Raw genomic sequence first — 461,373 nt, 5'->3', positions numbered from 1 at the left:
GCCGGTCCAGGACGTGGCGGGGGACCCGGGTGGCTCGGCCCACCTCGGTGGGGGAGCGCCGGAGGACGCGTCGTGGAACCGTCCCGAGGTCGTGGGGCCGGAGGCGACCGAGGCGGCGGCGGTCGCCGACGCCTCTTCCCGACCGGCGGATGACGAGGGGCTGAACGCTCCGGAACCGGTGGCCACGGTCATCGAACCGGCGGCGGACGAGCGGGTACTGTCTGACTCCGTGCGTGAATCCCTGGGGCCCGAGGACGACGAGCCCGCTTTCCCGGACCGTTCCGACGACGACCGCGACGAGGGCTGGGGCGACGACAGCCCGGGCAACCGCGACGACGACATGCAGCGCGAGCGCCCGCCGCACTGGGAGTAGAAAGTTTTTCCGGCCGGGTTCCGAACTTTTCCGGGACCTGGCTGCATCCAACCTGATGACCCAAGCGTGTTCTTCACGTGAGCGCGCCACCCGTGAGGGTGGCCAGGCCAACATCAGGAGGATCCATGTTCTCGGCGCGAATCTCCCACCGAGCGAAGACCGTCACCGCGATCGCCGGAGTGCCCGCCGTGGCGGCCGGACTCTGGCTGACCACCGCCGGTACCGCCCAGGCCGCCGAGAAGCCCTCGTCAGCGGCAGTTTCCGCGGCCGCCGCGAAGCCGCTGGCCGGCGAGCCGGTGCTGATCAAGGGTTCGAAGTACAAGGGCAAGGACCGCATCGTGACGGTGCGCGGCACCGGCAAGGTGGACCTGTCCCGGTCGAAGCCGACGGCGTCGAACGGTCTTTCGGCCGACGGCACCAGCATGGTGCTGAAGAAGGTCGGCGGCCGGACCTCGACCAAGTACACGATCATGAGCATGAACGACAGCGAGGAGATCAACGCCTACTGTCTGCAGCAGAAGAAGAACGGCACGCTGAACATCGTCGTCTGCGACAGCGCGAAGACGAACCAGCAGTTCAACTTCAAGGCCAAGGGCACGAGCTTCTCGGTCACCGGCAAGTGGGGCGCGCTGCGGGCCGACAAGCGTCAGCTGCGCACCGTGAAGTCGGGCGAGTCGGCGAGCAACTTCAAGGTCGTCGCCCGATAGTCACTGCTCCAGAAGACCTTTCAGGCGTTCCAGGTCGGCCGCCACGGCCTCGGTGTCACGGGCGAACTCCTCGTCCGTGACCCCCTCGGCGCGGCGCACGCTGAACACCACCTCGCTGCTCGCCCGATCGAAAGCGAGCACCCGGAACGGGTTGTAGAACGTCTGCCCGTCTTCGAGCGTGACCCAGTGGTCGATGACGCCGAAGTCGTTCTTCGGGGCGAACTTCACCCAGGCCCGGCCCATCGGCGAGGAGACGACCCACTCGTCGCCCTTCGGCTCGATGCTGTCGCACAGCCCGGGCGCCCAGTCGGGCAGGTGGGCCGGGTCGGAGGCGTACGCGTAGACCTCGCCGAACGGCCGGTCGATGCGGGTGCTGACGTGCCGGGAGTCGATCGCCATGACGCCCATCGTGCCAGCTGCCGCAACGGAAGGCGCCGCTGTCACGGCCGTACCGTGACAGCGGCGCCTTCGTACGCACATGGTCCGGGCATCGGCATCGGCATCGGCATCGGCATCGGCGGTCGGCATCGGCGGTGAGCCCGGTGCGGTGAGTCTGGTGCGGTGACGGTGAGTCTGGTGCGGCGGGCTGATGCGGTGCTGTGCGGTGCCTGGGTGAGCGGCTGCCCGGGGTGCTGGGCTGTTCCTCGGGGGTGGTGGACCCGGAGCGGCAGGCTGCTGCCGACCCGGTCGCGCGGTGGGTCGCGTCAGCCCTGCTGTCCCTGCTGCATCGGACGGTCACGCAGCAGGTCGCGGATCTCCTGCAGCAGCAGGATGTCTTCGGCGGGAGCGGCCGGCTCCGGCTCCTCGCCGCGGCGACGGCGTTCCATCAGGGCGTTCATGGGCACGACCACGAGGAAGTAGACGACCGCGGCGACGATCAGGAAGTTCAGCAGCGACGAGATGACACCGTTCAGATCGACCAGGGTCGCATCGTTCTTCGGCCGGATCTTGAAGTTCAGGCCACCGACCTGCGCCGAGCCGACGGATGCGATCAGAGGCTGGACCACACCCTTGGTGACCGCCGTGACGACCGAGGTGAACGCGGCACCGATGACGACAGCGATGGCAAGTTCCATGACGTTGCCACGCATGATGAACTCTTTGAAGCCCTTGATCATGACCTGCTCTGCCTCCGGGGGAAGGGGTTGGACCATCGGCGAGGTTAGTGCGCCCACCTGACTGCTGCCCTCTGACGGCGCCGCCGGTGCAGGAGGTCATGGCAACACCACCACGGACACGGCGGCTTCGGTGGCCGCGCCCGCCAGTCCGTCGGCCTCCTCGGCCGGGACCGCCAGGACGATCAGCCCGGCCAGCGCGTCGGTGCTCGCCTCGTCGTCGAGGCGGTTGCCGAGACCGGCGCCGGTGAGGGGCGCGCTGCTCCGGCCGGTTGTGCCGATCGTATGGGCGGTGAGGTCAGAGGCCGCCACTACCAGGGCATTCCGGGCCGCGCGGCGGGTCGAGGCGGAGCTGAGAGTCGAGCTGCCTCCGGCTTCGTCGGCCGACCAGGAGGCGGGGGTGCTGACGAGCACGTCGACCCGGTCCCCGGCCCGTACCAGCGCTGCACTCGGCGGATCGCTCAGCCGCACCGGCACCGCGACGGTTCCGGCGGGCTGGCCGCGCAGGAGGCCGGGGCCGAGCAGACGCGCGTCGCTCAGTGGTTCGCCGGCCCGCACCGCCCCGGCCAGCACCCGCCCGATCACCGCATCCGGCTCCGCGCCGGCCTCGGCACCGCCCCCGGCACTGGCCCCGGCTCCCGGGAGGGTGGCTCCCGGGAGGGTGGCTCCCGGGAGGGTGGCTCCCGGGAGGGTGGCTCCCGGGAGGGTGGCTCCCGGGAGGGTGGCTCCCGGGAGGGTGGCTCCCGGGAGGGTGGCTCCCGGGAGGGTGGCTCCCGGGAGGGTGGCTCCCGGGACGGTGGCTCCCGGGACGGTGGCCCCCGAGACGGTGGCCCCCGAAACCGCCCCTGCGCCGTCTCCCGAATCGCCCCCTGAACTGGTGCCCCCTGAGTCGGTGGCCACCGAACCGGCGGCCCCTAGATCGGCAACCGAACCGGCAACCGAACCGGCAACCGAACCGGCAACCGAACCGGCGGCTGGATCGGCGGCTGGACCCGCCACTGAACCCTCTCCTGAACCCGCCCCTGTACCGGCCATCCACGCCACCTCCGAGGAGGAGGAGTGCGCGCGGGCGCTGGAGCACCTGGCGCAGGTGATCGCGCTCGAGCCGACAACCGGTGAGGCAAGAGCACTCGGCTGCGTGCCGCCCGGCACCAGATCGACCGGCCACTGCACCACTTTCACGTCGGTGGCCGTCAGCCGGGTGCCGCTGGGAAGGTCACGCGCGGCCACCACGACCGGCAGCGTGCGCGGTGGGTCAGGAGCCGCCACCCGCACCGTGACCCAGATCGCGAGCAGCACCAGCACCACCGACACGGTGCGCCGGTGGCGGGCCAGCAGAAGGCGGGCTGTGCGGACGCGTCCGCTGCCGAGCCTTGGCGGGTGCCTCACCGCTCGGTACCGGGCCAGCGCCCGGGACTCCTTGAGTCGCCGCAACCACTGAGCCCCATTGGGTTTCGGTTGGGGGTCCGACCAGGCCGACGGTGGCCAGTCGGCCGTCGGGCTGAGCGGCCGGGAGGAGCCGGGCCAGGTGGAGCCGGGCCGGGAGGAGCCGGGCCGGGAGGAGCCGGGCAGCCGGGAGGAGCCGGGCCAGGTGGAGCCAGGCCAGGAGGAGCTGGGCCAGGTGGAGCCAGGCCAGGAGGAGCTGGGCAGCCGGGACGAGCCGGGCCGGGAGGAGCCGGGCGGCCGGGAGAGGAGGTCGTCGTCCCACTCGTGCCCCGCATCAGTGAGACGAGAGGCGTCGGTGCGTGTTTCGTCGTCGAACAGGTGGTCTCCCGAGCGCCCCGGTACCCATCCGACCCCGTCCTTACCCGTCACTGCCATGCCCACCACGCTAGGGAAACCGTCCCGCCCCCGGCGCCCCCACGCGTCCCCCTGTGGAAAAACCCCGCCTCCGACCCACCTGTGGAAGCCCCCCAACGCGACCACCCCCGCGACCCGGAGGGCGCGGGGGTGGGAAGGCGGATCAGCTCAGGCGGCGCTGCTGCCGCTCGACGCCGACGTGGAGGCCGGCGTGCTGCTCGACGACTTGGAGTCCGACGACTTGCTGCCGGACGACTTGCTGTCGGACGAGGTCGAGGAGCTCGAGGAGTCGGACGACGTCGTGGTCGACTTGCTGTCGGACGAGGTGGTGGTGCTGGAGTTCGAGCCGCGCGAGTCGTTGCGGTAGAAGCCCGAGCCCTTGAACACGATGCCCACCGAGTTGAAGACCTTGCGCAGCTTGCCGCCGCACTCCGGGCACTCGGTCAGAGCGTCGTCGGTGAACGCCTGCTGTGCCTCGAAGCCGTGGTTGCACTCGGTGCACGCATAGACGTACGTGGGCACGTCGTCCTCCTGTAAGCCTGGGCTGGCACTCTCTGCCGTTGAGTGCCAACAGCATAATGCACCCGAGGGTGTCGCTCCGACGGATGACCAGGCGAGAATCACCCTGGCGGCAGTGGAACAGGACCGGGGGGATCTCCATTCCCGCCTGCCAGTATCGGGTCTGACCAGGTCATCCGTCAGGATCCCCGACCGGCTGCGGGCCGGGCCGACCGGGGGAAAGACCGCGGGGCCGGCACCTGCCCAGACCGAGAGACGGGACTGCGAATGGCGAGCGACGCCGAGATCCGAGCGATGCGCCGGGCGATCGAAGTGGCGGCCCGGGGGCTGCCGACGGCCCTGCCCAATCCGGTCGTGGGGTGCGTGCTCCTCGATGAGGCGGGCACCGTGGTCGCCGAGGGCTGGCACGAACGGGCCGGGGGACCGCACGCCGAGGTCGCCGCCCTGAACGCGGCCGGCGGGCGGGCCCGGGGCACCACCGCCGTGGTCACGCTCGAGCCCTGCGACCACACCGGGCGCACCGGGCCGTGCTCCGAGGCCCTGATCGCGGCGGGCGTCAGCCGGGTCGTGATCGCGGTGCCCGACCCGACGGACACGGCCGGGGGAGGGGCCCAGAGACTGCGGGAAGCCGGCATCGAGGTCGAGATCGGCGTGCTCGAGGACGAGGCCGTGCAGGGTCTGGAACCGGGCGAGGGCAACGAGGTCTGGCTGACCGCGGTGCGCAACCGGCGTCCGTTCGTCACCTGGAAGTTCGCGGCCACGCTGGACGGGCGGGTCGCCGCCCAGGACGGCACCAGCCAGTGGATCACCAGCGTCGAGGCCCGCGGCGACGTGCACCGGCTGCGCGCCCAGGTCGACACCATGCTGGTCGGCGTGGGCACGGTGCTCGCCGACGACCCGATGCTCACGGTGCGGGACGCCGACGGCAATCCGGCCGGCCGTCAGCCCCTGCGCGTGGTCGCCGACACTCACGGCCGCACCCCGAAAGACGCGCGGATCCGGGGGGACGACGCTCCCACCTGGATCGCGACCGGCGCCGAGGTGGGGCTCACGGCGGACGGCACACTCGACCTGCCCGCCCTGATGACGCAGCTGTACGCCCGCGACCGGCGGCACGTGCTGCTGGAGGGCGGGCCGCGGTTCGCCGGGGCGATGGTCGAGGCGGGCCTGGTCGACCGGGTGATCGCCTACCTGGCGCCCGCCCTGCTCGGCGCCGGGCCCAACGCCCTGCTCGACGCCGGCATCACCACCATCACCGACGTCTGGCGTCTGGATCTTCTCGACGTGCGCCGGGTCGGAGGCGACGTGCGAGTGCTCGCGCGGCCCCGGGCACGCCACTGACGCCGGGCGCGTCGGGCGGGAAGCCGGGGCGGGGGCCGGTCGTGACCGGGCTTCCCGCCACCAGGGTGCGCTTCTCCTTGTCGTGCCAGCCGGAGAGCTTGCCGCCCGCGCTGACGGCCTTGAGCCGGTCTTCGGTGGCGGCCCGCACCCCGGCGGGGGTGACGATGATCAGGTCGTCGCCGTGCCGCAGCGCGGTGCGGCTGTCGGGCACGATCGCCTCGCCGTCGCGCAGGATCAGCGTGACGTTGGCGCCGGTGGGCAGACGGAGCTCGAAGATCTCCACACCGTGCAGCCGGGAGCCTCGGCTGACCTTGCACTCCAGCACATCGGCATCCTGGGCCCCGAGCGGCACGCTCTCCACCTCGAGGCCGACGGTGGGGGAGTCTCCGCTCAGGCCGAGCCGTTTCGCCACCCAGGGCAGGGTCGGCGCCTGCACCAGCGTGAAGATCAGCACCAGGCAGAAGACGATGTCGAAGAGCTCGCGGGAGTTCGCCACCCCCTGCGCGAGCGGGACCGCGGCCAGCACGACCGGCACCGCGCCCCGCAGCCCGGCCCAGGACAGGAACACCTGGTCGCGGATCGACAGGCCGAACCAGGACACCGACGTCAGCACCGACAGCGGCCGGGCCACCAGGAGCAGCACCAGCCCGATCACCAGGGCCGGGCCCATCGCGGCGGGCAGCCGCTCGGGCGAGGCGAGCAGCCCGAGCATCACGAACAGGCCGATCTGCGCGATCCAGCCCAGGCCCTCGGCGAAGCCGCGCACGGCGACCCCGTGCGGCAGCCGGGAGTTCCCGATCACCAGCGAGCACAGGTAAACCGCGATGAAGCCGGAGGCGTGGATCGTGGCGGCGGCCCCGTAGGCGCCGATGGCGAAGGCGAACACCGCGATCGGGTAGAGGCCCGACGAGGGCAGGGCCACCTGGCGCAGCGCGTAGGCGCCCAGCGCCCCGATGCCCAGGCCCATGGCGGTGCCGACGACGAGCTCGAACCCGGCCTCGTAGAGCAGGTATCCGATGCTGTGGTGGGCCGTGCCGTGCGCGACCTCGGTGAGCGCGATGACCATGATGACGACCGGCGCGTCGTTGAAGCCCGACTCGGCCTCGAGCATGCCGACCAGGCGCGGCGGCAGCGGCACGCGGCGCAGCACCGAGAACACGGCGGCCGCGTCGGTGGACGAGATCGCGGCGCCCAGCAGCAGGGCGAGCGGCCAGTCGAGACTGAGGACGTAGTGGGCACCGGTGCCGGCGACGGCCACCGAGACGGTGGTGCCCACGGTGGCGAGAAGGGCGGCCGGGGCCACGGAGGGTTTGATCGTGGACCAGCGGGTGGTGAGCCCACCCTCGGCCAGGATGAGGACGAGTGCCGCGTAACCGAGGACCGAGGTGAGTTCGGCGTCCTCGAACTGCAACCCGAAGCCGCCCTCGCCGATGACGAGACCGAGCGCCAGGTAAAGAAGAAGTGACGGTAGGCCGGTGCCCGTGGAGAGTCGCACCGCGACCACGGCGACCAGCAGAACAGCCGGACCGGCGAGCAGCGCCAGGTTGAGCTGCTCAATCGTCAAATCTTCGGCCTCTCATCACCCACAGGTATTTATCAGGCCACCCTCAGCCTGAACCCGATCCTATCGGTAGCACACGGTGAGCCAGCCGACGGCCGGTACGGCGTGCCCCGGGACAGTGGCTATTGTTCCTGCCGTGACCCGTCGCCGTGCCCTCCGCGTATCGGCCATCGGCTCCGCTGTCGTCGCCGTGATCGCTGTCGTCGTTGTTGCCGTGCTGACCGTCTCCATCATTCGTCGGCCTCTGCCCGACCGTGGTGGAGAGGTGTCGATGCCCGGCCTCACCGGCTCGGCCAGCGTCATCCGCGACGACCTCGGTGTGCCGCAGATCTACGCCGACAACGCCGCGGACCTCTTCCGGGTCCAGGGCTACGTCAACGCGCAGGACCGCTTCTTCGAGATGGACCTCCGCCGCCACATCACGGCGGGCCGTCTCAGCGAGCTGGTCGGCGCGAACGACGACGCCCTGACCGCCGACAAGCTGGTGCGTACCCTCGGCTGGCGTCAGGTGGCCGAGAAGGAGTACGCGTCGGCCCCCGACACCACCAAGGCCTACCTCGACGCCTACGCGGCCGGGGTGAACGCCTACATCCACGAGCGTTCCAAGTCCGAGCTGTCGATCAGTTACACGGTGCTCGAGCGCAAGAACGACCTCGCCGACATCGAGCCGTGGACCCCCGCCGACTCGCTGGCCTGGCTCAAGGCGATGGCCTGGGACCTGCGCAGCAACTACGACGAGGAGCTCGACCGGGCGCGCGCCATCAACGTGGTGCGCAACGCCGACCGGGTCAAGCAGCTCTTCCCGGACTACCCGTTCGACGAGCACTCCACGATCATCGACGGCGAGGCCGCGGCGGGTAACCAGCCCGGTTCCGGCAGCAAGACCGAGACCGGCCGCGGCACCGAGACCCCGGGCGACACCGGCGGTGCCACGCCCGGCGCCACCGGCACGCCCGACGCGGGCGCCTCACCCTCCCCGTCGACCACGAACCCCTCGAGCCCCTCGGCCGGCGCCAGCCCCGACGACGCGTCGGCCTCGCTGGTCCCGAAGGGGACCGGAACGCGAACCCAGCGTTCCGCGGACGACGAGACCACCACGTCCTCAGGCAGTGCCGCCAACGTGAGCGACGTCTACACCAGTGACGCCGCGCAGGAGGCCCTCTCGGCCGCCAGCGACGCGCTCGCCTCGCTGCCGAGCGTGCTGGGCGACAGCAACGAGGGCAACGGCTCGAACTCCTGGGTCGTGGCCGGCGACCTGACCGAGAGCGGTCTGCCGCTGCTGGCCAACGACCCGCACCTGGGCGTCTCGATGCCGGGCATCTGGACCCAGGTCGGCCTGCACTGCAACACCGTCTCCGAGGAGTGCCCGTTCGACGTGGCCGGTTACGGCTTCGCCGGACTGCCCGGCGTGGTCATCGGCCACAACGCCCGGATCAGCTGGGGCCTGACCAACCTGGCGCCCGACGTCTCCGACTTCTACCTGGAGAAGGTCAGCGGCGAGACGTACGAGCAGGACGGCAAGGCCCTCAAGCTCACCACCCGCACCGAGACGATCAAGGTGGCCGGCGGCGACGACGTCACGATCACCGTGCGCTCCACCAAGCACGGCCCGCTGGTCTCGGACGTGCTGCCGGACGTCGCCGAGGCGGGCAAGACCTCACCCGTGCCGGGCGAGAAAGTGCTGCGCAGCACCGTTTACCAGGTGGCGCTGAACTGGACCGCTCTGCGGCCGGGCACCGCGATGGACGCGATCCTCGACCTGAACGTGGCCGGCGACTTCACCGAGTTCCGCAAGGCCGTGCTGAAACTCGACTCCCCGGCGCAGAACGTGATCTACGCCGACGTCGACGGCAACATCGGCTACCAGGCGCCGGGCCGGATCCCGGTGCGCGGCAGCGGTGACACCCAGAACCAGAAGGTGCCCGCCGACGGCACCTGGCCGATGATCGGCTGGGACTCGCGCTACGACTGGACCGGCTACGTCAAGAAGACCGACCTGCCCTGGGTGGAGAACCCGAAGGACGGGTACATCATCGCCGCCAACCAGGCCGTCACCGGCCCGGACGGCACCGCGCAGATCACCGGCGACTGGGACTACGGCTACCGGTCGGAGCGCATCAAGGACCTGATCGAGAAGGCGCACGCCGAGCACCCGCTCACGGTCGACGACATGCGCGCGGTGCAGACCGACACCTACAACTCGATCGCCGCGCTGCTGGTGCCGATGCTGCTCGAGCAGACCACCGACGAGTTCACCCAGTCCGGCGTGGACCTGCTCAAGGACTGGGACTTCGAGCAGCCGACCGACTCGGCCGCGGCGGCGTACTTCAACACCGTCTGGGCCAAGCTGCTCGACCTGACGTTCTCCGACGAGCTGCCCGAGGGCTTCAAGCCGGACGGCGGTGACCGCTGGTTCGAGGTGGTCAGCCAGCTGCTGGAAGACCCCAAGGACGAGTGGTGGGACGACGGCCGCACCGACGACGTGGTCGAGACCCGCGACGAGGTGCTGCGCCGCGCGCTCACCTCGGCCCGCCTGGAACTGACGCAGCGTCTGGGCAAGGACCCGTCGAAGTGGCGCTGGGGCAAGCTGCACCGGGTCACGCTGGAGCAGACCCCGCTGGGCGGCGACGACGTGCCGAAGCTGATCCGCAAGCTCGTCAACAAGGGCCCGTACGAGGCCCCGGGCGGCTCGTCGATCGTGGGTGCGTTCTCGTGGGACGCCTCGGCCGGTGACTTCTCGGTGACCGCCGCGCCGTCGATGCGGATGATCGTCGACCTGTCCAACCTCGACAACAGCCGCTGGGTGGGGCAGTCCGGCATCTCCGGTCACCCCTGGGACAAGCACTACGACGACCAGCTCGACGCCTGGATCGAGGGCCGCGACTACGCCTGGGCCTTCACCGCCGACGCGGTCAAGGCGGCCAAGGACGAGCAGCAGACGTTCAAGCCCGCGAGCTGAGGCTCCTTCGCGGGGTGATGACGGCGTCCACCCTCCGGTCGTGCGGTTCGGCCGGCACCGGGGTGGTGGACGCGTCGAGCAGTTCGTCGTCGTGCACCAGAGCGATGACCGTGGCGTTCGGCCTGAGGTCGCGGAACCGGGCCAGGGCCACGTCGTAGTAGCCGCGGCCGCGGCCCATCCGGACACCGCTGGTGTCCACCGCCAGGGCCGGGATCAGGAGCACGTCGGCCTGGGTGACCGCGTCCGGTCCCAGCCGTTCCCCGGTGGGTTCGGGGAGCTCGAGGACGCCCGTGGTCGCCAGTGGCCCGGTGTCCAGGGCCCAGTCCAGCGTGGGCGGTCCCTCGCCCTCCACCACCACCGGCAGTAACACCCTCACGCCCTCGCGGTGCAGCGCCGCGCGTAGTTCGCCGGTGCCCGGCTCGTCGGGCAGCGAGGCGTAGACGGCAATGGTGGACGCACGGCGCACGGCTTCGTGGGTCAGCACCCGTCGGGTGAGGCTCACCTCGTCGGCCCGTTTCTGCTCGCCGGTGCGCGCGGCCCGGCTCCGGCGCACCCGGCGCCGCAGGGCCTGCTTGGCCTCCCGCGCCCGCTCGACCCCGGGCACCTGCTCGACCGGCTGCTCGACCGGCTGCTGGGTCGGCCGCGGTGGTTCGCCGGGGTTGACCGGCTTGCCCGGCTGCGCCTGAACGACTTCGGTCCCGTCCGTCTCCACCGTGTCGTTTTACCGTCCCTGCCTGGCGAGGACCAGGCCGTCAGGACGCTACTCTCGGTGTGTACCTGTTTACGGGCGGTTGTCTTCGCCGTCCGTTGAGCACCAGCTTGCACCACCTGCACCACCCGAAACATTGACATCACTAGGTGTCAGAAGGCGCGTCAGTCACACAGGGCACAGGCGAGATGGGACAGATGAACACGGTGATCCAGCGATGACCGGGTCGACGAGCGGGCCGGCTCCCGCCGCCCGGGCGGGCCGGGAGGCACTGGCCCGGCTGCGGTCGCGCCTCGCCGTGGTGCTGGCCGTGGTGACCCTGGTGCCGCTGCTGGCCGGCGCCCTCCTGCTCGGCCTGATCGCCCCCGCCCACGCCCGCTCATCCGCCGTCACCGCCGCCACCCGCGACGCCGACGCCGCCGCGGTGGCGCTGGCCGCGAGCTGCGACACGGTGCGCTCGAGCACGCGGGTCGCGGCCGGCGAGATCGCCGCCTACGCCACGCGCAACGGCGGTGTCCTCGACCGCCCGGCCGCCGAGACCCTCGCCGCGCGGGCCGTGGCCCGCCGGCCGGGCAGCGCCGTGGCCGTGTACGGGCCCGACTCCGAGGTGCTGGCCACGTCCGGCCCGGCCGCCGGGCGTGCCGTCGCGGCCAGCATCGGCAGCGAGTTCAGTTCGGTCAGCCCGTCGTGCTCGGCCGGCCGGGCCGGGGCCACCGGCGACGCGGCCGGGCTCACCGAGATCTCCCCGGTGCTGATCAACCCCGCCGGCACCACCGCCAAGGTCGGCGTCGCCACCGTCGTCACCTGGCTCCCCCTCGACCAGGCCGCGCTCGGCGTCCTGCGCACCAAGCTCTCCACCACCGGCCAGCTCAGCGTGCTGCCCGCCCGCGGCCAGACCGTGGTGCTGGCCACCAGCGGCGACCGGGAGGCCCTCGCCGGTCTGCTGCGCACCCTGCCCTCCGCCGGTCAACAGTCCGGCACCCACGGGGGTCTCGGCTACCGGCTCACCGACACCGGTACCGGCCTGCCCTACCGGGTGCTGGCCACCGACCCGATCGGCGGCACCGGGCTGCGGGTGGCCGGCTGGGCGCTGCTGGCCGGTGCTCTGGCCCTGCTGATCCCGCTCTGGATCGTGCTGATGCGCCTGACCCGCCCGGTCACCCAGGAGCTCTCGGCCGCCGGTGACCAGCTGCGCGCCGGGCGCATGGCCCTGGCCGACAGTCTCGACCGGTTCGGCGAGGCGCTCGCGCACACCCACGACCTGAACGAGCTGCTCGCCACCGTCTCCGGCACGGCGCTGTCCGGCACCGACGCGGCCGCCGCCCTCGTGCTGCTGGTGACCGACGAGCGTGACCTGACCGCCGGCACCGGCGGCACTGCTCAGGCCGCCGGAACCGGTGGGGCGGGTGACCGCCGGGCCGCCGACCGGTCGGCCGGCGGCACCGGTGACCGCCTGAGCGTGCGGTCGGAGACCGGCCGTGCCGACGCCGCCGGCGACGAGGCGCGGGGCCTCTTACCAGCCTTCGCTGAGCAGCACTTCGCCGAACTCATCGAGAACTCACAGACATCACAGGTTTTCGCCGAGCCGGAGCTGTTCCACCTGCCCGGTGCGGGCCCGGTCGCGGTCATCGGTATCGGGGTCGACGTGCTCCCGGCCGACAGCACCGCCGAGCGGGGCCCGGCCCGGCGCCGGCTCATCGGGGTGCTCGTCGTGGCCCGCGGCGAGGGGGCGGCCGCGTTCGACGCGCTGCACCTGACCCGGCTGCGGGCACTGGCCGGCCAGACCGGCACCGCGATCACGAACATCCGCCGCTACCAAGAGGTTCGGCGGCTCTCGATGACCGACACGCTCACCGGCCTGGGCAACCGCGCCCAGCTCGTCGGGGCGCTGTCCCGGGAGATCGCGGCGGCCAGCCGGGGCGATGGTGTGCTCACCGTGCTGATGCTCGACATCGACCACTTCAAGTCCGTCAACGACACCTGGGGCCACGGCTTCGGCGACATCGTGCTGCGCGACTTCGCCGGCCGGCTGCTCGCCTGTGTGCGCGAGGCCGACACGGTGGCCCGCTACGGCGGCGAGGAATTCGTGGTGCTGCTGCGTGACACCGACGCCGAGGGCGGCTGCCGGGTCGCCGAACGGGTGCTCAACGCCGCCCGGTCAAGGCCTTTCGAAGATGCGGACGTCAGCCAGCCGGTTACGGTCTCGATCGGGGTCGCCGCCTACCCGCGTGACGGTCGCTCGGCCGACGACGTTCTGCAGGCGGCCGATTCCGCTCTGTACGCGGCTAAACGTGACGGTCGTAACCGTTGGCGTGTCGCCGAACCGCTCCACAACGCGCCGATTCCCTCTCTACCTGGGTAGGTTTTGATCATGACGGAACCGATCATTCCCGCTGACCTCGCGTCCCTCGGCGACGGCGCCCCCGGGCCTGCCGTGGTCAAGGCCGTGATCCCCGCGGCCGGCCTGGGCACACGCTTCCTGCCGGTGACCAAGGCGACGCCCAAGGAGATGCTGCCGGTCGTCGACCGGCCGGCCATCCAGTACGTCGTCGAGGAGGCCGTACGTGCGGGCCTGGGAGACGTCCTGATGATCACCGGGCGGGGCAAGCGGTCGCTCGAAGACCACTTCGACCGCGCCTGGGAGCTCGAGGCCGCGCTCGAGGCCAAGGGCGACAAGGAGCGCCTGGAGCAGGTCCGCGAGTCCGCCGACCTGGCCGACATCCACTACACCCGTCAGGGCGACCCGCGGGGCCTCGGCCACGCCGTGCTCTGCGCCGCCCACCACGTCGGCGACGACGACCCGTTCGCGGTGCTGCTCGGCGACGACCTGATCGACGAGCGCGACGAACTGCTCACCCGGATGATCGGCGTGCAGCGGCAGACCAGGGGCAGCGTCGTGGCGCTGATGGAGGTCGACCCCGACCAGGTGCACCTGTACGGCTGCGCCGCCGTGGAGACCACCGGCATCGACGACGTCGTGCGGGTCACCGGCATGGTCGAGAAGCCCGACCCGAAAGACGCCCCGAGCAACCTCGCGGTGATCGGCCGCTACGTGCTCCACCCGCGGGTCTTCGAGGTGCTGCGCGAGACGAAGCCCGGTCGCGGCAACGAGATCCAGCTGACCGACGCGCTGCAGACCCTCGCCGCCGACCCGGAGACCGAGGGTGGCGGCGTCTACGGCGTCATCTTCAAGGGCCGCCGCTACGACACCGGTGACCGCCTCGACTACCTCAAGGCCGTCGTGCGCCTCGCCAGTGAGCGCGAAGACCTCGGCCCTGACCTGCGCGCCTTCCTGCGTGAGTTCGTGGCGGGTCTGCCGGCCGAGTGATGCGCTCCGTCGACGAACACCTGGCGCACTGCCTGCGCGACCTGGTCCCGCTCCCGGCGGTGGAGATCCCGCTGCCGGAGGCGGCCGGCTGCGTGCTGGCCCTCGACGTGGTCAGCGGCATCGACATGCCGCGCTTCGACAACTCCTCGATGGACGGCTACGCCGTGCGCGCGGCCGAGGTCGAGGCGGCCACCGAGGGCCGGCCGGTCACCCTGCCGGTGCTGGGCGACATCCCGGCCGGGCGCGGCGACGCGCTCGAGCTGGCGCCCGGCACCACGCTGCGCATCATGACCGGCGCCCCGATGCCCGCCGGGGCCGACGCGGTGGTGCAGGTCGAGTGGACCGACGGCGGCACCGAGCAGGTCCGCATCCACTGTCCCTCGCCGTCCGGCAAGAACATCCGCCGCTCCGGCGAAGACGTGCGCGAGGGCGAGACCGTGCTCACCGCGGGCACGCTGCTCACGGCCCGGCACATCGCGCTGGCCGCCTCGGTCGGCGTCGACCGCCTCACCGTGCACCCGCGTCCCCGCGTGGTCGTGATGCCCTCCGGCAGCGAACTCGTGCCGCCCGGAAAGCCCCTGGCCCCCGGGCAGATCCACGACTCCAACGGCTACGCCCTGGTCGCCGCCGCGAACGCGGCCGGCGCCCGGGCCCGGCACGGCGGCATCATGACCGACACCCCCGAGGCCGTCGGCTCGATGCTCGAAGAGGCCACGCGCGACGCCGATCTGGTGATCACCACCGGAGGGGTCAGCGCCGGGGCCTACGACACGGTCAAGGCCGTGCTGCGTGAACTCGGCACCGTCGAGTTCACGCCGGTGGCCATGCAACCGGGCAAACCCCAGGGCTTCGGCACGATCAAGGGCGTTCCGCTGTTCACGCTGCCCGGCAACCCGGTCAGCGCGCTGCTGTCGTTCGAGGTCTTCGTGGCGCCCGCGCTGCGCCGCCTCGCCGGCCGCCCCGACGTCACCCGCGAATTGCCCTCCGCCACCGTGGTCGAGGGCTGGCGCTCGCCGCCCGGGCGGCGCCAGTTCGCGCGCTGTCTGCTCACGATCACGGCCGGGGGGCCCACCGTGAGGCCGGTGGGAGGGCAGGGATCTCACCTGGTGGCCGACCTGGCCGGGGCGAACTGCCTGGTCATCGTGCCGGAAGAGACCACCGCGGTGAGCGAGGGTGACGAACTGCCGTACATCGTGCTGGAATCTGGCTCATGATGTGCCGGTGACCCAGCAACACCTGACCCACGTCGACGCCTCCGGTGCCGCCCGCATGGTCGACGTCTCCGCGAAAGCGGTCACGGCCCGCGAGGCCACGGCCAAGGGCGTCGTGACCTGTTCGCCGGCGGTGATCGAGCTGCTGCGCGGTGAGGGCGTGCCCAAGGGCGACGCTCTCGCCGTCGCGCGCATCGCCGGGATCCAGGCGGCCAAGCGCACTCCCGACCTGATCCCGCTGGCGCACCCGATCGCGGTGCACGGTGTCGTCGTGGATCTGGCGGTGGAGGACCACGGGGTCGAGATCACCGCCACCGTGCGCACGGCCGACCGCACGGGCATCGAGATGGAGGCTCTCACCTGCGTCGCGGTGGCCGGTCTGGCCCTGGTCGATATGATCAAAGCCGTTGACAAGCTGGCCGAGATCGGCCGGGTGCGGGTGGTGGCCAAGAGCGGTGGACGATCCGGTGACTGGCGTCGTGACTGAGACCTCGACGACGCTCAGGCGCGCCCTGGTCGTCACCGCCTCGAACCGGGCGGCGGCCGGGGTCTACGAAGACACGGCGGGCCCGGTGCTCGTCGAAGGCCTGCGTGAGCTGGCGTTCGACGTCGACGGCCCGATCGTGGTGCCTGACGGTGAGCCCGTCGGCGTGGCTCTGCGCCAGGCGGTCGACGACGGTTACGACGTCGTCCTCACCACCGGGGGCACCGGCCTGTCGCCCACCGATCGCACTCCCGAGCAGACGCGTCCCCTGCTGGATCTCGAGGTGCCCGGGCTCGCCGAGGCGGTCCGCCGCTACGGCGCCGACCACGGCGTCCCCACCGCGGTTCTCTCCCGGGGCCTGGCCGGCGTGGCCGGGCGCACCCTGGTGGTGAACCTGCCCGGTTCGAGGGGCGGGGCCCGCGACGGCCTGGCCGTGCTGGGTGGGGTGCTGGCGCACGCCGTCGACCAGATCCACGGCGGCGATCACCGATGAGCGAACTCGGCGCGGGGCTGGGCTGGCCGATCGAGCTGTCCGACGGCCTGATCACGTTGCGGCCGTTGCGGCGGCGCGACGCGAAGTCGTGGAACGCGGTGCGCTCGGCGAACGCCGAGTGGCTGGCCCCCTGGGAGGCCACGCACCCGGAGGGCGGCGGGCGTCCGCTGACGTTCGGGGCGATGGTGCGCAGCTTCGACCGCGAGGCCCGGGCCGGCCGGATGATCCCGCTCGCGGTGCAGTTGCACGACCGCATCGTGGGGCAGGTCAGCGTGAGCGGCATCGTCTGGGGCTCGCTGCGTTCGGGCCAGATCGGCTACTGGGTCGACCGTTCCGTGGCCGGGCAGGGCATCACGCCCACCGCCGTCGCGATGATGGTCGACCACTGCCTGTTCGGCCTGGGCATGCACCGGCTCGAGGTGAACATCCGCCCGGAGAACACCGCCAGCCTGCGCGTGGTGGAGAAACTCGGCTTCCGGTCCGAGGGCATCCGCCGTCGTTACCTGCACATCGACGGTGCCTGGCGCGACCACGCCAGCTTCGCCGTCACCCCGGAAGACGTGCCGGGGGGCATGCTGACCCGGTGGAGACGCTCGCAGCGGGTTCTGGCGGCGCGCGAGCACGAGCAGCACACCCGATGGTCTGAGCAGACGTAGGGTGATTCCTTAGGATTGGCTGAACGCAGCCGACACACCGTACGCATTACGTGATCATTTGGGCGGGGCACCGTAGCGTTTTGGCGTGCAGCCCAGCAGCCTCATTCTCCTCGCCATAGTGCTGGTGTGGGCTGCCTACCTGGTACCACACTGGGTGAGACGTCGTGACGAAATGTCACAGTCCCGGGCCGGCGACCGTTTCTCCAGTGGCCTTCGCGTGCTGCGGCGGCGTGAGCGTGCGGCCGGTTCCGGCTCGGGTCGTTCCGGTGACCCGCTGCTGACCTCGCCGCGGGTGGTCGTCGACTCCGACGGCGAGCTGCTCTACATCCCCGCCGACCGGATGGTCAGTGAGCGGCTGTCCGGTTCGTCGGCCAGTCTGCCGCAGAGTGCGCAGGGTGGCGAGTCGGGGGAGAAGGCCGGCATCGAAGACGTTCCGGTCGACCCGGCTTCGTCGGTCGCCGGTGAAACTGCTGGTCCGGTCGCGGTTTCCGGGGGTGCTGAGGTTTCCTCGGCGGTCACCGGTGAGGTTTCGACGGTGGACGCGGCGGACGCGTCGGGTGCCGAGACTCCCGAGGGTGCGGGTCGGGGCCGGGTCGATGCGGCCCGGGACGATGTGACCCGGAGCCCGGGTGGACGCAGCGGCGAGACTCAGGGGGACGGGAGCCAAGGGGCCGGGACCCGGAGCATTGCGGCTCGTGACGGTGCGGCTCGTGATGGTGCGGCTCAGGGTGGCGTGGCTCAGGAGGACTGGGCGCAGGGTGGCGTGGCTCAGGAGGACTGGGCGCAGGGTGGCGTGGCGCAGGATGGCGCGGCTCAAGGGCGCGTGACTCAAGGGGGCGCGGCTCAGGGTGGCGCGGCTCAGAGTGGCGTGACTCAGGGGAGCGCCGCTCAGGATGGCAGCGGTGACCGGGACGGGCTGATCTGGCACGGGCCGGGGCGCCGGACGTCCGAGCGTCCGGAGCGCCGCAGTGACGAGCGCCTGGGGGACGAGCGCCGGGGCGTCGAGCGCCGGGGCACCGAACGACGAGGGGGGCCGGAGCGCAGGGGAACGGGGCGTCCGGGGTTCGAGCGCACGGGCGGGGACCGACGCAGCAGCGATCGCCGCACCCGGCGCGCGGCCGAGGGGGATCCGGGCAGCACGATCCTGCCGCGCAACGCTCCGCCCACCAGGTCGCGGCCCGCGGCTCCGGAGCGGCCTGTGCTGCCGGTGGCGGTCGACGCCTCGCTCGCCGGCGCCCCCGAAGACGGCATGGCCGAGCTCGAGGCCGGTCTGCTGGCCGGGTTCGGCATCGATCCGTCCGCGGCCCGGATGATTCCCCAGTTCGAGATCGCGCCGCCGGCCCCGGCCGACCCGGCGCCGCCCTCGGTGAGCCCGGGCGGCTCGGGCGACGACGGGGACGCGGGGCTCTCCGAGCTGGCCGCCGGACTGCTCGCCGGTTTCGGCCTCGACGCCCGGGACCTGTCCGCCTTCGGCGAGACCCGCCAGGCGGTCGAGACCCAGCAGAGCGCCGAGGCCCGCCCGGCCGCCGAGACCCAGCAGAGCGCCCAGACCCAGCAGAGCGCCGAGGCCCGCCCGGCCGCCGAGACCCAGCAGAGCGCCCAGACCCAGCAGAGCGCCCAGACCCGCCCGGCCGCCGAGGCCCGCCACGCCGGTGCGACGCGCCAGAGCGCCGAGACCCGCCAGAGCGCTGAGACCCGCCCGGCCGCTGAGACCCGCCCCACCGCCGAAGCCCGCGCGACCGGTGAGGTCCACCCGCCCGAGCCCGCGCCCCCCGCGCCCACGGACCCCGCCCACGCGACCGGCGCGTCCTCGAACCCCGCCGCCGGGCCCGCGGGCCCCGGCAACCCGGCCGACGCGTCCTCCCGCACCGGAACCCGCGCCCCCCGCGCCGAAATACCCACCCCCGCATCGGACCCCACCGCGGAACCGGCCTGGACGGTCGAGGCCCCGGCGGCGCGGGTCACCGTGCCCGTCACCACCTCGGCCCCGATCGCCGAGAGCACCGAGGCCGCGCAGGAGTCGTTCCAGGAGCTGGAGAAGCGGCGCCCGGACGGTGCCCCGGCTCGTCCCCGCTACACGCAGGCCGAACTCGACCGGGCCCTGCTGCAGCGGGCCAACATCGACCAGGCCGACCTCGAGCCCGACGACACCGGCAGCTACGACGCGACCCTCACCACCACCGACCTCGACTCCGCCCGGCTCGGCGCCCGGGTCGCCGCCCGCCGCCGCGCCCGCAGCATGGCGGTACTGCTGATCGCCACCGGCGCGTCCTGGGTCAGCGCGTTCGTGGGCCCGGTGGCGATCTTCGTGCCGATCGCGGCGACGCTGCTCCTGGCCGCTCACGGGGTCGCCTCCCGCACGGCCGCGGTGCGCAGCCGCGAGAGCCTCACCATGCTCGCCGCGCACCTCTACGCCGCCGAGATGGCCCGCGAGCACGCCGAGCGCCGCCGCCAGCAGGCCGCCCGCCTGCGCGCCCGCGCCGAGGCCGAGACCCGGGCCGCCAAGCCGGTTCCCGAGCGGGTCTCCCGCCGGAACGCGGCCGTCAGCGGCGACACCTGGGACCCGGTGCCCGTGCCGCCGCCGACCTACCAGCTCAAGCCCGCCGTGCACCGTCCCGCGCCGCCGCCCCTGCCCGAGCCGGAGGCGAGGCCCGCCGACGGTGACCGGTCGCGCAGCACGATGCCGCGCCGCGCGGCCGACATCGAGCGCATCCTCAAGCTGGACCAGGACCCGGACCGCCCCCGAGCGGTCAACGAGTAGAACGCTTTTCAGGCCTCGAGGCTGACCCAGAGCGCCTGGGCCGGCTCCGCCCCGCGGTTCACGATCCGGTGCGGCCGAGACGACAGGTACGCGATCGAGTCGCCCGGGTTGAGCACGTGCGCGTCGCCGTCGAGCTCGACGGTGAGCTGCCCGGAGATCAGCACGCCGACCTCCCGGCCGTCCGAGTGCTCCGGCAGGTTCGAGCTCGCACCGCCCGGAACGTACTGCTGCACGGTCATCTCCACGCCGGACCGGGGGTCGCGGTAGGCGATGCGGTGCACCCCGCCCGCCCCGGTGGTGGCCGTGACCTGCTCGTCGGCGCGGGTGACCGGCGAGCGGCCGGCCTCGTCGCCCGGCCCGAACAGGTCGGACATGTGCACGCCGAGCGCCGTCGACACCGAGACCAGGGTGCCCACCGACGCGCTGGCCAGGCCCCGCTCGACCATGCTCAGCATCGAGACGCTCACGCCGGTGCGGTCGGCGAGCGATTTGAGGGTGAGGTTCTGCTGTTTACGAAGAAGCCGGACGCGTGCGCCCATCATCCGGATGGTGCGTTCGGCCTCGAAACCGCCGGCCGGCCTGCTCGCCGGCACCGTACGTGCCGGGGTGGCCGATCTGACCGTTCCGGGAGCCCCCGTGTCCGCCATGGTTGTGTCGTCCCATTTCTCGCAACTTTGTGAAAACCGGAAGATGTGGCTGGAACGACACGGATCGTGCCACATCCGTCCCGATCGTTGCTCTTTTAGGGGGCGCGACAGGGCAATTTAGGCGCAACGTTGCCCAATTGTCACGCAATGCTGTTCGGGATTCCTGAGGTGATCGAGAATTCGTCGGACGTCTCGGTGAATCGCGGGCGTCACGGCAAAAGAAAAACACGTTCCCGAGGGCTGCCTGCGGCCCTCGGGAACGTGTGAATCGGTCGGAAGATCAGGCGTGCCGAATCTTCTCCCGCAGCGTCGCCGCGGTCACCTCGGGCGCGATGTCGGTGGAGTAGGCCCCACCCATCTGCTCGGTGCCCGCGATGTACTTCAGCTTGCTCTCGCTGCGGTTCGGCGGCGAGATCAGGAAGTGCAGGTGCGAGATGTCGCTCCAGTCGCCGTCCCAGCCGGCCACCGACGGGGAGCCGTTGGTGGGCGAGGAGAAGATGCCCAGCACGTACGGCAGCGGGAACCCGAACAGCGAGTCCAGGCCGGTGAAGACCTGGTGCATCACGCGCGAGAGGTCGGTGCGGGCCTCGTCGGCCACGGCCACCAGCGACGGCGTGTGCTGCTTGGGGGAGATGCGGACCTCGTACGGGTAGCGCGCCCAGAACGGGACGTGGGCGATGAAGTACTCGCCCTCCACGATGACGCGCCGCCCGTCCTTCAGCTCCTCGGCCACCACGTCGCACTCGACGCACTGCCCGGTGCGCGCCCGGTAGGCCGCGGCCGTCTTCAGCTTGCGCAGCGGACGGGCCGGGATGTCGTCGTAGGCGTAGATCTGGCCGTGCGGGTGGTGCAGCGTCACGCCGATGGCCTCGCCGCGGTTCTCGAACGGCAGCACGTAGGTGTGCCCCTCGGCGCCGAGCACCTGGTAGCGGTCGGCCCAGGCGTCGATCAGCAGGCGGATGCGCTCGGGGCCCAGCTTCGCCAGCGTGGCGTTGTGGTCGGAGGAGTACGCGATGACCTCGCAGCGGCCGCTCGCGGGCTCGACCCGGTAGAGCTCACCGTCTTCGACGTCGGGCACCGGCGGGGTGGTGCTCAGCGCCGGGAAGCGGTTGTCGAACACAGCGACCTGGTAGTCGGTGCGCCGGATCTCGCCGTCCCACTCGTTGTTCGGGTCCGGGCACAGCGGGCAGGCGTCGGCCGGGGGCAGGAAGGTGCGGTTCTGCCGGTGCGTGGCGAAGGTGATCCACTCGCCGCTGGTGGGGTCGAAACGCCGTTCGCTCACTGTTCCTCCCCGTCCTTCGGCAGAACCTCAGCGGTCTCGGGGGCGGAGTCGGAGGCGTAGTAGTACGTGATCCGCCTCCCGTCGTCCATGCTCGTCACGTCGCGGACAGTCGCCACGTCAAACCCTCGCTCTTCCAGGTCTCGAACCCAACGTCAAGACTTGAACATAATCTGTCATGACCGATCGGAAACTGACAACAGATCACTCTTCCGGCTCACCTGAACACTCCGCCACGTGCACGTCGGTGCCCAGGAGACGGAAACCCTCGAGCGCCTCCGCCGAGACCCGGTCACTCGTCACCAGATGCCCGATCTGATCGGCCGGCACGGTCTGCGCCATCGTCTCCAGGCCGATCTTGGTGTGGTCGGCCAGCACCACGACCTCCTCGGCCGAGGCCGCCATCGCCCGGTCCATCCCGGCCACCACCAGGTTCGGCGTGGACAGCCCGCGCTCGGCCGTGAGCCCGTTGCCGCTCATGAACACCCGGCGCACCCGCATCCCGGCCAGGGCCTGCTCGGCCACCGACCCGACCAGGGCGTAGATCGACCCGCGCAGCGTGCCGCCGGTCATCACCACCTCGATGCCGCGCGAGCGGGCCAGTTCCTGCGCCACCAGCACCGAGTTGGTCATCACGGTGAGCTCGCGGAACCCGGCCAGATGACGCGCGAACGCCTGGGTGGTGGTGCCCGCCCCGACGCAGATCGCGTCACCCTCCTCGACCAGGCCCGCGGCCAGTGCCCCGATCGCCACCTTCTCGCGCGAGGCCACGCCGGACTTCTCCGAGTAACTGGGCTCGTGGTTGAGCCCGCCGGTGGACACCGCGCCGCCGTGCCGCCGGTCGAGCAGGCCCTGCGACTCCAGCAGGCGCAGGTCGCGGCGCACGGTGACCTCGGAACTGCCGACCACCCGGGCCAGCTCCCGCAGGGACACCGCTCCATTGGCCCGGACCAGGTCGAGGATCTTCTGGCGGCGCTCGTCGGCGAACATTCTCCCGAGCTTAGACGGGCCGTCCGAGAGTGCGGTCGAAAACGATCATAAGAGGTGTCAACCCGATCACATGCGCGGGTCAAGAGCAGTCATAATCTGGCGTGACCCGAGCTGGTGGGACACCATGTGAGCCCCAGCAAGCACCGTGCCCGTAGATCGTGCACCTGACGCCGAAGGCGTGACGTGACCCAGAACAATGCCGTTGCCGAACCGGTCGAGGCCGTTGCCTCAGCCTTCACCGCCCTCTACGGGAATGCCCCGGCGGGCGTCTGGTCGTCACCCGGCCGGGTCAACCTGATCGGTGAGCACACCGACTACAACAACGGCTTCGTCATGCCGGTCGCGATTCCCGACCGGGTCACCGTCGCGGCGTCCACGAACGGCGCCCGGGTGCTGCGCATCGCCTCGGCCCAGGTCGACGAGAAGGCCGAGATCAACCTCGACGACCTCACGCCGGGCTCGGTCTCCGGCTGGGGCGCCTACGTCGCCGGTGTCGCCTGGGCGTTGCAGCAGAAGGGTTTCAGCGTTCCCGGCGCCGATCTCTACCTGGACGGCCGGGTTCCGCTGGGGGCGGGCCTGAGCTCCTCCGCCGCCCTCGAGTGCGCGGTGCTCACCGCGCTGGTCGAGCTGGCCGGCGAGCCGGACGCGCCCCGGGGCCTGGCCCTGGCGCAGCTCGCGCAGTTCGCCGAGAACGAGTACGTGGGGGCCAAGACCGGCCTGATGGACCAGGCCGCGAGCATCCTCTGCACCGAGGGCCACGCGCTGCTCTTCGACGTGCAGGAGCTCAGCACCGAGCAGGTCCCGTTCGACCTGGCCGCCGCCGGTCTCGCGCTCGTCGTCATCGACACCCGCGTCACCCACAGCCACGCCGGTGGTGAGTACGGCGAGCGTCGCGCGTCGTGCGAGGCCGCGGCCGCCGCCCTCGGCGTGCCGATGCTGCGCCAGGCCACCGTCGCCGACCTCGACCGCCTCGACGACCCGCTGCTGCTCAAGCGCGCCCGGCACATCGTCACCGAGAACGACCGCGTGGTCGCCGCCGGCCAGGCGATGAGCCGCGGCGACTGGGCCACCTTCGGCCGCCTGATGGTCGAGTCGCACGCCTCGATGCGCGACGACTTCGAGATCACCGTCGAGGAGATCGACGTGACCGTGGAGACGGCCCTGGCCAACGGCGCGGTCGGCTCCCGGATGACCGGTGGCGGCTTCGGCGGCTCGGCCATCGCGCTGGTCCCCCTCGCGCAGGTCGAGAGCCTGGGGGCCGCGGTGCTGGCCGTCTTCGCCGCCAAGGGCTGGACCGAGCCGACCATCCGGGTCATGGAGCCCTCGCGGGGCGCCTCGCGCGACCGCTGAGCCACCGCGTCCCGAAAGCCTCACGACCAGGGCGACCACACCGTCCTCAAGCACTGAGGGCCGGAAGGGCACCCCTCGCCGCACCGACGGGCAAAAGGCACCTCGACGAACGTACAGGTGCCTTTTGCCCGATTTGCTGATGAGCTGACGCCCCCAGCGAAGGGAGCTCGCATGCGTCAGCACTCGCCTGCCCTGAACCAGGCCGAGTCAGGTGTGTCGAAAGTCAGGTTCGGGACGGCATGGGCGGCCACCGCACTGCTCACCCTGGGTGGGCTGCTGGCCGGCGGAACCGCTCAGGCCGACACCTGGGCACCCAAGGAACCCCCGATGACCACCCCGTGGACCGATCAGGTCTCGGTGGACAAGCCGCACGCGGAGTACCCGCGCCCGCAGCTGACCCGGGCGCAGTGGCAGAACCTCAACGGGATCTGGGATTTCGAGGTCACCGACAGCTCGCAGACCACCCCGCCGAGCACGTTCAGCGAGCAGATCCGGGTGCCGTTCGTGGCCGAGTCGGCGCTGTCGGGCATCCAGCGGCGCATCACCGGTGACGACAAGCTCTGGTACCAGCGCACGTTCACGGTTCCGGCGGGCTGGAAGGACCGGGTCAAGCTGAACTTCGACGCGGTCGACTACAGCACCGACGTGTGGGTGAACGGGAAGAAGGCCGGGGCCACGCACGACGGCGGGTACGACGCGTTCAGCTACGACATCACCCCGCTGCTGAAATCCGGCGGGAACACGCTGACCGTGGGTGTTCACGATCCCGGCCAGGGCGGCACGCAGGCGGTTGGCAAACAGGAACCGCAGAGTGTCACCCCGGAGACCGGCGGCGGCATCTTCTACACCTCGGCCTCGGGCATCTGGCAGACGGTCTGGCTCGAGCCGGTGAACGCCACGCACGTCACCAAGGTCGACATCACACCCGACCTGAAGTCGTCGACCTTCAAGGTCAAGGCCGGGGTCTCGGGTCAGGGGACGACGGTGGTCACCGTCTCCTCGAACGGCCAGAAGGTCGTCAGCGCGAGTGGGGCCGCGGGACAGACGGTTTCGCTGAAGGTGGCCGAGCCGCACCTCTGGTCGCCCGACGACCCGTTCCTCTACGACATCAAGGTGGAACTGCGCAAGGGGCAGACCACCGTCGACACCGTGGGCTCGTACGCGGGCATGCGCTCGATCGCGGTCGAGGAGGTCGACGGCAAGCAGCGCCTGGTGCTGAACGGCGAGTTCCTCTTCCAGTCGGGCACTCTCGACCAGGGATACTGGCCGGACGGTATCTACACGGCGCCCACCGACGAGGCCCTGCGCTACGACCTGGAGCTGCTGAAGTCGACCGGCTTCAACATGGTGCGCAAGCACATCAAGGTCGAGCCGCAGCGCTGGTACTACTGGGCCGACAAGCTGGGTCTGCTGGTCTGGCAGGACATGCCGTCGATGCGTCCGGACTACCGGCCCGACGCGGCGGCCAAAGCGCAGTGGGAGAAGGAGTTCAAGGCACTCGTCGACCAGCACCGCAGTTCTCCCTCGGTGGTGCTGTGGGTGGCGCAGAACGAGGGCTGGGGCCAGTACGAGCAGGCCCGGGTCGCCGATCTGGTCAAGAGCTGGGACCCGACCCGGCTGGTCGACAACATGAGCGGCGTCAACTGCTGCGGTGCGGTCGACGGTGGAAACGGCGACGTGCTGGACAACCACAACTACACCGGGCCGGGTATCGCACGGCCGACGTCGACCCGGGCGGGTGTGGTCGGGGAATTCGGCGGACTCGGGCTGAAGGTCGCCGGGCACGAATGGTTCCCGGGCGGCGGGTTCAGCTACGAGGACCAGGGCACGGCTGATCGCCTGAACCGGCGGCTGGTCGGGCTGTGGACGCAGATGACCACGTCCGGGGTCCCGAACGGGCTCTCGGCGTCGGTCTACACCGAGACCACCGACGTGGAGAACGAGGTCAACGGCCTCGCGACCTACGACCGGCAGGTGGTCAAGGTGGACGTGGCCCGGCTGAGGGCGGCGAACGAGAAACTGCTCTCGACCTCACCGGCCTCCAACGCGGCTCCGGTCGCCAAGGGGCGTCACTCGCTGCGCGCCACCACGGCCGGCTTCGACAACCGTTACATCCGGCCCCGGGAGGCTCTGGGCTACACCGAGGTGGTGAACGACTCCAGCTCCCAGCTGCTCAAGAACGACGCGACCTGGAACATCGTGCCGGGACTGGCGGACAGTCAGTGCTACTCGTTCGAGAGCGTCAACTACCCGGGAACCTACCTGCGGCACCAGGCCTTCCGGGTCAAACAGAACGCCGGTGACGGATCGGCACTCTTCAACGCCGATGCCACCTGGTGTGCCGAAAAGGGTACAGGGGGAGTGAAGTTCAGCTCGTGGAACTATCCGGGCCAGTATCTGCGTCATTTCGACGCCGAGCTCTGGCTGGCGGTTCCGGGTGGAAATGCGGCCCGGGACGCGGACACCTCGTTCGACGCGGACACGACCTGGGCCGTGGAGGCGCCCTGGGTCCCGTAAGTCCGGGGTTCCCTGTCCGTGAAAGCCCGGTTCGAGGGCGGTTCCCCGCTCTCGGACCGGGCATCACGCGCGGTGACCGATCTTCGCCCGCCCGGGCGACACCCCAGGTGTCCTCTTCCGCGCGTGCAGGACTCCCACGCATCGACCGAAGGTGATTGAACACCAGGTCGGCGCGTGGGGGTGAAGCTTTGCGGACGTCTCGCTCCACGGGGACGCCTGCGGCATGCCCAGTTCCCCCGCCCGACCAGCGATTCCGGCTCACCTGGGTGGCCCGGATGATCGTCGTCGTACTGCTGGCCTGGGTGCTGGTGCCGGTGGTGGCGGAGAAGAGCGCGGCGTTCACGGGAATCGTGGCGGCCAGCGCCTACGGTGGCCGTGACGTCACGGGTAACACGACTTACGGGCAGTCGGCCTACCCGGCGACGCCGTCCGGCACCGGCGCCGGAAACACACTGGTCAGCACGTCGACCGCGGATCCGCTGGCGGACACGGCCAAGTCGACCGCCGACGTGCAGAACTTCAGCCTGCTCGGGCTCATCGGCCTGGCCGCCGGGCACGCCGAGTGCACCGCCACGTCGAGCGGGGTCTCGGGCACGGCCACCGCGGCCGGGCTGACCCTGCTGGGGCTCCCGCTGAGCAACGTCCCGGCGAATCCGGCGCCGAACACGACCGTTCAGCAGACCAACATCCTGAATCAGAACATCGGGTACATCGTCTACAACGAGCAGACCTTCTCGAACACCGCGACCCAGTACTACCTCAAGGTCACGGCCGCGCACATCGTCAACAAAGACATCTTCGGCACGGTGACCAGTGAATACGAACTGGCCCACGCCGAGTGCGGTTCCACGAAACCGGTCACCCCGACCATCTCCGCGATCACCCCGAACCAGGGACCGGAGTCCGGCGGCACCTCGGTGACGGTCACCGGCACGAACCTTTTCGCGATCACCAGCGTGACGTTCGGTGCGTTCAACGCCTCCAGCTACACGATGGTCTCCAATGTGGCCACGAGTCTCACGGTGGTCGCTCCGGCCGGTACCGGGGTGCAGGACATCCGCATCGCCAACGGTGCAGGGACGTCGTCGATCTCGGCCGCGGACAAGTTCACCTACGTGCCCGTACCGGCCATCACGGCGGTGAGCCCCATACTGGGGCCGACGTCGGGGGGAACCTCTGTCGTCATCACGGGGACGAACCTCTCGACCGCGACAACCGTGAAATTCGGCTCCGTGAGCGTCAATCCGGCCAACTTCACGGTCAACAGCAACACCCAGATCACGGCCCTGGCCCCGGCCCAGAGCGCCGGGCAGGTCGACATCACCGTCACGACCGTCGGCGGAACCTCCCCCGCGGTCACTGCCGACCAGTACACCTACGTCGCCCCACCCACGGTCACGGCCGTGAGCCCGTCGGCCGGGCCTCTGACCGCCGGGGCGAGTGTGGTGCTCACCGGAACCGACTTCACCAGCGGTTCGACCGTGAAGTTCGGGGCCACGAACGCCGTGGGCGTGACCGTGAACAGCGCCACCCAGATCACCGCCGTGGCCCCCGCCGGCACGGCCGGCACCGTGAATGTCACCGTGACGGCGATCGGCGGTACCTCCGCGACAGCCACGGCGAACCAGTACACCTACACCCCGGCCCCTACGGTGACCGCGGTCGCACCGGCATCGGGGCCGACGTCGTCCGGCACGGCGGTCGTGATCACCGGAACCGGCTTCACCGGGACAGGTTTCACCAGTAGTGCCGTTTCGGTCGGATTCGGGGCGAACGCCGCCGTGAGCTTCACCGTGAACAGCGCCACCCAGATCACCGCCTTCGCCCCGGCGGGCAGCGCCGGGACGGTCGACGTGCGGGTCACGACGCCGGGCGGCATCTCGGCCAACTCGGCCGCCGACGACTACACCTACACCGCTGCCCCCACCGTCACGGCCGTCAGCCCGGTGCGCGGGCCCCTGGCGGGCGGCACCAGCGTGGTGATCACCGGGACCGACTTCACCAGCGGGTCGACGGTGAAGTTCGGCTCGGCCAACGCCACGAGTTTCACCGTCAACAGCCCCACCCAGATCACGGCCGTGGCCCCGGCCAGCATCGCGGGCACCGTGGACATCACCGTCACGACCGCGGGCGGCACCTCGGCCACGAGCAGCGCCGACCAGTTCGCCTACACCGGCCCCCCGACGGTCACCGGCCTGAGTCCGGGCAACGGCCCGATCGCCGGCGGAACCAGCGTCACCGTCACCGGCACCAACTTCCTCGGTGCTACCGCCGTCACCGTCGGAGGCACTGCGGCCACCTCGTTCACGGTCAGCAACAACACCCAGCTGGTGGTCACCACCCCGGCCCACACCGCCGGGGGCGCCGACATCGTGGTGACGGCCCCCGGTGGCACGTCCGCGGTCACCAGCAACGACGTCTTCACGTACCACGACGCCCCCACGGTCACCGCCGTGTCGCCGAGCAGCGGCCCGACCACGGCGGGTACCACGGTCGTCATCACCGGTACCAACTTCGCTGCCGTCAGCGCGGTGAGATTCGGCGCCAACGTGGCGACCGGCGTCGTCACCAACTCGTCCACCCAGATCACCGTCACCGCCCCGTCCGGCAGCGCCGGCCCGGTCGACGTCACCGTCACCACCCCCGGCGGGACCTCGGCGATCACCGCCGCCGGCCGGTACACCTACGTCGCCGCCCCCACCGTCACCAGCGTGAGCCCGAGCCGGGGGCCGCTGGCCGGGGGCAACCCGGTGGTGATCACCGGAACCAACCTGAGCAACGCGTCCGCCGTGAAGTTCGGCGCCACCGTCGCCACCGGCGTCACCGTGAACAGCCCCACCCAGATCACCGCCACCGCCCCGGCCGGCTCGGCGGGCCCGGTCGACGTCACCGTCGTCACCTCCGGCGGCACCTCGGCCACCAGCAGCGCCGACCAGTACACCTACGTCGCGGCGCCCACCGTCAGCAACGTCTCCCCGGCCACCGGCCCGACCACCGGCGGTACCTCGGTCGTGATCACCGGAACCGGCTTCACCGGAGCGAGTTCCGTGACCTTCGGGGGCATCCCGGCCACCGGGGTGATCACGGTCAGCTCCGACACCCAGATCACCGCGGTCGCGCCGGTCGGCTCCGCGGGAACGGTGGACGTCGTGGTCACCGCCCCCGGCGGATCTTCGGCCACCGGGGCGGCCGCCACGTTCACCTACGTCGCCCCGCCCGCCGTCATCGCGGTCTCCCCGAACAGCGGACCGGTCGCCGGCAGCGTCCTCGGCACGATCACCATCACCGGCACCGGCCTGTCGGGTGCGACCGGTGTGACCATCGACGGGTTCCCGTTCCTGACCGTCCTCAGCAACACCGCCACGCAGATCGTGGTGCGCGGAATCCCTCCCCACGTCACCGGTCCCGCGCACATCCAGGTCACCAATGCCTACGGCACCAGCGTCCAGAACTCCGCCGACGTCTACACCTACCAGGGCCTGCCCTCGCTCACCGGCCTGAGCCCGGGCAGCGGCCCGGTCGCCGGGGGCAACACGGTCGTGCTCACCGGAACCGGTTTCACCACCACGACCGGCGTGACCTTCGGATCGAACGCCGCTGTTTTCACGGTCAATTCGGACACCCAGATCACCGCGACCGTGCCGGCTCACGCGGCAGGCTCGGTCGACGTGGTGGTGCAGACCCTCTACGGCCTCACCGGCGGCTCGAATCCGCTGCAGTACACCTACGTTCCGGTGCCGGTCGTCAACGTGGTCTCACCGGGCTCCGGCCCGATCGCCGGTGGAACGGTCGTCACGGTCACCGGAACGGGTTTCACCGGAGCGACATCCGTGAGTTTCGGGGGAACGGCGGCCACCGGCGTCTCGGTGAGCTCCGACACCCGGATCACCGTCTTCGCACCGGCTCACGCGGCGGGCACCGTGGACGTCACGGTCACGTCCGCCGGGGGGACGTCGGTCACGAGTGTGGCCGACCGGTTCACCTTCGTCGCGGCCCCCACCGTGACCGCGCTGTCGCCGGGCACCGGCCCGACCACCGGAACCACCAGTGTGGTGATCACCGGCACCGACCTGCTCAACGCGTCCACCGTCGTTTTCGGGGGCAACAACGCGACGAGCTTCACCGTCGACTCGAACACTCAGATCACGGCCGTCACACCGGCCCACGGGGCGGGCACGGTGGACGTCCGGGTCACCGCGGTCGGTGGCACCTCGGCGATCTCGGCCGCCGACCAGTACACCTACGTCGCCGCGCCCACGGTCACGGCCGTCTCGCCGAACGCCGGTCCGCTCGCCGGGGGGACCACGGTCGTCGTGGCCGGAACCAACTTCACGGGAACGACTTCCGTCAGCTTCGGGGGTTCGGCGGCGAGCTCCTACACGGTGAACTCGGCCACGCAGATCACGGCGGTGGCCCCCTCGGGCGGTGCGGGCACGGTGGACGTGCGGGTCACCACGGCCGGCGGCACCTCAGCGGTGGTCTCGGGAGACGCCTACACCTACCAGGCCGCGCCCGTCGTCACCGGGCTGTCGCCGAACCACGGTCCGGTCGCGGGCGGAACCCTGGTCACCATCACCGGGTCCGGCTTCAACGGTGCGACGGCGGTGACGTTCGGCGGGGTTCCGGCCACCGGGGTGATCTCGGTCAGCACCGACACGCAGATCATCGCCCAGGCGCCGGCTCACGCGATCTCGACGGTGGACGTGGTGGTCACCGCACCCGGCGGTGTCTCACCGGCCGGCGGCACGGCCAACGACTACCTCTACGTCGGCGCGCCCACGGTCACGGCGCTCTCCCCGCTGAACGGCCCGGCGGCGGGCGGTACCTCGGTGGTCGTCACCGGTACCGGCTTCGCCACCGCGACCGGGACCTCCGCCGTGCAGTTCGGTGGAACGAACGCGGCGAGTTACACGGTGAACAGCGACACCCAGATCACGGCCGTGACCCCGGCCCACGCGGCGGGAGCGGCCGGTGTCGTGGTCAGCACGGCCGACGGCGGCGCGTCCACGGTGACGGCCGCGAACACGTTCACCTTCGTCGCGGTGCCCACCCTCAGCGGCATCTCGCCCGGGCTCGGCCCGGAGGCGGGTGGAACCAGCGTGATGATCAGCGGTTCCGGGCTCGGCACGGCGAGTTCCGTGCAGTTCGGCGGGGTCCCGGCCTCGTTCACGGTGAACTCCGACACCCAGATCACCGCCACCACCCCGGCGGGCACCGGCCTGGTCGATGTCTCCGTCACCACGGTCGGGGGCGGTGCGGTCACCGCGGCGGCCGATCGGTTCCGCTACGTGGGGACGCCCACGGTCACCACGATCTCTCCGACCAGTGGCCCGGTGGCCGGGGGAACGTCGATCACGATCACCGGCACCGGCTTCTACGGGGTCACCGGTATCTCGTTCGGTGGAGGTGCGGCGACCTCGTACACCGTGGTCAGCCCGACCAGCATCACGGCCACCACCCCGGCCCACGCCGCGGGCCCGGCCGGCGTCGAGGTGACCACCAGCTACGGCGGAACCTCAGCGGCCGGTGGTCCTTTCGCCTACGTCGCGGATCCCGTGGTGACCGCGCTCAGCCCGACGAGCGGCCCCACCGTCGGCGGAACCACGGTGATCATCACCGGTTCCGGCTTCAGCGGCGCCTCGGCCGTGCGCTTCGGCTCGACCCCGGCCGCGTCGTTCACCGTCAACAGCGGGACCCAGATCTCGGCGGTCAGCCCGGCCGGGGTCCCCGGCACCCTCGACGTGACCGTGGTGGGCCTCTACGCGACCTCCGCCACCACGTCCGCCGATCGGTTCACCTACGTCGCCGCCCCCACGATCACCGCCGTGAACCCGGCCGCCGGGCCGCTGAGCGGGGCCAACCCGGTGACGGTCACCGGCACCGGATTCACCATCGGCACGACGGTCAGCTTCGGCGGCACCCCGGCCACGTCGACCACCTTCGGCTCGGCGACGCAGCTGACCGCCGTCGTGCCCCCGGGCGGCGCGGGACCCGTCGACGTGGTGGTCTCCACCCCGTACGGCCAGGACACGCTGACCAACGGATACCGTTACCGGGCGGCCCCTTCCGTGACCGGCCTGAGTCCCGGCGTGGGACCGGAGGCGGGTGGCACCGTGGTCACGATCACCGGCACCGGCTTCAGCGACGCGACGGCCGTGCGCTTCGGCTCCACCCCCTCCACGCTCTTCACCGTCAGCAGCGACACCTCCGTCACGGCCACCGCCCCGGCCGGCACCGGCATCGTGGACGTGACCGTCACCGGCCCGGGCGGGACCTCGGCCACCGGTGCGGCCGACCGTTTCCGTTACGCCCCGGTGCCCGCGGTCGCCTCGCTGTCCCCGGTCTTCGGGCCGACGGTCGGCGGAACCACCGTGAGTGTCGCGGGTTCGGGTTTCACCGGCGCCACCGCGGTCCGGATCGACGGCACCACGGTCTCGTTCAGCGTCGTCAACGATTCCACCATCACCTTCACCACCCCGGGCGGCTCCGGTGACGTACCGGTGACCGTGACCACTCCCGGCGGCAGCACCCTCGCCCGGACCTTCACCTACGCCAACAGCCCGACCGTCAGCGCCCTTTCGCCCGACCGGGGTCCGCTGGGCGGCAACAACACCGTCACGATCACCGGAACCGGCTTCACGAGCGGATCTTCGGTCAGCTTCGGCGGAACCCCGGCCTCGGTGCAGTTCGTCAACGACACCCGCCTCGACGTGACCGTGCCCCCGGGCGGCGCGGGCCCCGTCAGCGTCACCGTGACCACGCCCTACGGGACCTCCGGCGCCGCCGTTTACCGGTACGTGGCCGCGCCGGTCGTGAACGCGGTGCAGCCCGGCGCGGGGCCGCTGGCCGGGGGCACCACCGTGACGATCACCGGTACCGGCTTCGCCGACGTCGCGGCCGTCACGTTCGGCACCACCCCGGCCACCGGCTTCACCGTCGACAGCCCGACCCAGATCACGGCCGTGGCGCCCGGGCACGTCGCGGACACGGTCGACGTCACGGTCACCACCCCCGGCGGCACCTCGGCCACCTCGATCGCCGACCGGTTCACCTATCTCGCCGCGCCCTCGGTGGGCACGGTGTCACCCGCGTCGGGCCCGGTCGGCGGCGGCGCGACCGTGACGATCACCGGCACCGGCTTCAGCGCCACGACGTCGGTGACCTTCGACGGCCAGGCGGCCACGGTCGGCGCGATCACGCCGACCCAGCTCACCGTGACCACCCCGGCCGGATCCGGCCCGGGCCCGGTGCTGGTGCGCGTGATCACGGCGGGCGGTTCGGACAGCGGCCTCTACACCTACCGCTCGGCCCCGGCCGTCACCGGCCTCACCCCGGGGGCGGGTCCGGAGGCGGGCGGCACGGTGGTGACCATCGACGGTTCCGACTTCACCGGGGCCACGCAGGTGCGATTCGGTTCGGCCGTGGCGGTTTTCAGCGTCAGCAGCGATGCCCGGATCACGGCCACCGCCCCGGCCGGCACCGGCATCGTCGATGTGACCGTGACCGGCCCGGGCGGTACCTCGGCCACGAACGCCGCCGATCGCTTCCGTTACGCTGCCGTGCCGGTGGTGTCCGCGACCGTGCCGGCCTCCGGCCCGACCGCGGGCGGAACCGTGGTGACCCTGACCGGGAGCGGTTTCACCGGCGCCAGTCTGCTGACTCTTCAGGGAGTTTCGGTTCCCTTCGTCGTGACCGGCGACTCCACCATCACTTTCACCGCTCCCGCCGGAGTGGCCGGGCCCCAGAACCTGCTGGTCACCACACCGGGCGGTTCTTCGACCCCGGTCCCGTTCCTCTACGCCGACGCACCCTCCTTGTCGCAACTGACCCCGGACGCCGGGCCGCCGGGCGGCGGCACGGTGGTCACGCTCTCGGGTTCGGACTTCACCCCGGGCTCGAGCGTCACGTTCGGCGGAACCCCGGTGAGCGTCACCTACGTGAGCGCCTCGCAGCTGACGGTAGTCTCACCCGCGCGAGCGTCGACGGGCGCGGTGAACGTGGTGGTGACAACGGCTTACGGTACATCCAGTGCGGGCCCCAGTTTCACTTACACGAACGCGCCGACGATCTCGACGGTGAGCCCGGGGGCGGGCCCTCTGAGTGGTGGAACCACGGTGACGATCGCTGGTTCCGGCTTGACGGGCGCTTCGGCGGTGACGTTCGACGGGGTGGCGGCGGCATCGTTCACGGTCAACGGCGATGCGAGTATCACGGCGGTCAGCCCGGCGGGTTCGGCGGGGAATGCGGTGGTGCGGGTGACGACGGTGGGTGGTTCGGACACCGGCACGTTCCGCTACGCGGCCGCGCCCACGATTTCCGCGGTGACCCCGGCGGCGGGTTCGCAGGCCGGTGGAACACTGGTCACGATCACCGGTTCCGGCTTCACCGGGGCCACGTCGCTCACCTTCGGCCCGAACCCGGCCACCGGCCTGACCGTCAGCAGCGACACCGAGATGTCGGCGTTCGCCCCCGCGGGCACCGGCACCGTGAACGTCGTGGTGACGACCCCCGGCGGAACCTCGTCACCGGCGCCGTACCGGTACGCCCCCGTCCCCGCCGTGACCCAGCTCAGCCCCGCCTCCGGCCCGGTGACGGGTGCTACGCCGATCACCGTGACCGGCAGCGGCTTCACCGGCAGTTCGGCCGTGACCGTCGACGGCTCGTCCGTGGCCCACACGGTCGTCAACGATTCCACCATCACCCTGACCGCACCGGCCCACGCCGCCGGGGCGGTACCCCTGGTGGTGACCACCCCTGGCGGCAGTTCGGTCCCGGTGGCCTACACCTACGTCAGCGCCCCGGCCGTCACGAGCCTGACCCCGCCCGCCGGCCCGCTCGGCGGCGGCACGGCGGTGACGATCCGCGGCACCGACTTCACCCTGGCCTCCACCGTGACGTTCGGGGGAATGGCCGCGGGTCTGACCTTCGTCAGCTCTACCGAGCTCACCGCCGTCTCCCCGCCGCGGGCCTCCGCCGGGGCCGTGAACGTGGTGGTGACCACGGGTTACGGCACCTCTGGGGTGGGGAACAGCTTCACCTACACGAACGCGCCGACCATCTCGGCGGTGAGCCCGGGCTCGGGCCCTCTCAGTGGTGGAACCACGGTGACCATCGCGGGTTCCGGCTTCTCGGCGGCCTCGGGCGTCACCGTGGACGGAGCTCCGGCCGGCTTCACGGTGGTCGACGACTCGACCGTCACCGTCATCATGCCCGCCCACGCCGCGGGCAGCGCCCCGGTGGTGGTGACGACGGCGGGCGGCAGTTCGGCCCCGGTCCCGTTCGTCTACGTGAACCCGCCCGTGATCACGTCGATCACGCCGCGGGCCGGGCCCGAGGCCGGCGGAACCAGCGTGATCATCGCGGGAACCGGTCTCAGCGCCGCGACGGAGGTCCGGTTCGGCACCGTCGCAGCCGGTTTCACCGTTGATGGTCCCACCCAGATCACCGCTGTCAGCCCGGCCGGAACCGGGATCGCCGACGTGACCGTGACCACCGCGGGCGGTACCTCGACCACCGGTGCGGCCGATCGCTTCCGCTACGCCCCGGTGCCCGCCCTCGGGTCGGCGGGTCCGAATGTCGGCCCGATCGGCGGCGGTACGGTCGTGACGGTCTCGGGCACGGGCTTCACCGGGGCGATCCTGCTCACCGTCGACGGTGCGTCCGTACCCTTCACCGTCGCCGACGACTCGACGATCACCTTCACCACCCCGCCCGGCTCGGCGGGGGCGAAGAACATCGAGGTGACCACTCCCGGCGGCGTCTCGGGGACGACCTCGTTCACCTACTTCGACGCCTCGGTCGTCACCGGCCTGGCGCCCGACGAGGGACCGGTCGCCGGGGGAACCGTGGTCACTCTCACCGGTCTCGGGTTCACCGGCACCACCGGCGTGACCTTCGGGGGTGTCCCGGCCACGAGTTTCGCGGTGAACGGCCCCACCCAGATCACCGCCGTCAGCCCGCCGGGAACGGGATCCGCGGACGTCGTGGTGTCCGGCCCCGGCGGATCCTCCCCGCCCGGAGCCACGTTCACCTATCGCCCGGTCCCGGGCATCGGTTCGCTCTCGCCCACCTCCGGGCCGGTGACGGGCGGAACGGTGATCACGGTGTCGGGCAGCGGGTTCTCCGGCGCCGGGAGCGTCACCGTGGGCGGGGTCGCCGTTCCCTTCACCGTGGTGGACGACCAGACCGTCACCTTCACCACTCCGCCCGGATCGGCCGGGGCCGAGGCCGTCATCGTCTCCACCGCGGGTGGTTCGGCCACAGTGACCTTCACCTACGCCAACGCGCCCGCGGTCACGGCGCTCTCGCCCTCGGCGGGGCCGCGTGGGGGTGGCACCGGCGTCACGATAACGGGCACCGGGTTCACGCTGGCGTCCACGGTGGCGTTCGGGGCGCAGCCCGCAGCCTCGGTGCAGTTCGTCAGCAGCACCGAGCTGGTCGCGGTCTCGCCGTTCTCGGCGACGGTCACCACGGTGGACGTGGTGGTCACCACCGCGTACGGGTCGTCGGGGGCGGGGAACGGGTTCACGTACAGCGAATCGCCCGTCGTCACCGACGTCCAGCCCAGGAGCGGCCCGATCAACGGTGGAAACACGGTCACGATCACGGGTCTCGACTTCCAGGGCATCACCGGGGTGAGCTTCGGGGCCGTCTCCGCCGCGGCCTTCACCCGGGTGAGTGCCACCGAGATCACGGCGACGGTGCCGGGGCAGGCGGCGGGCCCGGTCGACGTGCGCGTCACCGGCAGTGGAGGAACATCGCCGATCTCGGCCGGCGACCGCTACTCCTATCTGACCGCGCCCTCCGTCACGAGCCTCGCCCCGAATGCCGGGCCGGTCGCGGGCGGCACGAGCGTCACGATCACCGGCTCCGGTTTCGTCACCGGCTCCACGGTCACGTTCGACGGGGCGAACGCGAGCTCGGTGCAGTGGGTCTCCGCGAGTCAGCTGATCGCGACGACCCCTTCGCACACAGCGGGAACGGTGGACGTGGTGGTCACCACGCCGGGTGGGCCGTCGGCGGTGGGGGTCACCTTCGAGTACCAGAACGCCCCGGCCGTGAGCGGTCTCGTCCCGGCGTCCGGGGCGGCGGGCGGCGGCACCCCGGTCCGGATCAGCGGGTCCGGCTTCACCTCGCTCTCCACGGTGCGTTTCGGTTCGGTGCCGGCGGCCTCGGTGCAGTTCGTCTCGGCCGGGCGCCTGGACGTGGTGAGCCCCGCGGGTGCGGTCGGGCCGGTGGACGTGGTGGTCAGGACCGGGGGCGGGGAATCGGCTCCGGAGGTGTTCACCTACGTGGCCCGGCCGGTGGTGACCGTGGTGCAGCCCGGGAGCGGGCCCGAGGCCGGGGGGAGTGCGGTGGTGGTGACCGGCACCGGCTTCACCGGGGCGAGCGACGTGTACTTCGGGTCGGTGCCGGCCACGTCCTTCAGCGTGGACAGTGACACCCGGATCACCGCCGTGAGCCCGGCCGGGAGCGGCACGGTGGACGTCACGGTGAGGACGGCCGGGGTTACGTCGGCCACCTCGGTCGCCGACGGATTCACCTACTACCCGCCCCCGCAGATCGTGACCGTGCTGCCCCCGAGCGGCCCGGCGGCGGGGGGCACCGAGGTCACCCTCTCCGGCAGCGGTTTCACCGGCGCGACCGGTGTGCTGGTGGGCCCCGACCCGGCGACCTTCCGGGTGGTGGACGACTCCACGATCGTGCTGACCGTGCCCGTCGGTCCGGTCGGCAACCGGGTGATCACGATCGTGACGCCGGGCGGCACGGCCACCGGCGGCTTCGGCTACCTGAACCTGCCCGGTGTCACGGGGGTCTCGCCCGTCCGGGGCCCGCTGGTGGGTGGCTCCACGGTCACGATCACCGGCTCCGGTTTCCTCGGGGCATCGGCGGTCGCGTTCGGGTCGCTGCCCGCGGTGAGCTACTCGGTGGTCGACGACACCACGATCACGGCTCAGGTGCCCGCCGCCACCCAGCCCGGCGGGGTGGACGTGAGAGTGACGGTGTCCGGCGCCACGTCACCGGTGGTCGCGGCCGGCCGCTACACCTACGTGGCCGCCCCCGTGCTGAACGGTGTGTCCCCGGCGAGCGGGCCGGTGGCGGGCGGCACCTCGGTCGTCCTGCGGGGCAACGGATTCACCGGCGTGACCCGCGTGCTCTTCGGTGGGGTGCCGGCCACCGCGGTCTCGGTGCAGGACAACGGGAGCACCGTCACCGCCGTGACCCCACTGCACGCGATGGGTTCCGTGGCCGTGGTGGTGACCACCGACGGAGGTGACTCCGCCCCGGGCGTTTTCACGTACGTCCCCACGCCCCTGGTCGCCGCGGTCGCCCCGGACTCCGGGCCGACCGACGGCGGAACCGCCGTGACCGTCACCGGTTCCGGTCTGGAGAACGGCACCGTGACGCTCGACGGCGTGGCTGTCACACCGGAATCGGTGACCGACGCGTCCATCGTTCTGCGCACTCCCGCTCACGCCGCCGGGCCGGTGACGATCGGGGTGAGCACGGCGGGCGGCCGCGCCGACAGCACGTTCACCTACGTGGAGCCGCCGTCGGGGCCGGTGCTGACGGGGGTCGACCCGGCGAGCGGACCGGTGGCGGGCGGTAACTCGGTCACGCTGACGGGCCTCGGGTTCGGCGGGGCGACCCAGGTGCGGTTCGGCCCCGAGGACGCCGGGTTCACGGTGGTGGACGACACCACGATCACGGCCACGGTTCCGCCCGGAAGCGTCGGCGCGGCCGCTCTTTCGGTGACCACGCCGCTCGGCGTCACGAGCGGCGACGTCACCTACGCCTACCTGGCCCCGCCCGAGGCACCCACGATCAGCGATGTCACCCCGGCGATCGGCCCGACCGCCGGAGGCACCCGGATCACCCTCACCGGAACCGGTTTCGACGCCGACACCGCGGTGTCGTTCGACGGGATCCCGGGGACCGAGGTGCAGGCCGGTGTCTCGGTGCAGTCGGTGGTGGCGCCGGTGCCGGCCGGGATCCGCGCGACGGCCTCGACCTCGCTGACGGTGGTGAGTCCCCCGCACACCGAGGGGCCGGCCGAGATCCTGGTGTCGAACTCCGCCGGAAGTGCCGCCGCGAACGTGGACTTCGTCTACGTCCCACCGCTCGTGGAGGCCACGATCAGCCTGGAGGTGCAGACCAACGAGGCGACGGCCGTGGCCCCGCAGGGCTCGCTCTACGCCGGGCTGGAGGTGCAGTCGTGCTCGACGCCGAACCGGGGCGCGGCCTCGGTCGGGCGCAATGCGGTGTTCTGCCGTTACACCGCGCCGGATTCCGTGGGGGTGGACGCGTTCACGATGGCGGTGACCGACGACCTCGGGCAGATGGCGCGGCAGGCCGTGCGGATCACGGTGACGGATCCCGACCCGGGAGGCGAGGGCACCGGCGGTGAGGGCGGCAACGACAACGGTGGCGACGACGGGGGGACCGGCACCGGCGGCGAGGGGGGCAACGACAACAACGGAGGTTCGGGGGGCGAGGGGGGAAACGGCAACGGGGTCGACGGCGGGCCCGGTGCCGGCGGTGGCGCGACCCCTCCGCCCGACGGGACGTCCACCAGCAGCCCGGTTCCCAGCGTGGCCGCGACCCCGGGCCCGGGCACCGTCGTGGCCGACCCGCCCGGGGTGGGCGGCCCGGTGGCGACGGCCACGCCGGCGCCGGAACCCTCGTCCTTCAGCATCAACCGGCTGCCCTGGTGGGTCTTCCCGCTGATCGCCCTGCTGCTCGTGCTGCTGGTCTCGGCGCTCGGCCGGTTCTGGTGGTTCCTGGCCGGCCGGCGCCGTCGCCGTCGTGACGGCGAGTCATAGCTCCAGGTACTGGGCCGTGAAGGCGTTGGTGAAGGTGCCCTGCGGGTCGGTGCGGTGCACGAGCTCCTCGAAGTCGGCCAGGCGCGGGTAGAGCGAGCGCACCCGGTCGCGGCCGATGCCGAAGAGCTTGCCCCAGTGCGGGCGGGCGTCGAACTCGGCGAGGGCACCCTCCAGCGCGGCGATCGCGGGCGTCACCCTGCTCAGGTCGTCGACCCAGGTGAAGTGCAGGGCCACCGAGGTGCGGCCGTAGCCCGGGCTGAGCCAGAGGTCGTCGGCGGCGATCGTGCGGATCTCGGAAACCTGCAGGGCATCGGCGATCTGGTCGGCCACCCGGTGCACGGCGGCCAGGGCCTGCGGACCCTGCTCGATCGGCAGCAGGTACTCCGACTGCACCTCGTCACCGTTCGACGGGGTGAACTCGAAGCGGAAGTGCGGCAGGCGCTCGTGCCAGGGGCCGGGCACCCCGAGCTGCTGGGTGGCGTTCTCGGTGGGCATGCCGGCGATCGGGTGCCGGGCGCCGTCGGCGAGGGTGGCGCCGAAATAGGTGGCGGGCCCGGCGGGGGCGTCGGCGAGCTGCTTGCGCCAGAGCGTCTCGAAAACCGGCCCGCGCCAGTGGGTGAAGGCGCTGACGCTGTAGGCGCTGTTCATGATCTCGTCGAAGTTCTCGATCAGCGCGTCCAGGGGCAGGCCGTCGTAGACGTACTGCCGGACGTCGAACGTCGGCTGGGCGCGCAGGGTCAGGGCCGTCACCACGCCGGCCAGGCCCATCGCCACGACCGAGCCGTGGAAGTCCGCCTCGCCCGCGGTCAGCGTGCGCAGTTCGCCGTCCGGTCCGATCAGCTCGATCGCGGTGACCCCGGCGGCGAGACAGGGGTTCTGGGTGCCCGAGCCGTGCGTGCCGGTGGCGCTGGCCCCGGCCACCGAGATGTGCGGCAGCGAACCGGTGTTGTGCAGGGCGAGACCGGCGGCGTGCAGGGCGGGCATCACGTGGGCGAAGCGGGCGCTGGCGGTGACCCGGGCGGTGGAGGTGGCGGTGTCGACGTCCACCTCCAGCGGCAGGTCCTCGAGGCTGAGCAGGAGCCCGTCGGTGGCGGCGACGGTGCTGAACGAGTGGCCGCTGCCCAGCACCCGCACCCGCGGTGCCTCCGCGACCAGCTCCTGCACCTGCTCGACGCTCTGCGCCCGCACGAAGCGCTCCGGGGTGAAGACCACGTTCCCGGCCCAGTTGGTCAGCTTCATCAGCGTGTTCCGTTCCTCTTCGCGTGCCACAGCCGCGTGGCAGATCACCAGGATCCTGCCATTCCTGGTCGCCGCCGAATAGCGTGGTTCCCATGAAGCTGTGGAACGGGGGAATCACCACAGTGCCCGCCGAGATTGTCCGGTGCGGTACGAAAGAGCAGGTTGCGGCGGTGGTGAGACGAACGGTGGACGCGGGTCTCCCGCTCTCGGTGCGCGGCGGCGGTCACGACTGGGCGGGGCGGGCGGTGCGCGAGGGCGGTGTCGTCATCGACCTGTCGCCGATGAACCGGGTCGCCGTCAGCGGGGACGTGGCGCACGTCGGTGGGGGAGCGACCTCGCTCGACGTGATGGAGGCCGCGGTCACCGCCGGGCAGACGGTGGTGACGGGGACGTCCGGGTCGGTGGGGATGGCCGGGCTGGCTCTGGGTGGGGGTTACGGGCCGCAGCTCGGTTCGGCCGGGCTGGCCTGCGACCAGATCGTGGGCGCGCAGGTGGTGCTGGCCGACGGGAGCACCGTGACGGCGCCGGACGACCTGCTCCGGGCCCTGCGCGGGGGTGGCGGCAACTTCGGGGTGGTGACGGAGCTGCACCTGCGGCTGCGGCCGTTCGCGACGGCGCTGACGGGGGCGATCCTGTTTCCCTGGGCCCAGGCGCACCAGGTGCTGCACGCCTGGGCGTCGGTGCTGGCGGACGTCCCGGACGAGCTGGCGGTTCAGGTCGGCTCGCTCACCGGGCCCGACGGCGCCCGGGTGATCGCGGCCAACCCGACCTGGGTGGGCCCGGCCCCGGAGGGAAGGCACTGGGTGCGCGTCGTCGAGGGCTGGGGCACGCCGCTGGTCTCGCAGGTGGCGAGCCTGCCGCTGACCGAGACGCTGCGCGCGACCGACGAGCTCTTCCCCGCCGACGGACGCTCCTGGCACCTGCGCACCCGCAACCTGCCCGCGCTGACCCCGGAGGTGATCGGGCTGCTGGTGGAGGCGGGGTCGTCCGCCCCGCCGGGTGCCGCGTTCGGGATGCACCACTTCCACGGCCGGGCCACGCGGCCGGTCCTGCCCTCGGCCTTCGGGCAGCGCGCGCCGCACCTGATGCTCGAGCTGATCACGAGCTGGCGGGAGCCCGCAGAGTCCCACCTCGGCTGGTCGCGCGACCTCGGGGAAGCCCTGGCCGGGCACGCCCTGCCCGGGGGCTATCCGAACGTGCTGGGTCCCGACGACACCGACCAGATCGAGCGGGCCTGGGGCCCGGACGCCGCCCGCCTCCTCGAGGCCAAGGCAAAGTACGACCCGCACAACGTCTTCCGGGGCATCCCCCTCCCGCGGGCGGGCACACCGTAGGGTGCCCCTGTGTCGAATCCGGAGTTGAACGATCACCGTGCGTCGCTGACCCGCCGAAGCCTGGTCGGTCTCCTGGGGCTGGCGGGCCTCGGGCTCAGTGCCTGCGGGGGGTCGTCGAGTGCCGGTACCGCCGCGGCGCCGACTCCGGTGACCTCACCGTCTCCGGCGACCACGACGTCCACCGTTCAGGCCGACGCGACCGAGAGCCCGGAACCCGGCGGTGACCCGACCGCCGGCCCTTCGGAAGCCGTGTCCGCGCCGGACGAGACCGCCGAGGACACCACCACGTCCTCCGTCACCGACACCTTCGCCGCCCTGGAGAAGACCTACGACACCCGCCTCGGCCTCTACGCCCTCGACACCGGCTCGGGCAGGAGCCTGACCCACCACGCCGACGACCGCTTCGCCATGGCCTCGACCTTCAAGGTGCTGGCCGTGGGGGCGCTGCTGAAGAAGAACGGCACCGACGGCCTGTCGAAGGTGATCCGGTACGGCCGCGCCGACCTGGTGCCCAACTCGCCGATCACCCAGTCGCGCACCTCGATGAGCCTCGGCGACCTCTGCGCGGCGGCCCTGCGGTACAGCGACAACACCGCGTCGAACCTCGTCCTGCAGCAGGTCGGTGGGCCCCTGGGCGTCACGAGGTTCGTGCGCACCCTGGGCGACGAGGTCACCCGGCTCGACCGCACCGAACCCGCCCTGAACAGCGTCACCCCGGGCGACAAGCGTGACACCAGCACGCCGCGCAATCTGGGCAACAGCTACCTCGCGCTGCTGGGTGGCGAGTACCTCGACGAGGTGTCGCGTAACCAGCTGCGGGAGTGGCTGCTCGGCAGCACCACCGGCGACAACCGGATCCGGGCGGGCGTGGCCAAGGGGTGGAAGGTCGCGGACAAGACCGGCACCGCGAACTACGGCACGATGAACGACGTCGGGCTCATCTACCCCACCCGAAACCGGGCTCCGATCGTGCTGAGCATCCTGACCGGCCGCGACAGCAAGAACGCGGAACGGCACGAGAAGCTGATCGAAGAGGCGACCCGGGCGGTTCTGAAGGCTCTGTGAACACGTCCTCACAACGTCCCCGCGCCCTTGTGAGGACAACGTAGCTGCCGGGTAATGACGGCGGTGTGGCCGGGTAACACGCGTTCCTTAGCGTCGACGACACGTCGACCGCGCGTTACCCGGACCCACGCCGAGGAGCATCCCGATGGCCGAGACCGTCCTGACGCCACCCGCCACCCAGACCGCGAAAGGGCGCTGGATCGACCACTGGGACCCGGAGGACCCGGACTTCTGGCGCGAGACCGGCCGGCCGATCGCCCGCCGCAACCTGATCTGGTCGATCTTCGCCGAGCACATCGGGTTCTCGGTGTGGCTGCTCTGGAGCATCGTCGTGGTGCGCCTCGACGACGTCGGCTGGAACCTCACCACCAGCCAGACCCTCTGGCTCACCGCGGTCCCCAGCGGCGTGGGCGCCGTGCTGCGCCTGCCCTACACGTTCGCGGTGCCGAAGTTCGGCGGCCGCAACTGGACCATCGCCTCGGCGCTGCTCCTGATCATTCCCTGCGCCGGTCTGGCCTGGGCGGTCGAGCGCCCCGAGATCGGTTACGGCACGCTGCTTCTGGTCGCGGCCACGGCCGGTCTGGGCGGCGGCAACTTCGCCTCCAGCATGGCCAACATCTCGTTCTTCTACCCGGAGAGGGAGAAGGGCTTCGCGCTCGGGCTGAACGCGGCCGGCGGCAACCTCGGCGTGGCCGTGGTGCAGAAGGTCGTGCCGCAGGTGATCGTGCTCGGCGGTGGCCTGGTGCTGGCCTACGCCGGTCTCATGTACATTCCGCTGGCCGTGATCGCCGCCGTCTGCGCCTTCCTGTTCATGGACAACCTGAGCGAGGCCAAGGCCGACCCCAAGCCGGTCTGGCGCTCGCTGCGCCACCCCGACACCTGGGTCATGTCGCTGCTCTACATCGGCACGTTCGGCTCGTTCATCGGTTACTCCTCGGCCTTCCCGACCCTGCTCACGGCCGTGTTCGACCGTCAGGACATCGCCCTGACCTGGGCCTTCCTCGGGGCGGGCATCGGCTCGCTGGCCCGGCCGCTGGGAGGCCGGCTCTCCGACTCGATCGGCGGGGCCAAGATCACCATGGTCAGTTTCGCCGGTCTGGCCGTGGGGGCGTTCGCCGCGCTGTGGTCGGTGCAGCACCAGAACCTGGGCGTCTTCTTCGTCAGCTTCATGTTCCTGTTCGTCGCCACCGGCATCGGCAACGGCTCGACCTACCGGATGATCTCGCGCATCTTCCAGCTGAAAGGCCAGGCGGACGGCGGGTCTCCGGAGACCATGCTGCAGATGCGCCGGGAGGCGGCCGGGGCGCTCGGGGTGATCAGCTCGGTCGGGGCGTTCGGCGGATTCCTCGTTCCGATCTGCTACGCCTGGTCGAAATCGGAGTCCGGCACCATCCAGCCCGCGCTCAGATTTTACCTCGTCTTCTTCGTGGTTCTTCTGGTCGTTACCTGGGTGCGCTATGTCCGGCGAGGCAGTTCGCTTGCAGCACAAGGAGTTTAGAATACGAGCACATCCACCTCGGGAGGTGCGGATCCATGGCCACCGAGGCCCTGCGCGGATTCTCCGTCCTGCTCACCTGTGACCGGCGGGCCGATGAACTGGCCGCGAACTTCACCCGGCGCGGCGCCAGTGTGCTCCAGGCTCCCACCCTGCGGTTCCTGCCGCTCGAGGAGGATGACGAATTGATCGACGCCACCACGAAAGTCGTGCGCACCCCGCCCGACGCGGTGATCGTGACCACGGCCATCGGCTTCCGCGGCTGGGTCGAGACCGCCGACGCGGTGGGTCTGGCGCCGCACCTGCTCGAGGTGCTGGCCGAGAGCCGGATCATGGCGCGGGGTCCCAAGGCGCGCGGCGCGATCCGGGCGGCCGGGCTGATCGAGAACTGGTCGGCGGCCTCGGAGACCACCTCCGAGGTGGTCGAGGCGCTCATCGCGCAGGGGGTCGCCGGGCGCCGGGTGGCGATCCAGCTGCACGGCAACACCGACGAGGTGGCCATCGCGCGGTTGCGTGAGGCGGGGGCCGAGGTGATTCCGGTGCCGGTGTACCGCTGGGGCCCGGCGCCCGATCCGGTGGCGGTGGAGCGGTCGATCGAGGCCACCTGCAACCGCACGGTGGACGCGGTGGTCTTCACGAGTGCGCCCGGCGCCCAGGCGTTTCTGGACGCGTCGGCGCGGCTCGGGCTGTACGACCCGCTGGTCTACGCGCTGCGCGACGACGTGGTGGCGGCGGCCGTCGGGGCGATGACGGCCCGTCCGCTGGTGGAAGCGGGGGTGGAGCCGCTGGTTCCCGACCGGAGCCGGCTCGGGGCGCTCATCCGCACCACGGTCGATCACCTGGCGACCTCCCGGGTGCGGGTGCTGCCCACGGTGGCGGGGACGCTGGAGCTGCGGGGGCAGGACGTTCTGCTGGGCGGTTCGCCGGTGGTGCTCTCACCGGCTCCCCGGGCGATCCTGCGCGAGCTGGCGCGCAGACCGGGGCACGTGACCGACCGGGCCACGTTGCTCGCGGCCCTGCCCGGCGCCTCCGATCTGCACGCGGTGGAGGTGGCGGTGGCCCGGTTGCGGGCGGCGCTGGGGGTGTCCGGGCTGGTGCAGACCGTGGTGAAACGGGGCTACCGTCTGGCGGTCCCGGCGTGAGAACCCAGACCCACTGCCCGTACTGCTCCCTGCAGTGCGGCATCGTGCTCGAGGCGGGTGCCCGGCCGGCCACCCTGCAGCCCGTGCCCGGCGGAGGCCTGTGCTCGAAGGGCTGGACCGCCGCCGAGCTGCTCGACCACCCCGACCGCCTGGTGCACCCGCTGGTGCGGGGTGACGACGGTGAGCTGCACCGCGCCGACTGGGACGAGGCGATGGAGCGCATCGTGCGTGGCATCCGCCGGGCCCAGTCACGCCACGGTGTGGAGGCGGTGGGCTGCTTCGGCGGGGGCGGCCTGACCAACGAGAAGGCCTACACCCTGGGCAAGTTCGCCCGGGTGGCGCTGCGTACCCCGGCCATCGACTACAACGGCCGCTGGTGCATGTCGTCGGCCGCGGCCGCGGCCAACAGCATGTTCGGCATCGACCGGGGCCTGCCCTTCCCGCTCGAGGACATCGCCCGAGCCGAGGCCGTGCTGCTGGTCGGCTCGAACGCGGCCGAGACCATGCCGCCGGCCATGCAGTACTTCGACGCGGGGCGGGCGGCGGGGGCCCGGCACATCGTCGTCGACACCCGGGCCACGCCCACGGCCCGCGGGTCGCACCTGCACCTGCAGCCGCGGCCGGGTACCGATCTGGCGCTGGCGAACGGGTTGCTGCATCTGGCGATCCGGCGAGGGCTGGTCTCGCAGGAGTACGTGGACTCGCGCACCCGGGACTTCGAGAAGGCCCGGGCCGGTGTGATGTCGTTCTGGCCCGACCGGGTCGAGCGCATCACCGGTGTGCCCGAGGCCCAGCTGCACGAGACGCTCGACATCCTCGGCTCGTCGAAGAGCGCCATGATCCTCACCGCGAGGGGCGCCGAGCAGCACAGCGCCGGCACCCGCACCGCGCAGGCGTTCATCAACCTGGCCCTGGCCCTGGGTCTGCCCGGCAAGCCGTACAGCGGCTGGGGCACGCTCACCGGGCAGGGCAACGGCCAGGGCGGGCGTGAGCACGGCCAGAAGGCCGACCAGCTGCCGGGTTACCGCAAGCTCGACGACCCGGCGGCCCGCGAGCACGTGGCCCGGGTCTGGGGCGTCGAGCCCGGTGAACTCCCGCAGCCGGGGCTGTCCGCGTACGAGATGCTCGACCGGCTCGGCACTCCCGGTGGGGTGCGCGCCCTGCTGGTGATGGCGTCCAACCTCGTCGTCAGCGCCCCCAACGCCGCCCACGTGAAGGAGCGGCTGAAGAGCCTCGACCTGCTCGTGGTCAGCGACATCTTCCTGACCGAGACCGCGGCCCTGGCCGACGTGGTGCTGCCGACCGCGCAGTGGGCCGAGGAAGAGGGCACGATGACGAACCTGGAGGGCCGGATCATCCGGCGCCGCGAGGCACTCAGGCCACCGCCGGAGGTGCGCACCGATCTGGCGTTCCTCAGCGATCTGGCCTCGCGGCTGGGTGCCCAGGGGTTCAGTGACGACCCGCGCACCGTGTTCGAGGAGCTGAAAGAGGCCAGCCGGGGCGGCATCGCCGACTACAGCGGAGCGGATTACGACGCGGCCGACCAGTTCTGGCCCATTCCCGTCGGCTCTTCGGGCAACAGCCGCCTGTTCGCGGCCGGCTTTCCCACCCCGGACGGCCGCGCCCGCTTCATGCGCACCGACTTCCGCGAACCGGCCGAGGCCCCCGACGCGTCCTACCCCTATCTGCTCACCACCGGCCGGGTCATGCAGCACTACCAGAGCGGCGCCCAGACCCGGCGGGTCAAGTCGCTGCGCCTGGCCCAGCCCGAGGCGTTCGCCGAGATCCATCCGGATCTGGCCCGGGCCCGGGGGCTGAGCCCGGGGGCCGAGGTGGAACTGCGAACCCGGCGCGGCAGCGGTACTTTCCGCGTCCGCATCACCGACACCGTGCGTCCGGACACGATCTTCGTGCCCTTCCACTGGGGCGGCCGCTCGAACGTGAACGCCCTGACCAACCCCGTGCTCGACCAGTTCTCGCGGATGCCGGCCTTCAAGGTCTGCGCCGTGGCCGTCAATCCCTTGAAGGAGCCCGAGTCCATGCACAGCAGCCCGCGTTTTCTGCAGGGGATCTACGGTTTCACCGGAGCGGGCGCGGCCAAGCCGGTTCCGGTCGATCCGTCACTGAGTTTCACCGTCCCGGCCGGCAAGACGGCCCAGGCGCTGTACTTCCGTGGTGGTAACTCCAGCGCCGAGCTCGTGACGGTGGTGCTGATGCGCGACGGCTCACCCATGCGCTACTTCCCGATCGGTGCCCGTTCCGACGTGCACGTGCCGCTGCGGGTGGTCGAGGACCTCACCGGCGGAACGGTTCTCGAACTCCAGCTGGCGGCGCCCGAAGACCTCGACGGCACGCTGGTCATCGACTTCGGTCTGGTGGAGGTGTGAAGCGCCGGCTGGTGGTGGTCGGCAACGGGATGGCGGCCGGCCGCACGGTGGAGGAGATCCTCGAGCGCGGCGGCGCCGACCAGTTCGACATCACGATGTTCGGGGACGAGCCCTACGGCAACTACAACCGGATCATGCTGTCGCACGTGCTCTCCGGTGAGGAGGACGAGTCGGGCATCTTCCTCAACGACCTGTCGTGGTACGAGGAGAACGGGATCACGCTGAGGGCGCCGGTGCGGATCACCCGCATCGACCGGTTCGCCAAGGTGGTCGACGGCGACGACGGAAGTTCCACCCCCTACGACGTTCTCGTCGTCGCGACCGGCAGCCGCTCGTTCATCCCACCGATGGAGGGCGTGTTCCGGCCCGACGGTTCGCTGCTCGACGGGGTGCTGGGCTTCCGCTCCATCGACGACACCCGCGAGATCGTGCGTCTGGCCCGGCTCCACGAGAAGGCCGTGGTGATCGGCGGCGGGCTGCTCGGGCTGGAGGCGGCCCGGGGGTTGCAGTCGCACGGGGTGCACGTGGAGGTGCTGCACGCGGCCGGGCATCTGATGAACCAGCAGCTGGACGCGGCGGGGGGCGCGTGCTTGCTCACGTCGGTGGAGGCGCTGGGCATCGACGTGCGGCTCAATGCCCGCAGCACGGCCGTCACCGGCGACGACCACGTCACCGGCGTGATCCTGAAAGACGGCACCGAGATCCCCTGTGACCTGGTGGTCGTGGCCGCGGGCATCCGGGCCAACACCGATCTGGCCGTCACCAGCGGGTTCTCGGTGGAGCGGGGGATCGTGGTGGACGACTCGATGGCCACCGTCGACGACCCGGACGTGTTCGCGGTGGGGGAGTGTGCCCAGCACCGCGGCGAGGTCTACGGTCTGGTGGCGCCGATCTGGGAGCAGGCGCGGGTGCTGGCCTCTCGCCTCACCGGTTCGGACGCGGAGTACCACGGCTCGCGGGTCACCACGAAGCTCAAGGTCGCGGGGGTCGACGTGGCCTCGATGGGCATCACCGCCCCGGAACGCGACGACGACGAGTTCGTGGTGTTCAGCGAGCCGCGCCGGGGCGTCTACAAGAGCGTGATCATCCGTGACGACCGGCTGATCGGCGCGACCTGCGTGGGCGACGTGAAGAAGGTGGCCTTCCTGCTGCAGGCCTTCGATCGCGGGCTTCCGCTGCCGGAGGAGAGAGTGGGGTTGCTGTTCGACCTGGGAACCGCGGCGGCCGAACCCTCGGTGGACGAGCTGCCCGACGACACCCAGGTCTGCAACTGCAACGGGGTGAGTAAGGGGGCTCTGGTCAAAGCGGTTGCGGACGGCTGCAAAACGGTGCCGGCCGTGATGGACTGCACCCGTGCGGGCAAGGGCTGCGGCTCGTGCAAGTCGCTGGTCACGAAGATCGTGGAGTGGGCCGCCGGCGACGACATGCGCGTGGATCCGGCCGAGCACTACTACGTCCCCGGCATCCCCCTGGCCAAACCCGAGCTGATGACCGCGATCACCGAGCAGAGGCTGTACTCGGTATCAGCGGTGTTCGCGGCCCTGGCCCCGGGCGGCACCGAAGACGCGAAGAGCAAGATGGGCCTGACCTCGCTGCTGCGCACGATGTGGCCGCAGGAGTTCGTGGACGAGCGCGACGGCCGGTTCATCAACGACCGGGTGCACGCGAACATCCAGCGCGACGGCACGTTCTCGGTGGTGCCGCAGATGAAGGGCGGCGTCACCTCGGTCGAGCAGCTGCGCACCATCGCCGACGTGGCCGAGAAGTACCGGGTGCCGATGATCAAACTCACCGGCGGCCAGCGCATCGACCTGCTCGGGGTGCCGAAGGAAGACCTGCCGAAGATGTGGGCCGACCTGGACATGCCCTCGGGCTACGCCTACGGCAAGAGCTTCCGTACCGTGAAGACCTGTGTGGGATCGGACTTCTGCCGCTTCGGCCTGGGTGACTCCACCGCGCTGGGCGTGGCGATCGAGACCCGGTTCCAGGGCATCGAGTCGCCCGGCAAGGTGAAGATGGCCGTCAGCGGCTGTCCCCGGAACTGCGCCGAGTCGCTGGTGAAGGACATCGGCGTGGTCGCGGTCGAGGGCGGGCGCTGGGAGATCTACATCGGCGGAGCGGCCGGGGCGCACATCCGCAAGGGTGACCTGCTCGTCACCGTCGACACCCCCGAGGAGGTGCTGACGATCAGCGGCCGCTTCCTGCAGTACTACCGCGAGAACGCGAAGTGGCTGGAGCGCACCTACGCCTTCGTGCCGCGCATCGGTCTGGAGAGGATCAGGGACGTGGTGGTCGCCGATTCCGACGGCATGGCGGCGGATCTCGACGCGAGGATGCAGCAGACCGTCGAGGGCTACCGCGATCCGTGGAAGGAGGGCCGGGAACCGGCCGTGCCCGGCCAGTTCCGCACCGCGCTGCCCCTGATCTCGCTGCCGCAGGTGCCGGTGCGCGACGGCAGCACCGCTCTGGGGGGCCGGGCCGGGCGATCCGTGGCGACCGATCCGAGGCGGTTGCCGTGATTCTCGGTCCGGTCGACGAGATCCCGCCCGGCGAAGGCCGGGCCTACACGGTGCAGGGGCGCACCCTGGCCGTCTTCCGGCTGCGGTCGGGGGCGCTGAAGGCCTTTCCGGCCGCCTGCCCGCACTCCGGCGGCCCGCTGGCCGACGCCCAGATCGACGAGAACGTGCTGATCTGCCCGCTGCACCTGAACACCTGGGACCTGACCACCGGTTGCTCGCGCTCCGGGCAGCCCGACCTGGAGGTGATCGGGGTGCGGGAGGTCGCCGGGCAGATCGTGTTCTCGCCCTGAGTCACGATCCGATTACACCTCTGCGGACGTTTTGAACCCTTTTCCCTCCGGTCTCGTGTGGTGGGGGAAGGTTTCGCCACGACGCGGAGGATGTTCGATGGAGGACACGCGGTGAGCCGGGCCCACACGGCTTCGGTTCCGGCGATCGCCCCGGTGGTTCCCCGGGTGAGCCAGGTACGCCTCGTCCTCGTCACCGCCGACCCGTTGAGCCAGGCCGGGGTGGAGGGCATGCTCGCCGATCACCCCCGGCTGCGCCTGGTCCCGGCCTCCCGGGCGGTCGACGCGCACCTGCTGGTGCTGGTGGCGCCCCGGCCCGACACCCGGGCGGCCGAGGCGGTGCGACTGGCGTCGCGCTACCGCCGGCTGCCGGTGCTCGCGGTGCTGGGTACGCCCGGTGACGGCGACGAGGCCGAGGCGCGCCTGTCGCAGCTGGGGGTGGTGGCCTGCCTGTGGCGGCCCGACGTCACGCCCCAGCGCCTGGCCGAGGAGATCGTCCAGGTCTCGCACCTGGGCCTGAACTCCCGGCTCGGTCACGACCTCGACGAGTACCGCCGGCGCCACGCCCCGGACACCGCCGACAGCACGCCCAGCGGCCGCGAGGCCGACGTCCTGCGCCTGCTGGCCGACGGGTTCGCCATTCCCGAGATCGCGAGGACCCTGAAATTCTCCGAACGCACCGTGCAGAAGACCCTCTTCGCCGTCACCTCCCGCCTGCACCTGCGCAACCGCACGCAGGCCATGGCCTACGCCTGGCGAAAGGGCGTGCTGTGATCCCGACCCCGGCCGACACCACCGAGTCCCCGGTCACCTCGCTGCTGCGGGTCAGCGTGCTGGCCGCCGACCAGCTCGACGAGGCCGGCGTGGTCAACCTGATCGGCCGCCGTCCGGAGCTCACCGTGCAGCCGATGAACCGGCTGGCCGAGGCCGATGTGCTGGTGGTGGTCTCGTCCACGCTGACCGCTCAGCTGCTGCGCCAGATCCGCGACCAGGTGGCCGGGCGCAACCTCCCGATCGCCACCATCCTCGAGCGGTTCGGCGAGGTCGACCTGCTCACCGCCGTGGAAGTCGGCCTGCGGGGCGTGCTCTGGCGACCGCAGGTCACGGCCGGCCGGTTCGCCGGTCTGATCCAGACGGTCGCGGCCGGTGACAGTGACCTGCCCCGCGAGGTGGCCAGCCGCCTGGTGCGCGACATGGCCGAGCTCCAGCGGTCGGTGCTGATCCCGCGCGGCCTCACCCCGTCCGGGCTGGAGCGCCGCGAGGTCGAGGTGCTGGCCCTGATCGCCGACGGCCTCGACACCGCCGAGATCGCCGAGCGCATGCAGTATTCCGAGCGCACGGTGAAGAACATCCTGTCCGGCGTGATGGCCCGGCTGGGGCTGCGCAACCGTTCTCACGCCGTGGCCTACGCGCTCAAGGCGGGTCTGCTCTAACAGCCGCGCTGCGCGGCGACTTTCACATAACCCAGGGTCTGCCGCACGTACTGGTAGGTCCAGTTGAACGGGGAGATGCGCAGCGGGGTCTCGACCATCAGCAGGTCGCCGTCGTAGCAGCGGTCGACGATCGAGCGGGTGCGGCTGATGTGATACTTCGCGGCCAGCACGGCGACCCGGTCCCAGCCGTTCTCCCCGGCCAGCCGCCCCAGCGCGCGGGCCTCGCCACGGGTGGTCATCGGGTCGGGGCGGAAGCAGATCAGCCGGTAGTCGGTGGGCTGCGACGCGCACAGGTCGTGCACGGGCTGGAACGCCGGGTCGTCGGTGGGGTAGGGGTTGCTGACGATCAGCACCTTCGTGCGCCCCTGCTCGGCGAGTTGCTGCCCGTAGAAGGCGGTCTCGGTGCGCCCGCCGAGCGCGAGGATCGCGTCGACCGTCTCGCCGTCGTCGAGCGTGTCGGTCTGCGGGAACGAGTACAGGCGCCCGCCGGTGGGCGCGATCACCAGCACGGCGACCACGACGAGGACCGCCAGCCGGGCGATCCACCGGCGCCGGGGCAGGGTGATCGGGGCTCCGCGCCCGCTCATGAGGCGTTCGCGCAGGAGTCGGCCACCCGGGCCGCCTGCTCCCCGTACGAGGCGCCGAAGAGCACGGCGTGCACCAGCAGCGGGTGCAGCTGGTGCAGGGGCATCCGCTCGCGCCAGCCCTCCGGCAGCGGGTTCTCGGCGGTGTAGGCCTCGAGAACCGTTTCCAGGTGAGGCAGTCCGAACAGGGCGAGCATGGCCAGATCGGTCTCGGGGTGGCCGCCGTGGGAGGCGGGGTCGATGAGAACCGGGCCCCGACGCGTCCACAAGACGTTGCCGCTCCACAGATCACCGTGCAGGCGCGCGGCGGGGACTTCCGGGTGCTCTCCCTCAGTCAGTCGATCGCAGAGCTTCTGCACGCTCCGGAAACCCTTTTCGCTCAGGGCCCCGGAGTCGTGGGCGGCCCGGGCGAACGGCTCGAGGCGGCACCGTGCGTAGAAATCGCCCCAGTGCGGCGGGGGCTCGTCGAGGTGAGGCAGGGCAAGGGTGGCGATGAAACCACGGCGGACGCCGGGGGGAGGGGATCCGTGGTGGGGCGCGCCCTTTCGGTGAGTGCGGGCGAGCCCGCGGCCGAGGATACGGGCCTGGTCCGCGTCCGGGCTCACGGTCTCGTAGCGTCTCAGGCTGATGGACGTGTCGGTCACCTCGAGCACCTCGGCCACCTCGAGTCCGTCCCCGGCTTCTCCCAGCCACCGCAGGCCAGCCGCCTCGGCCTGGTAGAACCCCTCGGCGGCGTGCGGGTCGCGCTTGGTGAACTCCATGTCAGGCGGGGTGTTCCGTGCGCTCGGCCAGGAACTCGACCAGCCCGTCGCTCGCCGCCTCGAGCTGCTCGACCATCTCGGTGAACGCGCTGTCCGGGCCGTAGTAGGGGTCGGCGACGTCGATGTGCGGGTCGTTCTCGTCGAGGTCCTCGGCGTCGATGTCGAACGAGCGCATCAGCCGGATCTTGGCCGCGGCCTCCTCGTCGGGAGCCATCGCGTGCAGCAGGCGGAAATGGCCGCGGTCGAGGGCCACGACCAGGTCGCGTTCGGCGAACCAGCCCTCGTCGAACTGGCGGGCCACGTGCGCGGTGCCGTCGTAACCGGCGGCCTTCATCGCGCGCAGCGCCCGGTAGTCGGCGCCGTCACCCACGTGGTAGCCGTCGGTGCCGGCCGAGTCGACCACCACGTCCAGCCCGGCGTCGTGCGCGCGGGCCCGCAGGATGACCTCGGCCGAGGGGGAACGGCAGATGTTCCCGGTGCAGACAAAGCAGATGCGGTACGCCGACATGCGGCTCATTCTCGCAGTTGCCGCCCGGTGTGGGTTCGCCGTCCCGGCCGGGCGCGGTGTCGCCGTTGCTGCCCTGTGCGCTTCCGCGGTCCCGGCCGGTGCGGGCGCGATCGGGTTCGGTGAGCCCGATCGCGCCCGCACCGGGTCAGGCCACGTTCTCCGACTCCGGGAACAGCCGTCCCAGCAGGTCGGACAGGGTGATGACGCCCACGAACAACCCGGCGTCGTCCGTCACCGTGGCCAGGTGGTTGCGGGTCTCGCGCATCTGGTTCATCGCCTGGAACACCCGGGTCTGCGACGGCATCGAGTACACCGGGCGGGCCAGGGTCTGCACCGGGGCGTCGTCGGGGGCCATCAGCGTGTCCCGGACGTGCACCACGGAGTCCATCGCGGCGCCCTCACCGATGAGGATGCGCAGGTGCCCCGAGGCCAGCGAGGCCTCGCGCACCGCCCGCACGTCCGAGCCCGGGGGCACGCTGGTGGTGCCCCGTTCCCGGTCGACCAGGTCGCCGACGGTCAGCGACTCCAGCTGCAGGGCGTTGTTCAGGCGGTTCGAGTCGCCCTCCTCCAGCGCCCCGACGCTGGCCGAGTGCTCGACCAGGCTGCGCAGCGCGGCCGGGTCGCGGCCCGAGGCCACCTGGTCGGCCGGGTCCACGCCGACCCGCCGCAGGCACCAGTTGGCGATCTCGTTGAGCGCGGTCAGCAGCGGCCGGGTGGCGGCCATGAACGCCCGCATCGGCAGTGCCAGCAGCACGGCCGAGGTCTCCGGGTGCGCGATGGCCCACGATTTCGGCGCCATCTCGCCCACCACCAGGTGCAGGAAGGTGACGATCATCAGGGCCAGCACGAAACCGGCGGCGTCGGCCGGCCACTCGCCCAGGCCCCAGTTCTCGAACATCGGCGTGAGCCAGTGGTGCACGGCCGGTTTGGTGACCGCGCCGAGGGCCAGGGTGCAGGCCGTGATGCCGAGCTGCGACCCGGCCAGCAGCACGGTCAGCTCGCTCGAGCTCTTCAGCGCCGCGCGTGCGGACCGGCTCGAGGTGGCCAGGTCTTCCAGCCGGTGCCGCCGGGCCGCCAGCAGGGCGAACTCGATGGCCACGAAGAACGCGGACAGGGCGATCAGCGCCACGGTCACCGCGATCACCACGATCGGGTTGCTCATGACTCCACCTCTTCCACGGTCTTCTCACTGATGCTCAGACGCAGTTCGGCGGGTACGTGCCGTTCCACCCGCGTCACCTCCGCCGTCATCACGAACAGGGGCGGCTCACCGTCCATCGCCAGCAGCGCCGGGTCGGTCGGCAGCTCGACCTCGACCACCGTGCCCACACCGGGCAGGGAGCCGTGCCGGGCGATGACCAGACCGGCCAGCGTCTCGAAGTCGCCGCGCGGGAGCTCACGGTCGACGGCCCGTTCCGCCTCGTCGAGCGGCGTGGAGCCGGACAGCACCCAGGTGCCGTCGTCGGCCTGCGGCGCCCGCGGGCGCAGGGCCGGGTCGTGCTCGTCGGTGATCTCGCCGACCAGCTCCTCGGCCAGGTCCTCGGCGGTGATCAGGCCGGCGAAACCGCCCCACTCGTCGAGGACGCAGGCCATCTGGGCCCGCCGGATCACCAGCAGCTGCAGCAGCGCCGTCAGCGGCATGGTGGTCGGCACGAGGGTGGCCGGGCGCATGATGTCGCGCGCCGTGCCCTCGTGGTCGCGGTCGAGACGCAGCACGTCCTGCAGGTGCACGACCCCGAGCACGGCGTCGTCCTCACCCAGCACCGGGTAGCGGCTGTGCCCCTTGCTCATCAGCTCCCGCACCCGGGTGACCGGGTCGTCGGTGTGCACCACACCCACGGCGGTGCGCGGGATCATCGCGTGCTGCACGTCCTGCTGCGGGAAGTCGAGGATCCGGTCGAGCAGCAGCGACAGCTCCTTGGGCAGGTCACCGCTCTCGGCCGACTCGGCCACGATGTGCTCCAGGTCGCGAGCCGTGGCGGAGTGCTCCACGTCGTGCGCCGGCTCGATGCCCAGCACCTTCAGCAGGGCGTTGGAGGCCTTGTCGAAAACCTGGATCAGCCAGCCGAAAACGGTCAGGTAGCCGGTGGTCGAAGTGGCCAGCCAGAGCGAGACCTGGTCGGGCCGGGCGATCGCCAGGTTCTTCGGGAAGAGCTCGCCGAAGATCATCTGCACCAGGGTGGAGAACAGCAGTGCCAGCACGGTGCCGATCGCCACGCCGACCCCGGTGGGGATTCCGACGCCGCCCAGGGCCTCGCCGAGCGACTCACCGATCAGCGGCTCGGCGACGTAGCCGACGAGCAGACCGGTGACGGTGATGCCCAGCTGGGCGCCGGAGAGCATGAACGAGGTGCGCCGGGTGACCTTGAGCGCCCTCTCGGCCGCCGTGTCACCGGCCGCGGCCCGGGCGCTCAAGGCGGACCGGTCCACCGCCATGAACGCGAATTCCTGCGCCACGAAGTACCCGGTGACGGCGGTGATCGCCAGCACGACCAGGACACCCAGGAGCAGGGACAGGATCCACATCAGTTCGTTCCCCCCTTCACCGCGTCTGCCAGTTGCTCACCGGCGCAGTTCAGGGGGCATGGATAGTCGTGGTCGTCCATCTCTCTCCGTCGTGGGGGTCAATCTCCCCGGCACAACGTGCCTGTCCAGGTGCCGGTTCCCGGGTTCAGCCGATCGGCTCCAGCACGAACACCGGGATCTGCCGTTCTGTCTTGGTCTGGTACTCGCCGTAGTTCGGGAACGTGGCCACCGCCAGGTCCCACCACGGTGTCTTCTCCTCGCCCACCACCTCACGGGCCCGGTAGGTCTTCGTCTCGGTGCCGTCCTGCAGCTGGACCTCGGGATGGGCCTTGATGTTGTGGAACCAGGCGGGGTTGCGGTCGGAACCGCCGAGCGAGGCGACGACGACGTAGACGCCGTCCTTCTCCACCCGGATCACCAGCTGATAGCGCAGTTTGCCGCTCTTCGCCCCACGCACGGTGAGCAGGACGACGGGGGCCGGGCCCGTCAGCGAGGCGGTGGTGCCGGTGGCGAGCACCTGCTCGGTCTGGTCGCGGACCCACGGCGTCGGGCTGAGTTCCACATCATCGGAGGTCATGGCCCACGGTAACTCCTCGGCCACTCGACCGGCGGGATGATTGAGAGCACAACTAGTGTTGAATGGCGGCATGGACAAGAAGATCGGGTTCCTGTCGTTCGGCCACTGGCGGGACGTCACCGGGTCGCAGACCAGATCGGGTGCGGACGCGCTGATCCAGACGATCGAGCTGGCCGAGGCGGCCGAGGAGGCCGGCATCGACGGCGCCTTCGTCCGGGTGCACCACTTCGAGCGCCAGCTCGCCTCGCCGTTCCCGCTGCTGTCGGCCATCGGTGCGCGCACGAAGCACATCGAGATGGGCACCGGCGTGATCGACATGCGCTACGAGAACCCGCTCTACATGGCCGAGGAGGCCGCGATCGCCGACCTGATCAGCGGCGGGCGCCTGCAGCTGGGCGTGAGCCGGGGATCGCCGGAGACCGCCCTGCGCGGCGCCGAGAACTTCGGCTACGTGCCGCCGGAGGGTGTGAGCGCCGCCGACCTGGCCCGCAGCAAGACCGAGATCTTCCTCAAGGCGATCCAGGGCGAGCCGATGGCCGTCACCGACCCCGAGCGCACCGGCGGGATCAGCGGGGGCCTGGCGATCCAGCCGCAGTCGCCCGGTCTGGCCGAGCGCATCTGGTGGGGCGCCGGCACCCGCGCCACCGCCACCTGGGCCGCCGGCCTGGGGATGAACCTGCAGAGCTCCACGCTGCTCACCGAGGACACCGGCGTGCCCTTCGACCAGCTCCAGGCCGAGCAGATCCGGATGTACAAGGACACCTGGAAGGAGCAGGGCTGGGAGCGCGAGCCCCTGGTCTCGGTCTCCCGCAGCGTCATCCCGATCACCACCGACATCGACCGGATGTACTTCGGCGACCGCAGTGAGGACGACCAGGTCGGCATTCTCGACGGCGCGCGCTCGCGGTTCGGCCGCAGCTACGTGGGGGAGCCGGACAAGCTGGCCCAGGAACTGGCCCGGGACGAGGCCGTCCTCGAGGCCGACTACGTGCTCTTCACCGTGCCCAACCAGCTCGGCGTCGAGTACAACGCCCGGCTGCTGAAGACGATCGCCGACCACGTGGCCCCGGCCATCGGCTGGAAGAAGAAGTTCTAGCCGGTGATCTGCGCGATCAGCGCGCGGGCCGCCGCACTCGGCGTCCGCCCCTCGGGAACCGCCAGTGACACCGGGAACTCGAGGTCGGCGTCCTCCACCGGCACCCGCACGATGCCCGGCGCCCCCTCCACCGCGAACCGGGGGAACAGGGCCACGCCCAGCCCGTTGCGCACGTAGTCGGGCCCGAACGCCAGCTCGGTGATCTCGATCGTCACCTGCCGCCGCAGACCGGCCGCCGCGAAGGCCCGGTCGGCGGCGGCCCGGTTGCCGTAACCGGCCGGGGAGTCGATGAAGTCGAGCCCGGCCAGGTCGGCCATGGTCACGGAGGTGCGGGAGGCCAGCGGGTGCCCGGCCGGCAGCGCCAGGTCGAGCACCGACCGGGCCAGCTCGATCAGCCGCACCCCGGGGGTGGCCAGGCCCGACGGGGTGACGAAGGCCAGGTCGAGGCGGCGTTCGGCGAGCATCTCGATCAGGCCGAGCGTGCCGGTGGTCGAGGCCCGGGTGTAGAGCTGCACGCCGGGATGACGACGATGGAACTCGCCGAGGATCGCCGGCACGTCGACGATGCGGATCGAGGTCAGGACCCCGATCCGCAGCGGCCCGCTCAGCCCGCCGCGCACCCGGGCGACGGCGTCCCGGGCGTCTCTCGCCGCGTCCAGAGTCGTGCGGGCGTGCGGAAGGAACTCGGCCCCGGCGTCGGTCAGCGTGACCTGCCGAGCCCCGCGTTCCAGCAATGGCGTGCCGAGCTCACGCTCCAGCGACTTCACCGCGGCCGAGACCGCCGACTGCACGATGTGCAGGCGCTGCGAGGCGCGGGTGAAGTTCTGCTCCTCGGCGACCGCGACGAAGTACTCCAGATGGCGAAGCTCCACGATCCCAAGCTATCGCGATCGGCGATAGCAAGTAGCGGAAACATTCGTTGGACGCGATGGCGACCGTCGAGCACTCTGAGGACGCCGAACCAATCGCAGCCAAGGAGCGCACGTCATGTCCCAGACGATCTTGTCGAGGCCGGCCCGCCCGGCGACGTCGAGCCGTCACGGCCGGGGTTTCTGGCTCGTCGCCTTCGCCTTCGGAGTCGCGATGGCCTTCTCCACCGTCCCGACCCCGCTCTACCCGCTCTACATGGCCCGCGACGGGTTCTCCACGTTCATGGTCACCGTGGTCTTCGCCGCCTACGCGGTCGGGGTGGTGATCAGCCTGCTGCTCGCCGGGCACGTCTCCGACTGGGTCGGCCGCCGCCGGGTGCTGGTGCCCGCCCTCGGGCTCGAGCTCGTCGCGGCCGTGCTCTTCCTGGTCAGCACCGACCTGACCGTGCTGCTCGTCGCCCGCCTGGTGACCGGCCTGGGCGTCGGCCTGATCACCGCCACGGCCACCGCCCACCTGGCCGAGCTGCACGCCGCCCATCGTCCCGGCGCCTCCGGCCAGCGGTTCGAGATGGTCTCCACGGCCGCCAACATCGGCGGCCTCGGTTTCGGCCCGCTGGTCGCGGGATTCCTGGCCCAGTGGGTGGATTCGCCGCTGCGCACCCCGTACCTGGTGTTCGCCGGGCTCCTGGTGCTCGCCGTGGCGGCGGTGCTCGCGGCCCCCGAGACCGTGACCCCGCCCGCCGAGAAGCCGGTCTACCGCCCGCAGCGCATCAGCGCCGACCACGGCGACCCGGCCGGTTACGTCGCCGCCACCGCCGCCGCGTTCTCCGGCTTCTCGATCTTCGGCCTGTTCACCAGCGTGGCCCCGGGATTCGTGGCCGGCACCCTGCACCACCCGTCGCGGGCCCTGGCCGGCGTGATCGTGTTCGCGGTCTTCGGGGCGGCCGCCGCGGCGCAGAGCCTGACCGCGAAACTGCCTGCGCGGGTGAAGATGACGACCGGTCTGCTGGCCGAGGCGCTCGGCCTGGTGGTGCTGGTCGTGGGGGTCCGCACCGAGGCCCTGGCCGCCTTCCTGGTCGGCGGGGTGCTCGCCGGCATCGGGGCGGGCGTCATCTTCAAGGCCGCCATCGGCCGGGTGGTGGCGATGGCGGCCCCGGCCCGGCGCGGTGAGGCCCTGGCCGGGCTGTTCCTCATCGGCTACCTCGGGCTGATCGTGCCCGCCCTGGGCATCGGGGTGGCGGTGCGCAGCTTCGACACCGCCACCGTGCTCACCGGTTTCGCCGGAGTGCTCCTGGCCCTCCTGGCCGGCGTCGGGGTGCTGAACCGCCGCTCCTGACGAACGGTCCCCCGGTTCCGGCCCGGGGGACCGGGAGCGCCCACCACGTTCCGGGAGCGCCAGACCCTAGGCTGTCTTCTTTCGACCCAGGAGGCAGGAAGACCATGTCCGTTGTCGTCGTCGGCAGTGTGAACCTCGACCACGTGGTTCGCGCGCCCCGCATCCCCGGGCCGGGCGAGACCATCCTGGGCACCGACGTCGCGGAGCATCCGGGCGGCAAGGGGGCCAACCAGGCCGTCGGGGCGGGACGCAGCGGGGCGGAGACGGTTTTCGTCGGGGCCCTGGGTGACGACCCGGCGGCCGCCCGCCTGCTGTCCGAGCTGCGGGGCGCGGGGGTCGAGACCCGTCACCGCACGGTCGACGTCCCCACCGGCACCGCCTGGATCACGGTCGGCGACGACGGCGAGAACGTCATCATCGTGGTGCCCGGCGCCAACATGAGCATCACCGAGCTCACCGAATCCGAGCGCGAGATCGTCGGCTCCGCCCGGGTGCTGCTCATGCAGCAGGAGATTCCCGAGAGCGCGATGGTGGACGCGGCGGTCGCCTCGGGCGGTCTGGTTCTCCTGAACGCCGCCCCCACCCGCGAGGTGCACCCGGCCCTGCTCGCCCTGGTCGACGTCCTGATCGTGAACGAACACGAGGCGGCCGACCTGAACGGCGCTCCCGCCCCCGCCGCCGAGCTGGTTTCCGGCCTGCTGGAACGGGTTCCGGCCGTGGTGCTGACCCTGGGGGCCGAGGGGTCGCTGATCGCGGTGCGTGGTGCCGAACCCGTCGCGGTGCCCGCCCACCGGGTGCAGGCCGTCGACACCACCGGCGCCGGTGACGCGTTCTGCGGAGCCCTGGCGGCCGAGCTCGACCGCACCGCTCCGCACGGCATCACCGGCCCCGGGCCGCTGGGCGACCTGCTCACCCGCCTGGTCGAGGCCGCGCGCTTCGCCACCTCGGTCAGCGCGCTCGCGGTGCAGCGCCCGGGGGCGGCCAGTGCGATCCCGGCCCGGGACGAGGTGCTGAAGGCCTACCCGGCCGGGTAGTGCTGCCGGGCAGCGCTGCCGGGGAGTCTCCGGGACGAAAAGCGCACTGCGGCGGGCGGAACGGGCGCTGGACAACCGGCCCCGGATTTGCCACCCTCGGAGCAGGGTCGCTGCGACGCGGCCCCCGGACGAGGGGTGCCGTACCCGGAACGCGACAAGACGGCGCCAGGAGGCTCGTCATGTCCTGGATCGTCCTCGTCGTCTCCGGTGTTCTCGAGGCCGTCTGGGCCACTGCCCTCGGTCGCTCCGAGGGATTCTCGAAACTCGTTCCCACCGTCGTGTTCGCGGTCGCCGTGATGGCCAGCATGGCGGGCCTGGCCTGGGCCATGCGCACCCTGCCGGTGGGCACGTCCTACGCGGTCTGGGTCGGCATCGGCGCGGTGCTCACGGTCGCCTACGCCATGATCACCGGTGACGAGCCGGTGTCGGCGCTGAAGATCGCCCTGCTGCTCATGATCGTGGGCGGCGTCGTGGGCCTGAAGCTCGCGCACTAGGCCCCGGGCAGCCGGTCACGGGTCTGCGGGCGGTGCGGGTCACGTCGCGGCCCATGGCCTCTCCTGGACGCCGGGGAGCTTCGGTGACCTGCCGTATCGCTCACGGTCCAGAGGCCGTCACCGGTAGCGACCGGAGGGGGCGTCGGCGGAGCTGGTACCGCTGATCCGGGCAAATCGCCCGTTCGTCGCGCCTGGACGACCGTTCGTCGTGCGGTGACCAAATCGTTGTCGGTTCACTCTCAACGGCCACCGTTTCAGGAGGGCCAAAACCCGTCACTGACGGGTGTCTCGTGAACCTTCACAAAGGCGCAGCTCAGAGTGCGGTGTCCGTTACGGCACAGACAGTTTTGGCCCCTCTGAACTGGGGTTCAGTGCTCGAAACACTCTCGGCGCAAGAACCGAACAAGGCTCTTGACAGCCTGGTCCCACAGGCTCGAAGCTCACTCGTCGGCGAACGTTGTGAACGTTCACATTTTTGCGTGGGACTGCGTCGAGGGAGACGGGCATGGCGGTGGAACGACTGCGGCACTCGCCGGCCGGCCTCACTCTCGGCAGCGTCACCCCGACGGGAACGACCGCCCAGCGGCACCGGGTGCCCGCCGGGCAGATTGCTGGGAAACAGTGACCATCACCGAAGACATCCGCTCCACGATCACCTCCGTCCGTGAGGAGGTGGCCCGGCTCCACGCCGAGCTGCCGGCCAACGGCCTGGTGGTCTGGACCGCCGGCAACGTCTCGGCCCGGGTGCCCGGCGCCGACCTGCTGGTGATCAAGCCGTCCGGTGTGCGCTACGACGAGCTCACCCCCGAGTCCATGGTGGTGTGCGACCTCGACGGGAACCTGGTGGAGGGCGAGCACTCGCCGTCGTCCGACACCGCGGCGCACGCCTACGTGTACAAGCACATGGCGCACGTCAACGGTGTGGTGCACACGCACTCCACCTACGCCACCGCCTGGGCGGCCCGGCGCGAGTCGATCCCGTGCGTGCTGACGATGATGGCCGACGAGTTCGGCGGTGACATCCCGGTCGGCCCGTTCGCCCTGATCGGCGACGACTCGATCGGCCAGGGCATCGTCGAGACGCTGACCGGCCACAACTCGCCGGCGGTGCTGATGGCCCAGCACGGCCCGTTCACCATCGGCCGCAGTGCCAAGGCCGCGGTCAAGGCCGCCGTGATGCTCGAGGAGGTCGCGCGCACCGTGCACATCGCGCGCACCCTCGGCCCGGTGGAGCGCATCGACCAGGCTCAGATCGACAGCCTTTTCGACCGCTACCAGAACGTCTACGGCCGCTGATCGTCCGGCCCCGCTAAGGATTTCGACATGACGCAGAGCACCACCCGCACCATCTGGTTCCTCACCGGCAGCCAGAACCTGTACGGCGACGACGTCCTCGCCCAGGTGGCCGACCAGTCCCAGGCGATCGCCCGGGCCCTGGACGCCTCCGACGAGATCCCGTTCGAGGTCGTCTGGAAGCCGGTGCTCAAGGACTCGGCCTCGATCCGCCGGCTCATGCTCGAGGCCAACGCCGACGACAGCGTGATCGGCCTGATCGCCTGGATGCACACGTTCTCCCCGGCGAAGATGTGGATCTCCGGCCTGGACGCGCTGGACAAGCCGCTGCTGCACCTGCACACGCAGGCGAACGAGGCCCTGCCCTGGGCGTCGATCGACATGGACTTCATGAACCTGAACCAGGCCGCCCACGGCGACCGCGAGTTCGGTTACATCCAGACCCGTCTCGGCGTCCCCCGCAAGACCGTCGCCGGTCACGTCAGCTCCCCGCGCACCACGCAGAAGGTCGGCGTCTGGGCCCGCGCCGCGGCCGGCCGTCACGCCGTGCGCACCCTGCGCCTGGCCCGGTTCGGCGACAACATGCGCAACGTCGCCGTGACCGAGGGCGACAAGGTCGAGGCCGAGCTGAAGTTCGGCGTCTCGGTGAACACCTACGGGGTCAACGAGCTGGTCGAGGTCGTCGACGCGATCGACGACGCGGCGATCACCGACCTGGTCACGGAGTACGCCGACCTCTACGACGTGGCCGAGGAGCTGCGGGCCGGTGGCGACCGCCACGACTCGCTGCGCTACGGCGCCCGCATCGAGCTCGGTCTGCGGACCTTCCTCACCGAGGGCGGTTTCGGGGCCTTCACCACCAACTTCGAGGACCTCGGCGGCCTGCGCCAGCTGCCCGGCCTGGGCGTGCAGCGCCTGATGGCCGACGGCTACGGCTTCGGCGGCGAGGGTGACTGGAAGACCTCTGTTCTCCTCCACACCCTGAAGGCGACGGCGGCCGGTCTGCCCGGCGGCACGTCGTTCATGGAGGACTACACCTACCACCTGGTGCCTGGCCAGGAAGTGATTCTCGGTGCGCACATGCTCGAGGTCTGCCCGAGCATCGCCGTCGGCAAGCCGAGGATCGAGATCCACCCGCTGGGCATCGGTGACCGCGAGGACCCGGTGCGGATGGTGTTCGACGCCGCACCGGGCGAGGCGGTCACGATCGGTATCGCCGACATGGGCGACCGGTTCCGGTTCGTCGCCAACCAGGTCGAGGTTGTCGCGCCCCAGGAAGCTCTGCCGAAACTCCCTGTCGCCCGGGCTGTCTGGAAACCCCAGCCGGACCTGGCGACGTCCGCCGAGGCCTGGCTCACCGCGGGTGGCCCGCACCACACGGTGCTGTCCACCGCCCTCACCGGTGAGCACCTCGGTGACCTGGCGGACATGCTCCAGACCGAGCTCGCGCTGATCGACGCTTCGACCGACCTTCGGTCGTTCACCCGCGAGCTGCGGTGGAACCAGGCGTACTACCGCCTGGCTCAAGGGTTCTGACGTACTGCCCCTCCCCAGTAAGACACACTGCCCGGCGGCCAAGGATGGCCGTCTCAGAAACCGGAGAGAACTAATGCAACGCAGCAGAGTTACCCGGATCGTCGCCGGCTTCACCATGGTGGCGGCCCTGGCCGCCTGTGGTTCGGCCGAGAAGACCGGTGACGACACCCCGAAGGTGGGCGAGGACGTCGCCGGTTCGCTGGTCGGCGTGACCATGCCGACCCGTTCGTCCGAGCGCTGGATCGCCGACGGCGACAACGTGAAGGCTGCTCTCGAGAAGCTGGGCTACAAGGTCAGCCTCGAGTACGCCGAGGACAAGATCCCGACCCAGGTCGAGCAGATCGAGAACCAGATCTCTCAGGGCGCCCGCGTTCTCATCGTCGCCGCGATCGACGGCACCGCGCTGACGACGCAGCTCGAAGCGGCGAAGGAGGCGGGGATCAAGGTCATCTCCTACGACCGCCTGATCCGCAACACCGACGCTGTCGACTACTACGCCAGCTTCGACAACTACAAGGTCGGCGTGCAGCAGGCCACCTCGCTGCTGGTCGGTCTCGGCCTGAAGAAGGAGGACGGTTCCGACGGCGACGCCAAGGGCCCGTTCAACATCGAGCTGTTCGCCGGTTCGCCCGACGACAACAACGCGACCTTCTTCTACAACGGCGCGATGGACACCCTGAAGCCGTACCTCGACAACAAGACCCTCGTGGTCCAGAGCGGCGAGACGGACTTCAAGACCGTTGCCACCCTCCAGTGGAAGCCCGAGACCGCTCAGGCCCGCATGGAGAACGTCATCACCAAGGCGTACAAGGGTGACACCAAGGTCGACGGTGTGCTTTCCCCGTACGACGGCATGAGCATCGGCATCCTGTCCGCCCTGGGCAGCGCCGGTTACAAGGGCGACGACATCCCGGTCGTGACCGGCCAGGACGCCGAAGAGGCGTCGGTCAAGTCGATCATCAAGGGTGAGCAGTACGCCACGATCTACAAGGACACGCGCCAGCTCGCCGACGTCGCCGTCTCGATGGCCGACAAGGTGCTCAAGGGCGAAGAGGTCACGGTGAACAACACCGAGGACTACGACAACGGCAAGAAGGTCGTTCCGTCCCAGCTCCTCGAGCCGGTCATCGTCTACAAGGACAACTACAAGGAAGTTCTCGTGGACTCCGGCTACTACAAGGAGTCGGACCTCAGCTGAGCTGAGTTCCCCTAGCTGCCGGGCCGCCCGCAAGCCATCCCCTCCGGTCGGTGGGCGGTCCGGCGCATCCTCTTTGCGGGATCATCTGAGGAGTACCGATGCCCGGCAACATCCTGGAAATGCGTAACATCAGCAAGACCTTCCCGGGCGTGAAGGCGCTGCAGAACGTCACTTTCACAGTGGCCGAGGGCGAGATCCACGCCATCTGCGGCGAGAACGGCGCCGGGAAGTCCACCCTGATGAAGGTTCTGTCAGGGGTCTACCCGTTCGGCGACTACGAGGGCGACATCGTCTTCGACGGCAAGACCTGCGAGTTCTCCGGCATCCGCGACAGCGAAGAGCGCGGGATCGTCATCATCCACCAGGAACTCGCTCTGGTGCCTGAGCTCTCGATCGCCGAGAACATCTTCCTGGGCAACGAGACGGTCAGCCGTGGCCTGATCAACTGGGACGAGACCAACCACCGCGCAGCGCAGTTGCTGAAGCGCGTGGGCCTGGACGAGAACCCCACCACCAAGATCATCGAACTCGGTGTGGGTAAGCAGCAGCTCGTCGAGATCGCCAAGGCGATGTCGAAGAAGGTGCGCATGCTGATTCTCGACGAGCCCACCGCGGCGCTCAACGACGACGACTCGGCACATCTGCTCGATCTGCTGCGCGGTCTGCGTGACGAGGGCATCACCTGTGTGATCATCTCGCACAAGCTGAACGAGATCCAGGCGATCTCCGACCAGGTCACGATCATCCGTGACGGTCAGACGATCGACACCCTGCACATGAAGCGCGACGAGGTCACCGAGGACCGCATCATCGCGCTCATGGTCGGCCGTTCTCTCGAGAACCGCTACCCGGACAAGGATCCCGGCGTCGTCATCGGTGACGAGGTGCTGCGGATCGAGAACTGGACCGTGCACAGCCCCACCCAGCACGGCCGGGTCCTGATCCGTGAGGCGAACCTGTCGCTGCGCGCCGGCGAGATCGTCGGTCTGGCGGGCCTGATGGGCGCCGGCCGCACCGAGCTCGCGATGAGCGTGTTCGGCCGCAGCTACGGCACCAACATCAGCGGCCAGCTGTACAAGTACGGCAAGCCGATCGAGGCGAAGAACGTTCGTCAGGCCATCAAGCACGGCCTCGCGTACGCCACCGAGGACCGGAAGCGCTACGGCCTCAACCTCATTGACAACATCACGCGGAACGTCTCCGCCGCGGCCCTGGGCAAACTGGCCAAGGGCGGCTGGGTGGACGACAACCAGGAGCTGTCTGTCGCCGAGGGGTACCGCAAGAGCCTGCGGATCAAGGCGCCCACCGTGGCCTCGATCACCGGGAAGCTCAGCGGCGGTAACCAGCAGAAGGTCGTGCTGGCGAAGTGGATCTACACCAACCCGGACGTGCTGATCCTCGACGAGCCGACGCGCGGTATCGACGTCGGCGCCAAGTACGAGATCTACCAGATCATCAACCAGCTCGCGGCGGAGGGAAAGGCGATCCTGGTGATCTCCTCCGAGCTGCCTGAGCTGCTGGGCATCTGCGACCGGATCTACACCCTCTCCTCGGGTCGGATCACCGGTGAGGTGCCTCGTGAAGAAGCCAACCAGGAGCTGCTCATGCAGTACATGACCAGAGGGCAGGAGTGAGCGACATGTCGACGACCGATTCCTCCTCGACGCCCGGCACGGATGCCAAGGACACGGAGCCCAAGGACACCGAGTCCACGGACACCACCCCCGAGGTGACGTCCGACAGCACCTCGCAGACCCCCAAGACCGAGGACGCCGCGGTCACCCCGGCCGACAAGGTCACCCCGGCCGACAAGGTCACTCCGGCCGACAAGGTCACCACGGTGGACGAGCCGGCCAAGGCCGACGAGCCCGCCGCGGTGGACGAGCCGGCCAAGGCCGACGAGCCGGCCAAGGCCGACGGGCCGGGGACGACGGAGACCGTGACGGAGACGGCGGCGGCGACCACCGCGTCCACCGTCACCGAGACCAAGGCCGCCACGGCGACCGCCACGAAGACCGCCCCGGCGAAGAAGAAGAGCTCCTTCTCCTTCAACGCCGGCAGCCTGCGCCAGAACGGCATCTACTTCGCCTTCGCGGCGATCGTGCTGCTGTTCGCGGTGCTGACCGGCGGCGACCTGCTGCAGCCGCAGAACCTGTCGAACATCATCGTCCAGAAGAGCTACATCCTCATTCTGGCGATCGGCATGATCCTGATCATCATCGCGGGTCACATCGACCTGTCGGTGGGTTCGGTTCTCGCTGCCACCGGCGCCTTCTCGGCCGTCCTCATGGTCAACCACGACGTGCACTGGGCCATCGCGATCCCGCTCACCCTGATCATGGGTGGTCTGATCGGCGCCTGGCAGGGCTACTGGGTGGCCTACTTCGGCATCCCGGCCTTCATCGTCACCCTGGCCGGCATGCTCGTGTTCCGCGCGGTCACGCTGGTCATCCTGGGCAACCAGGGCATCGGCCCGTTCCCCGACACCGTGCGCAACATGGCCAACGGGTTCACCCCGGGCTGGTTCGGCAACATCGCGCTCGGCCCGCTCGGCGGTGCCGACGTGATCACGCTGCTCGTCGGCGTGGCCCTGGTCGCCTCGATCGTCTGGACGCAGTGGCGGGCCCGCGCGGCGCGCCAGAAGCTCGGTCAGAGCCTGGAGCCGTTCGGTCTGTTCCTGGCGAAGATCATCGCCCCGTCGATCGTGCTGATGTTCGTCATCGTGCAGCTGGCCCGGTTCAAGAACCTGCCCTGGGTGCTCGTGCTGCTCGGTGTGCTGGTCGTGGTCTACACGCTGGTCACCAACCGGGCCGTGTTCGGCCGTCACATCTACGCGATCGGCGGAAACATCAACGCCGCCACGCTTTCCGGTGTGAAGGTCAAGCAGGTCACGTTCTGGCTGTTCGTCAACATGGGTGTGCTGGCCGCCGTGGCCGGCATCATCTTCTCCGGCCGCCTGAACCTGGCCGGCCCGACCGCCGGTAACAGCTTCGAGCTGGACGCCATCGCCGCCGCGTTCATCGGTGGTGCGGCCGTGCAGGGTGGCGTCGGCAAGGTCATCGGTGCCATCACCGGTGGTCTGATCATGGCCGTCATCGACAACGGCATGTCGCTCCTGGGCGCCGGTAGCGAGCAGGTCATGCTCGTCAAGGGTCTGGTCCTGCTGGCCGCCGTCGCGTTCGACGTCGTGACCAAGCGCCGGGCCGGAGCCAGTTCGCGCTAGACATTTCACCGGTATCGGTCCATCGCGGGACCAGAACCCCCGGCTCGGAACGCTGTTCGGCAGCGCCCGGGCCGGGGGGACACCCCGGACTGATCCCGTCCGTGAATTCCGCGACGTTAGGATCAGATTCATGACACCTCCGTCCCGGGCGTCGGCCCAGGCCGGCGGCGATCCAGGGAAATCCGGCAATCCGGGAAGTGTGGGACAGCGCAAACGTCCCGGGATGCATGACGTCGCCAGGCTCGCAGGGGTGTCTCACCAGACCGTCTCGCGCGTGCTCAACGGCAGTGACGGCGTCAGCTCCCGCACCCGTGCGGTGGTTCTCGCCGCCATCGAAGAACTGGGCTATCGCCCCAACTCAGCTGCTCGCACCCTGGTGACCGGAAGGTCCAAGGTGCTCGGGCTCGTCACCATCGGTGGCGCGCTCTACGGGCCGATGTCGATGCTGTACGGCGTCGAAGCGGCCGCTCGTGAAGAAGGTTACATCCTCACCGTCGCGAATGTGGGCGGTGGGGAGGGTGGTTCGGTTGAACGCGCGGTGACTCGCCTGGAACGTCAGGGGGTCGAGGGCATCGTGGTGGTGGCCCCGCTCACCTCGGTGGGGGAGTCGCTCGCGTCGATGGCGCGGCACCTGCCCCTGGTCGCGGTGGAGAGCTCGCTCAAGAGCTCGCTGCCGGTGATCTCGGTCGACCAGATCGCCGGGGCCCGGATGGCCACCGAGCACCTGCTCGGGCTCGGGCACCGCACGGTCTGGCACGTCGCCGGCCCGGGGCACTTCTACGAGGCCCAGGACCGGGTGGCCGGCTGGACCTCGGCGCTGGAAGACGTCGGGGCCGAGGTGCCGCCGCTGCTGCACGGCGACTGGAGCGCCGCGACCGGCTACGACGCGGGGCAGATCCTGAGTCGCATGAGTGACGTCACCGCGGTGTTCGTGGCCAACGACTCGATGGCTGTCGGCGTGCTGCGGGCGCTGCGCGAGAACGGTCGCGACCTGCCCGGCGACATCAGCGTGGTCGGGTTCGACGACATCCCCGAGGCCGGGTTCTTCAGCCCGCCCCTCACCACCGTGCGGCAGCCCTTCGAGGAGGTCGGCCGGCGCAGTCTCAAGACCCTGCTCGCGCAGATCGAGACCGGCGAGGGCGAGCCCGGCCGCACCGTGATCGCTCCCGAGCTGGTGATCCGGGAGAGCAGCGCCTCACCGCGCTGAACCGCCCGGACGACGATCGGGGCGCGGTCCCTCCCCCGTCAAGCAGGGACCGCGCACCGTCGTCGTGCGCCGCTGCCCACCTCGGCGCCCAACCCACCCGCGGGGCGTCCGGCATCCGTTCCGAGAGGACGGTGCCGGGGGCGAGTGGCTCGCTTCCAGTAAGCCCGACCGGACCGAACCGGACAATAAGCGTTATGTGGACATCAAGCCTGTCTTCATGGACGTATCAAAGCGTGACGGATCGGGCATCCTCCGGACGTCACACCCGGAAACGTCGCACGACTTCCTGCAGCCCCTGCGACGACGCGTCGAGGGCGGCGGCGGCCGCCCCGACCTCGGCCAGCTCGACCGACGTCTGCTCGGTCGCCCGGGCCACGAGCCCCACGTTGGCCGCGATCTCGCCGGATCCGTCGGCGGCGTAGGCCACGTTGCGGGCCATCTCGGCCGTCACCGCGGTCTGTTCCTCGACCGCCGCCGCGATGGTGTTCTGGTAGGTGCTGATCTGGTCGATGACCTCGGAGATCTCGCTGATCGCGGCGACCGCGGCGGAGGTGTCCGACTGGATTGCGTTCACCTTGGTGACGATGTCCTCGGTGGCCTTGGCCGTCTCCTGGGCGAGTTCCTTGACCTCGTTGGCCACCACCGCGAAGCCCTTGCCGGACTCCCCGGCGCGGGCGGCCTCGATCGTGGCGTTGAGCGCCAGCAGGTTGGTCTGCTCGGCGATCGAGGTGATCACCTGCACCACCGTCGCGATCTCGGCCGAGGCGTCGCCCAGCCGTCCGACCACCTTGCTCGTCGTCTCGGCGCTGCCCACCGCCTGGGCGGCGACGCGGGCGGCCTCGGTGGCGTTGGAGGCGATCTCCTGGATGGACTGGCCCATCTCGTGACTGCCGGCCGCGACCGTCTGCACGTTGGTGGAGATGTCGTCGGCCGCGTGCGCCACTCGCCCGGCCTGCTCCGCGCTCTCGTTGTTGCTCTCCGAGAGCTTCGATGCGGTGCGGCCCAGGTCGGCCGATAGCGAGGTCAGCGTGTGCGAGCCCTGGGTCAGGGCCTGCACAGCGGCGCGGGTGTTGCCCACGGTCTCGGCCATCGCCGCGTCGGCGGTGGTGACCTCGTCGCTGCCCTCCGGCACGACCCGCACGGTCAGGTCGCCCGAGGCCACCCGCCGCAGCGAGGCCACGTGGTGGGCGAGCGGCCCGGTGATGCTGCGCGTGACCACCCAGGCCAGCAGGCCGGCGAGCACCACGGCGATCAGGAGCACGGCCGTGACCAGGGTGCGCACCCGGGAGGCGCTGGCCGAGGCGGCGTCCTGCTCGGCGTCCATCCGCGCGTTCACCGAACTCACGAGAGCGTCTGTCTGCGTGAGCATCTCGCCGTAGATGGTGTAACCGACGTTGACGATCTCGTTGTCGCCCACGGTGATCCGGCCCGCCCGGTAGTAGGCGAAAGCCTTGTCGTCGGAGGCGAAGAAGTCGGTCCAGCCCTGGGAGATGGCCTGGAACGTGGTGTTCTCGTCCGCGGTCATCGACCCGATGGGGAACGAGGCCAGGAACGCCTGCAGCTTCGCCTTGTCGGCCAGGAAGCCCGCGCGGTTCGGTGAGTCGTCGGCGAGCGGGTTCGCCACCGACGGCTTGCGGATGTCCCAGGCGTAGGCGGTCTGCCAGCCCGTCACGTCCGCGTTGTAGAAGCTCACCATGTCCACCGCGTGGACGAGCTCGCTGAGGGTCTCGACCCGCTGCGCCGAGGCGCGTTGCTGGGACAGCCCCACCAGGGCAGCCGTCGAGGCCGCCGCGAGCATGAGTGTGACCACAGCGAACGCCACTGCGAGACGGGTTCCGATGCGGAACCTGCGAAGCTGTTTGAGCACCGATCCTCCAGACGAGCCGACACCATTGCTTCGGTTCACCCGGGCGGCCGATTGAGTAATTACCTACCGGTCAGAAACGTGAGCTGGGCCGCAACCTCACATGATGAACCGCCGCACGACGTCCCGGAGCTCCGGCGACGACGCGTCGAGGGCGAAGGATGCCCCGGCCTCGGCCGGCGTCTGCTCGGTCGCCCGCACGACAAGCCCCACGTCGGAGGCGATCTCGCTGATCGGGGCGGAGGTGACCGGGCCGGCAGGGCGGCCCGGACGACGGCGAGCGGCAGCACGCCGACCACCAGTATTCGCACGGCGTAAGCCGTGCCCGCCGCGGAGGTGCGCTCGTCGTCCATTCGCTGATCGACGGAGCCGGTGATGGCGGCAGTCCGCCCGAGCGGCGGCGAGTGACGAATGAACTATTGGACCCGGAAACGGTCGAGTTGACGGCGTTCGCGTTTGGTCGGCCGCCCGGCGCCCCGGTCGCGAACCGCCACGTGCACGATCTCCTCCTTCGGCGGGGGAGCGGGCGTCAGGTCCTCGTAGCAGGTGACGGCCACGGCCGCGCCCACCCGCTTGTGAATCAGCTTGCGCACGATGGTGATTCGTTCGCCGCCGGGGGTGAGGGACTCGACCTTGTCGCCCACGCGCACCATCGTGGAGGGCTTGGCCTTGTTGCCGTTGACGCTCACGTGGCCGCCGCGGCAGGCGCTGGAGGCCGCCGAGCGGGTCTTGAACAGCCGCACGGACGAAACCCAGACGTCCAGCCGCACCTCCACGTCGTCCATGCGTCCACCCTAACCAGGAAGTCCTTCCCGTCGCCGCCGGGATAAAAGCGAACGAAGTTCATGAAAAACCCCACGACGCTTCCTGGGATGCGCTAGGGCTCGTGTGCTAGGTTTTCGGCGCATTAGTCCGATACGGAACATAAGGGTCATTTAAAAGGGCCGCATTCGTCTCGGATCAGTGAAACGCATGCACCGACCCGCCTGCGACGTGAAGGGTGTCCCTTGACGAGCTCAGCCCGGCCTCCCCGCCGTTCCCCGTCTCCCTGGCTGGTCGGGGCGCTGGTCGCCGGGGCTGCGGCCTGGGCGCGTCACCGCTCGGCCGCACCGGCGGCCCCGGTCTGGCAGCAGCACGCGCCTCGGCCGGCTGAACAGCACGCGCCCCGGCCGGCTGAGCATCACACCCCCCGGCCGGCCCTGGCTCCCGACCCCCGCCTCGCCGAACTGGAGTCGGCGCGCGACCAGATCCAGCTCGAGCTCGAGCATCTGGTGAAGGTCCGGCTGCCCGCTGCCCTGGCCGGGAGCCCGGTGCCCGGCGCCCAGTACCCCACCGACCTGCCCCCGGAGTCGGCCGCCGCTCTCGACGAGCTGCTCTCCCAGGTCACCACCGCGCTGATCGACCGCGAGGAGTCGCGCCGCCTGGCCCTGGTCGAGCTGGCCGGTCGCGTGCAGACCTCGGCCCACCGCATCCAGCAGGCGATGAGCGGCCTGGCCGAGCGCAACCCGGGTGATCCCGACCTGCTCGAGACCACGATGCGCGTCGACCACGCCGCCACCCAGCAGGCCCGGCACGCGCAGAGCGTGAAGGTGCTGTGCGACGAGTGGCCCGGCCAGCAGTGGCCCGCCGCGCTGGCCCTGGTCGACGTGGTGCGCGCGGCCTCCGGCCGGATCGTCGCCTTCAGCCGGGTGCAGGTCACCGGCGACCAGACCGTGGCCGCGATGCCGTCGGTGGTCGAGCCGCTGATCCACCTGGTGGCCGAGCTGCTGGCCAACGCCACCGAGTACTCGGCACCCTCCACCCCGGTCGCCGTGTCGGTGCGCGGCGTGCAGCGCGGCGCCGTGATCGAGATCGACGACAGCGGTTTCGGTCTCGACGAGTACCGGCTGGCCGAGGCCCGCGAGATCGTCTCCGGCCGCCGCCTGCTCGGCGTGGGTGACGTCGGTGAGATCCCGCAGACCGGCTTCGCCGTGGTCGGGCGCTTCGCCCGGCGTCACGGGCTCACCGTCGACCTGGGGCTCTCGCCCTACGGCGGGGTGCGGGCCGTGGTGCTGGTGCCCGACGCTCTGGTGGAGACGGTCGACCTGCCGGCCCCGGCGTCGGTTCCCCGCACGGAACCCGAGAAGCCCGAACCGCGGCCCGAACCGGTGGCCCGCACCATCGACACCCGGGTCGCGCCGCCCGCCGACCTCACGCCCCCGGCCGGTCTCGACGGCTCGGAGATCCGTCTGCCGCAACGGCGTTCGGCCCGGCGTCGTGACAACGACACCACTGACTCAGGCACCCCGGCCGGCCGACCCCGGCCGGTGGTGCCCACTGCTCCCGCCGTCGCCCCGGATGCCGCCGGCGACTGGATGGAGCGGTTCTTCGAGGGTTCCCAGCCGATCCCGGTGACCCCTCAGCCCGAAGACCCTGATTCGGAGAACACCACGACCACGAACGAACTCGAGGGTCCTCCCTCGACCTCCCGGAAGGACGCCGCCCAGGGATGAGCGACTCGCAGAACAACGGCCAGCACGACCGGGGCTGGATGATCGCCGAGGTGAGCGTCGTTCCCGGCGTCCGCGACGTCGTCGTCTTCAGTGTTGACGGACTGCTCCTGGCCGGCTCGCCCGGCCTCGGCCGCGACCGCGCCGAACGGCTCGCCGCCACCTGCTCCGGACTGCAGTCCCTGGGGCGCGCCCTGGGGCAGGAGTTCGGCACCGGCGACGGTGCCGTGCGGCACCAGATGATCGAGTTCGACGGCGGTTTCCTGTTCCTGCGCAGCGCCGACGGTGCCCACCTGGCCGTCGTCGCCGACCCCGTGGTCGACCCCCGTCAGGTGGCGCGCGCGATGCAGGCCCAGGTGCTGAAGATCGGCGCCGCCAACCTCAGCAGTCCGGCCCGGCAGGACCCTGTCCAGTGACGAGGTCTGGGGAACCAGACTTCTCGGCGCGGGCCCTGCGCCCTTACGTCATCACCCGCGGCCGGGCCCGGGCCAGCCGTAACACGGTCGGGGTGGAGACCCTGCTGATCGCTCCCGACGCCACCCGGGAACTGCCGGTCACGGCCACCCGGGAAGAACGCGCGCTGGTGGCCATGTGCGCCCACCTGCTCTCCCTGGCCGAGGCCTCGGCCCATCTCGACCTGCCGGTGAGCCTGGTCGGAGTGCTCGCCTCCGACCTGATCGACGCCGGCTACCTCACGGCCCGCTCGGGTACGCCCAAGCAGGCCGCCCCCGACTCCCAGCTCCTGCAGGAGGTGCTGCATGGACTCCGCGGGATCCGCTGACCGTCCAACTCCCGTCTACCTCCCCGACACGGTCACCCGCTCGGCCAAGATCCTGGTCGTCGGCGCGTTCGGTGTCGGCAAGACCACCCTCGTCGGCTCGGTCAGCGAGATCACCCCGCTGCGCACCGAGGAGGTGATGACCGAGGCCAGCGTCGGTGTGGACGAACTGAGCCGCAACAGCGACAAGCGCACCACCACCGTGGCGATGGACTTCGGCCGGATCACGATCAACTCCGAGCTGGTGCTCTACCTGTTCGGCGCGCCCGGCCAGCGCCGGTTCTGGGACCTCTGGACCGACCTGGCCGTCGGCGCGATCGGCGTGCTGGTGCTGGTCGACCTGCGGCGCCTGGAGCAGAGTTTCGACGTGCTGGAGCAGCTCGAGGAACGCGACCTGCCGTTCGCGGTGGCGGTCAACCGGTTCCCCGACAGCCCCGACGTCGGGCTCGAGGAGGTGCGCGGCGCACTCGACCTGCTGCCCGACACCCCGATCGTCGACTTCGACGCACGGCAGCGGAAGTCGTCCGCCAACGCCCTGCTCGCCCTGGTCGAGTACGTCGCCCACCACGACCCGCGTTCGCACCGGGAGTTCGCCTCGTGACCCAGACCCCGCCCCCGGGCTGCCCGGCCCACCAGAGCCACGCGGGCATGCCCCTCATCGACGCCACCGGCGCCCCCGACCACCGGGTGGTCTTCCGGGAGCTGCGCGAGAACCACGGTCCCGTGGTCAAGGTCGAGCTCGAGCCGGGCGTGGAGGCCTGGCTGGTGATGGGCTACCGCGAGCTGCTGAGCGTCACGCGTGACGAGCGGCTCTTCGGCCACGACGCCCGCAACTGGCGTGACCTGAACGACGGCCTGGTGGCGCCCGACTCGGGTCTGCTGCCGATGATGGGCTGGCGCCCCAACGTCTTCCAGGCCGACGGCGAGGAGCACCGCCGCCTGCGCCGCCCGGTCGACGAGGCGATCGCCGGCATCGACCAGCGGGCCGTGCGCCGCGAGATCGAGGAGATCTGCACCGACCTGATCGCCGCCTTCTCCGGGCGCGGGAGCGCCGACCTGATCGCCGAGTACGCCCAGGTGATCCCCACTCTCGCCCTCGCCAGCCTGTTCGGGCTGGACCGCGAGGGCGGCCAGGAGCTGCGCCGCGCCCTGATCGCGCTGTTCGGCAGCCAGGAGAACTCGCAGGCCGGTGACCGCGCGTTCGACCAGATCCTGGTCGACCTGGTGCTCAGCCGCGAGCACGACGGCGGCCGCAAGGACGTCACCAGTGTGATCGTGCGCCACGAGTCGCTGAACAGCCTCGAGGAGCGGGTGCAGACGCTGGTGCCGTTGATCGGCGCCGGCAACGAGACGATGACCTCGTGGATCGCGCACACGCTGCGGCTCCTGATGACCGACCCGCGGTTCTCCGGGCAGCTGCGCGGGGGCAGCCTCGGCGTGGACGACGCCCTCGACGAGGCGCTGTGGCGCGAACCCCCGATGAACGTCATGCCGGCCCGGTACGCGTTGCAGGACACCGAGCTCGGCGGCCAGAAGATCCGCAAGGGCGACGTGCTGGTGCTGGGGCTGGGCGCCGTGGTCGACGACCCGATGATGCAGACCGGCAACGGGCCGATCGCCGAGCCGGGCAACCGCGCGCACCTGGCCTTCGCCGCCGGGCCGCACTCCTGCCCGGCCCGGGTGCCCGCCCGGGTGATCGTGCGCACCGCGGTCGGCACCGTGCTGAACCTGCTGCCCGACCTGCGCCTGAGCGTGCCCGCCGAGGACCTGACCTGGTTCCCCTCGCCCTGGACCCGGGTGCCGACGGCGCTGCCGGTCGAGTTCTCCACGGTCGAGCCGGCCACCCCCGAGACCCGCGCCTGACTCCCCGAAGGCCGGTCCCCGCGTCCGGAACCCCACAAGTCAGAACCGAAGCCCCTGATCAGTCTCACGGAAGAGCCTGACCCTCACAGAAGATCCCCCTGCCAGGAGGCCGTTGTGTCCGAAACCCCTCTCGTCGAACTAGATCCGGCCGGACGTGACCACCAGGGCGAGGCCGCTCGGCTGCGCGAGCTCGGCCCGGTGGTCCGGGTCAAGCTCCCCGGTGACGTGACCGCCTGGAGCATCACCGACCACGCGCTGCTCAACGAGCTGGTCAACGACCCGCGCATGAGCAAGAACTGGCAGAACTGGAACGACATCAAGTCGGGCCACGTGGGTGACGACTGGCCGCTCATCGGCATGGTCAAGGTGACGAACATGCTCACCGCCGACGGTTCGGAGCACCGCCGCCTGCGCCGGCTCGTCACCGGCACCCTGACGCCGCGCCGGGTCGAGGCGCTGCGTCCCCGGGTGGAGCAGATCGTCGGTGAACTGCTCGACGCGTTGCCCGGCCACGCCGACTCCGACGGGGTGGTCGACTTCCGCAAGTACTACTCCGACGTGGTGCCGGTGCTGGTCATCAGCGAGCTGCTGGGCCTGCCCGAGGAGTCCCGGGCCGATCTGAAGGCGTTCATGGACAACGTCTTCCGGTCCGACCTCACCCCGGAGGAGGTCCTGGCCAACCAGATGGGCCTCTACCAGTTGCTGGCCAACCAGGTGCAGTACCGCCGCGACAACCCGGGCCCCGACCTCACCAGCGCCCTGATCGCGGCGCACGAGGAAGACCCGGAGTCGGTCAGCGAGGAAGAGCTGGTCGGCACCCTGCTGATCATGCTCGGCGCCGGTCAGGAAACCACGGTCGCCCTGATCACCAACGCCGTGCGGGCCCTGTGCACCCACCCCGACCAGCGCGAGATCGCCGTCACCGGAGACGCTTCGACCTGGGCGGGCGTGGTCGAGGAGACCCTTCGCTGGGACGCCCCGATCGGCAACTTCCCGTTCCGCTACCCGCTGGAGGACGTGGTGATCGCCGGGGTCACGATCCCCAAGGGCGAGGCGATCATGGCGCCGTACAGTGCCGTGGGCCGGGAGAAGAAGCAGCACGGCGACGACGCCGAGAGCTTCGACATCACCCGCACGCAGCGCAAGAACCTGGCCTTCGGGGCCGGGCCGCACATCTGCGTGGGGGCGGCCCTGGGTCGGATGGAGGGAAACATCGCCATCCCGGCCGTTTTCGACCGCTACCCCGGCATCGAGCTGGCCGTCGACGAAGACGACCTGGTGCCGATCCCGTCGCTGTTCTCGAACAGCTCCTCGACCCTGCCGGTCCGGCTCAAGTAGCGCGGCCCGACACGCATCGCACGGCGAACCTGCTGTTCCGGTCGGCGGGGGACTCCTCCCGACCGGCGGAAAGGTCCACGGCATGGGCCTGTTTCGAGCCGTGGGCGGTCGATGTCCAGAACGATCCGGCCGGGGTGTCGGGGAACGCGGCGGTGTCGATCGCGCCGGTGCCGATCAGGGTGACTGCTTCCTCCCTGGTCGGCACCCGCCACGTCCGGTCGCCGAGATCCAGCCCGGCGCAGTAGATCTGGGCGTGCGCGAAGCTGTAGGCGTTGGCCGCGGTGGCCCGCTGCCAGACCAGGCAGTTCGCGGTGGCGAACACGATGCCGCCGGGGCGGGCTTCGTAGCCCGGGTTTCCGGTGCAGTCGGGGCTTGAGGACGCGTCGGTCGACGCGGCCGGTCCGGTCGCCTCAGGGGGTGTGGTCGAGGTGGCCGGGCTGATGTCCGAGGTGCCGGGGCTGGTTTCCGAGGGGGCGGGGCCGGTTTCCGAGGTGCCGGGGCTGGATTCCGAGGGGGCGGGGCTGGCCAGGGAGGCGCTCAGGGCTGAGGTGTCGCGCTCGTGCCGGATCTGGGGCGTCTGACTGACGTCGTAGACGAAACCGCCCGCGAACAGCATCAGCGTGGCGGCCGTGGTCACCGTCGCCACCCGCCCGGCCCACCGCACGGTGTGCCAGGTGCTGCGGGCGGGCTCGTCCGTCGTGGGGGTGGACTCGGGGGAGGTGGGCTCGGTCTCCTCCCACTGCTCGGCCGTGAGTAGCCCCTGGGCCGACAGCGCCGCGATGAGGGCCGTGGGCAGCGGCAGCAGCTGCATCCCGGAGATCAGGCGCGGGGCCGGCAGCTGGTCGCCGGACTCCCGCAGGCACACCACACAGGTGCGCACGTGCTCGGTGATCCGCTGACGCCACAACGGGGTCGGTTCACCGTCCCAGCCGTTCGAGCCGTCCCGGCCGTTCGAGCCGTCCCAGCCGCTCGAACCGTCCCGACCGTTCGAGCCGACCGACCCGCCCACCACGGCCGAGAGCCCGGCGCACGGCGGACGCCGGTCGAGCGCGGCGACCGCCAGCCGGCACTGCTCGAGCTGCTCCCGCATGCGCTGCAGGCGCATCGCGGTGCCGGCCTCGCCGAGCTCCAGCGCGGTGGCGATCTCGCGGCGGGTGATGCGCCCGGCACACTCCTCCCACCAGAGCGCCAGCAGCGCGCGGTGTTCCGGGTCGACCCAGTGCCCGGCCCGCACCAGGTCGCGGTGCTGCCCCCGGAGATCGAGCCAGAGCACGGCGAGTTCCTCGAAGTCGAGGCCGTTCTCGTCGTCCCGGGGTGCCCCGCCGGCCGGGCGGCGGAAATGGTCGTCGATGTGCTGCGCCGTGATCTCGACGAGCCGGGCCCGGAACTCTCCGGGCCCGGGCAGGTCCCGCGCGACCTCGAGCAGAACCCGCTGGGTGACCTCGTCCACGGCGGCCGGGTGGCTCACGGCCCGGCCGGCGAGGTTGTAGACCAGGGGAACGTACCGGGCCAGGAGCTCACGCAGAGCGTCGTGATCGCCGGCCCGCGCTTCACGCACCAGGCCCGGTTCGTCCTCTTGCATCAGGCTTCCTTCGTAGGTCTACTTCTGCAGCGCGAAACTCGGGTGCGGCGGCTGGTTGTACGCCGTGTTCTGCCACGCGACCGCCACCCGGTACTGCGAGTCGTGCACGAGGGTGGTGAAGCGCAGCGAGGTCTCGATCGGCGTGCTGTAGATGCGCAGCGCGGTGTCGTCGGACTCCGGCCAGATCACCTCTTCACGCCAGTCTCCCAGGATGTCGCCGGACAGCGACGGCGTGGACTTCGTGCTGTTGTTCGAGTGCACGCCACTGGCGGTCAGCAGGCGGGTCTCACCGGTGGGCGCCCACTTCGAGATCTTGTTGGAGTCGAGCAGTTCCCGCGAGGCGTCGCCGTCCCACCAGACCAGGAAGTTCGTGGAACTCGGCTTGTTGCCGATCTTCTGGCCGCTGGAGTCACGCAGCCCGTCGACGCTCGACGACCACTGCTCGGCGCCCGGGCTGCCCGCGTAGATGTCGCCGGCCACGCCGCGGCCGGTGTCGCAGGCGCAGCTGGCCGACTTGCTGATGATCTTGCCGGTGGCCGCGTCGGCGATGAAGTCGGCCGGGCCGCTGTTCTTCTCCTCGCGCGGCTTGTAGACCTCCAGGCCCGCGCGTGACGGGATCAGGTCACCGACGTGCAGGGCGTCGCCGTGGCCGAGCTTCGTCGTCCACAGGCCCTTGCCGTTGTCGTCGAGAGCCATCGAACCGTAGACGATCTCGTCCTTGCCGTCGCTGTCGACGTCGGCGACCGAGAGCTGGTGGTTGCCCTGCCCGGCCCAGTCGCTCGGCGTGGTCTGCTTGGCGGAGTCGAACTGCCAGCGCTGGGTCAGCTTTCCGCCCGTGTAGTCCCAGGCCGTCACGACCGAGCGGGTGTAGTAGCCGCGGGCCTCGATCAGGCTGGGCGTGCTGCCGTTGAGGTACGCGGTGCCGGCCAGGAAACGATCGACCCGGTTGCCGTAACTGTCGCCCCAGCTCGAGACGGTGCCGCGGGCGGGCAGGTAGTTCACCGTGGACGCGGCGGCGCCGGTCTGGCCGTTGAACATCGTGAGGTACTCGGGACCGGACAGCACGTAGCCGCTGGAGTTGCGGTAGTCGGCGCTCGAACTGCCGATCACCGTGCCCTTGCCGTCTTTCGTGCCGTCGGCCGTCTTCATCGCGACCTCGGCCTTGCCGTCACCGTCGTAGTCGTAGGCCTGGAACTGCGTGTAGTGCGCACCCGCCCGGATGTTCTTGCCCAGGTCGATGCGCCACAGCTGGGTGCCGTCGAGCTCGTACGCGTCGACGTAGACGTTGCCCGTGACGCCGCTCTGCGAGTTGTCCTTGGCGTTGGACGGGTCCCACTTGAGCACGATCTCGTACTCGCCGTCGCCGTCCAGATCGGCGACCGAGGCATCGTTGGCCGCGTAGGTGTAGTCGCTGCCCGCGGCCGGCTTCTTCAGCGGCACACGCAGGTAACCGTCGGTCAGGTTGCGCGCGGTGGCGCTCTCCGAGCCGGTTTTCACGGTGTACGTCGCGGTGGCCGCGGCGCCCTTGTCGAGAAAGTTCGTGGAGCCGGTGATGCCCGACTTGACCTTGGTGCCGTCGCGGTAGACGTCGAACGAGGCGGTCTGGGCGTCGGTGGCCAGCAGCCGCCAGCTCACCAGGTTGCCCGCGCTGGAGTGCACGCTGACCGCTCCGCGGCCGAGCGTCTCGAGCTGGTGCCCGGCGACGGTCACCTTCGCGGCCTTCACGGCACTGCTTGAGGACGACGTGGTCGCCGCGGCCGTACCGGTCGCGTTGCTGCGGCCGACGGCGAAGCTGGTTCCCGCCGCGGCGAGGGAGCCGGTGAGGGCGATCCCGGCCGCGACCGCGACGGTGCGGCGCCTGCTGGTGTGACGTCGTTGACTCACGGATTCCTCTTTCGACGGCGTGCAGGGGGTTTCGGCGTCGTGAATCCTGATGAACTCGGAATGGGCTGTCAAACAAGGAAAAGGTTGCCCGGAGTTCGGTCATGAGTAGGTGCGGAGAGCGTCAAGAATTGGTTTGCGGCCCGGATCTTGACGAGGAGCCGACCAAGATTTCACGGAGACCCGGGCAACCTTTCCGGCCGTTCTCGCGTAACCAGGCGGATTACCCGGTGTCAGAACCTGCCTCGAGAACGAGATTCGGGGCGCCGGGCGGCGGTCATCACGTCGGGTGCCGGTGCCCCTACGACATGTTGCAGTTTTCCGGCCACGAACTGTTACGAGCGGTGGCGGATGCTCATAGCCCGGTCAAGGCCCGTTTAAATGACCGTTGCCAACTTGAGATCGGTGCTCCGGACTGAGAACTATGGTCACGTCCGGTCGATCTACCGGGCACTCCATCCCTGACAGGAGTGCTGTTCCATGCTGAAAGACCGTCGCAAGGTCGTGCTTCCGCTGGCGACGATGGGCACGCTGTTCGCCGGTGTCGCCCTGGCGGGCCCGGCCGGTGCCCACGGCTACATCTCCTCGCCGCCCAGCCGGCAGGCCCTGTGCGCCAGTGGCGGCGTCACCGGTTGCGGCCAGATCCAGTACGAGCCGCAGAGCGTCGAGGCCCCGAAGGGGTCGAAGAAGTGCAGTGGCGGCAACACCAGCTTCAGCGAGCTCGACGACGAGTCGCGTAACTGGCCGCACGCGAAGGTCGACGGTGAGGTCACCTTCAACTGGACCCTCACCGCGCGGCACTCCACCAGCACCTGGGTCTACTACGTCGACGGCAAGCAGGTCGCCTCGTTCGACGACAAGGGCAAGATCCCGGGCGCGACCGTCTCGCACGACGTCGACCTGTCGGCCTACTCCGGCGAGCACACCGTGCTGGCCGTCTGGAACATCGCCGACACGGTCAACGCGTTCTACAACTGCGTGGACGTGAACATCGGTGGCACCGGCTCGGGTTCGGGCAACGGGTCGGGCTCGGGCAACGGCTCCGGCAACGACTCGGGGGGCTCGACCGAGACGCCCGACGACGAGGCCACCCAGGAGCCCACCACCGCGCCGACCACCGCCGCCCCGACCGCCAGCGCCGCGCCGAGCACCACCGAGCCCACGCAGACCAGCACCACCGCCCCGGCCGACGGCCAGGCCTGGAAGGACTGGACCTGGTACGACCGCGGCGACACGGTCACCTACGACGGCACCACCTACGAGTGCCGGCAGTCGCACACCACGCTGCCCGGCTGGGAACCGTCCGAGGTCCTGGCCCTGTGGCTGCCGAAGTAGGGGGAAGGGCAATGGCTCTGAAGGGAATCCGGATCGTCCCGCTGGCCGCCGCCGCGGCGCTGCTGCTGGGCGGGTGCGGCGCGATCGACGGCCTGACCATCAGCACCGACAAGGGGTCGGCGTCGATCTCGACGTCGGAGGAGTCGGGCCACGAGGGGCACGGCACGCACGCGTCGGCGACCACCACGGCCGACGACGGTGACTCCGCCGAGAGTGGCTACAACGCCGCCGATGTCATGTTCCTGCAGATGATGCTGGCGCGGCAGGCCGAGACGGCGAAGCTCGACGCCCTGTCCGACGGGGGCACACTCTCCAAGGAGGCTAAGGCGCTGGTCGCGGCCATCGGCAGCACCGAGGTCGAGGAGAGCGAGCAGATGACGGCCTGGCTGGAGAAGTGGGGCGAGAAGACCGACGCCGACGACGACGCCGATCTGCACAAGGAACACGGCGGGGTCACCACGCTGACCAAGGGCGACATCTCGAACCTGAAGTCGGCCGCGGGCAGCGACTTCCAGACCACGTTCCTGAACCTGCTCATCGCGCAGCAGAGCAACGGCGCCGAGATCGCGCAGTACGTGATCAGGAACGGTGAGAACAGCGACGTGATCGAGCTGGCCGAGCGGCAGAAGGAGTCGAGGTCGGCCCAGGTGCAGCAGATGCTGGGCATCCTGTCCTCGTGAGCTGAGCTGAGCTGAGCTGAGCTGGGCCGGGCACCGGGTCGGGCCGGTTCGGGCGTGATCACGGCGGGGCGGTGGGGGTACCCCCTGCCGTGATCACGGCCGAACCGCTCTGATCCTCAGCAGGTGCCGGCCTCGGCCCAGGTCTGCCCGCGGGTGCTCGGGGTCTCGCTGGCCGTGGTCTTCGTCGCCCGCCACACCTTGCCGTTGAACGTGACCTCGTCGTTGTTCAGGTAGGTGGTGGCGGCGTTGTAGGGCTCGGGGCAGCCGGAGGAGGTCTGCTGCCAGACGACGAGTCCGGCCGCGATCACGACCACGGTGACGGCGGAGGCGAGAATGCCTTTTCTGGCGGTCATCGGGCGCACGTGTCCTCTCGGCGTTGAAAGAAGGAATCACGCCGGAAAGAAGGGCCCGGCGGATGAGCGCGTGAAAGCTACCACGGTGATTCCGGGCCTTCGGGCAATCGAACATCCGGTGCACCGGTACAGGTCCGACCGAATTTCTCGTCACCTGTCGAATTGGTCGGACGCTCGGTGACGAGCGGTTTTCCACCGCCTCGGTGACCATCCGTTCCCGAGCAGGTCGGAGGTGGCCGGAGGGAAAACACCTGGTGACGCCGCGTAGGTCGACGACACGCGTCGAATCCCGCCAGAACCCGGAAAAGGTCGGATGTTTCGCGCGCCGGCGGCGTCCTCAAGGTGAGGTGTCCAGCTCCTGCCGGAGGTGGGTGAGCATGCGGCGGCCGAGCGCGCTCATCACCGGGTTCGAGCGCTCGTAGTACCAGACCAGGCCCATGGCCTGCTCGAACGCCCAGGCCCGGCCCCGTTCCCAGTCCAGGTCGCCGGCGGCGAGCCGGCGGCGCAGCACCGGCCGGGTCTCGCGGTCGAGCAGCGACCAGGCGCCGATCAGGTCAAGTGCGGGATCGGCCGGGCCGAAGCTTCCGAGGTCGAGCACCCCGGCGAGTCCGAGGTCCGGTGAGACCAGAACATTCCCGCCGATCAGATCGCCGTGACTCATCACGTCGGCGGCTTCTCTCGGCAATTCCCGCCAGGTTTTCCAGCGCCCCCGCCAATAGGGCACGTCGAGAATTCCGTAACTGGCGGCGAAACAGGTCTCCATCCAGGCGTCGTGATCCTTCAGATCACCGCCCCGCCCGCCCCCGGAAAAAGTCCGCCCACCGGTGTCGATGCCCCGCACGTCCTCGATGAAATCCGCGAGATCCCGGGCGAAAGCCGGGGATCCGGCCGGATCGAGGTCGGTCGCGGTGGTGCCGTCGAGCCAGGTCTGGATCACCCAGGGCAGCGGGTACCCGGGGCCGGGCGTACCCGTGGCGAGCACCTGGGGCACCGGAAAACGGCTGTGACGGGCGATCTTCAGGGCCCCGTCCCGTTCCCGGGCGAAGTCGCGCGCGATCCCCGCCGGGTCGCCGGGACGCAGCGGCAGCCGGGCGGTCAGGTCGTCACCGATCCGGAAGACGGCGTTCACGGTGCCCTCGGCCTGCACCCGCCGCACGTCCGCACCGCTCCACTGCGGGAACTGCGCGGCCACCAGAGCGCGGACGAGCTCCGGCGATACGTCGAGCTGATCGTCATGCACGACCTGCATGGTGCCCTTCCGGGGTGGACGAGTCACCCGATTTAGGACGCGTCTGTGAAAGACTCCGCCTCGTGGAGCAGTTGCGACTGGATGTCAAAGGTGACGGGCACGATCTGCGGATCCCGGAGAATCCCGGGTTCAAGGGCCAGATCAAGGTGCGTGACAACGCCGGGCCGTGCGCCCTGCACATCGCCGACGGGGTGAAGGGCACGTGGAACATCAACGTGTCCGGCGGGGCCACCGTCAAGATCGGGGCCGGTTCGACCTGTGAGACCGCGCTGGTCGTGGCCCAGGGCACCGACGTGATCATCGGTGAGGACTGCATGTTCTCGTTCTCCGTCGAGATCCGCACCACCGACACCCACGCGATCTACGACATCGACAGCGGCAACCGCATCAACCCCGACAAGCCCATCCTGATCGGCGACCACGTCTGGCTCGGCAAACAGGCCATCGTGCTGAAGGGCGCCTCGATCGGTTCGGGCAGCGTGGCCGGGGCCCGCGCGATCGTCTCGGGCAAGGTGCCGCCGCTGTCCGTGGTGGCCGGTGTGCCCGCCCGGGTGGTGCGCAGCAACGTGGTCTGGACCCGCCGTATCGGTCAGGGGCGGCTCGACCTCGACCCGAAGGCGATGCAGGTCGTCGAGGCAGTCCGCGCCACCGTGTGACGGTGGCCGGCGTGCGCTGATCAGGAATCGAGAAGTACGGGACGGCGGGGGCCGCTAGCGTCGTGGCGTGATCGAACCGGTGCGCTTCGTCATGGCACCATGCCAGGGACCGGCGCCCCGTCCCCGACCTCTGGAGACCCGATGAGCAAGGCCGCCCCGCAGCCGCCCGTTGACGAGCCCACCGGTGAACACGTCGCCGACAGCCACGAGATCATCCGGGTGCTCGGCGCCCGGCAGAACAATCTCAAGGACGTCAGTGTCGAGCTGCCCAAGCGCCGCCTGACGGTCTTCACCGGGGTCTCCGGCTCGGGCAAGAGCTCGCTGGTGTTCGGCACCATCGCAGCCGAGTCGCAGCGCCTGATCAACGAGACCTACTCCAGTTTCGTGCAGGGCTTCATGCCGTCGCTCGCGCGCCCCGACGTCGACGTGCTCGAGGGCCTGACCACGGCGATCATCGTCGACCAGCAGCGCATGGGCGCCGACCCGCGTTCCACCGTGGGTACCGCGACCGACGCCCACGCCATGCTCCGCATCCTGTTCAGCCGGCTGGGCAAGCCCTACATCGGCGGGCCCGGCGCGTTCTCGTTCAACGTGGCCTCGGCCTCGGGCAGCGGGGCGATCACCGTCGAGCGCGGGGCGGCCACCCGGGCCGTGAAGGCCGAGTACACCCGGGTGGGCGGCATGTGCCCGCGCTGCGAGGGCCGCGGCTCGGTCAACGACATCGACCTGTCCCAGCTGTACAACGAAGACCAGTCGCTGAACGAGAACCCTTTCACCATACCGGGTTACAGCATGGAGGGCTGGTACGGCCGGATCTTCATCGGCAGCGGCTACTTCGACCCGGACAAGCCGATCAAGAGGTACACCAAGCGCGAGCTGCACGACCTGCTCTACAAGGAGCCGACCAAGATCAAGGTCGACGGCATCAACATCACCTACGAGGGGCTGGTGCCGAAGATCCAGAAGTCGATGCTCTCGAAGGACGTCGACTCGCTGCAGCCGCACGTGCGCGCCTTCGTGGAGCGCGCCGTCACGTTCACGACCTGCCCGGAGTGTGACGGCACCCGGCTGGCCGAGGGTGCGCGCTCGGTGAAGATCAAGGGCATCAGCATCGCCGACGCCGCGCAGATGCAGATCAGCGACCTGGCTCAGTGGGTCTCCGGATTGAGAGAACCCAGCGTGGCCCCGCTGCTCGGCAAGCTCAGCCACACCCTGGACTCGTTCGTCGAGATCGGCCTCGGCTACCTCAGCCTCGACCGGCCCGCGGGCACCCTGTCGGGCGGTGAGTCGCAGCGCACCAAGATGATTCGTCACCTCGGCAGCGCGCTCACCGACGTCACCTACGTCTTCGACGAGCCCACGATCGGCCTGCACCCGCACGACATCCAGCGCATGAACCAGCTGCTGCTCGAGCTGCGCGACAAGGGCAACACCGTGCTCGTGGTCGAGCACAAGCCTGAGGCCATCGCGATCGCCGACCACGTGGTGGATCTCGGCCCGCGCGCCGGCACCGGCGGTGGGCAGGTCGTCTACGAGGGGACGGTCGGGGGCCTGCGCTCCAGCGGCACCCTCACGGGCAAGCACCTCGACGACCGGTCGCAGCTGAAGCCGTCGGTGCGAGAGGCCGCGGAGGTGCTGCAGATCCGGGGCGCCGAGGCCAACAACCTCAAGTCGGTGGACGTCGACATCCCCCTGGGTGTCCTGGTGGTGGTCACCGGGGTGGCCGGCTCGGGCAAGAGCTCGCTGATCCACGGTTCGGTGGCCCCTCTGGACGACGTGGTCGCCATCGACCAGAGCTCGATCCGCGGGTCGCGGCGCAGCAACCCGGCCACCTACACCGGGCTGCTGGAGCCCATCCGCAAGGCCTTCGCCAAGGCCAACGGCGTCAAACCCGCTCTGTTCAGCCCCAACTCGGAGGGCGCCTGCCCGGTCTGCAACGGCAACGGGGTGATCTACACCGACCTGGCGATGATGGCCGGCGTCGCCACCCCGTGCGAGGAGTGCGAGGGCCGCCGGTTCCAGGCCTCGGTGCTGGAGTACAAGTTCGGCGGCAAGGACATCAGCGAGGTGCTGTCGATGCCGGTGGCCGAGGCCGAGGCGTTCTTCGAGTCGGGCGAGGCGAAACTGCCCGCCGCACACAAGATCCTCGACCGGATGGAAGACGTCGGCCTGGGCTACCTCACCCTCGGCCAGCCGCTCACCACCCTGTCGGGCGGTGAGCGGCAGCGTCTGAAACTGGCCACGCACATGGGGGAGAAGGGGGGCGTCTACATCCTCGACGAGCCCACCACCGGCCTGCACCTGGCCGACGTCGAGCAGCTCCTGGGCCTGCTCGACCGCCTCGTCGACTCGGGCAAGTCGGTGATCGTCATCGAACACCACCAGGCCGTGATGGCGCACGCCGACTGGGTCATCGATCTGGGGCCGGGCGCCGGTCACGACGGCGGGCACATCGTCTTCGAGGGCACCCCGGCCGATCTGGTCGCCGACGGTTCGACCCTGACCGGTCAGCACCTGGCCGCCTACGTCGGCGCCTGATCCGCAAGGCCCGGCGCGTGGTGCGAAGGCTCAGTGCCGACTCGCAGATCCCGGGGCGCGGATCCGGTGCGTGGTGCGAGTGCCCGGTGCGGGTGCTCGGTGAGGCACCGGATCAGGGATCTTCGTGCCCGGCCCGGTTCAGCACGGCGACCGCCTGGTCGTAGATGTTGCCGTGGTCGGCCCGGGCTCGTCGCACCAGTTCCTGGTACCCCTCTTCCGGCGTGAGGCCCCGTTCCAGCAGAAAGCCGATGGCCTGATTGATGGTGCGCAGCCGATCGGTGGCCGGAATCGCGTCCCCGGCGCCGTCGGGCTCGGGCAGGTGGGCCGCCGCATCGAGGTCCTGGTCGATCACGAGCCGGTCGAGTTTCGCGGTGGGCCCGGCGAAACCGTCGAGGAACAGCGAGGCCAGGTGGCTGTACTCACCGGGTGCGTCGGCGAGAAAGATGACGCTGTGCACGTGCTGGTCAGGGCCGGCGGTGGTGATCTGGGCCCGCAGTGACGAGCGCGCGGTGGTGGCCCCGGACCGCAGGCGGTCGTCAAGGGCGTAGAAGGGTGGCTCCTGGTTGAGAGTGATGATGACGGCCACGCAGGACGAGCTGGACGACGCCGCCGAACGCACGAGATCACGGAACAACACGAGAAGGTCAGCACCGCTGAGCTCCGCGAGTTCGTTCAGCCGGGCCACCGTGTCGTCGGCCAGATCCATAGATTGCTCTTCCCGCGGCACCGGGGGTGCCCGTTACCGGCCCTGCGCCTGGGGCGCGCAGAGCGCGGTCTGATTTCGGTGACGGGCAGGAGAGGTGCCCGTGATCGTGCTGTGCCGGACGGGCTATTCCGTGGCCTCGCGCCGGGCCCGCGCTCGGGCGAGGGCCTGAAGCACGATCTGGGTGGCTGCTTCACCGATGTCGACGTGGTCGCGCTCACTGCCCTCACGAAGCGTGGCCAGCGCCTCTTCGGCGGTCTTGCCGGTGCGGCTCATGATGATGCCGATGGCCTGGTCGAGGGTGGCCCGGCCGGCCAGGGCCTGCTCGAGCTGGACCGCCAGCCGGCGGCTCTCCTCGAGCAGGAGGGCCTGGGAGGCGGTGACGGCGGCGGGCTTGGCGAACTCCTCACCGATGAAGGCGGACTGCTCGTCGAAGGCGTCGTGCGCCCGCCCGTAGACGTTCAGGGCCCCGACCGGCTGGCCGGCCACGAGCAGCGGCAGGGAGAGGGCGCTATGAACGCCCAGCCCGCCCGCGCGGGGCCCGAACCGCGGCCAGCGGGACTCGCGGGCCAGGGAGCCGGACCGCTGGGTCGCTCGGGTCTCCACGGCCAGCAGGCACGGCCCCTCACCGATGCCGTACTGCTCGGCGTCGACCGCCCGCACCAGGTCGTCGCTGGCCACCATCGTGTCGGGCCCCTGCCGCTCCAGCACCGTGACGCCGGCGCCGTCGGCGCCCGGGATCGCCGAGACCGCGAACGCGGCCACCTGGAGCAGGGTTTCGGTCAGGGGCTGGGTGGCGGTCAGGATCTCGGCCAGGCCGGTCAGGCTGTCCCGCAGGTCCCGTTCGGGATCCGCTGTCATGTTCGTCCGCCCCTTAACGTTCGCGTCGACGCCGGCTCGTGCAGCCGACGGCCGACGTGGACCTCTGGCACGAGCCGGGGCCCATCAGTCGCCCCGCTCGGCCGGACCCGGGATTCTCAGCCGGGCCCGGGCTCGGGCCCGGGCCTGCGCGACCACCAGGGCGGCGACCTCGTTCAGCTTAACGTGCTCCCGCTGACTCTGACGGCGAAGAACCTCGAAGGCCTCCTCGGGCGGCTTGCCGGTGCGGCTGACGATGATGCCGATGGCCTGGTCGATGGTGGCCCGGGTGGTGAGCGCCCGCTCGAGGTGAGCGGTCTCCCGTCGGCTCTCCTCCAGCAGGAGGGCGTGCGCCGAGGTGACGGCGGCCGACCGGGAGAACTCCTCGCCGGCCCGGGCCGAGCGCTCGTCGAACGCTTCACGGTCGTGGGCATAGATGTTGAGGGCGCCCACGACCCGCCCGGACAGCAGCATGGGCACCGACAGGGCGCTGTGCACGCCCATCTGCCCGGCCTGCGGCCCGAAGCGGGGCCAGCGGGTCTCGGCGCCGAGAGACCCCGACCGCTGGGTGATGCGCGTCGCGACGGCGAGAAGACACGGGCCCTCGCCGATGCCGTACTGCACGGCGTCGACCTCGTCGACGAACGGGGCACTGGAGACCAGGGTGTCGGGGCCGTACGCCTCGATCAGGGTGAGCCCGGCGCCGTCGGCCCCGGGCACGGCCGCGACCGCGAGGCTGGCCACCCGCACCAGGGTCACGGACAGGGGCTGACGTCCGGTCAGGGCCTCGGACAGGTCGGAAAGGCTTGCGCGGAGATCACGATCGGAATCTTCCGGCATCGTGAGTGTGCCCCCTACTCAGTGGCGGACTGCTGGAGGAACCGCAGACGCCGGACGGCATCGTCGGCGAGAACGGCGGTGATCGAAACGGCTGCGTATCCCTCACCGCCCGAAAGAGCAAGCGGTGGCCCTGCCGCCCGGTGCAGTCTGGTGAGCAACTGGCTCAGTGGCTGCCAGTCGGAGACGCCCAGGCAGGTCATACCCAGACAAGTGTCGCCAATGTGCTCGAGCCTATCCTCCTGACGCACAGCAGTGCCTAGGCGTATCGCGTATCGGGGCAGTACGAGTTCTACGAGAGACTGTTGCAACGGCGACTCGTCGGGTGTTCTGACGACCTTGATCACGAGGAGTGCTCCTCGGGCGGGAGCGGGCCGCTCCTGCCCCGACACGTCGTCCCGACGGCGTGCTCGGGCGCCGGGCAGCGCGAGTTCGCTGCGGGGCGGGAGAGGGATGCGGGCATCGTTCGTGGTGAACATGTCTGCTCCGGAACTGGTAGCGCAAGAGTCTCCGGCATCGGCGAATGCGCCCGAGGCACGAGGTGAACGGTGTTCTCGGTCCGGAGTGGCTGTTGGCCCAGCAAGGTCCACCATAGGCGATACGGTCACGGTTCGTCGCCCTGAGTGATGAATGAGGCCTGGGTGAGATTCTGGGCCGGTCGGGGCTAGTGGGGGGTCTGCCGGGCCTCGGTGGATCTTGGAAGCACCGTGGTGACCGCTCTCCCGGCGAGGGGCCGGTGTCGACGGGCGGCCTGGTGCCGGTTCGCCCGGGTCTCCTCACATCGCTTCGGTATCTCGGCCCGATGCTCTCCGGCGGACGTCGGTCAGCTTCGAGGAATTCGAGCGGCCCCCGTCCCTGTCCTCGAAAGTTCCTGGCCGGGGCCATGGTTCGTCCGCACCGGACTTTGCCGGCCCGGGCGCGGTGGGCTGTGAGTCGTGTGAGTTCGGTTTTCCGGGAGACGTTTTCGCTCAGCCGCCTCGGGCTCATCGTGGTCGCGTGGCCGGGTGCGGTGAAGCCGGGGTGGGAGTGGATCGGCGCGGTCGGTAAATGGCCCGCGTGAGAACTGATTTCAGGGTGGATCCGAGCAGGGAGTAGCGGATGTCGTGCTGGTGTCGTCCGGATGCGGACCCGCTCGGGGGGCCCGCTCCCGTACCGCGCACCGGTGATGTGGGGACACGGGGCTGATGCGAGTGTGCCGGGGGTCCGGGGCGCGGGCGTGCCGAGCGCCTCCTTGACGAGACGGTCGCCGCAGCGAGAACCAGGGGCGCCGGTGACCGGTGTGGCCTCGTGCTGTTCGACCGCGTCGGCGATGCAGTCGCCGTGCAGTTCCGTTGTCTTGGAGCGTGCCAACAAGCTGCACTTAAACATCGGGTGTCTTGTTCTGCGAAGCGCGATGGCGTCTTGTCCGGGTTCGCCGGTTGCGGGTCGTCTGGTTTGCGAAGTCTGTGAGCCGCAAAGCCTGGAACTGCGACGACACCCGCGACCCGGCTGTACTGAGCCGTTGACAAGACATCGGATGTTTGTGAATCTCAACGCCAGAGATCGGATGACTGGAGTAGTGATGAAGCTGCTGCGTGTAGGAGATCCCGGCGCGGAACGCGTCGGTGCCCTGCAGGACGACGGGCGTGTGCTCGACCTGACGGGTGTTCTGGAGGCCGACCGGGCCTGGAGCTTCGCGGATCTCGACCGGGCGCGCGCCGCCGTCGCCACCGGCGACCTCCCCGAGCTCGAGACCCGTGACGAGCGCACCGGCTCGCCGGTGCCGCGTCCGGCCGCCGTGATCTGTATCGGCCTGAACTACCGCGACCACGCGGAGGAGACCGGCGCCGCTATCCCGGCCGAGCCCATCATCTTCATGAAGATGCCCTCCACCGTGGTCGGCCCGAACGACACCGTGCTGGTTCCCCGGAACAGCCAGAAGACCGACTACGAGGTCGAACTGGGTGTCGTGCTGGGCCGCCAGGTGCGCTACCTGGACAGTGCGGAGGAGGGCCTGGCCGCGGTCGCCGGTTACGTCGTCTCGCACGACGTCTCCGAGCGCGAGTTCCAGATCGAGCGCGGAGGGACCTGGGACAAGGGCAAGAACTGCGAGACCTTCAACCCGCTCGGCCCCTGGTTCGTCACGGCCGACGAGGTCGGTGACCCGGGTTCGCTGGGGCTGCGCCTGTGGGTGAACGGGGAGCTGCGGCAGAACGGCAGCACCAGCAACCTGATCTTCGGCATCGGCGAGGTCGTGCGGTACCTCAGCCAGTTCCTGGTGCTCGAGGCCGGCGACGTGATCAACACCGGCACTCCCGCGGGTGTCGCGCTCGGCATGCCCGACCCGAAGCCGTACCTGCGGCCCGGTGACGTCGTGGAGGTCGAGATCGACGGCCTCGGACGGATGCGCCACGAGATGGGAGCGGCCTGATGCCGAGCTTCACCCGGTTCGAGACCCACGACGTGCGGTTCCCGACCTCGCGTGACCTGGACGGCTCGGACGCGATGAATCCCGACCCGGACTACTCGGCCGCCTACCTCATCATCGGCACGGACGCCGCCGACGGCCTGGAGGGTCACGGCTTCGCGTTCACCATCGGCCGCGGCAACGACGTGCAGGTGGCCGCCATCCAGGCGCTGGCCGAGCACGTGCTCGGTCTCGACGTCGACACGGTGCTGGCCGACATGGGCGCCACCTGGAGGCTGTTCGTCGACGACTCGCAGCTGCGCTGGCTGGGCCCGGAGAAGGGCGTCATGAACATGGCCATCTCGGCCGTGGTCAACGCCCTCTGGGACCTCAAGGCCAAGCGGGCCGGCCTGCCGCTGTGGGACCTGCTCGCCGGGATGAGTCCCGAGGAACTGGTCGCACTGGTCGACTTCCGCTACCTCACCGATGCGCTGACCCGCGAAGAGGCCCTGGCGATCCTGCGCCAGGCCGAGCCGGGCCGCGCGGCCCGCCGCGAGGAGCTGCTGCAGAAGGGGTTCCCGGCCTACACCACCACCCCCGGCTGGCTCGGCTACTCCGACGAGAAGCTGGTGCGTCTGGCCCGGGAGGCCGTGGAGCAGGGCTACACCCAGATCAAGCTCAAGGTCGGCGGCAACGTCGACGACGACGTGCGCCGCATGCGTCTGGCCCGCGAGACGGTGGGCCCGGACATCCGCATCGCCACCGACGCGAACCAGCGCTGGGACGTCTCCGACGCGATCGCCTGGGTCAAGGCCCTCACCCCGTTCGACCCGTGGTGGATCGAGGAGCCGACCAGCCCGGACGACGTGCTCGGGCACGCCGCGATCCGCAAGGCCGTGGCCCCGGTCAAGGTGGCCACCGGTGAGCACGTGCAGAACCGCATCGTGTTCAAGCAGCTGCTGCAGGCCGGTGCGCTCGACGTGCTGCAGATCGACGCGGCCCGGGTGGCGGGTGTCAACGAGAACATCGCGATCCTGTTGCTGGCGGCCAAGTTCGGCGTCCCGGTGTGCCCGCACGCGGGCGGGGTCGGGCTCTGCGAGCTGGTGCAGCACCTGAGCATGTTCGACTTCGTCGCGGTCTCCGGCACCACGCAGGACCGGGTGATCGAGTGGGTCGAGCACCTGCACGAGCACTTCCTGGCCCCGGCCCGGGTGGAGAGCGGCGCCTACGTCACCCCGACGCAGCCCGGCTTCTCGGCGCAGATGGTGCCGGCCACCCTGACCCACTTCGCTTTCCCGAACGGCGCCGAGTGGGCGCCCGCCCAGCTGGAGGTGTCGGCGTGAAGGATCTGAAGGTTCTCGTCACCGGTGGGGCGTCCGGAATCGGGGCCGCCACGGCGCGCCGTTTCCTCGAAGAGGGTGCCCAGGTGGCCATTCTCGACCGCGACGTCACGAACGCACCCGAAAACGTCAGGGCGTTCGTGGCCGACCTGTCCGACGACACCACCGTGCAGAAGGCCGTGAGTGACGCGGCGCAGGCCCTCGGCGGCCTCGACGTCCTGGTCAACAACGCCGGCATCGGCGCCCAGGGCACGATCGAGACCAACGACGACGCCGAGTGGCACCGCGTGCTCGACATCAACGTGCTCGGCATCGTCCGCGCCTCCCGCGCCGCGCTGCCCCACCTGCGCGACAGCGACCAGGCGTCCATCGTCAACACCTGCTCCATCGCCGCCTGGACCGGCCTGGTCAACCGCGCGGTCTACAGCGCCAGCAAGGGCGCCGTGCAGGCGCTCACCCTGGCCATGGCCGCCGACCACCTGCCCGAGGGGATCCGCGTCAACTGCGTGAACCCGGGCACCGCCGACACCCCCTGGGTGCAGCGACTTCTCGACTCGGCCGACGACCCGGCCGACGAGCGGGCGAGACTGACGGCCCGGCAGCCCACCGGCCGCCTGGTCAGCGCGGACGAGGTGGCCCACGCCATCGTCCACCTCGCCGACCCGCGCTCCGGCTCGACCACCGGCACCGTGCTCGCCGTCGACGGCGGCATGCACACCCTCCGACGTCCCCCGGCCTGACTCGAACTGCCCGAACGAGTAAGCATTCTCAACGAGGAGAACCCCCATGAAGCACTCCATCCCCCGGTCCCTGGCGGTCCTCGCCGCCGCCGGCCTGAGCATCTCCGCCCTGGCGGCCTGCGGTAGTAACGACGGCAGCGGCAACGCCGGCGGCAGCACCGACGCCGACGGCAACGTCACCGTCGACTGGTCGATGTGGTCGGGCGGCACGGCCGAGAAGGACGCCTGGCAGGCGGCCGCCGACGCGGTGCACACGGCCAACCCCAAGATCACCGTCAAGCTCGAGACCACCTCGTTCGACGACTACTTCACCAAGATGGGCACCCGCATCGCCAGCGGCTCGGCCCCCTGCATCGTCAGCGTGCAGAGCCTGCGCCTGGGCGCGCTGAAGGACGGCATGCTGCCGCTCGACGACCTGATCAAGAGCAAGAGCCTCGACACCGACGACTTCGTGCCGGCCTCGCTCGAGGGCCTGGCGTCCGACGGCACGCAGTACGGCATCCCCTACGACAACGGCCCCATGCTCATGCTCTACAACGTCGACCGTTTCAAGGAGGTCGGCGTCGACGCCCCGAAGAGCGGCTGGACCTGGAACGACTTCTCCGCGGCCACGAAGAAGCTCACCACCGGGGGCAAGTACGGCTTCGCCGCCTACCCGGCCGACCTGCAGATGTTCCCGATGCTGCTCAGCCTGTCCGGCCAGCAGCCGGTGAGCGAGGACGGCAAGCTCGCCCTCGACAACGCCGACCTGCAGGCCGCCGGGCAGCAGTACGCCGACCTGGTGGGCAAGGACAAGGTCTCGCCCGAGCTCTCCGGCAACGACAGCACCTACGCCTACAACCAGTTCATCGCGGGCAACGCCGCGATGGTCGTCGACGGCCCCTGGGACCTGCTGAGCATCCAGTCGCAGAGCGACTTCCAGCTCGGCGCGGTCGAGATCCCGGCCGGCCCGAGCGGCAGCAAGACGCTGAGCGCGGGCTCCGGCTTCGGCATCTCGAAGAGCTGCAAGAACCCCGAGGCGGCGTTCGAGGCGATCCAGACGATCACCAGCACCGAGCAGCTGTCCAAGCTGGCCTCCGACGGCCGGGCCTTCCCGTCCCGGGTGAGCGCCCAGGCGCCCTGGTACGACAACGCGTTCGACGGGGCCAAGGAGGCCCTGGAGGCGGCCGGCGCGACCGCCGAGCCGATGCGCACCACCAGCAACTGGACCAAGGTCGGTTCGGACCTGATCCAGTACGGCGTGCCCGCCATGAACGGCACCAGCACCGTCAAGGACACGTTCAGCCAGATCCAGTCGCAGGATGCGAACTGACCGAAGGGTCTGACGGCAGGGAGTACCGATGACCATGGAGAGCACGATCTCGCCGGCCCCGGAACGGCCGGTGCCGAGCGGGCCACCCAGGAGCAAGAAGTCGTGGCGGGACTCCGACACGGCCGCGGCGACGGTGTTCGCCGCACCCAGCACCATCGGCCTGACCGTCTTCACGGTCATCCCGATCGTGATGTCGCTGGTGATGAGCTTCTACAACTGGCCGGCGTTCGGTGACAAGTCGGTCGCGGGCACCGCGAACTTCTCGGATCTGCTGAGCAGCCCGGAATTTCGGCGGGTCGTGCTCAACACGGTCGTCTTCACGGTGCTCTACCTGCCGCTGAACCTGCTCGTCTCGCTCGGCCTGTCCCTGTGGATCTCCACGATGCGCAGGGGCAGGCAGACCCTCCGGGTGCTGTTCTTCGTTCCGGTGGTCACCCCGATCGTGGCCAACGTGCTGGTCTGGAAGATGATCTACCAGCCCAACGGCCTGATCGACGGGATCGGCCAGCAGTTCGGCGTGGACATGCCGAACTTCCTGGGCGACCCCAACTGGGCGATGCTCGCCCTGGTGCTGATGAGCGTCTGGCAGGGCTTCGGCTACAACCTGCTGGTCTTCTCGGCGGCCATCGACTCCATCCCGCAGTCGCTCAACGAGGCGGCCAGTCTCGACGGGGTCGGCCCCTGGCAGCGGTTCCGGCACATCACCCTGCCGATGATCTCGCCGTCGATGTTCTTCGCCACCACGATGACCCTGATCACCACGTTCCAGGTGTTCGCCCAGCCCTACCTCCTCACCGGGGGTGGGCCGGGCGCCACCACCGAGACCCTGGTCCTGTTCATCTACCGCGAGGGCTTCTCCAACTTCGCCCTCGGCACGGCCGCGGCCGGTGCCTGGGTGCTCTTCGCGATCATCCTGGTCATCACCGCGCTGCAGTTCCTCTTCCAGAAGAAGTGGGTGACCTACGATGTCTGAGCTCGCACCGCCGAGCCCCGCGGGCCGCTCACGCAACACCAGCGCCGCGAAGATCCGGCACGGCCTCTCCGCCACCCTGCTGTGGCTCGTGGCCCTGCTCTTCCTGACCCCGCTGATCTACACGGTCGCCACCTCGCTCAAGCCGGCCAGCGACGTGTTCAGCGTCCCGCCGAGCCTGGTGGGCAAGGAGATCCGCTGGCAGAACTACGCCGACGCCCTCGACTACCTGCCGTTCCAGAAGTTCATCCTGAACGGCCTGATCGTCGCGGTCTCGGGCACGCTCATCACGCTCGCGGCGGCCAGCATGTCGGCCTACGCCTTCGCCCGGCTCAAGTTCCGCGGCCGCAACGTGCTCTTCGCGGCCTTCCTGGCGACGCTGATGATCCCGCAGGAAGTTCTGGTCGTGCCGATGTTCTCGCTGATGCAGGAGTTCGGCTGGGTCGACAGCTACCGCGCCCTGATCCTGCCCTGGGCGTTCACCGCCTTCGGCGTCTTCCTGATGCGGCAGTTCTTCCTGACCATCCCGCAGGAGCTGGCCGACGCGGCCTACATCGACGGCGCCGGCAAGTTCCGCACCTTCTTCTCGATCATGCTCCCGCTGGCCCGCCCGTCGCTCGCGGTGCTGGCGGTGTTCACCTTCATCAACTACTGGAACAGCTTCCTCTGGCCGCTGATCATCACGAACAGCGTGGAGGACAAGGGCACCGTGCCGCTGGGCCTGAGCCTCTTCTTCAGCCAGCAGGGTTCGCAGTGGAACCTGGTGATGGCCGCGTCGGTGATCTCGATGATCCCCACCGTGCTGTTGCTCCTGCTGCTGCGCAAGCACCTGGTCAGCGGTATCGCCACCACGGGCATGGGCGGTCGGTGATGCGGAAACAGAAGGTGGGACGTTCGGGACTGTCGGTCTCGTCCCTCGGCTACGGGGCTGCTCCCCTGGGGAACCTGTACTCCGCGGTGTCGGACGACCAGTCGCGGGCCGCGGTGGACGCGGCCTGGAAAGCGGGAGTCCGTTACTTCGACACCGCACCGCACTACGGCCTGGGGCTCTCGGAACGGCGCACGGGAGAGGCACTTCGCGACCGGCCTCGCTCGGAGTTCGTGCTGCAGACCAAGGTCGGGCGGTTGCTGGCCCCCAGCGACCGGGGCGCCGAGCGAGACCTGGACTTCGGGTTCGACGTGCCGAAGAACCACGAACGGGTCTGGGACTTCTCGGCCTCCGGGGTGCGCCGCTCGATCGAGGAGAGCCTGCAACGCCTCGGCCTCGACCGGATCGACGTGGCCCTGGTGCACGACCCGGACGACCACGAGCACGAGGCCCGCTCCGGCGCGCTGCCGGAACTGCTGAAACTGCGTGACGAGGGTGTGGTCCGGGCGGTCGGGGCGGGCATGAACGCCTCGGCCATGCTGGCTCGGTTCGTCGACGAGTTCGACCTCGACGTGGTGCTGCTGGCTGGCTGCTACAACCTGATCGAGCAGGACTCGCTCGACGACCTGATGCCCGCCGCGCTGCGCCGGGGGACCTCGATCGTGCTCGGCGGGGTCTACGGTTCCGGCCTGCTGGCCACCGACGAGCCCTCGCCGGATGCCACCTACCGCTACGAGCCGGTGACCGCCCCGGTGCTGGCCCGCGCGCAGCGGCTGGCGGCGATCGCCCGGGAGCACGGCGTCTCGCTCCCGGCGCTGGCCGTCCAGTTCGCCCTGGCGCACCCGGCCGTCGCCTCGGCCGTGCTGGGCATGCGTCACGCCGACGAGGTGCGGGCCAACGCCGCGCTCATGGACGCCGTGATCCCGGGCGAGGTCTGGGACACCCTGCGGGCCGAAGGCCTGGTGCGCGAGGACGCGCCGCTCCCGGGGGTGGTCACCTCATGAGAATGGTGGACGCGCACCACCACCTCTGGGACCCGAGCGAGCGGGAGTACCCGTGGATGGCGGGGGAGCAGGCGCAGGCCTGGCGCCGCCCGTTCACCACGTCCGACCTCCGGGAGGTGACCGACGAGGCCGGGGTGTCGCACACCGTTCTGGTGCAGACCGTCTCGTCGGTGACCGAGACCCAGGACTTCCTGGCCACCGCCGCCGCCTCGGACGGCCTGATCGCCGCCGTGGTCGGCTGGGTCGACCTGACCGCGCCGGACGTCACCGACGTGATCGGCCTGCTCCGCGCGGGCCCGGGCGGAGACCTCCTGGCCGGCGTCCGGCACCAGGTGGAGGACGAGCCCGACCCGGATTGGCTGCGGCGCGACGACGTCCGGGCCGGGGCGCGAGCCGTGGCGGAGGCCGGGCTCACGCACGACCTGCTCGTCCGCTTCGACCAGCTGCCCGCCGCGGCGGCCCTGACCGCCGAACTGCCCGACGCGTCCTTCGTTCTCGACCACGCCGCCAAACCCCCGCTCGGAGACCAGAAGGCGTTCGCCGCCTGGGCCGCCAACGTGGCGCGGCTGGCGGCCTCCCCGAACGTGCTCTGCAAGCTGTCGGGCCTGTTCACCCTGGGCGGCAGCGACGACCAGCTCCGCCGGGCGCTCGATCACCTGCTGGCCGTGTTCACCCCGGAGCGGCTGGTCTTCGGCACCGACTGGCCGGTGAGCGTCATCGCCTCCACCTACGCCGAGACCGTTTCCCGCACGGTCGATCTCGTCGGTGGGTTCTCCGAGACCGAGCGGGCCGGCTTCCTGTCCGGGAACGCCGAGCGCGCCTACCGCATGTCCGTCCTTTCCGACCAGCAGCACTGAAACTCAGCGAGGAGATTCATCCCGATGGCGATGTTCCACGACACCCCCGAGCGTCCGGAGCTGTACCAGAAGTTCGTGAGGGAGGTCCCCGCCTGGTACCGCGAGGCCAAGTTCGGCATCTTCGTGCACTGGGGCGCCTACTCGGTGCCCGCCTGGGCCGAGCCGATCGGTGAGCTGGGCACGATCGACCGCCCGACCTGGTTCAAGCACAACCCTTACGCCGAGTGGTATTTCAACACCATCCGGATCGAGGGCTCCCCGGCGGGAGAGCGCCAGAAGACGGTCTACGGCGGCGCCGCGTACGACGACTTCCTCGACCAGTGGACGGCCTCGGAGTGGGACCCGCAGGCCATGGTCGACCTGTTCCGCCGCGTCGGCGCCGAGTACGTGGTGCCGACCACCAAGCACCACGACGGCATCACGCTGTGGGACGCACCGGGCACGGGTGAGCGGAACACCGTGGCGCGCGGCCCGAAGCGCGACATCGTCGGTGAGTTCGCCGCGGCCGCGCGGGAAGCCGGCATCAAGTTCGGTGTCTACTACTCCGGTGGCCTGGACTGGCACTTCCACACCGACGACGGCCCGATCGCCGACGACGACACGATCGACTGGAACCGCCCGGTCGACGAGGCCTACAACGAGTACGCCTTCGCCCACGTCAAGGACCTGATCGAGAAGTACTCCCCGGAGGTGCTCTGGGGTGACATCGAGTGGCCGGACGCCGGAAAGCCCGACGGCCCGTTCTCTTTCGCGCGGATCCTGGAGCAGTACTACAGCGCGGTGCCGAACGGTGTGGTGAACGACCGCTGGGGCCTGACCCACTGGGACTTCCGCACCAGCGAGTACCAGCAGGGGCGCGACACCGAGAACGACGACACGATGTGGGAGAACTGCCGCGGCGTCGGTTTCTCGTTCGGCTACAACCAGGTCGAAGACGCGTCGCACTACTTCGACGGGCCGGGCGCGGTGCGTCACCTGCTCGACGTGGTCTCGCGGGGCGGCAACTTCCTGCTGAACGTCGGCCCGGACGAGGCCGGCCGGATTCCGGAGCTGCAGCTGCGGTGCCTCGAGGGCATCGCGGCCTGGATGGCGGTCAACCGCGAGTTCGTGCACGCCTCGGAGGTTCTCGACCCCGCTGTGGCCTCGGCCTCGGACGAGCCGTGGATCCGCTGGGTGGCCAAGGGTTCTCAGGCCGTCGCGTTCGTGCAGGCGAGCGGTGACGTGACCCTGACGGCCGACGCGTCGAAGCTGAACCTGGCCTCGGCCCGCACGGCCGACGGCACGCCGGTCACGGCGTCCGCCGTCGACGGGGGCATCTCGGTGGCTGTGCCGACCTCCGAGGTGGCGGGCCCGGTTGCGGTGGTCTTCGACCTCGCCTGAGTCTCCGAACGCGAAAGGGGACGTTGTGCGCACCGGGTGCGCGCAACGTCCCCCTTCCGGTGTTTCAGGGGGTGATCAGTGGATCCAGATCGCCCGCCGCGGCCGCCTCGGAAAGCGTTCGCCGCAGCCACTGTTCGACCCCGGCCACGTGCACGCTGGCCCAGGCCGAGGCCACGTCGGGCTGGCGCTGGGCGATAGCGAGCTGGATGGCCCGGTGCTCGTCGAGGGTGCGGGACACCGCCGAGTCCTGCGTGAGGCCCCGCCAGACCCGGGCGCGATGCGTTCGGCCCGAGACGCTTTCGATGAGTGACGCGAGCACGTCGTTGCCCGACGCCCGGGCGATGCGGCGGTGGAACTCCTGGTCGTTGGCCACCAGGGCCTCGACCGTGGGGGAGTCGCCGAGACTGTCGAGAAGCTCGGCCAGTTCACCGACCTCGTCGTCGGTCATCCGGTAGGTGGCCATGCTGGTCGCGGCCGGCTCGAGCAGCCGGCGCACCTCGAGGAACTCCAGCACCGACCCGTCGTGCTGCAGGTCGACGATGAACGAGATCGCCTCGGTGAGCATGCCCGGGGCCAGGCTGGTGACGTAGGTGCCGTCGCCCTGACGCACGTCGAGCACGTTGATCAGGGCCAGGGCGCGCACCGCCTCGCGCAGCGAGTTACGCGAAAGTCCCAGCTGGGTGGCGAGATCGGCCTCCCGGGGGAGCCGGTCGCCGGGGGCGAGACGACCGGAGATGATCATTTGCTTGATCTTGTCGATGGCGTCGTCGGTGAGGGCCATCGGCTACTCCGGCTTCTGGAGTTGCTGCGTCAGGCTCCAGACGAAGGGCAGGCCGTCGTCGTCGCCGGAGTAGTCGTCGGGCGTGGACTGCAGCGGGGTGACCTGCGCCTGCCAGGCGATGTTGGCCGGGTGGTCGCGCAGCACGTCACGCATGCGGTTGTAGTCGTCGACGTCGACCACGTGGAAGACGTCGCGGCCGTCGCGCCAGATGCGCCAGTCCCGCACGCCCGCCTCGACCAGCGCCGCCGCCAGATCCTCGGGGACCGTGGCGTGCAGCCGGTCGTACGCCTCTTCGCTGCCTTCGTGGAGACGGGTGTGCAAAGCCTTCTGAACCACGCTGTTCACGCTCCTGGATCGACGCATTGGTGCTCCGCCAGAATACATCCGATGACTGTACCGAGAAGGCGCTATCAGGGCGGAATGCTGGAGTGGCTTTCGCTCATTCATCGGAGGTCTGGGTGGGAAGTGGGCACACAAAAAGGGACGACGTGCGCACGGGGTGCGCACGTCGTCCCCTGGTCGTCGCTACCGCAGGTCTTCGGGGACCGACGGTTGCGCCGTCCGCTCGAACGGCACGCTGAGCATCTCCCGCAGGGTCACGGCGTCGGTGTTGGCCCCGAAGAGCGGGGTGCCGGGCTGGAGACGCACGCCCTCGGCGAGCGAGTCCAGCACCACCGCGTCGAAACCCAGGTCGTCCACCAGTGAAGCGACGGTGCGCACGTCGTCCTCCGTCGAACCGGCCACCGCGATCGCCTTGCGCCCGGGATCGCCCGAAGGACGGGAGCCGCCCTCGAGGTCGTGATAACCCATGTGGTTGAACGCCTTCACGAGGCGGGAGCCGGCCAGGTACTCCTGCACGATCTCGCTGGAGGTCGTGCGCGGGTCGGTGAGGTCGTCACGCACCCCGTCGATCTCCCACCAGTAGTTCATCGCGTCGATGACCAGCTTGCCGCGCAGTGCGTCGACCGGGATCGACCGGTACTTGCCCAGGGGCAGCGCCAGCACCACGATGTCGGCCCGCTCGGCAGCCTCGGCGGTGGTGACCGCGACGGCACCGGGCGCCAGCACCCCGACGATGAGCGAGATCTTCGACGGGTCACCGGAACCGGAGATGAGGACGTCGTAACCGGCCTTCACGGCGAGGCGGGCCAGAACCGTGCCCACCTTGCCGGCGCCGAGGATGCCGAGAGTCGTCATGTTCTTCGTCAGCCTTCCACCATGTCGCGGACCATCGGGATGACTTTGGTGCCGTAGAGCTCGACCGTGCGGGCGCGGGCCGCGACGGGCAGCGGGCCGCCGGTGTAGGTCAGGTCGAACCGGCCCACTCCCACGTCTTTGACCGCCTTCGCGATGCGGCGGGCGACGGTCTCCGGCGACCCCACGTACAGCGAACCGGTCTCCACCTCGGACTCGAACTGCGCCCGGGAGACCGGCGGCCAGCCGCGGTCGGCGCCGATCTTGTCGCGGGTCTCCTTGAACGGCCCGAAGTACAGCTCGCGGGCCTCCTCGTCGGTGTCGGCGATGAAGCCGTGCGAGTGCATGCCGACCGGGTGGGCCGTGGTGCCGAGCTCGTCCGCCGCCCGCTTGTAGAGGTCCACGTAGGGGGCGAACCGCTCAGCCGGGCCACCGATGATCGCCAGCATCAGCTTGAGGTCGTACTGGGCCGTGCGCACGACCGACTGCGGGGAGCCTCCGACGCCGATCCAGGTGTCCAGGCGCCCGGACTCGGTCTTCGGGAACACGTCGGCGTTGCGCAGGGCCGGGCGCTTGGTGCCGCTCCAGGTCACCGGCTTCTCGTCGAGCAGCTTCACGAAGAGGTCGAGCTTCTCCTCGAAGAGCACGTCGTAGTCGGCCATGTCGTAGCCGAAGAGCGGGAAGGACTCGGTGAACGAGCCGCGGCCCAGGATCGCCTGCGCGCGGCCGTTGGACAGGGCGTCGACGGTCGCGAACCGCTGGAACACGCGCACCGGGTCGTCGGAGCTGAGCACCGTGACGGCCGTGGCGAGCTTGATCCGCTCGGTGCGGGTCGCGATGCCGGCCAGCAGGGTCTCCGGGCTGGAGATGGCGTACTCGGAGCGGTGGTGCTCGCCCAGCGCGATCACGTCGACGCCGGTCTGGTCGGCGATCACGGCCTCGTCCACCACCGCGCGGATGGCCGCGGCCTGGGACACCAGGGCGCCGGAGTCGTCGACCGGCACCTCGCCGAAGGTGTCGAGACCCATGACGAGCTCGCTCATGACACTGTCCTCCACTGGTTGCTTGCTCAACTACTTTGTTACTGACCGCCCTAACCACGCGGGGCGCTGGATTATGCCCTGAGCGATTCCGTCCGCATGTGCCCCGTCCGGGCCATCAAGGATCACCGGTGGTCAATCAAACTCGACGGTCACTTTGGTTAAGGGGCCGACCGGGTGACGCCGAAGGACTCATCAGTGCCACGGGGGGCAGGACTTCTTCAACGTGGAGCGATGTGTGTTCAAGCGAACGCCCAAGAACCTAGCCATTCAGGTGCAGCAGTCGGTCCGCGAGGCCCATGCTGACGTGGTGGCCGTCACCGACGTGGTGACTCAGCTCAACCAGGCCACCACCCCCGAGCAGGCGGTGAAGACTTCACTGGAGGTCGTGCGGCGTCACTTCGGCTGGGCCTACGGGTCCTACTGGGTGCGCGACACCTCCGCGGAGGTCCTGCGGTTCGCACTGGACAGCGGGGATGTCGGCCCGGAGTTCCGGGCCGTCACGCTCGAGGCATCGTTCGCCGAGGGTGTGGGCCTGTCCGGCCGGGCCTGGCGTCAGCGTGACCTGGTGTTCGTCGAGGACCTGGGCACCATGACCGACTGCGTCCGGGCCCCCGTCGCGATGAAACAGGGTGTGCGGAGCGGTATCTGCTTCCCCCTGATCGAGCAGGGTGAGGTCGTCGGCACGATGGACTTCTTCACCACCGAGGTCCTGACCCTGTCCGAGGACCGCCTGCAGGTGCTGCGGGCGATCGGCGTGCTGGTCTCGTCGGCGCTCGAGCGGCTGCACGAGGCCGTGCGTCAGGAGAAGGCCGCGCAGGACGTGGACGCGGTGTCCACCGTCATCCGTGAGCTCACCGCCGCCACCAGCGAGGAGCACGCGCTGCGGGTGGCGATGGAGACCATCCGCCGCGACTTCGACTGGCAGTACGGCTCTTTCTGGCGGCTGGACGAGGACGCGCAGGTGCTCAGGTTCGCCAAGGAGTCCGGCGACGTCAACTCCGAGTTCCGCGACGTCACCCTGTCGGCCTCGTTCGCGAAGGGCGTCGGCCTCTCCGGCCGGGCCTGGGCGCGCAACGACTTCGTGTTCGTCGAGGACCTCGGCGAGCTCACCGACTGCGTGCGGCGCCCGGCGGCGCAGCGTGCCGGTGTGAAGTCCGGCGTCTGCCTGCCGATCACGGTCAACGGCCGCTTCATCGGGACCATCGACTTCTTCGCCACCCGCACCCTGATCATGGCCAAGAGCCGTGAGATGGCCCTGCGCAACACCGCTTTCCTGATCGGGCAGGCGATGGAGCGCTTCGGTGCCAGCGCCCACCTGAAGGTCGCCGGCGAGCGGCTGATGGAGTCGATCGGTGAGGTGGAGCGCAACGTCACCTCGGCCTCCGACGTGGCCTCGCGCAGCGGTCACCTGACCGAGGAGGCCAATACCCAGGTGGCGGCCCTGGGGCAGGCCAGCGCGGAGATCAACAAGGTCGTCCAGGACATCCAGACCATCGCCGCGCAGACCAAGCTGCTCGCGCTGAACGCCACCATCGAGGCGGCGCGTGCGGGGCAGTCGGGCAAGGGCTTCGCGGTCGTGGCCGAGGAGGTCAAGGAACTCTCCAGCCAGACCGAGCGGGCCACCACCGACGTCAGCGACCGCGTCAATGCGATCCAGAGCCGTGTCGAGGCTGTCACCACCTCACTCGCCGACATCCACCACGCGGTCGACGAGATCAACCAGACCCAGCAGCTGATCCAGGGGGTGCTCACCGACCAGGTGAACGTCACCCGCGCGATCCTCGACTGAGACCCCTCCCCGTAACTCCCACCCCTGAAGGACGGAAAGACATGACTCCCGCGGACACGAAAATCGACGCGCCCAAGGAGAAGTCGGCCAAGAAGGCGGACAAGGCCAAGGCCAAGGCGGCCAAGGGCGTCAAGACGCTCCCGCTGCAGCGCCGGGCCTCTGACCAGCGGGCCGCCGCGGCCTGGAAGCGGCTGCAGGAGGGCAATCAGCGGTGGGCCGCCGGCCTGACCGGTGCCGCGCTCTCCCGTACGCCGGAGCGCCGGGCCAGCCTGGTGCAGGGCCAGGCCCCGTTCGCCATGGTGCTGGGCTGCGCGGACTCCCGGGTGCCGGCCGAGCTGCTGTTCGACCAGGGCCTCGGCGACATCTTCGTGGTGCGCACGGCCGGTCACGCGGTGGACGACGCGGTGCTCGGCTCGGTCGAGTACGCGGTGGCCGTGCTCGGGGTCGACCTGGTGGTCGTGCTCGGGCACGAGAGCTGTGGCGCCATCGCGGCGACGGCGAAGACGCTGGGTCAGGGCACGGTGCCGGGTGGGTACATCCGGGGCATCGTCGAGCGCATGACCTGTGACATGGCCCGGGGCCAGCAGGCCGGCCTGACCAACCTCGACGACCTGGCCCGCTGGCACTCCAGCGCCACGGCCGACCTGGTGCAGTCGCGCTCGTCGATCGTGGGTGACGCGGTCACGAACAACGGCCTCGGCATCGTCGCGGCGACCTACGAGCTGGGCAGTGGCCTGGTGAAGCCGGTCACCGCCTGAGTCCTCACGGGCAATGGGGGACGACGTGCGCACGTGTGCGCGCGTCGTCCCTCTTTTGTGGGTGGGTACGTCGTGGGGCTGGTTCAGCCGACGACGTGCGTCGGGCTCGGCCGGGTTCAGGCTGACACCGGTCAGGAACCGCCGACCGCCGACCTTTCCGAGCTGACCGCCACCGACGCGCTGCTCGACCGGCTGGCGGCGCGCGACGCGTCCGAGCAGAACCTGCTCGACCCGAGCCGGGTTCAGGCTGCGCTGGCTTCAAGCCGAGCCTGGCTCAGGCTCGCCCGGGCTCAGGCTCGGCCGGGCTCAGGCTCGGCCGGGCTCAGGCTCGGCCGGGCTCAGGCTCGGCCGGGCTCAGGCTCGCCCGGGCTCAGGCTCGCCCGGGCTCAGGCCAGGGCGGCCAGTCGCTGGTCGACGCCCATCGCGACGTCGGTGGGGGAGTACCCCTTTACCGCGAACTCGAACACGGTGCTGCTCAGTTCCTGACGCACGGCGGCCCGGGCCTCGGCGTCGCCGTTGCTCAGCACCTCTTCGACCCGGTCGAACAGCTGGTCGACCTGCGCGGTCTCGAAACCGCGCGGGACCACAGGGAATCGCTTAGCCATACGGTGGAGTGTAGCCGGGCGACATCAGGACAGCCCCGCGTCAACGGCCAGGTGGTGCTGCACCAAGGCGTCGCGTACGCGGAGACGCCGGTGCTCGTGTTGGCGCAGTGCCTGGAGCGAGAACAGTGCGCTGACGCGCGACTCCGGCATCAGCTCCCGGAACCAGTCCAGTGCGGAGAGACGGGTGTAGACGGACTCCTGCGTTCCCGCGGGTGCCACACCGGTCTCCGGGAACCGCAGCACTCCCCACCTGCTCATGTAGAGCGTGAATTCGGGCAGCGGGAGCCCGGAGTCCAGAACGGCAGGAAACTGCGGCGCACGCAGCACCGCGGGTGTGTAGTTCGGCTCGGTGGCGTCGAGCACGTCGAGCTGTTCGGCGGTGAGCCACAGAAGCCGGTGCGTGTGCGGTTCTGGGCCCGGGACACGGACCGGTGCGTAGGGGATGTACCCCGGCGTGCTCACGTGGGCCGAGTGGGCGGCGGCCAGACCCGGGACGTGGACGACGCTGATCGGGACGACCGGCGCGGTGTGCTCGTCGGGTGCCGTGTACTTGTGCAGCAGCTGCCCCGGCGAGGCGTTCGACCCGATGGCCAGGACGGGACGGCGCTGCTCCGGCCCGGCCACTCCCAGTGCCCGCAGCACGTCTGGCATCGGGTGAGGCCCGTGCGGGAAACGATCGCGCAGGGGCCCGCCGTCGTTCTGCACCAGGGCGTCGAACCAGTTCGCAGCGCCGCTCGGGGTGGCGACCGGATACAGCCAGGGCCCCACGAGCAGACCGTCTGCGGGTACGGGCGCCCCGGGGTAACTCAGCGGGGTCACACTGGGACTCAGGCCCAGGCCGATGCTGTCGACGTGCGGCATCTCAGGAGACCAGCCGGTTCTCGGCGGTGATGACGTCGAGAGCGCCGGCCGGGCTGGCGACGGTGGCGGTGCCGTCGACAGGAAGCCACGGACCACCGGCGACGGAGTACTCACCGCTGTAAATCGTTGCCAGACGAACTTTCTGAGGCCCAGGCCGCTCGTAGACGTGAGCCGTGCGCAAGTCCGGATAGGGCGCACCCGGATCGTCGGTGATGAGCGAGTTCCCGTCGCCGTAGTGCCAGCGGAACTCCTGCGGCGTTGCGCGCACCCGCACCGGCTGGCCGAGAAGCGTGGTCGGGAGGGTGACGGTGTCTGCGGCGGTGTAGAGGTTGGTCGGGATGTTGACGAGGGTGCGGCCGTTGGGCGGCTGCATGACGATGGGTGCGGCGGGCAGGGGAAGACGCCGGAAGTCTTCGGCGGTGAGCACGGGAACGACCGGTGGCGGGGCGTCGGGATCAGCTTCGGCGCCAAGGCACAGGTAGCCGCCGGTGGCGGTCCAGTCGGTGGTGCCGGCGGGCGCGCTGAAGATCCAGTATCCGAGGTCGGTGGGTGTGGTGGAGTCGGAGCACATGGCCAGTGCGGCCGGGCAGCTCACGGTCTCGCTGCGATCAGGGCTGTTGCCGTCGCAGGCGGGGACGTAGGTGCGCACGAAGCGGGGCTTGGAGGTGTGGGCGATCGGTGAACGTGGATGCCCGGGTCGTTCTCGTTCTTGTTGTCTGGCCCAGAGCTCGGCGTAATTGGCTGTGGCCCGGGAGGTGACCTGGGTGCCTTCGGGCGATGGCGGATCCGCCGCCGGCAATGCGGGGAGCCCCATCATGGCGAACAAGGCAGCCGCGGCGAGAGCCCCAGGCATCAGCTCTCCTCGATAGCGACATCGGCGACCATCCAGTGGCTTTCTGCCCAGTTGAGGCTCACGAAGCTCTGTGCCGAGGGAATGGCCGCCGCAGTGGTCTGGGTGCCGTCTTCGTGCAGCAGGCGTGCCGCCTCCTGGCGGATCGTGCCCGACACGATCACTCCGGTGGTGATCTCGGCCGGAGGAACGGCCAGGACACCGGCATGAACCCGGGAGCCTTCCACCTGGGTGCCAGCCTCGCGCAGGCCGGAGATGTTCTTGACGGTCGACCGGCAGAAGGTGCAGTCCGCGTCGGAGATCTCTTCGAGGGGCCCGGTATCGAGAGTGGCGTACGCATAGTTGTGCACTGCCCAGAAGTACTGGACGAACGCCTTCGCGCTCTCTGCGCTCCGCTCAGCGTCCGGCGCCACCGGTGGTTTCACCGTGACCTCTGGACTCGGCACTGCAGACGTCGAAACCCGCGTGCTCGGTGCGGGGCCCGGGTCGTCGCTGTCTCCGGTGCACGCAGCAAGCCCCAAAACCCCAGTCAGCACAGCAGTAACAACGAGCGCTCGCATGTGGATCCCTCCCCCGATCATGAAAGAAGGGTAACCAGCTGCCGCCCCGAAAGCCCGCCTCGTTCCCCAACCTGTGGATAACCGCGGGTCTCAGGAAGGGGCGCCGATCTCACGGCCCGGAGGCCTCCGACAGTCGACACAGGCCCCGTCCACCAGGAGCTGTCAGGAACTGTAGGTGCGTCGTAGCCTCACTGCTACAAGCCTTTGCCAACCCTTCTCGCGATCGTGAGACGCCGGAAGGGGCAGTGCGCCATGCAGGTTGCCGCGCGGGGCCACAACCGAATGCCCGGTCGCTCGACGTGAGCACGCTCGACGTGAACACGCCACCCCATCGCCTTTGTTCGCCTTGATCACCCCGGTCTCCCGGCAGTCACTGGCTCCCATACCCGTCGAGGCATCTCGGGGCTTCGGGAACTGTGCTGCTTTCGATTATCGATAATCGAAAGCAGCACAGTTTGGTTCGCCCACCCGCAGGCGCCTATTCGGGCCAGTTTCTCAACCGACTGGACCGGCTGGGTCGACCGGGGCGACCGGGGCGACTGGGGCGACCGGGGCGACTGGGGCGACCGGGGCGACTGGGGCGACCGGGGCGACTGGGGCCGACCAGGCCGACCGGGGCCGACCGGGCCGGCTGGGTCAACCGGGGCCGACCGGGCCGGCTGGGTCGACCGGGCTGACCGGGCCGACTGGGGTCGACCGGGCCGGCTGGGCTGACTGGGCTGACTGGGCTGACTGGGCTGACCGCGCTGACTGGGCTGACCGCGCTGACTGGGCTGACCGCGCTGACTGGGCTGACCGCGCTGACTGGGCTGACCGCGCTGACTGGGCTGACCGCGCTGACTGGGCTGACCGCGCTGACTGGGCTGACCGCGCTGACTGGGCTGACCGCGCTGACCGCGCTGACCGCGCTGACCGCGCTGACCGCGCTGACCGCGCTGGCTGGGGCCGACTGGGCGACTGGGCCGTCCGAGCCGTCCGAGCTGTCCGAGCTGTCCGGGCCGACCGGTCGACGAGGCCGCGACCCGCTCGAGAGGCTCTGTTGTGTGGTGAAGCATCCCGGCCGCGAGACTGCTCAGCGCCCCGCCGCGCATGCACAACTCGTATGCGCTGCTCGCCAACACCGGGCGAGCGCGGCGGCGAAGACTCGTCGTCACCGAGCGACGAGTCAGGAGTTCAGCGATGACCGTGAACACAGGCTTTACCACCGAACTGTTCATCGACGGCGTCTGGTCGCCGGCCGAGGACACCTTCGACAACCTCGAACCGTCCACCGGCGCCCTGCTCACCAAGGTGTCGTCGGGTACGGCCGCGGACATCGACCGGGCCGTGCGCGCCGCCCGCAAGGCGCTCGAGGGAGAGTGGGGCGCGACCTCGGGACCGGCGCGCTCGCTCTTGCTGAGCCGCCTCGCCGACCTGATCGAACGGGACACGGCCGTGCTCACGCAGCTCGAGGCACGGGACATCGGCAAGCCGCTGATCCAGCCGAACCTGCTCGATCTTCCCAACACCATCGCGACCTTCCGGCACTTCGCGGGCTGGGCCGACAAGGTGCAGGGGCAGACCATCCCCACTGCTGGTTACCAGGGGCGTCCCACATTGTCATACACCCTGCGCGAGCCGATCGGCGTGATCGGGGCCATCATTCCCTGGAACACGCCGCTGATGATCGCGGCCTGGAAGCTCGCACCCGGGCTGGCGGCGGGAAACACCTTCGTGGTCAAGCCTTCTGAAGACGCGCCGCTCAGCATTCTGCACCTGGCCAAGCTGATCGAGGAGGCGGGATTCCCGGCGGGCACCGTCAATGTCGTTCCCGGGCTGGGAGAAACGGCCGGGGTGGCGCTCGTCGAGCACCCGGACGTGGACAAGATCAGCTTCACCGGATCGCCCGAGGTGGGGCGCAGCATCCAGCGGGCGGTGGCCGACACGTTCAAGCGGGTGGTGCTCGAGCTGGGGGGCAAGAGCCCCCAGATCGTGCTGGAGGACGCGGACGTCGAGGCGGCGGTGCAGGGCGTCGCGATGGGCCTGTTCTTCAACCAGGGTGAGGTCTGCGCCGCGGGGACCCGCATCCTGGTGCACCGTTCGCTCTACGACACGGTGGTGGAGGCACTCGGGAAGGCCGCCCAGGCACAGGTTCTCGGCGACCCGCTCGATCCCGGCACGACCATGGGTGCCCTGGTCAACGCGTCCCAGAAGCAGCGGGTCGAGGAGTACATCGAGAAGGGACGCGCCGAGGGGGCCCGGGTGGTCGCCGGCGGAGAGGCGCATGAGGGTGATGGCTTCTTCGTGCGTCCCACCATCTTTGCGGACGTGGACAACAGTTCCACGATCGCGCGCGAGGAGATCTTCGGTCCGGTCGGTGCGGTGATCCCGTTCGACACCGTGGACGAGGCGCTGAAGCTGGCCAACGACACGATTTACGGCCTGGCGGCGACGATCTGGACCCGTGACATCACCACCGCCCACACCCTGGCGGCCAAGGTGCGGGCGGGTGCGGTCGCGATCAACGGCTGGGCCCCGATCGACCCGGCCCTGCCCTGGGGCGGTATGAAGACCAGCGGTATCGGCCGGGAACTGGGCTGGAGCGGGATCCTGGCCAACACCGAGGAGAAGGTCGTCACGGTCGTGCTGTGACGCCCTTGCGGTAGTCGCGGGGGGATTCCCCGTACGCGGCCCGGAACAGCCGGGAGAAGTGGGCCGCGTCGGGGAAACCCCAGCGCTGGCGGATGACGGTCAGTGGGGTCTCGGCCAGGATCGGGTCGCTCATGTCGCGGCGGCACCGTTCGAGCCGGCGGGTGCGCACGAGCGTGGAGATCGACGTGCCCCGGGCCTCGAAGACCTTCTGCAGATGACGCACCGAAACGTAGTGCGCGTCGGCCACGGACTGGGTGTTCAGGTCGGGATCGGCCAGGTGCCGGTCGACGTACGCGTGCACCTCGGCCACCAGCGCGCGGTGCGACTCGGGCGCTCCGTCGCGGGTGGGCAGGGCCATCTGCTGGGCGAACGCGGCCGTGACCAGGTCGACCACGGCGTCTCCCAGGTGCGTGGCGATGATGCCGCCGTCGGAGCGGCTGTCGGCCAGGCCCCGCATGAGCGGCGGGATGAGGGCGCCCAGGCCGGTGTCGCCCGCGAGCCGGACCGCGGTCAGATCGGCCATGCGACGCTCGGGCAGGTGCACCAGGTTGCGCGGGAACATCGCGACGGTCATCCGGAAGTCGGCGCCGCACGAGAGGCGGTAGGGCCGGGAGGTGTCGTAGATGGCCAGATCGCCGGGATTCAGCCGGGCCTGGCGGGAGTCCTGCTCGATCACGCAGCTGCCGCTGGTCTGCAGGGCGAACTTGTAGAACTCGGGATCGTCCTGGCGAATCAGGCGAGGGGTGCGCTCGACGACGGTCTCGTGCGCGGCCACCTCGGCGAGGATCACCGAGCCCAGCGGCGTGGAGTCGACCCAGCCGTGAAAGGCGCTGCCGGACAGCGACTCCCGGCGGGCCCGCAGGGGGACGAACGTGCAGCTGATCTGCTGCTCCCACTCGTCGAACCCGGCGCCGGACTGCTCCAGCACGGACAAACTCATCGGACCTCCTCGTCCTGGTGCTACCCCCACAGCACATCACGTTCGGCGCTACGTCAAGAACTCTGCGCCTGTGGTCAAGTCGCGACCGCCGGCGGGTGTGACTCTCGAACGAGGGACAGAACGCAGAAGTTCTGATGGAGGAAATCGACATGCTGGATCTCAGCCCTCGTGCGGGCGATCTCGACGCGATCGAGACGTCATCGGTGGACGAACTCAGGGCCCTGCAGCTCGAGCGGTTGCGGTGGAGCGTGCGGCACGCCTACGAGAACGTCGCTCACTACCGGGCCGCGTTCGACGCGGCCGGTGCTCATCCTGACGACGTGCATCAGCTCTCCGACCTGGCCAGGCTCCCCTTCACCACGAAGGAGGACCTGCGGCGGAACTATCCCTTCGGGATGTTCGCGGTGCCGCGGGAGGACGTGGTGCGCGTGCACGCGTCCAGTGGCACCACCGGGCGTCCCACGGTGGTGGGGTACACGAAGGACGACCTGGAGACCTGGGCGGACGTGGTGGCCCGCTCGATCCGGGCGGCGGGCGGACGCCGGGGGATGGTTCTGCACAACGCCTACGGGTACGGGCTGTTCACCGGAGGGCTGGGTGCGCACGCCGGCGCCGAGCGGCTGGGCTGCACGGTCGTCCCCGTCTCCGGCGGCATGACCGAGCGCCAGGTGCAGCTGATCCGGGACTTCGAACCGGACATCATCATGGTGACCCCGTCGTACATGCTCAACGTGATCGACGAGATGGAGAGGCAGGGGATCGACCCGGCCACCACGTCCCTCAAGATCGGGATCTTCGGCGCGGAGCCCTGGACAAACGAGATGCGCCGCGAGATGGAGCAGCGCCTCGACATCCACGCCGTGGACATCTACGGGCTCTCCGAGGTGATCGGGCCTGGTGTGGCCAGTGAGTGCGTGGAGACGAAGGACGGGCTGCACATCTGGGAGGACCACTTCTATCCGGAGGTGGTGGACCCGATCACCGGCGAGGTGCTGCCCGACGGGTCGGAGGGCGAGCTGGTGTTCACGTCGCTGACCAAGCAGGCCATGCCGGTCATCCGCTACCGAACCCGGGACCTGACCCGGCTGCTGCCCGGCACCGCCCGCACGATGCGGCGGATGGAGAAGATCACGGGACGCAGTGACGACATGATCATCCTGCGGGGTGTGAACCTGTTCCCGACTCAGGTGGAGGAGCTGATCCTGGGGCTGCCCGAGCTCAGCCCGCACTTCCAGTGCGTGCTGGACCGGGAGGGGCATCTGGACGCGTTGACGGTGAGGGTGGAGAGGCGTGAGGCCACTCCGCTCGACCAGGCGGCCAGGGCCGGGGCCGGACTGCGGAAGCTGGTGAAGAACCGGATCGGGGTGTCGGTGGAGGTGGACGTGGTTGATCCGTACACGATCGAGCGCTCGGTGGGGAAGATGCGTCGGTTGGTGGACCAGCGTCCCCGCCGCTGAGGTTGAGGGGTGCCCCCCGATTCGGAGCATCGGCCCCACCGGTGGTAGTGTTTCTTCTCGTTGGGGCTATAGCGCAGTCTGGTAGCGCACCTCGTTCGCATCGAGGGGGTCTAGGGTTCAAATCCCTATAGCTCCACCGCTCATCAGGGGCGGTCTTCCTTCCGGGAGGCCGCCCCTGACGGCTTTGTCAGGGCTCATCGGTGGGCAACGGAGGACAGGATGTCGGCTCAGATCACTCTCGGGTTCGGGGCGTTCTTCGCCGTCATAGCGATCATGCGCCTGACCGAGCTGCTCGACGGGACCAAGGAGCCGAACGTCTGGAGCTGGCTGGTCTGCCTGGTCTCGTTCCTGACCGCCGGGCTGGCGTTCTGGAGCGGGTACGAGACGTGGAAGAAGGAGAAGCGCGAGAAGCGCGAGACCGAGCTGGGGCAGTAGGCGCGTCGCCTGCGAAGCGGGAGACGTCCTGGGCTGGGTGTCAGGGCGACCGCGTCGGCGGGCAACATTGCGACATGGGTTTGCTTTGGAAAAGGCTTGACGCAATACTGAATGGGTGACGTTCAGTGATGCCATGACCACGGCGGAGGCCGCTGGGCGCCTCGGCGTCACGGCGGAGCGGGTGCGTCAGCTCTGGCGCAACGGTGACCTGATCGGCGAGCGCAGATCCACCCGCCTGCTGCTCGATCGCCTGAGTGTGCTCGACCTGGCCGAGCGCGACCGACCTGCGACACGTCCCCTTTCGGTCCGCAACGCGTGGGGCCTCCTGCTCATGCTGGCGGGGGAGAAGTGTTCTTGGCTCACCGCTCCTGAGCGATCGCGTCTGCGCAGCCAGGCCCGGTCACGGTCGGAGGCTGAACTGGCCCGGCTGGTGCGTTCCCGGGTGACCACGCTGCGATTCGACGGCGCCGGGGGTGTCGGCGAGCGCGTGCAGGTGAACGAGCGAACAGTGCTGTCCGGCGCGTCCCTGGCTCATCTGAAAACGGATCTGGTGGTCGACGGGCTCACCGAGGTCTATGCAGCTCAGGAAGACGCGCAGGTGCTGGCTGCCCGGCTGCGCCTCTGGCAAGACACGCGGGGGGCGATCGTTGTGCATGCGGTCCCCGACGACGTGGCGTACGTGCTCCACGGCCGTTCGCAGATGCCTTCCTCGGTCGTCGCCGTCGACCTCCTGGAGAGTGGCGACCCGAGAAGCCGGCGGGCCGGAGAAATCCTCTGGAGCAACACAGTTCATGAGTGGCGGCAAGCCGCGTCGAACCGTCGAGCGGGCGACCGCGGTGACTGATGAGGAAGCGCGTCGAGCGGTGTCGGAGCGCATTGTCGACGCCCGGATCGTCCTGGCCTCACGTCCTGACGGTTCGGAAGACATCTGGTCCGTCCTGCTCGACCTCGCGCTAGTCCTGCGCCCGACGGAGTGGTGCCTCATCGGAGGACAGATGGTCGCGTTCCGGGCGGCGATCGTCGGTGTCCCGGCGCCGCGGACGTCCGACGATCTCGATGTCCTCTCGAACATCTACCTGCATCGTGACGCTGTCGTCCGCTGCGCTCGTACGGTGCGCTCTCTAGGGTTCGAGGTCGAGGAGATGCACACGTCCGGCCATCGCTTCACCAAAGGCAGGCTCGTCATCGATGTCCTGGCCCCGGATCATCCTCCGAAGCAGTCGGACCTTCGAACCGCAGGGCCGAGGACGACGATCGAAGTGCCCGGAGGAACGCAGGCCCTGCAGCGAACCGAGTTCGTGTCGGTCGAGCACAATGGCCGGGAGGCGCTCGTGCCCATCCCCAGCCTGCTCGGTGCTCTGCTGCTGAAAGCGGATGCGACCCGCTTGCCCGCCCCGGAGCGGCACCTGATGGATGTTGCCTTCCTGGCATCGCTGATCGACGACCCCCTGAAGCTGCGCACTCAGCTCACCGGCTCGGACCCGCGGCGGTTACGAACGGCTGACCGGCAGCTCGCGGACGAGGAGCACCGAGCCTGGCGCTCTCTGGCTCGCGACACACAGCGGCGAACCTACAGTTCCTGGCGGCTTCTGGTGGACGGGGCCTGAGTCCCGCCTGGGCGGCTCCCCAATTCTGCGTCCAGAGTTATCCACAGTTTCGGAGCGAGGCGGGCGTTTGGGACGGCGGCTGGCTACTCTCCTTGCATGATCGGGGGAGAGATTCAGATGCGAGTGCTCGTTGTTACTGTTGTGCTGGCTGGGGTTTTGGGGGGTGGCGGCCTGCACCGGGGATGGTGGAGAGTCGAGTCCCACTCTGGCGACATCAGTTTCGCCACCCACCTCAGCAACCCCAGAGTCCGCCGTGACGCCTCCGGTCAGGCCGGCAGACAAGCGCAATGCCGAAGGCGCGGAGGATTTCGCCCGCTACTTCTGGGCTGTCTACAACTACAGCTACGAAGAGTCCGACTCGGCGCTCCTCGGCAGCCTCAGCGAGCCGGCCTGCAAGTTCTGCGCCTCGGTGGGCGATGAGCTCACCCAGTTCGCCCAGACGGGCGCGAGGCGCGAGGGCGGCCAGATCTCGGTCGAATCGATGTCCGTCCCGCCGGTCGAGAAGCCGACGCGCATTCTTGTCGCGGCCGAGATCAAGCAGGTGGCCGGGACCGTGATCGCGAAAACCGGAAAAGAGACGCCGGTGGCGGAGATTCGTGATGCCGGCGCGGTCATGGGCCTGGCGTGGACCGACGGGGCCTGGATGGTGCACGGCGTGAGCATTGATGCCGACTGATGACTGTTCTTCGCCTGCCCGTGCTCGCTCTCGTCATGATGGTCATGGCCCTCGGCGTTGCGGCACCGGCTGCGGCTGACGAACCGGGTGTCGGAAGCATCAAGTCCCGCGGTGACGACGACACAATTTCCCTCGACGGCTGGAGGCAGACCGGCGGAGGGCATGGGGCACGGCGCCCTGCTGCTGCATCGGCGAAACCTCGCTTCATCCAGACCTACGTTCCCGCTTGTGAGGGCAACAGTCCCACCCGGAGCGAAACGGTGCTCTGCGGTGGCGCCCTGGCTCTGTGCGCGGACACCGCCGAATCAACCGAGATCGGCTACTGGGTCTTCACCGCCCCCGCCGGTACCAGCAACTGGACCTCCACCGGCGCCTACGTCTGCCTCGGGCGCACCGAACCCGGCGAGCCACGGCCGATCGTGCCCGTGCTCACCGCTGAGGACTTCCGGCGTCTGCCGCTGCTCGCGTCACCGATCGTCGTCCAGCCGCCGAACCGCCGCACCCTCGTCAACATCCCGACCAACCTCTACACCGATGGTGCTGTGGTTACGCTGCCCACCGAACTTCTGGGCCAGCCGGTGCGCGTGCGGGCCGAGCCGTACGAGTTCCGGTGGAGCTACGGCGACGGGGACACACGGATCACCAGCGATGCCGGGGCGCCGTATCCCGAGTTGCGAACTGCACACGTGTATCTGGAGGCGGGGCCGCAGCGGGTCGAGCTCACCACCATCTTCCGCGGTGAGTACTCGGTTGCGGGAGGCCCCTGGCTTCCCGTCGACGGGACCGCCAGCGTCGACAGTCCGGGCAGCACCCTTGAGGTGCTGACGGCCGAGACCCGGCTGGTCTCTTGACCCCTGCAAGCCGTGCACGTCACGAACGAGACGGCCGGATCAGATCACGCCGCAGCGCGAGGTCAGGGCCTTCTGCGCCGCAACCGCCGCCTCGGCGACCGAACCACGCAACAGTTCCGGGCGTCCACCATTGATACGGGCCGGAACCCACGACGTACTCACCACACCGCCCCGATCCACCACGACGTTGTAGACCCCCGTCTCCGCACCGGCCCCACCCCGGGCGTAGAAGACGAAATTGCCCAGCCCGTAATGAACCGCTGTCCGCCCCGACCGCACCGCCGGCTCGAGCACGTGCGCGTGGCTGCCCACCACCACACTCGCCCCCGCCGACGTCAGTGACGCAGCCAGCTCACGCTGCCGCGCCGACGGGCAGGACTGCCGCTCCACACCCCAATGCAGCACCACCACAACGACATCCGTCAAGGAAGCCTCACGCACCGCTCTCAGGAGCCGGGCCGGGTCCTTGGACGACGCCAGCCCGGGTCGCGAGGTGGTCGCCGGCCAGGACGACGTGGCGAAGCTGTCGAGCACGTCCGTCGCCCCGAAGACCGAAAGACGCACCCCGTGAATCGTGCGGCGATAGGGCGTGAAAGCCTGGTCGGCGTTCAGCCCGGCCCCGATCATCGGCATTCCCGAGCGCTTTCCGGCCTTCAGTGTGTCTTCCAGACCGGTGCGCCCGTAATCCATTCCGTGATTGTTCGCCACCGTGACCACGTCCACGCCATTCCGGCGCAAAGCCGTCAGCCCCGAAGAAGGCGACCGGAACGTGTACTGCTTGGGCTCGGCCGTACCCCCGGAGGTGATCGCGGTCTCCAGATTCACCACCGCCAGATCGGCCTTCGACAGAATCTTTCCGGCGCTGCCGATGTCGCCCCCCAATGCGCTCGCCGACGCCCCCTGGAAATGGACGTCACCCGCGAAAGCCAGGCGTACGCGTCCCTTATGGAGTTTCTTCCTCGGTGTGACGGTGGGCTTGGTCACGTCCGGGACGCGCGGGGGAGCCGCGTAGGCTGGGGCGTCCGCAGGGTCCGCCGACGTCACGTAGCCGCTGGAGGAGGAACAGGCCGCCGCCAGGATCAGCACGGCTGCGCTCGTCAGGTTACGTACGCGGTGCCGGTCGATCACGCTGCGCCCACCACCAAGCTCCTGACATCGATGCCACCCGATCGGCCCCTCAAGGTGGGGTCGCTGATGCATCGGTCGCCGCCTGGTGATGCTTGATCACAGCGGGTCCAGAATTACCAGTGTCCGGACAGAGGATCCGACACGCCCACAACATGTTGTGTCGCGAGAAGGGGGGCGCACGGCATATGGTGCTCCCTGTTGCTGGTTCGCCCTGCCGGCCAGGTAGGGCGTCGTAAGAGGGAACCCGGCGTGAATCCGGGACTGCCCCGCAGCGGTGAGCGGGAACGACCGCCGTCAACAGCACTGGGCGCCCTCGGCGCCCGGGAAGCGACGGCCACTAGATGCGCCTCGGCGCGCGCCCGCGAGTCCGAAGACCTGCCAGTGATGTGCGTCGCCCCTTGGGGCGGCGCGCGTCCGTGGAGCCGCGAGGGACGGTGCCGGGTGATAAGCCATACAGCGCTGTCTTCCCCGGGAACCACCCCCGCGCTCCTGACTTTCATGACGATCGGGATGTGCCCTATGACGATTACCGTTTACAGCAAGCCGGCCTGCGTGCAGTGTGACGCGACCAAGCGCGCCCTGGAGAAGTCCGGCCTCGCCTACGAGGTCATCGACATCACGCAGGACGACGCGGCCCGCGAGCACGTGCTGTCGCTGGGTTACCTCCAGGCCCCCGTCGTGGTGGCCGGCGAGGACCACTGGTCGGGCTACCGCCCCGACCGCATCCGCGCGCTGGTGGTTCAGGCCGCGGCCGCCGTAGCCTGAATTGACCAGGCTGGTCTATTTTTCCAGCGCCTCCGAGAACACCCACCGCTTCGTGCAGAAGCTGGACCTGCCCGCCGAGCGCATCCCGCTCCGGCCCACAGACCCCTTCCTGCACGCCCAGGAGCCCTACGTGCTCGTGGTGCCGACCTACGGCGGTGGCAACGACGGTGGCGCGGTTCCCCGGCAGGTGATCCGGTTCCTCAACGACGAGGTCAACCGCTCACTCATTCGCGGCGTGATCGCGGCGGGGAACACGAATTTCGGCACTGCGTACTGCATCGCCGGTGACATCATCGCGGCGAAGTGTCAGGTGCCTTACCTGTTCGCCTTCGAGCTCATGGGAACGACCGAGGACGTGGAACGCGTCCGCGAGGGATTGGAACGATTTTGGCAACGACAGCCGGTGTGAAGGACGACCTCCAGGTCATCGAGACCAATCCGGTCAGCCTCGACTACCACTCGCTGAATGCCATGCTGAACCTCTACGGTCCCAGCGGCGAGATCCAGTTCGAGAAAGACCGGGAAGCGGCGCGGCAGTACTTCCTGCAGCACGTGAACCAGAACACGGTGTTCTTCCACGACCTCGACGAGAAGCTCGACTACCTGGTCGAGAACAAGTACTACGAGCCTGAGACGCTCGAGAAGTACGACCGCGCGTTCATCAAGCGTCTTTACCAGCACGCCTATTCGAAGAAGTTCCGGTTCCCGACCTTCCTCGGCGCGTTCAAGTACTACACCTCGTACACGCTGAAGACGTTCGACGGCAAGCGTTACCTGGAGCGCTTCGAAGACCGGGTCGCGATGGTGGCGCTGGCCCTGGCCGAGGGCAACGAGGAGTTCGCCCTGCAGCTGGTGGACGAGATCGTCTCCGGCCGTTTCCAGCCGGCTACCCCGACCTTCCTCAACCTGGGCAAGGCCCAGCGCGGTGAGCCGGTCTCCTGCTTCCTTCTGCGTATCGAAGACAACATGGAGTCGATCGCCCGCGGCATCAACTCCGCCCTGCAGCTGTCCAAGCGCGGCGGTGGTGTGGCCCTGCTCCTGAGCAACATCCGTGAGCACGGCGCCCCGATCAAGCACATCGAGAACCAGTCGTCCGGCGTCATTCCGGTGATGAAGCTGCTCGAGGACTCGTTCTCGTACGCCAACCAGCTCGGCGCGCGTCAGGGCGCGGGCGCAGTGTACCTGCACGCGCACCACCCCGACATCATGCAGTTCCTCGACACCAAGCGGGAGAACGCGGACGAGAAGATCCGGATCAAGACGCTCTCGCTGGGCGTCGTCATCCCGGACATCACGTTCGAGCTGGCGAAGAAGAACGAGGACATGTACCTGTTCTCGCCGTACGACGTGGAGCGCGTCTATGGAAAGCCCTTCGCCGACGTGAGCATCAGCGAGAACTACCGGGACATGGTCGACAACGGCCAGATCAAGAAGAAGAAGATCAACGCCCGGGACTTCTTCCAGACCCTCGCCGAGCTGCAGTTCGAATCCGGCTACCCGTACATCCTTTTCGAGGACACGGCGAACCGGGAGAACCCGATCGAGGGCCGGATCACGCACTCCAACCTGTGCTCCGAGATCCTCCAGGTCTCCACGCCGTCCACGTTCAACACGGACCTGTCGTACGACCACATCGGCCGCGACATCTCCTGCAACCTGGGCTCTCTCAACATCGCGCTGACGATGGACTCGCCCGACTTCGGCCGCACCATCGAGACCGCGATCCGCGCGCTGACCGCGGTGTCCGACCAGACGTCCATCGAGTCGGTCCCCTCGATCAAGCGGGCCAACGCCGGCGGTCACGCCATCGGCCTGGGCCAGATGAACCTGCACGGGTACCTGGCGCGTGAGCGGGTCTTCTACGGCTCCGAAGAGGGCCTGGACTTCACGAACATCTACTTCTACACGGTGGCGTACCACGCCTACCGTGCCTCGAATCTGCTCGCCAAGGAGCGGAACTCGCGCTTCGCCGGTTTCGAGAAGTCGAAGTACGCCGACGGCTCGTACTTCGAGAAGTACGTGACGAAGACCTGGGAGCCGAAGACCGCTCGCGTCAGGCAGATGTTCGCGGACGCGTCGGTCACCATCCCGACGCAGGCGGACTGGGCGGAACTCGCCGAGTCGGTGCGCGAGCACGGCCTGTACAACCAGAACCTGCAGGCGGTTCCGCCGACCGGCTCGATCTCGTACATCAACAACTCGACCTCCTCGATCCACCCGATCGTCTCCAAGATCGAGATCCGCAAGGAGGGCAAGCTCGGCCGCGTGTACTACCCGGCGCCGTTCATGACGAACGACAACCTGGAGTACTACCAGGACGCGTACGAGATCGGCTTCGAGAAGATCGTCGACACCTACGCCGAGGCGACGCAGCACGTCGACCAGGGTCTGTCGCTGACGCTGTTCTTCAAGGACACCGCCACCACCCGCGACATCAACAAGGCCCAGATCTACGCGTGGCGCAAGGGCATCAAGACGCTGTACTACATCCGGCTCCGGCAGCTCGCCCTCGAGGGCACCGAGGTCGAGGGCTGCGTCTCCTGCATGCTCTGAGTTGTCAGTCGCTTTAACAGAATTGAGGACGTTGTGGTCAAGCTGATCGATCGGGTCCAGGCGATCAACTGGAACAAACTGCAGGACGAGAAGGACCTCGAGGTCTGGGACCGTCTCACCGGCAACTTCTGGCTGCCGGAGAAGGTGCCGCTGAGCAACGACATCCAGTCGTGGGCCACGCTCACCGATGTCGAGAAGCAGATGACGACGCGGGTCTTCACCGGTCTGACGCTGCTCGACACCATCCAGGGCACGGTCGGCGCGGTCAGCCTGATCCCGGACTCGCTGACGCCGCACGAAGAGGCCGTCTACACGAACATCGCGTTCATGGAGTCCGTGCACGCGCGCTCGTACTCGTCGATCTTCTCCACGCTGATCTCCAGCCGCGAGATCGACGAGGCGTTCCGCTGGTCGGAGGAGAACCCGAGCCTGCAGCGCAAGGCCGAGATCGTGCTCAGCTACTACAACGGTGACGACCCGCTGAAGCGCAAGGTCGCCTCGACCATGCTCGAGTCGTTCCTGTTCTACTCCGGCTTCTACGCGCCGATGTACTGGTCGAGCCGGGCGAAGCTGACGAACACGGCCGACCTGATCCGTCTCATCATCCGTGACGAGGCGGTGCACGGGTACTACATCGGGTACAAGTTCCAGAAGGGCCTGGAGCTGGTCACGTCTCAGGAACGGGACGACCTGAAGGAGTACACCTTCAACCTCCTGTTCGAGCTGTACGAGAACGAGGTCGAGTACACGCAAGACCTTTACGACCCGCTCGGCCTGACCGAGGACGTCAAGAAGTTCCTGCGCTACAACGCGAACAAGGCGCTGATGAACCTCGGTTACGAGGCGCTGTTCCCGAAGGACGAGACCGACGTGAACCCGGCGATCCTGTCGGCGCTCTCGCCGAACGCGGACGAGAACCACGACTTCTTCTCGGGTTCCGGTTCGTCGTACGTGATCGGCAAGGCCGTGAACACCGAGGACGAGGATTGGGACTTCTAGCTCCCGCCCGCGACCGGACCGGGAAGAGCGCGAGGCCGGGCCTGAAGGGCATAGCTGTCCTGATGGGCCCGGCCCTCGTGGCCGCCGCGGCCTACGTCGACCCGGGCAATGTCGCGACCAACACCACGGCCGGCGCCACCTACGGGTACCTGCTGGTCTGGGTGATCGTCGGTGCCAACCTGATCGCCGCTGCGCTGCAGTTCCTCTCGGCCAAGCTCGGCATCGTCACCGGGCAGTCGCTGCCGGCGGTGCTGCGGTCACGCCTCGGCCGCAAGGCCCGGATCGCTTACTGGCTCCAGGCCGAACTGGTCGCCATGGCAACGGATCTCGCCGAGATCGTCGGCGGCGCCCTGGCCCTGAACCTGCTCTTCGGTGTGCCCCTGGTGCCGGGAGCCCTGATCACCACGGTGGTCTCGATGCTCGTGCTGGGATCGGGCGGGTTCCAGCGCATCGTCGTGGCGATGCTCTGCCTGGTCTTCGTCGGCTTCACCGCGGGACTGTTCTTCGCCCCGCCGAGTGCGTCCGGCGTGATGTCCGGCCTGGTGCCGCGTCTCGAGGGCACCGACAGCCTGCTGCTCGCGGTGGGCATGCTCGGCGCCACCGTGATGCCGCACGCCATCTACGCCCACTCGGCGCTGGCGGCCGACCGGCACGGCCACCACGAAGACAAGCCGAGGGTTCTCGCCGCCACGCGTACCGACGTCGGCGTAGCCCTGCTCGCGGCCGGCGCGGTGAACCTGTCGCTGCTTCTCCTGGGCGCGGGCGCGCTGCAGGGGATGGGCGGCGTGGACTCGATCGAGGGCGTGCACGCGGCCCTCGGCGCCGCGATCAGTCCGGCGGTGGCGCTGTTCTTCGCGGTGGGCCTGCTGTTCTCGGGCCTGGCCTCGACCGCGGTGGGTTCCTACGCCGGTTCGGTGATCATGGGCGGCCTGCTGCGCCGTCAGATCCCGCTGGCCGTCAGGCGTCTGGTCACGGCCGTGCCCGCCCTGGTGCTGCTGTCGCTGGGCGCCGATCCCACGACGGCGCTGATCTATTCGCAGGTGGTGCTGTCGTTCGGCATCCCGTTCGCGCTGGTGCCGTTGCTGCGGCTGACCTCGGACCGGGCGCTGATGGGCGAGCACGTCAACGCCCGCTGGACCACGCTCGCGGCCGGGGCGGCCTGCGCCCTGATCATCGGCCTGAACGTGGTGCTGCTGGTGCTGACCTTCTAACGGCCTTCGAACGACGGACGCTCCTTGGCGAGGAACGCCGAGACCGCCGCCGGGTGGTCGTGGCTGAGTCCCAGACGGGCCTGGGCCAGCGCCTCCCGGTGCAGAACCTCGGCCAGGAGGGCGCTGTTCACCAGGCTCTTCGTCTCGGCGTAGGCCCGGGTCGGGCCGGCTGCCAATCGGCCGGCCAGGGACGACGCCTCCGAAAGCACCTCAGAGCCGGGCACCACCGACCCCGCCACGCCCCACGACACCGCCTCGGCCGGGCTGAACGACGACCCCAGCAGCAGGAGCTCCTTCGCCCTCGACTCGCCCACCGAACGGGTCAGGGTCAGCGACAGGCCGGAGTCACAGGTCAGGCCGATCGCGGTGAAGGCCGTGGACAGCACCGCGTCGTCGGCGAACACCCGCAGGTCGCAGGCCAGGGCCAGGGCCAGGCCGGCTCCCACGCAGGTGCCGGACACCGCCGCGATCACCGGCTTCGGCATCGTGGCCAGCGCCGTGACGATCGGGGCGTAGTCGGCCTCGACCGTGTCGAAGGCGTGTGAGGCGTCGGCCGCCAGCGCGGCGGCGTGCTCGGCCAGGTCCTGCCCACCGCAGAACGAACCGCCGGCACCGGTCAGGACCACCGCCCGCACGTCGGGCGCCTCGGCCACGGAGACGAGGGCGGCACGCAGGGCCTTCTTCGTGACGGCATCGAGGGCGTTGCGGCGCCGGGGGCGGTCGATGGTCACCACCGCGACCGCCCCCTCCCGCGACACCGTGACCGTCATGACTTGGCCACCAGCGTCAGCACGTCGTAGGTCGCCACCGGCGACCCGTCCTGGTTGGTGACCACGGCGTCCCAACGCACCTCGCCGTAGTCGGCACTGTTGCGCGGCGTGATCTGCTTGACCGTGAGCTGCACCGAGATGGTGTCGCCGACCTTGACCGGGGTGAGGAACCGCAGGCCGTCGACCCCGAAGTTGGCCAGCACCGGACCCGGCGCCGGGTCGACGAACAGCCCGGCCGCCAGCGAGACCACCAGGTAGCCGTGGGCCACGATGCCGCCGAAGAGCGGGTTCCGAGCCGCCGCTTCCGCGTCGGTGTGTGCGTAGAAGTGGTCACCTGTGAACTCGGCGAAGTGCTCGATGTCGTCGAGAGTGACGGTGCGGCCCTCGGTGGTGATGCTGTGGCCCACCTGAAGCTGAGCCAGCGAGTACCGGAAGGGGTGCTCCGAAGGAGCCAGACGCCGAGCGCCGGGCGTCCACCGCCCCGTGATCGCCGTGAGCTGGTCGGGCGAGGCCTGGATCGCCGTGCGCTGCATGTGCCCGAGCACCCCGCGGACACCGCCGAGCTCCTCGCCGCCCCCGGCCCGCCCCGGCCCGCCGTGCACCAGCATCGGCAGCGGAGAGCCGTGCCCGGTGGACTCTTTCGCGTCGTCGCGGTCGAGCACCAGGATCCGGCCGTGCCAGGGCGCCAGCCCGAGCACCAGGTGCCGGGCGACCGCCCCGTCGTGCGTGACCACCGACCCGACCAGGCTGCCCTTGCCCCGGGCCGCCAGGGTCACCGCCTCGTCGAGCGTGTCGTAGGTGAGCACGGTGCTGACCGGGCCGAACGGCTCCACGTCGTGCGGCTGCACCGCACCCGGCCGGGCACGCAACAGAAGGGGCGAGAGAAACGCGCCCCGTGCGTCCCCCATCGAGCGAGAAGGATCGCCGAAGACCAACTCGGCCTCGGACCGCAGCGCCTCGACCGCCTTACGCACCTCGTCGCGCTGCCCCAGACTGGCCAGCGCCCCCATGCGCACGTCGGGATCGCGCGGGTCGCCGACCGTGATCGTGGCCAGTCGCGCCGCCAGCGCGTCCGAGACGGACGAAGCAACCGCAGCCGGCACGATGACCCGCCGGATAGCCGTGCACTTCTGCCCGGCCTTCACCGTCATCTCGGTGACGACGCCCTTCACGAACAGGTCGAACTCCGGATCACCGGACTGCACGTCGGGCCCGAGCACCGAGCAGTTCAGCGAGTCGGCCTCGACGCCCAGGTGCACGCCCCCGTCGAGCACGTTCGGGTGCCGCCGCAGGATGCCCGCCGTGTGCGCGGAGCCGGTGAAGGCCACGCTGTCGTGCACGCCGAGCTCGTCGAGCAGGGAACCCGCACTGCCCGAGACGAGCTGCACAGCGCCCTCGGGCAGGATTCCCGAGGCGATGATCAGCCGCACCGTGCGCTCGGTCAGATAGGCCGTCTGGCTGCCCGGCTTCACGATCGAGGGCAGGCCGGCCAGGAACGCCGGGGCCAGCTTCTCGAGCATGCCCCAGACCGGGAAGTTGAACGCGTTGATCTGCACGGTGACACCGGGCCTGCTGGTGTAGACGTGCTGGCCCACGAAAGTGCCGTGCTTGCCCAGGGTTTCCAGGTTTCCGTCGAACGCGATGGTGTCGTTCGGCAGTTCCCGCACGCCCTTGGACGCGAAGCTGAAGAGAGTGCCGATGCCGCCGTCGACGTCCACCGCGGTGTCGCGGGTGGTGGCGCCCGTGCGCACGCTCAGGTCGTAGAGCTCCGGCTTGTGCTCGTTCAGGTACTGCGCGAGCGTCTTGATCAGCTTGGCCCGCTGGTGGAAGGTCAGGGCCCGCACGGCCGGCCCGCCCACCGAGCGGGCGTGATTCACCATCGCGGCGTAGTCGAGCCCGCGGGCGGAGATGCGGGCGACCTCCTCGCCGGTGGTGGCGTCGAGCAGGGGTTCACCCTCGTCGGACGCCCGGAACCAGTGCCCGGCGGCGTAACTCTCCAGAAGCGTGGTCACGTGCGGCCCCTTTCTTGGAACACCCCATTGCGTTCGGCCCCGACTCGTGTCACGTTATTACAGACCGATCGGTAAGTAAATGGCGAGTAGCCCGGCGGCGATGGAGGCGGCGATGACCGACAGTGCAGTTGAGGCGCACTTCGACGAGGTGATCGCGCGCCACGACCGGATCGAGCCCCGGGACTGGATGCCCGACGCCTACCGGCGCACGCTGGTGCGGCAGATCGCCCAGCACGCCCACTCCGAGATCATCGGGATGCAGCCCGAGGGCAACTGGATCAGCCGCGCGCCCTCGCTGCGCCGCAAGGCGATCCTGCTGGCCAAGGTGCAGGACGAGGCCGGCCACGGGCTCTACCTCTACTCCGCGGCCGAGACCCTGGGCGTCAGCCGCGACGAGCTGGTCGACAACCTGCTCACCGGCAAGCAGAAGTACTCCTCGATCTTCAACTACCCCACGCTCAGCTACGCGGACGTCGGCACGATCGGCTGGCTCGTCGACGGTGCGGCCATCTGCAACCAGGTGCCGCTGTGCCGTACCTCGTACGGGCCGTACGGGCGGGCCATGATCCGGATCTGCAAGGAGGAGTCGTTCCACCAGCGGCAGGGGTACGAGCTGCTGATGACGATGATGCGCGGCACCCCCGAGCAGCAGGAGATGGTGCAGGAATCGGTGAACCGTTTCTGGTGGCCGTCTCTCATGATGTTCGGCCCGCCCGACGAGAACTCGCCCAACAGTGAGCGGTCGATGGCGTGGGGCATCAAGCGCAACTCCAACGACGACCTGCGGCAGAAGTTCGTGGACATGACCGTGCCCCAGGCCGACGCGCTGGGGATCTGCCTGCCGGATCCCTCGCTGGCCTGGAACGCGTCGAGGGAGCACTACGACTTCGGCGAACCGGACTGGGACGAGCTCGCGGCGGTGATCCGCGGTGACGGGCCCTGCAACGCGCAGCGCATCGAACACCGGCGCAGGGCGCACGAGGACGGGGCGTGGGTGCGCGAGGCCGCCACGGCGTTCGCCGCAGGAGGGGAGATCGGTGACTGATCGTCGGGAATGGCCCCTGTACGAGATTTTCGTGCGCGGCAAGCGCGGCCTCAACCACGTTCACGTCGGCTCGCTGCACGCCGCCGACGACGGGATGGCCCTGCGCAACGCCCGCGACGTCTACACCCGCCGCAACGAGGGCGTGAGCATCTGGGTGGTGAAGGCCGACGCCATCACCGCCTCCAGTCCCGACGAGAAGGATGCGTTGTTCGCCCCGAGCGGCGACAAGGTCTACCGCCACCCGACCTTCTACACGATCCCCGACGACGTCCCCCACATGTGAGGAGAGCTCGATGCACGACGACGATTTCGAGGCCGACTCCTCGCAGTGGGCGTTCGGCACCGACTTCGAGGACCCCCTGGCCGGGGTCGACACCAGCATCCCGGCCGGCGTCGATCCGGACGAACTGGCGCGGTACTGCCTGGGTCTCGCCGACGACGCGCTGATCATGTCGCAGCGCCTGGCCGAGTGGTGCAGCCGCGCGCCCGAGATGGAAGACGACGTGGCGCTGGCGAACCTGGCGCTCGACCTGCTCGGCCAGGCCCGGCTGCTGCTGGCCCGGGCCGCCGCGGCCTCGCCCGGGATCGTGCCGGAACTGCCGGAGGGATCACCGGTTCCGCCCGAGGACGCGCTCGCGTTCTTCCGGGAGGCCGGGCAGTTCCGCAACGTGCGCCTGGCCGAGGTGCCGAACGGGGACTTCGCCCACGTGGTCGTGCGGCTGCTGCTGTTCTCGGTGGCCCGGTTCGAGGTGCTCGAGCGGCTGCGCCTCAGCCGGGACCACGTGCTCGCGGCGGTGGCCACGCGCGGGGTGAAAGAGCTGTCGTACCACCGGGACTGGTCGGGCCGCTGGTTCCTGACCCTGGCCCGGGGAACGCAGGAGTCGCACCGGCGGTTGCTCGCGGCGCTCGACGAACTGTGGGTCTTCCGCGGCGAACTGACGGCGGCGGACGCCTCGGTGACCGATGTCGGGGTCGATCCGTCGACGGTCTCCGCGGCGGTGGACGCGGTGCTCGAGCAGGTGCTCGCGACCAGTGGGGTGGAGCGTCCGTCGAAGGGCGCACTGGCCGGGGTCGGCGGGCGGTTCGGGCGGGACGGCGTGCACACCGAGCACCTCAGTCTTCTGCTGGCCGAGATGCAGGTGGTCGCGCGGGCGCACCCGAGCGGGCGGTGGTGACGATGACCACCGCCTACGACGTGGCGCGCACCGTCACCGATCCCGAGATGCCGATGCTCACGCTCGAGGATCTCGGCGTCCTGCGCTCGGTCGAGATGAAGGACGACGTGGTCGTCGCGTCGATCACGCCCACCTACCTGGGGTGCCCGGCGATGGCGACGATGCGCGACGATCTCGTGCACCGGCTGAACGACGCGGGTTTCGAGCGGGTCGAGGTGCGGGTGACGCTCGACCCACCGTGGTCGAGCGACTGGATCACGGCGAAGGGCCGCCGGGCCCTGACCGAGCACGGCCTGTCGGCGCCCGGGAGTGTGCGCCGCTCGGTGGGGCTCTCGCTCGGCCCGACCCGGCGCCGGCTGCACTGCCCGCGCTGCGGATCCGCGAACACCCGGCTGAGCTCGGAGTTCGGTGCGACCGCGTGCAAGGCCCTCTACCGCTGCGACGATTGCCTCGAGCCCTTCGAGCACGTGAAAGAGATCTGATGACGTTACTTCTCGAACCGGTCCAGGCCCGCGCCGGGTTCCACCGGCTGACGGTGCGGGCGGTGGAGCGGCTCTGCGAGGACGCGGCCGCGGTGACGTTCGACGTGCCCCCGGGGCTCGAGAGCACGTTCGCCTTCGAAGCGGGCCAGTCACTGACCCTGCGCCGGACGGTCGACGGGGTGGAGCACCGGCGCTCGTACTCGATCTGCTCACCCGCCGGCAGTCGTCCCCGCATCGGCGTCCGCGAGATCCCCGACGGGATGTTCTCGTCGTGGCTCGTGCGTGAGGTGCGCCCCGGTGACGAGATAGAGGTGGCGCCCCCGGCCGGGTCCTGGCGGGCCGACGCGTCGAAGGGCGAGCGGCACCTGTGCATCGCCGCCGGGTCGGGCATCACGCCGATGCTGAGCGTGGCCTCGACCGTGCTGCAGCATCCGTCGGCCCACGTGTCCCTGCTCTACGGCAACCGCAACAGCCGCACCGTGATGTTCGCCGAGGAGCTGGGCGACCTGAAGAACGCCCACGGGCCGCAGCTGCAGGTCGTGCACGTGCTCTCGCGTGAACCCCGTGACGTGGAGCTGTTCTCGGGCCGGCTCGACGCCGACCGGGTGCGCCGCCTGCTGACCGAGCTGGTGCCGGTGGAGACGTTCGACCACGTGTGGCTGTGCGGTCCGCTGGAACTGGTGGAGTCGGCCCGCGCGGTGCTGCTCTCGCTGGACGTGCCCGCCGACCGCATCCACGTCGAGCTGTTCTACGTGGACGCGCCGCCGCCCCGGCCTCGCCGCCCCGAAGGTGCGGTCGAGGGGGAGACCACCGAACTCACCACCGTGCTCGACGGCCTGCGCGCCACCGCGTCCGTGTCCCGTGACGTCACCGTGCTCGACGGCGCCCAGGCCACCCGCGCCGACCTGCCCTTCGCCTGCAAGGGCGGGGTGTGCGGCACCTGCCGGGCGGTGGTGCGCGACGGCGAGGTGGACATGCGCCGCAACTACGCCCTCGAACCGGCGGAGGTGGAGGCCGGGTTCGTGCTCACCTGCCAGACCTTCCCGGTGAGTGACTGCGTGACCGTTGATTTCGACGCCTGATCAGTGGAGAACCCCCATGACTGAAGCCTTCGTCGTCGCCGGAGTCCGCACTCCGATCGGCCGGTACGGCGGCGCGCTCGCCCACGTGCGGCCCGACGACCTCGCCGCACTCGTGGTCGGTGAAGCGGTGCGACGGGCCGGCATCGATCCCGCGCTGATCGACGAGGTGGTGTTCGGCGCCGCGAACCAGGCCGGCGAGGACAACCGCAACGTCGCCCGGATGGCCGTGCTGCTGGCCGGTCTGCCCGACACGATTCCCGGGTTCACCGTGAACCGGCTCTGTGCCAGCGGCCTCACCTCCGTCGCCACCGCGCGGGCCCTGATCGCGGCCGGGGACGCCGACGTCGTGGTCGCCGGTGGCGTGGAGTCGATGACGCGCGCACCCTGGGTGACGGAGAAGCCCGCCAAGGCGTTCGCCAAACCGGGAGCCTCGTTCGACTCGTCGATCGGATGGCGATTCACCAACCCCCGGTTCGACGAGTCCACCACCGCGAGCATGCCGCAGACCGCCGAGAACGTGGCCGAACGCTGGAAGCTCGGCCGGGAGCAGCTCGACGCGTTCGCGTTGCGGTCGCACGAGCGGGCGCTCGCGGCGATCAAGGAGGGACGCTTCGCGGACGAGATCGTGCCGGTCCCGGTCAAGGGCGGTGTGGTGGACGTGGACGAGGGGCCGCGCGCGGACACCAGTCTCGAGCGGCTGGCCCGGTTGCGTCCGGTGAACGGGCCGGACGGGCGGGTCACGGCGGGCAACTCCAGCTCGCTGAACGACGGGGCGGCGGCGGTGGTGATCGTGAGCGAGCGGATTGCTTCCCGGCTGGGGCTCCGGCCGAGGGCCCGGCTGGTGGCGGCGGCCAGCGCCGGGGTCCCGCCCGAGGTCATGGGGATCGGGCCGGTGCCGGCCACGCTGAAAGCCCTGACCCGGGTGGGCTGGTCGGTCGACGACCTCGACACGATCGAGCTCAACGAGGCCTTCGCCTCGCAGAGTCTGGCCTGCATGAGCGATCTCGGGCTCGACCCGGATCGCGTGAACGCCGACGGTGGGGCGATCGCGCTCGGGCACCCGCTCGGGGCCAGCGGCACCCGCATCCTGGTCACGCTGCTCGGGCGGATGGAGCGCACGGACGCCCGGAAGGGCCTGGCCACGATGTGCGTCGGCGTGGGGCAGGGCAGTGCCCTGCTGGTGGAGCGGGCATGAGCGCGCCGCTGATCACGGAAGACCACAAGGACCGCGTCCTCTGGCGCCTGAACCGGCCCGAGCGCCGCAACGCGATCGACAAGGAGCTCGTCGACGCCCTGCACGCGGCCTGTTCCGAGGTCGAGGCCGAGCCCCGGATCGTGCTGGTCACCGGCGAGGGCGGGACGTTCGCGGCCGGGGCCGACATCGCCCAGCTGCGCGAGCGCCGGCGCGACGCGGCGTTGCAGGGCATCAACTCGACGATCTTCGACCGGATCCACCGGCTGCCCATGCCCACGATCGGCCTGGTCGACGGCTACGCGCTGGGTGGGGGAGCGGAACTGGCCTACGCCTGCGACTTCCGGATCGGCACGCCCGCCACGAAGATCGGCAACCCGGAGACCGGCCTGGGCATCCTGGCCGCGGCCGGCGCGTCGTGGCGTCTGCTCGAGCTGGTCGGAGAACCGCTGGCCAAGGAGATCCTGCTCGCCGGGCGGATTCTCGGCGCCGAGGAGGCGCGCGAGGTGCGGTTGCTGAACGAGATCGTCGAGGCGGAGGACCTGCTCGCGGCCGGGCACCGCTGGGCCGACCGGATCGCGGCGCAGGCCCCGCTGGCCACCCGCCTGACCAAGACCGTGATGCACGCACCGCACGGCGCCCACCCGGTGATCGACGACCTGGCGCAGGCGGTGCTGTTCGAGACCGAGGAGAAGCACACGCGGATGACGGCTTTCCTGGAGAAGCGGAGGAAGTCGTGAGCGTTCCGGAGCATGTCGGGGTCTACGGCGGAGGACGCATGGGGGCGGGTATCGCCCAGGTGTTCCTGACCGCGGGCAGTTCGGTCACGGTGGTGGAGAGCTCGCCCGGGTTCGCGGCCGCGGCGCGCGAGCGGATCGCGGCCGGGTTGGCGAAAGCGGCTGCCAAGGGTGCGCTCTCGTCGTCCGTCGAGGATCTGATCGACCGGCTGCACGCCACTGATGACGCGTCGGTCCTGTCCGGCGCCTCCCTCGTGGTCGAGGCCGTCCCCGAGGACGTGGACCTGAAAGCCGGTGTCCTGCGGACGATCGAGAAGCACGCGCCGCAAGCGGTGGTGGCCTCGAACACCAGCAGCCTGTCGATCGACGGGCTCGCGGGAGCCCTCGAGCGGCCGGAGAACTTTCTGGGGCTGCACTTCTTCAACCCGGTGCCGGTGAGCAGCCTGGTCGAGATCGTGGTGGGGGCGCAGACCGCGGACGCGCTGGTCGTCCGGGCCCGGGAATGGGTTGCGGCGCTGAGCAAGACAGCGATCACGGTGACCGACTCGCCGGGTTTCGCCAGCAGCCGGCTCGGGGTCTCGCTGGCGCTGGAGGCGATCCGGATGGTCGAGGAGGGCGTGGGCTCGGCGGAGGACGTCGACACCGCCATGACCCTGGGCTACCGCCACCCGACCGGACCGCTGCGCACGACCGACATCGTGGGCCTGGACGTGCGCCTGGCCATCGCCGAGCACCTGGCCCGCGAACTCGGCCCGCGCTTCGAGCCGCCGCGGCTGCTCCGTGATCTGGTCGCGGCCGGGCACCTGGGCCGCAAGACCGGGAAGGGGTTCTACGAGTGGTGAGCGACGAGCAGCAGCTGGCCGAACGCTCGGTCGCCGCCATGCTCGGCGGTGACCGGGCCAGCGCCGCCCTGGGGATGAAGCTGGAACTCGTGACCCCCGGACGCTCGGTGGTGTCGATGCTCGTGCGCGAGGACATGACCAACGGCTACGACCTCTGCCACGGCGGGCTGATCGCGTCGCTCGCCGACACGGCGTTCGCCGCGGCCTGCAACACCTATGGCGACGTGACGGTGGCGGCCGGATTCGACATCACGTTCCTGGAGTCCGCGCGGCTCGGCGACCGGCTCGAGGCCCGGGCGTTCGAGAAGGCGCGGCGCGGGCGTTCCGGGCTGTACGACGTGACGGTGGTGCGGTGTGCGGAACCGGAGGTCGTCATTGCCGAGTTCCGCGGGCGGTCACGGTCTTTGGGCCGGCCGATCGGTCAGGCCCTCGAAGGCCAGTGACGTCACGGCGCCGGCCACCGTGGCCGGATCGTAGGAACCCTCTGAGTGGTACCACTCGACCAGCGAGTTGACCATCCCGAACAGCAGACGGCTGACCAGACGGGGCGGGATGTCGGCGCGCAGCGAGCCCTCGCGCGCCGCCTCGGACACCAGCTCGGCCAGCTGGTCGTCGAGCCGGCGGCGCCGGGCCAGCGCGGCGACCTCGACCTCGCTGTTGCCCCGGACCCGCAGCAGCAGCGTGACACTCGGCTGGTGGGCCATCAGCACCTCGACGCTGCGCCGCACCACCGAACGCAGGCGCTCGTGGGCGTTCGTGCCCTCGTCGCGGATCGCCTCTTCGACAACCGCTTCCAGCTCGTCGAGCGCGTCGTTGAGCGCCGCGGACAGCAGTTGCTCCTTGCCGTCGACGTGGTGGTAGATCGCGGCCTTGGTGAGGCCCAGTTCCTTGGCCAGGTCGCCCATGCTGGTGGCGTCGTAGCCGCGGCGGTTGAACAGGTCGACCGCTGTGCGCAGCACCGTGGCCTGGTCGTGGCCGGGCCGGCCTCGGCGTCGCGGGGCCGACGGCTCGGGAACGGCGGCGCTGGTCACGGGTCCAGACTCTCACGCGTGCCCCCGAAGAGCCGGACCGGGGCGCCCAAACTCGGCCATAACGTCCTCAATCGTCCCGAAAACTGCTCTGTTTCAACAACTCCTGGCGCGCAACGGTGACTTCCGTGCGCCGGGAAGCAAGTCCTACGGATCGGTACGGAGGACTCTGGACGGAAGCCGACGAGGGCCGACCGAGAGGAACCATCATGCCGATCACCACCCGCGTCTCCCTGGTGCGACAGGCCCCGGGCACCTACGAGACCGCCACGGTCGAGCTCGACGACCCGCGCCAGAACGAGGTCACGGTCAAGCTCGCGGCATCCGGTCTGTGCCACTCCGACGACCACGTGGCCACCGGCGACGTACCGGTGGCGGTGTATCCGTACGCGGGCGGTCACGAGGGTGCGGGCGTGGTCACCGCGGTCGGCCCGAACACCCCCGGCTACGAGGTCGGTGACCACGTCGTCTTCTCGTTCCTGCCCGCCTGCGGCCACTGCGAGTTCTGCGCCCGGGGCCTGAGCAACCTCTGTGACCTCGGCGCCTCGCTGCTCACCGGCGCCCGGGCCGAAGACCCGACCAGCTTCCGGATGACCGAGAACGGCAAGCCCGTCGGGCAGCAGTGCGGCATCTCGACCTTCGCCGAGTACACCACCGCCTCGGTCGATTCCGTGGTCAAGATCGACAAGGACATCCCGCTCAAGCTCGCCGCGCTGATCGGCTGCGGCGTGCCGACCGGCTGGGGTGCGGCCACCCGCTCGGCGAACGTGAAGACCGGTGACGTGGTGATCGTCGCCGGGATCGGAGGCATCGGCGCGAACGCGTTGCAGGGCGCCCGTTTCGCCGGGGCGCGCGCGGTGATCGCCGTCGACCCGGCGCCGTTCAAGCAGAAGGTCGCACACGAGTTCGGCGCCACGCACGCCTTCTCGAACATCGCCGAGGCCACCGAGTACGCCCGGTCGATCACGAACGGCCAGGGCGCCGACTCGACCATCATCACGATCGGGGTGGTGAAGGGGGAGCACGTGGCCGAAGGCCTGGCCTCGATCCGCAAGGCCGGCACGGTGGTGCTCACCGGCCTCGGCGACCTCACCGAGGTCGGGGCGCCGATCTCGCTGGGCGACCTCACGCTCATGCAGAAGCGGCTCCAGGGCTCGCTGTTCGGTGAGTCGAACCCGCGGTTCGACATCCCGAACTTCCTGCGGCTCTACCGCACGGGCGATCTCAAGCTGGACGCGCTGGTCACCAAGGAGTACACGCTCGATGAGGTGGCCGAGGCCTACCGGGACATGCACGCGGGCACGAACATTCGCGGTGTGATCGTCTACTGAGACGAGGCCCCTGGGCCTGGGGCCCCGCGTCGGTGAGATTCGCGCGAATCTCACCGACGCGTCCTCCGCGCCGGTTACTCGCCGACCACGGGCCGGGCGGCCCGGTCGGGCTCGGTGCGCAGACGCGAGTGCCGGTAGCCGTAGACCGCGTAGATCACCAGGCCGGCCAGCAGCCAGACGGCGAACCGCAGCCAGGTCTCGCCCGGCAGGTCTTTCATCAGGTAGGCCGCGAAACCGATGCCGATGAGCGGGAGCAGCGGGTTGAGCGGCACCCGGTAGGCCCGCGGGAACTCCGGGTTCTTGTACTTGAGGATGATCACGCCCGCGTTGACCAGGATGAACGCGAAGAGCGTGCCGATGTTGACCAGCTTCACGATCTCGCTCAGCGGCACCAGCGCGGCCAGGATCGCCACCAGGACACCGAGAAGCACCGTCAGTCGGGCCGGCGTGCCGAAACGCGGGCTGATCCGGGCCAGGTTCCGCGGCAGCAGGCCGTCGCGGCACATCGAGTAGAAGATGCGGGTCTGGCCGAAGAGGATCACCAGGCAGACGCTGGTGATGGCGATCAGGGCGCCGAAACTCAGCAGCGCGGCGGCCCAGGTGATGCCCGCGCCGTCGTCGAGGGCGGCGGCCAGCGGGGCGTCGCTGCCGGAGAGCTGGTCGGTGCTGGCCAGCCCGACCGCGCCGAGCGAGACCAGCACGTAGAAGACGGTGACGATGGCCAGGCTGGCGAGGATGGCGATCGGCAGGTCGCGCTTGGGGTTTCGGGCCTCCTCGCTGCCGGTACTGATCGCGTCGAAGCCGATGAAGGCGAAGAAGATCACCGCGGCCGCGCTGACCACGCCGTCCTGGCCCTCGGGGGCGAACGGGGTGAGGTTGCCGGAGCTGAAGTTGGCGAACGCGATGATGATGAAGAAGACCAGGATCGCCATCTTGATGCCGACCATCACCAGGTTGACGCGGGCGCTCTCGCGCACGCCGAGCACCAGCACCAGGGTGATCGCGAGCACGATGAAGACGGCGGGCAGGTTCAGGACCCCGCCGTCCTCCGGTGACTTCGCGATGGCGGTTGGCAGTTCCCAGCCGAAGGCGTTGTCGAAGAAGGCGTTCAGGTTGCCGCCCCAGCCGACCGCGATGCCGGCGACCGAGACGCCGTACTCGAGGATCAGGTCCCAGCCGATGATCCAGGCCACCAGCTCGCCGAGAGTGGCGTAGGAGTAGGTGTAGGCGCTGCCCGAGACCGGGATGCTGGAGGCCAGCTCGGCGTAGCTGAGGGCGGAGAACATGCAGGCCACGGCGGCCAGCACGAACGAGAGCACGACCGCCGGGCCGGCCAGGGACGCGCCCTCGCCGATGACGACGAAGATGCCGGTGCCGATGGTGCCGCCGATGCCCAGCGCGGTGAGCTGGGTGGCGCCGACGGCCCGTTTCAGCTGGGTGCCGTCATTGTCGTCGGGTTCGGCGGTGAGGCTCTCGAGGGAACGCCGGGTGGTCATGTTGCGGGTGGCGACACGGGAGTCGTGGGCCAGACGGGAGAAACGCCCGCCTCCGCCCGGTCCTGTGGTCAGGGCCATCTCGGCACCTTCTTCCAGCCGGGGCCAGGGCGCGGTCAGGCGCCCTCCACGACGTCCCCCTCGCCCATGACCGGGTCAACTATCAGAATTCAGTTCTAGAGTGCGCGTGAACCAGTAGTAAGCCCCCGGCGGTGGATGCGCCACCGGAACGCGGGAACGAGCGCGGGGCGGGCCTTCGGCCGGGGTGCTGGCCGGGCTTCCGACCGGGCTTCCGACCGGGCTTCCGACCGGGCTTCTCGTCGGGCTTCTGGCCGGGCTTCTCGTCAGGCTTCTGGTGGGGCTTCCGGTCAGGCCTCGAGCGAGGCCTCGTCGGGCGAGGAGAGGCTCAGCACCACGCCGGCCACGGCGGGGGACGCCGCGATCTTGGCCTCCAGGGCCCGCAGCCGCACCGCCAGGTGGGACTCCACGTCGTCACCGGCCAGGTCGACGTCGCCGATCAGGGTGACCATGCGCGGGCCGATGATCTCGATGCGCAGGTAGGTCACCCGGGCCACCTCGGGGAGCTCCAGGAGGGCCTGGATCACCTGGGACCGCACGCGCGGGTCGGCCTCCTGACCGATCAGGAAGCTGCGGTTGCGCTGGATCAGCACGATCGCGACCACCCCGAGCACCAGGCCGACCAGGATCGAGCCGATCGCGTCGGGGATCGGGGAGCCGGTGATCTGGTGCAGGGCCAGCCCGCCGCCGGCGATGAGGATGCCGATGAGCGCGGCCGAGTCCTCGAAGAACACCGCCCGCAGCGTCGGGTCGGAGGTCTGGAGCACGTGCTCGAACACGTCGCGCTGCATCGACGCGGCCTCCGGCCGGGCCTGGCGCAGCGACTGCAGGAACGACGTGCCCTCGAGCAGGAACGAGACCGCGAGCACGACGTAGCCGATGATGAAGTCGCCGGCCTCCTCGCCGTTGAACAGCTCCTGCACGCCGTGGGTCACGGACACCGCGGCCCCGGCGACGAACAGGCCGAGCGCCGCGAACATCGACCAGACGTAGGCCTCCCGGCCGTAGCCGTGCGGATGCGTGGCGTCGGCCGCCCGGCGGGACCGGCGGTTGGCGACGACCAGGAAGATCTCGTTGCCGGTGTCGGCCCAGGAGTGCGCCGCCTCGGCGACCAGGGAGGCCGAGCCGGTGAGGACGGCGGCGACCGACTTCGCTATCGCGATGAGGAGATTGGCGGCGAAGGCCACCGCGATCGTGAGAGTGCTCTCGTCACCGCCGTCCTCCCCGGTGAGTTCCATCGGGATGTGGACGATCGACGGTTCCGGTACCTGGTCGGCCCTGGTCGGAAGTGCTTCGTTCTGTGGGTCACCGGGCATGCGGCAGGTCTAACACGATCGGTACCGGCCCGCCCGCCGGGTAAGTGCGTAGCTGTGACCCGGCTGTGAGAGTAACGGCTTGATCATCTTTCTTGATCATGGTTGATGACGCTGAGTTTGATCCGGTGGAACGCGTCGCTCGTTGTCAGAAATTGCACCGGCACTGCCCCCGTACGTTCCGTAGTCGTCAAAAGTGCCGCCTGACCTGCCGTCTCGGGTGCTGGGCAGCACGGATGCGCCCCTGGACGAGTGGTAACAAAACGGGCACGGTGACAGGCTGCGCACATCCCCTGAATCCCATCCTGAACTGCAGACTCTTTCTGTATGTCAGGAAACAGTGACACTCCGTCGTGAAACTGTTTGAACTTGACGTCTCTTTAAGATTCAGACAATTGCGTGACTGCACTCTGTTACCTGCGCCGACTCGGCGTGGATCGCCAGACGAGCCGAACAGGGGAGTGGCAAGGCGTGCTGACCAAGAAGCGGGTGGTGGGGGCGACCGCACTGGTGGTGGTCGCGGCCGCCATCGGGACCGTGCCGGCGATCGCCGGCCAGGATCCGAAACCGGAAAAGACAGCGGTCGGGCCGGCCGTCTCCTGGACGAGCACCGACGGCGCGGCCTACATCTCGGACTACTCACACAAGCCCAAGAGCAAGAAGTGGCGTCGTGAACACCGCCGCAGCACGGCCAACTGGCCCGGGCGCTGGCAGGACGACGTCAATCCGGACAAGGACCGCCCGAGCACCCCGCCGGGCCCGGGCACCGAGACGCCGACGGTCGGTCCCTCGGCCTCGGCCACCACGGGCCCGACGGGTTCCGTCACCACCGACCCGAACTACCCGACGGCGACGAGCACCGGCGAACAGGGTTACACCTCGGGCAGTTTCACCACGAGCACCACGACCACCTCGCTGGCGCCGAGCGCCACGGTCGCGCCCTCGGGCGACCAGACCGGTTCGCCGACCCTGCCGGGCACCGGGCTGCCCACGGTGACGGGCAGCGTGAGCCCGTCCGACGGGGTCACCGCCCCGGGAACCTGCTCGACCTCGACCGACGAGCCCACCACCGGCACGGCCACGGGCTCGGCGACCGCGGGCGAGGGGCAGACGGCCACCCCGTCGTCCACCGCCACCGGCGAGACCAGCACGACGACCAGCACAACGTCCACCACGACCGCGTCCACCACCACGTCCACCGGCACCCCGTCCACCACGGCCACGCCGGCCGAACCGGGTGCCGAGACGACGCCCTCGTGCGACATCCCGAACCGTTCCGGGGTGCCGTGGGGCGCCAGCGGCGTGTTCATGCCGGGCGACAACCCCGCCGACGTCGACGCTTTCGGCCAGTGGCGGGGTGCCCCGGTCGACGTGGCGGTCACCTGGCCGGCCCGTCAGACCTGGGACGACGTGATCAACCCGGCCTGGGTGTTCTCGGCCTGGAAGGACACGCCGTACACGATGGCGCTCGGGGTGGCCCCGGTGCCGGAGGCCGACGACAGCGCCACCATGGCGGGCTGTGCGGCCGGGCAGTACAACGACAAGTGGGTCCAGTTCGGCCAGAACTTCAAGGACGCCGGGATGGACGACTCGATCATCCGGCTGGGCTGGGAGTTCAACGGCAACTGGTACAAGTGGAGCGCGAGCAACCCGGGGCAGTTCGCCGAGTGCTTCCGGCAGATCGTGAAGAGCGCGCGCACCACGGCTCCCGACCTGAAGTGGGACTGGACCGTGAACCGCGGTGTCAGTGCGGGTCTCGCCGACGCCACGCAGGCCTACCCGGGTGACGAGTACGTCGACTACGTCGGCATCGACTCGTACGACATGTGGCCGGGCGCCAACAACGACCAGACCTGGGACCAGCACCTGAACGGTGAGTTCGGGCTGAAGTTCTGGGCCGGGTTCGCCAAGGAGCACGGCAAGAAGCTCACCATCCCGGAGTGGGGCGTCTACCCGGGCACCGGCAGCGCCGGGGCGAACGGCGGCGACAACGCGCTGTACGTCAACAAGATGTTCGAGTTCTTCAAGAGCATGGGCTCGGACCTGGCCTACGAGGCGTACTTCAACGAAGACGCCAGCTACTACGCCGGGGCCATCTTCGCGCCCAACCAGAACCCGAACGCGGCCGGCATCTACCAGACGATGATCGCCTCCGACGCGGAGTCGTCCGGTAACCAGTAGATCCACCGGAACGCCGGAACGGCCGCACTCATTCACATGAGTGCGGCCGTTCTGATTACCGGGGCCGGGTGAAACCGCACCCGGTACGCCGGTTACGGCCCTCTTCGCCCGGAACCCCGGCTCTAGCCTGAGGCTGTCACTCGGGGATCCGCGCGAAGGAGGTACCGATGTTTCTCGTCAGCGTGTGCCTGCTCCTCACGGTGGTGGCCGTGGGAGCCGTGATCGGCATGTATCTGCGTGACTCCCGCAACGCCCACCGGATCAGTGACGAGGGCAGCGAGTTCCTGGAAACCCTGGAGACCGCGCCACCGAACCAGAAGGAGGACTAGGAGCGCGCGCCGACGGCGTGCTCCAGCGCCAGCTGGTTCAGCCGCACGAAGCCGAAACCGCGCTCGGCGACGGCCTCCACGTCGAAGTCCTCGTAGGTGCTGCGGTCGGCCAGCAGGTCGGCGAGAGTCTCGCCCTCGGCCAGCGTGGGCTGCGCGAGCTCGAGCACACCGGAGTAGGCCAGCGCCTCCTGCACCTCGGGGTCGGCGCGGAACGCCCGGGCCCGCTCGGCGAGCAGCAGGTAGCTGGCCATGTTCGCGGCCGCCGAGTCCCACACACCCTGCTTGTCCTCGGTGCGCGAGGGCTTGTAGTCGAAGTGGCGCGGGCCGTCGTAGGTCGGGCCGCCGGCCGGGAAGCCGTTCTCGATCAGGTCCACGGTGGCGAACGCGGAGAACAGGTCGCCGTGGCCGAACACCAGGTCCTGGTCGTACTTGATGCTCTTCTGGCCGTTGAGGTCGATGTGGAAGAGCTTGCCCGCCCACAGTGCCTGCGCGATGCCGGTCGTGTAGTTCAGCCCGGCCATCTGCTCGTGGCCGACCTCCGGGTTGAGCCCGACGATGTCACCGTGCTCGAGCTTGGCGATCAGGCCGAGCGCGTGACCGACGGTCGGCAGCAGGATGTCGCCGCGCGGCTCGTTCGGCTTGGGCTCGATCGCGATCCGCAGGCCGTAGCCCTTCTCCTTGATGTACGCCGCGACGGTGTCGATGCCCTCGGCGTAGCGGTCGTGGGCGGCGTTCAGGTCCTTGGCGCTGTCGTACTCCGCGCCCTCGCGCCCGCCCCACATCACGAAGGTGTCGGCCCCGAGCTCGGCGGCCAGGTCGACGTTGCGGATGACCTTGCGCAGGCCGTATCGGCGCACCCGGCGGTCGTTCGAGGTGAACGCGCCGTCCTTGAAGATCGGGTGGCTGAAGGTGTTGGTGGTGAGCATCTCGACGGTGATGCCGGTGTCGGCCAGCGCACCCTTGAACCGCTCGAGAATCTTCTCCCGCTCGGTCTCGCTGCTGCCGAACGGCACCACGTCGTCATCGTGAAAGGTGACGTGAGCGGCGCCGAGCTCGGCCAGCTTGTGCACCGACTCGACCGGGTCGAGATCGGGGCGGCTGGCACTGCCGAACTGGTCCTGACCCGGCCAGCCGACCGTCCAGAGCCCGAACGAGAAACGGTCGGCGGGGGTGGGCTTACGCGTCATCGCGGAACACTCCAGTCGCATCGCGGATGCATTTAATCTACGCCGTGAATTTATCCATCGCCGACGGTAGGGTCAAGACATGTCACCCGCCGTTGCGCCGGCCCGGCAGGACGGGATGCGTGAGCACAACCTCTCGCTCGCCCTGTCGGCCGTGCTGGAGTCCGCCGAGCCGGTGTCCCGGGCCCAGGTGGCGGCCCGCACCGGCCTGTCCCGGGCCGCGGTGACCAACCTGGTCGACCGGCTGGTGGAGTTCGGCCTGGTGCGGGAGCTGGCCCCGGTGGCGCTGCCGCGGGGCCGTCCGGCGGTGCCGCTCGTGCCCGCCGCGCGCACCCTCGCCGCCCTCGGTCTCGAGGTCAATGTCGACTACCTGGGTGTACGGGCGCTCGACCTGACCGGTGAGGTCGTCGCCGAGCAGATGGTGCGGGGTGACCTGCGCGGGTCCGAGCCCTCCGAGGTGGCGGGCCGTCTGCGGAGGGTCGCGGACGAGGTGAGGGCGTCCGTGGTCGCGCAGGGGATGCGCGTGGCCGGGGCGACCCTGGCGCTGCCCGGCCTGCTCGACGCCAACTCGGTGCTGCGCACCGCGCCCAACCTGGGCTGGCGCGACCTCGACACGCTGAGCCTGTTGCCGGCCGGAACCGTGGCCGGGGCGGCCGGTTTCGCGGTCGCCAACGAGGCCGACCTGGCCGCCCGGGCCGAGATCCGGGTGCGCGTCACCGATCCGGCCGGTGGGACGGAACCCAGCTTCTTCTACGTCTCCGGCGAGATCGGGATCGGCGGGGCCCGGGTGCTCGACGGAGAGCTGATCGCCGGGCGGCACGGCTGGGCCGGGGAGATCGGGCACGTGGTGGTGGGTTCGGGTGGTTCGGCCGGGTCCGGTCTGGTGCGGCTGGAGGACGTCGCGGGTCAGCACGCGCTGCTGCGCGCCGCCGGGCTGCCTGCCGGGGCCCCGCCGACCGCACTGCTCGAGGCCGTGACCAACCGGAACCCCGCGGCCCTGAACGCGGTTCGCGACGCCGGCCGGGCCCTCGGCATCGCGCTCGCGGCCGTCGCGCACATCTCCGACATCGACGAGGTGGTGCTGGGCGGCACGTTCGCCGCGCTCTTCGACGCCGTCGCCCCCACGGTCGCGGCGGTGCTCGGGGAACTGGTGGTCTTCAGCGACTGGGCGCCGATGAGTGTGACCCGAGCCCGGGCGGGCGACTACGCGGCCCTGAGCGGCGCCGCGTACACCGTGATCGATCGGCTGGTGTCGCAGCCCAGTCTCTGGGGCCCGTTGCGTTCAGTGAACGGGTGAGGTCCGGCCGGGTGGCGCCGGGCGGGGGGAGCTCAAGCCGGAGGCCGTGACCGTCGAGCGTTCCGGCAATCGTCACGGGACGGAGGTCGCGGTGTCGGACACTGTGGTCGACGAGGATTACCTGGCCGAACTACGCAGCCAGGTCGAGGCTTACGGGCGCGGGCAGGCCCGGGCCGAGTACGCGCTGGACGGAACCGTGCTGGCGGTGAACGAGAGGTTCGCCGACCTGATCGGGTACACACCGGGTGAGCTGGTCGGGCGCAACCACAGCGCCCTGGTGCCGGACGAGGTGGTCGGGTCGCCGGAGTACGAGCGGCTCTGGGACGAACTGCGTTCGGGCGGCAACCCGAACGGCGAGTTCCGCCGGGTCTGGCAGGGCAAGCGCGACCTGTGGATCCGCTCCACCTGGACGCCCGTGCTCGACGCCGCCGGTGACGTGGTCAAGGTGATCGAGTACGCCCTCGACATCACCGCCGCCAAACGCGCCGCCGCCGACGCCCAGGGCAAGATCGACGCGATCAGCCGCTCCCAGGCCGTGATCGAGTTCGACCTGGGCGGGGTGGTGATCGACGTCAACGACAACTTCCTCGAGACCGTGGGCTACGAGCGGGACGAGGTGATCGGCAAGCACCACCGCATGTTCGTGCCGCCCGAGGACGCCCGCTCCGCCGCCTACCGTCAGTTCTGGCAGCGCCTGGGTGAGGGCGAGTTCGTGGCCGGCGAGTTCCACCGGGTCGGCAAGGGGGGCCGCGACGTCTGGCTGCAGGCCGTCTACAACCCGATCCTGGACATTGACGGAAAGCCCTGGAAGGTGGTGAAGTTCGCGGTCGACATCACCCAGGTCAAACGGGCCAACGCCGACTTCGAGGGCAAGGTCACCGCGATCGACCGGTCCCAGGCCGTGATCGAGTTCGACCTGAACGGTGTGATCCAGACCGCGAACGACAACTTCCTCGAGACCATGGGCTACGACCGGGACGAGGTCATCGGCAAGCACCACCGCATGTTCGTGCCTCCGGCCGAGGCCAACTCCGAGGAGTACCAGCGCTTCTGGAAACGACTGCGGGACGGCGATTTCGTCTCCGGTGAGTTCCACCGCCTCGCCCGCAACGGCCGTGACGTTTGGCTCCAGGCGATCTACAACCCGATCTTCGACATCGACGGGAAGCCGTGGAAGGTGGTCAAGTTCGCGGTCGACGTGACCGGGGCGAAGACCCGCAACGCCGACTTCGAGGGCAAGATCACCGCGATCATGCGCTCGCAGGCGGTGATCGAGTTCGACCTCGAGGGAACGGTACTCGACGCCAACGACGCCTTCCTCGACCTGATGGGTTACCGCCTCGAGGAAATCCGAGGCCGCCACCACCGGCTCTTCGTGCGCTCCGACGAGGCGGCCAGTGCCGAGTACCAGATGTTCTGGGACAAGCTCTCACGCGGCGAGTACGACTCGGGCGAGTACCTGCGGGTGGGCAAGGACGGGCGCGAGGTGTGGATCCGCGCCACCTACAACCCGATCCTCAACGCCGAGGGAAAGCCGTTCAAGGTGGTCAAGTTCGCCACCGACGTGACGGCCGAGAAGCTGCGCAACGCTGAGTACGCCGGGCGGGTGGCGGCTCTGAACCGGGCCCAGGCGGTGATCGAGTTCGACCTCGAGGGAAAGATCCTCACGGCGAACGACAACTTCCTGGCCACCATGGGCTACACGATGCGCGAGATCGTCGACCAGCACCACAGCATCTTCTGCACACCCGACTACGTGACCTCGCCGGAGTACCGCGACTTCTGGTTGCGCCTGCAGCGTGGGGAGTTCCGCTCGGGCCGGTTCCGCCGGGTCGGCAAGTACGGGCGCGACGTCTGGATCCAGGCCAGCTACAACCCGATCCTCGACCTGTCGGGCAAGCCGGTGAAGGTGATCAAGTACGCGTACGACGTCACCGAACAGGTACAGCTCGAGCAGCGCCTGCAGGCCAAGACCGAGGCGATGAGCGCTGCGGTGCAACGGCTCACCGAGTCGATCGAGGCGATCTCGATGAGTACCCGCGACGCCAGCCGCTGGTCGGACTCGACCCAGGAGGACGCCGAGACCGGATCGGCGGCCCTGCGCGAGTCGTCGGAGGCGATCTCGCTGATCCAGCGCAGCTCGGCCCAGATCGGCGAGATCGTGCAGGTGATGAGCGACATCGCCGACCAGACCAACCTTCTCGCGTTCAACGCCTCGATCGAGGCGGCCCGCGCGGGGGAGCACGGTCTGGGCTTCTCGGTGGTCGCGGGGGAGGTGCGCAAGCTGGCGGAACGTTCGGCCGACGCGGCGCGGGAGATCTCCAAGCTGGTGCAGGAATCCACGACCCGGGTGAACCAGGGGGCCGAGGTCTCGCGCAAGGCCGGCGACGCGTTCGAGGAGATCGTCACCAGCGTGGGCCGCACGAGCACCTCGATCGAGCTGATCGTGCAGGCGACGCTGACCCAGGTGGAGGCCTCGGGCGAGGTGTCGTCGCTGATCGCGGAGCTGCTGGGCGGCTCCGCCTCCGAAGCGACCACCCAGCCCGGATGACCGCCACCTACGGCCTCTTCGCCATCGGTGAGGCCTGCGTGGCGCTGCCGCTGTCGGCGGTGCGGGAGGTGACGCCCTGCCCGGAACCGCTGGCGGCGCTGCCGGTCTCGGCCCGCGGGCTGCTCGGTGCGGTGAACCTGCGCGGGCAGGTGATCGCCGTGCTCGACCTGCTGCCGGAGATCGACCACGGTTCGGCCGGGCACCGCGTGGTGGTGGTCATGCACCACCGGGACCGGCTGCTCGGGCTCCTGGTCGACAGCGTGCACGGGGTCACCTCGCCGCCGGCCCTCCAGCAGGTGGGGACGCACGAGCACCGGCTCCCGGTGTCGCACGCCTTCCCGGCGCCGACGCAGGAGGACGAGGGCAGGGGCATCGTCTCCGTGCTCGACGTGGAGGCCCTGTTCGCCCTGCCCGGTATCCCGGCGCTGCGGGAGGACGAGGCCGGGGACGGGGTCTTCGGGGCGGACGGGACGGCGGCCGACGCCACCGACCTGGCCGGGTCGATGCTGCTGGTGCGCTGCGCGGACCACCGGCTCACGCTGAACATCGACGCCGTGCACACCATCGTGCCCCGGGTGACGGTGCGCAGCTCGCCGTTGCGGCACGGATCCTGCCGCGGGGTCACCGACTACGGCGGCGCCGAGGTGCCGGTGTTCGACCCGCTGGCCCTGGCCGGTCTCGGCGAGCTCTCGGCGGGCGACACCGAGGGCGTCGCGGTGAAGTTCCGGGACGGGGTGGTGGTGATGCTGCTGTCCGAGGTGCTCGAGCTGATCCCGGCGTCGGCCGGGCAGCGGTTCACGCTGCCCGGGGTGCAGGTGCCCGGTCGCCGGTACCTGGACGGGGTGGTGCGGGTGCCCGGGCGGGGCGACTTCCTCTCGCTGTCGGTCGAGGCCATCCTCGCGCACGAGGACCTGAACGCGCTGTCGCGGCTGAACACCCCTCCACGCCACGAGGGGGTTCCGGCCCCGCGGGCGGCGGACGACGAGGAGAGCGCGGGGCAGAGCCGGGCGGGCGGGACCTACCTGACCTTCTCGGTGGGCCGGGACTTCGCGGTGCCGCTCGAGCAGGTGGTCGAGATCCTGCCCTTCCCGGAGCAGTACTCGGTGCTGCGAGCCGGTGACGAAGACGTCCTGGGCCTGTTCACCCACCGCGACACCGTGGTGCCGCTCTACCGCCTGTCCGGTCTGCTCCGGGCCGGGGACCCGTCGCTGCCGGCCGCCTACGTGCTCGTGGTGAGCGCGGGGCCGGACGGGCGGGTGGTCGGCCTCGCGGTGCACGCGCTGCGCGCCATCGAGCGCTCGATCTGGGAGGACCCGGCGGCGCCGGGCGAGGCACCCTCCGGGGAACCGTCGCTGGAACAGGCGCTGGCCCGGCGGCGCACGATCCGGCTGGCGGCCATCGGCACCTCCGACGAGCCGCGGATGCTGACCCGGGTGGACCTCTCCGCGGTGGGAGCCGCGCTGGTCCCGGACTCACCCACCCGGTTGACCACCACGTCCTCAGGCACCGGAATTCTGGCACCGCATGCCAATTGACAGTGGGTGAAGCAATTCGCGTCACCCGGTCGGTTCAGCTGCTCCGAACGGGTGACCGTTCCGGCCGTCGGCTCAATCTCTCACGTTCCGTCACCGAGCGAGACCCATACGGGGGTCAGGCGTCCAGGTGCTGGAACGGAGAACGAAGTTGTCGGACGACACGGGCCTCTCGCATGAGGAGCGCGAGCTTCTCGCGGAGCTAAGAAGCCAGGTTGATGCGTTCGGTCGAGGTCAGGCCGTCGCGGAGTACGCCCCCGACGGCACGGTGATGCGGGCCAACGAGCGCTTTGCCGAGCTCATGGGCTACAGCACGGTCGAGATCATCGGGCGCAATCACAGTTCGTTCGTGCCCAGCGAGGTGGTCGAGACCTCCGAGTACGCGGAACTCTGGGAGGAGCTGCGGTCCGGTGGCAACCTCACCGGCGAGTTCCGCCGGGTCTGGCAGGGCAAGCGCGCCCTGTGGATCCGTTCCACCTTCGTGCCGGTGAAGAACGGCGAGGGCCGCGTGGTGAAGGTGGTCGAGTACGCGCTCGACATCACCGGCGGACGCCGCGCCACGGCCGACGCCGAGGGAAAGATCCAGGCCATCAACCGTTCCCAGGCCGTCATCGAGTTCGACCTCGGTGGGGTGATCCTCGACGCGAACGACAACTTCTGCGAGGCCATGGGCTACTCGCGGCAGGAGGTCGTCGGCCAGCACCACCGCATGTTCGTGCCCGCCGAGGAGGCCCGTTCCGCCGCCTATCGTCAGTTCTGGGAGCGCCTGGGCGAGGGCGAGTTCGTGGCCGGCGAGTTCCACCGGGTCGGCAAGGGCGGTCGTGACGTCTGGCTCCAGGCCGTCTACAACCCGATCATCGGGATCGACGGAAAGCCCTGGAAGATCGTGAAGTACGCGGTCGACGTGACCGCGGCCAAGCAGGTGAGCGCCGACTACGCGGGCAAGGCCGCCGCGATGGACCGCTCGCAGGCCGTCATCGAGTTCGACCTGAACGGCAAGATCCTCTCGGTCAACGACAACTTCCTGGCCACGGTCGGGTACGACCGCGACGAGGTCGTCGGCCAGCACCACCGGATGTTCGTGCCCGCCCAGGTCGCCGAGTCGGACGAGTACGCCGACTTCTGGCGCCGCATCCGCGAGGGCGAGTACCAGACCGGCGAGTTCCACCGTCTCGGCAAGGGCAGTCGCGACATCTGGCTCCAGGCCACCTACAACCCGATCTTCGGGCTGAACGGAAGGCCCTGGAAGGTGGTCAAGTTCGCCACCGACGTGACCGCCGAGAAGCTGCGCAACGCCGACTTCGAGGGCAAGATCGATGCGATCGGCCGCTCCCAGGCGGTGATCGAGTTCGACCTCGAGGGCAACGTGCTCACGGCGAACCCGCTGTTCTGCGACCTGATGGGCTACCGCCTGGAGGAGATCCGCGGCCGCCACCACCGGTTGTTCGTCTCCGCCGACGAGGCCTCGCGGCCGGAGTACCAGTTCTTCTGGGAGAAGCTGGGACGCGGCGAGTTCGACTCGGGTGAGTACAAGCGGATCACCAAGAACGGCCGTGAGGTCTGGATCCGGGCCACCTACAACCCGATCCTGACCAGCGAGGGCCGCCCGTTCAAGGTGGTCAAGTTCGCCAGCGACGTGACCGCCGACAAGCTGCGCAACTCCGAGTTCGCGGGGCGCGTGGCGGCGATCAACCGGGCCCAGGCCGTGATCGAGTTCGACCTCGACGGCAAGATCCTGGTCGCCAACGACAACTTCCTCAAGACGATGGGCTACACCCAGAGCGAGATCGTCGGCCAGCACCACAGCATCTTCTGCACCCAGGACTACGTGCTGTCGGAGGACTACCGGGACTTCTGGCTGCGGCTGCAGAACGGTGAGCTGCGCTCCGGAAGGTTCCACCGGGTGGGCAAGTTCGGCCGCAACGTGTGGATCCAGGCCAGCTACAACCCGATCCTCGACCTCTCGGGCAAGCCGATGAAGGTGATCAAGTACGCGTACGACATCACCGACCAGGTGCAGCTCGAGCAGCGCCTCAACCAGAAGGCCGAGGCGATGAGCGAAGCCGTGCAGCGGCTCAGTGAGTCGATCGAGGCGATCTCGATGAGCACGTCCGACGCCAGCCGCTGGTCGTCGTCCACCCAGGACGACGCCGAGGCCGGATCGGCGTCGCTGCGTGAGTCGGTCGAGGCGATCTCGCTGATCCAGCGCAGCTCGGCCCAGATCGGCGAGATCGTGCAGGTGATGAGCGACATCGCCGATCAGACCAACCTTCTCGCGTTCAACGCCTCGATCGAGGCGGCGCGGGCCGGTGAGCACGGTCTGGGCTTCTCGGTGGTCGCCGGTGAGGTGCGCAAGCTGGCCGAGCGGTCGGCCGACGCGGCGCGCGAGATCTCCAAGCTGGTGCAGGAATCCACGATGCGGGTCAACGAGGGCGCCCGGGTGTCGGAGAAGGCCGGTGAGTCGTTCGAGGAGATCGTCGGCAGCGTCTCGCGCACCAGCGCCTCGATCGAGCTGATCGTGACCGCGACGAAGACCCAGGTCGAGGCCTCGGCGAAGGTCAGCCGGCTGATCGAGGAACTGCTCGGCGCCTCGCAGCAGAGTGCCCAGGGATGAGCGAGAGCGCCGATCTGGCCTCGACCACCTACGGGCTCTTCGCCACCGGTGAGGCCTGCGTCGGGGTGCCGCTGTCGGACGTGCGGGAGGTGACTCCCTGCCCGGACAAGCTGGAGGTGCTGCCGGCGAACGCCCCCGGCCTGCTCGGGGCGCTGAACCTGCGCGGCCAGGTGATCCCGGTGCTCGACCTGCTGCGGATGCGGCCCGAGCACGCGCTCGGGGCGGACGGTTCCTCCGGGCGGGAGCCCGGCGACGGTCACACGCCACGTCGCGTCATCGTGGTGCTGCTGCGCGAGCGGCAGTTGCTCGGTCTGATCGTCGACAGCGTGCACGGGGTCACGACTCCGCCCCGGCTGACCCGGATGGGGACGCCGGACGGGCAGGGGCTGCTGGTGTCGCACACCTTCACCCGGGCCGAGACCGGCGGCATCGTCAGCGTTCTCGACGTCGCCGCGATGTTCGCGCTACCCGGTGTGCCGGTGGTGCAGGAGGAGGGACGCGCGGACGGGCTCTTCGGGGCCGGTGCCGGTGAGCCGGGTTCGGTGCTGCACGTCGGCACCGGGCAGAACTCGATGCTGCTGGTGCGCTGCGCCGAGCACCGGCTGGCGATCTCGATCGAGTCGGTGCACACCATCCTGCCCCGGGTGAAGGTGCGTAGCTCACCGCTGAGACACGGCTCCTGCAAGGGGGTCGCCGACTACGGAGGGGCCGAGATCCCGGTCTTCGACCCGCTCGAGCTGGCCGGGCTGGGCAGTTTGAACAACGAGGACGCCGAGGGCGTGGCCATCCGTTTCCGCGACGGGCTGGTGGTGATGCTGCTGTCCGAGGTGCTGGAGCTGATCAACACCGGCTCGGTGGAGACGATGGCGCTGCCCGCGATCCAGGTCCCCGGCCGGCGCTACCTCGAGAACGTGCTGCGGGTGCCCGGTCACGGTGACTTCCTCACCCTCGCGGTCGGCTCGATGCTCGAGCACGACGACCTGAAGGCCCTGTCCCGGCTGAACACCCCCCACGACAGCGGGGTTCCGGCCCAGCGGCTGGGCGAGATCTCGGACGCCGACACCTGGACCCGGGAGGCCAAGACCAGCGAGACCTACCTGACGTTCTCGGCCGGCCGGGACATGGCCGTGCCGCTGCGCCAGGTGGTGGAGATCCTGGAGTTCCCGGAGCGGTACTCGGTGCTGGAGGCCGGGCACGAGAAGGTGCTCGGCCTGTTCACGCACCGCGACACGGTGGTGCCGCTGTACCGGCTGACCCGGCTGCTCGAAGTGCCCGACTCGCCGCTGGAGTCGTCGTACGTGCTGATCGTGAGCACCGACCCGGAAGGCGGCAGCGGCCAGGTGGTCGGGCTGGTGGTGCACGCGCTGCGGGCGATCGAGAAGGCCGTCTGGGAGGACCCGGACCCGAAACGCTCCGGCCACCCGGCCGGTTCGCTCGAGGCCGCGCTGCTCGACTTCACCATGATGCGGGTGGCGCCGATCGGCACGGCCGACGAGCCACGGATGCTGCCGCGGGTCGATCTGTCGGCGATCGGGTCGGCCCTGGTGCCCCTCGACATCGAGGAACCGGTGAGCGTCTAGGGGTTGGCTGGTGGCCCGGGGGATAGCAAGATGGGCGGCCAGCCATCCTCGAGCGTTCCAGGAGGCACTTCAGTGCGGATCGGTATGCCGCTGCCGTACAGCGGGAGTTTCGTCGAGACCGTCGATCAGCTGCCCGATTACCACGCGGCCGGCCTGGGCATCGTCTACGTCGCCGAGGTCTACGGCTTCGACGCCGTGAGCCAGCTCGGGTTCATCGCCGCGAAGGTGCCGGGCCTGGAGATCGCCTCGAACATCCTGCCGATCTACACCCGCACCCCGGCCCTGCTGGCGATGACCGCGGCCGGGCTCGACCACGTCTCCGGCGGCCGGTTCACGCTCGGCCTCGGGGCCAGTGGTCCGCAGGTCATCGAGGGGTTCCACGGCGTGAGGTACGACGCCCCGGTGGGCCGCACCCGGGAGATCGTCGAGATCTGCCGGCAGGTCTGGCGCCGCGAGAAGCTCGAGCACGCGGGCCCGCACTACCGGATTCCGCGCGAGGGCGGGCTCGGCAAGCCGCTGAAGCTCATCAACCACCCCGAGCGCGGGCGCATCCCGATCCTGATCGCGGCCATGGGCCCGAAGAACGTGGAGCTCGCGGCCGAGGTGGCCGAGGGCTGGGCACCGTTCTTCTTCCGGCCCGAGGGTTTTCAGGAGGTCTGGGGTGCGTCGCTGGCCTCCGGATTCTCCCGGCGGGCTCCCGAGCTGGGTGCGCTCGACGTGGTGGTCCCGGTGCCCGTCGCCATCGGCGACGGCACCGAAGCGCTGCTCGAGTTCGCGCGTCCTCAATTCGCCCTCTACATCGGGGGAATGGGCGCGAAGGGCAAGAACTTCTACCACGACCTGGCCACCCGCTACGGCTACGGGGCACAGGCCGACCGGATCCAGGAGCTGTACCTGGCCGGGCGCAAGGAGGAGGCCGCGGCCGCCGTGCCGGCCGACCTGCTCCGCTCGACCGCACTGGTGGGGCCGGCCTCCTGGGTGGCGGAACGACTGGCCGCGCTGGACGAGGCCGGGGTGACCACACTGTCGATCCAGCCCTTCGACCGCACGCATGCCGAGCGGGTGAAGACGATCGAGACCCTGGCCGGGCTGTTGCCCTAGATCCAGCTGGGCAGCCACATCCGGTCGCTCCAGCTGGACTGCGGGATGACCTGAGCGGTGTAGATCGGCACGAAGAACCAGAAGGCCAGCACCGCGAGCACGACCACCGAACCGGCGAGCCAGGCCCCGTTGCGCCGTCGCCGCGAGGAGTCGTGGGTGCGCCCGAGGATCAGGCCGAGCACGTAGACCAGGGTGAGCACGACCCACGGGGTGAACGCGATCGTGTAGAAGTTGAAGATCGTGCGGTGCTGGTACTGGAACCAGGGCAGGTAACCGGCCACCAGCCCGGCCAGCACGGCCCCGGCGCGCCAGTCGCGGCGCGCCGCCCAGCGGAACAGCAGCACCACGATGCCGAGCGTCGCACCCCACCAGATCACCGGGTTGCCGAGCGCGGTGATGGCCTCGGAGCACTGGTCGACCGTGCAGCCCTTCTGCCCCAGCGTCGGGTCTTCGTAGTAGAAGGCGGTGGGGCGGCCCATCACGATCCACGACCAGGGGTTGGCCATGTACGGGTGCGTGGCCTCCAGGTTGATGTTGAAGTTCCACATCTGCGAGTGGTAGAACGCCAGGCTCCGCAGCGCCTCCGGGAGCCAGGTGATGCCCTGCCCGGGGTTCTCGGCGGCCCACTGCCGGTCGTACCCGTCGCTGGAGAGGAACCACCCGGTCCACGAGGCCAGGTAGGTGGCACCGGCGACCACGAGCATCCCGGCGCCGGAGATCGCGCCCCAGAACACCGAACCCAGGAACCAGTGCCGCAGGCCGACCGCCCGGCGGGCCCCGGCGTCCCACAGGATGATCATGATGCCGAAGACCAGGGCGAAGTAGAGGCCCGACCACTTGGTGCCGGCGCACAGGCCGAGGCAGACCGCGGCGGCGATGCGCCACCAGTGCACACCCATCCACCAGCGGAACGAGTCGCCGGTGGTCTGCTCGCGCTCGGCGAACTCGGCCTGCGCCCGCAGCGCCAGCCGGCGGCGGCCGGTGTCCCGGTCGACCAGCACGCACCCGAACGCGGCCAGGGCCCAGAACATCACGAAGACGTCGAGCAGACCGGTGCGGCTGTGCACGAAGTGCTCGCCGTCGATCGAGAGCAGCAGACCGGCGGTGAGGCCGAGCAGGGTGGACCCGAACAACCGCCGGGCGATCAGGATGATCATCAGGATCGACAGGGTGCCGACCAGGGCGGACGAGAAGCGCCAGCCGAACGAGCTGGTCGGGCCGAAGACCCACTCGCCCAGGCCGATCATCCACTTGCCGACCGGCGGGTGCACCACGAAGTCGGGAGAGCTGGTGAAGACGTCGATGTCGCCCTTGTTCCAGCGCGGGTCGACGTCCTCGCCCTTGCCCTGCCAGGCCAGCTCGTAGCCGGCCCGGATCATCGACCAGCCCTGCTTGACGTAGTAGGTCTCGTCGAACACCAGGGTGCCGGGACGGCCCAGGTGCCAGAACCGGATGAAGCCGCCGAACGCGGTGACGGCCAGCACGGCGAGCCAGCCCCGCGGGCTCAGGCGGGGCTGGCGCCGGATCGGCGAGGGGGGCTGGACCTCGCGCACCGCGGCGCGCGTGGCCACGGCTGAGCTGGTCACCCGCGTCATCGTAGGGCCTTCGTCTTTGAGGTACTGGTGGACGAGGTGGGTGCACCTGCCAGACTTGGGGCGCCGACCGCTTCGAGCGGGTACGGGGAGCGGATGAACTGGGAGGACGGGCACGGGTGAGTGCGTCGGCGGAGACCACACCGGTCGATCAGGAGCCTCGGCCTCCGGAGGAGACCCGGTGGGAGAGGCTCCTGAGGCTGTTGAAGACCCGGCCGGACGATCCGTCGGGGCCGGTCCTGGTGTTCGTGGCCCTGGTCGCGTTCGGGTTCGGGCTGTACGCCACGTCGGGTCTGTGGGGCGGGATGGCGAGCCGGGTGATCTCCGGCAACGTGCCCGACGCCATGCACTACTCGTGGTGGCTCGGTCACACCCCGCACGCGCTGGGCTCTTTCGAGACGCCGTTCGAGACCGACGACATGAACTGGCCCGGCGGCGTCGGGGCGATGAACAACACCACGCTGCTGCTGCCGGCGATCGTGCTCTCGCCGTTCACGCTGCTGTGGAGCTCGCTGTTCACGCTGAACCTGCTGAACGTGCTGGCGGTCCCGGCCTGTTTCGCGGCCGGTTACTGGGCCCTGCGGCGGGTGCCGGGCGTCTCCACCGGGGCCGCCTCGGTCGGCGCGATCTGCTTCGCGATCTCCCCGGCGATCGTGAACTCGCTGACCGGGCACATCACCATGGCCTTCGCGCCCGGCCTGCCGATCCTCATCGCGCTCAGCGTCGAGGCCTGGACCACCGACCGCTGGCGCCGCACCGGCGTCTGGCTCGGTGTGGTCGCGCTGCTGCAGGTGTTCGTCGGTGAGGAGGTGCTGTTCCAGGCCGGTCTGGGCGCGCTGCTGATCCTGCTGACCGCCGCGGCCTGCCGTCCGCGCCAGATCCGGGTCGCGGCCAAGCGCCTGGCCCGTACCCTCGCGGTGGCCTTCGCGGTGTTCCTGCCGTTCGCCGCGTACCCGCTCTACCTGCAGTTCTTCGGGCCGCACGCGCATCACGGAAGTCCCTTCGCCAAGGACTACTTCGGCGCCGACGTGACGGCCTTCTTCACCCCGACCTCGGGTGTGCTGTTCCACACCGCCGAAGACCTGGTGCAGGCCCGGCGGTTCGCCGGTGGCATCGAGGAGCACCTCGCCTACCTGGGCTGGCCGCTGCTCGTCACCTGCCTGGTGACGATCGTGCTGGGCTGGCGCATGGTGGCCGTACGCTGCGCCGCGGTCGGCCTGGCGGTCACGATCGCGCTGTCGCTCGGCGGCCGGATCTGGATCGAGGGCGTGTGGACCGAGCACCAGGGCCCCTACGCGCTGCTGCAGAGCCTGCCGGTGACCGAGGCCTCGCTCGCCACCCGGCTCGGGCTGCTGGTGGCGGTGTTCGCGGGCACGCTGCTCGCGCTCGCGGTGCAGGGGCTGCGCAGCGGTTCCCGGCACCGGTTCCTGCAGCCGACGACCGGCCGGTCCGTGACCACCTGGGCCGTCACCGCCCGCGCCGTGGGAGCGGTCGGGGTGTCGGTCGTCTGCCTGGCCCCGCTGTTGCCGGCGGCGATCCCGGTCGAAGACGCGCCGGTGGTGCCCGCCTGGTTCACCGACGAGGCCCCGCAGCTCGCCGACGACACGGTCGTCGTGGTGCTGCCCTACCCGGTCGCCACGCTGCCCAAGGCGATGCGCTGGCAGTCGGCCTCGGGTTACGCGTTCAAGATGCCCGGCGGCTACTTCCTCGGCCCGGCCTCCGACGGCCAGGCGTACGTCGGGGGTGAGGCGGATCCGACCACCGCCCGGCTGCTCACCGAGGTGCAGTACACGGGCAGCGTTCCGGTGGTCACACCGGCGATGCGGCAGCAGGCCGCGCTCGACATCCAGGCCTGGGGGGCTGACCGCATCGTGCTCGGGCCCGACTCCTCGCAAGACGCGCTGCGGCAGACGGTGACGGCCCTGATCGGGTCCGAGCCGGTGGCCGAAGACGGTGTGCTGGTCTGGGATCTCACGTGACCGGCCGCCTGGTTCTGGCCGCCACCCCGATCGGCGACCCGGAAGACGCCTCGGTGCGGCTGAGCCGCCTGATCGAGACCGCCGACCTGATCGCCGCCGAGGACACCCGGCGGTTCCGGCGTCTGGCCGCGGCCCTGGGGATCACCCCGCAGGGCCGGGTGATCAGCAACCACGAGCACAACGAGGGCTACCGGTCCACCGAGCTGCTCGAGGTGGTCGCCGGTGGCGGCACGGTGCTGGTGGTGAGTGACGCGGGCATGCCGGGGGTCTCGGATCCCGGGCTGCGGGCGGTGCAGGCCGTGGTCGATGCCGGGTTCCCGGTCACGGCTCTGCCCGGGCCGTCGGCCGCGCTGACCGCGCTGGCGCTGAGCGGGCTGCCCACCGACCGGTTCTGCTTCGAGGGGTTCCCGCCCCGCACCAGCGGCAAGCGCTCGTCGGCCTTCCGGGCGCTGGCCGCCGAGCCACGCACGATGATCTTCTTCGAGTCGCCGCGCCGGACGGCCGACACCCTGGCGGCGATGAGTGACGCCTTCGGGGCCGACCGCCCGGCGGCGGTGTGCCGGGAGCTGACCAAGACCTACGAGGAGATCCGGCGCGGCCCGCTGGGCGACCTGGCTTCCTGGGCCGCGTCTTCGGAGGTGCTGGGGGAGATCTGCCTGGTGGTGGGTGGAGCCCCGGAACCGGTGCCGGTCGACCTGTCCGACCCGTCGGCGGCCTCCACGCTGGTCACCCAGGTGCTCGAGCGGGTGGACGCGGGGGAGCGGCTCAAGGAGGCCGTCGCCGCCGTGGCGGCCCAGGCGGGTGCGAACAAGCGCGGGCTCTACGACGCCGCGGTGCGGGCGCGTTCGGACTCGTAGCGCTCCTTCGTGATGCGGTGCAGCACGTGCGGGCCCTGCCAGAAGCCGGGTTCGTAGTCGGGGTTGATGAAGTCGTCGTCGGGTGAGTAGGTCATGCCGATCTTCGTCATCACCCGGCGTGAGGCCGCGTTGGTCACCGTGGTCATCGAGACCAGCTCGGGCTTGCCCAGCGTCCCGAAGGCGAACTCCAGCACCGCCCGGGCTCCCTCGGGCGCGTAACCCTTGCCCCAGAACGGCTTGTCAAGGCGCCAGCCGATCTCGGTGAGGTCGGCGGCCGGGAAGCCGGCGGGCATGGGCCAGAGTCCGATCGTGCCCACGAACTGGCCGGACTCCTTGAGCTCGGTGGCGAACAGGCCCCAGCCGAACTCGTCTATGTGGTGGATGAACCCGTCGACGGCGAGGTCGGACTGCTCGCGGGTTCGGGTGGAGGGGAAGAAGTGCAGCACCTCCGGGTCGGCGTTCATCGCGGCCCAGGGAGCGCGGTCCTCGTCGCGCCACTGGCGCAGGATCAGGCGGTCGGTCTCCAGTCGGATCGTCACCCCGGGAGTCTTTCGTGCTTCCGGTCGGCCGGCCGATCGGTTTCGGGGGCGCTGCGGGGGCGCGTTCCGGGATCGGGCGACTCAGGGGGCGGGGTTTCTCCGAGGGCCGGGCGTTTCGAGGGGCCGGGCGTTTCGAGGGGGCGGGCGTCTCAGGGGGTGAGGTCTTCTCAGGCTCGGGGGCGCAGCACGCAGAACTCGTTGCCCTCCGGGTCGGTCAGCACCGTCCAGGTGACCTCGCCGGGGGCGGCCTGCTCCTGGCCGACGTCGGTGCGCAGCGCGCCCAGGTTGACGAGACGGCTGACCTCGGCGGCCTGGTCGTCGTCGGCGTAGGGGCGAACGTCGAGGTGCAGGCGGTTCTTCACGGTCTTGGGGGCCTCGCTGCGGATGAACTCCAGCAGCGGCCCGGGGGTGGTCAGCTCGATCGTGGCGGTCGGGCCGTCGGGGGCCTCGAGCTCACCGCCGGCGGCCTGCTGCCAGAACGAGCCGAGGGCGGCCGGGTCGTGGGCGAACGCGACGACGGCCGCGACCGGGCCGCGGTTGTCGTACTCGTCGCGGTGCTCGAGCACGCAGAACTCGTTGCCCTCCGGATCGGCGAGCACCACCCAGGGACGCTCCACGCCGATGTCGACGCGGGTGGCGCCGGCCTGCTCCAGCCGGGCCACGGTCTCGGCCTGGTGCGCGGCGTCGCGGGAGGCGAGGTCGAGGTGCAGGCGGTTCCAGCCGTTCTTGGCCTCGGGCACCGGCACGAACGTGAGCTCGAGGCCGGGCTCGCCCGGGGCCGGGGTCAGGTCGCTCTCGTTCACGTCTTCGTAGGAGACGGTCCAGCCCAGTGCCTCACCCCACCAGCGGGCCAGGGCGGCGGGGTCGGCGGAGTCGATCACGAGGTTCGTCAACCGGGTCGGCATGAAGGCAGTCTGGCCCAGACCGGTCAGGGCCGCAGCCGCTCCACCAGATCTCCTGCCGCACCGAGCAAATGGACTGTGCCGTAGACGGCCGGGGCGGTCAGCAGGGCGGCCCTCAGCCGCACGCCGAGCGGCACCGGGGCCAGGAGCAGCAGAGCCGCGGCGGCCACCAGGTCGAACTGGGCCACCGGGTCGCCGAACGGGCTGCTGTGCCAGGGCCGGGCCTCGGCGATGAGCAGCGCCGACGGGCAGGCCAGCACGATCGAGCCGAGCCAGCCGCCGCGCCGGGCCTCGTGGGCGAAGCCGGCCAGCACCGGGGCGGCGACGGCGGCCAGGACGCACCAGCCCAGGGTCTGCTCCGGCGGCGGGTGGGCCGGGCCGAGCCCCAGATGGGCGGCGACCGTGAGGGGCATCTGCACGACCGTTCTCAGCACGGCCCGGTCGGTGCTGGGGGCGAACAGCCCGATCACCGTGATCAGCGCGATCCACAGACCGGCCGAGGTGAAGATGCCGCCCCACAGGTCGCTGGCCGCGGCCTTTCCCGACACCACCCCGAGGGTGACACCCGCGACCGCGGCGACCACCACGTCCGCCATGACTGCCGCTCGGGAGCGCCACCGCGACGGCGCGGGCTCGTCGATCCACTGCACCACGTCTGTCTCCCCCCTCGGGCCGCGTCCGATCCAAGCTCTGGCGCGCACTCTGCGTCAAACACCCATGATCGGTACGTATGCAGGGGCTTGATGCCACTTTCCGTGACGGACGGTGGTGGAGTGACTCCTGCTTGATGCTGGTGTGAACAGATTCACCGATGGGACCGGCATGGCCAGGATCAGGCGATTGGCTATCGGGGCATCGCCGGTGCGTTCACTACCGTTGCCGCGGTGGAGTTCAGGAGAATCCCGGGGTTGCCGCCGTACGTCTTCACCATCATCGACGGGTTGAAGCTCGAGGCGCGACGAGCCGGGAAAGACATCGTGGACCTGGGTTTCGGTAATCCGGACATCCCCAGTCCGGAGATCGCCGTGGAGAAGCTGGCCGAGGCCGCGCGCAATTCGCGCAACCACCGGTACTCCTCGAGCCGGGGCCTGCCCAAGTTGCGCGAGGCGATCGCGGCCCGTTACGCCGACCAGTACGGCGTGGAGCTCGACCCGGTGGCCAACGTCATCGCCACGATCGGCGCGAAAGAGGGCTTCAGTCACCTGATGTGGGTGCTGCTGCAGCCCGGCGACGCGGCGCTGGTGCCCTCGCCGTCGTACCCGATCCACATCTGGGGCCCGTACTTCGCCGGGGCCGACGCCCGGCAGGTCACGATCGGGCCGGGTGGTGCCTCCGACTACGTGGACGCGGTGATGGAGGCCTGGGAGTACGGCTGGCCCAAGCCCCGCGTGGTGGTGCTGTGCTTCCCGCACAATCCGACCACCGCGACCGCCACCAAGGAAGACCTGCAGCGTCTGGTCGACTGGGCACGGCAGCGCGACGTGGTGCTGGTGCACGACTTCGCCTACGCCGACGTCTGGTTCGACGGGGTGCGGCCGCCTTCGATCCTGGAGTGCGAGGGCGCGCTGGAGTGCGCGGTCGAGCTGTACTCGATGACCAAGTCGTTCTCGATGGCGGGCTGGCGGATGGCCTTCCTGCTGGGCAACGCCGAGGTGGTCGCGGCGCTGGCGAAGCTGAAGAGCTACCTCGACTACGGCTCGTTCCAGCCGGTGCAGATCGCGGCCACGGTGACGCTGAACGAGGCCTCGGAGTACCCGGCCGAGGTCAACGCCATCTACGAGGCACGGCGTAATGCCCTGTGCGACGGGCTGACCCGGATCGGGTGGGAGGTGGAGCGGCCGGCCGGGACGATGTTCGTCTGGGCTCCGATCCCGCCCCGGTTCCGCGCGGAGGGCTCGATCGCGTTCGCGACCCGGCTGGTGAAGGAGTGCGACGTGGCGGTGTCGCCGGGTGTCGGGTTCGGGCCGGACGGGGACGGGCACGTGCGGTTCGCGCTGATCGAGAACGAGCACCGCATCGCGCAGGCGGTGCGTCAGATCAAGCGGGGGCTGTTCTAGGGCCTCGTCGCTCTTGCGGGCTTGCGGGCTTGCGGGCTTGCGGACGCGTCGGTCGGGTTCCCGGGCTCCGGTCGGGTGGGGTTGCCCGGGTTGGATCAAGATTGTCGGACCCCGTCGCTACGTTGTGAGGCATGGAGTCGGTCCAGACCTACAGCTACCGTCGGCCGTCCAGTCTCGCCCCCGGCGAGCTGGACCTGGAGACGTCCGGGGGCACCGCGCTGCGCGGTCCCTCCGGCGCGGGGGCACATCCGCGGTTCTTCAACGGGTTCCTGCAGCGCCCCGGGGTGGCCGCGGCCGGTTTGCTGGCTGTGGCAGAAGTGGCGCGCACCCGCTACTTCCAGCCCGCCGACACCGCGTTCCGCGATCCGGTGGTCACCAGCGACGGTGAGCGGCTGCGGTTCGAGTCGTTCTCGGTGTGCGGTGGCGTGCACCTGCGGCTCGACGTGCTGAGCGCGGGGTACGACGGCGACGTGGTCGATCACGGCACCACCAATGTCGACGTCAACGAGCCGCTGCGGCGCCTGCTGAGCGGGGTGCTCGACGGCAGCGCCCTGCACCTGGCGGTCGGTCCCGACGACGTCACGGTCACCACGAAGACCGACGCGGTGGTGGAGAAGAAGGTGCCGCTGCCCGAGCGGTGGGTGCGTGGGTTCGGCGAGATCTATGTGCTCACAGGCGATTTCGAGGCACGGGCCGAGATCCCGGCGGCCGAGGCGGCCCGGTTGCTGCGCTCACTGCCGAGTCAGCGGCGGGCGAGCGGGGCGTTCTGGTTCGCCCCGGCCGGCCGGTCGCTGCGGCTGGTCTCCCGGCCGACGCCGGGCGCGGTGTGTCTGCCCGCCCCGCAGCGGCTCTCGGCGATCCTGCCGTTGCTGCGGTTCGCCACCGGGCTGCGGGTCTACGGGCCGCCCGTCACCGGGGCCGGTCATCCGGTGGCCAGCGCCTGGGAGCTGACACTGCCCGGCATGCGGCTCACCGCCACGCTGTCGCCCGACGCCACCCGCGGTTTCTCCGGTGAGGGCGCGGTGCTCGACGCGCTCGCGTCCGACACCGGGGCCGAAGACGCCGACCTGGTCAGTGTGCTGCTGGCCTTCGAGCCGCGCATCGACATCGCCGAGCTGGCCGCCGGTTCCGGGCTCACACCGGCCCGGGTGCGAGACGCGCTGGTGCGGCTCGGGGCGTCCGGGCGGGTCGGGCGAGATCTGGCCGAGGCCGCCTCGTTCCACCGTGAGCTGCCGTTCGCGGGTGACGTGATCGAGCGCATGAATCCCCGTCACGGGGCCGCGAGAGCGCTGGTCGCGAGTGGGGCGGTGTCGGTCGGGCGCAACCAGCCGGGCGAGGTGTCGGCGCTGGTGAGCAGCGGCGACCACCGGCACCGGGTGCGCCTGGTGGGAGATCGCCGCTCGTGCACCTGCCCGTGGTTCGCGAAGCATCAGGGCAGTCGGGGGCCGTGCAAACACGTTCTCGCGGTGGAGCAGTCGGTTCGTGGGGAGATCTGAGGTCATGGCAGAGGCAGTGGTGGACGTGGTGGACTGGGACGGCCTGCTCAAGGTCATGCGTAAGGACGGGGCCGAGGTCACCGAGAAGCTGGTGCTCGGGCTGACCGAGGCACAGCGCCGCGAGCTGGCGCCGAAGGTCGCGACGTTCGCCCGGCTGGCCACGCGGTGGTGGGACGACGACAACGAGCAGGCGCACGTGTTCCGCAACCCCCGGCGGGGGCCGGACGGCCTGATGGCCTGCCTGGCGATCGCGGCCGTGGGCACCCTGCCCGCCTCCAAACTGGTGGTGGCGCTGCGCCGGATCGAGGTGGACGACGCCCGGGGGGTCGACACCCTGACCGCCCGTCTGCTGCGGGTTCTCGAGGTCCGGGGGCTCACCGGGCAGCCGAAGCTCGCCGCCGACCTGGCCGGGCGGGTGCGGGCCGACGACCTCTGGAGCGAGGCCTGGTTCCCCCGCCTGGCGCTCGAACTGGTCCGGCTCGCCCCCGGTGAACCGCCCACGCCGCCGGCGTTCTCGCTGTACTGGGTGCGTGACGTGCAGCGGGTGGTCGCCGACGTGCGGGCCCGGCCGTCCTGGTCGGTGCTGGTGATGCGGGCCCTGGCACTGCGTGACGGCGGTCAGCTGTTCGACGAGGAGGGGCGGGGCGAGGCCCTGGTGCGGCTCGCCGCCGAGGGGGCGCTGTCCCGGTCCGAGCTGGTCGACGCCTGTGTCGGGGCGCTGCAGACCACCGACCGCAAGGTCGACCTGCACGGTCTGCTGGTGCTGCACGGCCAGATCGACCCGACGGCGGCCGAGGTCGGCAGCCGGCTCGGGCAGTACGTCAGCCTGGTCGCGGCCGCCCCCGCGAACGTGGCCACGATGGCCCAGCAGCGGCTGCGCCGGCTCGACGAGGCCGGTGAGCTGCCCGCGTCGATTCTCACCGAGGTCACCTCGGCGATCATGGTGCGGCCCGACAAGGGGCTGTTCAAGGGGCAGCTCACCTGGCTGCGCACCGCTCTGCGCGGTGCTCCGCGGGAGCCGCTGGTTCTGGCGACGGCCTCCGGGCTGGGCCATCCCGATCCGGCGCTGCAGAAGCGGGTGCTCGACCTGATCGCGCCGCACCTGGGGGAGCTGTTCGAATTGGCCCGCGCCGAACTGGTTCTCGCGGCACAGGCCCTGGCGCCCGACCTGCGGATGCGGGCGGCCGGGCTGCTCGGTGCGGTTGCCGAAGAGCCGATCGCCGGCCCGGAACTGCCCGTCCCGCAGCCCGCCCCGGCGTTCGAGGCGATCACCGACCCGGAGGAGCTGGCCGAGGAGCTGGCGGTGTACCTCCGCGGAGACGACTGGTGGCGGCAGAAAGACGTGGTGCGCATCGAGCGCTTTCTCGACGCGCTGGTGCGGTTCTCCTGGCACGACCCGGAGGGGCTGCGCGCGGCGCTGGCCCCGGTGGCCGAGCAGCGGACGTGGCTCAGTGCGGAGGTACCGCCCCAGAAGTACTCGAAGAAGCTCGGTAACGCCCACGCCGTGCGGGACCTCGGCGACGCGCTGCAGGGCTGCGTGAGCTCGGCGCTGGCCTGCGCCGACCGTCCGGCCGGGGAACGGCACCGCCAGGCGGTCGCTCTCGCCGACCTGGCGCTGCCGAGGGTGTCCTGGTCGGCGCCCGATCCGAGTGTGCCGCTGTTCCACCGGTTGTGCGAGATTCTGGCCGGCATCTGGTGGGCGCCGGTGCCGGTGCTGCTGGCCACGCCGAGCACCGTCGACGGCGCGGTCGAGGCCGCCGAGCTGGTCCGCCGGCTGCAGCTGATCGAGGCGGCCGGGTGCCTTCCCTGGCCGCACGACCTGAGCCAGGCCTGGCTGCGGGTGCGGCCGGCCGATCGGGCCGGGGTGCTCGAGGTGGTGCGCCGGGTCGCCGGGGCCGAGCGGGCCGAGCAGCTCGACGTGCTCGGCGCGGCCGAGGCCCGGGTGGACCTCGACTCCTGGACCCGCAAGAGCGACACCTGGTTCTACGGGCCTCAAGACACGTCGTACATCACCTCGCCGGTCGCGACCCTGACCCCGAACGAGTCGGCGGCGCGGCTGCCCGACCCGTGGAAACGACTCTGGGATCTACCGGTTCCCCAGACCCACGCCCACACCTACCGCGACAAGACCTGGCTGAACTTCTGGACGGCCATGCTCCCCTTCGACCGCGACGTGGTGGCCGCCCACCTGGTGCACGAGGTGCGCGAGCTGGATCGGGACGCCGGGGTCGTGCTGCAGTTCCACGGCGAGGTGGCCGGGCCGACCGGTCGGGCCACGCAGTTGCTGTACTGCTTCGGGCTCGACCTGGCCGACGCGACCGAGCGGGCAGGCACCACCGAGGCCCTGATCGCGGTGCTGGCCCGGGGCGAGCTCGACCCGTCCGGGTTCGGGGCGCTGCTCGGTGAGCTGGTCGCCGATCGGCAGGTGAAGCTGAACCGGGTGGTCGAGGGGCTGCGGGGTGTCGGGCAGGCCGGGGGCTGGGCGCAGCTCTGGCCGGTCCTGGCCGCGGCGCTGCCGGCCTGTCTGCCCCGGGGTGACGACGACCCGGTCAACCGGCTCGGCGACCTGCTGGCCCTGGCGGTCGAGGCCGCCCAGTCGGGCGGGGTGGCCCAGCTGGGTGAGGTGGCCCAGTCGGGCGGGGTGGCTCAGCCGGGTGAGGTGGCCCAGTTGGGTGAGGTGGCCCAGCTGGGTGAGGTGGCCCAGCTGGGTGAGGCGGCAACAGCACCCACGACCGGCGCCGAGCCGACCGGCGCCGAGCCGACCGGTGCCGACCTGCACCAGAGACTCACCGAGGTCGCCGCCCGCCGGAGTGGGAGCCGGGTCCGCAGCGAGGCCCGTCGCCTCCTCGCGGTGCTGCCCGGGCCCCGTCCGTCATAACGGCTCGCCAGACGTGGAAAGATTCAGAACATGACCAGGATCCTCACCGCGGTCGCTTGGCCTTACGCCAACGGCCCTCGTCACATCGGCCATGTCGCCGGCTTCGGCGTGCCCTCCGACGTCTACAGCCGCTACATGCGAATGGCCGGTCATGACGTGCTCATGGTGAGCGGCACCGACGAGCACGGCACGCCGATCCTGGTGCAGGCCGAGCAGGAAGGCGTGACGCCGCGCGAGCTGGCCGACCGCTACAACCGCATGATCGTCGAAGACCTGCACGCCCTCGGCCTGTCCTACGACCTGTTCACCCGCACCACCACGGTCAACCACTACACCGTGGCGCAGGAGCTGTTCCGCACCGACCACGCCAACGGCTACATGATCGAGCAGACCACGACCGGGGCGGTCTCGCCGTCCACCGGCCGTACCCTGCCCGACCGCTACATCGAGGGCACCTGCCCGATCTGTGGCTACGGCAACGCCCGCGGCGACCAGTGCGACAACTGCGGCAACCAGCTCGACCCGGCCGACCTGATCAACCCGAAGAGCAAGGTCAACGGCGAGACCCCGGAGTTCGTCGAGACCACGCACTTCTTCCTCGACCTGCCCGCGCTGTCCGAGGCGCTGGGCGAGTGGCTGAAGACGCGCACGGGCTGGCGTCCGAACGTTCTCAAGTTCTCGCTCAACCTGCTGGAAGACCTCAAGCCCCGCGCGATGACGCGGGACATCGACTGGGGCATCCCGGTTCCGCTCGAGGGCTGGGAAGACAACAAGAGCAAGCGGCTCTACGTCTGGTTCGACGCGGTGGTCGGCTACCTGTCGGCCTCGATCGAGTGGGCCCGGCGCACCGACGACCCGGAGCAGTGGCGCAAGTGGTGGAACGACACCGAGGCGGTGTCGAACTACTTCATGGGCAAGGACAACATCACCTTCCACTCGCAGATCTGGCCGGCCGAGCTCCTGGCCTACGCGGGCAAGGGCGCGAAGGGGGGCGAGGTCGGTAAGTACGGCGAGCTGAACCTGCCCACCGAGGTCGTCAGCAGCGAGTTCCTCACGATGGAGGGCAAGCAGTTCTCCTCCAGCCGCGGCGTGGTCATCTACGTGCGCGACATCCTGAGCCGCTACCAGCCCGACGCACTGCGCTACTTCATCTGCGCCGCCGGCCCGGAGAACCAGGACACCGACTTCACCTGGGCCGAGTTCGTGCGCCGCACCAACGACGAACTGGTCGCCGGCTGGGGCAACCTGGTCAACCGCACGGCCTCGCTGATCAACAAGAACCTCGGTGAGATCCCGGCGGCCGGTGAGCTGCAGCCGGTCGACACCCAGCTTCTCGAGACCACGAAGGCGGGTTTCACGAGCGTCGGTGACCTGCTCGCCGCGCACAAGCAGAAGGCCGCGCTGGCCGAGGCCATGCGCATCGTCGGTGAGACGAACAAGTACCTCTCCGACACCGAGCCCTGGAAGCTGAAGAAGACCGACTTCGAGCGCATGAAGACGGTTCTGCACGTGGCTGCCCAGGCCATCAGCGACTGCCGGGTGCTGCTCAGCCCGTTCCTGCCGCACAGCTCGCAGAAGGTGTACGAAACCTTCGGCGGCGTCGGCACCGTGGCCCCGCTGCCCGAGATCCGCGAGGTCGAGGACCTCGACGGCGGCCCGGGCTACCCGGTCCTGATGGGCAACTACACGCTCGGCGAGACCGTGGCGGCCTGGGAGTCGGTGGCGATCGTGCCCGGCACCCCGATCGCGGCGCCCACGCCGATCTTCACCAAGCTCGACGACTCGGTGGTCGAGGAAGAGCTCGCCCGCCTCGCCGACAAAGACAAATAAGAAGGAGCGCATGAGGGACGCCCGTGGTGACCACGGGCGTCCCTCATCAGGTTTGCGATGAAGAAGAACGACGAACCGGTCCCGCTGCCGGAGGCCCTGCCTTCGCCGGTCGTGGACAACCACACCCACCTCGACCACGTGCGGGGAACCGAGGTCGGCAGCACGCAGGCCGAACAGCACGTCAAAGACCTGATTGGGAAAGCGGTCTCGGTCAACGTCACCCGCATGGTCCAGATCGGTTGCGACCTCCCGGCCGCCCGCTGGACCGTCGAGGCCGTCGACCGCTTTCCCGAACTGCTCGGCGGTGTCGCCCTGCACCCCACCGAGGCCACGAAACACGCTGCCTCGAAAGAACTCAATGCGGCCTTCGCCGAGATCGAGCAGCTCGCGCGGCATCCCCGGGTGCGGGTCATCGGCGAGACCGGCCTCGACCACTACTGGGTCACCGACGACGACGGAAAAGCCGCACAGGAAGACTCCTTCCGGCGTCACATCGACCTGGCCAAGCGGCTGGGCAAGGCGCTGCAGATCCACGACCGCGACGCTCACGACGACGTGATCCGGGTTCTCGACGAGGAGGGAACGCCGGAGAAGACGGTGTTCCACTGCTTCTCGGGCGACGCCGCGATGGCCCGGCTGGCGGCCGACCGCGGCTGGTACCTGTCGTTCGCCGGCACGGTGACCTTCAAGAACGCCGCCGACCTGCGCGAGGCCCTGAAGGCCGTGCCGCTCGAGCGGGTCATGGTCGAGACCGACGCTCCCTACCTGACTCCCGTGCCTCACCGGGGCCGGGTCAACGCGAGCTACCTGGTGCCGCTCACGGTGCGGGCGATGGCCGCGGAGCTGGGGCGCGATCTGGACGAGGTCTGCACCATCCTCAACAGCACCACCGAGAGCGTCTACGGTCCCTGGTAAATGGCTCCCGAACGGCCGAAAGCCCAACGATGATCACGAAAGGGACGGAGCGGCCGTCAAGGCCCTCCGTGACCCTCGGTGCAGCCCCGTTCTCGTGGTCCGCTACCCCACCCGTGACGTCTTACGGCCCAGTTTCTGACTCTTCGCCGTGTCACTATTTTGGGGGGTCCCGAAAGGCTTGAACGGCACTATTTTTCGCACCGTGACGCAGGTCATGGCGGCCGTCCCGACCTGCATCGATCAGGTCTGACCGGAACTGTCCGAAGATCGCGAACGGGTGCTCCGGCTTGGGATCCGGTCTCGTTTCGATTACGGTGTGCGGTCGACAGCCGGGATCGGACCCTCCCGGCGGAGGTCCGGAAGCCGCCGAGCAGGTGGTTCGAGGACGAAACGATCACCCTCCGGATCGTCTCCGCCAGCCGTGCCCGGAGAGTACGAGGCTTGGAGCATCGTGCGCTCGCTCGTCCACAGCAGACCGGCGCGCTACATCGCGCAGGCAGTAGTCGTCGCCGCAGCCGTCGGCGGTAGCGTCTGGTACAGCCAGGCGAACAAGACCATCACCCTCTCGGTGGACGGTCGTACGACCGAAGTCCACTCCTTCGCCTCCAGCGTCTCGGACCTCCTCGACGACCAGAACATCTCGGTCGGCGATCGTGACCTGGTCGCTCCCGCCTCCGACGCGTCGGTCGGCGAGGGTGACACCGTGGTCGTCCGCTACGCGCGGCCCCTCAACCTCACGGTGGACGGCACGGAGCGCACGTACTGGACCACCGAGCTCTCGGTCGACAAGGCGCTCCTGGCCCTCGGTGTGCGCACCGACGGGGCGGAGCTGTCCGCATCGCGTTCCGCCCGTATCGACCGGGCCGGGATGACGATGTCGCTGAGCACGCCGAAGGCGGTGACCCTGATCGCCGACGGCGACCAGGACAAGATCACCACCACCGCGGCCACGGTGTCCGAGCTGCTCACCGACGAGAAGGTCAAGGTCGGTTCGCTCGACAAGCTGTCCCAGGTGCCCAGCACCACGCTGCGCGACGGCCTCACGGTCAAGGTGCAGCGGGTCACGCAGAAGAACGTGACCAAGACCAGCGCCGTCGACCACTCGACCAGGAAGGTCGAGACCAGCAAGCTCTACGAGGGCGAGACCAAGGTCGCCACCGAGGGCAAGGACGGCGTGAAGAAGGCCGTCTGGAGGATCACCCGCACCGACGGGAAGATCACCAAGCGCACCCTGGTCCGCACCACGGTCTCCACGAAGCCGGTGACCGAGGTCGTGCAGGTCGGCACCAAGGAGAAGCCCGCGGCTTCCTCCGGCTCGAGCGGCGGCTCCTCCGGTTCGGGCGGGGGTGGCAGCGTCGGCGGTGGCGTCGACTCGCTCAACTGGTCCGCCCTGGCCCAGTGCGAGTCGGGCGGCAACCCGAAGGCGGTCAACCCGGCCGGCTACTACGGGCTCTACCAGTTCAGCACCAGCACGTGGGCGGCGGTGGGCGGCTCGGGCAACCCGGCCGACGCCAGCGCCTCCGAGCAGACCTACCGCGCCAAGCTCCTCTACAAGAAGGCCGGCGCCGGTCAGTGGCCGGTCTGCGGCAAGAAGCTGTAACCGCTCGTCCTGGGAAGGGGCTCGTCCGCAACCGCGGTCGGGCCCCTTCTTCGGTCGGGCGACGATGATGGACGCGTCGGTCGGGTGAGAGCCTTCGGTCACCTCACCTGTATCGTCGGCGGTTGTGTCCACGTCGTCCATCTCCCTCCTCGGCCCGGCCGACGTCCGTCAGCTGGCCGAACGGCTCGACGTCCGCCCGACCAAGACCCTCGGCCAGAACTTCGTGGTCGACGCGAACACCGTGCGCCGCATCGCGCGGCTGGCCGGCATCGGTGAGGGCGACCTGGTCACCGAGATCGGGCCCGGCCTGGGCTCGCTGACCCTGGCGCTGCTGGAGACCGGCGCGACCGTGGTCGCGGTCGAGATCGATCCCAAACTGGCGGCCGAACTGCCGGCCACCGTCGCGGCCAAGGCGCCCGACGCGTCCTCACGCTTCAGTGTCGTTCTCTCCGACGCCCTGCTGGTGCACGCACCGCAGCTCGAGGTCGACGGCCGCACCCCGACCGCGGTGGTGGCCAACCTGCCCTACAACGTGGCCGTGCCGGTGCTGCTGACCCTGCTCGAGCGGGTCGACACCCTGCGCTCCGGCCTGGTGATGGTGCAGGCCGAGGTGGCCGACCGGCTCGCGGCCCGCCCCGGCGACAAGGTCTACGGCGTGCCGTCGGTGAAGGCCGCCTGGTACGCGGACGTGCGCCGGGCCGGTGCGGTCGGGCGGCAGGTGTTCTGGCCGGTGCCGAACGTGGAGAGCGGGCTGGTGCAGTTCACCGGCCGCCCGCAGCCGGAGACGACGGCCACCCGTGAAGAGGTGTTCGCCTGCGTCGACGCCGCCTTCGCCCAGCGCCGCAAGACGCTGCGGGCCGCGCTGGCGGGCTGGGCGGGCTCGCCCGACGCCGCCGAGGCCGCGCTGCGCCAGGCCGGGATCGACCCGAAGACCCGCGGGGAACGGCTCACCGTGCAGCAGTTCGCAGACGTGGCGGCAGCTCACAAAGGCTGAGAAGCTCGGATATGCGATGAGTCCGACATCTCCTTCGGCCGTTTCGCCGGGCCGGGCACGGCCTTACAGCGGATTTTCACGTCGCGGTGTCGATATGTCCGTGTCGTCGGGAGGCGTCGCCCGATCAGGGGTCGTAGGTTCACCCGCATGACAGAGAACGGAAGCGTGGGCACGCCGACCATCAGCGTCGCCACGATGAGCGCCATCAGCATCGACCTGGAGCAGCGCATCGCCACGCTCCCGCGTCAGGTGCGCCCGGGCGCTGCACCGCTGGAGCCCGCTCAGTCCTGAGCCAGCCGGGACTCAGCCCTGAGCTCGCCGGGACTCGGCCCTGAGCTCGCCGGGACTCGGCCCTGAGCTCGCCGGGACCCGGCCAGGAAAATGCATTGAGATCCGCGCCGAAATAACGGCAATGTAGGTAGGCCGCCCCCGCCTGCCGAAGGATCTGCTTGTCATGCGCCTGCTCCGAGACCTGTGGCAGACCTCCCCACGACAGTGCGCCCTAGTGGTCGCTCTCGTGGTGTTCGGGGGTGCGGGCCAGGCCGCCGCGGCGGCCGTGGCCGGGCCGGTGCTGGTCGACCGTTCCGGTGTGATGTTCACCGTGCTCGCGATCGGCCTGGTTCTCTACGTGCTGGGCGATCTCGCGGTCAACATGGTGGCCGCGCGGCTCACCGCCGACTGGTCGGCCGACCTGCGCGGGCGCCTGTGCACGGTGGCCTTCTCGCAGCCGCTGCAGGCGCTCGAGGGCACCCCGGTCGGCGAAATGCTCGACCGCATCGACCAGGACATCTACCAGGTCGCCAGCGAGCTGCGGAACAGCGGCCTGCGGATCTTCCAATATGTCGCGGTGGCAGCGCTTTCCATCCTCACCGCGCTGTTCGTGTGGTGGCCGGCCGGTATCGGCATGATCGTCGTGGTGGCGGTCGCGGCGAAGGGCCTGGCGCCCCAGGTGCGGCGCATCAACCCTGCCCGCATGCGCGAGGAAGAGGCCTGGTCCGACCTCGCCGCGGTGATGGAGGAGTCGATCCACGGGCAGGACGACGTGCGCACCACCCTGGCCCGTCCTTACGTCCTGAGGCTTTTCACCGACCGCTCGAGCCGTGTGCTGCGCCGGGGGCGTGAAGTCTGGCGGCTGAGCGCGCAACTGGCGGTCGCCGCCTCGTTCATCGTGCGCGGGGCGATCGCCGTGGTGGTCCTCGGCGGGATCTGGGCGCTGCAGGCGGGTCATCTCGACGCCGCCCGGCTGACCTCGATCTGGCTGCTGGCCCTGGCTTTCGGGGCCACCGTCGACCACATCTGCCGCATGGTCCCGCACCTGCAGCAGGGGCTCGGGGCGTGGAGCCGGGTGGTGCAGCTGGCCGCCTCGGAGGTCGAGCCGACGGGTGGCGAGAAGCCGGAAGACGGCGAACTCACCATCCGCGACCTGACTTTCACCTATCCGGGGGAGTCCGAGCGGGGCGCCGTGCTGCACGGGGTGTCGCTCACGTTCACGCCCGGCCGCTCGTATGCGCTGATCGGCCGCACCGGGTCGGGCAAGTCCACGCTGGCCAAGGTGCTCACCCGGTCGGTCGAGGTGCCCGACGGCACGGTGCGCCTGGCCGGCACCGATCTCAACACCATCGACCTGGAGCAGCTGCGGCGCTGGGTGGCCGTGGTGCCGCAGCGCACCGAGATCCTGGCCGGGTCGCTGGCCGAGAACATTGCCCTGTTCGACCCGGAGCTCGTCGGCTCGGCCGGCCGGGTGATGGACGAGCTCGGGCTCGGCCCCTGGGTGGCCGGTCTGCCCGACGGGCTGGACACCCGGCTCGGCGACGGCGGTTACGTGCTCTCGGCCGGTCAGGAGCAGCTGGTCGCGTTCGGCCGGATCCTGGTGCGCGAACCGCACCTGGTGATTCTCGACGAGGCCACCGCCCGCATGGACCCGGTCACCGAGGCGCAGGTGCAGCGGGCCAGCGCCCGGCTGCTCGCGGGCCGTATCGGCATCGTGATCGCGCACCGGCTGTCGTCGGTGGCCGACTGCGACGAGGTGGTGGTGCTCGAGAGCGGCCACGTGGTCGAGTCCGGCCCGCTGGCGCAGTCCGAGCGGTTCGCGCGGCTCGCCGAGTCCAGCCGGCTGCGCTCGCCCGTGATGGCGGGCGGGGGCGGTCACCTTCCGGCCCAGCGGTCGGCCTCCGGCGAACTGCTGGAGGACGCGTCGGTCGCGTCGGCGCCGACGGCCCCCGAGTCGGTGATCACCGAAGCCCCGGGCCGCACCGACCCGCCACCGGTCGACGGCGAGGTCCGCGGCTCGACGGTCAGGGAGATCTTCCGGCTCCTGCGCAACGACGCCCGCTACGGCATGTCCGCGATCGGCGTGTTCCTGGTGCTGCTCCTGCTCGGCCTCGACGGCTCGGTCCTGCCCTGGCTCTGGGCCGACCTGGTCGACGGCTCCGGCGGTGTGCTCTGGCCGGCCGTCGGCATCGTGTCGGCCCTGCTGATCACGGCGCCCCTGCCGTGGTTCACCGACCGCTGGTTCCCGGAGTGGTGGGTGCGCCAGATGCTGCGCATCAACCTGCGCCTGACCCACGGCCAGACCGGTGACCGGCGCGTCAGTAACCACACCCCGGCGGCGGTGATCGCGCAGTCCGGCGACACCGAGCGGGTCGTGCAGCTGGCCGACAACATGGTCGACAACATGATCGGCGTGCTGGTGATGGTCTCGATGACCGTGGTGTCCGGCTCGATCGTGCCGGCGCTCTTCTTCGGGGCCACCATGCTCCTGTCCGGCCTGGTCGCCACCGGGTTCGGGCCGAGGCTCGAGAAGGCGGCGGCCCGCACGGTCACGGCCCGGGCGTCGTTCGCGACCGCCCTGGTGTCGTCGCTGTCGGCGGCCCGCACGGTGAAGCTGAGCGGGGCCACCCGGCCGGTGCTCGGCCACCTGGCCGGTCTCGACCGGGTGCGCAGCGACCGGCAGCGCGAGGAGATCATGATCCAGGTCTGGTCGCGCTCCACCCCGGCGCTGACCACCGGCCTGCTGCCGATCGGGGCCTGGGCGCTGTACCTGAACGGGGGCCTGACCTCGGCCGCCGTGCTGATCGTGGTGTCCACGCTGGGCTCGGCCCGGTGGTTCGCCTGGACCACGGCGTCGTTCGTGTCCCAGCTGCCGTCGGCCCGGGTCTGGACCCGTCGCACCCACGCGATGATCGGTGAGGCGAACTACTCGGCCGCGCTGGCCGAGGTCGACCTGGCGGAGGGCACCGCACCGGCACCGGTGCTGCCCGGCCGGGAGCCGCTGCGCGAGCTGACGCTGTCCGGCTTCACCGCCGTGCACGAAGACGGTGTGGTCGGTGCCCGCGACGTCGACCTGACCGTGCACCGCGGTGAGCTGGTGCTGGTGGTCGGCCCGGTCGGCGCGGGCAAGTCGTCGCTGCTGCGGGCGCTGGCCGGGATCGTGCACCACACCGGGTCGCTGGCCTGGAACGGGTCGGAGGTGACGGAGCCGGAACGGTTCCTGCGCCCCAACCAGGTGGGCTACGTGGGCCAGGTGCCGCGGGTGCTGTCGGGCACGGTCGCCGACAACATCTCGCTCGGGCACGACGTGGACATGCACACGGCCGTGGCCACGGCCCAGCTCGAGCGCGACCTGAGCGAGGCCGGGGCCGGGCTCGGGCTGATGATCGGGCACAAGGGCACCCGGCTCTCGGGCGGCCAACTGCAGCGGCTGGCCCTGGCCCGGGCGCTCGCCCCGCGCACCGAGCTGCTGGTGGCCGACGACGTGTCGTCCGCACTCGACGTCGGCACCGAGCTCGACCTCTGGCAGGCCCTGCGCGAGCACGGCGTGACGGTGGTGGGCTCGACCTCGAAGCGGGCGGCGCTGGAACGGGCCGACCGCGTGGTGGTGATGATCAGCGGTCACGCGGTGGCGCAGGGCCGGTGGTCGGAGCTCGACAGCCGCTGGAGTCACCTGGCCGGCTGATCCGCCCCATGGTCGGTCCGGGCCGCGACATTGAATAGAGTGGCCGTATGGCGGCGACGGAAGCAGTGATCGTGCGGGCGCCCGCCAAGATCAATCTTGAGCTGCGGGTGGGCCCGGTCCGGGACGACGGCTATCACGAGCTCGCCACGGTGTTCCACGCCGTGGGGCTGTTCGACGACCTCACGGCCCGGGCCACCGAGCCCGGGGCGGGAGTGTCGATCACGGTCGACGGAATCCAGGCCGACGCCGTGCCCACCGACGACTCCAACCTGGCGGTGAAGGCGGCCCAGCTGCTCGCCGCGCACATCGGGCTGGAGAGCGCCGACGTGGCGTTCGAGCTGCGCAAGGGCATCCCGGTGGCGGGAGGCATGGCCGGGGGCTCGGCCGACGCGGCGGCCGCCCTGGTCGCCTGCGACGCGCTCTGGCACGCCGGTCTCGACCGTGAGCAGCTGCTCCAGCTCGCGGCCCAGCTCGGTTCCGACGTGCCGTTCAGCCTGCTCGGTGGCACCGCGATCGGCAGCGGCCGGGGCGAGCTGCTCACCCCGGTGCTGGCCCGCGGCGAATACACCTGGGTGGTCGCGCTCGCCGACGGCGGGCTGTCCACGCCGGCCGTCTACGGCCAGATCGACGCGATGCGCGAGGCCGGCGAGGCGCCGCAGCCCACGCCGGTGCCGGAGCTCGACGACGCGCTGATGGCCGCCCTGCGGGCCGGTGACGCCGAGGCCCTCGGCTCCCGCCTGCACAACGAACTGCAGCCGGCCGCCCTGGCGCTGGCTCCCCATCTCGAACGCGCTCTGGAGATCGGCCGCAAGGTCGGCGCGCTCGGTGGCATCGTCTCGGGTTCCGGCCCGACCACGGTGTTCCTGGCGCGCGACTCCAGTCACGCTCTCGATCTCGCGGTCGCGCTGACCGCATCCGGGGCGGCCGTCGACGTCCGCCGTGCTCACGGCCCCGTTCCCGGGGCCCGTCTCGTCGAATCGGTGCGTGGGTAAAACCTTGGCTCACCTTCTCAATGCAGAGTCCGTCACCGTGGTGCACGGGTCCAGAACGCTTCTGGACGCGGTGTCCCTCGGTCTCGACGACGGCGACCGGATCGGTGTGGTCGGCCGTAACGGCGAGGGCAAGTCCACGCTGCTCCGGGTGCTCGCCCGGCTCCAGGAGCCGGACGGCGGCCGGGTCACCCAGGGCGGCCAGGTTCGCCTGGGCGCGCTCTGGCAGGAAGACCGGCTCGACCCGGAAATGACTGTGCGGCAGGCAGTCATGGGCGACCTGGAGGCTCACGAGTGGGCCGGCGACGCCCGCGTGCGCGACGTTCTGGGCGGCATCCTCGGCGGGCTCGAGGCCGACGCGGTCGGCGGTCTGGACGCGAAGTTCGGGCAGCTGTCCGGGGGCCAGCGCCGCCGGGTCGGCCTGGCCGCGCTGCTGATCGGCGACCACGACCTGGTCATGCTCGACGAGCCCACCAACCATCTCGACGTGGAGGGTGTGGCCTGGCTGGCCCGTCACCTCAACGAGCGCTGGCCCGCCGGTCGCGGCGGCCTGCTCGTCGTCACCCACGACCGCTGGTTCCTGGATGCCGTCTGCGGGCACATCTGGGAGGTGCACGACGGTGTGGTCGACAACTACGACGGCGGTTACGCCGCCTACGTGCTCACCCGCGCCGAGCGCGCCCGGGTGGCCGCGGTCACCGAGGAACGCCGCCAGAACACCCTGCGCAAGGAGCTGGCCTGGCTGCAGCGCGGTGCTCCGGCCCGCACCAGCAAGCCCCAGTTCCGCATCGACGCGGCCGAGAGCCTGATCGCGAACGAGCCGCCGCCGCGTGACCAGATGAACCTGGCCAAGATGGCGACGGCCCGGCTCGGCAAAGACGTGGTCGACCTCGAGGACGTGACGCTCACGGTCGGGTCCGGCGACACCGCGAAAACCCTTTTCGAGCACGTGACCTGGCGTCTGGGCCCGGGCGACCGGATCGGCATCGTCGGCGTCAACGGCTCGGGCAAGACCACCCTCATGCGGATGCTGCTGGGCGGCCCGAACGCCCCGGCGCCCACCGCGGGCCGGGTGAAGCGCGGCAAGACCGTCCAGGCGGTGACGCTCAGCCAGGACGTGCGCGAGCTCGACGCCGTCGCCGACCAGAAGGTGCAGGAGGCGGTCGAGAAGGTCCGCGGCACCGTGCGGATCGGCAACAAGGACGTCACGGCCGGCCAGCTGCTCGAACGGCTGGGTTTCACGAAAGACAAGATCTGGACCCGGGTCGGCGACCTGTCCGGTGGTGAGCGCCGCCGTCTCCAGCTGCTGCGCCTGCTGATGAGCGAGCCCAACGTGCTGCTGCTCGACGAGCCGACCAACGACCTCGACACCGACACCCTGGCCGCCATCGAAGACACGCTCGACGAGTGGCCCGGCACGATGATCGTGGTCTCGCACGACCGGTACCTGCTGGAACGGCTGTGCGACCGGCAGGTCGCCCTGCTCGGCGACGGCCGGATCCGCGATCTCCCGGGAGGGGTGGAGGAGTACCTCCGCCTCCGGGCGGCGCAGGAACAGACCGGCCCGACCACGTCGTCCCCCGTCGAGAACACGGACAGCCCGGTGGTGAGCGCCGCCGACACCCGCGCCGCTCGCAAGGAGATGGCCCGGCTGGAGCGGCAGATCGCGAAACTCGGCTCCCGCGAAGAGAAACTGCACGCGCAGATGGCCGAGAAGGCCACTGACCACGCGGCGGTCGCCAAGCTCGACGCCGAACTGCGTGAGGTGAGCGCGGAGAAGGAAGCGCTCGAAGAGGCCTGGCTCGAGGCGGCCGAAACCGCCGGCTAGCAATGAAAGACGACGTGCGCACCGATGGTGCGCACGTCGTCCCTCATGCCGGCCGGGTTCTACTTCACCGCGCCCAGCGACAGACCGCGAACCAGCTTGTCCTGGGCCGCGAATCCGGCGATGAGCACCGGCAGCGACACCAGAGTGGCTGCCGCGCAGAGCTTCGCGAGGAACAGGCCCTCGCTGGTGATGAAGCCGACCAGGAACACCGGGGAGGTCGACGACACGGTGGCGGTCAGGTTCACCGCGAACAGGAACTCGTTCCAGCTGAAGATGAAACAGATCAGGCTGGTCGCCGCGATGCCCGGGGTGATGATCGGGACGATGACGCTCCAGATCACCCGGAGCGTGCCGGCCCCGTCGACCTCGGCGGCCTCCATGATCTCCTTGGGCACCTCGGCCAGGAACGACTGCATCATCCAGACCGCGATCGGCAGGTTCATCGCGGTGTAGAGGATGACCAGCACCCAGATGTTGTCCAGCCCGCCGACCCGCTTGACCAGCAGGTAGATCGGCAGCAGGGCGGCGATCGCGGGCAGGAACTTGGTGGAGAGGAAGAAGAACATGACGTCCGTCCACTTCTCCACCGGGCGGATCGCCAGGGCGTACGCCGCCGGGATCGACAGGGCCAGCACGAGCAGCGTCGAGATGATGCTCGCGGTGGCCGAGTTGATCAGGAACGGCATGACCCCACGATCGAACAGGGCCGAGTAGTTCTCGAACGTCAGGCCGCTGAACAGGGTCGGCGGGTTGGTGGCGGCGTCGGCCTCGGTGTGCAGCGAGGTGAGCAGCATCCAGGCCACCGGGGCGAAGAAGATCAGGGTGATGATCCACGCCGTGGCGGTCCAGGCGATGCCCCCGGTCTCGGCGAGATCGCCCTCTCCCCGGGCGGTCTTCTTGCGCTGCTTCAGAAGTGTGGTCATCGGGCCTGCTCCTGACGGAAGAGCGAACTGACCACCCGCAGCGCGAACGTGGCCACGATGATCGTGCCGATCACGGTGATCACACCCGCGGCCGCAGCCTCGCCGTACTCGAACTTGCGGAACGTCGTCAGGTAGATCTCGTAGGGCAGGTTGGTGGTCGCGCTGCCCGGACCTCCCTGGGTGATCGAGAAGATCGCGTCGAACGCCTGAACGATGTAGATCGCGCCGAGCAGCGTCGACAGCTCGATGTACTGCCGCAGGTGCGGAAGTGTGATGTGGCGGAAGATCTTCGGGCCGTTCGCGCCGTCCACCCGGGCCGCCTCGAGGATGTCCGTCGGCTGGGCCTGCAGCCCGGCCAGCAGGATCAGCATCATGAACGGCGTCCACTGCCAGACCAGCGCGGCGACCACGGCGGGCATCGGGTAGCTGGAGACGAAGTCCACGGTGGGCCCGTGGTCGGCGCCGAACAGCTTCCAGATCCCGTTGATGACGCCGTTGAACAGGCCGTAGGTGGGGTTGTAGAGCGCGTGCTTCCACAGCAGGGCCGAGGCCACCGGCATGACCAGGAACGGTGCGATGAGCAGCGTGCGGGCCAGGCCGCGGCCGGGGAACTTACGGTCGAGCAGCACGGCCAGGGCCAGCCCGAGAAGCAGGCTGATCAGCACGACCGACACGGTCAGCGTGATCGTGTTGACGACCGCGCTGCGCAGTCGGGGGTCGGTGAAAACGGTTGCGTAGTTGTCGAAGCCGACGAAGTCGTTGTAGTTGCCCAGGCCCAGGAAGCTGTGGTCGCCGGGGCGCAGTGCGCTCCAGCTGACCGACGAGAGCGCCAGGGTGACGAGGAACGGGATCTGGGTGACGACGATGGTGAAGACGAGTGCGGGCAGCAGCGGTGCCCGCCGCTTCCACCGGGTCCTCGAGGAGGGCCCGGTGGGGCGGCGAACCGGTGGAGCTGCGTCCTCGTCCTGATGCGTCGTTGCAACGGTGGCCACGGCCACTCCTCAGGGTCGGAACGGGAAGAGCGTCACTTCTGTTGCGCAGCCACTTCCTCGGCCGCCTTCTGGCCCTCGTCCAGGGCCTCCTTCACCGTCGTCTTACCGGTGAACACCCCGCTGATCGACTGCGACACCTTGGTTCCCAGGTCGGCGAACTCGGGGATGGTGACGTACTGGATGCCCACGGTGGGACGCTCCTGGGTGCCCGGGTTCACCGGGTCGGCGTTCTCGATCGACTCCAGCGTCAGCTGCCCGAAGTCACCGGAAGCCTCTTTGTACTCCGGGATCTCGTAGGTGCTGGCCCGCTTGCCGTTGGGAACCCGTGCCCAGCCGAGCTTCTCGCCGACCGTCTCCTCGTACTTCTTGCTGGTCGCCCAGAGCGCGAACTTGGCCGCGGCGTCGGCGTTCTTGGTGGTCTTGGGCATGGCCCAGTTCCACGACCAGAGCCAGCCGCTGTACTCGGTCTCCTTGACCGGGGCGTAGGCGTAACCGATCTTGCCCACGACCTTGCTGCTGGCCTCGTCCTCGAGCGAACCGGCGGCCGAGGTGGCGTCGTACCACATCGCGACCTTGCCCTGGCTGAGGGCGTTCAGGCACTCGGTGAAACCGGCCTGGGCCGCACCGGGCTCACCGTGCTCCTTGACCAGCGTGGTGTAGAACTCGACCGCCTCGGTGAACTCGGGGGAGTTGACCTGGGCCTGCCAGTCCTTGGTGAACCAGGTGCCGCCGAACGTGTTGACCACCGTGGTCAGCGGCGCGAACATCTCGCCCCAGCCCGGAAGGCCGCGCAGGCAGATGCCTTTCATGCCGGGCTCGGCGCCGTCCGCCTTGGCGGCGAGGTCGGCGACCTCGTCCCAGGTGGGCTTCTCCGGCATGGTGAGCCCCTTCTCCTCGAAGATGTCCTTGCGGTACATCAGGAACGAGGACTCGCCGTAGAACGGCAGGGCGTAGAGCTTTCCGTCTTCGCCGGACAGGCTCTCGGCGACCGGCTTGAGCAGGTCGTCCGCGTCGTACTCGGAGTCGGCGTCGGTGTACGAGCTGAGTTCGTGCAGCCAGCCGTTCTTCTGCCAGAGCTGGGTCTCGTAGGCGCCCACCGTGGCCAGGTCGTACTGGCCGGCCTGGCTGGCGACGTCCTGGGTGACCTTGTCGCGCAGCTCGTTCTCGGGCAGCACGGTGAAGTTCACCTTGATGCCCGTGTCCTTGGTGAACGTGTCCGCGGTGAGTTCCTGGATGTCGGTCATCTGCGGGTTGGCGACCATCAGCACGTTGATGGAACCGCCGCTCTTGCCGTCGCCCGCGTCCCCTCCACCGCCTCCGGCACCGGCACACGCGGTGGTGATCAGAACCGACGCGGCGGCTGCTGCCGTCACACCGATCCTCCAGCTGCTATTCGTCCGGGTCACGAATCCTCCTCGACTGTGCGGGACCTTTGAAAAGCGCAGAATGTTACGTATTAACTACTCATGGTGATGACAAGGTTGTCAGAACAGGGTTGGTGCGGTCCTTGGGTAGTGCGGGATCAGACCATCACCGCCTCCACGCCGATGGCGCGCAGTCGCCGGATCTGTCCCTCGTTGGCCGAGCGGTCGGTGACGATAGTGGAGAAATCCCTCGCCTGCGCAAATCGGTAGGACGAGTCGGAGCCGAGTTTGGACGAGTCGGTCACCAGCAGGGTGCGCCGGCTGGCGCTCACGGCCCGCGCCTTGATCGCCGCCACGGCGGCGTCCGGGCAGGTCGCGCCGCGTTCGAGGGTGAGGCCGTTGGTGCCGAGCACGCTCAGGTCGAAGACGAAGTCCTCGAGCATGCGAAGCGCCCAGTGGTCGATCGTGCCCAGCGTCTTGCCGCGCACCCGGCCGCCGATCAGCACCACCGACACCGCCTCGCGCGGGGTCATGGCCAGCGCGATCGGGAGCGAGTTGGTGACGACCGTGAGCGGCCGGCGAGGGGTCAGCCGCTCGGCGAAAGCCTGCGTGGTGGAACCCTCGTCGATGTAGATGGACTCCGCCGTGCCGACCAGGCCGATCGCGTGGTCGGCGATGCGGCCCTTCTCGTCGGTGCGAGAAGTGTTGCGCAGAGCCAGCGTTCCCTCGAATCCGAGGCGCTCCACCGGAATCGCCCCGCCATGCACCCGCCGCAGCAGCCCTTCGGCCTCGAGTGCCGTCAGATCACGCCGGACCGTCTCCTTGGCCACCGTGAGCTCACGCGCAACTTCCGCCACATCGATCCGTCCAGCCTGCCTTGCCTGATCGACCAGCCACCGCCGTCGTTCATAGGCATAGAGCTCCATTGCCCGCCTCCGCCCGTCCGGGACCGAACCGGCCCGGTGCATGTGTCTGTGATGTAAACCTCAGGCACAGCGTCTCCACAAGGGGGTAGAGCCAAGCGGGCACCATCTTAGGCCAAACGGACACGTGCGGGCGCCCGAACGGGTCACGATTGTCCGTTTCGTGACACAACGGGATGACGAGAACGGCGCTCGGTGAAGAGCGCTCGGGCCGGGGGCTAGGCCGGGTCGAACGCCGTCAGCAGGTCGCGCAGAAGGTGGGAGAGCTGGTCGTGCTCACCCGTCTGGAGCACCTTCAGCACCGACCGCTCGACCTCCAGGAGGTCGGCGAGGGCGGCGTCGGTGACGACCCGGCCACTGTCTTCCAGACGCACCATCACGCCCCGCCCGTCGGCGGGGTCGGGCAGGCGGCGCACCAGGCCGCGCCCGGCCAGCCGGTCGATGCGGTTGGTCATCGTGCCGCTGGTGACCATCGTCAGGCCGACCAGCTGGCCGGGGGAGAGCTGGTAGGGCGCGCCCGCCCGGCGCAGGGCCGAGAGCACGTCGAACTCCCATGTCTCCAGGCCGTGTCGGGCGAACGCGGCCGAACGCGCCTTGTCGAGCAGGCGGGACAGCCGACTCACCCGCGAAAGCACTTCCAGCGGAGCGACATCCAGGTCGGGACGTTCGCGGTTCCAGGCCTCGACGATCCGGTCGACCTCATCCACGCCGGACGTCGCCCTTCGGGATCGAGCGCAGCCGGGGACGGGTCTCCAGGCCGGTCAGGCCGTTCCAGGCCAGGTTCACGACATGGGCCGCCACCACGGCCTTCTCCGGCTTGCGGTGGTCGAGCCAGAACTGACCCGTCATGGCGATCATGCCGACCAGCATCTGGGCGTACAGCGGGGCCATCTCGGGGTCGAAACCGCGCGCCGCGAACTGCTCGCCGAGGATGTACTCGACGTGCCCCGCGACATCGCTCATCAGGCTGGCGAACCCGCCGTCCTGCTTGGTGATCGGCGAGTCGCGCACCAGGATACGGAAGCCGTCGGTCTCGGTCTCGATGTAGTCGAGCAGGGTCATCGCGGCGATCTCGAGCACCTGACGGGGCGGCGCGGGCTGGGTGAGGGCCTCGGTGATCGCCTCGAGCAGCTTGGCGGTCTCGAGCTCGACCACCGCCGAGTAGAGCCCCTCCTTGCCGCCGAAGTGCTCGTACACCACGGGTTTGGAGACGCCGGCGGTGGCGGCGATCTCTTCCACGCTGGTGCCCTCGAACCCCTTCTCGGCGAAGAGCCGGCGGCCGATCGCGAGCAGCTGCTCCCGCCGCTGGGCCCCGGTCATGCGGGCACGGCCTCCGGTCCTGGACGCGCGCGGACGGTCGGGCGTCGGGGACTGGTTGGCTGTGCTCACCGGGCTATCATGCCCAACTCGCGAGATCGGCGTGGACGTCGACCGGCCCTGTCGGCTTCGCTGAACAACTGCTACGCGCGCCGCGCGGCCAGGCGCGTCGTGTCCGGCCAGCGCACGTTCGTGGCCCATCCGAACTTCTCGAAGAACCAGATCACCCGGGCGCTGGAGTCGATCTGGCCGCGCAGCACGCCGTGCCGGGCGCAGGTGGGGTCGGCGTGGTGCAGGTTGTGCCACGACTCGCCGAACGAGAGCAGGGCCAGCCACCACACGTTGCCGGAACGGTCGCGGCTCTTGAACGGCCGCTCGCCCATCGCGTGGCAGATCGAGTTGATCGACCAGGTGACGTGGTGCAGCAGCCCCACGCGCACCAGCGAGCCCCAGAAGAAGGCGGTGGCGGCACCCTGCCAGGTGCCGGTGATGAGGAAGCCGAGCAGGGCGGGCAGCCCCATCGACGCGATCACCAGCGGGCCGAACGCACGGGACACGAACATGACGCCCCGGTCGCGCAGCAGGTCGGGGGCGTAGCGCTGGGGGTTGGTGTTCTCCGGGTCGAAGAGCCAGCCCATGTGCGCGTAGAAGAGGCCCTTCATCAGGGCGGGCACGGTCTCGCCGTAGCGCCAGGGGGAGTGCGGGTCGCCCTCGCGGTCGCTGAACGCGTGGTGCCGCCGGTGGTCGGAGACCCAGCGCAGCACCGGCCCCTCGACGGCCAGCGAGCCGGCCACGGCCAGCGCGATGGTGAGCGGGCGGTTGGCCCGGAACGAGCCGTGGGTGAAGAAGCGGTGGAACCCGACCGTGATGCCGAGTCCGGAAATCATGTAGAGCACGAACGCGATCACCAGGTCGTGCCAGTTGAGCACCCGGCCCCAGGCCATCGGCACCGCGGCCACCAGGGCCACGAACGGCACGGCGATGAAGAGGAACAGGGCGGTCTGCTCGCCCCGGCGTTTCGGGTTCGGGTCGACGTGGGGCTGGGGAGTCGCGGGGGACGCCGCGGTCGCCGCGGTCGGTCGGCCCGCCTCGGGTGACGCTTCTGCCGGTGTGCTCACGGTGCGATCCCATCTGCCGATGCCGGTGGATGCTTCCGGGCAGCTGCACGGCGGGCTCTGCTTGCCTGCGACGGGCAACCTACGGTCCGTAACCTACGAAAGCGTAACCCGGCGGATCACGATGTGGCAGAGGACACGACGTGAAGTTCCGGAAGCGTTCCGGGCAGCGGTCCGGGTGCGGCTCCGGAGGCGGGACGGGGTGGCCCTCGGCAACGATTCGGGCAATTCCTCCGGGCGTCCGGGACACCGATGCGACGAAGACGCCCAACACTTGGCAGACTGACCCCTGGTCCTGGCGGGCGGATACGTCTGCGAGCGGCCTTCCCCCCTGGTGTAACGGCAGCACACAGGCCTTTGGAGCCTTGAGGTACCTGTTCGAATCAGGTGGGGGGAGCGTTGGCGTCGCGTGGTGGAGGAATGGTCGTCCGTGAGTACACAGCAGCCGGCAGCGGTCGTGGTCCTGGCCGCCGGCGAGGGAAAGCGGATGCGCTCGCGCACCCCCAAGGTGCTGCACCGCATCGGTGGGCGCTCTCTCGTGGGGCATGCGCTGGCCGCGGCCTGGAGTCTCGAGCCGCAGCACCTCGTGGTCGTCGTCCGGCACCAGCGTGAGCTCGTGGCCGGGCACGTCGCCGAGATCGCCCCGGCCGCGGTGATCGCCGACCAGGACGAGGTTCCCGGCACCGGCAGTGCGGTGGCGGCCGGGTTGCGCGCCCTGTCCGGCATCGACGGCACCGTCGTGGTGACCTACGCCGACGTCCCCCTGCTCTCCGGCGACACGCTCTCCGCGCTGGTCGCGGCGCACGAGGCCGAGCAGGCCGCGGTCACCGTGCTCACCGCCGAGGTCGGAGACCCCACCGGCTACGGCCGGGTGCTGCGTGACGCGTCCGGCGCCGTCACCGGCATCGTCGAGCAGCGCGACGCCACGCCCGCGCAGGCCGCGATCCGGGAGATCAACTCCGGCATCTACGCCTTCGACGCCAAGGTGCTCACCGACGCGCTGAGCCGCATCGGCGCCGACAACGACCAGGGCGAGGTCTACCTGACCGACGTGCTGGGCATCGCGCACGCCGACGGCCGCCGGGTGCGGGCCGTCGCCACCACCGACCTCTGGCAGGTCGAGGGCGTCAACGACCGGGTGCAGCTCGCCACGCTCGGCGCCGAGCTCAACCGGCGCGTGCTCGTCGCCCACATGCGTGGCGGCGTCACCGTGGTCGACCCGGCCACCACCTGGGTCGACGTCGACGTGCGGCTCGCCCCCGACGTCACCCTGCTGCCCGGCACCCAGTTGCACGCCGGCACCACCGTCTCCACCGGCGCCACCGTCGGTCCCGACACCACGCTCACCGGCTGCTCGGTCGGCGAGGGGGCCTCGGTCGTGCGCACCCACGGCAACGGCGCGGTGATCGAGACCGGCGCCAGCGTCGGCCCGTTCAGCTACCTGCGCCCGGGCACCGTGCTCGGCCCGGACGGCAAGATCGGCGCCTTCGTCGAGACCAAGAACACCACGATCGGCGCCGGGGCCAAGGTGCCGCACCTGACCTACGCCGGTGACGCCACGATCGGGGAGGGCGCGAACATCGGGGCCGCCACGATCTTCGCCAACTACGACGGCGTGAAGAAGCACCGCACCGTGGTCGGCGCGCACGCCCGGGTCGGCAGCGACACCGTGCTCGTCGCCCCGGTCACGCTCGGCGACGGCGCCTACACCGCGGCCGGTTCCACCGTCACCGGTGACGTGCCGGCCGGTGCGCTGGCCGTGGCCCGCAGCCGTCAGCACAACAGTGAGGGCTGGGTGCTGCGGCGCCGCGAGGGCACCCCGTCGGCGCGGGCGTCCGAGGCCGCACTGTCCGAGGGGGACACCGCCCCCGAGTAGCACCGGGCGGCCTGCTCGCGGGCCGCGCCGGTCCTGACCGTGATCAGGCGGAGCTGACCGGCTCCGAGCCGCCGCCCGGGATCGGTGGCCGCACCGCCGCGTCCCCCGTTTCGCCGGTGATCCTGCCGTCTTCGCCCCTTTTCACTCGGGGCACACGCAAGATCACGAAGAAAGACGAGGTCGGGTCAGGTGTATGGGCGAATCTGGGCCCTGGCCGGTCATGTACAGTGGTCCGGTTACCTCGGCGAGGGTTGCGCGACAAGCTCGAGCAACCGTGATCGACGCGGACATCACTACGTGAATGTTGGCGCCTGTGACTTCGCCGGGTGTGCCGCATACATAACGAACGTTTCGCCTGCTGATTCTGCGCGCGGCCTCGGTCGCGCCCTGTGATTGAGGAGATCTCCCGTGTCCGAGGTAAAGCTCAGCGCCACGCCGCGTAACGACTTCGGCAAGGGCGCTGCGCGTCGGCTGCGCCGCGACCACCAGGTGCCGGCCGTGCTCTACGGCCACGGCACCGACCCGGTCCACGTCGCGCTGCCCGGGCACGCGACGATGCTCGCGCTCAAGGGCAACGCCAACGCTCTGCTCACCATCGACATCGAGGGCCAGAGCCAGCTCGCCCTGCCCAAGGATGTCCAGCGTCACCCGCTCAAGGGCACCATCGAGCACGTCGACCTGCTGATCGTCCGCCAGGGCGAGAAGGTCACCGTCGACGTCCCGCTGCACTTCGCCGGCGACCCCGCCCCCGGTGGCCTGGCCCAGGTCGAGCTCACCTCGCTGAGCCTCGAGGTCGAGGCCACCGCGATCCCCGACGGTGTGGAGTTCAGCATCGAGGGCCTCGAGGTCGGCGCTCAGGTCACCGCCGGTTCCATCGCCCTGCCGAAGGGCGCCTCGCTCGCCGGTGACGCCGACGCCATCGCGCTCGTCGTTTCCGACGTCAACCGCTCGGTCACCGAAGAGGCCCCGGCCGAAGAGGCCGAGGCCACCGAGGCCTGAGCCTTCCGGCACCCGGCTCCGTAACACTGGCTCTCAGGGCCGGTTCCCCGCACGGGGGACCGGCCCTGAGGCGTGTCCGCCGCACCGCGGGGCCGCCCGCGCCCCGGACCGCAACGTCCGCCCGCAACCCCGGACCGCAACCGGGCCCGCAACCCGGGCCCGCGACCCGGGCCCGCTATCCGGGACCGCACCCGGACCGCGACCCGGGCCCGCAACCCGGGCCCGCAACCCGAGCCCGCGACCCGGGCCCGCAACCCGAGCCCGCGACCCGGGCCCGCACCCCGGACCGCGACCCGAGCCCGCCGCGTCCATCATCGAACGCACCTGCCCACCGGAGACCGCGATGCCCACCGAGCCCCCCACCGAGATCAGCGACCTGCCCTGGCTGGTCATCGGTCTCGGCAACCCGGGTGACAAGTACGCCCGCAACCGGCACAACATCGGCTACCGGGTGGCCGACGAGGTGGCCGGGCGGATGGGCGGCCGCTTCAGCACCCACCGGGCCCGCGCGCAGGTCTGCGAGGGCCGCTGGACACCGGGCGGCCCGCGCATGATCGTGGCGAAACCCGTTACGTACATGAACGAGTCGGGCGGGCCGGTGGCCAACCTGCTGAAGTTCTTCAAGCTGCCCGCCGACCGCCTGCTGGTGGTGCACGACGAGCTCGACATCCCGTTCGGCCAGCTGCGGATGAAGTGGGGCGGCGGCGAGGGCGGGCACAACGGGCTGCGCTCGATCAGCAAGGCGATCGGCACCAAGGACTACGGCCGGCTGCGCCTGGGCATCGACCGGCCGCCGGGCCGCCAGGACCCGGCCGACTTCGTGCTGCGGGACTTCCCGGGTGCCCAGTCCGAGGAGGTGGCCCTGCTGGTGGGCGACGCCGTGGACGCGCTCGAGGACCTGACCCGCGCCGACTTCGCCCGGGTGCAGGGCACGGTCAACACACGCACCTGACTTTCCGGTCAAAGGGTACCCATGGGTCCCGGATCGGCGCGATCATGATGCGTATGGAACCAGGCGGCGCGGGTCTCGACGAGCTGCCGCTCACCGAGGCCATCCGGGGAGAGGGCACCGGTCACCGCACGCCGCGTCACGTCGGCCGGGGCGGCCGGTCCGAGCCCGCGGTGTTCCTGCTGCGCTATCAGCGCCTGGTGATCGCGGGCGACCTGCTCGCCGCCGTGCTGGCCTGCCTGCTCGTCACCCTTCCGCTCGACGACGTGTCGCTCGTGCTCACCTGCGCGCTGCCGCCGGCCTGGGTCACCGTGGTCGCGGTGCGGGGCGGTTACGAGCGCGTCTTCCTGGGCAACGGGCCGGAGGAGTACCGCCGCGTCCTGTCCGCCGGGGTATTCCTGTTCGGCGCAGCCGCGGTGCTGGCGTTCGCCCTGCGCAGCGAGACCGCCCGGCCCTACGTCTTCCTCGCGGTGCCGGTGATGACCGGCCTCGGGGTGCTCGTGCGCTGGCGGCTGCGCTGCTGGATCGCCGGGCTGCGCGCGCAGGGGCAGGCGCTGCAGCGGGTGCTGGTGGTCGGCCGGTCCGGGGCCGTGGTGGCGGCCATCGAAGAGCTCGACCGCGAGCCGGAGCACGGCCTGGTGCCGGTCGGGGCCTGCGTGCCGTTCGTCGGGGTCGAGGTGTCGCACCTGCACGACGTGCCGGTGGTGGGCGACCCGGGCCGGGTGCTCGAGGCCGTCGAGGACACCGGCGCGCACGTGGTGGCCGTCGTCTCCCACCCCGACCTGTCCGGCCAGGCGCTGCGCAAGCTCTCCTGGGCCCTCGACGAGCGCGGTGTGCAGCTCGTGGTCTCACCCGGCATCGTCGAGGTGGCCGGGCCCCTGGTCTCGGTGCACCCGGTGGCCGGTCTGGGGCTGCTGCGCCTGCACCGCCCCCAGGCCGACGGGCCGCGCCTGCTCGGCAAGGAGGTGTTCGACCGGGTCACCGCGATCGGCCTCACCGTGGTGCTCTCGCCGCTGCTGCTGGCTCTGGCGCTCGCCGTGCGGCTGACCAGCCGCGGCCCCGTGCTCCACCGGCAGCGCCGGGTCGGGGCCGCCGGTTGTGAGTTCACCGTGGTCAGTTTCCGCTGCACGGTGATCGATCCGGAGCGTCGCCGCGCCGATCTGCTGGCCGCCAGCCGGGGCCGGGGCGTGCTGTTCAAGCTCAGCCGCGACCCCCTCGTCACCCCGGTCGGCCGTCTGCTGCGCCGCTGGTCCCTCGACGGGCTGCCTCAGCTGCTCAACGTCGTGCGTGGTGAGATGTCGCTGGTGGGGCCCCGTCCGGAGGCCCCGGGCCAGGGGGCACCCCCGCTCAAACCGGGCCTCACCGGACTGCCACAGGCGGCCGAGTCGAGTCGCGAGGAGTCGATGCGCCTCGGCCTGCGCTACCTCGACAACTGGTCGATGGCCCTCGATCTGTCCATCCTGTGGCGTACTCTGCGCGCAGTGGTGAGAGGTGCCGGAGCTTACTGAGACAATGCCCCTTCGGCTGCTGCGAAGGGAACTGCGATGACGATCGAGCCCGGTGGGGACGACGCCCGTCTTGCCCGCACTCTGGCTCAGGCGGCCGGCCTCGCCCTGCTTGAGGTGCGAGCCGGTTCGGCGGAGGGCACGGAGCTCAAGGACGCCGGTGACGCCCGGGCCCAGGCGGTTCTCGCCGGCCTGCTGGCCGAGAGCTGTCCCGGTGACGCGGTCCTGAGCGAGGAGGCCGCCGACTCGGCGGCCCGCCTGAGCGCCGACCGGGTCTGGATCATCGACCCGCTCGACGGCACCCGGGAGTTCTCCGAGCGCCCGCGCAGCGACTGGGCCGTGCACGTGGCGTTCTGGGAGAAGGGCGAGCTCGCCGCCGGCGCCGTCGCCCTGCCCGCGCGCGACGTCGCCTACGGCACCGACGAGCCGCCGGTGCTGCCGGTGCGCGCCGAGGGCCCGATCCGGCTGGCCGTGAGCCGCTCCCGCCCGCCCGCTTTCGTCACCGCGGTGGCGGAGGAGCTCGGCGCCGAGCTGGTGCCGATGGGCTCGGCCGGGGTCAAGTGCTCGAGCGTCTGGACCGGTGAGGCCGACGCCTACCTGCACGCCGGGGGCCAGTTCGAGTGGGACAGCGCCGCCCCGGTGGCCGTGGCCCGGGCCGCGGGCCTGCACACGAGCCGCATCGACGGCTCGCCGCTGGTCTACAACCGGCCCGACCCGAAACTCCCCGATCTCCTTGTGTGCCGCACAGAGTTCGCTGAGACGATCCTGAAGACCGTTGCCCGTCACAATTCTGAGGTGAGCACCCGATGACCGCGTCGGAGTACCGGCTCTCCCAGCTGCAGACGCTGGAGGCCGAGTCCATCCACATCATCCGGGAGGTGGTGGCCGAGCTCGAGCGTCCCGTCCTGCTCTTCAGCGGCGGCAAGGACTCGATCGTCATGCTGCGGCTGGCCGAGAAGGCCTTCTTCCCGGCCCGCATCCCGTTCCCGGTGATGCACGTCGACACCGGCCACAACTTCCAGGAAGTCCTGGACTTCCGTGACCAGCGGGTCGCCGAGCTGGGCGTGCAGCTGATCGTGGCCAGCGTGCCCGAGGCGCTCGAGCGCGGTCTGGTCACCGAGCCGCCCGACGGCACGCGCAACCGGATCCAGACCCCGGTGCTGCTCGACGCCCTCGAGAAGTACCGGTTCACGGCCGCTTTCGGCGGTGCCCGGCGCGACGAGGACAAGGCCCGGGCCAAGGAGCGGGTGTTCTCGTTCCGCGACGAGTTCGGCCAGTGGGACCCCAAGAACCAGCGTCCCGAGCTCTGGGACATCTACAACGGCCGGATCCAGACGGGTGAGAACATCCGGGTCTTCCCGCTGTCGAACTGGACCGAGCTCGACATCTGGCAGTACGTCAAGGAAGAGGGCATCGACCTGCCGTCGATCTACTTCGCGCACCGGCGCGAGGTGTTCGACCGGGGCGGCATGCTCTACGGCGTGCACGAGGTCTGCAAGCCCAAGGCGGGTGAGGAGGTCTTCACCGAGACCGTCCGCTACCGCACCGTGGGCGACGCCAGCCTCACGGCGGCCGTGCGCAGCGAGGCCGACACCCTGGACAAGATCATCGACGAGGTTGCTTCCACCCGCATCACCGAGCGCGGCGCCACCCGTGGTGACGACAAGTTCAGCGAGGCCGCGATGGAAGACCGCAAGCGGGAAGGGTACTTCTGATCGTGGACATGTTGCGTTTCGCCACCGCCGGATCGGTGGACGACGGCAAGAGCACCCTCATCGGGCGGCTCCTGTTCGACTCGAAGTCGATCTTCGAAGACCAGCTGAGTGCGGTCGAGGCGGCCAGCACGGCCAAGGGCGACGACTACGTGAACCTGGCGCTGCTCACCGACGGCCTGCGGGCCGAGCGCGAGCAGGGCATCACGATCGACGTGGCCTACCGCTACTTCGCCACGCCCCGGCGTAAATTCATCATCGCCGACACTCCCGGGCACATCCAGTACACGCGCAACATGGTCACCGGTGCCTCCACCGCCGACCTGGCGATCATCCTGGTCGACGCCCGTAAGGGCCTGGTCGAGCAGAGCCGCCGGCACGCGTTCCTGGCCAGTCTCCTACGCGTGCCGCACCTGGTGCTCGCGGTGAACAAGATGGACCTGGTCGACTACTCGCAGAAGGTCTTCGAGGAGATCCACGACGAGTTCGCCCGGTTCGCCGACAAACTCAACGTCACCGACCTGACCACGATCCCGCTGTCCGCGCTCAAGGGCGACAACATCGTCACCCGGTCCGCGAACATGCCGTGGTACGAAGGGCCTTCGCTGCTGCACCACCTGGAGCACGTGCACGTCTCCAGCGACCGCAACCTGATCGACGTGCGGTTCCCGGTGCAGTACGTGATCCGCCCGCAGAGCTCGCAGTACCCCGACTACCGGGGTTACGCGGGCACGGTGGCCAGCGGCACGATCAAGGCCGGCGACCAGATCATGGTCCTGCCCTCGGGTTTCACCAGCACGGTGGCCTCGGTGGAGACCGCCGACGGCCCGGTGGCCGAGGCGTTCCCGCCGATGGCGGTCACGGTGCGGCTGAACGACGAGATCGACATCTCGCGGGGCGACATGATCTGCCGCCCGCAGAACGCCCCCAAGGCGGCGCAGAACATCGACGCGATGATCTGCTGGATGTCGGAAGACGCACTGCGGCCTGGGCGCAAGCTCGGCATCAAGCACACCACGCGCAGTGCCCGGGCCATGGTGAAAGACCTGGAGTACCGGCTCGACGTGAACACGCTGCACCGTGACCTGGGTGCGACGGAGCTGAACCTCAACGACATCGGCCGCATCCGCCTGCGCACCACGCAGCCGCTGCTGTGCGACGAGTACAGCCGCAACCGCGAGACCGGTGGGTTCATCCTGATCGACGAGAACACCAACCGCACGGTCGGCGCCGGGATGATCACCTCGGCCGACTGAGGGCTACGAGAACGCAGGGCCCGGCCGGATCTTTCCGGCCGGGCCCTCAGTTCTCAACGGGGGACGTCAGTGGGCGCCGGACGTGGTCGGCTCACGATCCGACGGGGGCGCCGAAACCGCGTGCCGGCGCACCAGGTACATCCACACCACCGGCGTCACCACCAGGAAAGCGCCCAGCGCGAGAGCGGTCTCGAGATTGCCCACGCCGAACATCTTCAGCGCCGAGGCCAGCAGCACGAACGCCAGGGCCCGCTGCACCAGCCCGCCGGGCAGGCGGGTGGACAGCTGGGCGCCGAGCCAGGCCCCGGGCACGCTGCCGACGATCAGGGCCAGCGTGAGGTCGAGGTGGAAGTCGCCGAAGAGGATGTGCCCGATCGCGGCCGAGAACACCAGCGGCACAGCCTGGAACAGGTCGGTGCCGACGAGCTGGGCGGCCTTCAGGGTGGGGTAGAGGGCCATCAGCGCGATGATGATGAGCGAGCCGGAGCCCACCGAGGTGATGCCGACGATCAGCCCGCCGAGGATGCCGACCAGCACGGTGGGCACCGGGCGGGCGGTCACCGGGGTCTCCTCGTCGATCACCGGGACCACGCCGTCGCGCTGCGCGGCCTGTTCCACCAGCTTCTGGTAGGCCCGGATCCCGAGCCCGGCCGCCGCGATCACCAGGGCCACGCCGAGCGCGATCTTGATGCCGTGTTGCACCGACTCACCGCTGCCGAACGCCCGCGCCACCAGCACCCCGCCGAACGCCGCCGGCACCGAGCCCAGGCAGAGCCAGCCCACGAGCGAGAGGTTCACGGTGCCGCGCCGCAGGTGCACCCACGACCCGACGGGCTTCATCACCGCCGCCGCGACCAGGTCGCTGGAGATCGCGGCCATCGGCGTGACGCCGAAGAACAGCACGAGCACGGGGGTCATCAGGGCGCCGCCGCCCATGCCGGTCAGGCCCACCACGATGCCGATGCCGAAGGCCGCGAGGGCCATCAACGGATCAAAGTCCATCGGGTGACTATAAAAGCTAGAGAAGAACCTGCACAGTCCGGTGAAAGGAGGGTTACGAGAGTCACGCCGGTCGCGCTCCGGCCAGGGGGGATGCACAATAGTTGCGTGAGCAACGATCAGAACGCAGAGACGTCGACGGCCGGTGCCTACATCACCAGCGGCCAGGAATTCACCCGGGACACCAACTACATCACCACCCGCATCACGCGGGACGGTGCCGACGGTTACCCGGTGGAGGCGGGGCGCTACCGGCTCGTGGCTGCTCGCGCCTGCCCGTGGGCCAACCGCACGATCATCGTGCGCCGGCTCCTGGGCCTCGAGGACGCGATCTCGATGGGCATCACCGGGCCCACTCACGACCGTCGCAGCTGGACGTTCGACCTCGACCCGGGCGGCGTCGACCCGGTGCTGGGCATCGAGCGCATCCAGGACGCCTACTTCGCCCGGTTCCCCGACTACCCGCGCGGCATCACCGTGCCCGCGGTGGTCGACGTGCCGACGGGCCAGGTCGTCACCAACGACTACGCGCAGATCACGCTCGACTTCTCGACCGAGTGGGCGCAGTACCACCGCGAGGGGGCCCCGCAGCTGTACCCCGAGCCCCTGCGTGACGAGATCGACACGGTCGCCCGCCGGGTGTTCACCGAGGTCAACAACGGCGTCTACCGCTGCGGTTTCGCAGGCAGCCAGGAGGCCTACGAGAAGGCCTACGACCGCCTGTTCACCGCGATGGACTGGCTCGAGGAGCGCCTGACCGGCCAGCGGTTCCTGGTGGGGGACACGATCACCGAGGCCGACGTGCGGCTGTTCACCACGCTGGTGCGCTGGGACCCGGTGTACCACGGGCACTTCAAGACCAACCGGCAGAAACTGATCGAGTTCCCGGCGCTGTGGGGCTACGCGCGCGACCTGTTCCAGACCCCGGGTTTCGGCGACACGGTCGACTTCGACCACATCAAGCGGCACTACTACGTGGTGCACGAAGACATCAACCCGACCCAGATCGTCCCGGCCGGGCCGAACCTCGACAACTGGCTCACGCCGCACCACCGCGAGCAGCTCGGGGGCCGTCCGTTCGGTGACGGCACGCCGCCCGGGCCGGTGCGCGAGGGTGAGCGGGTCGATCCCGCGCACACGCCGCTGCGCTAGCCGGGCTTTTCAAATGGTGGTCCCCCTGGACCTTCGGCCCGGGGAGGTGCCGCCAGCGTCGGTGACCTTCCGATCGGAAGGTCACCGACGCGTCGACCATTGATCTAAACCGCGGTCTGCCCCTTCGCGCCCGACGTCGAGTACGCGACGTCGCGCAGCTCGATGTACTGCGGGCGCAGATCGCCCGAGTTGTCGTGCCGGGCCAGCTCCAGCGCCATCTGCGCCGCCGAGGCGAGCGTGACGTGCCGGTACCACCCCCGCCAGCTGCGCACCTCGTAGTGACCCAGGCCGGTCTTCTGCTTGACCGCCCGGCAGTGCGCGGCCGCGCCCTCGATCAGCTGCACGATCGGGACCACCTCGGTGAGACCGGCGTGAGGTCTGAGGTAGGCCGTGTAGTACGACCGCGCCCGGGCGTTGCGGCTGGTGCCGGACAGCATCAGGTAGGACATCTCGATGCGGGCCGGATCGCTGCCCCGACTGGAGAAGCGGTGCAGCACGGTGTTGCGCAGCTGGAGCATCTCGTGGCCGGGGACGGTACCGCTCGCCGAGCCGTTCGGCGCCGACTCGTCGGTGAGCACCCGCCCCGCCCCGCCCGCCTGCATCTCGCCGGCACTGCCCGCGACCAGGTGCTGAACCCCGTAACGCCGTAACTGCCGGTGAATGATGGCCTTCTCGGTGCACACCAGATTGCATGCCACCCAGACCGGCCGGATCGAGCTTTCCCAGGCCCGCCGAATCATCTCGGCCCCGATCGCGGACTTGCTCCGGTAAACCACTTCGGGCGGGATCTGCGCCTGCTCACGACGTTTGGGGTCGCTCACCCAGGACGGCGGCAGATAGAGCTCAGAGTCGATCAGGAATGCCTGCCGGTCGGCGGTCAGATAGAAGAGCAGCAGCCCGATCTGGCAGTTCTCGACGCGCTGGGTGTCGTGACTGTACTGACGTTCGACCGCTACCGCGTTGCGGCCCTTCTTGGGGAAGGCGATCTCGGTGAGGAAGAGGGTGCCCCCGGTGCGACCCCCGGCCTGAATCGCGATGGCGCGCAGCTCTTCGCGCACCGAGAACTCGTCCCACCGGGCGGAGGTGAGCAGGCGCTGCACCCCGTCCGCGCGGATTTCCCCGGAATAGTGACCGACCGTCTCGCCTCGTCGTAGACCGGCCGAATGGGCTCTGGGAAGGTCGACGAGATAGTTCCAGGCGCGCTTGCGCGGTTCGGCGCGACTGAAATTGTGTGCGATCCGATCGTAGACGACCTTCAGTGATCTCTCGTACGCGGGATCGTGCACGTGCCCCCTCCACAGATGCCCAGCGTCGTTCTCCCGCGAGTTACCCCGCGGGAATCGACCCGCCGGAATCCCGGCCCCGTGCCGGTGTGCGTTTCCGGATCCGGATCATTTTATGAGTCGGCCGGATTTGCGCCAGATCCCAGAAATTCTCCTTGCCACCACAGTGCGGTGTCGAACGCATATCTATGCCCTCCAGGTGTCGCCTAAATCCGCGTTCGGGCTGATGGCCTGCGGAAATCACCCCGGGTGGCACTTCGGCGCCCATCACGCCCCCGACCGGAATTCGCCGTAAGCTGACAACGGCCCGGACTGCTCGTGCAGTCCGGCGCGTTGTGCTGTTCGAAAATCGCCCCACATCCCCGCCGTAGCCCCGGAGCCATGAGCCTCACCGGAATCCTCGACCTGCTCGCCGCCGACCGCGCCGTGAACGATGTTCTGCGGATCGCCCGGGAGGGCGGCGAGCCCCTGCTCGACCTCACCGGCCCGCCCGGCCTGCGCGCACCCCTGGTCGCCGCGCTGGCCGGCGACGCGCCCGCGGGGGCCGCCCGCCCGGTCCTGGCGGTGACCGCCACCGGCCGGGAGGCCGAAGACCTGGCCGCGGCCCTGCGCTGTTTCCTGCCCGAGCACACCGTGGCCGAGTTCGGGGCCTGGGAGACGCTGCCGCACGAGCGTCTGAGCCCGCGCAGCGACACCGTGGGCCGCCGGATCGCGGTGCTGCGCCGCCTCGCCCACCCGGAGACCGACGAGCACGGCCCGGTGCGGGTCGTCGTCGCCCCGGTGCGGGCGGTGCTGCAGCCCGTGGTGGCCGGTCTCGGCGACCTCGAGCCGGTGGCCCTGCACCAGGGCCAGGAGGCCGAGCTCACCGACGTCGTGGAGCGCCTCGCCGCCGCGGCCTACAGCCGCACCGACCTGGTCGAGCGGCGCGGCGAGTTCGCCGTGCGCGGCGGCATCCTCGACGTCTTCCCGCCCACCGAGGAGCATCCGCTGCGGGTGGAGTTCTGGGGCGACGAGGTCGAGGAGATCCGTTACTTCGCGGTGGCCGACCAGCGCTCGCTGCAGGTCGCCGAGAGCGGGCTGTGGGCCCCGCCGTGCCGGGAACTGCTGCTGACCGACTCGGTGAAGCTGAAGGCGGCCGATCTCGCCGAGCGCCTGCCCGGCGTGGCCGACCTGCTCGGCAAGGTCGCGGCCGGCGTCGCCGTCGAGGGCATGGAGTCGCTGACCCCGGTGCTGGTCGACGCGATGGAGTCGGTGCTCGACGTGCTGCCGGAGGGCACCCACGTGGTGCTGGCCGACCCCGAGCGCATCCGGGCCCGGGCCCACGACCTGGTCGCCACCAGCGAGGAGTTCCTGCAGGCGAGCTGGCTGAGCGCGGCCGCGGGCAGCGCGGTGCCGGTCGACCTGGAGCCGGTCCTGGGCACCGGCTCGTTCTGGACGCTGGCCGACGTGCGCGCCCACGCCCTCAAGCAGGGCCTGCCCTGGTGGACGATCTCGCCGTTCGGCCTGGACGAGACCGGGCAGGCGGCGCACGACGAGGGTGACGAGGGCGCGGTCGTCCTGGTGCCCGAGATCAACGCCCCCGAGCCGTACCGCGGCGACCGGGAGCGGGCCATCGCGGACATCGGCCGCTGGCTGCACGACGGCTGGCGGGTCGCCGTGATCACCGAGGGCGGCGGCCTGGCCCGGCGCGTGGTCGAGATGCTGACCGAGGCCGACCTGGCCGCGGTGACGGTCGAATCGCTGGACGAGCCTCCCGCGCCCTCGGTCGCCGCGGTCGGGACCGGCCGTCTGGGGCAGGGTTTCATCGCCCCGGCGCAGCAGTTCGCGGTGCTCACCGAGACCGACCTGACCGGTGGGTCGGCGCCCGGCACCACCACCAAGGACATGCGCCGCATGCCCGCGCGGCGCAAGAACGTCGTCGACCCGATGCAGCTCACCACCGGCGACAACGTGGTGCACGAGCAGCACGGCGTGGGCAAGTTCGTGGAGCTGGTGCAGCGCACGGTCGGCGGGGCCACCCGCGAGTACCTGGTGATCGAGTACGCGCCGAGCAAGCGGGGCCAGCCGGGCGACCGGCTGTTCGTGCCCACCGACGCGCTCGACCAGGTCACCCGCTACGTGGGCGGCGAGCAGCCGACGCTGAACAAGCTCGGCGGCACCGACTGGGCCAAGACCAAGGGCCGGGCCCGCAAGGCGGTCAAGCAGATCGCCGGCGAGCTGATCCAGCTCTACTCGGCGCGGATGGCCACGAGCGGCCACGCGTTCGGGCCCGACACGCCCTGGCAGCGCGAGCTGGAAGACGCCTTCGCCTACGTGGAGACGCCCGACCAGCTGGTCACCATCGACGAGGTCAAGCAGGACATGGAGAAGACGGTCCCGATGGACCGGCTGATCTGTGGTGACGTCGGCTACGGCAAGACCGAGATCGCGGTGCGGGCGGCGTTCAAGGCGGTGCAGGACGGCAAGCAGGTGGCCGTGCTGGTGCCGACCACGCTGCTCGTGCAGCAGCACCTCGACACCTTCGTCGAGCGGTACGTGAACTTCCCGGTGAACGTGAAGGGCCTGTCCCGGTTCTCGAGCGAGGCCGAGGCCCGCGCGGTCAAGGAGGGCATCACCGACGGCTCGGTCGACGTGGTCATCGGTACCCACCGGCTGCTCACCGGCGAGATCACGTTCAAGGACCTGGGCCTGGTGGTGATCGACGAGGAGCAGCGCTTCGGCGTCGAGCACAAGGAGCGCCTGAAGCAGCTGCGCACCAACGTCGACGTGCTGGCGATGAGCGCCACGCCGATCCCGCGCACACTCGAGCTGGCCGTCACCGGAATCCGTGAGATGTCCACGCTGGCCACGCCTCCCGAGGAGCGGCACCCGGTGCTGACCTTCGTGGGGGGTTACGACGAGCGGCAGATCTCGGCCGCCATCCGGCGTGAGCTGCTGCGTGAGGGGCAGGTCTTCTTCATCCACAACCGGGTGGAGTCGATCGACCGCACCGCCGCGCGGCTGCACGAGCTGGTGCCCGAGGCCCGCATCGCCACCGCCCACGGCAAGATGGGTGAGCACCAGCTCGAGCAGGTGATGGTCGACTTCTGGGAGAAGCGCTTCGACGTGCTGGTCTGCACGACCATCATCGAGACCGGCCTGGACATCTCCAACGCCAACACGCTGATCCTGGAACGCGCCGACATGATGGGCCTTTCGCAGCTGCACCAGCTGCGCGGCCGGGTCGGCCGAGGGCGGGAGCGGGCCTACGCCTACTTCCTCTACCCGAGCGAGAAGCCCCTCACCGAAACGGCTCTCGACCGTCTGCAGACCATCGCGGCGAACACCGACCTGGGCGCCGGTATGCGCGTCGCGATGAAAGACCTGGAGATCCGCGGCGCCGGTAACCTTCTCGGCGGTGAGCAGTCCGGGCACATCGCGGGCGTCGGGTTCGACCTCTACATCCGGCTGGTCGGCGAGGCCGTGGCCGAGTTCCGCGGTGAGAACGAGCAGGAGCACCAGGAGGTCAAGATCGACCTCCCGGTCGACGCGCACCTGCCCACGGCCTACCTGCCCGACGAGCGGCTGCGTCTGGAGGCCTACCGCAAGCTGGCCGAGGTCTCGTCCGACGAGGCGCTGGACGCCGTGAAGGCCGAGCTGGTCGACCGTTACGGCCCACTGCCCGACGTGGTCACGAACCTGCTCGAGGTCGCCCGGCTGCGGATCCTGGCCCGGCAGGCGGGGCTCTCGGAGATCACGACGATGGGCAAGGCGATCCGGTTCGGCCCGATCGACCTGCCCGACTCGGCCCGCATGCGGCTGCACCGGCTCTACCCGGGCACGCAGGACAAGCCCGCCACCAAGACGGTGCTGGTGCCGGGCCCGACGACGGCCCGCATCGGTGGCCGGCCGCTGCGTGACGTGGCGGTGCTGACCTGGGCGCGCGAGTTCATCGAGTCGGTGCTGCTGAACTCGGTGAGGGCGGCGGCGACGGTGGGCACCAAGCGCTGAACCACTGATCAACTGATGGCGGACGCGTCGGGGCACCGACGCGTCCGCCATCGGGTTTTGTTGTGAAGGTCACCCTTACCCTCCAGTGGCTCGTGCGTGAGCGGTAGCATCCCGAGCGTGATTGCGACCCGGCGCCGGGTGGGCGCTCTAGTGGCTGGTGTTCTTGCTCTGACGCTCGCGGGCTGCGGCAGCAGCCAGGCCGGGGCGGCCGCGGTCATCGGTGACCGCCGGATCCCCGTCTCCGACGTGCAAGACGGATTCAGCGACGTGGTGCCGCTGGTCGGGCAGGACGCCCAGATCACCCAGGCCCAGATCCTGAACCTGCTGATCCTCGAGCCGTACCTGAGCCAGGCCGCGGCCTCGCTGGGGCGCGGGGTCTCGGACGCCGACGCGAAGCTCGACATCGGTGCCTCGGGCGTGGTGAAGGCCGAGGACGTGAGCGAGGCCGGCCTCGAGGTGTGGAAGGCGAACATGGCCAACACCGCCCTGCAGACCGACCGCAGCGCCGACGACATCACCACGTCGTACAAGGCGATCGAGGCCGAGATGAAGAAGGCGGGCGTGCACATCAACCCGCGGTACGGCGACGGCATCGACTACTCGACGTTCAGCATCACGCAGTCGCAGCCGGACTGGCTGGCGGGTGGGGCCGAGACCCCGGCCGCCGAGGTTCCGGTGGAAGAAGCCCCGGCCGACGGGGCGACGCCGTAGTGGCTGCTCGCGTCACGGTTCTGCTGACCAGCCCCCGTACCGCCCCCGGCCTGCTGAGCTTTCCGGCCTGGGAACGGCTGCGGGCGGCCGACGCGGTGCTCGCCGCCGACCCGGATCCGGCCTGGCAGGAGGCCTTTTCGCAGGCCGGCGTGTCGCTGGAAGACGTCTCCGGGGTGCCGGTGGCTCTCCGGGCCGGGCGGCTGGTGGAGGAGGCCGCCGACGGTCGCGAACTGGTGTGGTGGGGGAGTGAGGACGGCGACCCGGGGCTGACCGACGCGCTGGCCGAGCACCTCTCCCGGCGGGCGGTGGCCTCGCGGCCGCCCGAGGTCGAGGTGCTCACCGGCTCGTACGACATGCCCGGCGCCCGGCTGCTCGACCTGGTCGCGGTGATGGACACGCTGCGCTCGCCCGGCGGCTGCCCCTGGGACGCCGAGCAGACCCACACCTCGCTGCTGCCCTACCTCCTGGAGGAGGCGCACGAGGTGATCGAGGCGGTGGAGTCGGACGACGCCGCGCACCTCGAGGAAGAACTCGGAGACCTGCTGCTGCAGGTGGTGTTCCACGCCCGGGTGGCGCAGGACGGGTACGGGTTCGGGATCGACGAGGTGGCCGCGGGGATCGTGGCCAAGCTGATCCGGCGGCACCCGCACGTCTTCTCCGCGGCCGGGTCCTCTTCGAGTGCGGCCGAGGTCGAGGAGACCTGGGAGATGCTGAAGGCGACGGAGAAGGCCGGCCGCTCCGGGTTCGAGGGGATCCCCGCGACCCTGCCCGCCCTGGCCCGGGCGCAGAAGATGCTGGGGCGACTCTCCCGGGCCGGGGTCGATGTGGACGTCGCGGTCGAGAAGGCTTCCCAGGGGGACGAGCTGGCCGCCGCACTGTTGCGGGTCGTCGTGCTGGCGCGGGCCTCGGGGGCGGACGCCGAGGCCTCGCTGCGGGCGGCGCTGGGACGGCTCGTACCGCCGGAGCAGTAGGTTGTGCCCTTCTGCGACAACCCGAAAGGCAGTTCACCCATGAGCCCGCAGCTGCTCCACTCCGGCAAGGTGCGCGACGTCTACGCCGACGGTGACGACCTGATCCTGGTCGCCTCCGACCGGGTCTCGGTCTACGACGTGATCCTGCCGACCCCGGTGCCGGACAAGGGCAAGATCCTGACGCAGCTCTCGCTGTTCTGGTTCGATCAGCTGAAAGACCTGGTGCCGCACCACATCGTGTCGGCCACCGACGTCCCCGCCGAGTGGGAGGGCCGGGCCGTACGGGTCAAGAAGCTCAGCATGGTGCCGGTGGAGTGCATCGCCCGCGGCTACCTGGCGGGCCTCGGCCTGGAGGAGTACCGCCGCGACCGGGCCGTCTCCGGGGTGTCCCTGCCCGACGGCCTGCTCGAGGGCTCGAAGCTGCCGTCGCCCATCTTCACGCCGACCACCAAGGCCACCGAGGGGCACGACGAGTTCATCACCTTCGACGAGGTGGTGGCCGAGCACGGCGCCGACCTGAGCGACCGGCTGCGTGAGCTGACCCTGGCCGTGTACGCCCGGGGCGCCGAGATCGCCGCCCGCAGCGGCGTCATCATCGCCGACACCAAGCTCGAGTTCGGCATCGACGCGTCCGGTGAGCTGGTGCTGGGCGACGAGGTGCTCACGCCCGACTCGTCGCGGTTCTGGCCGGCCGACACCTGGACGCCGGGTGGCCCGCAGAAGTCGTGGGACAAGCAGTTCGTGCGCGACTGGTCGCTGAAGAGCGGCTGGGACAAGACCTACCCCGGTCCGGAGATCCCGCCGGAGATCGTGGACTCCACGCGCGCGCTCTACGTGGACGTCTACGAGCGCATCACGGGCAACCGCTGGTAATTCTGCCTTCCGGCACCGGTTCACGAACGGGCATCGTGCGGCACGATGGGGTGCATGCGCGAGCAGCAGGACGACGACCCGATCGTGACCGCCCGGTTCCGTGACGCGGCGACCAAGGTGCTGGACGCCCTCCTCGAGGCCGCACCCGAGGAGGCCACCCGGCTCGGCGAGCACCGCTACGACGAGCTCACCACCGAGCTCACCGTCGAGGCGACCATCCGCCGGGCGTCGATGCTGGTCGACGCCATGTCGGCGCTCGACGACGTGGACGACACCGCGCTCACCCCCGACGACCGGGTCGACCTGGAGATCCTGCGCACCCGGGTCAGCGGCACGCTCTGGGAGCAGACCGAGCTGCGCCGGTTCGAGAACGACCCGCTGCTGCACCTGCCCGGCGAGGGGCTCTACCCGCTGATCACCCGGGAGGGCCCGGCGCCGGAGCGGCTGCGCGCCCTGGCGGCCCGGCTCGGGCAGGTGCCGCAGCGGCTCGAGCAGGCCCGCTCGGTGCTGCGCGACATGCCCCGGCTCTGTGTGCAGACCGCGGTCGACCAGGCCCGGGGCACCCGCCCGCTGCTCACCGAAGACCTGGAACCGCTGCTGGCGCAAGACGAGTCGCTGGCCGTGGCGGTGCGCAAGGTGCGTGACGAGGCCCTCGAGGCGCTCGAGGACCACACCCGCTGGCTGGAGTCACAGCTGCCGGTCAGCGACGGCGACCCGCGCCTGGGCGAGCTCAACTACGCGGCCCGGCTCTGGTACACGCTCGACACCGAGACCAGCCCGGACGCCCTGCTCACCCGGGCCGAGAGCGACCTGCAGGCGATCGAGGAGGAGATCGCCGAGCTGGCCGGGCGCATCAGTGGCCGCCCGATGTCGGAGACCCTGGTGCGCGAGGTGCTCGACGAGGCCGCCGCGTCCGCCCCGGTGACCGATGCCACCGTGCGCCCGCTCTGCGAGGAGGCCCTGGTCCTGCTGGCCGACCGGGTGCGCGAACTCGACCTGGTCACCGTTCCGCCCACCCCGGTGCGGGTGATCGGGATGCCGCCGTCGCGGGCCGGGATCTCGGTGGCCTACTGCGACCCGCCCGGCCCGCTCGAGCCGGGGGCCGCGCAGGGGCTCCTGCCCACCTTCTTCGCGGTGGCCACGGAACTCGGCGACGAAGACCTGCGCCGTGAGTACAACGGCCACATGCTGCGCAACCTCGCGGTGCACGAAGGGTTTCCGGGGCACGCGCTGCAGCTGGCGCACGGCAACCGTTACCGCGGCTCGACGCCGGTGCGCAGCGCGATCCGCAGCGGCACGTTCATCGAGGGCTGGGCGGTGTACGCCGAGGAGCTGATGGCGTCGTTCGGGCTCGGCGCGGGCCGGGCCGAGGACGATGTCTGGCTGCGCCTGATGACCCTGAAGATGGCCCTGCGCAGTGCGATCAACGCGGTGCTGGACGTGCGGGTGCACGCCCACGGGATGACCCGCGACGAGGCGATGCGGCTGATGACGGCCCGGGGGCACCAGGAAGAGGGCGAGGCCGCGGGCAAGTGGCGCCGGGCGCTGCTCACCTCGACCCAGCTGTCCACCTACTACGTCGGGCACCGCGAGATCCGCGATCTGGCCGGGCGGGTGCACGCCGAGAACCCGGAGTGGTCGAAACGGCAGGTGCACGACGAACTGCTGGCCCACGGGGCCCCGCCGCCGCGTCACCTGCGTGCCCTGCTCGGCCTCGAGTGAGCATTCGCAGGACCTTTGGCCCCCGGACACCTGCCCCCAGGTGAGGGGAGGGCGTCAGGCCTGACGATAAGGTCGGTAACGCAGTTCTTCCACAGTCGTAACGGTCGGCTATTCGGTCTGACGAGCAGGAGCGCGAAACATGGCAACCATCGAGGCCGTCGGAGCCCGGGAAATCCTGGACTCGCGGGGCAACCCCACCGTCGAGGTCGAGGTGGCGCTGGACGACGGCACCATCGCGCGGGCCGCGGTTCCGTCCGGCGCCTCCACGGGCGCCTTCGAGGCGGTCGAGCGCCGTGACGGTGACAAGAAGCGCTACCTGGGCAAGGGCGTCGAGAACGCGGTCAACGCCGTGCTCGACCAGATCCAGCCCGCGCTGCTCGGCTTCGAGGCCAGCGACCAGCGCATGGTCGACCAGGCGATGCTCGACCTGGACGGCACCGACAACAAGGCCAACCTGGGTGCGAACGCCATCCTCGGCGCCTCTCTCGCCGTGGCCAAGGCCGCGGCCGAGTCGGCCGAGCTGCCGCTGTTCCGCTACCTCGGTGGCCCGAACGCCCACATCCTCCCGGTGCCGATGATGAACATCGTCAACGGTGGCGCCCACGCCGACAGCGGCGTGGACGTGCAGGAGTTCATGATCGCCCCGTTCGGCGCGCCCTCCTTCAAGGAGGCCCTGCGCATGGGCGCCGAGGTCTACCACTCGCTCAAGTCGGTGCTGAAGGCCCAGGGCCTCTCGACCGGTCTGGGTGACGAGGGTGGCTTCGCCCCGAGCGTCGCCGGCACCAAGGAGGCCCTGGAGCTCATCGCCACGGCCATCGACAAGGCCGGCTACGTGCTGGGCACCGACCTGGGCCTGGCGCTCGACGTCGCCGCCACCGAGTTCCACAGCGAGGGCGTGTACTCGTTCGAGGGCGCCAAGCGCTCCTCGGCCGAGATGATCGAGTTCTACACCAGCCTGGTCAACGACTACCCGCTGGTCTCCATCGAGGACCCGCTGGACGAGAGCGACTGGCAGGGCTGGACCGACCTCACCACCGCGGTCGGCTCCAAGGTGCAGATCGTCGGCGACGACCTGTTCGTCACCAACCCGGCGCGTCTGCAGCAGGGCATCGAGACCGGCGCCGCGAACGCGCTGCTGGTCAAGGTCAACCAGATCGGCACCCTGACCGAGACGTTCGACGCCGTGGCCCTGGCCCACCGCAGCGGCTACCGCGCCATGATGAGCCACCGCTCGGGCGAGACCGAGGACACCACGATCGCCGACCTGGCCGTCGCGGTCGACTGCGGTCAGATCAAGACCGGTGCCCCGGCCCGTTCCGACCGGGTGGCGAAGTACAACCAGCTGCTGCGCATCGAGGAAGAGCTCGACGACGCCGCGGTGTACGCCGGCGCCGGCGCGTTCCCCCGGTTCAACCACCGATGAGCCCTCGCCGTCCGCCCGCACCCGGCTCCGGTGGGATCCCCGATCCCGCCGGAGGGCCACGTGCCCCCCGGGCGCGGGCGGGCGGCTCCGGTGCGTCAGCCGGTTCGGCCCGGCAGCCCGGTTCGCCCCGGCAGCCCGGTTCGCCCCGGCAGCCCGGTTCGGCCCGGCAGCCGGGTTCGGCCGGGTCGCCGGGTTCGGCCCGTAAGGCTGCTGCTCCCCGCGCGGGACAGCCGCTGAAGGCCTCTTCGAAGAAGCCGGTGAAGAAGCCCGCGACGACCGCCGAGAAGGTCGTTGCGGCCAAGAAGAGGCAGGCCGCGGCCGTCCGCGCCCTGCACACCCCGCCGAAGAAGCGCGCGGTCGCCCGCACCACCGCCTCCCGCTCCGGCGGGCTGCGGCCCACGAGCACCCGCCCGGGTTCGGCCCGGCCGCGGTCGGGCTCGACCGGCCGTGGCTCCCGCGGCCGCGGGTTCGCCCTCGGAACCGGCCGCCCGATCTGGGTTCTCGGTGCCGTGATGGCGGCCCTCGCGCTGCTCACCCTGCCCTACTTCCAGAAGTGGCTGGTGCAGCGCGCGGAGATCGAGTCGATGCGTTCCGAGGTCACCCAGGCCCAGAACGACGTCGAGTCCCTGAAGAAGCAGCAGGAACGCTGGAAGGACGACGACTACGTGCGAGCCCAGGCCCGGGCCCGGCTGGACTACGTGATGCCCGGTGAGATCGGTTACGCGGTCCCCGGTGCCACGCCCACGCCGCAGGCCGACCCGAGCAGCACCGGCGCCGCCGACGTGCCCGCGGGCAACCAGTCCTGGTTCTCCAGCGTCTGGGTGTCCGCCCAGGCCGCCGGTTCCCAGGGTGAGGCCCAGGCCACCACCGAGGTGCCGTGAGCGCCGCCGAAGCCCAGCGCGATCCGGGTCCCAGCCCGGCCACCGCTGAAGACCTCGAGATCATGCACCGCCAGCTGGGCCGTCCCATGCGCAATGTCGTCGCCGTCGGGGCCCGTTGCCCTTGCGGTCAGCCGGATGTGGTGCAGACTGCCCCCAGGCTGGACGACGGAACGCCGTTCCCCACCATGTACTACCTGACTTGTCCCAAGGCCGCGGGTGCGATCGGCACCCTCGAGGCCGGCGGGCTGATGAAGGAGATGACGGCCCGGATCGCCGACGATCCGGACCTGGCAGCCGCCCAGCGTCGGGCGCACGAGGACTATCTCCAGCGGCGGGCCGAACTCGCCCAGGTGCCCGAGATCGCCGGCGTCAGCGCCGGTGGGATGCCTGACCGGGTGAAGTGCCTCCACGTCTACGCCGCGCACGCGCTCGCGGCCGGCCGGGGGGTGAATCCGCTGGGGGACGAGGTTCTCGACGCCCTGCCGTGCTGGTGGGAGAGAGGGCCCTGCGGAGTGGAGGAACGATGACGAGGGTTGCTGCGATCGACTGCGGCACCAACTCGATACGGCTGCTGATCGCCGACATGAGCCGCAGCCGCGGCACTCTCGTCGACGTCGAGCGCCGGATGGAGATCGTGCGGCTGGGCCAGGGGGTGGACCAGACCGGTGAGATCAATCCCGAGGCGATGGAACGCACCCTGGAGGCCGCGCGCCGCTACGCCGACCTCTGCCACCGGCACGAGGTGCACGCGATCCGGTTCGTCGCCACGTCGGCGACCCGGGACGCGCGCAACCGCAAGATCTTCGTGGCGGGCATCCGTGACGCGCTGGGCGTGGAGCCCGAGGTGATCCCGGGCGCCGAAGAGGCCGAGCTGTCGTTCACCGGCGCCACCGCGGGCCTGCCCGGCACCCACCCCGCGCCCTCCCTGGTGGTCGACCTGGGCGGCGGCTCGACCGAGTTCGTGCTCGGCGAGAAGCGCGTGGAGAGCGCGATCTCGGTGAACGTGGGCTGTGTCCGGCTCACCGAGCGGCACCTGCGCAGCGACCCGCCGACCCCCGCCGAGATCGCCGCCGCCACGGCCGACATCGACGCGGCCCTGGCCCAGGTGGCCGAGAAGGTCCCGCTCGAGGAGGCCCGCACCCTGGTCGGGGTGGCCGGCTCGATCACCACCGTCACCGCCCACGCGCTGGGCCTGTCGTCGTACGACCCGAAGGCCATCCACGGCGCCGAGCTCACTCTCGACCAGGTCGAGCGGGCCTGCACCGAGCTGATCGAGATGCCGCGCGCGCAGCGGGCCGAGCTGCCGTTCATGCACCCCGGCCGGGTCGACGTGATCGGCGCCGGGGCCCTGGTGTGGCGCCGCATCGTGGAGCGCATGGGGGCGACCGGGCGCATCAGCACCCAGGTCACCTCCGAGCACGACATCCTCGACGGTATGGCCTGGGGACTCGCCTAAACCGTCACGGGAACCTCTACGCGCACCCGCGAGGCGTGCGCGTAGAGGTTCATCGAGTCGCCCCGCACGAACCCGGCCAGCGTCAGCCCGGCCTCCTCGGCCAGATCGACCGCGAGCGTCGAGGGTGCGGAAACCGCCGACAGCACCGGGATCCCGGCCATCGTCGCCTTCTGCGTCAGCTCGAACGAGGCCCGCCCGCTGACCTGCAGCACGGTGTTCGACGCGGGCAGCAGCCCGTGGGTGAGCGCCCAGCCCACGACCTTGTCCACCGCGTTGTGCCGGCCCACGTCCTCCCGCACGCAGAGCAGCTCGCCCTCGGGCGTGAAGAGCCCGGCCGCGTGCAGGCCGCCGGTGCGGTCGAACGCGCGCTGCGCCTCCCGCAGCCGGTCGGGCAGCGACACCAGCACCCCGGCGTCGATCAGGGGCGCGACCTCGAGCGGCCGGTCGGGCCGCCGGTTCAGCACCTCGGCGATCGTGTCGCTCCCGCACACCCCACAGGCCGACGACGTGGCCCCCAGACGCGGCTGCGGAACCGGGACGCCGGGGGCGAGACCCACGCGCACGGTGTCGGTGTCGCACGAGGTCAGTTCGGTCAGGTCGGAGGACGAGCGGGCCACGCCCTCGGCCACCAGCCAGCCGAGCGCCAGCTCCAGGTCGTGACCCGGGGTGCGCATGGTGGTGGCGATGGTGGTCTCACCGGCCTTGATGGTCAGCGGTGCCTCCACCGCGAGTGAGTCGGGGCGGGTGGTCGCCGCGGCCCCGGGGCTTCCTGCCCCACGCACGCGGACGACCCGGCGACGGTCCACGAGATGTCCCATGTCATCAGCCTAAGCCTGCCCGGCTTTCTGTGACGCTCGCCGGTTCCGCACACCGGGCCCGCGCGACCGCATAACCTGTGATCCACGCCCTCGTAGCCCAACGGCAGAGGCAGGCGCCTTAAAAGCGCTTCAGTACGGGTTCGAATCCCGTCGGGGGCACCGGACCCGCCACGGCGCGGTCATGTTCGGTTCCCTCGCGGTCTGGTCGGTACTAGCGTCCGTCGTCCCGTGGGCCTAGGCGGGCGTCATGGGTTGGAGTCGAGACACTCCGGTTGTGGATGAGCCAAAAGGTGGCGAAGTCGGCCAGCATTGATCGAAACTCGGCCGGCCGCATGGGCTTGACGAGGAATCCGTTGGCTCCCCTGTCATAACACTGCTGAATGTCCCGCTCGCCCTCCGACCCGGTGAACATGACGACCGGTATGTGACGGAACAAGGGGTCACTCTTGATCTCCCTCAGGAGTTCGAGCCCGTCGACCCTCGGCATCTTCAGATCGCAGAGCACCACCCGCGGATCGTGTCGGCCTCGACCGGTGAAGGCCTCACGTCGGTGGAGGTAGTCGAGTGCCTCGGCCCCGTCGTTCAGGCAGTCCATGCGGTCGGCGGCCCAACCGGCCGAGACCAGAGCGTGGGTGATCATCTCCTGATCAGTCGGATCGTCGTCGACCAGCAGGAGACGGTCCTGGGTCAGGACGTTCACGACGCCTCCGGGCGGGTGTGGGGCAGGGTGAACCCGATGCGGGCGCCGCCGGAGGGCTCGCTGTTGGCGAAGACCTTTCCACCGTGGCGCTCGATGATGCGGCGGACCGAGGCGAGGCCGATGCCCGTGCCGAGGCCGGCACGATCCTCGTGCAGTCGTACGAAGACGTCGAACACCTTCTGCTGGTAGTTCATGTCGAAGCCGATTCCGTTGTCCGAGACGGTGCAGACGACCTGGCCGTCCACGATGTCGCCGGCGATGCTGATCCGGCTGGGCCGGACCTCGGCCGTGTACTTGATCGCGTTGTCGACGAGATTGTGCAGGGCCAGCATCAAGAGCTGCTCGTCCCCGAGGCACACGGGGAGCCGGGCGATCTGCCACTCCACCGGGCGGTCAGGATTGTCCCGGGCGAAGGCGTCGCAAACAGATCTGGCCAACGCGTCCAGGTCGACATCGGTGATGCGGAGCGAGGTCCGCCCGAGACGGGCGAAGGCCAGCAGGTCGTCGATGAGACGACCTCCCCAGTCGGCCGAGCGGGTCAGGCTGTCCACCAGGCCGGACAGCCCGTCGGGCACCGCCGGACCGGTATCCACGACCTCGCGAATCCGCTCGGCGAACTGTGAGATGTGCCGGAGAGGTGCCCGCAGGTCGTGGGCCACGGAATAGGTGAAACTCTCCAACTCGCGGTTGGCGTCGCTCAGCTGGACGCTGAGCCTGGACTGAACTTGCACGGTCTGCCGCAGCAGCAGACTGGTGACGACGTCGCGCATCTTCTCCGCCATCTCGTTGTCGATGGGTGACCAGGCACGTGACCGGTCGTGGATCTCTTCGTCCCACGGCGAGAAGTCGGCCGGCAGCAGCGAGGCGGGAAACTGCTCGCCGGCACGGGGTCGCTGTTCACCGGCCCACGAGACGATCTGGCGGACCGAAGAGCGAAACCACAAGAGGTACCGCGGACGTTCGCCCGGGAGGGACACGGCCAGCAGCCCTGTGACCGAGTCCCGCAGCGGTGCCGGAAGATGCGCCGAGGATTCGTACGCCGCGATCTCACCGTGGTCGTCCTGATCCAGGAAACGAGCCAGCGAGGTCAACTCGGCGGGAGACGGGGTCCGGCCCACCCGGGTGACCGCGTCGCCTGTCACCTGCGCCACCCCGTCGGCCTCGGTCAGACTCAGCCAGAGGTCGGGACGGATCGTGATGCAGGCCCCCGGCTCCGGCACAGTGCTCAGCACTTCGGCCAGTTCGGAGGCCAGGCGCCGTCGTTCGCCATGGCGCCTCTCCTGTTCGGCCCGGAGCAGAGATCCCCAGTGTTCTGAGGCGATCTGGCCGACCAGCGCGCACACGGTCCGGGTGCGTCGGTCGATCGCACGGGGGCGGTCGTGATGGCACGACACCATTCCCCAGAGTTCCCCGTCGATGACGAGGGAGACCGACATCGAGGCCGGTGTACGCATGCGGCGCATGAACTCGCGGTGGTGATCGGAGGTGCTGCGAAGGTGAACGGCACCGAGGTCGAGAGGCTGTCCGTCGACCGGGCTCAACTCCGGTTCCAGCGGTACCGGGACGTAGTCGACGTCGGGGACCTGCCGGACGGGAACCTGGAGGTAGAGACGGCGGGCTTGGGCCGGGACGTGCCGAGCGGGAAATCGGAGCCCCAGATAGGCGGTGGTGCCGTCGGCGCTCTCCTCGGCCAGAACAGTGCAGTCTCCGTTCTCGGCGAACTGGTAGACGACGACACGGTGAAAACCGGTGAGGACCCGCAATTCTGAAACCAGCTGGGCTGCCAGGTCCTGGCTCCGGTCGGTCGCCAGCAATCGCGCGAAACGGCTCGACAGGTCTCCCAGCGCCTCCGGGGGGTCACCGGGCCGGGAGGTGCGCCAGGGTTCGAACTCAACAATGACACCCTGCTGTGTCAGATGGGCCAGGGTGCTGAGGTCCCTCGCCGGCGCGGCGAGGCGCAGGCCGAGAGGGGAGGTCGGGCCCAGAGGCAGCCATTCGGCCAGGGCTGTGGTCAAGGGCTCGAGCCAGTCGTTCCCCGGGTGCGTCAGACAGGTGCCGACGGGCAGATCGCTGCCGGTGACCAGTTCGAGATTCTGACTTCTCTGCATCATCTGGAAACCTTGTGGGTCCAGGACCATCAGGGCACCGTGCGGCTGAATGCAGCCAGGTGTCCGGATGGGTTCACGTGAGCACGGCTCCAGCTCCAGTTCCGGGAACGTCGTCATCGCCACACAGGTCCGGTCTGACCGGGGGCGGTGGGCCGTGCGCCGGGACCGGCCGGTCCTGGACGGGAGGGTGATGGGGCGCAGTCGAGCGGCGTTCGGGGTCCGGCCATTTCGGCCCTCCTTCAAGAAGACATCGGCGTACGCGGTGGGCGGCAAGATCGGATCTGTTCAAGGTGGGACGTGGCCGCGGTCGCAGCCGGTGAGAAAACCCCGCTCATAGTGGCCCGAGAAATAAAGTGCGTAAAGAGATCTCATCAGAACGGGGTCCAAGGTCCTGAACCGAATTCGGATCGACGGTCGGTATGGACGGCACGGGTCTGTTTCGTCGGCCTTCTTTGCCCTCGATGACCTCGATGCGGGGTCATCTGCGATGCATAGTGGTGTCATGGTTGATCAAGGAAGATCAAGACGGTGGATGCTGGTGTGTACGGCTCTGATGCTCTTGCTGCCAGTGGTTCCGGCCCGGGCCGCGACGGCGACAGATGCGGGGATCGCCGGTCGTGCCACGGTGAGGTCGGGCGCCGCCCGCTTCCAGGTGCTCTCGCCCACCCTGATCCGCACCGAGTACGCCGGTGACGAGAAGTTCGTCGACGCGGGCACGTTCAACGTGGTCGGCCGAAAGTCCTTCGCACCGCCCCGGTTCACCAGCCGCACCAGCCAGGGCTGGCTCACCATCGACACCGGTGAGCTCGAGCTGCGCTACAAGACCGGCTCGGGCGCCTTCGGCGACGACAATCTGCGCATCGCCCTGAAGGCGGGCAGGCAGAACGTCGAGGCCTCGCCGTGGGCCGGGAAGGGCGTCAAGAGCTGCGACTACGGCAGTCTCTGCGAGGCCGAGGGGCTCACCTCGGAGGGTCTCGGTGTGGCCACCAACCACAGTGGTTACACCGGAGCCGGTTTCGTGGCCGGGTTCGAGAGCACGGGCAATGCTCTGAAGCTGATGGTGGACGCGCCGGTCGCCGGCGCCTCGCAGCTCGCCCTGCGCTACGCGAACGACCGCGGTGCGGACGGGCAGGTCACCGCCCGCACGTTGCGGGTGTCGGTGGACGGGGACGCGGGGACGTCGTTCCCGTTGCCTCCCAGCGGTTCGTGGGACACCTGGGCCGTGGCCACCGTGCCGCTGTCGCTGACCGCGGGGCGGCACGAGATCACCGTGCTGCGCGGTCCGGCCGAGTCGGGGCAGGTGAACGTCGACAGCCTGGCCGTGCTCGCGGCCGGGGCGGCCTACCCGGCGCCGAGTGCGCCGGAGCCGGAACCCTGCGTCTTCGGCACGGTCTGCGAGGCCGAGACCGGCGCGCCGGCCGGTGGGGCGAAGGTCGCGGACGACCACAACGGCTTCTCCGGAAGCGGTTTCGTGGCCGGGCTGGAGAGCGCGAACGCCTCCGACATGATCACCGTGACCGGGGTGCCGAAGGCCGGCCGGTACCGCCTGCAGCTGCGGTACGCCAACGGCAAGGCGGGTTCCCAGGCCGTGCAGAAGCGTTCGGTGAGTGTGCGGGTCGGCTCGGCCGCCGCGTCCACCATGGAGCTGGAACCCACCAGCGGCTGGGACTACTGGCGCACCGACACCGCCCCCGTGACCCTGGCCAAGGGCACGAACACCGTGAGGATCGCCTGCCCGGCGGCTGATTCCTGCCACGTGAACATCGACACGGTGGCCCTGACCACCTCGGCGTCACCGGTGCTCGCCCCGCACGCGGCCCTGGGCGGCTACCGGCGCGGGCTCGACGGCGTGAACGGTGACACGAAGACCAACCCGGGCCTGCTCTACCACGACGGCTGGTCGCTGCTCGACGACACCACCTCGGCGCTCTGGGACCCGTCGAAGAAGAAGGTGACGCAACGGGTCTCGCACACCGGCGGCTATCAGGACGGTTACGTCTTCGGCTACGGCCAGGACTACACCACGGCCCTGAGCGACCTCTCCAAGCTCACCGGGCCGACCCTGACGCTGCCCGAATGGGCCTACGGCGTCTGGTACGCCGAGTACTACGACCGCACGGACGCCGAGTTCAGGGCCATCGTCGAGCGTTTCGAGAAGGAGAAGGTGCCGCTCGACGTGCTCGTGGTCGACACCGACTTCAAGGCCCCGGACAAGTGGAACGGCTGGTCGGTCGACCCGACCCGGTTCCCCGACCCCAAGGCCTTCAACGCCTGGCTGCACCAGAAGGGTCTGCACACCACCTGGAACATCCACCCGAGCATCCTGGGCAGCGACCAGAAGTTCGCGGCCGCACAGGCCACGGCCAAGGGCAAGCTGCAGCGCACGGGCTGCAACGGCGGCGCCGACTGCTACACCTTCGACTGGGGCGATCCCGACCAGCTGAAGGCCTATCTCGACCTGCACGACGACGTCGAGAAGACCGGCGTGGACTTCTGGTGGCTCGACTGGTGCTGCGACGCCTCCCGTTCCACGCTCCCGGGCGTGACCGGCGACGCGTGGATCAACCAGCAGTACGCGCAGCGCAACGGTTTCGCGTTCAGCCGGGCCTACGGCTCGCTCCAGTCGGGCGGCTACGGCAACCCGACGGCGGTCTCGACCGGTCCCTGGGCCGACAAGCGCACCACGCTCCACTTCACCGGTGACACCATCTCGACCTGGGAAACCCTGCGGATGCTGGTCGGTTACACACCCGGCGAGTCGGTGGCGACCGGTCTGGCGTCGATCAGTCACGACATCGGCGGGCACACCGGCGGGCTGCAGGAGCCGGGCACCGAACCGGGCAGCACCAAGCTTCCCGACGACCTGTACGCGCGCTGGGTGCAGCTCGGCACGTTCCAGCCGATCGACCGGCTGCACTCCAACCACAGCGACCGGCTGCCCTGGCAGTACGGAGCCGAGGCGGAGGCGTCGGCCGCGAAGTTCCTGCGCCTGCGCGAGAAGCTGCGGCCGTACACCTACCGGGCCGCCAAGGAGGCGACCCGCACCGGTACCCCGATCGTGCGTCCGCTCTACCTGGCCTACCCGGGCGAGCAGGAGGCCTACGCCACGGCCGGGGCCGAGTATCTCTACGGTCCGGACTATCTCGTGGCCCCGGTGACGACGGGCGGCGCGAGCGCGACCACGTCGGTGTGGTTCCCGCCGGGCAGCAGCTGGACGGACTACTTCACCGGCAAGAAGTACAAGGGTGGCACGACCGCGGAGGTGACCACCGGGCTGGACACCATGCCGGTGTTCGTGCGCGGGCGCTGAGTCGTGGCGGTGGGCCGGGCCCCGCGGGTCCGGCCCACCGCTCAGTCCTCCGGGTCCTGCCGGATCACCAGGGGATTGGTCGCGTTCGGGTCGAAGGCGGGGTTGTCGTAGCTCAGGTCGTCGTAGCCGGGCGGCCGGAAGGTCCAGGCGGTCTCCGGCTCGGGCGCGGGCTCGACGGGCACGAACGGGGTGAAGCCGGTCGGCGGGTTCAGGCTCTGCCAGCCCGGTTTCGGCGCCGCCAGCAGGTTGCCCTGAGCGTGGGTGACCCCGAGGGCGGCGAGGTGGCCCAGGTCGCGGGCCGTCTCGGCGCCCTCGGCGCAGATCAGCGAGTTCATCGACTCGGCGTAGTTCACCAGGCCGCGCACCACGGCGGTGCGTCCCCGGTCACCGGCGCTGCCGACCACCAGGGTGCGGTCGATCTTGACCATGTCGGGCTGGAGCATGGCCAGCCGGGCGAACTCCTGGGCGCCCGCGCCGACGTCGTCCAGGGCGATACCCGCGCCCCGGTCGCGCAGGTCGTTGACCACGCGCAGCAGGTCGTTCATGTCGACGTCGCCCGGGTCCTCGCTGAGCTCGATGGTCACGCCGGCCAGGTCGTCGGGCAGGCCGGTGCGCATGCGGGCCGACATCAGTGCGCGGGCCGAGGCGTTGACGTAGAGGTCGTGGTCCTTCGGGCGGTCGGGCAGGTCGAGAGCGGCCCGGATCGCGGCCAGTTCGAGCAGGTCGCCGAAGCCCTCGCGGTAGGCCTGGCGGAACACCTCGCTGGTGTCTGGGAAGGTGCCGGGGAAGTCGAAGCGGGCCAGGGCCTCGTGCGCGCAGACCTGCTGCACCCGCAGGTCGACGATCGGCTGGGTGACCATCTCGAACTTCGGCATCCGGTGCACCCGGCGGCGGCCACGCCGCGAGGCCAGGGGCGGCCCGGACTCGTCGGCCGGGCGGATCGGGTCGGCCTTGACGGTGATCGAGGTGAACGAGATCGGGCCGGTGGGCGGTCCGGCCGGGGGCTCGTCACCGGCGATGACGACGCGGTCGCGGCCGGCGCGCTTGGCCGCGTACAGCGCCTCGTCGGCGGCCGCGACGGCCTTGCCCGGGTCGGTCAGCGGGTCCCACTGCGCGACCCCGGCCGAGAAGGTCTGGCCGTGCGGCGTCACCGACCGCAGCCGCTCCAGCACGGTGGCCAGCTGGAGCGGGCTGAAACCGGGGGCCAGGAGGGCGAACTCCTCGCCGCCGTAGCGCGCGAGCAGGGCCGGCGGGCGGATCTGGGCGGTCCAGGCGGCCACCGAGTCGCGCAGCAGCATGTCGCCGGCCTGGTGCCCCTTGGTGTCGTTGAAGGTCTTGAACTTGTCCAGGTCGATCATCGCGATGCACAGCGAGGTCCCGTGTTCGCGGGCCATGTCGGTGGCCCGCTTGAGCTCGTAGTCCCAGGTGCGCCGGTTCGGGGCGCCGGTCAGGCCGTCGGTGCGCACCAGGCCCTCGAGGCGCACCGACTGGTCCTGCACGGTCGAGATCAGCCAGAGGATGCGCACCAGGATGAGCAGGCAGACCAGCAGCATGCCGGCGGCGATGATCGGCCAGTGCCGGGCCGCGCTGCCGAAACCGTCGGCCAGCAGCACCATGCCGGGAAGGATCAGCGCGACCACCAGGGCGGCCTGGCGACGCAGGCTGAGCGTGGTCTCGGCCGGGGTGGGCTCCGGGTCGGCCAGTTCGCGCATCGACGGGGTGCAGGCGGCGGCGCCGATCAGCAGGTACCCGAACAGCCAGCCGGCGTCGACCAGGCCGTTGGAGTCGGCGCTGGAGGTGATCAGCGAGGTGACCTGATAACCGGTGTCGGCCGCCAGCATCAGGAACAGGCCACTGGCGAGCAGCGTGTACGAGAGCGTGTGGGCGCTGGGCACCGAGTACATCCGGGCCAGCACGCCGAGCAGGAACAGGTCGCCGAGCAGGTACGCGGTGCCGACGGCCTTGGTGGTCAGGGTGAGTGACGAGGTCTCGGCCAGCGGGGCGATCAGGAACACGCCGATCACCACGCCGACGCTGGTGGTCACCACCAGCGCGTCGATCACGGCGCCGGCGTCGCGGCTGCCGCCGCGGGCCCGGGAGAAGTCGAGCGTGGCGGCGGCCAGCACCGGGAAGGCGCACAGCGAGAGCAGGTCGGACAGGGCGGGGAGGTTGCTCGACACGTCAAGGCCGCCGTCGAGGACGGCGACGACGTCGCCGAGGACCCAGAGCGCGGCGCCCCCGAGCATCAGGTACCAGCCGCGGCGGCGGGCGGGGCGGTGATGGAGGACGCCGAACAGCCCGGTCAGCACGGCACCGATGGCGACGAGCGAGTGGAGGAGGTCGGCGGCGGCACCCGGCACCAGGGCCTGCAGCGCGATCAGGAGGACGAGCACACCCAGGGCGCCGAGCAGGACGGGCGAGGGCGTGTTGCCGCGCGCGGCCGGTTCGGTCTCCTCGCGCCGGTCCTGCCGATCGCGGGTCAGCACGAAGGCTTGCACCGGAGCCCGTCGGTTCCGCGGTGCCGGGACAGCCGGTCGGGCCGTCCCGTCCGGGCGCCGCTCATCTCGTCCTGACTCCTGCCTCATGGGTCCTGGCTGCTCCGGGCGCCTGTCCCGGAGGGGCCTTTCGGCCGACATCCCGCGGTGCAATCGCCTGGATCAGAAGGATATCGGGGACAGGCCGGTGTGGACACAGCCATCACAGGTGTAACCGGGGCCCAACTGGCATCGGTGTCAACAGCGAGTGATACGGGCGAAACGCATCGTGATCATGGAGGCCGGTCGAGGTCCGGTGGGAGTGGGGGCGGACGGCATTCCGGCAGGTCGGGCGGCAACGGACAGCGACCGGGGGCGTCCGGCAAGATCTTGGTAAAGATTCGCAGAAAGATCTCGCGGCGGGGAACTTCCTCGGGCGGACGAACATTAGATTCACAACGGTCGCAGAAGTCGGCCGTGCCCGGACGTGGTGGTCGACGTGGCCGCCACGGGCAGAAGGAGCACACGAACAAACGGTCGGAGGACCGATGGAAAGCAGAAACCCTGTCTTCGGGCGCAGCGAGGAATTCGCCCGAGGGGGTTACGCGACGTTCGACACGCGCACGCCGACCGCCGACGACCTGCAGGGTATGTACGACAGCCCGGCGGCGCGGTCGCGCAACACCGACCGGATGACGATCGACGACGTCGTGATCCGTACGGCGTCGCTCTTCGGTGTGCTGCTCGTCGCGGCCGTGGCTGTCTTCGCGCTGCTCAAGCCGGGCGACCCGGCCCTGATGATGGTCACCTTCGGTGGCGCCATCGTCGGCCTGGTGCTGAGCCTGGTGATCTCGTTCAGCAAGAAGATCCGCCCCGCCCTGATGCTCACCTACGCGGCGGCCGAGGGCCTGTTCGTCGGCGGCATCAGCCTGATCTTCGAGACCGTCTACCCGGGCATCGTGATCCAGGCCGTGCTGGGCACCCTGGGTGCCTTCGGGGCCATGCTGGCGCTCTACAAGTTCAACGTGGTGCGCGCCACGCCGAAGTTCACCCGCACCCTGATGATCGCGGGTGCCGGCTACCTGGTCTTCGGCCTGATCAACCTGGTGGTCTCGCTGGTCACCGGCAGCAGCGCCTACAACAGCCCGATCGGCTGGGCGATCGCCGCCGTCGGTGTGGTGCTGGCGTCGTTCTTCCTGATCCTCGACTTCGACTTCGTCGAGCAGGGCATCCGTAACGGCCTGCCCCAGCAGTACGCCTGGACCGCCGCGTTCGGCCTCGTGGTCACGCTGGTCTGGGTCTACATCGAGATCCTCCGTCTCCTCGCGATCCTGCGCGGCGACGACTGATCTCCCGCTCCCTCACGAGCAGATCGCCCCCGCCCGGCTCCTCCGGGCGGGGGCGATCTTTGTCATGGCCCGCCCAGCTTCAGCACTTAGGCTGATCGACGTGCCTGAACGTGATGACGCCGCTACGACCGACGCGCCCCTGAGCTGGCACCCGCCCCAGCCCCTGCTCGAGATCGCCGAGCTGGTGCTGAGCGGAGCACTGCCGGTCGCGGCCGGGCTGGACCCCGCGCTGGACCTTGCCCTGGACCTGCCGGCCGCGGTCGAGCAGCGCCTGTCCGCCGGTGAGGCCGTCACGCTCGAAGACGCCGAGGGCACCCCGGTCGCCACCCTGACCCGCAAGGCCGGTGCGCCGCCCCTGCCGGAGTTCACACCGCTGCGGCCGTTCACGCACGGTCCGGTGCGAGCGGCGCGGCGGTCGCCGGCCCAGGTCCGCGAGGCTCTCGCCGCCGATGAGGTGGTGCTGGCCGTACCGGTTCTCGACCTGCTCACCTCGGCGCAGGTCGAGGAGGTGCGGACCCGGGCCGCCCGGGCCGGGGCCCGGGTGCTGTGGATCGCGGTGATCGGCGCCGGTCGCCAGCTGCCCCTTCCCGCCGACGGTCTCTGGCGGGCGGTGCGCGATGTCGCGGCCGTCGTCCCCGGCAGCTCTGACGTCCCCGGCAGCTCTGACGTCCCCGGCAGCTCCGACGTCCCCGGCAACTCCGACGGCCAGGGCCGCCCCGCCGACCAGGCCGTCGTGGTCGCCGTGCCCCGGCTCGCCCACACCGACGACACCGCCCTCATCACCGCCGTGGCCCGCGGCCACGGCGCCACCGACGTCGTCAGCCCCGCCGCGTCCGAGGTGACCGCAGCGTCCGAGGTGACCGCAGCGTCCGAAGCGACCACCGCGTCCGAGGTGACCAGCACGACCTCCGTCACCGGCGTGCCCGCGACGGCCCCGTTCGAATCCCCGGCTCCCCGCCCGCGGGCGGCGGCCGGCTCCGAGGTGACCACCGCGTCCATCATCGGCGCCCTGCACCCCGCCTTCGCCCGCGAGCACGCGCGCGCCGTGCCACCCCCGCACCGCCGCGGCCTGACGCTGTTCTTCACCGGCCTGTCCGGGTCGGGCAAGTCCACCGTGGCGAAGGCGCTGGCCGAGAGGCTGCTCGACCACACCGTCCGCACGGTCTCGCTCCTCGACGGCGACGAGGTGCGGCGCATGCTCTCGGCGGGACTGACCTTCAGCCGGGCCGATCGTGACCTCAACATCCGGCGCATCGGCTACGTGGCGGCCGAGGTCACCCGGCACGGAGGGCTGGCCGTGTGCGCGCCGATCGCCCCGTTCGAGACCGTGCGCGCCCAGGTGCGGGCGGGGGTCGAGGAGGTGGGCGACTTCGTGCTCGTGCACATCTCCACACCGCTCGAGGAGTGCGAACGCCGCGACCGCAAGGGGCTGTACGCCCGGGCCCGGCGCGGGGAGATCGCGGACTTCACCGGGATCTCGTCGCCGTACGAGGTGCCGGAGCGTCCGGAACTGCGCATCGACACCACGGGCATCACCGTCGAGGCGGCCGTGGACCAGGTCTGGGCGCTGCTCACCGAGCGGGGCTACGTCTCCTAGAAAGGGAATCGCGGTGCTGGAGCTGGATGAGTTCGAGCGTCTCGTCAACTCCGGGCACGTCGACACCGTGCTGGTGGTGTGGACCGATCCGGCGGGGCGCCTGCAGGGCGAACGGGTGCACGCGCGGTACTTCTCCTCGACCGTGCTGGCCAACGGGCTGAACGTGGAGCCGGTGCGCGCCGACCCGAGCGCGGTGAGCCTGGTCGCGCCGTCGGGCGCACTGGTGCTGCGGCCGGACCCGGCGACCCTGCGCCCAGCGCCCTGGATGGCGGGCTCGGTCATGGTGCAGGGCAATCTCTTCCGGGCCGACGGCCTGCCGGTGCGCACCGCTCCCCGGCAGGTGCTCGCGGCCCAGGTGCGGGAGGCCGCCGATCTCGGGGTGGTGCCGGCCGCGTCGGTGGCGCTGCAGTTCACCGTGTTCGGCACCGGTTACGCCCAGGCGGCGTCACAGCACTGGACCGGTCTGGACCTGGCACCTGCCAGTCGTAGCCTGGGCGGCACGAACGCCGACGAAGACCTGCTGCGCGACCTGCGCCAGACCGCCTACAACTCGGGCCTGACCGTGCACTCGTCGCACGGCACCGGCGTGCCCGGGCAGTACGACCTGACCTTCCGCCACGACGATCTGGTGCGCACGGCCGACCACCACGTCGCCTTCCGGTCGGCGGCCACCGAGCTGGCCGGGCGCCACGAGCGGGCCCTGACCTTCATGGCTCGCTACGACGACCGGCCCGGCAACGGCGCGCGGGTCTCGATGAGCCTGCGCGGCCTGGACGGGAGCTTCGTCTTCGCCGACCCCGCCGAGGCCGGCACCAGCGGCGACGGGCGCAGCGCGGTGTTCCGCAGTTTCGTCGCCGGGGTGCTCGCCACCCTGCGCGACTTCACCCTGCTCTACGCCCCGACGGTCAACTCGTACAAGCGTTTTCGCGACGGCGGCGGGGCCCCGGCCGCGATCACCTGGGCCGAGGGCGGTGCGGGCGGTGCACTGCGGGTGGCCGGGCGGGGCGAGTCGCTGCGGGTGCAGAACCGGGTGCCGGGCTCGGACGTGAACCCGTACCTGGCGCTGGCCGGCATGCTCGCGGGCGGTCTGTACGGCATCCGCGCCGGGCTGCCGCTCGAGCAGCCGCTGGTGGGAGACCTCCGCGCGCCGGGGCTGGCCCGGGTGCCGGCCTCGCTGAGCGCGGCCCGGCAGGCGTTCGCCGGGTCGGACCTGGCCCGCAACGCCTTCGGGGAGGACGTGGTGGCGATGGTGCTGCGCGCCGCGGACGCCGAGCTGGAGGCCTTCGACGGGGTGGTGACCGACTGGGAACGGCGCCGCGGGTTCGAGATGCAGTGAAGGGTGCGATGATCGGGCCGTGCTGAGCCCCACCCACGAAGAAGCGGTCAAGCGTCTCGACCGGCTCGCCGACCGGCTGCGCGTGGTCGGCCCGCGGATGGCGGCTCGCAGCAGCGACGAGGCCGCCGAGCTGCTGGGCCGGATCCGCGCCGGGTTGCAGCGCATCGCCGACCTGACCGCCGAGGCCGACGGCGAACCGCGCCGTGAGGTACCGGTACTGGGCGCCCACGCCCTGGCCGACCAGGCGCTCGTGCTCGGGCACGACCTGCTGCGCGGGGGCGATCGCACCGACCTGTTCCGGGTCACCGCCGTCGAGGCGATCATCGCGGTGCACGACCTGGTGTAGACCGCGTCACAACCGGGAATGAACGGCCGGAGCCGAGGCGCTGCACTGGCTGGGCGTAGCGCGTCTTCATGGGGCTCCCGGCGACGAAGGTGGGAAAAGAAGCCAGAACTGGTGAACAGGCCGTGGTTACGGTGTTGCCGAAACGCGTCTGCGCTGTTCAACTGCGAATGGGGTACTCGTACCCACTGGCGAAGGGAGCGCACCGTGAGTCGAGCCGAGAGGGCACGGAGGATCGCGACGGCGGCGGCCTTCGGAGGTGGGGGCCTGGGCGCGATCGGCGCCGCGGCCTACGGGGTGCTCCTGACCGAGGTGCAGATCGCCCGCAAGGTGATCGGGCAGCCGTTCGGCAACGCCGGTCCCGGTGGTGAGGGCCTCTACGGCGACTTCCCCGGTGAGCCGATCCAGCTGGTCATGCTCGGCGACTCGACCTCGGTCGGGCTCGGCGCCGACCACGGGTCGCAGACCCCGGGCGCGGTGATCTCGGCCGGTCTGGCGTCGATCGCCGGGCGTGGGGTGCAGCTGCGGATGTTCGGCCGGGTCGGCGGCCAGTCCTGGGAGCTCGAGGGCCAGACCGCCCGGGTTCTCGACGAGAGCCCCAAGCCCGACGTGGCCGTGATCATGGTCGGCGCGAACGACGTCACCCACCGGATCAAGCCGCAGGTGGCGGTGCAGGCGCTCGCGGCGTCGGTGCAGCAGTTGCGGGAGGCCGGGGTCGAGGTCGTCGTCGGCACCTGCCCCGACCTCGGCACGATCCAGGAGATCCCGCACCCGCTGCGGTTCGTCGCCCAGCGCATGAGCCGTCAGCTGGCGGCCGCGCAGACCATCGCGGTGGTCGAGGCGGGCGGGGCCTCGGTGTCGCTGGCCGACCTGCTGGCCGACGAGTTCCGGCAGCACCGGGTCGACATGTTCGCCAGCGACCGGTTCCATCCCTCGGCCACCGGTTACGCGCGGGTGGGCGAGGCGATCCTGCCCAGCGTCGCCACCGCCCTGGGGTACCTGCCCGCCGAGCGCGACCGGGTGCCCGACCACGACCGCGGTGAGGGCATCGACGACGTGGCGCACGCCGCGGTGCTGGCCGCCGACAGCGCGGGCACCGAGGTCTCGGCGATCGAGGTCTCCGGCTCCGACCGGGGTCCGCGGGGCCGCTGGGCCGCGTTCCGGCGGCGCCGGGCGCCGCGGGATGCCGAGCAGCTGGCGTCCGCCTCGGGTGACACCGCAGCCTAGGCAACAGCTTTCGGTGCCCACGGGGGACGCCGGGCCCGGCGTCCCGGGGGCCCGGCTCGCCCGGGCGGGCCACCGCGCTCAGGAGGGCCGAGACGTCCCGGTGAGTTCGCGCGTCCCGCGTTCGGGGTGACCGTGGACCGGTCGGCCATCACAAAACCCGTGGACACGTGCCCCGGGCGGCCCGTTGGGGTTTGATGGCCTCGTGAAGTACGCCGAATCGATCGTTGAGCTCATGGGTAACACCCCTCTGGTCAAGCTGGGCCGGGTGGCCGAGCACGTGGCACCCCTCGTGCTGGCCAAGGTCGAGTACCTGAATCCCGGCGGTTCCGTGAAGGACCGCATCGCCCTCCGGATGATCGAGGCAGCCGAGAAGGAAGGGCTGCTCAAGCCGGGCGGCACGATCGTCGAACCGACCTCCGGCAACACCGGGGTCGGCCTGGCGCTCGTCGCCCAGCGCAAGGGCTACAAGTGCGTTTTCGTCTGCCCGGACAAGGTGAGCAAGGACAAGCGTGACGTCCTGGCCGCTTACGGCGCCGAGGTCGTGGTCTGCCCGACCGCCGTCGCCCCCGAGCATCCCGACTCCTACTACAGCGTCTCCGACCGCCTGGTGAAGGAGATCGACGGCGCCTGGAAACCCAACCAGTACGCCAATCCCGAGGGGCCGGCGAGCCACTTCGCCACCACCGGTCCGGAGATCTGGAACGACACCGAGGGCCGGGTGACGCACTTCGTCACCGGCGTCGGCACCGGGGGCACCATCACCGGCACCGGCCGCTACCTCAAGCAGCAGGGCCCGGTGAAGGTCATCGGCGCCGATCCGGAGGGCTCGGTCTACTCCGGCGGTACCGGCCGTCCGTACCTGGTCGAGGGCGTCGGCGAGGACTTCTGGCCGTCGGCCTACGACCCCTCGGTGCCCGACGAGATCATCGCGGTCTCCGACACCGAGTCGTTCCTGATGACGCGCCGCCTGGCCAAGGAGGAGGGCCTGCTCGTCGGTGGCTCCTGCGGCATGGCCGTGGTCGCGGCGTTGCGGGCGGCCGAGAAGCTGACGAAGGACGACGTGGTCGTCGTTCTCCTGCCCGACGGCGGACGCGGCTACCTGGGCAAGATCTTCAACGACCAGTGGATGAAGTCGTACGGCTTCCTGAACGAGGACGGCGGTCTCACCGTCGGCGACGTGCTCCGCGCGAAGGTCGGTGACCTGCCCGACCTGGTGCACACCCACCCCACCGAGACGGTGCGCGACGCGATCGGGATCCTGCGCGAGTACGGGGTCTCGCAGATGCCCGTGGTCAAGGCCGAGCCGCCCGTGATGGCCGGTGAGGTGGCCGGTTCGGTGAGCGAGCGGGCCCTGCTCGAGGCCGTGTTCACCGGCCGGGCGAACCTCGCCGACCCGGTCGAGCAGCACATGTCGGACGCGCTCCCGCTGGTCGGCGCGGGCGAACCGGTCGAGGTGGTCAGGAAGTCGCTCGAGCAGGTCGATGCCGTGATGGTGGTCGCCGACGGCAAGCCGGTCGGGGTGCTCACCCGTCTGGACCTCCTGCAGGTCTACGCCGGCTGACGTCGCGCTACGCCGAACGGGTGGAGGCGGCCGGGCACCGTAACGGGCTGTCCGGTCGCCTCCGTTCGGTGGGCTGCCACTCGTCGTAGCAGGTGAAACGGCTGCTGACACTGCGTCAGGCGGCTGTCCCCACAACGGGCCGGACGGGTGTCACGGCCGCCCGGTACTGAAGGAATCACCTCCCTCGTGTCGATGGGTCAGGGCAAGCGACTTCCCCGGAACATCCCGCGAACGAGGAGGCACCGTGGCCCGACTGCTGGTGGTCGAGGACGACCCGGACGTCCGTGATCTGATCTCGATGCGACTGGTCATGGTGGGCCACCGTGTCATCGCGATGCCGGACGCCGACCTGGCCCTCGACTCGGTCGACCAGTTCGGGGCCCCGGACGCCTACGTGCTCGACGTGGGCCTGCCCGGCATGGACGGGTTCGACCTGCTCACCCGGCTGCGGCACGGGCACGAGGACATCCCGGCCATCTTCGTCTCGGCCTCCGCGCGGGAACGCGACATCCTGCGGGGCCACGAGCTCGGCGCTGCCTACCTGACCAAGCCGTTCGCCGCCCATGCCCTGCTGGACGCCGTCGACGAGGCCATCACCGGACGGCCCATACCGTCCGTGACCGAGCACGCGTGGTGATCCCGATCCGTTGGTGAGAACGACTGAGAAGGCCGGGGGTGGCGGCGTGACCAGCAGTACCTTCCCGCCGATAGCCCCACCCGCGGCGTTCGTCCCGCCGATCAGCGGCGGGCACTCGCTGATCGACCTGCTCTGGCGCAACTCCGAGGCCTCCATGGCGGTGGTCGACGCCGATCGCGTGCTGCGGCACGCGAACCCGGCGGCGGCCTCGCTGTTGGAGGTGCTCGGCGTGACCGTCGGCGACCGGATGGAACGGCTCGCCCGGCGGGTCACCGGCGCCGGCAGCCCGGCCGAGATCGACCCGCTGGCCAAGGTTCTCGCCGGCGAGACGATCTCACGCGAGCTGATCAGCGTGAGCTTCGACGCCGGTGGCGGACCGCGCCGGATGATGATGTCGGGGCAGCCGATCGAGCTCGACGACGGCACGTCCGGCGCGTTGATGATCTGGAACGACATCACCGACAGCTGGCAGTTCGCCGAGCGCAGCCGCAGCGAACTGGACCGGCTGGCGAGCCTTCTCGAGGGGGCGTCGGACTACGCGATCATCATGCTCGACGCCTCCGGCCGCGTGCACAGCTGGAGCGCGGCCGCCGAGCGGATGCAGGGCTACGCCTCGAAAGACGTCATCGGCCTGCCCTACGCCGCCTTCTTCGACGCCGCCGACCAGGCCGCCGGGGTACCGGCGAAGATCCTGGCCGACGCCGCGGCGCTGGGCAAGATCAACGTCGAGGGCAAGCGGGTGCGGCGCGACGGGTCGGTCTTCTGGGCCCACGCGTCGATCTCGGCGATGCGGGACGAGCAGGGGCGCCTCCAGGGTTACGTGAAGGTCACGCACGACGTGTCCGAGCAGCGGGCCCTGCAGCAGGCCAGCCAGGAACTCACCGAGCTGCTCGAGGAGCGGGTGGCCGAACGCACCGTGCAGCTGGAACAGAAGAACGCCGACCTGGCCGCGGTCAACTCCGAGCTCGAGGCGTTCTCGTACAGCGTGTCCCACGACCTGCGGGCACCGCTGCGGGCGATGAGCGGGTTCGCCCGGATCATGGCCGAGGACTACGCCGGGGAGATGCCGCCGGACGCCACCCAGTACCTGCGCAAGATCACCGAGAACGCCGAGCACATGGGCAATCTCATCGACGCGCTGCTGGCCTTCTCCCGGATGCAGCGCCAGCAGATGCAGTCGCAGCCGATCGACATGACGTCGCTGGCGCAGGACTGCTGGAACGCGCTCGAACCGGCCCGCGAGGACCGGGTGATCGAGTTCGTGCTCGCCAAGCTCCCGCCGGCCTACGGGGACCGCCGCCTGATCCAGCAGGTGTGGATGAACCTGCTGGACAACGCCATCAAGTACACGGGGAAGAAGGAGTCGGCCCGGGTCGAGGTCCGGGCCGAGATCGCGGAGGAGGACGACACCCCGGGCACCCGGCCGGGGCCGCTGGAGGTGCCGGACACGGTGATGTATCTGGTGAAGGACAACGGTGCGGGGTTCGACATGCGGTACGCGGCCAAGCTGGGGCAGGTCTTCCAGCGGCTGCACCACAACGAGGAGTTCCAGGGCACCGGTATCGGCCTGGCCCTCTCGCAGCGGATCGTGCAACGGCACGGCGGTCAGCTGAGTGCGGTGGGAGAACCGGGGGTGGGGGCCACGATGGGCTTCACCCTTCCGGCGCCGGGAGGTGACCTGCGATGACGCCCTGGTTGCTGCTCGTGGAAGACAGCCCGCACGACCGCGAACTGGCCCTGCACGCCCTGCGCAAGGGGCGGTTCCCGGGCCGGGTGGAGGCCGCGAAGGACGGGGTCGAGGCGCTGGACCTGCTGCTGTGCCGGGGGCCGTGGGCCTCGCGGGACCCGAACGACCTGCCCCGGGCGGTCCTGTGCGACATCAAGATGCCCATGCTCTCGGGCATCGACGTGCTGCGGGAGATCCGGGCCACCCCGGCTCTCGCCGACGTGCCGGTGGTGATGATGACGTCGTCCGCCGAGGACGGCGACCTGGAGACCTGCTACTCCCTCGGCGCGAACAGCTACATCGTCAAACCGGTCGAGATCGAGCCGTATTTCGAGACGGTGCTCGACATCGGGCGGTACTGGCTGGTCCACAACCATCCGCCCCGCGATCGGAGGGTCGCGCTCGCCGGTGGGGGCCGTTGAGCGCGAATTCGCGGGACCAGTAACACATCACGGGAGAAACCATGCCATCGCCACTGCGGCTGCTGCTCGTCGAGGACCGCCCCGACGACGCGGAGCTGCTCCTCCTGGAGCTGAAACGCGCCGGGTACGAACCCAGATGGACCCGGGCCGAGACGCCGGAGGAGTTCATCACCGGTCTCGGCGAGCAGCCGGACATCGTTCTGTGCGACTACTCCCTGCCGGCCATGACGGCGCCCGACGCGCTGCGGCTGCTGCAGGAACTGCAGATGGACATCCCGCTGATCGTGGTCAGCGGGGTGATGGACGAGGACACCTGTGTGAACTCGCTGCGCCTGGGGGCCTCCGATTACCTGCTGAAGGACCGGCTGGTGCGCCTGGCCCCGGCCATCGAGCACGCCCTGGCCGGCCGCCGGCTCGCCACCCAGGCCCGGATCACCGAGCAGGAACGCCGGGAGACGGCCGAGATCCTGCGCGGCGTGGTCGATCACGCGCCGGCCGCGATCTGCGTGCGTGACGCCAACGGCCGCACCCTGCTCACCAACGCCGAGTTCGACCGGCTCAAGCCCAGTGCCTCCGGGGTCCGCCCGGCGGCCGACCGGCGCCGCCTGACCTCGGTGGAGCAGGCCTGCCTGGACGGCGCCGACAAGGTCGAGGGCGAGGAGATCTGGGCGGTCGACGGGGAGGACCGCACCTATCTGGTGGTGCGCTACCCCGTGGTCGACGGCACCGGGCGGCGGTTCGCGATCGGCGCGATCTACGTGGACATCACCCGGCAGAAGCAGGTCGAGGAGGAGCTGCGCGAACTCGACCGGCTCAAGGGCGAGTTCGTGGCGACCGTGAGCCACGAGCTGCGCACTCCGCTGACCAGCATCACCGGGTACGCCGAGATGCTGCTGGCCGGTGAGGCGAACGACGCCCAGCAGCGCATGGTGCAGGTGATCGACCGCAACTCCCGCCGGCTGCTCACCCTGGTCGAGGACCTGCTCACCCTCTCCCGCGTGGACTCCGGTGTGGCCGCGCGGATGGACGAGGAGGTCGACGCGGCCGACCTGATCGCCCAGGCCGTGGGGGTTCTCGGCCCGGCGACGGAGTCGCAGGGCGTCGAGATCGACGTGCGGGTCCCACCCGGTCTGCCCTACCTGATCGGCAACCGCTCGCAGCTGGAACGCGTTCTGCTGAACCTGCTCTCGAACGCGGTGAAGTTCTCCACGGCCGGCGGCACGGTGACCGTGTCGGCCTCGGTGCCCGACCTGACCCGGCCCACGGTGGAGATCAGCGTGGCCGACACCGGCATCGGGATCCCGGTCGAGGAGCAGGACCAGCTGTTCACCCGCTTCTTCCGGACCGAGCAGGCCCGGCGTCAGGCGATCCAGGGCACCGGGCTGGGGCTCGCGGTGGTGCGGCAGATCGTGGAGGCGCACCACGGCACGATCGGGGTGCGCAGCGCGGCCGAGGAGGGGGCGGTCTTCACGGTGTCCCTGCCCGCCCTGAGCGGTGTGGGCGTTCGCTTCTGACATCACGTCCAGGTCACCGAAACGTCCCCCACGGCCTTCTCTCACCGGCCGATGGGGGACGTCGTGGTCGCCGGGCGTCTACTCGTCGGGTGTCACGTCGATCACCTGGTGCTCGGTGGCCAGCATCGACTCGACCCGCCAGACCAGGGCTCGCGGGCTGAACGGCTTGACGATGTAGCCGTCGACGCCCGCCGCCTGCCCGTGCCGGATGTCCGACTCGGTGCCGCGGGCGGAGAGCATCAGCACCCGCACGTCGGCCAGGGCCGAGTCGGCCCGCAGGGCCTGGCAGATCTCCGGGCCGGTGTGCTCGGGGAGCATCCAGTCGAGCACCACCAGGTCGGGAGCCCGGCCGCTGGCGGCCTCCAGGCCGGCCAGTCCGTCGGCGGCGACCCGGACCGCGTGCCCGGCGCCGCTCAGCGCCTCGAAGAGCAGATCGCGGATGTCGGGGTCGTCGTCGATGACAAGGATCTCGGCCATGGGCATCCCCTGTCGTTCACGGGTCGCGGACTTCCGGGAGTCGTCGACGGGCCGGAACCGAACCTTGAACGACGGGGGAGGCTCATGAGTCGTACGGGTCAGCGCCGCCCGCGTCGCGCCTTCAGGTAGTCACTGACCACGTACTCACCCAGGCTGTCGAGACCCGGGGTGAACACGCGTCCACCGTTGCGCCGGGCGATCGCGTCGACGAACCGGCGCAGGCCCTCGTTCTCGCCCAGCATGAACATGTTGATCGCCGCGCCGTAGCGGGTCAGCGCGTCGACCTCGGCCACGGTCAGGCTGATGGTCTGCGGGGTCGGCGGCCAGTTGAAGTACGCCTCACCGTCTTCCAGGTGCGCGGTGGGCTCGCCGTCGGTGACCACGAGCACCACCGGCTCGGCGTCCGGGTGCCGGCGCAGGTGCCGCCCGGCGATCGACAGGGCGTGCTGCAGGTTGGTGCCCTGCACGTAGTCCGGCTCGATGCCGGCCAGCTGCTCGACCGTGAGTTTCGTGGCGTAGCGCCCGAATCCGACGATCTGCAGCGCGTCCTGCGGGAACCGGGTCGCGACCAGGTGGGCCAGGGCGAGCGCGGTCTCCTTCATCGGGCCCCAGCGACCCTCGGAGATCATCGAGTACGACAGGTCCACGCACAGCGCCACCGCGGCACTGGCGCGGCGTTCGGTCTCGACGACCTCGAAGTCTTCCGGGGCCATCGTGAGTGCTGCCCCCTGAGAAGCGCTCCGGTGCACCGCGTTGCGCAGTGAACGCACCACGTCGAGCGGCTGCTCGTCCCCGAACTCCCACTTGCGCGAACTGCCGGTGGCCTCCCCGGCCGCCCCCGCGTCGCGGATGTCGTGCTCGCCCCGCCGCCCGGAGCCCAGGTGCGCGAACACCTGACGCAGCGCGGTCTGGCCGAGTCGCCGCAAGGCCTTGGGGGAGAGGGTGAGTGCGCCGTCGGCGCGGGTCAGCCAGCCCTGCCGTTCCAGTTCCCGCTCGAGCTCCTGCAGCGCCTGCACGTCGGCGGCCGCCCCGGCGCCGAGCGAGCGCTCCACGGTCTCCACGTCGACGTCGTCGAGCGTGGCGCCCGGATGGCTCTGGCTGAGCTGGTCGATCAGGTCGTCGAGATCGGCCAGCTCCTGCAGCGCACCGGCGGCCTCGCCGTAGCCCATCTCGCCCTGGCCGCGCATGCGCCGGCCCTCGCCTCGGCCTTCGCCCCAGCCCTCGCCGGGCCTCAAGGCCCTCAGGTTGTCGGTCAGCCGGCCCATTTTCGACTGCAGCCCGTCGTTGCCCAGGGCCTGTTGCATGAGGCCCTGGAGCTCTTCGCGTTGCTGCGGGCTGAGCGCGTTCATCAGGCGTTCCGCGGCCGCCGCCTGGCGGGCCAGCGAATCGATGAGTTCCTCGACGTTCTGCGGGTCGTCGGGGAACATCTCGCCGTGCCTGTCCATGAACCGCTGGAAGTCCTCGGGTGTGTCCTCACCGCGAGCGTGCTTCTCCAGCAACCCGTTCAGGTCGTCGAGCATCTCGTTCATGGCCGCCATGGCGGCCGCGCGCTGCTGGGGGTCGGCGTCCGGCCCGAGCCCCTGCAGGGCGTTGCGCATGCCGTTGAACTGCTGGTCGATGACGTCGGTGCGCAGGCCGTCGAGGATCTGGCGGTAGATCTGCTCGGCCTCCTTCGAGGCCCAGCGGTATTCCGAGAGTTCCTGCACCGCGGCCGCGGTCGACCGGGGCAGGGCGTCGAGCTGGGCCTCGGAGAACCGCGCGTCGTCACCCTCGCGCAGCGCCAGCTCTTCTTTCTCGGCGGCCAGGGCCTGGTCGAGCTGGGCCCGGGCCCGGGTCACCGCTCCGTCGAGCCGCCCGCGCCGGGAGGTCTCGCGGCGCCGGCGTTCGGCCCGGGCCCGCAGTTCGTCGAGCCCGGTGCGGCGGCCGTTCTCGTCGGGCAGGCCGCGTCGCAGCAGGTCGCGCAGGGCCTCTCGGACGTTCTCGCCGCTGAGCACCCGGTCGCCGAGCGCGTCGAGGGCCCGGCGCACGTCGTACGGCGCGGCCAGCGGGTCGGGCCCGCCCCGCCACGGACCGTACCGGTATCGGGGATCGCGCCGGCGTGGGCTCATTCGCCGTCGCCCCCGTAGACGGTGCGCCCGTCGTCGAGGGTGTCCTTGGCCAGGCGGCGGGTGAGATGCAGCCCCTCGAGCGTGAACTCGATGGCGCTGGCGGCGTCGGCCGGGCTCGGGACCTCGTCGAAGCCGAGCCTCTCGAGCACGCTGGAGAGCCCGGGCACCGTGCCCAGCTGGGCCAGCAGGTCGTTCGAGGCCACGGCCTCACCGGTGGAGACGCCCTCGCCCTCGGCCACCGCCGCGACGATGCCGGTCAGGTCGATGCCCGCGAGCCGGCCCCGCCAGGTCTCGGCCACCGAGCGGCGCAGCAGGTGGTCGAGCAGCTCGACCTCGCGGCCCTCGCCGTCGGCCTCGAACTCGACCTTGCCGCGCAGGGTGCCGGTGATCGCCTCGGTGTCGCCGACCCGGGCGACCGGGGTGCCCTCCTCGCCGTTCAGCGTGGCCCGGCGCAGCGCGGACGCCGCGACGGTCTCGGCCGCCGCGATCGAGAACCGCGCCGAGACCCCGGAGCGCTGGTCGACGGCGTTGGACTCGCGCACCGCGCGGGTGAACCGGGCCAGCACCTCGACCAGGTGCTCGGGCAGCGTGGCGACCAGCTCGGCCTCCTGCCGCACGAGCGTCATCTCGAGTTCGAGGTCGGCCGGGTAGTGGGTGCGGATCTCGGCGCCGAAGCGGTCTTTCAGCGGGGTGATGATGCGCCCGCGGTTGGTGTAGTCCTCCGGGTTGGCGCTGGCGAGCAGCAGCACGTCGAGGTCGAGCCGCAGCACGTAACCGCGCACCTGCACGTCGCGCTCCTCGAGCACGTTCAGCAGGGCCACCTGGATGCGCTCGGCCAGGTCGGGCAGCTCGTTGACGGCCATGATGCCGCGGTGCATGCGGGGGACCAGGCCGAAGTGGATGGTCTCGGGATCGCCCAGGGTGCGGCCCGCGGCCACCTTCATCGGGTCGACGTCGCCGATCAGGTCGCCGACGCTGGTGTCGGGCGTGGCCAGTTTCTCGGCGTAGCGGGACTCGCGGTGCACCCAGGCCACGGGCAGGTCGTCGCCGAGCTCGGCGGCGCGGCGGATCGAGGCCGGGGTCACCGGGTCGTAGGGGTGCTCGTTCAGTTCGGCGCCCTCGATCACCGGTGTCCACTCGTCGAGCAGGCCGACGATGGTGCGGATGAGGCGGGTCTTGCCCTGACCGCGCTCGCCCAGCAGCACCACGTCGTGGCCGGCCAGCAGGGCGCGTTCGAGGTCGGGGAGCACGGAGTCGTCGAAGCCGACGACGCCCGGGAAACGGGTCTTGCCGGCGCGCATCAGCTCGAGCAGGTTGGCCGAGATCTCCTGCTTCACGGTGCGGTGCACGTGACCGGAGGCACGCAGCGCGCCGAGCGTGGTGGGCAGGTTTTCGGGCGTCGTGGTCTCAGGGGAGATCGTCACGCGAAGACCGTACGTCTGCCGGGGGCATGGCGGCACCCCGGAACGGCTATTGCGCCGGGAGCGTGATCGGGAATAAACGAGCAGTTCAACCCGATTGAGGACGCCGGACGGCCGGTGCGCTCCGGCGCCCCCCGGGTGGCCTTCCGCAGATCTTCAGCGGGGCCCGAACCGGGCCTCGCTGCGGGCGCGGGCCTTGGCCGCCTCCACCTCGCGGTTCTTCGGCGGGGCCGTGGTGACCAGTTCGTCGAGCAGCTGGTTGGTGTGCTCGGTGATCGCCGCGACCGCCCGCGCGAACGCCTCCTCGTTGGCCTTCGAGGGTGCCGCCGTGCCGGCGATCTTGCGCACGTACTGCAACGCGGCGGCGCCCACCTCGTCGCGGGTGGCGGGCGGCTCGAAGTTGGCGAGGGTACGGATGTTCCGGCACATGGTCGGCTCCCTGATCGGAATCGGAACGGGTTCTACGAACTCAGACGATCCTGCAGCCCGGAACTCACCGCGGGCCAGTCCTCGGTGGTGATCGAGAACATCACGGTGTCACGCATCGAGCCGTCGACGCGAGGCTGGTAACGCCGCAGCACCCCCTCGAACCGCGCCCCCAGCTTGGCGATGGCCCGCTGCGAGCGCTGGTTGCGCACGTCGGTCTTGAGCTGGACCCGGCCCACGCCCAGCTGGTCGAAGGCCACCGTCAGCAGGGCCAGCTTGGCGCTCGGGTTGACCCGGGTGCCCCACACCGCCGGGGTGTAGGCCGTCCACCCGATCTCCAGGCGGGCCGAGGCGGGCACCACGTCGAGGAACGACGTGGTGCCGACGACCGCGTCCTTCTCGAGCCCGGCGACCGCCTCGTCCAGCCGCACCACCCAGGCGACGTCTCCCCGTGCGTCCATCCGCTGCGTGATCGAGTCGGTGAGCTGCCGCGGGTCGGAGAAGCGACCCGGCACGTGCGCCCACACCGCATCGTGGTCGAGGGCCTCGAACAGCTCGTCGGCGTCGGCGGGCGTGAACGGCGTGAGCCGCACCGCCCCGGCCCTCGCCTCGACGCCGGGCGGCAGCGGCCAGACCATCGGGGGCCAGGAGCTGTCGTCGGGCCGGTTGTCGGTGAGGGGGGTGAAAGACACGGGAAACTCCGGGATCTGGGTTCGTCGGGGGTTCGGGAGTGCTCAGACCGTGGTGAGGTCGTCGTCCATCGTGTGCGGGCGGCCCTGGGCGTGCCAGGCCCGCGACAGCACCTCGGTCATCGCCACCAGGTCGGCCGACGGCCGCGCGAACGGCAGCCGGATCCGCGCCTCGAACGCACCGTCGAGCCCGAACCGCGGCCCGGGCGTGAGCCACACCCCCATCGACCGGGCGGCCGCGGCCACGTGCGAACTGCGCGGCTCGGGCAGGTGGCACCACAGCGAGATCCCGCCCTGCGGCAGGGGAACGACCCACCCGGGCAGGTTCTGGGCCAGGGCCTCGCGCAGCGCCAGGGCCCGCCCGGCCACCAGCTGCTGACGGTGCGCCTTGATCTGGTCGAGGTTCTCCAGCAGGTGCGCGGTGGCCAGCTGCTCGAGCAGCGGCCCGCCCAGGTCTTCGTTGCCGCGGGCCAGGCCGAGCCGGCGGATCAGCGGCTGCGACGCCCGCACCCACCCGATCCGCAGCCCGCCCCAGAACGTCTTGGACGCCGAGCCCAGCGTGATCACGTGCTCGGCCGGCGCGAAACCGGCCAGCGGGCGCGGCATCGGCAGGGGCTCGGAACCCTCTCGGCCCTGGGCGGTGGGGATCGCCGTGCGCAGGTCGAGCTCACGCATCGTCTCGTCGACGATGATGCGGCACCCGGTGTCGGCGATCATCGCGCCCAGCTCACGCCGGTCGTCCTCGGTCATCAGCCGGCCCGTGGGGTTCTGGAAGTCGGGCATCACGTAGGCCAGGTGCGCCCCGGTCTGCCGGATCAGCGTGGCCATCCGCCCGATGTCCCACCCGGCCTCGACCGGCAGCGGCACGCAGCGCCCGCCCCGGGTCCGGATCGCCTGCGCCGCCGCCGGATAGGTCGGGTGCTCGACCAGCACCCGGTCGCCGCGCTCCATCACCAGGCTCAGCACCAGGTGCAGGGCCTGCAGGGCGCCGTTGGTGACGAGGATCTGCTCGGGCGTCGTGGGCAGCCCGGCCGCGGTGTAGCGCTGGGCGATGCGGTCGCGCAGCAGGGGGAGGCCACTGGTGACGTAGCCGTTGCCGGGCAGGAACCGCGGCATCTCGGCGAGCGCGGCCTGGTAGGCCGGGTAGAGCTCGGCCGGTGCCTCCAGCGCGGCGCTGGAGAAGTCGCCGCGGGCCCCGGCCGGGTCGGGCTCGCCGCTGAGGTGCTCGGGCCAGATCGGGGCCTCCCCACGGCCTTCGCTGCGGGGCAGGGTGGTCCAGGTGCCGGCGCCCTGACTGCCCTCGGCGAAACCGGCCTCGCGCAGCAGCCGGTAGGCCGACGTGGTGGTGGTGCGACTGGTCTGCAGCGCCTCGGCGAGCGTGCGCTCCGACGGCAGCACGGTGTCGACGGGCAGACGGCCGTCGAGCACCAGCAGACGGAGCCGGTCGGCCAGGGCGCGGTAGCCCGGGATGCCCTCGCCCCCGGTGCGCCACTCCGTCAGCATTGGCATGAGTTCGCGGGCACTCACACGACCTCTTTGCTGAATTGGCTGTTTCCGGGCGGGTGGCATGTGGCCAGTCTCTAGGGATTGGCTATGGGAAGCAAGGCCAAAAAGAGGACACTGGACGTATGGCCTTCTTCATTGTGTTCGCCGCCCTGATCGTCACCATCGCCGTCGCCCCCTGGGTCGGCAAGGACTCGCGGGAGCTCGACCCCGACCGTCACGAGGCGGTTCATCCCCTCGCCGCCGACGCCGGTCTGAACGTCCGCTGATCCGCTGAGCCGGGTAGCTCCGGTGGCACCGCCGCCACCGGACGTCACTGTCCTCACCTCCGTCACGTCGCGGGTCCCATCGGGGCCCGCGACTTCTGCTTTGTCACGGGCTCTGCGCGGGTTTTGTCACGGGCTCTGCGCGGGCTCTGCCGGGATGGACGGGCTGAACGGTGGACGTGGTGGACGGGCCGGGTGCGCGACAGTGGTGTGCGTCACTCGTACCTGAGGGAGGCCCCATGAGCACCGCGCCCACGGACCCACCGGCACCGCACGCTCCGCCGCCCACGGTCTGGCCCACCTTCCGGGCCCGCGACGCCCGGCGGCTGATCGCCTTCCTGACCGAGGCCTTCGGTTTCGAGCAGACCGTCATCCATGAGGACGGCGACGTGGTGCACCATGTCGAGCTGGCCTGGCCGGCCGGGGGCGGGGTGATGTTCGGCTCGGCCCGCAACGACGGCAAGGCCATCTCCGTGGGCGGTTTCAGCTGCTACGTGGTGGTCCCGCCGCACGAGATCGAGGCCCTGCTCGAACGCGCCCGCGGTGCCGGGGCCGTCATCAGCACCGAGCTCTTCGTCACCGACTACGGCTCGACCGACTTCGAGGCGCGGGACCCGGAGGGCAACGCCTGGTACTTCGGGACCTACCCGGGAACGCCCCGGACCTAGGCCCCGTTTCGTACGTCCGTGCCTACTGCGGGGCGCCCGGGACGCCGAACTCGGCAGCGACTCACCGAACAGGTCCTAGCTACGACGACGCTGCCGGGAGGCCGAACTCGGCAGAAGAGGCAGGGGCGTGGGTGGTTTCAGCTGTTTCAGGCGCAGATAGGTCACCACGCGCCCGCCGCCGTGCGTCGCGATCCGGGTCAGGGTGTGCTCCAGGTCTTCCACGTCGCGGGCCACCACCGTGAGCCAGTAGTCCATCTCGCCGGCCACCGTCTCGGCGCTGACCACCTGCGGCAGCAGTTGCACCTCGCGCTCGAACCGCTCCGTGGCCCGGGCGTTCGCGGTGGTGACGGCCATGAACACGGTGAGCGGGAAACCGACCGCGGCGGCGTCGAGGCTGGCGCTGACGATGCGGATCGCCCCGCTCTCCTTGAGCCGGCGCACCCGGTGCAGGGTGGCGGCGGGGGAGAGGCCGACCAGCTCGGCCAGCTCCAGATTCGTCCGATCGGCGTCCTGCTGCAGCTGAGTCAGCAGCTTTACATCAATTTCATCAAGCTCAACGGCCATGAGGCCAAATAATAGTTGGCAACTTTGCCCGGTGTCCGATTTATCGGCATCCCGTGCGGAGAATCGTTGTCATGTTCGCCGCACGTCCGCCTGCCCGGGCCCCCTTCCGCAGCCTCTTCTCCGACCGCCGTACCTCGGCCCTGATCGCGCTCACCGTGGCCGGGATCTCCTGGGGCACCAGTGTTCCCCTGAGCAAGGCCGCGTTCTCCGGCTTCGGGCCCGCCTGGCTGGTCGTGTTCCGCTTCGCGCTCGCCGGGCTGCTGATCGTCGCGGTGGCCCGGCCCCGCCTGCGTCAGGTGCGCCCGGTGCTCTGGCTCTACGGCGCCTTCGGTTACGGCGCCTGCGTGCTGCTCCAGAACCTGGGCCTCGACCGCACCAGCGTCAGTCACGCCGCGCTGCTGCTCGGCTCGGTGCCGATCCTGGTGGCCGTGCTCGCGGTGCTCTTCAACGGGGCCCGGCTCGGGGCGGTGGCCTGGGGCGGTTTCGCGCTGTCGTTCGCGGGCATCGTGGTGGTGGCCGGCGCGGGCGGCGGCGGGGCCACACTGGGCGGTGACCTGATCGTGCTCGGATCCGTCACCATCGGCGCCATCTTCACGCTGGTGCAGGCCCGGCTGCTCGCCGGGCAGGACGTCCTGGCCGTCACCACCGCGCAGTTCTTCGCCTCGGCGGTCGCGGTGACGCCCTTCGCCCTGACCACCGAGGGAGTACCGGTGCCCGGGCAGAACGGTCTGGGCGGCGCGGCGCTGCTCGCCGCGGTCGCGCTCGCGGTGATCGGCACGGTCATGCCCTTCACGCTCTTCGCCTACGGCCAGACCGGTGTGGCTCCCGAGATCGCCGGGGTGTTCCTGAACCTCGAGACGCTGGTCGCGACCGTCATCGCGATCACCCTGCTCGGTGAGCCCGCCGGTCCCGCGCAGATCGGCGGTGGCCTGGCCCTGCTCGTCGGTATCTACATCGGCACGATCCGGCAGTCCCGTTCGGGCCGGCCCGCGGTGGTCGCGGCCCCCTCCCCGGCTCCGGTCTCGGTGCGGGTGCCGATGGCGGACGACGTGCACCGCGGCGCCGTCCCGGTGTCCTCCCCGGTTCCCACCCGCCGGGTCGCCGTCGTCGCCCCGGGTCTCCACCTCGTCCCCAATGCCCTGGGCCTGGGGGCGTTCGACCCGGCCGACCCGATCGCGGCCGAGCTGGAAGACCTGCTGGAACGCGACGGCCGCCCGGCGTTCACCCGGGCCGCCTAGTCCGTCAACCACTGGTTGACGCTGCTCATGCGTCAACCTATGGTTGACGCATGACGGATTCCAGTTCGACGACCCAGAGCGTGCGCCTGGACGACCTGATCCAGGGCATCAAGAAGACCCACACCGAGCCGCTCGAGCAGCTGACCGGCGCGGTCGTGGTCGGTGACTACCTCGGCGAGGTGGCCGACCACCTGATCGGGCACTTCGTCGACGAGGCCCGGCGTTCCGGCGCCTCGTGGGCCGACATCGGCCGCAGCCTCGGCGTGAGCAAGCAGGCCGCGCAGAAGCGCTTCGTGCCCAAGGGCGACAGCGAGCCGGTCGACACGCAGGACGGCTTCAGTCGCTTCACGCCCCGCGCCCGCACCGCCGTGGCCCACGCGCACACCGCCGCCCAGCGCGCCGGAAACGTCCAGGTCGCGCCCGCCCACCTGATCCTGGGGCTGGCTCACGTCCCGGACACGCTGGCCCTGAGGGCACTCGCGGCGCAGGGCGTCGCCGTCGAGGCGCTGGTCGAGGCGGCCACCGCGACCCTGCCCGCCGGTGGTGGCGAGGTGCCCGCTCTCATCCCCTTCGACGGGGCGTCCAAGAAGGTGCTCGAGCTGACCATGCGCACGGCACTGCGCAAGGGGCACGCCCACGTCGGCACCGAGCACATCCTCCTGGCGCTCGCCGAGTACGAGGACGGGCGGGGGGTGCTGGCGTCGCTCGGCGCCTCGACCGAGAGGCTCGAGGCCGACATCGACCGGATCCTGGCCGAGCTCACGCCGTGACCTCACGGCGGGCGTCCGATTAGAAATCGATCACGATCCGGCACCGATGAGCCGCCCGGCCGACGCCGGGCGGCTCCTCCGTTCGGCCGACGCCGATGGGTGAATCCCCTCACGGGGCGGAGCGGAGAGGATGCAAGCTGTTCGTCGTCCATCGTTTTCGGCCTTTTTCGCCTCGGCCCGGAACTGGTGCGGGGGCGGACTCGTTGCACGATGCCGACCGTCTCGCGCGGGTTTTCGGGGTATCGGCGAGTTTGCCTGACGATCCGTCCGGACGTGTATGGTCGGCGGGCGCCCGTCCCTCTTGCGGGGCTTTCGGCGCGCAACCACGACATCGGTCTCCGGCGGCGCAGCCGGGGACCTCGCGCAGGCAGACCGCGGCATCGTCACTCAGAAGGTGTTCCCCGGGCGCCGCAACGAAGGGGTTTGACCGCCGTGAGCTGGCTTGAGGTCATCGTTCTCGGTCTGGTGCAGGGGCTGACCGAGTTCCTCCCGATCTCGTCCTCGGGGCACCTGCGGATCGTGTCCGAGGTGTTCTTCAACCGCGACGCCGGCGCGGCGTTCACCGCGGTGACCCAGCTGGGCACCGAGGCGGCCGTCCTCATCTACTTCGCCAAGGACATCTGGAACCTCTTCATCACCTGGTGCAAGGGGTTCGTCGACGCCGAGGTGCGCCAGACCTTCGACTACCGGATGGCCTGGCTGGTCATCCTGGGCACCATCCCGATCGGTGTGCTCGGCCTGCTCTTCGAGGACGCGATCAAGGAGCCCGCGCGAAACCTCTGGCTGGTCTCCAGCATGCTGGTGATCTTCGGCATCGTGCTCGGTCTGGCCGAGAAGTTCGGCCCGCAGTACCGCGAGCAGGAGAGCCTGACCGTCAAGGACGGCATCATCCTCGGCTTCGCCCAGGCCATGGCGCTGATCCCGGGCGTCTCCCGCTCCGGCGGCACGATCACGGCCGGTCTGGCCCTCGGTCTCAAGCGCGGTGTGGCCGTGCGCTACTCGTTCCTGCTGGCCATCCCCGCGGTCGTGGCCTCCGGCCTGTTCAGCCTGCCGGACGTGACGGCGGGCGACAGCGACGTGAGCGGTCTGCAGATGGCGATCGCCACGATCGTCGCCTTCGTGGTCGGCTACGCGATCATCGCCTGGCTGCTGAAGTTCGTGGAGCGCCACAGCGTCTACGTCTTCGTCGTGTACCGCATCGTGCTGGGCCTGGTCCTGCTCGGCGCGCTCAGCCTGGGTCTGATCTCGGCCACCTGATCGGTGTTCCGCGAAGGGCCGCCCTCCGGGGCGGCCCTTCGTGTTTTGGCACTGTGGTCAGGGCCGGGCGGCCGCGAGGTAGCGATCGGTGGTGCGCCGCTGCACCTTCCGGGCCACGACGGGAAGCAGCCGGCTGCCCCAGAAGGCCTCGCGGCTCACGGCGCTGAGCTCGAAACGCACCCCGTCGCCGTCCGCGACGTAGGCGAAGCGCTCGGCCCCCGCCTCCGGGTGGCCGGGCAGCGCGGCGTAGGTGAAGGCGGCACACCCGTCGGTGTCGGTCACGTCCACCACCCGGCACGGCGCCATCGCCCACACCGGGCCCAGGCGGATGCCGAGCACGACGGTCGCGCCCAGGGCGGCGTCACCGGTGGCCGCGATCCGAAGGCCCGCGCCGCGGTGGATCTCCCAGCCGAACAGGGTGCCGCGGTAGTCCGCGACCGTTCCGGGCAGACGGACCTCGCGGTGGAAACGTTGCGCGTGCGGGGGCGGTCGCTCGAGCCAGGTCGCGGGCCCGCCGGGCTGGAGGCGCCGGGCCGCGGCCAGTGCCCGGTCGAGATCGGGGCGCAGGGCGAAGGTCATCGCGGTGAGGGCGGGTCCACGGCGGCGACGGCCTCCACCTCGACCAGCTGGTGCTCGTAGCCCAGGACGCTGACGCCCAGCAGGGTGCTGGGCGCGTCGTGATCACCGAACGCGTCGTGCACCACGTCCCAGGCCGCGACCAGGTCTTCGCGTCGCGAGGAGGCCACGTACACGGTGGTTTTCAGGACGTCGGAGAGCCCGGCGCCGCTCGCGGCCAGGGCCGCCGTGAGGTTGGCCATGACCTGCGCGGTCTGGGCGGCCACGTCGCCCGGGGCGACGATCTGATCGTGCTGGTCGATCGGGCAGGCGCCCGCGGTGAAGATCAGCCGGCCCCTGTCGACCACGGAGGCGTAGGCGTAGGGAACATCCGGAGCCAGCTCGGCCGGCCGGACGAAGGTGATGGCATCCATGCTGCCTACCCTCACTCACCGGGTGGAACCCCCGCACCCGAATATACGGGGGTCCCGGTGGGGCTACTCGGCCTTGACGCCCGTTCCGTAGAGCACGCCGACGCCGATCGGGCAGGCGACGCCCGTGCCGTGGTCGGGGCAGTAACCGTTGGGGTTCTTGTAGAGGTACTGCTGGTGGTAGTCCTCGGCGTACCAGAAGGTGCCCGCGTCGTGCGCGGACCGCGCCTCGGTGGTGATCGCGCCGAAGCCCGCCTTGTCCAGGGCCGCCTGGTAGGTCGTGCGGCTGGCCTCGTAGGCCTCACGCTGCTCGTCGGTGGTCCAGTAGAACGCCGAGCGGTACTGCGTGCCGAGGTCGTTGCCCTGACGGTAGCCCTGGGTCGGGTCGTGCGACTCCCAGAACGTCTTCAGCAGGTCGTTGATGCTGACCTTGGCCGGGTCGTAGGCGACGAGCACGGCCTCGGTGTGGCCGGTCTGGCTGGAGCAGGTCTCCTCGTACGTCGGGTTCCGGGTGTAGCCACCCTGGTAACCGACGGCCGTCGTGACGACGCCCGGCGTCTGCCAGAACGTCTTCTCCGCGCCCCAGAAACAGCCCATGGCCACGTAGACCACCTGGGTGCCCTCGGGCCAGGGGCCCTCGAGCGGGGTACCGAGAACGGCATGGCCGGCCGGCACGGTGAACGGGCGGCTGTCGCGGCCCGGCAGCGCCTTGTCCTGCTCCACCATCGTGCTCTTCAGCCTGCTGCCGAAAATCATCCGGTCCTCCTCAGGTCCTTCCGGGCGGGACGATCTCCTCCCGCATCCGCTGTGCACAACCACGTCTGGTCCCGATCCGTTCCCGGAGCCGACCGCCGGGGCGGTCAGAACTGTCGGCGCCCGGTAGTAGCTTGGTCGCCGTGAACGAGCCGAACTCGAAGTCCGCGGAATCCCGCTGGTCAACGGCCGGGTTCTCGACCCGGGCCATCCACGTGGGGTCCGAGCCCGACCCCGCCACCGGCGCTGTCGTCACCCCGATCTACCAGACCTCCACCTACGCGCAGGACGGCGTCGGCGGCCTGCGTCAGGGGCTCGGGGTGGGATACGAGTACTCGCGGTCGGGCAACCCGACCCGCACGGCGCTCGAAGACTGTCTGGCCGCGCTGGAGGCCCCCGAGGGTTCGGCCCGGGGTTTCGCCTTCGCCTCCGGGCTGGCCGCCGAAGACGCGCTGATCCGCTCGCTGGTGCGCCCGGGCGACCACATGGTCATTCCCGACGACGCGTACGGCGGCACCTACCGTCTCGTGGCCCGGGTGGCCGGTCCCTGGGGGGTCGAGCACACGCCCGCCTCGCTGGTCGACGTCGATGCCGTGCGCGCCGCCGTCCGTCCCGGCCAGACCCGCCTGGTCTGGGTGGAGACCCCGACCAACCCGCTGCTGTCGGTCTCCGACATCGCCGCGCTGGCCGACGTCGCGCACGCGGCCGGTGCCCTGCTCGTCGTCGACAACACCTTCGCCACGCCCTACCTGCAGCAGCCGCTGAGCCTGGGCGCCGACATCGTCGTGCACTCCACCACGAAGTACGCCGGGGGTCACTCCGACGTGGTCGGTGGCGCCGCGGTGGTGTCCCACGGTGCCTTCGCCCCCTGGATGGACGGCATCGCCGGTCTCGGCGAAAGTGCGGTCGAGCGGGTCGGTTTCCACCAGAACTCGATGGGTGCGATCCCCGGCCCGTTCGACTCCTGGCTGGTGCAGCGCGGTCTCAAGACCCTCGCGGTGCGCATGGAGCGGCACTGCGACAACGCCGAGAAGATCGTCGAGATGCTGCGCCAGCACCCGAAGGTCACCCGGGTGCTCTACCCGTCGATCGACGAGCACCCCGGTCACAAGGCGGCCACCGAGCAGATGCGTCGCTTCGGCGGCATGGTGTCGTTCCAGGTCGCGGGCGGGCAGGAGGCGGCGCTCGAGGTCTGCCGCCGCACCCAGGTGTTCACGCTGGCCGAGTCGCTCGGCGGGGTCGAGTCGCTGATCGAGCACCCGGGCCAGATGACCCACGCCTCGGTGGCCGGGTCCGAGCTCGAGGTGCCCGCCGACCTGGTGCGCATCTCGGCCGGCCTCGAAGACGCCTCCGACCTGGTCGCCGACCTGGAGCAGGCCCTGGGCTGACCTCGACGTGTGATCATGGGCCGATGGCCGAACTGGTGCTCTGCGTCGACGTCGGATCGACCTTCACCAAGGCGCTGCTGGCCGATGTCTCGGACGGTCGGGTGCTGGGCACGTCCCAGCACCCGACCACGTTCCCCGACGTCATGGTGGGGGTGGCCGCCGCTCGTGAGCAGTTGGCGGCGGACGTCGGTGAGCGGCGCACGCGCGGTGCACCCGGGCGGTCGGGTGGCGGTGCGGGCGATGAGGGCACGCACGACGCGTTCTCACGCTCGGGCGGCTCGGGCGGCTCGGGCGGCTCGGTCGGCTCGGTCGGCTCGGGCGGCGGTGCGGAGGGCGAGGGGCCGCGCGGTGCACCCGGGCGGTCGGGGAGCGGTGCGGCTCGGGTCAGTCGGGCCGAGGTGCTTGCCGCCGAGATCCTGGCCTGTTCCAGCGCGGGCGGTGGGCTACGGCTCGCGGTGGTCGGGCACGAGCGCCTCGTCACGGCGGAAGCCGGTCAGCGCGTGGCACTTTCGGCTGGCGGACGGGTCGTGCACCTGAGCTCCGGCCTGCTCACCCGGGCGCAGGTCGACGAGCTGCGAGCCTCGCGTCCCGACCTGATCGTGCTCACCGGCGGCACCGACGGGGGCAACGCCGACGTCCTCGTGCACAACGCGCGCCGCATCGGCATCGCGCGTCTGCCGGTGCCGGTGGTCGTGGCGGGCAATCGTGACGCGTCCGAGGCCGCCGCCGACGAACTACGCCGGCGCGGGCGCTCGGTCACCGTCACCGCCAACGTGCTGCCCCGCATCGGTGACTACGAGCCCGGGCCCGCGCGCGAGGCCATCCGGGAGGCGTTCCTGCGGCACGTCATCGGCGGTAAGGGCCTGTCCCGCAAGGCTTCGCAGATCAATGCACGGTCCTTCGGCCAGCTCGTCCTCGCCCCCACCCCCGACGCGGTGCTCACCGGGGTCGAGGCGCTCGCCGGTCCGCGAGGGCTGCTGCTCGTCGACGTCGGGGGCGCCACCACGGACGTGTACTCGGTTCTGCCCGTGGGCCGACCGGACGACCGGACGGGGGACGTGCCGGACGGCGCGTCGGGCGGCTGGCGGTCGGTGCGCACGGTCGAAGGTGATCTCGGTGTGCGGTCGGGGGCCGTCGGGGTGGTGGACGCGGCCGTGGCCGAAGGGCTGCTGGGGAGTGAAGAGGCCTCAGCGCTGAGGATTTACGCGGAGCGGCGGGCCACGTCAGGTGCACAGGACGGCCCAGAGGCAGAACCAGAGGCCGGGCCGGAATCCGACCGAGGGCCGGGCCGAGTGCCGGGCCGGGAGTCAGGCCGGGAGTCAGGCCGGGAGTCAGGCCGGGAGCCCCAGGAGTCGGGCCGCCGAGCCGATCAGGAGGCCGACGTCCTCCTCGCCGGTCTCGCCGTCACCGTCGCCGTGCGACGGCACGGCCGCCCCCGGCGCCCGGGGGCACCGGCGCGCCCGCTGCGCGACGTCACTCTTCTGGTAGCCGGCGGAGGCGTGTTCCGGCACGCCGACGCACAGGTGTGCCGACGCGTCCTCAAGCAGGTTCTCGACGACCACGCCGGCGGGTGGGCCGTGCCCGAGCACGCCGAGACCGCCCTCGACGTGCACTACACGCTCTTCGCCGCTGGACTGCTCCACGGGCGCGCGCGGCCCGAGGTGGTGGAGCGACTGGCGAACGCCGGCCTGCACATGCTCGAGCACGAGGTGAAGCCGACACGGCCGTGACGGCGCGACACGTGCTGCGTCACCGTGCTGAACGCCCGACACGGGGCAATATGGGAAGGGTGAGCATGGAGCACGACGACCCGACCCGGGTGCGCCCGGCCGAACTCCCGCACGGTCTGCGGGTGAGCGCGGCCTGGGCCTGGCGGGTGTTGCTGATCGCGGGCACGGTCTACCTGCTCTGGCGCATCTTCTCGCAGTACCAGGTGATCTTCGTGCCGCTGCTGGTGGCGCTGATGCTCTCGGCGCTGCTGAAACCCGTGCACCGGGCGCTGGCCCGCGACGACGACAAGGTCGGGCTGCCGAACCCGGCCGCGGCGCTGCTCACCGTGTTCCTCACCATCGTGTTCGTGGCCGGGCTGATGGCCCTGATCGGGCAGCAGGCGGTGAGCGGGTTCGACGAGCTGCGCGACGACGCGGCCGACGGCATCACCGAACTGCAGCAGCAGCTCGCCGACAGCCCCCTGAACCTGACCAACGACCAGCTCAACGACTACATCGCCAGCATCCAGGAGAGCATCCGGGGCAACGGCGGCAGCGAGATCGTCTCCGGTGCGCTGGAAGTCACCAACACCGCGGGGCACGTGCTCACCGGCATCTTCATCGTGCTGTTCGCGACCTACTTCTTCCTCTCCGGCGGCGACCGGATGTGGTCGTGGGTGGTCGGGCTGTTTCCCGCGCCCACCCGCGACAAGGTCCGCGGTTCGGGCGTGCGCGCCTGGGCGACCCTGACCGCCTACGTGCGCGCCACCGTCATCGTCGCCTTCGTCGACGGGGTGGGGGTCGGCATCGGCGCGGCCGTGCTCGGGGTGCCGCTGGCGTTCCCGCTGGGCATGGTCGTGTTCATCGGCGCCTTCGTGCCGATCGTGGGTGCGCTGGTGTCCGGCGCCGCGGCGGTGCTGGTGGCCCTGGTGGCGGTCGGGTTCTGGAAGGCCGTCATCATGCTCGGCATCGTCATCGCCGTGCAGCAGCTGGAAGCGCATGTGCTGCAGCCGTTCCTGCTCGGCCGGGCGGTGCGTGTGCACCCGCTGGCGGTGATCATCGCGATCTCGGCCGGGGTTCTGCTCGCGGGCATCATCGGCGCCCTCTTCGCGGTGCCGTTCGTGGCGGTGGTGAACGTCATCGGCGAGTACCTGGCCGGCCGCGACCCCGACCAGCCGCACGAGCAACCCAGCGAGGAAGAGGTCGGGCCGCTGGCCGACGAGGCCCGCGACGGGGATTCCGAACCCGCGAGCGACGTGGACACCCCTGCGGCCGAGCGGGCCTGAGAACAACGGTCAATGACGGACGCGGCGGTCACCTTCGCGCGAAGGTGACCGCCGCGTCCGTAGGCGGTGAGAAAATCCGGATCAGCCGGTGAAGGGCTTGGCCTCGAGGATCTTGACCTTGATCTCGCGGCCGTTCGGCGCGGTGTACGAGGTAGTGTCGCCCACCTGGTGACCCACGATCGCAGCGCCCAGCGGGCTCTTCTCGCTGTAGACGTCGAGGTCGGTGTCGCCGGCCACCTCGCGGCTGCCGAGCAGGAAGGTCATCTCCTCGCCGGCCAGGTCGATGCGGACGACGCTGCCGGATGCCACCGAACCCTCGTCGGCCGTGGACTCGCCGACCTTCGCGGTCTCGAGCAGCTGGCGCAGCTGGCGGATGCGGGCCTCCATCTTGCCCTGCTGGTCCTTGGCCGCGTGGTAGCCGCCGTTCTCCTTCAGATCGCCCTCGGCGCGGGCCGCCTCGATCGTCTTGGCGATGTCGACGCGGCCCTGGCCCGAGAGATGCTCGAGCTCGTTCTTCAACCGGTCATAGGCGTCTTGGGTCAGCCATGCGACGGCAGCACCGGTCTCGCTCACGGGGCATCTCCATTTCTGGTCGCATAAAGGTCGCGCTATTTCGGCGACGGCGTCCGGGACGAAACCTTGAGCTTAACAAGAAAGCCCGGACTGCAAGTGCAGGGTGCAACGGCGGAGTGTGACGAACGGTTCCGGGCCGCCATTCCTGACGGGGCCCTACCGGTTAGCGGCGAGCGTCTGCCCGGCCATTATCGGGCCACACAGGAAACGACCTCGCCCGCCGTGGCCTCCTCACTGGTGGGGAGCGTCACGGTCATCCGGACCCGCCCGTCGTCGTCGCCCGCCACCTCGACGTCACGCAGGCCCACCTCGGTCTTGAGCGAGTTGAGCGCGTGCAGCGAGCACACGGCCGACGTCGCGCCCCGGTGCAGTTGCACGTCGAAGGTCAGCACCACCTCGGACGGGGAGGTCACCGAGAAGCTGTGGTCCTGCCAGGTGACCTGGTCGCGGTCGATCACGGTGATCCAGAAGATGAAACCCAGCACGAGCACCGCGGCCGTGGCCAGCGCCCCGATCACCAGCCCGCGGCGCGGGGCCCGGCGGCGGCGCCCGTACCGGTCGGCCAGGGCGTCGTGAGGAACGGGCTCGGTGGCCGGGGAAGTCACGGGTCTCTACCTCTGATCGCTACGGTTCGTGACACTGCCACGCAGGCGTGCCAGTCGTGGTCCGGGAATGCCCGGGCGTCCGACATGATTGTCCCCTCAGATCGGCTGCGCGCGTCAGTGGGGGAGTCGCCGTCGCGCGCCCGCATCCGCCCAGGCGATGTGAACGCGCATCGTGACGACATCTTGACCCCCAGGAGGACCCGGCATGGCCGAGCAGCTCAGGCTCATGGCGGTGCACGCGCATCCCGACGACGAGTCCAGCAAGGGCGCGGCCACGATGGCCCGCTACGTGGACGAGGGCGTCGACGTCCTGGTGGTCAGCTGCACCGGGGGTGAGCGCGGCGACGTGCTCAACCCGAAGCTGCAGGGCGACCCCGAGATCGAGCGGGACCTGCCCGAGCGGCGCCGCAAGGAGATGGCCGCCGCGGCGGCCGCGCTCGGTATCCGCCACCACTGGCTCGGGTTCGTCGACTCCGGCCTGCCCGAGGGCGACCCGCTGCCGCCGCTGCCCGAGGGCTGCTTCGCCGTGCAGCCGCTCGAGGTGGCCTCGGCCCCGCTGGTGCGTCTGGTGCGCGAGTTCCGCCCGCACGTGATGACCACCTACAACGAGCTCGGTGGCTATCCGCACCCCGACCACATCATGACCCACAAGGTCTCGGTCGAGGCCTTCGAGGCGGCCGGCGACCCGACCCGCTACCTCGACAGCGGCGAGCCCTGGAGCCCGCTCAAGCTCTACTACGACGTGGGCTTCTCGACCGCCCGGATGATGGCGTTCCACGAGGCGCTGCTGGCCATGGGCAAGGAGTCGCCGATGGGTGAGTGGCTCGAACGCCGGAACCAGGCCGACGCCCCGCCGGAGCGCAAGATCACCACCCAGGTCAACATCGTCGGCTGGATGGACCGCCGCGACGCCGCGTTGCGGGCCCACGCCACGCAGATCGACCCGGACGGCTGGTTCTTCGCGATCCCGAACGAGGTGCAGGCCCAGACCTGGCCGACCGACGACTTCGAGCTGGCGCGTAGTCTGGTCGACACGGAGCTTCCGGAGGACGACCTGTTCGCCGGCATCCGTGACCGCGCGAAGGTCTAGACGGAACTGGGTGCTGGTGCAGTGATGGGTTCAGCGACGCTGGTCGCCGTGACGCTTGCGACGACGAAGCCGGACGCGGTGCGGGTGCCCGACGCCGACACGGTCTCGCCCGGGTTCGCCGGGTTCGTGGCGATCTTCTGCCTGGCCGTGGCCACGGTGCTGATCATCCGCGCCATGACCCGCAGCATGCGCCGGGTGAAGTTCAAGGCCGACGAGGAGGCGCGGGCCGAGGCGGCTTCGGCTTCCCCGTCGGCCGAGGCTTCGCAGGCGCCCGAGGCCTCGTCGCCGGTGTCAGGGACGGTTCAGACCCCGAGCCAGGGCTAGAGCCCCCGGCACGTCGTCGACGACCAGCGCGTCGACACCGGCCGCGGCCAGGTCCGCGGCCGGGCCCAGGCCCGGTGACCAGGCCAGCACCTGCAGCCCCGCCCGGTGCGCGATGTCGATCGCGTAGCCGGGCGGCCGGTGGTGCGGCGCCGAGTCGGTGCCGTTGGCCCCGAACGACTTCCAGTGCGTCGACAGCACCTCGACGCCCAGCCGCGCGGCGGCCGGCACGGCCTTGCGCAGCGGGAACGAGATCCAGGTGATCAGCCCGCGAGGCACCCCGGGCAGGGCCTGGCCGACGAACAGCAGCGACGCCGGGTCGAACGAGGTCACCACCACCGGCCGGCGGGAGTGCTCGGCGGCCAGCGTCGGCAGCAGCAGCCCGGTGGTGTCCTCCGAGGGCTTCAGCAGGGCGTCTTCGAGGGCGGTCTTCACATCGAAGATCACGCCGACGCCGTCGGGCAGCACCTCGAGCAGGTCGTCGAGGGCGAGCAGCCCGGCGGCCCGGGCCTGGCCGGTGGTCAGGTCGGACACGAACCGGGCGTCGTCCAGCCCGACGCTGGGCCAGTGGTGCACGAACAGCCCGCCGTCGCGCGTGCGGCGCACGTCGACCTCGAGCCACGGCACCCCGTGCCGCAGGGCCTCCTGGAAGGCGGGCAGCGAGTTCTCCGGCCAGCCCTCGACGTTCTTGCCGAAGCCCCGGTGCGAGGCGATCGCGAGTCCTGGCCCGAACGGCCCGGGGATGCTGTTCACGACAGACATCTGATCAGAGGCGGCCGGCTCCGTCTGTCACCGGGGCACCCTCGGCGACCTCAGCTGGGGCCACCGCTCCAGGCCGAAGCTCTTGGGGAACCTCGATCTCCTCGACATTCTCCTCGGGCTGGGCGTATTCCGACGAGGCCTCGGCCGGGGTCACGTCGCCCACCGCGTCGCCGGAGGCCGCCGCCGCGGCCGAGGGGTGCGTCTGCCGGTTCGGCAGCAGCGCGACCATCTCGTCGCGCTGCGCCGCCACCTCGGTGACCGCGTCGAGGAAGCGCTGCGTGCTCTCACCCGGCGCGATGTCACCGAAGTAGAAGCGCCGCATCGCGATCCGCTCGGCCAGGCGCGAGTCGTGGGCCAGGCGGTCGGCCAGCACCGTGCCGAAAGAGCCCACGGTGTCGCTGTTCACGACGTCGGAGGCGCCGCTGATCGGGGCGTCGACGGCCAGCTGGGTGGGGTTGTCGCGGCGGTCGGTGATGAAGAGCGGGGCGTCGTTGCGCAGGTAGAGGAAGTCCAGGCCGACGCTCGAGACGTCGGTGACCATGGCGTCGCACTCCTGGAACAGGGCCAGGATCGAGCCCTCCATGGCGGTCGCGTGACCGGCGAGAGGTTCGGCCTCGGCGGCCTTCTCGATCATCGCCAGGATCTCGCGGTGCCCGCCCACGACCTCGAGCGTGGTGCTGCTCGCGACCCGGGGGTGCGGCCGGTAGACCACGCGCACACCGTCGAGAGCCAGCAGCTGGCGCACGATCTCGGCGCCGTAGCGGTCGACCGAGGTGTAGTTGTTGAAGTCGTTCTCGCCCTCCCAGGTGGGGGCGTAGATGACGGTCCTGCGGTCGGACGGCTCCAGCACGGTCTCGAACGACAGGTCGAGCTGCGGGCGGCCGGTGCGCACCAGCTTGGTGTGGTCGAAGTTGATCAGCGCGGCGGCGTGCCGGCGCTCGGCCGCCTCACCCGCGACGAACACCCGGTCGTAGGCCTTGGCCTGGTTGGAGACCATGCTGACCTTGTCGCTCTCACCGTGGTTCACGTGCACGTGGAGCATCGTGGCGACGGCCAGCGACTGGAAGTTGGCGACGCCGTTGTTGACGTAGATCGCGACCTTGGGGTCGAGCTCGTCGTACAGCTCGAGCACGTCGGCCAGGCGCCGCACGTAGACGGTCGGCAGCGGGGTGCGCTCGCTCAGGTTGTTGAACGAGGCCTTCGACCGCATCACCACGACCACCGGGTGACGGCGGTGCAGTTCCTCGAGAACCGGCAGCCACTGGTCGAGCTGGTACATCTTGCGACGGTCCTCGGCGAAGTACACGACCACCTCGGCGGCCGGTGCGGGGCCCTCCGGCACCCGGTTCAGCCGCGGCCCCCGGGTGGGCTTGCGCCGGCCCATCGACCTCCGCTTGTTGTTGATCGTGTTCGTCAGCGCGCCGAACGTGGCCGGGCTGGGCGAACGGAGGAAGCGGGACACGGAGGTAGGCAGCGCCATCGGGGGTCTGGTGCCTTTCGCGAATCGGTCGTACGGGGGAGGGACCGGCGCCGAGCATATGCGCCGTCCGAGCCTTTGTTCTCATCCGGAGATCTGCGCGTTTGCCTGATCGTTCTTTCGCGTTCAGATCGTTACACGCGTCCCTGCCACCTCGGCGGATGGCTCTGAGTGAGATCGGCCGGCAGGCCGCCAGGCTGAACCTGACGCTCCGTTGCCATTTGTGCTTGTCGCGCAAGGGAACGAGACTGAGCGCGAAGAGGGCCGGCACATGAACGCAGTGCTAATGTTCTTCGACTCGAGCCGACAGAACGGACCTCAGAGGGTGGATGCGCGAGGGCTTTCGGCCAAGACGGAGCTGCGGCACCGTACCGGCACTGCCGTCACCATGCGTGACGAGGTGTCCGTGGCCTCGACGATACCGGAGCCCCGACCGGTGAGCACTTCCGGATCTTCGGGCCAGCCCCTCGACATCGTTTTCCTGGAGCTTCGCCCGAACGTTCCGTCGCGGGTCCAGGCCCTGCGGACGGCGCTGGCCGAACAGGGTGTGACGATCGCCGACGAGCAGGTGGTCACGGTCAGCAGCCTGGCCGGGGTCGCCACCCTGGCCGCCGCGGTGGCCGGCCAGCCCACGCCCGGGCACCCGGTCTACGACGACGGCACGCCTCCCACCGGGGTCGGCCGCAACGCCGTGCCCCGCCGGCCGGTGGCGCTGATCCCGGCCGACCTGGTGATCAACGGCACCGCGCTGGGCGCGGTGCTCGACGACCCCCGGGTGCACTCGGGGGCGCTGGCGGGTGACGAGTCCGGCGGTCATCGCGAGCTCCTCGACGTGATCCGGATCGACGCCGCCGACCGACCCGCCGCGGCCGGCCTGGTGCACGAGCTCGACCCGGCCACGCCCAGCAGCCTGCTGCTCGACCTGGCCGCCCGCCTGCCCGGCGCCGGGGTGACCCTGCGCCCGGTGCCGATCGGTGGCTACGTCTGGGCCCGCCCGGCCGACGCCGCTCAGGCCGCGGCCGCCGAACTGGCCCTGGCCGCCGTGCCCGAGCGCCGGGTGCGGCTGCGCGAGGCGGCCCGCGGCGGTGACGGCTTCTTCTCCACCTTCGTGCTGCGCAAGCTGTCCTGGCGGCTGACCGGCCCGGCCGAGCGCCTGGGCCTCACGCCCAACCAGGTCACCGCCTTCTCGTTCGTCATCGGCCTGGTCGCCGCCGGGCTGATCGCCACCGGCGACCGGCCCCTGGCCGTGGTCGGGGCCCTGCTGCTCCAGCTCTGCGTGGTCGTCGACTGCGTCGACGGTGAGCTGGCCCGCTACCGCCGCCGGTTCTCCCGGTTCGGCGCCTGGCTCGACGCCGGCACCGACCGCATCAAGGAGTTCGCCGTCGTCTTCGCGCTGGCCCTGGCCGGGGCGCGCGCCGATCAGGACCTGTGGCCGCTCGCCGCGCTGGCGATCGGGGTGCAGACCTTCCGCAGCCTGGCCGACCTGTCCTGGTCGCTGCGCCGGGCCCAGCTCGCCGGCGCCGTGGTCGAGGCTCCGGTGAGCTGGCGCGGCCCGGCCGGGAACCTGCGCACGCCGAGCGGTTTCGTCTCCTCCACCGACACCCACGGCGTCGGCGGCTGGCTCAAGCGCATCGGGCACTTCCCGATCGGCGAGCGCTTCCTGCTGATCTCGCTGGGCGCCGCCCTCTGGACGCCGAAGGGCACGCTGATCGCCCTGTGCGCCGCCGGTCTGGCCGCGGCGGTCTACCTGCTGGCGGCGCTCGCGGCGCGGGGCCGTTCGCTGCGGGGACCGCAGCGTCCCGCGGTGCCGGCCGACACCGGGCCCTGGCTCGGGGCCGCGCTGCAGCGGCTGCGTGGCCGGGCGGCGGTGATCGCCGCGCCCACCCTGGCCGTGGTCGAGATGGCGCTGGTCTATCTGCTGGGCACCGGCGTGGGGGCCGAGCACGGCGCCGCGGTGATGCTCGTCGCGGTCGTCGCGGTCGCCCACTACCTGCAGGCCTACGGGGTGCGCGAGGGTGCGGCCACCGAGTCCTGGGTGGTGATCGGCGCCGATCTGCGGATGGTCGCCTTCCTGGTCCTGATCGTCCTGCCCGGTGTCCTCATGCCCATCGACACCCACGACTGGGTGACGGGCGGGCTCTGGGCACTCACCTCCGTGGTCGCGGTGGCCTCGGTGGCAACTTCTCTCAAGTCATGGATCGGAGTCGCGCGATGAGCGGGCCCAGCATCGCCGAGCTCCGACGGGTCGGTCAGCCCGAGCACGTCCGCAGCCGGGCCGCCGCCGAGCACTGGGTGGCTCACGCCTACCTGCGGCAGATCTCGCCCTACCTGACCCGTCCGCTGGTGGCCCTGGGCCTGTCGGCGAACCAGGTGACCTGGCTGATGATCGGGGCGGCGGCGCTGTCGGCCGTCTCCACCGCCTGGTCGGGCATCTGGGGCGCGCTGCTCGCGGCGTTCTTCGTGCAGCTGCAGATGCTGCTCGACTGCTCCGACGGCGAGGTCGCGCGGTGGCGGGGCACGTCCTCACCGGTGGGTGTCTACCTCGACCGGGTCGGGCACTACGTGGCCGAGTGCGGCATCGCGCTGGCGCTGGGCGTGCGGGTGGCCACGGGAGGCGGCCTCGGGTCGAGCCCCACGGTCACCGACGGCGGGTCCGGGTGGTGGGCCGGGCTGCTCGCCTCGCTGGCCGACCCGGCGCTGTTCCTCGGTGCGCTGCTGGCCCTGCTGGTGGCCCTCAACAAGGTGGAGAACGACCTGGTGCACGTGTCACGGCACTACGCCGGGATGACGGCGATGAAAGACGCGGAGCAGGTCCGCGTCCCCTCCGCAGGGTCGGTGCGCACGTTGCGCCGGATCGCGAAACTGCTTCCGTTCCATCGGGTCTTCCACTCGGTGGAGCTGTCGCTGCTGGTTCTCGCGGCGGCCGTCGTCGATCTGGTGGCAGGCAACCACACCGCTACGGGAGCGCTCCTGGTGGCCCTGGTCGTGGCGGTCTCCGTCACGGTCGTGGGGCACCTCGCGGCGGTCCTGTCCTCGGCGCGGCTGCGGTGAGCGCGGTGACGGAACAGAACGTGCCGGGCGCGCCGAGGACGACGCGCCCACTGCCGGTGGCCCACTACGGCGTGGTGCTGCTGAGCCAGGGCAAGCGGCCCGAGGCCCTGAACCGCGCGGTGGAGTCGGTGCTGGCCCAGCGGGGTGTGGTCACCGACGTGGTGGTGGTCGGCAACGGCTGGGAGCCGGTCGGCCTGCCCGCGGGCGCCCGCGGGGTGGGACTGCCCGAGAACCTCGGCATCCCGGCCGGCCGCAACGCCGGTGTGCCCTACGTCGAGGGTGAGCTGCTCTTCTTCCTCGACGACGACGCCTCCCTGCCGAGCCGCGACATCCTCGCCCAGATCGCGCAGAAGTTCACCGACGAGCCGAGTCTCGGCCTGATCCAGCCCCGCGTCGCCGATCCCGACGGCCTGCCCTCGCCGCGTCGCTGGACGCCTCGCCTGCGCGTCGGCGATCCGCACCGCAGCAGCGACGTGGCCGCGATCTGGGAGGGCGGGGTGGCCCTGCGCCGCGACGTCTTCACCGCCACCGAGGGCTGGCCGGCGCCGTTCTGGTACGCCCACGAGGGCATCGAGCTGGCCTGGCGGGTGTGGGACGCGGGATACCGGGTGCGCTACGACGGTGAGCTCGTGGTCAACCACCCGGTGATCGCCCCGACCCGGCACGCCGTGTTCCACCGGTTCTCGGCCCGCAACCGGGTCTGGCTGGCGCGGCGCAACCTGCCGATGCCGGTCGGCGTGATCTACGTCGGGGTCTGGTTCACGATCTCGGCGCTGCGCCTGCGCGCCCGCGACGACGCCGCGGAGATGCTCAAGGGCTACTGGCAGGGCCTCACCCAGAACGGTGGCCCGCGCCGCCGGATGGGGTGGAGGGCGATCTGGCGGATGACCAGGGCAGGCCGTCCGCCGGTGATCTGAGCCGGAGCGTGAGAAGAGGGGCGAATCCGGGATTCGCCCCTCTTTCGTTTCCGTACGGTGCGTGTCCGGCGGCGCACGGCGCGTCTGCGTGAGACCTTGGCCCACGTGGCGAACCGACTGGAGTACGCGACCAGCCCGTACCTGCTGCAGCACAAGGACAACCCGGTCGAGTGGTGGCAGTGGGGCGAGGCGGCCTTCGAGGAGGCCGTCCGCCGGGACGCGCCGATCCTGCTCTCGGTCGGGTACGCCGCCTGCCACTGGTGTCACGTCATGGCGCACGAGTCCTTCGAGGACCCCGAGGTCGCCGACCTGATGAACAAGCTGTTCGTCAACGTCAAGGTGGACCGTGAGGAACGCCCGGACGTGGATGCCACCTACATGGCCGCGACCCAGGCGCTGACCGGTCAGGGCGGCTGGCCGATGACGGTCTTCCTCACCCCCGACGGGCGGCCGTTCTACGCGGGCACCTACTACCCGCCGGTGCCGCGCGGTCAGCACCCGTCGTTCCGCCAGCTGATCACCGCGGTCTCCAACACCTGGAACCAGCGGCGGGGCGAGGTGCAGGAGGCGGGCGACCGGATCGCGAAGGCCCTGGCCGACCAGGCGATCCCGAGCGGTTCCGAGGGCGGGGCGCCGGACTGGGACACCCTGACCAGCGCCCTGCAGAAGCTGGTCTCCTCGGAGGATCCGGTGCACGGCGGTTTCGGCGGTGCGCCCAAGTTCCCGCCGTCGATGGTGCTGGAGTTCCTGATCCGCTACGCCACCGTCCAGGAGCGGACCCCGGGCGGCCGGGCGGCCCGCGACCTGGCCGGGCGCACCCTGCGGGCGATGGCGCGCAGCGGCATGTACGACCAGGTGGTGGGCGGTTTCGCGCGCTACTGCGTGGACGCCGCCTGGGTGGTGCCGCACTTCGAGAAGATGCTCTACGACAACGCCCAGCTGGCCCGGGTGTACCTGCACTGGTGGCGGCTGACCGGTGAGGCGGTGGGCTCGCGGATCGCGCTGGAGACCTGCGACTGGATGGTGTCGGCGCTGCTCACGCAGGAGCAGGGGCTGGCCTCGTCGCTCGACGCGGACACCACGGTGACCGACGAGGAGACCGGCGAGTCGCACGGCGAGGAGGGACGCACCTACGTCTGGACGCCGGAGGACCTGCTCACCCACCTCGGCCCGGAGGACGGGGCCTGGGCCGCGGCGCTGCTGCGGGTGGGGCGCCCGGGCACGTTCGAGCGCGGCACCTCCACGGCCCAGCTGGCGCAGGACGTGTGGGCCGACCCGTTCACGGCCGCTCGCTGGGAGGGCATCCGGGAGAAGCTGCGGGCGGTGCGCACGGCCCGGCCGCAGCCCGGCCGCGACGACAAGGTGGTGGCCGCCTGGAACGGGCTGGCGATCGCCGCGCTGGCCGAGACCGGCGCCCTGCTGAACCGCCCCGACCTGGTGACGGCGGCCGCGAAGATCGCGAATCTGGTGCTGCGCGTGCACATTCACGGGTCGGGAGTGGTGCCGAGGCTGTACCGGGCCAGTCGTCACGGCAACCCCGGTCATGCGGCCGGTGTGCTGGAGGACTACGGCGACCTGGCCGAGGGCCTGCTCACCCTGCACAACGTCACCGGGGACGTGCGCTGGCTGGCCACCGCGGGCAACCTGCTCGAGGTGGTGATGAGCCAGTTCATCGACGAGGACGGGGTGCACGACACCGCGCGCGACTCCACCGACCGGGCCCTGCTGGCGCTGCGCCGCCCGGCCGACCCGACCGACAACGCCTACCCCTCAGGCGCTTCCGCGGCGGCGGGGGCCCTGCTGTCGTACGCCGCGCTGACCGGGTCGCACCGGGCGCGGGCTGCGGCCGAGCGCTGTCTGGCCGCCGCCGGGGCGGTCGGCGGGCACGCGCCGCAGGCCTTCGGCTGGGCGCTGGCCGTGTCGGTGGCCCGGCTCGACGGACCGCGCGAGATCGCGGTCGTGGGGCCGGACGAAGACCCGGTGCGCGCGAGCCTGCACGAGACGGCGCTCCGGTCATCGGCTCCGGGGGCGGTGATCAGTACCGGCCGGCCGGACTCGCCCGGGGTGCCGCTGCTGGCCGGGCGCACGCTGAGCCGGTTCGGCGAGGCGCAGGCGTTCGTGTGCCGGGACTTCGTCTGCCGGCTGCCCGCGACCACGATCGCGGACCTCGAGAACCGCCTGACCGAAGAGATCTAGACGTTGTGACGCATGAGATTGCCGGGATCGGGTGACCGAGGTGCGCCCAACGGGCTCTGACGCGGCGACGGGACGCAGGTCGACGATCTAACGCAGGTCGACGAGACTCGGCCGCCCGCCGAGCAACCCCTGCCATTCGGCGCTGGAGAACACCAGGGCCGGGCCGACCGGCTGCGTGACGTCGCGGACCGCGATGCGGTTGCCGGGCTCGAGCACGGCGACCTCGAGGCGGTCGTCGAGCCCCTCCTGGGAACGCCCGGCGACCCAGGTCGTGGTGGCCGGGTCGATCACAACGCTCAGATCTGTGACCCTGCCGCTGCGCTGTGTGGTCATGCGCACAGGGTAGCGCTCTGATTGCGCGCGATCACCGGTTCGGCGAACGGCACGTGACACCGATGCCGTGCCAGGGCCGGTTCTCTGCTCAGGGAAGAACAATGATTACACGCTTGCAAGGCCTCTGTAAGCGAGTAATCATCGATGCATGGATGAAGCAGGAGCAGTGCAGGCATGGTTCGGCGCCCGGTTGCCGGCCGAGTGGAACGAGCCCGCGGCGGAGGTCACGACCGACCGCGAGGAGATCCTGGTGCGGCTGACGATCCCGGGTCCCGCCCCCACCGACGACGAGGTGGCCCGCAAGGAGGCCACCGCCGGCGCGATCGCCCGGTTCCGGGAGGACACCCGCGACCGGCGCATCCAGATCGCCCGCGAGGCCGAGCACCGGTTCGAGCGCAAGGTGGCCTGGGCGGTGACGGCGGGAGACGAGACCGAGGTGTTCACCAGCCTCGCGGTGCCGGTGATGACCCGGCTGCGCCAGCCCGAGCGGCTGGTGCTCGACACCCTGGTCGACGCCGGGGTGGCCCGGTCGCGGGCGCACGCGCTGGCCTGGTGCGTGCGGCTGGTCGGTGACAACACGAGCACCTGGCTCACCGACCTGCGCACCGCGATGGAAGAGGTGGAGAAGGTGCGAAAAGCCGGGCCTACGAGCTGAACGCGGCGATGCCGATGCCGGTGGAGTGCGCCATGAACGCCAGCACCGTGAACGCGTGGAACACCTCGTGGAAGCCGAACCAGCGCGGGCTCGGGTTCGGCTTCTTCAGGCCGTAGACCACGCCGCCCATGGTGTAGAGCGCTCCGCCGGCCACGATCAGCGCGAACACCGCCACACCACCGCCGTGCAGCAGTTGCGGCACGTAGGCCAGGGCCACCCAGCCGAGGGCGATGTAGACCGGCACGTAGAGCCAGCGCGGGGCGCCGACCCACAGCACCCGGAACGCCACCCCGAGCAGGGCCCCGGTCCAGACGATCCACAGCAGGGTGCGGGCCGGGCCCGAGGGCAGCAGCAGCACGCTGAAGGGCGTGTAGGTGCCGGCGATGATCAGGAAGATGTTGGCGTGGTCGATGCGCTTGAGCACGGCGCCGGTGCGAGGGCTCCAGTCACCGCGGTGGTAAAGGGCACTGACGCCGAAGAGCATGGACGCGGTCACCGCGAAGATCGCGGTGGAGACCCGGGTGCGGTCGTCGGGGGCGAGGATCACCAGCGTGGCGCCGAGCAGGACCGCCAGTGGGAACGTGCCCATGTGCAGCCAGCCGCGCAGCCGCGGCTTCAGCCCGTCGAGCTTGGTCTCGAGCTTCTCGACGCCGGCCTCGATGCGGTCGCGACCGGCCTCGAGGCGGTCACGTCCGGCTTCGAGACCCGCGCCGAGCAGGCCGGTACGGGGGTTGCGCTCGTCCCGGTCGTCGGGACCCGGGAGCAGGTCGTGAGGTTCCGTCATCACACCGAGACTAGCGGCGACACCTGGGAATCGGCGGTGGGTGAACCACTCGGTATTTCGTGGGCCCAGACCCCTTGACCGAGCCGTCCGGACCGTGCGAGACCGGTACCCAGGTCACTATCGTGTTGCGAGAGTGCGCCGTCTGCTTGAAGATCGGGCACTTCGCTACATCCCGGGTACCGGACAGCGCTAACGTGAGGTTCATGGGACTGCGCCGGCTCGTCTACCGCGCCTATCAGCGCAACGTCATGAGGGGCCTGGCGCCCGAGGCGATTCCCCGGCACATCGGGGTCATCCTCGACGGGAACCGGCGCTGGGCGAAGAACTCCGGGCTCGATGCCAGCGGTGGCCACCGGGCCGGCGCCGCCAAGATCCTCGAGTTCCTCGGCTGGTGCGACCAGGTCGGCGTCGAGGTCGTCACGCTGTGGCTGCTGTCCACCGACAACCTCACCGGGCGCTCGCCCGAGGAGCTGGCCGCGCTGTTCCAGATCTCCGAGGGTGTCGCCGGTGAGATCGCGGCCACCGGTCGCTGGCAGGTGCATCCGGTCGGCGCGCTCGACCTGCTGCCCGCCGCCACCTCCGGCCGGCTCAAGGAGCTCGAGGAGCAGACCCGTTCCGTCGGCTGCCCGCGCATGGTCAACATCGCCATCGGCTACGGCGGCCGTCGCGAGATCGCCGACGCGGTGCGCTCGCTGCTGTCCGACCATGCGGCCCGCGGCACCACGATCGAGGAGCTCGCCGAGATTCTCGACGTCGACCACATCGCCGAGCACCTCTACACCAAGGGCCAGCCCGATCCCGACCTGGTGATCCGCACCTCGGGCGAGCAGCGCCTGTCCGGCTTCCTGCTCTGGCAGAGCGCGCACAGCGAGTTCTCGTTCTGCGAGGCGCTGTGGCCCGACTTCCGCAAGGTCGACTTCCTGCGCGCACTGCGGCAGTACGCCCAGCGCGAGAGGCGTTACGGGGCCTGAAACCACCATGATGGACGCGGTGGTCGCTCGCCGGCCACCACGTCCACCATTTGTTGGTGGTGGCCTTTGAAAACCACGCCGGAATTCTGGACCCGGATGTTCAATCGCGCGTAACCTGGCCGTGATAGCGACGATATTGGTCTGTGATCGGCGATCACCGATCGTCAATTGCCCGTGGCTGAATTCCTGCTGGCCGCGCCGGAGTTCCCGAAGTCGCGCCGGATGTCCCCGTCAGATTTGTCACGTGGGCCGTCAAATCCGTTTACGTGCAGTGGGTTGACGTGAAGGTGTCCGGGTAGCGACCGTTATACCTCCGCGTAGCGTCAGTTGCCGCCAGGTAATACGTCGTTGCCCGGCGGGGCGCTAAGCATCCTCCAGCGAGGGGAGTCACCGTGGCATTGCCCGCGAGTTTCACCCAGGCCTCCACAGACGTGCCTGCCGCCCAGAACGATTCCGGTGGCCGCACGTTCGTGCTCGACACGTCGGTGCTGCTGTCCGACCCGAAGGCGATTCACCGCTTCGCCGAGCACGAGGTCGTCCTTCCTGTCGTCGTGATCACCGAGCTGGAGGGGAAGCGCAACCACCCCGAGCTCGGCTACTTCGCGCGGCAGGCCCTGCGGCTCCTCGACGATCTGCGGATCCGGCACGGGCGTCTGGATGCCCCGATGCCGATCGGTGACGCCGGCGGAACGCTGAGGGTGGAGCTCAACCACGCCGATCTCGCGGTCCTGCCCGACGGATTCCGGCGGGCGGACAACGACAACCGGATTCTCGCGGTGGCCCGCAGCCTGGCCACCGAGGGGCACTCGGTGACGTTGGTCAGCAAGGACCTGCCGATGCGGATCAAGGCCTCGGCGATCGGCCTGACCGCCGAGGAGTATCAGGCCGGGCTGGCCGTCGACTCCGGCTGGACCGGTCTGGACGAGCTCAAGCTCGACGCCTCCGAGGTCGGCCTGCTCTACGCCGGTGAGTCGCTGGACGTGCCCGAGGCGGCCGAACTGCCCTGCCACACCGGGCTGGTCATCGCCTCGCCCAACGGTTCCGCGCTGGGCCGGGTCACCCCCGACAAGAGGGTGAAGCTGGTTCGCGGCGACCGCGAGGTGTTCGGCGTGCACGGCCGGAGCGCCGAGCAGCGCATCGCGATCGATCTGCTGCTCGACCCGGAGATCGGGATCGTCTCGATGGGCGGCCGGGCCGGCACCGGCAAGTCGGCGCTGGCACTGTGCGCGGGTCTGGAGGCCGTGCTCGAGCGCCGTCAGCACCGCAAGATCATGGTGTTCCGTCCCCTCTACGCGGTCGGTGGGCAGGACCTCGGCTACCTGCCCGGCAACGAGGCCGAGAAGATGAACCCCTGGGCCCAGGCGGTCTTCGACACCCTCGGCGCGCTGGTCGCCCCCGAGGTGGTCGAGGAGGTGATGGAGCGCGGCATGCTCGAGGTGCTCCCGCTCACCCACATCCGGGGCCGCTCGCTGCACGACGCCTACGTGATCGTCGACGAGGCCCAGTCGCTCGAGCGCAACGTGCTGCTGACCGTGCTCTCCCGGATCGGCCAGAACTCCCGGGTGGTGCTGACCCACGACGTGGCCCAGCGCGACAACCTCCGGGTCGGCCGGCACGACGGGGTCGCGGCGGTGATCGAGGCGCTCAAGGGGCACCCGCTGTTCGCCCACGTCACGCTGACCCGCTCGGAGCGCTCGCCGGTGGCGGCCCTGGTGACGGAACTGCTGGAGAACTTCGTTCCGTGATCGGCTGATCGTTCCGGAAGGCCCGGCCGGGAACGGCCGGGCCTTTCGTTTTGGTTGCTCAGGGCTATCGAAGTGGCGGTGCATCGGCACTGAATCCGTGGCGCGACCGTCATCGGTGACGGAACCGGAATCGGTGACCAAAAGCGTCCTCAAGCCTGTAATCGCCTGTCGCACTAGGGATCGGATCTTCACCCAAATGCCGGTGACGACCCTCACAACCTTCGACGGTGGGTAATAGAAAGGCCAAGAAGTTTGACGCAACGCAATCACATGGCTGTGATTCGTTTGAATTCCGATGCCCCCGTCCCGCACGGTGAGTGAGTCAGCACCCCGCTCCTGTGAGTGACGACCGCACCCGCCGTTCATCGCGGCGAGGGCCCATCGCAACCGGATGGACCCGGTGCGGTCCGGTCTCGCGGGCCCCCGTGGTGTCAGCGCGGTGCCGATGGTGGGTACCGGCGGGCCCTGGAGCGGAGTGACGCAGATGCGCCGTGACCCGGGGCGCACCGTTGAAAGGCTCTACGTGCTTCCCAGCGCCCTGCGCTCCCTCTCGGTGGCAGTCCTCCTCACCGCCGTCACCGGCACCGTGATCGCCACCGCACCGCAGTCCGACCGTGACGCACAGACCTCCGCGAACGGCGCGGTCCGCCCGGCCGAGCAGGACCTGACCGGCCGGATCACTCTCACCGGCAGCACGCTGAGCAGCAGCGGCGCCGTCTCCACCCTCACCGCCCCGGCTCTCGCGACGTCGGCCCTCACCACGGCCAGCGCGAAGTCCAGCCAGGACATCAAGGCCTCGGCCGCCCGCGCGGCGGCCGTGAAGGCGAAGGCCGCCAAGGCCGCCGCCAAGGTCGCCGCCGCCCAGAAGGCCGCGGCGAAGAAGGAGGCCGAGCGCAAGGCCGCCGCCCGGCGCCAGGCGGCCGCGAAGGCGCAGGCCTCCCGCACCAGCCCGCGCACGGCCAAGGCCGTGGCCAAGCTGATGGTGGCCGACCGTGGCTGGAAGTCCGGTCAGTACACCTGCCTGGTGAAGCTGTGGGAGAAGGAGAGCAACTGGCGGCACACGGCCACCAACCGCTCGTCCGGCGCCTACGGCATCCCGCAGTCGCTGCCCGGCAGCAAGATGAAGGCCGCCGGCAAGGACTGGCGCACCAACCCCACGACGCAGATCAAGTGGGGCCTGCGCTACATCAGCGACCGCTACGGCAGCCCGTGCGGCGCCTGGTCGCACAGCCGGTCGGTCGGCTGGTACTGAGGTCCTGCTTCTCGGTGGCCCGGTTTCCCGCGAGGGGGGCCGGGCCGCTGTGTTTCCGGACACTCGTCCAAGATCATAAAAAATCACCGTGTGTACGGCCGAGTCACCCTGCGTCTACTGATTCGTCTTTTCGGTGTCAAACCTTTCTTAACCCTCACCAGGAGACTTGTGCTCGTCGTTCCGATTCGCCACGGTAGTCGCCGTGACGGCAACCATTGGGTCTGAAAACGACGAAGACCTCGCGGACTTGTGGTTGAGCACGGGAGGGGTGCCCACCAGTCCGGTCCGAGGCGACACGAAGAGCTTTCCCAAGCGTTCGGAGCTGCGCCGGGCCGAGGCCCGCGCCGCCGCCCGCCGGGGAGCGACCAGCCGGCCCTCGGGCGGTAGCCGCCCGACCGGCGCCCCGGCCGGTCGCCAGCAGCGTCCCGCGGCCCCGGCGAGTGCCCTGCGCAGCTCGGAGGCCGCCCGGCGCTCGTCGCTCCAGGCGCGGTACCCGGTTGCGGTAGCGCCCACCCCGGCCGTCCTCCCGATCCCGCAGACCGACCCGTGGCGTCCGGCCGGCATCGACATGCCGGTGCCGACGCCGATCTCGCAGGACGCGTTCCGCCAGCCCGACCGTCGTCCTCCTCTGGTCCCGATCGCGATCCCGGCTCCTGCGCGCAAGGTCGCGGCTGGGGGCCTGGCGACCTCCCCGCCCACCGCGCCGATCGAGCTCCAGGCCCCCGCGGGTGCCGGCGTCGACCCGGCCGAGTGGGGTCTCGACCTCACCGGCGACTCCGCCGATCTGCGCACGGCCACCCCGTCTCCCGCCGAGACCTCCAAGCGGCGCCTCTTCGGTGGTGGCAAGTCCACCGCGGCCCGCCTGCTGGTGATGGCACTCGTCGTCGGCGCCGAGGGCGTCGCGGTCACCCAGCTCGCCGGCAACGCGTCGCCGATCGGTGAGGGCGCCAGCGCGTCCGCCGCCTTCGAGCTCACCGCCGCCGAGCAGCAGGCCCAGGACGAGGAGAAGGCCGAGGTCGCCGCCGCGGCCGCGGCCGCCGAGAAGGCGGCCGAGGAGGCCACCGAGGCCAAGCAGTCGCTGAAGTCGGCCTCCCCGGCCAAGGCGAAGGCCGCGCTTTCCCAGTACAAGCAGGCCAAGGCGGCCGCCGACCGGATCAAGGCCGCGGCCGAGCGTCGCGAGAAGGCCATGCGCAACGCGCAGACCAACCCCAAGTCGGTCGCGCAGCTCATGCTCGCCGACCGGGGCTGGTCGTCGTCGCAGTTCTCCTGCCTGGACTCGCTCTGGACCAAGGAGAGCGGCTGGAACTACCAGGCCACCAACCCCTCGTCCGGTGCGTACGGCATTCCGCAGTCGCTGCCCGGCTCGAAGATGGCCAGCGCCGGTTCCGACTGGCAGACCAACCCGGTCACGCAGATCCGCTGGGGACTCGACTACATCGCCGACCGCTACGGCACCCCCTGCGGGGCCTGGAGCCACAGCCAGTCGGTCGGCTGGTACTGATCTCTGCTCGTCGAAAAGGCGCTCCCCGCACGGGGAGCGCCTTTTCGTTGTCAGGGATGCGTCATGGTGCTGACGTCGAGCAGCCGGTCCAGCTCCTCCTCGGTCAGTTCGCCGCGCTCCACCACGCCCAGCGCGATGGCGGCGGCCTTGATCGTGATGCGTTCCGCCACGGCGTGTTTCGCGATCTTCGCGGCGGCCTCGTAACCGAGCGGCCGGGCCAGCGGGGTGACGATCGACGGGGACGACTCGGCCAGCTCCCGGGCCCGTCGCTCGTCGGGCTCGATCCCGTCGACGACCCGCTCGGCCAGCAGCAGTGAGCCCCGGGTCAGGAGCTTGATCTGCTCCAGCAGCGACCGGGAGATCACCGGCACCATCACGTTGAGCTCGAAGTTCCCGCTGGCACCGGCCCAGGCCAGCGTCGCGTCGTGCCCCACCACCTGGGCGCAGATCTGCAGCACCGCCTCGGGGATCACCGGGTTCACCTTGCCCGGCATGATCGAGGAACCGGGCTGCAGGTCGGGCAGGTGGATCTCGCCCAGACCGGCGTTCGGGCCCGATGACATCCAGCGCAGGTCGTTGCAGATCTTGGTCAGGCTCACCGCGAGAACCCGCAGGGCGCCGGACAGTTCGACCAGGGCGTCGCGGGAACCGTGGGCCTCGAAGTGGTCCCGGGCCTCGGTAATCGGAAGTCCGGTGCTGACGGCCAGATCCGCGATCACCCCGGCCGCGAAGCCGGGCGGGGTGTTGATGCCGGTGCCGGTCGCGGTGCCGCCCAGCGGGACCTCGACGACGCGGGGGAGGGTGTCGATGATGCGCTCGATCGCCCGCCGCACCTGCGCCGCGTGACCGCCGAACTCCTGGCCCAGGGTGACGGGAGTGGCGTCCATCAGGTGGGTGCGGCCGGCCTTGACCACGTGGGCGGTGCGGCCCGCGAGGTTCTCGAAGCTCTTGGCCAGGACGTCGAGCGAGGGCAGCAGCCCGTTGACGACGGCGTCGGCCGCGGCCACGTGCACGGCGGTGGGAACCGTGTCGTTCGACGACTGCGAGGCGTTGACGTGGTCGTTCGGGTGCACCTTGGTGCCGAGGGCCTGCCCGGCCAGGTTCGCCACGACCTCGTTGACGTTCATGTTGGTCGAGGTGCCGGAGCCGGTCTGGAACACGTCGATGGGGAACTGGTCGGCGTGCTCACCCTCGGCGATCCGGGTGGCGGCCTTGGCCACCGCCTCGGCGATCTCGTCGGGCACGACCCCGAGCTGGGCGTTCACCCGCGCGGCGGACGCCTTGATCCGGGCCAGGGCGGAGATCACCAGAGGGTCGATCCGCACCCCGCTGATCGGGAAATTGTCCACGGCGCGCTGGGTCTGGGCTCCCCACAGGGCGCTGGCGGGTACCCGGACCTCGCCCATCGTGTCGTGCTCGATGCGCATGTCTTCATTGGCCATGCCCTGATCCTCGCGCCGGGGCCCGGGGGGCGGCCACCCGGGGTGGGCAGCGTGACCTCTGCTGACGATCAGCGGCGGACGCGCGGTGCCGGCCCTCGCGGGCTACGTGAGGTAGGTGGACAGGCGGCTGATGAACGACTGCAGGTTGTCGACCACCGAAAGGCCCAGGGCCACGGCGGTCAGGGCACCCGCGCTGACCGCGGCGATCAGGAGGGCCTGGCCGACGGCCTCGTGACCGGCGTCCTCGGGAAACCCCGCGTCCCCCGGGAGCCGGGCCTCTCCTTCCAAGGGGCGCCGACGCGTCCGTAAGCCCATGAAACCCGCCCCCACCCGAAGGGATCGCCGAAATGGTCACTCAAAGCTATCGAGCTGGCTCTGAGTGACCAACCGGGCGTTCAGGCGACCTGCGGATCCGGTGCCGGGGCGTCGGGGGTGGGGATCGTGCTGCTCAGCACCTGCACGGCGCCGTCGGAGAGTGCGTACTCGAGGGCCACGATGGCCAGCTTGCCCTCGGCCACCCGGCGCCCGATCACGCTGGAACGCTCGGGCAGTTCCTGTGCCACCTGCACCGAGTGCTCGGCGACGATCTCGTTGATCTCGCCGTGACCGTGACGGCGGGCGTTGATCACGCTGGAGCTGAGCATCTCGACCACCGTGCGCAGGTAGCCCGAGGGCATCTGGCCGCTGTCGTGCGCCTCCATCGTGGCCTTCACGGCGCCGCAGCTGTCGTGACCGAGCACGACCACGAGGGGGATGCCGAGCACCTCGACGCCGAACTCGATCGAGCCGAGCACCGCGTTGTCGACCGCGTGACCGGCGGTGCGCACCACGAAGAGGTCGCCCAGGCCCTGGTCGAAGATGATCTCGGCGGCCACCCGGGAGTCGGCGCACCCGAAGATCAGGGCGAACGGACGCTGGCCACCGGTGAGGGTGGAGCGGCGGTGGACGTCCTGGTTGGGATGGGCGGCGTCGTCCAGCACGAAGCGGCGGTTGCCGGCCATCAGTTCGGCCAGGCTGCCCGCGGCGTCGGGCATCTCGTCGGTCGTACTCATGTCAGTGGGCACCCTTTCCTGGAGTCCGGATGCTGCCGGACCGCAGAGGCCATTCTCTCTTGCTCCGGGCCAGCATTTCTCCACGGTGAGCTATCACGCCGGTCACGGAGGGCGCCAGGTCTGCTCCCCGGCTGCTCCCCGGCTGCTCCCCGGCTGCTCCCTGACCGCTCCCCGGCCGTCGGAACGGAAACGCCCCGAGAGTGCCGGTTCGGTGCGCGACACGCCGACACGCCGGATTGCGACACGCTCGGCTTGTCCCCCGTGTTGGTGGCATAAATGCCGCGACACGCCGTCGTGCCGACTTTCCCGCACTGGCAACGGGTTACGTGCGGGGCAAGAAGCGACGGGTGGTGCGCATGGGACGAGCTGGGACCTTTGTGGAGGGGCTGACCAGGGGGAGACAGGTCTGGACCGAACACCCTACTTTCCCTCTGCCATCCCAAAGATGCGAAACAATCCGCTACCGATCCCTTACGTTCAGTCACCTTAGGAGCCTGTGAAAGGGGAACGTGGTGGTTCCGGAGACAACACTCACCGCCCTCGGAAGTATTGAGGGCGGCAAGGGACAGGAAGTCGAACGCCTGCGTAGGCAGGTCGAGGTGATGCTCGCCCACGTTCTCGACCTGGGACTCACCCCGGCGCCGCAGGCGTGGATGTTCGAGGCCGTTCGCGACCGCACGACCGTGGTCGACCTGAACGCCGACGGATGGAACGCCGCGCCCAGCGACGCCGACCGGATGATGGCCACGGAGGCCCTGGTCCGCGCCCACCGGGAACTGAGCCGCATCGTGGCGCCGGCCCGCCCGGCCACGCTGGAGCTGCTGCACGGGTACCGCGAGGGTCTCAAGCCCTCCCGGCTGACCGGGCGCATCCCGCGTCAGGGTGGGGCGCCCGCGGTGGCCCCGGGGAAGAAGGGCGTGAAAGCCTTTCTGTTCGCCGGGATCTCGCCCGCCGGCAGCACGGTTCCGCTGGTGCGCTGGCTGATGGCCACGACCCTCGGCTTCCTGGTGGCCTTCGTGCTGCTGGCGGCCGTGCCGGCGGCGCGGGAGGCGAGCGCGGGCACCGGCCTGGGCAACAGCGACCCGGCGTTCGGCAGCCTGCTGCTGCGCGAGATCTTCCTGCTCACCGCGGCCGCGCTCGGAGCCGGGCTGACGGCCCTGTACCGGGCCGGGCGCGAGGTGGCCCGGGGCAGCTACGACCCGGAGTTCGACCACACCTTCCTGCAGCGCATCCTGCTCGGGATGGCGGCCGGACTGGTGATCGCCGAGCTGATCCCGCTGGGTGGCGGCGGTGACGCGCTGTCGGGTCTGGCCCGGCCGGCGATCGCACTGCTGGGCGGTTTCGCGGCAGATGCGGTGCACAGCATGCTGACCCGGGTGATGGCCGCGCTGGAGACGCTGTTCAACGGCGGCGCGGTGAACCGGGAGCAGGCCGAGCGGGAGCTGGCCGAGAAGCGGGCCGAAGAGGTGCTGGCGCAGGCCGACCGGGCCACGCTGAACAAGCTGCTCGAGATTCGCCGCATCGCGTCCTCCGGGGCACCGACGCGGGCCATCATCGAGGAGATCGACCGCGTGATCACGGTGGTCGCCGCGCCGGTCTGATCACGGTTCACCGCACGACGGGGGAGATGTCGGGTGGTGCGGACGACGGCCGGAGAGGTCCGGCGTCCCACACACTCACAACCTGTCCGGTCAGGTTGCTTAGTATCTGGTCATGGCTGAGTTCGCATACTCCGATCTGCTTCCCACGGCGCCGGACACGCAGACCCCCTACCGGCTGCTGAGCACGGAGGGGATCCGCACCCTCGAGGCCGCCGGCCGGCAGTTCCTCGAGGTGTCGCCCGACGCGCTCGCGCTGCTCGCCGACACCGCCATGCACGACATCGCGCACTACCTGCGCCCGGCGCACCTGGCCCAGCTGGCCCGCATCCTCGACGATCCCGAGGCCAGCCCGAACGACCGGTTCGTCGCCCTCGACCTGCTGCGCAACGCCAACGTCTCGGCGGGCGGCATCCTGCCGATGTGCCAGGACACCGGCACCGCGATCGTGATGGGCAAACGGGGGACGCAGGTGCTCACCGCTCCCGGGGCCGTCTCCGACGAGGAGGCGTTGAGCCGGGGGATCCACAGCGCGTACGACCGGCTCAACCTGCGTTACTCGCAGATGGCCCCGCTGACGATGTGGGACGAGAAGAACACCGGCACGAACCTGCCCGCGCAGATCGAGCTGTACGCCGACACGACGCCCGGGCACGAGGCCGCCTACAAGTTCCTCTTCATGGCCAAGGGCGGCGGCAGCGCGAACAAGTCGTTCCTGTTCCAGGAGACCAAGGCCGTGCTCAACCCGGCCGGGATGATGAAGTTCCTCGACGAGAAGCTGCGCTCGCTGGGCACGGCCGCCTGCCCGCCCTACCACCTGGCCGTCGTGGTGGGCGGTACCAGCGCCGAGTTCGCGCTGAAGACGGCCAAGTACGCCAGCGCCAAGTACCTCGACAACCTGCCCACGTCGGGGTCGGCGACCGGGCACGCGTTCCGTGACCTCGACCTGGAGCTCCAGGTGCTCGAGCTGACCCGGCAGTTCGGGATCGGCGCGCAGTTCGGCGGCAAGTACTTCTGCCACGACGTGCGGGTGGTGCGTCTGCCCCGGCACGGCGCGTCCTGCCCGGTGGCGATCGCGGTGTCGTGCAGCGCCGACCGTCAGGTGCTGGGCAAGATCACGGCCGAGGGCATCTGGCTGGAGCAGCTCGAGACCGAGCCGGCGCAGTACCTGCCGGAGACGACCGACGAGCACCTGAACGACGATGTGGTGCGGGTGGACCTGAACCGGCCGATGGCCGAGATCCGGGCCGAGCTGTCCCGCTATCCGGTGAAGACGCGGCTCTCTTTGTCGGGCCCGTTGGTCGTGGCGCGCGACATCGCGCACGCCAAGATCAAGGAGCGTCTGGACGCGGGGGAGGAGATGCCCTCGTACCTGCGTGATCACGCGGTCTACTACGCCGGGCCGGCCAAGACCCCCGAGGGCTACGCGTCCGGTTCGTTCGGGCCGACCACGGCCGGCCGCATGGACAGTTACGTCGAGCAGTTCCAGGCGGCCGGCGGGTCGATGGTGATGCTGGCCAAGGGCAACCGGTCGAAGGCCGTGACCGATGCCTGCAACACCCACGGCGGTTTCTACCTGGGCTCGATCGGGGGCCCGGCCGCCCGGCTGGCGCAGGACTGCATCCGCAAGGTCGAGGTGCTGGAGTACGCCGAGCTGGGGATGGAGGCGGTCTGGAAGATCGAGGTCGAGGACTTCCCGGCCTTCATCGTGGTCGACGACAAGGGCAACGACTTCTTCGCCGAGGTCACCAAGCCGATGGCGATGACGATCCAGCGCCGGGCCGGTCTCTAGGGCTGCCAGGCGTCCAGTTCCTCCAGCGTGGGGGGCTGGGCGCCGGCCCGGGTGCACGTGTAGGCGGCGATCTTCACGGCGTGGGTCAGCAGGGGGACGAGGTCCGCGGCGGGTTTCTCGGCCACCTGTTTGATGGTGGCCGGGTCGAGGAGGCCGGCCCGGTCGAGGCCGTGCAGCAGCCCGCTCATCAGTGAGTCCCCGGCGCCGACGGTGTCCGTCACCGAGATCTTCGGGGCGGCGACCTCGACCACCCCGGTGGCCGTGACACCGACCGCGCCCTCGCCGCCGCGGGTCAGCACCACCAGGGACGGGCCGCCGGCCCGCCAGGCCTCGCAGATCTGCAGCGGGTCCGCGCCGGGGGCGAGCCACTCCAGGTCCTCGTCGCTCACCTTGACCACGTCGGCCGACCGGACGATCCGCTCGATACGTTCCAGCGCGTCCGTGCGTGACCCCATCAGCGCGGGCCGCGCGTTCGGGTCGTAGGTGATCACCACGCGTCCCGCGTTCTGCTCGACCAGCCGCAGCACGTCGTCGCCGCCGGGAGCCAGGGTGGCCGCGATCGAGCCGGTGTGGAGTGCTCGCACCCCCGGGCTGACAACGATGTCGGGAAGGGCCCACCGAAGCGCGAAGTCGTAGTTCGCCACGCCTTCGGCATCGAGCCGCGCGGTGGCCGTGGACGTGGCGTCGGCCGTGACCGAGCCCTCGGCCAGGCTGACGCCGGAGGAGCGCAGGTGCTCGAGGATCGAGCGGCCGCGGGCGTCGTCGCCGATCCGGGTGAGCAGTTGGGTGCCGACCCCGAGACGGGCCAGACCAAGCGCCACGTTGGCGGGGCTGCCCCCGGGGTGCTCGACGGGGGCTCGTCCTGGGGCATGCACGATGTCGACCAGGGCTTCACCGATGACCAGGACCTCGTCCAACGCCGCCTCCTCGCGATCACGTACCGGGGGCTCAAGGGTAGGGGTCCCCGGGGCGCGGGCGTGTCCCCGCCCACCCGGTTACACGTTCGGGCACTCGGGGCGCGACCATAGGGAGGTGACCGAGACGCCCAGCACCGACAGCCCCGCCGCCGCGTCGGAGACCGCCCCGTCCGCCGGGAGCTCCTCGGCGTCCCCCGCGTCCGAGGCGCAGGTCGTCGGCTCGGCGGCGGCCCGCAGCGCTGAGCACCGGCGCAAGTCGATGAGCACCCGCCCCCGCGACATGCTCATCTCGATGGCCGTGATCGTCGGCATCGTGCTCCTGCTGCTGCTCCTGGTGCCGCGACCGAACGGGCTGCCCACGCACGACGTGAACGTCAGCTCGGCCGCGCTCGGTGCCGGCCCGTCGGTGGGCTTCGCCCCCTCGCAGCCCGACCTGCCCGCGGGCTGGACCGCCCGCTCGGCCGGCCTGGAGACGGGCACCACCAACGACATCGCCACCTGGTCGCTGACCTACACCACGCCGGGCGGGACCTACGCCGGGATCCAGCAGGCCAAGGACGTGACCCGGGCCTGGGAGTCGCGCCAGGTCACCGACGGCCAGGAAGCCGGCACCGAGACCATCGGCGGCGTCGAGTGGGTCGTGCGCAGCCGCAACGACCGCGGCACGATCAGCTTCGTCAACCGTGCCGACGACGGCATCACCACTGTGGTCACGGGCACCGCCACCGAGGCCCAGATGAACGAGTTCGCCACGGCCGTGGCCGCCGTCCTGCCGTAGGCCTCTTCTGCTCGACCCTGCCGTGGGCCTCTTCTGCTCGACCCTGCCGTAGGCCTCTTCTGCTCGACCGGACGCGCCGCGGCCGCACCTGCCGCTCGCCGGTGTTCGCGGCCGGCCCGTCTCCTCGTACGGTCCGCTCGTCGTGGTTCGCGGGGCCTGCTCGGTCGGCCCGCTGCCCTAACAACCTGGTGAACGGGCGACCCGGCCGGCCGACCGGGGCGACGGGCAGGGGGATCCGTCCTCGAAACCGGCGGTCGATCCGTAAGGTCTGCCCGCCCTCTCCTTGGCCATCGTCCGGCCGATTTCGGCAAGGACTCCCTCACCTCCTGCTCCCCCGGCCCGGCCGAAGGTGGGGCTGATCCGCTCACTGGACCGCCGCGTCCGCTATTTGCTTTGACCGCGCACTCGAGTAGACACTGTCTACGTAGCCGTGATCGGGAGGCGCCATGTTGTTCGGAATGCTGAGAATGCTGCTGTCGCCGCTGGTCTGGCTGTTCGGGCGGCCGGTGGTGACGGGGCGTCAGCATCTGCCGCGGCAGGGGGCGGTAATCCTGGCGGGCAATCATCTGTCGTTCTCCGACTCGCTGTTCCTGATTCTGGCCACGCGGCGGCGCGTCACGTTTCTGGCCAAGTCGGAATACTTCACCGGTGGGCGGTTGCGGCGCTGGTTCTTCACCGCGGCCGGGCAGATCCCGGTGGAACGTGGCAACCCGGCGAAGGCGGCCTCGTCACTCGGGCAGGCCCTGAAAATTATTGACGATGGCGGGGTCTGGGGGATTTTCCCGGAGGGGACGCGCTCGCCGGACGGGCGTCTGCACCGTGGTCGCACCGGGGCGATCCGGGTGGCGCTCGAAACCGGGGCGCCCGTGGTGCCGGTGGTGTTGCGGGGCACCGACCGGGTCAATCCGCCGGGCACCACGATCTGGCGGCCGGGGAGGGTGCGGGTCGAGTTCTGTGCGCCGCTGGATCTCGCCGAATTTCACGGGCAGGGCGACAATCGTGAACTGGTAAGGCAACTCACCGACGACTTGATGGGTGTCCTGGCGGAGCGTGGTGGGCAGGAGTACGTTGACGTGTACGCGTCGGTCGCCAAGAGGGCCGCACGGTGACGGTTTTCGTGGAACGGGCGGTGGCGGCGGGTGGCCGGTCTGGAGCAACGGCTGGTCGCGGTCGGGGTGGACCTGCTCGAGAGGGAGGGGCCCGGTCGGCTCGGGCTTCGTGAGATCGCCCGGCAGGCGGGGGTTTCGCACGGAGCGCCGCGTCGCTACTTTCCCACGCACCAGCAGTTGCTGGGGGCCATCGCAAAATCCGGGGCCAGTGACCTGACGCGAGGGCTCGAGCAGGCGCTGATGCGGGGTGGGGTGCTCGGGGCGGCGCGGGAGTACGTCACGTTCGCGCGGAGCCGGCCGGAGATGTTCCGCCTGATCTTCCGGCACGACCTTCTCGCCGACAGCGGGCACTCACTGCGTGAAGTGTGGCTGCCCCTGCTCGGGCGGGTGAGTGAGGTGGCCGGAGAGGAAGACGCGCTGTTGATCTGGACGCACGTGCACGGCATCGCGACCTTCGCGGCCGATCGGACGCTGGAGCCGGCGGGTCAGGCCGGGCGCATCGACGACCTGGTGACCCGGGCCGTCACCGACCGGCTGGGTCAGGCCTCGTCCTCGTCCTGAGCGGTCTCGGGGTGCCGCGCGTCCAGCTTCGCCTGCGCCCCCGCCAGCCAGGTCTCGCAGCGCCGGGCCAGGGCCTCACCGCGTTCCCACAGCGCGAGTGACTCCTCGAGCGTCTCCGCCCCGCTCTCCAGGCGGCGCACCACGGCGACCAGTTCGTCGCGAGCCTGCTCGTAGGAGAGCTCCGCCAGTTCGTCGGGTTCCTCGGTCTTCTTCACGCGCGGCGGGGTCACGGAAGGAGCCTAAGCCTTCGTGCCCGGGCTCCCGGTCGCCTCAGGGGCTGACCTCGGCCGTGAACTCGCCCTCGTGCACCCGCACCCGCACCGCGTCCCCGGCGGTCACCTCGTCGGGGGAGCGCACGACCTGCCCGTCCTCCCGCTGCACGACCGCGTAGCCCCGGGCCATCGTCGCGACCGGCGACAGCGCCCGCACCCGCTGCCGCAGGTGATCGACGTCTTGGCGGCCGTGCGAGAGCCGGTTGGCCAGAGCCCGCGCCGCCCGTTCGCGCTGCGCCTGCACCACGAGCGCCTGCTCGGTCAGCAGCCGGTGCGGATCGGCCATCACCGGGCGGGAGCGCAGCGCGGCGATCGTCGCCACCTCGCGCTCGAGCCGGGAGGCCAGGGCCTGGCGAGCACGCCGCCGGGTCTGCCGGATGCCCTCGATCTCCGCCTCGACGTCCGGCACGATCCGCTTGCCGGCGTCCGTCGGGGTCGAGGCCGCGAAGTCGGCCACCAGGTCGAGCAGCGGCTTGTCGACCTCGTGCCCGATCGCGCTGACGATCGGCGTCCGGCAGGCCGACACCACCCGCAGCAGCGCCTCGTTGCTGAACGGGAGCAGGTCCTCCACCGACCCGCCACCCCGGGCGACGACGATGACGTCCACGTCCTCCTGTGCGTCCAGTGTCCGCAACGCGCCCACCACGTCCTGCACCGCCTGGGGACCCTGCACCGCGACGGCCTTGATCTCGAACGTCACGGCCGGCCAGCGGCGGCGGGCGTTCTCGACCACGTCGCGCTCCGCGGCCGACGCCCGGCCACAGATCAGCCCGACCGTGCGCGGCAGGAATGGCAGCGGGCGCTTGCGGTCGGCGGAGAAGAGCCCCTCGGCCGTGAGCAGACGGCGCAGGTGCTCGAGCTGGGCGAGCAGTTCCCCGACGCCGACCGGGCGGATCTGGTCGGCGAACAGGCTCAGCGAACCCCGGCGGGGAAAGAGCTGGGCGCGGACGTGCATGACGACCCGGGAACCGTCCGACAGCGGGGCCGACAGGGCGTCGAGCACCCGGACATGGGTCGAGACGTTGAACGAGAGGTCGACATCCGGGTCACGTAGGGTCAGGTAGCAGGTGGTCTGTCCGGGTCTGCGCGTGAGCTGCACCACCTGCCCCTCCACCCAGACCGCAGGTGACCTGGCCACATAGTCGGTGAGCTTCGACGACAGCAGCCGCACCGGCCAGGGCTGATCGGCGGTCGTGTCACCCGCCGTGGCCGGGATCTTCCGGGGCGTACTGCTCATCAGGTCACGTTAGCGGAGCTGCGGGAGCCACTTACCATGGACGCGTGACCGCATCGAGCATTGCCTCCACGGCCCCCACGAACGCTGCCACGAAGAGAGTGCTCCTGGCCTCTCCGCGTGGCTACTGCGCCGGTGTCGACCGTGCCGTGCTGGCGGTCGAGAAGGCGCTCGAGGTGCACGGTGCCCCGGTCTACGTGCGCAAGGAGATCGTGCACAACCGGCACGTCGTGTCCTCGCTGCAGGACAAGGGCGCCGTCTTCGTCGACGAGACCGACGCCGTGCCCGAGGGTGCGATCGTCGTCTTCTCCGCGCACGGCGTGTCCCCGGCCGTGCGTGACGCCGCCGACCGCCGCCAGCTGAAGACCATCGACGCGACCTGCCCCCTCGTCACCAAGGTGCACAAGGAGGCCGTGCGCTTCGCGAACGGTGACTACGACATCCTGCTGATCGGTCACACCGGTCACGAAGAGGTCGAGGGCACCGCCGGCGAGGCGCCCGAGCACATCCAGATCGTCAACAGCCCCGACGACGTCGAGGGCATCGAGGTGCGCGACCCGGACAAGGTCGTGTGGCTGTCGCAGACCACGCTCTCGGTCGACGAGACCATGGAGACGGTGCGGCGCCTCAAGGAGAAGTTCCCCAACCTGCAGAACCCGCCGAGCGACGACATCTGCTACGCCACGCAGAACCGTCAGGTCGCGGTGAAGAAGATCGCGCCCGAGGCCGACCTGGTCATCGTCGTCGGCTCGCAGAACTCCTCCAACTCGGTGCGGCTGGTCGAGGTCGCGCTGGAGTACGGCGCACAGGCCTCGTACCGCGTCGACTTCGCCGCCGAGATCGACGAGGCCTGGCTCGAGGGCGTGACCACGGTCGGCGTCACCTCGGGGGCGTCGGTGCCCGAGATCCTCGTGCAGGACGTGCTGACCTGGCTCGCCGAGCGCGGTTTCGGCAAGACCGAAGAGGTCGTCACGGCGCAGGAAGACCTGCTGTTCTCGCTGCCGCGGGAGATCCGACGGGACATGAAGGCGAAGGCGGCCGAGAAGGCTGCCGCCGCCGATGAGAAGGGCTGAGCTCGAGAACCCACAACCGCCCTGTCCGATCGGACAGGGCGGTTCGTGTTTTCTGGCCTCTTCGCAAGAGGCGTGTTGTGATGGGGACGTCCACACGCTGTCGTTCGACGAAGAGGTTGATCGCAGATGGCAGGCAACCGAGGCGTTGCGTACATCGGGCCCGGCGAGGTCGAGGTCCAGGACATCGCCTACCCCAAGCTGGAACTGCAGGACGGCCCGGGTGTGCATCCCGACAACGTCGGCCGAAAATGCAACCACGGCGTCATTCTCAAGGTCGCCACGACGAACATCTGCGGCAGCGACCAGCACATGGTGCGCGGCCGCACCACCGCCCCGCCGAACCTGGTGCTCGGTCACGAGATCCTCGGCGAGGTGGCCGAGGTCGGGCCCGACGTGGAGTTCCTCAAGGTCGGTGACCTGGTCTCGACGCCGTTCAACATCGCCTGCGGACGCTGCCGCAACTGCAAGGAGGGCAAGACCGGGATCTGCCTGACGGTGAACCCGGCCCGTCCGGGGGCGGCCTACGGGTACGTCGACATGGGCGGTTGGGTCGGCGGTCAGGCCGAGTACGTGATGGTGCCGTACGCCGACTTCAACCTGCTGAAGTTCCCCGACAAGGACCAGGCGCTGGCCAAGCTCACCGATCTCACGATGCTCTCCGACATCTTCCCGACGGGTTACCACGGGGCGGTCTCCGCCGGCGTGAAACCGGGCTCCACGGTGTATATCGCGGGGGCCGGGCCGGTCGGGCTGGCCGCGGCCGTGGGGGCCCAGCTGCTCGGAGCGGCCGTGGTCATCGTGGGTGACCTGAACGCCGAGAGGCTCGCGCAGGCCAAGAGTTTCGGGTGCGAGACGGTCGACGTGTCGCAGGGCGACCCGAAAGACCAGATCGAGCAGATCCTCGGGGTGCCGGAGGTGGACGCGGGGGTGGACGCCGTGGGCTTCGAGGCCCGTGGTCACGGCGACGGCTCGGGGGCAGAAGCCCCGGCAACCGTGCTGAACTCGCTGATGGAGATCACCGCCGCCGGTGGGGCGCTGGGCATTCCGGGGCTCTACGTCACGGGTGACCCGGGTGGTGTCGACGAGGCCGCCAAGGTCGGGTCGCTGTCGCTCTCGCTGGGCACCGGCTGGGCCAAGTCGCTGTCGTTCGTGACCGGTCAGTGCCCGGTGATGAAGTACAACTACGGGCTCATGCGGGCGATCCTCCATGACAAGGTGCAGATCGCGAAAGCGGTCAATGCCGAGGTGATCTCGCTCGACGAGGCCCCACAGGGATACGCCGACTTCGACAAGGGCGCGCCGAAGAAGTACGTGATCGATCCGCACGGCATGGTTCAGGCCTGAGCTCCCGGGGTGGCCGTCTCCGTGGGGGCGGCCACCCCGGCTTATGGACGTTGCGGTACCACCGCGTCCACCATCGGCTTGGGTTTCTGGTCGGCTCAGGCGGGTCGGGCCGCGCCGGTCGGCTCCAGGACCACGATCGGGATCTCACGATCGGTGCGGGCCTGGTAGTCGTCGTAATCCGGCCAGGCGTCGGTCATCTCGGCCCACATGGCGGGTTTCTCGTCGGGCGTGGCCACCCGGGCGCGCACCGGCACGATCTGGTCTTTCACCTGGATCTGCGTGTCCGGGGTCGCCTTCAGGTTGAGTGACCAGGCGGGCGGGGCGTCGGCGCCGCCCTTCGACGCGACGACCAGGTAGGCCCCGTTCCAGGGCCGGTAGATCAGGGCGTGGGTGCGCTGTTCGCCGGACTTGTTGCCGATGCTGTCGAGCAGCAGGATCGTCGTGCCGTAGCGCCAGTCGTGCCCGTCGGCGCCCTTCGTCTCGCGGTAGCGCCGGATGTGCGCGGCGCCGTGCAGGTCGCGGGCGGTGCCGTTGGGGATCTCCTTCAGGGCCTCGACCACGGCCTTGGCGGTGCTGAGGCTGGACTGCGGGTTCTGGCCGGTGATCAGCTTGCCGTCCACCACGACCGTGTCGCTCCAGGCCGCACCGGTCTCCAGGGCGGCGCCCAGCTCTTTGAGGCGGGTCTCGAGGAACCACGGGTTGCGCTCGCCCAGGCCGCCGGTGTTCTCCTCCTCGTCGGTGAAGGCGGTGATCCGGCGGTCGGCGAAGGCGAAGCCGCCGTCGGTGGTGGTGGCGCTGAGAAGGGCCGCGGCGCCGTGGCAGAGGGTGGCCACGACCTGGTCTTTCGCCACCGCGCGGGTGAGGAGACGGCGCAGGTCGGGATCGTCGATCAGGTCGGTCATCGGGGCGTGGCCGCCCGGTACGTAGACGCCGTCGTAGTCCGGACCGGAGACCTCGGACAGCTTCTTCGGGTGCTCGAGCTCCTCGTCGATCGAGTCGAGGTAGGCGCGGAAGAGGGGCGTGTTCTCGTCACCCTCGGGCAGGCTGCCCGCATCCGGCACCGGGGCGCGGCCGCCGGGCGTCGCGATCTCGACCGCGATGCCGGCCTCGGTCAGGACCTGGTGCGACCGCACGACCTCCTCGGCCCAGTAACCGGTGGGGTGGGAGGTGCCGTCGGCCAACGTCAGGCTGTCGGCCGCGCTGAGCACCATGAGGATCTTGGCCACGGGTGTCGTCCTTCGCTCAGGGGAGTGATGATCAATTCGTACCGGCTACCGACCCGGATGCCATGTTCAGGATCGGCACATCCGCGACGCCCTGACTGCGTGACGCCCTGCCTACCGGTCTACCAGCGCAGCTCCCCGGCCGCCGCCGCAGTCCGCACTGCCCGCCCTGGCCGGAGCAGTACGGCCGGCTAGTCGGTCAGCGAGGTGCCCAGCGATCCGGATCAAAAGTGCTGGCGGCGAGAGCGTCGGTGCCGAGGGAGTTAGCATCGGGCGCGCCTGGGGTGAGGGCGTCGGGCTCGAGCTGCTCGGCGGCGGGGTCTGGCCGGTGCCGGGGGTCGGCTCTCCCGGGGCGGAGATCTCTTCCGGCCGAACGATTGTCCGACTCGTCAGGCAGCCGGGCGGCGCCGACGATGAGCTCGTCGGCGGTGAGCGGGCGGGGACTGGACTCGAGCGGGGTCAGCGCCGTGAGGTCGTGGTCGACGAGGTCGAGTTCCTGCATCTTGCGGGCGGTGACGAAGACCCGGCGCTCGAGGGTGCCGACCAGGGCGTTGTAGTCCTCGACGACGCGGTGCAGGTCGCGGCCGAGTTTGCCGGCGTGCTCCCCGAGACCGGACAGGCGGCGGTAGAGCTCGGTGCCGATCTCGAGCAGGTGCCGGGCGTTGCCGCTGACCGCCTCGGACTGCCAGGTCAGGGCCACCGTGCGGAGCAGGGCCAGCAACGTGGTGGGCGTGGCCAGCACCACGCGGCGGGCCATCGCGTGCTCGAGCAGACTCGGGTCGGCGGTGCAGGCGGCCGCCAGGAACGCCTCGCCCGGCACGAAACAGACCACCAGCTGCGGGGTCGGCTGGAACGCGGTCCAGTACTCCTTCGCGGCCAGGGCGTCGACGTGTGCCCGTAGGGCCTTGGCGTGCGCTCCCGCCGCGGCGCTCAGAGCGGCCTCACCCTTCTCGCTGGCCTCGAGGAATGCGGCCAGCGGGGCTTTGGCATCAACCACGACGTACTTGCCGCCGGGCAGGTTGACCAGAAGGTCGGGCCGGACGCCGTTGCCGTCGGGCGTGGTGCCGGAGGCCTGGGTGACGAAGTCGACGCGCGGCAGCATGCCGGCGTGCTCGACCACCCGGCGCAGCTGCACCTCGCCCCAGGCACCGCGAGATGTGGGGGAGCGCAGCGCCCCGGCCAGGGCGGCCGTCTGCGCGCGCAGCGACTCGCCGGAGGCGTGCACCGCGGTCAGGTGCTCGTCGAGACGGGAGAACTGCTCCACCCGGTCGCGCTCGAGCGTGGCCACCTGTTTCTCGACCCGCTGCAACGTCGCGGCCAACGGGGACAGCGTGGCGACCAGCTCGTGATCCTGCCCGGCCGCGGCCTCGAGGTCGGTGATGCGCTCGCGCAGCAGGTCGCGCTCGGCCTCGAGGGAGGCCTGCCGGGAGCGCATCAGGGGCGCGAAGACCGCCCGCGCGCCGAACGCCGCCAGTGCCAGGCCCAGGACCAGGCCGAGCAGGAATCCCACCGCGGTTGTCATGAGGGCCACGATGCCAGGCGCCACCGACAATTTCGGACCAGGTCCCGGGGGTGTCGTCCCCGGGACGGGTGACATTTCGGCGGGCCGCGCCGACGGTCGTCTTCTTCGTAGTCGGGCGGGATCGTGATGTTTTCGATTAACGATAATCGAAAACATCGGCGTGCGAATCGCGGAGCTCGTAGATGTGGAGATAGGTCGGGCACTGCGGCAGTTGAAGAGGTGGGGGCACCTCGGGCGACGTGTTGCTGAGGGACGCGTGATTTGAGGGTGGACGGCATCAGGCGGGGTGGTGAGGCGGGGTGGTGAGGCGGGGTGGTGAGGCGGGGTGGTGAGGCGGGGTGGTGAGGCGGGGTGGTGAGGCGGGGTGGTGAGGCGGGGTGGTGAGGCGGGGTGGTGAGGCGGGGTGGTGAGGCGGGGTGGTGAGGCGGGGTGGTGAGGCGGGGTGGTGAGGCGGGGTGGTGAGGCGGGGTGGTGAGGCGGGGTGGTGAGGCGGGGTGGTGAGGCGGGGTGGTGAGGCGGGGTGGTGAGGCGGGGTGGTGAGGCGGGGTGGTGAGGCGGGGTGGTGAGGCGGGGTGGTGAGGCGGGGTGGCAGGAGCCCCGCCGGGGGAGTCGTCTGGGGACGTGGGATCGAAGCTGGACGGCATGGCTGCGGTGGGGTGGGTGGTCTGGGGAAGGTGGAGCGGCCGGGGCGAGCGGAGCGGCGGGGTGAGCGGAGCGGCCGGGGTGAGCGGAGCGGCCGGGGTGAGGTGGGAATCAGAGGGGCGGGGAGCGGTGGTTTCCGGGACCCGCGGACTGACTGGTGGTCGTGTGCGATCGGTGCGTCGCGCGTCACTCATTGGTGCCAGAGGCGGGCGGCGGGGCGGGTGGGGGAGGCGACCGGCACGTCCGCAATTCGGGACCGGGAGCTGTGGCCAGTAACCTTGCCCCGTGGCACTCACCATCGGCATCGTCGGTCTCCCGAACGTCGGCAAGTCGACGCTCTTCAACGCGCTCACCAAGGCGGAGGTTCTCGCGGCGAACTACCCGTTCGCCACGATCGAGCCCAACGTCGGTGTCGTCCCGCTTCCCGACGAGCGGCTCGGCAAGCTGGCCGGGGTGTTCGGCAGCGAGCGGCTGGTGCCGGCCACGGTGTCGTTCGTCGACATCGCGGGCATCGTGAAGGGCGCCAGCGAGGGTGAGGGGCTGGGCAACAAGTTCCTGGCCAACATCCGCGAGGCTGACGCGATCTGCCAGGTGGTGCGGGCGTTCGTCGACGACGACGTCATCCACGTCGCGGGCCGGGTCGACCCCGCCGACGACATCGAGGTCATCCACACCGAGCTGATGCTGGCCGACCTGCAGACGCTCGAGAAGGCTGTCCCCCGCCTCGAGAAGGAGGTCAAGGGCAAGAAGGCCGACAAGGCCGTGCTCGACGCCGCCGTGGCCGCGCAGAAACTGCTCGAGGCCGGCACCACGCTGGCCCAGGGCGCCGCGAAGGCCGGCATTGAGATGGAGCACCTGCGCGAGCTCAGCCTGATGACGAGCAAGCCCTTCATCTACGTGTTCAACGTCGACGAAGACGGCCTGTCCGACGAGAAGCTGCACGCGAGGATGCGCGAGCTGGTGGCCCCGGCCGACGCGATCTTCCTCAACGCCAAGCTGGAGTCCGAGCTGATCGAGCTCGAGGAGGAAGAGGCCGCCGAGCTCCTCTCCAGCGTCGGCCAGGAGGAGTCCGGCATGGACCAGCTGGCCAAGGTCGGCTTCCACACGCTGGGCCTGCAGACCTACCTGACGGCCGGCCCGAAGGAGTCCCGCGCCTGGACGATCCACCAGGGCTGGACCGCCCCGCAGGCCGCCGGTGTCATCCACACCGACTTCCAGCGCGGGTTCATCAAGGCCGAGATCGTGGGCTTCGACGACCTGATGGACGCCGGCTCGATGGCCGAGGCGAAGTCCAAGGGCAAGGTGCGCATGGAGGGCAAGGACTACGTCATGCAGGACGGCGACGTGGTCGAGTTCCGCTTCAACGTGTAGCGCCACTGCCGGAAAACGGCAGGCGCCGTCCGGGAACTGTCTGTCTGGTGCGGGTCAAGCACGTGGTGCACGCCGTCGGGCCGCGGTTCGGGGTCGACGAGCCGGCGGACGAGCTGCTCGCCGCCGCCTACGCCTCGAGTCTGCGTCGGTGCGAGGAGGTGGGTGCGACGAGCGTGGCCTTCCCCGCCCTCTCGACGGGCGCCTACGGCTACCCGTTGCTGGAGGCCTGCCGGATCAGCGTCCAGGCCCTGCGCGCCGCCGAGACCTCGGTGAACCGTTGCCTGCTCTACGCTTTCGATGTCAAGACCCGGAGGTTCTGGGTACGTGCGCTGAGCTGACGCTGTGTGGCGCGATCGGGCCGCGTGCACAGCGGGAGCGCTCAGCCGGCTGAGCGGTACGCCTTGCCCGGCGCCGTCAGTGTACCGCCCGGGCGGTACAGGCCGGTCTCGTCCTGCCCGTTCTTCGAGGTCGGGAAGGCGAACCAGGAGTAGTGCTCGACGTAGTCGAGGCTCTCGAGCATCTTCGTCGACTTCTCCACGAACTCGGCCTGGTTCGCCGCACTCGGGAACTTCTGCGCCCCCGCCGCGAAGTTCATCAGCGAGTACTCCGTCAGCCAGATCGGCTTGCCGTACTTCTTGTGCGTCGCCTCGATGTACGACTTGAGCTGCGCCGTGGCGTTGGTGCTGTTGAAGTCCGAGCCGTACCAGTGCAGCGTGATGAAGTCGACGGAAGACCCGGCCCCGTCCATGAACCGGTCGAGCCACTCGCCGTCGGCGTCGGCGCCCCAGGCCACTGCCGGGCTGCCCAGTCGCATGCCGGTCTTCTCGAGCTGCGGCCACAGTTCCAGCGCCTTCTCGACCGACATGTTCGACTGCTCACCCAGGTCGGGCTCGTTGAAACCGAGCAGCGTGTCACCGTTCTTCTTCACCGTGGCGAGGTTGGCCGCCGTCACCGAGTCGGCACCCCAGATCATCGGCACGAACTCGACACCGGCCGGCGCCTGAACGCCCTGCGGGTCGGGTGCCCAGTTGTAGAACCAGCTCACGCCGGAATCCTTCAGCGACGCGGTGATGCCGTCCTGGTTCCACAGCGCCGCGCCCTTCTTCGCCGACGAGGTCGCCGGGGCAGCGGGAGGCGTCGTCGAAGATCCGGAACCCGAGCCGGGTTTCGGGGTGGGGCTCGCCGTCGGCCTCGCCGCTTCACGGGCCTTCGCGATGCGGGCCTTCAGTGCCTTCGCCTGCCGCCGGGCCTCGGCCGCCTTCTCTTTCAGCGCCCGGCTGTTCGAGGGGCTGATGGTGGACGTGGTGGTCGCCGTGCTGGGCGAGGTCACCGGAACGTCGGTGGAGACCAGGGCGGCCGAGGCGGCATTCGCGTTCGACGACCGCGACCGCAGACCCAGGTAGCCGAGTCCGGCGACGACCAGGGTGATGGCGGCGATGATTCCGACGAGGCGCTGATGGCGGCGAGTCACGTCCGTGAGCCTAGGAGCGCTCGTCCTAAGCCCGATGAGCCAAAAGACCTAACAGCTCGTCAAACCCGTTCCATCTCCTTGAAACCGGAACTCGACCGGGGAACGTCCGGCGCCTCAAAGGGCCGGAGACTCCCCGGTCGTGCTGCGGGTCGGGCAGTATGTGATCAGTGCGCCGAGTACCCGCCGTCCACCAGGTGGTAGCTGCCCGTGATGAAGCTCGCCGCGTCGGACGCCAGGAAGGCGACGAGCGCCGCGACCTCCTCCGGCGTGCCGAGACGGTTCAGGGCGTGCTGGCCGGCCAGGAACGACTGGGCGTCGGCGTCGAGCGTGGCGTCGACCAGCGGGGTGTGGATGAAACCGGGGCCGACCGCGTTCACGCGCACACCCTGGGCCGAGTGCTCGAGGGCGGCGTTCTTGGTCAGGCCGAGCAGCGCGTGCTTGGTGGTGACGTAGGCCGAGCTGTTGGCGATACCGACCGAGGCCAGCACCGACGCCATGTTGATCACAGAGCCGCCGCCGTTCGCGATCATCGCCGGGATCTGCTCGTGCACACCGTAGAAGACGGCGTTGAGGTTGACCTCGACGACCTTCTTCCACTTCTCGACGTCGTACTCGGCGATCGGGGCGGCCGGGCCACCGATACCGGCGTTGTTGACCGCGATCTTCAGCGGGGCCAGCGCGTTCGCGGCCTCGACCAGCGCCTTGTGCACGGCGATGTCACTGACGTCGCCGACCACGGCCTGGGCGGCGCCACCGGCGGAGATGATCTCCTTGACCACGACGTCCGCGCTCTCGGCGCTGATGTCGGACACGATGACACTGGCACCGTTGGCGCCCAGCAGGTGGGCGACGGCCCGCCCGATGCCCGAACCGGCACCGGTGACGATCGCCGAGCGGCCTGCTACGTCGTACGTGGCCATGATGTTCTCCGTCCTGAGTGGCTCAGGGCGGACGACCCGTGGTGGGGAGTCCGTCCGCCCCTTGCAATCTGTTCTGTTGACATCAAGATAACCGACGACTGTCGGATACGTATTCCGGGAGGGTTCACGAATGGACGCACGGCAACGCCGTAGCCGTGAGCGGTTGCATCAGGCCGTGCTCCGGCTGGCCGAGGAGCGGCCGGTCACGCAGGTCAGCGTGTCCGAGCTGGCCAGGGAGGCCGGCGTGCACCGGTCGACCTTCTACGAACACGCCTCGTCACCCGACGACCTGCTGCGTCAGGCCCTGCTGGCGGACCTCGACCAGCTACGGGAGGAGATGATCGCCGACACCACCCGGGACCTGGCCGACGTGGTCAACCAGGTCACGATGGGGGTGATGCGGCACATCGAGCGCAACATCCCGATCTACCGGCGCGACCTCGCCTACACCTCGGAGGTGGGTCTGCGCTCGATGCTCGGGGCGCACTTCCTGGAGTCGGGGCGGCTGCTGCTGGAGCTGGCCCGCAAGCGCGTCGAGGTGCCGGTCGACGGCATCCCCGACGAGGTGGCGGCCGACATCGCGGCCCGCATGGTCGCCGACGGCACGGTCGGGGCGATCGCCGGCTGGCTGGAACGCCCCGAACTCGGCATCGACGACTTCATGCGGATCTACCGCGAGATGGTCCCGCAGTGGTGGCCCCTGAACGGGGCGCCCCAGGGCTGAGAAGTGCATGCCGACGGGGGACGAGCCGGTCTCACCTCGAGCGGGTGGACCGGTCTCACGCGAAGCGGCGGGCGAGCTCCTCGAGCTTGTCGCGTCGCGTCGTCCGCTCGGCGTCGGTGACGTCGGGCAGGTTGGTCTTGCCCGGCAGGCGCCCGACCGCGCCGTCGATCAGTTCCCGCACGATGTCGGCGTGGCCCGCGTGCCGGCCGGTCTCGTAGATCATGTGCACGATGATCTGCTCGAGCGTGACCGTGTTGTGTCCGGCCTGCCACCAGGAAACCGTGCCGGTCGCGTCGAGGGGGAGCGCCGCGATCGTGGCGTCGGAGTGCGCGCGCACCCGGCGGTAGAGGTCGAAGAACTGCTCCGGCGTCTCGTCGGCCGTGGCGTAGAAGTCGCCGTCGGGCTCGGCGTCGTCCTCGAGCCAGGGGAACGGCTCGTCGGCGAACGGCCGCCCGAACACCGATCCCAGGTACCCGGCCTCCACGCTGGCCACGTGCTTCAGGATGCCGAGCAGGTTCGTGCCGGTGGGCACGACCGGACGCCGCAGGTCGTACTCGCTCAGCCCCTCGAGCTTCCAGACCAGAGCGTCACGCGTCTCGTCGAGGTACTCCTGGAGTTTGCTCTTCATGTCCCGGGTCATGGGAATCATCGTGGCACTTCCGGAACCGGGTTGTTAGCGTGCTCGCTCATGCAGCGACGTGAGCATCGGGTCCCGGTCACGCCGGACTACGAATTGTGGGTCGAGGAACGCGGTTCGGGCACACCGCTCGTGCTGGTGATGGGCGCGAACGCCAGCGGCGCGGCCTGGCCCGACGGGCTGGTCGACGCCCTCGCCGCCGAGCACCGGGTGATCCGGTTCGACCACCGTGACACCGGCCGCTCCACCTGGGCTTTCGACGAGCATCCGTACGCCCTCACCGATCTGGCCTCCGACGTGGTGGCCGTGCTGGACGCGCTCGGGGTCGCGAAGGCACACGTCGTGGGCATGTCGCTGGGCGGCACGCTGGTGCAGCTGCTGCTGCTCGATCATCCGGAGAGACTTTTCAGCGCAACAGTTCTCGCGACCGCCGCGCTCGACGCCTGGCAGGTCGAGGGGATGCCGGGCCCGTCGCCGCAGCTGCTCGACCTCTGGGAACACCTCAGCGACGAGCGTGACGCGCGGCAGGAGATGGCTTTTCGGGTCGAGCACTGGCGTCTGCTCAACGGTCCGGTGATCCCGTTCGACGACGACGAGTTCCGGCGTCAGGAGCAGGTCGTGATCGAGCACACCGGTCACGACGGCTCGTCGACCGCTCACGCCCGGGCGTCCCAGGACGGTCTCGATCGCGGCGCCGAACTGGCCGCGGTGACGGTGCCCACGCTCGTGCTGGAGGCGCCGGCCGATCCGATCAACCCGCCGCCGCACGCCGAGCACATCGCCCGGGTGATCGGAAACGCCCGGCTGGTGAGCATTCCCGGGATGGGGCACGCCCTGCCGTCGGCGGTGCACGCGCCCCTGGCGGCGGCGGTGCTGGAGTTCACTTCTTCGGTGCCCACCAACGATTGAGGACGCGTGGGGGCACCGGGCCCCCACGCGTCCTCAATGGTGTTTGTTCAGCTCTCGATCGAACTCGGCCGATGTCGGCCGATCTCAGCCGACGTGGACCATGTCGCCGGCGGAGAGGTCCTTGCTGCGGGCGTTGACCATGAGCAGCACGGCGACCGTGGCGGTGGCGATGAACGCCGAGCCCACCCAGAAGGCCACGTGGTACCCGTGGATCGCGGCCTCGGCCGGGTTGCCACCGGCCGCGTTGTCGACCATCCAGTTGGTGACGGCGCTCGCGAAGAGCGTGTTCAGCAGCGCCGTTCCGAGCGCGCCACCGATCTGCTGGCTGGTGTTGAGCATGGCGCTGGCGACACCGGCGTCGTGCTCCTCGACCTTGGTCAGCGCCAGGCTGGCCGAGACCACGAAGAACAGGCCCATGCCCAGGCTGATCAGGACCTCGGCGGGCAGGATCAGCGTGAGCCAGCTGCTGTCGAGCTCGATGCGGGTGAGCAGCGCCAGACCGGCCGTTGCCAGCACACCGCCGACGACGAGCAGGATCCGTGGGTTGACCTTCGGCATCAGGCTGCTGGCCACGGTGGCGGACACGATGATGCCGGCGCTGAAGGGCAGGAACGCGAAGCCGGACTTGACCGCGCTGTAGCCCAGGTTCTGCTGGAAGTAGTAGGCCAGGAACAGGAACATGGCGAACAGGCCGGCCCCGATGAGCAGGGAGGACAGGTACGCGGCACCCCGGTTGCGGTCGAGCACGACGCGCAGCGGCAGGAGCGGGTGGTGCGTGCGGGTCTCCCAGACCACGAAGCCGATCAGCAGCACGGCCGCGGCGACGAGCCAGGTGATCGTGCTGGTGTCGGTCCAGCCGTCGGTGGCCTCGGCGGCCTGGGTGAAGCCGTAGACCAGGGCGGCCAGGCCACCGCTGACCAGGACAGCGCCGGGGATGTCGTAACGGGTGTCGCCGTGGGCCTTGCTCTCACGCACCACGCCGACGGCGGCGACCGCGGCGAGGATCGCGATCGGCACGTTGACGAAGAGGCACCAGCGCCAGCTCACGTACTCGGTGAGCACGCCGCCGAGGATCAGGCCGATGGCCGCGCCACCGCCGGAGATCGCACCGTAGACACCGAACGCGCGGGCGCGTTCCTTGGCGTCGGTGAAGCCCACCTGCAGCAGCGAAAGGGCGGCCGGGGCCAGGAGAGCCGCGAAGACACCCTGCAGCGCGCGGGCGCCGAAGAGCATCACGTCGTTGGTGGCGGCGCCGCCCAGGGCCGAGGCGAGGGCGAAGCCGATCAGGCCGATCAGGAAGATGCGCTTGCGACCGGTGTAGTCGGCGATGCGCCCACCGAGCAGCAGCAGACCGCCGAAGGCCAGCGTGTAGGCGGTGACGACCCACTGGCGGTTGGCGTCGCTGATGCCGAGGTCGGCCTGGGCCGAGGGCAGGGCGATGTTCACGATGGACGCGTCGAGCACGACCATCAGCTGGGCGATGGCAATGATCCCGAGGGCCCACCACCGGCGGGGATCGGGGGCGTTGTCGACCTCGGCGGAGGTGTCGACGCTCTGTACAGACGCCATGAAGGGTCCTGTTCGTGACTAAGGGAAGTTTTGGGTCTCCGCGAGCAGGGGCTCGGAATAAGCGGAGAGGTGCCTCAACTTTGAGGACGAGGTAGACAATAGTCGGTAAGTGGAGAGGCGTGTCAACTTAGAAATGAACTCTCCACTTAGCTCGCCCGAAGAGGCGACGGCGGATACACTTGCCCTCGTGGGCGCCGACCGTGCACAGAACTGCCGGCCGCTGCGGAAAGATGCGGAGCGCAACCGGCAGCGGATCCTTGATGCTGCCCGCACGCTCGTTGCAGCGCAGGGTCTTTCGGTGAGTCACGACCAGCTGGCCGTGGCCGCCGATGTCGCGGTGGGCACGGTCTACCGGCGTTTCCCCGACAAGGACTCGCTGCTCGAGGCTCTCTTCGCCGACGAGATCGACCAGGTCGTGTGCATCGCTCAGGCCTCGCTCGAGGTCGCCGACCCGTGGAAGGCCCTCGTCGGGTTCGTCACCCGGTCGCTCGAGCTGCAGGCCGGCAACCGGGGGCTCAAAGAGTTCCTGATGCACAACGTGACCAGTGACAGCATGTCCGACTGCCGGGCCCGCATCATCCCGGTGATCGACCAGATCGTGGCCCGGGCGCACCGGGCCAACGTCATCCGGTCCGGCATCACCTCCTACGACCTGGGCATGATCCCGCTCATGGTCGGCCCGGTGATGGACGGGTGCCGCGCCGTGCAGCCCGACCTGTGGCGCCGCTCGCTCGACATCGTGCTCGAGGGGCTGCGCTCCTGCCCCGACCGCGACCAGTTGCCCGAGGCCCAGCTCGACGCCGACGAGTTCCTCGAGGTCATGCGCTGCGCCCACACCGCTTCCGGTCGTCAGGCGGCCCCGGCCAAACGCTAGGACGGGGCCTGGGCGCGGATGTGCTTCTGCGCCCGCCGTTCTGGGCGGGAGTGGGGGCGTCGTGATGTGATGCGGTGCCAGGTTGCCCGGCCTGGAGTGCCTCCTTCCCCGGCGCCCGGCGCATCCTGCGGCCGGTGCCTCTCCCGCACATCCGGGTCTTTCCGGCCGGCCCTCCCACTGCTCTGCTGCTGCCGGGCCTGGCCTCCCACGATCAGGGGATGCCGGTCTCTCGTGATCGCGACGGGAACGGGGCGACGGCAGGGGCCGGGCGGGGGATGATCGGGAAAACAGGTCGCCGACTGAGGGAGTGCGTCGTGGGGGAGCGTCGGCCGGTGGCGTCACTGGTGCTGAACGTGGATGCGCTCGGGTGCCTGGTGGGTGCGGCGTCGGTGGCGAGTGCGCCGTCGGTGTACCGGCTGGTCGACCCGTCCGGGCGGTCGCGGCCCCTCGTGACCGGGGCGCTCGTGGCCAGTTCGGTGCTGCTGCGTTCGGCGGCCGGGCGCCCGACCCGTAGGGCGCTGGGCCGGAGCGCGGCGGTGAATGCCGTGTGGGTGCTGGCCGCGTCCGTCGCGCTCACGAAACAGCAGACGCCACAGGGACGTTCGCTCGTCGCCGCGACGGCGGTGCTCGACGCGGCGATGGGCGTGATCCAGTGGCGGCTGCGCGCTACCACCTGACGAGGTGCTGCCGGGTGACGTAGGTCTACCTCGCGACGAAGGCCTTCAGACCGGTGAGCAGCCGGTCGACGTCGTCGTCGTTGTTGTAGGGGGACAGGCCGATCCGCAGGCCGCCGGCCGGGCCCAGGCCGAGCCGGCGCGCCGTCTCGTAGGCGTAGAACGAGCCGGCCGGGGCATAGACACCGAGGTCGGCGAGGAACGGGTAGGCGTCCGCGGCCTCGTGCTCGGCGAAGGTGATGAGCATCGTCGGGGTGCGGTTGGCGGCCCGTGACCACAGCGTGAGCCCGCTGACGTCGGCCAGGGTGACCAGGGCGTCCTCAATTCGGGCCCGCAAACGATCTTCGTGCGCCGTGATCGCGCGGAGCGACGAGATCAGCTGCTGCCGGCGGCCGGTCTCGGAACCGGGGGCGATGCCCGCGATGAAGTCGATGGCGGCGGTGACCCCCGCCATCAGCTCGTAGGGCAGCGTGCCCAGCTCGAACCGCTCGGGCACGTTGTTGCCGGAGGGCACCAGCTTGTCGGGCTGCAGCTCGGCCAGCAGTTCGGGGGCGGCCGCGATCACGCCACTGTGCGGGCCGAAGAACTTGTAGGGGGAGCAGGCCAGGAAGTCCGCGCCGAACTCGGTCAGCGACACCGGCGCGTGGGCGGTGAGGTGCACGGCGTCGACGAAGAAGAGGGCACCGGCCTCGTGCGCCGCGTCGGCGATGAGCCGGAGCGCTGGTTTGGTGCCGATCAGATTGGACGCGCCGGTCACCGCGACGAGGCGTGTGCGGTCGGTGAGCTGGGCGCGGACGTCGTCGAGCTCACCGGTGGCCGGGTCGAAGTCGATCCAGCGGACGGTCGCACCCGCCGACTGCGCCGCGATCACCCAGGGACGCACGTTCGCGTCGTGGTCGAGGCGGGTGACGACGACCTCGTCGCCCGCACGCCAGGTCTTGGCCAGGGTGCGCGAGAGGTCGAAGGTCAGCTGGGTCATGCTGCGCCCGAAGATCACGCCGCCCGGATCAGCGTCGAGCAGGTCGGCCAGGGCCCGCCGGGCCTGGACGACGACCTCTTCGGCGCGGCGCTCGGCGGCGGTGACCGTGTTCCGGTTGGAGATGTCCGACAGCATGGTGGCGCGCACGGCGTCACCGACCACGTCGGCGGTCTGGGTGCCCCCGGCGCCGTCGAAGTGCGCGGCGCCCTCGGCCAGGGCGGGGAAGTGGGACCGGAGCTTCTCGACGTTCATCAGATCGACCATTTCCGCTCGATACGGTCCCGGATAGAACGGTGACCGATGTGCCAGCCCTTGGAGTCCTCGCAGTAGAACGTGTCCATCGCGCCCGGCTCCAGCCCTTCCTTGAGCTCGACGTTCTTGGCGGCGACGGAGGCCACGGCGGAGCTCGGGTAGATGTTCTTGCTGTGCACCGGGCAGCGGTCGGGCGCGTGACGCACGGCATGCCATCTCCTGCCCATGCGCGTCGCCTCCTACGTCAGCACACCCGGGTGATCATCCGTTCAACCGTACCTGTCGAAGGCCCCGGTCGCCCCGCCGGGCGGACGGGCTACGGTCGGGCACCGGACGTCACGCATTGGTAACGCAACGTCGCGGCTCTTGCCAAAGCGGGCTCTTGCGGATTTATTGGACAGGACGCCGGTGAAACGCCGCCCGGGGAGGGACTTCGCTTGCGAGACAAGGCGTGGATCGCTGTGCTGACGGCCGTGACACTGGCCCTCGCGGCCTGCTCCGGGGGCGACGACGGAGACGATCGGCCGGTCGACGACCGGCCCGCTCCCACGCCGGCGGTGAGCACGGCGCCGATCACGCTGACGTACGCGACATCGGCGGAGTTCACGTCGTACAACAACAACACGGCCGACCAGGCCAACCCCGCGAACGCGGCCGTTCTCAACCAGGTGCTTCGCGCCTTCTGGTACTACGGGCCCGACGGGCAGGCGGTGCCGGACACCGAGTTCGGTTCGTTCGAGCAGACCGGAACCGACCCGCAGACCGTTCGGTACACCTTCGCCGACAAGGCCGTCTGGTCGGACGGGGAGCCGATCGACTGTGACGACGCGGTGCTGGCCTGGGCGGCCAACATCGGGCGGTGGCCCACCGGGCAGGTCGACCAGTACACGAAGGCCAAGCTGACGGCGTTCTCCTCGCTCCTGCCCGGGGCCTGGGCCGAGGCGTCGATGCCGAAGTGCGCCGATGGAGACCGCTCGTTCACGGTTTCGTTCGAGAAGCCCTACGCGGACTGGGCGACCCTCTTCGGCCCAGGGACGATCCTGCCCGCTCACATCGTCGAGAAAGGTTCCTGCGTCAAGGATCTGATCAGTGCCGTGAAGTCCGGCAAGAGCGCGACGATGCAGAAGATCGGCCGCTACTACAACACCGGATGGCTCTTCTCGCCCGGCAAGTACGACGCCGCGATCGCACCGAGTGCGGGCCCTTACCAGGTGGCGTCCTGGAAGGCGGGCAAGGAAGTGACGCTGGAGCCCAACCCGAAGTGGTGGGGCACCGTGCCGTCGGCCCAGCACATCGTCCTCAAGCTGGTCTTTCCCGAGGATCAGGCGCAGGCCCTGATCGACGGCACCGTCCAGGTGGTCACCCCGACGCCGACGGAGAAGGTTCTCAAGACCCTGACCGACGCGGGGGCAGCGATCAGCGTCACCAGTCATGACGCGTCGGGCTGGGAACATGCGGACTTCAACTTCGACGGCGCCCTCAAGAGTCTCGCTCTTCGCCAGGCCTTCGCGAAATGCCTTCCGCGGCAGCAGATCGTCGACGATCTGATCAAACCGGTGAACCCGCAGGCCCAGGTCTTGCAGGCTCGCTTCCGCCTGCCCTTCCAGGACGGGTACGACGCGTTCGCCCGGACCGGTGGGCAGGACTACGCCTCGGTGGACGTCGCCGGAGCCCGGAAGATCCTGAAGAAGGAGAAGAAACTGGGGACCCGGGTCGAGATCGGTTACCTGGCGCCCGACCTGCGCCGCGAGCGGGAGGTGGCCCTGATCAAGAAGTCCTGCGGCAAGGCCGGATTCACGATTGTGGACGCGGGCACCCCCACCTTCTACTCACGTGAGCTGGTACGTCGTGACTTCGACGTCGCCCTCTACAACTTCACCAACTCCGCCACGGTGACCCAGTCGTCCGCCATCTACGGCAGCGGGCGTCAAGACAACATGAACGGCTACAGCAGCAAGAAGGTCGACGGGCTCTACAAGAAGCTGACCGCCGAACTCGACCCCGCCGCCCAGCAGGACCTGCTGCGCCAGCTGGACACCGCCCTCTGGGACGACCTGGCCAACGTGCCCATCTTCGTCTTCCCGGCCCTCCTCGCCACCGACAGCAAGGTGCAGGGCGTGCAGTACAACCCCAGCTGGTCGGGCGTCACCTACAACGCGAACACCTGGACGCAGGCCCCGTAGGTCACTGCGTGCAGACGCACAGCTCGTTGCCCTCGGCGTCGGCCAGCACCCACCAGTCCGGTGCGAACTCGTCGGTGACCAGGCGCCCGCCGGCCTCCACCACGTCCGCCACCCGCTTCGGGGCGTCGTCGAAGGACACGTAGACGTCGAAGTGGATGCGGCCGCGGCCGGTGCGGGGCTCGTCCATCGGCTGGAACCACACCACCGGGCCCACCTCGTCGGGGTTGTGCAGCTCGATGCCCTCGTCACCCCGTCGCTCCACGTAGCCCAGGCCGGCCCGCCAGAACGGGCGGATCGCGGCGGCGTCGAGCGTGTCGATGGCCAGCTCGACCCGGGCCGCGGGCTGCAGCGCCTGGGCCCCGACGGCGTCGACGTGCATCATGATGCGCTGCGCGAGCTCGACGTCGAGCGCCGTCACCCCACCCGACGAGTGCGTGCTCAGGGTGAACGTGACCTTGTCGAAGCGGATGTCGATGTCGGGGTGGTGGTTCATCTCCTCCGCGCTCAGGGCGACGCGGGACACCAGCTCGACCGCCTGGGGGAATCCGGGGGCCTTCACCCGGACGCGCAGCAGGGACGTGCCGGATTTGTGGACGGCGGTCAGGCCGGCCAGTGCGGTGTCCAGTTCCTGCATCGTCAGCAGCTCAGGCATGGCATCGACCTTAGGGCGTGAAGGCCTTTCCCGCCTGCACGGATGTCGCCCACGCCGGCCGGTTCCGGTGTGAGAGTTGGTGCGGGAGAGTCTTTCTGGAGCGAGGGTGATCAAACCCGGATTTCCTGGTCCGGACGGTGCACCGGGAAAAGTTCGGCGTAAGGAATGCATTTCGCGCAGACCGGGAATTCGCCCGCGCACCGGGGATGAGGCATCCTGCGACGGTGAGTTCTCAGGATCCGACCATGGTCGTCGGGGGCGCCGTGGTCGATGACCTGCACCGTCCCACCGTGCTCCTGGCCGCCCGCCGCACCGAGCCGCCGCACCTGGCCGGGGGCTGGGAACTGCCCGGCGGCAAGGTCGACCCGGGGGAGGAGCCGCTGCAGGCTCTGCACCGCGAGCTGGCCGAGGAGCTCGGTGTGAAGGTCGAGGTCGGCGAGGAGCTCGTGGCCCCGAACGGCCTGGGCTGGGACCTGCCTCCGTCCCACCGCATGCGCGTCTGGCTGGTGCGGGTGACCGACGGTGAGCCGGCCCCGATCGAGGTCCACGACGAGCTCCGGCACCTGCCCCTGGGAAGCTGGACGACGGGCGTGAGCTGGCTCCGCGCCGACGTCCCGATCGTGCGGGCGCTCACCGCTCTGGCGGAGGAACGCCAGGGCCACTGAGCCCCGAGTAACATAGGAAGGGTGCCCACGAGGCACCACCCCGTCCCCACACACAACCGGATCGGCCTTCGCATGCCTACGCAGACCCGTGACGACCTGCGCAATGTCGCCATTGTCGCCCACGTCGACCACGGAAAGACCACGCTCGTCGATGCCATGCTCTGGCAGACCGGCTCCTTCGGCGACCACGCACACGTGGACGACCGGGCGATGGACTCCAACGACCTGGAGCGCGAGAAGGGCATCACCATTCTCGCGAAGAACACCGCTGTGCGGTACTCCGGTCCGGGGGCGCCGAGCGGCGGGGTCACCTTCAACATCATCGACACCCCCGGCCACGCCGACTTCGGCGGTGAGGTGGAGCGCGGCCTGAGCATGGTCGACGCGATCGCCCTGCTCGTCGACGCCTCCGAGGGGCCGCTGCCGCAGACGCGCTTCGTGCTGCGCAAGGCCCTGCAGGCGCACATGCCGGTGATCCTGGTGGTCAACAAGACCGACCGCCCCGACGCCCGCATCGCCGAGGTCGTGGACGAGACCTACGAGCTGTTCATGGACCTGCTCGACGGCACCGGCCTCGACCCCGACGCCGCCCTCGACTTCCCGATCGTCTACGCGTCGGGCCGCGCCGGACGGGCCTCGCTGACGCGTCCCGCGAACGGCGAGCTGCCCGACTCGGAGAACCTCGAGCCGCTGTTCCAGGTGCTCCTCGACGCCGTGCCGGCCCCGTCGTACGACGACAAGATGCCGCTGCAGGCGCACGTCACCAACCTCGACGCCTCGCCGTTCCTCGGCCGTCTGGCGCTGTGCCGCATCCACAACGGCACGATGCGCAAGGGCCAGCAGGTGTCGTGGTGCAAGCAGGACGGCACCATCTCCCGGGTCAAGATCACCGAGCTGATGATCACCAAGGCGCTCACCCGCGAGCCCGCCGAGGAGGCCGGCCCCGGTGACATCGTCGCCATCGCCGGTATCCCCGACATCACCATCGGCGAGACCCTGGCCGACGCCGAGGACCCGACCCCGCTGCCCCTCATCACGGTGGACGAGCCGGCCATCTCGATGACCATCGGCGCGAACTCGTCGCCGCTGGCGGGCCGCACGGTCAAGGGCACCAAGGTCACCGCCCGCCTGATCAAGGACCGGCTCGACCGCGAGCTCATCGGTAACGTCTCGATGCGGGTGCTCAACACCGAGCGTCCCGACACCTGGGAGGTGCAGGGCCGCGGTGAGCTGGCGCTGGCCATCCTGGTCGAGACCATGCGCCGCGAGATGTTCGAGCTCACCGTGGGCAAGCCGCAGGTGGTCACCAAGCTCGTCGACGGCAAGGTCCACGAGCCGTTCGAGCGTCTGACCATCGACTCCCCCGAGGAGTACATGGGCGCCATCACGCAGCTCCTGGCGGTCCGCGCGGGCCGGATGGAGCAGATGGCGAACCACGGCACCGGCTGGATCCGCATGGAGTGGCTCGTGCCCTCCCGCGGTCTGATCGGCTTCCGTACCGAGTTCCTCACGGACACCCGCGGTACCGGTATCGCCCACGCCACCTTCGAGGGTTACGAGCCCTGGGTCGGCGAGCTGCGCACCCGTCCCTCCGGCTCCCTGGTGGCCGACCGGCCCGGCGCGGTGACCGCCTTCGCGATCACCAACCTGCAGGAGCGCGGCACGCTCTTCGTCGAGCCGACCACGATGGTCTACGAGGGCATGATCGTCGGTGAGAACTCACGCGCCGACGACATGGACGTGAACATCACCAAGGAGAAGAAGCTCACCAACATGCGCTCGTCCACGGCGGACAACTTCGAGCGCCTGGTGCCGCCGCGCAAGCTCTCCCTGGAGCAGTGCCTGGAGTTCTGCCGCGACGACGAGTGCGTCGAGGTGACCCCCGAGGCCGTGCGCATCCGCAAGGTGAACCTCGACGCCACCGAGCGCGCCCGCGCCGCGGCCCGCGCCAAGAAGGGCTGAGGCCGGGTCCGGAAGTCCAGGCCTGGCGCGGGGCACCTCCTCGCCACGGCAGCGGCTTCCGAACCCGCACTGGGCCGTTCGGGTCGTCATGTACTGATGTCCGGTCAGGCTGACGGCCAGAGCGTGAAATTTCCGGAGCAGCCCCGCTTTCCGCGACGAATGTCGGGGAGCGGGGCTGTTCGATGTGCAAGGTTTGTGTCCAGCAGGTAAATTAGTTGCGCCTGTAGGTCGTGGTGTGTTCAACGTCACGGCGCAATATTTGCTTGTCCGATTCGCCTGGTTGGGCCTAGTGCGGGGGCGCATCGTGTCCCGATCGAGACCTACTTGTTGCCACTCCTTGGCGAACCGGAACCGTGGGTAGTCACCTGTGGGACCGATAGCGATCAGACCGAAGATCGTCCGGTCGAAACGGCTTTTCGAACGTGGTTTCATCGTGTTCAGCGGCTGATCGTGAAGCATCCTTGTCCGGATCGTAATCAGCTGTGAACGCCTATCGTGTCCCGAATCCGGTACCAAGAGTGCAGGCGTGAGTACTGATGAGCGCCGGCTCGGGCCGTGAAGTCGGAAACCTAAGGAGAACGACGAGTGAAGCAGCGCAGGCTGATTGCTGCTGGCGCTCTGTTCGCGGCGGGCGCTCTTGCCCTGTCCGCCTGCAGCAGCGACAGCGGTAGCGGGTCGGGGGAAGGCAGCACCGACGCCAACGCCTCGATCACGATCTACAGCACCAAGCCCCAGAACCCGCTGGTGCCGGGCAACACCAACGAGGTCGGTGGCGGCAACATTCTCGACGCCATCTTCCGTGGCCTCGTGGACTACGACCCGGACACTGCTGCTCCGGAGATGTCGATGGCCGAGTCCATCGAGTCCACGGACAACAAGACCTGGACGATCAAGCTGAAGGCCGGTCAGACCTTCCAGGACGGCACCCCCGTGGATGCCGACAGCTTCATCAACGCCTGGAACTGGACGGCCTACGGCCCGAACGCCGCGCTGAACAACTACTTCTTCGCGTCCTTCGACGGCTACGCCGACATGAACACGACCGACCCGGACGACGACGGCCCGAAGAAGGCCCCGGAGCCCAAGGCCAAGGAGCTCACCGGCCTCAAGAAGGTCAGCGACACCGAGTTCACGGCCACGCTGGCCGAGGCCCAGTCGTTCTTCCCGACCATGGTCGGTTACACGGCGTTCTACCCGCTCCCGAAGGCGTTCTTCGACGACCCGGAGGCGTACGGCAAGAAGCCGGTCGCCAACGGCCCGTTCCAGATCACCGCGGGTGACGGCGACACCGGCTTCACCCTGACCGCCTGGAGCGGCTACAAGGGCGAGGACAAGCCGAAGATCGCCGAGGCCGTCTTCAAGACGTACACCTCGGACCAGGCCGGTTACTCGGACGTGCTCGCGGGCAACCTGGACTTCATGAACCAGGTGCCGGCCGCCAACCTGGTGGACGACCAGTACCAGACGGACCGTCCGGACCACTTCGTCAACAAGGCCGTCGGCGTCATCCAGACGACGACGCTGCCGCAGTACGACGACAACTACAAGGACAACCCGGACATCGGCAAGGCGCTCTCGCTGGCCATCGACCGGGACACGATCACCAAGAACATCTTCAACGGCGGCCGTACCCCGGCCACCGGCTGGGTGTCCCCGATCGTGGACGGCTACAAGGCCGACGCGTGTGGCGAGTTCTGCACCTACGACCCGGCGAAGGCCAAGGAGTACCTGGCCAAGTCGAAGTTCAAGGGCCCGTTCACGTACAGCTTCAACAACGACGGCCCGGGTAACAAGGAAGCCGCCGAGGCGATCTGCAACAGCATCAAGACCGCCCTCGAGGTCGAGTGCACCGCGAAGCCGTACGCCGACTTCGCGACCCTGCGCGCCGACGTCACCGCTCACAAGATGGACAGCCTCTGGCGTACCGGGTGGCAGATGGACTACCCGCACATCCAGAACTTCCTCGAGCCGCTCTACGCGACCGGCGCCGGTTCGAACGACGGTCTGTTCAGCAGCGCCCAGTTCGACGACCTGATCAAGAAGGCCAACGCCGCCGAGGGTGAAGAGGCGTACGCCGACTACCAGGCCGCCGAGAAGGTCCTGGCCGAGAAGATGACGATCATCCCGCTCTGGTACCAGGCGCAGCAGTCGGTGTGGTCCGACCGTCTGAGCAACGTCAAGGTCACGCCGAAGAGCACGCTGGACCTGACCAGCGTCACGGCCTCCTGACGACCGCTCGGCGGTAAGAACAGCAGTACCCCGGTGCCGCCTCGCCTCAGCACGGGCGAGGCGGCACTCTAGGACAAACGCAATACCGCGAAACACGTTCGGCCGGTCCCGCACCAGCACTCGCGGGACCGGCCGTTCAGCGGAAGAAACCCATGAAGGGTAGGCGAAAGCCATGGGGCGTTATATAGCTAGACGCCTGCTGCTGATGATCCCGGTGCTCATCGGCACCACGTTCCTCATCTATGCGATGGCCTGGGCCGTGCCCGGTGACCCGTTCGCCTCTCGATGCGGCCAGCGTCCTTGCCCGGAAGCGTTCGTCCAGGCCGAGACCGAGCGGTTGCATCTCGACCAGCCGCTGCCGGTGCAGTACGGGCACTTCCTCCTGAACATGGTGCAGGGAGACTTCGGCACCACCTTCAGCGGTGACACCGTGCTCGAGGCCGTCTCCAAGGCCTTCCCGATCACCGTCAAGCTGACCGTGGTCGCCATTCTCTTCGAGCTGATCCTCGGGATCGGCATAGGCACGATCGCGGCCCTGCGCCGCGGCGGCTACCTCGACGGATTCTTCCTCTTCACGAGTCTTGTCGCCATTTCTTTTCCGTCGTTCGTCATCGGCTACGTGCTCCAGTACCTGCTGGGTGTGAAGGCCGGGCTGTTCAGCGTGACCGTCGCCGCCGGCGCTCCCTGGGGTGACCTCATCCTCCCCGGGTTCGTGCTGGCGTCGTTGTCGCTGGCCTACGTCCTGAGACTCACCCGGGCCAGCATGCTGGAGACGCTGCAGGCCGACCATGTGCGCACCGCGATCGCCAAGGGCCTGCCCAAGAGCATGATCCTGCGCAAGCACGTCCTGCGGAACTCGCTGATCCCGGTCATCACCTACATCGGCGCCGACGTCGGGGCCCTGCTCGGCGGCGCGATCGTCACCGAGGGTGTGTTCAACATCCAGGGCATCGGTGGCCTGATCTTCCACGCCCTGCGCATCCGCGAGAACGGCACGGTCGTCGGGGTGACCACCCTCGTGGTGCTCGTCATCCTGTTCGTGAACCTTCTCGTGGACCTGCTGTACGCCCGGCTCGACCCAAGGATCCGCTATGAGTGAGCTCGACCAGGTCGCCGCCGCCGAGACGATCGAAGGGGCCCCGGGGACCCCGACGGCCTCCGTCGTCGCGGCGGGCCGTTCCCGCACCCTGGCCGGCGACGCCTGGGAGACCCTGCGCTCGTCGTGGGTGTTCTGGGCGTCGGTCGTCGTCATCGGCGTGCTCATCGTGATGGCCGTCTGGCCGGGCCTCTTCGCCCACGCCGATCCCCTCGACTGCCAGGCCTCGCGCTCGCGCGGCAAGCCCGGCGGGGATGCCTGGTTCGGGTACGACGTGCAGGGCTGTGACGTCTACGCCCGCACCATGTACGGCGCCCGCGCCTCGATCATGGTCGGCGCGATGTCCACGGTGATGTCGCTGATCTTCGGCTCGGCCATCGGTATCTACGCCGGTTTCTACGGCGGCTGGGTCGACAGCATCCTGTCGCGGATCACCGACATCTTCATCGGTATCCCCGTGCTCCTGGGCAGCATGATCATCCTGAGCTCGATCCCGACCCCGCCCGGAAGCCAGTTCCTCGGCATCCTCAAGGTGTCGCTGGCGATCTCGATCCTCGCCTGGCCGTCCACGGCCCGGGTGGCGCGATCGGCCGTGATCCAGGTCAAGCAGTCGGACTTCGTGGCGGCGTCGCGGGCCCTGGGCGCCAGCCGCGGCTGGATGATCCGCAAGCACATCATCCCGAACTCGGCCGCGCCGGTCATCGTCATCAGCACGATCAGCCTCGGTGGTTACATCGGTGCGGAGGCGACCCTGTCGTACCTCGGCATCGGCCTGCAGCCGCCGGTGGTCTCGTGGGGTATCGCGATCAACGACGCCGCGGCGTACCTGCGCAACACGCCGCACATGCTGCTGTTCCCGGCGCTCTTCCTCGCCGCCACCGTGCTGGCCTTCATCGCCCTGGGCGACCAGGTGCGCGAGGCCCTCGACCCGAAGACGATGTGAGCGGGCGCATGTTCAGCAAGAAGACGCAGGACCTCGGCAAGCCCGAGGTCGACGAGAACCAGCCGCTGCTGCAGGTTCGCGACCTGAGCATCGTGTTCCGCACCCGTGAGGGTTCGGCCCAGGCCGTCAACAAGGTCGATCTCGACCTGAAGCGGGGCGAGACCCTGGCGATCCTGGGCGAGTCCGGCTCGGGCAAGTCGGTGTCCGCGAAGGCGATCATGGGCATCCTCGACATGCCCCCGGCCGAGATCCTCTCCGGCTCGATCAAGTTCCGCGGCAAAGACCTGCTGAAGATGCCGGAGAAGGAACGCCGCACCTACCGCGGTCAGCGCATCGCCATGGTGTTCCAGGACGCCCTGTCCGCGCTGAACCCGGTCTACCCGGTCGGTGAGCAGATCGGTGAGCTCTTCCAGGTCCACCGCGGGATGTCCCGCAAGGACGCGAAGAAGAAGGCCATCGAGATGATGGACCGGGTGCGGATCCCGGCCGCCGCCTCGCGCGTCGGCGACTACCCGCACCAGTTCTCGGGCGGTATGCGCCAGCGCATCATGATCGCGATGGCGATCGCGCTCGACCCGGACATCATCATCGCCGACGAGCCGACCACCGCCCTGGACGTCACCGTGCAGGCGCAGATCATGGAACTCCTGGCCGAGATGCGCCGGGAGACCGGCAGCGGCCTGATCCTGATCACGCACGACCTCGGCGTGGTGGCCGAGACCGCCGACATGATCAGCGTGATGTACGCGGGCCGGACCGTCGAGCACGGTCCCGCCGTCGACGTCTTCTCCAACCCGGCCCACCCGTACACCGTGGGCCTGATGGAGTCGATGCCGAGGCTCACCGGTGAGGGCGACCGGTTGTACGCCATCCCCGGTCTCCCGCCGAGCCTGCTGGCCCTGCCCACCGGCTGCCCGTTCGCGCCGCGTTGCCCGCGGGCCGAGGACGTGTGCCGTCAGGACCCGCCGCCGCCGGCCGTCGAGATCGACGGAACCCGGTACTCCGCCTGCCACTTCGCCGAGGAGGTCGTCTCCCATGGTGTCCACTGACACTCCGGACAACAGGGGCGTCACCAACGCCGGCCCCGGTATCGAGACCGGCTCGCAGCCGGCCCCGAAGCCGGATCCCGACGCCGACCCGATCCTGACCGTCCGCGGGCTGGTCAAGCACTTCCCGCTGCGCCAGGGCGTCGTCATCAAGCGCAGTGTCGGGGCCGTGCAGGCCGTCGACGGAGTGAACCTCGAGGTCCGGCCGGGCGAGACGATCGGCGTCGTGGGGGAGTCCGGCTGCGGCAAGTCCACGCTGGCCCGGTTGCTGATCTCGCTGGAGACGCCCACCGCCGGATCGATCCAGCTGAACGGCCGCGAGATGGTCGGGTCCTCGGGCTCGAAGCTCAAGACCATGCGCCGTGACGTGCAGATGATCTTCCAGGACCCGTACACGTCGCTGAACCCGAGGATGACGGTCGGCGACATCATCGGCGAGCCGCTGGAGATCCACCCCGACGTGGTGCCGAAGGCGCAGCGTCAGGAGCGGGTGCGGGAGCTGATGTCGCTCGTCGGTCTGGCTCCCGAGCACATCCACCGGTACGCGCACCAGTTCTCCGGTGGTCAGCGTCAGCGCATCGGCATCGCCCGCGGCCTGGCCCTGAACCCGAAGCTGCTGATCTGCGACGAGCCGGTCTCCGCGCTCGACGTCTCGGTGCAGGCGCAGGTCATCAACCTGCTCCAGGACCTGCAGAAGCGGCTGGGGATCTCGCTGATCTTCATCGCGCACGACCTGTCGGTGGTGCGGCACATCAGCCACCGGGTGGCCGTGATGTACCTGGGCCGGATCGTCGAGCTCGGCGAGAAGGAGCAGGTCTACAACAACCCGCAGCACCCGTACACCAAGGCGCTGCTCTCGGCCGTCCCGAACCCCGACCCGTCGATGCGGGGCAAGGGCAACCAGATCGTGCTCGAGGGTGACCCGCCGAGCCCGGCCAACCCGCCGTCGGGCTGCCGGTTCCGTACGCGGTGCTGGAAGGCGCAGTCGGTGTGCGCCGAGGTCGACCCGGGTCTCGAGCTGACGTCGTCGGGCGCGCAGGCTGCCTGCCACTTCCCGGGTGACACGCCGTCCCGTCCCGGCGTCGCGGCCTAGAGGTCACATGATGGACGCCGGTGCGCACCTCGGGTGCGCACCGGCGTCTTTCGTTGGTGGGGGAGTCGTAGGGAGTGCAGCGCAGGTGCGCCCTCATGAGTCAACCGGCGGCGCAGTTGCCCGTGTTCTCCCCGGTGGGGGCACCTCCCGGCCGAAGGTTGGGGGAGGGCGGGGCCCGTCCGGAGGCCGAGCTGAGAGCCGGAGGCTGAGCTCAGCCGGAGGCTGAACTCAGAGCCGGAGCCTGAGCTGAGAGCCGGAGCCTGAGCTGAGCCGGTGGGTGCTCAAGGCCGGCGCACGCGAGAATGACCCGCATGAGCGACAACCCGCGGCGCATCGTCTTCGTCCACGCCCATCCCGACGACGAGACCATCGGGAACGGCGCCACGATGGCCAAGTACGTGGCCGAGGGCGCCCAGGTCACGCTGATCACCTGCACCCGGGGCGAGCAGGGTGAGGTGATCCCGCCGGAGCTGAAACACCTGGAGGGGCAGGCCGACCGCCTGGGCGACCACCGCGTCGCCGAGCTCGCGGCCGCGATGACCGTGCTCGGTGTGCGCGATCACCGTTTCCTCGGTGACCCCACGGTTCCGGGCCGTACCGCGCAGGCCGTCCGCGCGTCCAAAAGCAGCGTCTTCGCCGACTCGGGCATGGCCTACGACCACGACGGCGGCGTGATCCCCTCACCCACTCCGCCGCCCGGCGCCTTCGCTCTGACCCCGGTGGAGGACGCGGCCACGCACCTCGCCGCGGCGCTGCGGGAGCTGCGTCCGCACGTCGTGGTCACCTACGAACCCGGCGGCGGTTACGGGCATCCCGACCATGTGCAGGCCCATCTGGTCACGATGCGCGCGGTCGAGCTGGCGGCGATCGAGGGGCCCGAGGGGGAGGAGGCCTGGCCGGTGCCCAAGGTCTACTGGACCGTCCAGCCCGAGACCCTCACCCGCGAGGCGCTGCGCACCCTGAACAGCAGCCTGGGGGACGCGTACACGGGCGTCGATCCCGACGGTCGCCTCCCGAGCGTGGTGATGGCGGACGAGCTGGTCACCGCGGCGGTCGACGCCACCGGGCAGCTGGTCGCCAAGGCGGACGCCCTGCGCGCGCACGCCACCCAGGCCGTGGTCGGGCCCGGCAATGCCTGGTTCGCCCTGAGCAACGACGTGGCCCAGCCGCTGCTGGCCATGGAGTTCTACCGGCTCGTGCGGGGTCGTCCCGGCGCGGACGTCGACGAGCTGGGCCGGGAGACCGACCTCTTCACTCTGTGAGAGCAGCCATCGGCGATACGCACCAATTGCTCGTCGGCCGGGTGGGTGGTTGATCACGCAGCGTCTGTCGAAGACGTTGCTCCGAGGTGTCTTCTGGTGACCGAGGACGACTTTGGAGGACGGCTTGGCGATCGAGACGGTGCGCGCACGGCAGTTCGGCGGACGGGGAACAGGCAGGCCTGACGACGTCGACCGACTCCGGGCCCGCGGGCAGCGCCGCCGCCTGAGCCGCCTGATGGTGCTCGGCCTGGTCGTCGCGGCCTGGTGCTGGGGCCGCTTCCTGACCGGCTCGGGGATGCTGCCGACCCTGCCGTCGGTGGACCCGTTCCTTCTCACCGTCGTCATCTTCTTCGTGCTGATGCTGGCCGCCACCGCCGGCAGCCTGCTCATCGCCGGCCGCTCGCCGCACGTGCTGTACCGCCCCGAGCAGATCGACGTGCGCATCGAGGACGTGAAGGGCCTGGCCCCGGTCACCGAGGACGTGCACCGCTCGCTCGAGCTGTTCCGCTCGGCCATGACGTTCCGCTCGAAGATGGGCGGAAGCGCTCGTCGCGGGCTGCTTTTCGAGGGCTCGCCGGGCACCGGCAAGACCCACATGGCGAAGGCGATGGCGGCCGAGGCGGGTGTGCCGTTCCTGTTCGTGTCGGCCACCTCGTTCCAGTCGATGTACTACGGCGCGACCGGCCGCAAGATCCGCTCGTTCTTCAAGGAGCTGCGCAGGGCGGCCCGGCGTGAGGGCGGTGCGATCGCCTTCATCGAGGAGATCGACGCCATCGGCATGGCCCGGCAGGGTGTGAGCACGGCGATGACCCCGGTGGTGGATGCCCCGATGAACTGCGGTGGGCTCACCGGTCTGGCCATGACCCCGCAGGCGTCCGCCGCTCCGGTGCAGCACCGCATGGTCAGCGGTGACCCGGGCGCGACCGTCAACGAGCTGCTCGTGCAGATGCAGTCGTTCGACGAGCTCACCCCGGGGCAGCGCGCGCTCAGCTGGCTCACCGACCGGGTCAACCTGATGATGCCCGCGACCCGCCAGATCCCGCGCCCCCGGCCGGAACCCGTCAACGTGCTGGTGATCGCGGCCACCAACCGGGCGGACTCGCTCGACCCGGCACTGCTGCGTCCCGGCCGCTTCGACCGCAAGATGACGTTCGGGCTTCCCGACAAGGCCGGCCGGCGCGAGCTGATCGACCACTTCCTCACCCGCAAGGCGCACGAGAACGAGCTGGCCGACGACGAGCACCGCGACGCCCTGGCCGGCGTGACCCAGGGCTACAGCCCGGTCATGATCGAGCACCTGCTCGACGAGGCCCTGGTCAACGCGGTGCGGCGGGACGCCGAGGGGATGTCCTGGAGCGACATCGAGCAGGCCCGCCTGGTCACCGAGGTCGGCCTCGGCCAGCCGGTGGGCTACACCGACCACGAGATCCGGCTGATCGCCACGCACGAGGCCGGTCACGCGGTCAGCGCCTGGCTGCTCGCCCCGCAGCGCCGCCTGGAGATCCTCACCATCGTCAAGCGGGCCGGATCGCTCGGCCTGCTCGCCCACGGCGACCGCGACGACGTCTACACCCGCTCGAAGTCCGAACTGGGGGCGCTCATCTCGATCGCGTTCGGCGGTCAGGTGGCCGAGGAACTGTTCTTCGGTGACATCTCCACCGGCCCGGGCGGCGACCTGGCCTACGCGACCACGGTCGCGGCCCAGATGATCGGGGCCGCCGGTATGAGCGACACCCTGATCTCGTTCGCGGCGGCGCCCGGAAGTGCTTTCGGGGGCGGCGATCTCGTTTCCCGGGTGATGGGTGACGGCGAGGGCCGCGCGATGATGGAGAAGCTGCTGACCGAGCGCAAGCGGGTCACCCGGGAGCTGCTCGAGCACAACCGGCACCTGGTCGAGGCCCTGCGCGACGCGTTGCTGGAGCGGCACGAGCTGATCGGCGGTGAGATCGACCGGGTGCTCCGGGCGGCCCAGGAGCGGGTCGTGGTGGACCTGCGGGAGAACAGCGACGCCCCTCGGTCCTAGGGTGAGCTCATGGCAGTCGATCAGGGCACGTTCCGGCGCGCGGTGGCGCGTTTCGCCACCGGCGTCTGCGTCGTCACCAGCCTGGAGGGCCGGGCCGACCATGCGATGACGGTGAACTCGTTCACCTCGGTCTCGCTGGAACCGCTGCTGGTGCTGTTCTGCGTCGAGAAGGAGGCGCGCTTCTACGACGCGGTGATCGACTCCGGCGTCTGGGGTGTGAGCATCCTCAACCCGGATCAGCGCCCGGCGGCCAGCTGGCTGTCGAACCGGGGGCGTCCGCTGGTCGGGCAGCTCGACCGGATCCCGCACCACCGCGGCCCCGAGACCGGTGTCGCGCTGCTCGACGGGGCCGTCGCCACGATGGAGTGCCGCACGACCGCCGTGCACGAGGCCGGTGACCACGACATCGTCATCGGTGAGGTGGTGGGGGCGGCCGTCCCGGCCTCCGGGCCGGCCGACGAGGCGGGTGCACTGCTCTGGCACCGTGGGGCGTACAGCCGCATCTGACCCGTTTCGCGTCGGCCGTGATCTGAGAACGCCGCAGATCACAGCGGTTTCCGTCACTGTGCGTCGTAGCATGAACACGTGCAGGAGAGTTCACGGTCCACCGACGCGACGCAGCCGATCCCCCTCGTGCAGGCCGACGACGCGCCCGTCGTGGTGCATCACCCCGAGCCGCCCCGGCCGGATGGGGCCGGCCCGGACGAGCCGGCGCCCCCGGCCTCGCGGTCGCGCCGTCGCGGCGCCGTCATCGGTGCGGCCGTGGCCGGCGGCGCCCTCGCGGCCTACCTGGGCGCGGCCTGGCTGAACTCCGACACCGTGGCCGACGGCACCACGGTCGCCGGGGTCGCGGTCGGGGGACTGTCCGGGCGTGAGGCCCAGGCCCGGCTCGACGAGGCCTACACCAAGCTCGACGGCAGGATCACGCTGACGGCGTCGGGGCACGAGCAGGCCGTCAGGACGACGGATCTCGGCCTCACTCTCGACGCGGCGGCCGTCGCCGACCGGCTCACCGGCTTCACGCTGAACCCGGCCCGGCTCTGGCGGCAGATCGCGGGCGGCGGTGGCCACGAAGACGCGCAGCCGGGGCTGGCCGACGGCACGGTGGCCGAGGGGCTCGAGGCGTTCGGCGAGAAGTCGGCGCAGGCCCCGAAGAACGCGACCGTCGTGTTCGACGGAACCACGCCCGAGGTGCGCGAGTCGGCCGAGGGCTACGAGATCTCGCCGGACGCCCCGCAGCAGGTGCGCGCGGGCTGGCTGACCGGTGCCGTCGAGGTGCCGGTGCGGGCGAAGGCGCCTGAGGTGGACACCGCGCAGGCGCGGGAGGTGCTGACGGAGCAGGCCGAGCCGGCCGTGTCCGCCGCGTTGACCGTGCGGGTGGGCGGCACCGACGTGGAGCTCGAGCCGGAGCAGTTCGCGCCGAGCCTGTCGTTCGCCGTGAAAGACGGTGAGCTGACCCTGGCGGTGGACGGCAAGAAGCTGAGAAAGGTGGTGCTGGAGCAGGAGCCGGGCATCGCGAAGGCCCCTGTGGACGCCGGTTTCACGGTGAGGAACGGCAGCCCCGAGGTGGTGCCGGGCCGCGACGGCGTCAGCATCGCGGCGGCGACCCTGGCCGAGAAGGTCCGTGGGCCGCTGGTGCTCGCGGCGGCCGACGAACGGGTGGCGGAGGTGCCGACCTCGGCCCAGAAGCCGGAGTTGACCACGGCCGAGGCCGGGAAGCTGGGCGTGAAGGAGCGGATCAGCACCTTCTCCACGGATCTCACCGCCGACGCCGGGCGCACCGAGAACCTGCGCATCGCGGCGCGCACCGTGAACGGCACGGTGGTGATGCCCGGGGAGACGTTCAGCCTGAACGAGGTGCTGGGGCAGCGCACGCCGGAGAAGGGCTACAACCCGGCGCCCGCGATCCACGGCGGGCGGCTGGTGCAGGACTACGGCGGCGGGGTGTCGCAGATGGCCACCACGCTCTTCAACAACGTCTTCTTCGCCGGGCTGGAAGACGTTTACCACAAGCCGCATTCGTTCTACATCTCGCGCTACCCGGAAGGCCGAGAGGCCACGGTCAACTGGCCCACGGTCGACCTGAAGTGGAAGAACGACACCGAGACGGCGGTGCTCGTCGAGGCCTCGGTGGGCTCGCAGGTGACGGTCAGCTTCTACGGCACGAAGTACTGGGACATCACCGGCGCCCGGGGGGCCCGCAGCAACTACCGGGCCCCGCAGACGCACTACAACCCGGCGGCCGGCTGCGTTCCGCAGAGCGCGAGTCCGGGGTTCGACGTGTCGAACACCCGGACGTTCCGTAAGCCGGGTTCCAGTGAGGTGGTGAAGACCGAGACGTTCCACGCGGTCTACAACGCCGAGGACCGGGTCATCTGCGCGCCCGAGCCCAAGGCCGAGGAACCGGAGACCGACGAGCCGAAGATCGACGAGCCGGACGAGCCCGGGGCCGACCGGCCCGCCACCGGTGAAGGTGACCCGGAAGACTGACCCCACCCCCGCCGGGGGCACCTCCCCAGCCCGAAGGGTCAGGGGGGGCCACCATTCGAAAGCTGTTACCAGGAGTCGAACGTGGGCACGATCGCCTCGTCGATCGCGCGCAGCAGCGCCGACGCGATGAACGGCTTGGTCAGATAGGTCGCACCCATCGACTTGCCCGCCGCGATGTCGTCGTCGAGAACCCGCGCGGACAGGAAGATCGCGGGCAGGTTGTCGCTGCCCTCCATCGCCCGCAGGTGCACCAGCAGTTCCATCCCGCTCATCTCGGGCATCGTCACGTCGAGAATCGCGACGTCCGGCCGGCCCCGCTCCGCGACCGCCTGCAGAGCCGTCTTCGCCGACGTCGTCCCGATCACCCGGTGCCCGTTCGACTGCAACCTGAAGGTCACGATCCGGACCGTGTCGGGATCGTCGTCCACCACCAGCACCCGGGCCATCTCACGCCACCTCAAACCGTAGTAACCGCTGTCGTACTCGGTGGTTGTCTCGGCGCGGCGAGCGGCGATCTTGAGAAAACCGACGGCCCGCCGGTGACCGCCTTGAGGAAGTGACGCCGATTACTTCACCCGGGCGCCCGGGCTGTCGAAACGCCGTGGGTGACCCTCGCGACCAGCCTGGCCTCCTCGGCCCGGGAGCGGCCCGGACGGCTCCGTTTTGCCGTCGGCCTGCTGCTGCTCGCGGTGCTGGTCGTGGTGCCCGCGGTGGCTGCCGTGGTGGCCTACGACCGCATGGTGCGCACCAATGCCGAGCGCGAGATGCGCAACACCGCCGACCTGGCCGACGTGTTCCTGCGGGCCGAGAACGCCGGGCTCGCCGCGATCATCGGCTCGGTGTCGCAGGAGGCGGACCTGACCGCGCCCCTCGACGGCGACGGGGTGGGTGATGCACTGCGCACCCTCAGGGCGGTGGGTGGCGACGACGTGCTCTCGGTGGCCGTGCTGGACGCCGGGGGGCGGGTGCTGCGTGACCTGCCCGACCGGGTGCCCGACGGATACGACCTGACCGCCCAGCCGAGCGTGCCCGGGCTGCCGGACGACGGCGGCTACGCGATCTCGTCGGTGTATCGCAGCCCGGTGCTGGGGCAGGACGTCGTCGCGGTCACCGTGCCGCTCCTCGCCATCGACCCGCCCGCGTACGGATACGTCCGGATGGTGCGGGATCTCACCGGTTTCCAGCGGTACGTGGACGCCTACGCGCACGGACGCGGGGTGCGGCTGAGCGTGGTGGACGCCTCCGGGCAGCTGGTCGCCGACAGCGACGGGGCCGCTCCCGCGCACCTGTCCGAGGCCGCCCGGGTGGCCCGGGCCCGCAGTGTGCTCGACGCGAACGGCCAGATCGTGGGCGCCAGTTCGCAGGAGGGGGCGGTCTCCGGCGACGGCTGGGCGGACGACGACGGCTGGCGGGTGGTGGCCCAGGAGTCCGAGGCCGCCGCGATGCGCCCGGCCGTGTTCTTCCGGGCCGTGGCGCTCGGCACCGCGGCGGTGCTGCTGGCGGCCGCGGTCGTGGTGGTCTCGCTGCGTCGCCGCGCGCACCGCACCGCGCTCGCGGCGAACCGCTCGCTGACCGAGAACCAGGCCCGGATGCGGGATCTCGCCGACTCCTCGCCCGGGGTGCTGCTGCGGCTGAACGCGGACGCCCTGGTGGACTTCTGCTCGATGGCGGCCGAGCAGCTGCTCGGCATCGCGGGGGACGACCTGGTCGGCCGCGAGCTGGCGCCGTTCCTGGTGGCGGAGAGCGAGCCGGACACCGCCACCCGTCTGGCCACCCTGGTGAACACCGGTGAGCAGCAGGTGTTCCTGGCCCGCACCCGCGGCCCGGGGGGCACCCGGCGGATCGTCGAGTGCAACTTCCGGCGCCGCACCGAGGGCGAGCCCGAGATCTGGGGCTCGCTGCAGGACGTCACCGACCGGCTCAGCGCCCGCGACCAGGTCGAGCAGCTGTTCCAGCTCTCGACCGACTACATGGCGGTGGCCGACTTCACCGGGCGTCTGGTGCAGACCAACCCGGTCTGGGCGGCCTCGCTCGGGATCGGCCCGGAACAGCTGCTGGGCCTGCGGTTCGAGGAGGCCTTCCACGCCGACGACCAGCGCCGGGTGTCCGAGCAGCTGGCCCGCCTGGTGACCGAGCCCGGGGTGGCCACCTTCGAGACCCGTTTCGCGCGCGAGGGGCAGGTGCACACGCTGCTGTGGACCGCCGCCTCCGACCCGGACCGCCGGCTGATCTACGCGGTCGGCCGGGACATCACGCAGCAGAAGGAACTGCAGAACGCGCTGTCCGAGACCCGTGACCAGGCGGTCGAGGCGTCCCGGCTGAAGTCCGAGTTCGTGGCCACGATGAGCCACGAGATCCGGACCCCGATGAACGGCGTGATCGGCCTGACCGACCTGCTGCTCGGCACCCCGCTGACCGAGACCCAGCGTCGCTACGTGGAGGGGGTGCGCACCGCCGGTGACGCCCTCCTCACCGTCATCAACGACATCCTCGACTTCTCCAAGATCGAGGCCGGGCGACTGCTGCTCGACCGGGTCGACTTCCGCCTCGAGGACGTCGTGGACGACGTGGTCACCCTGGTGCGCCAGAACGCCTCGGCCAAGGGGCTGGAGCTGAGCGTGGACTACGAGACCGGGGTGCCGTTCGCGCTGAACGGTGACCCCGGCCGGGTGCGCCAGATCCTGCTCAACCTGGCTCACAACGCGGTGAAATTCACCGAGCACGGCGGGGTCTCGATCTCGGTGACGCCCGGCCGCCCGCGGTCGGACGGCCAGGTCGCGGTGAACTTCGCGGTCACCGACACCGGCATCGGGATCGAGCCGGCCCGCCTGGACCTGTTGTTCGAGCCGTTCCGGCAGGCCGACGAGGGCACCAGCCGGGCCTACGGAGGCACCGGGCTGGGGCTGTCGATCAGCCGCCGCCTGGCCGACCTGATGGGCGGGACCATCCGCGCCACCAGTGAACCCGGGCACGGCGCCACGTTCGTGGCCGAGCTGGTGTTCGCGCCGGCCGCCGACTGGGGCCGCTCGGTGCGCGGCCGTGACGCCCGCGGCCTGGCCGTGCTGATCGTCGACGACAACGAGGTCAACCGCCTGGTTATGCAGACCCAGATGACCCGCTGGGGGATGCGCCCGGTGGCGGCCGGGTCGGCCGACGAGGCGATGGACCTGCTGACCAACCGCTCCGCCCCGGCCGGGGGTTACGACCTGGCCGTGGTCGACATGCACATGCCCGGGCGCGACGGGGCGGCGTTGATCGAGCAGATCCGCGCCGTGCCCGCGCTGGCCGGGCTGCCCGTGATCGTGGTGAGCTCGGACGAGGTGGTCGGGCCGGAGCAGGCCGCGGCGCTGGGGATCAGTGCGCACCTGACCAAACCGGTGCGCCAGTCCGACCTGTTCGGGGCCCTCACCCGGGTCGCGCTGCCGGCGGCCGAACCGGCCCCGGTGGTCGACGAGTCGCTGCCGGAGCCCGAGCCGGACCCCGTCCCGGAGCCGGAACCCCCGGTGCGCGGTGGTTTCCGCCTGCTCCTGGTCGAGGACAACGACATCAACCAGACCGTGGCGCTGGGCATCCTGTCGCAGCTGGGCTACCAGGTCGACGTGGCCGGGCACGGTGAGCAGGCCCTGACGATGACCGAGCAGCACGCCTACGACGCGATCCTGATGGACTGCCAGATGCCGGTGATGGACGGCTACACGGCCACCGTCGAGCTACGCAGGCGCCCGGCCACGCGCACGGTCCCGATCATCGCGATGACCGCGGCCACGTTCGCCGCCGACCGGCAGCGCTGCTTCGACTCCGGCATGGACGACTTCATCGCCAAGCCGGTGCGGTCGGCCACCCTGCAGGCCACGCTGAACCGCTGGCTGCGCACCGACGCCGAGGCTCCGCCGCCCGGGCGCGACGGCCGGACCCAGCCGCTGGAACAGCACTACTCGGCCGTGCGGGACAAGCTCGCGGCCGTGCGCGACCAGGAGCACGTCACCGTCATGACGATGGCCCCGGCCGTACCCCGACAGGCCACACCCGTGGCGGAGTCACTGGTGGAGGAGACCCCCGTGCCCGAGGACATCGCCGACACCGACGCCCGGATCGCCGAACTGCTCGGCGACGGAACCGAGTTCGAGGTCGAGCTGGTGCGCGACATCGTCTCGTCGTTCCTGTCCCGCACCGTCGACCTGTTCCAGCGCCTCGGCCTGGCGGTCTCCGCCGACGACAGCGAGGCGGCCTACCTGCACGCGCACAGCCTGGCCGGGGCCGGGCTGAACCTGGGCACGGTCCGGGTGGTCGAGATCGCCCGGCAGATCGAGGCCGAGGCCCGGGCCGGGCACGCCGGGCGCTGCGGCCAGCTGATGGTCGACCTCGAGGTGGCCCTCGACGCGGCCCGGGTGCACCTGCGCGACCTGGCCGCGAACCTGCCCGAACCCAAGGCCTGACGCCTGCCCGAAGCTAGGGCCTGACGCCTGCCCGGACCTAGGGTCTGACGTCTGCCCGAACCTGAGGCGTGACGTAGTCGTAGCGGTGGTGGAAGGCGAACCCGGCCCGGTCGTAGGTGGCCCGCGCCCCGGCGTTGGACTCCACCACCTGCAGGTAGAGCGAGCGGGCCCCGAGCGACCAGCCCCACTCGGCGACCGTGCCGATCAGCGCGCTCGCCAGACCCTGCCGTCGCCGCTCGGGCTTCACCTCCATGCCCGCCAGCCCGGTCCAGGTGTCGGCGAGCGACCCACGGGCGACGCCCACCACGTCCCCCGTCGCCGATCTGACGGACACGAAGACCTGACGGGGCGCCGAGGTCAGCAGCCGCACCCCGTGCTCGGGCACGGCCTGACCGCGGTAGTGGTACTGCTCCAGCCAGGCCGGATCGGGTTCGTCGGCCAGCTCGAGGGTCAGGCCCTCGGGCAGCGGCCGGCCGCCCAGCCGGGGCGAGAGCCCGCGCAGCTCACCGGTCGCACCGGTCAGCACGGCGGTGGTGTTGTCGGGCAGCCGGGTCCAGCCGGCCTGGGCGAACGCGATCGCGGCGTTGCGCAGCTGGTCGGCGTCACCGTCGTCGGCCGCCGGCTCGGGCAGCATCGCGACCGGCTTCAGGCCGCGCTCGGAGTACCAGTCCACGACCTCCTCCACCGCGACGTCGAGCTGCATGCCGGGTTCCCCGACGGGCAGCACCGAGTTGGCCCGGTTGGTGAAGCCGCCGCTGGCCCGCAGCAGCCAGCCGCCCAGCCAGTCCTGCTCGGCCGCCTGCCAGTGCTTCGCCATGGTCAGCTGCAGGTCGGCCACGCTCGGGGCCAGGTGCGGGGGAGCGGGGCGGGCGGCCCTGGGCGGTACCGGTTTCCCGGCCACCACGCTGGTGAGATCCACGCTCACCGGACCGCCGCGTCCGTCGATCTCGAGGCTCTGAGGAGTGACCGACACCAGCTCGCCGAGCAGGTCACGCAACCCGTCGGGGGCCCGGTGCCGCACGACCACCCGTGATCCGACGTACTGCGCCCACTCCTGCGCGGAGGACGGCTTCATAGCCCGCGAGACCCTTCGACGACACTCTGCCGGTGAATCAGAGATACTAAGCCGGGCCCCTAGCGAGCCCCGGCGACGACCGGCCCTGGAGAGCGACCAGGGCCGCCCTACCAGGAGGACCCGACGTGACCTACGTCATCGCGCAGCCCTGCGTGGATGTGAAGGACAAGGCCTGCATCGAGGAGTGCCCCGTCGACTGCATCTACGAAGGGGAGCGGATGCTGTACATCCACCCCGACGAGTGCGTGGACTGCGGTGCCTGCGAGCCGGTCTGCCCGGTCGAGGCGATCTTCTACGAGGACGACGTGCCCGACCAGTGGGGCGACTACTACAAGGCCAACGTCGAGTTCTTCGGCGACCTCGGCTCCCCGGGCGGCGCGTCCAAGATGGGCCTGATCAACAAGGACCACGCGTTCATCGTCGCGCTCCCGCCGCAGGCCGGGGAATGACCGGCCCGGTGCTGCCCGACTTCCCCTGGGACAAGCTGGCCCCGTACAAGACCAGGGCCGGGCAGCACCCGGGCGGCATCGTCGACCTCTCGGTCGGCACCCCGGTCGACCCGACGCCCGAGCTGGTGCGTCAGGCCCTGGCCGACGCGTCGGACGCTCCCGGGTACCCGCAGACCTACGGCACCCCGCCGCTGCGCGAGGCCGTGGCCGGCTGGTTCGCCCGGCGTCGCAACGCGCCCGGTGTCGACCCCGACGGCGTGATGCCGACCATCGGCTCCAAGGAACTCGTCGCCTGGCTGCCCACCCTTCTCGGGCTGGGCGCCGGCGACATTGTGATGCATCCCCAAGTGGCATATCCCACGTACGACGTGGGTGCGCGGCTGGCCGGAGCCACTCCACTGGCCGCCGACGGCACGGCCCAGGTCGGGCCGCAGGCCTCCGCGGTGAAGCTGGTCTGGTTGAACTCGCCGGGCAACCCGACGGGTCGCGTCCTGGGGGTGGAACACCTCAAGAAGGTCGTCGACTGGGCCCGTTCGATCGGCGCCGTGGTGGCTTCCGACGAGTGCTACGCCGAGCTCGGCTGGGACGGCGTCGAGGTGCCGAGCATCCTCGACCCGCGCGTGTGTGGCGACTCGCACGAGGGCTTGCTGGCGGTCTACTCCACCAGCAAGCAGTCCAACCTGGCGGGCTACCGCGCGGCCTTCGTGGCCGGGGATCCCGTTCTGGTGCGCCGCATTCTGGAGATCCGCAAGCACGCCGGGATGATCGTCCCCTGGCCCGTGCAGGAGGCCCTGCGGGTCGCCCTGAACGACGACGAGCACGTCGCCGTGCAGCGTGAGCGGTACCGCCGTCGGCGTGAACTCATGCGCGAGTGGCTCACCGGTGAGGGCTTCAAGATCGATCACTCGCAGGCCGGGCTGTACTTCTGGGCCACCCGCGACGAACCCTGCTGGGACACCGTCGAAGACCTCGCCGCCCGTGGGGTCCTCGTCACACCGGGAGATTTCTACGGCCCGGCGGGCGCCCGCCACGTGCGCATCGCCATGACCGTCAGTGATGAAAGAGTGGCGCAACTCGCTAGCCGCGCAGCTGGTCCGGATGGCTCACTCGGATCAACGAGGGGTAACTTGCGTTAAGGCCGTGTGTCCCCGGCGAACCCGCCGGGGCACAGGTCCGTAGACCCTGGACCCAGACACCAGCGTGGGAGCGTCTTCATGTCCGACGGATCCGAACAGATCACCCTGAACTACCCGGGCGGCGAACTCGACCTGGGGGTGACCCGGGCCACCGAGGGCGGCTCCGGGGTGAGTGTCGCATCGCTCCTGTCCACGACCGGCTACGTCACGCTCGACCCGGGCTTCACCAACACCGCGTCCTGCACGTCGGCCATCACGTACATCGACGGCGATCAGGGCATCCTGCGCTACCGGGGTTACCCGATCGCCGAGCTGGCCGGGAAGTCCTCCTTCATCGAGGTCAGCTACCTGCTGATCTACGGCGAGCTGCCGACCCCGTCGCAGCTCGAGGACTTCACCCACCGGATTCAGCGGCACACGCTGCTGCACGAGGACTTCAAGCGGTTCTTCGACGGTTTCCCGCGCGACGCGCACCCGATGCCGGTGCTCTCGGCCGCGGTGTCGGCGCTGGGCACGTTCTATCCCGACAGCACGAGCATCCGCGACCACGAGCAGATCGAGCTCGCCACGGTGCGGCTGCTGGCCAAGCTGCCGACGATCGCGGCCTACGCCTACAAGAAGTCGGTCGGTCAGCCGTTCCTCTACCCGGACAACTCGCTCGACCTGGTGGAGAACTTCCTGCGGATGACGTTCGGCTTCCCGGCGGAGCCCTACGACGTCGACCCGGTGCTCGCGAAAGCCCTTGACCTGCTGTTCATTCTGCACGCCGACCACGAGCAGAACTGTTCGACGTCGACCGTGCGGCTGGTCGGCTCCGGCCAGGCCAACCTGTTCGCCTCGGTCTCGGCCGGCATCCACGCACTGTCCGGCCCGCTGCACGGCGGCGCCAACTCGGCCGTGCTGGAGATGCTCGAAGAGATCCAGCGTTCGCCCGACGGCCCCGACACCTTCATGAACAAGGTGAAGAACAAGGAGGGCGGCGTCCGGCTGATGGGCTTCGGGCACCGCGTGTACAAGAACTACGACCCGCGCGCGGCGATCATCAAGAAGACCGCCGACGACATCCTGCGCGGGCTCGGCGTGAACGACCCGCTGCTCGAGATCGCGCTGCGGCTCGAGGAGATCGCGCTCAACGACGACTACTTCATCGAGCGCAAGCTGTACCCGAACGTGGACTTCTACACGGGCCTCATCTACAAGGCGATGGGCTTCCCGACCAAGATGTTCACGGTGCTGTTCGCCCTCGGCCGGCTGCCCGGCTGGATTGCGCAGTGGCGCGAGATGATGGAAGACAAGCAGACCAAGATCGGCCGTCCGCGGCAGATCTACATCGGCGCCACGGAGCGTCCGTACCTGGGGATCAGCGAGCGCTGACGTACGTGAAAAGGGCCCGGTGATCTGCGTGATCACCGGGCCTTCGGTTCAGCACCGGGTTCGGCTCAGTACACCGTGATGGTCACGTCGCGGGTGCCCAGGCCGGTGTCGGTCTCCACCCACCCGTCGCCGGACTCGGCCCGGCTCCAGGTGTAGCCGTTGAGGGCGACCCGCTTGACGCCGAGTTCCTTGGCCCGGGCCACGGCCCAGGAGCCGAGGGCCCAGGCGTGCCGGTTCTCGGCGGCCTTGGGCACGGTGTAGGTCAGGCCGGTGCCGGCGGCGTCGACGTCGGGCTTGCTGCGGCCGAGCTCCTCGCCGGCGGCTTCACGCACGGCAGCGGCTCTTTCGGTGAATCCGCTCGACCCCGGCTCCTGCGCGGTGAGCGTGTCGTCTTCCTTCACCACGCAGTTCCAGCCGCCGGGGGAGTAACCGGCCAGCGGCGACACGATCATCCGGGCCTCCGGCTCGTGGTCGGCGTAGGCCTCCGGGTAGGCCGAGCGCTGCACCTTCTGCGCGGCCTCGGTGATGGTGATGTCGTCGAGGCTGTCGATCTTGGCCAGGGCGTCGTAGAAGGCGTTGGCCGAGTAGATCGGGTCGAGGATCTCCTCGCGCGTGCCCCAGCCCTGTGAGGGGCGCTGCTGGAACAGCCCCACCGAGTCGCGGTCGCCGTAGGTGATGTTGCGGAGCTTGGACTCCTGGATGGCGGTGGCCACGCCGATCGTGGCCGCCCGCACCGGGAACTCGCGCTTCTCGGCGATGCCGGTGATGATCGCGGCGTTGTTGGCCTGGTCGAGTTCCAGGGTGGTGCGGTCGCCGTTGCTGAACTCGCCGGTGCAGATCTGCCGGATCGCGATCGGCCCGACGGCGCCCTTCAGCCACACCCAGGCCCCGCCGACGGCGATGCCCGCGGTCAGCAGGATCACGGTCAGCCCGATGAGCAGCCCTCGAAAGGGGCTCTTGCGACGTTTTTTCGGATGGACGACGTGGTTGCGTCGGTCGGTCGCGATCGGTCGGGTGCGACCCGGGTCGGTGGGCTTGCGGGATCCCCCGGACGGCCGGTTCGCGCCGCCCGTCGGCCTTTTCGGCCGGGGCGTGCCTGCGCGGGGCCCTCCGGCGGGCATCGGCCGGGTCGGGTCGGCGGGGGTCACGTCGTGGTCGCCTTCCGGGAAAGACGCGGCGCCGGAACCGGATCCGGGTGCGGTGTCGTCCGGATGGCGGGCGTGCGGAGGTGCGCCGAACGTGTCGTCCGCGTCGTCCTGGTGCCTCGTGCCGTACTCGGGTTCCGCGCCGTACTCGGGTTCCGCGCCGGGCCCGGGTGCCGCGGCGCGGCCGGTGCCGGTCGTGCGGTGCCTGTCGGAGATGTGCTTGCCCTCCCTCTGTGCGTGATCATGCGCGGCCCACCCCTGCGCCCGGGCCGGAGCCGGGGGCGATGTCGGGTGAAACGCGCATGATCACGGAAAAGTTCGGCTCAGGCCGGTTGCGGTCAGTTCGCGTGCAGGGCGGCGTTCAGCTCGAACGAGAACGAGCCCCCGGTGCGGGCCAGTGCCTCGACCGCGCCGGTGGTCGAGTTGCGGCGGAACAGCAGGCCGTTCGCGCCCGAGAGCTGCAGCGCCTTGACCGTTTTCGGGTTCTCCTGGCTGGCCCCCGCGAACTCGCCGCTGCCCGGGTCGGACAGCAGGAGCAGCTTGGTGCCGGCGGTCAGGTAGAGCCCGGCCTCGACGATGCAGTCGTCGCCCAGTGCGATGCCCAGACCGGCGTTGGCACCGAGCAGGCAGCGCTCGCCGATCGACACGATCTCCTTGCCGCCGCCCGAGAGCGTGCCCATGATCGACGAGCCGCCGCCGATGTCGGAGCCGTCACCGACCACGACACCCTGCGAGATGCGTCCCTCGACCATCGAGTGGCCGATCGTGCCCGCGTTGAAGTTCACGAAGCCCTCGTGCATGACCGTGGTGCCCTCGGCCAGGTGGGCGCCCAGGCGCACCCGGCTGGCGTCGGCGATGCGCACGCCGGTGGGCAGCACGTAGTCGGTCATCCGCGGGAACTTGTCCACCCCGGTCACCTCGACCCGGGTGTTCGGCCCGCCGCCGGCCCGGATGCGCAGGCGGGTGGCCTCGAAGTCCTCGGCCGCGCAGGGGCCGTGGTTGGTCCACACCACATTCGGCAGGGCTCCGAAGATGCCGCTCAGGTTGATCGTGTTCGGGCGCACGAGGCGGTGCGAGAGCAGGTGCAGGCGCAGGTACGCGTCGGGCGTGTCCTTGGGCTCCGCGTCCAGGTCGATGACGGTGCGCACCACGTGCAGCCGGACCTTGCGGTGCGGGTCGGTGCCCTCGAGCGACGCCAGGTCGGCGGGCACGGCGTAGGGGGAGTCCTCGGGGGCCTCGCCGAGCTGCGGCGCGGGGTACCAGGTGTCCAGCACGACGCCCGCCTCGGTGCTGCTGGCCAGGCCATAACCCCAGGCCAGGCGGGGGCTGGAAGCGGTCGTGGGGGACGTGGAACTCACCTCGGTCATGGGCTGCATCCTACGGGTGGCAGCCATGGCCCCCGACCTCCTCGTCCGCCCCTGGCACCGCCCGGTCCCCGGGGCGGTGCCGGGTAGGCTCCGGCGCATGACTTCCGCGACCCCCGGCCCGGACCTGACCGACCCCGCCCCGGACGTCGCGAAGCTCGACCTGACCGGCAGCGTGGCGGACCTGACCCGCGCCCTGTGCGACATCCCCTCGGTGAGCGGTGACGAGCAGGCGATCGCCGACGCCGTCGAGGCCGCGCTGCGCGAGGTGGCGCACCTCGAGGTGATCCGCGACGGCAACTGCGTCGTCGCCCGCACCCAGCTGGGCCGCGCCGAGCGGGTCGTGATCGCGGGGCACATCGACACCGTGCCGATCGCCGGCAACCTGCCCACCCGCACCCTCGACGGCGTCATCCACGGCCGCGGCACCGTCGACATGAAGGGCGGGGTGGCGGTCGCCCTGAACCTGGCCGCCGGGGTGCCCGAGCCGACGCGTGACGTCACCTACGTCTTCTACGACTGCGAGGAGATCGAGGCCGTGCGCAACGGCCTGGGCCGTCTCTCGCGGGAGCGTCCCGAGCTGCTGCAGGCCGACTTCGCGGTGCTCGGGGAGCCGACCTCGGCCGTGGTCGAGGGTGGGTGCCAGGGCACGATGCGCGTCGAGGTCACCACCACCGGCACCGCCGCCCACTCCGCCCGGTCGTGGATGGGCTCGAACGCGATCCACCACGCGGGGGCGGTGCTCGACGTGCTGAACGGTTACCGGGCGCGGCAGATCGAGGTCGACGGGCTCGTCTACCGCGAGGGCCTCAACGCTGTCGGCATCTCCGGCGGCATCGCGGGCAACGTCATCCCCGACCGCTGCTCGGTGCTGGTCAACTACCGCTTCGCCCCCGACAAGTCGCTCGCCGAGGCCGAGGCGCACCTGCGGGAGCTGTTCGGGGCCTGGGAGGTCACCGTCACCGACGCCTCCCCGGCGGCCCGCCCGGGCCTGAACGCGCCCGTCGCAGCCCATTTCGTGGCCGCGGTGGGCGGCACGCCGGGCCCGAAGTACGGCTGGACCGACGTGGCCCTGTTCTCCGGCCTGGGCATCCCGGCCGTCAACTTCGGCCCGGGCAACCCCTCGCTCGCGCACAAGGACGACGAGCACTGCCCGGAGAGCGACCTGACGACCTGCCTGGACGCGCTGCGGCGGTACCTCACCGGCTGATCGCTCAGGCGACCGCGAACAGGTGGTCGACGATCGGGTCGGGCACCGCGTAGGAGTTGGCCCCGTCGATGGTCAGGCAGGTGGTGGTGCCCTGCATGAACCACACCACGTCGTCGAACTCGAACGGCACCACCGGCCGGATCAGCCAGTGCTTGAACGATTCCCGGTGCATGACGGCGAGAGTGCGGTTGCCGTACCAGAGGGTGACCGTGTCGATGCGCACGACCACCTCGATGGTGCCGACCCGCCAGCCGCGGCTGTCGGTGAGGTCGAACTCCAGCCGGCCCGTCCACTGCATGGGCGGCTGCTGCTGGATGGGCTGCGAGATCGGGGTGCGCGGTGCCTGACGGTTCAGTGAGGGACGGGACGCCTGGGGTGCGGTGTCCGCGGACCGGTCGTTCGACCGGTCGGGTTTGGAGTCGAGCCGGCTGCCGCTGGTGGTCTGCTGCTCTGTCATCAGGTCTCGATTCCGCCCGTCACCGTCGCCGGCCTCTGAACTGCTCCGCGTAGCCGGAATGGCTCCACCCACCGTCACCGCATCCCCCGCGTTCGTACCGCGCTGTTACGCCGTGCTCACACATAGGCTTAATCAAGAGTGATTAGAGCGCAATATGCCCATTTGCGCACTGGAAGAGTGCAGCAGGCGTTCGCCGAGGAGGGTGGACAGCGAGATCACCGGATGCGGGTGGTTAAGAAGTGAGCCGGATGTGGGTGCGAGAGTCTCTCGGGGCGGTGACGGCTCAAGGGGGGCCGGTCCCGAAATTAAGGGACGCGGCGGTCGCCTCACGCGTCGCCCCCACCTCGGGCGGGCGGCCGGCGTCCCCTCTGCCCGGTCACGTGCGGGATCACCGGCGCGGGCTCGCTTTCCCCGCCGGGGGAGCTGGACGCGGCGGTGACGAAGCGTCCGTGGGCGGGAGGTCTGCTCCCGGGCCGTCGTGTCCCTCGACGGAGACCGGACTCTCACCGGGGCCGCGCCGCGGAGGTGAGGTGGGTGCGTCAGGTGACCGACGCGTCCACGATCAGGTTCCTAGTCGCCCGAACCGCGGTGCCGACGGCGCGCGGACAGGTCGATGATCGCCTGCCGCGACGTGGACGGGCCCGCCTTGTCACGACGGCCGGTGCCGGGCAGACGGCCCTGGTCGGACGCGTCCGGGTCGTCATCGTCGTCGTCCTGCCAGCCGTTCTGGCCGCCCGGGGTGCCCTGGCCCCAGGGGTCGTTCGCGGCGGGGCGCCAGGGCTCCTCGGGGACGTTGCTGTAGGGCGACGGTGACGAGGGCGGCGGCGTGGACGCGGCGGGCGGAGGGGGCGTGGGCGCCGGAGGAGCCGGCGGGTACGCCGGGCTGCTCCCGTAGCCGCCGAACGCGGAGCTGCCCGAGCCGTGGGAACCGCTCGATCCGCCGGAGCTGCCGGAGCCGCCGGAGTACGAATCGCCGGGCGGGTATCCGGAACCGTTGCCGTACGAGGAGTTGGAGTACGACGAGCCCGACGACGGCAGCGGGTCGTTCAGCGGGTCGCTGAGGGCGCGGATCGTCTCGGTCGACGGGCCCAGGTTCGGGTCGGGCCGGTAGATCTGGGCCGCGGTCTCCTGGAACCGGCGGTCGGGGTCGTCACGCGGCGGCTCGGCCGGCGGCGGTGTCAGGTCGGGACGAGGCGCGCCCGGCGTGGTCGGCGCCTCGATCGCGGAGGCCGACGACGGCATCATCCAGCCCCCGGTGGCCGGGCCCTGGGCGGTCGACCAGGTACTGCTGGTGCCCGACGCCGACGCGGCCAGCTTGGCGGCACGCTCGTAGGCCTCCCGGCGGATCTCCTCGGCGGCCCGGCGCACCTCCTCCAGGCGACGGCGCTCGGACTCCTCGTGCGCGGCCTGCTCGCGGGCAGCCTTCTCGGCCTCCTCGCGCTCGGCCCGCTCCCGCACCTCACGCTCACGCCGGGCCGCGGCCGCGCGCTCGCGGGCCTCGTGGATCCGGCGCTCCCGCTCGGCGCGCTGCTTCTCCAGGCGCTCGGCCTCGGCCTTGGCCAGGGCGGCCTGACGCTCCCGCTCCAGGCGCTCCTTCTCGGCCTTCGCCGCCTGGGCGGCCTTCTCGGCGAGGGCGGCCTGCTCGGCGGCGAGCCGCACGGCCTCGAGACGCTCCCGCTCGATCCGCTCGGCCTCGGCCCGGGCCTCGGCCTCCTTGCGCTCCCGCTCGAGCCGTTCGCGTTCCCGGCGCTCGCGTTCCCGGCGCTCGGCCTCGGCCTTGGCGCGGGCCTCGGCGGCCTCGCGCTCCCGGCGGGCCCGCTCCTCGCGTTCCTGACGTTCACGTTCACGGCGTTCGGCCTCGACGCGCTCGCGTTCGATCCGCGCGGCCTCCTGGCGCTCACGCTCGCGACGTTCGGCCTCGACGCGCTCGCGTTCGATCCGCGCGGCCTCCTGGCGCTCACGCTCGCGACGTTCCGCCTCGACGCGCTCGCGACGTTCGGCCTCGAGACGTGCGCGTTCGCGCTCGACACGCTCCCGCTCCAAGCGTTCCGCCTCTACCCGCAGGCGCTCGGCCTCGAGACGCTCCCGCTCCACACGCTCGGCCTCGGCCCGGGCGAACGCCTCCTGGCGCTCCCGCTCGCGGCGTTCGGCCTCGGCGCGGGCCTCGGCCTCGCGGCGTTCCCGCTCGACCTGCTCGGCCAGCTGCCGGGCCTCCGCCTCGACGCGCTCGCGCTCTTCCTTCTCGCGGAGCTCACGTTCCTGGGCCTGCCGGGCCTGTTCGGCCTGTCGGGCTTGCTCAGCCTGCCGGGCCTGCTCAGCCTGCCGGGCCTGCTCAGCCTGCCGGGCTTGTTCGGCCTGCCGGGCCTGCTCGGCCTGTCGAGTCTGTTCGGCCTGCCGGGCCGAGGCCGCGGCGGCCGCGGCATCGGCGGGGTGCCCCACCGGGACCCCGTTGACGGGAGAGGCGGCCTCGGCGTCCCGGGCGGCCCGGCGCGACCGGCGGCTGCCCGCCCGGGGCGTGCCGGCCCCGGCCGGGCTCGCGTCCGACGGGGTACCGCTGCCGTGCCGGCTCTCACCGGAAGACGTTGCCGGACCGGCGGTCTCGGCCGGCGACGGGTTGATCGCGGCGGAGAGCCGCAGATCGGTGCCGTTCACCGGGGTGCTCGGGCGGGCCGCGTTCTCGTCGAGACCGGGATCGGTCGCCCGGCGGCCACCGTTGAGCACCTGCGGCACCGACGGCCCGGAACCGGGACGGCTGTGCGGCCCGACCACCTCGGCCCCCAGCGTGCGGTGCGTGGGCGTGGGCGGCATCGAGACCGCGGCCACGTCGTCGGTGTCGTCGTCCCATCCGGTGCTGATCGGGCCGGTGTAGAGCGAGCGCACCTCGGCGTCGCCCGGGCGCTCACGCTTGGCCGCCATCAGGCGCTCGTCGGCGCGGCGGAAGAGCTTCTCGGCGTCGGCGTCGGGACGCCGGCCGGACAGCGACCAGACCGCGGCGCAGCCGGTCGTGATCGTCACCTCGAGACCGTCGGCCAGCTCGTTCCAGGGCCGCGCGTCGACCGCCACCCGCATGCGCTCGGCGACCTGGTTGGCCTCCTCGTCGCCGGTGCCGGGCAGCAGCACCACGAACTCGTCGCCGCCGTACCGCAGCAGCTGGTCGTCGGTGCGCAGCTGCAGGCTCAGGCTGGCGGCGACCCGGCGCAGCACCTCGTCGGCCACGACGTGGGTGAAGCGGTCGTTGATCTCCTTGAAGTGGTCGACGTCGACCAGGATCAGCGCGAGCGGCAGCGAACCGAAGCGCAGCAGCTGCCGCAGCTCCTCGTCGAGGGCGCGGCGGTTGCCCACCCCGGTCAGCTGGTCGGTGCGGCTCTCGGTGCGCAGCGCCTGGTGCTCCAGGGCCTGGCGCGCGGTGTCGGCGACCAGGTCCATGCCGCGCCAGCCGAGCCGCACCAGCAGCTCGGTCATGCGCTGCAGCACCGGCACGACCTCGCCGTTGGCGTAGGTCTCGAGCCAGAGGCGCTCACGGGTGCGGCAGACCTCGAGCACCAGGTTGGGCAGCGTGGCGGGCGGGGCGATCGCGGCGTCGTCGAGGCTGCGGGCGGTGGCCAGCGAACCGACCAGCGCGTGGGCGCGCATCGCGGCCAGCGACACGATCTGCCGCTCGGCGGCGGGCAGGTCGCCGACCGTGCCGAAGGCGTCGGGCCCGAGCAGGCGCAGGGCCTCCGACGGACGGCCGCGGTAGGCGGCCGCCAAGGCACGCACCCCGTTGGCGCCGCGACGCAGGGTGCCGGGCACCTCGTCCTCGGGCAGGTTGTCGACCTTGGCGGCCAGCTCGACCGCGCGGCTCATGAGTTCTTGCTGCGGGTCCTGCGCACCGCCGGCCAGCGGCTCCATCGCGCGGGCGGCGAGCTCGGTGGCCCAGGTGGCCCAGTGCTCGGCCCGGTCGAGGGTGCCGCGTGAGGACACCGTGTGCTCGATGCGGGTGCGCACCTCGTCGGCCCGGTCCTGCAGGCGCAACCCGGCGTAGACCACGGCCAGCCCGTTGAGCAGGCGGTAGCCGCCCTCGCCGGTGAGGTCGTCGCCCGCCAGCGCGGCATCGGCCTTGGCCAGGTCGGCGGTGGCCCCGCCGATGTCGCCGGAGTCGACGCGGAACTGGGCCCGGGCGGCGCAGGCGATCGCGGCCCACAGGCCGGCCTGGCGCTCGTGGGCGGCGCGTTCCAGCACGTCACAGGCGGCGATGGCGGTCTGGTGCCCACCGCCGAGGCGCCGCAGCAGAACCGCGCGGCCGTACAGGGCCAGCAGGAGCGTCTCGTCGTCGGCGGTCTGGGCCAGACTCGGGATCAGCGCTTCGAGTCGCCGAAGAGCGAGATCAGCGCGCCCGTACCGGCCCTCGACGACGAGCTTCTCGACGTCCGCCAGTGGAGACACGCCGTCCCGGGTCAACTCCTCCGGCAGACCGCGCACGTGCCGCACACTATCCGGGTTTGAGCTCACGGCTCGAGTGGACTGGGCCGGAATTTCCCGGTGTTGGGCTCAGCGTCACCAGTCCTGACGATTCGTGACGGCCGAGACGGGTGATGTCGGTGGTGTTCGGCTAGGACAGGGGCCCGGTCAGCGCCTACCTTCAGGTCGATGAGCACGCGAACGAACGGCACGAGCCCCTTGATGGGCAAGGACGAGCACACCTCGGGCTCGACCACACTCCGTGGCGACCTGGTGCCGGAGTCCACGACCGACCAGAGGCTGCTCGACGGCCGCGGCGCGAGCGACTGGGTGCACACCGACCCCTGGCGCGTGATGCGTATCCAGGCCGAGTTCGTCGAGGGCTTCGGGGCCCTGGCCGAGCTGGGCCCGGCGATCAGCGTCTTCGGCTCGGCCCGCACCCAGCCCTCGCACCCCGACTACGCGCTCGCCCAGGAGGTCGGCGGGGCGCTGGTCCGCTCCGGCTTCGCGGTGATCACGGGCGGGGGCCCGGGCGCGATGGCCGGCGCCAACCAGGGCGCGCACGAGGCCGGCGGGGTGTCGGTCGGGCTGGGCATCGAGCTGCCGTTCGAGCAGGGCCTGAACCCGTGGGTGAACCTGGGCGTGAACTTCCGCTACTTCTTCGCCCGCAAGACCATGTTCGTCAAGTACGCCCAGGGATTCATCGTGCTGCCCGGTGGGTTCGGCACCTTCGACGAGCTGTTCGAGGCGCTCGTGCTGGTGCAGACCCAGAAGGTCACCTCGTTCCCGATCGTGCTGCTGGGCACCGACTACTGGCAGGGCCTGAAGAACTGGCTGGCCGGCCCGGTGCTCGAGCGCGGCATGATCAAGGAGGCCGATCTCGACCTGCTCACGATCACCGACGACGTGGAGAAGGCGGTGGCCCTGATGTCCGCGGCGCGCGCCGAGCACGCGGCCGCCCCGGCGCCGGGTGCGGGGGCCTGAACGCCCGAACCCCCGAACACGCCGCCGCACCGGTCCCGGGCGCGCCCGCCCGAAGCAGCGGGTGACAATGGCCCGGTGGCCCGGATCTGTGTTTTCTGCGCGTCGTCCCTGAGGATCGATCCCCGGTACGTCGAACTCGCCGCCGAGGTCGGGGCCGCGATCGCGTCCCGGGGCCACGACCTGGTCTCGGGGGGTGGGTCGGTGTCGATGATGGGCGCGGTGGCCCAGGCCGTGCGGGACGGGGGCCGGCACACCATCGGCGTGATCCCGCAGGCGCTCCTCGACCGCGAGGTCGCCGACCACGACTCGGACGAGCTCGTCGTCACGCCCGACATGCGCAGCCGCAAGGCCCGCATGGACTCCGAGGCCGACGCCTTCCTCACCCTGCCCGGCGGCATCGGCACGCTCGAGGAGCTGACCGAGGTGTGGACCGCCGCGACCCTCGGCATGCACGCCAAGCCGGTCGTGGTGCTCGACCCGACCGGGGTGTTCGGGCCGCTGCGCGAGCTGATCGGTTCGCTGACGGCGGCCGGGTTCCTCTCCGACGAGGCCGCCGGCGCACTGGTGTGGACGGCGTCCGTCGACGAGGCCCTGACCGCGATCGAGACCGGGCTCGGCTCCTCGCGCACCACACCCACCCTGACCGACCAGGTGGAGTCCGCCCCGTGACCGTCCCCGCTCCCTCCGCCCGGCTCCGGCTCGGTGGCCGGGACTTCGCGTCCGGGGTCCCGGTGATCATGGCGGTGATCAACCGCACGCCCGACTCGTTCTACGCGGCGAACCGGATGATCGACAACGACCAGGCCGCCGAGGCGGTGGCCCGCGCCGCCGACGAGGGGGCCGACATCGTCGACATCGGCGGGGTCAAGGCCGGGCCGGGCACCGAGGTCGACACCGCCGAGGAACTGCGCCGCGTGGTCCCTTTCATCGGCAAGATCCGGGCGTCCCACCCGGATCTCCTGATCAGCGTGGACACCTGGCGGGCCGAGGTGGCCCGCGAGGCCTGCGCCGCGGGGGCCGACCTGATCAACGACACCTGGGCCGGGCACGATCCGGAGCTGCCCGCGATCGCCGCGGAAACCGGCACCGGGCTGGTCATCTCGCACACCGGTGGAGCCGTGCCGCGTACGCGTCCCCACCGCATCTCCTACGGCACCGGGCCCGAGGGCGTGGTGGACGACGTGCTGGCCGGGTTGGGTGCGAGCGCCCGGCGGGCGATGGACGCGGGGGTGCCGGGGGAGTCGCTGCTGCTCGACCCGACCCACGACTTCGGCAAGAACACCTGGCACGGGCTGGCCCTGCTGCGCCGGTCCGAGGACCTGGTCGCGCTCGGGCACCCGGTGCTGATGTCGTTGTCCCGCAAGGATTTCGTCGGGGAGACCCTCGACCTGCCGGTGGACGAGCGGCTCGAGGGCACGCTGGCGGCCACCGCGGTCGCGGCCTGGTGCGGGGCCAAGGTGTTCCGGGTGCACGACGTCGCGGCGTCGCGACGGGCGGTCGACATGGTGGCGAGCATCCGGGGTGAACGGCCGCCGGCCCGTGCGGTGCGGGGGCTGGCGTGAGCGAGGTCTCCGGTTCCGGCCTTTCGGGTCCGGGCCCCTCCGGTCTCTCGGACGAGGTCGCTTCCTGGTTCGCGCGGCGCACCTGGCAGCCGGTGCCCTGGTCGCCGGCGGAACTGCTGGCGCTGAAGGGCTCCACCACGGTCAGCGTGGTGCTGCCTGCGCTGAACGAGGAGGAGACGGTCGCGGGCGTGGTGTCCGCGGTGCGGGCGGCCGGTGACCTGGTCGACGAGGTCGTGGTGATGGACGGTGGCTGCACCGACCGCACGGTCCTGCGCGCCCTCGAGGCGGGGGCCCGCGTGGTGGCGCTCGACGAGGTGCTGCCCGGCCTGCCGCCGCTGCCCGGCAAGGGCGAGGTGCTGTGGCGCTCGCTCGCGGCGACCAAGGGCGACGTGATCGTGTTCGTCGACGCGGACCTGGTCGAGGTCGGTCCGGAGGTGGTCACCGGTCTGCTCGGGCCGCTGCTCACCGAGCCGGACGTGCAGCTGGTCAAGGGTTTCTACCGGCGTCCGCTGCGGCTGGCGAACACCGAGCAGCGCAGCGGGGGCGGCCGGGTCACCGAGCTGATGGCGCGTCCGCTGCTGGCCCGCTTCGCGCCGAGGCTGTCCGGGGTGGTGCAGCCGCTGGGCGGTGAGTACGCCGCCCGCCGCGACCTCCTCACCCGCCTGCCCTTCGCCGGCGGGTACGGCGTGGAGATCGCCTTGCTGATGGACACCCTGCGGATCGCCGGACTGGACGCGATCGCCCAGGTCGACCTCGGCGTCCGCAAGCACCGCAACCGTGACCTGGCCGATCTGGGGGTGATGGCCTCGGAGATCCTCGCGGTGGTGCTCGACCGCGCGGGGGTGGACGAGGCGGTCACCCCCGTCGACCTGGTCCAGTTCCAGGAGGGGACGCCGGGGGGCTGGCATCCGGTGGTGCGCCGGGTGGAGCGCACGGGTCGGGGACCGGTGCGGCGCTGACCCCTGCGGCCTGGCCTGGGCCGTTGGTGTCGGTGCGGGGCTGGGGGACGGTCGGGTCGCCGGCCCTTGGACGGTCGGTTCCGGTCGGTTCCGGTCGGCTTCAGGCGGCGGCGGATGTGCGTCGGCTGTGCGGAATGCGAAACTGTCGGTGCCGCGTGGGACGATTCTCTTCGTGACCTTGCTGATGGTGCTGCTGACCCTCGCCGTGGTCGCCGGGGTGATCGCGGTCGCCACCGGCCTCGTCCGGGGTGGCCTCGACGAGCCCGCCCAGACCGTCCCGGCCCGGGGCCTGCCCGCCGAGGGTGTCACCGGCCGCGATGTCGCCTCGCTGCGTTTCGTGCAGGGCTTTCGCGGCTACCGGATGGACCAGGTGGACGCCGCCCTCGACACCCTCGCCGTGGAGGTCGACCGCCTGCGGGCCCAGGTCGCCCAGGAGAAGGCCGCCCGGGTGCGGCTGTCCCGTGGTGCTGCCGGTGCTCCCGGTGCTGCGTCGCCGGCCGGCGAGGGCGCCGAGCCGGTTGCCGGTCCGGGCGGTGCTGGTCCGGGTGGAGCTGGTCCGAGCTCGGCGGAGCCGGGGGCGACCGGTTCGGTCGAGGCGCCGGGCACCGGAGCGGGCCCGACCCCGGGCGCCGGGTCGTTCGAGCGGCCCAGTCCCGCGGTCCCGGATGCCTCGGGTGCTCCCCGCACCGATCAGACTCCCTCTGCGGCAATGGGTTCGGTCGCGGCCGACCCTCTGGCCGACCCGCTGACTGACCCGCTGACTGACCCGCTGACTGACCCGCTGACTGACCCGCTGACCGACCCGCTGACCGACCCGCTGACCGACCCGCTGCCGGCGGCGCTCTCCGACCCCCCGACCGGCCCGATCACGCGCTCCCTGAAACGCCCGCGCCGCCGGGCCGAGGCCGACCCCGGAGCCCCCGGAGCCGGTGGGTCCAGGCCCGGTTCCGACGAGCGCCCCTGATGGTGACGCGCTGATGGCGACGTTCCGGGTGGAGGTGCCGATCGCGGCCCCCGTGCCGCTGGTCTGGGCGCGGCTCACCGACTGGCCGGCCCACGCACAGCTGGCGCCGTTGACCCGCATCCGGGTGGTCGGGTCCGGAGACGTGCCCGGTTCGGGCTTCGTCGCGCGCACCGGGGTCGGTCCGCTGGCCTTCGACGACCCGATGCAGATCGAGCACTTCGAGCCGCCCGGCCCCGTCCGGCCGCAGGGCCGCTTCCGGGTGCGCAAGACCGGCCGTCTCCTCAAGGGCTGGGTCGAGGCCGAGGTGCGTCCCGACGAGGTCCCCGCCGGGGGCACCGGGCCGGGCGGCGGATCCCTCCTCGTCTGGACCGAGGAGATCCGGGTGGTACCGGAGTCGCTCACGCGGTTCGCCGGTCCGCTGATCGGCGCGGCGGCCCGGCTCGGCTACGGCTCGGCCCTGCGCCGGCTCGGCCGCGACATCGAAGGAGAGGCCACGCGTGGGTGAGAAGACGACAGCCCTGGTGACCGGCGACGACGGGCTCAAACGCTGTTCCTGGGGCACGTCCACGCCCGACTACCGGGCGTACCACGACGACGAGTGGGGCCGGGCGGTGCACGGCGAGACGCGTCTGTTCGAGCGGATGACCCTCGAGGCGTTCCAGTCCGGGCTGGCGTGGATCACGATCCTGCGCAAACGGGAGAACTTCCGGGCCGCGTTCGCGCAGTTCGACGCCGAGAAGGTGGCGGCGTTCGGCGAGGACGAGGTGACCCGCCTGCTGGCCGACGCGGGCATCGTGCGCAACCGGGCCAAGATCAACGCGGCGATCCAGAACGCCCGGGCGGTGCTCGAGGTGCGAGAGAGCGTCGAGGGCGGGCTGGACGCGCTGATCTGGTCGTTCGCACCGTCAAAACCGCCTCGGGCTCCCCGCGTCATGGCCGACGTGGCTGCCACGACCCCGGAGTCGACGGCCATGGCCAAGGCCCTGAAACGTCACGGTTTCGCGTTCGTCGGCCCGACCACGGCCTACGCCGCGATGCAGGCCTGCGGCCTGGTGAACGACCACTTCGCCGGCTGTCACGCCCGCCCGGTCTCCGGATCGTCGGCGGGGATCACCCCTGGAAAAAAGCACGGGTGAGTCAGGTCATGACAAAATTGCTGACACCAGCCGATGCAAGAAACCGCTCGAGGGTGGCAAATCCTGCATCGCCGGGTGAGGTGGCAGCAAAATGAGACGTGCGGAGCCCGACCGGGGCCACCGCGTTTCGTAGTGGAACCGGTAAGCGGGATAATGCTCCAAGTCACGCTCCGTGCCCGGCACGGGTGAGCGGCGGGTGTTGTGCCCATAGCATTCAGCGATTCCCAAGATCGGGAGTCGCGCCGAGGAAGGGGAGCCAGATGGCGGCCATGAAGCCGAGGACCGGCGACGGACCGCTGGAGGTCACGAAGGAAGGGCGCGGCATCGTGATGCGCGTCCCTCTCGAAGGTGGCGGCCGGCTGGTGGTTGAGATGTCCGCCACAGAGGCGAGCGAGCTGGGCGACGCACTCAAGGCGATAGGCAACTAGTGGGGATCGGCCGGCGTCGCGCCGGCCGGGCGACGGAGGTCGAGGTAGATGGTTGCGGTGACACCGGTTGAGGTGGCACCCCGCGGGGGACCTCAGACCAGCGTCGCGAACAGGTCCGGTTCGCTTGTCTCCGCGCTGCGGGAGACGGACGGCGCCGACCTGGTCGCGGTGTCGGTCCGCAAGGCCGATGGATCGGTCGTCGCGGACCGGCACGGCGATCAGGTCGCGGCCGCCTACGGGGTCGACCTGACGGCGGTGCTCGAGACCGAGCGGGTCCGGGCGGGCACCGGGGAGATCGTCCGGGTGCCGGTGACGGCTCCCGAAGGCCTGCCGCGGCGGTTCGTGCTGGTGGGCATCGGCACGGGCAGCCCGAAGGATCTACGTCGGGCGGCCGCCGCGCTGGCTCGTTCGGCGCGTGGCCGCACCCACGTCGTGACCACCCTGGGTGACGGATCGTCGGCCGAGGGTGCCCGCGCGGTGGTGGAGGGTTTCGTGCTCGGCGGCTACACCCCGCCCAGCGCCGGCCTGAAACCGCGGTCGGAGTCCGCTCCCGCGCAGCGGCTCACCCTGGTCGGCAACCATCCCGGTTCGGGCCTCGACCGGGGCCGGGCCCACGCCCGGGCCACGGTGCTGGCCCGCGACCTGGCCGAGACCCCGTCCAACCTGAAGAGCCCGGACTGGCTGGCCCGCCAGGCCGCCGACCTCGGCGCCGCCGCCGGTCTGGACGTGCGGATCTGGGACGAGACCGAGCTGGCCGAGGAGGGTTTCGGCGGGCTGCTGGCGGTCGGGGCCGGTTCGGCCACCCCGCCGCGCTTCGTCCGCATCGACTACCGGCCCGAGGGTGGCAGCCGCCGCAAGCCGATCGTTCTGGTGGGCAAGGGCATCACCTACGACACCGGCGGCATCTCGATCAAGCCGCGTCAGTCGATGGTCACGATGAAGACCGACATGACCGGGGCCGCCGTGGTGCTCGCCACGCTGCTGGCCTGTCCCGAGGTCGGCGTCCGGCGTCCGGTCACCGCGCTGCTGCCGCTGGCCGAGAACGCGTTCGGGGCCGACTCCTACCGGCCTAGCGACGTGGTCACCACCTACGACGGCACCACCGTCGAGATCCTCAACACCGACGCCGAAGGCCGGATGGTGCTCGCCGACGGGCTGGGCTACGCCGTGCGTCATCTCGATCCCGAGATGCTCGTCGACGTCGCCACGCTCACCGGCGCCGCCGCACTCGGTCTGGGCAAGCGGCACGCCGCGCTCTACAGCAGCACCGACCGGCTGGCCGGGTCCCTGCAGGCCGCCGCCGTTGCCAGTGGCGAGCTCGTCTGGCGCATGCCCCTGGTCGACGACTACCGCCCCGCGCTCGACTCACCCGTGGCCGACATCCGCCAGATGCCCGGCCGGGGTGCGGACACCAGCGGCGGCGGCTCGATCACGGCCGCGCTGTTCCTGCGCGAGTTCACGGCCGGTGCCCGCTGGGCCCACCTCGACATCGCCGGGCCGGGCCGCGCCGACCGCGACGAGCACGAAGTCACCCGCGGTGCCACCGGTTTCGGGGCGCGACTGCTGCTGCGCTGGCTCGAGGGCCTGCGCTGAGGAGGTCCGGCGCGGCCGGGGTGTAGGGGCACCGCGGCAAGGGGCACCGCGGCAAGGGGCACCGCGGCAAGGGGCACCGCGGCAAGGGGTGCCGCGGCAAGGGGGGCACCGCGGCAAGGAGTGCCGCGGCAAGGGGGCACCGCGGCAAGAGGTGCCGCGGCAAGAGGTGCCGCGGCAAGAGGTGCCGCGGCAAGAGGTGCCGCGGCAAGAGGTGCCGCGGCAAGAGGTGCCGCGGCGGCGGAGACCGGTGCCGCAGTGAAGAAGTGCCGTGACGAGGGCACCGCCGTGCGAGGTGCTGCAGGGGCGGAGCGGCGCAAACGAAGCAGGTGCGAGGGAGCGAGCCTCAGTCGTCCACCGCGGCGACCTGCCAGGTGCTGAGGAAGTCGGGGTCGACGACAATCTCACCGGTGTCGCGCAACGTGTACCGCCCGGTCTGGGCCTTGCGGTAGGCCGCGACGTCGGCGGGCAGCACGGCCGGCTCGGGCTCGCCCGGGCGCTCCACCACCACGACCCCGTCGGCCACCTCGAGCACCCGGCCGCAGAACTGCTGGGCATTGGTGATGTTGCCGGACTCGTCGAGGAACGTGATGCCGACCAGCAGCCGGTGCCCGACCATGACGCTCAGCTGCTCACCGCCCCGCATCAGCCGCCGCGGGGCCGTGGCCCGGTTCGGGTCGATCGGGCCGGTGCGGTAGTTGCCGGTGAGCTCCTCCTCCGTCAGGCCCGACGGCTCAGGACGGCTCGGCGTCCCGGAGGAGCCGTGCGGGTCGTACGGCTCCTGGTCGTACTGCGTGAGGTCGATGCGCTGCGAGGGCGTCTCGACGGCCGCGACCACCGGGGGCGGGGAGGGGCGTTCGGGAGCCGGGACCGACGCGTCCACCATCGCGCCCAGATCGACCCCGCGATAACCGGGGGAGTCGAGCAACGGGCTGATGACCTGCCCCGTCGACCCGGACGGCCGGGACGGATCCGCCTCCGCAGGAGGCCCGCTGTGCCGCCCCCCGGCGCCGCCGCTCAGCGCTTCACCGCCAGCAACAGACCGCCCCCGGTCGGCAGCAGCGCCGGCAGGAGCTGCTTGTGGTCACGCACGGCCTTGCCCAGGTCACGCACCGAGGAGGTCATCGGGTCACGCTGGGCCGGGTCGGCCACCCGGTCGCGGTGCAGGGCGCCGTCGATCGCCAGCGCGCCCCCGGGACGCAGCAGCCGGACGGCCTGCTCCAGGTACTCCTCCACGTCGAGCGAGCCGGCCTCGAGCAGCACCAGGTCGTAGGCCGCGTCGGTGAGACGGGGCAGCACCTCGAGGGCCCGCCCGGGGATCATGCGCGTGCGGTTGGGACGGATCGCGGCCTCGGCGAACGCCTCCCGGGCCGCCCGCTGGTTCTCCACCTCGACGTCGATCGTGGTGAGCACGCCGTCGACGGGCATGCCCCGCAGCAGGTACAGCCCGCTGACGCCGGCGCCGGTGCCGATCTCGACCACCGCGCGGGCCTTCAGCGCGGCGGCGAGCACGCCCAGAGCGGAGCCGGCGCCCGGAGCGATCGCGGAGCAGCCGAGTTCGTCGGCGCGGGCGCGGGCCCGGGCGAGCACGTCGTCCTCGGGGACGAACGTCTCGGCGTAGGCCCAGCTGGCGGGCGTCGGGGCTTTGATCGCGGGCTCCAGGGGCGGTGGGGCAGGTGCTCCGGAGGGGACGGTTCCACACCGGTACCCCACAGCGTAGTGCTCCATCCTGCGGAGGGCCCGCTACTGCAGACGGGTGAGGCGGCCTGCCCGTCTACTACCGGAAGGGCAGGTGACGAGGGGTTGCGTACCACCGGTGCCCCAGGGGTACCTCAGGGTCGGGCCGGGGGTTGACCTGATGGTGGACGCGTCGGCCCACCCACGAGGATGGACGCGTCGGTTCGGTTCGGATGGACGTGGGGGAAGGCCGATGGGGGACGCGGTGGACGTCGGGTCGTCAGGACGGTCGGGGTGGTCGGGAGGGGCCGGACGGTCGGGTGATCGTCAGGTCAGCGGGAACGATCTCCCAGCAAACTCCCGGGTTCGGCTGAAAGCGTCTGTTCGTATCGATCGGGAACGCGTCACCCGAGTGACGCGTTGGGACCAGTTGAGTGAGAGGCGCTCACCCGAGTGGCACGAGGCCAGCACGGTGAGCGAGGATGGGAGGCAGGGTGTCGGCGTACGCGATGCCTGCGGGGTCGTTCCCGCTGAGGCTGTTCGGCCGTGGTCGCACGCAGGAGCGGGCGGGCGCAGGCGTGGGTGAGTCTCGTTTCACTCCGTCCGAAGGGTCCGGGTTGCCGCACGAGGCACCGAAGTCAGAGCAGTCCGCGCCGTCCGTCGCCGCGCGTGCCGTCGAGCACGCCGTGCCGGTGCAGGCCGCTGCTCCCGCAGACGTGGCCTGGACGCCGCCGAGCTGGGACGAGATCGTCCGCGAGCACTCGGCGCGGGTCTACCGGCTCGCCTACCGTCTCACCGGCAACCAGCACGACGCCGAAGACCTCACGCAGGAAGTGTTCGTCCGCGTCTTCCGGTCGCTGTCGTCGTACACCCCCGGCACGTTCGAGGGCTGGCTGCACCGCATCACCACGAACCTGTTCCTCGACCAGGCGCGCCGCAAGCAGCGCATCCGGTTCGACAACCTGACCGACGAGGTCACCGACCGGCTCCCGGGCCGCGAGGCCGGGCCGGAGCGGGCGTGGGAGCACAACAACCTCGACTACGACGTGCAGCGGGCGCTCGACGCCCTGCCGCCCGACTTCCGTGCCGCCGTCGTGCTGTGCGACATCGAGGGCCTCTCCTACGAGGAGATCGCGGCCACGCTCGACGTCAAGCTCGGCACCGTACGCTCGCGCATCCACCGTGGTCGCGCTCTGCTGCGCGAGGAGCTGGCACACCGCCGGCCCGCCCCGGTTCCCACCAGCGCCGCCGTTTCCCCCTCGCCCTCCGACGTCCAGCCCCTGGGGCAGGTGGCTCCATGAGTCATCTCGGTGGGCGCGTGAGCGACCTGGTCGACGGCGAGCTCGAGGGTTCCGCCGCCGACCGGGCGCTCAGGCATCTCGCCGACTGTCAGGAATGCCGGGACGCGCTCGAGGTCGAGCGGCTCACGAAGCAGCGTCTGGCCAGCCTGACGGTTCCGGAGCCGGGTGACGCCCTGCTCCGCAACCTGCTCGACATGCGCGGTCCGGCCGGCCCGCTCCCGCCCCGGCGTGAGCACGTGCCCGGCAGTCCGCGTCCGGCGTTCGTGTCCCCGGGCGTGAGTGCGCGCCCGGCCGGGCGTCACGAGGTGCGGGTGTTCGCCCTGCCCGCCCCTCCGACCCGGTCCGACACCACGTTCGGCGCTCGCCGCAGCCGTATGACCCGGCCGCAGCGCCGGGTCGCCGCCACCCTGGCCGGTGCTGCCTGCCTGGTGAGCGTCGGGGTGGCCGGTGGCGTGGCCAGTCACGCGGTCAGTGCGGCCGACGTGGTGGCTCCGGTCGACAGTTTCGTGGTGCGTCACATCGCCACCACCAACGTGAGTCTGTTCGGCTCGCAGAACCGCTGACCGGTCGCGCGCGGGAGCGGGAATCATCGCGTCGGGTCGCCCGGTTGAGGCTCAGCGGGACCACCGCGCCCGGGTTCCCGGCGCACGTTCCGGGCTTCCGGGCCGCTGCCTTACCCGTCGTCCGCCATTCCGGTCGCTGTCCGGAGCGCCGCTCGTGAGCAGTCGTGCCAGAGTTGGGCACGATCCGCACGAGGATCCCGGCCAATGGCTCAATTGCACCACCCGCGAGGAGCAGGGATGACTGACGAAGACCGCCCGTCACCGGACGAGCAGGTCTCCTGGGCGCCGCAGGGCACATCGCCGCGTGAGGGGTCGTCGTCGACCCCCGCCGCCCACCAGGTGAACCGCGACGACGAAACGGCCGAGCGTCCCGCCGTCGGCGGTTCCGCGCAGTCCCCGGACAGCGGCGTCTCCGGAGGAGAGGTGGCGCCGGGCGAGTTCCCGCGCAGCGGCTACTCCGACGGTGAGGCCCTGCGCAGCGAGCTTCCGGCCAGTGGGTTCTCCCGGGCCGAGGGGCAGCCGACCGAGAACGCGCCCGCGGAGCAGTCCCCGCTCTTCCGTCCGACCGGGTCGTCCTCGGATGAGTCGCCGGAGGTCGAGACGGCTTCTTCCGCCTCGACATCCGCCTCGACATCCGCCTCGACATCCGCCTCGACATCCGGTGAGACCCCGGCCGCGCCGGCCTGGCCCGCCTACCCGCAGAGCCGGAGCCAGAACCCTTCGGGCTCGGGGCCGGGGCAGCCGGGGCAGCCGCCGTCCCAGAACTCCTGGGGGCAGCCGCCGAGCGCCTGGTCGTCGCCGAGTGGCTCGAACCAGACCGGCTCGAACCAGACCGGCTCGAACCAGACCGGTTTCAACCAGGGCGGTTACAACCAGTCCGGTTTCAACCAGGGCGGCTACGGCCAGTCCGGTTTCAACCAGGGCCGCTACGGCCAGGGTGGCTACGGTCAGGGCAGCTACAGCCAGGCCGGGTACAACCAGGGCGCCTATGACGAAGGCGGCCACAACCAGGCCGGCTACAGCCAGACCGGCCCGATCAACCAGCCCGGCACGCCCAGCCAGCCCGCTGCATCCGGCCAGTACGCCACATCCGGTCAGTACGGAACGCCGAGCCAGTCCGGGGCCCCCGCCCAGTACGGGCAGTCGGTGGGGTCGGGATCCGGATCGGGCCACGCCTGGTCCGCCGACCTCGGCGACACCCAGAACCAGCCGAGCACGCAGAACCAGTCGAGGACCCAGAACCAGTCGAGCACCCCGGGCCCGTCGGACACCCACGGCCAGTCCAACGACCAGAACCAGACCACCGCTCAGGGCCAGACCACCGCTCAGGGCCAGACCACCGCCGAGGGCCAGGCAGTCGCCCCGGGGCAGTCGGGCGTCCACGACCCGGCCACCCCGCAGAGCCAGTCGAACACCCTGCTCAACCCCGCCCAGAACGCCCCGTACCAGCCCGGCTACCCGGCCTACGGCAACTACGGCAACCACTCCCAGCCCACCCTGGTTCCCGGTCTGCCGGGCGGGGGCTGGGGTCCGGCGCCGATCCCGCCGGGGCGGGGCGGTGGCCGCTCGTCGGGCCGGGCCTCGCTCATCGCGGGGGCGCTGGGCGTCGGCCTGCTCGCCGGTGTGCTGGGCGGTTTCGGCGGCAGCGCGCTCTACGACGACGTGGCCGACTCCAGCGGCCGCGCGCCCACGGTCAACCTCCCGGAGCCGGTGAAGGACAACCGCGAGCAGACCGCCGGCCAGGTCACCGGCGTGGCCACCGCGGTGACGCCGTCGGTGGTCTCGCTCGAGGTGAGCTCCTCGAGCGCCGAGGGCACCGGCTCGGGCTTCGTCATCGACGCCGAGAACGGCTACATCCTCACGAACAACCACGTGGTCGCCGCCGAGGGTGGCGGCTCCGGCAGCACCAAGATCCAGGTCGTCTTCCAGGACGGCACCCAGGCCAAGGGCACGCTGGTCGGTGCCGACGCGTCCTACGACCTGGCCGTGGTCAAGGTCAACGCCAAGGGCCTGCGCGAGCTCACGTTCGGCGACTCCGACGAGGTCCAGGTCGGTGACCCGGTGGTCGCGATCGGTGCCCCGCTGGGTCTGCAGGGCACGGTCACCACCGGCATCGTGAGCGCGCTCAACCGCCCGGTCGCGGCCGGGGAGGGCGACACCCCTGCCTTCATCAACGCCATCCAGACCGACGCCGCGATCAACCCTGGCAACTCCGGCGGCCCGCTGGTGAACGCGGCCGGTCACGTGATCGCGGTGAACTCGGCCATCGCCCGGGTGCCCGACACCACCGGCGCGGGCACCTCCGGCAGCATCGGCCTGGGCTTCGCCATCCCGAGCAACCAGGCGCAGCGCACGGCCGAGCAGCTGATCCAGACCGGCAAGGCCGACCACCCGATCATCGGCGTCACGCTGACCCCGAACTACACCGGCCAGGGCGTGCAGGTGGCCACGAGCACGTCGGGCGGCCAGGCACCGGTCACCCCGGGGGGTCCGGCCGACGAGGCGGGCATCGAGCCGGGCGACGTGATCACCAAGTTCAACGGGCGCCCGGTCACGGCCCCGGACGAGCTGATCGTGGCCATCCGCGCGGAGAAGCCCGGAGACACGGTCAAGCTGTCGGTGCGCCGCAACGGTGGCGCGGAACGCGAGGTCGAGGTGAAACTCAGTGCGTCGAGTGACTGAGCGTGAGGGCCGCAGAACGAGAAACACGAACCACGTGACCGGTCGCCGACCCCGGGCGGTTGGAGTTCCGCTCGGCAGCGCCTAGTCTCGCATCGTGTTCGGTATCAATCCGGCGGAGTTCATCGTCCTGGTGGCGGTGGCTGCGGTCGTGCTCGGGCCCGAGCGGCTGCCGCAGTACGCCCAGGGCCTGGCTCGGATCGTGGTCCAGTTGCGCAACATGGCCCAGGGCGCTTCCCGGCAGGTCCGGGAAGAGCTGGGGCCGGAGTTCGACGACATCGACTGGCAGAAGCTCGACCCGCGTCAGTACGACCCGCGGCGCATCGTGCGTGAGGCCCTGGCCGACTCCTTCGACCCCGACGACCCGCTGGGGCTGAAGCAGAACGGCTACACCAAGGAGAACCTCACCGGAGACGGTGGCGGTGACACCAAACGGTCCACCCCGTCCGCCAGTTCGGCCCGGGACGAGACCCGGGCGACCGAGGCGGCCACCCCGAAGCCGCCCGCCGGCACCCCGGCGTTCGACCCCGACGCGACCTGACCGGCGCGACCACCGACGCGTCCAAAAGCTGGAAGTAGCAACGAGAAAGCCCCCACCCGAAACGGTGGGGGCTTTCTCGTGGAGAAGGAGGAGGTCAGCGCCCCGCCGGCGTGAGCCCCAGCGAACGTCCCGCCAGCCCGCGCGCCCGGTGACCGAGCTTGCGCGCCACCTCGCCGAGAGCCTGCGCGGCCGCGCTGTCGGGGTGGGAGAGCACCACGGGCACCCCGACGTCGCCGCCCTCGCGCAGCGAGGTGTCCAGCGGGATCTGGCCCAGCAGCGGCACCTTCGCGCCGATCGACTGACCGAGCGACTCGGCCACGGTCTGCCCGCCGCCCGACCCGAAGATCTCGAGGCGCGTGCCGTCGGGCTGTTCCAGCCACGACATGTTCTCGACCACGCCGACCACCTGCTGCTTGGTCTGCAGCGCGATCGACCCGGCCCGCTCGGCCACCTCGGCCGCGGCCGTCTGTGGGGTGGTGACCACCAGGATCTCGGCGGTCGGCAGCAGCTGGGCCACGCTGATCGCGATGTCACCGGTGCCGGGCGGCAGGTCGAGCAGCAGCACGTCGAGGTCGCCCCAGAACACGTCGGTGAGGAACTGCTCGAGCGCCCGGTGCAGCATCGGCCCGCGCCACACCACCGGCTGGTTGCCGGGCACGAACATGCCGATCGAGATGACCTTCACGTCGTGCGAGATGGGGGGAAGGATCATGTCGTCCATGCGCGTGGGCGGACGGTCGACGCCGAGCATGCGGGGCACCGAGAAGCCGTAGACGTCGGCGTCGAGCACCCCGACGGTCAGGCCCTGGGCCGCCATCGCCGCGGCCAGGTTGACCGTGACCGACGACTTGCCGACGCCGCCCTTGCCCGAGGCGACCGCGTAGATCCGGGTCAGCGAACCGGGCCTGGTGAACGGGATCTCCTTGCTCACCTGACCGCCGCGGAGTTTCTCGCGCAGGGCGCCACGCTGATCGTCGGACATCACGCCGAGGCTCACCTGCACCTCGTCGACGCCCTCGACCCCGAGCACGGCGGCCCTGGTGTCCTGGGTCAGCCGGTCGCGCATCGGACAGCCCGCGACCGTCAGCAGGACGTTCACCCGCACCGTGGTGCCGTCGATGTCGACCGATTCGACCATGTCGAGTTCGGTGATCGGACGGCGGATCTCGGGATCGTTGACCGTGGCGAGAGCGGCGTGGACGGCATCGAGCAGCGGCGCTGGCATACCGCCATGCTATGACTCCTCGCGAGCGTCCCCGTACGCGGACGGTGCGCGGTACCCGCTCAGGTAACGATTCAGCGCGCGCAAACCGTCGGGGTCCCCCAAGATGGTTGCCGGGTCCGGGGGCGGCCCGGACGTCACGGGAGCCAGACCGGTGGGGGAACGAACGCCGGTAAGACCTTGGAGGTGTGGTGGGACTACCGCCACGAGCCCCGCTGCCGGCGGGCGCAGTACCCGACCTCGACGAGTTGTGCCTGCGCACGGCCCTGCGCCTGGGCAGCCCGGTCGCGCTGGTGACCCTCGTCGACGAGGAGGGCCAGGCCCTGCCCGGCGCCTACGGTCTGGCCGAGCCCTGGAGCTCCGAGCGCTGGACCCCGCTCACCCACTCGTTCTGCCAGCACGTGGTCACGTCGGGCGAGCCGTTCGTGGTGGCCAACGCCCACGACGACCCGCTGGTCGCCAAGAACCTCGCCATCCTCGACCTGGGCGTGATCGCCTACGCCGGGGTGCCGCTGACAGACCCGGACGGCCAGATCGTGGGTGCGCTGTGCGCGATCGACCACAAGCCGCGGCTCTGGAGCGACGAGAACGTGCAGGAGCTGCGCACGCTGTCCGACGAGGTCGCGCACCGGCTCGGGCTGCTGATCAAGGAGGCGTGACCGCCGTCCGGCAGTACGGGCACACGTTCCAGTCCTCCTCCAGCGCCTTGCCGCAGTTCTGGCAGTGGCCGCGATCGAGGTTCGTGGCGCAGTACGGGCAGGCCACCATGTCCTCGGAGACGTGCCTGCCGCACTTGGGGCACGAGTGCACCTCCTCGGTGTCGGACTGCGTGACCCGGATGACCTCCTCGTAGGTGGTCTTGCCCTGCCGGGCCTTGGTCAGGCCGGACAGCCGCAGCGTGGACATACCGGCCTGACGGGCGGCGGCGGCGATGGCGGCCTCGCTGGCGTCCTTCATCAGCACCTGGCGCATCGTGTTGTCGACCACCAGGACCTCGTAGACGGCGGTGCGGCCCTTGTATCCGGTGCCGCCGCACTCCGGGCAGCCGGTGCCCTTCATCGGGGTGGCGCCCTCCAGGTCGGACGGCAGCAGCCCGAGCAGGGTGAGCGTGTCCGGGCCCGGTGTGTACGGGGCCTTGCAGCTCGGGCACGGCACCCGCACCAGACGCTGGGCGATGGCGCAGGTCAGCGACGAGGCCACGAGGAACGGCTCGACGCCCATGTCGACGAGACGGGTCAGGGCGGCCACGGCCGAGTTGGTGTGCAGCGTGGTGAGCACGAGGTGACCGGTGATGGACGCGGTGAGCGCCAGCTCCGCGGTCTCCTCGTCACGCACCTCACCGACCAGGATGATGTCGGGGTCCTGCCGCAGGATCGAGCGCAGGCCGGCCGCGAAGGTCATGCCGATCTTGGCGTTCGCGCCGACCTGGGTGATGCCGGGCAGCTGCACCTCGACCGGGTCCTCGAGCGTGACGATGTTCTTCTCCGGGTCGCTGATCTGGGCGATCGCGGAGTACAGGGTGTTGGTCTTGCCCGAGCCGGTGGGGCCGGTGATCAGCACCAGGCCCTGCGGTACGGCCAGCGACTTCTCGAAGTTCTCGAGCTGGTCGGGCTCGAACCCGAGCTGCGACAGGGTGGGCACCTCGTCGCCGCGGGTGAGCAGACGGATGACGACCTTCTCGCCGTGCAGGCTGGGCAGCGTGCTGATGCGGCAGTCGATCGCCATGTTCTCGACGACGATCCGGGTGCGGCCGTCCTGCGGGATCCGGCGCTCGGAGATGTCCAGGCCCGACATGATCTTGATCCGGCTGATCACCGAGGTGGCGATGCGGCGGGGGGCGTTCATGACGTCGCGCAGCAGGCCGTCGATGCGGTAGCGCACGCGCAGCACCTCACGCTGCACCTCGACGTGGATGTCGGAGGCCCGCAGCCGCACGGCGTCACCGAAGATCCGGTTGACCAGCTTGACGATGGGCGCGTCGTCGTCCGCCGTGCCCATCGTGGCGAGGTCGGAGTCCTCCTCCTCGACGCTCTCCTCGGCCATCGAGACCGCGGCCGAGTCCGAGCCGAGCGACCAGGCCCGGGCCAGCTGGTCACGGATCTGGCTATCGGTGGCCACCATGACGGTGATGTCCGCGCTGCGCGTGTAGAGCTTCACGTCGTCGAGCGCGAGCACGTTCGTCGGGTCGGCGGCCGCGACCAGCAGGCCCTTGGAGGTCCGGTCGAGCACGAGGACGCGGGTCCGCTCGGCGACCGCCCGGGGAAGGAGGCGGACGACGTCGGGGGCCGGCATCGTGCGGGAGAGGTCGACGATCTGCAGGCCGAGGAGCTTGGCCAGGGCCTCGGCCACGTCGCGTTCGGTGGCCAGGCCGAGGTCCGACACGACCTGGCCGAGCCGGCGCCGGGGGGCGTCGGGGCGCCGCTGGTCGTTCAGGGCCTGCTCGAGCTGATCGGGGGTGAGCAGGCCGGACTCGACCAGGACGTCGCCCAGCCGCCGCCGCCCAGGTTGTGGCGACGGACCGGGTTGAGCGGGCGGACCGGGCTGGATCCCGGTGCCCTGAGGGGTCGTCGTCACGAAGTCTCTGTCGGCACCACTTCGTCGTTTGTTAAGCCAGAACGGTGATTCTCCGGCTGCGCACCGTTGCCGTCAGGCGCGGGTCCACGCTGCGCTGCCCCGTTCGCACCACCGTTCGGGCTGTCCTTCGCGTCTTTCTGTGACTTCGCCGCCTTCTTCTTGGCGCGGGGCGACGAGGGCTTGTCGCCGTACTCCTCCAGCAGCGCCCGCAGTTCCGAGCGCACGAAGTCGCGGGTGGCCACCTCGCCCAGCGCGATCCGCAGCGCGGCGACCTCCCGGGCCAGGTACTCGGTGTCGGCCAGAGCCCGTTCGGCGCGGTCGCGGTCCTGCTCGGCCTGCACCCGGTCGCGGTCGGCCTGCCGGTTCTGGGCGAGCAGGATCAGCGGGGCCGCGTACGAGGCCTGCAGGCTCAGGATCAGCGTCATCAGCGTGAAGTTCAGCCGCCGGGGGTCGAACTGCAGGCTCTCCGGGGCCAGCCAGTTCCAGGCCAGCCAGCCGCCGACGAAGACGGTCATGCCGACGAGGAACGCCGCCGTGCCCATGAACCGGGCGAAGCGTTCCGAGGCCCGGCCGAACCGCTCGGTGTCCATGGCCGGCGCGGTGCGGCGGTTGCGGCGGCTGGCGTCGAGCGGCATGTCGAGCCCGCTGCCGGCCGGCGCGGTGAGCCGGGCGAACCAGCCCCGGTCCTCGGGCCGGGTCCGGGACTTGGCCTTGGAGGTGCTCTCGGCCGGGGTCCGTTCCCTGTCGGGACGCATCTTGGCGGCCCGCTGGCGGGCGCCCTTCCGGGCGTCCTTACCCGTGCGGCCCGCACCGCCCGGCCGCACCGAACGATCAGACGACACGCGGGATCTCCCCGGTCATCCCCGCGTCGCGCAGGTCGGCGGGATCTTCGCGCCAGTGCTCGGGCAGCAGGTGGTCGAGCACGTCGTCCACCGTGACCGCCCCGACCAGGCGACCCGCCTCGTCCGCCACCGGCACCGACACCAGGTTGTAGTGCGCGAGCACCCGGGCCACCTGCTCGAGCGTGGCGTGGGTGGGCAGGGCCTTCACGTCCTTGTCCATGATCGAGCCGATGGACTGGTGCGGAGGCTCGCGCAGCAGTTTCTGGATGTGCACCATGCCCAGGTACTTGCCGGTGGGGGTCTCCAGCGGGGGACGGCACACGAAGACGGCCGCGGCCACGGCGGGGGAGAGGTCGGCGCGGCGAACGCGGGCCAGGGCCTCGGCGATGGCGGCGTCGGGCGGCAGTACCACCGGTTCCGGCGTCATCAGGCCGCCGGCGGTGTCGTCGGCGTAGGCCAGCAGACGCCGGACGTCCTCGGCCTCCTCCGGGTCCATCAGCTCGAGCAGCTGGTCGCGCTGGTCGGGCGGGAGCTCGGAGAGCAGGTCGGCGGCGTCGTCGGGCTGCATCGCCTCGAGCACGTCGGCGGCCCGGCCGAACTCCAGCTCGGTCAGGATCTCGACCTGGGCCTCCTCCGGCAGCTCCTCGAGGACGTCGGCCAGGCGTTCGTCGGTGAGGGCGCTCGCGACCTCGTGCCGGCGCTTGGGGGCCAGTTCGTGGATCACCTCGGCCAGGTCGGCGGCCTTCAGACCGTCGAACGCGGCCAGCAGGTTGGCGGCGCCCTGGCGTTCCTCGACGATGCCGAAGCCCTCCAGGTCGTCGATGTCGACGACGAAGGCTTCACCCCTCCGGGCGAACCGGCCGGGGCGGACGCGGCGCACGTAGGCACGGCACAGGCGCCACTCCTTGGTGCGGGTGGGCTGCATGGCGACGTCCTCGATCGTCACCTGCCCGCCGTCCTCCGTGAGCGTGACGGTGCGGTCGAGCAGCTCGCCCAGCACCAGCGTCTCGGTCGGCCGTTGCTCGAAGCGGCGCATGTTCACCAGACCGGTCGTGATCACCTGACCGGCGTCGATGTTGGTCACCCGGGTCATCGGCAGGAACACGCGACGGCGTCCGACCACCTCGACCACCAGCCCGACCACGCGGATCGGCTTCCCGGGCCGGAACATGACAATGACGTCGCGGACCCTCCCGACCTGATCGCCGAGCGGGTCGAAGACGGCCAGACCGGCCATCCGCGCGACGAACACCCGATTCGCGGCAGCGCCCACGAGGTGCAGCCTAGGTGGCCCGTTTCAGATCGGCTCGCTGGGGCACGGGTGGTGCCGGTCACCGATTGAGGACGTTGTGGTCGTCCGGGGCGCCCGGCCCACCGGCCGCCCGGGTCGGTGAGGACGTCGTCGCTAGTCGTCGTCGCTAGTCGTCGTCCTCGTCGCGCCGCCGCAGGCGGAGGGCCCGGCGCAGCCGGCCGCCCAGGTGGAACGGCTTCTTGCCGGTCGTCGTGCCCGGACCGCCGAGCGGGGGCAGAGCTCCGGTCGGGGTGTCGTCGCGGCCTTCGGCGGCCACGGTCACCGCGATCGGGCGCAGCAGCGAGATGACCGCGCCGGACGCCCAGCGCTCGCGCTGCTGGTCCATGTCCACGGCGTTCAGGCGGGCGGTGGAGAGGACGGTCGCCGCCGCGTCCCACTCCGGGGTGTGGGCGGTGAGCGTGTCGACGTGGGCGAGGAAGCCGATCACGGCCGCGCCGGTGTCCTTGCTGCGGGCCATCACCTCGACCTCGCCGCTCAGCACCGGGAGCATCTGCTCACCGGCGCCGTAGACCACGGCCACCGCGTCGTCGTGCCAGGTGTGCCAGACCGCCTGGTACCGCTCGGCCCCGCCGGGCTTGACCCACACCACGTCGCTGCGGCTGCAGGCCTCGGCAACCAGTGCGGCCTCGACCGGGGACAACGGCCGGCGCAGCTGCTGCTGTCCGTTTCCGGGGGAGGGGTGGGCGGTCACACCTGCGAGAGTGCCACAGGTGTCTGGTAATTCCGCCCGGTCCGCGCGGTCTGCGGCCGAGCTGTGGCCGGGACGTGACCAGATCACCGCGCGGCCGTGACTTCGAGCTCTGGTACGAGTGGGTCCGTGACTCCCCTGCGTGCCTGGATTCTCGTTGCCGTCGCTGTGACCGGCGTCTCCTCCTCTGGTCCCATCACCGCCGGCACTCTCGCCCCCGTCATCGCGATCGTGTTCTGGAGGAACCTGGCCGGTGCCGGAGTCAGTGGGATCTGGGCGCTTTTTCGCGATCGCAACGGTTTCCGACGAATGAACTGGCGTATCACCGGTCTCGCCATTCTCTCCGGTCTCGTTCTGGCCGCTCACTTCACCAGTTGGTTCGCGTCGTTGCGAATGACGAGTGTCGCCGCGTCGACGGCGCTGGTCTCGACCACCCCTGTCTTCCTGGTCGCTTTCGACCTGGCACGGCAGGTCGCCGTTCCCCGCGCGGTGCTCATCGGGGTCGGGGTGTCGATGGCCGGCGTCGTCGCGATCACCGGGGTGGACGCGGGCCGTTCCCGCGAAGCCCTGGCCGGTGACGCCCTCGCCCTGTTCGCCGCCGCCGCGGTCGCCGTCTACATGCTCGCGGGGACGAAGGTCATGCGGTACACGACGCCGGCCATCTACACGCTCATCGCCTACTCGGCCTGCGCCGCCGTGATGCTGCCCGCCGCCGCGCTGACACATACACCCCTGCATGGGTTCTCCACCCGTACCTGGATCGAGATCGCCGTCGTGACCGTCGGTGCCCAGGTGCTCGGGCACACTCTGTTCAACGTCACGCTGCCCGTCGTCGGAGCCACCCCGCTGGCCCTCGCGATCCTGCTGGAGGTGCCGGGTGCCTCGCTGCTGGCCTGGGCCTGGCTGGGCGAAGCGCCGCCCCTGGCCGTGGTGCCCGGAGCCCTCCTGATGCTGCTGGGACTCGTGATCGTGACGCGTGCTCGCGCGACCCGCGAACCCGCAGAGGTGACGGAGACCGGAGCGCCCTGAGACACGTCCTGAATTCACCGCCCGGAACAAAGACCCACCCACCCGGGAAGACGATCGCCCCGCGCGAAAAGTGAGATCCGCCCGTGGCCCCGGCACTGCACCCCGTGGCTGGCGCCCGCGACTTGATCACCTCGCGAACGGCGCCCGCTGCTCGGACGACTCGGACGGCCGACCTGGTGGGCTGGGACCGGGCGTTGAGTAGTCAGTTGCCCGCGATGATCCCGAGGGCTGCGGATGCAGTGGTCTCCGTGCCGTGCCGTGCCGTGCCGTGCCGTGCCGTGCCGTGCCGTGCCGTGCCGTGCCCCGTGTGGTGCCGTGCGGTGGCTTGCCGTTTCGTGCGGTGGCTTGCCGTGGCGTGGCGTGGCTTGCCGGGCCGTGCCCCGTGTGGTGCTGTGCGGTGGCTCGCCGTGCGGTGCCGTGCCGTGCCGTGCCGAAGCGCAGACACACCCCCTATACCCAATCGGTATAGGGGGTGTGTCTGTCGCCCGGCCAAAGAACGTGAAACTCGAACCACTTCAGCTCCGGCGATGGTGCCGGCGTCACTCGCTGGCGGCCGCTGCTGGGGCTGATCGTGAGGATGTCCGGTCAGAGGACGGTTCGAGGCGGCGAGAAGCTCTGCGGAACAACGGGTGTCATTCAGAGATTCAGTGCCTCGGCGGCCCCGAGCACGCGCTGGGCGTTCTCGACGTGCAGGTTCTCGATGAGCCGCCCGTTCACGACCGCAACGCCCTGACCCTCGGCCTCCGCGCGAGCCCATGCCTCCAGTACTGCCCGGCTGTGGGTGATCTCGGTGGCCGAGGGACCGAACACGCGGTTCGCCGGTTCCACCTGCGACGGGTGGATCAGTGTCTTGCCGTCGAATCCGAACTCCCGGCCCTGTTCGCACTCGGCCTCGAAGCCGGCGGCGTCACGGACATCGTTGTAGACGCCGTCGAGGATGATCTTTCCGGCGGCTCGCGCGCCCAGCAGGGCCGTCTGCAGGGCGGTCACCAGCGCGGGACGGCCGGGGGCGGATCCGGCTCGCAGTTCGTTGGCCAGGTCGTTCGTGCCCATCACGAGCACCGTGAGCTGCTCCGACGACGAGGCGATCGCGGCTGCTGCGAGCACGGCCGCGGGGGTCTCGATCATCGCCCAGATCGGCACCGGCACCACCTCGGCCACCGCCTGCACGACCGCGGGCGACGACACCTTCGGCACCAGTACCGCTGACGGGGATGCCGCCGCCACCGCCGCCAGGTCGTCGGTGTGCCACGGTGTGCCGGGTGCGTTCACCCGGATCACCACCTCGCGCGCGCCGAACGTCTTGGAGGCCACGAGTGAGCAGACCCGTTCCCGGGCAGCGATCTTCGCGGTGGGGGCCACCGCGTCCTCGAGGTCGAGGAGCAGGACGTCGGCGGGGAGTGAACGCGCCTTCTCCAGCGCCCGCTCGTTCGAGCCGGGCATGTAGAGCGCTGAGCGTCGCGGCTGGAAGCTCACGACGTGAACTCGTAGAGGTCGGCCAGGTCCGGGTCGCGCGCGGCCAGGGCATGAGCCGTGGAGAGGATCACGTGGCACTGTTTCACGGAGGCATCATCCTCCATCCGTCCGTCGATCAGAACGGCGCCGGTGCCGTCGCCCATCGCCTCGATCACTCGCTGGGCGTGCCGCACCTCTTCCGGTGACGGGCTGAAAACCCTCTGGGCGATGGGAATCTGCGCCGGGTGCAGGCTCCAGGCCCCGACGCAGCCGAGCAGGAAGGCGTTGCGGAACTGGTCTTCGCAGGCCACGGTGTCGCGGATGTCGCCGAACGGTCCGTAGTACGGGTAGATCCCGTTGGCCACACAGGCGTCGACCATGCGGGCGATCGTGTAGTGCCACAGGTCCTGCTGGAAGGTCGCGCGCCGGGTGCCGTCCGACGAAGGGTCTTCTCGCACCAGGTATCCCGGATGACCGCCGCCGACCCGGGTCGTCTTCATCCGCCGGTTCGCCGCCAGATCGGCCGGGCCCAGCGAAAGTCCCTGCATCCGCGGGCTGGCCGCGCAGATCTCCTCCACCCGCGACACCCCGGCCGCGGTCTCCAGGATGGCGTGGATCAGCACCGGCCGGGTCAGCGCGGCCTTGGCCTCGAGCTGGGCCAGCAACCGGTCGACGTAGTGGATGTCCTCCGGGCCCTGCACCTTCGGGATCATCACCACGTCCACGGCGTGCCCCACCTCGAGCACCACGGTGGCGAGATCGTCCAGGCCCCAGGGGGAATCGATCGAGTTCACCCGGGCCCAGAGCTGCGTCCCCGGGGTGTCCCAGTTCTTCCCGACCTCGACCAGACCGGCCCGGGCGGCCTCTTTCTCGGAGGCGGGCACCCCGTCCTCCAGGTTGCCGAGCAGCACGTCGACCTTGCGGGCCAGGTCGGGCACCTTGGCCACCATGCGGGCGTTCGACGGCGGGAAGAAGTGGATCATGCGCGACGGCACGGCCGGGATCTCCCGCAACGGGGCGGGCGCTCCGACGGCCAGCGGGCGGTAGAAGTCCTTCGGGCTTCTCATCCCCCGAGGGTAGACAGTGCCCCACCGGCCGGACAGGGCCTGCGCTGTGCGCAGGGTCACCGGCCGTCCCGTAGCCCTGCGGCTTGCGCGGCCGGCGCCGGCCCGAGGACGGCAGCCCGGGCAGCCCGCGCCGGGCGTCACCGGAGACGGGAGAACCGGGACGTCAAAGATGCGGAAGCGGCGGAACCGGGGACGATTCAAGGGCGTTGTCCACGACAGCATGCTGCCCTCTAACCGCGAGTAGGTTGAACCGACATGAGCATCCAGCCACCCGCCACGCTGGTGGGCCAGGCCGTCGTCTGCGGCATCGCCGTGGCCGCCGCCCGCTTCGTGCCCGTGCCCCTGCTCGACGACGCGATCCGGCTGCGCGCCACCCAGGTCGCCGTCGTGCGCACCCTGCGCGCGAACGACCGCACCTACGCGTCCAAGCAGGTCGCCGCCCTCTACGAGGGAGCCGACGGTGGCATCTTCTCCGACGCCGCGAAGTACCTGCGCTCGGTCCCCCGCCGCGTCGTCCTCTTCCCGGTCCGCAAGTACGTCGCGATCTTCGGTGCCGTCAAGGGCGTCCCCACCGACGTCATGAAGGTCGTGCTGCTGTCCCGCGTCATCCACCGCAGCCTGCAGCAGGGCCGGCTCACCGAACCCGGCGAGGACGAGGCGAAGGCCCTGCGCCGCGCCTACGACGAGGCGCTCAAGGGCATGGACCTCTCCCTGCTCAAGGCCGCGATCGCCGACGGCCTGTCGCAGGGCCGCAAGCTCACCCCGGCCGCCGTGAAGTTCGCCCGCGGCACCTTCGCCAAGCCCGGCGCGACCGACGAGACCGACGCTGCCGACCTCAGGCCCGACGGCGAGGTGGGCGAGAGCGCCGAGCGCGTCGAGGAGGCCCTGAACCGGCCCGAGATCCAGCGCATCCTGGAGCGTTTCGACGAGCAGTTCGAACGGGCTCTCGAGAACCCGCAGAAATGAGAGACGACGTGGGCACCCCGGGTGCCCACGTCGTCCGTCATTCTCGAAAAGGGTTTACAGGTGGATGCCGCACTCCGACTTGGCCCGGCCCGCCCAGCGCCCGGCGCGCGCGTCCTCGCCCGGCGCGACCGCCCGGGTGCAGGTGGAGCAGCCGATCGAGCGATATCCCAGCTGCAGCAACGGATTGCTGAGCACCTCGGGGTGCGCGTCCTGGTAGCTCTCCACGTCGTCGTCGGTCCAGGCCGCGATCGGCGCGAGCTTCAGCAGGTCCCGCTTCGCGTCCCAGCGCACCACCGGCGTGTTCGCGCGGTCGGGGGACTCGACCCGGCGAAGACCCGTGGCCCAGGCCCGGTATCCGCGCAGTGCGTTGTTCAGCGGGGCCACCTTGCGCATCTTGCAGCAGGCGTCCGGGTCGGTCTGCCAGAGCTTCCCGCGCTTGGCCTCGTGCTCCTCCACCGACTCCTTGGGCCGGATGCTGAGCATGCGCAGCGGGTACGAGGCCTGCACGGCCTGCGCGGTGCCGATCGTCTCGGCGAAGTGGTATCCGGTGTCGACGAAGAGCATGTCGGTGCCCGGCACGGCCCGCGAGGTCAGGTGGGCCAGCGCGGTGTCACCCATCGACGCCGTGATCACCAGGCTCTTGCCGAAAGCCTTTCCGGCCCAGCCCAGAACGGTGAGCGGGTCGGCACCCTCGAGCACCGAGTTGGCCTCGGCCGCGAAACCTTCGGGGTCGTTCTCCAGGGCGGCCGCGACGTCCTCGGGCCGGCTGATCAGGGATCCGATCATTGCTGTCACTCTCCTAGGCGGGAGCCCGCATGAGTGGATGACGTTTCAGGAATGGGGGAATCGAGCTGCGCCGGCTGGTGCAGTCCGTGAAAGCTCAGGCTGAACAGGCGAAGACAGCTCCGGCAGTGCCAGCCGCCGCGGGTGAGACCCTCGACCGTGCCGCTCGCGACCGGTCGCAGGTCTTCCTCAGCGCAGAACGGGCAGCAGTACGGAACCGCTCTCGTCGTCTCGCTCACGCCAGATCGGCCTCGTCGGCCCGGATCACCCAGGCCGCGAAGGTCTCGTCGTCCTTGCGCTGAGCGATCCAGCGGCGCACGAGACGCTCGACGTAGTCGGGCAGGTCGGCCGCCGTCGACTTCAGGCCCCGGACCTTGCGGCCGAACCCGGCGTGCACGCCGAGCCCACCGCCAAGGTGGATCTGGAAGCCGTCGACCGTTTCGCCCTGCGGGTCGGCCGGATTCGGCAGCTGGACACCCTTCAGGCCGATGTCGGCGATCTGGGCGCGGGCGCAGGAGTTCGGGCAGCCGTTCATGTTGATCGACAGGCTCGGCCCGTCGAGCGTGAACAGTTCCGGCACGTCGGCCAGCCGGTTCTCCAGCTCACTCACCAGCGTGGTCGCGGTCGACTTGGTCGCCGTGATCGCCAGCTTGCAGAACTCGATCCCGGTGCAGGCCATCGTGCCCCGCCGGAACGCGGAAGCCCTTGCGGAGAGCCCGATCTCCTCGAGCTCGTCGAGCAGGTCGGGCACCTTGGAGGCCACCACGTCGAGGATCACGATCTTCTGCTGCGGCGTGAACCGCAGGCGGTTGCTGCCCGCCTTCTCCGCCGCGTCCGCCAGCTTCGCCAGCACGGTGCCGCTGACCCGGCCGACGACCGGGGTGATCCCGACGTAGAACTTGCCGTTCTTCTGCCGGTGCACCCCGACGTGGTCGTGCCGCGAGCCCGCCGGGAGTTCCGGGGCGGGGCCGTCAATGAGCTTGCGCCCCAGGTACTCCTGCTCGAGCACCTCGCGGAAGACCTCCGGGCCCCAGTCGGCCATCAGGAACTTCAGGCGGGCCCGGTTGCGCAGACGGCGGTAGCCGTAGTCGCGGAAGATCTTGATGACGCCGTGCCAGACCTCGTGCACCTCGTCGAGCGGCACCCAGGCACCCAGGCGCTTGGCCAGCATCGGGTTGGTGCTCAGGCCCCCGCCGACCCAGAGGTCGAAACCCGGCCCGTGCTCGGGGTGGTTCACGCCCACGAAGGCGATGTCGTGGATCTCGTGGGCCACGTCCTGGCTCGGGTTGCCGCTGATGGCCGTCTTGAACTTGCGCGGCAGGTTCTGCAGTTCCTCGTCACCCACGAAGAGCTCGCGGATCTTGAGCAGCGCCGGCGTCCCGTCGATGATCTCGTCGGCGGCCACTCCGGCGACCGGCGAACCGAGGATCACGCGCGGCGTGTCACCGCAGGCATCGGTGGTGATGAGGCCCGCATCGCCCAGACGCGACCAGATCTCCGGCATGTCCTCGATCCGGATCCAGTGGTACTGGATGTTCTGCCGGTCGGTGACGTCCGCGGTGTCCCGCGCGTACCGGGTGGAGAGGTCGGCGAGCGTGCGCAACTGGTTCAGGTCGACGGCGCCACCGTCGGTGCGGACGCGGAGCATGAAGTACTCGTCGTCCAGCTCGTGCGGCTCCAGCGAGGCGGTGCGTCCGCCGTGGATCCCGGGCTTGCGCTGGGTGTAAAGACCCCACCAGCGCATCCGGCCCCGCAGGTCGTCACCCGGGATGCTCGCGAAACCGCCCCGGGCGTAGGCGTCGATGCGCTCACGCACCGCGAGACCACCCTCTTCCGCCTTCCACTTCTCGTTCGGCGTCAGAGGGGTGGTCTCGCCCAGGGCCCACTGTCCCTCCGAGCGCTTCGGCTTCGGCGGGAAGACGGTACCGGCGCCGGTCTGGGCGGTGTCGGTGCTCACGAGTGGTTCCTCCGGGATTGACTGACGGCCTTGAAGGGGTGACGGGCGGTAGCGGGCACACCCCATGACCGCGCGCATCACCCGATCGGCCGTATCCGGCGGACAGGGACGATCGGTGACGTTGTGGTCTTCGGTGGGCGAGCGGCGGATCTGGACGGTTACTACCGACAGGCGGCGCTGGCGGTCCGCAGCAGATCGACGTAGGCACGCCGGGTGAGGCTCTTCACGGTCGCTCTCGTGACCGTGGAACCTCCGGGCGGTGGCTGCGCTCGCATGTTCTCCTCCATCGGTCCTGGCGGTAGCACCGGCCCCGGCATCTGCTGGATGTCGGGTGGTTGCTGCGGCGTCGTCGAGCCAGGTCTCTCAGCCGCTCTGGATGGTTTTCTTGACCGTACGTTCACATAAGGAGATCGTCAATCGGCAAGTCCAGGATTTGGGACGACCAAAGCGAGGCTTTGGTCTCCGGTCGTGAACCCGTCCTTCGAAAACCTGCAGTCCGCACGCCTGATTCCCCGTACCCGGCGGTCACCTGAAAGAGCCGGGCCGTTACGGAGTGGTGTCGCTCACATGAGGGCCCGATGTGCCGACCCGCGTCGCTCCGGATACTCGAAGCGATTCGGCCGTACCGAGGGCGGGAGTGCGCGATGGGGCGTCTGCAGAGCACCGAGGGCCTGAGCGAAGAGCAGCGGGAGATCCTCAAGGCGGTGCGGGTCTTCGTGGACGAGCGGATCCTGCCGGTGGCCACCGAGCTGGAGCACGCCGACGAGTACCCGGCCGCGATCGTCGAGGGACTGCGGGAGATGGGCGTCTTCGGCCTCATGATCCCCGAGGAGTACGGCGGTCTGGGCGAGTCGCTGCTGACCTACGCACTCGTGGTGGAGGAGCTCTCCCGGGGCTGGATGAGCGTCTCGGGCATCGTGAACACTCATTTCATCCTGGCCTGGATGCTGCTGCAGCACGGCACCGACGAGCAGAAGCAGCGCTACCTGCCGCGGATGGCGGCGGGCGAACTGCGGGGCGCGTTCTCGATGTCGGAGCCGCACTGCGGTTCGGACGTGGCGGCGATCCGCTCCCGAGCCCGGGTCTGCGAGGACGGCGGCTGGGTGCTGGACGGGCAGAAGATGTGGCTCACCAACGGGGGCACGTCGAGTCTGGTGGCGGTGCTGGTGCGCACCGAGACCGGCGCCGACTCGGTCTACCGCAACATGTCGACGTTCCTGATCGAGAAGACGCCCGGCTTCGGCGAGGTCGCGCCCGGGCTCACGGTGCCGGGCAAGATCGAGAAAATGGGTTACAAGGGGGTCGACACCACCGAGCTGATCCTCGACGGCTTCCGGCTGGAGCAGGCGTGTCTGCTGGGTGGGGTGCCCGGGCGCGGCTTCTACCAGATGATGGACGGGGTGGAGGTCGGGCGCGTGAACGTCGCCGCCCGCGCGTGCGGGGTGGCGTTGCGGGCCTTCGAGCTCGGCATCGACTACGCCCAGCTGCGCGAGACTTTCGGGAAACCGATCGCCGAGCACCAGGCCGTGCAGTTCCGGCTCGCGGAGATGGCGGTGAAGGTCGAGGCCGCGCACCAGATGATGGTGAAGGCCGCGCGGGTCAAGGATTCCGGCGCCCGCAACGACCTCGAGGCCGGTATGGCGAAGTACCTGGCCAGTGAGTACTGCGCGCAGGTGGTGGAAGACGCGTTCCGCATCCACGGCGGTTACGGCTACTCGAAGGAGTACGAGATCGAGCGTCTCTACCGGGAGGCGCCGATGTTGCTGATCGGTGAAGGCACGGCCGACATCCAGCGCATGATCATCGGCCGGCGGCTGCTGGAGGAGTACGCGTCCCGCACGTGATCATGTGAGAATCGGGGCTTTTCGGGTCGGGACGTCTCGACCTGCGACGGGTTTTCCGCAGACCTACCGTGTGCCCATGGCTACCGCGACTTCTTCCACGAACAGCAAGAAGCAGCTGAGCACGACTCAGGTCAGCGACAACCAGCCCGACGCGTTCCGGGGTCAGCCGTCGTACACGGTGCCCGGGATGACGCTCGATCAGGGCGCGCAGACCGCGGCCGTGCTGCAGAAGATCCTGCACACCTACAACGACCTCCACCTCACGCTCAAGCACGTGCACTGGAACGTGGTCGGCCCGAACTTCATCTCGGTGCACCAGATGATCGACCCGCAGGTGGACGCGGTGCGTAACTACGCCGACGACGTCGCCGAGCGCATCGCCACCCTGGGCAGCTCCCCGCAGGGCACTCCCGGTGCACTGGTCGAGCAGCGCGACTGGGACGACTACTCGATCGGCCGGGCCGGTGCGATCGAGCACCTGGCCGCCCTCGACACCGTCTACGTCGGCGTCATCAGCAGCATCCGCAAGGCGGCCGAGGACGTCGAGGACCTCGACGACGTCACCAACGACCTGCTGATCGGCCACCTGCACGACATCGAGCAGTTCCACTGGTTCGTGCGGGCGCACCTGGAGAACGCCGGCGGCGTGCTCAGCACCGCCGGTGCGAACACCGAGAAGGGTGCCGCTGCGGCCGCGACCACGTCCTGACCGTTTCAGCTGTAGGCGGAGCCCGCTTCGGAAACTCCCCGGGTGGCCTCGCACGTTCATCGTTGTGAGTCACCTGGAAAGATCCCGGTGGTCCCCGGGCGCGGATGCGCCGGGGGGCCGGGATCGGGGAGAATGATCACATGTCGAACCTCAGCTCGCTCCGGTCGCAGTCCCAGCCGGGTCTGCCCACGCCCGCCCGTGGCGACACCATCGCGCAGTACGCCACGTACCTCGAGGCGCAGCGTGCGGTCGACTACCTGTCCGACAACCACTTTCCCGTCCAGGCCGTCACCATCGTGGGTGTCGACCTGCAGATGGTCGAGCGCGTCACCGGCCGCCTGACCTACTCCCGGGTGGCCATCGCCGGTCTGCTCTCGGGGGCCTGGTTCGGTCTGTTCGTGGGCCTGCTGATCTCGCTCTTCGGCACGGCCGAGGGCTTCAGCATCTTCGCCGCCATGCTGATCGGTGCGGCGTTCGGTGGGCTGTTCGGGCTCATTTCCTACGCGTTCACCGGCGGCCGGCGCGACTTCACCAGCACCAGCCAGATCGTGGCCGGTGAGTACCGGGTGCTGTGCCTGTCCGAGCAGGCCGGCGCCGCGCGTCAGCTGCTCGACAAGCTGGCCAGTGAGGGTGGCCCCCGCAGCCAGCCCGAGCGCCCCGACACCCCGGTCTCGCCGATGCACCAGCAGGCGCAGCACTACCAGCAGCAGTACGGCCAGCAGCCGGGTCAGTACGGCCAGGGCGGTCAGTACGGCGCGGGCCAGCCCGGTCAGTACGGCCAGCCGGGTCAGTACGGCCAGCCCGGTCAGCCGGGGCAGCCGCCGTACGGGCAGGACCAGCACGGTCAGCCCCAGTACCCGCAGCAGTCGCCTCCGCCGCAGTGGGGCCAGTCCTGGAACCAGCAGCCGCCTTACGGCCAGCCGGAGCAGTCCGGTCAGCCGGGGCAGACCGGTCCGCTGGGCCAGACCGGTCAGCTCGGCCAGGTGGGGCAGGCGGGGCAGCCCGGTGCAGCGCCGCACGACCAGCCGCAGCAGCCGGTCAGCGGCCCGACCTACGGCGAGATGATGCAGCGCAAGCGCGCCGCCGAGCGTGAGGCCGCCGAGCGCGAAGAGGCCGAACGCCACCGTCGCGAGCAGGCCGAACGTGAGGCCGCCCAGAAGCGCGCCGCCGAGCAGCCGACCGCCGCCCAGCCGACCGACAGCACTCCCGACCAAGAGCGCTGACCTTGCGCCAGAGCTGACCTCGCACGAGAGCTGACCTCGTACGACAGCTGACCTCGCACGAGAGCTGACTTCGCACCACACGCGTCTCGCGGCCTGCCGCCCCGATCCAGGGGTGACAGGCCGTGTTTCGTTGCTGTAGCCGTAGCTGTCGTAGCCGGAATTCCGGTTGCAGCTCAGACCCGGTGCCAGCCTTGGGGGTTCTGGCCGCAGACTCACAGCAAATTCATCGGGCCGGCCTCGGCTCAGACCCGCTTGCAGCCTTGGTCCTGGCATGAACCTCGCCTTGGCTGACACCGACACCGACGTGGGCGCCGGTGCTGACCTCGAAACCGGGGTGGGCGCTGGCGTGGGCACCGGCACTGACCGCGAAACCGGCGTGGGCACCGGGGTGGGCGCCGGCGCTGACCGCGAAACCGGGGTGGGCACCGGCACTGACCGCGAAACCGGCGTGGGCACCGGCGTGGGCACCGAAACCGGCACCGACACAGGCCTCGCCGACGCCCGCAGCCCCACACCGTTAGCGGCGAGCGGCCCCAGCGACGGTCACCGGCCTCAGCTCAGGACAGCGTCAGGGGAAGACCAGTGACGGGAAGCGCTCGCGGTACGACGGCACCTTGACGCCTCCGAAAGCTGTTGCGTCCGTGCCGGTCGCGGCCAGCACCGCGTCCATGACCGCCAGCATCACCGCGTCGGCCGCCGCGGCCTGCACCGCCACCACGTCCGGGAAGTCCAGCTCGACCTCGCCGCTCGCCAGTGCGAAAACCGTGTCGCCGTCGAGCAGCGTGTGGGCCGGGGCGAGGGAGCGGGCCAGGCCGTCGTGGGCGGCGGTCGCGGTGCGGCGGGTGCGGGCTGGATCCAGCGTGGCATTGGTGGCCACCACCGCCAGTGTGGTGTTCGCCGCCGGCGGGGGAGCGGCTGCGGCGAGTTCGGCCAGGTACGAGGCGTTCTCGGCAGCGGAAGGCATCGGCGGGCGGGGCAGGCCGGGCGGGACGAAGGCGGTGCCCAGCAGGGCGCCCGTCGTGGTGTCGAGGGGCGAGCCCAGAGCGTTCAGCACGACCAGGGCACCGACCACCACCCCGCCGGGCAGCTGCAGTGCTGCGCTGCCGATGCCGCCCTTGAGGGTCATCCGGGCCGCGAGGGCTCCGGTGCCCGCGCCGATCACACCGCGCGGGGTGTCGAACCCGGCGGAAGCAGCTGCCTCGTAGCCCAGTTCGGCGTCCGGGTGGGTGGCGACGTCGCCGCCCCGTCCGAGGTCGAACACGGCCGCGGCGGGCACGATCGGCACCAGCACGGAACGGGGGTCGGAGACCGGCCCGGCCGCGAACCCGAGCCCCTGCTCCAGGCACCAGCGCTGCACGCCCCCGGCACTGGCCAGGCCGAAAGCGCTTCCACCGGTGAGGGTGACGGCGTCCACCGTCGGGACGAGGGTGGTCGGGTCGAGCGCGTCGGTCTCGTGGGTTCCGGGACCGCCGCCGCGCACGTCCACCGCCCCGACCGTGCCGGCGGGCGGGACCACCACCGTGACCCCGCTCAGCCAGCCGTCTTCCGTGCGTTGCGCGTGCCCCACCCGGAAGCCGGGTACGTCCGTGAGGGAACCCCACCGCGGGCCGTCGTGTCGTGCGTCCACCATTGTCGTTCTACAACCAGCCGTTTCGCTTGAAGCCCCGGAACAACCCGGCGCAGATCGTGGCCATCAGCCCCAGCACGGCCGGATAGCCCCAGGACTGGTGCAACTCGGGCATGGTGTCGAAGTTCATGCCGTAGATGCCCGCGATCATCGTGGGCACGGCGGCGATCGCGACCCAGGCCGAGATCTTGCGCATGTCCTCGTTCTCGGCGATCGACACCCGGGCCAGACCGGCCTGCAGGATCGAGGTCAGCAGCTCGTCGAAGCCGGTGACCTGCTCGTGCACGCGGGCCAGGTGGTCGGACACGTCGCGGAAGTACTCGCGGATCTCGGCGTGGATCAGCCGCCGCGGTCGCTCCGAGAGCTCACGCAGAGGCGAGGCCAGCGGCTGCACCGTGCGCTTCATCTCGATCACGTCGCGCTTGAGCTGGTAGATGCGCTCGATGTCGGTGCTGCCGCGAGGCGCGAACACCGTGCTCTCGATCTCCTCGAGGTCTTGCTGCACCGCGTCGACGACGGCCAGGTAGTCGTCGACCACCTTGTCGGCCACGGCGTGCAGCACCGACGAGGGGCCGAGTGCGAGCTGCTCCGGGTCGTCTTCCATACGACGCCGCAGACCGGCGAGCGCCGTGTGCTTGCCGTGGCGCACGGTGATCACGAAGTACTCGCCGACGAACACCATCACGGCGCCGGTCTCGACCACGTCGCCCCCGGCCTCCCGGTCGGTCGAGTCGAGGTAGGCGAGCGTGCGCATGGCCAGGAACATGTCGTTCTCGTGGCGTTCGAGCTTGGGACGCTGACGGGGACTGGCGGAGTCCTCGAGGGCCAGCGGGTGCAGCGAGAACACCTCGCCGAGCTGCTCGAGCTGCTCGGAGGACGGCTCGTGCAGGCCCAGCCAGACGAACCCCTCGCCGGACTGCGCCTGCTGCACGGCGTGCTGGAAGTCCACCGACTGCACGCGGCGCCCGGCGCGGTACAGACCCCAGTCGACGGCGGCGTCGAGCAGGCCGAGGTTGGGGTCGACGTCGTCGTCGAGACGCTGCTTGAGCACGTCGAGCGGTCCGTAACGCAGAGCCGGGTAGACGTTGCGCAGCTGGGGCCGGGGAAGGGCCAGGGACCGGGCGAGCCCGGTGCGGTTGGTACGAGCCATGGGTCTTTCACCTCCGGTGGGCAAGGCGTGCCCCCGCTCGAAGGGTGGCGCTCGGCGCGCAGCCCTCAAGAAGCTCCGCAGACCCTCACTGTCGTCGGGAGGGCAGCGCGGAGCTCGCAATCCGCGGGGGAGTCGGTACTGGCAGGGGTGTCATCTCTGGACGGCACCGATCTCACCTCCCTCATCCGGGAACCATGGTCGACCTGCAACATCGGCCTCGCGTCAGGCGTCTTGACCGTCCGGACGGGCGTGCCGGAACAGCGTTCGGGTCGCGGGGCTCATGCTAACTCGCAGGTAGCTCGAGCGGGCGCGCAATCCGGGCGTCAGCCGAAAGAACCGGTTACAGCTTGACCCTGCACGCGTGAACACGTGTAGTGACCACCCCGACCGGCGCTCGCGCCCGGAAGTACATCGTTCAGCCCCGTCAAAACGTTACGGCCCGTTCCCCGGGGTCGGGGAACGGGCCGTGGGCGCCGATGAGGGACGCGTCGGTCGGGTCAGCGGTGAAGGCTCACCTCGGTAGCCTCAGGAACGCAGCGACGCCATCCAGGCCTCGATCCCGGCCGGGTCGCGGGGCAGGCCGGCGGACAGGTTCTCCACCCCGTCCTCGGTGACCAGGACGTCGTCTTCGATGCGCACCCCGATCCCGCGGAGCTCCTCGGGCGCGAGCAGGTCGTGCGGGCCGAAGTAGAGGCCGGGCTCGATGGTGAAGACCATGCCCGGCTTCAGCTCGGCGTCGAGGTACATCTCCTTGCGGGCCTGGGCGCAGTCGTGCACGTCGATGCCGAGGTGGTGGCTGGTGCCGTGCACCATCCAGCGCCGGTGGAACTGGCCCTCCTTGGTCAGCGACTCCTCGGCACTCGAGGGCAGCAGGTCCCAGGAGGCCAGGGTGGCGGCGATCGACCTCATCGCGGCGGCGTGCACCTCGCGGAACTTCACCCCCGGCCTGGCCGCGGCGAACGCGGCGTCGGCGGCGTCGAGCACGGCCTGGTAGACGCGGCGCTGCGGCTCGCTGAACGTGCCCGAGACCGGCAGGGTGCGCGTGACGTCGGCGGTGTACAGCGTGTCGACCTCGACCCCGGCGTCGACCAGCACCAGGTCGTTCGCGTTGACCGGGCCGTCGTTACGGATCCAGTGCAGGGTGCAGGCGTGCGGGCCGGACGCGGCGATGGTGTCGTAGCCGACGCCGTTGCCCTCGCGCCGGGCACGGCTCTCGAACACCGTCTCGACGACGCGCTCGCCCCGCACCGACTCGACCGCCTCGGGCAGCGCGCGCACGATGTCGGCGAAACCGCGGGCCGTGACGTCGACCGCGCGGCGCATCTCGGCGACCTCGAAAGCATCCTTCACGAGCCGCAGTTCGGACACCACGCGGGCCAGCTCGGCGTCGGCCTCGAGGGAGTCAGCGCCCCGCGCCTCGTCGAGCGCGGCGTCGAGCGCCGGGTCGGCGTCACGCACGATGCGCACCTTGACCGCCTCGGCGTCCTTGGTGATCGCGTCGACCAGGTCGTCGAGCGGCCGGCACACCAGGCCGGTCTCGGCCGCGACCTCCTCGAGGCTGGGCCGCACGCCGACCCAGAGCTCGCCGTAACGCGGGTCGGCGTAGAACTGCTCGGAGTCGCGCTCGGCCCGCGGCTGCACGTAGAGCACTGCCTCGAACCCGTCGGCGGACGGCTCCAGCACCAGCGCGGAGTCGGGCTCACGGTCGGTGCCCAGGCCGGTGAGGTGCGCGAACGCGGAGTGCGGACGGAAGCGGTGGTCGGTGTCGTTGCTGCGCACCCGGAAGACACCGGCCGGGATCACCAGGCGCTCACCGGGCAGCTCGGCGGCGAGCCGGGCGCGGCGGTCGGCGGCGTACTCGGCGGCGGGCAGGCGGGCGGGCAGCCCGGCCGGACGCGGCGCCCAGCCGGAGGCGATGAACGCCCGGAACGCCGCCGAGTTCGGGCGCTCGCGGTGCTCGACCTCCTGCGGCTTCGCCGACTCGCCCTCGGGGCCCTGCACCACGGGTTCGTTCTCGCTCATCCCACCATTGTGCCTGCCGGGCCCGTTCCCGGGCCCGGCGCATCTGCGCCAGTGGGCACGGGGTGAATCAGCCCACTCCTCACCCCGGTCCGTCGGGGCCCGGCCTGACGAACAGTAGGACCATGCAGTTCGGGCGAACCTACGAGGAGTTCGAGGTCGGGGCCGTGTACCGGCACTGGCCGGGCAAGACCGTGACCGAGGCCGACGACCACCTGTTCTGCCTGATCACGATGAACCACCACCCCCTGCACCTCGACGCGCACTACGCGGAGGGCAGCACCGAGTTCGGGCGCAACGTGGTGGTCGGGAACCTCATCTACTCGATCCTGCTGGGGATGTCGGTGCCGGACGTGTCCGGCCGGGCGATCGCGAACCTGGAGATCGAGTCGCTGCGGCACACCGCCCCGACCTTCCACGGTGACACGGTCTACGGCGAGACCACGGTGCTGGACCGGTGGGAGTCCACGACGAAGGACGACCGCGGCATCGTTCACGTCGAGACCATCGGTTACAAGCAGGACGGAACTCTCGTGTGCACCTTCCGGCGCAAGGTGATGGTGCCGAAACGGAACTACCTGGACAGGCGGGGCGGTGACCAGCCGGGACGCCCGGTGCCCCGGCGCTGATCACCCACGCGCGGCGGCTTGACCTGTGGCGTGAGTCACGCAACGGTCGGAGGGTGACTCTTCTGCGTACCTGTCCGCGCTGCGGTGCGGTGGCCCAGGAGCCCGGAGACCACGGGCCCACCTGGACCTGCGAGGTTCACGGCCCGATCGTCCCGGTCGGCCCGGCCCAGGCGCCCACGCAGAAACTCGTCCGCCAGGTCGCGCTCGACTCGCTGGTGCCGGTCTGGATGCCGCGCCCGATGCCGGAGGGCTGGGAGCTGACCGGCCTGCAGTGGGCGGGCGCGGGGGCCGGCGGCTCGGTCGCCTGCGTCGTGGCGGTCTCCGGACCGCACCCGTTGCCGGAGATGGGTGACGAGGAGCCGACCGTCGACCTGATGTTCGTGGCCGAGCAGCCGGGCATCGGGTTGGGGGCGCACCTGGCCGGGATGGACGGGGTGGATCCCGGGCCGCTGCTGGCCGAGAAGGCCCAGCACGACCCGGCCGAGATCAAGCTGACGGCCGACGACCACGAGGTGCCGCTGTGGTCGGTGCCGCTCGACGGGGGCCTGGCCTACGTCGGGGAGGCGTCGGGCGTCTGGCTCTGGATGCTGGCCTGGCCGAGCTCCGCCGCGCTCGCCCTGCTGCACCGGTTCTCCCTCGTCGACGCACGCAACGAGGACACCGAACCCGATCTGCCCTGCGGTGCGCTGACTCCGCGCCTACGCTGACCTGCGTGCGAATCGACCTTCACGCCCACTCCAGCGCCTCCGACGGAACGGACTCCCCGGCCGGGGTGATGGAGGCCGCGGCCGCAGCCGGGCTGGACGTCGTCGCACTCACCGACCACGACACGATGGCGGGCGTGCCGGCCGCCGCGCCGCTGGCCCGCGAGCTCGGCCTGACCCTGGTTCCGGGGGCCGAGATCAGCTGCCAGATGCACGGCATCGGCGTGCACATGCTGGGCTACCTGCACGACCCGGACGACGAGGCGCTGCTGGCCGAGGAGGAGCAGACCAAGGTCGACCGGCTGACCCGGGCGCAGCGGATGGTCGAGCGGCTCAGCGTGGACTTCGACATCAGCTGGGACGACGTGGTGCGGCAGTGCGAGCCGGACGCCGCGGTCGGGCGTCCGCACATCGCCGACGCGCTGGTCGCGGCGGGGGCCGTGAAGAACCGCGACGAGGCCTTCGCCACCGTGCTGCACGGCCGCTCGCCCTACTACCTGCCGTACCACGCGCCGGAGGCGGCGCTGATCGTGCGGCTGGTGCGGGAGGCCGGGGGAGTGCCGGTGATGGCCCACCCGCGCGCCGGTAAACGCGGGCGGCTGGTGTCCGACGCCGACATCGCCGAGCTGGCCGAGGTGGGCCTGGTCGGGGTCGAGGTGAACCACCGTGACCACGCCGAGTCCGACCGCACGCACCTGCGGCGCCTGGCGGCCGGGCTGGGGCTGCTCACGACCGGGTCGAGCGACTACCACGGCACCGGCAAGGTCAACCGGATCGGCGAGAACACCACGGATCCGGCGGTGTTCGAGAAGATCGTGGCCCTGGGCACGCCGGAGCGCGTGGTGCGTCCGTGACCGGTCAGCCCGACCTCGAGCACGATCAGCTCGAGCTGATCGGCATGCCCGAGCCGCTCTACACCTGCACGCCCACGCGCCTGGTGAGCTGGCGCGAGTGCCGGCGCCGCTACCGCTTCACCTATCTCGACAAGCCCCAGCCGCCCAAGGGGGCACCCTGGGCGCACAACAGCATCGGCGCCGCGGTGCACTCCGCGCTGGCCGACTGGTGGCACACCGAACCCGGCTTGCGGACGCGCGAACTGGCCTACCAGCTCGTGCGTCGCCGTTGGCTCGGTGAGGGTTTCGCGGACCGCGAGCAGTCGGCCGCGGCCGGGCGGCGAGCCGTCGGCTGGGTACAGGACTACCTGTTCGACTCCGCCACCGATCCGCTGGCCGAGCCCGCGGGTGTGGAGAAGACGGTGAACGCGAAGACGGCCCGGCTCTCGTTGTCGGGGCGGGTCGACCTGATCGAGGACCGCGGTGACGAGCTGGTGATCGTCGACTACAAGACCGGTCGCCACGTGCCGTCCGAGGGCGACGCGTTCGCCAGTCTGGCCCTGGCCGCCTACGCCGTCGGCGTCACCCGCACCTACCGCCGCCCTTGCCTGCAGGTCGAGCTGCACCACCTGCCCAGCGGCACCCGGGCGGTCGCCCGCTATGACGGCGGCGGGCTGGAACGCCGTATCGCGGAGGCGGATTCACTGGGTGACGCCGCGGCCGGCGCCGACCGGGCGTTCGCCGAGGGCCGCCGCGGTGACGCGGTGTTCCCGCCGAGTCCCTCGCCGGGCTGCGCGTTCTGCGACTTCCGCCGGCACTGCCCGGAGGGCAGGGCGGCCTCCGAGGAGAAGCCGGCCTGGGCGTCGCAGCTGCCGCGGTAGCCGACCCACCCGGGGACGGGCCGGTCGTTTGCGGGCGGGACCGACCCGACCGGCGCGTCCCCCCTTGACCTCTCAGGCGACCGACAAAGCCTGCTGCACGGCTTCTTCGGGGCTGGTGACGTGGGTGATGCCCTCGTCGACGGGCCTGCCGTCGGCGCCCACGACCCGCCAGCCGTCGAGCACCACGACCGGGATACCGCCGCGCCGCCGGGCCAGCGCCACCTCGCTCAGCGTGCCCCACGAGCCGCCGACCGCGATCACCGCGTCGGCGCTCCAGACGATGACGGCGTTGCGGGCCTCACCGATGTTGGTCACGATCGTCACCGACAGGTCGGGACTGGCCCCGGTGGTGTCCGGGCCGGGACGGATCCCGACCACCAGGCCGTTGCCGGCCCGCACCCCGGCGGCCACCGCGGCCATCACCCCGGTGCCCCCGCCGCAGATCACGGTGACCCCGGCCCGGGCCAGCAGCTCACCGACCTGCCGGGCGGCCGCGGCCTGCTCGTCGGTGCAGTCGCGCGGCCCGCACACGGCCACCTGGAAGGTACGGCCGGGCGGGTCGCCCTGCGGGCCGTCCGGTGAGGTGTCGTACGGTTCGGGACGCTGTGACGGTGGCAGCACGATGCGGTTCTCCCCTTCGCCGAGGCGCACGGACGGGATCGGCCGTTTGCTTACGAACGGTTCAGGACAGGACGTCCGACAGATCCCGACGGGCCGGATAGGCCCGAAACAAGGCGATCTCGTCGAGCAGCTGCCTGGATAGGTCCGAACGGGTGAATCTGGGCATTTCGAGAGTGGAGGCGGCGGTGCGCACCCGGCCCACGATCGGCTCGGTGCGGTTGTCGACGGGCAGGCTCAGCACCTGCCGCAGCTCACCGGCCGCGGCGTCGAGGTCGGACAGCGCCAGGTGGGCGTTGCACAGGTCGAGCCGGGCCGCGGCCACCAGCTCCGGCGAGCGCTGCTCCGGGATCGCCTGCAGGAGGCTCAGGGCCTCGGTGGCCTCCCGGGCGGCCAGCCGGGCGTTGTTCTCGCCGCCCAGGGCCAGCCAGGCCTCGCTGGCGTAGTAGGCGGCCTTGCCCGGCTCGAACCGGAACACCCCGGCCTGCTGGTCTTCGCCGGTGTCGCGCTCGCGGGCGGCGCGGGCCACGCCGACGGCCCGCTCGACCTCACGGGTGTCACCGCAGGCGGCCCAGGCCCGGGCCTCGGCGCTGGCCAGGCGCAGCAGGTTGCTGCCCTTGGTGGCGTGACGGCGGCCGCTGTGGGCGATGCGGGCCGCGGCCGGGAAGTCGCCGCTCCAGTAGGCCACGTTGGACTGGACCCAGCGGATGAAGGCGCGCAGCGAGTCGTCGTCGGCCAGCTCGGCGCACAGCCAGGCGGTGCGGGTGTTGGTCTCCGCGGCCACCGGATCGCCGAGATCGGCGCTGGCGTGGGCGATCAGGGCGCACAGCCGGCCGGCGAGCGAGTAGAGCGGCGCGGTGAGATGGGGGTGCTGACGCCTCTCGAGCAGCTCGAACACCTCGCGGCGCAGGCGCCAGACCGGGGTGACGAGGGCGAGGGGTGACGACGTGAGGTAGCTCGCGGCCAGGCCGCGCACCTCACCGGCGATCTGGTCGAGCAGGTCGTGGTCGAGGGCGGCCCGGCTCCCGGACGCAGGAACTCGGTTCATCCGCGGACCGCCTCGGGCTCAGGAAACTGGCCGGACCCGGACCGGCCGGTGCGGGCAGGAGCCAGGGTAACGGCTGACCCGCCCTTCTGGGTCGAAAACCCGACGTTCTGTGACGCAACGCCTACCCGAAGCGATGCGCGGCGTCCCCGGGCGTGTCGCTCGTGAAAGTGCGGGCGGGTCGCTCGGGGAAGCGCTCAGGAGACAGCCGGATCCGCTCAGGGGCGGGTGCGGTGCAGCTCGTCGCGCAGCGAGTGCAGGGCCACCGTGGCCGCGGCCGGAGCCAGTGAACCGGCGCCGTCACCGGGCCCGGACGAGTACATCGTGCGCGCCCAGCCCGGCAGCGACGACCAGGCCAGGCCGGCCACCGGGGCCCAGGTCGGCCGGTTGCGCTGCGTCATCGCGATCAGGTCGGGCACGGCCGGGCTCAGCAGGGACGAGATGAAGGCGCGGGCCTCGTGCGTCATCCGCAGCTGGGGACGTACCCGGCGGAAGTAGCGGGTCAGGTCGCGGCGCGTGGCCGGCACCCGGTCCGGCTCCAGGCCCCAGACCGCCGCGGTGCGCACCTGTTCCTGCAGGTAGGTCTCGTGCTCGGCGTCGGTCAGGTCGAGCCCGCCGCGGCGCGTCACCTCGACCGACGAGGCCACCTGGCAGCAGTGCATCCACAGCACGAGTTCCTCGTCGTCGCCGCGGAACTCGTCGCCGTCGCCGCTCCAGCCGCTGACCTGGCCCATCACCGCGCGCAACCGGGCACCGGTCATCGCGGCCTCGATGCTGTTGCCGAAGACGACCGCGCCGATGTGACGTTGCGCCCACTGCAGGCGGTCCCACGGGTCGTCGACGCGGCGGGCCGTGGCGAAGACGTTGGCCATGCCCTCGGGGTGCAGCACCTGCATCGCCAGCGCACGCAGCGTGGCCAGGCCGATCAGCGGGTCGGAGTGCACTCGCCAGGTCACCGTGCGGGGGCCGAAAAGGCCCCACTGCCCGCCCTGGTCGTTCTCGTGGTCCGCATCATGGTCGGCATCGAGCGCGTGCTCGTCGGGACGGCCGGAGTCGGCCGGGTGCTCGAGCGCGTCCCAGTTCTCCAGGGGACGCGGTGCCTCGGGCCGGACCTGCCTGTGCTCCACCTGTTCCCGCCGTCCCCACGCGCGTCGTGCCCGTCCCGCCGCCGTCTCCCCGGATCCGTGCTGTCTGCGCCCGGATTCGGGCTCCACGGTGCGTGGGGCAGCGCCGGCCAGGGGGAGAAGAGCACTGCTTCGTTCCCAGCTGTCGTCCGTCGCGCTCGCTGCCATGGGGTCAAGACTGTCGGATTCGACCCTTGATCGCCTGTCGAGCCCTCCGACGGCCCAATGGGACACAGTCAGTCGATAGTCTGAAAGCGGGTCTTTCCGGCCCGTCGTCTCCGGGAGCAGGTGCATGGGCCGCGTAATCGCCGTTGCCAACCAGAAGGGTGGCGTCGCCAAGACCACCACGGTGGCTTCGCTCGGCGCCGCGTTCGTGCTGCGGGGCCTGCGAGTGCTGCTCGTCGATCTCGACCCGCAGTCGTCGCTCACGTTCAGCCTCGGCGTCGACCCCGACGTGGTCGACCACTCGATCTCCGACGTGATCCGCGGCGAGGTCCTGCTGTCGGCCGCGCGTCTGCGCACCAGCGAGGGCATGGACCTGGTGCCCTCCACGATCGACCTGCTGGCGGCCGAGGCCATGCTGCTGCCTGCCCCGCAGCGCGAGTTCGTGGTGCGCCGCGGGCTCGAGGAGGTGCTCGGCGCCTATGACGTGGTGCTGCTCGACTGCTCGCCCAGCCTGGGCCTGCTCACGCTGAACGCGCTGGCCGCCGCCGACGAGGTGCTCGTGCCCCTGCAGTGCGAGATGCTCAGCCACCGCGGCGTGGGCCAGCTGCTCGACACCGTGGCCGACGTGCACCGCCTGCTCAACCCCCGCCTGCGGGTGCGCGGCCTGCTGCCCACGATGTACGACAAGCGCTCGGTGCACGCCCGCGCCGTCCTGGCCGACGTGAAGCGCCGCTACCGGGTGCCCGTGCTCAACCCGATCCCGCGCTCGGTGAAGTTCGCCGAGGCCCCGAGCATGGGCACGACCATCGTGGCCACGTCACCGAGCTCGTCGGGGGCCCGCGCGTACTTCCGAATCGCCGACGGCCTGCTGCGGGCCTGGCGCTTCGGCGGCCGGAAGGTGGCCCCGGCCCGTCCTTCTCGGGGTGCTCACAGCTACGGCCCGCCGTCCGCGGCCGAGCCGGAAGACACGGCCGGCGCGCTCTGACCGGTTAGCCTGCTCCGTCTTTCGGCCTGCGGCCCGGTTCGTTTCGCGCCCGGTCACGGGCTTCGAGGTCCGTCGAGGCGTCCTGGCCCGGGGAGGGCGCTTCGTGGTGCGAGAGCCCGGACGGTTCTGAACTCCGCGCCTCAGACTTTGTGGATGCGTGCGGATCCCCTTGCCCTCCGGCGGTCTGCCGCTGCCGGTGATTGCGGGGGAGCGGGTCCGGCGCCGGGGCCGGGACGTGCGGAAGGCCCGCGTCCCTGGTGGGACGCGGGCCTTCTCGGGTGGGCCGGGCCGCGGGTGGGCGGCCGGCTCACTCAGCTGTCGGCGGAACCGGCCGGGGCCGGGGCGTTCTCGGCCGGGGCGGCCGCGGACGAGCCGGAGCCCCGGGTGCCGCGACGGCGACGACGGCGGCGCTTCTGGGCGTCGCCCTCACCGTCGCCGTTCTCGCCGGCGTCATCGGCCTCGGCCGTGCCGGCGTCGGTGCCCTCGGCGCCGGCGTCCTCGGCGTCGGACGTGCTGCTCGCGGAGCGGCGACGGCCACGGCGGGACGGGGCCTTCGGCTCGGAGCTGTCCGGGCCGGTGGCCGGGGTGCTCTCGTCGCCGTCGGCGCCGTTCGGGGCGGCCTCGACGGCGCCGCCTTCGACGTCGCCCGGGGTGCCGTCTTCCGGGCTGCCTTCGGTGCCACCCTCGACCGGCAAGCCGTTGCGGGTGCGGCGGCGCTGGCGCGGACGGCGGGTGCGGGGCTCACGGGGCTGCTCCTCGCCGCCCTCGACCGACTCGCCGGCCTCGACGTCGCCGGCCTGCTCGCCCGAGCCGAGCGCATCGGAACCGCGGCCCCGGCTGCGGGAGCGACCGCCACGTGCACCGTCACGGGAACCGTCACGGCCACCGTCGCGACCGCTGTCACGGCCACCGTCGCGCCGCGACGCCGGCTTGGCGCCGCCACCGCGCTTGCCGGTCTCGCCGAGGTCTTCGAGCTCCTCGGCGTCGAGCCCGGCGCGGGTGCGCGAGGCCCTCGGGAGGGTGCCCTTGACGCCCGCCGGGATGTGCAGGTCTTCGGAGAAGTGCGGCGACGTCGAGTAGGTCTCGGCGGGCTCGGGGATACCGAGGTCGAGGGCCTTGTCGATCATCATCCAGCGGTGCAGGTCGTCCCAGTCGACGAAGGTGACCGCGACACCCGTGTTCCCGGCGCGGCCGGTACGGCCGATCCGGTGCAGGTAGGTCTTCTCGTCTTCGGGGCAGGCGTAGTTGACGACGTGCGTGACGTTCTCGACGTCGATACCGCGCGCGGCCACGTCGGTGGCGACCAGCACGTCGATCTTGCCGTTGCGGAACGCGCGCAGCGCCTGCTCACGGGCACCCTGACCGAGGTCGCCGTGGATGGCCGCGGCCGCGAAGCCCCGGTCGGCGAGCTCGTCGGCGACCTTGGCGGCCGTGCGCTTGGTGCGGGTGAAGATGATCGACAGCCCGCGGCCCTCGGCCTGCAGCAGCCGGGCCACCATCTCGACCTTGTCCATCGCGTGCGCGCGGTAGATGAACTGCGCGATCGCGAGCACCGTGGCGCCCGAGTCGTCGGGGTCGGAGGCGCGGATGTGGGTGGGCTGGGTCATGTACTTGCGGGCCAGCGAGACCACGGCGCCCGGCATGGTGGCCGAGAACAGCATCGTCTGGCGGCCGTCGGGCGTGAGGGACATGAGCTTCTCGACGTCGGGCAGGAAGCCCAGGTCGAGCATCTCGTCGGCCTCGTCGAGCACCAGGGTGCGCACGTTGCCCAGGTTCAGCAGGCCCTGCTGGGCCAGGTCGAGCAGACGGCCGGGGGTGCCGACCACCACCTCGATGCCCTTCTTCAGCGCCTCGACCTGGGGTTCGTAGGCCCGGCCGCCGTAGACGGTGAGGATGCGCACGCTGAGGTTCTTGGACGCGACCTTGAGGTCTTCGGCCACCTGGGTGGCGAGCTCACGGGTCGGCACGATCGCCAGGGCCTGCGGGGCGCCCGGCGAGGCCAGGTCGGCGTAGCCCGGGTCTTTCGGGCCGGTGACGCGGTGCAGCAGGGGGATGCCGAAGCCGAGCGTCTTGCCGGTACCGGTCTTGGCCTGGCCGATCACGTCGCTGCCGGCCACGGCGACCGGGAGGGTCATGGACTGGATGGGGAACGGCGCGGTCATGCCGGCGCCCACCAGCGCGTCGACGATGCGCGGGTCGGTACCGAGATCGGCCCAGCTCACGGCCGGGGCCGCGGCGGTCTCGTTCTCGACGACGGCGACGATCTCGCCGGCCTTCTCGAGGTCGGTGGCAGGATCGGTGCTCTCGGAATCACTCGGTGAAGCGGACACGCAGTGCCTAACTCTTCGGGGGCGCAGGCCTGCGGCCGGATCGCGCCGACCCCGGTGGGGTGGCGAAGGAAAAGGCGCTCCGGCGGGCCGCGCTGCGGCATTCGGAAGCCGACCGTGTTAGCGACCGGTCATCCACTTACGGGTGTAACAGTTACCTCTAACTAACTGATCCTACCTGGTCCAGGGCTCGTTACCCTCCTGTCCATGGAGCAGCAGGAGGACAGGTTCACCGATCCGGCATACCGGGCGGCCGTCGTCGACCTATTAGGGACCCTGGCTTACGGTGAATTGAGCGCGTTCATCCGTCTTTCCACGGATGCCGACCTTGCCCCCCGCCTTTCGGCCAAGGCGGACATGGCCGCGCTCGCCGCCACCGAGTTCGGCCACTACGACCGGTTGCGCGCCCGGATCGTGGAGATCGGGGCCGACCCGGAGCAGGCGATGGTGCCGTTCGTGGAGGCCCTGGACGCCTTCCACGAACGCACGAAGCCCTCCACCTGGCTGGAGGGTCTGGTCAAGTTCTACGTGGGCGACGGCATCGCCTCGGACTTCTACCGCGAGATCAGCGCCTACGTCGACGACGAGACGCGCGACCTGGTGCTGGGCACGCTCGAGGCGGGGCAGCGCATGCAGTTCGTGCTGCAGGAGGTGCGTCAGGCCATCAGCGAGGACCCGATCCAGGGCAGCCGACTGGCGCTGTGGGCCCGCCGTCTGGTCGGCGAGGCCCTCAGCCAGGGGCAGCGGGTGGCGGCCGACCGGGACAGCTTCTCGACGCTCCTGAGCGGCACCGACGAGCACCCGGGCATGGGGCTGGTGGGCATCGTGTCGATGTTCAGCCGTCTCACCGAGCAGCACACCCGGCGCATGGCTGAGATGGGCCTGTCGGCGTAGGACCCCCGGACGCGAGGAAGGCGCCATCCGCACGGGAGGGCGCCTTCTTCGTGTCAGAACTCAGATCGTGCCGAAGCCGACCCGTCGGGTCTCCTCCGCGCCGATCTCGACGTAGCCGATCAGGTTTCCCGGAACGACGATCGTGCGCCCCTTGTCGTCCTTGAGACGAAGCAGCGAGCCGGAGCTGATCGCGGCCTCGACCGCGTTCGCCACCGAGTCGGCCGAGTCTTCGGACTCCAGCACGATGTCGCGCGGGATGTCCCGGACGCCGATCTTGACCTCCACGCGAGTGGCCCCTTCCGTCCTTGCCGGCCCCCTCGCGGGGTGGCTTTTCCGACTGGTCGACGAAAGCCTAACCGCACGGAACGATGTCGGGACCGGTGGCACGCTCGGGTTAGCCGACAGCGGAATCGCCCCGGGGTGCCGGGGACGATCCCGCGGTGCTCACGACCGGTGGATCGTGGCGTGGCTCTCGCCCAGACCGGTCAGGTCGGTGACCGGCCGAGGGGTGTTCGGTGGGTCGGACGGCCGTTCGCCCGGCTGATCGGCGTCGATCTGGCCAGGCAGGACGTCGCGCTCGTCTTGCAGCGGGATGGCGGCGATGCCGCGCCAGGTCAGCCCGGCCAGCAACCGCACCGCCTCCTCGCGAGGCATCTGACGCCCCTTCTGCAGCCAGTAACGCGCAGCCACGTGAGCCATGCCGGACAGACCGATACCGATGAGTTCACATTCTGGCCAGGGCAGACCGGTCTGCTCGTGAATGAGCTCGGCCACCATGCGGCCACACTGCTCGTTCACCGACTCGACCCGGGCCCGGACGTCCGGGTCGTTGGTCAGGTCGGATTCGAAGATGAGCCGGAACGACTCGTTCTCGCGGTCGATGAAATCGAAGAATGCCCCCATCGCACCGGCAACCCGCTGTTTGTTGTCGGTGGTGCCCTCGATCGCGCCGCGCAGACAATCCACCACCTCGGCGGAATGCTGTTCTATCAGCGCCAGGTACAGCTCGCGCTTACCCGGAAAGTGCTGGTACAGGACCGGCTTGCTGACTCCGGCACGCTCGGCGATCTCGTCCATCGCAGCCGCGTGGTACCCCTGGGCCACGAATACCTCTCGCGCCGCTCCCAGTAATTGGCTGCGCCGTGCCGTCCGCGGCAACCGGGTTCCGCGCGAGCGCACCTCTGGTGTCGACATTGCTTGCCTCCCCGCATCAGTGCCCGTCAGCGGATGCTAAGACGCTTCGGTGGCGCCCCCGCGATTCCGATGCTTTAAGTGATTGTAAGGCTACGACGCGTTACCGAATCCCGGTGCGCCTAGACACTCTGCGGTCCTTGGTACGTCCATTCGGGTGATCGTCCCCACGTTTGATCGTCACTCAATGGGGTATAGCCGCTACCCCCGAGTTCTTAACCATCCTCTTGCTGCACTGTCCTTCCTCCTGTTGTCGGTTCAACCTTTTCCGAGGCGGGTGTTCGCCCGCAATAAATGACAGCAGTTGGTGAAAGTGTGGACGAAGAAGGGTGGGAATGGGGGACGCATGGGCCGGGTGGGTGACGACGGCGAAACGGTGACGGGTGGGCGCCGGGGAACTGGCGACGGGCGGGGGCCGGCGGGCCGGGGTGAGGGGCCGCCGGGAACGGGGCGTGTGCCTGGTGCCGGTCTCGTGGCCGGGAATCGCGCGGCGGATCGCGCCCGGCCTGTGGGGCTTCGCCCAGGTCATCACGTGATCGCCCGGCCTGGACGCCTGGCCGGGGATCACGGGTGGGGCGGGTAGCGTGCCGGACGGGGAAGTACCCGAACCGGAGGGAAGATCCAGAATGTGCTCGGGAAGGCCGGGAACGCGGCTGATCAGGTCGCTGACCCCGCTCGTGGCCGTTGGGGCGCTGGCCCTGACCGGATGCTCCTCGGGTGGCTCCGGCTCGGCCTCGGCCCCGGCGGCGACCGGTGCGGCCCCGGAAGCGACGAGCATCGGCGACCGGACCACCGCCGACCCGACCACCTCGGCGAGTCAGGCCGCGAGCTCGGCGGCGACCACCACGTCCTCAAGCACCCCGGCGGCCGGCGAAGCCGAAGGCGAGACGGGCACGACCGCCCGGCCCGAAGGGCTGACGCAGAACGACGTCGACGCCGGCGTGACCTCGGCGACCGTGAAGTGGAAGGCCTCGGGCACGCTCAGCACGGTCAAGGGCACGGCCAGGGCTCCCGGCGAGGGCAAGGTCTACAAGGTGCGGGTCCAGGTCGAGAAGGGGGTGGCCGTCGACGGTGAGAAGTTCGCCGACTTCGTGCTCGCCACCCTCAACGACGACCGCAGCTGGACCGAGAACGGCACCCGCCGGTTCGCGCGCACCGACCAGGCCTCGGAGGCGTTCACCACCGTGACGCTGGCCAGCCCGGAGACGAGTGCCGACCTCTGCCGGCCGCTGAAGACGTTCGGCAAGCTCTCGTGCCGCAACGGCGACCGGGTGGTGCTGACCACATATCGGTGGGTCAAGGCGATCCCCGAATACAAGAAGGACCGCGACGGTTACCGTCACTATGTCGTCAACCACGAGGTGGGTCACGCCCTCGGTCACGGTCACGAGTACTGCGCCGGAAAAGGGAAGCCGGCCCCGCTCATGATGCAGCAGACGAAGGGCCTGCTCGGCTGCCGCCCCAATCCCTGGCCGCACCCGTGATCCCCCTGGTCGAGCCCGCCCCCGAGCTCACTCCCGAGGAGATCACCCGCTACTCCCGTCAGGTGCTGCTGCCCGGCCTGGGGTCGCAGGGGCAGCGCCGTCTGAAGAACGCGCGGGTACTGGTGATCGGCGCCGGTGGTCTGGGCAGTCCGGTGCTCACGTATCTGGCCGCGGCCGGGGTCGGGTCGATCACCGTGATCGACGACGACCGGGTCGAGGTGTCGAACCTGCACCGCCAGGTGCTGCACGCGGGGTCGCCGACCGGGACCCCGAAGGTGGACAGCGCGGTCCGGGCCCTGCGGGAGCTCAATCCCCTGGTCGGGGTGACGGCGAGGAACGCGCGGATCACCCGCGACAACGCCCTCGACCTGATCGCCGGTCACGACGTGGTGCTCGACGGCACCGACAACTTCGCCACCCGCTACCTGGTCGGTGACGCCTGCTCGGTGGCCAGCGTCCCGCTGGTCTGGGGCTCGGTGTTCCGGTTCGACGGGCAGGTGTCGGTGTTCTGGTCGCGTCCACCGGCGGGCCACGAGCCGGTGACCTATCGCGATCTGCACCCCACGCCTCCACCGCCCGGCTCCGTGCCGTCGTGCGCGGAGGGTGGTGTGCTGGGGGTGACGTGTGCGGCCATCGGCTCGGTGATGGCGACCGAGGCGATCAAGCTGATCGCCGGCATCGGTGATCCGCTGCTGGGCCGGGTCATGCTGTTCGACGCGGCCGGGATGAGCTGGCAGACGATCCGCGTGCGGCCCGCTCCCGGCTCGTCACCGGTGACGGCCCTCGAAGGGGACTACGACGCGTTCTGCGGTCTGGTGCCCGGGCCCGCGGTCAGCGAGGTCACTGTGACCGAGCTGGCCGAGAAGCTCCGTCGGGGCGACGATTTCGCCCTGATCGACGTGCGGGAGCCCGAGGAGCGGCTGATCGCGTCGATCCCGGGGGCGATCGGTCTGCCGATGTCGGTGCTCCGCACCGGGGACGTGGCGGGGCTTGTCGGCTCCGTCGCCCGGGGGCGTCCGGTCGTCTTCCACTGCAAGAGCGGCGGAAGATCGGCCCAGGCGCTGGAACTCGCCCGGGGCGTGGGGATGGACGACGTGGCTCACGTGCCGGGGGGAGTGCTGCGCTGGATCGACGAGATCGACCCGACGCAGCCCCGGTACTGAGTCGCGGACCGAACCACGACGTCCATCCGCACCGAAAACGTCAGCGGCGCGAGCGCCCTCGCACACCCACCCCGGAGAAGTGCAGGGCCAGCAGGAACAGGCCCAGCGTGGTCAGGGTCGTGTTGGTGAAGGCGTCGCCCAGATCCGCGTTCGCGAAGTCGAGGAGCAGCGCCAGACCGAAGACCACAGCGGCGGCAATCGCGAGCATGGAAACCTCCTGTCGAGGGTCCCCAACGATGAGGACTGTCCGGGCCCGGTGATCACCGGGCGATGGGATGATCTTGGGGCTGCGCGCCCGGATGCGCATTTCGAGTGATCTCGTCCCGCATGTGACCCCAGGAGCACTTCGTGCCTTTCACCGGCAGCCACCCCGCCGCCGTCCTGCCCCTGCTGGGTACGCGCCTGGTGCCGTCGGCCCTGGTCATCGGCAGTATGACGCCGGATCTCGTGTACTACGTCCCGCTGCCGGAGTCGGCCCGCTGGCCGGTGTCGCACCACACGCACACGGTCGCCGGGATCTTCGGGCTCGACCTGGTGCTGGGGCTGGCGGCGTTCGTGGTGTGGCAGGCGCTGATCGCGCCGCTGGCCGTGGCCGTCGCGCCGGGCGCCCTGAGGGACCGGCTGGCTGCCCTGCCCGTGTCGTTACGTCATCACGTCGGGAGCGTCAATGCCGTTGCGCTCGTGGTGGTCTCGCAACTGATCGGCACGGTGACGCACGTGCTGTGGGACGAGTTCACGCATCCCCAGCGCTTCGGCACCCGGCACGTTCCCTGGCTGGCGCAGTGGCACGGGCCGCTCGAGGGCTACCACTGGGCGCAGTACGGCAGTGGGGTTTTCGGGCTCCTGGCGATCGGCTGGGTGCTGGCGCGGTGGTGGCGTTCGGCTCCGGTGCGGCCCCGGTCTTCGTTCCTGACGGTGCGGGCGGCGGCTCTGATCCGGGTGGCCGTCGTGGTCAGCACGGTGGTCGGGGCCGGGATCGGGCTCGCCGTAGCCCTTTCCGGCCCCGTGACGATCGGCCGGGTGGGCTACGACGTGTCGACCTACGGCGGTGGGGCCGGAGCGTTCACGGTGCTGGTGTGCGCCGTGCTGGTCAGTCTTCGTCGGTCTTGATCGGCGTGCCCAGCTCGGCGGCCAGCGCCTCGTACATCGGCTGACCCTCCTGGAGCCAGCCGGCGCGCTGGGGCCAGCCACGCTGCACGGTCTCGATGATGATGCGGTCGAACCCGGGAAGATCGTCGTCCTGCACCGCGGTGAGGAAGTCCGACCAGTGCATCACCTCGAGGTTGGTGAAGTACGGCGCGAGCAGCCCCTCGGCGCGGGAGATGAACGAGTCGTTGACGATGAGCGTGCGGCCCTCGATCATCGGCGCCGTCGTGGACCAGGCCCGGAACACGGCCACACCACGGCCCGAGGGGGACTCCTCGGTGTGGGCGCGGATCGTCACGTCGTCGCGGGTGACGCCGTAGACCGGCACCATCGCCTTCTTCGTGATGCCCATCAGCCGGTAGAGGTCGTTGTCGGCCTGCTCGTCCTGCACCTGCACCGCGTCGGGGGCGCCGGACAGGTCGGCCGGGGCCTCGCCGCGCGCGATCAGCGCGTCGATGACGGTCTTCGACCAGACCAGGGCGCCCTTGCTGCTCCAGTGGCTGTCGCCCTTCTGGAACACCGAGCCCGGGTCTTCGTCCTGCGTGGCCTGGAGCTGGTCCCAGCTGGTGACCACCGGGCCGGACGCCTGCGCACCCCAGGTCTGCTCGGTCTCGTCGCGCACCTGGTTGGCACAGGCCAGCAGGGCGCCGGCGCGGGAACCGAGCGCGTCGGTCATGATCGCGGACTTGTCGGGGGCGATCGCCACCATGATCGACTTGCCGGTGCCGGCCGCGATCGAGCTGAGCCGGTCGAGCCCGGCGGCGGTCCTGGCGGCGTCGAAGTCGTACTTGCAGGGCAACGTGAAGTCTTCGGACAGGAACGGGGTGCGGTTCTTCCCGAGCACCACGGCCGGGTTGAGGCTGGTGCCGAGCTTGTCGCGCGAGGCCTCGCCGATCGCCTCGGTGACGTACTGCCGCAGGGCCAGGCGGTCGCGCAGGGCGGCGTCGGTCTGCTGGGTGTCGGCGCCACTGAGAAGGCCCGACGGGGAGACGTCGGGGAACGAGGTCAGGCTGCGGTTCTCGTCGCCCCAGGGCAGGGGCGGGTCGAGCAGCCAGACGGCGAGCAGGGCGAGCGCGAACAGGGCGACGAGGCCCCGGGCGGCCCTCACGCTGCGCCTGCGGTGACGCTCGGTGCGGAACTTCTCGAGCAGCTCGTCGAGTTCGTCGGTGGCCGAGTGCGGCTCGGGGCCGGCGGTCTCGGGGTCGGTTCCGGTCGGCTTCGCCGGGGTTCCGGGGGCCTGCTCGAGGACGCGCCGGGGCTCGGTCTCCGGGGCCCGTGCGGCTTGGGGCTCGGGGGTGCCTTCCGGGGCGCTCGCGGGCTCGATGACGGGTTCGCCGTTGGGTTCGCCGTCGGGGTCGACGGCGGGTTCGGCGCCGCCGTGGGGGTCAGCCACGACAGCCCGCTCGGTGTGCCCGGCATCGGTCGTGGCTTCGCGCCGCGGTGCGTCCGGCGTCGTGGGCCGGGCTCCGGTGCCGGGCTGCGCCTCGGGGTCGGGGTGGTGGACGACCTCGAGCCGGTCGGGGTGGCGTTCGTGACGCAGGGCCACACCGGAGCGGGAAGCCGACACGCCGCTGCGTACGCCGAACCCGCCGAACGACCCCACCGGACCGACTGGCCGGCCGCCCGCGCCCGGCGAGTGATCGGGTTCGTCGTCGTCCGGAAGGATGATGATTCGGCCCACGGAGAACAGCTTGCCAGAACAATCAGAACTGGAAGTACAGGAACGGGCTGAAATCCAGCCAGAGCACCGAGATCACCGCAACCACCAGCAGGACCGGCGCGGTGACCGCGGCCAGGGGATAGCGGAACTGCAGGCGTCCGGAATGCCCGCCGTGAACCAGTTGAAAACCCGTCGCATTTCGGGGCAGGAAGAACACGAGTATCCCCAGTAACAATGCGAGCTCGTTCCACGGAGTCAGCGTGATGTAAGCGTCCGGTGATGGTGCGCCTCCCGAGAAGCCGAACATGGCCTGCCAGACGTCGACCGCCTCGGTCAGCGTCGGGGCACGGAACGGCACCCAGCTGAACACCACGAATACCGCCATCGCCGCACGTCGCAGCACCGTCATGATCGCGCCGGGGGTGCGCCGGTGGGCACCGGTGACCCGCTCGGCGAGCAGTGCCAGGCTGTGCAGTCCGCCCCAGACCAGGAATCCCCAGGTGGCTCCGTGCCACAGCGAGGTGAGCAGGAAAGTGATCAGGAGGGCGGCGTACTCGCGGCGGATCCCGTGCCGGTTGCCGCCCAGAGGAATGTAGACGTAATCCCGGAACCAGCGCGACAGAGTCATGTGCCAGCGCCGCCAATAATCCGCAGGGCCGATGCTGGCGTAGGGCGAACGGAAATTCTCCGGGAACCGGAAACCGAAGATTGCGGCGAGACCTATCGCCATGTCCGAATAGCCGCTGAAGTCGAAATAGATCTGGATCGCGTAGGCCAGGGCCCCGATCCATGCGGTGCTGGAGTTGAAAGAGCTGCCCGGGGTGCTGAATGCCGCATCGGCCACGATGCCGGCCGAGTCGGCGATGTAGGCCTTCTTGGTCAGCCCCCAGGCGAACCGGGTGAGGCCGTAGGTGGCGTTGCCGAGGGTGACCTCGCGGCTGTCCTTCAGCTCCCTGGCGATCTCCGAGTACCGCACGATCGGCCCGGCGATCTGATGCGGGAAGAGGAAGAGGTAGAGCAGGTAGTCGCGGCTCGAGCGCTCGGGGGGCAGGTCACCGCGACCGGCGTCGACCACGTACGAGATGGCGTGGAAGGTGAAGAACGAGATGCCCAGCGGCAGGGCCCAGTGGATCTGCGGGGCGCCGGGCCAGGCCGTCGAGGCGACGAACTGGGTCACCGGGGGCAGGTACTTGTAGAGCGCGATGGGGATCAGCACGAGGGCGATCAGGCCCGCGATCTCCGCCCGGGGCGCCTTCGGTGCCGCTTCCTGCGGGAGTGCGGCAGGCGCGTCCACCATTGAGGTCGCGGAGGCCCGGGACCTGGCCCTCCCCGCCATGCGGGCGCCGTAGAAGCTCACGAGGGCGACGTAGAGCAGCACGAAGACGTGACCGCCCGCGCCCCAGACGTAGAAGACGATGCTGGCCAGCAGAAGGCAGGCGTTCCGCCACGATCTGGGCACCATCAGGTACGCCAGGAGGGTCAGTGGCAGGAAGAGGAACAGGAACGTCGGCGAGGAGAAGACCATGTCCGCGATCTGTCGGCGGGGTTGTCCGAGGGGCGCTTTCCGGCTTGGAGGGTGAACGGCGGGTCAGGGAAGCTTAGGCCCTTCCGGTGTCCTACTCATCGGGCATCGGTCGAACGGATGATGCTGCGGCGCACCGGGTCACGTAGGTCTGGTTTGAGGGGTTCTTCATGGCATCTGCGCAGGACGCTGTTACTGGTGATGAGGATGAGTCGACCTCTTCGACGGCCGAGACCTACGTCGCGGACGTCCTGGACGTGGTGAACGCCATTCCGCCGGGGCAGGTTCTGACCTACGGCGACGTGGCCGCGCTGGTCGGGCACGGGGGTCCGCGGCAGGTCGGGAAGGTCATGTCGCAGTGGGGGAGTCTGGTGCCGTGGTGGCGCGTGCTGCGGGCCGGTGGACTGCCGCCGACCGGGCACGAGGCGCGAGCGCTGCGGGCGTACGCGCAGGAGGGGACGCCGCTGCGGCCCGGGGGCGAGCGCGTGGATCTGCGGCGGGCGCGCTGGGATCCGGACGTGGGCTGAGGCTTCGGGCGCAGATCGGGCGCCGGAACCGGTGGTGACCTCCGGGGTGGTCCCGGGGCGGCTCTGGTGCGGCCCCGGCCCGTGCGGCCCCGGCCGGGGTGGCCCGGCCCGGATGGCCCGGCCCGGGTGGCCTCACGCATCGTCCGGGCTGAGCGAACCTCTCTTCGGCGGGACGACGGCCGCCCCGGGCCCGGAACTTCCACCGCACCGGGCTCAAGCTGCTGGCCGGTCGGCGGTGTCCCCGGGTGGGAGGGCTCGTCACCCGGGCCGGAATCCGTGCTCGTTCCGGCTCCGGTCCGACTTGTCGGTGGCTTGTGGTCTCATGTCTGGTCATGAGCACCGCGACCCGTGAACGCCGCCCGGCCGGGCCGTCCGTGCGGCTCGTCGGGCCCGGGGCGGCGCCCCGTGAGCTCCTGGTGCCCGACGAGGCCCAGGCCGCGCTGATCGAGCGGCGGCAGGGCAGTGGGCCGGTGGTGGTTTTCGGGGCCCCGGGCACCGGCAAGACCACGGCGCTGATCGAGGCGGTGGCGGCGCGGGTCGAGCGCGACGGGCTGTCTCCCGGTGCGGTGCTGTCGATCGCGCCCACCCGGGTGGCGTCGGCCCGGCTGCGGGAGAGGCTGTCGGCGCGCATCGGCGGCACGGTGCAGGAGCCGATCTCGCGCACGCCGCACTCCTACGCGTTCGGCCTCCTGCACCGCGCCCTGTCGCTCGACGGTGATCCCTCGCCCCGGCTGATCTCCGGTCCCGAGCAGGACCGGATGCTCGCCGACCTGCTCGCCGGGCACGCCGAGGGGCTGGGCAGTGCCCCGGTCTGGCCCTCGTCGACCGGTGAGGAGATCCGGCAGCTGCGCGGTTTCCGCGACGAGCTGCGAGACCTGCTGATGCGCGCGGTCGAACGCGGCCTCACCCCCGAAGACCTGCGCCGGCTGGGGCAGCTCAACGACCGGCCCGACTGGCTCGCCGCGGCCGACGTGATGTCCGAGTATCTCGACGTCACGGCGCTCTCCACCCCCAACGCCTACGACCCGGCGGGCATCGTCGACGCGGCGACCGAACTGCTCCTGTCCGACGACGAGCTGCTCGGCGCCGAGCAGGACCGGCGCCGGCTGGTCGTGGTCGACGACGCGCACGAGCTCACCGTGGCCGCCGAGCACCTGCTCCGGCTGGTCGCGGGCGGCGGGCGAGACCTGATCCTGGCCGGTGACCCCGACTCGGCCGTGCAGACCTTCCGCGGTGCGCGTCCCAGTGCCCTGGCCGATGCGGTGCAGCGGTTCCGCCGCGCCGACGGCGGGCAGGCGGCCGTGATCACCCTCGGCCGGGTCTACCGTCACGGGCCGGCGCTGCGGGCCGTGGCCGGGCGGGTCGCAGAACGGATCGGGGCGGCGGGTACGGCATCCCAGCGGGTCGTGACCGCGGCGGGCTCCACGTCGTCCACCATCGGGGTCGAGGTCTTCGCCTCACCCGCCCGCGAGGGCGCCTACATCGCGCAGCACCTGCGCCGCCTGCACCTCGAGCAGCAGGTGCCGTGGCAGCGGATGGCCGTGATCGTGCGCTCGACCAAGGCCACCGGGCCGCTGCGGCGCTCGCTCGGCGCGGCCGGGGTGCCGGTCGCGATCCCCACCGCCGAGGTGCCGGTGCGCGACGAGATCGCCGTCGTGCCACTGCGTCTCGCCCTGCGCTGCGCGCTGCGGCCGGGGCAGCTCACCGCCGAGGTCGCCTCCGACCTGCTCACCAGCGCGATCGGAGGGGCCGACGCGATCGCCGTGCGGCGGCTGCGCCAGGCCCTGCGCACCGAGGAGCTGGCCTCCGGTGGTGGCCGCGCCAGTGACGAGCTGCTGGTCGAGGCCCTGCTCGACCCGGCCCGCCTGGCCGTGCTCGAGCCGCGCGTCTCCGCCCCCGCGCGCCGGGTCGCGACCGTGCTGGGTGCCGGGCGGGAGGCCGCCGGGCACGAGAACGCCAGTCCCGAAACCGTTCTCTGGGAGATCTGGGACCGCACGGGCCTGGCGATCTCCTGGCGGCGCACCGCGCTGTCCGGGGGCGTGGCCGGCACCCGCGCCGACCGCGATCTCGACGCCGTGATGGCTCTTTTCGAGGCCGCGGCCCGCTTCACCGACCGGTTTCCCGGTGCCGACGCCCAGGCCTTCCTCGACCACCTCGAGGCCCAGGACGTGCCCGCCGACACCCTGGCCGAGCGCGCGCCCACCGACGAGGCGGTCGCCCTGGTCACGGCCACGGCGGCGGCCGGGCTGGAGTGGGACGTGGTCGCGGTGGCCGGTGTGCAGGAGGGCGACTGGCCGAACCTGCAGCTGCGTGACTCGCTGCTCGGCGGGCAGCGTCTGGCCGAGGTGGTCGACGGCCGCGGCGATCTGGGATTCGTGGCGCAGCGCAAGGCCATTCAAGACGACGAGCTGCGCCTGTTCCACGTCGCGGTGAGCCGGGCCCGGCGGCACCTGCTGGTCACGGCGGTGCGGTCCGACGAGGTGATGCCCTCGACCTTCCTCGACCTCGTCGATCCGGACAGCGCCGAGGGGGAGCAGGAGGTGCGCCCGCTCGCCGAGGTGCCGCGGATGATGACGCTGCCGGCCCTGGTGGCGCAGCTGCGGGCGGTGGTGGTCGATCCGCTCGCCACGCGGTCGCGGCGGGAGGCGGCGGCCCGGCAGCTGGCCCGTCTTGCGCTGGCCGGGGTTCCGGGCGCCGATCCGGGTGAATGGTACGGCCTGGCGCCGGTTTCCGTTGCGGGTCCGTTGCGGGAGCCGTCGGCGCTGGTGCGGGTCTCGCCGTCGCAGGTCGAGGCGTTCGGCCGGTGTTCGCTGCGCTGGCTGCTCAACGCCTCGGGCGGGCGGCGCAGTTCGTCGACCGCCCAGGGGCTCGGCGACCTGGTGCACCAGATGGCCGAGGAGGTGCCCGACGGCAACCTGGTCAAGCTGCGCACGTTGCTGGCCGAGCGGTTCAGCCGGCTCGGGCTGGGGCAGGGCTGGGTGGCCGACACCGAGCGCGCGCGGGCCGAGGCCATGATCTCCAAGCTGGCCGCCTACACGGCCGAGGCGAAGAAGGCCGGGCGCACGCTGGTCGCCACCGAGCAGTCGGTGAAGGTCGAGGTCGGGCGGGCCCAGATCGTGGGCAAGGTCGACCGGGTCGAGCAAGACGCCCAGGGCCGCCTCGTCGTGATCGACCTGAAAACCGGCCGCTCCGCGCCGACCCGGGCCGAGGTCGCGCGGCACGCGCAGCTCGGGGTCTACCAGGTGGCGGTCGAAGAGGGCGGTCTGGCGCGGGCGGCGGCGCAGGCCGGGCTGCGGGTGCCCGAGGGCATCGGGGCCGGTGGGGCGGCGCTGGTGCAGCTGGGGCGCGAGACGGTGAAGGTCACGGTGCAGCAGCAGCCTCCGCTGGCCAGTGATCCGGAGCCGGGCTGGGCGTCCGACCTGGTGCACGAGGCGGCCGAGGGGATGGGTGCGTCCGAGTTCCCGGCCAGGTCGAACTCGATGTGTCACGTCTGCGATGTGCGGCGCACATGTCCGCTGCGCAACGAGGGTCGGCAGGTGGGCCGGTGAACGGCGAGCAGGAGGGGCTTTTCGGGCCTGAAGACGCGTCGGGGCCGGGTGATGTGGCGGCCGGCGGGTCGGGTGGGCGTGGGGACGCGTCGGGGCCGGGGCATGCGGCGGCCGGCGGGTCGGGTGGGCCCAGGGACGCGTCGGGGCCGCCGGGCTCGCCGGATTCGGTGGATTCGATGGTGGGGAAGTCCGGTTCGGGTTCCCCGGAGCGGCGGCCGGACTCCCGGCCGACGCCGCCCGCCGACGAGCAGCTGGGACTCGACCTCGACATACCGCTCCTCGAGGCACCCGCGCCGTCCGCGCGTCCGCAAGCCCGGGTGCGACCGAAACGGGTCGTCTCCGCGTCCGCCATCGCACAGGCTCTGGGGCGCCCCCAGCCCACCGCCGAACAGGTGGCCGTGATCGAGGCGCCGCTCGAGCCGATGCTGGTCGTGGCCGGCGCCGGGTCGGGCAAGACCGAGACCATGGCCGCGCGCGTGGTCTGGCTCGTGGCCAACGGCATGGTCGAGCCCGACGAGGTGCTCGGCCTGACCTTCACCCGCAAGGCCGCCGGTGAGCTGGCCGAACGCATCCGCGCCCGGCTGCGCGCCCTGCACCGCAAGGGGCTGACGCCGGAGTCGCGGCCGGTCACGGTGTCCACGTACCACGCCTACGCCGCGGCGGTGCTCGGCGACCACGCCCTGCGACTCGGGATCGAGCCGGGCGCAAGGCTTCTCGGCGAGGCTGGCAGCTGGCAGCTGGTCGACGAACTGGTCGAGCGCTGGGACGGCGACATGACCGGCGTCGACCTGAAACGCGGCACCGTGGTCGACGCCGTGCTCGGGCTGGCCGGTGAACTGGCCGAGCATCTGCTCGACGCCGGGCGCATCGACGCGCTGGCCGAGTCGGTGGTCGAGCGGGTGGCCGAACTGCCCCGCAGCGCCGGTGACGCCGGGCCCGGTAAACCCAAGGGTGACGTCGGCAAGATCGCCGGGCGGATGCAGGCCCGCCGTGCGCTGATTCCCCTGGTCAAGGCCTACGACCGGCGCAAGCGTGAGCTCGAGGTGCTCGACTTCGGCGACCAGGTGGCGCTCGCCGCCCGGCTCGCCCGGGAGTGGCCCGAGGTCGGTGCGGTGGAGCGGCAGCGGTTCCGGGTGGTGCTGCTCGACGAGTACCAGGACACGAGCCACGCCCAGGTGGTGCTGCTGCAGGAGCTTTTCGGCGGTGGGCACCCGGTGATCGCGGTGGGCGACCCGCACCAGTCGATCTACGCCTGGCGCGGTGCCTCGGCGGGCAACCTGCAGCGCTTCGGCCTGGACTTCCCGGCGGCCGACGGCGGGCGGGCGGCGACCCGTCACCTGTCCACGAGCTGGCGCAACGACCACGCGATCCTGGCCGTCGCGAACGAGCTCGCGGCCCCGCTGCGTCACACGCCGGTCTGGGGCGACCCGGATCTCACCGTCGACGTGCACCCGCTCACCGCCCGGCCCGACGCCGGTCCCGGGCGGGTGCGCATGGAGTGGCACGCCACGCTCGAAGACGAGGCCCGGGCGGTCGCCGACATCGCCGAACACGCCTGGCACCGCAAGCGGGACGACGGTTCGCGGCAGTCCGTGGCCGTGCTCTGCCGGGCCCGGGCGCAGTTCCCGCTGATCGAGGCGACGTTGCGCGGGCGCAACCTGCCGGTCGAGGTCATCGGCCTGGGCGGGCTGCTGCACGTGCCCGAGATCGCCGACCTGCGAGCGGCTCTCGAGGTGGTGCACGACCCCACGCGCGGCGACGCCCTGATGCGGTTGCTCACCGGGCCGGCCTGGCGGATCGGGGCCCGGGACCTCGACGGGCTCGGCACCTGGTCGCGGGAGCTGGCGGCGAGCTGGCGCAACCGTGAGTTCGAGTTGCCGGCGAACCTGGCGGTGCAGCACGACTCGGTCGACGAGCAGTCCATCGTCGACGCGCTCGACGCGCTGCCCGAACCGGGCTGGGAGGGGCCGCAGGGGCAGCAACTCTCCGACGAGGGGCGGCACCGGCTCGAGAAGCTGTCGGTCGTGCTGCGGGGACTGCGCGGCCGGCTCGCGCTGCCGCTGCCCGACCTGGTGCTCGAGGCCGAACGTGCGCTGCTGCTCGACGTCGAGGTGGCGGCCCAGCCGAACCGTTCGCCGGCCGCGGCCCGGGCCCATCTCGACGCGTTCGCGGATGTCGCGGCCCAGTTCGCCGACAGCGGCGACCGGCCCACGCTGGGCACGTTCCTGGGCTGGCTTACCGCCGCCGAGGAGCGCGAACGCGGTCTCGACGCCGGGGTGGTCGAGCAGCACGAGGACGCGATCCAGCTGCTCACCGTGCACGGCTCGAAAGGCCTGGAGTGGGACGTGGTCGCGGTCACCGGGATGGTCGAGGGGACGTTCCCGGCCGGGCAGAACGGCCAGCCGCCGAAACGCTCGAAGGGCTGGCTCAACGACATCGGCGCGGTGCCGTTCCCCCTGCGCGGTGACGCGTCCGGCCTGCCGCAGTGGAACTACCGCGGCGCCACCACGCAGGACGAGCTGGATCTCGAGCTCAAACGGTTCATGGAGTACTGCGGTGAGCACGAGGTGGCCGAGGAACGCCGCCTGGCCTACGTCGCCACCACCCGGGCCAAGGACTCACTGCTCCTGACCGGCGCGATCTGGGGTGACGGCGTGAAACCCCGCATCCCGTCGCGGTTCATGGTCGAGATCCGCGAGCTGCTGCAGCGCGCGCCGCGTGACGAGATCGCCGTCGGGCTGTGGAACGACCAGCCCGACGAGGGGGCCGAGAACCCGCGGGCGGTCGACGGCCGCACCGCGGTGTGGGGGGATCCGCTCGAGGGGCGCCGCGAAACCGTCGAAGACGGTGCGGAACTCGTGCGGCGGGCGATCGAGGCGCTCAGCGGTGAGCGGCGGCGGGCCTACGGAACGCGGGCACTGCCCGATGTGCTGCCCGATGTGCTGCCCGATGTGCGGCCCGGGTCGCCGTCGGAGGCCGGGCTGCCGATGGCGGTCGCCCTGACCCCTCGGGCCGGGGAGGTGCCCCCGGCGTCGGTCGACGACCCGGGTTCGGTCGAGGTGGACGCGTCGGAGTTGGGGGCGTCCGAGATCCGGGTCACCGAGTTCGGGGTGACCGAGGTGGGCTGGGCCCCGGGAGAAGACTGGCTGCCGCGCGACGACTGGGCGCCGGACGACTTCGAGCCGCCGCCGGACGATCTCGACGGGTTCGCGGGGGCCGGGCCTCGTCGTGGCGCGGACTCCGGTGCTGCTTCGGTTTTGGGGCAGGCCGGTTCGGGCACGGTTGCGGCGGGTGAGGTGGCTCCCCTCCCGAACGTGCCCGAGCCGCAGACCACCCTCCCGGCCGTGCCCGAGGCGCAGACCACCCTCCAGGCCGTGCCCGAGCCGCAGACCACCGAGGAAGCCGCCTGGGCCCGAGAGGTCGAGGTCCTGCTGGCCGAGCGTGACGCCCAGGCGAGCGGTGAGCTCACGGTCCGGCTGCCCACGCACCTGTCCGCGTCCCGTGCGGTGGCCCTGGCCGCCGACCGCCAGGCCCTGGCCGAGCGGCTGCGTCGGCCGATGCCGCAGCAGCCGAGTCCGCACGCCCGGCGGGGCAGCGCGTTCCACGCCTGGCTGGAACGCCGGTTCGGGGCCGCGGCCCTGGTCGACATCGACGACCTGCCGGGCGCCGACGACCTCGACCTGGGCGACGCGAAACTCGAGGAGCTGCAGGCGAACTTCCTGGCCTCGGAGTGGGCCGAGCGCACGGCCGAGGCGGTCGAGGTCAACATCGAGACGCCGGTGGCCGGGGTGGTGCTGCGAGGCCGCATCGACGCCGTGTTCCGCCGGCCCGACGGCGCCTGGGACGTGGTCGACTGGAAGACCGGCCGCCCGCCCGGGCACGAGCAGATGAAGGCGCTCTCGGTGCAGCTGGCCGTGTACCGCCTGGCCTGGTCGAGGCTGCACGGCATCCCGCTCGAGCAGGTCAGTGCCGCGTTCTTCTACGCCTCGACCGGGCGCACGGTGCGGCCGGTCGACCTGTACGACGAATCGGCCCTGGAGGAACTGCTCTTCCAGGAGGTCTGACGCCCGGGGCCGGGACAGCCGGGGAGAGCCGCTCGGGCAGCTCTCCCCGGGCGCTCGTCAGACCCGCGGGCGACCCAGCGCCCGGTACGTCCACCCGGCGTTGCGCCACCGCTGCGGGTCGAGGGCGTTGCGGCCGTCGAGCACGTTGTGCTGGCGCACGATGCCGGCCAGCTGCGCCGGGTCGATGGCCTTGTACTGCTTCCACTCGGTCAGGAGCAGCACCACGTCGGCGCCGTCGCAGGCCACCTCGACCTTGTCCTCGTAGTGCAGGTCGGGCCAGGCGCGGCGGGCGTTCTCGAGGGCGGCGGGGTCGGTCACGACCACCTCGGCCCCCTGCAGACGGATCTGTGCGGCCACGTTGAGCGCGGGCGAGTCGCGGATGTCGTCGCTCTCGGGCTTGAACGCGGCGCCCAGCACGGCGACCTTGCGCCCGAGGAACGAGCCCTGCAGCACCTCGCGGGCCAGGTCGACCATGCGGGTGCGGCGGCGCATGTTGATCGCGTCGACCTCGCGCAGGAAGGTCAGGGCCTGGTCGGCGCCGAGCTCACCGGCGCGGGCCATGAACGCGCGGATGTCCTTGGGCAGGCAGCCGCCGCCGAAACCGAGGCCGGCGCCGAGGAACTTCGGGCCGATCCGGTCGTCGTGGCCGATCGCCGCGGCCAGGGCGGAGACGTCGGCCCCGGCGGCCTCGCAGACCTCGGCCATCGCGTTGATGAACGAGATCTTGGTGGCCAGGAAGGCGTTGGCGGCGGTCTTGACGAGCTCGGACGTGGCGTAGTCGGACGTGAGCACGGGGGTGCCCTCGGAGATCGGGCTGGCGTAGACCTCGTCGAGCATGGCCTTGGCCCGGGCCGCGTCGTCGGGGTCGGCGGGGAGGCCGTAGACGATGCGGTCGGGGTGCTGGGTGTCGTCGACCGCGTGGCCCTCGCGCAGGAACTCCGGGTTCCACGCCAGCAGGGCCCCGGGGACGGCCTCGGAGATCATCGCGGCCAGACGCGCCGCCGTGCCCACCGGGACCGTGGACTTGCCCACCACCAGGTCGCCCGGCTGCAGATGAGGCAGCAGGGCCCGCACCGCGGCGTCGACGTAGCTGGTGTCGGCGGCGAACTCACCGGACCGCTGGGGCGTGCCGACGCAGACGAAGTGCACGGTGGGGGCTTCCGGGGTGTGGGCCACCCGCGACACGTCGGTGGTGAACGCCAGCCGCCCCGACCCGGTGGCACGCTGCAGCAGTTCGGGCAGACCGGGCTCGAAGAACGGGGCCTTCGCCTGGGTCAGGTCGGCGATCTTTCGCTCGTCGACATCGACCCCCACGACCTCGTGGCCGAAGTCGGCCATGCACGCCGCGTGCACGGCGCCCAGGTAACCGCACCCCATCACTGATAGACGCATGGCCAGAGGGTAGCGGGGGCACGAGTCCCGCACGCGTCCACGTGGATGCCGGGTGGATGCGATACGGTGTACGTATGAGTTCGACGCGAAACTTCTGGTGGCCCGCCTGACCGGCGGCCATCTCGCGTTCAGCTCCTTCCCTTTCGCGGCCGCCTCGTCGAGGCGGCCGTCGGCGTTTGTGCCACGGCGCGACCCCGACGGGCGCCCTGGCAGAAACAGGTCGTTCCATGAGCTCTCAGCACACCGGACCCCTGGGTGGAACCCAGCCGGCTGATGCACCCACGCTGCCCCTGAGTCATCCAAAGGCACAGGGGGGCGCGACTCCCCGGGTGGGTGGGGACTGCCCGGCGCCGGAACCGGAGCCGCTCGCCCCCGGGCTGCACCCGGCTCAACCGCAGGCGCGGTCGGGCGCGACTCCCCGGGTGGGTGGGAACTGCCCGGCGCCGAACCCCGGTCCGGCCGGCCTCGTCGCCCGTCTCCGGGCCGCTCCCGCCTTCGCCGTGCTGCACCGTCCGGGTGAAAACCCCACCAGAGTCGAGATACTCATCGGCGAGGGGTCGGAGGTCACGCGAATCGAAGACGTACCGCAGGCCCCTGACGAGCAGCATCCGGTGCTCGCGGCCATCGGCTTCCGGCAGATCGCCGAGCGCGGTTTCGACGTGGTCGACGACGGCACGCCGATCCTCGTGCTGCAGGTCACCGAGCGGATCGGGGTGAACCTGGACGAGCTGGTCGCCGCCCTGCCCGACGGCCCGCACAGTTTCCGCGAGACCGGCTACGACGTCCCCGACGCGGCCTACGAGCGCACCGTCAAAGACGTTCTCTCCCAGGAGATCGCCGGCGGCGAGGGCTCGAACTTCGTCATCCACCGCAGCCTGACCGGACGCATCGAGACCGAACGGGAGCCGAGAGCGGCAGCCGCTCTCGGCGTCCTCAAGCGCCTGCTCGAAGGTGAGCAGAACGCCTACTGGACCTTCCTGCTGCACACGCCCCGCACCACCCTGGTCGGCGCCACGCCGGAACGCCACGTCAGCCTGAACGACGGTGTGGTGACGATGAATCCGATCTCCGGCACGCTCCGGCACCCGTCCGGCGGGTTCGCCGACGAGTCCGCCCACACGGTCGCCCTCGAGCGGTTCCTCGCCGACGTGAAGGAGCGCGACGAGCTCGCGATGGTGGTGGACGAGGAGCTCAAGATGATGGCCGCGGTCACCGAGAACGGTGGACGCGTCTCGGGCCCCCTGCTCAAGCCGATGGCCCACCTCACCCACACCGAGTACGTGCTCGACGGCCGGGCCACGGCCGACGTCCGCGACATCCTCACCGCCACCCTGTTCGCGCCCACGGTCACCGGCAGCCCGATCCGCAACGCCTGCCGGGTGATCGCCCGCCACGAGCGCCGGGGAAGGCGTTACTACGGGGGCATTCTCGCCCTGATCGACCGGGACGCCCAGGGGCAGCAGCGCCTCGACGCGCCGATCCTCATCCGAACGGCCGAGATCACGCCCGACGGCACGGTGCGCATCCCGGCCGGAGCCACGCTGGTGCGCGGATCCCGGCCGGATGCGGAACTGGCCGAGACCCGGGCCAAGTCGAAGGGGATTCTGTCGGCGCTGACCGGACCACCGCTGGGGACGTCTCCCCGGCCCGAAGGCCTCGGAGGACGCTCGCCGGCCGGATCGACCACGACGCAGGGTGACCCGACCGGCGCTCGCCTGCTCGACCTGCTCGCCGCCCGCAACCACACGCTGTCCACGCACTGGTTGCGGCCCCCGGCCGCGACGGCGCCCGTGAACGGCCGCGTGCTGGTGGTCAACGCCGAGGACGACTTCACCGCCATGCTCGGACACCTGTTGCGCTGCAACGGGTTCGAGGTGACCGAGCACCCCTGGGAGGATCTGGCGGGACCGGCGGGTGACGAGCTGGCGACCACGTCCGCGCCCGTCGTGATCGGCCCGGGCCCCGGCGACCCGCGGGACATCATGGACCGCCGCATGCGTGCCCTGCGTTCGCTCGCCCACGCCCGCCTGGCCGTCAGCCTGCCCACGCTCGGCATCTGCCTGGGCCACCAGATCGTCTCCCTGGCCCTGGGACTCGGCGTCCAGCGCCTGCCCGCGCCCGACCAGGGCCGCCAGCGCCGCATCGACCTGTTCGGGACCGAACGTCACGTCGGCTTCTACAACAGCTTCGCGGTGCCGGTGCCCGGCGAACCCCCCGCCGGGGTGACGCTGTCGACGGACGACGCGGGCACCTTCGTCACGGCGCTGCGGGCCCGGAACCTGGCCGGGTTCCAGTTCCATCCGGAGAGCGTGCTCACCACCGACGGCGGCCCGATCCTGGCCGCCGAACTGGCCCGCCTGACCGGGACCGGGTCACTTCTCGCCGACGTGGAGGCCGTGCCGATGTGAAGAGATTCTGACGTTTCGGGCCGGGCCGCCAGGCCTCTGCGGGCCGTAGGGTGAACCGTATGCGCTTCGGATTGTTCATCCCGCAGGGCTGGCGGCTCGACCTGGTCGGGGTCGACGTCAGCGATCATTGGCCCACCATGCTCCGGGTGGCCCAGCTGGCCGAGGCCGGGCCCTGGGAAAGTGTCTGGGTCTACGACCACTTCCACACCACCCCGGTGCCCACCGACGAGGCCACGCACGAGGCCTGGACGCTGATGTCGGCCCTGGCGGCCACCACCAGCCGGGTGCGGCTCGGGCAGATGTGCACGTGCATGGGCTACCGCAACCCGATGTACCTGGCCAAGGTCGCGGCCACGATCGACCACATCTCGGCCGGGCGGGTCGAGATGGGCATCGGCGCGGGCTGGTACGAACACGAGTGGAACGCCTACGGTTACGGCTTCCCGGGGGCGGGCGACCGGCTCGGCCAGCTGGCCGACGGCGTCGAGATCATGAAGCAGGCCTGGGAGAACGGCGTCGCCACCTACTCCGGCGAGCACTACCAGGTCGACGGTGCGCTCTGCTACCCCAGGCCGGTGCAGGCGGGCGGCATCCCGTTCTGGGTGGCCGGGGGCGGCGAGAAGAAGACGCTGCGCATCGCCGCCAAGTACGCCTCGTACACCAACTTCGGCGGTGACGTGGAGACGTTCACCCGCAAGTCCGAGATTCTCGCCGGGCACTGCCGTGACCTGGGCCGCGACTTCGGCGAGATCACCCGCAGCAGCAACTTCAACGTGATCATCGGGCAGGACGAGGCCGAGGTGTCCGAGCGGGTGACGCGGCTGCGCGAGCGCTACCGGCAGTTCCTGGCGCCGGACGCGGTGGACAAGACTGTGGAGAACGTTCTCGCGGCCGGGCTGGTGGGAACTCCGGAGCAGGTCGTCGAGAAGCTGAAGGCCGTGCAGGGGCTCGGGATGGAGTACGCGATCACGTACTTCCCGGAGGTCGCAACGGATTTCAGCGGTGTCGAACTGTTCCAGAAGGAAGTCGTCCCGGCCCTGTCGTAAGGCCGCACCGCAGACCCTGTGGCACACGCCCCGGCGTCAGCGGTCAGCGCCCGGTCACGCCGTCCAGCGATTCCCGGATCAGGTCGGCGTGACCGTTGTGCCGCTGGTACTCCCCGATCAGGTGCACGTAGATCATGCGCAGCGAGAGCACCTGGCCGCGCACCTCCACGGTGTGCTCGAACGACACGTCCTCGGCGGCCTTCGTGGCGAGCGCGCACTCCTGCACGTAGGTCTCCCACCAGAGCTGGGCCCCGGAGGCGTCGGCCCGGTCGAAGTCCTCGTCCACCACCGTGAACGGGTTCTGCACGTCTTCACCACCGGCCCGGATGCGCAGCCAGACCCGTTCCACCTTGGTCAGGTGCCGGATCAGCCCGAGCAACGACATCGAGGTCGGCAGCGGGCGGGCGGCGAGCTGCTCGGGGGTCAGCCCGGCGCAGATGTTCAGCAGGGTGGCCCGGCAGAAGTCGAGGTAGCCCTCCAGCATCGGACGGTCGGGACCCACCAGCGGCCCCACCCCGTCTTCCGGCAGGACGGGCGGCGCCGGCGAGATCCACGAAGACATGCCGCGATTTTCGTCCCGCTCCAGGGGCAGCGCCAACGAATATCCGTGATTACGCTCGATCCATGAGCGACGTTGCTGATTTCCCGTACTTCGCGCTGTCCGACGACCTCCGCGAGCTCCAGGCGGCCGTGCGGGAGCTCTGTGACGACAAGATCGCGCCGCACGCGGCCGAGGCCGACGAGAAGAGCGAGTTCCCCCGCGCCTCGTACGAGGCGCTGAAGGCGGGCGACTTCCACGCCCCGCACATCCCCGAGGCCTACGACGGGGTCGGCGCCGACGCCCTCGCCACCTGCCTGGTGATCGAGGAGGTCGCCCGGGCCTGTGCGAGCACCTCGCTGATCCCGGCGGTGAACAAGCTCGGCACGCTGCCGCTGATGCTCGGCGCGAACGAGGAGCAGAAGAAGAAGTACCTGACGCCGGTCGCGACCGGCGAGGCGATGTTCTCCTACGGCCTGTCCGAGCGGGAGGCCGGCAGCGACACCGCCAGCATGCGCACGAGGGCCGTGCGCCACGGTGACGACTGGGTGCTCAACGGCCAGAAGAGCTGGATCACGAACGCCGGTGAGAGCCGCTACTACACCGTGCTCGCGGTGACCGATCCGGACGGGCGGAGGGGCCGCAACATCGGCGCCTTCGTGGTCGAGGCCGACGACGAGGGGTTCGGGGTCGGGGCCAAGGAGCGCAAGCTCGGCATCAAGGGCAGTCCCACCCGTGAGCTGCACTTCGACAACGTGCGCCTGCCCGGCGACCGGCTGGTCGGAAAGCCCGACGAGGGGCTGCAACTCGCTCTGCGCACGCTCGACCACACCCGGGTCACGATCGGAGCCCAGGCCGTCGGTATCGCCCAGGGCGCCCTCGACTACGCGGTGGGCTACGTGAAGGAGCGCAAGCAGTTCGGCAAGCACCTGGCCGAGTTCCAGGGGCTGCAGTTCATGCTGGCCGACATGGCGATGGCCGTGGAGTCGGCGCGGCAGATGGTCTACGCGGCCGCCGCCAAGAGTGAGCGCAACGACCCCGACCTGGGGTTCTTCGGGGCGGCGGCGAAGTGCCACGCCTCCGACGTGGCGATGCGGGTGACGGTGGACGCGGTGCAGCTGCTGGGCGGCGCGGGTTACGTCTCGGACCACCCGGTGGAGCGGATGATGCGCGACGCCAAGATCACCCAGATCTACGAGGGGACGAACCAGGTCCAGCGTCTGGTGATGGCCCGGGCGCTGCTGCGCTGACCGCGGGGCGTGCCGGGACGATCATGCGAATCAGGTTCAGTGTTCCGTCCGGCCGCCGGGCCGTCCGACCAGGCAAAAGACGATCACCCGCCCGATAGGGATGAGCCGCGAGTTACCTCTGGCATGCCCTGTCCCTGTCCGTCCGTGACGGCTACGATTGCCCGTGTGTGCCCCCGCCCCCCGTCGGGGGCACACACCTTTTGCCGCCCGTGAACCCGAGAAGTGGCTCCTGGCAACGTGGCAAGACGTGTCATGAGTCCCCGAATGCCGGTGAACACGCGACACGTCGGGCTGCAATCCACGGGTCCGGGTGCTCGACAGGGCAATACTGTGGCGATGTCCGTCTCCCGATCACCGGCCGCCCGACGCTCGGCGCGCCCCGGAACGGGAACTCGTCATGCACCCCCGCGACTGCGGGTGGCCCGGCTCGACGAACGGCGGACGACGAAACCACGGCGTCGTGGGGGAGGACCGCCTCCCCGGGGGCCGCGTCCACCCCGGCGGTCGCCCGACCCGGCCCTGCGCGCGCTGCGGGTACGGCGCTCGCTGACCCTTCTCGCCCTCACCCTGCTCGCCCCCGGCTCGGCCCAGGTGGTGGCCGGTCCCTCCGAGCGCCACTACGCCCTGCTCAGCCGCGTGCGGATGACGGTCGCACGGGTGTCGCTGCGGGTCTGGGCGGCCGCGCTGATCGTCACCGGCCTGATGGTGTGCGCCGCCCTGGTGAACCGCGACTGGGTGCTCGGCCTGTTCACGCACCAGTGGGTGATCCGGCCGCTGGCCGCGGTGTTCTTCACCGGTGCCCTGCTCTGGCCGCTGCTGCTGCTCGACGCCTGGCGCATCGGCCAGGCCCCGGAGCTGACCCCGAAGTCCCGGCGCTGGATCGCCCTGCTGACCGCCCTGCTGATGCTCATGATGCTCGTCCTGCCCCTGGCCCTGGGGCAGCGGGTGTGGGCCGCCGCCGACCTGCTGTCCGGGGTGTTCGGCTCGGGCAAGGACTCGGCCGCGGTGGACGGGCGCTACAACGTGCTGCTGCTCGGCGGTGACACCGGGCCGACCCGGGTGGGCACCCGGCCGGACAGCATCAACCTGGCCAGCATCGACGAGAAGAGCGGCCGCACGGCCCTGTTCAGCCTGCCGCGCAACATGCAGAACGTGCCCTTCCCGGCCGGCACCCCCGCGGCCAAGGCCTGGCCGAACGGTTACGACTGCGGTGACGACTGCCTGCTGAACGCGATCTACAAGTACGGCAACGACAATCCGTCGCTCTTCCCCGGGGTGAGTGACCCCGGCGCCGAGGCGATGATGCAGGCCGTCGAGGGAGCCACCGGGCTCAAGGTCAACTACTACGTGATCATCGACCTGCAGGGCTTCGAGCAGCTGATCGACGCGGTCGGCGGCATCGACATGAACGTCGAGGCGCGCACCCCGATCGGGGGCGGCACCTCGAAGATCCACGGCTGGATCGAGACCGGTGAGCAGCACCTCGACGGCTACCACGCCCTCTGGTACGCCCGGTCCCGCGAGGGCACGAGCGACTACGACCGGATGGCCCGCCAGCGTTGTGTGATGACGTCGATGGTCAACCAGCTCGACCCCGCCACCGTGCTGCGCAACTTCCAGGGCATCGCCTCGGCCGGCTCGAAGGTGGTGGCCACCGACATCCCGGCCAAGCGGCTGCCGGCCTTCCTCAAGCTGGCGACCGGGGCGAAGCGGACCACGATCGAGAGCGTGCAGTTCGTGCCGCCGCTGATCGTGCCGAAACACCCTGACTTCGCCGAGGTCCGGCGCCAGGTGGCGTCGACCGTCGCGCACCTGGAGGGGCGCACCGTCGCCGCCGCGACCACGGCCCCGGCGGCCCCGGTGGTCCCGGCCGCGACCGCACCGGTGGAAACCCCCGAGGCGACCGCGACGCCGCGGGCGACCACCGCGTCCGCAAGCGGTGAAGGCACCGGGACGGCCACGGCGTCATCACAGAGCGCGGCGGTGGATGTGCGCTCCGTGTGTGCCGCGGGCTGAGTTGGGTTGGCAGGAAAGGGAACACCGGTCACGCACGGCGAACTGCCCGTCCGTGACCTCCCTTACGCGCATAACTTTGCTGTGACATTCTGTGCCGCCCAGTTCTGGACGTGCCTGATCAGAGGCGTCTGAGGGGAGAAGCCCGGAAATATCCGGCGGATCCGCGCCCTCAGCACGGCTTCCTCCCGGATAGGCTGGCGGGCGACATGGACGGCCACCTGCCTGAGGCGCTCAGCGCCCCCTCCCACGCCGATCAGCTTCCCGCTGACGTGCCGGTCAGCATCGTGCTCTGCGTGCTCAACGAGCAGCGGCATCTCGAGCAGGCGGTGCGGCACGCGCTCGACCAGGACCACGCCGGCCAGCTGCAGCTGGTGATCGCGCTCGGTCCCTCGCGCGACCACACCGACCAGATCGCCGACCGGCTCGCCGCGGCCGACTCCCGGGTCACGCTCGTGCGCAACCCCGATCCGCACGGCAGCACGCCGGCCGGGCTGAACGCGGCGATCGCCGAGACCAAGTACCCGGTCGTGGTGCGCATCGACGGGCACGCGATGCTGCCCCGCGACTACGTGCGCATCGCCGTCGAGACGATGCGTGAGACCGGCGCCGACAACGTGGGCGGGGTGATGGCCGCCGAGGGGGAGACCCCGTTCGAGCAGGCCGTGGCCCGGGCCATGACCAGCAAGCTGGGCGTCGGCAACGCGGCCTTTCACACCGGTGGCACCGCCGGTGAGGCCGACACGGTCTACCTCGGCGTGTTCCGCCGTTCTGCCCTCGAGCGGGTCGGCGGCTACGACGAGACCTTCCTGCGTGCGCAGGACTGGGAGATGAACCTGCGCATCCGCCGCACCGGTGGCCGCGTCTGGTTCCAGCCCAAGCTCAAGGTCGCCTACCGGCCGCGCTCCACGGTCAAGGCCCTGAGCCGCCAGTACTTCTTCTACGGCCGCTGGCGTCGCGTGGTCATGCGCCGCCACGAGGGCACGGTCAATTTCCGCTACCTGGCCCCGCCGGTCGCGCTCGCCGGTGTGGTGGGCGGTCTCGGTCTCGCCGCGGCCGGGGTCAGGCCCGCCGCGATCCTGCCCGCCGGTTACCTGGTCGCGATCTGCGCCGGGTCGGCCTTCGAGGGGCGCGGCCTGCCCACCGGGGCGTGGGTGCGCCTGCCGCTGGTCACGGCCACCATGCACCTCAGCTGGGGCGCCGGGTTCATCCTGAGCCCGCGCAAGCTGGCCGAGCTGCCGAGCCGCATCGGGGGCATCACGATGCCCGACGCCTCGCACTGAAAACTGCTCGCGGGCCCGCCCGCCCCGTTCGCGGGGAGGGCGGGCGTCCGTCGTTCGTGGGCACTGATCTGGATCTGCCCGTGGTCAGTCGTCTTTCAGGGGTTCGATGAGGGACGCGGCGGTCAGGGGGCGTCGTGTCCTCGCCTCTGGGTGGTAGGGGCGGGGGAGTCGTGCCGGTTTGGCCGGACGCGGCGTAAAGCCCTGAGCGGGTGAAGTTCACGAATCGTCCAGTGCGTGCAGAAAGCCACCTGGGCGCCCTGCCCGAGGTGCTGCTCCGGACCGGCGGCTGCTCCGAGCGGGCGTTGCCCTCGCCCTCGCCCGGCGCCGGCCCGGTCCGGTGCTGTCGTGGCCCGGCGTTGTCCGGAGTCGGCGGCTGTCGTGGCCCGGTGCCGCCGCCGGGCGGTGATCAGGAGCGGGAACGGGCCGGTTCGCTCCGGCTCCAGTCGCGGATGAGCTCGGCGAAGCGGCGCCCGTCGGCCCGCCAGTCCAGGTCGGCGCGGGCCGCGTTCCAGCCGGCCGAGCCGAGGCGCTCGCGGCGCGCGGCGTCGTCACGCAGGGCCCGGATCGCGGACTCGGCCGCGTCGACGTCGGCGAACGGCACCACCGTGCCGCTGCGGTAGCGCCCCACCAGCTCGGCCGCGGCCGCGTTCGGCGTGGTCACCACCGGCACCCCGAAAGCCATGTACTCCATCACCTTGGTGGGCCGGGAGACCGCGTAGTTCGGCTCGTCGTGCAGCAGCGCCAGCCCGGCCAGGGCTCCCGGCAGCAGGCCCAGGGCCTCGCGGTTGGGCACGAAACCGTGGTGCGTGATCCAGCCCTCGGCGTGGGCGTGCGCGATCGGCCCGGCCACGTCACCGTCGGCCGGCCCGATCAGTTCGACCGCCACCTCCGGGCCGAGCCGCCGGCCCAGCTCGATCATCTCCAGCGCCCCCCGGGCCCGCGTGATGCGGCCCAGGTAGACCACTCGCCGGTCGCCGGGCGGAGGTGGCTTCTCGTCGGGCACCGGCACGCTGTTGGGCACGACCGGGTGCTCGAGGCGGAACCGGTCGCGGTAGCCCTCCTCGGCCAGCAGCAGCCGGCAGCGGCGCTCGGCCCAGCGCTCGGCGGCGCGCACGGCGGCCCCGGTGAGCGGGCGCACCGGGCGGGGCAGCCACGACTTCATGCGCAGGGCGGCCGCGGTGTCTTCGTGCACGTCCCAGACCACCTGCGGAGGACGCCGGCGGTCGAGACCGGGCACGGCGAGCAGGAGTTCGGGATCGTGCAGCAGCACCAGGTCGTGCTCGGGGCCGATGCGGTGCAGGAGTCGGCGGGCCGCGGAGATCGCGGTGAAGCGCTGCCGGCCCGCGGCGCGGGGCAGCTCGACCGCCTCCACCCCCTCGGGCGGCCGGCGGTGGGTGGCCTCGAACGGCGCCGCGTAGGTGACCTCGACGCCCGCGGCCAGCAGTGCGGTGAGCTGCCGGTAGCGAATGCGCGCGTCGTCGGGGTCGTGCACGACCGTCATCACCAGGACGCGAGGCGCCGAGGGGACAGGTGGGGCGGATGAGGATGAAGCGCCCAGCGGCATCGCGGAACTGTCCTGGGTCACCTCATCTCACCCGCCCGTGTTGGTCATTCGTCGTCGGCGGCGTTCTCGGACTCGGTGTAGGCCGTGATGACCTCGTCGACCCCGCCGTCCATGATGAGCTTGCCCTGGTCGATCCACAGCACCCGGTTGCAGGTCTTGGTGATCGTCGGCAGCGCGTGGCTCACCAGGAAGACCGTACCGGCCTGCTCCCGCAGGTCGCGGATGCGTGACTCGCTGCGCTGCTGGAACTGGCGGTCACCGACGGAGAGCGCCTCGTCGATCATCAGCACCTGGTGCGAGACCGAGGCCGCGATCGCGAACCGCAGTCGCGCGCCCATGCCCTGCGAGTAGGTGCGCATCGGCAGGTCGAGGAACTCGGGCTTCAGGCCGGAGAACTCGACGATCTCGTCGTACTTGGCCCGCACCTCCTCGAGCGACATCCCCAGGGCCAGACCGCCGAGGATGACGTTGCGCTCGCCGGAGAGCTCGTTCATCAGGGCCGCGCCGACCCCCAGCAGGGTGGGGTTGGCCTCGGAGTACACCGCGCCCTTGGCCGCCGGCACCAGACCGGCGATCGCCGAGCAGAGCGTGGACTTGCCCGAGCCGTTGGTGCCGACCAGGCCGATCGAGTCGCCCTCGTAGGCGGTGAAGCTGATGCCCCGCACGGCGTGCACCTCGCGGGCCCGCCGGATCGCCGGGGTGCGGGCCAGCAGGCCCTTCTTCTCGGCGTTGCGGCCGGAGGCGGCCTTGCCCGTCGCGTACACCTTGTAGGTGACGTGCAGGTTGTCGACGATCACGGTGGGACGCTCGCGCGGCCCCACGGGCACTCGCCGCTTGAAGGTCTTCAGGCCGGTGCGGTCGCGCTCCTTGGGAGCGGGCGCCTTCTTGGCCGGTGCCTTCTTGACGGGGGGCCTCGGCGTCGCAGCGGTCTGCTGCTGGGCGTCCTGCCCCGCCGTGCCCTTGGTCTCCACGTCTTCCCCGGGGGTGCCGGTGGCCACCGACCCGTTCGGGGAAGAGGTCTGCTCAGTCACGTCCGTACAGTCCCTCGGCTTGCCAGAAGAAGATGAACCCCACCACGAACAGCACTACACCGTACCCACCGGCCAGGGCCCACGTGGTCGCGGAGATCTCGATGTGCTTGGCCCCGGCTCCCCGGACGCTGTCGAGCATCGAGTACCGGATCAGGCTGAGGTAGACGTTCATCGGATTCAACTCCAGAACGCGCCCGGCCAGGCCCCGGTCGGCGAAGCGGTCGCCCACCAGGTAGAAGACGCCGGACATGTAGAAGATCAGCCGGTTGACGAACGGGATCAGCTGGGTGATGTCGCGCATGTGGACCGTCAGGCGGGCGGCCAGGAACGCGACGCCCGCGCTGAAGAGGGACATCAGGGCGAACGCGGGGATGATCATCAGCCACTGCAGCTCGGGCAGTTCACCGGTGAAGCACACGATGATCGCCATCACCAGCACCATGGCCACGAGTTCCATCAGCTTCTGCAGCACCGTGGCGATGGGCAGCACGGCCCGCGGGAAGTGCAGTGTGCGCACCAGGCCGCGGTTGCTCACGATCGACTTGGCGCCGTCGGTGAAGCAGCCGGAGAAGAACGAGAACGAGAAGACGCCGATGACGAGGAAGGCGATGTAGTTCTCGGGCTTGGTGCCGGTGGTGCCCGACAGCAGCACGCCGAAGATCAGGCCGTACACGCAGGCCTGGATCAGGGGGTTGAGCACCACCCAGCCCATGCCCAGCCGGTTCGCCTCGTTCTGGGCCCGGAACCGGGACTTCGCCAGCTCGAACGCGAAGTGCCGGCGGTTCCACAACTCCTTGATGTACGCGCCCAGCGGGGGTCGGCCCCCGAACTGGACCAGGCCGTACTCAGCGGCTTTCGCCGCCGCCCGCTGCGATGCGCCCGATTCGGGTCGGATCGGCAGGATGCTGGTCAAAGTCGCTCCACGGTTGCGCTGTCAGTGATGGCGCCACGGGTGTCGAGCACGAGAGGTGCGAGCCGGGCGATCTCGTCGAGATCGTAGCTTGAGTGCCGTTGCAGCAGAACGGCGATGTCCGCCCCGGCGAGGGCCTGCGCCAGGTCGGGCACGCACTTCAGCGTTCCGCCCGAGGTGGGACGGTCGCCCGCCTCGCCATCTGGTGCGAAATCGTGACCAAGTTCGCTGTCCGGATGGCCGCCGAGCGCCCAGTCGGTCACGAAGGGGTCGTGGTGCACGACCTCGGCCCCGGCCGCCTGCAGCCGCAGCGCGATCGGCACCGCGGGCGACTCACGCTGGTCGGAGATGTCGGCCTTGTAGGTCACGCCGAGCAGCAGCACCCGCGACCCGCGCAGCGGCTTGGCCACGTCGTTCAGCCGGTCCTGCACGCGCTGCACGACGTAGCTGGGCATCGCGTTGTTGATCTCCTGGGCCAGCTCGACGAACCGGAACGGGTAGCCCAGGGCGGCGCGCACCCGGTAGGAGAGGTAGTTCGGGTCGATCGGGATGCAGTGCCCGCCCACGCCCGGGCCCGGGTAGAAGGCCTGGAAACCGAACGGCTTGGTGGACGCGCAGCGGATCACGTCCCACAGGTCGATGCCGAGCTCGTGACAGAACCGGGCCATCTCGTTCACGAGCGCGATGTTGACGTGCCGATAGGTGTTCTCGAGGAGCTTCGACATCTCCGCCTCGCGGGTGCCGCGGGCGGTGACCACCTCGTCGACGATTTTCCGGTAGAACGCCGCCGCCCGCTCGGTGCAGGCGGGGGTGAGCCCACCGATGACCTTGGGGGTGTTGCGGAAGTGCCAGCGCTCGTTGCCCGGGTCGATGCGCTCGGGGGAGAAGGCGAGGAAGAGGTCACGGCCGACCTTCAGGCCTCCCTCCTCGAGCATCGGGCGCAGCAGCTCGTCGGTGGTGCCCGGGTAGGTGGTCGACTCCAGCACCACCAGGGTGTCGGGCTGCACGTGGGCGGCGACCGAGGCGGTGGCGGCCAGCACCATGCGCAGGTCGGGCCCGCCGTCTTCGGCCAGGGGGGTGGGCACGCAGATCACCACCGTGCGGGCGCGCGCCACGACCGAGGTGTCGGTGTGCGCGCTGAAGCCGGCCTCGCCCATCGCGGCGATGTCGGCGTCGGTGAGGTCGTCGACGTGGGAGGTGCCCGCGTTGAGGGCGGCCACCACGCTCCGGTCGAGGTCGAGGCCGGCCACGTGCAGCCCGCTGCGGCAGGCCTCCTGGGCCAGGGGCAGGCCGACGTAGCCGAGGCCGACGACCACCAGGTCGAACGTGTCGTCCTGCGCACCGCTGTACTGCGACATCTCCGGGGAATCCCTTCCGCGCACCGTGAGGTGTGGTTGAGGACGCCGGGGAGGGGTCTGCTTCGACCCGAAGCGTGATCCGGCCGGTTCAGGTCAGGTCAGGGCGCCCGGGTTGAATTGTGACACGCTGTGCGCATTGGTGGGGCAGCTCGTAATCATTGCCTGCTCAACCTGCACTCCAGCCCAGGGACGACCAGTCCCTTTCGTCACTCTTTGTCTGGATCGACTCAGCCGCCTCGATCTCGCTCGGTGAGGGCTGCGCGATCTTGTAGTAGCGCCCGGCTATATCGGCCCGTGCCCGCACATAGGCGTCGCTCGCCCCGGGCAGGATGTGCTCGACGTGACGTCCGTCGAACAGCCCGGGGGTCAAAGCGTCGGTCACCAGCAGCTGGTCGTTCGTGAGGTGCGGCACTCCCTGCAGCCCGGGGGCCAGGATCGGGTTCACCGACATGGGCCCACGCAGATCGCCCGGCCGGGCCAGTCGCGGCGGCCGGCCCAGCTGGTTGGCGAGGGCCGGGGGCAGCACCCGCCCGATGGTGCGCCGGGCGAACCGCTGGGCGTGCAGTGAGGCGGCCTCCATGCGCTCGCCCGCGGGTACCCCGACGGCGGCCAGGCCGATGACCGTGCGGGCCGCCTCGGTGGCGCCGGTGGGCGGTTCGAGGTCACGGCACGAGGCGGCGAGCCGGTCGCGCATCCGGGCGTCGAGCAGCCGGTCGAGGGCGGCGTCGAACTCGCGCGGGCGGTCGGGGTCGGCCGACAGGGCCAGCCCGGTGTTGGCGACGATGCGGGCCCGGGTGCGCTGGTCGTCGGTGACCGCGTCGGCGTTGGGCACCAGCAGCGTGGGCACGGCCGAGTAGAGCAGCTCGTGCACCGCGTTGTAGCCGCTGGCCGAGACCGCCGCGTCGAACGCCTTGAGGTAGCTGACGAGCGGGAACACCGAGATCTGCTTCGGCCCGGCGGCCGAGGCCGCCCGCCCGCGCAACGGCGACGAGGTGACCACGACCTGCCAGCCGGCCGCGGTGAACCGCTCGACCGTGCGCTGGTAGGCCGCGTACAGGTCGCTGCGCTTGCTGCTGCCCAGGGTGAGCAGCAGCCGCGGCTTGTCCGGGTCGAGCTCGAGCTCCTGCACCGCCCGGGCCCGGCTCAGCTGCGGGACCTGCCCGACCAGCGTGATCGGGCCGACGCGGCGTGCGTCCTCCAGGTAGACGGTGCGGCCCACGTCACCGGCCGAGGCCAGGTCACCCGGCTCCAGCACGGCGGCGAACAGGCGGCGGTAGCGCAGTGCGCGGGCGCCGACGCCCTTCTGCCACATCGCCCGGCGGCTCCAGATGAACGGCACGTCGGGCATCCGGCGCAGCGCCCGCAGCACCCCGTCGTACGGGTACACCCCGTCGAAGACGAAGGCGCTGGCGTTGGTCTCGGTGACCAGCGCGGTGATGCGCTCGGCCAGGTAGGCGTCCCAGTGGCGGCGCGGCACCTGCTTGCGCTGTGAGCTCGGGGCCCACTCGGCGCGCATGCCGTACTGGTTGACCACGGTGACCGCCGAGGACAGCGAGAAGATCACCGGGTCCATCCCGCCGAGGGAGGCGAGGGCTAACGCGAGCTGACGGGAGAGGTGTCCCATCCCCTTGCCGTTGGTGGTGGCCAGCACCACGGTGGGCGGTCCGGTGCGCATGGAGTGAGGTCGCCGTCCTCATCTTCATCTGAGGTCTCAAGGTGAACGTCTACCTCGGCCGTTCGGAGGGGGAGGCCCTCGGTAGCCGTGGTGGCGCCCAACATACGGCAGACTGGGCCGTCGCAGAGCCGGTGCATGCTGTGACAATGCGTGCCCGTCCCCCCGGTTGAAGATCGCAAGGAGAGTTCCGCATGGGAGCGCTCGCCCGCTGGCGGCGAAAGCTCAGGCGCCAGGTCAGTGCCGTACCGCGACGCGGTCGCCGGGCCGCGCGGATCGCGATCACCTACGCCGAGACCGCTGCCGCCGTCCGCCGTGACAAGGACAAGCGTCACGACGACGCGCTGCGCCTGCTGCACGACGCGGCCCGGCGCAGCCCGAAGGACATGCGCGTCGCCCGGCTGCGCTCGCAGGTGCTGGCCCGCACCGGGCAGCTGTCCGACGCGGTGGCCGAGGCCTCACGGCTGGCGATGACCGCCCCCAGCGGCAAGAACGTGCGACTGCAGCGGGCCGTGCAGGGCCGGTTCGTGGAGACCGACCCGGGCTGGCGCCCGCGGGTTCCCGGCGCGCACCCGGCCGTCCTGGCCGAGCCGGTGCCGGGCCGGGTGCTCTACCTGGCCAAGGAGTCGATGCCGCACCGCAACAACGGCTACTGCACGCGCACCCACGAGACGCTGCTGGCCGTGAAGGGCGCGGGCCGCGATCCGGTGGCGGTGACGTTGCCCGGGTTCCCGTCCGTCACGTCGGACCGGACCGCCGGCCCGAGCTCCACGGTCGACGGCATCGAGTACCACCACGTCATGCCCGGCGCCGCCCAGCTCTCGGCGGTGACCTGGGAGGAGTACGTGCAGCTGACCACCACCACGTTCGCCCGCCAGGTGGCCCGGGTGCGCCCGCAGGTGCTGCACGCCGGGTCCGGCCACCGCGGCTACGACCTGGGCGTGGTCGGCCAGGCCCTGTCCGACTGGGCCGGACTGCCCTGGATCTACGAGGTGCGCTCGTTCTTCGAGACCACCTGGACCGCCGACGAGCGCTACGCCGAGCACGCCGAGTACTACCGCCGCCGGTTCGCGGCCGAGACCCGGGCGATGCGCGCGGCCGACGCGGTGGTCACGCTGAGCGGGCCGATGCGCGAGGAGATCGTGCACGGCCACGGTGTTCCCGAGGACAAGGTCTTCGTCATCCCGAACGCCGTCGACCTGCAGCGGTTCCAGCCGGAGCCGCGCGACACGGCGATGCGCACCCGGCTCGGGCTGGACGGCACCTTCGTGCTCGGCTACGTGAGCAACCTCGACCACTACCGCGAGGGCCAGGAGGTGCTGCTCTCGGCGGCCGCGCTGCTGCGTGCCCAGGGCCTGCCGGTCAGCGTGCTGCTGGTCGGCGAGGGGCGCCGCCGGGCCGAGCTCGAGGCGCACGCGGCCGAACTCGGCCTGGGCGCCGCCGCGGTGTTCGCCGGTTCGGTGCCGTTCGACGAGGTGCCGCAGTGGTACGCCCAGATCGATTTGTTCGTGGTGCCGCGGGTGCCCGAGCGGGCGGGGCGGATGGTCTCGCCGATGAAGCCGTTCGAGGCCATGGCGATGGAGATCCCGCTGCTGGTCAGCGATCTGCCCGCGCTGGTCGAGATCGCCGGCGACGAGCAGGGCCGCGCCGGGGTGTTCACCGCCGGCGACCCGTCCTCGCTCGCCCAGGTCGTCGCCCACCTCACCGATCACCCCGAGGACCTGGCGAAACGCGTTGCCGAGGCGGCCGACTGGGTGCGGCGGGAGCGCACCTGGTCGGGCAACGGCAAGGCCTTCGACGCGGTCTACGCCTTCGCCGAGCAGCGCTACGCGGAAAGGGCCCGCTGATGCTGATCTCCCTGCCCGGTCGCGACCAGAGCACCGAGGCCTGGGCCGCCGAGACGTTCTCCGCCCTGGCCCGGATGCCGGTCGAGGGCCCCGAGCCGGTGGTCTGGCCGTTCACCCCGTACTACACCGGAAACCCCTACCAGAACGTGCTCTACAGCCGGTTCGGCGCGCACGGCCTGGTGGCGGCGCCCACCTTCCGGGCCACCGACCTGCTCACCACCACCCGCGACTGGCCCGGTGACGTGCCGCTGGTGGTGCACCTGCACTGGCTCAACCAGGTGCTGGCGAAGGCCGACTCCGAGAGCGGCGCGAACGACGCGATCAACCGGCACGCCGACCTGCTCGACACGCTGAAGGAGCGTGGCGCCCGCCTGGTCTGGACCGTGCACAACGTGCTCCCGCACGACACCCGGTTCGAGGCCCAGGAGGTGCGGCTGCGCGAACAGGTGGTGGAGCGTGCCGACCTGGTGCACGTGATGAGCTCGCGTACCCCCCAGGCGGTCGAGGACTGGTTCTCCCTGCCGCGTGAGAAGGTCTACCAGCTCGACCATCCCGGCTACCAGGGCGTGTATCCCGACTGGATCGGGCGCGACGAGGCCCGCCGCCGGCTGCGCGTCCCCGACGGTGCGGTGGCGTTGCTGCTGACCGGTGCGGTGAAGCCCTACAAGGGCCTCGCCGACCTGCTCGAGGCCGTCGACCGGGTGTCCCGGGTGCGACCCGGCGAGATCGTGCTGATCGTCGCCGGGCGTCCCGACCAGGCGCCCGAGACCGAGGAGTTCGTGGCCCGGGCGGCGTCCCACCCGGCCGTGCGGCTGCTGCCGGTTCAGGTGCCCGACGTCGACATGCAGGTGCTGATGCGCGCGGCCGACCTGGTCGCGCTGCCCTACCGGCGCTCGCTGAACTCCGGCGTGCTGGCTCTGGCGCTGACGTTCGGCCGCCCGGCGCTGCTGCCGTCGAACTCCGGTTCGCTGCCGGTGGTCGAGGGCGGTGCCGCACTGGTGTACCCGCCCGACGGTGTGGAGGCGCTGACCGACGCCGTGTTCCGTTGCCTGGACGCCGATCTCGGTGCTCTCGACCGGGCCGCCGAGGCGGCCGGGCAGCGCATCGACCGCGCGGTGATCGCCGAGCGCTTCGCGGCCGACATGCGCACGTGGGTGGATACCGGGGTGGTTCCGTCGCCGGTCGACGAGGTCGCCCCGGTCGACGGAGCAGCGGGTGTCCCGCCGGGAGTGTCGGTGTGAAGACCGTCGTCCACATCACCGGCGCCCGCCCGAACTTTCCCAAGGCGGCGCCGGTTCTCGCGGCCCTCGACCAGAAGGTCGACCAGATGCTGGTGCACACCGGCCAGCACTACGACGACCGGCTGAGCCGCGTCTTCTTCGACGAACTGGCCCTGCCTGAGCCGGATCTCAACCTGAACGCCGGGTCGGGCAGTCATGCCACGCAGACCGCGGCGGTGATGGTGGGCCTGGAGCAGGTCTTCACCGAGCGCCGTCCCGACCTGGTGGTGGTCTACGGAGACATCAACTCCACGCTGGCCGCCGCCCTGGTCGCGGCCAAGCTCGGGATCCCGGTCGCGCACGTCGAGGCCGGGCTGCGCAGCTTCGACATGACGATGCCCGAGGAGGTGAACCGCCGTGTCACCGACCAGCTCTCGGATCTGCTGCTGGTCACGAGTGCGGACGCGGTGGGTCACCTCGCGCGCGAGGGGGTCGCGGCCGAGCGGATCCACTTCGTCGGCAACCCGATGATCGACACCCTCCTGACGCACCTCGACCGGTTCGACGAGGCCGCCGCCCGCAAGCAGCACGGTCTGGACGGCGACTACCTCGTCGCCACCCTGCACCGGCCCTCGAACGTCGACGACCCGGCCGCGGTCAGGCAGTTGGTGTCGGTGCTGCACGAGGCCGCGGAGCGGATGCCCCTCGTGATCCCGCTGCACCCGCGCGGCCGCGCCGGACTCGAGAAGGCGGGCCTCGACGCGTCCTCAGGCGTGAAACTCACCGACCCCCTGCCCTACACCGCTTTTCTGGGACTCGTGCGCGGCGCCCGGGCGGTGCTCACCGACTCCGGGGGAGTGCAGGAGGAGGCCAGTGTGCTGGGCGTGCCGTGTCTCACGATGCGGCCGAACACCGAGCGGCCGGTGACGATCACGCACGGCACGAACCGTCTGGTGACACCGCACGGCGTGCTGCCGGCGCTCGATGCGGTGCTGGCCGAGCCCCCGGCGACCAGGCCGGCTCCCCTGGAGAAGCGCCCGCCCCTCTGGGACGGCGCCGCCGGTCCGCGGATCGCCGAGGTGATCCTGAGCTGGCTGGCCCGATGAACACCGATGATGGACGCGGTGGGGCACCGACGAGCGCCCGTGACCGCCTGCGTGGTGCGGTTCTGGCGACCCTGCGCACCCTCCCCGAACCCCGCGACGAGGCCGCGATCCGGGCTGCCATCGCCGCCCGCGACCTGGTGCTCGGGCGAAGGCCGCACCCGTTCGCCCGGCCGCCGAAACCGGTGCCGCCACCCGCACCCGGTGCCAGCTCCGTGCGTCCACCATCCGGTCTGCCCGAAGTGCCCCCCTTGCCGCCGGAACTGCAATGGCGGCTCCCGCAGGGCATCACCGGTTCGGGCCGCAAGGTACGCAGCCTCTACGAGACCGGTGACGGTGGCGACCGGGCCTTCGACATCGACCTGCTCGAGCAGCTGAACGAGGAGTACCGCGACCGCCGTCTGGTGCCCAGCCCGCCCAGCTACAGCGACACCGCGCTGGCCGAGGCGGCGAAACGGCGCGTCGGCTGGGTCAACGGCATGGTCGACCTGGCCGGGAAGCGCACGCTGGAGATCGGCTGCGGCAACGGTTTCGAGGTCTGGTCGCTCGCGCACAACCTGGGATGCGACGCGCACGGCGTCGACGTCACGCACTACGAGCCGTGGGACCAGCTGGCCGGTGAACGCGTGCACTTCGAGTGTGCCGACCTGTCGACGGCCAGCCCCTACGAGCCGAACTCGTTCGACCGGGTGCTCAGTTTCACGGTCTGGGAGCACGTCACGCATCCCTACGCGATGCTGAAGGCCACCTACGATCTGCTGAAACCGGGCGGTCTGGCCTGGATCCGGGCAAATCTGCACGCCGGTCCGCAGGCCTCGCACCGCTACCGCGACATCTACTTCCCCTGGCCGCACCTGCTGTTCACCGACGAGGTGGTGCGGGCCTGGGACGTGAAGCACGGGCGCCGGCCGATCGGGCACGCCTGGGTGAACCGGCTGAGCTGGCTCCACTACGAGTACTACGCCGATCTTCTCGGGTTCCAGGTCGCGCACCGGGCTTTCACCGAGACCGCGATCGACGAGGAGTTCTACTCCCGTTTCGAGGACGTTCTCGGCCGCTACCCCCGCGCCGATCTGCGCCGTGACTATTTCCTCCTGGTGCTGCAGAAACCTGTGGGTTAAATAGCTACTCGGCCGATGTCCCGTCTGACATCAACGGGTGGCATCGGACGGACGGGGGATGGCGAGCACCTGGGCAAATTACGTTGAGTGTCTAACGTAGAACTGAACGTAATTTTCCTGCATCTGGGGTCGCTCGTTCCATGCGTAAAGCACCGGCCGTTCTTCTGTCCTGCCTCGTCGCCGTACCCCTTTTCGGGGCCGCCGACGCCTGGGCCGCCACCGACAAGGCCTCATCGTCCCAAGGGCTGTCCATCTCGGCGAGCAGCGTCACGAACCCGGCCGTGGTCGATCCGACGGTCACGAAGATCGCGCTGAGCCAGGGGTTCTCCACGGCGGCCGCGAAGACCGGCATCCTCACCAGCCGGAAGAAGACGGACGAGTTCCAGACCGTCGGCGTCACCTGGAAGGGCCGCGACGTCACGCCCGACCTGACGATCCAGGTGCGCACGCTCCGGAGCGGCACGTGGGGCGGCTGGCAGGAGCTCGAGAACGACCAGGGCGACGACACCGTGGCCACGAAGAACGTGCGCGGCGGCACCGACCCGCTGTACGTCGGGCCCAGCGACGGCGTGCAGGCCCGGGTGAGCGTTCGGTCCGGAAAGCTGCCCTCCGACCTGAAACTCGAGCTGGTCGACGCCGGGCAGTCGGACTACGACACCGTCGCCGCGGCCACCGCACCGACGAACTACGGCATCGCCTCGGCCGCCCAGCCGACGATCATGACCCGTGCTCAGTGGGGCGCGGACGAGTCGAAGGTGAAGTGCTCGCCCACGATCGGCTCCACCGTGAAGGCCGCGGTGCTGCACCACACCGCCGGCTCGAACAGCTACACGGCGGCGCAGGTGCCCTCGATCCTGCGGGGTGACTACGCCTACCACCTGTCACGCGGCTGGTGCGACATCGGCTACAACGCCCTCGTCGACAAGTACGGCCGGATCTGGGAAGGCCGCGCCGGCGGTCTGGACAAGGCCGTGGTCGGCGCCCACGCGGGTGGTTTCAACTCCGACACGTTCGGCGTCTCGGTGATCGGCAACTACGACGTGGCCAAGCCGAGCAGCGCCGCGGTCAAGGCCGTGGCGCGGGTCTTCGCCTGGAAACTGCAGCAGTACCACCGCAACCCGAACGGCACCACCAAGCTGACCTCGGCCGGCGGCGGCACCGCGCGCTACGCGGCCGGCCGGACCGTGACGCTGCCCGTGATCATGGGGCACCGCGACACTGGTTACACCGCCTGCCCGGGGCGCTACCTCTACCCCTACCTCAGCTCGATCCGCTCGCAGGTCACGACGCTCATGCAGGCCGCGCTGACCAACCCGAGCGTGCCGAAGAGCACGGTGACGCAGGGCACCTCGCTGACCATCACGGCCCGGGCCATCCGCAAGCAGAGCTGGCGCCTCGACGTGACCGCCCCCTGCAACGGCGGTCTGGTCGCCCGGATCAGCGGAAACGTGGCGGCCGGCAAGGAGATCAGGGCGACCTGGAACGGGTTGCTGGCCGACGGCACCCAGGCCCGCCCGGGCAGCTACACCCTGACGCTCACCTCGTCCTCCAGCACCGGGGCCGCCGCGCCGGTGACCAGGACGGTCCTGATCACGCCCCCCACACAGGCGGCGCAGCCGACGGCCGCCCCGATCGACGGTGACGGTGGCTACGTGGCGGTCACCCCGTCCCGCATCTACGACACCCGCGCGGGCACCAACATCGGCGTGGGACCGTCCGGTTACGCCCGGGTGCCGGTGCTCGGCCTCGGCGGCGTGCCCACCAGCGGCGTCACCTCGGTGGTCGTGAACGTGACGGCGTCCTGCTCCACGGCCGAGACCGCGCTCACCGTCTACCCGACCGGCCGCAGCTCGGCCCGCCCGATGACCACCGTGCCCCGGGGCGTCACCCGTTCCGTGCTGGTGACCTCGAGAATCGGTGCGGACGGCTCGATCACGGTCGGCAACACGCGCGGCGTGACCGAGCTGACGGTCGACGTGGTGGGCTTCTACAGTGCGGCGGGCGCTCCGGTGCAGGCCCTGGACGGCACCCGGGTCTACGACAGCCGCTCGGCCGGCGGCGCGCTCAGGTCGGGCCAGTCTCGCACGGTGACGCTGCCCCCGGTGGTCGGAGGGGTGGCCTCGACGCAGATCAGTGCCGTGATCGTGGATCTCACCGCGGTGGCCCCGGCCGGCGCCGGCACCCTGGTCGCCGGGGACACCGACCTGCCCGTGCTGACCTACCGCAAGGGCGAGAGCATCGACAACCTGGCGATCGTGCCGGTCTCCGGCGGCCAGTTCAGCCTGCGCAACACCGGTTCCGCGGTCAACGTGTTCGCCGACGTCCGGGGCATCGTGACCCCGCAGGCCGACGGCACGGTCACGGCGGTGAAGCCGGTACTGCTCACCGACGCCACGCTGAAGCAGAAGGTGGCCAAGAAGATCACGGTCACCGGCAGCAAGACCGCCGTGCCGTCCACCGCGTCCGGTGTGCTGATCCAGCTCTCCGCCGACAAGCCCGCGGCCGCCACCGCGCTCAACGCGTACGCCTACGGCGAGAAGGGCACGAACACGGCGGTTCTGCGGGTGGCCAAGGGCGACACCCGGTCCAACCACGTGATCGTGCCGATCGGTGACGCGGGTGCCATCACGCTGGTGAACGGCGTGGGCACCACGGGGGTGCGGGTCGACGTCGTCGGGTACGTCAGCTGATGGTGACGTCCTCACTCTTCCGCAGACGATCAAGTTCCCCCGAGGTAGCTCCGAGGAGTCAATCGAGTGCTGGACTGCGCTCATCGGGGTGCTGGTCGCCCACCGGCTCGGGCCGTTCCGTGCCGGTCGGTGCCTTTCTGATGCGCCCCACCGGGGTTACTCCGTCCGGCGGGCGCCGGGGGAGGGACCTCACCCGTGCACGGATGCGGCCGATGGATCTCTCGTGGCCGGCTGAGCCTGGTGTTCAGCCCGGCCACCCTTGTGTCCATAACCCGAGGGAGCCTCACCCGATGCGCCGTCCCCGCTCGATCGCCCTGACCGTCCTGGGAACTGCTTTCGCCGTCCTGGCCGGTCCGACGGTCGCTCACGCCGCCGTGCCCGTCACGGCCTCGAAGAGCTGCCCGTCGCCCGGCGGCGCCACGATCAGCAAGGCGAGCGTGCCCTCGGGCGCGGTCAAGATCTACGGTGGCGGCTGGGGCCACGGCATGGGGATGAGCCAGTACGGCGCCCAGGGTGCCGCGAAGCTCGGCTGCGACTACAAGACGATCCTGAAGACGTACTACTACGACGCGTCCCTGTCGAAGAAGAACCTGAACGCGCCGGTCGTGCTGAATCTGGCCTCCGGTGCCACCACCTCGAAGCTGCAGGCCGAGACCGGCACCGTGAAGTGGGCCGGCCCGACGCGCAGCGTGGTGCAGCCGAAGGGCTCGACCTGGCTGGTGCGCAACTACTCGATCAAGGGCAACCCCGGGATCGCGCTGTTCGACCAGGACGGCAAGCGCCGGATGTTCGTGCAGAGTGCCGCCGTGCTGTCGGCGTCGCACACCGGCAAGGTCGTGAACGTCTATCCGTACGGCGGCAGTTCGGCGCTCTCGACGCGTTACGACACCGCCTCGTACGTGCGGTCGGGGTCGGGCATCAAGGTCACCGAGACGATCAAGGCCTCCGGCGGGCAGACCGCCGTGCAGAAGTACCTGATGGGGCTCGGCGAGGTGCCGGTGTCCTGGCCGATCGAGGCGCTGAAGGCCCAGACCGTGGCCGCGCGCACGTTCCTCAGCACCAAGTACAACGCCTCGGCCGACGCCTACGTGCTCTCCTCGGGCACCGCCGACCAGGTCTACAAGGGCTACGCGGTCGAGTCGGTGGACGAGAAGAACGGCGGCAACTGGCGCAAGGCCGTGCTGGCCACCGACGACCAGGTGATCGTCGACAAGGCCGGGCGCACGATCGAGGCGCTGTACTCCTCGTCGATGGGCGGCTACACCGAGAACCGCGAGTACGTCTGGGGCAAGTACGAGATCAGCTACCTCAAGCCGGTCGACGACAGCCGCTGGGACGCCGCGTCGTCCAACCCGTACCGCAGCTGGAGCGTCGGGATGACGAAGGCGGCCTTCGCCAAGAAGTTCGGCTTCGACTCGGTGAGCTCGTACTCGGTCGCGGCCCGCGGCAGCGCCAAGCGCCTCGACGGGGTCAAGATCACCGGCAAGGTGGCGGGCCGGAAGGTCACCAAGACCTTCACCGGGGCGGACGCGCGCTACCGGCTCGGGCTGCGGTCGCCGGGGTTCACCTTCGGCTGATGTGCTCCCGTTTTCCGTAGGGCCCCGCTTTCCGGGGCCCTACGGGCATTTTGGGGGCCTGGGGACGTGGCGGTCGGGTGTCGCGGTCAGATCGCGGTGACCTGTTCCTGGCTGACGAGGTGGGCGCGCGCGTCGTCGCTCAGGGCGGCCAGGTCGTGGTGCAGAACCACCGAACCGCCCGCGCGCAGGGGGGCGAGGTAGGCCTCGATCGCGTGGGACGGGCCGGCGCCGGTGAGGAGCCGGGTGCCGGGCTCAGGTGTCTCCTGGGCGAACAGCCCGCCGTAGGTCAGGGTGCCCGCGGCGGTGGTCAAGGCGGGCGTGTCGGCGGTGGGCCGGGCGTAGGGCGTGAACACGTCGGGCTGGAGCCGGATCTCGGCCGCCGCGTCGATCGCGCCGGGCGGTACGTCACCGGTCCAGCGGGTGGCCAGTGCGGGCAGGGCCACCACGACCAGCTCGGCCTCGATGCTGCCCGGCGGCGGTGAGCTGGGCCGGTCGGTGACCAGCACGTCGAACGCCATGTCGGTGGCCTGCCGCGGGTCCGCGGTCTCGTCGAAGACGACCGCGTGCACGCCGACCTCCCAGGCCGCGAGCAGCCAGGTGACGCTGCGCCAGTGCACCGGCAGCTGGATGCCGACGACCGAGCCCGGGTGGCAGTCCAGCTCCTCGACCAGCAGACCGGCGGTCTTGGCGACCCAGTTGCCGAGGGTCTTGGCGGAGAACTCGACCCGCTCGTGGTCGGGCCCGTACCAGGTCACCCGGGGGCGGCCGGGATCGGTGGCGAGCAGCTCGGAGATCAGGGAGGACACGTCGGTGGCGGTCACGGCGTCAGCGTAGAGGGACGACCTGAACTCGGCGTTCCGGGCAGGCCCCCCTCCCCGGCCTTCGGCCGGGAGGTGCCCCCACCGGCAGGACGGAGCCCGCGGCGAGAACGTGAGGCCGATGGGTGGCGCGGGCGGGCGGCCCGGTGGGATTGGAGCCCGGCGCCCGGTGTCTCGTAGGTTTGCGCCGACGACGGTGATGCCCGACGAGGCCGCACCGGCCGCTGGCCCCCGCCGGTGGTGACCGCCCCCACCGAAAGATGAGAGCCGTGAGCCAGCGGACGGATTCCCCCACCCCTGCCGCCGACCCCTCCGACCCGGACGACGGCCATCTGCCGGGCCTGCGCGGGGAGTGGCTGTCGGGCATCGTCCTGGCCCGGTCCGGCCCGCTGGCCACCGCCTTCCTGGCGATCGTGGCCCTGCTCGCGGCCGTGCTGGTGCCGTTCGGCGGGTGGACGCCCTGGGCGGTCGTGCCGCTGCTGGTGATCGGGCTGCTGATCAGCATCTGGCTGGTGCGGTTCGTGCCGGCCCGCACCGCGCCGCGCTGGAGCGCCCCGGCCGTGCTCGCGATCGCGGCCGGCCACGGGGTCTGGGCCGCGCTCACCCACGCCGAGCACGTGATCCTGCGGCGGGACGCCGGGTCGTACGCGCTCTACAGCCAGTGGATCGCGACCCGGCACAGCCTGCCGATCCCGTCGTCGCTGGAGTCGTTCGGCGGGGCCGCCGCCCTGGCCGATCCGGGCTTCCGGCTCTCCAGCCCGGCCTACTACCAGGTGGAGCACGGCGTCACCAGCGCCGACATCGTTCCCCAGTTCCTGCTCGGTGCACCCGCGGTGTACTCGCTCGGCTGGTGGACGGCGGGCTGGCACGGCCTGCTGATCCTCCCCGCGGTCTGCTCGGCGCTGGCCCTGCTGGGCTTCGCCGGCCTGGTGACGCGTCTGCTCGGCGCACGCTGGGCGGTGCTCGCCACGGCGTCGCTCGCGCTGATCCAGCCGGTGCTGCACGCGGCCCGCTCGACCTACTCCGAGCCCATCGCCCTGCTGTTCGTCTCGGTCGCGGCCGCCCTGCTGTGCGACGCCGTGCGGGCCGGTAACCCGGTGCGGCACGCGGCCTTCCTGGTGCGGGGCGTGCACGGCTCGAACGACCCGCACGCCGCCCGGCTGCTCGGCCTGGCGGCCGGTCTCGCCTTCGGCCTCGCCTGCCTGTTCCGGGTGGACGGTCTGCGCGAGGTCTCGCTGCTGCTGCCGGTCGCGGCGGTGCTGGCGCTGAGCCGGCACCCGGCCGCGCGCACGCTGGTGGGTGGGGTCCTGGGCGGTACCGCGGTCGCGGTGATCCCGGCGGTCTGGCTGTCGCGGCCCTACCTGGGCACGATCTCGGCCAGCCTGATCCCGCTGGTCGCCGGGGGCGTCGTGCTCGGCCTGGGCAGCTGGGCCGTGGTCGCGGTGGCCCGGCGGCGGGAGAACACCACGTCGGCGCTCTACACCCGGCTCACCACGGCGGAATGGCACAGGCGCTGGCCCTGGGTGCTCGGCGGGCTGGTCGCGCTGATCGGCGTGGTGCTGGCGAGCCGTCCGCTCTGGATGATCACCCGGCAGTCCCCGACCGACCCGGGGTCCCGCGTCGTCGCCGTTCTGCAGGCCGACCAGGGGCTGCCCGTCGACGGCGGGCGTACCTACGCCGAGCACAGCCTGAACTGGATCAGCTGGTACACCGGGCCGGTCATGCTGGTCGCGGCGTGGCTCGCGTTCGCGGTTCTGGCCGCGACCACCGCCCGCTGGTGGCTGAACTCGCGTGCCCGGCACGCCACCACGTCCACCACGGGCCGCACCGTGGGAGTGCCGGTCTGGCTGGGACCGGCCGTGATCGCCTTCGGCAGTGTGCTGCTCACGCTGTACCGCCCGGGCATCACGCCCGACCACCCGTGGGCCGACCGCCGGATGGTGCCGGTCGTCATCCCCGCCCTGGTGGTCGCGGCCACCGCCACGGCCGCCTGGGTGAGCCGGCGCGCCCTGCGCCGCTGGCCCGCCCCCGCGCTGGTCGCGGTGGTCGCCGCGTCCGTCGTGGTGATGGTGCTGCCCCCCTGGCTCGCCACCCAGCCGGTCGCCGGGCAGCGCACCGAGCAGGGCCAGATCGCCGCCGCCGAGAAGGTCTGTGCCCACCTCGGGCCCAGGGACGTGGTGGTCGCCCTGGACGACCGGGCCGCCAACGAGTGGCCGCAGGTCGTGCGCGGGCTGTGCGACCGCCCGGCGTCGTCGGTGCGGGTCACCGACATCCACGACCTCGAGGCCGTGGCCACCGCCGTGAAGCCGATCGTGGCGCGCATCGTCGAGGCCGGGAACACCCCGGTACTGCTGGCCGCGACGCCCGAGGGGGAGACCGTGATCGAGACCCTCGGCCTGGAGGCCGATCCGGTCGTCGACGTGATGTCGCAGGAAGACCAGCGCTACCTCACCCGGGTGCCCGACGGGGAGGCGGAACTGCCCGTGCGGGTCTGGCTGGCGGACGCCACCCGGGTGAACTGAACCGGGCGGATCGGGCGTTTCCGGAGGTTGACCACCCAACCGTTATCCACAGGGACTCCTCCAGGGTCCGGAACGTCCTCCGGCAGCCGGTAACCTCACCTGCGATGAGCGCTTCACCCGTGGCCCCCGAGTCCCCGACGTCCCCGCAGCCGGTCGGTGGGCCGGTCACGCCCGAGCCCGGCGGGGTGACGGCAACGATCGTGCTGCCCTGCTACAACGAGCAGGACCACGTCCTCGCCGAGCTGGAGCGCATCACCACCTCCCTCGACGCGTCCGGTCATCGCTACGAGATCCTGGCGATCGACGACGCGAGCACCGACGGCACGCTCGCCGTGCTGCGCGAGGCCGCCACCCGGATGCCGCACGTGCAGGTGCTGGCCTTCCGCCGCAACGGCGGCTCGGGCACGGCCCGGCGCATCGGCACGCTGCGCGCCCGCGGCGAGATCGTGGTGTGGACCGACGCCGACATGACCTACCCGAACGAGCGCATCCCCGAGCTGATCGACCTGCTGCTCGCCGACCCGAGCTACGACCAGGTCGTGGGTGCCCGCCTCACCGAGGAGGGCACGCACAAGTGGCTGCGCGTGCCCGCGAAGTGGCTGATCCGCAAGATCGCCGAGCGGCTGAGCAACCAGAAGATCCCCGACCTGAACTCCGGTCTGCGCGCGTTCCGGCGCTCGGTGTCGCTGCCCTACCTGCGCCTGCTGCCGCCCGGGTTCTCCTGCGTCACCACGATCACGCTGTCGTTCCTGCAGAACCAGCACGACATCCACTACATGCCGATCGACTACGCGAAGCGGGCCGGCACCTCGAAGTTCCACTTCGTGCGCGACGCTTACCGGTACATCCTCCAGGTGCTGCGCATGATCATGTACTTCGACCCGCTGAAGGTCCTGATGCCGCTGGCCCTCTGGCTGCTCGGCATCGGTGTGGTCAAGGCGGTCGTCGACATGGTCCGGCACCCGTTCTACTTCCCGGCCAACACCATGCTCCTGATCATCGCGGGCCTGCTGATCGCCAGCATGGGCCTGCTGGCCGACCTCATCGTCCGGTCGCGCGGCGACAGCGCGCTCGACCCCGGCGTGCACGAGGGCTGAGGCGTGGCGCCCCGTTCCGCGCGCTGCACCGCACCGCGCCTCGTCGGGCCGCGTTCGGCGCGGCCCTCCCGCTTCTGCCGCTACCTGGTGCTGCGTCCGGTCCGGGCGGGCCGCCGACGATGACGAGTTTCCTGGTGCAGTCCGGCGGTCCGGCCTCCGGGCCCCCGGGGCGCGGCCTGCGCATCGCGATCGTCGGGCCCTCGCACCCGTTCAAGGGCGGCGTGGCCGCGCACACCACGCAGACCGCGCACGCCCTGGCCGCAGCCGGGCACGAGGTCGAGCTGGTCTCCTGGTCGCGGCTCTACCCGCATAGCCTCTACCCCGGCGAGCAGGCCGTGCCCGAGGGCGGTCCCGACCTGCCGCCCTACCCGAACACCACCCGGCCGCTGCGCTGGGACCGGCCGGGCACCTGGTGGAACACCGGCAAGCACCTGCGCGACGTCGACCTGGTCATCGTCGTGGTGGTGGTGCCGATCCAGGTGCCGTCACTGCTCACGCTGGTGCGCTCGATCCGGGTGGCCTCGCGCGGCCGTCGCGTCGGCGCCCCGAAGCCGGGCATCGTCGCGATCGCCCACAACGTGGTGCCGCACGAGACGCATCCGGGCGGCGAGCTGCTGATCCGCAAGATGCTGCGCTCGGTCGACGGCATCGTCGTGCACTCCGCCGAGCAGGCGCAGCTGGCCCACGACCTCGGTCTCGACCGGCGTCCCGTGGTCACCGTGCCGCTCGCGCCGCACCTGCCCGGCGGGCTGCCCGACCGGGCCGGCCGGCAGCTGGCCGCCGCCCGGCCGGCGCGGGCCGAAGGTGATCCGCTGCGGGTGCTCACCCTCGGGATGGTGCGCGAGTACAAGGGTTACGACCTGCTGCTCGAGGCGGCCAAGGGCGTGCCCGAGGTCAGTGTGACGGTCGCGGGTGAGCAGTGGGGCGCGGCCGGTGAGCGCGTGCGCGAGCTGGCGGCCGACCCGGCGCTGGCCGGGCGCGTCGACGTGCGCCCGGGGTACGTGGCCGGCGTCGATATCCCGCCGCTGCTGGCCCGGCACGACGTGCTCGCGCTGCCCTACCGCCACGCCACCGCCTCGCAGAACGTGCTGCTCGGTCATGCGCACGGCCTGCCCGTGCTGGCCACCTCGGTCGGTACCTTCGGCGACGACGTGCACGACGGTGTCGACGGCCTGCTGGTACCGCCCGGTGACGTGCCCGCCCTGGTCTCCGCGCTGAAGCAGCTCGCGGCTCCCGGTGAGCTCGACCGGCTGCGGGCCGGCCTGCCCGACATCGACCTGACCGGCCCGTGGGACCGCTACGTCGCCGCCCTCACCGGCGTGACGCCGGTCGAGTCGCGGCGGTGAGCTCGGTGAACGGCGTCCCGGAGCCTCACACCCGCACCGGCGAGGGAACCGACCCGGGGGAGGGGCAGACACCCCCCGCCGACGGCGGGGCGGGTGAAGCGGGTGCTGCCCCGGAGGGCAAGGCACTGATGGCCCGCGTCGGGGCGCTGGCCGGCAGGGCCAGCGAACTGAGCCGGGCCCGCTGGTTCCGGGTCGGGTTCGGCGTGCTGCTGGTGGCGCTCGCGGTGTGGGCGGTGCTGTCACGCCGTGAGGAGGTCGCCGACGCGGTCGGCCAGCTGAGCCCGGGGTGGCTGGCGCTCGCGGTGGTGGCCACGATGGTGAATGTCGGCCTGGCGGGCATGGTCTGGCTCACCATCCTGTCGAGCCTCGGGTCGCCGTTGCCGCTGCAGGTGGCGGCCCGCATCTTCTTCGTCGGGCAGCTCGGCAAGTACCTGCCCGGCAGCGTCTGGCCGGTGGTCGTGCAGGCCGAGCTGGGCCGCGACTATCACGTGCCTCGGCGCCGCACCGCCACCGCGACGGTCGTCAGCATGCTGCTGTCGGTGCTCAGTGCGCTGCTGGTGGTGCTGATCGCCGTGCCGTTCGCCCCCGAGGCCCTGCCCGACGGCTTCGGCTGGGCCGTGCTGCTGGTCGTCCCCCTGGCCGTGGTGCTGCACCCGGCCGTGATGGGGCGCCTGGTCGACCGGGCCCTGCGCATCGTCACCAGAGAAGGGCTGCCCGAGCGCACCTCCGGCCGCGGCACCCTGATCGCCACGCTCTGGGCCATGGGGTCGTGGGCCGGGGCGGGGCTGCAGGTCTGGGCGCTGAGCATCCCGCTCGGGGCCGACGCCAACGTTTCCACCGCCCTGCTGCTCATCGGCGGTTACGCGCTGGCCTGGGCGGTCGGCTTCGTGGTGGTCCTGGCCCCGGCCGGCGCCGGTGCCCGCGAGGTGGCGCTGGCGGCGGTGCTGTCCACCGTGCTCGACGACCACGGCAAGGTGGTCGTGGTGGTGCTGATCTCTCGCGTCCTGTTCACCGGGGTCGACCTGATCGCGGCCGGTCTGGGCATCCTGGCCGCGCGGCGGCACGGTTCGCGGGTGCCCCCGGGAAGCACCGAGACCCCGGAGCCCGCCGAGACGGACTGAACGGCGGTGCCCGGCGTGGGGCGCCCGTGAACGGGTGAACTCCATCCCTGGTCGCCCCCTTCTTCTGCCCCGGTCCGCCCCGTCTGCCACGGTCCGGTGTCAACTTTGGCCCCACGAATCCGCGTGGGTTGCACCCGTCGCCGCGGATCCCGGTGCAGGATGTGCAGGTGACCACCAGCGGCGACCCCACCCGGCGGAGCTCCGCCGCACCGGCCGCCCGCGGACGCCGCTCGTCCGCCCGGATCCCCCGGATCATCGGCCTGTCCGGCGATTACGGCGACGAGCCGGCCCCCGCCCCGAGATCCCGCAACGGTGCGGCCGCCCAGCCCGGCGTCACCGGCTCGGCCGCCCGCACCGCCCGCCTCACCGCGGCCCGTACCGTCGTCCCGGTGCGCTCCGCGACGCGTACCTACCGCCCGGAGACCCCGATCTCCGTGCACCACATCCTGTCCGGCCTGCGCCGGGGCGGGTCCGACCCCTGCTTCCGTACCCAGCCCGGCTCCCCTGTCTGGCGGGCCACCCGCACCCCCGACGGCCCGGCCCTGCTGCGCCTCGTCGCCCGCACCACCGCCGGCGAGGTCGAGGCCACCGCCTGGGGCCCGGGCTCGGCCTGGGTGCTCGAGGGGGTGCCCGACCTGCTCGGCGCGGGCGACGACCCGTCCGGCTTCGTCCCCCGGCCCGAGCACCCCAAGCTGGTACAGGCCTGGCGGTCACGTCCGGGCTACCGGGTTCCCCGCAGCCGCGCGGTGTTCGAGGCCCTGGTGCCCGCCGCGCTGGAGCAGCGGGTGACCGGCCTGGAGGCCCGCCGCGCCTGGCGCATCCTGGTGGTGAAGTTCGGCGAACCGGCTCCCGGCCCGGCCCCCGAGGCGGCCGGGATGTACGTACCGCCCGACGCCGCGACCTGGCGCCAGATCCCGTCGTGGGTCTGGCTCAAGGCCGGGGTCGACGAGGCCCGGCGCCGCGCCGTCATCAATGCCGCCCAGGTGGCCGGGCGGCTCGAGCAGACCGTGGACCTGCCGCACGACGAGGCCGCTCGCGCCCTGCGCACCGTCCCCGGCATCGGCATCTGGACCGCCGCCGAGGTGCGCCAGCGGTCGCACGGTGACCCGGACGCGTTCTCCTGGGCCGACTACCACGTCTCGCGCAACGTCTCCTGGGCCCTGACCGGCACGGTGATGGACGACGCGGGCTGCGCCGAGGTCATCGAGTGCTACCGCGGGCACCGCTACCGGGTGCAGAAACTGCTGGAGCTGGACGCGGTGGCCCGCCCCCGCCGGGCCCCGCGCATGACCCTCCCGACGCACCTACCCCGTTAGAGCAGGGAGGACGCGCAGCCCGCGCGGCTCGAGCCGGATCGTCACCGCCAGGTCCTCCGACCAGGCCGCCGCCGCCAGCCGCTGGGCCAGCGCCCCGAGCGCGACCGGATCACCGGGCAGCTCGGGCACCACGAACAGTCCCTCGGGCTCCACGTTGACCGCGCACACCGGCGCCGCCACCCCGACGAGCGGCGAGGGCGCGGCCAGCGCCACCTCCACCACCCGCAGCAGGCGGTCCAGCACCGGGCCGGCCGGGACGGTCGGCGCGTCCACCGCCGACGGGTCCACCCCCATCGACCAGCGCACCGCCTCGACCTGGCCGTAGCGGAACCAGTCCGTCGCCGCCGGGCGCAGCATCGCCGCCGCACCGGGACCGTCTTCACCGACGGGCAGCACGAACGCGCCGGCGCCCCGCACCAGCGCCACCGGGATCCCGGTGAGCTTGCCCTTCACCAGATCACCGGCCGCCGCCAGTTCGTCGGCCACCGCGCGGATCGTGACCTCCATCCGCTGACCGTGCGTGTCGTCGAGCCCGCGCAGGTCCTCGGTGGGGGAGACCCCGGCGCAGCCCAGGGCGAAGTCGGTCTGCCCGTCGCGCCAGGCCCGGCCCGCGGTGTCGGAGACGATCACCCCGACGTTCAGCCCGGTCTGCCGGGCCAGGTCGGCCCGCAGGGCGCGGGCCGAGCCGTCCGGATCCACCGGGAGCAGCAGCACCGTGCCGGGCTCGACGTTGGAGTTGTCGACACCGGCCGCCGCCATCACCGGCCCGGCCGCCGACTCCACGATGCGGGCCAGCCCGCCCGGGGTGCGCCGGGCCGCCACCAGCCGCTTCGCCTCGGCCGTGATCTGCTCGTCGCGGACCGCGGCGGCCACGGTGCGCCCCTCGGCCTTCGACACGATCTTGCTCGAGACCACGAGCACGTCACCGTTCGCGAGGTCCCGGCCACCCGCCCGCAGGGCCGACACGACCAGGGCGACCACGTCGTCCCCCATCGAGACCTCGCCGATGCCGGGCACGGGCGAGACCACCAGCGAGGGGGCCCCCGGCGTCGGTCGACCGGAGGGGTGGGTCACCGTAGTTCGGTGGCCAGATCGAGCGCCGCCCTGGCGATCGCGGCCGTGGCCTCGGCGTCGGACATCAGCAGGGGCACCGCCTTCAGGGTGACGCCCTCGGGCATCTTGCTGTCGGCGTCACCGGGCGCGACCAGCCAGCCCCCGAGGAAGTCGGAGTACAGGTCGGCCACCGCGGCGGCCGAGGTCTCGACCCCGATCGCGGTCAGGCAGGCGTCGGCCATGCCCCGCACCGGAGCGCCACCGATGATCGGCGAGACGCCCACGACCGGGGCCTTCGTGGCCCGGATGGCGTCCCGCAGGCCGGGCACCGCGAGGATCGTGCCGATCGAGACCACCGGGTTGCTCGGGGGCAGCACCACCACGTCGGCGTCGGCGATCGCCTCGAGCACACCGGGCGCGGGCTTGGCCTGCTCGATGCCCACGGCCAGGATCTGCCGGGCCGGGACGGCCGCGTGCAGGCGCACCCACCATTCCTGGAAGTGCACCGCCTTCACCGCCGGGGTGCCGTCGTCCGCGGGCTCACCCTCGGGATCGTCGATCACCACGTGCGTCTCGATCGGGTCGTCGCTCATCGGCAGCAGGCGCACGCCCGGCTGCCAGCGCGCACAGAGCGCCTCGGTCACCGACGACAGCGGGTAGCCCAGGCCGAGCATGCGCGTGCGCATCAGGTGCGTCGCGATGTCGCGGTCGCCGAGCGTGAACCACTGGGGCTCGGCGCCGTAGGCACGCAGTTCGTCGGCCACGCCGAAGGTCTCACCGGCCCGGCCCCAGCCCTGTTCGGGATGGATGCCACCGCCGAGCGTGTACATGACCGTGTCCAGGTCGGGGCAGATCCGCAGTCCGTGCAGGGTGACGTCGTCGGCGGTGTTGCCGATGACGGTGACCTCGTGCGGCCCGCCCGACGGATCGGTGGGACGGGAGTCGAGATGGTCCAGGAGGCCGCGGAGGAAACGTGCGCCGCCGACGCCACCGGCCAGAGCCGTGATGCGCATGCCGTGATCCTTTCAGACGCCTGATCGCATCCCAGCTGGGGAGCACCCAATCGCAGGGGGACCCGCCGACCACAGTGCAGGGGCGCACCGTCCTATACATACAGACGTGCACTACTCACGGATCGGTGTGAGGGGCATCATTCCGGACCTGTCGGGCCTCATCACAGGGAACCGAACGCACGCAACCGGGAGTTGGCACCTGCAACGGAGGATTTCGCCCCGTCGAACGGGGGAGAGAGGTCTCGGACGGCAGGATGACATTTTCTCGGCTCAATTCCGGCCGCTGTGGCGCGCAAGGCATGACGGCCATCGCAAGGGGCGCATCAGTCTCACGAGTACCTGAGTGAGATGTCCGGACTTCAGCCGATCGATGCGGGTGAAAATCCGCGTATTACACGGGATGGTGTACGTGTCAAACGGAAGTGACTAGCAGATTCCAGCTTGACGCGCAGTGCACGACACGCGTGTAATTTCATTGGTGTCGACAGCATGAAATCACCTAACGTATGCGCGCCATCACGCTTAGTGGGGGGAACGCCCTGTCAAAGGGGCCTGGTTCGAGGGAGGCGCCAAGTGCACGAGCTCATGGCGGCAGGTGACATCATCATCAGCGACAGCACGAACGACGCGGAGCAGAGCGATAATTCGGCGGAGCTGGATGTTCTCACCCTGGTTGCCACGAACTCCGACAACCTGCCGCCGGAACTGGCCTGGCAGGAGCGGGCACTCTGCGCGCAGACCGATCCGGAGGCGTTCTTCCCCGAGAAGGGCGGCTCCACCCGCGAGGCCAAGCGGGTCTGCATGTCGTGCGAGGTCCGGGCCGAGTGCCTGGAGTACGCACTCGCCAAGGACGAGCGGTTCGGCATCTGGGGCGGGCTCTCCGAGCGTGAGCGCCGCCGCGTGAAGAAGCAGGCGGTCTGAAGCTCTAGTTAGAAAGCCGTGAGCATTCATGGCCAGGCACCGTTAGCGGCAAACGGGTCCGGCGTCGACAACCGGCGTCCGGACCTGCTTTTCGTCGAATCCGAGCTGGAGCAGCCGGGCGACGAGGTCGACTGGTCCTCCTGGCAGCCCCCCGTCGAACCCGGTCCGGCCCTCGTGGTGACCGCGGTTCTCGTCGCCCACGACGGCGCGGCCTTCCTACCGCGCACCCTTGACGCACTGGAGGCGCAGACCCGTCGCCCCGACCGCCTGATCGCGGTCGACGCCGGCTCGGCCGACGGCAGTGCCGACATGCTCGGCATCGCCACGCCCCACCTGGTCACCGTGACGGCCCGCACCGGCTTCGGCGAGGCGGTGCGCGCCGCGCTCCGCTCCGTGCCCCAGAACGATTCAGCGACAGGCGCTTCCGGCGAACCGCAGGAGTGGCTCTGGCTGCTCCACGACGACAGCGCCCCGGCGCCCGACGCCCTGCAGCGCCTGATCGAGACGACCGACTCCGGCCCGTCCATCGGCGTCGCCGGCTGCAAGCAGGTCAGCTGGAACGACAGCCGCCGCCTGCTCGACGTCGGATTCACCACCTCGGTGCTCGGCGCCCGGGTCACCGGCGTCGACGTCGACGACTTCGACCAGGGGCAGCTCGACCACCGCAGCGACGTCCTGGCCGTCGCGACCCCGGGAATGCTGGTGCGGCGCGACCTCTGGGAACGTCTCGGGGGCCCGGACCCGGCGCTCGCCGACGCCCGCATCGACCTCGACCTGTGCCGCCGCGCCCACCTGCTGGGCGAGCGCGTGGTGGTCGTGCCGCAGGCCGTGATGGCGCACGCCGAGGCCAGTTCGTCCGGTCTGCGCGGCCGGGCGGTGCGCCGGCCGTCCGCCTGGGCGATGCGCGACCGGCGGGCCGCCGTGCACCTGCGCCTGGCCTCGGTCCCGCTGCCGCTGCTGCCGCTCCTGCTGGTGTGGCTGGGCGCCGCCGCGGTGATGCGCGCCCTGGTGCGTCTGAGCCTGCGCCAGCCCGACCGGGCCGGGGCCGAGATCGCCGCCTACCTGCTCGCCGCCGGGCGCCCGAACGCCTGGATCCGGGCCCGCTGGCGGGCTCGCCGGGGCCGGCAGATGTCCCGCCGCGAATACCGCCGGCTCCTCGCGAGCCGCCGCTCCACGCTGCGGCAGCGCCGCGACCGGCTGTCCTCGTACCTGCGGGCGCAGGAGGAGGCCTGGGCCGCGCCCGAACCCGGTTCGGCCGCCGCCACCCGCAGTCCGGCCGGCCGCGCCACCTCCACGGTGACGTCCGGGGCAGGAACGGTTGCCCGATCGGGCAAGGGCGGATCGGGTTGGTCGGTGCGCCGGCCGCGCACGTCCGAGCTGGCCGGCCCCGAGGACGACGCCCTGGTCGTCGACGTCCGGGAGCCCGCCGGACCCGACGCCCCCACCGTCCCGATGCCGACGCTGCCCGACGACGAGATCCGCTTCGACGACGAGCGCGAGCGGCCCAGGCGCCCCGCGTCCCTGCGCATCGGCCTCTCGATCGCCCTGCTCACCGGCGTCGTGGGCCTGGTGGCGCTGCGCGTGCTGCTGCGAGGCACCGGCACCCCGGTCGGCGACGCGCTGATCCCGGCCCCCGGCACCGCCGCGAAGCTGTGGTCGCTGGGGTTGTCCGGCTGGCGCCCCACCGGCCTCGGCCTGGCCGCCGTGGCCGACCCGTTCGACCTGGTGCTGGCGGTGCTGTCCGGGCCGTTCGCCGGCTCCACCCGGGTCGCGGCCGAGTTCCTGCTGCTCGCCGCCCTGCCCCTGGCCTCGCTGGTGGCCTGGTGGGCGGCTGCCGCCGTCACCCGCTCGCGCGCGCTGCGGGCCTGGGCCGCGCTGATCTGGGCGGCGGCGCCGTCGCTGATCCTGGCGGTCACGGCCGGGCGCCTGGCCGCGATCGTGGCGCACCTGATGCTGCCTCTGACCGCCCTGGCGCTGACCCGGGCCGTCGGGATGCGCCCGGCCGATCCGGGCGCTCCCGGGCGCCGTCGCGCCTCGCTGGCCGCCGCCTCCGGTGCGGGCCTGGCCCTCACCGTCCTGATCGCCTCCGCGCCCGCCCTGGCCGCGCCGTCGCTGTTCGCGGTGCTGCTGCTGGCGCTGGTGGCCCGGCACGGTCGCCGTCTGCTGGTCTGGACCGTCGCCGTGCCCTCGGTTCTGCTCCTGCCCTGGTGGCTGGCCGTCGCCGGCGACCCCCGCCTGCTGCTGGCCGAACCGGGCGGCGCGAGTGCCGTGGCTCCCGGCTCGCCGGGCTGGGCCGCCGCGCTGTGGCCCGCCGACCCGGCCGTCATCAACCACGGCCCGGTGCACCGTCTCGCGCGGCTCGTGGCCGATCTGACCGGGGTCGCGGACGCCGGCGTCTGGCTGCGCGTCCTCGCCGTCGCGGTGGTCGTGCCGCCGTTGCTGCTCGGCGTCGCGGCCCTCACCGGCCGGCTGCGCCGCAAGATCGCCGTGGTGGCCTGGCTGGTCGGCCTGGCCGCGCTGGCCACCGCCGTGGCGATCCCGGTGGTTGACATCCGGCCGAGTGCCGAGGGTCTGCTCCACGGCTGGTCGGGGCCGGCGGTCTCGCTGCTCCTGCTGGCCGTGGTGGTGGCGTCGCTGTCGCACCTCGACGGGGCGGCCGGGCGGCTCAAGGCGCGCAGCATCGGCGTGCGGCACTGGGGTGCCGTCGCGATGGGCGCGCTCGCCGTGGTCACGCCGTTGCTGGTGCTCGGTGCCTGGGCCGCCGACGGGTGGACCGGCACCACGAACCGCTGGGTGCACCGCGCCGATCCCGAGGTGCTGCCCGCCGTGGCGGCCGCCGAGGCGAACGGGGCGGCGGCCACCCGCACGCTGACGATCCAGCCGACGGACGCGGGGGTGCGCTGGGCGCTCTACCGCACCGGCGGTCCGCAGACCGGCCAGGAGTCGGCGGCCTCGCTGACGCCCTCCTCGCTGGCGGCGCGCTCGGCGGCCGACCAGCCGGTGCTCGACACGATCGGCGCGCTGCTGTCCGGCGGGGGCAACGACGAGCGCTCGAGCTTCGCCGACCTGGACATCGGCTCGGTGCTGCTGCTCACGTCCCGCCCCGCCGATCCGGACGCGGCCGATGCCGCGGTCGCCTCGCTCGACGTGGCTCCCGGGCTGGTGCGGGTGAGCAACTCGGCCGGCAAGGTGCTGTGGCGGGTCGAGCTGGCGGCCTCGGCCTCCGAGGGCGATCCGACGCAGGACGCGCCGGAGGAGTCGGCGGATCCGGCGGAGGAGTCGGTGGCTTCCGAGGGCGGTGTTCCCACGCGTCCCGCGCGGGTGCGCATCCTCGGTGCCGACGGCGCTCTCGTCACCACGGTCCCGGCACCGGGGGTCGGCTTCACGGCCGACGTCGCGGCGGGCGGGACCGGTCGCACCCTGGTGCTGAGCGAGCGGGCCGACGCCGGCTGGAGCGCCTCGCTCGACGGCTCCGCGCTGACCCCGGCCGTCCACGAGGGCTGGGCGCAGGCGTTCGAGCTGCCCGCGGCCGGCGGCACCCTGGTGGTGCGGCACGCCGACGCGAACGCGCAGGCGATCGGCCTGGGCCGGCTCGGCGTGCTCGGGCTGGCCCTGCTGGCGGCGATCCCGCTGCCCCGGCGCCGCCCGCGCCTGCTGCCTCCGCCGAAGTCGTGGCGCTCGCAGGAGCCCGCCGCGGTTCCGGTCGGCACGTCGGGCCGGCGGGTACGTCGCCCCGGTGACGCCCCCGACCGGCCGCGTCGCCCCGAGAACGGTTCGCGCAGCGAGGGCCTCGGCACTCAGGAACCCCGCCGGGCCTACGCCCAGCACCAGTCCCGGATGACCGAACTGGCCCGGCGTCTGGCGATCGAGGCCGCCGACGGTGACGACCCGATGGCCGAGCGCCCGTCGCGCCGTCGCCGCCGGGCCGCCCGGCAGGCCGCGGAGGCGATGGCGGCCGAGACCCGCCCCACCCCGGGGCGCCGGAAGGCCGGTGGCGCGGCGGTGAAGCCCCTCGAGCGCAGCCGCCCGTCCCGCGAGCCGGAGGTCGCACTTCCGGCCGAGAGGCCCGAAAAGGCTCAGGTGGCCGAGAAGGCTCAGATGGCCGAGAAGGTGGCCGAAAAGGTCGAGAGGGCTGAGCAGATCGAGAAGGTCGAGCCCGCGGAGCAGGCCCCGGACACGGCCGGCACCGAGCCGGTCGTCCTCACCCCGCCACCCGCCGAAGGTGAACCCGCGCGTGACGCCGCCCCGGTCGTCCACCATGCCCCGGACGCCCCGAAGACCCGCGACCTGCGCCCCCTGAGGGCCGACTCGGCGCGCAACCGGCCGCCCGGCCCGCGGACCTCGCGGGAGAACCAGGCCGAGAATCCGGTCACGGAAACCCCCGTCGAACCGGGCGATTCGCGACCGGCCGAAAAGGCGCCGAACCCGGCGGGTATCGGCGATTCCGATACTGGTGACCCCCCAAGTGGGGACACGGCAAGCCCCTCCGAGGCGCGGGAGACTGCCGGTGCATCGGATCGTGGATCCGACCGGGAGCGCGGCCAGGACACGGGTCAGGACGCCCCGGACGGGTCCGGGGAGGAAGAGAGTTCGTGAATCAGCGCGCAAGTGCAGTGCTTTCGGTGACGGGAGTGCTGACGGTCGCCGGGGGGATCGCGGTCGGAGCCGCGTTGCTGCCCGAGCAGATCGGGGTCCGTACCGTCTCGAGCACGCTCCCGGCCACCGTCGCGGCCCCGGCCCTGGCCTGCACCGGCCCGGAGACGCTGGTCGTTCCCGAGGGCGGCGCGGCGGCCAGTCCCGGTGCCGGTGTGCTGGTCAGTGCCCTGCTGGCGGCCCGGGGCGACGCATCGGCCACGGTGAAGGCCGAGGGGCCCGAGTCCGGCACGATCCAGGAGCTCAGCAAAACCCTTCCGGAGAGCGACGTCCCGGTGCACACCGGCACACAGGAGAAGCTGACGGCCGACAAGGGGGAGGTCAGGATCGGCGGGCTGTCGACCTGGCGGCTCGGGCCGGTCGTCACCACGGCCGACCCCGACGACCCGCAGGAGCTGCCCGACCTGGCCGCGGTGCAGTCGACCGTCACGACCAAGGGTGACCTGCGCGGTCTTTCGGCCAGTCGCTGCGACCAGCCCTCGTCCGAGGCCTGGCTGGTGGGCGGGGGAACGGTCTCCGGTGAGCGGCTGCGGCTGGTGCTGTCGAACCCGACCGGGACGACGGCCGTCGTCGACGTGTCGGTGCTGACCGACGAGGGCCGCGTCGACCCGCCCTCGGGAGCCGGGGTGGTGGTGCCCGCGCACGGCCAGACCCCGCTTTTCGTCGACGCTCTCGCGCCGGGCCGATCGGGTGTGGCCGTGCACGTGGTGGCCCGCAGCGGTCAGGTGATCGCCCGCATGCACGACGCGGTGCTGCGTGGACTCGTCGCGGGCGGCACCGATGTCGTCTCGCCCGGCGCCGAGTCCGCGAAGAAGCTCGTGATCCCCGGCATCTCGCTGGTCAACGGCTACTCCAAGACGGCCGACGACACCACCGCGGCCGGCTCCACGTCGGTCCGCGTGGCGGTGCCCGGCACCGAGGAGGCCGTGGTGCGGCTCAAGCTGCTGGGCTCGTCCGGTGAGGTCGAGATGCCCAGCTCCGGGGTGGTGAACGTGCCCGCGGGGGAGGTCGTCGACATTCCCGTTCACGGTCTCGCGTCGGGCACCTACACCGCGGTGGTCCAGTCCGACGTGCCGGTGGTGGCGGGGGCCCGGATCGGGCGCCCGGCCGCGGCGGGGCACAAGGCCACCGAGTTCGGCTGGGCGCCGTCCGCGAAGTCTCTCGACGAGAACGGCGGCTGGACCATGCTGCCGCCCGGCACCCGCTCGACGGTGTCGCTGGTCGCGGAGACGAAGGGCGGGTCGCTGACGATCACCCCGGTCGACGCCGACGGGGAGGACCTCGACGAGCTCGACGTGACGCTCAAAGACGGCACGGCCGCGGCCTTCGCGCTGGACGAGAAGGCCGCCGCGTTCCGGGTGTCCGGTCTCGAGGGCGGGCCGGTCGCGGCGTCGGTGGTGGCCACCAGCACCGACGACTACGGCACGGCGATCACCGTGCTCGGCGTCGAACCGGCGAGGGCCGAGACCGCGCCCTCGACCGCCGTCGCCGACACGCGGCTCGGCCTGAAGTAGGCCGGAGGGCCGGTCCGGTCTATTCGTCCTTGTAGCGCGGGTCGACCTCTTCGGGCGACAGGTTGAGCAGGTGCGCGACCTGCTCGACCACCACGCTCTGGGCCAGGGCGCCGATGTCGTGGGCATCGGCGGCCCGGGTCTCGACCGGGCGCCGGTAGACCACGATGCGCGGGGGCAGGGAGCCGTCGGCGGGGAAGAACCGGCCGAGCGGAACCTCACCGTGCTCCCACGGCGAAGGGTCGCTCGGGGGCACGTCTTCGACGGCGAACTCGACGTCGGCCAGTTCCCGGCCCCAGCGCGGCTCCAGGTGCTCGACCGCGTCGAGGATCAGGTCGTCGAACCGGTCGGCCCGGCTGCGCCAGGCCGGCACGGTGCGGGGGAGGAGCTGGCCGCGCAGGCCCCGGCCACGCCGGTCGCGCCGCCGCCGACCCCCTCCGGCGCCGGGTGTCGGATCCGGGATCGCACGAGGTCGGGACACGGATCCGAGCTTACGGGAGGCCGGTGCGAACCTGGGGAATTTGCACGGCCCGTGAGAACCTGGGCACGGCATCCGTGACGTCGGGGGACGGATCGGGCAAGATGATGAGGCCGCCGGGTTACCGACGACACGAATTCGGTGGCGTGCCGGTGCAACCGGTGCGCCTGATGAGGGAGTAACTTCTCAATCGTGAGTGGAGTGCGCCGTTGTTCCCGGACCGCTTGCCAGCGGGTAGCGGTCGCCACCCTCACCTATGTCTACTCCGACTCGACAGCGGTGCTGGGGCCCCTGGCCACGTACGCCGAGCCGCACTGCTACGACCTGTGCGCGGTGCACGCCGAGCGTCTGACGGCCCCGCGGGGCTGGGAGATCGTGCGCCTGTCACCGGGTGAGTTCACGCCCCCGCCGCCGTCGCACGACGACCTTCTCGCCCTGGCCGACGCCGTCCGCGAGGCCGCCCGGCCGGCTCCGCGTGAGCTGCCGCCCGACCCGGACGCCGAGCGTTCCTCGGTCGAGGTGGGCCGCCGGGGTCATCTGCGGGTCCTGCGCGATCCCGTCCTGGGTGAGCCTCTTCCCTGAGAGCACGGCCAAAATGGTGGACGACGCGGAGCCTCGCGTCGTCCTCCTCGCGTTGGGGCGACGCGCACGAACGGCTCAGTGCGTCACCCGACCGTACGCGTCCTTCATTCCCTTTCGAACCACCGGCGAGACGCGGCTCACAGTGAGTTCGCCCGGAATACCCCGCTTAAGAACGGATGCCGCGACGCTCCGGTGACTCAAGGTGCGGGTGTGACTCGCCGAATGACAGGGAGCATCGCAGCAGCCCGCGTTCGAGTGACACCTCGGCGACGGGTCACTTCCCCTGTCGTCCGAACAAGGATCTCCCCTCCTATGTCTCCTCAGTCCCGGACCTCCACCCCCGACTCCACGAGTGCCGCTCCGGCCGGGCGGGGGCGCCGACGTGGCCGCACCGCCGGCCCGTCGATCCCGCTGGGCTCCCTGACCCAGCGCGAGCACCGCGCCGAGATCCAGTGCCAGGCCTGCGGCAGCACCCGGGTGACCCGGCTGTCGATGAACCTGACCGACGGCACCCCGGTCGAGTTCACCTCCTGCCACCGCTGTGAGCACCGCACCTGGGAGCACGGGGGCGACGCCCTGAGCGTGACCACCGTGCTCGACAAGGCCCGCAAGGTCTGAGATCCCCGTCGATAACGCGTTTTGACGCAGCCGTTCGGGTCAAAACGCGTTATCGATGTCTCGTCCGGATCGATCCCGGCACGTCACGGGGGGCTGGAGCGGCTAATCTGCGCAGGTGGCCCAGCTCACCGAAATCGTCAAAGCCAACGACATCCGCGGACTGGTCGGCACGCAGCTGACCGAGAGGATCGCGCGTGCCCTCGGCTCGGCGTTCGCCCGCGCGGTGCTCACCTCCGACCCCGACGGCCCGCCCGGGCGGGTCCTGCTCGGCCAGGACATGCGGGACTCCGGGGAGGCCCTGATCAACGCCTTCGCCGACGGGGTCACGGGGGAGGGCGCCCAGGTCGTCCGCATCGGCCTGTGCAGCACCGACGGGCTCTACTACGCCAGCGGCGCGCTCGACGCCCCCGGTGTCATGTTCACCGCCAGTCACAACCCGGCCAGCTACAACGGCATGAAGATGTGCCGCGCCGGGGCCCGCCCGATCGGCCTCGACAGCGGCCTGGCCGAGATCCGCGACCTGGCCCAGGCGCTGCTCGACCACCCGACCTGGGGCACCGAAGAGGCGCCGGAACCCGAACTGCGCGGCGCGGTCTCGCAGGAAGACACGCTCCGCGGCTACGCCGAGCACCTGCGCGGCCTGGTGCCGCTGGACTCGCGGCGCAAGCTCAAGATCGTCGTCGACGCCGGCAACGGCATGGCCGGCCTGACCGTGCCCGCCGTGCTCGGCGCCGCGCTGGGCCTGCCCGACCTGCCGCTCGAGATCGTGCCGATGTACTTCGAGCTCGACGGCACGTTCCCCAACCACGAGGCCAACCCGCTCGACCCGGCCAACCTGCGCGATCTGCAGAAGGCCGTGCCCGAGCACGGCGCCGACCTGGGGCTAGCCTTCGACGGCGACGCCGACCGCTGCTTCGTCATCGACGAGCGGGGCGAGCCGATCAGCCCGAGTGCGATCACCGCGCTGGTGGCCGCCCGCGAGATCGGCAAGGAGAAGGCGGCCGGGCGTCCGGCCACGGTCATCCACAACCTCATCACCTCCCGCGCGGTGCCCGAGGTGATCGCCGAGAACGGCGCCACCGCGGTGAAGACCCGCGTCGGCCACGCCTTCATCAAGGTCGAGATGGCCAAGTACGACGCGGTGTTCGGCGGCGAGCACTCGGCGCACTACTACTTCCGCGACTTCTGGTTCGCCGACACCGGCATGCTCGCGGCGCTGCACGTGCTGGCGGCGCTGGGCGAGCAGGACGGCCCGCTCTCGGGGCTGGTCGAGCAGTACGAGCGCTACACGCCGAGCGGTGAGATCAACTCGGTGGTGGCCGACGTCTCGCTCGCGACGCAACGTGTGGTCGACGCGTTCGAGGGGCGTCCGGGGGTCGTCATCGACCGGCTCGACGGCCTGACCGTGAGCCACGAGGCCGACGCGCCCAGCGGTGACGGGAGCCCGGCCGGCCTGTGGTGGTTCAACCTCCGGCCGAGCAACACCGAGCCGCTGCTGCGCCTGAACTCGGAGGCTTCCGACCCGGCGACCATGGCTCTTCTCCGCGACGAGGTGCTGGGTCTGGTCCGGGTCGCCGAGCCCGCCGTGGATGCGCGAGGATGACGTCCGTGACGACCATCGAATCCTGGCTGCGGGAGATCCTGCGCTGCCCGAGCTGCCGTAGCGAACTCGTCGACGGCTCGGGCCCCGAGGGCACGCCCGAGCTGCACTGCACCGGCTGCTCGCTGGCCTACCGCATCGACGACGGCATTCCGGTGCTCCTCGTCGACGAGGCGCGCACCCGCTCCTGACCTGCTTTTTCGGCTGCTGAAGAAGAAACGGCGCGATGGCACTCGACGAACAGCTGCTCGACGACCCCGACGGCCTGGCCGCGTCCGACCCGTCCGGCACCCTGCGGGCGCTGGCGATGGCCGGGGCCCAGGTGCGCATGGCGCTCTCGGCCACGGCCGAGGCAGGCATCGCGAAGATCGTGGCCGACGGGCGTCCCCGCGCCGTGGTCGTCGCCAGCCTCGGCGGTTCGGCCGTGGTCGGCGACATCCTGATCCTGCTGGCCGGCAGCGGCGCCCCGGTGCCGGTGTCGGTGCGGCGGGGTCTGCCGTTGCCGGGCTGGGTCGGCCCGCTCGACCTGGTCGTCGCGGTGTCGATGTCCGGCCGGGCCCCGGGTCCGCTCGGGCTCGCCGCCGAGGCGGCCCGGCGGGGTTGCCGTCTGCTCACCGTGGGCGCGCCGCGGTCGCCGCTGGCCGAGGTCTCCGAGCGCACCGGGGGCGTCCACGTCGCCGTCCCGCGCAGCGAGACCCCGGCTGCCCGCGCGTCCCGCATGGGCCTGTGGTCGCTCGCCGTGCCGGTCATCTCGGTGGCCCACGAGCTCGGCCTCACCGATGCCTCACCGTCGGTGCTCGAGCGGGTGGCCGACCGGCTCGACACCCAGGCCGACAAGTACCGGCCCTCGTCCGACGCCTTCGTGAACCCGGCCAAGTCGCTGGCCCTGGAGCTGTCCGGCGTGATGCCGGTGGTGCTGGGCGACGGCGACGTGACCGGCGTGGCGGCGGCTCGCGCCGCCGCCATGCTCGCCCGCACGGCGCGGGTGCCCGCGATGCGCGGCGCCCTGCCCGACGACGCGGGCGACGTGGTCGCGACCTTCGACGGTCCGCTGGCCAAGCGCCCGGCCGCCGACATCTTCGCCGACCCGGAGTTCGGCGACGCGCCCGCCTCCTCGCCGCAGATGCGCCTGCTGCTCCTGCGGGACGCGGCGCCCACGCTCGACCGGCCCGACGGCTCCTGGCTGGAGACGGCGCGCACGGCCGACGCGGTGCGGGCCACCGCCGAAGACGCCGGGGTGCGGGTCACCGAGGTCGCGGCCGACCCGGGGCACCCGCTCGAGCGGCTGGCCGACCTGATCTCGCTGACCGACTTCGCATCCGTCTACATGGCGCTGGCCGGCGGCATCGACCCGCTGACCTCGCCGCACGTGGCTGACCTGCGCGACCGCACCCACTGACCGGTTCAGCCCGGCTGACCTGCGCGATCGGACACACGAAGGGGCAGTTCGCCCGGGCAAGTAGTAGGTTGCTCCCGCCTCAAGATCCTCAAGCGGGAGAAGCCAACGCATGTCCACCGAGGGTGGTTCCAAGGCGATCATCGCCGCGCTCAGTGCCAACCTGGGCATTGCCGTCACCAAGTTCGTGGCCTTCGGGCTGACCCAGTCCAGCTCGATGCTGGCCGAGGGCATCCACTCACTGGCCGACTCGGGCAACCAGGTGCTGCTGCTGGTCGGGGGCAAGCGGGCCGAGCGCCGGGCGAACGAGGAGCACCCGTTCGGCTACGGCCGCTCGCGGTTCCTCTACGCGTTCATCGTGTCGGTGATCCTGTTCAGCGTCGGTGGTCTGTTCGCGCTGTACGAGGCCTGGCACAAGTGGCAGCACCCGGAGCCGATCGAGAACTGGCAGTGGGTCCCGGTCGCCGTGCTGCTGATCGCCATCGTGATGGAGGGCCTCAGCCTCCGCACCGCGGTGGGTGAGGCGTCGCCGTCCCGTGAGGGCCGCAGCTGGTGGCGTTTCATCCGGGAGACCAAGTCCCCGGAACTGCCCGTGGTGCTGCTGGAGGACACGGCGGCCCTGACCGGTCTGGTGTTCGCGCTCTTCGGTGTCGGTATGACGCTGGCCACCGACGACGGGCGCTGGGACGCGATCGGTACCGCGATGATCGGCCTGCTGCTCATCGTGGTCGCCGGCATCCTCGCGATGGAGACGTCGTCGCTGCTCGTCGGTGAGGGCGCGGACCCGAAGGACCTCGAGAAGATCAAGACCGCACTGGTCGGCGAGGGCGTGAACGGCGTCATCCACATCCGCACGCTCTACGTCGGGCCGGACGAGCTGATGGTCGCGGCCAAGATCGCGGTGGTGCCGACCGAGTCCGCGGTCGAGGTGGCCGAGGCCATCAACGAGGCCGAGGCCCGGGTGCGGGCGGCGGTGCCCGAGGCGAAGCTGATCTTCCTCGAGCCGGACATCGCGCACGGTTCCGGTGGGCCCGCCGGAGTTCCCGGGGCCTGAGGTATCAGAACGTGGTGGCGGCGTGTCCTCCTGGGGTACAGGGGGGGCACGCCGCTCTTCTTTGTCCTGCGCAGCTGCTGACATAGGGATGCTTTAACGCTGTGGACTGCGATAACGCTGACCTAGCGGGCATTTGACCGTCGATTCGGTTTCTGTGGGTAGCGTCGGGGCTGGTTCCACCTCGTACAGCTGTATCCGCTCCTCATCGCCCGGAGGCCGTCGTGCGCGCTGACCCCGCACCCCGCACGCTCCGACCTGCCCTGCCGCACCAGACCCGGGGCCCGCAGCGGCACCCGTCCCGGCCCGAGCGCTTCGGCTGGTTCGGCCGGTGGTCACGGCGGTCGCGGCTGACCGCCACGGCCGTCGTCATCGTGTCGCTGGCCCTCGTCGGGGCGCTGGTGATCAGTTCGGCGCAGGCCGTGCGGGCCGTCGCCGGCACCAACGACGGTTCGCGCTACGGCCGCTCCACGCCGGTCGTGGTCAGCGAGCCCGACTTCACCGCCGAGCCCGGCTATCTCCCCGGCCACGCGCCGTAGGATTGTTGCCGACCAGTAGGCGCGATGCTCCGGGAGGGGACGATGCCCGCAGCATCCCGGCCGGGCGGCCGGCGTCCCCCCGAGCACACCCATCCGCGTGACGTGACCATCGAGACCGCGCTGACCGCTCTGGCCGACCCGGTGCGGCTGTCCATCGTGCGGTGCGTGGCGCGGGCCGGTGACTGGGAACTGCCCTGCGGTTCGCTCGATGTCGGCGTGGGCAAGGCGACCCTGAGCCACCACTTCACCGTGCTGCGTGAGGCCGGCCTGGTCGAGCAGCGTGACGAGGGAGCCCGCCGCACGATCCGCCTGCGCCGCGCCGAGTTCGACGAACGGTTCCCCGGGCTGCTCGACCTGGTGCTGCCGGTGCCTGAAGCCGCTGGTGCGCTGGTTCCTGGATCCGCTGCTTCGTGAGGCCGCCGCGCTTGGAGCCGCCGGTGCTTGGATCCGCTGGTGCCTGAAGCCGCTGGTGAGAGCGCTGCCGGCGTCGGCGCGTCCACCATTTGATTTTCTTGTTCACCCCTCGGGAGGCGGTGTCCGCACCGTGACCGGATTGCTATCGTGGGGGATGTTCCGGCGTAGGTGATGCCGACGGCCAAGATGGGCCGCGCCGGGGTCTGGTACCGCTTGAAGCTGATCGGGGTTTCCCCATGGTTGGTTTCGCGCTGCCATCGACCCGACCACCTGCGACTGGGACATTTCTCATTTCCAGCCGCATCCGACGATGCCGAAGGACTCCACATGACGTTCGATTACAAGGTCGCCGACCTTTCCCTGGCCGAGACCGGCCGCCACGAGCTGCGTCTTGCCGAGCACGAGATGCCCGGCCTGATGTCGCTGCGCGCCGAGTTCGGCGAGAGCAAGCCGCTGGCCGGCGCCCGCATCACCGGTTCGCTGCACATGACGGTTCAGACCGCCGTGCTGATCGAGACCCTGGTCGCGCTCGGCGCCGAGGTCCGCTGGGCCTCCTGCAACATCTTCTCCACGCAGGACACGGCGGCCGCGGCCGTCGTCGTCGGCCCCAACGGCACGGTCGACAACCCGCAGGGTGTGCCGGTGTTCGCCTGGAAGGGCGAGACGCTGGAGGAGTACTGGTGGTGCACCGAGCAGATCGTGAACTGGCCCGGGGGCACGGGCCCGAACATGATCCTCGACGACGGTGGCGACGTGACGCTGCTGATCCACAAGGGCGTCGAGTTCGAGAAGGCCGGCGCCGTGCCGGCCACCGGTGAGGGTGACTCGGAGGAGTACGGCGTCATTCTCGACGTGCTGCGCCGTTCGCTGGCCGAGTCCAGCGACCGGTTCACCAAGCTGGCGGCCGAGATCAAGGGCGTCACCGAGGAGACCACCACGGGCGTCCACCGCCTGTACGAGATGTTCCGCAACGGCACCCTGCTGTTCCCGGCCATCAACGTGAACGACTCGGTCACCAAGTCGAAGTTCGACAACAAGTACGGCATCCGCCACTCGCTGGTCGACGGGATCAACCGCGGCACCGACATCCTCATCGGTGGCAAGGTCGCCGTGGTCTGCGGTTACGGCGACGTCGGCAAGGGCGCGGCCGAGTCGCTGCGGGGCCAGGGCGCGCGCGTCGTCGTCACCGAGGTCGACCCGATCTGCGCGCTGCAGGCCGTGATGGACGGCTACCAGGTCACCACCGTCGAAGAGGTGCTGTCGGTCGGTGACTTCTTCATCACCACCACGGGCAACTTCGACGTCATCACGGCCACCCACATGCAGGGCATGAAGGACAAGGCCGTGGTCGGCAACATCGGCCACTTCGACAACGAGATCGACATGGCCGGCCTGGCCAAGGTCCCGGGTATCACCAAGACCGAGATCAAGCCGCAGGTGCACGAGTGGACCTTCGCCGACGGCACCTCGATCATCGTCCTGTCCGAGGGGCGTCTGCTGAACCTGGGCAACGCCACCGGTCACCCGAGCTTCGTGATGTCGAACTCGTTCTCGAACCAGGTCATCGCGCAGATCGAGCTCTTCACCAAGCGCGAGGAGTACGAGACCCAGGTCTACGTGCTGCCGAAGCACCTCGACGAGAAGGTTGCCCGTCTGCACCTCGGTGCGCTCGGGGTGAAGCTCACGGAGCTGTCGAAGGCGCAGGCCGAGTACATCGGCGTGCACGTCGAGGGCCCGTACAAGCCGGAGCACTACCGGTACTGATCTGAGAACGTGGGCGCGCCCTTCCCTTCGGGGGAGGGCGCGCCTGCTTTGGTGCGGTGTGTGCTTGCGGGCCCGCCGATTTCGGAGCTCGGGTGCTTTCGTGGGGCGGGTGCTTTCGGGGTTCGGGTGCTTGAGGACGCGTCGGTCGCCGACGTCGTCCGGTCGCCGACGTCGTCCGGTCGCCGACGTCGTCCGGTCGCCTCCGGAGGGGCCAGGTGTGTCCCTGGGGCAGCCCGTCAGTTGTGGTCGGGCAGTCCGGCGCCCGTCGCGCTCAGCGGACTCGCCGTCGCCCGGGAGTCGAGACGGGCCGTGCACTGCTGTTTCTCGCGCCACAGGCGGGCGTAGTCACGATCGCGCCGCTCGGCCAGCACGGCTGCGATGAAGTCTTCGGGATGCGTGCCCGGCGGGGGCGGAGGAGCGACCAGGTCGCCGAGCTGGCCGGCCAGTGACCAGCCCAGGCGCTGCCGTGACTCCGGAGCCATCTTCGCCGCCCGGGCCAGGAACTGGCGGGACGCGCGGGCCAGCGGATCGGGCAGCCGGCCCAGGTCGGCGTTGCGCACCCAGAGGGCCAGGTGCGGCGGCATCATGATCGGCGGGGGCACCTGACGGGGCTGGCGCTCGCGGATCACGTAGGTGCCGGCCACCAGGTCGCCCAGCCTCTTGCCGCGCTTGTTCATCAGCGAGGTCAGCAGCGCCACGGATCCGGCCGACCAGTAGATCTCGAGCACCGCCAGCAGCCCGCGGATCAGCGCGTGCCGGGCGCGGATCGGCCCGCCGTCGTCACGGACCACTCGCAGCCCGGCCAGCCACTTGCCCAGTGACCGGCCCCGGGTGAGGGTCTCGACCAGGATCGGCAGGCCGACCGCGATCGCCAGCACGGACACCAGCATGAGCGCGCTGCCCGCCGCCTCGTCGATCGAGCCGGTGGTGCCGAACGCCAGCCAGATCAGCAGGAGCGCCAGCAGACTGACCGTGACCAGCAGGTCGGCGAAGACCGCCAGGGCCCGGGTGATGAACGAGGCCGGGCGCAGCTCGAGCACCACCGCCTCACCGGTGACCAGCTCGTCGGAGAAGTCCAGCTCGTCGACCCCGACCAGGCCGGTGAGACCCACCGACCGGTTCTGGCCGGACGGCATCGGGGCGAGCGGGTCCGTGATCACAACCGCCAGGCTACGTGGTCCCACCGACAGAACGGGAGGTTAGGCTCGGGACCGTGGATCTGGACGCGTTCGCCGCCGTGAACTCGGCCGACTGGGACACCCTCGACCGGCTCACCCGGCGCCGGCGGCTCAGCGGGGCCGAGGTCGACGAGATGGTGCAGCTCTACCAGCGGGCCGCGACACACCTGTCCGTGGTGCGCTCCTCGTCGCACGACCCGGCCCTGGTCGCCCGCCTCTCCGGCACCGTGGCCCGGGCCCGCACCCGCATCGCCGGGGGCAACGAGCCGATCACCCGCGAGTTCACCCGGATGTTCCTGGTGTCCTTCCCGGCCGCGGTCTACCGCTCCCGCTGGTGGGCGTTCGGCGCCGCGCTGGGCTCCACGCTGGTGGCGGTCGCGCTCGGCTGGTGGGTAGCCGCCAACCCGCGGGTGCAGGCCTCGGCCGGCACCGAGCAGCAGATCCAGCAGCTGGTGCAGAACGACTTCGAGAACTACTACTCCGAGCACGCCGCCTCCGGCTTCGCCGTGCAGGTCTGGACCAACAACGCCTGGGTGGCCGCGCTCTGCTTCGTGCTCGGCATCACCGGCGTCGGCGTGGTGTACGTGCTCGCGAACAACGCCCTCAACATCGGCCTGGTCGCCGGGCTGATGGCCGCGAACGGCCGCCTCGACCTCTTCTTCGGCCTCATCACCCCGCACGGTCTGCTCGAGCTCACCTGTGTCTTCGTGGCCGCCGGGGCCGGGCTCCAGGTCTTCTGGGCCTGGGTCGACCCGGGGCCGCGCTCGCGGGCTCGTGCGGTCGGTGAGGAGGGCCGGGCGATGGTGACGATCGCGATCGGCCTGATCGTGGTGCTCCTGGTCTCCGGCGTGGTCGAGGCCTTCGTGACCCCCTCGCCCCTGCCCACCTGGGCCCGCATCGCGCTCGGGGCCACGGTCTGGCTGATCTTCCTGGGCTACGTCCGGTACTTCGGCCGGCCCGCCGTGCTCACGGGCGAAACCGGTGACCTGGCAGTAGAACTGGCGGGGGACGTGCGGCCTGTGGCAGGCTGAACCCGAATCGTTCGCACGGGTGTTCGAGGGGGAGCGAGCTGTGGCCGAGATCGTGCTGTTCCATCATGCCCAGGGGCTGACCGCGGGGGTCCACGCCTTCGCCGATCGGCTGCGCTCCGTGGGGCACACCGTGCACACGCCAGACCTCTACGAGGGCAAGACGTTCGAACGGCTCGACGAAGGCATCGCGCACGTCCGGCAGATCGGGTTCGACACGGTGACCGAGCGCGGGGTGCAGGCCGTCGAGGCACTGCCCCAGACCCTGGTCTACGCCGGGTTCTCGCTGGGGGTGCTGCCCGTCGCCAAGCTGGCCGTCTCCCGGCCCGGCGCCGCAGGGGCGCTGTTCCTGAGCGGTTTCGTGCCGCCGTCCGAGTTCGGTGCCTGGCCGGGCGTTCCCTCCCAGGTGCACGGGATGGACGCGGATCCCGAGTTCGCCGACTCCGGTGACCTGGCCGCCGCCGAGGAGTTCGCGGTGGCCGAGGGCAATACCGAGGTCTACGTGTATCCCGGCTCCGCGCACCTTTTCGCCGACAGCAGCCTGAACGAGTACGACCCCGGTGCGGCCGAGCTGCTCACCGACCGGGTGCTGGAGTTCCTGGCCAAGATCTGAGGCCGCTGGCGGACGCGCCGGGAGACCAGGCCGGCCGGCCCGCCTGAGCGGGGTGGCCGGCTGCTGACCGGACGTGGCCGGTGAGCAGGCGTGGCCGGTGAGCAGGCGTGGCCGGTGAGCAGGCGTGGCCGGTGAGCAGGCGTGGCCGGTGAGCAGGCGCGGGCGGTGAGCAGGCGCGGGCGGTGAGCAGGCGCGGCCCACAGACCTACAGCAGCCCGGCCGCCTTCAGAGCCAGATACCGGTCAGCGAGCTGGGGTGGGAGGTCCTCCGGAGACGCGTCCACCACGTCCACACCCATGCGGCGCAGTTCGGCGGTGGTCGCGGCCCGGTCCAGGGCAGCCCGTCCGGCGGCCGCGGCGCCGTACACCGCGTAGGCGTCACCACGTCCCTCGGCCATCGCGGCCACCTGTGGATCCGCCACCGATGCCACCACCACCCGGTGCCGCGCGCAGAGCCGCCCGATGACGGGCATCAGGCCCTCTTCGATCGCGGCGCCCTCCAGCGGTGTCAGCAGCACCACCAGCGCCCGCTGCGACATCCGGCTCAGCACCGTCGAGACGATGGCCGCCCAGTCCGCCTCCACCAGATCCGCCTCGACCGGGGCCATCGCCGTCACCAGCCGCGGCAGCAGATCACCGCGCCCGGCTCCCTCGACGCGGGCGCGCACCCGCCGGTCCATCGCGAGCAGGTCCACCCGGTCACCGGCGCGTGAGGCCAGGGCCGCCAGCAGCAGTGCCGAGTCCATGGCGGCGTCGAGGCGGGGCTGGTCGCCGACCCGGGCGGCCGAGGTCCGCGAGGTGTCGAGCACGATCAGCACCCGGCGGTCGCGTTCGGGCCGCCAGGTCCGCACCACCACCGCGCCCCGACGGGCGGTGGCCCTCCAGTCGATGGAGCGCACGTCGTCCCCACCCACGTACTCCCGCAGCGAGTCGAACTCGGTGCCCTGCCCGCGCACCCGCAGCGCGGCCTTGCCGTCGAGTTCGCGCAGCTGGGCGAGCTTGCTGGGCAGGTGCTTGCGCGAGGTGAAGGGCGGCAGCACCCGCAGCGCACCGGGGGCGGTCAGGCTGTACTGCCGGGCGGCGACACCGAGCGGCCCGAAGCTGCGCACCGTCAGGTCACCGGCCCGCCGGTCGCCGCGCCGCGTCGGCGTGAGAGTGGTGACGAGCCGGCGACTCTGGCCGGCCGGGAGCTTCACCGGGTGCCGTTCACCGACGGCCCCGGCCGACGGCTGCCAGGCGTCGCGCAGCGAACCGCGCACGGTGCGGCGGCCGTGGTTGCTCACCACGAACGGGCTCGGCGTGGACGTACCCAGCCGGATCGTGGGAACCGGTTCGCGATGCACCTTCAGCGCCCGCGGTGAACCGGCCAGCAGCAGGTCGGCCAGCACCACCGCCACGAACACCCCGGCCCAGGCCAGCACGGAGCCCCAGCCCGGCCAGATCACGGCCGGTACCAGGCCGAGCGCCGCCAGCACGACGGCGCGTCCGCTGATGGTCACGCCGGTCAGCGGGGGACGGGGACGGCGGCGAGCACGCTGTCCAGCACGCCGTCGGTGGTGACACCCTCCAGCTCGGCCTCCGGGCGCAGCTGCATGCGGTGCCGCAGCGTGGCCGGGGCCAGGGCCTTCACGTCGTCGGGGGTCACGTAGGCGCGCCCCTGCAGCCAGGCCCAGGCCCGCGAGGTGTTGAGCAGGCCGGTGGCCCCACGCGGTGAGACGCCGAGGGCCAGCGACGGCGACGAACGGGTCGCCTGCACCACGTCGACGATGTAGCCCATCACCTCCCGGCTGATCTCGACCGTGCGCACGGCCCGGGTGGCGGCGGCCAGGTCCTCGGGACCGGCCACGGCCTCGACCCCGGCGGCGGCCAGGTCGCGCGGGTCGAAACCGGCCGCGTGGCGGGCCAGCACCTCGAGCTCGGCGTCCCGGCTCGGCAGGTGCATCGTCACCTTGAGCAGGAACCGGTCGAGCTGGGCCTCGGGCAGCGGGTAGGTGCCCTCGTACTCCACCGGGTTCTGGGTGGCGGCGACCACGAACGGCTCGGGCAGCAGGCGCGACTTGCCGTCGACCGTGACCTGCCGCTCCTCCATCGCCTCGAGCAGCGCGGCCTGGGTCTTCGGCGGCGTGCGGTTGATCTCGTCGCCGAGCAGCAGGTTGGTGAACACCGGGCCGTTGCGGAACGAGAACTCGCCGGTGCGGTTGTCGTAGACCAGTGAGCCGGTGACGTCACCCGGCATCAGGTCGGGCGTGAACTGCACCCGGCTGGTGTCGAGCCGCAGCGCGGCCGAGAGCGAGCGCACCAGAAGGGTCTTCGCCACTCCGGGCACACCCTCGAGCAGCACGTGGCCGCGGCACAGCAGCGCGATGACCAGGCCGGTGACCGCCTCGTCCTGGCCGACCACGGCCTTGGACACCTCACCGCGCACCCGCACCAGCGCCTGCCGGGCGGACTCGGCGTCGCCCACCCCGGTGGTCGATGAGCTCGTCGTCGGAAAATCGGTCACGGGGTGAGCCTCTCAGATCGTGCTGCGGTCAGGGGGACGGGGCGGTTCACGACGGGCGGTGCCGGATCCCGGCCGCGCGTTCCAGCTCGTCCAGCCGGTCGGCCAGTTCGACCAGGGCGCCGTCGGTCTCCGGGGGCGGGCCGAGCAGCACCCGGTGGATCTCGTGCGGGTCGCGCCCGGTGGTCGCCGCGAGCATGACGACGAGCTGCGGCGGGCTGGTGCCGGGCGGCGCCGCCACCCGGGTTGCCAGCCGGCGCAGCGCGGCGGTGCGCAGCGTGGCCGCGGCCCGCCCCCGCGCCGACACCTGCCGGTACAGCCGGGCGCGTCCCTCCTGGGTCTCCGCGGCCCGCACCACCACCGGCAGCGGCTCGCCGACCAGAGCGCCGAAACGCCGTGCCCGCCAGAGCATCGCGACCAGGGCGACCAGGGCCAGCTGGATCACGGCCCAGCGCACCCAGTCCGGCATCAGCTCGCCCAGTGTGGCCCGCTGCCCGGCGCCGACCTGCTCGAGCGGGTCGGGCAGGTACCAGACCAGCGACTCCTGCGAGCCGAGGGTGTTCAGGGCCAGCGAGGCGTTGCCGTTCTCGGCCACGTGCTCGTTGGTGATCAGGTCGGACTGCCCGATCACCACGATCTGCTTGCCGTTCGACTCGGTCAGCACGTAGTTGCCGCGCTCGGTGCCGGTGTCCACGTCGTCGTGGTCGTCGGAGTCGGCCTGCGGGTAGCAGACCGAGACCCCGCCGTCGCGGGCCCCGCCGGACCGGGCGTAGAGGTAGCCCCCGCCGCGCACGTCGCCCGCGGTGACGGCGGCCCCGACCGCGCAGCTCGCCGGGCGGGAGTCGGTCAGGTTGCTGTAGCCGGCCGCCCGCACCTGCGGGGCCAGCACGCTCAGGGCCAGGTCGTCGGGCTCGACCAGCACCAGCCGGGCGGCGTCGTCGTGAGCCAGCCGATCGAGCTGCTCGTCGGCCAGCAGCACCGTGTCGGTCACCAGCAGCGTGCTGCCGGCGGTGGTCCGGTCGACGGCCTCGCCGGTGCTGTGGGCCTCCCTCACCTCGACGCCCTGACGCTCGAGAACCTGTGCCAGCGCGCGGGTCCCGGCCGGGGCGGCGTTGGCCGGGCTGAGCCGCCGGCTGTCGTCGGTGGTCGGTACGGTCAACGCGATCAGCCCGATCCCGATGATCACGATCAGGGCCACGGCGAGCGGCCAGCGCCAGCGTCGCCACTGGTCACGGCCGTCCCTCCGCAGGCTGGGAGGCTCCACGGTCGCGGTGCTCATCGCCCGCCCACCGCCTGCGCGTCGTTGTCGAGCGGTACCGAGGCCGTGCCCCGGGTGGTGCGGACCTGCTCGTCGAGCCGTCGCAGGAAGCCGTCGGCCTCCCGCCCGTCCGCCTCGGACAGTTCCTGGTGCCCGTAGAGGATGTCGTCGAAATGCCGCGCGGCGGTGCGCAGGTCGCCGGCCAGCGAGGGCAGGGCGGCGCCGCCGTCGCGGGCGACCTCGGCCGCCGTCGCGCCGGGGGAGACGAGTACCAGGGCGCGCTCGGACAACTCGCGGGCCACCGCCCGGAACCGCTCGAGCACCGCGTCGCCCCACTGCCCGGCCGCGGCGTGCCGGTCGGCCGCCGCGCGGTGGTCGGTGGCGCTGGTGATGTGCGCGGGCAGCACCGCGGTCGCCCGGCGCCGGTGCGCCCGGCGGATGCCGCCGGAGTACCAGATCGCCACCACGATCGCGGTGACCAGGAGGATCGCGAGCACCGTGACGGTGATCTGGACCGGTGAGTGGAATCCGGGGCGCGCCTGCTGCAGATGCTCCATCACCCAGGCGATCACGCGCTCGATCAGCCCGGGGCGGGCGTCCTGGTACTCCCGGCGGCTCAGCTCCTCGTACAGCCACTGCTTGGCCTGCTGCCGGTCCGGCTCCACCGGCACGTCGGCGAGAACCGGCACGTCGGCGAGAACCGGGACGCCGGCCAGCAGAGCGGGCAGGGTCACCGGGGCTGCTCCGAGCGCAGCATCTCGACGTCCATCCCCTCGCGCCGCATCCGCAGGTCCAGGTAGAGCAGCGTGACGGCGCCGGCCGAGAACGGGTACAGCACCGCCCCGGCCATGATCGTGCCCAGCGTGACCAGCAGCTGCGGCACGATCAGGGAGGCCGGCCCGGTCGTGCCCAGCGCCAGCACCACGCCGTTGCCGACCAGGCTGAACGGCACCGTGAAGATCTCACCGATCACGGCGGCGATCACCGCGGTGAGCAGGCTGATGCCGAACACCCGCCAGAACGATCCGCGCACGAGCCGGGCCGAGCGGCGCAGAGCGGCCGTCATGCCGAGGTTCTCGAGCAGCAGGGCCGGCACCGCCAGGGCCCAGTAGCCGAGGTAGAGCGCTGCGTAGACGATCGCACCGACCAGCCCGCCCAGCGCCAGCACCAGGAACGCCACGAAGATGCCCTCGGCGTCCGCGTCACCCTGCACGGCCTGCCACAGCAGCACCCCGCCGGGCGCCATGCAGACGGCGATCAGCACCGTCGCGGTGACCAGGAGCAGCACGGCCAGCCCGAGCACGGCCCAGAGCCGGCCCTTCGCCCGCCGCCAGAGCTCACCGGGAGCCAGGGCCTCGCCCCGCACCGCACCACCGACCGCGACGATGAGCAGGCCGGTGATGATGGTGGTGGCCAGCAGCGACTGGATCGTGGTGGACAGGGCCGTCACCCCGAACACCCCGAAGACCTCGGACAGTGCCTCCGCGTCTTCCTCCGTGGTCAGCGCGTCACCGGAGAGGGCCGAGCCCCAGAGCGCGTTGAGGGCCAGCAGCTGGGGGATCGTCGCGGCCACCGTGATGATCGCCCCGACCACCGCCGACCAGCCGACCATGGTGCGCGGGTTGGCGCGGATGGCCCGGATCGCGCCGTCGTAGATCTCGCCGATGCTCAGCGGGCGCAGCGGGATGATCCCGGCGCCCCGGCCCGAGCCACGCTGCCAGCCGGGCTGACCAGGCATCGGCCCACCCTGCCCCGGCGGGAACTGACCCGGAGGAAACTGGCCGGGCGGGAACTGACCCGGCGGGAACTGCCCGGGCTGGAACTGGCCGGGCGGGAACTGCCCGGGCGGGAACTGGCCGGGCGGGAACTGCTGCGGCGCCGGACCCCAGGTGCCCTGGGCCGGCGGCGCGCCCCAGCCACCGTTCGCCGGAGGGGGAGCGTTCCAGCCGTCGGGCGGCGCTCCCCATCCCTGCGGAGCGGGACCAGGCCCCCCGAAACCAGGCTGACCAGCACCAGCACCCCATCCCTGAGGCGCCCCGCCGGGAACCGGGGGCTGCGACCCGGGCGACCACGACGTCCCCTGTTGCCGCCCGGAATCCTGTTGCCGCCCGGAATCCTGGGGTTGCCCCGAACCCGGTTGCCCCGGATCACCGGACGCGGGATCACCGGACGGTGCGCCGGGACGCCTCTCCGGGTCGCCGCCGGGAACCGTCCAGCCACCTGGTTGATCGGACACCCGGCAACCCCCTCAATCGTCTGTTCACCAGCCCTGTCCATGGGCCCCAACGATCACCCACGCACCTCCGTTCATCCTTCCATGTCCGCCCCGTTTCGGTATTGGCGCCTGTGTTTGACACCATGTCCCACATGAGAGGCCGGGTTCTCGTCGTCGATGACGACAATGCACTGTCGGAGATGCTCGGGATCGTCCTGCGGGGCGAGGGGTTCGAGCCGGTTTTCTGCGCCGACGGCGCCGGGGCGCTGGAGGCATTCCGCGCCACCCGGCCCGATCTGGTGCTGCTCGACCTCATGCTGCCCGGTAAGGACGGCATCGAGGTCTGCCGCCTGATCCGCGCCGAGTCGGGCGTCCCCATCGTCATGCTCACGGCCAAGACCGACACGGTCGACGTCGTGCTCGGCCTGGAGTCGGGCGCGGACGACTACATGGTCAAGCCGTTCAAGCCGAAGGAGCTGGTCGCCCGCGTGCGGGCCCGGCTGCGGCGCACCGAGGAGCCGGCGCCCGAGGCGCTGGAGATCGGTGAGGTCTCGATCGACGTGGCCGGTCACGTGGTGCGTCGCGGCGGCGAGGTGATCTCGCTGACGCCCCTGGAGTTCGACCTGCTGGTCGCGCTCGCCCGCAAGCCCTGGCAGGTGTTCACCCGTGAGGTTCTGCTCGAGCAGGTGTGGGGCTACCGCCACGCTGCCGACACCCGTCTGGTGAACGTCCACGTGCAGCGCCTGCGGTCGAAGATCGAGAAAGACCCGGAGCGCCCCGAGATCGTGGTGACCGTCCGCGGCGTCGGTTACAAGGCCGGACCGGCCTAAGCGGTGGCCACCGGGTCGCCCACGCCGCCCGGCGGGCCCGCCGGGGAGCCGGCGGGCACGGAGCAGGGCAACGGGGCGGACGCGGTGGTCCAGGGCGAGATCGTCGAGCCCGCCGAGCCGATGGCGGACGCGTCGGGGCCGGTCGAGCCCGAGGGGTCACCTTCCGAGTCGGCCGGCAACACCCCGGCCGACTCCCCGGCCGAATCCCCGAGTGACTCCCCGGGCGACCCGGTGGAACCGGCCGTCCGCAGCCGGTTCGTCCCCGGCCGTAAGGCCGTTCGCCGCCCCGCGACCCAGGAGGTCGTGCGCGTCACCCCGCCACCACGTCCTCAACCCCGGGCGTCACGCAGGCTCGTCGGGCGGTTGCGCCGCGGGGTACTCTCGCGCGCCAAGAAACTGCTGAAGCAGATCCGCCGCCGGTGGAGCCGGTCGATGCGGCTGCGGGTGGTCGCGACCACCATGCTGCTCGGCCTCGGCGTGGTGCTGGTGGTCGGCAACTTCCTGCTGATGCGCATCCGCGACGGCCTGATCGACTCCCGCACCGAGACCGCGATGGCCGAGGCGGCCAGCCTCACCGAAGAGGCCAACACCGTGCTCGCCGCCAACGACTACCCGGACGCGGCCCGCCAGGAGAGCAACATCAACGACCTCCTGGCCCAGCTGCAGGGGCCGGAGGGCACCGACACCCGCGAGGTCATCCTCCGCCGCGCGCAGCGCTCCACCCAGCCCACCGAGCTGAAAGACCGCGCCACGCCCGGTGTCCCGCTCAGCGTCGTGCCGCAGACGCTGCGTGACGCGGTGAACTCGCGCGGTCGCCAGCAGTCGCAGATCACCACCATCCCCAGCACCGGCGGCCGGATCCCGGCGCTCGCCGTCGGCACGATCATCAACATCCCGCTGTCCGGCGACTACGAGCTCTACTTCGTGTTCCCGCTGGAGCGTGAGCAGCAGATCCTCGACCTGGTGCGCCGTACCCTGCTCCCCTCCGGGCTGGGCCTGGTGCTGCTGGTCGGCGGCGTCGCCTACGTGATCACGCGGCAGGTGGTCACCCCCATCCGGCAGGCCGCCGAGACCGCCGAGCAACTGGCGTCGGGCCGTCTCGACAAGCGCATGAAGGTGCGCGGGCAGGACGACATCGCCCGGCTGGGGCGGGCCTTCAACGGAATGGCCGCGAGCCTGGAACGGCAGATCCACCAGCTCGAGGAGCTCTCCCGGGTGCAGCGCCGGTTCGTCTCCGACGTCTCCCACGAGCTGCGCACCCCGCTCACCACGATCCGGATGGCCAGCGAGGTCATCCACGAGAGCCGCGACGAGCTGCCCGACCCGGTGCTGCGCCGCAGCGCCGAGCTGCTGCAGACCCAGCTCGACCGGTTCGAGTCGCTCCTGGGTGACCTGCTGGAGATCAGCCGGTTCGACGCCGGCGCGGCTGTTCTCGACGTCGAGTCGGTGGACGTGCGGGAGCTGGCCGAGCGCGTGGTCGACAACCTGGTGCCGCTCGCCGAGCGCAAGGGCAGCACCATCGTCCTCCAGCTGTCCCTGCAGCCGTGTGTGGCCGAGGTCGACTCGCGCCGCGTCGAACGCGTGGTGCGCAACCTGGTCGGCAACGCGATCGAGCACGGTGAGGGCCGGCCGATCGAGGTGCAGGTGGCCGAGTCCAGCGACGCCGTCGCCATCGCCGTGCGCGACCACGGCGTGGGCCTCAGCTCGGAGGAGCTGAGCATGGTGTTCAACCGGTTCTGGCGCGCCGACCCGGCGCGTGCGCGCACCACCGGCGGCACGGGTCTGGGACTCTCGATCTCCCAGGAAGACGCCCATCTGCACGGAGGCTGGCTCCAGGTCTGGGGGGAGCCGGGCGTCGGCGCGGTGTTCCGCCTGACCCTGCCCAAGAAGGTCGGGGCCCTGCTGGTCGGTTCGCCACTGCCCCTGGTGCCGCACCTGGGCACCGACACCGGTTCGCTGCCCATGCTCACCGCCGGTCCCGACTGGGAGGACCGGCTCGAGGAACCCGAAGAGGGGCCCGGCCAGTCGTGAGAACTGCTTTCGGACGCGTGGTCGCCCTGGCGCTCGCGGCGCTCGCCGTCCTGGGGCTGCCGGGCTGCGCGACCATTCCCAGCACCGGCCCGGTGATCAGCGGCGACATCGTCAACGACGACCCGCTGGAGGGTGTCTTCCAGCTGGCGCCGGACGGCCCGAAGGCCGGGCAGACCCCGGTCGAGGTGGTGCGCGGATTCCTCGCCGCCAGTGCCGGTTACAGCGACGACCACGCCGTCGCCCGCAGCTTCCTGAGTCCCGACCGGCGGCTGGGCTGGCGTCCCGACGCCGCCGTCACCGTGTTCCGTTCGCTCGACACCCTGAGCACGCGGCAGCTGAGCAAAGACGATGAGAGCACCCCGGAGCCGACGGTGGCCCCGTCGGCCGGGAGCACCCCGGGCGCGGCGGCGGGGGCGGCCCGGGCGGCCGGCACCGACCCGAACCAGCAGGTCGCCGAGGTGGTCGTGCGGGCCCCGGCGATCGCCCACGTCGACGGCAGCGGCCGGTACAGCGTGATCGCGCCGGGCTCGAAGACCGAGCCCCGTTACTTCGGCCTGGTGCAGGTCGACGGCGACTGGCGGATCAACTCGCTGGACGACGGAATCCTCATCACCCGCAACGACTTCAACGTGACCTTCAAGCCGTACTACGTGTACTTCCCGGACGCGGCGGGCGACTACCTGGTGCCCGACACGCACTGGTTCCCGAGCGCCCCCGGCTCTCCCGAGCTGCCCACCGCGCTGGTGCGGGCCCTGCTCGAGGGGCCGCCGGACTGGCTGTCCGAGGCGGTGGCCTCGAGTGTGCCCCCGGGCACCGAGATGGCGGTCGCCGCCGTGGTGGTCTCCAACGGCGTCGCCACGGTCGACCTGACCGCCCCGGCCCGGCTCGCCGACGACAGTCAGCGGCAGCTCATGCTCGCCCAGCTGCAGACGACCCTGGGCCAGCTGCGCACCATCTCGTCGGTCCGGATCACCGTCGAGCGCGTCACCTACAACATCCCCTCCGGGTCCGGGCCTCGTCCGGTGGTCAATCCGTCGGTCGGCGGGGCGGCGGTGGCGATCGACACCAAGGGACGCGTGGTCCGGCTGGGTGCCGACGAGGACGAGGTGGTGCGCGGGCTGGACGAGCTGAACTCGCTCGACGCCACCTACGGCCTGACCTTGCCCGCGGTCTCGTACGACGGGACCTGGTTCGCGGCGCTGTCCGCCGACCGGGCGCATCTGCTGCTGTCCGAGGCGACGTCGGGCAAGACCACGCAGCTGCCCGGCTCCGGCTTCACCGCGCCCTCCTTCGACAACCAGCGCTGGCTGTGGACGGCCGACGCCGCCGGGGTGCACGCCGTCGACGTCGCCCAGGCCGCCACCGACGAGGGCCGGGTCCTCGTGGAGGCCGACTGGCTGGACGGTTTCGACGTCCGGGCGATGCGGATCTCCCGCGACGGCACCCGCGCGGTGCTGGCCATCGTCGACGGCGGTTCACCGCACGTGTTCCTGGCCGGGATCGTGCGCGACGAGACCGGTCGCCCGGTGCGGCTGACGCAGCCGCAGGGGGTCGTGCCCGACCTGGTCTCGGTGCGCGACGTGGCCTGGGTCGACGACAAGCACGTGGCGGTGCTCGGGCGGCGGCTGCCGGGCGCGGCGAACGACGGCGACGAGACCGTCTCCTCGAACGTGGACCGACCCTGGATCGTCGAGATCGGCGGCCGGATCCAGCCGATCGCCCCGGTGCCGGGCGTCGACCGGGCCGAGACGATCGCGGTCGGGGACGGGGAGGGCACGCTGGTCGCGGGCACGGACAAGGGCGTCAAGGGACGCTCCGGGTCGGCCTGGGGCGACCTGTCCACCGCCCGCTGGCCGGCCTTCCCGGGCTGATCGATTTCGCCGGGGGCCGTGATCTCCCTGTGATAGGGATCGGCGACACGGCGTGATCTCCGCCGGAACATTGCCGTGATCTGTTCGTGATAGGCGGTTCTGGCTGCCCGGGCGGGCAATTCCGGAAGTTCCTTTTCGGAGGATGCTCCGAATATTTACTGCATCCGGGTGAAACGCGGTTCCCCCCGGGTCCTTGGGCCGTCGTCATTCCGGTCGTCCGGCCCGGGCTCGTCACCGTGTGGCGACGTACATTCCACAGGTAGGCAGAACGAACTGCTTATCCACGGCCCGGTCGCCGGTGATGACGGCCGAAACCCGGACACGGGAGGGTGGAATCATGCTTTTCGCAGCGAAAGCCCCGAATTCCTCCTTCGCCGCGGGTCCGGGGTCGTGGTGGGCGCTCGGGCGAGGGCTGATCTGGCCCACCGAGTGCGCCGGGTGCGGCGCTCCCGACGTGGCGGTGTGCGACCTGTGCCGCCGGGTCGTGGCCGGTCCGGCATTCTTCCAGCCGGTCGTCGGCTGGCCTCCCGGCTGGGGTGTCTGGGCTGTCACCACCTACCGGGGTGCGGCGTCGCGCATGGTCGTCGCCTGGAAGGAGCGGGGGCGTCACGACCTCACCCGGCCGTTCGGCGCAGGACTGGCGAATGCGCTCCTGGCCTGCCGTTCCGGGCTGAACGCGCCGGTCGCCACCGGTGCCCCGTTCCTTCTCGTGCCGGTGCCCTCCTCGGGGGCCGCGCGCCGTGAGCGGGGGGCCGATCTGGTCGCGTCCCTCGCCCGGGAGGCCGTCCGCCAGGCCGCCCCGGTCTGGTCGCGGGCCGGCTTCGGGCCGCTTCCGCAGGTCGCGCGCGTGCTCACCCAACGCCGCGGTGTGCGCGACCAGGGCTCGCTCTCGGCCCGGGCCCGCCGCGAGAACCTCGCAGGTGCACTTGCCGTTCGGCCGGGGCTGCGATTTGCTCTCCGGCAACGCGGATGCGTCATTGTCGATGACGTCGTCACGACCGGCGCCACCGCGTCCGAAGCCGCCCGTGCGCTCACCTCGGTGGGGGCACAGGTGATCGGTGTCATCGGATTCTCGGTGACATTACGTCGGACAGGGGGTATCCACATCGGAACACCTGCTCTAATCTCGACGCACGGCGGCCCCCGTGCCGCCACTTCCGCCCTCCACGCCGATTTCGGTGCGGAAAGCAGGAAGGAGGTCCTCGAGAAGTAGCTGGCTCTGCGCCCAGCGATTCCCCACCAATGCTCTGGCGCCCGTGCCAGATTCCCCACCGACCGGAACCATTCGCAACCGCGAGCCGTTCGGCCTGGCACATGTGGCGATGCAATAGCTACAGGAGGATTCTTCGTGGACATCGTGATTACTGGTCGGCACGTTGAGGTCACAGACCGGTTCCGGCGGATCGCCGAGGAGAAGCTGGAGAAGGTCTCCCAGCTGAGCCCGACGGCCTTCCGCATCGACGTCGAGCTGTCCCACGAGCGGAATCCGCGTCAGTCCAGCAACTGTGAACGGGTCGAGATAACCGTGCGCGACCGAGGTCCCGTGATCCGGGCCGAGGCCTGCGGGGCGGACGAGTTGTCCGCGCTGGACATCGCCTTCGGCAAGCTGCTCGAGCGGCTGCGGAGGGTGGGTGACAGGAAGAAGGTGCACCACGGCCGGCACGCTCCGGCGTCCGTGCGTGGAGCCGCCCCCGGAGACCCCGTCCGGAACGGAGCGGCAGCAATGGCGCACGCGGGCATCGCGCTCGCCGAGCGCCCGGTGAACGGCTCGACCGTGAACGGCCACAAGCCGAGCGGAACGGCCACCCAGACCCGCGAACTCCTCGACGACGCGGAGGAGATCGATCCCTTCGCCGACAGCATGGACTGGGCGAACATGCCGGAGGGGGCCGAGGCCCTGGCCGACAGCCCGGTGCTGATCCGCGAGAAGCAGCACGAGGCCCGCCCGATGACGATCGATCAGGCGCTCTACGAGATGGAGCTCGTCGGTCACGACTTCTATCTCTTCATCGATGCCAAGTGCGGTACGCCCTCCGTGGTCTATCGTCGGCGCGGGTGGAACTACGGCGTGATCCGACTGTCGGGCGACGCGGAGGCCAAGGCCGACGCGACGGCCTGAAAACCCCTGCCCCTGAACCACTGACGAACTCCAGAAAAGGCGGCGTCCGCCCGCCGGCACCGGCTTCGGCCGAGCCGGCGGGCGCACCCGCGCCCCTGCCCGGGGCGGTGGTGAAGACCTCCGGCGCCCGGGCGCCGCGCGAGCGGCTGAGCCTCGCCCAGGCCCGCCGCATAGCCCTGGCCGCACAGGGTTTCGGCGTCGACCGGCCGGCCGGCCCGATCACCGCCCGGCACCTGCAGCGGGTGATCGACACGGTCGGCGTGCTCCAGATCGACTCGGTGAACGTGCTCTCGCGCAGTCACTACCTGCCCGTGTTCAGCCGGCTGGGCAACTACCCGCGTCCCCTGCTCGACAAGGCGGCCAACACGGCACCCCGGCGGATGGTCGAGTACTGGGCTCACGAGGCCTCGTTCATCCCGCCCGAGACCCACCGGCTCTTCCGCTGGCGCATGGACCGCGCGGCCCACGAGTCCTGGGGCGGGATGCAGCGCATCGCCCGCGACCGCGCCGAGCTGCTGGAGCAGGTGCTGGAGGTGGTCGGCCGGCACGGCCCGCTCACCGCGGCCGCCACCGAGAAGCTCATCGGTGACGCGACGCCCCGCGAACGCAGCGGTGAGTGGGGCTGGAACTGGAGCGACGTGAAGCGCGCCATCGAGTTCCAGTTCTGGGCCGGGCAGCTCACCTCGGCCGGCCGCACCCAGCAGTTCGAACGGCGTTACGCGCTGCCCGGCCGGGTGCTGCCCGCGGCGGTCACGGCCGCTCCCGATCCCGATCCGGACGACGCGCGCCGCGAGCTGGTGCGCATCGCGTCCCGGGCGATGGGGGTGGCCACCGAACGCTGCCTGCGCGACTACTTCCGGCTGAAACCGGCCGAGTCCCAGTCCGCGGTGCGGGATCTGGTCGACTCCGGTGAGCTGCTGCCGGTCAC

General features: G+C 70.8%; 375 protein-coding genes, 3 tRNA genes, 7 pseudogenes and 3 riboswitches (2 of these 388 running past the window's edge). Of the genes and pseudogenes, 247 read left to right on the top strand and 138 right to left on the bottom strand.

All coding sequences use genetic code 11. The features are described from left to right. Together J2S57_RS07585 and J2S57_RS07580 are read left to right on the top strand one after the other, a co-directional pair. On the top strand, positions 1–373 hold the 3' portion of the coding sequence (locus J2S57_RS07585; protein ID WP_307239875.1) for a PDDEXK-like endonuclease domain-containing protein. Its footprint begins 4,181 nt before the window's first position; 373 of the gene's 4,554 nt are visible here — the last part of the coding sequence; its start codon lies beyond the left edge, outside the window; its stop codon occupies positions 371–373. Positions 374–498: 125 nt separating this feature from the next. Beyond that, positions 499–1,080, top strand: a complete 582-nt coding sequence (locus J2S57_RS07580) for a ricin-type beta-trefoil lectin domain protein (RefSeq protein WP_307239873.1) — start codon at positions 499–501, stop codon at positions 1,078–1,080. On the opposite strand, the gene J2S57_RS07575 is transcribed toward J2S57_RS07580, so the two are convergent. From J2S57_RS07575 to J2S57_RS07560, 4 genes are all read right to left on the bottom strand, one after another. Further along, positions 1,081–1,479 (bottom strand): SRPBCC family protein, encoded by a 399-nt coding sequence (locus tag J2S57_RS07575; protein WP_307239871.1) that lies wholly within the window; start codon positions 1,477–1,479, stop codon positions 1,081–1,083. Between the two features lie 305 nt (positions 1,480–1,784). Continuing rightward, positions 1,785–2,198, bottom strand: coding sequence for a large conductance mechanosensitive channel protein MscL (gene mscL / locus J2S57_RS07570; protein ID WP_307239869.1), 414 nt, complete (start codon positions 2,196–2,198; stop codon positions 1,785–1,787). Positions 2,199–2,294: 96 nt separating this feature from the next. Beyond that, positions 2,295–4,016 carry an SAF domain-containing protein gene (locus J2S57_RS07565; protein ID WP_307239868.1) on the bottom strand — a complete coding sequence of 574 codons (1,722 nt, stop codon included), beginning with the start codon at positions 4,014–4,016 and terminating at the stop codon, positions 2,295–2,297. Positions 4,017–4,163: 147 nt separating this feature from the next. After that, complete coding sequence (locus J2S57_RS07560) at positions 4,164–4,517, bottom strand: FmdB family zinc ribbon protein (RefSeq protein WP_307239866.1); 354 nt, start codon at positions 4,515–4,517, stop codon at positions 4,164–4,166. A gap of 264 nt (positions 4,518–4,781) precedes the next feature. On the opposite strand from J2S57_RS07560, the gene ribD reads away from it, so the two are divergent. Beyond that, positions 4,782–5,855, top strand: a complete 1,074-nt coding sequence (ribD, locus tag J2S57_RS07555) for a bifunctional diaminohydroxyphosphoribosylaminopyrimidine deaminase/5-amino-6-(5-phosphoribosylamino)uracil reductase RibD (RefSeq protein WP_307239864.1) — start codon at positions 4,782–4,784, stop codon at positions 5,853–5,855. On the opposite strand, the gene J2S57_RS07550 is transcribed toward ribD, so the two are convergent. Further along, positions 5,767–7,419, bottom strand: a complete 1,653-nt coding sequence (locus tag J2S57_RS07550; protein ID WP_307239862.1) for a potassium/proton antiporter — start codon at positions 7,417–7,419, stop codon at positions 5,767–5,769. The two genes, ribD and J2S57_RS07550, sit on opposite strands and share 89 nt — an antisense overlap. A gap of 268 nt (positions 7,420–7,687) precedes the next feature. Here J2S57_RS07550 and J2S57_RS07545 point away from each other — a divergent pair, with 268 nt between their 5' ends. Beyond that, on the top strand, positions 7,688–10,375 hold the full coding sequence (locus tag J2S57_RS07545; protein WP_307239860.1) for a penicillin acylase family protein: 2,688 nt from the start codon (positions 7,688–7,690) through the stop codon (positions 10,373–10,375). Here J2S57_RS07545 and J2S57_RS07540 read toward each other — a convergent pair. Then, complete coding sequence (locus J2S57_RS07540; protein WP_307239858.1) at positions 10,359–11,087, bottom strand: 5-formyltetrahydrofolate cyclo-ligase; 729 nt, start codon at positions 11,085–11,087, stop codon at positions 10,359–10,361. The two genes, J2S57_RS07545 and J2S57_RS07540, sit on opposite strands and share 17 nt — an antisense overlap. Positions 11,088–11,301: 214 nt before the next feature. Here J2S57_RS07540 and J2S57_RS07535 point away from each other — a divergent pair, with 214 nt between their 5' ends. The 7 genes and pseudogenes from J2S57_RS07535 to J2S57_RS35545 form a co-directional block, all read left to right on the top strand. After that, entirely contained in the window at positions 11,302–13,446 is a 2,145-nt protein-coding gene (locus J2S57_RS07535) for a GGDEF domain-containing protein (protein ID WP_307239856.1), read from the top strand. A 9-nt stretch (positions 13,447–13,455) separates the two neighbouring features. Further along, complete coding sequence (gene galU / locus J2S57_RS07530) at positions 13,456–14,412, top strand: UTP--glucose-1-phosphate uridylyltransferase GalU (protein WP_307239854.1); 957 nt, start codon at positions 13,456–13,458, stop codon at positions 14,410–14,412. After that, positions 14,412–15,626: a molybdotransferase-like divisome protein Glp gene (glp, locus tag J2S57_RS07525; RefSeq protein WP_307239852.1), complete on the top strand. Its 1,215-nt coding sequence runs from the start codon at positions 14,412–14,414 to the stop codon at positions 15,624–15,626. The genes galU and glp overlap by 1 nt, the downstream gene beginning before the upstream one ends. A 55-nt stretch (positions 15,627–15,681) precedes the next feature. Continuing rightward, entirely contained in the window at positions 15,682–16,110 is a 429-nt protein-coding gene (moaC, locus tag J2S57_RS07520) for a cyclic pyranopterin monophosphate synthase MoaC (RefSeq protein ID WP_370882593.1), read from the top strand. Beyond that, positions 16,103–16,600 carry a MogA/MoaB family molybdenum cofactor biosynthesis protein gene (locus J2S57_RS07515; RefSeq protein WP_307239848.1) on the top strand — a complete coding sequence of 166 codons (498 nt, stop codon included), beginning with the start codon at positions 16,103–16,105 and terminating at the stop codon, positions 16,598–16,600. Before moaC ends, J2S57_RS07515 begins: the two co-directional genes overlap by 8 nt. Then, entirely contained in the window at positions 16,597–17,256 is a 660-nt protein-coding gene (locus tag J2S57_RS07510; RefSeq protein WP_307239846.1) for a GNAT family N-acetyltransferase, read from the top strand. The genes J2S57_RS07515 and J2S57_RS07510 overlap by 4 nt, the downstream gene beginning before the upstream one ends. Before the next feature lie 85 nt (positions 17,257–17,341). Further along, positions 17,342–17,875: pseudogene (locus tag J2S57_RS35545) on the top strand (SepX/GlpR family protein); the annotation flags it as partial. 216 nt (positions 17,876–18,091) lie between these two features. On the opposite strand, the pseudogene J2S57_RS35540 reads toward J2S57_RS35545, so the two are convergent. The 4 genes and pseudogenes from J2S57_RS35540 to J2S57_RS07490 all read right to left on the bottom strand — a co-directional run. Then, positions 18,092–18,184, bottom strand: a pseudogene (locus J2S57_RS35540) (hypothetical protein); the annotation flags it as partial. A gap of 1,841 nt (positions 18,185–20,025) precedes the next feature. Next, the gene (locus tag J2S57_RS07500) at positions 20,026–20,664 is read right to left on the bottom strand and encodes a helix-turn-helix domain-containing protein (RefSeq protein ID WP_307239843.1); all 639 of its coding nucleotides are present in this window, start codon (positions 20,662–20,664) and stop codon (positions 20,026–20,028) included. A 280-nt stretch (positions 20,665–20,944) separates the two neighbouring features. Beyond that, positions 20,945–21,946: a galactose-1-phosphate uridylyltransferase gene (gene galT / locus J2S57_RS07495; RefSeq protein ID WP_307239841.1), complete on the bottom strand. Its 1,002-nt coding sequence runs from the start codon at positions 21,944–21,946 to the stop codon at positions 20,945–20,947. Positions 21,947–22,174: 228 nt separating this feature from the next. Next, positions 22,175–22,933 (bottom strand): annotated as a pseudogene (locus tag J2S57_RS07490) (DeoR/GlpR family DNA-binding transcription regulator); the annotation flags it as partial. A gap of 183 nt (positions 22,934–23,116) precedes the next feature. Here J2S57_RS07490 and galK point away from each other — a divergent pair. The 3 genes from galK (at position 23,117) to J2S57_RS07475 (ending at position 40,623) form a co-directional block, all read left to right on the top strand. Further along, on the top strand, positions 23,117–24,283 hold the full coding sequence (gene galK / locus J2S57_RS07485) for a galactokinase (RefSeq protein WP_307239837.1): 1,167 nt from the start codon (positions 23,117–23,119) through the stop codon (positions 24,281–24,283). 171 nt (positions 24,284–24,454) lie between these two features. Continuing rightward, the gene (locus J2S57_RS07480; protein WP_307239835.1) at positions 24,455–26,800 is read left to right on the top strand and encodes an AbfB domain-containing protein; all 2,346 of its coding nucleotides are present in this window, start codon (positions 24,455–24,457) and stop codon (positions 26,798–26,800) included. A 275-nt stretch (positions 26,801–27,075) separates the two neighbouring features. Beyond that, positions 27,076–40,623, top strand: a complete 13,548-nt coding sequence (locus J2S57_RS07475; RefSeq protein WP_307239833.1) for a beta strand repeat-containing protein — start codon at positions 27,076–27,078, stop codon at positions 40,621–40,623. On the opposite strand, the gene J2S57_RS07470 is transcribed toward J2S57_RS07475, so the two are convergent. Continuing rightward, positions 40,618–41,862 carry a D-arabinono-1,4-lactone oxidase gene (locus J2S57_RS07470; protein WP_307239831.1) on the bottom strand — a complete coding sequence of 415 codons (1,245 nt, stop codon included), beginning with the start codon at positions 41,860–41,862 and terminating at the stop codon, positions 40,618–40,620. The genes J2S57_RS07475 and J2S57_RS07470 overlap by 6 nt on opposite strands. Positions 41,863–41,954: 92 nt before the next feature. Between J2S57_RS07470 and J2S57_RS07465 the strand changes: the two genes are divergently transcribed. From J2S57_RS07465 to J2S57_RS07425, 9 genes are all read left to right on the top strand, one after another. Further along, positions 41,955–43,196 carry an FAD-binding oxidoreductase gene (locus J2S57_RS07465; protein ID WP_307239829.1) on the top strand — a complete coding sequence of 414 codons (1,242 nt, stop codon included), beginning with the start codon at positions 41,955–41,957 and terminating at the stop codon, positions 43,194–43,196. A 24-nt stretch (positions 43,197–43,220) separates the two neighbouring features. Further along, entirely contained in the window at positions 43,221–44,261 is a 1,041-nt protein-coding gene (gene bla / locus J2S57_RS07460) for a class A beta-lactamase (protein WP_307239827.1), read from the top strand. Between the two features lie 145 nt (positions 44,262–44,406). Continuing rightward, on the top strand, positions 44,407–45,759 hold the full coding sequence (locus J2S57_RS07455) for an MFS transporter (RefSeq protein ID WP_307239825.1): 1,353 nt from the start codon (positions 44,407–44,409) through the stop codon (positions 45,757–45,759). Between the two features lie 35 nt (positions 45,760–45,794). Then, positions 45,795–46,898, top strand: coding sequence for a uroporphyrinogen-III synthase (locus J2S57_RS07450; RefSeq protein ID WP_307239823.1), 1,104 nt, complete (start codon positions 45,795–45,797; stop codon positions 46,896–46,898). Further along, positions 46,895–49,285 (top strand): molybdopterin oxidoreductase family protein, encoded by a 2,391-nt coding sequence (locus J2S57_RS07445; protein ID WP_307239820.1) that lies wholly within the window; start codon positions 46,895–46,897, stop codon positions 49,283–49,285. Before J2S57_RS07450 ends, J2S57_RS07445 begins: the two co-directional genes overlap by 4 nt. After that, entirely contained in the window at positions 49,282–51,804 is a 2,523-nt protein-coding gene (gene nirB, locus J2S57_RS07440) for a nitrite reductase large subunit NirB (RefSeq protein ID WP_307239818.1), read from the top strand. The genes J2S57_RS07445 and nirB overlap by 4 nt, the downstream gene beginning before the upstream one ends. Beyond that, positions 51,801–52,094, top strand: coding sequence for a Rieske (2Fe-2S) protein (locus J2S57_RS07435; RefSeq protein ID WP_307239816.1), 294 nt, complete (start codon positions 51,801–51,803; stop codon positions 52,092–52,094). The genes nirB and J2S57_RS07435 overlap by 4 nt, the downstream gene beginning before the upstream one ends. Positions 52,095–52,259: 165 nt before the next feature. Further along, the gene (locus J2S57_RS07430; protein WP_307239814.1) at positions 52,260–52,865 is read left to right on the top strand and encodes a helix-turn-helix transcriptional regulator; all 606 of its coding nucleotides are present in this window, start codon (positions 52,260–52,262) and stop codon (positions 52,863–52,865) included. After that, positions 52,862–53,524, top strand: coding sequence for a helix-turn-helix transcriptional regulator (locus tag J2S57_RS07425; RefSeq protein WP_307239812.1), 663 nt, complete (start codon positions 52,862–52,864; stop codon positions 53,522–53,524). Before J2S57_RS07430 ends, J2S57_RS07425 begins: the two co-directional genes overlap by 4 nt. Here J2S57_RS07425 and J2S57_RS07420 read toward each other — a convergent pair. From J2S57_RS07420 to J2S57_RS07395, 6 genes are all read right to left on the bottom strand, one after another. Further along, positions 53,521–54,111: a YdcF family protein gene (locus J2S57_RS07420; protein WP_307239810.1), complete on the bottom strand. Its 591-nt coding sequence runs from the start codon at positions 54,109–54,111 to the stop codon at positions 53,521–53,523. The genes J2S57_RS07425 and J2S57_RS07420 overlap by 4 nt on opposite strands. Beyond that, entirely contained in the window at positions 54,108–54,869 is a 762-nt protein-coding gene (locus tag J2S57_RS07415; RefSeq protein WP_307239808.1) for a fructosamine kinase family protein, read from the bottom strand. The genes J2S57_RS07420 and J2S57_RS07415 overlap by 4 nt, the downstream gene beginning before the upstream one ends. 1 nt (position 54,870) lies before the next feature. Next, a complete protein-coding gene (locus J2S57_RS07410) occupies positions 54,871–55,377 on the bottom strand; it encodes a low molecular weight protein-tyrosine-phosphatase (RefSeq protein ID WP_307239806.1) in 507 nt (168 codons plus the stop codon). A 145-nt stretch (positions 55,378–55,522) separates the two neighbouring features. Then, a complete protein-coding gene (locus J2S57_RS07405) occupies positions 55,523–56,539 on the bottom strand; it encodes a hemolysin family protein (RefSeq protein ID WP_307239803.1) in 1,017 nt (338 codons plus the stop codon). Beyond that, the gene (locus tag J2S57_RS07400) at positions 56,536–57,906 is read right to left on the bottom strand and encodes a hemolysin family protein (RefSeq protein ID WP_370882592.1); all 1,371 of its coding nucleotides are present in this window, start codon (positions 57,904–57,906) and stop codon (positions 56,536–56,538) included. Before J2S57_RS07400 ends, J2S57_RS07405 begins: the two co-directional genes overlap by 4 nt. 142 nt (positions 57,907–58,048) lie before the next feature. Next, complete coding sequence (locus tag J2S57_RS07395) at positions 58,049–58,480, bottom strand: nitroreductase family deazaflavin-dependent oxidoreductase (RefSeq protein ID WP_307239799.1); 432 nt, start codon at positions 58,478–58,480, stop codon at positions 58,049–58,051. 70 nt (positions 58,481–58,550) lie between these two features. Between J2S57_RS07395 and J2S57_RS07390 the strand changes: the two genes are divergently transcribed. Further along, a complete protein-coding gene (locus J2S57_RS07390) occupies positions 58,551–59,576 on the top strand; it encodes an LLM class flavin-dependent oxidoreductase (RefSeq protein WP_307239797.1) in 1,026 nt (341 codons plus the stop codon). Here J2S57_RS07390 and J2S57_RS07385 read toward each other — a convergent pair. After that, complete coding sequence (locus J2S57_RS07385; protein ID WP_307239795.1) at positions 59,573–60,448, bottom strand: LysR family transcriptional regulator; 876 nt, start codon at positions 60,446–60,448, stop codon at positions 59,573–59,575. The two genes, J2S57_RS07390 and J2S57_RS07385, sit on opposite strands and share 4 nt — an antisense overlap. A gap of 115 nt (positions 60,449–60,563) precedes the next feature. On the opposite strand from J2S57_RS07385, the gene J2S57_RS07380 reads away from it, so the two are divergent. From J2S57_RS07380 to J2S57_RS07340, 9 genes are all read left to right on the top strand, one after another. After that, on the top strand, positions 60,564–61,781 hold the full coding sequence (locus J2S57_RS07380; RefSeq protein WP_307239793.1) for an MFS transporter: 1,218 nt from the start codon (positions 60,564–60,566) through the stop codon (positions 61,779–61,781). 104 nt (positions 61,782–61,885) lie between these two features. After that, on the top strand, positions 61,886–62,815 hold the full coding sequence (locus J2S57_RS07375) for a ribokinase (protein WP_307239791.1): 930 nt from the start codon (positions 61,886–61,888) through the stop codon (positions 62,813–62,815). 104 nt (positions 62,816–62,919) lie between these two features. Beyond that, a riboswitch (guanidine-III (ykkC-III) riboswitch) is annotated at positions 62,920–62,984 on the top strand. Positions 62,985–62,994: 10 nt separating this feature from the next. After that, the gene (locus J2S57_RS07370) at positions 62,995–63,309 is read left to right on the top strand and encodes a DMT family transporter (protein WP_307239790.1); all 315 of its coding nucleotides are present in this window, start codon (positions 62,995–62,997) and stop codon (positions 63,307–63,309) included. Between the two features lie 621 nt (positions 63,310–63,930). Next, complete coding sequence (locus tag J2S57_RS07365) at positions 63,931–64,605, top strand: L-ribulose-5-phosphate 4-epimerase (protein ID WP_307239788.1); 675 nt, start codon at positions 63,931–63,933, stop codon at positions 64,603–64,605. A 27-nt stretch (positions 64,606–64,632) separates the two neighbouring features. Further along, complete coding sequence (gene araA, locus J2S57_RS07360) at positions 64,633–66,138, top strand: L-arabinose isomerase (protein ID WP_307239785.1); 1,506 nt, start codon at positions 64,633–64,635, stop codon at positions 66,136–66,138. A gap of 73 nt (positions 66,139–66,211) precedes the next feature. Beyond that, entirely contained in the window at positions 66,212–67,336 is a 1,125-nt protein-coding gene (gene chvE / locus J2S57_RS07355) for a multiple monosaccharide ABC transporter substrate-binding protein (protein WP_307239783.1), read from the top strand. A gap of 98 nt (positions 67,337–67,434) precedes the next feature. After that, on the top strand, positions 67,435–68,970 hold the full coding sequence (mmsA, locus tag J2S57_RS07350) for a multiple monosaccharide ABC transporter ATP-binding protein (RefSeq protein ID WP_307239780.1): 1,536 nt from the start codon (positions 67,435–67,437) through the stop codon (positions 68,968–68,970). Between the two features lie 305 nt (positions 68,971–69,275). Then, a complete protein-coding gene (gene mmsB, locus J2S57_RS07345; RefSeq protein WP_370882591.1) occupies positions 69,276–70,559 on the top strand; it encodes a multiple monosaccharide ABC transporter permease in 1,284 nt (427 codons plus the stop codon). A gap of 130 nt (positions 70,560–70,689) precedes the next feature. Next, positions 70,690–71,766, top strand: a complete 1,077-nt coding sequence (locus J2S57_RS07340; RefSeq protein WP_370882444.1) for a LacI family DNA-binding transcriptional regulator — start codon at positions 70,690–70,692, stop codon at positions 71,764–71,766. A gap of 259 nt (positions 71,767–72,025) precedes the next feature. Here J2S57_RS07340 and J2S57_RS07335 read toward each other — a convergent pair whose 3' ends face one another. After that, a complete protein-coding gene (locus J2S57_RS07335) occupies positions 72,026–73,588 on the bottom strand; it encodes a methyl-accepting chemotaxis protein (protein WP_307239774.1) in 1,563 nt (520 codons plus the stop codon). Positions 73,589–74,046: 458 nt separating this feature from the next. Then, positions 74,047–74,415 (bottom strand): RNA-binding S4 domain-containing protein, encoded by a 369-nt coding sequence (locus J2S57_RS07330; RefSeq protein WP_307239772.1) that lies wholly within the window; start codon positions 74,413–74,415, stop codon positions 74,047–74,049. A 222-nt stretch (positions 74,416–74,637) separates the two neighbouring features. Between J2S57_RS07330 and J2S57_RS07325 the strand changes: the two genes are divergently transcribed. The 6 genes from J2S57_RS07325 to J2S57_RS07300 all read left to right on the top strand — a co-directional run bounded on the left by J2S57_RS07325 (position 74,638) and on the right by J2S57_RS07300 (position 80,098). Continuing rightward, complete coding sequence (locus tag J2S57_RS07325) at positions 74,638–76,122, top strand: ATP-binding protein (RefSeq protein WP_307239770.1); 1,485 nt, start codon at positions 74,638–74,640, stop codon at positions 76,120–76,122. Beyond that, entirely contained in the window at positions 76,119–76,535 is a 417-nt protein-coding gene (locus J2S57_RS07320) for a roadblock/LC7 domain-containing protein (protein WP_307239768.1), read from the top strand. Before J2S57_RS07325 ends, J2S57_RS07320 begins: the two co-directional genes overlap by 4 nt. Further along, on the top strand, positions 76,532–76,900 hold the full coding sequence (locus tag J2S57_RS07315; protein ID WP_307239766.1) for a DUF742 domain-containing protein: 369 nt from the start codon (positions 76,532–76,534) through the stop codon (positions 76,898–76,900). The genes J2S57_RS07320 and J2S57_RS07315 overlap by 4 nt, the downstream gene beginning before the upstream one ends. Continuing rightward, positions 76,878–77,498: a GTP-binding protein gene (locus J2S57_RS07310; RefSeq protein ID WP_307239764.1), complete on the top strand. Its 621-nt coding sequence runs from the start codon at positions 76,878–76,880 to the stop codon at positions 77,496–77,498. Before J2S57_RS07315 ends, J2S57_RS07310 begins: the two co-directional genes overlap by 23 nt. Then, positions 77,495–78,760 carry a cytochrome P450 family protein gene (locus tag J2S57_RS07305; protein ID WP_307239762.1) on the top strand — a complete coding sequence of 422 codons (1,266 nt, stop codon included), beginning with the start codon at positions 77,495–77,497 and terminating at the stop codon, positions 78,758–78,760. The genes J2S57_RS07310 and J2S57_RS07305 overlap by 4 nt, the downstream gene beginning before the upstream one ends. 198 nt (positions 78,761–78,958) lie before the next feature. After that, positions 78,959–80,098, top strand: a complete 1,140-nt coding sequence (locus J2S57_RS07300) for a cytochrome P450 family protein (protein WP_370882590.1) — start codon at positions 78,959–78,961, stop codon at positions 80,096–80,098. On the opposite strand, the gene J2S57_RS07295 is transcribed toward J2S57_RS07300, so the two are convergent. Together J2S57_RS07295 and J2S57_RS07290 are read right to left on the bottom strand one after the other, a co-directional pair. Then, positions 80,091–81,680: an Lcl domain-containing protein gene (locus J2S57_RS07295; RefSeq protein ID WP_307239758.1), complete on the bottom strand. Its 1,590-nt coding sequence runs from the start codon at positions 81,678–81,680 to the stop codon at positions 80,091–80,093. The two genes, J2S57_RS07300 and J2S57_RS07295, sit on opposite strands and share 8 nt — an antisense overlap. 18 nt (positions 81,681–81,698) lie before the next feature. Further along, entirely contained in the window at positions 81,699–83,564 is a 1,866-nt protein-coding gene (locus J2S57_RS07290; protein WP_307239757.1) for a rhamnogalacturonan lyase, read from the bottom strand. 477 nt (positions 83,565–84,041) lie between these two features. On the opposite strand from J2S57_RS07290, the gene J2S57_RS07285 reads away from it, so the two are divergent. Then, a complete protein-coding gene (locus tag J2S57_RS07285; RefSeq protein WP_307239755.1) occupies positions 84,042–84,896 on the top strand; it encodes a lytic polysaccharide monooxygenase in 855 nt (284 codons plus the stop codon). An 11-nt stretch (positions 84,897–84,907) separates the two neighbouring features. Further along, positions 84,908–85,576, top strand: a complete 669-nt coding sequence (locus tag J2S57_RS07280; protein WP_307239753.1) for a DUF305 domain-containing protein — start codon at positions 84,908–84,910, stop codon at positions 85,574–85,576. 116 nt (positions 85,577–85,692) lie between these two features. Here J2S57_RS07280 and J2S57_RS07275 read toward each other — a convergent pair whose 3' ends face one another. Further along, positions 85,693–85,929 carry a hypothetical protein gene (locus J2S57_RS07275; RefSeq protein ID WP_307239751.1) on the bottom strand — a complete coding sequence of 79 codons (237 nt, stop codon included), beginning with the start codon at positions 85,927–85,929 and terminating at the stop codon, positions 85,693–85,695. 337 nt (positions 85,930–86,266) lie between these two features. After that, complete coding sequence (locus J2S57_RS07270) at positions 86,267–87,169, bottom strand: phosphotransferase (protein WP_307239749.1); 903 nt, start codon at positions 87,167–87,169, stop codon at positions 86,267–86,269. 71 nt (positions 87,170–87,240) lie between these two features. On the opposite strand from J2S57_RS07270, the gene J2S57_RS07265 reads away from it, so the two are divergent. Both J2S57_RS07265 and J2S57_RS07260 read left to right on the top strand, forming a co-directional pair. Further along, complete coding sequence (locus J2S57_RS07265; RefSeq protein ID WP_307239747.1) at positions 87,241–87,834, top strand: acyltransferase; 594 nt, start codon at positions 87,241–87,243, stop codon at positions 87,832–87,834. A 141-nt stretch (positions 87,835–87,975) separates the two neighbouring features. Next, positions 87,976–90,372, top strand: a complete 2,397-nt coding sequence (locus J2S57_RS07260; RefSeq protein WP_307239745.1) for an ATP-binding cassette domain-containing protein — start codon at positions 87,976–87,978, stop codon at positions 90,370–90,372. A gap of 112 nt (positions 90,373–90,484) precedes the next feature. Here J2S57_RS07260 and J2S57_RS07255 read toward each other — a convergent pair whose 3' ends face one another. The 3 genes from J2S57_RS07255 to J2S57_RS07245 all read right to left on the bottom strand — a co-directional run bounded on the left by J2S57_RS07255 (position 90,485) and on the right by J2S57_RS07245 (position 92,773). Further along, positions 90,485–91,078 (bottom strand): hypothetical protein, encoded by a 594-nt coding sequence (locus J2S57_RS07255; RefSeq protein ID WP_307239743.1) that lies wholly within the window; start codon positions 91,076–91,078, stop codon positions 90,485–90,487. A 123-nt stretch (positions 91,079–91,201) separates the two neighbouring features. Beyond that, positions 91,202–91,936 carry a GAF and ANTAR domain-containing protein gene (locus J2S57_RS07250; protein ID WP_307239741.1) on the bottom strand — a complete coding sequence of 245 codons (735 nt, stop codon included), beginning with the start codon at positions 91,934–91,936 and terminating at the stop codon, positions 91,202–91,204. A gap of 84 nt (positions 91,937–92,020) precedes the next feature. Beyond that, positions 92,021–92,773, bottom strand: coding sequence for a GAF and ANTAR domain-containing protein (locus J2S57_RS07245; protein WP_307239740.1), 753 nt, complete (start codon positions 92,771–92,773; stop codon positions 92,021–92,023). A gap of 1,558 nt (positions 92,774–94,331) precedes the next feature. Between J2S57_RS07245 and J2S57_RS07240 the strand changes: the two genes are divergently transcribed. From J2S57_RS07240 to J2S57_RS07200, 9 genes are read left to right on the top strand one after another with little or no spacing between them, the layout of a single operon-like run. Next, positions 94,332–95,180: a fumarylacetoacetate hydrolase family protein gene (locus J2S57_RS07240; RefSeq protein ID WP_307239738.1), complete on the top strand. Its 849-nt coding sequence runs from the start codon at positions 94,332–94,334 to the stop codon at positions 95,178–95,180. Beyond that, positions 95,180–96,499 carry an L-fuconate dehydratase gene (locus tag J2S57_RS07235; RefSeq protein WP_307239736.1) on the top strand — a complete coding sequence of 440 codons (1,320 nt, stop codon included), beginning with the start codon at positions 95,180–95,182 and terminating at the stop codon, positions 96,497–96,499. The genes J2S57_RS07240 and J2S57_RS07235 overlap by 1 nt, the downstream gene beginning before the upstream one ends. Further along, positions 96,496–97,236, top strand: coding sequence for an SDR family NAD(P)-dependent oxidoreductase (locus J2S57_RS07230; protein ID WP_307239734.1), 741 nt, complete (start codon positions 96,496–96,498; stop codon positions 97,234–97,236). Before J2S57_RS07235 ends, J2S57_RS07230 begins: the two co-directional genes overlap by 4 nt. Before the next feature lie 46 nt (positions 97,237–97,282). Further along, positions 97,283–98,548, top strand: a complete 1,266-nt coding sequence (locus J2S57_RS07225) for an ABC transporter substrate-binding protein (RefSeq protein ID WP_307239732.1) — start codon at positions 97,283–97,285, stop codon at positions 98,546–98,548. Between the two features lie 28 nt (positions 98,549–98,576). Continuing rightward, positions 98,577–99,521, top strand: a complete 945-nt coding sequence (locus tag J2S57_RS07220; protein WP_307239730.1) for a carbohydrate ABC transporter permease — start codon at positions 98,577–98,579, stop codon at positions 99,519–99,521. Continuing rightward, complete coding sequence (locus J2S57_RS07215; protein WP_307239728.1) at positions 99,514–100,389, top strand: carbohydrate ABC transporter permease; 876 nt, start codon at positions 99,514–99,516, stop codon at positions 100,387–100,389. Before J2S57_RS07220 ends, J2S57_RS07215 begins: the two co-directional genes overlap by 8 nt. 14 nt (positions 100,390–100,403) lie before the next feature. Continuing rightward, positions 100,404–101,390 carry an aldo/keto reductase gene (locus J2S57_RS07210; protein ID WP_307239726.1) on the top strand — a complete coding sequence of 329 codons (987 nt, stop codon included), beginning with the start codon at positions 100,404–100,406 and terminating at the stop codon, positions 101,388–101,390. Then, a complete protein-coding gene (locus tag J2S57_RS07205; protein ID WP_307239724.1) occupies positions 101,387–102,247 on the top strand; it encodes an amidohydrolase family protein in 861 nt (286 codons plus the stop codon). The genes J2S57_RS07210 and J2S57_RS07205 overlap by 4 nt, the downstream gene beginning before the upstream one ends. A gap of 24 nt (positions 102,248–102,271) precedes the next feature. Next, entirely contained in the window at positions 102,272–103,627 is a 1,356-nt protein-coding gene (locus J2S57_RS07200; RefSeq protein ID WP_307239721.1) for an alpha-L-fucosidase, read from the top strand. A 64-nt stretch (positions 103,628–103,691) separates the two neighbouring features. On the opposite strand, the gene J2S57_RS07195 is transcribed toward J2S57_RS07200, so the two are convergent. From J2S57_RS07195 to J2S57_RS07180, 4 genes are all read right to left on the bottom strand, one after another. Beyond that, entirely contained in the window at positions 103,692–104,408 is a 717-nt protein-coding gene (locus J2S57_RS07195) for a FadR/GntR family transcriptional regulator (protein WP_307239719.1), read from the bottom strand. 3 nt (positions 104,409–104,411) lie between these two features. Further along, the gene (locus J2S57_RS07190; RefSeq protein ID WP_370882589.1) at positions 104,412–104,744 is read right to left on the bottom strand and encodes an L-rhamnose mutarotase; all 333 of its coding nucleotides are present in this window, start codon (positions 104,742–104,744) and stop codon (positions 104,412–104,414) included. Positions 104,745–104,933: 189 nt separating this feature from the next. Then, positions 104,934–105,605 carry an NADPH-dependent F420 reductase gene (locus tag J2S57_RS07185; protein ID WP_307239715.1) on the bottom strand — a complete coding sequence of 224 codons (672 nt, stop codon included), beginning with the start codon at positions 105,603–105,605 and terminating at the stop codon, positions 104,934–104,936. Between the two features lie 8 nt (positions 105,606–105,613). Then, a complete protein-coding gene (locus tag J2S57_RS07180; RefSeq protein WP_307239713.1) occupies positions 105,614–106,645 on the bottom strand; it encodes an LLM class flavin-dependent oxidoreductase in 1,032 nt (343 codons plus the stop codon). Between the two features lie 235 nt (positions 106,646–106,880). Between J2S57_RS07180 and J2S57_RS07175 the strand changes: the two genes are divergently transcribed. Both J2S57_RS07175 and J2S57_RS07170 read left to right on the top strand, forming a co-directional pair. After that, a complete protein-coding gene (locus J2S57_RS07175; protein WP_307239711.1) occupies positions 106,881–108,434 on the top strand; it encodes a GAF domain-containing protein in 1,554 nt (517 codons plus the stop codon). A 41-nt stretch (positions 108,435–108,475) separates the two neighbouring features. Beyond that, the gene (locus J2S57_RS07170) at positions 108,476–109,192 is read left to right on the top strand and encodes a carbonic anhydrase (protein WP_307239709.1); all 717 of its coding nucleotides are present in this window, start codon (positions 108,476–108,478) and stop codon (positions 109,190–109,192) included. A 386-nt stretch (positions 109,193–109,578) separates the two neighbouring features. Here the strand turns inward: J2S57_RS07170 and J2S57_RS07165 are convergent, their stop codons facing one another. The 4 genes from J2S57_RS07165 to J2S57_RS07150 form a co-directional block, all read right to left on the bottom strand. Then, the gene (locus J2S57_RS07165) at positions 109,579–109,797 is read right to left on the bottom strand and encodes a hypothetical protein (protein ID WP_307239707.1); all 219 of its coding nucleotides are present in this window, start codon (positions 109,795–109,797) and stop codon (positions 109,579–109,581) included. Between the two features lie 24 nt (positions 109,798–109,821). Continuing rightward, positions 109,822–110,658 (bottom strand): hypothetical protein, encoded by an 837-nt coding sequence (locus tag J2S57_RS07160; RefSeq protein ID WP_307239705.1) that lies wholly within the window; start codon positions 110,656–110,658, stop codon positions 109,822–109,824. A 1-nt stretch (position 110,659) separates the two neighbouring features. Continuing rightward, positions 110,660–111,307 (bottom strand): hypothetical protein, encoded by a 648-nt coding sequence (locus J2S57_RS07155; RefSeq protein WP_307239702.1) that lies wholly within the window; start codon positions 111,305–111,307, stop codon positions 110,660–110,662. A gap of 203 nt (positions 111,308–111,510) precedes the next feature. After that, entirely contained in the window at positions 111,511–111,921 is a 411-nt protein-coding gene (locus J2S57_RS07150) for a DUF6318 family protein (protein WP_307239700.1), read from the bottom strand. A gap of 1,326 nt (positions 111,922–113,247) precedes the next feature. Between J2S57_RS07150 and styD the strand changes: the two genes are divergently transcribed. Continuing rightward, positions 113,248–114,699 carry a phenylacetaldehyde dehydrogenase StyD gene (gene styD, locus J2S57_RS07145; RefSeq protein ID WP_307239698.1) on the top strand — a complete coding sequence of 484 codons (1,452 nt, stop codon included), beginning with the start codon at positions 113,248–113,250 and terminating at the stop codon, positions 114,697–114,699. Here the strand turns inward: styD and J2S57_RS07140 are convergent. Further along, positions 114,683–115,639, bottom strand: coding sequence for an AraC-like ligand-binding domain-containing protein (locus J2S57_RS07140; protein WP_307239696.1), 957 nt, complete (start codon positions 115,637–115,639; stop codon positions 114,683–114,685). The two genes, styD and J2S57_RS07140, sit on opposite strands and share 17 nt — an antisense overlap. A 149-nt stretch (positions 115,640–115,788) precedes the next feature. On the opposite strand from J2S57_RS07140, the gene paaK reads away from it, so the two are divergent. The 7 genes from paaK (at position 115,789) to J2S57_RS07105 (ending at position 120,665) form a co-directional block, all read left to right on the top strand. After that, positions 115,789–117,096 (top strand): phenylacetate--CoA ligase PaaK, encoded by a 1,308-nt coding sequence (gene paaK / locus J2S57_RS07135; RefSeq protein WP_370882588.1) that lies wholly within the window; start codon positions 115,789–115,791, stop codon positions 117,094–117,096. Positions 117,097–117,158: 62 nt separating this feature from the next. Further along, positions 117,159–117,232: transfer RNA gene (locus J2S57_RS07130), tRNA-Ala, on the top strand. An 83-nt stretch (positions 117,233–117,315) separates the two neighbouring features. Then, positions 117,316–117,531 (top strand): hypothetical protein, encoded by a 216-nt coding sequence (locus tag J2S57_RS07125; RefSeq protein WP_307239692.1) that lies wholly within the window; start codon positions 117,316–117,318, stop codon positions 117,529–117,531. A gap of 115 nt (positions 117,532–117,646) precedes the next feature. Then, positions 117,647–118,375: a hypothetical protein gene (locus J2S57_RS07120; protein ID WP_307239690.1), complete on the top strand. Its 729-nt coding sequence runs from the start codon at positions 117,647–117,649 to the stop codon at positions 118,373–118,375. Beyond that, the gene (locus tag J2S57_RS07115; RefSeq protein ID WP_307239688.1) at positions 118,323–119,138 is read left to right on the top strand and encodes a hypothetical protein; all 816 of its coding nucleotides are present in this window, start codon (positions 118,323–118,325) and stop codon (positions 119,136–119,138) included. Before J2S57_RS07120 ends, J2S57_RS07115 begins: the two co-directional genes overlap by 53 nt. A gap of 163 nt (positions 119,139–119,301) precedes the next feature. Continuing rightward, positions 119,302–119,814 (top strand): DUF6318 family protein, encoded by a 513-nt coding sequence (locus tag J2S57_RS07110; RefSeq protein WP_307239686.1) that lies wholly within the window; start codon positions 119,302–119,304, stop codon positions 119,812–119,814. Next, complete coding sequence (locus J2S57_RS07105; protein WP_307239684.1) at positions 119,814–120,665, top strand: hypothetical protein; 852 nt, start codon at positions 119,814–119,816, stop codon at positions 120,663–120,665. Before J2S57_RS07110 ends, J2S57_RS07105 begins: the two co-directional genes overlap by 1 nt. Positions 120,666–120,704: 39 nt before the next feature. Here J2S57_RS07105 and J2S57_RS07100 read toward each other — a convergent pair whose 3' ends face one another. After that, positions 120,705–121,865, bottom strand: coding sequence for a CapA family protein (locus tag J2S57_RS07100; RefSeq protein WP_307239682.1), 1,161 nt, complete (start codon positions 121,863–121,865; stop codon positions 120,705–120,707). 113 nt (positions 121,866–121,978) lie between these two features. Next, a riboswitch (cobalamin riboswitch) is annotated at positions 121,979–122,190 on the top strand. A gap of 122 nt (positions 122,191–122,312) precedes the next feature. Between J2S57_RS07100 and nrdH the strand changes: the two genes are divergently transcribed. The 5 genes from nrdH (at position 122,313) to J2S57_RS07075 (ending at position 127,321) form a co-directional block, all read left to right on the top strand. Then, positions 122,313–122,558, top strand: a complete 246-nt coding sequence (gene nrdH, locus J2S57_RS07095) for a glutaredoxin-like protein NrdH (RefSeq protein ID WP_307239680.1) — start codon at positions 122,313–122,315, stop codon at positions 122,556–122,558. Position 122,559: 1 nt separating this feature from the next. Beyond that, a complete protein-coding gene (nrdI, locus tag J2S57_RS07090; RefSeq protein WP_307239678.1) occupies positions 122,560–122,967 on the top strand; it encodes a class Ib ribonucleoside-diphosphate reductase assembly flavoprotein NrdI in 408 nt (135 codons plus the stop codon). A 62-nt stretch (positions 122,968–123,029) separates the two neighbouring features. Beyond that, the gene (gene nrdE / locus J2S57_RS07085; protein WP_370882587.1) at positions 123,030–125,111 is read left to right on the top strand and encodes a class 1b ribonucleoside-diphosphate reductase subunit alpha; all 2,082 of its coding nucleotides are present in this window, start codon (positions 123,030–123,032) and stop codon (positions 125,109–125,111) included. A gap of 33 nt (positions 125,112–125,144) precedes the next feature. Then, positions 125,145–126,110 (top strand): class 1b ribonucleoside-diphosphate reductase subunit beta, encoded by a 966-nt coding sequence (gene nrdF / locus J2S57_RS07080; RefSeq protein ID WP_370882443.1) that lies wholly within the window; start codon positions 125,145–125,147, stop codon positions 126,108–126,110. Positions 126,111–126,172: 62 nt separating this feature from the next. Next, positions 126,173–127,321 (top strand): Nramp family divalent metal transporter, encoded by a 1,149-nt coding sequence (locus J2S57_RS07075; protein ID WP_370882586.1) that lies wholly within the window; start codon positions 126,173–126,175, stop codon positions 127,319–127,321. Here the strand turns inward: J2S57_RS07075 and J2S57_RS07070 are convergent. Then, positions 127,318–128,091 (bottom strand): enoyl-CoA hydratase/isomerase family protein, encoded by a 774-nt coding sequence (locus tag J2S57_RS07070; protein ID WP_307239672.1) that lies wholly within the window; start codon positions 128,089–128,091, stop codon positions 127,318–127,320. The two genes, J2S57_RS07075 and J2S57_RS07070, sit on opposite strands and share 4 nt — an antisense overlap. Beyond that, positions 128,088–130,103, bottom strand: coding sequence for a phenylacetic acid degradation bifunctional protein PaaZ (gene paaZ / locus J2S57_RS07065; protein ID WP_307239670.1), 2,016 nt, complete (start codon positions 130,101–130,103; stop codon positions 128,088–128,090). Before paaZ ends, J2S57_RS07070 begins: the two co-directional genes overlap by 4 nt. A 112-nt stretch (positions 130,104–130,215) precedes the next feature. Between paaZ and paaA the strand changes: the two genes are divergently transcribed. The 9 genes from paaA to paaI are packed head-to-tail and all read left to right on the top strand — an operon-like array spanning position 130,216 to position 137,101. Further along, complete coding sequence (gene paaA / locus J2S57_RS07060; RefSeq protein WP_307239668.1) at positions 130,216–131,148, top strand: 1,2-phenylacetyl-CoA epoxidase subunit PaaA; 933 nt, start codon at positions 130,216–130,218, stop codon at positions 131,146–131,148. Next, complete coding sequence (paaB, locus tag J2S57_RS07055; RefSeq protein ID WP_307239666.1) at positions 131,141–131,431, top strand: 1,2-phenylacetyl-CoA epoxidase subunit PaaB; 291 nt, start codon at positions 131,141–131,143, stop codon at positions 131,429–131,431. The genes paaA and paaB overlap by 8 nt, the downstream gene beginning before the upstream one ends. A gap of 10 nt (positions 131,432–131,441) precedes the next feature. Next, a complete protein-coding gene (paaC, locus tag J2S57_RS07050; RefSeq protein WP_307239664.1) occupies positions 131,442–132,323 on the top strand; it encodes a 1,2-phenylacetyl-CoA epoxidase subunit PaaC in 882 nt (293 codons plus the stop codon). A gap of 2 nt (positions 132,324–132,325) precedes the next feature. After that, positions 132,326–132,805, top strand: a complete 480-nt coding sequence (gene paaD / locus J2S57_RS07045) for a 1,2-phenylacetyl-CoA epoxidase subunit PaaD (protein WP_307239662.1) — start codon at positions 132,326–132,328, stop codon at positions 132,803–132,805. Next, positions 132,805–133,887, top strand: a complete 1,083-nt coding sequence (paaE, locus tag J2S57_RS07040) for a 1,2-phenylacetyl-CoA epoxidase subunit PaaE (RefSeq protein ID WP_307239660.1) — start codon at positions 132,805–132,807, stop codon at positions 133,885–133,887. Before paaD ends, paaE begins: the two co-directional genes overlap by 1 nt. Before the next feature lie 16 nt (positions 133,888–133,903). Then, entirely contained in the window at positions 133,904–135,082 is a 1,179-nt protein-coding gene (locus J2S57_RS07035) for a thiolase family protein (RefSeq protein WP_307239657.1), read from the top strand. Then, positions 135,079–135,819, top strand: a complete 741-nt coding sequence (locus J2S57_RS07030; protein WP_307239655.1) for an enoyl-CoA hydratase/isomerase family protein — start codon at positions 135,079–135,081, stop codon at positions 135,817–135,819. The genes J2S57_RS07035 and J2S57_RS07030 overlap by 4 nt, the downstream gene beginning before the upstream one ends. Beyond that, positions 135,816–136,658, top strand: coding sequence for a 3-hydroxyacyl-CoA dehydrogenase family protein (locus J2S57_RS07025; protein ID WP_307239653.1), 843 nt, complete (start codon positions 135,816–135,818; stop codon positions 136,656–136,658). Before J2S57_RS07030 ends, J2S57_RS07025 begins: the two co-directional genes overlap by 4 nt. Next, positions 136,655–137,101, top strand: coding sequence for a hydroxyphenylacetyl-CoA thioesterase PaaI (gene paaI / locus J2S57_RS07020; RefSeq protein ID WP_307239650.1), 447 nt, complete (start codon positions 136,655–136,657; stop codon positions 137,099–137,101). Before J2S57_RS07025 ends, paaI begins: the two co-directional genes overlap by 4 nt. Here paaI and J2S57_RS07015 read toward each other — a convergent pair. Beyond that, a complete protein-coding gene (locus tag J2S57_RS07015) occupies positions 137,054–137,689 on the bottom strand; it encodes a TetR/AcrR family transcriptional regulator (RefSeq protein ID WP_307239648.1) in 636 nt (211 codons plus the stop codon). The two genes, paaI and J2S57_RS07015, sit on opposite strands and share 48 nt — an antisense overlap. Positions 137,690–137,895: 206 nt before the next feature. Between J2S57_RS07015 and J2S57_RS07010 the strand changes: the two genes are divergently transcribed. After that, a complete protein-coding gene (locus J2S57_RS07010) occupies positions 137,896–139,017 on the top strand; it encodes an NDMA-dependent alcohol dehydrogenase (RefSeq protein ID WP_307239646.1) in 1,122 nt (373 codons plus the stop codon). A gap of 74 nt (positions 139,018–139,091) precedes the next feature. On the opposite strand, the gene J2S57_RS07005 is transcribed toward J2S57_RS07010, so the two are convergent. Then, entirely contained in the window at positions 139,092–140,591 is a 1,500-nt protein-coding gene (locus J2S57_RS07005; RefSeq protein WP_307239644.1) for an amino acid permease, read from the bottom strand. Positions 140,592–140,878: 287 nt separating this feature from the next. After that, a complete protein-coding gene (locus tag J2S57_RS07000) occupies positions 140,879–141,826 on the bottom strand; it encodes a cation diffusion facilitator family transporter (RefSeq protein ID WP_370882585.1) in 948 nt (315 codons plus the stop codon). 546 nt (positions 141,827–142,372) lie between these two features. Between J2S57_RS07000 and J2S57_RS06995 the strand changes: the two genes are divergently transcribed. Continuing rightward, positions 142,373–144,082: a glycoside hydrolase family 26 protein gene (locus J2S57_RS06995; protein ID WP_307239640.1), complete on the top strand. Its 1,710-nt coding sequence runs from the start codon at positions 142,373–142,375 to the stop codon at positions 144,080–144,082. A gap of 167 nt (positions 144,083–144,249) precedes the next feature. Then, the gene (locus tag J2S57_RS06990; protein ID WP_307239638.1) at positions 144,250–144,411 is read left to right on the top strand and encodes a hypothetical protein; all 162 of its coding nucleotides are present in this window, start codon (positions 144,250–144,252) and stop codon (positions 144,409–144,411) included. Here the strand turns inward: J2S57_RS06990 and xylA are convergent. Next, the gene (gene xylA / locus J2S57_RS06985) at positions 144,408–145,598 is read right to left on the bottom strand and encodes a xylose isomerase (RefSeq protein WP_307239636.1); all 1,191 of its coding nucleotides are present in this window, start codon (positions 145,596–145,598) and stop codon (positions 144,408–144,410) included. The genes J2S57_RS06990 and xylA overlap by 4 nt on opposite strands. A gap of 79 nt (positions 145,599–145,677) precedes the next feature. Here xylA and J2S57_RS06980 point away from each other — a divergent pair, with 79 nt between their 5' ends. The 6 genes from J2S57_RS06980 to J2S57_RS06955 all read left to right on the top strand — a co-directional run bounded on the left by J2S57_RS06980 (position 145,678) and on the right by J2S57_RS06955 (position 156,270). Then, positions 145,678–146,892: an ROK family transcriptional regulator gene (locus tag J2S57_RS06980; protein WP_307239633.1), complete on the top strand. Its 1,215-nt coding sequence runs from the start codon at positions 145,678–145,680 to the stop codon at positions 146,890–146,892. Positions 146,893–146,983: 91 nt separating this feature from the next. Continuing rightward, positions 146,984–149,443, top strand: coding sequence for a methyl-accepting chemotaxis protein (locus J2S57_RS06975; RefSeq protein WP_307239631.1), 2,460 nt, complete (start codon positions 146,984–146,986; stop codon positions 149,441–149,443). Continuing rightward, positions 149,440–150,978, top strand: coding sequence for a chemotaxis protein CheW (locus J2S57_RS06970; protein WP_307239629.1), 1,539 nt, complete (start codon positions 149,440–149,442; stop codon positions 150,976–150,978). The genes J2S57_RS06975 and J2S57_RS06970 overlap by 4 nt, the downstream gene beginning before the upstream one ends. A gap of 148 nt (positions 150,979–151,126) precedes the next feature. Next, the gene (locus tag J2S57_RS06965; RefSeq protein ID WP_307239627.1) at positions 151,127–153,589 is read left to right on the top strand and encodes a methyl-accepting chemotaxis protein; all 2,463 of its coding nucleotides are present in this window, start codon (positions 151,127–151,129) and stop codon (positions 153,587–153,589) included. Further along, positions 153,586–155,169, top strand: coding sequence for a chemotaxis protein CheW (locus J2S57_RS06960; protein ID WP_307239626.1), 1,584 nt, complete (start codon positions 153,586–153,588; stop codon positions 155,167–155,169). The genes J2S57_RS06965 and J2S57_RS06960 overlap by 4 nt, the downstream gene beginning before the upstream one ends. Positions 155,170–155,241: 72 nt before the next feature. Further along, a complete protein-coding gene (locus J2S57_RS06955) occupies positions 155,242–156,270 on the top strand; it encodes an LLM class F420-dependent oxidoreductase (RefSeq protein ID WP_307239624.1) in 1,029 nt (342 codons plus the stop codon). Here the strand turns inward: J2S57_RS06955 and J2S57_RS06950 are convergent. After that, positions 156,267–157,865, bottom strand: coding sequence for a dolichyl-phosphate-mannose--protein mannosyltransferase (locus J2S57_RS06950; protein WP_370882442.1), 1,599 nt, complete (start codon positions 157,863–157,865; stop codon positions 156,267–156,269). The two genes, J2S57_RS06955 and J2S57_RS06950, sit on opposite strands and share 4 nt — an antisense overlap. A gap of 200 nt (positions 157,866–158,065) precedes the next feature. Here J2S57_RS06950 and J2S57_RS06945 point away from each other — a divergent pair, with 200 nt between their 5' ends. After that, positions 158,066–159,841, top strand: coding sequence for a hypothetical protein (locus J2S57_RS06945; protein WP_307239620.1), 1,776 nt, complete (start codon positions 158,066–158,068; stop codon positions 159,839–159,841). Then, positions 159,838–160,698, top strand: coding sequence for a 16S rRNA (cytidine(1402)-2'-O)-methyltransferase (gene rsmI, locus J2S57_RS06940; protein WP_307239618.1), 861 nt, complete (start codon positions 159,838–159,840; stop codon positions 160,696–160,698). Before J2S57_RS06945 ends, rsmI begins: the two co-directional genes overlap by 4 nt. Here rsmI and J2S57_RS06935 read toward each other — a convergent pair. The 3 genes from J2S57_RS06935 to J2S57_RS06925 all read right to left on the bottom strand — a co-directional run bounded on the left by J2S57_RS06935 (position 160,662) and on the right by J2S57_RS06925 (position 162,792). Then, entirely contained in the window at positions 160,662–161,237 is a 576-nt protein-coding gene (locus tag J2S57_RS06935) for a GNAT family N-acetyltransferase (RefSeq protein WP_307239616.1), read from the bottom strand. The genes rsmI and J2S57_RS06935 overlap by 37 nt on opposite strands. 167 nt (positions 161,238–161,404) lie before the next feature. Continuing rightward, positions 161,405–162,142 (bottom strand): VOC family protein, encoded by a 738-nt coding sequence (locus J2S57_RS06930; RefSeq protein ID WP_307239614.1) that lies wholly within the window; start codon positions 162,140–162,142, stop codon positions 161,405–161,407. A 23-nt stretch (positions 162,143–162,165) separates the two neighbouring features. Further along, positions 162,166–162,792 carry a hypothetical protein gene (locus J2S57_RS06925; protein WP_307239612.1) on the bottom strand — a complete coding sequence of 209 codons (627 nt, stop codon included), beginning with the start codon at positions 162,790–162,792 and terminating at the stop codon, positions 162,166–162,168. 231 nt (positions 162,793–163,023) lie between these two features. Between J2S57_RS06925 and J2S57_RS06920 the strand changes: the two genes are divergently transcribed. The 12 genes and pseudogenes from J2S57_RS06920 (at position 163,024) to J2S57_RS06870 (ending at position 180,681) form a co-directional block, all read left to right on the top strand. Beyond that, positions 163,024–164,196, top strand: coding sequence for an aminotransferase class I/II-fold pyridoxal phosphate-dependent enzyme (locus tag J2S57_RS06920; protein ID WP_307239610.1), 1,173 nt, complete (start codon positions 163,024–163,026; stop codon positions 164,194–164,196). A 131-nt stretch (positions 164,197–164,327) separates the two neighbouring features. After that, positions 164,328–165,692: an SWIM zinc finger family protein gene (locus J2S57_RS06915; protein ID WP_307239608.1), complete on the top strand. Its 1,365-nt coding sequence runs from the start codon at positions 164,328–164,330 to the stop codon at positions 165,690–165,692. Between the two features lie 4 nt (positions 165,693–165,696). Continuing rightward, entirely contained in the window at positions 165,697–168,570 is a 2,874-nt protein-coding gene (locus J2S57_RS06910; protein ID WP_307239606.1) for a DUF6493 family protein, read from the top strand. A 30-nt stretch (positions 168,571–168,600) separates the two neighbouring features. Continuing rightward, the gene (gene metG / locus J2S57_RS06905; RefSeq protein WP_307239604.1) at positions 168,601–170,400 is read left to right on the top strand and encodes a methionine--tRNA ligase; all 1,800 of its coding nucleotides are present in this window, start codon (positions 168,601–168,603) and stop codon (positions 170,398–170,400) included. Positions 170,401–170,457: 57 nt separating this feature from the next. Next, positions 170,458–171,315, top strand: coding sequence for a TatD family hydrolase (locus J2S57_RS06900; RefSeq protein ID WP_307239601.1), 858 nt, complete (start codon positions 170,458–170,460; stop codon positions 171,313–171,315). Positions 171,316–171,592: 277 nt separating this feature from the next. Further along, positions 171,593–172,546: pseudogene (locus J2S57_RS06895) on the top strand (resuscitation-promoting factor); the annotation flags it as partial. Between the two features lie 159 nt (positions 172,547–172,705). Beyond that, the gene (locus J2S57_RS35305) at positions 172,706–172,915 is read left to right on the top strand and encodes a transglycosylase family protein (RefSeq protein WP_370882584.1); all 210 of its coding nucleotides are present in this window, start codon (positions 172,706–172,708) and stop codon (positions 172,913–172,915) included. A gap of 124 nt (positions 172,916–173,039) precedes the next feature. Beyond that, positions 173,040–173,909: a 16S rRNA (adenine(1518)-N(6)/adenine(1519)-N(6))-dimethyltransferase RsmA gene (rsmA, locus tag J2S57_RS06890; protein WP_307239597.1), complete on the top strand. Its 870-nt coding sequence runs from the start codon at positions 173,040–173,042 to the stop codon at positions 173,907–173,909. A gap of 147 nt (positions 173,910–174,056) precedes the next feature. Next, positions 174,057–174,200, top strand: a complete 144-nt coding sequence (locus J2S57_RS06885; protein ID WP_307239595.1) for a hypothetical protein — start codon at positions 174,057–174,059, stop codon at positions 174,198–174,200. 163 nt (positions 174,201–174,363) lie between these two features. Beyond that, the gene (locus J2S57_RS06880; protein ID WP_307239593.1) at positions 174,364–177,864 is read left to right on the top strand and encodes an ATP-binding cassette domain-containing protein; all 3,501 of its coding nucleotides are present in this window, start codon (positions 174,364–174,366) and stop codon (positions 177,862–177,864) included. A 47-nt stretch (positions 177,865–177,911) separates the two neighbouring features. After that, positions 177,912–178,856, top strand: a complete 945-nt coding sequence (locus J2S57_RS06875; protein ID WP_307239591.1) for a 4-(cytidine 5'-diphospho)-2-C-methyl-D-erythritol kinase — start codon at positions 177,912–177,914, stop codon at positions 178,854–178,856. A 4-nt stretch (positions 178,857–178,860) separates the two neighbouring features. Beyond that, positions 178,861–180,681, top strand: a complete 1,821-nt coding sequence (locus tag J2S57_RS06870; protein ID WP_370882583.1) for an ABC-F family ATP-binding cassette domain-containing protein — start codon at positions 178,861–178,863, stop codon at positions 180,679–180,681. A gap of 59 nt (positions 180,682–180,740) precedes the next feature. On the opposite strand, the gene J2S57_RS06865 is transcribed toward J2S57_RS06870, so the two are convergent. From J2S57_RS06865 to J2S57_RS06835, 7 genes are all read right to left on the bottom strand, one after another. Next, entirely contained in the window at positions 180,741–181,604 is an 864-nt protein-coding gene (locus J2S57_RS06865) for a carbohydrate ABC transporter permease (RefSeq protein WP_307239588.1), read from the bottom strand. Beyond that, a complete protein-coding gene (locus J2S57_RS06860; RefSeq protein ID WP_370882441.1) occupies positions 181,601–182,602 on the bottom strand; it encodes a carbohydrate ABC transporter permease in 1,002 nt (333 codons plus the stop codon). The genes J2S57_RS06865 and J2S57_RS06860 overlap by 4 nt, the downstream gene beginning before the upstream one ends. Before the next feature lie 26 nt (positions 182,603–182,628). Beyond that, positions 182,629–183,969: an ABC transporter substrate-binding protein gene (locus tag J2S57_RS06855; RefSeq protein ID WP_307239584.1), complete on the bottom strand. Its 1,341-nt coding sequence runs from the start codon at positions 183,967–183,969 to the stop codon at positions 182,629–182,631. 149 nt (positions 183,970–184,118) lie between these two features. Beyond that, positions 184,119–184,886 carry a DeoR/GlpR family DNA-binding transcription regulator gene (locus tag J2S57_RS06850; RefSeq protein WP_307239581.1) on the bottom strand — a complete coding sequence of 256 codons (768 nt, stop codon included), beginning with the start codon at positions 184,884–184,886 and terminating at the stop codon, positions 184,119–184,121. Between the two features lie 215 nt (positions 184,887–185,101). Beyond that, positions 185,102–185,590 carry a MarR family winged helix-turn-helix transcriptional regulator gene (locus J2S57_RS06845; RefSeq protein ID WP_307239579.1) on the bottom strand — a complete coding sequence of 163 codons (489 nt, stop codon included), beginning with the start codon at positions 185,588–185,590 and terminating at the stop codon, positions 185,102–185,104. Then, positions 185,583–186,272, bottom strand: coding sequence for a TetR/AcrR family transcriptional regulator (locus tag J2S57_RS06840; RefSeq protein ID WP_307239577.1), 690 nt, complete (start codon positions 186,270–186,272; stop codon positions 185,583–185,585). The genes J2S57_RS06845 and J2S57_RS06840 overlap by 8 nt, the downstream gene beginning before the upstream one ends. A gap of 71 nt (positions 186,273–186,343) precedes the next feature. Continuing rightward, positions 186,344–187,318 carry an acyl-CoA desaturase gene (locus J2S57_RS06835; RefSeq protein WP_307239575.1) on the bottom strand — a complete coding sequence of 325 codons (975 nt, stop codon included), beginning with the start codon at positions 187,316–187,318 and terminating at the stop codon, positions 186,344–186,346. A 322-nt stretch (positions 187,319–187,640) separates the two neighbouring features. Here J2S57_RS06835 and J2S57_RS06830 point away from each other — a divergent pair. The 8 genes from J2S57_RS06830 to cysN all read left to right on the top strand — a co-directional run bounded on the left by J2S57_RS06830 (position 187,641) and on the right by cysN (position 195,612). Continuing rightward, positions 187,641–187,712, top strand: a tRNA-Gln gene (locus J2S57_RS06830). 33 nt (positions 187,713–187,745) lie between these two features. Further along, a complete protein-coding gene (glmU, locus tag J2S57_RS06825) occupies positions 187,746–189,191 on the top strand; it encodes a bifunctional UDP-N-acetylglucosamine diphosphorylase/glucosamine-1-phosphate N-acetyltransferase GlmU (protein ID WP_307239572.1) in 1,446 nt (481 codons plus the stop codon). A gap of 408 nt (positions 189,192–189,599) precedes the next feature. After that, the gene (locus J2S57_RS06820; protein ID WP_307239570.1) at positions 189,600–190,190 is read left to right on the top strand and encodes a 50S ribosomal protein L25/general stress protein Ctc; all 591 of its coding nucleotides are present in this window, start codon (positions 189,600–189,602) and stop codon (positions 190,188–190,190) included. Positions 190,191–190,533: 343 nt separating this feature from the next. Then, entirely contained in the window at positions 190,534–191,142 is a 609-nt protein-coding gene (gene pth, locus J2S57_RS06815; protein ID WP_307239568.1) for an aminoacyl-tRNA hydrolase, read from the top strand. A 53-nt stretch (positions 191,143–191,195) separates the two neighbouring features. Further along, entirely contained in the window at positions 191,196–192,647 is a 1,452-nt protein-coding gene (locus J2S57_RS06810) for a sugar transferase (RefSeq protein ID WP_307239566.1), read from the top strand. A 36-nt stretch (positions 192,648–192,683) separates the two neighbouring features. After that, positions 192,684–193,454, top strand: coding sequence for a 3'(2'),5'-bisphosphate nucleotidase CysQ (locus J2S57_RS06805; protein WP_307239565.1), 771 nt, complete (start codon positions 192,684–192,686; stop codon positions 193,452–193,454). Continuing rightward, positions 193,451–194,359 (top strand): sulfate adenylyltransferase subunit CysD, encoded by a 909-nt coding sequence (gene cysD, locus J2S57_RS06800; protein ID WP_307239563.1) that lies wholly within the window; start codon positions 193,451–193,453, stop codon positions 194,357–194,359. Before J2S57_RS06805 ends, cysD begins: the two co-directional genes overlap by 4 nt. A gap of 8 nt (positions 194,360–194,367) precedes the next feature. Further along, positions 194,368–195,612: a sulfate adenylyltransferase subunit CysN gene (cysN, locus tag J2S57_RS06795; protein ID WP_307251004.1), complete on the top strand. Its 1,245-nt coding sequence runs from the start codon at positions 194,368–194,370 to the stop codon at positions 195,610–195,612. Positions 195,613–195,678: 66 nt separating this feature from the next. Here the strand turns inward: cysN and J2S57_RS06790 are convergent, their stop codons facing one another. Next, positions 195,679–196,614: a sulfite exporter TauE/SafE family protein gene (locus J2S57_RS06790; RefSeq protein ID WP_307239561.1), complete on the bottom strand. Its 936-nt coding sequence runs from the start codon at positions 196,612–196,614 to the stop codon at positions 195,679–195,681. 90 nt (positions 196,615–196,704) lie between these two features. On the opposite strand from J2S57_RS06790, the gene J2S57_RS06785 reads away from it, so the two are divergent. After that, positions 196,705–197,763 carry a glutathione S-transferase family protein gene (locus J2S57_RS06785; RefSeq protein ID WP_370882440.1) on the top strand — a complete coding sequence of 353 codons (1,059 nt, stop codon included), beginning with the start codon at positions 196,705–196,707 and terminating at the stop codon, positions 197,761–197,763. A 104-nt stretch (positions 197,764–197,867) separates the two neighbouring features. On the opposite strand, the gene J2S57_RS06780 is transcribed toward J2S57_RS06785, so the two are convergent. Next, positions 197,868–199,049, bottom strand: coding sequence for an IS701 family transposase (locus J2S57_RS06780; protein ID WP_307239556.1), 1,182 nt, complete (start codon positions 199,047–199,049; stop codon positions 197,868–197,870). A 378-nt stretch (positions 199,050–199,427) separates the two neighbouring features. On the opposite strand from J2S57_RS06780, the gene mfd reads away from it, so the two are divergent. The 9 genes from mfd to J2S57_RS06735 all read left to right on the top strand — a co-directional run bounded on the left by mfd (position 199,428) and on the right by J2S57_RS06735 (position 211,073). Then, the gene (gene mfd / locus J2S57_RS06775; protein WP_307239554.1) at positions 199,428–203,036 is read left to right on the top strand and encodes a transcription-repair coupling factor; all 3,609 of its coding nucleotides are present in this window, start codon (positions 199,428–199,430) and stop codon (positions 203,034–203,036) included. A gap of 117 nt (positions 203,037–203,153) precedes the next feature. Further along, a complete protein-coding gene (locus J2S57_RS06770) occupies positions 203,154–203,747 on the top strand; it encodes a SurA N-terminal domain-containing protein (protein ID WP_307239552.1) in 594 nt (197 codons plus the stop codon). Continuing rightward, the gene (locus tag J2S57_RS06765; RefSeq protein ID WP_307239550.1) at positions 203,747–204,718 is read left to right on the top strand and encodes a nucleoside triphosphate pyrophosphohydrolase; all 972 of its coding nucleotides are present in this window, start codon (positions 203,747–203,749) and stop codon (positions 204,716–204,718) included. Before J2S57_RS06770 ends, J2S57_RS06765 begins: the two co-directional genes overlap by 1 nt. Before the next feature lie 39 nt (positions 204,719–204,757). Further along, complete coding sequence (locus J2S57_RS06760; protein WP_307239548.1) at positions 204,758–205,591, top strand: phosphoribosylaminoimidazolesuccinocarboxamide synthase; 834 nt, start codon at positions 204,758–204,760, stop codon at positions 205,589–205,591. A 54-nt stretch (positions 205,592–205,645) separates the two neighbouring features. Continuing rightward, positions 205,646–207,313: a DUF885 domain-containing protein gene (locus J2S57_RS06755; protein ID WP_307239546.1), complete on the top strand. Its 1,668-nt coding sequence runs from the start codon at positions 205,646–205,648 to the stop codon at positions 207,311–207,313. A 139-nt stretch (positions 207,314–207,452) separates the two neighbouring features. After that, positions 207,453–208,736, top strand: a complete 1,284-nt coding sequence (eno, locus tag J2S57_RS06750; RefSeq protein WP_307239544.1) for a phosphopyruvate hydratase — start codon at positions 207,453–207,455, stop codon at positions 208,734–208,736. A 257-nt stretch (positions 208,737–208,993) separates the two neighbouring features. Beyond that, a complete protein-coding gene (locus tag J2S57_RS06745) occupies positions 208,994–209,617 on the top strand; it encodes an FtsB family cell division protein (protein ID WP_307239542.1) in 624 nt (207 codons plus the stop codon). A 62-nt stretch (positions 209,618–209,679) separates the two neighbouring features. After that, positions 209,680–210,144 (top strand): DUF501 domain-containing protein, encoded by a 465-nt coding sequence (locus tag J2S57_RS06740; protein ID WP_370882582.1) that lies wholly within the window; start codon positions 209,680–209,682, stop codon positions 210,142–210,144. Beyond that, entirely contained in the window at positions 210,141–211,073 is a 933-nt protein-coding gene (locus J2S57_RS06735) for a Ppx/GppA phosphatase family protein (RefSeq protein WP_307239538.1), read from the top strand. Before J2S57_RS06740 ends, J2S57_RS06735 begins: the two co-directional genes overlap by 4 nt. Here the strand turns inward: J2S57_RS06735 and fdhD are convergent. Then, positions 211,070–211,891, bottom strand: a complete 822-nt coding sequence (gene fdhD / locus J2S57_RS06730) for a formate dehydrogenase accessory sulfurtransferase FdhD (protein WP_307239536.1) — start codon at positions 211,889–211,891, stop codon at positions 211,070–211,072. The genes J2S57_RS06735 and fdhD overlap by 4 nt on opposite strands. Positions 211,892–211,977: 86 nt before the next feature. On the opposite strand from fdhD, the gene J2S57_RS06725 reads away from it, so the two are divergent. Beyond that, positions 211,978–212,050 (top strand) — tRNA-Leu (locus tag J2S57_RS06725). A 52-nt stretch (positions 212,051–212,102) separates the two neighbouring features. Here J2S57_RS06725 and J2S57_RS06720 read toward each other — a convergent pair. Together J2S57_RS06720 and J2S57_RS06715 are read right to left on the bottom strand one after the other, a co-directional pair. Next, the gene (locus J2S57_RS06720) at positions 212,103–212,591 is read right to left on the bottom strand and encodes a response regulator (RefSeq protein ID WP_307239533.1); all 489 of its coding nucleotides are present in this window, start codon (positions 212,589–212,591) and stop codon (positions 212,103–212,105) included. Next, on the bottom strand, positions 212,588–214,816 hold the full coding sequence (locus J2S57_RS06715) for an ATP-binding protein (RefSeq protein WP_307251002.1): 2,229 nt from the start codon (positions 214,814–214,816) through the stop codon (positions 212,588–212,590). Before J2S57_RS06715 ends, J2S57_RS06720 begins: the two co-directional genes overlap by 4 nt. A gap of 436 nt (positions 214,817–215,252) precedes the next feature. Here J2S57_RS06715 and J2S57_RS06710 point away from each other — a divergent pair, with 436 nt between their 5' ends. Then, positions 215,253–218,009 (top strand): TIM-barrel domain-containing protein, encoded by a 2,757-nt coding sequence (locus J2S57_RS06710; RefSeq protein ID WP_307239531.1) that lies wholly within the window; start codon positions 215,253–215,255, stop codon positions 218,007–218,009. Positions 218,010–218,050: 41 nt separating this feature from the next. On the opposite strand, the gene J2S57_RS06705 is transcribed toward J2S57_RS06710, so the two are convergent. After that, positions 218,051–220,495 (bottom strand): bifunctional diguanylate cyclase/phosphodiesterase, encoded by a 2,445-nt coding sequence (locus J2S57_RS06705; protein ID WP_307239510.1) that lies wholly within the window; start codon positions 220,493–220,495, stop codon positions 218,051–218,053. Between the two features lie 536 nt (positions 220,496–221,031). Between J2S57_RS06705 and J2S57_RS06700 the strand changes: the two genes are divergently transcribed. The 10 genes from J2S57_RS06700 (at position 221,032) to J2S57_RS06655 (ending at position 232,195) form a co-directional block, all read left to right on the top strand. Beyond that, positions 221,032–221,832: a Bax inhibitor-1/YccA family protein gene (locus J2S57_RS06700; RefSeq protein ID WP_307239508.1), complete on the top strand. Its 801-nt coding sequence runs from the start codon at positions 221,032–221,034 to the stop codon at positions 221,830–221,832. A 100-nt stretch (positions 221,833–221,932) separates the two neighbouring features. After that, complete coding sequence (gene cysC / locus J2S57_RS06695) at positions 221,933–223,429, top strand: adenylyl-sulfate kinase (protein WP_307239505.1); 1,497 nt, start codon at positions 221,933–221,935, stop codon at positions 223,427–223,429. A gap of 13 nt (positions 223,430–223,442) precedes the next feature. Continuing rightward, positions 223,443–224,765, top strand: coding sequence for a glutamine synthetase family protein (locus J2S57_RS06690; RefSeq protein WP_307239503.1), 1,323 nt, complete (start codon positions 223,443–223,445; stop codon positions 224,763–224,765). 19 nt (positions 224,766–224,784) lie between these two features. Further along, positions 224,785–225,111: a hypothetical protein gene (locus J2S57_RS06685; protein WP_307239501.1), complete on the top strand. Its 327-nt coding sequence runs from the start codon at positions 224,785–224,787 to the stop codon at positions 225,109–225,111. Between the two features lie 204 nt (positions 225,112–225,315). After that, on the top strand, positions 225,316–226,335 hold the full coding sequence (locus tag J2S57_RS06680; RefSeq protein ID WP_307239499.1) for an SGNH/GDSL hydrolase family protein: 1,020 nt from the start codon (positions 225,316–225,318) through the stop codon (positions 226,333–226,335). 202 nt (positions 226,336–226,537) lie between these two features. Then, positions 226,538–227,896, top strand: a complete 1,359-nt coding sequence (locus J2S57_RS06675) for a cystathionine beta-synthase (protein WP_307239496.1) — start codon at positions 226,538–226,540, stop codon at positions 227,894–227,896. A gap of 244 nt (positions 227,897–228,140) precedes the next feature. After that, positions 228,141–228,533: a response regulator transcription factor gene (locus tag J2S57_RS06670; RefSeq protein ID WP_307239494.1), complete on the top strand. Its 393-nt coding sequence runs from the start codon at positions 228,141–228,143 to the stop codon at positions 228,531–228,533. Between the two features lie 46 nt (positions 228,534–228,579). Continuing rightward, positions 228,580–230,220, top strand: a complete 1,641-nt coding sequence (locus tag J2S57_RS06665) for a sensor histidine kinase (protein WP_307239491.1) — start codon at positions 228,580–228,582, stop codon at positions 230,218–230,220. Further along, a complete protein-coding gene (locus J2S57_RS06660) occupies positions 230,217–230,681 on the top strand; it encodes a response regulator (protein ID WP_307239489.1) in 465 nt (154 codons plus the stop codon). Before J2S57_RS06665 ends, J2S57_RS06660 begins: the two co-directional genes overlap by 4 nt. A 41-nt stretch (positions 230,682–230,722) precedes the next feature. After that, on the top strand, positions 230,723–232,195 hold the full coding sequence (locus tag J2S57_RS06655) for an ATP-binding response regulator (RefSeq protein ID WP_307239487.1): 1,473 nt from the start codon (positions 230,723–230,725) through the stop codon (positions 232,193–232,195). 78 nt (positions 232,196–232,273) lie between these two features. On the opposite strand, the gene J2S57_RS06650 is transcribed toward J2S57_RS06655, so the two are convergent. The 6 genes from J2S57_RS06650 to yczR form a co-directional block, all read right to left on the bottom strand. Next, positions 232,274–232,672 (bottom strand): response regulator transcription factor, encoded by a 399-nt coding sequence (locus tag J2S57_RS06650; RefSeq protein WP_307239484.1) that lies wholly within the window; start codon positions 232,670–232,672, stop codon positions 232,274–232,276. A gap of 98 nt (positions 232,673–232,770) precedes the next feature. Further along, a complete protein-coding gene (locus tag J2S57_RS06645; RefSeq protein WP_307239482.1) occupies positions 232,771–234,780 on the bottom strand; it encodes a vWA domain-containing protein in 2,010 nt (669 codons plus the stop codon). Next, a complete protein-coding gene (locus tag J2S57_RS06640) occupies positions 234,777–236,204 on the bottom strand; it encodes a magnesium chelatase ATPase subunit I (RefSeq protein WP_307239480.1) in 1,428 nt (475 codons plus the stop codon). Before J2S57_RS06640 ends, J2S57_RS06645 begins: the two co-directional genes overlap by 4 nt. 153 nt (positions 236,205–236,357) lie before the next feature. Then, positions 236,358–236,630, bottom strand: coding sequence for a DUF2277 domain-containing protein (locus J2S57_RS06635; protein WP_307239478.1), 273 nt, complete (start codon positions 236,628–236,630; stop codon positions 236,358–236,360). A gap of 32 nt (positions 236,631–236,662) precedes the next feature. Next, positions 236,663–237,319, bottom strand: a complete 657-nt coding sequence (locus J2S57_RS06630) for a GNAT family N-acetyltransferase (protein WP_307239476.1) — start codon at positions 237,317–237,319, stop codon at positions 236,663–236,665. A 42-nt stretch (positions 237,320–237,361) separates the two neighbouring features. Continuing rightward, complete coding sequence (gene yczR, locus J2S57_RS06625; protein ID WP_460021810.1) at positions 237,362–238,885, bottom strand: MocR-like transcription factor YczR; 1,524 nt, start codon at positions 238,883–238,885, stop codon at positions 237,362–237,364. 59 nt (positions 238,886–238,944) lie between these two features. Here yczR and J2S57_RS06620 point away from each other — a divergent pair, with 59 nt between their 5' ends. Both J2S57_RS06620 and J2S57_RS06615 read left to right on the top strand, forming a co-directional pair. Next, the gene (locus J2S57_RS06620; RefSeq protein ID WP_307239473.1) at positions 238,945–239,088 is read left to right on the top strand and encodes a hypothetical protein; all 144 of its coding nucleotides are present in this window, start codon (positions 238,945–238,947) and stop codon (positions 239,086–239,088) included. Positions 239,089–239,324: 236 nt separating this feature from the next. Continuing rightward, positions 239,325–239,753, top strand: a complete 429-nt coding sequence (locus tag J2S57_RS06615; protein WP_307239471.1) for a VOC family protein — start codon at positions 239,325–239,327, stop codon at positions 239,751–239,753. A gap of 75 nt (positions 239,754–239,828) precedes the next feature. Here J2S57_RS06615 and J2S57_RS06610 read toward each other — a convergent pair whose 3' ends face one another. Then, positions 239,829–240,317 carry an Lrp/AsnC family transcriptional regulator gene (locus tag J2S57_RS06610; RefSeq protein ID WP_307239469.1) on the bottom strand — a complete coding sequence of 163 codons (489 nt, stop codon included), beginning with the start codon at positions 240,315–240,317 and terminating at the stop codon, positions 239,829–239,831. A 71-nt stretch (positions 240,318–240,388) separates the two neighbouring features. On the opposite strand from J2S57_RS06610, the gene J2S57_RS06605 reads away from it, so the two are divergent. The 3 genes from J2S57_RS06605 to J2S57_RS06595 all read left to right on the top strand — a co-directional run bounded on the left by J2S57_RS06605 (position 240,389) and on the right by J2S57_RS06595 (position 243,582). Beyond that, positions 240,389–241,555, top strand: a complete 1,167-nt coding sequence (locus tag J2S57_RS06605; RefSeq protein ID WP_307239467.1) for a DMT family transporter — start codon at positions 240,389–240,391, stop codon at positions 241,553–241,555. 50 nt (positions 241,556–241,605) lie between these two features. Further along, complete coding sequence (locus J2S57_RS06600; protein WP_307239464.1) at positions 241,606–242,325, top strand: Clp protease N-terminal domain-containing protein; 720 nt, start codon at positions 241,606–241,608, stop codon at positions 242,323–242,325. Between the two features lie 432 nt (positions 242,326–242,757). Beyond that, the gene (locus J2S57_RS06595) at positions 242,758–243,582 is read left to right on the top strand and encodes an undecaprenyl-diphosphate phosphatase (RefSeq protein WP_307239462.1); all 825 of its coding nucleotides are present in this window, start codon (positions 242,758–242,760) and stop codon (positions 243,580–243,582) included. 57 nt (positions 243,583–243,639) lie between these two features. Here J2S57_RS06595 and J2S57_RS06590 read toward each other — a convergent pair whose 3' ends face one another. The 3 genes from J2S57_RS06590 to msrA form a co-directional block, all read right to left on the bottom strand. Beyond that, the gene (locus tag J2S57_RS06590) at positions 243,640–244,161 is read right to left on the bottom strand and encodes a DUF1990 family protein (RefSeq protein WP_307239460.1); all 522 of its coding nucleotides are present in this window, start codon (positions 244,159–244,161) and stop codon (positions 243,640–243,642) included. Beyond that, on the bottom strand, positions 244,158–244,571 hold the full coding sequence (locus J2S57_RS06585; RefSeq protein ID WP_307239459.1) for a RidA family protein: 414 nt from the start codon (positions 244,569–244,571) through the stop codon (positions 244,158–244,160). The genes J2S57_RS06590 and J2S57_RS06585 overlap by 4 nt, the downstream gene beginning before the upstream one ends. A 63-nt stretch (positions 244,572–244,634) precedes the next feature. Beyond that, positions 244,635–245,324, bottom strand: coding sequence for a peptide-methionine (S)-S-oxide reductase MsrA (gene msrA, locus J2S57_RS06580; RefSeq protein ID WP_307239457.1), 690 nt, complete (start codon positions 245,322–245,324; stop codon positions 244,635–244,637). Positions 245,325–245,464: 140 nt separating this feature from the next. Here msrA and J2S57_RS06575 point away from each other — a divergent pair, with 140 nt between their 5' ends. The 3 genes from J2S57_RS06575 (at position 245,465) to J2S57_RS06565 (ending at position 249,704) form a co-directional block, all read left to right on the top strand. Continuing rightward, entirely contained in the window at positions 245,465–246,709 is a 1,245-nt protein-coding gene (locus J2S57_RS06575; RefSeq protein WP_307239455.1) for a cystathionine gamma-synthase, read from the top strand. 23 nt (positions 246,710–246,732) lie between these two features. Beyond that, positions 246,733–248,439: a glutamate mutase L gene (locus J2S57_RS06570; protein ID WP_307239453.1), complete on the top strand. Its 1,707-nt coding sequence runs from the start codon at positions 246,733–246,735 to the stop codon at positions 248,437–248,439. A 65-nt stretch (positions 248,440–248,504) separates the two neighbouring features. After that, positions 248,505–249,704 carry an AI-2E family transporter gene (locus J2S57_RS06565; protein ID WP_307251000.1) on the top strand — a complete coding sequence of 400 codons (1,200 nt, stop codon included), beginning with the start codon at positions 248,505–248,507 and terminating at the stop codon, positions 249,702–249,704. An 81-nt stretch (positions 249,705–249,785) separates the two neighbouring features. Here the strand turns inward: J2S57_RS06565 and greA are convergent, their stop codons facing one another. Together greA and J2S57_RS06555 are read right to left on the bottom strand one after the other, a co-directional pair. Beyond that, a complete protein-coding gene (gene greA / locus J2S57_RS06560) occupies positions 249,786–250,277 on the bottom strand; it encodes a transcription elongation factor GreA (protein WP_307239450.1) in 492 nt (163 codons plus the stop codon). 188 nt (positions 250,278–250,465) lie between these two features. After that, positions 250,466–250,882 (bottom strand): DUF4307 domain-containing protein, encoded by a 417-nt coding sequence (locus tag J2S57_RS06555; RefSeq protein WP_307239449.1) that lies wholly within the window; start codon positions 250,880–250,882, stop codon positions 250,466–250,468. Positions 250,883–251,087: 205 nt separating this feature from the next. Here J2S57_RS06555 and mca point away from each other — a divergent pair, with 205 nt between their 5' ends. Continuing rightward, positions 251,088–251,972 carry a mycothiol conjugate amidase Mca gene (gene mca, locus J2S57_RS06550; protein ID WP_307239447.1) on the top strand — a complete coding sequence of 295 codons (885 nt, stop codon included), beginning with the start codon at positions 251,088–251,090 and terminating at the stop codon, positions 251,970–251,972. Between the two features lie 48 nt (positions 251,973–252,020). Next, entirely contained in the window at positions 252,021–252,296 is a 276-nt protein-coding gene (locus J2S57_RS06545) for a hypothetical protein (protein ID WP_307239445.1), read from the top strand. On the opposite strand, the gene J2S57_RS06540 is transcribed toward J2S57_RS06545, so the two are convergent. Both J2S57_RS06540 and J2S57_RS06535 read right to left on the bottom strand, forming a co-directional pair. Then, complete coding sequence (locus J2S57_RS06540) at positions 252,264–253,046, bottom strand: glycerophosphodiester phosphodiesterase (protein ID WP_307239443.1); 783 nt, start codon at positions 253,044–253,046, stop codon at positions 252,264–252,266. The two genes, J2S57_RS06545 and J2S57_RS06540, sit on opposite strands and share 33 nt — an antisense overlap. A 13-nt stretch (positions 253,047–253,059) precedes the next feature. Beyond that, the gene (locus J2S57_RS06535; RefSeq protein ID WP_307239441.1) at positions 253,060–254,517 is read right to left on the bottom strand and encodes a CDP-glycerol glycerophosphotransferase family protein; all 1,458 of its coding nucleotides are present in this window, start codon (positions 254,515–254,517) and stop codon (positions 253,060–253,062) included. Between the two features lie 451 nt (positions 254,518–254,968). Between J2S57_RS06535 and J2S57_RS06530 the strand changes: the two genes are divergently transcribed. The 4 genes from J2S57_RS06530 to J2S57_RS06515 all read left to right on the top strand — a co-directional run bounded on the left by J2S57_RS06530 (position 254,969) and on the right by J2S57_RS06515 (position 260,696). Next, a complete protein-coding gene (locus J2S57_RS06530) occupies positions 254,969–256,747 on the top strand; it encodes a CDP-alcohol phosphatidyltransferase family protein (protein ID WP_307239438.1) in 1,779 nt (592 codons plus the stop codon). Then, the gene (locus J2S57_RS06525) at positions 256,744–257,583 is read left to right on the top strand and encodes a CDP-alcohol phosphatidyltransferase family protein (RefSeq protein ID WP_307239436.1); all 840 of its coding nucleotides are present in this window, start codon (positions 256,744–256,746) and stop codon (positions 257,581–257,583) included. Before J2S57_RS06530 ends, J2S57_RS06525 begins: the two co-directional genes overlap by 4 nt. A gap of 5 nt (positions 257,584–257,588) precedes the next feature. Beyond that, the gene (locus J2S57_RS06520) at positions 257,589–258,500 is read left to right on the top strand and encodes a glycosyltransferase family 2 protein (protein WP_307239434.1); all 912 of its coding nucleotides are present in this window, start codon (positions 257,589–257,591) and stop codon (positions 258,498–258,500) included. 105 nt (positions 258,501–258,605) lie between these two features. Next, on the top strand, positions 258,606–260,696 hold the full coding sequence (locus J2S57_RS06515) for a thioredoxin domain-containing protein (protein ID WP_307239433.1): 2,091 nt from the start codon (positions 258,606–258,608) through the stop codon (positions 260,694–260,696). Positions 260,697–260,783: 87 nt separating this feature from the next. Here the strand turns inward: J2S57_RS06515 and J2S57_RS06510 are convergent, their stop codons facing one another. Then, on the bottom strand, positions 260,784–261,029 hold the full coding sequence (locus tag J2S57_RS06510; protein WP_307239431.1) for a DUF397 domain-containing protein: 246 nt from the start codon (positions 261,027–261,029) through the stop codon (positions 260,784–260,786). 148 nt (positions 261,030–261,177) lie between these two features. On the opposite strand from J2S57_RS06510, the gene abmR reads away from it, so the two are divergent. After that, positions 261,178–261,684 (top strand): ATP-binding transcription factor AbmR, encoded by a 507-nt coding sequence (gene abmR / locus J2S57_RS06505; protein WP_307239430.1) that lies wholly within the window; start codon positions 261,178–261,180, stop codon positions 261,682–261,684. On the opposite strand, the gene trhA is transcribed toward abmR, so the two are convergent. Then, entirely contained in the window at positions 261,674–262,468 is a 795-nt protein-coding gene (gene trhA / locus J2S57_RS06500) for a PAQR family membrane homeostasis protein TrhA (RefSeq protein WP_307239428.1), read from the bottom strand. The two genes, abmR and trhA, sit on opposite strands and share 11 nt — an antisense overlap. 203 nt (positions 262,469–262,671) lie before the next feature. Between trhA and J2S57_RS06495 the strand changes: the two genes are divergently transcribed. The 4 genes from J2S57_RS06495 to J2S57_RS06480 all read left to right on the top strand — a co-directional run bounded on the left by J2S57_RS06495 (position 262,672) and on the right by J2S57_RS06480 (position 267,937). Then, positions 262,672–263,439 (top strand): isoprenyl transferase, encoded by a 768-nt coding sequence (locus J2S57_RS06495; protein ID WP_307239426.1) that lies wholly within the window; start codon positions 262,672–262,674, stop codon positions 263,437–263,439. 431 nt (positions 263,440–263,870) lie between these two features. After that, on the top strand, positions 263,871–265,184 hold the full coding sequence (phoH2, locus tag J2S57_RS06490) for an RNA 5'-3' helicase PhoH2 (RefSeq protein WP_370882581.1): 1,314 nt from the start codon (positions 263,871–263,873) through the stop codon (positions 265,182–265,184). Positions 265,185–265,629: 445 nt separating this feature from the next. Continuing rightward, positions 265,630–266,436: an aggregation-promoting factor C-terminal-like domain-containing protein gene (locus J2S57_RS06485; protein WP_307250998.1), complete on the top strand. Its 807-nt coding sequence runs from the start codon at positions 265,630–265,632 to the stop codon at positions 266,434–266,436. 268 nt (positions 266,437–266,704) lie between these two features. Further along, the gene (locus J2S57_RS06480) at positions 266,705–267,937 is read left to right on the top strand and encodes an aggregation-promoting factor C-terminal-like domain-containing protein (RefSeq protein WP_307239423.1); all 1,233 of its coding nucleotides are present in this window, start codon (positions 266,705–266,707) and stop codon (positions 267,935–267,937) included. 50 nt (positions 267,938–267,987) lie between these two features. Here the strand turns inward: J2S57_RS06480 and J2S57_RS06475 are convergent, their stop codons facing one another. From J2S57_RS06475 to J2S57_RS06465, 3 genes are all read right to left on the bottom strand, one after another. Beyond that, positions 267,988–269,379, bottom strand: coding sequence for a class II fumarate hydratase (locus J2S57_RS06475; protein ID WP_307239421.1), 1,392 nt, complete (start codon positions 269,377–269,379; stop codon positions 267,988–267,990). Positions 269,380–269,481: 102 nt separating this feature from the next. Then, positions 269,482–269,694, bottom strand: a complete 213-nt coding sequence (locus tag J2S57_RS06470) for a hypothetical protein (protein WP_307239419.1) — start codon at positions 269,692–269,694, stop codon at positions 269,482–269,484. An 80-nt stretch (positions 269,695–269,774) separates the two neighbouring features. Further along, positions 269,775–270,431 (bottom strand): carbonic anhydrase, encoded by a 657-nt coding sequence (locus tag J2S57_RS06465; RefSeq protein ID WP_307239417.1) that lies wholly within the window; start codon positions 270,429–270,431, stop codon positions 269,775–269,777. A gap of 602 nt (positions 270,432–271,033) precedes the next feature. Here J2S57_RS06465 and J2S57_RS06460 point away from each other — a divergent pair. Both J2S57_RS06460 and J2S57_RS06455 read left to right on the top strand, forming a co-directional pair. Continuing rightward, on the top strand, positions 271,034–272,032 hold the full coding sequence (locus tag J2S57_RS06460; protein WP_307239415.1) for a hypothetical protein: 999 nt from the start codon (positions 271,034–271,036) through the stop codon (positions 272,030–272,032). Positions 272,033–272,144: 112 nt separating this feature from the next. After that, positions 272,145–273,821 carry a fumarate hydratase gene (locus J2S57_RS06455; RefSeq protein ID WP_307239414.1) on the top strand — a complete coding sequence of 559 codons (1,677 nt, stop codon included), beginning with the start codon at positions 272,145–272,147 and terminating at the stop codon, positions 273,819–273,821. Here the strand turns inward: J2S57_RS06455 and J2S57_RS06450 are convergent. Beyond that, entirely contained in the window at positions 273,818–274,738 is a 921-nt protein-coding gene (locus J2S57_RS06450; RefSeq protein WP_307239412.1) for a carbohydrate kinase family protein, read from the bottom strand. The two genes, J2S57_RS06455 and J2S57_RS06450, sit on opposite strands and share 4 nt — an antisense overlap. 115 nt (positions 274,739–274,853) lie before the next feature. Between J2S57_RS06450 and J2S57_RS06445 the strand changes: the two genes are divergently transcribed. The 3 genes from J2S57_RS06445 to J2S57_RS06435 all read left to right on the top strand — a co-directional run bounded on the left by J2S57_RS06445 (position 274,854) and on the right by J2S57_RS06435 (position 277,186). Further along, on the top strand, positions 274,854–275,516 hold the full coding sequence (locus J2S57_RS06445; RefSeq protein WP_307239410.1) for a DUF4245 domain-containing protein: 663 nt from the start codon (positions 274,854–274,856) through the stop codon (positions 275,514–275,516). Between the two features lie 458 nt (positions 275,517–275,974). Further along, entirely contained in the window at positions 275,975–276,625 is a 651-nt protein-coding gene (locus J2S57_RS06440; RefSeq protein WP_307239408.1) for a lysophospholipid acyltransferase family protein, read from the top strand. Between the two features lie 30 nt (positions 276,626–276,655). Continuing rightward, complete coding sequence (locus J2S57_RS06435; RefSeq protein ID WP_307239406.1) at positions 276,656–277,186, top strand: TetR/AcrR family transcriptional regulator; 531 nt, start codon at positions 276,656–276,658, stop codon at positions 277,184–277,186. Here J2S57_RS06435 and J2S57_RS06430 read toward each other — a convergent pair. Continuing rightward, on the bottom strand, positions 277,165–277,416 hold the full coding sequence (locus J2S57_RS06430) for an exodeoxyribonuclease VII small subunit (protein ID WP_307239403.1): 252 nt from the start codon (positions 277,414–277,416) through the stop codon (positions 277,165–277,167). The genes J2S57_RS06435 and J2S57_RS06430 overlap by 22 nt on opposite strands. Before the next feature lie 40 nt (positions 277,417–277,456). Then, positions 277,457–278,695 (bottom strand): exodeoxyribonuclease VII large subunit, encoded by a 1,239-nt coding sequence (gene xseA / locus J2S57_RS06425; protein WP_307239401.1) that lies wholly within the window; start codon positions 278,693–278,695, stop codon positions 277,457–277,459. A gap of 44 nt (positions 278,696–278,739) precedes the next feature. Here xseA and J2S57_RS06420 point away from each other — a divergent pair, with 44 nt between their 5' ends. Continuing rightward, positions 278,740–279,765, top strand: a complete 1,026-nt coding sequence (locus tag J2S57_RS06420) for a 4-hydroxy-3-methylbut-2-enyl diphosphate reductase (RefSeq protein WP_307239400.1) — start codon at positions 278,740–278,742, stop codon at positions 279,763–279,765. Positions 279,766–279,891: 126 nt separating this feature from the next. Continuing rightward, positions 279,892–281,109 carry a formaldehyde dehydrogenase, glutathione-independent gene (gene fdhA, locus J2S57_RS06415; RefSeq protein ID WP_307239398.1) on the top strand — a complete coding sequence of 406 codons (1,218 nt, stop codon included), beginning with the start codon at positions 279,892–279,894 and terminating at the stop codon, positions 281,107–281,109. A 95-nt stretch (positions 281,110–281,204) separates the two neighbouring features. On the opposite strand, the pseudogene J2S57_RS35300 reads toward fdhA, so the two are convergent. The 3 genes and pseudogenes from J2S57_RS35300 to J2S57_RS06405 all read right to left on the bottom strand — a co-directional run. Next, positions 281,205–281,597, bottom strand: a pseudogene (locus J2S57_RS35300) (nitroreductase family deazaflavin-dependent oxidoreductase); the annotation flags it as partial. Between the two features lie 57 nt (positions 281,598–281,654). After that, positions 281,655–282,335, bottom strand: a pseudogene (locus tag J2S57_RS35295) (type 1 glutamine amidotransferase domain-containing protein); the annotation flags it as partial. Between the two features lie 196 nt (positions 282,336–282,531). Continuing rightward, entirely contained in the window at positions 282,532–283,854 is a 1,323-nt protein-coding gene (locus J2S57_RS06405) for a DNA recombination protein RmuC (protein WP_307239394.1), read from the bottom strand. A gap of 927 nt (positions 283,855–284,781) precedes the next feature. Here J2S57_RS06405 and ychF point away from each other — a divergent pair. Both ychF and J2S57_RS06395 read left to right on the top strand, forming a co-directional pair. After that, a complete protein-coding gene (gene ychF, locus J2S57_RS06400) occupies positions 284,782–285,867 on the top strand; it encodes a redox-regulated ATPase YchF (protein WP_307239392.1) in 1,086 nt (361 codons plus the stop codon). A gap of 47 nt (positions 285,868–285,914) precedes the next feature. Beyond that, positions 285,915–286,205 carry a macro domain-containing protein gene (locus tag J2S57_RS06395; protein WP_307239390.1) on the top strand — a complete coding sequence of 97 codons (291 nt, stop codon included), beginning with the start codon at positions 285,915–285,917 and terminating at the stop codon, positions 286,203–286,205. A gap of 41 nt (positions 286,206–286,246) precedes the next feature. On the opposite strand, the gene J2S57_RS06390 is transcribed toward J2S57_RS06395, so the two are convergent. Further along, entirely contained in the window at positions 286,247–287,338 is a 1,092-nt protein-coding gene (locus J2S57_RS06390) for a glycoside hydrolase family protein (RefSeq protein ID WP_307239388.1), read from the bottom strand. 164 nt (positions 287,339–287,502) lie between these two features. Next, entirely contained in the window at positions 287,503–288,258 is a 756-nt protein-coding gene (locus J2S57_RS06385; protein ID WP_307239386.1) for an SDR family NAD(P)-dependent oxidoreductase, read from the bottom strand. 130 nt (positions 288,259–288,388) lie between these two features. Here J2S57_RS06385 and J2S57_RS06380 point away from each other — a divergent pair, with 130 nt between their 5' ends. Beyond that, complete coding sequence (locus J2S57_RS06380; RefSeq protein ID WP_307239383.1) at positions 288,389–288,982, top strand: TetR/AcrR family transcriptional regulator; 594 nt, start codon at positions 288,389–288,391, stop codon at positions 288,980–288,982. A 55-nt stretch (positions 288,983–289,037) separates the two neighbouring features. On the opposite strand, the gene J2S57_RS06375 is transcribed toward J2S57_RS06380, so the two are convergent. Then, positions 289,038–289,622 (bottom strand): DinB family protein, encoded by a 585-nt coding sequence (locus tag J2S57_RS06375; protein WP_307239382.1) that lies wholly within the window; start codon positions 289,620–289,622, stop codon positions 289,038–289,040. Between the two features lie 48 nt (positions 289,623–289,670). Here J2S57_RS06375 and J2S57_RS06370 point away from each other — a divergent pair, with 48 nt between their 5' ends. Beyond that, positions 289,671–290,528 (top strand): alpha/beta fold hydrolase, encoded by an 858-nt coding sequence (locus J2S57_RS06370; RefSeq protein WP_307239380.1) that lies wholly within the window; start codon positions 289,671–289,673, stop codon positions 290,526–290,528. Between the two features lie 84 nt (positions 290,529–290,612). Here the strand turns inward: J2S57_RS06370 and J2S57_RS06365 are convergent, their stop codons facing one another. Further along, positions 290,613–292,097 (bottom strand): MFS transporter, encoded by a 1,485-nt coding sequence (locus J2S57_RS06365; RefSeq protein ID WP_307239378.1) that lies wholly within the window; start codon positions 292,095–292,097, stop codon positions 290,613–290,615. A 133-nt stretch (positions 292,098–292,230) separates the two neighbouring features. On the opposite strand from J2S57_RS06365, the gene J2S57_RS06360 reads away from it, so the two are divergent. Next, positions 292,231–292,971, top strand: a complete 741-nt coding sequence (locus J2S57_RS06360; protein WP_307239376.1) for a TetR/AcrR family transcriptional regulator — start codon at positions 292,231–292,233, stop codon at positions 292,969–292,971. Between the two features lie 314 nt (positions 292,972–293,285). Beyond that, positions 293,286–293,648, top strand: a complete 363-nt coding sequence (locus J2S57_RS06355) for a hypothetical protein (protein WP_307239374.1) — start codon at positions 293,286–293,288, stop codon at positions 293,646–293,648. A 25-nt stretch (positions 293,649–293,673) separates the two neighbouring features. On the opposite strand, the gene J2S57_RS06350 is transcribed toward J2S57_RS06355, so the two are convergent. Together J2S57_RS06350 and J2S57_RS06345 are read right to left on the bottom strand one after the other, a co-directional pair. Next, positions 293,674–294,888, bottom strand: coding sequence for a cysteine desulfurase-like protein (locus tag J2S57_RS06350; RefSeq protein ID WP_307239372.1), 1,215 nt, complete (start codon positions 294,886–294,888; stop codon positions 293,674–293,676). Next, a complete protein-coding gene (locus tag J2S57_RS06345) occupies positions 294,876–295,103 on the bottom strand; it encodes a hypothetical protein (RefSeq protein ID WP_307239369.1) in 228 nt (75 codons plus the stop codon). The genes J2S57_RS06350 and J2S57_RS06345 overlap by 13 nt, the downstream gene beginning before the upstream one ends. A 210-nt stretch (positions 295,104–295,313) precedes the next feature. On the opposite strand from J2S57_RS06345, the gene J2S57_RS06340 reads away from it, so the two are divergent. Next, the gene (locus J2S57_RS06340; protein ID WP_307239367.1) at positions 295,314–297,059 is read left to right on the top strand and encodes an ABC transporter family substrate-binding protein; all 1,746 of its coding nucleotides are present in this window, start codon (positions 295,314–295,316) and stop codon (positions 297,057–297,059) included. Position 297,060: 1 nt separating this feature from the next. Here the strand turns inward: J2S57_RS06340 and J2S57_RS06335 are convergent, their stop codons facing one another. Further along, positions 297,061–297,711: a 4a-hydroxytetrahydrobiopterin dehydratase gene (locus J2S57_RS06335; protein WP_307239365.1), complete on the bottom strand. Its 651-nt coding sequence runs from the start codon at positions 297,709–297,711 to the stop codon at positions 297,061–297,063. Positions 297,712–297,935: 224 nt separating this feature from the next. Between J2S57_RS06335 and J2S57_RS06330 the strand changes: the two genes are divergently transcribed. The 11 genes from J2S57_RS06330 to J2S57_RS06280 all read left to right on the top strand — a co-directional run bounded on the left by J2S57_RS06330 (position 297,936) and on the right by J2S57_RS06280 (position 312,520). Beyond that, entirely contained in the window at positions 297,936–298,376 is a 441-nt protein-coding gene (locus J2S57_RS06330) for a (deoxy)nucleoside triphosphate pyrophosphohydrolase (RefSeq protein WP_307239363.1), read from the top strand. A gap of 72 nt (positions 298,377–298,448) precedes the next feature. Continuing rightward, on the top strand, positions 298,449–300,338 hold the full coding sequence (gene typA / locus J2S57_RS06325) for a translational GTPase TypA (RefSeq protein WP_307239361.1): 1,890 nt from the start codon (positions 298,449–298,451) through the stop codon (positions 300,336–300,338). A 585-nt stretch (positions 300,339–300,923) separates the two neighbouring features. Then, the gene (locus J2S57_RS06320; RefSeq protein ID WP_307239359.1) at positions 300,924–302,567 is read left to right on the top strand and encodes a peptide ABC transporter substrate-binding protein; all 1,644 of its coding nucleotides are present in this window, start codon (positions 300,924–300,926) and stop codon (positions 302,565–302,567) included. 172 nt (positions 302,568–302,739) lie between these two features. Continuing rightward, a complete protein-coding gene (locus tag J2S57_RS06315; RefSeq protein ID WP_307239357.1) occupies positions 302,740–303,666 on the top strand; it encodes an ABC transporter permease in 927 nt (308 codons plus the stop codon). Then, positions 303,659–304,606 (top strand): ABC transporter permease, encoded by a 948-nt coding sequence (locus J2S57_RS06310; protein ID WP_307239355.1) that lies wholly within the window; start codon positions 303,659–303,661, stop codon positions 304,604–304,606. Before J2S57_RS06315 ends, J2S57_RS06310 begins: the two co-directional genes overlap by 8 nt. An 8-nt stretch (positions 304,607–304,614) precedes the next feature. Continuing rightward, positions 304,615–305,655, top strand: coding sequence for an ABC transporter ATP-binding protein (locus J2S57_RS06305; protein WP_307239354.1), 1,041 nt, complete (start codon positions 304,615–304,617; stop codon positions 305,653–305,655). Next, a complete protein-coding gene (locus J2S57_RS06300) occupies positions 305,642–306,745 on the top strand; it encodes an ABC transporter ATP-binding protein (protein ID WP_307239352.1) in 1,104 nt (367 codons plus the stop codon). Before J2S57_RS06305 ends, J2S57_RS06300 begins: the two co-directional genes overlap by 14 nt. Before the next feature lie 311 nt (positions 306,746–307,056). Further along, positions 307,057–308,007 carry an N-acetyl-1-D-myo-inositol-2-amino-2-deoxy-alpha-D-glucopyranoside deacetylase gene (mshB, locus tag J2S57_RS06295; RefSeq protein ID WP_307239350.1) on the top strand — a complete coding sequence of 317 codons (951 nt, stop codon included), beginning with the start codon at positions 307,057–307,059 and terminating at the stop codon, positions 308,005–308,007. A 124-nt stretch (positions 308,008–308,131) separates the two neighbouring features. After that, positions 308,132–310,030 carry an AAA family ATPase gene (locus J2S57_RS06290; protein ID WP_307239348.1) on the top strand — a complete coding sequence of 633 codons (1,899 nt, stop codon included), beginning with the start codon at positions 308,132–308,134 and terminating at the stop codon, positions 310,028–310,030. Between the two features lie 9 nt (positions 310,031–310,039). Further along, positions 310,040–310,537 carry a flavin reductase family protein gene (locus tag J2S57_RS06285; protein ID WP_307239346.1) on the top strand — a complete coding sequence of 166 codons (498 nt, stop codon included), beginning with the start codon at positions 310,040–310,042 and terminating at the stop codon, positions 310,535–310,537. A gap of 78 nt (positions 310,538–310,615) precedes the next feature. Then, complete coding sequence (locus tag J2S57_RS06280; protein ID WP_307239344.1) at positions 310,616–312,520, top strand: VanW family protein; 1,905 nt, start codon at positions 310,616–310,618, stop codon at positions 312,518–312,520. Positions 312,521–312,585: 65 nt separating this feature from the next. Here J2S57_RS06280 and J2S57_RS06275 read toward each other — a convergent pair whose 3' ends face one another. Next, positions 312,586–312,966, bottom strand: a complete 381-nt coding sequence (locus J2S57_RS06275; RefSeq protein WP_307239342.1) for a response regulator — start codon at positions 312,964–312,966, stop codon at positions 312,586–312,588. A gap of 159 nt (positions 312,967–313,125) precedes the next feature. Here J2S57_RS06275 and J2S57_RS06270 point away from each other — a divergent pair, with 159 nt between their 5' ends. Further along, the gene (locus J2S57_RS06270; protein WP_307239340.1) at positions 313,126–316,956 is read left to right on the top strand and encodes a response regulator; all 3,831 of its coding nucleotides are present in this window, start codon (positions 313,126–313,128) and stop codon (positions 316,954–316,956) included. 37 nt (positions 316,957–316,993) lie between these two features. On the opposite strand, the gene J2S57_RS06265 is transcribed toward J2S57_RS06270, so the two are convergent. Then, the gene (locus J2S57_RS06265; RefSeq protein ID WP_307239338.1) at positions 316,994–318,031 is read right to left on the bottom strand and encodes a GNAT family N-acetyltransferase; all 1,038 of its coding nucleotides are present in this window, start codon (positions 318,029–318,031) and stop codon (positions 316,994–316,996) included. A 125-nt stretch (positions 318,032–318,156) separates the two neighbouring features. Between J2S57_RS06265 and fdxA the strand changes: the two genes are divergently transcribed. The 3 genes from fdxA (at position 318,157) to J2S57_RS06250 (ending at position 320,990) form a co-directional block, all read left to right on the top strand. Beyond that, positions 318,157–318,480: a ferredoxin gene (fdxA, locus tag J2S57_RS06260; RefSeq protein ID WP_307239336.1), complete on the top strand. Its 324-nt coding sequence runs from the start codon at positions 318,157–318,159 to the stop codon at positions 318,478–318,480. Next, complete coding sequence (dapC, locus tag J2S57_RS06255) at positions 318,477–319,616, top strand: succinyldiaminopimelate transaminase (RefSeq protein ID WP_307239334.1); 1,140 nt, start codon at positions 318,477–318,479, stop codon at positions 319,614–319,616. The genes fdxA and dapC overlap by 4 nt, the downstream gene beginning before the upstream one ends. Before the next feature lie 78 nt (positions 319,617–319,694). Then, positions 319,695–320,990, top strand: a complete 1,296-nt coding sequence (locus J2S57_RS06250) for a citrate synthase (RefSeq protein WP_307239332.1) — start codon at positions 319,695–319,697, stop codon at positions 320,988–320,990. A gap of 65 nt (positions 320,991–321,055) precedes the next feature. Here the strand turns inward: J2S57_RS06250 and J2S57_RS06245 are convergent, their stop codons facing one another. Together J2S57_RS06245 and dapD are read right to left on the bottom strand one after the other, a co-directional pair. Beyond that, a complete protein-coding gene (locus J2S57_RS06245) occupies positions 321,056–321,913 on the bottom strand; it encodes a hypothetical protein (protein WP_307239330.1) in 858 nt (285 codons plus the stop codon). Between the two features lie 560 nt (positions 321,914–322,473). Next, positions 322,474–323,502, bottom strand: coding sequence for a 2,3,4,5-tetrahydropyridine-2,6-dicarboxylate N-succinyltransferase (gene dapD, locus J2S57_RS06240; RefSeq protein WP_307239328.1), 1,029 nt, complete (start codon positions 323,500–323,502; stop codon positions 322,474–322,476). Positions 323,503–323,599: 97 nt separating this feature from the next. Between dapD and dapE the strand changes: the two genes are divergently transcribed. After that, positions 323,600–324,709, top strand: a complete 1,110-nt coding sequence (dapE, locus tag J2S57_RS06235; protein ID WP_307239327.1) for a succinyl-diaminopimelate desuccinylase — start codon at positions 323,600–323,602, stop codon at positions 324,707–324,709. 4 nt (positions 324,710–324,713) lie between these two features. Here dapE and J2S57_RS06230 read toward each other — a convergent pair whose 3' ends face one another. Further along, positions 324,714–325,166 (bottom strand): hypothetical protein, encoded by a 453-nt coding sequence (locus tag J2S57_RS06230; RefSeq protein WP_307239325.1) that lies wholly within the window; start codon positions 325,164–325,166, stop codon positions 324,714–324,716. Positions 325,167–325,736: 570 nt separating this feature from the next. Next, on the bottom strand, positions 325,737–329,627 hold the full coding sequence (locus J2S57_RS06225) for a GGDEF domain-containing protein (RefSeq protein WP_307239323.1): 3,891 nt from the start codon (positions 329,625–329,627) through the stop codon (positions 325,737–325,739). 168 nt (positions 329,628–329,795) lie between these two features. Here J2S57_RS06225 and J2S57_RS06220 point away from each other — a divergent pair, with 168 nt between their 5' ends. The 9 genes from J2S57_RS06220 to J2S57_RS06180 all read left to right on the top strand — a co-directional run bounded on the left by J2S57_RS06220 (position 329,796) and on the right by J2S57_RS06180 (position 337,232). Further along, the gene (locus J2S57_RS06220; RefSeq protein WP_307239320.1) at positions 329,796–330,590 is read left to right on the top strand and encodes an LOG family protein; all 795 of its coding nucleotides are present in this window, start codon (positions 329,796–329,798) and stop codon (positions 330,588–330,590) included. A 75-nt stretch (positions 330,591–330,665) separates the two neighbouring features. Then, positions 330,666–331,259: an LOG family protein gene (locus J2S57_RS06215; protein WP_307239318.1), complete on the top strand. Its 594-nt coding sequence runs from the start codon at positions 330,666–330,668 to the stop codon at positions 331,257–331,259. Positions 331,260–331,327: 68 nt separating this feature from the next. Then, the gene (gene folP / locus J2S57_RS06210) at positions 331,328–332,152 is read left to right on the top strand and encodes a dihydropteroate synthase (RefSeq protein WP_370882580.1); all 825 of its coding nucleotides are present in this window, start codon (positions 331,328–331,330) and stop codon (positions 332,150–332,152) included. Then, positions 332,149–333,111 (top strand): glucosyl-3-phosphoglycerate synthase, encoded by a 963-nt coding sequence (locus J2S57_RS06205; protein ID WP_307239313.1) that lies wholly within the window; start codon positions 332,149–332,151, stop codon positions 333,109–333,111. The genes folP and J2S57_RS06205 overlap by 4 nt, the downstream gene beginning before the upstream one ends. A gap of 172 nt (positions 333,112–333,283) precedes the next feature. Beyond that, the gene (locus tag J2S57_RS06200; protein WP_307239311.1) at positions 333,284–334,075 is read left to right on the top strand and encodes a DivIVA domain-containing protein; all 792 of its coding nucleotides are present in this window, start codon (positions 333,284–333,286) and stop codon (positions 334,073–334,075) included. A gap of 13 nt (positions 334,076–334,088) precedes the next feature. After that, complete coding sequence (locus tag J2S57_RS06195; RefSeq protein WP_307239309.1) at positions 334,089–334,580, top strand: SRPBCC family protein; 492 nt, start codon at positions 334,089–334,091, stop codon at positions 334,578–334,580. After that, a complete protein-coding gene (locus J2S57_RS06190) occupies positions 334,573–335,211 on the top strand; it encodes a DNA-3-methyladenine glycosylase I (RefSeq protein ID WP_307239308.1) in 639 nt (212 codons plus the stop codon). The genes J2S57_RS06195 and J2S57_RS06190 overlap by 8 nt, the downstream gene beginning before the upstream one ends. Before the next feature lie 260 nt (positions 335,212–335,471). After that, on the top strand, positions 335,472–335,639 hold the full coding sequence (locus J2S57_RS06185; protein ID WP_307239306.1) for a DUF3117 domain-containing protein: 168 nt from the start codon (positions 335,472–335,474) through the stop codon (positions 335,637–335,639). A 48-nt stretch (positions 335,640–335,687) separates the two neighbouring features. Further along, the gene (locus tag J2S57_RS06180) at positions 335,688–337,232 is read left to right on the top strand and encodes a leucyl aminopeptidase (RefSeq protein ID WP_370882438.1); all 1,545 of its coding nucleotides are present in this window, start codon (positions 335,688–335,690) and stop codon (positions 337,230–337,232) included. Between the two features lie 343 nt (positions 337,233–337,575). Here the strand turns inward: J2S57_RS06180 and J2S57_RS06175 are convergent, their stop codons facing one another. Together J2S57_RS06175 and J2S57_RS06170 are read right to left on the bottom strand one after the other, a co-directional pair. After that, a complete protein-coding gene (locus J2S57_RS06175) occupies positions 337,576–338,157 on the bottom strand; it encodes a hypothetical protein (RefSeq protein WP_307239302.1) in 582 nt (193 codons plus the stop codon). Between the two features lie 89 nt (positions 338,158–338,246). Beyond that, positions 338,247–338,957 (bottom strand): O-methyltransferase, encoded by a 711-nt coding sequence (locus J2S57_RS06170; RefSeq protein ID WP_307239300.1) that lies wholly within the window; start codon positions 338,955–338,957, stop codon positions 338,247–338,249. Between the two features lie 566 nt (positions 338,958–339,523). Between J2S57_RS06170 and sigE the strand changes: the two genes are divergently transcribed. The 4 genes from sigE (at position 339,524) to J2S57_RS06150 (ending at position 343,990) form a co-directional block, all read left to right on the top strand. Further along, positions 339,524–340,207 carry an RNA polymerase sigma factor SigE gene (gene sigE, locus J2S57_RS06165; RefSeq protein WP_307239298.1) on the top strand — a complete coding sequence of 228 codons (684 nt, stop codon included), beginning with the start codon at positions 339,524–339,526 and terminating at the stop codon, positions 340,205–340,207. Continuing rightward, positions 340,204–340,770, top strand: a complete 567-nt coding sequence (locus tag J2S57_RS06160) for a zf-HC2 domain-containing protein (protein ID WP_307239296.1) — start codon at positions 340,204–340,206, stop codon at positions 340,768–340,770. The genes sigE and J2S57_RS06160 overlap by 4 nt, the downstream gene beginning before the upstream one ends. Before the next feature lie 237 nt (positions 340,771–341,007). Continuing rightward, complete coding sequence (locus J2S57_RS06155; protein WP_307239294.1) at positions 341,008–343,452, top strand: S1C family serine protease; 2,445 nt, start codon at positions 341,008–341,010, stop codon at positions 343,450–343,452. Between the two features lie 94 nt (positions 343,453–343,546). Beyond that, entirely contained in the window at positions 343,547–343,990 is a 444-nt protein-coding gene (locus J2S57_RS06150) for a twin-arginine translocase TatA/TatE family subunit (RefSeq protein WP_307239291.1), read from the top strand. A 94-nt stretch (positions 343,991–344,084) separates the two neighbouring features. Here the strand turns inward: J2S57_RS06150 and J2S57_RS06145 are convergent, their stop codons facing one another. Further along, positions 344,085–345,215 (bottom strand): Mrp/NBP35 family ATP-binding protein, encoded by a 1,131-nt coding sequence (locus tag J2S57_RS06145; protein WP_307239289.1) that lies wholly within the window; start codon positions 345,213–345,215, stop codon positions 344,085–344,087. 185 nt (positions 345,216–345,400) lie between these two features. On the opposite strand from J2S57_RS06145, the gene J2S57_RS06140 reads away from it, so the two are divergent. After that, positions 345,401–345,871, top strand: a complete 471-nt coding sequence (locus J2S57_RS06140; RefSeq protein WP_307239287.1) for a GAF domain-containing protein — start codon at positions 345,401–345,403, stop codon at positions 345,869–345,871. Here J2S57_RS06140 and J2S57_RS06135 read toward each other — a convergent pair. From J2S57_RS06135 to J2S57_RS06120, 4 genes are all read right to left on the bottom strand, one after another. After that, entirely contained in the window at positions 345,858–347,786 is a 1,929-nt protein-coding gene (locus J2S57_RS06135) for an ATPase, T2SS/T4P/T4SS family (RefSeq protein WP_307239285.1), read from the bottom strand. The genes J2S57_RS06140 and J2S57_RS06135 overlap by 14 nt on opposite strands. Then, positions 347,783–348,421 carry a DUF1003 domain-containing protein gene (locus J2S57_RS06130; RefSeq protein ID WP_370882579.1) on the bottom strand — a complete coding sequence of 213 codons (639 nt, stop codon included), beginning with the start codon at positions 348,419–348,421 and terminating at the stop codon, positions 347,783–347,785. Before J2S57_RS06130 ends, J2S57_RS06135 begins: the two co-directional genes overlap by 4 nt. A gap of 196 nt (positions 348,422–348,617) precedes the next feature. Next, entirely contained in the window at positions 348,618–349,901 is a 1,284-nt protein-coding gene (locus J2S57_RS06125) for a magnesium transporter MgtE N-terminal domain-containing protein (RefSeq protein ID WP_307239281.1), read from the bottom strand. A 145-nt stretch (positions 349,902–350,046) separates the two neighbouring features. Beyond that, positions 350,047–350,631 (bottom strand): hypothetical protein, encoded by a 585-nt coding sequence (locus tag J2S57_RS06120; protein ID WP_307239279.1) that lies wholly within the window; start codon positions 350,629–350,631, stop codon positions 350,047–350,049. A 96-nt stretch (positions 350,632–350,727) separates the two neighbouring features. On the opposite strand from J2S57_RS06120, the gene J2S57_RS06115 reads away from it, so the two are divergent. Further along, positions 350,728–351,657 (top strand): DMT family transporter, encoded by a 930-nt coding sequence (locus tag J2S57_RS06115; RefSeq protein WP_307239277.1) that lies wholly within the window; start codon positions 350,728–350,730, stop codon positions 351,655–351,657. Positions 351,658–352,293: 636 nt separating this feature from the next. On the opposite strand, the gene J2S57_RS06110 is transcribed toward J2S57_RS06115, so the two are convergent. Both J2S57_RS06110 and J2S57_RS06105 read right to left on the bottom strand, forming a co-directional pair. Further along, positions 352,294–353,133, bottom strand: coding sequence for an HpcH/HpaI aldolase/citrate lyase family protein (locus J2S57_RS06110; protein WP_307239274.1), 840 nt, complete (start codon positions 353,131–353,133; stop codon positions 352,294–352,296). Continuing rightward, positions 353,130–354,179, bottom strand: coding sequence for an HpcH/HpaI aldolase/citrate lyase family protein (locus J2S57_RS06105; RefSeq protein WP_307239272.1), 1,050 nt, complete (start codon positions 354,177–354,179; stop codon positions 353,130–353,132). The genes J2S57_RS06110 and J2S57_RS06105 overlap by 4 nt, the downstream gene beginning before the upstream one ends. 255 nt (positions 354,180–354,434) lie before the next feature. Between J2S57_RS06105 and J2S57_RS06100 the strand changes: the two genes are divergently transcribed. Then, positions 354,435–355,145, top strand: coding sequence for a hypothetical protein (locus J2S57_RS06100; protein WP_307239271.1), 711 nt, complete (start codon positions 354,435–354,437; stop codon positions 355,143–355,145). A gap of 54 nt (positions 355,146–355,199) precedes the next feature. Here J2S57_RS06100 and J2S57_RS06095 read toward each other — a convergent pair whose 3' ends face one another. Continuing rightward, on the bottom strand, positions 355,200–355,931 hold the full coding sequence (locus tag J2S57_RS06095) for a phosphoadenylyl-sulfate reductase (protein WP_307239269.1): 732 nt from the start codon (positions 355,929–355,931) through the stop codon (positions 355,200–355,202). Positions 355,932–356,163: 232 nt separating this feature from the next. Next, positions 356,164–357,951 carry a nitrite/sulfite reductase gene (locus J2S57_RS06090; RefSeq protein WP_370882578.1) on the bottom strand — a complete coding sequence of 596 codons (1,788 nt, stop codon included), beginning with the start codon at positions 357,949–357,951 and terminating at the stop codon, positions 356,164–356,166. Positions 357,952–358,165: 214 nt separating this feature from the next. Then, positions 358,166–358,268: riboswitch (SAM riboswitch) on the bottom strand. Between the two features lie 261 nt (positions 358,269–358,529). Here J2S57_RS06090 and J2S57_RS06085 point away from each other — a divergent pair. From J2S57_RS06085 to J2S57_RS06070, 4 genes are all read left to right on the top strand, one after another. Next, positions 358,530–359,729 (top strand): acyl-CoA dehydrogenase family protein, encoded by a 1,200-nt coding sequence (locus tag J2S57_RS06085; protein ID WP_307239265.1) that lies wholly within the window; start codon positions 358,530–358,532, stop codon positions 359,727–359,729. 187 nt (positions 359,730–359,916) lie between these two features. Continuing rightward, on the top strand, positions 359,917–360,438 hold the full coding sequence (locus J2S57_RS06080; protein WP_370882577.1) for a Dps family protein: 522 nt from the start codon (positions 359,917–359,919) through the stop codon (positions 360,436–360,438). A 140-nt stretch (positions 360,439–360,578) separates the two neighbouring features. Next, positions 360,579–361,661: a YflT domain-containing protein gene (locus tag J2S57_RS06075; protein ID WP_307239261.1), complete on the top strand. Its 1,083-nt coding sequence runs from the start codon at positions 360,579–360,581 to the stop codon at positions 361,659–361,661. Between the two features lie 271 nt (positions 361,662–361,932). After that, a complete protein-coding gene (locus J2S57_RS06070) occupies positions 361,933–362,247 on the top strand; it encodes a hypothetical protein (RefSeq protein WP_307239259.1) in 315 nt (104 codons plus the stop codon). Here the strand turns inward: J2S57_RS06070 and J2S57_RS06065 are convergent. The 3 genes from J2S57_RS06065 to J2S57_RS06055 form a co-directional block, all read right to left on the bottom strand. Then, entirely contained in the window at positions 362,230–363,291 is a 1,062-nt protein-coding gene (locus tag J2S57_RS06065; RefSeq protein WP_307239257.1) for a P1 family peptidase, read from the bottom strand. The two genes, J2S57_RS06070 and J2S57_RS06065, sit on opposite strands and share 18 nt — an antisense overlap. A gap of 7 nt (positions 363,292–363,298) precedes the next feature. Next, positions 363,299–364,438 (bottom strand): magnesium/cobalt transporter CorA, encoded by a 1,140-nt coding sequence (gene corA / locus J2S57_RS06060; RefSeq protein WP_307239254.1) that lies wholly within the window; start codon positions 364,436–364,438, stop codon positions 363,299–363,301. A 525-nt stretch (positions 364,439–364,963) separates the two neighbouring features. Then, on the bottom strand, positions 364,964–366,460 hold the full coding sequence (locus J2S57_RS06055; RefSeq protein WP_307239252.1) for an aminopeptidase P family protein: 1,497 nt from the start codon (positions 366,458–366,460) through the stop codon (positions 364,964–364,966). A 122-nt stretch (positions 366,461–366,582) separates the two neighbouring features. On the opposite strand from J2S57_RS06055, the gene J2S57_RS06050 reads away from it, so the two are divergent. The 4 genes from J2S57_RS06050 to J2S57_RS06035 are packed head-to-tail and all read left to right on the top strand — an operon-like array spanning position 366,583 to position 369,504. After that, positions 366,583–367,086 carry a MaoC family dehydratase gene (locus J2S57_RS06050; RefSeq protein ID WP_307239250.1) on the top strand — a complete coding sequence of 168 codons (504 nt, stop codon included), beginning with the start codon at positions 366,583–366,585 and terminating at the stop codon, positions 367,084–367,086. 53 nt (positions 367,087–367,139) lie between these two features. Beyond that, on the top strand, positions 367,140–367,793 hold the full coding sequence (locus J2S57_RS06045) for a DUF6758 family protein (RefSeq protein WP_307239248.1): 654 nt from the start codon (positions 367,140–367,142) through the stop codon (positions 367,791–367,793). Positions 367,794–367,798: 5 nt separating this feature from the next. Next, positions 367,799–368,644: a PHP domain-containing protein gene (locus tag J2S57_RS06040; protein WP_307239246.1), complete on the top strand. Its 846-nt coding sequence runs from the start codon at positions 367,799–367,801 to the stop codon at positions 368,642–368,644. Further along, positions 368,641–369,504: a RecB family exonuclease gene (locus tag J2S57_RS06035; RefSeq protein WP_307239244.1), complete on the top strand. Its 864-nt coding sequence runs from the start codon at positions 368,641–368,643 to the stop codon at positions 369,502–369,504. Before J2S57_RS06040 ends, J2S57_RS06035 begins: the two co-directional genes overlap by 4 nt. A 72-nt stretch (positions 369,505–369,576) precedes the next feature. Here the strand turns inward: J2S57_RS06035 and J2S57_RS06030 are convergent, their stop codons facing one another. From J2S57_RS06030 to J2S57_RS06020, 3 genes are all read right to left on the bottom strand, one after another. Continuing rightward, complete coding sequence (locus J2S57_RS06030; protein WP_370882576.1) at positions 369,577–370,041, bottom strand: SLOG cluster 4 domain-containing protein; 465 nt, start codon at positions 370,039–370,041, stop codon at positions 369,577–369,579. Between the two features lie 145 nt (positions 370,042–370,186). Then, positions 370,187–371,170: an NsdA family TPR-like regulatory protein gene (locus J2S57_RS06025; protein WP_307239239.1), complete on the bottom strand. Its 984-nt coding sequence runs from the start codon at positions 371,168–371,170 to the stop codon at positions 370,187–370,189. A gap of 215 nt (positions 371,171–371,385) precedes the next feature. Beyond that, positions 371,386–372,294, bottom strand: coding sequence for an oxygenase MpaB family protein (locus J2S57_RS06020; RefSeq protein ID WP_307239237.1), 909 nt, complete (start codon positions 372,292–372,294; stop codon positions 371,386–371,388). Positions 372,295–372,583: 289 nt separating this feature from the next. Here J2S57_RS06020 and J2S57_RS06015 point away from each other — a divergent pair, with 289 nt between their 5' ends. Further along, the gene (locus tag J2S57_RS06015) at positions 372,584–373,441 is read left to right on the top strand and encodes a ParA family protein (protein ID WP_307239235.1); all 858 of its coding nucleotides are present in this window, start codon (positions 372,584–372,586) and stop codon (positions 373,439–373,441) included. A 311-nt stretch (positions 373,442–373,752) separates the two neighbouring features. Here the strand turns inward: J2S57_RS06015 and J2S57_RS06010 are convergent, their stop codons facing one another. After that, positions 373,753–375,705 carry a DEAD/DEAH box helicase gene (locus J2S57_RS06010; protein ID WP_442358345.1) on the bottom strand — a complete coding sequence of 651 codons (1,953 nt, stop codon included), beginning with the start codon at positions 375,703–375,705 and terminating at the stop codon, positions 373,753–373,755. Between the two features lie 270 nt (positions 375,706–375,975). Between J2S57_RS06010 and J2S57_RS06005 the strand changes: the two genes are divergently transcribed. Next, positions 375,976–376,662 (top strand): ferritin-like fold-containing protein, encoded by a 687-nt coding sequence (locus J2S57_RS06005; RefSeq protein WP_307239231.1) that lies wholly within the window; start codon positions 375,976–375,978, stop codon positions 376,660–376,662. Positions 376,663–376,722: 60 nt separating this feature from the next. Here the strand turns inward: J2S57_RS06005 and J2S57_RS06000 are convergent, their stop codons facing one another. Continuing rightward, positions 376,723–376,947, bottom strand: coding sequence for a DUF3107 domain-containing protein (locus J2S57_RS06000; protein ID WP_307239229.1), 225 nt, complete (start codon positions 376,945–376,947; stop codon positions 376,723–376,725). A 300-nt stretch (positions 376,948–377,247) separates the two neighbouring features. Beyond that, positions 377,248–377,856: pseudogene (locus J2S57_RS05995) on the bottom strand (TetR/AcrR family transcriptional regulator); the annotation flags it as partial. Positions 377,857–378,236: 380 nt separating this feature from the next. On the opposite strand from J2S57_RS05995, the gene J2S57_RS05990 reads away from it, so the two are divergent. The 3 genes from J2S57_RS05990 (at position 378,237) to moeB (ending at position 380,500) form a co-directional block, all read left to right on the top strand. After that, a complete protein-coding gene (locus J2S57_RS05990; RefSeq protein WP_307239225.1) occupies positions 378,237–378,389 on the top strand; it encodes a hypothetical protein in 153 nt (50 codons plus the stop codon). Positions 378,390–378,530: 141 nt separating this feature from the next. Further along, positions 378,531–379,337 carry a DUF3152 domain-containing protein gene (locus J2S57_RS05985; protein WP_307239222.1) on the top strand — a complete coding sequence of 269 codons (807 nt, stop codon included), beginning with the start codon at positions 378,531–378,533 and terminating at the stop codon, positions 379,335–379,337. Beyond that, a complete protein-coding gene (moeB, locus tag J2S57_RS05980; protein ID WP_307239220.1) occupies positions 379,334–380,500 on the top strand; it encodes a molybdopterin-synthase adenylyltransferase MoeB in 1,167 nt (388 codons plus the stop codon). Before J2S57_RS05985 ends, moeB begins: the two co-directional genes overlap by 4 nt. Before the next feature lie 40 nt (positions 380,501–380,540). On the opposite strand, the gene J2S57_RS05975 is transcribed toward moeB, so the two are convergent. Beyond that, complete coding sequence (locus J2S57_RS05975) at positions 380,541–380,708, bottom strand: hypothetical protein (RefSeq protein WP_307239218.1); 168 nt, start codon at positions 380,706–380,708, stop codon at positions 380,541–380,543. Positions 380,709–380,848: 140 nt separating this feature from the next. Here J2S57_RS05975 and J2S57_RS05970 point away from each other — a divergent pair, with 140 nt between their 5' ends. Further along, positions 380,849–381,610: a DUF4184 family protein gene (locus tag J2S57_RS05970; protein WP_307239216.1), complete on the top strand. Its 762-nt coding sequence runs from the start codon at positions 380,849–380,851 to the stop codon at positions 381,608–381,610. Here J2S57_RS05970 and J2S57_RS05965 read toward each other — a convergent pair. Together J2S57_RS05965 and J2S57_RS05960 are read right to left on the bottom strand one after the other, a co-directional pair. Beyond that, the gene (locus J2S57_RS05965; protein WP_307239214.1) at positions 381,591–383,327 is read right to left on the bottom strand and encodes an alginate O-acetyltransferase AlgX-related protein; all 1,737 of its coding nucleotides are present in this window, start codon (positions 383,325–383,327) and stop codon (positions 381,591–381,593) included. The two genes, J2S57_RS05970 and J2S57_RS05965, sit on opposite strands and share 20 nt — an antisense overlap. Positions 383,328–383,349: 22 nt before the next feature. Further along, the gene (locus J2S57_RS05960; protein WP_307239212.1) at positions 383,350–384,831 is read right to left on the bottom strand and encodes an MBOAT family O-acyltransferase; all 1,482 of its coding nucleotides are present in this window, start codon (positions 384,829–384,831) and stop codon (positions 383,350–383,352) included. A 167-nt stretch (positions 384,832–384,998) separates the two neighbouring features. Here J2S57_RS05960 and J2S57_RS05955 point away from each other — a divergent pair, with 167 nt between their 5' ends. The 3 genes from J2S57_RS05955 to J2S57_RS05945 all read left to right on the top strand — a co-directional run bounded on the left by J2S57_RS05955 (position 384,999) and on the right by J2S57_RS05945 (position 392,967). Beyond that, complete coding sequence (locus J2S57_RS05955) at positions 384,999–385,355, top strand: MGMT family protein (RefSeq protein WP_307239210.1); 357 nt, start codon at positions 384,999–385,001, stop codon at positions 385,353–385,355. Between the two features lie 332 nt (positions 385,356–385,687). Beyond that, the gene (locus tag J2S57_RS05950; RefSeq protein WP_307239208.1) at positions 385,688–388,903 is read left to right on the top strand and encodes an ATP-dependent helicase; all 3,216 of its coding nucleotides are present in this window, start codon (positions 385,688–385,690) and stop codon (positions 388,901–388,903) included. Between the two features lie 176 nt (positions 388,904–389,079). Next, complete coding sequence (locus J2S57_RS05945) at positions 389,080–392,967, top strand: ATP-dependent helicase (protein WP_307239206.1); 3,888 nt, start codon at positions 389,080–389,082, stop codon at positions 392,965–392,967. 57 nt (positions 392,968–393,024) lie between these two features. Here the strand turns inward: J2S57_RS05945 and J2S57_RS05940 are convergent, their stop codons facing one another. After that, positions 393,025–394,359 (bottom strand): UDP-glucose dehydrogenase family protein, encoded by a 1,335-nt coding sequence (locus J2S57_RS05940; RefSeq protein WP_307239204.1) that lies wholly within the window; start codon positions 394,357–394,359, stop codon positions 393,025–393,027. A gap of 611 nt (positions 394,360–394,970) precedes the next feature. Between J2S57_RS05940 and J2S57_RS05935 the strand changes: the two genes are divergently transcribed. Together J2S57_RS05935 and J2S57_RS05930 are read left to right on the top strand one after the other, a co-directional pair. Next, positions 394,971–396,767 carry an anthranilate synthase family protein gene (locus J2S57_RS05935; RefSeq protein ID WP_307239202.1) on the top strand — a complete coding sequence of 599 codons (1,797 nt, stop codon included), beginning with the start codon at positions 394,971–394,973 and terminating at the stop codon, positions 396,765–396,767. Positions 396,768–396,826: 59 nt separating this feature from the next. After that, positions 396,827–397,813, top strand: a complete 987-nt coding sequence (locus tag J2S57_RS05930) for an LLM class F420-dependent oxidoreductase (RefSeq protein WP_307239200.1) — start codon at positions 396,827–396,829, stop codon at positions 397,811–397,813. A gap of 43 nt (positions 397,814–397,856) precedes the next feature. Here the strand turns inward: J2S57_RS05930 and J2S57_RS05925 are convergent, their stop codons facing one another. Then, positions 397,857–398,375: a DinB family protein gene (locus J2S57_RS05925; RefSeq protein WP_307239198.1), complete on the bottom strand. Its 519-nt coding sequence runs from the start codon at positions 398,373–398,375 to the stop codon at positions 397,857–397,859. Between the two features lie 62 nt (positions 398,376–398,437). Here J2S57_RS05925 and J2S57_RS05920 point away from each other — a divergent pair, with 62 nt between their 5' ends. From J2S57_RS05920 to J2S57_RS05910, 3 genes are all read left to right on the top strand, one after another. Further along, entirely contained in the window at positions 398,438–399,601 is a 1,164-nt protein-coding gene (locus J2S57_RS05920) for an acyl-CoA dehydrogenase family protein (RefSeq protein ID WP_307239195.1), read from the top strand. Positions 399,602–399,937: 336 nt separating this feature from the next. Continuing rightward, positions 399,938–401,617 carry an LCP family protein gene (locus J2S57_RS05915; protein ID WP_307239193.1) on the top strand — a complete coding sequence of 560 codons (1,680 nt, stop codon included), beginning with the start codon at positions 399,938–399,940 and terminating at the stop codon, positions 401,615–401,617. Between the two features lie 206 nt (positions 401,618–401,823). Continuing rightward, complete coding sequence (locus tag J2S57_RS05910) at positions 401,824–402,897, top strand: glycosyltransferase family 2 protein (protein WP_307239191.1); 1,074 nt, start codon at positions 401,824–401,826, stop codon at positions 402,895–402,897. 406 nt (positions 402,898–403,303) lie between these two features. Here J2S57_RS05910 and J2S57_RS05905 read toward each other — a convergent pair whose 3' ends face one another. The 5 genes from J2S57_RS05905 to J2S57_RS05885 form a co-directional block, all read right to left on the bottom strand. Continuing rightward, positions 403,304–404,398: a glycosyltransferase family 4 protein gene (locus tag J2S57_RS05905; RefSeq protein WP_307239189.1), complete on the bottom strand. Its 1,095-nt coding sequence runs from the start codon at positions 404,396–404,398 to the stop codon at positions 403,304–403,306. A 107-nt stretch (positions 404,399–404,505) separates the two neighbouring features. Beyond that, positions 404,506–405,492 (bottom strand): ABC transporter ATP-binding protein, encoded by a 987-nt coding sequence (locus J2S57_RS05900; RefSeq protein WP_307239187.1) that lies wholly within the window; start codon positions 405,490–405,492, stop codon positions 404,506–404,508. Beyond that, positions 405,485–406,405, bottom strand: a complete 921-nt coding sequence (locus J2S57_RS05895; protein WP_307239185.1) for an ABC transporter permease — start codon at positions 406,403–406,405, stop codon at positions 405,485–405,487. Before J2S57_RS05895 ends, J2S57_RS05900 begins: the two co-directional genes overlap by 8 nt. Next, the gene (locus J2S57_RS05890; RefSeq protein WP_307239183.1) at positions 406,402–407,760 is read right to left on the bottom strand and encodes a nucleotide sugar dehydrogenase; all 1,359 of its coding nucleotides are present in this window, start codon (positions 407,758–407,760) and stop codon (positions 406,402–406,404) included. Before J2S57_RS05890 ends, J2S57_RS05895 begins: the two co-directional genes overlap by 4 nt. A gap of 166 nt (positions 407,761–407,926) precedes the next feature. Continuing rightward, entirely contained in the window at positions 407,927–409,435 is a 1,509-nt protein-coding gene (locus tag J2S57_RS05885; protein ID WP_307239181.1) for a glycosyltransferase, read from the bottom strand. A gap of 191 nt (positions 409,436–409,626) precedes the next feature. Here J2S57_RS05885 and J2S57_RS05880 point away from each other — a divergent pair, with 191 nt between their 5' ends. The 6 genes from J2S57_RS05880 (at position 409,627) to J2S57_RS05855 (ending at position 418,990) form a co-directional block, all read left to right on the top strand. Continuing rightward, on the top strand, positions 409,627–411,279 hold the full coding sequence (locus tag J2S57_RS05880) for a glycosyltransferase family 4 protein (protein WP_307239179.1): 1,653 nt from the start codon (positions 409,627–409,629) through the stop codon (positions 411,277–411,279). Beyond that, on the top strand, positions 411,279–412,520 hold the full coding sequence (locus J2S57_RS05875) for a glycosyltransferase (RefSeq protein WP_307239177.1): 1,242 nt from the start codon (positions 411,279–411,281) through the stop codon (positions 412,518–412,520). Before J2S57_RS05880 ends, J2S57_RS05875 begins: the two co-directional genes overlap by 1 nt. Beyond that, positions 412,517–413,605: a non-hydrolyzing UDP-N-acetylglucosamine 2-epimerase gene (wecB, locus tag J2S57_RS05870; protein ID WP_307239175.1), complete on the top strand. Its 1,089-nt coding sequence runs from the start codon at positions 412,517–412,519 to the stop codon at positions 413,603–413,605. The genes J2S57_RS05875 and wecB overlap by 4 nt, the downstream gene beginning before the upstream one ends. Beyond that, positions 413,602–414,723 carry a class I SAM-dependent methyltransferase gene (locus J2S57_RS05865; RefSeq protein WP_307239173.1) on the top strand — a complete coding sequence of 374 codons (1,122 nt, stop codon included), beginning with the start codon at positions 413,602–413,604 and terminating at the stop codon, positions 414,721–414,723. Before wecB ends, J2S57_RS05865 begins: the two co-directional genes overlap by 4 nt. A gap of 140 nt (positions 414,724–414,863) precedes the next feature. Further along, on the top strand, positions 414,864–417,413 hold the full coding sequence (locus J2S57_RS05860) for a peptidoglycan recognition protein family protein (RefSeq protein WP_307239171.1): 2,550 nt from the start codon (positions 414,864–414,866) through the stop codon (positions 417,411–417,413). Positions 417,414–417,703: 290 nt separating this feature from the next. Then, positions 417,704–418,990 (top strand): SpoIID/LytB domain-containing protein, encoded by a 1,287-nt coding sequence (locus J2S57_RS05855; RefSeq protein WP_307239169.1) that lies wholly within the window; start codon positions 417,704–417,706, stop codon positions 418,988–418,990. A gap of 86 nt (positions 418,991–419,076) precedes the next feature. Here J2S57_RS05855 and J2S57_RS05850 read toward each other — a convergent pair whose 3' ends face one another. Continuing rightward, a complete protein-coding gene (locus tag J2S57_RS05850) occupies positions 419,077–419,811 on the bottom strand; it encodes a TIGR03089 family protein (RefSeq protein WP_307239167.1) in 735 nt (244 codons plus the stop codon). A gap of 266 nt (positions 419,812–420,077) precedes the next feature. Between J2S57_RS05850 and J2S57_RS05845 the strand changes: the two genes are divergently transcribed. The 5 genes from J2S57_RS05845 to J2S57_RS05825 all read left to right on the top strand — a co-directional run bounded on the left by J2S57_RS05845 (position 420,078) and on the right by J2S57_RS05825 (position 427,210). Beyond that, positions 420,078–422,330 (top strand): hypothetical protein, encoded by a 2,253-nt coding sequence (locus J2S57_RS05845; protein ID WP_307239165.1) that lies wholly within the window; start codon positions 420,078–420,080, stop codon positions 422,328–422,330. Between the two features lie 104 nt (positions 422,331–422,434). Continuing rightward, positions 422,435–423,427: a glycosyltransferase family 2 protein gene (locus J2S57_RS05840; protein WP_307239163.1), complete on the top strand. Its 993-nt coding sequence runs from the start codon at positions 422,435–422,437 to the stop codon at positions 423,425–423,427. 119 nt (positions 423,428–423,546) lie between these two features. Then, positions 423,547–424,773 carry a glycosyltransferase family 4 protein gene (locus J2S57_RS05835; protein WP_307239161.1) on the top strand — a complete coding sequence of 409 codons (1,227 nt, stop codon included), beginning with the start codon at positions 423,547–423,549 and terminating at the stop codon, positions 424,771–424,773. After that, entirely contained in the window at positions 424,770–425,894 is a 1,125-nt protein-coding gene (locus J2S57_RS05830) for a lysylphosphatidylglycerol synthase transmembrane domain-containing protein (RefSeq protein ID WP_307239159.1), read from the top strand. Before J2S57_RS05835 ends, J2S57_RS05830 begins: the two co-directional genes overlap by 4 nt. Before the next feature lie 167 nt (positions 425,895–426,061). Then, the gene (locus J2S57_RS05825; RefSeq protein WP_307239157.1) at positions 426,062–427,210 is read left to right on the top strand and encodes a DNA-3-methyladenine glycosylase family protein; all 1,149 of its coding nucleotides are present in this window, start codon (positions 426,062–426,064) and stop codon (positions 427,208–427,210) included. Here the strand turns inward: J2S57_RS05825 and cofE are convergent. Both cofE and cofD read right to left on the bottom strand, forming a co-directional pair. Further along, a complete protein-coding gene (cofE, locus tag J2S57_RS05820) occupies positions 427,199–428,284 on the bottom strand; it encodes a coenzyme F420-0:L-glutamate ligase (RefSeq protein WP_307239155.1) in 1,086 nt (361 codons plus the stop codon). The genes J2S57_RS05825 and cofE overlap by 12 nt on opposite strands. Then, positions 428,281–429,276 carry a 2-phospho-L-lactate transferase gene (gene cofD, locus J2S57_RS05815; RefSeq protein ID WP_307239153.1) on the bottom strand — a complete coding sequence of 332 codons (996 nt, stop codon included), beginning with the start codon at positions 429,274–429,276 and terminating at the stop codon, positions 428,281–428,283. Before cofD ends, cofE begins: the two co-directional genes overlap by 4 nt. Before the next feature lie 585 nt (positions 429,277–429,861). Here cofD and J2S57_RS05810 point away from each other — a divergent pair. From J2S57_RS05810 to J2S57_RS05800, 3 genes are read left to right on the top strand one after another with little or no spacing between them, the layout of a single operon-like run. After that, positions 429,862–430,197 (top strand): WhiB family transcriptional regulator, encoded by a 336-nt coding sequence (locus J2S57_RS05810; protein ID WP_370882575.1) that lies wholly within the window; start codon positions 429,862–429,864, stop codon positions 430,195–430,197. An 18-nt stretch (positions 430,198–430,215) separates the two neighbouring features. Continuing rightward, positions 430,216–434,793, top strand: coding sequence for a glycosyltransferase (locus J2S57_RS05805; RefSeq protein WP_307239151.1), 4,578 nt, complete (start codon positions 430,216–430,218; stop codon positions 434,791–434,793). Positions 434,794–434,819: 26 nt separating this feature from the next. After that, a complete protein-coding gene (locus J2S57_RS05800) occupies positions 434,820–436,364 on the top strand; it encodes a DUF5719 family protein (protein ID WP_307239149.1) in 1,545 nt (514 codons plus the stop codon). A 19-nt stretch (positions 436,365–436,383) separates the two neighbouring features. Here the strand turns inward: J2S57_RS05800 and J2S57_RS05795 are convergent, their stop codons facing one another. After that, positions 436,384–436,842 carry a metallopeptidase family protein gene (locus J2S57_RS05795; protein ID WP_307239147.1) on the bottom strand — a complete coding sequence of 153 codons (459 nt, stop codon included), beginning with the start codon at positions 436,840–436,842 and terminating at the stop codon, positions 436,384–436,386. 189 nt (positions 436,843–437,031) lie between these two features. Here J2S57_RS05795 and J2S57_RS05790 point away from each other — a divergent pair, with 189 nt between their 5' ends. The 9 genes from J2S57_RS05790 to ahcY all read left to right on the top strand — a co-directional run bounded on the left by J2S57_RS05790 (position 437,032) and on the right by ahcY (position 444,803). Next, a complete protein-coding gene (locus J2S57_RS05790; protein ID WP_307239145.1) occupies positions 437,032–437,421 on the top strand; it encodes a DUF3499 domain-containing protein in 390 nt (129 codons plus the stop codon). 312 nt (positions 437,422–437,733) lie between these two features. Next, on the top strand, positions 437,734–438,039 hold the full coding sequence (locus J2S57_RS05785; protein ID WP_307239143.1) for a hypothetical protein: 306 nt from the start codon (positions 437,734–437,736) through the stop codon (positions 438,037–438,039). A gap of 115 nt (positions 438,040–438,154) precedes the next feature. Beyond that, entirely contained in the window at positions 438,155–439,642 is a 1,488-nt protein-coding gene (locus tag J2S57_RS05780; protein WP_307239141.1) for a phosphomannomutase/phosphoglucomutase, read from the top strand. Beyond that, the gene (locus J2S57_RS05775; protein ID WP_370882437.1) at positions 439,639–439,830 is read left to right on the top strand and encodes a Trm112 family protein; all 192 of its coding nucleotides are present in this window, start codon (positions 439,639–439,641) and stop codon (positions 439,828–439,830) included. The genes J2S57_RS05780 and J2S57_RS05775 overlap by 4 nt, the downstream gene beginning before the upstream one ends. A gap of 35 nt (positions 439,831–439,865) precedes the next feature. Beyond that, on the top strand, positions 439,866–441,038 hold the full coding sequence (locus tag J2S57_RS05770) for an SIS domain-containing protein (RefSeq protein ID WP_307239137.1): 1,173 nt from the start codon (positions 439,866–439,868) through the stop codon (positions 441,036–441,038). A gap of 109 nt (positions 441,039–441,147) precedes the next feature. Continuing rightward, complete coding sequence (locus tag J2S57_RS05765; protein ID WP_307239135.1) at positions 441,148–442,089, top strand: cation diffusion facilitator family transporter; 942 nt, start codon at positions 441,148–441,150, stop codon at positions 442,087–442,089. 221 nt (positions 442,090–442,310) lie between these two features. Beyond that, a complete protein-coding gene (locus tag J2S57_RS05760; RefSeq protein WP_307239133.1) occupies positions 442,311–442,625 on the top strand; it encodes a hypothetical protein in 315 nt (104 codons plus the stop codon). A gap of 42 nt (positions 442,626–442,667) precedes the next feature. Beyond that, on the top strand, positions 442,668–443,039 hold the full coding sequence (locus J2S57_RS05755) for an ArsR/SmtB family transcription factor (protein WP_307239131.1): 372 nt from the start codon (positions 442,668–442,670) through the stop codon (positions 443,037–443,039). Between the two features lie 327 nt (positions 443,040–443,366). Beyond that, the gene (ahcY, locus tag J2S57_RS05750) at positions 443,367–444,803 is read left to right on the top strand and encodes an adenosylhomocysteinase (RefSeq protein WP_307239129.1); all 1,437 of its coding nucleotides are present in this window, start codon (positions 443,367–443,369) and stop codon (positions 444,801–444,803) included. 236 nt (positions 444,804–445,039) lie between these two features. Here the strand turns inward: ahcY and J2S57_RS05745 are convergent, their stop codons facing one another. Next, positions 445,040–445,963, bottom strand: a complete 924-nt coding sequence (locus J2S57_RS05745; RefSeq protein WP_307239127.1) for an RDD family protein — start codon at positions 445,961–445,963, stop codon at positions 445,040–445,042. 53 nt (positions 445,964–446,016) lie between these two features. Here J2S57_RS05745 and J2S57_RS05740 point away from each other — a divergent pair, with 53 nt between their 5' ends. Further along, on the top strand, positions 446,017–447,012 hold the full coding sequence (locus J2S57_RS05740; protein ID WP_307239125.1) for a stage II sporulation protein M: 996 nt from the start codon (positions 446,017–446,019) through the stop codon (positions 447,010–447,012). A gap of 40 nt (positions 447,013–447,052) precedes the next feature. Beyond that, on the top strand, positions 447,053–447,622 hold the full coding sequence (locus J2S57_RS05735) for a dienelactone hydrolase family protein (RefSeq protein WP_307239123.1): 570 nt from the start codon (positions 447,053–447,055) through the stop codon (positions 447,620–447,622). Positions 447,623–447,827: 205 nt separating this feature from the next. On the opposite strand, the gene J2S57_RS05730 is transcribed toward J2S57_RS05735, so the two are convergent. The 5 genes from J2S57_RS05730 to J2S57_RS05710 are packed head-to-tail and all read right to left on the bottom strand — an operon-like array spanning position 447,828 to position 453,117. Further along, entirely contained in the window at positions 447,828–449,120 is a 1,293-nt protein-coding gene (locus J2S57_RS05730; RefSeq protein WP_307239121.1) for a DUF58 domain-containing protein, read from the bottom strand. Positions 449,121–449,125: 5 nt separating this feature from the next. Then, entirely contained in the window at positions 449,126–450,124 is a 999-nt protein-coding gene (locus J2S57_RS05725) for an AAA family ATPase (RefSeq protein WP_307239119.1), read from the bottom strand. Positions 450,125–450,170: 46 nt separating this feature from the next. Beyond that, the gene (locus tag J2S57_RS05720; RefSeq protein WP_307239116.1) at positions 450,171–451,400 is read right to left on the bottom strand and encodes a DUF4350 domain-containing protein; all 1,230 of its coding nucleotides are present in this window, start codon (positions 451,398–451,400) and stop codon (positions 450,171–450,173) included. Beyond that, positions 451,397–452,113, bottom strand: coding sequence for a DUF4129 domain-containing protein (locus J2S57_RS05715; RefSeq protein ID WP_307239113.1), 717 nt, complete (start codon positions 452,111–452,113; stop codon positions 451,397–451,399). Before J2S57_RS05715 ends, J2S57_RS05720 begins: the two co-directional genes overlap by 4 nt. Beyond that, positions 452,110–453,117 carry a glycerophosphoryl diester phosphodiesterase membrane domain-containing protein gene (locus tag J2S57_RS05710; protein WP_307239111.1) on the bottom strand — a complete coding sequence of 336 codons (1,008 nt, stop codon included), beginning with the start codon at positions 453,115–453,117 and terminating at the stop codon, positions 452,110–452,112. Before J2S57_RS05710 ends, J2S57_RS05715 begins: the two co-directional genes overlap by 4 nt. Positions 453,118–453,746: 629 nt before the next feature. Between J2S57_RS05710 and mtrA the strand changes: the two genes are divergently transcribed. From mtrA to J2S57_RS05680, 6 genes are all read left to right on the top strand, one after another. After that, entirely contained in the window at positions 453,747–454,424 is a 678-nt protein-coding gene (mtrA, locus tag J2S57_RS05705) for an MtrAB system response regulator MtrA (protein ID WP_370882436.1), read from the top strand. A 3-nt stretch (positions 454,425–454,427) separates the two neighbouring features. Next, positions 454,428–456,455: an MtrAB system histidine kinase MtrB gene (gene mtrB / locus J2S57_RS05700; RefSeq protein WP_307239107.1), complete on the top strand. Its 2,028-nt coding sequence runs from the start codon at positions 454,428–454,430 to the stop codon at positions 456,453–456,455. Continuing rightward, complete coding sequence (locus J2S57_RS05695; protein ID WP_307239105.1) at positions 456,452–458,326, top strand: LpqB family beta-propeller domain-containing protein; 1,875 nt, start codon at positions 456,452–456,454, stop codon at positions 458,324–458,326. The genes mtrB and J2S57_RS05695 overlap by 4 nt, the downstream gene beginning before the upstream one ends. Positions 458,327–458,663: 337 nt before the next feature. Beyond that, positions 458,664–459,539: a ComF family protein gene (locus tag J2S57_RS05690; RefSeq protein WP_307239104.1), complete on the top strand. Its 876-nt coding sequence runs from the start codon at positions 458,664–458,666 to the stop codon at positions 459,537–459,539. Positions 459,540–459,674: 135 nt separating this feature from the next. After that, the gene (gene hpf, locus J2S57_RS05685) at positions 459,675–460,445 is read left to right on the top strand and encodes a ribosome hibernation-promoting factor, HPF/YfiA family (protein ID WP_307239102.1); all 771 of its coding nucleotides are present in this window, start codon (positions 459,675–459,677) and stop codon (positions 460,443–460,445) included. A gap of 107 nt (positions 460,446–460,552) precedes the next feature. After that, positions 460,553–461,373, top strand: the 5' portion of a protein-coding gene (locus J2S57_RS05680) for a winged helix-turn-helix domain-containing protein (protein WP_370882435.1). 445 nt of this gene lie beyond the right edge of the window; the window shows 821 of its 1,266 coding nt (coding positions 1–821); the start codon lies at positions 460,553–460,555; the stop codon falls past the right edge of the window.

This window comes from Kineosporia succinea, assembly GCF_030811555.1.
Lineage (GTDB): Bacteria > Actinomycetota > Actinomycetes > Actinomycetales > Kineosporiaceae > Kineosporia > Kineosporia succinea.
Note: the sequence above shows the minus strand (reverse complement) of the source record. Positions and strands in the feature narration are given on the sequence as shown.

Coding starts and splice junctions, on each gene's coding strand:
- J2S57_RS06700 (WP_307239508.1), top strand. CDS start 221,032: ATGGAAAGCAGAAACCCTGTCTTCGGGCGCAGCGAGGAATTCGCCCGA.
- J2S57_RS06510 (WP_307239431.1), bottom strand. CDS start 261,029: ATGACCACACAGCGCAGCGGCAGGGTCACAGATCTGAGCGTTGTGATC.
- J2S57_RS05785 (WP_307239143.1), top strand. CDS start 437,734: ATGTCTCCTCAGTCCCGGACCTCCACCCCCGACTCCACGAGTGCCGCT.
- nrdH (WP_307239680.1), top strand. CDS start 122,313: ATGACGATTACCGTTTACAGCAAGCCGGCCTGCGTGCAGTGTGACGCG.
- J2S57_RS07075 (WP_370882586.1), top strand. CDS start 126,173: ATGGGCCCGGCCCTCGTGGCCGCCGCGGCCTACGTCGACCCGGGCAAT.
- J2S57_RS07410 (WP_307239806.1), bottom strand. CDS start 55,377: ATGTCGGCGTACCGCATCTGCTTTGTCTGCACCGGGAACATCTGCCGT.
- J2S57_RS07195 (WP_307239719.1), bottom strand. CDS start 104,408: ATGGCCCTCACCGACGACGCCATCGACAAGATCAAGCAAATGATCATC.
- J2S57_RS06055 (WP_307239252.1), bottom strand. CDS start 366,460: ATGAGCGAGAACGAACCCGTGGTGCAGGGCCCCGAGGGCGAGTCGGCG.
- J2S57_RS07415 (WP_307239808.1), bottom strand. CDS start 54,869: ATGGAGTTCACCAAGCGCGACCCGCACGCCGCCGAGGGGTTCTACCAG.
- J2S57_RS06075 (WP_307239261.1), top strand. CDS start 360,579: ATGTCGAACCTCAGCTCGCTCCGGTCGCAGTCCCAGCCGGGTCTGCCC.
- J2S57_RS06710 (WP_307239531.1), top strand. CDS start 215,253: ATGCTCTTGCTGCCAGTGGTTCCGGCCCGGGCCGCGACGGCGACAGAT.
- J2S57_RS07100 (WP_307239682.1), bottom strand. CDS start 121,865: ATGCATCAGCGACCCCACCTTGAGGGGCCGATCGGGTGGCATCGATGT.
- J2S57_RS05840 (WP_307239163.1), top strand. CDS start 422,435: ATGAGCGCTTCACCCGTGGCCCCCGAGTCCCCGACGTCCCCGCAGCCG.
- J2S57_RS05915 (WP_307239193.1), top strand. CDS start 399,938: ATGTCCGTCTCCCGATCACCGGCCGCCCGACGCTCGGCGCGCCCCGGA.
- J2S57_RS06990 (WP_307239638.1), top strand. CDS start 144,250: ATGTTTCTCGTCAGCGTGTGCCTGCTCCTCACGGTGGTGGCCGTGGGA.
- J2S57_RS06380 (WP_307239383.1), top strand. CDS start 288,389: ATGGACGCACGGCAACGCCGTAGCCGTGAGCGGTTGCATCAGGCCGTG.
- J2S57_RS06160 (WP_307239296.1), top strand. CDS start 340,204: ATGAGTCATCTCGGTGGGCGCGTGAGCGACCTGGTCGACGGCGAGCTC.
- J2S57_RS06790 (WP_307239561.1), bottom strand. CDS start 196,614: ATGGACTTTGATCCGTTGATGGCCCTCGCGGCCTTCGGCATCGGCATC.
- J2S57_RS06475 (WP_307239421.1), bottom strand. CDS start 269,379: ATGGCCAATGAAGACATGCGCATCGAGCACGACACGATGGGCGAGGTC.
- mshB (WP_307239350.1), top strand. CDS start 307,057: ATGAGCGACAACCCGCGGCGCATCGTCTTCGTCCACGCCCATCCCGAC.
- J2S57_RS05890 (WP_307239183.1), bottom strand. CDS start 407,760: ATGTCGCAGTACAGCGGTGCGCAGGACGACACGTTCGACCTGGTGGTC.
- J2S57_RS05855 (WP_307239169.1), top strand. CDS start 417,704: ATGCGCCGTCCCCGCTCGATCGCCCTGACCGTCCTGGGAACTGCTTTC.
- J2S57_RS06600 (WP_307239464.1), top strand. CDS start 241,606: ATGACGGATTCCAGTTCGACGACCCAGAGCGTGCGCCTGGACGACCTG.
- J2S57_RS07330 (WP_307239772.1), bottom strand. CDS start 74,415: ATGGACGACGTGGAGGTGCGGCTGGACGTCTGGGTTTCGTCCGTGCGG.
- J2S57_RS07005 (WP_307239644.1), bottom strand. CDS start 140,591: ATGGCCCTGACCACAGGACCGGGCGGAGGCGGGCGTTTCTCCCGTCTG.
- J2S57_RS05905 (WP_307239189.1), bottom strand. CDS start 404,398: ATGACGGTCGTGCACGACCCCGACGACGCGCGCATTCGCTACCGGCAG.
- J2S57_RS06460 (WP_307239415.1), top strand. CDS start 271,034: ATGCTCGCCCACGTTCTCGACCTGGGACTCACCCCGGCGCCGCAGGCG.
- J2S57_RS06220 (WP_307239320.1), top strand. CDS start 329,796: ATGAGCACGCGAACGAACGGCACGAGCCCCTTGATGGGCAAGGACGAG.
- J2S57_RS06130 (WP_370882579.1), bottom strand. CDS start 348,421: ATGCCGCTCGACGCCAGCCGCCGCAACCGCCGCACCGCGCCGGCCATG.
- fdhD (WP_307239536.1), bottom strand. CDS start 211,891: ATGGGACATCTCGTGGACCGTCGCCGGGTCGTCCGCGTGCGTGGGGCA.
- J2S57_RS07500 (WP_307239843.1), bottom strand. CDS start 20,664: ATGGCGGACACGGGGGCTCCCGGAACGGTCAGATCGGCCACCCCGGCA.
- msrA (WP_307239457.1), bottom strand. CDS start 245,324: ATGATTTTCGGCAGCAGGCTGAAGAGCACGATGGTGGAGCAGGACAAG.
- J2S57_RS05835 (WP_307239161.1), top strand. CDS start 423,547: ATGACGAGTTTCCTGGTGCAGTCCGGCGGTCCGGCCTCCGGGCCCCCG.
- J2S57_RS07275 (WP_307239751.1), bottom strand. CDS start 85,929: ATGACCGCCAGAAAAGGCATTCTCGCCTCCGCCGTCACCGTGGTCGTG.
- J2S57_RS05810 (WP_370882575.1), top strand. CDS start 429,862: ATGGCGGCAGGTGACATCATCATCAGCGACAGCACGAACGACGCGGAG.
- J2S57_RS07170 (WP_307239709.1), top strand. CDS start 108,476: ATGACTCCCGCGGACACGAAAATCGACGCGCCCAAGGAGAAGTCGGCC.
- dapE (WP_307239327.1), top strand. CDS start 323,600: ATGACTTCCGCGACCCCCGGCCCGGACCTGACCGACCCCGCCCCGGAC.
- J2S57_RS06805 (WP_307239565.1), top strand. CDS start 192,684: ATGACGATCGAGCCCGGTGGGGACGACGCCCGTCTTGCCCGCACTCTG.
- J2S57_RS06485 (WP_307250998.1), top strand. CDS start 265,630: ATGGTGGGTACCGGCGGGCCCTGGAGCGGAGTGACGCAGATGCGCCGT.
- J2S57_RS07510 (WP_307239846.1), top strand. CDS start 16,597: ATGAGCGAACTCGGCGCGGGGCTGGGCTGGCCGATCGAGCTGTCCGAC.
- J2S57_RS06300 (WP_307239352.1), top strand. CDS start 305,642: ATGGTGTCCACTGACACTCCGGACAACAGGGGCGTCACCAACGCCGGC.
- J2S57_RS06305 (WP_307239354.1), top strand. CDS start 304,615: ATGTTCAGCAAGAAGACGCAGGACCTCGGCAAGCCCGAGGTCGACGAG.
- J2S57_RS06250 (WP_307239332.1), top strand. CDS start 319,695: ATGTCCGACGGATCCGAACAGATCACCCTGAACTACCCGGGCGGCGAA.
- J2S57_RS06785 (WP_370882440.1), top strand. CDS start 196,705: ATGCACAATAGTTGCGTGAGCAACGATCAGAACGCAGAGACGTCGACG.
- J2S57_RS06875 (WP_307239591.1), top strand. CDS start 177,912: ATGGCGGCGACGGAAGCAGTGATCGTGCGGGCGCCCGCCAAGATCAAT.
- J2S57_RS06070 (WP_307239259.1), top strand. CDS start 361,933: ATGAACCTCGCCTTGGCTGACACCGACACCGACGTGGGCGCCGGTGCT.
- mscL (WP_307239869.1), bottom strand. CDS start 2,198: ATGATCAAGGGCTTCAAAGAGTTCATCATGCGTGGCAACGTCATGGAA.
- J2S57_RS07450 (WP_307239823.1), top strand. CDS start 45,795: ATGGCCACCGAGGCCCTGCGCGGATTCTCCGTCCTGCTCACCTGTGAC.
- J2S57_RS06350 (WP_307239372.1), bottom strand. CDS start 294,888: ATGGTCGATCTGATGAACGTCGAGAAGCTCCGGTCCCACTTCCCCGCC.
- J2S57_RS06470 (WP_307239419.1), bottom strand. CDS start 269,694: ATGGGCTTACGGACGCGTCGGCGCCCCTTGGAAGGAGAGGCCCGGCTC.
- paaD (WP_307239662.1), top strand. CDS start 132,326: ATGACCACCGCCTACGACGTGGCGCGCACCGTCACCGATCCCGAGATG.
- J2S57_RS06310 (WP_307239355.1), top strand. CDS start 303,659: ATGAGTGAGCTCGACCAGGTCGCCGCCGCCGAGACGATCGAAGGGGCC.
- paaE (WP_307239660.1), top strand. CDS start 132,805: ATGACGTTACTTCTCGAACCGGTCCAGGCCCGCGCCGGGTTCCACCGG.
- J2S57_RS06930 (WP_307239614.1), bottom strand. CDS start 162,142: ATGCCGACCCGGTTGACGAACCTCGTGATCGACTCCGCCGACCCCGCC.
- araA (WP_307239785.1), top strand. CDS start 64,633: ATGACGCAGAGCACCACCCGCACCATCTGGTTCCTCACCGGCAGCCAG.
- J2S57_RS07125 (WP_307239692.1), top strand. CDS start 117,316: ATGTCGGCTCAGATCACTCTCGGGTTCGGGGCGTTCTTCGCCGTCATA.
- folP (WP_370882580.1), top strand. CDS start 331,328: ATGGCGGTGATCAACCGCACGCCCGACTCGTTCTACGCGGCGAACCGG.
- J2S57_RS06735 (WP_307239538.1), top strand. CDS start 210,141: ATGACGAGGGTTGCTGCGATCGACTGCGGCACCAACTCGATACGGCTG.
- J2S57_RS05975 (WP_307239218.1), bottom strand. CDS start 380,708: ATGCTCGCGATTGCCGCCGCTGTGGTCTTCGGTCTGGCGCTGCTCCTC.
- galU (WP_307239854.1), top strand. CDS start 13,456: ATGACGGAACCGATCATTCCCGCTGACCTCGCGTCCCTCGGCGACGGC.
- dapD (WP_307239328.1), bottom strand. CDS start 323,502: ATGACCGAGGTGAGTTCCACGTCCCCCACGACCGCTTCCAGCCCCCGC.
- J2S57_RS06145 (WP_307239289.1), bottom strand. CDS start 345,215: ATGCCAGCGCCGCTGCTCGATGCCGTCCACGCCGCTCTCGCCACGGTC.
- J2S57_RS06335 (WP_307239365.1), bottom strand. CDS start 297,711: ATGCCTGAGCTGCTGACGATGCAGGAACTGGACACCGCACTGGCCGGC.
- J2S57_RS06755 (WP_307239546.1), top strand. CDS start 205,646: ATGCGCGAGCAGCAGGACGACGACCCGATCGTGACCGCCCGGTTCCGT.
- J2S57_RS06230 (WP_307239325.1), bottom strand. CDS start 325,166: ATGACAGAGCAGCAGACCACCAGCGGCAGCCGGCTCGACTCCAAACCC.
- J2S57_RS06180 (WP_370882438.1), top strand. CDS start 335,688: ATGGTTGCGGTGACACCGGTTGAGGTGGCACCCCGCGGGGGACCTCAG.
- J2S57_RS07035 (WP_307239657.1), top strand. CDS start 133,904: ATGACTGAAGCCTTCGTCGTCGCCGGAGTCCGCACTCCGATCGGCCGG.
- J2S57_RS06650 (WP_307239484.1), bottom strand. CDS start 232,672: ATGGCCGAGATCCTTGTCATCGACGACGACCCCGACATCCGCGATCTG.
- J2S57_RS05945 (WP_307239206.1), top strand. CDS start 389,080: ATGGTGGGGAAGTCCGGTTCGGGTTCCCCGGAGCGGCGGCCGGACTCC.
- mmsA (WP_307239780.1), top strand. CDS start 67,435: ATGCCCGGCAACATCCTGGAAATGCGTAACATCAGCAAGACCTTCCCG.
- xseA (WP_307239401.1), bottom strand. CDS start 278,695: ATGAGCAGTACGCCCCGGAAGATCCCGGCCACGGCGGGTGACACGACC.
- J2S57_RS07390 (WP_307239797.1), top strand. CDS start 58,551: ATGGACAAGAAGATCGGGTTCCTGTCGTTCGGCCACTGGCGGGACGTC.
- J2S57_RS06655 (WP_307239487.1), top strand. CDS start 230,723: ATGCCATCGCCACTGCGGCTGCTGCTCGTCGAGGACCGCCCCGACGAC.
- J2S57_RS07295 (WP_307239758.1), bottom strand. CDS start 81,680: ATGCAAGAGGACGAACCGGGCCTGGTGCGTGAAGCGCGGGCCGGCGAT.
- J2S57_RS07240 (WP_307239738.1), top strand. CDS start 94,332: ATGAAGCTGCTGCGTGTAGGAGATCCCGGCGCGGAACGCGTCGGTGCC.
- mtrA (WP_370882436.1), top strand. CDS start 453,747: ATGAGAGGCCGGGTTCTCGTCGTCGATGACGACAATGCACTGTCGGAG.
- ahcY (WP_307239129.1), top strand. CDS start 443,367: ATGACGTTCGATTACAAGGTCGCCGACCTTTCCCTGGCCGAGACCGGC.
- J2S57_RS06025 (WP_307239239.1), bottom strand. CDS start 371,170: ATGAACCGAGTTCCTGCGTCCGGGAGCCGGGCCGCCCTCGACCACGAC.
- J2S57_RS06810 (WP_307239566.1), top strand. CDS start 191,196: ATGGAACCAGGCGGCGCGGGTCTCGACGAGCTGCCGCTCACCGAGGCC.
- J2S57_RS06170 (WP_307239300.1), bottom strand. CDS start 338,957: ATGGAGCACTACGCTGTGGGGTACCGGTGTGGAACCGTCCCCTCCGGA.
- mca (WP_307239447.1), top strand. CDS start 251,088: ATGGCCGAGCAGCTCAGGCTCATGGCGGTGCACGCGCATCCCGACGAC.
- J2S57_RS07115 (WP_307239688.1), top strand. CDS start 118,323: ATGAGTGGCGGCAAGCCGCGTCGAACCGTCGAGCGGGCGACCGCGGTG.
- glp (WP_307239852.1), top strand. CDS start 14,412: ATGCGCTCCGTCGACGAACACCTGGCGCACTGCCTGCGCGACCTGGTC.
- mfd (WP_307239554.1), top strand. CDS start 199,428: ATGAGCCTCACCGGAATCCTCGACCTGCTCGCCGCCGACCGCGCCGTG.
- J2S57_RS05940 (WP_307239204.1), bottom strand. CDS start 394,359: ATGCGTCTATCAGTGATGGGGTGCGGTTACCTGGGCGCCGTGCACGCG.
- chvE (WP_307239783.1), top strand. CDS start 66,212: ATGCAACGCAGCAGAGTTACCCGGATCGTCGCCGGCTTCACCATGGTG.
- J2S57_RS07255 (WP_307239743.1), bottom strand. CDS start 91,078: ATGGATCTGGCCGACGACACGGTGGCCCGGCTGAACGAACTCGCGGAG.
- J2S57_RS05920 (WP_307239195.1), top strand. CDS start 398,438: ATGAGCGACGTTGCTGATTTCCCGTACTTCGCGCTGTCCGACGACCTC.
- J2S57_RS06980 (WP_307239633.1), top strand. CDS start 145,678: ATGTCACCCGCCGTTGCGCCGGCCCGGCAGGACGGGATGCGTGAGCAC.
- J2S57_RS06740 (WP_370882582.1), top strand. CDS start 209,680: ATGCACCGCCAGCTGGGCCGTCCCATGCGCAATGTCGTCGCCGTCGGG.
- J2S57_RS05765 (WP_307239135.1), top strand. CDS start 441,148: ATGTCCACCGAGGGTGGTTCCAAGGCGATCATCGCCGCGCTCAGTGCC.
- J2S57_RS07260 (WP_307239745.1), top strand. CDS start 87,976: ATGAGCAAGGCCGCCCCGCAGCCGCCCGTTGACGAGCCCACCGGTGAA.
- trhA (WP_307239428.1), bottom strand. CDS start 262,468: ATGACGGAACCTCACGACCTGCTCCCGGGTCCCGACGACCGGGACGAG.
- J2S57_RS07475 (WP_307239833.1), top strand. CDS start 27,076: ATGATCGTCGTCGTACTGCTGGCCTGGGTGCTGGTGCCGGTGGTGGCG.
- J2S57_RS07545 (WP_307239860.1), top strand. CDS start 7,688: ATGCCCGGCCTCACCGGCTCGGCCAGCGTCATCCGCGACGACCTCGGT.
- J2S57_RS07180 (WP_307239713.1), bottom strand. CDS start 106,645: ATGAGCGAGCTCGTCATGGGTCTCGACACCTTCGGCGAGGTGCCGGTC.
- J2S57_RS06105 (WP_307239272.1), bottom strand. CDS start 354,179: ATGAGAAGCCCGAAGGACTTCTACCGCCCGCTGGCCGTCGGAGCGCCC.
- J2S57_RS06880 (WP_307239593.1), top strand. CDS start 174,364: ATGCGCCTGCTCCGAGACCTGTGGCAGACCTCCCCACGACAGTGCGCC.
- J2S57_RS06345 (WP_307239369.1), bottom strand. CDS start 295,103: ATGGGCAGGAGATGGCATGCCGTGCGTCACGCGCCCGACCGCTGCCCG.
- J2S57_RS06275 (WP_307239342.1), bottom strand. CDS start 312,966: ATGGCCCGGGTGCTGGTGGTGGACGACGATCCCGACACGGTCCGGATC.
- J2S57_RS06195 (WP_307239309.1), top strand. CDS start 334,089: ATGGCGACGTTCCGGGTGGAGGTGCCGATCGCGGCCCCCGTGCCGCTG.
- J2S57_RS06085 (WP_307239265.1), top strand. CDS start 358,530: ATGGGGCGTCTGCAGAGCACCGAGGGCCTGAGCGAAGAGCAGCGGGAG.
- J2S57_RS06850 (WP_307239581.1), bottom strand. CDS start 184,886: ATGGAGCTCTATGCCTATGAACGACGGCGGTGGCTGGTCGATCAGGCA.
- J2S57_RS07250 (WP_307239741.1), bottom strand. CDS start 91,936: ATGACAGCGGATCCCGAACGGGACCTGCGGGACAGCCTGACCGGCCTG.
- J2S57_RS05720 (WP_307239116.1), bottom strand. CDS start 451,400: ATGAGCACCGCGACCGTGGAGCCTCCCAGCCTGCGGAGGGACGGCCGT.
- J2S57_RS05875 (WP_307239177.1), top strand. CDS start 411,279: ATGCTGATCTCCCTGCCCGGTCGCGACCAGAGCACCGAGGCCTGGGCC.
- J2S57_RS07480 (WP_307239835.1), top strand. CDS start 24,455: ATGCGTCAGCACTCGCCTGCCCTGAACCAGGCCGAGTCAGGTGTGTCG.
- corA (WP_307239254.1), bottom strand. CDS start 364,438: ATGGCTCGTACCAACCGCACCGGGCTCGCCCGGTCCCTGGCCCTTCCC.
- J2S57_RS07220 (WP_307239730.1), top strand. CDS start 98,577: ATGACCATGGAGAGCACGATCTCGCCGGCCCCGGAACGGCCGGTGCCG.
- J2S57_RS07420 (WP_307239810.1), bottom strand. CDS start 54,111: ATGAGCGGGCGCGGAGCCCCGATCACCCTGCCCCGGCGCCGGTGGATC.
- J2S57_RS06365 (WP_307239378.1), bottom strand. CDS start 292,097: ATGGCGTCTGTACAGAGCGTCGACACCTCCGCCGAGGTCGACAACGCC.
- J2S57_RS07010 (WP_307239646.1), top strand. CDS start 137,896: ATGCCGATCACCACCCGCGTCTCCCTGGTGCGACAGGCCCCGGGCACC.
- metG (WP_307239604.1), top strand. CDS start 168,601: ATGACCAGGATCCTCACCGCGGTCGCTTGGCCTTACGCCAACGGCCCT.
- J2S57_RS06015 (WP_307239235.1), top strand. CDS start 372,584: ATGGGCCGCGTAATCGCCGTTGCCAACCAGAAGGGTGGCGTCGCCAAG.
- J2S57_RS07245 (WP_307239740.1), bottom strand. CDS start 92,773: ATGCCGGAAGATTCCGATCGTGATCTCCGCGCAAGCCTTTCCGACCTG.
- J2S57_RS06100 (WP_307239271.1), top strand. CDS start 354,435: ATGAGCATCCAGCCACCCGCCACGCTGGTGGGCCAGGCCGTCGTCTGC.
- J2S57_RS06065 (WP_307239257.1), bottom strand. CDS start 363,291: ATGGTGGACGCACGACACGACGGCCCGCGGTGGGGTTCCCTCACGGAC.
- J2S57_RS06910 (WP_307239606.1), top strand. CDS start 165,697: ATGGCAGAGGCAGTGGTGGACGTGGTGGACTGGGACGGCCTGCTCAAG.
- J2S57_RS07395 (WP_307239799.1), bottom strand. CDS start 58,480: ATGACCTCCGATGATGTGGAACTCAGCCCGACGCCGTGGGTCCGCGAC.
- J2S57_RS06465 (WP_307239417.1), bottom strand. CDS start 270,431: ATGAGTACGACCGACGAGATGCCCGACGCCGCGGGCAGCCTGGCCGAA.
- J2S57_RS07215 (WP_307239728.1), top strand. CDS start 99,514: ATGTCTGAGCTCGCACCGCCGAGCCCCGCGGGCCGCTCACGCAACACC.
- J2S57_RS06620 (WP_307239473.1), top strand. CDS start 238,945: ATGGCCTTCTTCATTGTGTTCGCCGCCCTGATCGTCACCATCGCCGTC.
- J2S57_RS06715 (WP_307251002.1), bottom strand. CDS start 214,816: ATGACGACGTTCCCGGAACTGGAGCTGGAGCCGTGCTCACGTGAACCC.
- J2S57_RS07030 (WP_307239655.1), top strand. CDS start 135,079: ATGAGCGCGCCGCTGATCACGGAAGACCACAAGGACCGCGTCCTCTGG.
- J2S57_RS05925 (WP_307239198.1), bottom strand. CDS start 398,375: ATGTCTTCGTGGATCTCGCCGGCGCCGCCCGTCCTGCCGGAAGACGGG.
- J2S57_RS06900 (WP_307239601.1), top strand. CDS start 170,458: ATGAAGAAGAACGACGAACCGGTCCCGCTGCCGGAGGCCCTGCCTTCG.
- paaK (WP_370882588.1), top strand. CDS start 115,789: ATGCTGGATCTCAGCCCTCGTGCGGGCGATCTCGACGCGATCGAGACG.
- J2S57_RS06885 (WP_307239595.1), top strand. CDS start 174,057: ATGACAGAGAACGGAAGCGTGGGCACGCCGACCATCAGCGTCGCCACG.
- J2S57_RS06525 (WP_307239436.1), top strand. CDS start 256,744: ATGAGCGGGCCCAGCATCGCCGAGCTCCGACGGGTCGGTCAGCCCGAG.
- J2S57_RS05770 (WP_307239137.1), top strand. CDS start 439,866: ATGGCACTCGACGAACAGCTGCTCGACGACCCCGACGGCCTGGCCGCG.
- J2S57_RS06440 (WP_307239408.1), top strand. CDS start 275,975: ATGCTGAGAATGCTGCTGTCGCCGCTGGTCTGGCTGTTCGGGCGGCCG.
- J2S57_RS06315 (WP_307239357.1), top strand. CDS start 302,740: ATGGGGCGTTATATAGCTAGACGCCTGCTGCTGATGATCCCGGTGCTC.
- J2S57_RS06960 (WP_307239626.1), top strand. CDS start 153,586: ATGAGCGAGAGCGCCGATCTGGCCTCGACCACCTACGGGCTCTTCGCC.
- J2S57_RS07375 (WP_307239791.1), top strand. CDS start 61,886: ATGTCCGTTGTCGTCGTCGGCAGTGTGAACCTCGACCACGTGGTTCGC.
- J2S57_RS05865 (WP_307239173.1), top strand. CDS start 413,602: ATGAACACCGATGATGGACGCGGTGGGGCACCGACGAGCGCCCGTGAC.
- J2S57_RS06645 (WP_307239482.1), bottom strand. CDS start 234,780: ATGAGCCCACGCCGGCGCGATCCCCGATACCGGTACGGTCCGTGGCGG.
- cysD (WP_307239563.1), top strand. CDS start 193,451: ATGACCGCGTCGGAGTACCGGCTCTCCCAGCTGCAGACGCTGGAGGCC.
- J2S57_RS07370 (WP_307239790.1), top strand. CDS start 62,995: ATGTCCTGGATCGTCCTCGTCGTCTCCGGTGTTCTCGAGGCCGTCTGG.
- J2S57_RS05880 (WP_307239179.1), top strand. CDS start 409,627: ATGGGAGCGCTCGCCCGCTGGCGGCGAAAGCTCAGGCGCCAGGTCAGT.
- paaA (WP_307239668.1), top strand. CDS start 130,216: ATGACCGACAGTGCAGTTGAGGCGCACTTCGACGAGGTGATCGCGCGC.
- J2S57_RS06950 (WP_370882442.1), bottom strand. CDS start 157,865: ATGACGCGGGTGACCAGCTCAGCCGTGGCCACGCGCGCCGCGGTGCGC.
- J2S57_RS06375 (WP_307239382.1), bottom strand. CDS start 289,622: ATGACCCGGGACATGAAGAGCAAACTCCAGGAGTACCTCGACGAGACG.
- J2S57_RS06915 (WP_307239608.1), top strand. CDS start 164,328: ATGGAGTCGGTCCAGACCTACAGCTACCGTCGGCCGTCCAGTCTCGCC.
- J2S57_RS07105 (WP_307239684.1), top strand. CDS start 119,814: ATGACTGTTCTTCGCCTGCCCGTGCTCGCTCTCGTCATGATGGTCATG.
- J2S57_RS05690 (WP_307239104.1), top strand. CDS start 458,664: ATGCTTTTCGCAGCGAAAGCCCCGAATTCCTCCTTCGCCGCGGGTCCG.
- J2S57_RS06565 (WP_307251000.1), top strand. CDS start 248,505: ATGGAGCACGACGACCCGACCCGGGTGCGCCCGGCCGAACTCCCGCAC.
- abmR (WP_307239430.1), top strand. CDS start 261,178: ATGGATGAAGCAGGAGCAGTGCAGGCATGGTTCGGCGCCCGGTTGCCG.
- J2S57_RS06090 (WP_370882578.1), bottom strand. CDS start 357,951: ATGGGGTGTGCCCGCTACCGCCCGTCACCCCTTCAAGGCCGTCAGTCA.
- J2S57_RS06760 (WP_307239548.1), top strand. CDS start 204,758: ATGAGCCCGCAGCTGCTCCACTCCGGCAAGGTGCGCGACGTCTACGCC.
- J2S57_RS06455 (WP_307239414.1), top strand. CDS start 272,145: ATGGCTGAGTTCGCATACTCCGATCTGCTTCCCACGGCGCCGGACACG.
- dapC (WP_307239334.1), top strand. CDS start 318,477: ATGACCGGCCCGGTGCTGCCCGACTTCCCCTGGGACAAGCTGGCCCCG.
- J2S57_RS06865 (WP_307239588.1), bottom strand. CDS start 181,604: ATGACCACACTTCTGAAGCAGCGCAAGAAGACCGCCCGGGGAGAGGGC.
- J2S57_RS06635 (WP_307239478.1), bottom strand. CDS start 236,630: ATGTGCCGGAACATCCGTACCCTCGCCAACTTCGAGCCGCCCGCCACC.
- J2S57_RS06970 (WP_307239629.1), top strand. CDS start 149,440: ATGACCGCCACCTACGGCCTCTTCGCCATCGGTGAGGCCTGCGTGGCG.
- J2S57_RS05930 (WP_307239200.1), top strand. CDS start 396,827: ATGCGCTTCGGATTGTTCATCCCGCAGGGCTGGCGGCTCGACCTGGTC.
- J2S57_RS07580 (WP_307239873.1), top strand. CDS start 499: ATGTTCTCGGCGCGAATCTCCCACCGAGCGAAGACCGTCACCGCGATC.
- J2S57_RS05910 (WP_307239191.1), top strand. CDS start 401,824: ATGGACGGCCACCTGCCTGAGGCGCTCAGCGCCCCCTCCCACGCCGAT.
- J2S57_RS05960 (WP_307239212.1), bottom strand. CDS start 384,831: ATGGTCTTCTCCTCGCCGACGTTCCTGTTCCTCTTCCTGCCACTGACC.
- moaC (WP_370882593.1), top strand. CDS start 15,682: ATGGTCGACGTCTCCGCGAAAGCGGTCACGGCCCGCGAGGCCACGGCC.
- J2S57_RS06155 (WP_307239294.1), top strand. CDS start 341,008: ATGACTGACGAAGACCGCCCGTCACCGGACGAGCAGGTCTCCTGGGCG.
- J2S57_RS06370 (WP_307239380.1), top strand. CDS start 289,671: ATGCAGCGACGTGAGCATCGGGTCCCGGTCACGCCGGACTACGAATTG.
- J2S57_RS07000 (WP_370882585.1), bottom strand. CDS start 141,826: ATGGAACTCACCGGGGAGGACGGCGGTGACGAGAGCACTCTCACGATC.
- J2S57_RS07470 (WP_307239831.1), bottom strand. CDS start 41,862: ATGAAGCTGACCAACTGGGCCGGGAACGTGGTCTTCACCCCGGAGCGC.
- J2S57_RS07200 (WP_307239721.1), top strand. CDS start 102,272: ATGGCGATGTTCCACGACACCCCCGAGCGTCCGGAGCTGTACCAGAAG.
- J2S57_RS07380 (WP_307239793.1), top strand. CDS start 60,564: ATGTCCCAGACGATCTTGTCGAGGCCGGCCCGCCCGGCGACGTCGAGC.
- J2S57_RS06095 (WP_307239269.1), bottom strand. CDS start 355,931: ATGATCGGATCCCTGATCAGCCGGCCCGAGGACGTCGCGGCCGCCCTG.
- J2S57_RS06080 (WP_370882577.1), top strand. CDS start 359,917: ATGACGCTCGATCAGGGCGCGCAGACCGCGGCCGTGCTGCAGAAGATC.
- J2S57_RS07225 (WP_307239732.1), top strand. CDS start 97,283: ATGAAGCACTCCATCCCCCGGTCCCTGGCGGTCCTCGCCGCCGCCGGC.
- J2S57_RS06385 (WP_307239386.1), bottom strand. CDS start 288,258: ATGGCCACGTACGACGTAGCAGGCCGCTCGGCGATCGTCACCGGTGCC.
- J2S57_RS05950 (WP_307239208.1), top strand. CDS start 385,688: ATGAGCACCGCGACCCGTGAACGCCGCCCGGCCGGGCCGTCCGTGCGG.
- J2S57_RS05860 (WP_307239171.1), top strand. CDS start 414,864: ATGCGTAAAGCACCGGCCGTTCTTCTGTCCTGCCTCGTCGCCGTACCC.
- J2S57_RS07205 (WP_307239724.1), top strand. CDS start 101,387: ATGAGAATGGTGGACGCGCACCACCACCTCTGGGACCCGAGCGAGCGG.
- J2S57_RS07565 (WP_307239868.1), bottom strand. CDS start 4,016: ATGGCAGTGACGGGTAAGGACGGGGTCGGATGGGTACCGGGGCGCTCG.
- J2S57_RS07160 (WP_307239705.1), bottom strand. CDS start 110,658: ATGCCGCACGTCGACAGCATCGGCCTGGGCCTGAGTCCCAGTGTGACC.
- J2S57_RS07465 (WP_307239829.1), top strand. CDS start 41,955: ATGAAGCTGTGGAACGGGGGAATCACCACAGTGCCCGCCGAGATTGTC.
- J2S57_RS06185 (WP_307239306.1), top strand. CDS start 335,472: ATGGCGGCCATGAAGCCGAGGACCGGCGACGGACCGCTGGAGGTCACG.
- J2S57_RS07340 (WP_370882444.1), top strand. CDS start 70,690: ATGACACCTCCGTCCCGGGCGTCGGCCCAGGCCGGCGGCGATCCAGGG.
- J2S57_RS07070 (WP_307239672.1), bottom strand. CDS start 128,091: ATGACGGTCACGGTGTCGCGGGAGGGGGCGGTCGCGGTGGTGACCATC.
- J2S57_RS06660 (WP_307239489.1), top strand. CDS start 230,217: ATGACGCCCTGGTTGCTGCTCGTGGAAGACAGCCCGCACGACCGCGAA.
- J2S57_RS06005 (WP_307239231.1), top strand. CDS start 375,976: ATGGAGCAGCAGGAGGACAGGTTCACCGATCCGGCATACCGGGCGGCC.
- J2S57_RS07140 (WP_307239696.1), bottom strand. CDS start 115,639: ATGAGTTTGTCCGTGCTGGAGCAGTCCGGCGCCGGGTTCGACGAGTGG.
- nrdE (WP_370882587.1), top strand. CDS start 123,030: ATGCTGAACCTCTACGGTCCCAGCGGCGAGATCCAGTTCGAGAAAGAC.
- J2S57_RS05775 (WP_370882437.1), top strand. CDS start 439,639: ATGACGTCCGTGACGACCATCGAATCCTGGCTGCGGGAGATCCTGCGC.
- J2S57_RS05710 (WP_307239111.1), bottom strand. CDS start 453,117: ATGCCTGGTCAGCCCGGCTGGCAGCGTGGCTCGGGCCGGGGCGCCGGG.
- J2S57_RS06050 (WP_307239250.1), top strand. CDS start 366,583: ATGCAGTTCGGGCGAACCTACGAGGAGTTCGAGGTCGGGGCCGTGTAC.
- xylA (WP_307239636.1), bottom strand. CDS start 145,598: ATGACGCGTAAGCCCACCCCCGCCGACCGTTTCTCGTTCGGGCTCTGG.
- J2S57_RS05755 (WP_307239131.1), top strand. CDS start 442,668: ATGCCCGCAGCATCCCGGCCGGGCGGCCGGCGTCCCCCCGAGCACACC.
- J2S57_RS06615 (WP_307239471.1), top strand. CDS start 239,325: ATGAGCACCGCGCCCACGGACCCACCGGCACCGCACGCTCCGCCGCCC.
- pth (WP_307239568.1), top strand. CDS start 190,534: ATGCCCACCGAGCCCCCCACCGAGATCAGCGACCTGCCCTGGCTGGTC.
- J2S57_RS06360 (WP_307239376.1), top strand. CDS start 292,231: ATGAACTCTCCACTTAGCTCGCCCGAAGAGGCGACGGCGGATACACTT.
- yczR (WP_460021810.1), bottom strand. CDS start 238,885: ATGCCACCCGCCCGGAAACAGCCAATTCAGCAAAGAGGTCGTGTGAGT.
- J2S57_RS07285 (WP_307239755.1), top strand. CDS start 84,042: ATGCTGAAAGACCGTCGCAAGGTCGTGCTTCCGCTGGCGACGATGGGC.
- cofD (WP_307239153.1), bottom strand. CDS start 429,276: ATGCGCATCACGGCTCTGGCCGGTGGCGTCGGCGGCGCACGTTTCCTC.
- J2S57_RS05955 (WP_307239210.1), top strand. CDS start 384,999: ATGGCATCTGCGCAGGACGCTGTTACTGGTGATGAGGATGAGTCGACC.
- styD (WP_307239698.1), top strand. CDS start 113,248: ATGACCGTGAACACAGGCTTTACCACCGAACTGTTCATCGACGGCGTC.
- J2S57_RS06585 (WP_307239459.1), bottom strand. CDS start 244,571: ATGGATGCCATCACCTTCGTCCGGCCGGCCGAGCTGGCTCCGGATGTT.
- J2S57_RS07310 (WP_307239764.1), top strand. CDS start 76,878: ATGGACTCCGCGGGATCCGCTGACCGTCCAACTCCCGTCTACCTCCCC.
- ribD (WP_307239864.1), top strand. CDS start 4,782: ATGGCGAGCGACGCCGAGATCCGAGCGATGCGCCGGGCGATCGAAGTG.
- J2S57_RS07320 (WP_307239768.1), top strand. CDS start 76,119: ATGAGCGACTCGCAGAACAACGGCCAGCACGACCGGGGCTGGATGATC.
- J2S57_RS06495 (WP_307239426.1), top strand. CDS start 262,672: ATGGGACTGCGCCGGCTCGTCTACCGCGCCTATCAGCGCAACGTCATG.
- J2S57_RS07535 (WP_307239856.1), top strand. CDS start 11,302: ATGACCGGGTCGACGAGCGGGCCGGCTCCCGCCGCCCGGGCGGGCCGG.
- J2S57_RS06610 (WP_307239469.1), bottom strand. CDS start 240,317: ATGGCCGTTGAGCTTGATGAAATTGATGTAAAGCTGCTGACTCAGCTG.
- J2S57_RS06405 (WP_307239394.1), bottom strand. CDS start 283,854: ATGACAACCGCGGTGGGATTCCTGCTCGGCCTGGTCCTGGGCCTGGCA.
- J2S57_RS07235 (WP_307239736.1), top strand. CDS start 95,180: ATGCCGAGCTTCACCCGGTTCGAGACCCACGACGTGCGGTTCCCGACC.
- J2S57_RS07575 (WP_307239871.1), bottom strand. CDS start 1,479: ATGGCGATCGACTCCCGGCACGTCAGCACCCGCATCGACCGGCCGTTC.
- J2S57_RS07185 (WP_307239715.1), bottom strand. CDS start 105,605: ATGACGACTCTCGGCATCCTCGGCGCCGGCAAGGTGGGCACGGTTCTG.
- J2S57_RS06265 (WP_307239338.1), bottom strand. CDS start 318,031: ATGAAGCCGTCCTCCGCGCAGGAGTGGGCGCAGTACGTCGGATCACGG.
- typA (WP_307239361.1), top strand. CDS start 298,449: ATGCCTACGCAGACCCGTGACGACCTGCGCAATGTCGCCATTGTCGCC.
- paaC (WP_307239664.1), top strand. CDS start 131,442: ATGCACGACGACGATTTCGAGGCCGACTCCTCGCAGTGGGCGTTCGGC.
- J2S57_RS07280 (WP_307239753.1), top strand. CDS start 84,908: ATGGCTCTGAAGGGAATCCGGATCGTCCCGCTGGCCGCCGCCGCGGCG.
- J2S57_RS06570 (WP_307239453.1), top strand. CDS start 246,733: ATGGCCGAACTGGTGCTCTGCGTCGACGTCGGATCGACCTTCACCAAG.
- J2S57_RS06590 (WP_307239460.1), bottom strand. CDS start 244,161: ATGACCTTCGCCCTGCGCCCCGATCTCGACCGGGCACTGGCCGCGGCC.
- J2S57_RS05885 (WP_307239181.1), bottom strand. CDS start 409,435: ATGCGCACCGGACCGCCCACCGTGGTGCTGGCCACCACCAACGGCAAG.
- J2S57_RS06605 (WP_307239467.1), top strand. CDS start 240,389: ATGTTCGCCGCACGTCCGCCTGCCCGGGCCCCCTTCCGCAGCCTCTTC.
- fdhA (WP_307239398.1), top strand. CDS start 279,892: ATGGCAGGCAACCGAGGCGTTGCGTACATCGGGCCCGGCGAGGTCGAG.
- eno (WP_307239544.1), top strand. CDS start 207,453: ATGGCAACCATCGAGGCCGTCGGAGCCCGGGAAATCCTGGACTCGCGG.
- cysN (WP_307251004.1), top strand. CDS start 194,368: ATGTTGCGTTTCGCCACCGCCGGATCGGTGGACGACGGCAAGAGCACC.
- J2S57_RS06285 (WP_307239346.1), top strand. CDS start 310,040: ATGGCAGTCGATCAGGGCACGTTCCGGCGCGCGGTGGCGCGTTTCGCC.
- J2S57_RS07405 (WP_307239803.1), bottom strand. CDS start 56,539: ATGAGCAACCCGATCGTGGTGATCGCGGTGACCGTGGCGCTGATCGCC.
- J2S57_RS07455 (WP_307239825.1), top strand. CDS start 44,407: ATGGCCGAGACCGTCCTGACGCCACCCGCCACCCAGACCGCGAAAGGG.
- J2S57_RS07165 (WP_307239707.1), bottom strand. CDS start 109,797: ATGGCTAAGCGATTCCCTGTGGTCCCGCGCGGTTTCGAGACCGCGCAG.